Source organism: Flavobacterium weaverense (assembly GCF_003688495.1).
Classification (GTDB): Bacteria; Bacteroidota; Bacteroidia; order Flavobacteriales; family Flavobacteriaceae; genus Flavobacterium; species Flavobacterium weaverense.
In genome coordinates, this window is record NZ_REFH01000008.1 from 230,687 (window position 1) to 692,059 (window position 461,373).

The 461,373-nt window shown below is 32.8% G+C and carries 393 protein-coding genes, 5 tRNA genes, 2 pseudogenes and 2 riboswitches (2 of these 402 only partly in view); of the genes and pseudogenes, 221 read left to right on the plus strand and 179 right to left on the minus strand.

Translation table 11 applies throughout. The annotated features are described in order from the left end of the window. The 5 genes from BC961_RS04630 to BC961_RS04650 all read right to left on the minus strand — a co-directional run. Positions 1-6,898, minus strand: partial view of a T9SS type B sorting domain-containing protein gene (locus BC961_RS04630; RefSeq protein ID WP_170151286.1) — the start only. Its footprint begins 7,394 nt before the window's first position; 6,898 of the gene's 14,292 nt are visible here — the first part of the coding sequence; the start codon lies at positions 6,896-6,898; the stop codon falls past the left edge of the window. Positions 6,899-7,172: 274 nt separating this feature from the next. Then, entirely contained in the window at positions 7,173-9,761 is a 2,589-nt protein-coding gene (locus BC961_RS04635; protein WP_121924696.1) for a PorP/SprF family type IX secretion system membrane protein, read from the minus strand. Next, a complete protein-coding gene (locus BC961_RS04640; protein ID WP_121925092.1) occupies positions 9,762-11,255 on the minus strand; it encodes a T9SS type B sorting domain-containing protein in 1,494 nt (497 codons plus the stop codon). Between the two features lie 56 nt (positions 11,256-11,311). Next, a complete protein-coding gene (locus tag BC961_RS04645; RefSeq protein WP_121924697.1) occupies positions 11,312-12,604 on the minus strand; it encodes a hypothetical protein in 1,293 nt (430 codons plus the stop codon). A gap of 56 nt (positions 12,605-12,660) precedes the next feature. Further along, positions 12,661-13,101 carry a hypothetical protein gene (locus tag BC961_RS04650; protein WP_121924698.1) on the minus strand — a complete coding sequence of 147 codons (441 nt, stop codon included), beginning with the start codon at positions 13,099-13,101 and terminating at the stop codon, positions 12,661-12,663. A gap of 693 nt (positions 13,102-13,794) precedes the next feature. Here BC961_RS04650 and BC961_RS04655 point away from each other — a divergent pair. The 8 genes from BC961_RS04655 (at position 13,795) to BC961_RS14695 (ending at position 20,219) form a co-directional block, all read left to right on the plus strand. Beyond that, complete coding sequence (locus tag BC961_RS04655; RefSeq protein ID WP_121924699.1) at positions 13,795-14,943, plus strand: DNA polymerase III subunit; 1,149 nt, start codon at positions 13,795-13,797, stop codon at positions 14,941-14,943. A 4-nt stretch (positions 14,944-14,947) separates the two neighbouring features. Beyond that, positions 14,948-15,331: a DoxX family membrane protein gene (locus tag BC961_RS04660; RefSeq protein WP_121924700.1), complete on the plus strand. Its 384-nt coding sequence runs from the start codon at positions 14,948-14,950 to the stop codon at positions 15,329-15,331. A 41-nt stretch (positions 15,332-15,372) separates the two neighbouring features. After that, complete coding sequence (locus BC961_RS04665; RefSeq protein WP_121925093.1) at positions 15,373-15,882, plus strand: acyl-CoA thioesterase; 510 nt, start codon at positions 15,373-15,375, stop codon at positions 15,880-15,882. 189 nt (positions 15,883-16,071) lie between these two features. Next, positions 16,072-17,079 (plus strand): recombinase RecA, encoded by a 1,008-nt coding sequence (gene recA, locus BC961_RS04670; RefSeq protein ID WP_121925094.1) that lies wholly within the window; start codon positions 16,072-16,074, stop codon positions 17,077-17,079. Between the two features lie 157 nt (positions 17,080-17,236). Continuing rightward, positions 17,237-17,644, plus strand: a complete 408-nt coding sequence (locus BC961_RS04675; RefSeq protein ID WP_121924701.1) for a hypothetical protein — start codon at positions 17,237-17,239, stop codon at positions 17,642-17,644. A gap of 197 nt (positions 17,645-17,841) precedes the next feature. Beyond that, entirely contained in the window at positions 17,842-18,255 is a 414-nt protein-coding gene (locus BC961_RS04680) for a hypothetical protein (protein ID WP_121924702.1), read from the plus strand. Between the two features lie 15 nt (positions 18,256-18,270). After that, positions 18,271-18,813 (plus strand): RNA polymerase sigma factor, encoded by a 543-nt coding sequence (locus BC961_RS04685; protein WP_121924703.1) that lies wholly within the window; start codon positions 18,271-18,273, stop codon positions 18,811-18,813. Next, positions 18,810-20,219, plus strand: a complete 1,410-nt coding sequence (locus tag BC961_RS14695; RefSeq protein ID WP_170151287.1) for a hypothetical protein — start codon at positions 18,810-18,812, stop codon at positions 20,217-20,219. The genes BC961_RS04685 and BC961_RS14695 overlap by 4 nt, the downstream gene beginning before the upstream one ends. Here BC961_RS14695 and BC961_RS04700 read toward each other — a convergent pair. After that, entirely contained in the window at positions 20,203-20,955 is a 753-nt protein-coding gene (locus tag BC961_RS04700) for a lysophospholipid acyltransferase family protein (protein WP_121924706.1), read from the minus strand. The two genes, BC961_RS14695 and BC961_RS04700, sit on opposite strands and share 17 nt — an antisense overlap. A gap of 111 nt (positions 20,956-21,066) precedes the next feature. On the opposite strand from BC961_RS04700, the gene trpS reads away from it, so the two are divergent. From trpS to BC961_RS04720, 4 genes are all read left to right on the plus strand, one after another. Continuing rightward, complete coding sequence (gene trpS, locus BC961_RS04705) at positions 21,067-22,041, plus strand: tryptophan--tRNA ligase (RefSeq protein ID WP_121924707.1); 975 nt, start codon at positions 21,067-21,069, stop codon at positions 22,039-22,041. 440 nt (positions 22,042-22,481) lie between these two features. Then, complete coding sequence (locus BC961_RS04710) at positions 22,482-23,081, plus strand: hypothetical protein (protein ID WP_147440528.1); 600 nt, start codon at positions 22,482-22,484, stop codon at positions 23,079-23,081. A 487-nt stretch (positions 23,082-23,568) separates the two neighbouring features. Beyond that, complete coding sequence (locus BC961_RS04715; protein WP_121924709.1) at positions 23,569-24,174, plus strand: hypothetical protein; 606 nt, start codon at positions 23,569-23,571, stop codon at positions 24,172-24,174. A gap of 142 nt (positions 24,175-24,316) precedes the next feature. Beyond that, positions 24,317-24,790: a hypothetical protein gene (locus BC961_RS04720; RefSeq protein ID WP_121924710.1), complete on the plus strand. Its 474-nt coding sequence runs from the start codon at positions 24,317-24,319 to the stop codon at positions 24,788-24,790. Between the two features lie 100 nt (positions 24,791-24,890). Here BC961_RS04720 and dprA read toward each other — a convergent pair whose 3' ends face one another. Beyond that, positions 24,891-25,991, minus strand: a complete 1,101-nt coding sequence (gene dprA, locus BC961_RS04725) for a DNA-processing protein DprA (RefSeq protein ID WP_121924711.1) — start codon at positions 25,989-25,991, stop codon at positions 24,891-24,893. Positions 25,992-26,093: 102 nt separating this feature from the next. Between dprA and BC961_RS04730 the strand changes: the two genes are divergently transcribed. Beyond that, positions 26,094-27,041, plus strand: a complete 948-nt coding sequence (locus tag BC961_RS04730; RefSeq protein WP_121924712.1) for an HU domain-containing protein — start codon at positions 26,094-26,096, stop codon at positions 27,039-27,041. Between the two features lie 255 nt (positions 27,042-27,296). Here the strand turns inward: BC961_RS04730 and bilR are convergent, their stop codons facing one another. The 7 genes from bilR to BC961_RS04765 all read right to left on the minus strand — a co-directional run bounded on the left by bilR (position 27,297) and on the right by BC961_RS04765 (position 39,870). Continuing rightward, positions 27,297-29,216 (minus strand): bilirubin reductase, long form, encoded by a 1,920-nt coding sequence (gene bilR, locus BC961_RS04735; protein ID WP_121924713.1) that lies wholly within the window; start codon positions 29,214-29,216, stop codon positions 27,297-27,299. 385 nt (positions 29,217-29,601) lie between these two features. Continuing rightward, a complete protein-coding gene (locus BC961_RS04740) occupies positions 29,602-31,869 on the minus strand; it encodes a helix-turn-helix domain-containing protein (RefSeq protein WP_121924714.1) in 2,268 nt (755 codons plus the stop codon). Between the two features lie 302 nt (positions 31,870-32,171). After that, positions 32,172-32,732 (minus strand): OmpH family outer membrane protein, encoded by a 561-nt coding sequence (locus BC961_RS04745; RefSeq protein ID WP_121924715.1) that lies wholly within the window; start codon positions 32,730-32,732, stop codon positions 32,172-32,174. Between the two features lie 281 nt (positions 32,733-33,013). Further along, on the minus strand, positions 33,014-33,862 hold the full coding sequence (locus BC961_RS04750; protein ID WP_121924716.1) for a class I SAM-dependent methyltransferase: 849 nt from the start codon (positions 33,860-33,862) through the stop codon (positions 33,014-33,016). 269 nt (positions 33,863-34,131) lie between these two features. Further along, positions 34,132-36,003 carry a tRNA uridine-5-carboxymethylaminomethyl(34) synthesis enzyme MnmG gene (gene mnmG, locus BC961_RS04755; RefSeq protein WP_121924717.1) on the minus strand — a complete coding sequence of 624 codons (1,872 nt, stop codon included), beginning with the start codon at positions 36,001-36,003 and terminating at the stop codon, positions 34,132-34,134. A gap of 148 nt (positions 36,004-36,151) precedes the next feature. After that, positions 36,152-36,571 (minus strand): rRNA maturation RNase YbeY, encoded by a 420-nt coding sequence (gene ybeY, locus BC961_RS04760; protein WP_121924718.1) that lies wholly within the window; start codon positions 36,569-36,571, stop codon positions 36,152-36,154. Continuing rightward, positions 36,568-39,870, minus strand: coding sequence for a hypothetical protein (locus BC961_RS04765; RefSeq protein WP_121924719.1), 3,303 nt, complete (start codon positions 39,868-39,870; stop codon positions 36,568-36,570). The genes ybeY and BC961_RS04765 overlap by 4 nt, the downstream gene beginning before the upstream one ends. 159 nt (positions 39,871-40,029) lie before the next feature. Between BC961_RS04765 and gltX the strand changes: the two genes are divergently transcribed. Beyond that, complete coding sequence (gltX, locus tag BC961_RS04770) at positions 40,030-41,535, plus strand: glutamate--tRNA ligase (protein ID WP_121924720.1); 1,506 nt, start codon at positions 40,030-40,032, stop codon at positions 41,533-41,535. 753 nt (positions 41,536-42,288) lie between these two features. Continuing rightward, complete coding sequence (locus BC961_RS04775) at positions 42,289-43,275, plus strand: SPFH domain-containing protein (protein WP_121924721.1); 987 nt, start codon at positions 42,289-42,291, stop codon at positions 43,273-43,275. 31 nt (positions 43,276-43,306) lie between these two features. Here BC961_RS04775 and BC961_RS04780 read toward each other — a convergent pair whose 3' ends face one another. The 4 genes from BC961_RS04780 to BC961_RS04795 all read right to left on the minus strand — a co-directional run bounded on the left by BC961_RS04780 (position 43,307) and on the right by BC961_RS04795 (position 46,711). Next, entirely contained in the window at positions 43,307-43,579 is a 273-nt protein-coding gene (locus BC961_RS04780; RefSeq protein WP_121924722.1) for a DUF6327 family protein, read from the minus strand. 3 nt (positions 43,580-43,582) lie between these two features. Beyond that, positions 43,583-43,933 (minus strand): phage holin family protein, encoded by a 351-nt coding sequence (locus tag BC961_RS04785; RefSeq protein WP_121924723.1) that lies wholly within the window; start codon positions 43,931-43,933, stop codon positions 43,583-43,585. A 39-nt stretch (positions 43,934-43,972) separates the two neighbouring features. Beyond that, positions 43,973-44,302 carry a YtxH domain-containing protein gene (locus BC961_RS04790; protein WP_121924724.1) on the minus strand — a complete coding sequence of 110 codons (330 nt, stop codon included), beginning with the start codon at positions 44,300-44,302 and terminating at the stop codon, positions 43,973-43,975. 306 nt (positions 44,303-44,608) lie between these two features. Then, the gene (locus tag BC961_RS04795; RefSeq protein WP_121924725.1) at positions 44,609-46,711 is read right to left on the minus strand and encodes a glutamine--tRNA ligase/YqeY domain fusion protein; all 2,103 of its coding nucleotides are present in this window, start codon (positions 46,709-46,711) and stop codon (positions 44,609-44,611) included. A 44-nt stretch (positions 46,712-46,755) separates the two neighbouring features. On the opposite strand from BC961_RS04795, the gene folB reads away from it, so the two are divergent. Together folB and BC961_RS04805 are read left to right on the plus strand one after the other, a co-directional pair. Continuing rightward, positions 46,756-47,115 carry a dihydroneopterin aldolase gene (gene folB, locus BC961_RS04800; protein WP_121924726.1) on the plus strand — a complete coding sequence of 120 codons (360 nt, stop codon included), beginning with the start codon at positions 46,756-46,758 and terminating at the stop codon, positions 47,113-47,115. Between the two features lie 103 nt (positions 47,116-47,218). Beyond that, positions 47,219-47,289, plus strand: a tRNA-Cys gene (locus tag BC961_RS04805). A gap of 942 nt (positions 47,290-48,231) precedes the next feature. Here BC961_RS04805 and BC961_RS04810 read toward each other — a convergent pair. Genes BC961_RS04810 through rnr form a run of 3 tightly spaced genes read right to left on the minus strand, consistent with a single transcriptional unit; the run spans position 48,232 to position 51,816 of the window. After that, positions 48,232-48,909, minus strand: coding sequence for a LysE family translocator (locus BC961_RS04810; protein ID WP_121924727.1), 678 nt, complete (start codon positions 48,907-48,909; stop codon positions 48,232-48,234). 41 nt (positions 48,910-48,950) lie between these two features. Further along, positions 48,951-49,619 carry a head GIN domain-containing protein gene (locus tag BC961_RS04815; RefSeq protein ID WP_121924728.1) on the minus strand — a complete coding sequence of 223 codons (669 nt, stop codon included), beginning with the start codon at positions 49,617-49,619 and terminating at the stop codon, positions 48,951-48,953. A 4-nt stretch (positions 49,620-49,623) separates the two neighbouring features. Next, positions 49,624-51,816 carry a ribonuclease R gene (rnr, locus tag BC961_RS04820; protein WP_121924729.1) on the minus strand — a complete coding sequence of 731 codons (2,193 nt, stop codon included), beginning with the start codon at positions 51,814-51,816 and terminating at the stop codon, positions 49,624-49,626. 120 nt (positions 51,817-51,936) lie between these two features. Here rnr and BC961_RS04825 point away from each other — a divergent pair, with 120 nt between their 5' ends. Continuing rightward, positions 51,937-52,170, plus strand: coding sequence for a putative signal transducing protein (locus BC961_RS04825; protein ID WP_121924730.1), 234 nt, complete (start codon positions 51,937-51,939; stop codon positions 52,168-52,170). Positions 52,171-52,890: 720 nt separating this feature from the next. Beyond that, the gene (gene rpiB / locus BC961_RS04830; RefSeq protein WP_121924731.1) at positions 52,891-53,319 is read left to right on the plus strand and encodes a ribose 5-phosphate isomerase B; all 429 of its coding nucleotides are present in this window, start codon (positions 52,891-52,893) and stop codon (positions 53,317-53,319) included. Between the two features lie 109 nt (positions 53,320-53,428). On the opposite strand, the gene BC961_RS04835 is transcribed toward rpiB, so the two are convergent. Further along, the gene (locus BC961_RS04835) at positions 53,429-53,725 is read right to left on the minus strand and encodes a DUF1294 domain-containing protein (RefSeq protein ID WP_121924732.1); all 297 of its coding nucleotides are present in this window, start codon (positions 53,723-53,725) and stop codon (positions 53,429-53,431) included. Positions 53,726-53,813: 88 nt separating this feature from the next. Between BC961_RS04835 and BC961_RS04840 the strand changes: the two genes are divergently transcribed. Continuing rightward, positions 53,814-55,937: a Tex family protein gene (locus BC961_RS04840; RefSeq protein WP_121924733.1), complete on the plus strand. Its 2,124-nt coding sequence runs from the start codon at positions 53,814-53,816 to the stop codon at positions 55,935-55,937. Between the two features lie 74 nt (positions 55,938-56,011). Here BC961_RS04840 and tatA read toward each other — a convergent pair whose 3' ends face one another. Then, positions 56,012-56,212 carry a twin-arginine translocase TatA/TatE family subunit gene (tatA, locus tag BC961_RS04845; protein WP_121924734.1) on the minus strand — a complete coding sequence of 67 codons (201 nt, stop codon included), beginning with the start codon at positions 56,210-56,212 and terminating at the stop codon, positions 56,012-56,014. 191 nt (positions 56,213-56,403) lie between these two features. Between tatA and BC961_RS04850 the strand changes: the two genes are divergently transcribed. The 6 genes from BC961_RS04850 (at position 56,404) to BC961_RS04875 (ending at position 63,399) form a co-directional block, all read left to right on the plus strand. Beyond that, positions 56,404-56,931: a peptidase gene (locus tag BC961_RS04850; protein WP_121924735.1), complete on the plus strand. Its 528-nt coding sequence runs from the start codon at positions 56,404-56,406 to the stop codon at positions 56,929-56,931. Between the two features lie 39 nt (positions 56,932-56,970). Further along, positions 56,971-58,458, plus strand: a complete 1,488-nt coding sequence (locus BC961_RS04855; protein WP_121924736.1) for a GH3 family domain-containing protein — start codon at positions 56,971-56,973, stop codon at positions 58,456-58,458. Between the two features lie 123 nt (positions 58,459-58,581). After that, positions 58,582-60,261, plus strand: a complete 1,680-nt coding sequence (locus BC961_RS04860; RefSeq protein ID WP_121924737.1) for a DUF6909 family protein — start codon at positions 58,582-58,584, stop codon at positions 60,259-60,261. Positions 60,262-60,306: 45 nt separating this feature from the next. Beyond that, positions 60,307-61,290 carry a UDP-glucuronic acid decarboxylase family protein gene (locus tag BC961_RS04865; RefSeq protein WP_121924738.1) on the plus strand — a complete coding sequence of 328 codons (984 nt, stop codon included), beginning with the start codon at positions 60,307-60,309 and terminating at the stop codon, positions 61,288-61,290. Beyond that, positions 61,290-62,642, plus strand: coding sequence for an exopolysaccharide biosynthesis polyprenyl glycosylphosphotransferase (locus tag BC961_RS04870; RefSeq protein ID WP_121924739.1), 1,353 nt, complete (start codon positions 61,290-61,292; stop codon positions 62,640-62,642). Before BC961_RS04865 ends, BC961_RS04870 begins: the two co-directional genes overlap by 1 nt. 1 nt (position 62,643) lies before the next feature. After that, positions 62,644-63,399: a glycosyltransferase family 2 protein gene (locus tag BC961_RS04875; protein ID WP_121925095.1), complete on the plus strand. Its 756-nt coding sequence runs from the start codon at positions 62,644-62,646 to the stop codon at positions 63,397-63,399. Here BC961_RS04875 and BC961_RS04880 read toward each other — a convergent pair. Next, complete coding sequence (locus tag BC961_RS04880) at positions 63,396-64,706, minus strand: phenylacetate--CoA ligase family protein (RefSeq protein ID WP_121924740.1); 1,311 nt, start codon at positions 64,704-64,706, stop codon at positions 63,396-63,398. The genes BC961_RS04875 and BC961_RS04880 overlap by 4 nt on opposite strands. 152 nt (positions 64,707-64,858) lie before the next feature. Between BC961_RS04880 and purD the strand changes: the two genes are divergently transcribed. After that, complete coding sequence (gene purD, locus BC961_RS04885; protein WP_121924741.1) at positions 64,859-66,133, plus strand: phosphoribosylamine--glycine ligase; 1,275 nt, start codon at positions 64,859-64,861, stop codon at positions 66,131-66,133. 32 nt (positions 66,134-66,165) lie between these two features. Here the strand turns inward: purD and BC961_RS04890 are convergent, their stop codons facing one another. Further along, the gene (locus tag BC961_RS04890; protein ID WP_121924742.1) at positions 66,166-66,396 is read right to left on the minus strand and encodes a DUF6341 family protein; all 231 of its coding nucleotides are present in this window, start codon (positions 66,394-66,396) and stop codon (positions 66,166-66,168) included. Between the two features lie 141 nt (positions 66,397-66,537). Here BC961_RS04890 and BC961_RS04895 point away from each other — a divergent pair, with 141 nt between their 5' ends. After that, the gene (locus BC961_RS04895; RefSeq protein WP_121924743.1) at positions 66,538-67,467 is read left to right on the plus strand and encodes a DUF6427 family protein; all 930 of its coding nucleotides are present in this window, start codon (positions 66,538-66,540) and stop codon (positions 67,465-67,467) included. Here BC961_RS04895 and upp read toward each other — a convergent pair. After that, positions 67,462-68,115: a uracil phosphoribosyltransferase gene (gene upp, locus BC961_RS04900; protein WP_121924744.1), complete on the minus strand. Its 654-nt coding sequence runs from the start codon at positions 68,113-68,115 to the stop codon at positions 67,462-67,464. The genes BC961_RS04895 and upp overlap by 6 nt on opposite strands. A gap of 87 nt (positions 68,116-68,202) precedes the next feature. Here upp and BC961_RS04905 point away from each other — a divergent pair, with 87 nt between their 5' ends. Together BC961_RS04905 and BC961_RS04910 are read left to right on the plus strand one after the other, a co-directional pair. Next, entirely contained in the window at positions 68,203-68,808 is a 606-nt protein-coding gene (locus BC961_RS04905) for a DUF4254 domain-containing protein (RefSeq protein ID WP_121925096.1), read from the plus strand. Positions 68,809-69,007: 199 nt separating this feature from the next. Beyond that, entirely contained in the window at positions 69,008-70,015 is a 1,008-nt protein-coding gene (locus tag BC961_RS04910; RefSeq protein WP_121924745.1) for a glycosyltransferase family 9 protein, read from the plus strand. 378 nt (positions 70,016-70,393) lie between these two features. Here the strand turns inward: BC961_RS04910 and BC961_RS04915 are convergent, their stop codons facing one another. Next, positions 70,394-71,446 carry a ferredoxin--NADP reductase gene (locus BC961_RS04915; protein WP_121924746.1) on the minus strand — a complete coding sequence of 351 codons (1,053 nt, stop codon included), beginning with the start codon at positions 71,444-71,446 and terminating at the stop codon, positions 70,394-70,396. Between the two features lie 340 nt (positions 71,447-71,786). Between BC961_RS04915 and BC961_RS04920 the strand changes: the two genes are divergently transcribed. The 26 genes from BC961_RS04920 to BC961_RS05050 all read left to right on the plus strand — a co-directional run bounded on the left by BC961_RS04920 (position 71,787) and on the right by BC961_RS05050 (position 96,427). Further along, positions 71,787-72,128: a PadR family transcriptional regulator gene (locus tag BC961_RS04920; RefSeq protein ID WP_121924747.1), complete on the plus strand. Its 342-nt coding sequence runs from the start codon at positions 71,787-71,789 to the stop codon at positions 72,126-72,128. Between the two features lie 7 nt (positions 72,129-72,135). Next, positions 72,136-72,813, plus strand: coding sequence for a hypothetical protein (locus BC961_RS04925; protein ID WP_245980808.1), 678 nt, complete (start codon positions 72,136-72,138; stop codon positions 72,811-72,813). 171 nt (positions 72,814-72,984) lie between these two features. Further along, entirely contained in the window at positions 72,985-73,296 is a 312-nt protein-coding gene (locus BC961_RS04930) for a GIY-YIG nuclease family protein (RefSeq protein WP_121924749.1), read from the plus strand. A gap of 126 nt (positions 73,297-73,422) precedes the next feature. Beyond that, positions 73,423-74,085 carry a hypothetical protein gene (locus tag BC961_RS04935; RefSeq protein ID WP_121924750.1) on the plus strand — a complete coding sequence of 221 codons (663 nt, stop codon included), beginning with the start codon at positions 73,423-73,425 and terminating at the stop codon, positions 74,083-74,085. Positions 74,086-74,160: 75 nt separating this feature from the next. After that, complete coding sequence (locus BC961_RS04940; RefSeq protein WP_245980810.1) at positions 74,161-74,796, plus strand: hypothetical protein; 636 nt, start codon at positions 74,161-74,163, stop codon at positions 74,794-74,796. 47 nt (positions 74,797-74,843) lie between these two features. Then, positions 74,844-76,307 carry a DUF5687 family protein gene (locus BC961_RS04945; protein ID WP_121924752.1) on the plus strand — a complete coding sequence of 488 codons (1,464 nt, stop codon included), beginning with the start codon at positions 74,844-74,846 and terminating at the stop codon, positions 76,305-76,307. 44 nt (positions 76,308-76,351) lie between these two features. Further along, positions 76,352-77,047 (plus strand): ABC transporter ATP-binding protein, encoded by a 696-nt coding sequence (locus BC961_RS04950; protein WP_121924753.1) that lies wholly within the window; start codon positions 76,352-76,354, stop codon positions 77,045-77,047. A gap of 294 nt (positions 77,048-77,341) precedes the next feature. Further along, positions 77,342-79,933 (plus strand): type IX secretion system periplasmic lipoprotein PorW/SprE, encoded by a 2,592-nt coding sequence (gene porW, locus BC961_RS04955; protein WP_449404206.1) that lies wholly within the window; start codon positions 77,342-77,344, stop codon positions 79,931-79,933. A 2-nt stretch (positions 79,934-79,935) separates the two neighbouring features. After that, the gene (locus BC961_RS04960; protein ID WP_121924755.1) at positions 79,936-80,325 is read left to right on the plus strand and encodes a bactofilin family protein; all 390 of its coding nucleotides are present in this window, start codon (positions 79,936-79,938) and stop codon (positions 80,323-80,325) included. Then, positions 80,312-80,536 (plus strand): AtpZ/AtpI family protein, encoded by a 225-nt coding sequence (locus BC961_RS04965; RefSeq protein WP_121924756.1) that lies wholly within the window; start codon positions 80,312-80,314, stop codon positions 80,534-80,536. The genes BC961_RS04960 and BC961_RS04965 overlap by 14 nt, the downstream gene beginning before the upstream one ends. Positions 80,537-81,051: 515 nt before the next feature. After that, the gene (gene atpB, locus BC961_RS04975) at positions 81,052-82,194 is read left to right on the plus strand and encodes a F0F1 ATP synthase subunit A (protein ID WP_121924758.1); all 1,143 of its coding nucleotides are present in this window, start codon (positions 81,052-81,054) and stop codon (positions 82,192-82,194) included. Positions 82,195-82,234: 40 nt separating this feature from the next. Next, entirely contained in the window at positions 82,235-82,435 is a 201-nt protein-coding gene (gene atpE, locus BC961_RS04980; RefSeq protein ID WP_031453874.1) for an ATP synthase F0 subunit C, read from the plus strand. 82 nt (positions 82,436-82,517) lie between these two features. Continuing rightward, complete coding sequence (locus tag BC961_RS04985) at positions 82,518-83,009, plus strand: F0F1 ATP synthase subunit B (RefSeq protein ID WP_121924759.1); 492 nt, start codon at positions 82,518-82,520, stop codon at positions 83,007-83,009. A 4-nt stretch (positions 83,010-83,013) separates the two neighbouring features. Continuing rightward, positions 83,014-83,547 carry an ATP synthase F1 subunit delta gene (atpH, locus tag BC961_RS04990; RefSeq protein ID WP_121924760.1) on the plus strand — a complete coding sequence of 178 codons (534 nt, stop codon included), beginning with the start codon at positions 83,014-83,016 and terminating at the stop codon, positions 83,545-83,547. Positions 83,548-83,585: 38 nt separating this feature from the next. Further along, a complete protein-coding gene (gene atpA / locus BC961_RS04995) occupies positions 83,586-85,163 on the plus strand; it encodes a F0F1 ATP synthase subunit alpha (protein WP_121924761.1) in 1,578 nt (525 codons plus the stop codon). A 74-nt stretch (positions 85,164-85,237) separates the two neighbouring features. Next, entirely contained in the window at positions 85,238-86,098 is an 861-nt protein-coding gene (atpG, locus tag BC961_RS05000) for an ATP synthase F1 subunit gamma (RefSeq protein WP_121924762.1), read from the plus strand. A 470-nt stretch (positions 86,099-86,568) separates the two neighbouring features. Next, positions 86,569-87,549, plus strand: a complete 981-nt coding sequence (locus BC961_RS05005) for a glycoside hydrolase family 10 protein (protein ID WP_121924763.1) — start codon at positions 86,569-86,571, stop codon at positions 87,547-87,549. A 78-nt stretch (positions 87,550-87,627) separates the two neighbouring features. After that, positions 87,628-88,392, plus strand: a complete 765-nt coding sequence (locus tag BC961_RS05010) for a T9SS type A sorting domain-containing protein (protein ID WP_121924764.1) — start codon at positions 87,628-87,630, stop codon at positions 88,390-88,392. A 188-nt stretch (positions 88,393-88,580) separates the two neighbouring features. Beyond that, the gene (locus tag BC961_RS05015; RefSeq protein ID WP_121924765.1) at positions 88,581-89,024 is read left to right on the plus strand and encodes a GNAT family N-acetyltransferase; all 444 of its coding nucleotides are present in this window, start codon (positions 88,581-88,583) and stop codon (positions 89,022-89,024) included. A 10-nt stretch (positions 89,025-89,034) separates the two neighbouring features. Further along, positions 89,035-89,487 carry a hypothetical protein gene (locus tag BC961_RS05020; RefSeq protein WP_121924766.1) on the plus strand — a complete coding sequence of 151 codons (453 nt, stop codon included), beginning with the start codon at positions 89,035-89,037 and terminating at the stop codon, positions 89,485-89,487. A gap of 109 nt (positions 89,488-89,596) precedes the next feature. Continuing rightward, on the plus strand, positions 89,597-91,063 hold the full coding sequence (locus tag BC961_RS05025) for a lipopolysaccharide biosynthesis protein (RefSeq protein ID WP_121924767.1): 1,467 nt from the start codon (positions 89,597-89,599) through the stop codon (positions 91,061-91,063). Positions 91,064-91,284: 221 nt separating this feature from the next. Continuing rightward, positions 91,285-91,719 (plus strand): dUTP diphosphatase, encoded by a 435-nt coding sequence (dut, locus tag BC961_RS05030; protein WP_121924768.1) that lies wholly within the window; start codon positions 91,285-91,287, stop codon positions 91,717-91,719. Positions 91,720-91,935: 216 nt separating this feature from the next. Then, complete coding sequence (locus tag BC961_RS05035; protein WP_121924769.1) at positions 91,936-92,946, plus strand: sugar phosphate nucleotidyltransferase; 1,011 nt, start codon at positions 91,936-91,938, stop codon at positions 92,944-92,946. A 39-nt stretch (positions 92,947-92,985) separates the two neighbouring features. Beyond that, on the plus strand, positions 92,986-94,338 hold the full coding sequence (locus BC961_RS05040) for a tetratricopeptide repeat protein (protein ID WP_121924770.1): 1,353 nt from the start codon (positions 92,986-92,988) through the stop codon (positions 94,336-94,338). Then, positions 94,335-95,150: a DUF4292 domain-containing protein gene (locus tag BC961_RS05045; RefSeq protein ID WP_245980815.1), complete on the plus strand. Its 816-nt coding sequence runs from the start codon at positions 94,335-94,337 to the stop codon at positions 95,148-95,150. The genes BC961_RS05040 and BC961_RS05045 overlap by 4 nt, the downstream gene beginning before the upstream one ends. A gap of 59 nt (positions 95,151-95,209) precedes the next feature. Further along, the gene (locus tag BC961_RS05050; protein WP_245980817.1) at positions 95,210-96,427 is read left to right on the plus strand and encodes a murein hydrolase activator EnvC family protein; all 1,218 of its coding nucleotides are present in this window, start codon (positions 95,210-95,212) and stop codon (positions 96,425-96,427) included. Positions 96,428-96,817: 390 nt separating this feature from the next. On the opposite strand, the gene BC961_RS05055 is transcribed toward BC961_RS05050, so the two are convergent. The 3 genes from BC961_RS05055 to BC961_RS05065 all read right to left on the minus strand — a co-directional run bounded on the left by BC961_RS05055 (position 96,818) and on the right by BC961_RS05065 (position 101,170). After that, positions 96,818-99,061 carry an inorganic phosphate transporter gene (locus tag BC961_RS05055; protein ID WP_121924772.1) on the minus strand — a complete coding sequence of 748 codons (2,244 nt, stop codon included), beginning with the start codon at positions 99,059-99,061 and terminating at the stop codon, positions 96,818-96,820. 213 nt (positions 99,062-99,274) lie between these two features. After that, positions 99,275-100,126 carry a polysaccharide deacetylase family protein gene (locus BC961_RS05060; RefSeq protein ID WP_121924773.1) on the minus strand — a complete coding sequence of 284 codons (852 nt, stop codon included), beginning with the start codon at positions 100,124-100,126 and terminating at the stop codon, positions 99,275-99,277. A 15-nt stretch (positions 100,127-100,141) separates the two neighbouring features. Beyond that, entirely contained in the window at positions 100,142-101,170 is a 1,029-nt protein-coding gene (locus BC961_RS05065; protein WP_121924774.1) for a hypothetical protein, read from the minus strand. Positions 101,171-101,484: 314 nt separating this feature from the next. Between BC961_RS05065 and BC961_RS05070 the strand changes: the two genes are divergently transcribed. Continuing rightward, positions 101,485-103,563 carry a TonB-dependent receptor family protein gene (locus tag BC961_RS05070; protein WP_245980819.1) on the plus strand — a complete coding sequence of 693 codons (2,079 nt, stop codon included), beginning with the start codon at positions 101,485-101,487 and terminating at the stop codon, positions 103,561-103,563. A gap of 12 nt (positions 103,564-103,575) precedes the next feature. Here the strand turns inward: BC961_RS05070 and BC961_RS05075 are convergent, their stop codons facing one another. From BC961_RS05075 to rseP, 6 genes are all read right to left on the minus strand, one after another. Beyond that, positions 103,576-104,022 carry a c-type cytochrome gene (locus BC961_RS05075; protein ID WP_121924775.1) on the minus strand — a complete coding sequence of 149 codons (447 nt, stop codon included), beginning with the start codon at positions 104,020-104,022 and terminating at the stop codon, positions 103,576-103,578. A 3-nt stretch (positions 104,023-104,025) separates the two neighbouring features. Then, positions 104,026-105,156, minus strand: a complete 1,131-nt coding sequence (locus BC961_RS05080; RefSeq protein ID WP_121924776.1) for a PQQ-dependent sugar dehydrogenase — start codon at positions 105,154-105,156, stop codon at positions 104,026-104,028. 279 nt (positions 105,157-105,435) lie between these two features. Next, positions 105,436-107,235 carry a cytochrome-c peroxidase gene (locus BC961_RS05085; RefSeq protein WP_121924777.1) on the minus strand — a complete coding sequence of 600 codons (1,800 nt, stop codon included), beginning with the start codon at positions 107,233-107,235 and terminating at the stop codon, positions 105,436-105,438. 66 nt (positions 107,236-107,301) lie between these two features. Beyond that, a complete protein-coding gene (locus BC961_RS05090; RefSeq protein ID WP_121924778.1) occupies positions 107,302-108,774 on the minus strand; it encodes a PhoX family protein in 1,473 nt (490 codons plus the stop codon). A 434-nt stretch (positions 108,775-109,208) separates the two neighbouring features. After that, positions 109,209-109,282 (minus strand) — tRNA-Asn (locus BC961_RS05095). 103 nt (positions 109,283-109,385) lie between these two features. Further along, positions 109,386-110,729: an RIP metalloprotease RseP gene (rseP, locus tag BC961_RS05100; protein WP_121924779.1), complete on the minus strand. Its 1,344-nt coding sequence runs from the start codon at positions 110,727-110,729 to the stop codon at positions 109,386-109,388. 187 nt (positions 110,730-110,916) lie between these two features. Here rseP and BC961_RS05105 point away from each other — a divergent pair, with 187 nt between their 5' ends. The 8 genes from BC961_RS05105 to BC961_RS05140 all read left to right on the plus strand — a co-directional run bounded on the left by BC961_RS05105 (position 110,917) and on the right by BC961_RS05140 (position 122,695). Then, entirely contained in the window at positions 110,917-111,984 is a 1,068-nt protein-coding gene (locus BC961_RS05105) for an NADH:flavin oxidoreductase/NADH oxidase (RefSeq protein WP_121924780.1), read from the plus strand. Between the two features lie 104 nt (positions 111,985-112,088). Then, a complete protein-coding gene (locus tag BC961_RS05110) occupies positions 112,089-113,129 on the plus strand; it encodes a Gfo/Idh/MocA family oxidoreductase (protein WP_121924781.1) in 1,041 nt (346 codons plus the stop codon). 270 nt (positions 113,130-113,399) lie between these two features. Next, positions 113,400-114,611: an MFS transporter gene (locus tag BC961_RS05115; protein WP_121924782.1), complete on the plus strand. Its 1,212-nt coding sequence runs from the start codon at positions 113,400-113,402 to the stop codon at positions 114,609-114,611. 506 nt (positions 114,612-115,117) lie between these two features. After that, positions 115,118-117,955 carry a carboxypeptidase-like regulatory domain-containing protein gene (locus tag BC961_RS05120; protein WP_121924783.1) on the plus strand — a complete coding sequence of 946 codons (2,838 nt, stop codon included), beginning with the start codon at positions 115,118-115,120 and terminating at the stop codon, positions 117,953-117,955. A 10-nt stretch (positions 117,956-117,965) separates the two neighbouring features. Further along, positions 117,966-119,321, plus strand: a complete 1,356-nt coding sequence (locus BC961_RS05125) for a DUF5689 domain-containing protein (protein ID WP_121924784.1) — start codon at positions 117,966-117,968, stop codon at positions 119,319-119,321. Between the two features lie 38 nt (positions 119,322-119,359). Continuing rightward, positions 119,360-119,830 (plus strand): FKBP-type peptidyl-prolyl cis-trans isomerase, encoded by a 471-nt coding sequence (locus tag BC961_RS05130; protein WP_121924785.1) that lies wholly within the window; start codon positions 119,360-119,362, stop codon positions 119,828-119,830. A gap of 179 nt (positions 119,831-120,009) precedes the next feature. Beyond that, entirely contained in the window at positions 120,010-121,260 is a 1,251-nt protein-coding gene (gene hflX / locus BC961_RS05135; protein WP_121924786.1) for a GTPase HflX, read from the plus strand. Positions 121,261-121,390: 130 nt separating this feature from the next. Continuing rightward, the gene (locus BC961_RS05140) at positions 121,391-122,695 is read left to right on the plus strand and encodes a DUF819 family protein (protein WP_121924787.1); all 1,305 of its coding nucleotides are present in this window, start codon (positions 121,391-121,393) and stop codon (positions 122,693-122,695) included. Between the two features lie 118 nt (positions 122,696-122,813). Here the strand turns inward: BC961_RS05140 and BC961_RS05145 are convergent, their stop codons facing one another. From BC961_RS05145 to BC961_RS05175, 7 genes are all read right to left on the minus strand, one after another. Then, positions 122,814-123,662, minus strand: coding sequence for a DUF3078 domain-containing protein (locus BC961_RS05145; protein WP_121924788.1), 849 nt, complete (start codon positions 123,660-123,662; stop codon positions 122,814-122,816). 88 nt (positions 123,663-123,750) lie between these two features. Further along, on the minus strand, positions 123,751-124,263 hold the full coding sequence (locus BC961_RS05150) for a DUF2480 family protein (protein ID WP_121924789.1): 513 nt from the start codon (positions 124,261-124,263) through the stop codon (positions 123,751-123,753). A 78-nt stretch (positions 124,264-124,341) separates the two neighbouring features. Beyond that, positions 124,342-124,665 (minus strand): SUF system Fe-S cluster assembly protein, encoded by a 324-nt coding sequence (locus tag BC961_RS05155; protein ID WP_121924790.1) that lies wholly within the window; start codon positions 124,663-124,665, stop codon positions 124,342-124,344. Positions 124,666-124,754: 89 nt separating this feature from the next. After that, positions 124,755-125,168, minus strand: coding sequence for a GxxExxY protein (locus BC961_RS05160; protein WP_121924791.1), 414 nt, complete (start codon positions 125,166-125,168; stop codon positions 124,755-124,757). A 76-nt stretch (positions 125,169-125,244) separates the two neighbouring features. Beyond that, positions 125,245-125,664, minus strand: coding sequence for a SufE family protein (locus BC961_RS05165; RefSeq protein ID WP_121924792.1), 420 nt, complete (start codon positions 125,662-125,664; stop codon positions 125,245-125,247). Between the two features lie 23 nt (positions 125,665-125,687). Continuing rightward, positions 125,688-126,122 carry a hypothetical protein gene (locus tag BC961_RS05170; RefSeq protein ID WP_121924793.1) on the minus strand — a complete coding sequence of 145 codons (435 nt, stop codon included), beginning with the start codon at positions 126,120-126,122 and terminating at the stop codon, positions 125,688-125,690. Between the two features lie 12 nt (positions 126,123-126,134). Further along, positions 126,135-127,349: an aminotransferase class V-fold PLP-dependent enzyme gene (locus tag BC961_RS05175; RefSeq protein ID WP_121924794.1), complete on the minus strand. Its 1,215-nt coding sequence runs from the start codon at positions 127,347-127,349 to the stop codon at positions 126,135-126,137. A 164-nt stretch (positions 127,350-127,513) separates the two neighbouring features. Between BC961_RS05175 and BC961_RS05180 the strand changes: the two genes are divergently transcribed. After that, positions 127,514-128,878: a serine hydrolase domain-containing protein gene (locus BC961_RS05180; protein ID WP_121924795.1), complete on the plus strand. Its 1,365-nt coding sequence runs from the start codon at positions 127,514-127,516 to the stop codon at positions 128,876-128,878. Positions 128,879-128,954: 76 nt separating this feature from the next. Here BC961_RS05180 and sufD read toward each other — a convergent pair whose 3' ends face one another. The 6 genes from sufD to BC961_RS05210 are packed head-to-tail and all read right to left on the minus strand — an operon-like array spanning position 128,955 to position 133,333. Beyond that, positions 128,955-130,271, minus strand: coding sequence for a Fe-S cluster assembly protein SufD (gene sufD / locus BC961_RS05185; protein ID WP_121924796.1), 1,317 nt, complete (start codon positions 130,269-130,271; stop codon positions 128,955-128,957). A gap of 6 nt (positions 130,272-130,277) precedes the next feature. Continuing rightward, positions 130,278-131,030, minus strand: a complete 753-nt coding sequence (gene sufC / locus BC961_RS05190) for a Fe-S cluster assembly ATPase SufC (RefSeq protein ID WP_121924797.1) — start codon at positions 131,028-131,030, stop codon at positions 130,278-130,280. Positions 131,031-131,041: 11 nt separating this feature from the next. Next, on the minus strand, positions 131,042-131,314 hold the full coding sequence (locus tag BC961_RS05195) for a Txe/YoeB family addiction module toxin (protein ID WP_121924798.1): 273 nt from the start codon (positions 131,312-131,314) through the stop codon (positions 131,042-131,044). Next, the gene (locus BC961_RS05200) at positions 131,305-131,511 is read right to left on the minus strand and encodes a DUF2683 family protein (protein ID WP_121924799.1); all 207 of its coding nucleotides are present in this window, start codon (positions 131,509-131,511) and stop codon (positions 131,305-131,307) included. The genes BC961_RS05195 and BC961_RS05200 overlap by 10 nt, the downstream gene beginning before the upstream one ends. 25 nt (positions 131,512-131,536) lie before the next feature. After that, a complete protein-coding gene (gene sufB / locus BC961_RS05205) occupies positions 131,537-132,985 on the minus strand; it encodes a Fe-S cluster assembly protein SufB (protein ID WP_121924800.1) in 1,449 nt (482 codons plus the stop codon). An 18-nt stretch (positions 132,986-133,003) separates the two neighbouring features. After that, positions 133,004-133,333: a HesB/IscA family protein gene (locus BC961_RS05210; protein WP_121924801.1), complete on the minus strand. Its 330-nt coding sequence runs from the start codon at positions 133,331-133,333 to the stop codon at positions 133,004-133,006. A 251-nt stretch (positions 133,334-133,584) separates the two neighbouring features. On the opposite strand from BC961_RS05210, the gene BC961_RS05215 reads away from it, so the two are divergent. From BC961_RS05215 to BC961_RS05225, 3 genes are all read left to right on the plus strand, one after another. Next, positions 133,585-134,445: an MBL fold metallo-hydrolase gene (locus tag BC961_RS05215; protein ID WP_121924802.1), complete on the plus strand. Its 861-nt coding sequence runs from the start codon at positions 133,585-133,587 to the stop codon at positions 134,443-134,445. 76 nt (positions 134,446-134,521) lie between these two features. Next, positions 134,522-136,144 carry a S8 family peptidase gene (locus BC961_RS05220; RefSeq protein WP_121924803.1) on the plus strand — a complete coding sequence of 541 codons (1,623 nt, stop codon included), beginning with the start codon at positions 134,522-134,524 and terminating at the stop codon, positions 136,142-136,144. 65 nt (positions 136,145-136,209) lie between these two features. Further along, positions 136,210-138,084 carry a M1 family metallopeptidase gene (locus BC961_RS05225; protein WP_121924804.1) on the plus strand — a complete coding sequence of 625 codons (1,875 nt, stop codon included), beginning with the start codon at positions 136,210-136,212 and terminating at the stop codon, positions 138,082-138,084. Between the two features lie 99 nt (positions 138,085-138,183). Here the strand turns inward: BC961_RS05225 and BC961_RS05230 are convergent, their stop codons facing one another. After that, positions 138,184-138,561, minus strand: coding sequence for a hypothetical protein (locus tag BC961_RS05230; RefSeq protein ID WP_121924805.1), 378 nt, complete (start codon positions 138,559-138,561; stop codon positions 138,184-138,186). Positions 138,562-138,934: 373 nt separating this feature from the next. After that, positions 138,935-139,873, minus strand: a complete 939-nt coding sequence (locus BC961_RS05235; RefSeq protein ID WP_121924806.1) for an L-threonine 3-dehydrogenase — start codon at positions 139,871-139,873, stop codon at positions 138,935-138,937. A gap of 222 nt (positions 139,874-140,095) precedes the next feature. Between BC961_RS05235 and BC961_RS05240 the strand changes: the two genes are divergently transcribed. Continuing rightward, positions 140,096-140,698, plus strand: coding sequence for a hypothetical protein (locus BC961_RS05240; protein WP_121924807.1), 603 nt, complete (start codon positions 140,096-140,098; stop codon positions 140,696-140,698). After that, positions 140,691-144,059 carry a transcription-repair coupling factor gene (gene mfd, locus BC961_RS05245; protein ID WP_121924808.1) on the plus strand — a complete coding sequence of 1,123 codons (3,369 nt, stop codon included), beginning with the start codon at positions 140,691-140,693 and terminating at the stop codon, positions 144,057-144,059. The genes BC961_RS05240 and mfd overlap by 8 nt, the downstream gene beginning before the upstream one ends. Positions 144,060-144,119: 60 nt before the next feature. Here mfd and BC961_RS05250 read toward each other — a convergent pair whose 3' ends face one another. The 3 genes from BC961_RS05250 to BC961_RS05260 all read right to left on the minus strand — a co-directional run bounded on the left by BC961_RS05250 (position 144,120) and on the right by BC961_RS05260 (position 146,288). Beyond that, entirely contained in the window at positions 144,120-144,776 is a 657-nt protein-coding gene (locus tag BC961_RS05250; protein ID WP_121924809.1) for an aspartate kinase, read from the minus strand. A 101-nt stretch (positions 144,777-144,877) separates the two neighbouring features. Then, on the minus strand, positions 144,878-145,237 hold the full coding sequence (locus BC961_RS05255) for a YraN family protein (protein WP_121924810.1): 360 nt from the start codon (positions 145,235-145,237) through the stop codon (positions 144,878-144,880). Between the two features lie 154 nt (positions 145,238-145,391). Beyond that, positions 145,392-146,288 carry a S66 peptidase family protein gene (locus tag BC961_RS05260; RefSeq protein WP_121924811.1) on the minus strand — a complete coding sequence of 299 codons (897 nt, stop codon included), beginning with the start codon at positions 146,286-146,288 and terminating at the stop codon, positions 145,392-145,394. Positions 146,289-146,557: 269 nt separating this feature from the next. Between BC961_RS05260 and BC961_RS05265 the strand changes: the two genes are divergently transcribed. From BC961_RS05265 to amaB, 3 genes are all read left to right on the plus strand, one after another. Beyond that, on the plus strand, positions 146,558-147,670 hold the full coding sequence (locus tag BC961_RS05265) for an endonuclease/exonuclease/phosphatase family protein (RefSeq protein WP_121924812.1): 1,113 nt from the start codon (positions 146,558-146,560) through the stop codon (positions 147,668-147,670). A gap of 39 nt (positions 147,671-147,709) precedes the next feature. Continuing rightward, on the plus strand, positions 147,710-148,240 hold the full coding sequence (locus BC961_RS05270) for a 3-hydroxyanthranilate 3,4-dioxygenase (protein WP_121924813.1): 531 nt from the start codon (positions 147,710-147,712) through the stop codon (positions 148,238-148,240). Between the two features lie 109 nt (positions 148,241-148,349). Further along, positions 148,350-149,897 (plus strand): L-piperidine-6-carboxylate dehydrogenase, encoded by a 1,548-nt coding sequence (gene amaB / locus BC961_RS05275; RefSeq protein WP_121924814.1) that lies wholly within the window; start codon positions 148,350-148,352, stop codon positions 149,895-149,897. 92 nt (positions 149,898-149,989) lie between these two features. On the opposite strand, the gene BC961_RS05280 is transcribed toward amaB, so the two are convergent. The 5 genes from BC961_RS05280 to BC961_RS05300 all read right to left on the minus strand — a co-directional run bounded on the left by BC961_RS05280 (position 149,990) and on the right by BC961_RS05300 (position 154,591). Beyond that, positions 149,990-150,472, minus strand: coding sequence for a DUF6646 family protein (locus BC961_RS05280; protein WP_121924815.1), 483 nt, complete (start codon positions 150,470-150,472; stop codon positions 149,990-149,992). Positions 150,473-150,514: 42 nt separating this feature from the next. Beyond that, on the minus strand, positions 150,515-151,240 hold the full coding sequence (locus BC961_RS05285; RefSeq protein ID WP_121924816.1) for a metallophosphoesterase family protein: 726 nt from the start codon (positions 151,238-151,240) through the stop codon (positions 150,515-150,517). A gap of 348 nt (positions 151,241-151,588) precedes the next feature. Beyond that, positions 151,589-152,728, minus strand: a complete 1,140-nt coding sequence (locus tag BC961_RS05290) for an ATP-binding protein (protein ID WP_121924817.1) — start codon at positions 152,726-152,728, stop codon at positions 151,589-151,591. A gap of 21 nt (positions 152,729-152,749) precedes the next feature. Then, a complete protein-coding gene (locus tag BC961_RS05295; RefSeq protein WP_121924818.1) occupies positions 152,750-153,502 on the minus strand; it encodes an SDR family NAD(P)-dependent oxidoreductase in 753 nt (250 codons plus the stop codon). A gap of 216 nt (positions 153,503-153,718) precedes the next feature. Further along, the gene (locus tag BC961_RS05300; RefSeq protein WP_121924819.1) at positions 153,719-154,591 is read right to left on the minus strand and encodes an aldo/keto reductase; all 873 of its coding nucleotides are present in this window, start codon (positions 154,589-154,591) and stop codon (positions 153,719-153,721) included. 211 nt (positions 154,592-154,802) lie between these two features. Here BC961_RS05300 and BC961_RS05305 point away from each other — a divergent pair, with 211 nt between their 5' ends. The 9 genes from BC961_RS05305 (at position 154,803) to BC961_RS05345 (ending at position 164,393) form a co-directional block, all read left to right on the plus strand. Beyond that, complete coding sequence (locus tag BC961_RS05305; RefSeq protein ID WP_121924820.1) at positions 154,803-155,807, plus strand: AAA family ATPase; 1,005 nt, start codon at positions 154,803-154,805, stop codon at positions 155,805-155,807. A 79-nt stretch (positions 155,808-155,886) separates the two neighbouring features. Beyond that, positions 155,887-156,750 carry a DUF58 domain-containing protein gene (locus BC961_RS05310; protein ID WP_121925099.1) on the plus strand — a complete coding sequence of 288 codons (864 nt, stop codon included), beginning with the start codon at positions 155,887-155,889 and terminating at the stop codon, positions 156,748-156,750. 33 nt (positions 156,751-156,783) lie between these two features. Beyond that, positions 156,784-158,415 (plus strand): hypothetical protein, encoded by a 1,632-nt coding sequence (locus BC961_RS05315; RefSeq protein ID WP_121924821.1) that lies wholly within the window; start codon positions 156,784-156,786, stop codon positions 158,413-158,415. After that, positions 158,415-159,416: a vWA domain-containing protein gene (locus BC961_RS05320; RefSeq protein WP_121924822.1), complete on the plus strand. Its 1,002-nt coding sequence runs from the start codon at positions 158,415-158,417 to the stop codon at positions 159,414-159,416. Before BC961_RS05315 ends, BC961_RS05320 begins: the two co-directional genes overlap by 1 nt. 63 nt (positions 159,417-159,479) lie before the next feature. Continuing rightward, positions 159,480-159,860, plus strand: a complete 381-nt coding sequence (locus BC961_RS05325) for a GxxExxY protein (RefSeq protein WP_121924823.1) — start codon at positions 159,480-159,482, stop codon at positions 159,858-159,860. 59 nt (positions 159,861-159,919) lie between these two features. Beyond that, positions 159,920-160,954, plus strand: coding sequence for a VWA domain-containing protein (locus BC961_RS05330; protein ID WP_121924824.1), 1,035 nt, complete (start codon positions 159,920-159,922; stop codon positions 160,952-160,954). A gap of 48 nt (positions 160,955-161,002) precedes the next feature. Then, entirely contained in the window at positions 161,003-161,761 is a 759-nt protein-coding gene (locus tag BC961_RS05335; protein WP_170151288.1) for a tetratricopeptide repeat protein, read from the plus strand. Positions 161,762-161,781: 20 nt separating this feature from the next. Further along, positions 161,782-163,527 (plus strand): BatD family protein, encoded by a 1,746-nt coding sequence (locus tag BC961_RS05340; RefSeq protein ID WP_121924825.1) that lies wholly within the window; start codon positions 161,782-161,784, stop codon positions 163,525-163,527. A 122-nt stretch (positions 163,528-163,649) separates the two neighbouring features. After that, entirely contained in the window at positions 163,650-164,393 is a 744-nt protein-coding gene (locus BC961_RS05345; protein WP_121924826.1) for a tetratricopeptide repeat protein, read from the plus strand. 63 nt (positions 164,394-164,456) lie between these two features. On the opposite strand, the gene BC961_RS05350 is transcribed toward BC961_RS05345, so the two are convergent. Next, a complete protein-coding gene (locus tag BC961_RS05350; protein WP_121924827.1) occupies positions 164,457-164,963 on the minus strand; it encodes a CvpA family protein in 507 nt (168 codons plus the stop codon). 171 nt (positions 164,964-165,134) lie between these two features. On the opposite strand from BC961_RS05350, the gene BC961_RS05355 reads away from it, so the two are divergent. The 3 genes from BC961_RS05355 to BC961_RS05365 all read left to right on the plus strand — a co-directional run bounded on the left by BC961_RS05355 (position 165,135) and on the right by BC961_RS05365 (position 167,217). Continuing rightward, positions 165,135-165,491, plus strand: coding sequence for a hypothetical protein (locus BC961_RS05355; RefSeq protein ID WP_121924828.1), 357 nt, complete (start codon positions 165,135-165,137; stop codon positions 165,489-165,491). 111 nt (positions 165,492-165,602) lie between these two features. Further along, on the plus strand, positions 165,603-166,622 hold the full coding sequence (gene pheS / locus BC961_RS05360; protein ID WP_121924829.1) for a phenylalanine--tRNA ligase subunit alpha: 1,020 nt from the start codon (positions 165,603-165,605) through the stop codon (positions 166,620-166,622). 187 nt (positions 166,623-166,809) lie between these two features. Beyond that, positions 166,810-167,217: a hypothetical protein gene (locus tag BC961_RS05365; protein ID WP_121924830.1), complete on the plus strand. Its 408-nt coding sequence runs from the start codon at positions 166,810-166,812 to the stop codon at positions 167,215-167,217. Here the strand turns inward: BC961_RS05365 and BC961_RS14645 are convergent. The 4 genes from BC961_RS14645 to BC961_RS05380 all read right to left on the minus strand — a co-directional run bounded on the left by BC961_RS14645 (position 167,188) and on the right by BC961_RS05380 (position 170,701). Next, positions 167,188-167,436, minus strand: coding sequence for a hypothetical protein (locus BC961_RS14645; protein WP_147440530.1), 249 nt, complete (start codon positions 167,434-167,436; stop codon positions 167,188-167,190). The genes BC961_RS05365 and BC961_RS14645 overlap by 30 nt on opposite strands. A gap of 17 nt (positions 167,437-167,453) precedes the next feature. Further along, entirely contained in the window at positions 167,454-168,449 is a 996-nt protein-coding gene (locus BC961_RS05370; RefSeq protein WP_121924831.1) for an NAD(P)H-dependent glycerol-3-phosphate dehydrogenase, read from the minus strand. Between the two features lie 313 nt (positions 168,450-168,762). Beyond that, positions 168,763-169,926 (minus strand): iron-containing alcohol dehydrogenase, encoded by a 1,164-nt coding sequence (locus BC961_RS05375; RefSeq protein ID WP_121924832.1) that lies wholly within the window; start codon positions 169,924-169,926, stop codon positions 168,763-168,765. A 4-nt stretch (positions 169,927-169,930) separates the two neighbouring features. Then, entirely contained in the window at positions 169,931-170,701 is a 771-nt protein-coding gene (locus tag BC961_RS05380) for a type 1 glutamine amidotransferase domain-containing protein (protein ID WP_170151289.1), read from the minus strand. An 85-nt stretch (positions 170,702-170,786) separates the two neighbouring features. Here BC961_RS05380 and BC961_RS05385 point away from each other — a divergent pair, with 85 nt between their 5' ends. Continuing rightward, the gene (locus tag BC961_RS05385; protein ID WP_121924833.1) at positions 170,787-171,683 is read left to right on the plus strand and encodes a LysR family transcriptional regulator; all 897 of its coding nucleotides are present in this window, start codon (positions 170,787-170,789) and stop codon (positions 171,681-171,683) included. On the opposite strand, the gene nadD is transcribed toward BC961_RS05385, so the two are convergent. From nadD to BC961_RS05420, 7 genes are all read right to left on the minus strand, one after another. Next, the gene (nadD, locus tag BC961_RS05390) at positions 171,684-172,277 is read right to left on the minus strand and encodes a nicotinate (nicotinamide) nucleotide adenylyltransferase (RefSeq protein WP_121924834.1); all 594 of its coding nucleotides are present in this window, start codon (positions 172,275-172,277) and stop codon (positions 171,684-171,686) included. Positions 172,278-172,309: 32 nt separating this feature from the next. After that, positions 172,310-172,675 carry a four helix bundle protein gene (locus BC961_RS05395; protein WP_121924835.1) on the minus strand — a complete coding sequence of 122 codons (366 nt, stop codon included), beginning with the start codon at positions 172,673-172,675 and terminating at the stop codon, positions 172,310-172,312. 31 nt (positions 172,676-172,706) lie between these two features. Beyond that, positions 172,707-173,288, minus strand: a complete 582-nt coding sequence (gmk, locus tag BC961_RS05400; RefSeq protein ID WP_121924836.1) for a guanylate kinase — start codon at positions 173,286-173,288, stop codon at positions 172,707-172,709. An 80-nt stretch (positions 173,289-173,368) separates the two neighbouring features. Beyond that, a complete protein-coding gene (locus tag BC961_RS05405) occupies positions 173,369-174,229 on the minus strand; it encodes a YicC/YloC family endoribonuclease (RefSeq protein ID WP_121924837.1) in 861 nt (286 codons plus the stop codon). Positions 174,230-174,302: 73 nt separating this feature from the next. After that, positions 174,303-175,229 (minus strand): DMT family transporter, encoded by a 927-nt coding sequence (locus BC961_RS05410; protein WP_121924838.1) that lies wholly within the window; start codon positions 175,227-175,229, stop codon positions 174,303-174,305. Further along, the gene (locus tag BC961_RS05415; RefSeq protein ID WP_121924839.1) at positions 175,222-175,578 is read right to left on the minus strand and encodes an arsenate reductase family protein; all 357 of its coding nucleotides are present in this window, start codon (positions 175,576-175,578) and stop codon (positions 175,222-175,224) included. The genes BC961_RS05410 and BC961_RS05415 overlap by 8 nt, the downstream gene beginning before the upstream one ends. Positions 175,579-175,833: 255 nt before the next feature. Further along, entirely contained in the window at positions 175,834-176,577 is a 744-nt protein-coding gene (locus tag BC961_RS05420; protein ID WP_121924840.1) for a DUF3298 and DUF4163 domain-containing protein, read from the minus strand. A 92-nt stretch (positions 176,578-176,669) separates the two neighbouring features. Here BC961_RS05420 and BC961_RS05425 point away from each other — a divergent pair, with 92 nt between their 5' ends. After that, positions 176,670-177,824, plus strand: coding sequence for a cystathionine gamma-synthase (locus tag BC961_RS05425; protein ID WP_262706556.1), 1,155 nt, complete (start codon positions 176,670-176,672; stop codon positions 177,822-177,824). A gap of 77 nt (positions 177,825-177,901) precedes the next feature. Here BC961_RS05425 and BC961_RS05430 read toward each other — a convergent pair whose 3' ends face one another. Continuing rightward, positions 177,902-178,711: a THC0290_0291 family protein gene (locus BC961_RS05430; protein WP_121924842.1), complete on the minus strand. Its 810-nt coding sequence runs from the start codon at positions 178,709-178,711 to the stop codon at positions 177,902-177,904. A gap of 274 nt (positions 178,712-178,985) precedes the next feature. On the opposite strand from BC961_RS05430, the gene gdhA (BC961_RS05435) reads away from it, so the two are divergent. The 5 genes from gdhA (BC961_RS05435) (at position 178,986) to BC961_RS05455 (ending at position 187,278) form a co-directional block, all read left to right on the plus strand. After that, entirely contained in the window at positions 178,986-180,329 is a 1,344-nt protein-coding gene (gene gdhA, locus BC961_RS05435; protein WP_121924843.1) for an NADP-specific glutamate dehydrogenase, read from the plus strand. 390 nt (positions 180,330-180,719) lie between these two features. After that, positions 180,720-182,063 (plus strand): NADP-specific glutamate dehydrogenase, encoded by a 1,344-nt coding sequence (gdhA, locus tag BC961_RS05440; RefSeq protein ID WP_121924844.1) that lies wholly within the window; start codon positions 180,720-180,722, stop codon positions 182,061-182,063. 126 nt (positions 182,064-182,189) lie between these two features. Continuing rightward, positions 182,190-184,490, plus strand: coding sequence for a type IX secretion system anionic LPS delivery protein PorZ (porZ, locus tag BC961_RS05445; protein WP_121924845.1), 2,301 nt, complete (start codon positions 182,190-182,192; stop codon positions 184,488-184,490). A 64-nt stretch (positions 184,491-184,554) separates the two neighbouring features. Next, positions 184,555-185,268, plus strand: coding sequence for a DNA repair protein RecO (gene recO, locus BC961_RS05450; protein ID WP_121924846.1), 714 nt, complete (start codon positions 184,555-184,557; stop codon positions 185,266-185,268). Between the two features lie 117 nt (positions 185,269-185,385). Continuing rightward, a complete protein-coding gene (locus tag BC961_RS05455; protein WP_121924847.1) occupies positions 185,386-187,278 on the plus strand; it encodes an outer membrane protein assembly factor BamB family protein in 1,893 nt (630 codons plus the stop codon). 59 nt (positions 187,279-187,337) lie between these two features. Here BC961_RS05455 and BC961_RS05460 read toward each other — a convergent pair whose 3' ends face one another. Next, positions 187,338-188,471, minus strand: coding sequence for a WG repeat-containing protein (locus BC961_RS05460; RefSeq protein WP_147440531.1), 1,134 nt, complete (start codon positions 188,469-188,471; stop codon positions 187,338-187,340). A 165-nt stretch (positions 188,472-188,636) separates the two neighbouring features. Here BC961_RS05460 and ileS point away from each other — a divergent pair, with 165 nt between their 5' ends. The 4 genes from ileS to BC961_RS05485 all read left to right on the plus strand — a co-directional run bounded on the left by ileS (position 188,637) and on the right by BC961_RS05485 (position 195,973). Next, positions 188,637-192,107, plus strand: a complete 3,471-nt coding sequence (ileS, locus tag BC961_RS05465) for an isoleucine--tRNA ligase (RefSeq protein ID WP_121924849.1) — start codon at positions 188,637-188,639, stop codon at positions 192,105-192,107. Between the two features lie 7 nt (positions 192,108-192,114). Continuing rightward, positions 192,115-192,495 carry a TraR/DksA family transcriptional regulator gene (locus tag BC961_RS05470; RefSeq protein ID WP_121924850.1) on the plus strand — a complete coding sequence of 127 codons (381 nt, stop codon included), beginning with the start codon at positions 192,115-192,117 and terminating at the stop codon, positions 192,493-192,495. Between the two features lie 114 nt (positions 192,496-192,609). Further along, on the plus strand, positions 192,610-193,212 hold the full coding sequence (locus BC961_RS05475; RefSeq protein ID WP_121924851.1) for a lipoprotein signal peptidase: 603 nt from the start codon (positions 192,610-192,612) through the stop codon (positions 193,210-193,212). A 289-nt stretch (positions 193,213-193,501) separates the two neighbouring features. Then, on the plus strand, positions 193,502-195,973 hold the full coding sequence (locus BC961_RS05485; RefSeq protein WP_121924852.1) for a zinc-dependent metalloprotease: 2,472 nt from the start codon (positions 193,502-193,504) through the stop codon (positions 195,971-195,973). Between the two features lie 73 nt (positions 195,974-196,046). On the opposite strand, the gene BC961_RS05490 is transcribed toward BC961_RS05485, so the two are convergent. Then, positions 196,047-196,610 carry a 5-formyltetrahydrofolate cyclo-ligase gene (locus BC961_RS05490; protein WP_121924853.1) on the minus strand — a complete coding sequence of 188 codons (564 nt, stop codon included), beginning with the start codon at positions 196,608-196,610 and terminating at the stop codon, positions 196,047-196,049. 10 nt (positions 196,611-196,620) lie between these two features. Then, the gene (locus BC961_RS05495; RefSeq protein WP_121924854.1) at positions 196,621-197,604 is read right to left on the minus strand and encodes a succinylglutamate desuccinylase/aspartoacylase family protein; all 984 of its coding nucleotides are present in this window, start codon (positions 197,602-197,604) and stop codon (positions 196,621-196,623) included. Between the two features lie 131 nt (positions 197,605-197,735). Here BC961_RS05495 and uvrC point away from each other — a divergent pair, with 131 nt between their 5' ends. From uvrC to BC961_RS05550, 11 genes are all read left to right on the plus strand, one after another. Beyond that, positions 197,736-199,529 (plus strand): excinuclease ABC subunit UvrC, encoded by a 1,794-nt coding sequence (gene uvrC / locus BC961_RS05500; protein WP_121924855.1) that lies wholly within the window; start codon positions 197,736-197,738, stop codon positions 199,527-199,529. A 10-nt stretch (positions 199,530-199,539) separates the two neighbouring features. Beyond that, positions 199,540-201,900 (plus strand): patatin-like phospholipase family protein, encoded by a 2,361-nt coding sequence (locus BC961_RS05505; RefSeq protein ID WP_121924856.1) that lies wholly within the window; start codon positions 199,540-199,542, stop codon positions 201,898-201,900. Between the two features lie 223 nt (positions 201,901-202,123). Continuing rightward, positions 202,124-203,281 (plus strand): homogentisate 1,2-dioxygenase, encoded by a 1,158-nt coding sequence (locus BC961_RS05510; RefSeq protein WP_121924857.1) that lies wholly within the window; start codon positions 202,124-202,126, stop codon positions 203,279-203,281. 119 nt (positions 203,282-203,400) lie between these two features. Beyond that, the gene (locus BC961_RS05515; protein ID WP_121924858.1) at positions 203,401-203,763 is read left to right on the plus strand and encodes a four helix bundle protein; all 363 of its coding nucleotides are present in this window, start codon (positions 203,401-203,403) and stop codon (positions 203,761-203,763) included. Between the two features lie 62 nt (positions 203,764-203,825). Further along, the gene (hppD, locus tag BC961_RS05520; RefSeq protein WP_121924859.1) at positions 203,826-204,986 is read left to right on the plus strand and encodes a 4-hydroxyphenylpyruvate dioxygenase; all 1,161 of its coding nucleotides are present in this window, start codon (positions 203,826-203,828) and stop codon (positions 204,984-204,986) included. 294 nt (positions 204,987-205,280) lie between these two features. Further along, positions 205,281-206,048: a DUF3108 domain-containing protein gene (locus BC961_RS05525; protein WP_121924860.1), complete on the plus strand. Its 768-nt coding sequence runs from the start codon at positions 205,281-205,283 to the stop codon at positions 206,046-206,048. Positions 206,049-206,050: 2 nt separating this feature from the next. After that, positions 206,051-206,986 (plus strand): tryptophan 2,3-dioxygenase family protein, encoded by a 936-nt coding sequence (locus BC961_RS05530; RefSeq protein ID WP_121924861.1) that lies wholly within the window; start codon positions 206,051-206,053, stop codon positions 206,984-206,986. Between the two features lie 20 nt (positions 206,987-207,006). Then, positions 207,007-208,230: a M23 family metallopeptidase gene (locus BC961_RS05535; RefSeq protein WP_121924862.1), complete on the plus strand. Its 1,224-nt coding sequence runs from the start codon at positions 207,007-207,009 to the stop codon at positions 208,228-208,230. 1,065 nt (positions 208,231-209,295) lie between these two features. Continuing rightward, positions 209,296-212,541 (plus strand): TonB-dependent receptor, encoded by a 3,246-nt coding sequence (locus BC961_RS05540; RefSeq protein WP_121924863.1) that lies wholly within the window; start codon positions 209,296-209,298, stop codon positions 212,539-212,541. Between the two features lie 95 nt (positions 212,542-212,636). Then, positions 212,637-213,059, plus strand: coding sequence for a hypothetical protein (locus tag BC961_RS05545; RefSeq protein WP_121924864.1), 423 nt, complete (start codon positions 212,637-212,639; stop codon positions 213,057-213,059). Positions 213,060-213,141: 82 nt separating this feature from the next. Then, positions 213,142-213,627, plus strand: a complete 486-nt coding sequence (locus BC961_RS05550) for a septal ring lytic transglycosylase RlpA family protein (RefSeq protein ID WP_121924865.1) — start codon at positions 213,142-213,144, stop codon at positions 213,625-213,627. Here the strand turns inward: BC961_RS05550 and BC961_RS05555 are convergent, their stop codons facing one another. Next, a complete protein-coding gene (locus BC961_RS05555; protein WP_121924866.1) occupies positions 213,628-214,095 on the minus strand; it encodes a CYTH domain-containing protein in 468 nt (155 codons plus the stop codon). 325 nt (positions 214,096-214,420) lie between these two features. Between BC961_RS05555 and BC961_RS05560 the strand changes: the two genes are divergently transcribed. The 3 genes from BC961_RS05560 to BC961_RS05570 all read left to right on the plus strand — a co-directional run bounded on the left by BC961_RS05560 (position 214,421) and on the right by BC961_RS05570 (position 218,228). After that, entirely contained in the window at positions 214,421-216,490 is a 2,070-nt protein-coding gene (locus BC961_RS05560; protein WP_121924867.1) for a recombinase, read from the plus strand. Positions 216,491-216,532: 42 nt separating this feature from the next. Further along, positions 216,533-217,618: a DNA polymerase IV gene (gene dinB / locus BC961_RS05565; protein ID WP_121924868.1), complete on the plus strand. Its 1,086-nt coding sequence runs from the start codon at positions 216,533-216,535 to the stop codon at positions 217,616-217,618. 94 nt (positions 217,619-217,712) lie between these two features. Then, the gene (locus BC961_RS05570; RefSeq protein ID WP_121924869.1) at positions 217,713-218,228 is read left to right on the plus strand and encodes a PAS domain-containing protein; all 516 of its coding nucleotides are present in this window, start codon (positions 217,713-217,715) and stop codon (positions 218,226-218,228) included. 59 nt (positions 218,229-218,287) lie between these two features. Here BC961_RS05570 and BC961_RS05575 read toward each other — a convergent pair whose 3' ends face one another. The 6 genes from BC961_RS05575 to BC961_RS05600 all read right to left on the minus strand — a co-directional run bounded on the left by BC961_RS05575 (position 218,288) and on the right by BC961_RS05600 (position 223,683). Beyond that, on the minus strand, positions 218,288-219,049 hold the full coding sequence (locus tag BC961_RS05575) for a Bax inhibitor-1/YccA family protein (protein WP_121924870.1): 762 nt from the start codon (positions 219,047-219,049) through the stop codon (positions 218,288-218,290). A gap of 163 nt (positions 219,050-219,212) precedes the next feature. Further along, positions 219,213-220,643: a pyruvate kinase gene (gene pyk, locus BC961_RS05580; protein ID WP_121924871.1), complete on the minus strand. Its 1,431-nt coding sequence runs from the start codon at positions 220,641-220,643 to the stop codon at positions 219,213-219,215. A gap of 5 nt (positions 220,644-220,648) precedes the next feature. Further along, on the minus strand, positions 220,649-221,137 hold the full coding sequence (locus BC961_RS05585) for an IPExxxVDY family protein (protein ID WP_121924872.1): 489 nt from the start codon (positions 221,135-221,137) through the stop codon (positions 220,649-220,651). A 115-nt stretch (positions 221,138-221,252) separates the two neighbouring features. Then, on the minus strand, positions 221,253-221,993 hold the full coding sequence (gene rnc / locus BC961_RS05590; RefSeq protein ID WP_121924873.1) for a ribonuclease III: 741 nt from the start codon (positions 221,991-221,993) through the stop codon (positions 221,253-221,255). A 6-nt stretch (positions 221,994-221,999) separates the two neighbouring features. Then, positions 222,000-223,253 carry a beta-ketoacyl-ACP synthase II gene (gene fabF / locus BC961_RS05595; RefSeq protein ID WP_121925103.1) on the minus strand — a complete coding sequence of 418 codons (1,254 nt, stop codon included), beginning with the start codon at positions 223,251-223,253 and terminating at the stop codon, positions 222,000-222,002. Between the two features lie 193 nt (positions 223,254-223,446). Continuing rightward, positions 223,447-223,683 carry an acyl carrier protein gene (locus BC961_RS05600; RefSeq protein WP_007137004.1) on the minus strand — a complete coding sequence of 79 codons (237 nt, stop codon included), beginning with the start codon at positions 223,681-223,683 and terminating at the stop codon, positions 223,447-223,449. A gap of 177 nt (positions 223,684-223,860) precedes the next feature. Here BC961_RS05600 and purN point away from each other — a divergent pair, with 177 nt between their 5' ends. The 4 genes from purN to BC961_RS05620 all read left to right on the plus strand — a co-directional run bounded on the left by purN (position 223,861) and on the right by BC961_RS05620 (position 228,070). Beyond that, complete coding sequence (purN, locus tag BC961_RS05605) at positions 223,861-224,424, plus strand: phosphoribosylglycinamide formyltransferase (protein WP_121924874.1); 564 nt, start codon at positions 223,861-223,863, stop codon at positions 224,422-224,424. A 101-nt stretch (positions 224,425-224,525) separates the two neighbouring features. Further along, positions 224,526-225,005: a ribonuclease HI gene (rnhA, locus tag BC961_RS05610; RefSeq protein WP_121924875.1), complete on the plus strand. Its 480-nt coding sequence runs from the start codon at positions 224,526-224,528 to the stop codon at positions 225,003-225,005. Between the two features lie 106 nt (positions 225,006-225,111). After that, positions 225,112-226,035, plus strand: coding sequence for a PfkB family carbohydrate kinase (locus BC961_RS05615; RefSeq protein ID WP_121924876.1), 924 nt, complete (start codon positions 225,112-225,114; stop codon positions 226,033-226,035). Between the two features lie 136 nt (positions 226,036-226,171). Then, positions 226,172-228,070, plus strand: a complete 1,899-nt coding sequence (locus tag BC961_RS05620) for an amidophosphoribosyltransferase (protein ID WP_121924877.1) — start codon at positions 226,172-226,174, stop codon at positions 228,068-228,070. 293 nt (positions 228,071-228,363) lie between these two features. Here BC961_RS05620 and BC961_RS05625 read toward each other — a convergent pair whose 3' ends face one another. Next, positions 228,364-228,972 (minus strand): superoxide dismutase, encoded by a 609-nt coding sequence (locus tag BC961_RS05625; RefSeq protein WP_121924878.1) that lies wholly within the window; start codon positions 228,970-228,972, stop codon positions 228,364-228,366. A 269-nt stretch (positions 228,973-229,241) separates the two neighbouring features. Here BC961_RS05625 and BC961_RS05630 point away from each other — a divergent pair, with 269 nt between their 5' ends. The 3 genes from BC961_RS05630 to BC961_RS05635 are packed head-to-tail and all read left to right on the plus strand — an operon-like array spanning position 229,242 to position 232,459. Continuing rightward, positions 229,242-230,243 carry a hypothetical protein gene (locus tag BC961_RS05630; protein WP_245980822.1) on the plus strand — a complete coding sequence of 334 codons (1,002 nt, stop codon included), beginning with the start codon at positions 229,242-229,244 and terminating at the stop codon, positions 230,241-230,243. Beyond that, positions 230,203-230,928: a hypothetical protein gene (locus tag BC961_RS14810; protein WP_245980824.1), complete on the plus strand. Its 726-nt coding sequence runs from the start codon at positions 230,203-230,205 to the stop codon at positions 230,926-230,928. Before BC961_RS05630 ends, BC961_RS14810 begins: the two co-directional genes overlap by 41 nt. Further along, positions 230,834-232,459, plus strand: a complete 1,626-nt coding sequence (locus BC961_RS05635; RefSeq protein WP_245980825.1) for a hypothetical protein — start codon at positions 230,834-230,836, stop codon at positions 232,457-232,459. Before BC961_RS14810 ends, BC961_RS05635 begins: the two co-directional genes overlap by 95 nt. An 11-nt stretch (positions 232,460-232,470) precedes the next feature. Here BC961_RS05635 and BC961_RS05640 read toward each other — a convergent pair whose 3' ends face one another. Further along, entirely contained in the window at positions 232,471-233,154 is a 684-nt protein-coding gene (locus BC961_RS05640; RefSeq protein ID WP_121924879.1) for a ComF family protein, read from the minus strand. 98 nt (positions 233,155-233,252) lie between these two features. Here BC961_RS05640 and BC961_RS05645 point away from each other — a divergent pair, with 98 nt between their 5' ends. Beyond that, entirely contained in the window at positions 233,253-234,794 is a 1,542-nt protein-coding gene (locus BC961_RS05645) for a glycine--tRNA ligase (RefSeq protein WP_121924880.1), read from the plus strand. A 71-nt stretch (positions 234,795-234,865) separates the two neighbouring features. Here BC961_RS05645 and BC961_RS05650 read toward each other — a convergent pair whose 3' ends face one another. Continuing rightward, positions 234,866-235,399, minus strand: coding sequence for a DUF3575 domain-containing protein (locus BC961_RS05650; RefSeq protein ID WP_121924881.1), 534 nt, complete (start codon positions 235,397-235,399; stop codon positions 234,866-234,868). Between the two features lie 506 nt (positions 235,400-235,905). Here BC961_RS05650 and BC961_RS05655 point away from each other — a divergent pair. From BC961_RS05655 to BC961_RS05670, 4 genes are all read left to right on the plus strand, one after another. Next, positions 235,906-236,721, plus strand: coding sequence for a LytR/AlgR family response regulator transcription factor (locus tag BC961_RS05655; protein ID WP_121924882.1), 816 nt, complete (start codon positions 235,906-235,908; stop codon positions 236,719-236,721). A 179-nt stretch (positions 236,722-236,900) separates the two neighbouring features. Continuing rightward, positions 236,901-237,185, plus strand: coding sequence for a 3-oxoacyl-ACP reductase (locus tag BC961_RS05660; RefSeq protein WP_121924883.1), 285 nt, complete (start codon positions 236,901-236,903; stop codon positions 237,183-237,185). Positions 237,186-237,283: 98 nt separating this feature from the next. After that, entirely contained in the window at positions 237,284-239,305 is a 2,022-nt protein-coding gene (locus tag BC961_RS05665) for a tetratricopeptide repeat-containing sensor histidine kinase (RefSeq protein ID WP_121924884.1), read from the plus strand. A gap of 1 nt (position 239,306) precedes the next feature. Next, a complete protein-coding gene (locus BC961_RS05670) occupies positions 239,307-240,017 on the plus strand; it encodes a response regulator (RefSeq protein ID WP_245980827.1) in 711 nt (236 codons plus the stop codon). A 67-nt stretch (positions 240,018-240,084) separates the two neighbouring features. On the opposite strand, the gene thiL is transcribed toward BC961_RS05670, so the two are convergent. Both thiL and lepA read right to left on the minus strand, forming a co-directional pair. Further along, entirely contained in the window at positions 240,085-241,131 is a 1,047-nt protein-coding gene (gene thiL, locus BC961_RS05675) for a thiamine-phosphate kinase (protein WP_121924885.1), read from the minus strand. Positions 241,132-241,323: 192 nt separating this feature from the next. Beyond that, positions 241,324-243,120 carry a translation elongation factor 4 gene (gene lepA, locus BC961_RS05680; protein ID WP_121924886.1) on the minus strand — a complete coding sequence of 599 codons (1,797 nt, stop codon included), beginning with the start codon at positions 243,118-243,120 and terminating at the stop codon, positions 241,324-241,326. Between the two features lie 196 nt (positions 243,121-243,316). Here lepA and BC961_RS05685 point away from each other — a divergent pair, with 196 nt between their 5' ends. From BC961_RS05685 to dusB, 3 genes are read left to right on the plus strand one after another with little or no spacing between them, the layout of a single operon-like run. Then, on the plus strand, positions 243,317-244,597 hold the full coding sequence (locus tag BC961_RS05685; protein ID WP_121924887.1) for a putative DNA modification/repair radical SAM protein: 1,281 nt from the start codon (positions 243,317-243,319) through the stop codon (positions 244,595-244,597). Next, positions 244,575-245,342 (plus strand): TIGR03915 family putative DNA repair protein, encoded by a 768-nt coding sequence (locus BC961_RS05690; protein WP_121924888.1) that lies wholly within the window; start codon positions 244,575-244,577, stop codon positions 245,340-245,342. The genes BC961_RS05685 and BC961_RS05690 overlap by 23 nt, the downstream gene beginning before the upstream one ends. 41 nt (positions 245,343-245,383) lie before the next feature. Next, on the plus strand, positions 245,384-246,376 hold the full coding sequence (gene dusB / locus BC961_RS05695; RefSeq protein WP_121924889.1) for a tRNA dihydrouridine synthase DusB: 993 nt from the start codon (positions 245,384-245,386) through the stop codon (positions 246,374-246,376). A 90-nt stretch (positions 246,377-246,466) separates the two neighbouring features. On the opposite strand, the gene BC961_RS05700 is transcribed toward dusB, so the two are convergent. Together BC961_RS05700 and rbfA are read right to left on the minus strand one after the other, a co-directional pair. Continuing rightward, the gene (locus BC961_RS05700; RefSeq protein WP_121924890.1) at positions 246,467-247,666 is read right to left on the minus strand and encodes an ABC transporter permease; all 1,200 of its coding nucleotides are present in this window, start codon (positions 247,664-247,666) and stop codon (positions 246,467-246,469) included. 3 nt (positions 247,667-247,669) lie between these two features. Next, complete coding sequence (gene rbfA, locus BC961_RS05705) at positions 247,670-248,062, minus strand: 30S ribosome-binding factor RbfA (protein WP_073352883.1); 393 nt, start codon at positions 248,060-248,062, stop codon at positions 247,670-247,672. A 231-nt stretch (positions 248,063-248,293) separates the two neighbouring features. Between rbfA and BC961_RS05710 the strand changes: the two genes are divergently transcribed. The 5 genes from BC961_RS05710 (at position 248,294) to BC961_RS05735 (ending at position 258,564) form a co-directional block, all read left to right on the plus strand. After that, positions 248,294-251,977 carry a UvrD-helicase domain-containing protein gene (locus BC961_RS05710; protein WP_121924891.1) on the plus strand — a complete coding sequence of 1,228 codons (3,684 nt, stop codon included), beginning with the start codon at positions 248,294-248,296 and terminating at the stop codon, positions 251,975-251,977. 46 nt (positions 251,978-252,023) lie between these two features. Beyond that, positions 252,024-253,217: a glycine C-acetyltransferase gene (kbl, locus tag BC961_RS05715; RefSeq protein ID WP_121924892.1), complete on the plus strand. Its 1,194-nt coding sequence runs from the start codon at positions 252,024-252,026 to the stop codon at positions 253,215-253,217. Positions 253,218-253,329: 112 nt separating this feature from the next. Beyond that, the gene (locus BC961_RS05720) at positions 253,330-254,763 is read left to right on the plus strand and encodes an OmpA family protein (protein WP_121924893.1); all 1,434 of its coding nucleotides are present in this window, start codon (positions 253,330-253,332) and stop codon (positions 254,761-254,763) included. Between the two features lie 64 nt (positions 254,764-254,827). Beyond that, positions 254,828-257,590, plus strand: coding sequence for a PD-(D/E)XK nuclease family protein (locus BC961_RS05725; protein WP_121925106.1), 2,763 nt, complete (start codon positions 254,828-254,830; stop codon positions 257,588-257,590). A 302-nt stretch (positions 257,591-257,892) separates the two neighbouring features. Then, positions 257,893-258,564, plus strand: a complete 672-nt coding sequence (locus BC961_RS05735) for an ATP-binding cassette domain-containing protein (RefSeq protein ID WP_121924895.1) — start codon at positions 257,893-257,895, stop codon at positions 258,562-258,564. Here BC961_RS05735 and BC961_RS05740 read toward each other — a convergent pair. Beyond that, positions 258,561-259,343, minus strand: a complete 783-nt coding sequence (locus tag BC961_RS05740; RefSeq protein ID WP_121924896.1) for an alpha/beta fold hydrolase — start codon at positions 259,341-259,343, stop codon at positions 258,561-258,563. The two genes, BC961_RS05735 and BC961_RS05740, sit on opposite strands and share 4 nt — an antisense overlap. 103 nt (positions 259,344-259,446) lie before the next feature. Between BC961_RS05740 and BC961_RS05745 the strand changes: the two genes are divergently transcribed. Continuing rightward, complete coding sequence (locus tag BC961_RS05745; RefSeq protein WP_121924897.1) at positions 259,447-260,682, plus strand: AbiH family protein; 1,236 nt, start codon at positions 259,447-259,449, stop codon at positions 260,680-260,682. Positions 260,683-260,717: 35 nt separating this feature from the next. Here the strand turns inward: BC961_RS05745 and BC961_RS05750 are convergent, their stop codons facing one another. The 4 genes from BC961_RS05750 to aceB all read right to left on the minus strand — a co-directional run bounded on the left by BC961_RS05750 (position 260,718) and on the right by aceB (position 266,280). Beyond that, complete coding sequence (locus BC961_RS05750) at positions 260,718-261,518, minus strand: TIGR00266 family protein (RefSeq protein ID WP_121925107.1); 801 nt, start codon at positions 261,516-261,518, stop codon at positions 260,718-260,720. A gap of 341 nt (positions 261,519-261,859) precedes the next feature. Next, entirely contained in the window at positions 261,860-263,152 is a 1,293-nt protein-coding gene (locus BC961_RS05755) for an aminopeptidase P family protein (RefSeq protein WP_121924898.1), read from the minus strand. Positions 263,153-263,353: 201 nt separating this feature from the next. Further along, positions 263,354-264,634: an isocitrate lyase gene (gene aceA / locus BC961_RS05760; RefSeq protein WP_121924899.1), complete on the minus strand. Its 1,281-nt coding sequence runs from the start codon at positions 264,632-264,634 to the stop codon at positions 263,354-263,356. A gap of 44 nt (positions 264,635-264,678) precedes the next feature. Further along, on the minus strand, positions 264,679-266,280 hold the full coding sequence (gene aceB / locus BC961_RS05765; RefSeq protein WP_121924900.1) for a malate synthase A: 1,602 nt from the start codon (positions 266,278-266,280) through the stop codon (positions 264,679-264,681). Between the two features lie 161 nt (positions 266,281-266,441). Here aceB and BC961_RS05770 point away from each other — a divergent pair, with 161 nt between their 5' ends. The 4 genes from BC961_RS05770 (at position 266,442) to BC961_RS05785 (ending at position 271,984) form a co-directional block, all read left to right on the plus strand. Further along, a complete protein-coding gene (locus BC961_RS05770; protein WP_121924901.1) occupies positions 266,442-267,923 on the plus strand; it encodes a helix-turn-helix domain-containing protein in 1,482 nt (493 codons plus the stop codon). Positions 267,924-268,474: 551 nt separating this feature from the next. After that, positions 268,475-269,140 carry a succinate dehydrogenase cytochrome b subunit gene (locus BC961_RS05775; protein WP_121924902.1) on the plus strand — a complete coding sequence of 222 codons (666 nt, stop codon included), beginning with the start codon at positions 268,475-268,477 and terminating at the stop codon, positions 269,138-269,140. Positions 269,141-269,152: 12 nt separating this feature from the next. Then, the gene (locus BC961_RS05780; protein WP_121924903.1) at positions 269,153-271,153 is read left to right on the plus strand and encodes a fumarate reductase/succinate dehydrogenase flavoprotein subunit; all 2,001 of its coding nucleotides are present in this window, start codon (positions 269,153-269,155) and stop codon (positions 271,151-271,153) included. An 84-nt stretch (positions 271,154-271,237) separates the two neighbouring features. Further along, the gene (locus tag BC961_RS05785) at positions 271,238-271,984 is read left to right on the plus strand and encodes a succinate dehydrogenase/fumarate reductase iron-sulfur subunit (RefSeq protein ID WP_121924904.1); all 747 of its coding nucleotides are present in this window, start codon (positions 271,238-271,240) and stop codon (positions 271,982-271,984) included. A gap of 99 nt (positions 271,985-272,083) precedes the next feature. Here the strand turns inward: BC961_RS05785 and BC961_RS05790 are convergent, their stop codons facing one another. Further along, positions 272,084-272,647 (minus strand): hypothetical protein, encoded by a 564-nt coding sequence (locus BC961_RS05790; RefSeq protein ID WP_121924905.1) that lies wholly within the window; start codon positions 272,645-272,647, stop codon positions 272,084-272,086. 66 nt (positions 272,648-272,713) lie between these two features. Between BC961_RS05790 and BC961_RS05795 the strand changes: the two genes are divergently transcribed. Further along, entirely contained in the window at positions 272,714-273,487 is a 774-nt protein-coding gene (locus tag BC961_RS05795) for an amidohydrolase (protein WP_121924906.1), read from the plus strand. On the opposite strand, the gene BC961_RS05800 is transcribed toward BC961_RS05795, so the two are convergent. Further along, a complete protein-coding gene (locus BC961_RS05800; RefSeq protein ID WP_121924907.1) occupies positions 273,477-275,141 on the minus strand; it encodes an Ig-like domain-containing protein in 1,665 nt (554 codons plus the stop codon). The genes BC961_RS05795 and BC961_RS05800 overlap by 11 nt on opposite strands. Before the next feature lie 222 nt (positions 275,142-275,363). On the opposite strand from BC961_RS05800, the gene mce reads away from it, so the two are divergent. The 3 genes from mce to BC961_RS05815 all read left to right on the plus strand — a co-directional run bounded on the left by mce (position 275,364) and on the right by BC961_RS05815 (position 276,410). Beyond that, entirely contained in the window at positions 275,364-275,765 is a 402-nt protein-coding gene (gene mce, locus BC961_RS05805; RefSeq protein ID WP_121924908.1) for a methylmalonyl-CoA epimerase, read from the plus strand. 141 nt (positions 275,766-275,906) lie between these two features. Further along, positions 275,907-275,980 (plus strand) — tRNA-Ile (locus tag BC961_RS05810). A 184-nt stretch (positions 275,981-276,164) separates the two neighbouring features. Next, positions 276,165-276,410, plus strand: coding sequence for a hypothetical protein (locus BC961_RS05815; protein WP_147440532.1), 246 nt, complete (start codon positions 276,165-276,167; stop codon positions 276,408-276,410). 26 nt (positions 276,411-276,436) lie between these two features. Here BC961_RS05815 and BC961_RS05820 read toward each other — a convergent pair whose 3' ends face one another. After that, complete coding sequence (locus BC961_RS05820; RefSeq protein WP_121925108.1) at positions 276,437-277,024, minus strand: riboflavin synthase; 588 nt, start codon at positions 277,022-277,024, stop codon at positions 276,437-276,439. A gap of 58 nt (positions 277,025-277,082) precedes the next feature. Here BC961_RS05820 and pdxA point away from each other — a divergent pair, with 58 nt between their 5' ends. From pdxA to BC961_RS05865, 9 genes are all read left to right on the plus strand, one after another. Next, positions 277,083-278,126, plus strand: coding sequence for a 4-hydroxythreonine-4-phosphate dehydrogenase PdxA (gene pdxA / locus BC961_RS05825; protein WP_121924910.1), 1,044 nt, complete (start codon positions 277,083-277,085; stop codon positions 278,124-278,126). A 91-nt stretch (positions 278,127-278,217) separates the two neighbouring features. Beyond that, the gene (locus tag BC961_RS05830; RefSeq protein WP_121924911.1) at positions 278,218-278,760 is read left to right on the plus strand and encodes a YceD family protein; all 543 of its coding nucleotides are present in this window, start codon (positions 278,218-278,220) and stop codon (positions 278,758-278,760) included. Positions 278,761-278,769: 9 nt separating this feature from the next. Beyond that, entirely contained in the window at positions 278,770-278,964 is a 195-nt protein-coding gene (gene rpmF, locus BC961_RS05835; RefSeq protein WP_007137315.1) for a 50S ribosomal protein L32, read from the plus strand. A gap of 170 nt (positions 278,965-279,134) precedes the next feature. After that, on the plus strand, positions 279,135-280,133 hold the full coding sequence (locus BC961_RS05840; RefSeq protein ID WP_121924912.1) for a beta-ketoacyl-ACP synthase III: 999 nt from the start codon (positions 279,135-279,137) through the stop codon (positions 280,131-280,133). 23 nt (positions 280,134-280,156) lie between these two features. Next, the gene (gene accB / locus BC961_RS05845) at positions 280,157-280,633 is read left to right on the plus strand and encodes an acetyl-CoA carboxylase biotin carboxyl carrier protein (RefSeq protein ID WP_121924913.1); all 477 of its coding nucleotides are present in this window, start codon (positions 280,157-280,159) and stop codon (positions 280,631-280,633) included. Between the two features lie 83 nt (positions 280,634-280,716). Further along, positions 280,717-282,063, plus strand: a complete 1,347-nt coding sequence (accC, locus tag BC961_RS05850) for an acetyl-CoA carboxylase biotin carboxylase subunit (protein ID WP_121924914.1) — start codon at positions 280,717-280,719, stop codon at positions 282,061-282,063. Positions 282,064-282,321: 258 nt separating this feature from the next. Further along, entirely contained in the window at positions 282,322-282,618 is a 297-nt protein-coding gene (locus BC961_RS05855) for a hypothetical protein (protein WP_121924915.1), read from the plus strand. 35 nt (positions 282,619-282,653) lie between these two features. Continuing rightward, positions 282,654-282,950, plus strand: a complete 297-nt coding sequence (locus BC961_RS05860; RefSeq protein WP_121924916.1) for a hypothetical protein — start codon at positions 282,654-282,656, stop codon at positions 282,948-282,950. Between the two features lie 258 nt (positions 282,951-283,208). Beyond that, positions 283,209-284,555 carry a sigma-54-dependent transcriptional regulator gene (locus BC961_RS05865; RefSeq protein ID WP_121924917.1) on the plus strand — a complete coding sequence of 449 codons (1,347 nt, stop codon included), beginning with the start codon at positions 283,209-283,211 and terminating at the stop codon, positions 284,553-284,555. Here BC961_RS05865 and BC961_RS05870 read toward each other — a convergent pair. Continuing rightward, positions 284,552-286,984: an ATP-binding response regulator gene (locus BC961_RS05870; protein ID WP_121924918.1), complete on the minus strand. Its 2,433-nt coding sequence runs from the start codon at positions 286,982-286,984 to the stop codon at positions 284,552-284,554. The two genes, BC961_RS05865 and BC961_RS05870, sit on opposite strands and share 4 nt — an antisense overlap. Before the next feature lie 114 nt (positions 286,985-287,098). Then, positions 287,099-289,000, minus strand: coding sequence for a S9 family peptidase (locus tag BC961_RS05875; RefSeq protein ID WP_121924919.1), 1,902 nt, complete (start codon positions 288,998-289,000; stop codon positions 287,099-287,101). Between the two features lie 189 nt (positions 289,001-289,189). On the opposite strand from BC961_RS05875, the gene BC961_RS05880 reads away from it, so the two are divergent. Beyond that, positions 289,190-290,302 (plus strand): NAD(P)/FAD-dependent oxidoreductase, encoded by a 1,113-nt coding sequence (locus BC961_RS05880; protein ID WP_121924920.1) that lies wholly within the window; start codon positions 289,190-289,192, stop codon positions 290,300-290,302. Beyond that, on the plus strand, positions 290,302-291,042 hold the full coding sequence (gene mtgA, locus BC961_RS05885) for a monofunctional biosynthetic peptidoglycan transglycosylase (RefSeq protein WP_121924921.1): 741 nt from the start codon (positions 290,302-290,304) through the stop codon (positions 291,040-291,042). Before BC961_RS05880 ends, mtgA begins: the two co-directional genes overlap by 1 nt. Before the next feature lie 140 nt (positions 291,043-291,182). Here the strand turns inward: mtgA and BC961_RS05890 are convergent, their stop codons facing one another. Then, positions 291,183-292,358, minus strand: coding sequence for a dicarboxylate/amino acid:cation symporter (locus tag BC961_RS05890; protein ID WP_121924922.1), 1,176 nt, complete (start codon positions 292,356-292,358; stop codon positions 291,183-291,185). Between the two features lie 323 nt (positions 292,359-292,681). On the opposite strand from BC961_RS05890, the gene BC961_RS05895 reads away from it, so the two are divergent. The 5 genes from BC961_RS05895 (at position 292,682) to BC961_RS05910 (ending at position 295,135) form a co-directional block, all read left to right on the plus strand. Further along, positions 292,682-292,755: transfer RNA gene (locus BC961_RS05895), tRNA-Ala, on the plus strand. Between the two features lie 179 nt (positions 292,756-292,934). Further along, positions 292,935-293,702, plus strand: a complete 768-nt coding sequence (locus BC961_RS05900) for an enoyl-CoA hydratase/isomerase family protein (protein ID WP_121924923.1) — start codon at positions 292,935-292,937, stop codon at positions 293,700-293,702. Between the two features lie 6 nt (positions 293,703-293,708). Continuing rightward, positions 293,709-293,882, plus strand: a complete 174-nt coding sequence (locus BC961_RS14700; RefSeq protein ID WP_170151290.1) for a hypothetical protein — start codon at positions 293,709-293,711, stop codon at positions 293,880-293,882. Between the two features lie 38 nt (positions 293,883-293,920). Then, the gene (locus tag BC961_RS05905; protein WP_121924924.1) at positions 293,921-294,373 is read left to right on the plus strand and encodes a 6-pyruvoyl trahydropterin synthase family protein; all 453 of its coding nucleotides are present in this window, start codon (positions 293,921-293,923) and stop codon (positions 294,371-294,373) included. A 9-nt stretch (positions 294,374-294,382) separates the two neighbouring features. Continuing rightward, positions 294,383-295,135 (plus strand): UDP-2,3-diacylglucosamine diphosphatase, encoded by a 753-nt coding sequence (locus tag BC961_RS05910; protein WP_121924925.1) that lies wholly within the window; start codon positions 294,383-294,385, stop codon positions 295,133-295,135. Between the two features lie 2 nt (positions 295,136-295,137). Here the strand turns inward: BC961_RS05910 and BC961_RS05915 are convergent, their stop codons facing one another. From BC961_RS05915 to BC961_RS05945, 7 genes are all read right to left on the minus strand, one after another. After that, positions 295,138-295,494 (minus strand): hypothetical protein, encoded by a 357-nt coding sequence (locus tag BC961_RS05915; protein WP_121924926.1) that lies wholly within the window; start codon positions 295,492-295,494, stop codon positions 295,138-295,140. A gap of 60 nt (positions 295,495-295,554) precedes the next feature. Then, entirely contained in the window at positions 295,555-296,835 is a 1,281-nt protein-coding gene (locus BC961_RS05920; protein WP_121924927.1) for an MFS transporter, read from the minus strand. Beyond that, a complete protein-coding gene (gene recJ, locus BC961_RS05925; RefSeq protein ID WP_121924928.1) occupies positions 296,835-298,523 on the minus strand; it encodes a single-stranded-DNA-specific exonuclease RecJ in 1,689 nt (562 codons plus the stop codon). Before recJ ends, BC961_RS05920 begins: the two co-directional genes overlap by 1 nt. A gap of 72 nt (positions 298,524-298,595) precedes the next feature. After that, the gene (locus BC961_RS05930) at positions 298,596-298,940 is read right to left on the minus strand and encodes a HopJ type III effector protein (RefSeq protein WP_121924929.1); all 345 of its coding nucleotides are present in this window, start codon (positions 298,938-298,940) and stop codon (positions 298,596-298,598) included. Positions 298,941-298,952: 12 nt separating this feature from the next. Further along, a complete protein-coding gene (locus BC961_RS05935) occupies positions 298,953-300,005 on the minus strand; it encodes a flavin monoamine oxidase family protein (protein WP_121924930.1) in 1,053 nt (350 codons plus the stop codon). Then, entirely contained in the window at positions 300,002-300,721 is a 720-nt protein-coding gene (gene rsmI, locus BC961_RS05940) for a 16S rRNA (cytidine(1402)-2'-O)-methyltransferase (RefSeq protein WP_121924931.1), read from the minus strand. The genes BC961_RS05935 and rsmI overlap by 4 nt, the downstream gene beginning before the upstream one ends. A 78-nt stretch (positions 300,722-300,799) precedes the next feature. Continuing rightward, entirely contained in the window at positions 300,800-301,858 is a 1,059-nt protein-coding gene (locus BC961_RS05945; protein WP_121924932.1) for a hypothetical protein, read from the minus strand. A gap of 197 nt (positions 301,859-302,055) precedes the next feature. On the opposite strand from BC961_RS05945, the gene BC961_RS05950 reads away from it, so the two are divergent. Then, positions 302,056-302,643, plus strand: coding sequence for a thymidine kinase (locus BC961_RS05950; protein ID WP_121924933.1), 588 nt, complete (start codon positions 302,056-302,058; stop codon positions 302,641-302,643). A gap of 62 nt (positions 302,644-302,705) precedes the next feature. Here the strand turns inward: BC961_RS05950 and BC961_RS14815 are convergent, their stop codons facing one another. From BC961_RS14815 to BC961_RS06010, 12 genes and pseudogenes are all read right to left on the minus strand, one after another. Further along, the gene (locus BC961_RS14815) at positions 302,706-302,933 is read right to left on the minus strand and encodes a hypothetical protein (protein WP_245980829.1); all 228 of its coding nucleotides are present in this window, start codon (positions 302,931-302,933) and stop codon (positions 302,706-302,708) included. 498 nt (positions 302,934-303,431) lie between these two features. Next, the gene (rpoN, locus tag BC961_RS05960; RefSeq protein WP_121924934.1) at positions 303,432-304,898 is read right to left on the minus strand and encodes an RNA polymerase factor sigma-54; all 1,467 of its coding nucleotides are present in this window, start codon (positions 304,896-304,898) and stop codon (positions 303,432-303,434) included. 84 nt (positions 304,899-304,982) lie between these two features. Beyond that, positions 304,983-306,419, minus strand: a complete 1,437-nt coding sequence (gene asnS, locus BC961_RS05965) for an asparagine--tRNA ligase (protein ID WP_121924935.1) — start codon at positions 306,417-306,419, stop codon at positions 304,983-304,985. Between the two features lie 448 nt (positions 306,420-306,867). Continuing rightward, on the minus strand, positions 306,868-307,242 hold the full coding sequence (locus BC961_RS05970; protein ID WP_121924936.1) for a GreA/GreB family elongation factor: 375 nt from the start codon (positions 307,240-307,242) through the stop codon (positions 306,868-306,870). A 434-nt stretch (positions 307,243-307,676) separates the two neighbouring features. Next, entirely contained in the window at positions 307,677-308,117 is a 441-nt protein-coding gene (locus BC961_RS05975; protein ID WP_121924937.1) for a carboxymuconolactone decarboxylase family protein, read from the minus strand. An 8-nt stretch (positions 308,118-308,125) separates the two neighbouring features. Then, positions 308,126-308,974 carry an isocitrate lyase/PEP mutase family protein gene (locus BC961_RS05980; protein ID WP_121924938.1) on the minus strand — a complete coding sequence of 283 codons (849 nt, stop codon included), beginning with the start codon at positions 308,972-308,974 and terminating at the stop codon, positions 308,126-308,128. Between the two features lie 173 nt (positions 308,975-309,147). Then, a pseudogene (locus tag BC961_RS05985) lies at positions 309,148-309,318 on the minus strand (DUF2945 domain-containing protein); the annotation flags it as partial. 99 nt (positions 309,319-309,417) lie between these two features. Further along, complete coding sequence (locus BC961_RS05990) at positions 309,418-309,945, minus strand: DUF488 domain-containing protein (RefSeq protein ID WP_121924939.1); 528 nt, start codon at positions 309,943-309,945, stop codon at positions 309,418-309,420. After that, a complete protein-coding gene (locus BC961_RS05995; protein WP_121925109.1) occupies positions 309,942-310,634 on the minus strand; it encodes an SMUG2 DNA glycosylase family protein in 693 nt (230 codons plus the stop codon). The genes BC961_RS05990 and BC961_RS05995 overlap by 4 nt, the downstream gene beginning before the upstream one ends. A gap of 204 nt (positions 310,635-310,838) precedes the next feature. Then, a complete protein-coding gene (gene uraH, locus BC961_RS06000) occupies positions 310,839-311,249 on the minus strand; it encodes a hydroxyisourate hydrolase (protein ID WP_121924940.1) in 411 nt (136 codons plus the stop codon). Positions 311,250-311,267: 18 nt separating this feature from the next. Beyond that, complete coding sequence (locus BC961_RS06005; RefSeq protein WP_121924941.1) at positions 311,268-311,765, minus strand: GlcG/HbpS family heme-binding protein; 498 nt, start codon at positions 311,763-311,765, stop codon at positions 311,268-311,270. Between the two features lie 368 nt (positions 311,766-312,133). Further along, the gene (locus BC961_RS06010; protein WP_121924942.1) at positions 312,134-314,554 is read right to left on the minus strand and encodes an efflux RND transporter permease subunit; all 2,421 of its coding nucleotides are present in this window, start codon (positions 314,552-314,554) and stop codon (positions 312,134-312,136) included. A 196-nt stretch (positions 314,555-314,750) separates the two neighbouring features. Here BC961_RS06010 and BC961_RS06015 point away from each other — a divergent pair, with 196 nt between their 5' ends. Both BC961_RS06015 and BC961_RS06020 read left to right on the plus strand, forming a co-directional pair. Then, positions 314,751-317,021 carry a cation:proton antiporter domain-containing protein gene (locus tag BC961_RS06015; protein WP_121924943.1) on the plus strand — a complete coding sequence of 757 codons (2,271 nt, stop codon included), beginning with the start codon at positions 314,751-314,753 and terminating at the stop codon, positions 317,019-317,021. Position 317,022: 1 nt separating this feature from the next. Continuing rightward, a complete protein-coding gene (locus BC961_RS06020; RefSeq protein ID WP_121924944.1) occupies positions 317,023-317,352 on the plus strand; it encodes a DMT family transporter in 330 nt (109 codons plus the stop codon). Between the two features lie 90 nt (positions 317,353-317,442). Here the strand turns inward: BC961_RS06020 and frr are convergent, their stop codons facing one another. From frr to BC961_RS06035, 3 genes are all read right to left on the minus strand, one after another. Next, complete coding sequence (gene frr / locus BC961_RS06025; RefSeq protein WP_121924945.1) at positions 317,443-318,006, minus strand: ribosome recycling factor; 564 nt, start codon at positions 318,004-318,006, stop codon at positions 317,443-317,445. 80 nt (positions 318,007-318,086) lie between these two features. Next, on the minus strand, positions 318,087-318,794 hold the full coding sequence (gene pyrH / locus BC961_RS06030) for a UMP kinase (RefSeq protein WP_121924946.1): 708 nt from the start codon (positions 318,792-318,794) through the stop codon (positions 318,087-318,089). Positions 318,795-318,861: 67 nt separating this feature from the next. Then, positions 318,862-319,641, minus strand: a complete 780-nt coding sequence (locus BC961_RS06035; RefSeq protein WP_121924947.1) for a patatin-like phospholipase family protein — start codon at positions 319,639-319,641, stop codon at positions 318,862-318,864. A gap of 105 nt (positions 319,642-319,746) precedes the next feature. On the opposite strand from BC961_RS06035, the gene BC961_RS06040 reads away from it, so the two are divergent. Next, positions 319,747-320,352, plus strand: coding sequence for a thioredoxin family protein (locus tag BC961_RS06040; RefSeq protein WP_121924948.1), 606 nt, complete (start codon positions 319,747-319,749; stop codon positions 320,350-320,352). Between the two features lie 370 nt (positions 320,353-320,722). On the opposite strand, the gene BC961_RS06045 is transcribed toward BC961_RS06040, so the two are convergent. Genes BC961_RS06045 through BC961_RS06065 form a run of 5 tightly spaced genes read right to left on the minus strand, consistent with a single transcriptional unit; the run spans position 320,723 to position 323,941 of the window. Beyond that, positions 320,723-321,265 (minus strand): hypothetical protein, encoded by a 543-nt coding sequence (locus BC961_RS06045; RefSeq protein ID WP_121924949.1) that lies wholly within the window; start codon positions 321,263-321,265, stop codon positions 320,723-320,725. Continuing rightward, the gene (truB, locus tag BC961_RS06050) at positions 321,258-321,959 is read right to left on the minus strand and encodes a tRNA pseudouridine(55) synthase TruB (protein WP_121924950.1); all 702 of its coding nucleotides are present in this window, start codon (positions 321,957-321,959) and stop codon (positions 321,258-321,260) included. Before truB ends, BC961_RS06045 begins: the two co-directional genes overlap by 8 nt. Positions 321,960-321,965: 6 nt before the next feature. Then, positions 321,966-322,775, minus strand: a complete 810-nt coding sequence (locus tag BC961_RS06055) for an undecaprenyl-diphosphate phosphatase (protein WP_121924951.1) — start codon at positions 322,773-322,775, stop codon at positions 321,966-321,968. Further along, positions 322,776-323,018 (minus strand): DUF3098 domain-containing protein, encoded by a 243-nt coding sequence (locus BC961_RS06060; protein WP_121924952.1) that lies wholly within the window; start codon positions 323,016-323,018, stop codon positions 322,776-322,778. Between the two features lie 47 nt (positions 323,019-323,065). Then, positions 323,066-323,941 (minus strand): cell division protein FtsX, encoded by an 876-nt coding sequence (locus BC961_RS06065; protein WP_121924953.1) that lies wholly within the window; start codon positions 323,939-323,941, stop codon positions 323,066-323,068. 170 nt (positions 323,942-324,111) lie between these two features. Here BC961_RS06065 and BC961_RS06070 point away from each other — a divergent pair, with 170 nt between their 5' ends. Together BC961_RS06070 and BC961_RS06075 are read left to right on the plus strand one after the other, a co-directional pair. After that, positions 324,112-327,213 (plus strand): leucine--tRNA ligase, encoded by a 3,102-nt coding sequence (locus BC961_RS06070; RefSeq protein ID WP_121924954.1) that lies wholly within the window; start codon positions 324,112-324,114, stop codon positions 327,211-327,213. Between the two features lie 388 nt (positions 327,214-327,601). After that, positions 327,602-328,291 (plus strand): zinc metallopeptidase, encoded by a 690-nt coding sequence (locus BC961_RS06075; RefSeq protein ID WP_121924955.1) that lies wholly within the window; start codon positions 327,602-327,604, stop codon positions 328,289-328,291. A gap of 85 nt (positions 328,292-328,376) precedes the next feature. On the opposite strand, the gene BC961_RS06080 is transcribed toward BC961_RS06075, so the two are convergent. The 3 genes from BC961_RS06080 to BC961_RS06090 form a co-directional block, all read right to left on the minus strand. Continuing rightward, on the minus strand, positions 328,377-328,847 hold the full coding sequence (locus BC961_RS06080; protein ID WP_121924956.1) for an Lrp/AsnC ligand binding domain-containing protein: 471 nt from the start codon (positions 328,845-328,847) through the stop codon (positions 328,377-328,379). A 156-nt stretch (positions 328,848-329,003) separates the two neighbouring features. Next, positions 329,004-329,753, minus strand: a complete 750-nt coding sequence (locus BC961_RS06085; protein WP_121925110.1) for a uroporphyrinogen-III synthase — start codon at positions 329,751-329,753, stop codon at positions 329,004-329,006. A 13-nt stretch (positions 329,754-329,766) separates the two neighbouring features. Beyond that, entirely contained in the window at positions 329,767-330,438 is a 672-nt protein-coding gene (locus BC961_RS06090; protein WP_121924957.1) for a DUF4271 domain-containing protein, read from the minus strand. Positions 330,439-330,541: 103 nt separating this feature from the next. On the opposite strand from BC961_RS06090, the gene BC961_RS06095 reads away from it, so the two are divergent. The 3 genes from BC961_RS06095 to BC961_RS06105 are packed head-to-tail and all read left to right on the plus strand — an operon-like array spanning position 330,542 to position 333,118. After that, positions 330,542-331,267: a polyprenol monophosphomannose synthase gene (locus BC961_RS06095; RefSeq protein ID WP_121924958.1), complete on the plus strand. Its 726-nt coding sequence runs from the start codon at positions 330,542-330,544 to the stop codon at positions 331,265-331,267. Between the two features lie 12 nt (positions 331,268-331,279). Further along, positions 331,280-332,620 carry a dihydroorotase gene (locus BC961_RS06100; protein WP_121924959.1) on the plus strand — a complete coding sequence of 447 codons (1,341 nt, stop codon included), beginning with the start codon at positions 331,280-331,282 and terminating at the stop codon, positions 332,618-332,620. A 9-nt stretch (positions 332,621-332,629) separates the two neighbouring features. Next, positions 332,630-333,118 (plus strand): DUF4296 domain-containing protein, encoded by a 489-nt coding sequence (locus tag BC961_RS06105; protein ID WP_121924960.1) that lies wholly within the window; start codon positions 332,630-332,632, stop codon positions 333,116-333,118. Positions 333,119-333,123: 5 nt separating this feature from the next. Here BC961_RS06105 and BC961_RS06110 read toward each other — a convergent pair whose 3' ends face one another. After that, on the minus strand, positions 333,124-334,131 hold the full coding sequence (locus tag BC961_RS06110) for an NAD-dependent epimerase/dehydratase family protein (protein WP_121924961.1): 1,008 nt from the start codon (positions 334,129-334,131) through the stop codon (positions 333,124-333,126). Between the two features lie 218 nt (positions 334,132-334,349). Here BC961_RS06110 and tyrS point away from each other — a divergent pair, with 218 nt between their 5' ends. From tyrS to BC961_RS06125, 3 genes are read left to right on the plus strand one after another with little or no spacing between them, the layout of a single operon-like run. Next, a complete protein-coding gene (gene tyrS / locus BC961_RS06115) occupies positions 334,350-335,642 on the plus strand; it encodes a tyrosine--tRNA ligase (RefSeq protein WP_121924962.1) in 1,293 nt (430 codons plus the stop codon). A 31-nt stretch (positions 335,643-335,673) separates the two neighbouring features. Further along, complete coding sequence (locus BC961_RS06120; protein ID WP_121924963.1) at positions 335,674-335,877, plus strand: hypothetical protein; 204 nt, start codon at positions 335,674-335,676, stop codon at positions 335,875-335,877. Beyond that, complete coding sequence (locus BC961_RS06125; RefSeq protein WP_121924964.1) at positions 335,870-336,121, plus strand: type II toxin-antitoxin system RelE family toxin; 252 nt, start codon at positions 335,870-335,872, stop codon at positions 336,119-336,121. The genes BC961_RS06120 and BC961_RS06125 overlap by 8 nt, the downstream gene beginning before the upstream one ends. A gap of 3 nt (positions 336,122-336,124) precedes the next feature. Here the strand turns inward: BC961_RS06125 and BC961_RS06130 are convergent, their stop codons facing one another. The 4 genes from BC961_RS06130 to BC961_RS06145 form a co-directional block, all read right to left on the minus strand. Beyond that, on the minus strand, positions 336,125-337,105 hold the full coding sequence (locus tag BC961_RS06130) for a LuxE/PaaK family acyltransferase (RefSeq protein WP_121924965.1): 981 nt from the start codon (positions 337,103-337,105) through the stop codon (positions 336,125-336,127). Positions 337,106-337,228: 123 nt separating this feature from the next. Further along, complete coding sequence (locus tag BC961_RS06135; protein ID WP_121924966.1) at positions 337,229-337,567, minus strand: T9SS type A sorting domain-containing protein; 339 nt, start codon at positions 337,565-337,567, stop codon at positions 337,229-337,231. A gap of 105 nt (positions 337,568-337,672) precedes the next feature. Next, entirely contained in the window at positions 337,673-338,860 is a 1,188-nt protein-coding gene (locus BC961_RS06140; protein WP_121924967.1) for a hypothetical protein, read from the minus strand. 188 nt (positions 338,861-339,048) lie between these two features. Further along, positions 339,049-341,829 (minus strand): TonB-dependent receptor, encoded by a 2,781-nt coding sequence (locus BC961_RS06145; protein WP_121924968.1) that lies wholly within the window; start codon positions 341,827-341,829, stop codon positions 339,049-339,051. Between the two features lie 176 nt (positions 341,830-342,005). On the opposite strand from BC961_RS06145, the gene BC961_RS06150 reads away from it, so the two are divergent. Both BC961_RS06150 and BC961_RS06155 read left to right on the plus strand, forming a co-directional pair. After that, positions 342,006-342,689: a response regulator transcription factor gene (locus BC961_RS06150; RefSeq protein ID WP_121924969.1), complete on the plus strand. Its 684-nt coding sequence runs from the start codon at positions 342,006-342,008 to the stop codon at positions 342,687-342,689. Then, complete coding sequence (locus BC961_RS06155; RefSeq protein ID WP_121924970.1) at positions 342,690-343,754, plus strand: sensor histidine kinase; 1,065 nt, start codon at positions 342,690-342,692, stop codon at positions 343,752-343,754. It abuts the gene before it with no gap. Positions 343,755-343,773: 19 nt separating this feature from the next. Here BC961_RS06155 and BC961_RS06160 read toward each other — a convergent pair whose 3' ends face one another. From BC961_RS06160 to BC961_RS06180, 5 genes and pseudogenes are all read right to left on the minus strand, one after another. Further along, on the minus strand, positions 343,774-344,841 hold the full coding sequence (locus tag BC961_RS06160) for a glycosyltransferase (protein ID WP_121924971.1): 1,068 nt from the start codon (positions 344,839-344,841) through the stop codon (positions 343,774-343,776). A gap of 87 nt (positions 344,842-344,928) precedes the next feature. Next, positions 344,929-345,465: a hypothetical protein gene (locus BC961_RS06165; RefSeq protein ID WP_121924972.1), complete on the minus strand. Its 537-nt coding sequence runs from the start codon at positions 345,463-345,465 to the stop codon at positions 344,929-344,931. Between the two features lie 80 nt (positions 345,466-345,545). Then, a pseudogene (locus tag BC961_RS06170) lies at positions 345,546-348,977 on the minus strand (hypothetical protein). Positions 348,978-349,145: 168 nt separating this feature from the next. Continuing rightward, complete coding sequence (locus BC961_RS06175) at positions 349,146-350,402, minus strand: aspartate kinase (protein ID WP_121924973.1); 1,257 nt, start codon at positions 350,400-350,402, stop codon at positions 349,146-349,148. An 88-nt stretch (positions 350,403-350,490) separates the two neighbouring features. Beyond that, entirely contained in the window at positions 350,491-350,997 is a 507-nt protein-coding gene (locus tag BC961_RS06180; RefSeq protein ID WP_121924974.1) for a GNAT family N-acetyltransferase, read from the minus strand. A 170-nt stretch (positions 350,998-351,167) separates the two neighbouring features. On the opposite strand from BC961_RS06180, the gene fbp reads away from it, so the two are divergent. Continuing rightward, positions 351,168-352,187: a class 1 fructose-bisphosphatase gene (fbp, locus tag BC961_RS06185; RefSeq protein WP_121924975.1), complete on the plus strand. Its 1,020-nt coding sequence runs from the start codon at positions 351,168-351,170 to the stop codon at positions 352,185-352,187. A gap of 181 nt (positions 352,188-352,368) precedes the next feature. Here the strand turns inward: fbp and acs are convergent, their stop codons facing one another. From acs to BC961_RS06230, 8 genes are all read right to left on the minus strand, one after another. Beyond that, positions 352,369-354,276: an acetate--CoA ligase gene (gene acs, locus BC961_RS06190; protein ID WP_121924976.1), complete on the minus strand. Its 1,908-nt coding sequence runs from the start codon at positions 354,274-354,276 to the stop codon at positions 352,369-352,371. 25 nt (positions 354,277-354,301) lie between these two features. Beyond that, complete coding sequence (locus tag BC961_RS06195; RefSeq protein WP_121924977.1) at positions 354,302-356,203, minus strand: AMP-binding protein; 1,902 nt, start codon at positions 356,201-356,203, stop codon at positions 354,302-354,304. Positions 356,204-356,213: 10 nt separating this feature from the next. Then, positions 356,214-356,576, minus strand: coding sequence for a response regulator transcription factor (locus tag BC961_RS06200; protein WP_121924978.1), 363 nt, complete (start codon positions 356,574-356,576; stop codon positions 356,214-356,216). Continuing rightward, a complete protein-coding gene (locus tag BC961_RS06205; RefSeq protein WP_121924979.1) occupies positions 356,573-359,284 on the minus strand; it encodes an ATP-binding protein in 2,712 nt (903 codons plus the stop codon). The genes BC961_RS06200 and BC961_RS06205 overlap by 4 nt, the downstream gene beginning before the upstream one ends. A gap of 263 nt (positions 359,285-359,547) precedes the next feature. After that, entirely contained in the window at positions 359,548-361,299 is a 1,752-nt protein-coding gene (locus tag BC961_RS06215; RefSeq protein WP_121924981.1) for a sodium:solute symporter family protein, read from the minus strand. A gap of 27 nt (positions 361,300-361,326) precedes the next feature. After that, positions 361,327-361,587, minus strand: a complete 261-nt coding sequence (locus tag BC961_RS06220; protein ID WP_121924982.1) for a DUF4212 domain-containing protein — start codon at positions 361,585-361,587, stop codon at positions 361,327-361,329. Between the two features lie 27 nt (positions 361,588-361,614). Continuing rightward, entirely contained in the window at positions 361,615-362,853 is a 1,239-nt protein-coding gene (locus BC961_RS06225; RefSeq protein WP_121924983.1) for a hypothetical protein, read from the minus strand. A gap of 104 nt (positions 362,854-362,957) precedes the next feature. Beyond that, entirely contained in the window at positions 362,958-363,377 is a 420-nt protein-coding gene (locus BC961_RS06230; protein ID WP_121924984.1) for an IS1/IS1595 family N-terminal zinc-binding domain-containing protein, read from the minus strand. A 224-nt stretch (positions 363,378-363,601) separates the two neighbouring features. Here BC961_RS06230 and BC961_RS06235 point away from each other — a divergent pair, with 224 nt between their 5' ends. After that, the gene (locus BC961_RS06235) at positions 363,602-365,521 is read left to right on the plus strand and encodes a DUF294 nucleotidyltransferase-like domain-containing protein (RefSeq protein WP_121924985.1); all 1,920 of its coding nucleotides are present in this window, start codon (positions 363,602-363,604) and stop codon (positions 365,519-365,521) included. Continuing rightward, entirely contained in the window at positions 365,522-366,139 is a 618-nt protein-coding gene (locus BC961_RS06240; protein WP_121924986.1) for a 3'-5' exonuclease, read from the plus strand. Between the two features lie 246 nt (positions 366,140-366,385). Here the strand turns inward: BC961_RS06240 and BC961_RS06245 are convergent. After that, positions 366,386-366,458: transfer RNA gene (locus tag BC961_RS06245), tRNA-Phe, on the minus strand. Positions 366,459-366,556: 98 nt separating this feature from the next. Between BC961_RS06245 and BC961_RS06250 the strand changes: the two genes are divergently transcribed. The 6 genes from BC961_RS06250 to BC961_RS06275 all read left to right on the plus strand — a co-directional run bounded on the left by BC961_RS06250 (position 366,557) and on the right by BC961_RS06275 (position 372,802). Then, positions 366,557-367,291, plus strand: a complete 735-nt coding sequence (locus BC961_RS06250) for a type III pantothenate kinase (RefSeq protein ID WP_121924987.1) — start codon at positions 366,557-366,559, stop codon at positions 367,289-367,291. Further along, positions 367,284-368,531 (plus strand): hypothetical protein, encoded by a 1,248-nt coding sequence (locus BC961_RS06255; RefSeq protein WP_121924988.1) that lies wholly within the window; start codon positions 367,284-367,286, stop codon positions 368,529-368,531. The genes BC961_RS06250 and BC961_RS06255 overlap by 8 nt, the downstream gene beginning before the upstream one ends. 39 nt (positions 368,532-368,570) lie before the next feature. Continuing rightward, complete coding sequence (gene lptC / locus BC961_RS06260; protein WP_121924989.1) at positions 368,571-369,125, plus strand: LPS export ABC transporter periplasmic protein LptC; 555 nt, start codon at positions 368,571-368,573, stop codon at positions 369,123-369,125. A gap of 11 nt (positions 369,126-369,136) precedes the next feature. After that, entirely contained in the window at positions 369,137-369,334 is a 198-nt protein-coding gene (locus tag BC961_RS06265; RefSeq protein ID WP_121924990.1) for a hypothetical protein, read from the plus strand. Between the two features lie 3 nt (positions 369,335-369,337). Beyond that, the gene (locus BC961_RS06270) at positions 369,338-370,597 is read left to right on the plus strand and encodes a hemolysin family protein (RefSeq protein WP_121924991.1); all 1,260 of its coding nucleotides are present in this window, start codon (positions 369,338-369,340) and stop codon (positions 370,595-370,597) included. 108 nt (positions 370,598-370,705) lie between these two features. Then, on the plus strand, positions 370,706-372,802 hold the full coding sequence (locus tag BC961_RS06275) for a peptidylprolyl isomerase (protein ID WP_121924992.1): 2,097 nt from the start codon (positions 370,706-370,708) through the stop codon (positions 372,800-372,802). Positions 372,803-373,340: 538 nt separating this feature from the next. Here BC961_RS06275 and BC961_RS06280 read toward each other — a convergent pair. Next, on the minus strand, positions 373,341-374,258 hold the full coding sequence (locus tag BC961_RS06280; RefSeq protein WP_121924993.1) for a GYDIA family GHMP kinase: 918 nt from the start codon (positions 374,256-374,258) through the stop codon (positions 373,341-373,343). A 64-nt stretch (positions 374,259-374,322) separates the two neighbouring features. Then, on the minus strand, positions 374,323-375,639 hold the full coding sequence (locus tag BC961_RS06285; RefSeq protein WP_121924994.1) for a hydroxymethylglutaryl-CoA reductase, degradative: 1,317 nt from the start codon (positions 375,637-375,639) through the stop codon (positions 374,323-374,325). 179 nt (positions 375,640-375,818) lie between these two features. Here BC961_RS06285 and BC961_RS06290 point away from each other — a divergent pair, with 179 nt between their 5' ends. From BC961_RS06290 to BC961_RS06310, 5 genes are all read left to right on the plus strand, one after another. Continuing rightward, the gene (locus BC961_RS06290; RefSeq protein WP_121924995.1) at positions 375,819-377,990 is read left to right on the plus strand and encodes a S9 family peptidase; all 2,172 of its coding nucleotides are present in this window, start codon (positions 375,819-375,821) and stop codon (positions 377,988-377,990) included. A 17-nt stretch (positions 377,991-378,007) separates the two neighbouring features. Then, on the plus strand, positions 378,008-379,588 hold the full coding sequence (locus tag BC961_RS06295) for a peptide MFS transporter (RefSeq protein WP_121924996.1): 1,581 nt from the start codon (positions 378,008-378,010) through the stop codon (positions 379,586-379,588). Positions 379,589-379,605: 17 nt separating this feature from the next. Continuing rightward, the gene (locus tag BC961_RS06300) at positions 379,606-381,363 is read left to right on the plus strand and encodes a peptide MFS transporter (protein ID WP_121924997.1); all 1,758 of its coding nucleotides are present in this window, start codon (positions 379,606-379,608) and stop codon (positions 381,361-381,363) included. A gap of 67 nt (positions 381,364-381,430) precedes the next feature. Further along, the gene (locus BC961_RS06305; RefSeq protein WP_121924998.1) at positions 381,431-382,915 is read left to right on the plus strand and encodes a peptide MFS transporter; all 1,485 of its coding nucleotides are present in this window, start codon (positions 381,431-381,433) and stop codon (positions 382,913-382,915) included. 49 nt (positions 382,916-382,964) lie between these two features. Then, entirely contained in the window at positions 382,965-383,423 is a 459-nt protein-coding gene (locus BC961_RS06310) for a thioredoxin family protein (protein WP_121924999.1), read from the plus strand. Positions 383,424-383,429: 6 nt separating this feature from the next. On the opposite strand, the gene BC961_RS06315 is transcribed toward BC961_RS06310, so the two are convergent. The 5 genes from BC961_RS06315 to surE form a co-directional block, all read right to left on the minus strand. Next, a complete protein-coding gene (locus tag BC961_RS06315) occupies positions 383,430-385,460 on the minus strand; it encodes a ComEC/Rec2 family competence protein (protein WP_121925000.1) in 2,031 nt (676 codons plus the stop codon). A gap of 91 nt (positions 385,461-385,551) precedes the next feature. Continuing rightward, a complete protein-coding gene (locus BC961_RS06320) occupies positions 385,552-386,070 on the minus strand; it encodes a C40 family peptidase (RefSeq protein ID WP_121925001.1) in 519 nt (172 codons plus the stop codon). Between the two features lie 38 nt (positions 386,071-386,108). Further along, positions 386,109-387,221: a lipid-A-disaccharide synthase gene (gene lpxB / locus BC961_RS06325; RefSeq protein WP_121925002.1), complete on the minus strand. Its 1,113-nt coding sequence runs from the start codon at positions 387,219-387,221 to the stop codon at positions 386,109-386,111. Between the two features lie 96 nt (positions 387,222-387,317). Further along, positions 387,318-387,590, minus strand: coding sequence for a hypothetical protein (locus BC961_RS06330; RefSeq protein ID WP_121925003.1), 273 nt, complete (start codon positions 387,588-387,590; stop codon positions 387,318-387,320). Beyond that, positions 387,583-388,362 carry a 5'/3'-nucleotidase SurE gene (gene surE / locus BC961_RS06335; protein ID WP_121925004.1) on the minus strand — a complete coding sequence of 260 codons (780 nt, stop codon included), beginning with the start codon at positions 388,360-388,362 and terminating at the stop codon, positions 387,583-387,585. Before surE ends, BC961_RS06330 begins: the two co-directional genes overlap by 8 nt. 209 nt (positions 388,363-388,571) lie before the next feature. On the opposite strand from surE, the gene BC961_RS06340 reads away from it, so the two are divergent. Further along, positions 388,572-390,749, plus strand: coding sequence for a carboxy terminal-processing peptidase (locus BC961_RS06340; RefSeq protein WP_121925005.1), 2,178 nt, complete (start codon positions 388,572-388,574; stop codon positions 390,747-390,749). Positions 390,750-390,903: 154 nt separating this feature from the next. After that, complete coding sequence (locus BC961_RS06345) at positions 390,904-391,749, plus strand: DNA/RNA non-specific endonuclease (protein ID WP_121925006.1); 846 nt, start codon at positions 390,904-390,906, stop codon at positions 391,747-391,749. Between the two features lie 13 nt (positions 391,750-391,762). On the opposite strand, the gene rodA is transcribed toward BC961_RS06345, so the two are convergent. The 6 genes from rodA to purH form a co-directional block, all read right to left on the minus strand. Continuing rightward, a complete protein-coding gene (gene rodA / locus BC961_RS06350) occupies positions 391,763-392,998 on the minus strand; it encodes a rod shape-determining protein RodA (RefSeq protein ID WP_121925007.1) in 1,236 nt (411 codons plus the stop codon). Positions 392,999-393,003: 5 nt separating this feature from the next. After that, a complete protein-coding gene (mrdA, locus tag BC961_RS06355; protein ID WP_121925008.1) occupies positions 393,004-394,956 on the minus strand; it encodes a penicillin-binding protein 2 in 1,953 nt (650 codons plus the stop codon). Then, positions 394,953-395,459 carry a rod shape-determining protein MreD gene (gene mreD, locus BC961_RS06360; RefSeq protein ID WP_121925009.1) on the minus strand — a complete coding sequence of 169 codons (507 nt, stop codon included), beginning with the start codon at positions 395,457-395,459 and terminating at the stop codon, positions 394,953-394,955. Before mreD ends, mrdA begins: the two co-directional genes overlap by 4 nt. Then, complete coding sequence (gene mreC, locus BC961_RS06365) at positions 395,452-396,276, minus strand: rod shape-determining protein MreC (RefSeq protein ID WP_121925010.1); 825 nt, start codon at positions 396,274-396,276, stop codon at positions 395,452-395,454. The genes mreD and mreC overlap by 8 nt, the downstream gene beginning before the upstream one ends. Positions 396,277-396,372: 96 nt before the next feature. After that, complete coding sequence (locus BC961_RS06370) at positions 396,373-397,401, minus strand: rod shape-determining protein (protein ID WP_121925011.1); 1,029 nt, start codon at positions 397,399-397,401, stop codon at positions 396,373-396,375. Positions 397,402-397,456: 55 nt separating this feature from the next. Beyond that, the gene (purH, locus tag BC961_RS06375) at positions 397,457-398,983 is read right to left on the minus strand and encodes a bifunctional phosphoribosylaminoimidazolecarboxamide formyltransferase/IMP cyclohydrolase (RefSeq protein ID WP_121925012.1); all 1,527 of its coding nucleotides are present in this window, start codon (positions 398,981-398,983) and stop codon (positions 397,457-397,459) included. 196 nt (positions 398,984-399,179) lie between these two features. On the opposite strand from purH, the gene BC961_RS06380 reads away from it, so the two are divergent. Next, positions 399,180-400,430, plus strand: coding sequence for an ABC transporter permease (locus BC961_RS06380; protein ID WP_121925013.1), 1,251 nt, complete (start codon positions 399,180-399,182; stop codon positions 400,428-400,430). Positions 400,431-400,524: 94 nt separating this feature from the next. Here the strand turns inward: BC961_RS06380 and accD are convergent, their stop codons facing one another. The 3 genes from accD to tamL all read right to left on the minus strand — a co-directional run bounded on the left by accD (position 400,525) and on the right by tamL (position 405,175). Continuing rightward, positions 400,525-401,379 (minus strand): acetyl-CoA carboxylase, carboxyltransferase subunit beta, encoded by an 855-nt coding sequence (gene accD / locus BC961_RS06385; RefSeq protein ID WP_121925014.1) that lies wholly within the window; start codon positions 401,377-401,379, stop codon positions 400,525-400,527. A gap of 101 nt (positions 401,380-401,480) precedes the next feature. Further along, a complete protein-coding gene (fbaA, locus tag BC961_RS06390; RefSeq protein ID WP_121925015.1) occupies positions 401,481-402,548 on the minus strand; it encodes a class II fructose-bisphosphate aldolase in 1,068 nt (355 codons plus the stop codon). A 59-nt stretch (positions 402,549-402,607) separates the two neighbouring features. Beyond that, positions 402,608-405,175: a translocation and assembly module lipoprotein TamL gene (gene tamL, locus BC961_RS06395; protein ID WP_121925016.1), complete on the minus strand. Its 2,568-nt coding sequence runs from the start codon at positions 405,173-405,175 to the stop codon at positions 402,608-402,610. Positions 405,176-405,212: 37 nt separating this feature from the next. Between tamL and BC961_RS06400 the strand changes: the two genes are divergently transcribed. After that, positions 405,213-405,938: an RNA methyltransferase gene (locus tag BC961_RS06400; protein ID WP_121925111.1), complete on the plus strand. Its 726-nt coding sequence runs from the start codon at positions 405,213-405,215 to the stop codon at positions 405,936-405,938. 25 nt (positions 405,939-405,963) lie between these two features. Here BC961_RS06400 and porT read toward each other — a convergent pair whose 3' ends face one another. Together porT and ubiE are read right to left on the minus strand one after the other, a co-directional pair. Next, entirely contained in the window at positions 405,964-406,677 is a 714-nt protein-coding gene (gene porT / locus BC961_RS06405) for a type IX secretion/gliding motility protein PorT/SprT (RefSeq protein ID WP_121925017.1), read from the minus strand. 1 nt (position 406,678) lies between these two features. Next, positions 406,679-407,410, minus strand: coding sequence for a bifunctional demethylmenaquinone methyltransferase/2-methoxy-6-polyprenyl-1,4-benzoquinol methylase UbiE (gene ubiE / locus BC961_RS06410; RefSeq protein WP_121925018.1), 732 nt, complete (start codon positions 407,408-407,410; stop codon positions 406,679-406,681). A 206-nt stretch (positions 407,411-407,616) separates the two neighbouring features. Between ubiE and BC961_RS06415 the strand changes: the two genes are divergently transcribed. Continuing rightward, a complete protein-coding gene (locus BC961_RS06415) occupies positions 407,617-407,934 on the plus strand; it encodes a hypothetical protein (protein WP_245980834.1) in 318 nt (105 codons plus the stop codon). Positions 407,935-407,995: 61 nt separating this feature from the next. Here the strand turns inward: BC961_RS06415 and BC961_RS06420 are convergent, their stop codons facing one another. The 6 genes from BC961_RS06420 to BC961_RS06445 form a co-directional block, all read right to left on the minus strand. Further along, entirely contained in the window at positions 407,996-408,478 is a 483-nt protein-coding gene (locus BC961_RS06420) for a dihydrofolate reductase (RefSeq protein ID WP_121925019.1), read from the minus strand. A gap of 2 nt (positions 408,479-408,480) precedes the next feature. Next, on the minus strand, positions 408,481-408,822 hold the full coding sequence (locus BC961_RS06425) for a 2TM domain-containing protein (RefSeq protein WP_121925020.1): 342 nt from the start codon (positions 408,820-408,822) through the stop codon (positions 408,481-408,483). 428 nt (positions 408,823-409,250) lie between these two features. Then, positions 409,251-410,075: a thymidylate synthase gene (locus BC961_RS06430; RefSeq protein WP_121925021.1), complete on the minus strand. Its 825-nt coding sequence runs from the start codon at positions 410,073-410,075 to the stop codon at positions 409,251-409,253. A 123-nt stretch (positions 410,076-410,198) separates the two neighbouring features. Further along, positions 410,199-410,822, minus strand: coding sequence for a bifunctional nuclease family protein (locus BC961_RS06435; protein ID WP_121925022.1), 624 nt, complete (start codon positions 410,820-410,822; stop codon positions 410,199-410,201). Between the two features lie 122 nt (positions 410,823-410,944). Beyond that, positions 410,945-411,910: an electron transfer flavoprotein subunit alpha/FixB family protein gene (locus BC961_RS06440; RefSeq protein WP_121925113.1), complete on the minus strand. Its 966-nt coding sequence runs from the start codon at positions 411,908-411,910 to the stop codon at positions 410,945-410,947. Positions 411,911-412,023: 113 nt separating this feature from the next. After that, on the minus strand, positions 412,024-412,770 hold the full coding sequence (locus tag BC961_RS06445; protein WP_121925023.1) for an electron transfer flavoprotein subunit beta/FixA family protein: 747 nt from the start codon (positions 412,768-412,770) through the stop codon (positions 412,024-412,026). A gap of 340 nt (positions 412,771-413,110) precedes the next feature. On the opposite strand from BC961_RS06445, the gene BC961_RS06450 reads away from it, so the two are divergent. The 5 genes from BC961_RS06450 (at position 413,111) to BC961_RS06470 (ending at position 420,535) form a co-directional block, all read left to right on the plus strand. After that, a complete protein-coding gene (locus BC961_RS06450) occupies positions 413,111-414,091 on the plus strand; it encodes a pyruvate dehydrogenase complex E1 component subunit beta (protein ID WP_121925024.1) in 981 nt (326 codons plus the stop codon). A gap of 133 nt (positions 414,092-414,224) precedes the next feature. Next, complete coding sequence (locus BC961_RS06455) at positions 414,225-416,711, plus strand: DUF5686 and carboxypeptidase-like regulatory domain-containing protein (RefSeq protein WP_121925025.1); 2,487 nt, start codon at positions 414,225-414,227, stop codon at positions 416,709-416,711. Positions 416,712-416,826: 115 nt separating this feature from the next. Then, positions 416,827-417,429: a DNA-3-methyladenine glycosylase family protein gene (locus tag BC961_RS06460; protein WP_121925026.1), complete on the plus strand. Its 603-nt coding sequence runs from the start codon at positions 416,827-416,829 to the stop codon at positions 417,427-417,429. 108 nt (positions 417,430-417,537) lie between these two features. Further along, positions 417,538-418,068, plus strand: coding sequence for an inorganic diphosphatase (locus BC961_RS06465; RefSeq protein WP_121925027.1), 531 nt, complete (start codon positions 417,538-417,540; stop codon positions 418,066-418,068). A 109-nt stretch (positions 418,069-418,177) separates the two neighbouring features. After that, a complete protein-coding gene (locus BC961_RS06470) occupies positions 418,178-420,535 on the plus strand; it encodes a sodium-translocating pyrophosphatase (protein WP_121925114.1) in 2,358 nt (785 codons plus the stop codon). Positions 420,536-420,714: 179 nt separating this feature from the next. Here the strand turns inward: BC961_RS06470 and BC961_RS06475 are convergent, their stop codons facing one another. Beyond that, positions 420,715-421,329: a deoxynucleoside kinase gene (locus BC961_RS06475; RefSeq protein WP_121925028.1), complete on the minus strand. Its 615-nt coding sequence runs from the start codon at positions 421,327-421,329 to the stop codon at positions 420,715-420,717. Next, on the minus strand, positions 421,329-422,120 hold the full coding sequence (locus BC961_RS06480) for a hypothetical protein (RefSeq protein ID WP_121925029.1): 792 nt from the start codon (positions 422,118-422,120) through the stop codon (positions 421,329-421,331). Before BC961_RS06480 ends, BC961_RS06475 begins: the two co-directional genes overlap by 1 nt. 114 nt (positions 422,121-422,234) lie before the next feature. Between BC961_RS06480 and BC961_RS06485 the strand changes: the two genes are divergently transcribed. The 3 genes from BC961_RS06485 to BC961_RS06495 all read left to right on the plus strand — a co-directional run bounded on the left by BC961_RS06485 (position 422,235) and on the right by BC961_RS06495 (position 426,497). Beyond that, positions 422,235-423,113 carry a GLPGLI family protein gene (locus BC961_RS06485; protein ID WP_121925030.1) on the plus strand — a complete coding sequence of 293 codons (879 nt, stop codon included), beginning with the start codon at positions 422,235-422,237 and terminating at the stop codon, positions 423,111-423,113. A 53-nt stretch (positions 423,114-423,166) separates the two neighbouring features. Further along, complete coding sequence (locus tag BC961_RS06490; protein ID WP_121925031.1) at positions 423,167-425,872, plus strand: carboxypeptidase-like regulatory domain-containing protein; 2,706 nt, start codon at positions 423,167-423,169, stop codon at positions 425,870-425,872. Between the two features lie 118 nt (positions 425,873-425,990). Next, positions 425,991-426,497, plus strand: a complete 507-nt coding sequence (locus tag BC961_RS06495) for an outer membrane beta-barrel protein (RefSeq protein ID WP_121925032.1) — start codon at positions 425,991-425,993, stop codon at positions 426,495-426,497. A gap of 214 nt (positions 426,498-426,711) precedes the next feature. Here the strand turns inward: BC961_RS06495 and metK are convergent, their stop codons facing one another. Further along, a complete protein-coding gene (gene metK / locus BC961_RS06505; RefSeq protein ID WP_121925034.1) occupies positions 426,712-427,962 on the minus strand; it encodes a methionine adenosyltransferase in 1,251 nt (416 codons plus the stop codon). A 572-nt stretch (positions 427,963-428,534) separates the two neighbouring features. Between metK and BC961_RS06510 the strand changes: the two genes are divergently transcribed. The 6 genes from BC961_RS06510 to BC961_RS06540 all read left to right on the plus strand — a co-directional run bounded on the left by BC961_RS06510 (position 428,535) and on the right by BC961_RS06540 (position 437,290). Continuing rightward, a complete protein-coding gene (locus tag BC961_RS06510) occupies positions 428,535-429,827 on the plus strand; it encodes an O-acetylhomoserine aminocarboxypropyltransferase/cysteine synthase family protein (RefSeq protein ID WP_121925035.1) in 1,293 nt (430 codons plus the stop codon). Between the two features lie 319 nt (positions 429,828-430,146). Next, positions 430,147-430,437, plus strand: coding sequence for a hypothetical protein (locus BC961_RS06515; RefSeq protein WP_121925036.1), 291 nt, complete (start codon positions 430,147-430,149; stop codon positions 430,435-430,437). A 902-nt stretch (positions 430,438-431,339) separates the two neighbouring features. Beyond that, positions 431,340-431,462, plus strand: a riboswitch (SAM riboswitch). A gap of 82 nt (positions 431,463-431,544) precedes the next feature. Continuing rightward, complete coding sequence (gene thrA / locus BC961_RS06525; RefSeq protein WP_121925038.1) at positions 431,545-434,931, plus strand: bifunctional aspartate kinase/homoserine dehydrogenase I; 3,387 nt, start codon at positions 431,545-431,547, stop codon at positions 434,929-434,931. Between the two features lie 110 nt (positions 434,932-435,041). Further along, positions 435,042-435,494, plus strand: a complete 453-nt coding sequence (locus BC961_RS06530) for an OsmC family protein (RefSeq protein WP_121925039.1) — start codon at positions 435,042-435,044, stop codon at positions 435,492-435,494. An 89-nt stretch (positions 435,495-435,583) separates the two neighbouring features. Beyond that, positions 435,584-436,756, plus strand: coding sequence for a trans-sulfuration enzyme family protein (locus BC961_RS06535; RefSeq protein ID WP_121925040.1), 1,173 nt, complete (start codon positions 435,584-435,586; stop codon positions 436,754-436,756). Positions 436,757-436,879: 123 nt separating this feature from the next. Further along, positions 436,880-437,290 (plus strand): RrF2 family transcriptional regulator, encoded by a 411-nt coding sequence (locus BC961_RS06540; protein ID WP_121925041.1) that lies wholly within the window; start codon positions 436,880-436,882, stop codon positions 437,288-437,290. Between the two features lie 323 nt (positions 437,291-437,613). On the opposite strand, the gene BC961_RS06545 is transcribed toward BC961_RS06540, so the two are convergent. Continuing rightward, entirely contained in the window at positions 437,614-438,396 is a 783-nt protein-coding gene (locus tag BC961_RS06545) for a sulfite exporter TauE/SafE family protein (protein WP_121925042.1), read from the minus strand. 321 nt (positions 438,397-438,717) lie between these two features. On the opposite strand from BC961_RS06545, the gene BC961_RS06550 reads away from it, so the two are divergent. From BC961_RS06550 to BC961_RS06590, 9 genes are all read left to right on the plus strand, one after another. Next, positions 438,718-439,428 (plus strand): phosphoadenylyl-sulfate reductase, encoded by a 711-nt coding sequence (locus tag BC961_RS06550; RefSeq protein WP_121925043.1) that lies wholly within the window; start codon positions 438,718-438,720, stop codon positions 439,426-439,428. Between the two features lie 97 nt (positions 439,429-439,525). Beyond that, entirely contained in the window at positions 439,526-440,425 is a 900-nt protein-coding gene (cysD, locus tag BC961_RS06555) for a sulfate adenylyltransferase subunit CysD (RefSeq protein WP_121925044.1), read from the plus strand. 111 nt (positions 440,426-440,536) lie between these two features. Further along, positions 440,537-441,781, plus strand: a complete 1,245-nt coding sequence (locus BC961_RS06560) for a sulfate adenylyltransferase subunit 1 (protein WP_121925045.1) — start codon at positions 440,537-440,539, stop codon at positions 441,779-441,781. 107 nt (positions 441,782-441,888) lie between these two features. Continuing rightward, on the plus strand, positions 441,889-443,982 hold the full coding sequence (locus BC961_RS06565; protein WP_121925046.1) for a HEPN domain-containing protein: 2,094 nt from the start codon (positions 441,889-441,891) through the stop codon (positions 443,980-443,982). After that, the gene (gene cobA / locus BC961_RS06570) at positions 443,972-444,748 is read left to right on the plus strand and encodes a uroporphyrinogen-III C-methyltransferase (RefSeq protein WP_121925047.1); all 777 of its coding nucleotides are present in this window, start codon (positions 443,972-443,974) and stop codon (positions 444,746-444,748) included. Before BC961_RS06565 ends, cobA begins: the two co-directional genes overlap by 11 nt. 62 nt (positions 444,749-444,810) lie before the next feature. Beyond that, positions 444,811-445,392, plus strand: a complete 582-nt coding sequence (locus tag BC961_RS06575; RefSeq protein WP_245980842.1) for a precorrin-2 dehydrogenase/sirohydrochlorin ferrochelatase family protein — start codon at positions 444,811-444,813, stop codon at positions 445,390-445,392. 100 nt (positions 445,393-445,492) lie between these two features. After that, positions 445,493-446,545, plus strand: a complete 1,053-nt coding sequence (locus BC961_RS06580) for an NAD(P)/FAD-dependent oxidoreductase (RefSeq protein WP_121925115.1) — start codon at positions 445,493-445,495, stop codon at positions 446,543-446,545. Between the two features lie 92 nt (positions 446,546-446,637). Continuing rightward, a riboswitch (SAM riboswitch) is annotated at positions 446,638-446,758 on the plus strand. A 272-nt stretch (positions 446,759-447,030) separates the two neighbouring features. Further along, positions 447,031-448,032 carry a homocysteine S-methyltransferase family protein gene (locus BC961_RS06585; protein ID WP_121925049.1) on the plus strand — a complete coding sequence of 334 codons (1,002 nt, stop codon included), beginning with the start codon at positions 447,031-447,033 and terminating at the stop codon, positions 448,030-448,032. Positions 448,033-448,173: 141 nt separating this feature from the next. After that, a complete protein-coding gene (locus BC961_RS06590) occupies positions 448,174-448,596 on the plus strand; it encodes a hypothetical protein (protein WP_147440533.1) in 423 nt (140 codons plus the stop codon). A gap of 17 nt (positions 448,597-448,613) precedes the next feature. Here BC961_RS06590 and BC961_RS14705 read toward each other — a convergent pair whose 3' ends face one another. Then, the gene (locus BC961_RS14705) at positions 448,614-448,781 is read right to left on the minus strand and encodes a hypothetical protein (protein WP_170151291.1); all 168 of its coding nucleotides are present in this window, start codon (positions 448,779-448,781) and stop codon (positions 448,614-448,616) included. A gap of 134 nt (positions 448,782-448,915) precedes the next feature. Here BC961_RS14705 and metH point away from each other — a divergent pair, with 134 nt between their 5' ends. The 4 genes from metH (at position 448,916) to BC961_RS06610 (ending at position 455,018) form a co-directional block, all read left to right on the plus strand. After that, positions 448,916-451,597, plus strand: a complete 2,682-nt coding sequence (gene metH / locus BC961_RS06595; RefSeq protein WP_121925051.1) for a methionine synthase — start codon at positions 448,916-448,918, stop codon at positions 451,595-451,597. A gap of 104 nt (positions 451,598-451,701) precedes the next feature. After that, the gene (gene metF / locus BC961_RS06600) at positions 451,702-452,658 is read left to right on the plus strand and encodes a methylenetetrahydrofolate reductase [NAD(P)H] (RefSeq protein ID WP_121925052.1); all 957 of its coding nucleotides are present in this window, start codon (positions 451,702-451,704) and stop codon (positions 452,656-452,658) included. Between the two features lie 195 nt (positions 452,659-452,853). After that, on the plus strand, positions 452,854-453,648 hold the full coding sequence (locus tag BC961_RS06605) for a polysaccharide deacetylase family protein (RefSeq protein WP_121925053.1): 795 nt from the start codon (positions 452,854-452,856) through the stop codon (positions 453,646-453,648). Positions 453,649-453,710: 62 nt separating this feature from the next. Continuing rightward, positions 453,711-455,018 (plus strand): TIGR00341 family protein, encoded by a 1,308-nt coding sequence (locus BC961_RS06610; protein WP_211331306.1) that lies wholly within the window; start codon positions 453,711-453,713, stop codon positions 455,016-455,018. Between the two features lie 4 nt (positions 455,019-455,022). Here BC961_RS06610 and gldA read toward each other — a convergent pair whose 3' ends face one another. Beyond that, positions 455,023-455,922 (minus strand): gliding motility-associated ABC transporter ATP-binding subunit GldA, encoded by a 900-nt coding sequence (gene gldA / locus BC961_RS06615; protein WP_121925054.1) that lies wholly within the window; start codon positions 455,920-455,922, stop codon positions 455,023-455,025. Between the two features lie 184 nt (positions 455,923-456,106). Between gldA and BC961_RS06620 the strand changes: the two genes are divergently transcribed. From BC961_RS06620 to BC961_RS06640, 5 genes are all read left to right on the plus strand, one after another. After that, positions 456,107-457,024, plus strand: coding sequence for a M20/M25/M40 family metallo-hydrolase (locus BC961_RS06620; protein WP_121925117.1), 918 nt, complete (start codon positions 456,107-456,109; stop codon positions 457,022-457,024). Between the two features lie 364 nt (positions 457,025-457,388). Next, on the plus strand, positions 457,389-458,216 hold the full coding sequence (locus tag BC961_RS06625; protein WP_121925118.1) for a prephenate dehydratase: 828 nt from the start codon (positions 457,389-457,391) through the stop codon (positions 458,214-458,216). 33 nt (positions 458,217-458,249) lie between these two features. Continuing rightward, on the plus strand, positions 458,250-459,401 hold the full coding sequence (locus BC961_RS06630; protein WP_121925055.1) for a pyridoxal phosphate-dependent aminotransferase: 1,152 nt from the start codon (positions 458,250-458,252) through the stop codon (positions 459,399-459,401). Between the two features lie 226 nt (positions 459,402-459,627). Continuing rightward, on the plus strand, positions 459,628-460,479 hold the full coding sequence (locus tag BC961_RS06635) for a prephenate dehydrogenase (protein ID WP_121925056.1): 852 nt from the start codon (positions 459,628-459,630) through the stop codon (positions 460,477-460,479). Between the two features lie 137 nt (positions 460,480-460,616). Then, positions 460,617-461,373 carry the 5' portion of a bifunctional 3-deoxy-7-phosphoheptulonate synthase/chorismate mutase type II gene (locus tag BC961_RS06640; RefSeq protein WP_121925057.1) on the plus strand. Its footprint extends 326 nt past the window's final position, so only the first 757 of its 1,083 coding nucleotides appear in the window; it begins with the start codon at positions 460,617-460,619; its stop codon lies off the right edge, out of view.

The window sequence follows — 461,373 nt, forward strand, 5'->3', positions numbered from 1 at the left end:
AAGCACCTGTTGGCGCTTGTCCTGTATTAATAGTATAGGTATAGGGAGCAACACCTAAATCTGTAGTAGGCGTAGCAGTAATTTGGAAGGTTCCGCCTAAAGCCACCGTACATTGATCCACAGCAAGATTTACTTCTGGAAGTGCATCTAAATCAATTGTTACATCTAATTTAGACGGATTACAACCATTTTTATCTATAACATAAACATCCCATAATTTTGAATCTAATGGATCTAAATTTTTAGACTTTAAATCATCATAATCTGTATCTAAAGGTGTTGCACCATCATGTACAAATGCGTATTTGTAATTTGGTGTACCTCCTGTTGCAGTAATAGTTACTGCAACATAAGGCCTTTTACAATTTGCATTAACAAAAGGTTCAACAATTGCTGTAACTGATGTTGTAGGTTCTATTATTTCCAAAATAGATTCTGCTGGACATCCAGTTAAATTATCGGTAACAATATATTTATAAATTCCTTTTGCTAAATCGGCATAAGTGATTGTTTTCCCGCCGTTTGAAGAAGTTTCAGTAGGAGTTACAACCGTACCATTTAGTTGAATTTCATGGCTATATGTACCTGCATATTTATCAGCAGTAAATTCTAAAGAACCACTATTAACTCCTAAGCATTTATTATCTCTTATTTTATTACCTATCACTGTAATGTTAGTAACGGCATCAATTTTATAAGTATCTGTGAAATAACAACCATTAGCATCGGTAACTCTAAATGTATAAGTACCTGCAGTAAGATTACTAAATGTATCCGAAGGTTGTTTTGCAACTATAATTTCAGAAGGAGCAATAGTTTCATATTGCAATGTCCCTACTCCGTTGGCGGCAGTTACAATAATATTAACTGCAGTTGTATTACAAGATATAACTCCTGACGGACTGAATGCTAAAGCTGTTGGAGGATTTAATCTCAATAAAGTTCCATTACCATTTACCTCACAACCATTTTTATCTTTGACACTCCAAGAATATGGAACATCTGCTGTTGTATCAGTAATAGTTAACGTATTGCCAGTAGTTGTAGTTGTTCCAACTGTAAAAGTATACGTGTAAGGTGCTGTTCCTCCAGTTGGAGTATTCATAACTACAGATCCACCTACTTTTCCGTTGGCTGCATTACATTTAAAAGTAGTTTCAGTAACTGTTGCACCTAATTCTTCTGCTGGTTCTGTAATAAATACAGTAGTCGAGCCTACACATCCTTTGCTATCTTTCACATAAAATGTATAAGCAGTTGCAGATGCAGCTAAATTTGGGAACAATGAAACTGCTCCATAAGTACTATTACCGTCACTATACGTATATCCACCCGAACCTCCAGATCCTAACAATTGTACTTGACCGTTATCAGCACCTTTACAAGTAACTTGTGTTGGTGTAGCACTTAAACTAGGATCAGTGATTGGCTTAACATTAGCTTTTACTGTTGTTGAACAATTTAAAGCATCAGTAATTATAAATTCATAATCACCAGAAGTTGTAGCATCGTAACTAAAATTTCCTGCCGTAGTTAAATCAAAAGCTGCACCACCATTTACGGTATATTTATATGGAGTTGTCCCTCCAATAACGGAAAGCACTATATCAGCAGTATTTACTGGATCACATTGTAATTCACCAACACTTTCAACTTTTGCTTTTAAGGCAGGTGCAACGATAATATTATCTATTTCGTCGGTACAGCCATTGGCATCAGTTACCGTTATAGTGTATGTACCCGGTAATACTTCAAAAGTATTATCAATTGGAGTTTGTCCAGTATTTATACTATAGCTAAAAGGTAATATACCTGTTGATTCTGCAATATTTACAGTAAGTTTTACTTTGTTAGTACCATCATAACATAATGATGTTGTCTCTAAAGTTGCGTCTGGAGGTGTAGGAGCATCTACATTAACATCAACACCAGTCGCTGATGCAATACATAAATTAGCATCACGAACAAAAACAGTGTAGTTGCCTGAAGGAACATCGTAAAATAGACTACTTTTTTGAAATGGTCTGTTTTTCGTACTGTCATTTTTATCTACTAATTGATATTCATAAGAAGGAGTTCCACCATCACCAATTGCTTCAATAGTTGCACCAGTTGTACAAGTTACAAAAGTTTTTATCCTAGCTAATAAAGTTACTGGAGTTGGCTCCTCAATAGTAACATCAAAAGTTTTTACACAGCCACCTGTTGGTTCATTGGAAACTTGAACTTTAAAAACTCCTACTGATAAATTAACAATTACTGGAGAAGTCATTGCGTTTGTAAAACTGGCTCCATCATCCGTAGAGTAATAGAACCCTTTAGCTGGATCAAAATTTTGAGCAGCAATAGTTACTGTCCCATCATCTTTTCCAGCACAAGTTACATCGGTCGAGCCTTCAACCGATGCTTTGAATTCTTTATCTAAAGGAATAATAACTTCGTAATCTGTTTTTTCGATACATGATACAGGAAATTGATAGACTTTAATGTCATCGATTCCAACATCATTTCCGTCATATAAAACACTATTTGACCTTATAACAAAAGACAATGTTGTATACGAGCCTGGATTCAATGTGACTTTATAAGGGAGCCATTTTTCTTCTTTAGGCACATCAAAAGAATCTGGATAGGAATTAGGAACAATAAATTGTGAAGGTTTCCCTAAATCATACACCAATTCGATTTTTAAATTCGGATCTGCTTTCCCGGAAAACTCCGCTTTATATAAATTAATTGCATAAAAATCAACTAAAATATCCTTGTTAGGGATAATATCTTTTATGGTTTTACTGTACAAAATTCCTCCAGTACCTGCTGCACTACCAATATCGATAGCCAAAAATCTTCCTGCTGGATCTTTTAAAGGATCAGTATGCTCTTTGATATCTTGAACCCAACCACTCCAAGGAATTTCAATTTTATTGGTAACGCTATATTCATTATTAACTAAATCTCTACCTCCATTACAACTACCATTCGGTAATTGTTGATTTTCAAAACAATAGGCTGCATTAATCCCCGGAGTGGTGGTTGGCGCACCAGAACCAAAATCCTCATTCAATAAATCACTATAAGTAGGAGCGCTTTGCAATTCATATTTCACAGTAATAATATGAGGAACATTCAACTCTGTTGGTAAAACATTTACAAAAACATTTGCCGGTATATTAGTATTAACAATTCCGTTTAAAAGATACTGATACGCATAGTCATCTCCACCATTGTTAGTTAATGTAACAGTAGTAGTTGATGTCCCGTCACAATTAAAAGATGAATTTACTTTGCTAATAGTAGGCTTTTCTGGTATTTCAGCAATAGTTACATCCATAGGATATATACATTCGTTGAAATCCTTAATGTAAATAGTATAAGAACCAACTGCCAAATACATCTCTTTTTGTGTTATCCATGTATTTTGTGCGTCAAAACTGTAAGTATACGGTTCAATTCCTCCTTGCGGATTAGTAATTCTTACTTTTCCTTCTCCATTTGGTCCGCATCCAGCCAATTCTGAAACTCCCGCCGATGCAGTTAAAGCTGTAGTAGGACTTGTGATCGTGATCGTTTCACCAATATCAAAACAATCAGCAACAGTACCATCGTTTGCCTGTAAACTATATTTTACTACAGGAGTATAACTTCCCACCTCAAGATTTGAAAAAGTACTGTTGTTATAATAAGAATCTCCATTATCAATACTATATTCTAATGTGTAGCCATTATCTTTTATTACATTAAATAGTATGCCTCCTTTTCCTCCGTAACATGCTATATTTGTCGGATTTACGGTATATTCTGGTTTAGGAATAGCGGTAATAGTTATCGGTTCTACTATAAATTCACAATTGTTAAAATCAACAACTTTAATCTCGTACGTTCCTGCCGTTGAGATATCAATTAATGGAGAACCTTGAAACTCCGTAGTACTATTTACAAAAAACGTAAATGGTCCTGTACCACCACTTGTAGTTACTGTTATTTCGCCATTTTCGCAAGTTAAAGATTTACTTACTACAGCAGTAACAGTTAATTCACCAGGCTCAATCAAAGTAACTGTATCTGTAAAACTACAACCGTCTTCGGTCACTACGTTCACAGTATAAGTCCCTGGATTTAGATCCTCAAATGTATAATCGTTAAGCAATTTTGGACCTTCAATTTGCCCTTCATTAGCATCATTTAAAATACTGAAAGTATACTGGCCACGAACATCGTTCGCAGCTAATTTAATCGATCCTTTTTCACCATTACAAAGCGGATTACTAATAGTAGTTGTAACAGTAAAATCTCTTTTTCTTATCTGAATCCCAGGTACTGTGTAAACACAGGTATTAGGAATGTACGGAGTTGACCTTATATAAACAGTGTAAATATCTGGGTTTTTTATTGTTAAAATATTACTAGATTGATAGGTGTTTCCATCTAAACTATATTCATAAGGGCTCCCTGCCTGCGGATTTTCTACAATTATTTCTCCATCGGTATTACAAATTATATCTCTAAATGTAACTTTTGGTGCAAGATTACTCTCGTAAACGTTAAAGAAAAAGCGGTTAAAACAGCCGTTTTTATATTTTAAAGTTATTCTGTACTGACCTTGAGAACCAACATTGTAGTCTGGTCCGGTTGCAACATTTTCCCAAACACATGAGTTACCTTCATCCGCACATTTTGTCCCAGAAACTAATGCACACACGCTTTTCTCCCATATTATGTCTTCTGTATCATTAATACCGGTTCGAATAAATTTTTTGGAATCTGAACCACATAAATATATATTAGGTAATATTTTACCGTCACTTGTACACGTCACTAATTCGCTAGCAAAAGGTATTACAGGATTCAAAACTGTGGTACCGAATGGTTCTACTGTGATCGTTTCTTCTATAGATGTACATGGCTCCAAAGCCGTATTCCTTACATAATAAGTCCCTACTTTAGTTACAGTAAGAGTTCGTTCATTTCCAATAATTGCCCCTGTAGCTACACCATTTACAAAAGGACTTAAAGACCACTCATATTGATCATATCCTAATGATGCTGAAATAATTTCATTAGAACCACATAATTGGTATTTTCTACTGTAACTACAATTATCTACTCCAACTAAGAAGTTCGTAGCAGAAGGCAATGATAAATTACAATCTCCAAATACAGAAATACTAGGATCATCAGTAATAATGTAAGGGTTTGTAACTCCCTTGTAAGTAGCAAAAGCTTGATTTTTTATTTGATCTGAACAAGCATCACTTAAATCATTGCAATTAGGAACCACTTGAACTCCAAACTTAATAAACCATTGATTTCCATTAATTTTTACTAATTCATTAGGGATTGTAAAAATAAGAGTTCTAGTGACAGGTACATAAGTATATGTAATTTTAGAATCGACTGGAATTACGATGGAATTAGGATCAAAGATGATATTAACTGGTAAAACATCTTTAATTGTAAATTCATCAGCATCGTCATTTCCAACATTTTTAAATCCTATTTCATAATTTAAAAAATCTCCTAAAGAAACATCTTTATTACCAATGTTTACGCCAGCAGAATTTTTCACAATTTTCGTTAAAACAATTTCAGGCTCAATAACATCGACTGCAAAAGTAGTAAGATATGCTGCATAGGTATCGGAAGTTGATGTAAGTCTGTATGTAGCGCCTGTTTCTCCATTGGGAATTACTTTATTGTTCGGATTATTAACATTTATTAAATCCATGTCAAATCCAAGTGTGTTTAAACTATTAGGTACTCTTGTTTCTACATTGGAAGAAAATGGAGTAATTACGGTAGGAACAGTAATACTTGAATTAAACACATTACCTAAGGGATTTAAACTATTATTAACATAGGTAAAAGTAGAAACACCATTCGCCTTGATAAGTAAATCATCTCCATATAATTTAGACTCACCCTCTTGAGCTGCTACTCCAATAGTAGCTCTTACAGGTAAAGGAGTAGGTAAAGACCTAAAGCCATCAATTGTGAAATCTAAATTTTTTAAACTTTTAGTAATTCCCGCAAATCCATCAAAGGTCGAAATATATCGACTAGGCATGTTAGGAGATTCATATATAATAACTAAAGTCCAGCCTGCCATAGAACCACTAGATGTAATTCCTTTCGCAGCTCTAATGTTGGCTGCGAAATAATTTCCGTTAGGATCAGCTAATCCTTGAAGTATTCCTGTTACATTTTTGTAACAAACATAAGGAGTGTTGGTAAATGCTTTTCCATTAATAAAACCATTAAAAATAATATCATCTTCATCACCAACTGGGTCTGCATCATTATCAGCTTTTATATCGATATAATTCGCTTCCCCTGGTATTTTAAACTTTATTTGATTCCAGTCGTCACGTCTTTTTATAATTTTATTATTAGGCTCTGCATTAATAATTCTATCATTAGGATAAATAGCGGTCCAGTAGAGCCCAGCATACAAAATTCTTTTACAATCATTACTTATATTCAATTCTGCGCTACTAGATGCAAAAGTATTGGGATCATTATCAATATCCGTATACTCTTGATTTAGTCCATTATTGTTTGTAATTAGATTAAAATTTTTATTAGCTTCGGATGTCAAAGCAGCCAAATTAGTAGGGATTCCATTTGGGTCAGAATCAATAAAAACAGGATATACATTTCTAGGGTCTGGAACATTTTTTTTAATATTAGGATATGTACTAGTACTCATCATACTATTTCCTACAAAAACAACATCTCCCTTAACACGCACATTCCCACCTTGTAATCTCGGTGAAAATGCTTTTGCCACCTGTCCATAAGAAGAATTAGCAAAAAAAAGAAAAGTAGCTAAAACAACTAATAGATAAAAAAAGAAATGTTTTTTAACTTTCTTCTCGGTACTGTGGCTTATAAATGCCATAGTATTAAATAAAAATAAAGAATTAAAGCAAGTAAATATTGAGTGCTCCAAAAAGAATGTTTTAAAAAAAGTGATTTTATGCATGTGTGGTATTTGGTTTAAGTTTTCAGGTAATTGAATATCTGAAAATTTAATTTTTTATTATAAAAAATGCTTTATTGATCATTATTATTACTAAAACTATGAGGTTTTATTAAATCCAAAAGGTTACAGTTAATAACATTACATTCGCTTTTTAATTTTGATTACATTTTATTATTTATTTATTTTTTTTTTAGTTCTCCACTCTTACCAGAGTCATTTTACCATTATAAGGCTTACTGCCTTTGGATTCCTGTGCTTGTTTAGCTTGATTTATAGAATCAAATTTGTTGTAGTAAATAAAATATTTACTAGTGTTCACATCATAAAAGAAATTAATATTTTTTTCTCCTGCAGCGACAGCTTTTTTCAAGAATTCATCTCTTTTAGCAACATCGTCGTGAACTGCAACAACTAGATAATATCCGCCAGGAACATTCTTAACATTCTTAACGATTTGAATATTCGATTGTACATCACCATAATCAAAGTCAGTCGGTTTAAAAACTTCAGTACTCAACTGTGTGGTTTCTTTAATACGTTTTAAAGTTGCTAAGTCGCTGATGTGTCTGCTTTCATCATTCTCAAAAGAAGCAAGCTTTATTCTTCGCTTTTTAGCGATTTCTGTTTCCTCATTGATTTTATCCATTGAACAGAGTAAATTCGTATTGATCTTTGCTACTTCTGCTTGTTCCGACTTAAGTGTCTGAATAGTTTTTAAATAATATTGAGCTGTGATATCCTCTTTTTTATTTCCTTTTTTAATTCGCTCTTTATACAAACTTTCTAAAGCTTGAATTTTACTGTTTTGACTTTTATTTAGTACCTCTATTTCAGATTTCAATAACAAGAATTCACTGTTTTGAGCAGAAATACTTTTAAATGGTTTTGGTTCTTTAAAGATTCCCTTTTCTCTTAAATCATTTTCTTCTTTTAAATCGTTTAGATCCTTTTCTCTTTCTAAAACAGTAGCGTCTAGTTTTTTTAGTAATTTTTCTTGGTTATTTCTAGACAACTCAACAACTTGAGTCAAATCTCTCATCGACTTAGCGTTATCGTCCTTAGTGGCATTTGCTGTGGCTAGTGCTAATTCATCTTCTTTGACTTTAGTTTCGATAGCTAGTTTTGCTTTAGCATCAGCCTCTGATTTAATTTTAGCATCTTCAGCGGCTTTAGCTTGGGCTAGTGCAGCTTCTTTGGCTTTAGTTTCGGCAGCTAGTCTTGCTTTAGTATGAGCCTCTGATTTAATTTTAGCATCATTAGCGGCTTTAGCTTGGGCTAGTGTAGCTTCTTTGGCTTTAGTTTCTGCTGCCAATTTTGCTTTAGCATCAGCCTCTGATTTAATTTTAGCATCTTCAGCGGCTTTAGCTTGGGCTAGTGCAGCTTCTTTGGCTTTAGTTTCTGCTGCCAATTTTGCTTTTGCATAAGCATCAGCTTTCATTTTCGCATCAGCAGCGGCTTTAGCGCGGGCTAATGCAGCTTCTTTGGCTTTAGTTTCTGCAGCCAATTTTGCTTTAGCATCAGCATTAGCTTTCATTTTCGCATCATCAGCGGCTTTAGTTTGGGCTAGTGCAGTTTCTTTGTCTTTAGTTTCTGCTTCCAATTTTGCTTTAGCGTCAGCACCAGCTTTCAATTTTAAATCAGCAGCGGCTTTAGCTCCGGCTATTGCAGCTTCTTTAGCTTTAGTTTCTGATGTCAATTTTGCTTTAGTATCAGGCTCTGCTTTCATTTTGGCATTTGAAGCAGCTTTAGTTTCTGCTGCTAGTTTAGCTGAATTAGCTTTCGTAGTGGTAGCAGCATTTTCTGAAGGAACGTACTTTTTAATTTCAGAAGGATTAATAATAGAACCTTCTTCATCATCGTACTCCGCATAATTTTTATTGCGTTTGAATCTATAAGCAAGAGTTATTTCATGTGACGGTCCAAAGTTTGAAAAATTACCTGTTGCCTTTTCATAATTATATTCTACTGAAATTCTTGCTGTAATATTTAAACCTAGTCCAGCTGATATTCCATATAAAGTATTGTAACCTCCTTGAACCCATACGCCTGAAGGTATAGCAAATAGCACTAATCCTGAAACAACCGTTTTTTCCTTTTTAAGATCTGTTTTAATCAGAGTAGAAAATTTACTCTTGTCAAAAAAACCATACGATTCTAAATACCCTGTATACATAGCATGTAATTCAATGCTTTTTTCAGGATCATCCTCAATCATTTTGGATGTTTTTAAATTATACAAAAGCAAATTATTTATAGAAACACCAAAATCAATAAAGTTGGTGCCATAATTAATTCCAGGTTTTAATGAGAATAAAAAATTAGAAGGAATATTATCTAACGAAGGATCAGGAAAGTTTGTAATTACTTCACCCCTATTTAGACCACTTTTATAAAAACCAAGATTTAACCCAAAAGTTAAATTACTGTCGAGGCCCAATTCGATATTTTGCGCAAAATTAGCTATACCCCCAAACTTTGTCAAAACACCATGATTTTGTTGAAATAAACCGAGAGCTACTCCTTGATTTTGAGTAATTCTGCCAGCATAACTAAACAAATAGGTTTGTGGAGCATTATCAAATTGAGCCCACTGTTTTTTACCGTAAATACTTATGGAAGTACTTTGTTCTTTAACAAAACTAAAAGTAGGATCAATAAGAAATTTATTAAATTTTAAAGAGTTTCTCACAGGTAATTTTATGGACACCACACCATCTTCTTGGGAATAAGAAAGCTGGATAGAGCATAAAATTACTAGTGTTATTAAAAAATTTCTCATCTATTTAATTATGGTTATCGACCCTTTTTTGACTTTATTATCTTGGGTCTTAATAATATAGTAAAATACTGGATTTATATTTTTAAAATCAAAACCATTCTCGGGCCAATTGTTTTGATAATCATTGGTTTTAAGAACTTGTTTTCCTGAAGAACTCAACACTGTAATTTCGGTATCTGTCCCACTTAAATAATTATTAGGAATAATCCAAAAATCATTTATTCCATCTCCATTTGGGCTTATGATGTTAGGTATGTTTACAACATCTGTGCTATTTGGTGGTAAAACTGGCCCTGATTCATTAAGAGCAAACGTAAATTCGTTAGTATAGTAACAGCTTGAATTTTGGGTAATAATAACTTTATAATCACCCGCAGTAATTGCATTAAAAGTTGCAAAACTAGCTCCAATAATTAAATTATCATTTAAAAACCATTGGTATGTTGGACTAATTGCAGTGGTTGAAGTCACAATTTTTTGCGTCTGTCCTTTATCTAGATAGCTAACTCTGGCTACATTGATTGTACTGGTAAACTTAAATTCCTTTAAGTCTATACTTGTATCAGTTGTACAACCGCCAAAATCAACTTTGCAGGAATATAGTCCTGCAATAGTAGCATCATAAGTTTGCGCTGTAGCATCTTTTATCAAATTACCATTTAAATACCATTGAAATTTATTCCCCGCATCAACGCTTAAAGTAGTAAAACCCTCACCTAGACAAAAAGGATTTCCTTTACTCGATTTAATGACAGTAGTACCTGCAACTCCCTCTGAGACCTTTACTCTGTTAGAATAAGAAGACGAAACGCAGGATCCATAATTAGTATCCACATAATATATACCTGGTTGATTAACTTCTAAAGATGGAGATGTACCCACTAATAAAGGTAAAGGTTTTGCGTCCCTATACCATTTATAAGTCAAGGACGGATACTTCATAGGAGAATCGTTATTTCCCGTTCCTGGATTATCTATTTTTAAAACGTACTTTCCTCCTGCACAATACGTAGCTGAAGCATTGAAATTATTGATTGAAAATGGACTATTCTGTGCTAAAAAATAAGCTAAAAATGAACTTGATTCTGGGCTAGTTATTGCAGGACTAGTACTCCTAACTCTTATTTTATATTTTTCGCCAGCTGTAGTATTAGGAATTGCAAAATTTAAATTTCCTGGAGAGCTAGTAATAGCTCCTGCCGATGAACTAACTAGAATTGTAGGCGTAGAAAAACTTCCAGTAGCATCAGAAATTTCTACTATAAATTGATTACCAGGGTTTAATGCAGAAACGGGCGAGAAAGTAAAACTCACTTTAAAAGGAACTGTAGTATTATAAGCTGTATCAGCACAAATTTGAGTAAAATTCAAATTTGGAGAGCCTATTGTCACTTGAGCATATGTTTGATTAGCCAGAAACGAGAAAAAAAACAAGTAATAAAAAAATCTATCTGTGCTAAAAAGAGTAAAATTAAATGGGTAGTTTTTTTTCATAATTAAACGCATTCATTAACATCAAAAAATTCAAACTAAACAATATAAAACTAATTCTATTTATCTACTTTTGAAACAACAATTTTTCCTATTCTCAATCTAAAATCAGGCTTTTTACTAGTTTTAAAGTTTATAAAAGTTGCTATGTTATCACTTTTAGAATAGACATTTGAAAAAGCACTATTACCATACCAATTCTCTAAATCTTCATTGTTTGCGACAAACTCAGTGAATATGTTTCCTTTACAGAAATTGAAATACATTTGCTCGAATTTTATTTTATTTAAATTTTGATCATTAATTAGAATTTTACCATCCAATATTACAGCGGGATTGAAACCAGAGACTACTGTTTTTCTGCATTCTAAAGAAGCATTCTCTCTAACAAAAATAGCTTCTTTGACTAAACCAGATTCAATATCAATACTGATGCTATCACTGTTATTTACTAAGGTCAAATTAGTTGCAACAACTTTAGTTTGTTTCTTTGTAAAATCAACTTCTTGCTTGGTATCATACGAAGAAACATCTAAGCATCTAGAACCATAAATACTAGAAAAATAAGAAGATCGAACGGCTAATGAATTATCGATAGTGCATTGAGTTCCATAATTAAATTTGTAATCACTACTACTAGATTTAAAAGAAACCATTTTATCTAGTTTAATTTCACCACCAAAAATTCCAAAGGAATCACCAGCAGAATAACTGACCATTATATTTTCAATAATTGTTTTATTTCCTACTCCACATAAAAGCAAAGAGTTGAAATTTTCAGCCCCTTTAAATTTTGATCCTGCAAACTCTATCCTTAAAAATCTTAAAATACCAGAATTACTTTTAGGATTTGTTCCACCGTAAGTAGTTAAAGCAGGGTTTAAATTATGAATAACTGATGAAACTCCACCAAATTTATTAATGGGAGCTTCACCAAGTACAATTATCCCTCCCCAATCTCCAGCTTTTTTAAAGGCTTTATTAGAAGTAAAAACAATGGGATCAGTTTCTAAACCATCTGCTATAATAGTTGCCCCCTTTGTGATAATTAGTGATGCATTTGAATCAGCTTCACATATAATTACAGTACCTGGATCAATTATTAGAGTTGCATTATTGGTGACATAAACACTTCCTTTTAACAAGTATATATTCCTCTTTTCTAATCTAGTATTAACAGAAATATTTCCAGTTAAAATTCGATTAGCCTCACCATATTCTTTCTTATTAGGATTAAACTCTGTCCAATTGTTTAACCAATTGCTAGATCCAAAAATTCCTATTTCTTGTTGAGCGTTAGCAGAAAAAAAAAATAAAAAAAGTATGGTGATAATTATGGTAGTTTTTTTCATAAAAAAAGGTGGTTAATTACTATTCTGAATATCTGAGTAAAATTAGTTATTACTGATTAAAGATCATTATATTCATGAAATGATTTCATTGTACTTTCATAATACAAGATAGATGATATTAAAACATCCTTATCCGTATAAGGCAATATTTTTTTTTGAAAATTTGAAGATATTTTAAGATACTCTTCAGTCGCTTTATCTTGAGTTTCCAATACTTTTTTAATAACGGAATTATTTGGCACGCCAAGATCAGTAAGAGTAGCTCCTGATTTAGTAGCTAATGCCATATAGGGTATGGTTTTAATAAGAACTTGTACCCTCTCAGCATAAAGTTCTAAAAGATCACCTTTTTTCATCTTTTTTAATTCTTCCAATCCATGATACTTCTTGATTACAGCAGTTGAACTAATAATACTTCTCGGAGCGTTCTTATTTTGAGAAAAAATTACACTTGTCGCGAATAGAAAAACGCATAGAAAAAAAATTTTAACCTTCATATTTTAAATTTTTACCATTAACTAATCGTAAAATTAGATAATATAAATTAATTTGTTAGTTCCTTATCAACAATTAAATGTCGAAAAATATAAATCTAAAAAATAAAACTCCAATAAAAGTATTTTTTTTTTTAAAAAGGAAATAATAAAGGTAAACTACTAAACATTTACAATAAAAATTAAATGAATAATAAGACATAACAAACTCAACGTAAATTATTTACAAAAACATAGTAAAAAGATATTCAGTTTTTATTGTAGTTTTTATTAATTTCACAAAAGTAAGTTTTATATATATCTTTTAAAATAATTATTAAACCGACAAATTATATATGGTATTAACCATAAAAATATTTTAGAACATAAGCAAAGAAGTGGAAGAAATAAATTCTATCTGACAAATTAGAAACTAATTAACCTTAAAGCTATCTTTATAGTTTCTTAAAAAGAAATAATTATAATTTTAAGTTACCAAAATACTTACAATAAAAAATTCAGCAAAATTTAAAAGAAAGAAATATAAAACTTAAATTTCGGCTGTATTGATGTTTTAAGATTTGTTAAAAAATCAATTATGCAACTAAAAATTAGAAGCTAAAGACTCTGTTATTTTGCAACTATATTTAATTTTACAGTCATTAAACTTTGGCACTAAAAATTTTAGACTAAGCCATTTTCTTATATCTTTGCTTTATGCAATTTTCAGAAATTTTAGGGCAAGAACACATAAAAAGTCATTTGACAAAAAGTGCAGATTTGGGAAGAATTCCACACGCACAATTGTTCATTGGACCTGAAGGAAGTGGTACTTTACCTATGGCGATTGCCTACGCACAATACCTTATTTGTGGAAATCAAAATTCTGAAAACTCTAGTTCGAATGCTGCCTGTAATCTGAAATTTGAAAAAACTTCACATCCAGATTTGCACTTTGTTTATCCTACAGTAAGTACCGAGGGCGTAAAAACTAAACCCAAAAGCACTGATTTCATAGCAGAATGGAGACGATTTTTAGAATTAAATATTTATGGGAGCTTGTTTGATTGGTACCAAATTCTTGATGTAAAAAACAAGCAAGGTCTCATTAGAGTAGAGGACGCACAGGAGACCTTAAAATTATTAGCTTTAAAATCCTTTGAAGGTGGATATAAGGTAATGATTATTTGGATGGCCGATAAATTGAATATCGAAGCATCCAATAAACTACTGAAACTACTAGAAGAACCAACAGATAAAACTGTTTTTATACTTATTTCAGAAAGTGAAGAAGATATAATTCAAACCATTCGTTCCCGTTGTCAGGTTTTGCATTTCAATGGACTTCCTGAGAAGGTGATTGCTGATGCCCTAATTTCTAATGAAGGAATAGATGCTAAAACTGCCTTAAAAACTGCTCACCAAGCACAAGGAAATTATAACAAAGCATTGCAATTATTACAACCAGATAGCGAATCAACATTTTTTGAGAAATGGTTTGTGGATTGGGTTCGTGCTGCTTTTAGAGCAAAAGGAAACGCCGCAGCAATTCAAGATCTAATTCAGTGGAGCGAACAAATCGCTGGTTTAGGGAGGGAAACTCAGAAAAAATTCCTTCATTTTTGCATCGATATGTTTCGCCAAGCGCTGCTACTAAATTATCAAACACCTAGTTTAGTTTATATTGAACCACAAGTAGAAAAGTTTAAGTTAGAAAATTTTGCGCCATTTGTAAATGGAAATAATATAAACGATATTTTTAAAGAACTTTCTGATGCGATGTATCACATAGAACGCAACGGAAATGCCAAGATTATTTTAACCGATTTATCAATCAAACTCACTAGATTAATTCACAAAAAATAAAAAAATGAACAACATTACTTCCATATTGATTTTAATTTTTTTGGCTATTACCTTTTTACAATCCGGTTACGACAAACTCTTTAACTGGAAAGATAACGTAGATTGGTTAAAAGGTCATTTTTCAAAAACACCGTTAAAAAATCAAGTTCCTTTGGCTTTAGCTAACATTTTAGTTCTCGAATTAATTTCTGGGATTTTATGCGTGGTGGGTTGCATCGAACTATTTGTTAATAACGGAAGAATTTTTGGCTTTTACGGAGCAGTTTTCTCTTGTATAACTTTATTAATGTTGCTTTTTGGACAACGAATAGCTAAAGATTATGACGGCGCTAGAACAATTGTTATCTATTTCATACCAGCAATTTTAGCCGTTTATTGGTTAAACTAAAAATAAAATTAGAAAATAAAATAATTACATTGACAACTATAATGACACCAAAACATCCTTCAGACTCATTAACTATATTGACTGATTTAGTTTTACCAAGTGAAACAAATCCATTAAACAATCTTTTTGGCGGCGAGTTATTAGCCCGTATGGATCGTGCCGCTAGTATTGCTGCAGGAAGACATTCTAGAAGAATTACAGTTACTGCATCAGTGAATCATGTTGCTTTTAATAGAGCAATCCCTTTAGGAAGTGTGGTAAATGTGGAGGCCAAAGTTTCTCGATCTTTCAAGAGTTCGATGGAAATTTACATTGATGTTTGGGTAGAAGACAGACAATCCGGAAATCGTACTAAGGCTAATGAAGCAATTTACACCTTTGTTGCTGTTGATGATACCGGAAGACCGGTTGAAGTGCCACAATTAATCCCTCAAACAGAACTTGAAATACAACGTTTTGAAGCAGCCTTGAGACGCAAACAACTTAGTTTAGTACTTGCTGGAAAAATGAATCCTCACGATGCTACTGAATTAAAAGCTTTGTTTCTATAGTGTTCTCAAAGTAAGATGTTATATTTAATTTAAAATATTTTTAAAGATATTTTTTGATTAAAAAAAGAAGTATTTTTACGAAAATATACGTTAATACACAATAAGAATTTTCAGGATAAATATTCATCCTGTCAGTTTCTTACCGTTATAAAATTATACAAAGAGATGAAAGAAAAGGTAAAAGAGAAGATGAGTACAGAAAAAGAATCGAAATTAAAAGCGTTACAACTAACGCTTGATAAATTAGATAAAACGTACGGAAAAGGTACTGTAATGAAAATGGGGGACAAAGCTATTGAGGAAGTAGAAACTATCTCTTCAGGATCTTTAGGAATCGATTTGGCATTAGGAGTTGGTGGATATCCAAGAGGAAGAATTATTGAAATATACGGTCCAGAATCTTCTGGAAAAACGACTTTGACTTTGCACGCAATTGCTGAGGCTCAAAAAGCAGGTGGAATAGCGGCTTTTATTGATGCTGAACACGCTTTTGATAGAAATTATGCTGAAAAATTAGGAGTAGATATTGAAAACCTAATTATTTCTCAACCAGACAATGGAGAGCAAGCATTAGAAATTGCTGAAAACTTGATTCGTTCAGGCGCTATAGACATCGTAGTAATTGACTCAGTTGCTGCTTTGACTCCAAAAAGCGAAATTGAAGGAGAAATGGGAGATTCTAAAATGGGTCTTCACGCTCGTTTAATGTCACAGGCGTTAAGAAAATTAACGGGAACGATTAGCAAAACTAATTGTACGGTTTTCTTTATCAACCAGTTGAGAGAGAAAATTGGTGTAATGTTTGGAAATCCAGAAACTACAACTGGAGGAAATGCATTAAAGTTTTACGCTTCAGTTCGATTAGATATCCGTCGTTCTACTCAAATTAAAGATGGGGACAACGTATTAGGAAACAGAACAAAAGTGAAAGTGGTGAAGAATAAAGTGGCTCCGCCATTTAAAATCGCTGAATTTGATATCATGTACGGTGAAGGAGTTTCAAAAACTGGAGAGATCTTAGATCTTGCTGTTGAATTTGAAATCATTAAAAAAGCAGGTTCTTGGTTCAGCTATGGAGAAACTAAATTAGGACAAGGTCGCGACGCGGTAAAGTCTTTAATTAAAGATAATCCGGAATTAGCTGATGAATTAGAAGTAAAAATTAAAGATAGAATAAAAGAATTAGCAGAAGCGTAATAGCCTTTGAATGTTCATATTACAAAATGCTCGGAAAATTTCCGAGCATTTTTTTTGTCTTATTTTTTTAAAAAATTAAGGAAAAAGCACACTAATGAAGCAACCTTTCAATCTTATAATCATCTTCATTATGATTATTAACCTATAAATTTAAAAAATGAAAAATTTAAGATTAAAAGCAGTAGCTTTAGTATTATTTGTAACGGCTGGTTTAGCTTCATGCTCAAACGACGATGAAACAGCAATTGTTACAAAACAAACTTTGGTAACTGAAGTAACTGGACCTACAATAGCAAAAGTGAACGAAGAAATCACATTAGAGGTGACTTATGCTGTAGAAAGTAATTGCGATGTTTTTAATAATTATGTTGAAAAAACAGCTGAAAACACGACAACTATCGCAGTAGAAACTAGACTGGAAGGAACTGCATGCGAGAAGACTCCGGCAACAAAAAAAGCTACTTATAAATTCAAAGCTGTTAAGGAAGGAACTCACATTCTGAATTTCAAAAAATCAGAAACTGAATTTGTAACACAAACAATAGTTGTGAGCGTTGCTTCATAATTCTCTTAAAGGAGGTTGTTATGTAATTAACAGCCTCCTTTTTTTTAAGACCTTTGCAAATTATATCACGTTCGAATTTTTTTTATAAAAAAGTATTTATTTGACGCAACCTTTTATATCAAAGTACATCTATAAAAAAGTGGGGCCAATATTTTTCGAATAAACTCCCTTATTTATAAAATCTTAAATTAATAAAAATGAAAAAAATCGCACTACTTTTAGTATTAATCACAACTTTAGTAGGTTGTAGCCTTGACAATGGAGACAGAGATACGTACACTTACAGCGTGCTTCCAATAGAAACTTACGAGCTTCCAGCTGCTTTTAAATTAGGTCAGGCGTATACTATTAAGTTAAGCTATCAAAAACCTTCTGCTTGTCACATCTACCAAGGTATTTATTATGGCAAAGAATTAAATAAAAGAACAATCGCTATACAAGCAGCCGTAAAAGATAATCAAAGCTGCACTTCTGAAGTTCCCCCAATTTCTGAAGCTTCTTTTAATTTTACAGCGACTGCAACGGATTCATACATTTTCAAAATATACAAAGGAAAAGGTGCAGACGATAAAGATCTTTTTGAAGAGGTAGAAATTCCTGTTATTCAATAATTATAGTAGAATTCAGTGGCATTAGAAAAAATAATTGCAGATTGTAAAAAGAATCACCCCAAAGCTCAAGAACAGTTGTATCAGTTGTTTGCTAAAAAGTTTTTTGGGGTGTGTCTTAAATATTCCCGTAATTATGATGATGCCCAAGACATTCTACAAGATGGTTTTATAATTATTTTTACAAAAATTTCACAATATAGTGGAAAAGGTTCTTTTGAAGGTTGGGCTAAAAGAATACTAATAAATACGGCCTTACAAAGATTTAAAGAAATTCGTTTTCTAGAAGTTCTCGATGATTCTATCGCTGAGGTAGAACTAGAATTAGATGACGACAAAATATCCCTTGATTATTTACTCCGAATAATCCAGGAGCTCCCAGATCAATACCGAATTGTTTTTAGCTTATACATACTTGATGGTTATTCACACAAGGAAATAAGTGAAATGCTAAACATATCCACTGGCACAACAAAATCTAATCTTTATCGAGCACGATTGATTTTGAAAGAAAAAATTGAAAAATTAACAGAAGTTAAATTCGAATCATCGGCAAAATGAAAAATAATAAAAATATAGACCGATTGTTTCAAGAAAGATTTAAGGATTTTGAAACAGAACCTAATAACCAGACTTGGTCAACGATTCAAGCGCGGTTAAATGATCAGAAAAAAGAACGAAAAATAATTCCGTTTTGGTTCAAACTAGCGGGAATAGCTGCCGCATTCATTGTTGGCTTTTTTGCTTTGAACACTTTTTTCAGCACTACTATCATTCCTGAAAATAAAATCGTTTTAGATCCTGCAGCTATTAAGTCTTCTATTGATACTAGTGGCAGCGCTTCTGAGTCTTTAAAAGATAATATTAAATCCACTTCTATTCAAAAAAATTCTATCATTGTCGTAAACCAAACTAAAAACTTAGAGAAAGATGAAAAAGAAACTGCAACAACTTTACAGGAAAAAATCATCTATGGCAAAAAGACGAATCAAGCGAGTGCTACGATTTATTTCGGTAAAAATAATCCATCGTTAGGAACAGTTACTGCTACAAAATTAGAAGGTAAAATAAATACGCTGAATAGCGAAAATTCTGAAAAGATTTTAGATCAAAATTCTGAGAACATTCTTGGAAATAAAAAAGGAAATTTGGCTACAGCCAAAACTGAATTTAATGAACTAAAGACCAGTAATGAAGAGCTTCCGAATGAATTAGAGACTATTTTAAAGCTCAAAGAGAAAAAAGACATCAATGTAGTCGCTGAAAAGAAAAGCAAATGGGAAATAACACCTAATATTTCAGCTATGTATCCCAATGCAAAAGTTGCAAACTTAGATCCACAATTTAGTGAAAATGCTAAAAGTACAGAGAATAGTATTGGTTTTGGAATTGGTGTAAATTACGCAGTGAGTAAAAGAGTCACTATACGGTCCGGAATTAATAAGTTTACACTTGGATTTAATACTAATAATGTCACTTACTCTCCAGGTTTGAAAAACACTTATTTAGCTAATGTATCTTACACTACAAATGCGATGATCGAAGTTAACAACGCAGCAAGTGCTAATTCTTTAATGACATTTGAAAAAGATTTACAAAAAACAAACACAGGAACAATCAATCAAAAAATGGGATATTATGAAGTTCCTCTTGAAATTTCCTATATCATTTTAAATAAAAAACTAGGAATAAGTGTAATAGGCGGTATTAGTACTTTATTTTTAGATGAGAATAAAATATCATTGATTTCACCAGAAACTAATCTAAAATTAGGCGAGGCTAATAATCTAAACACTGTCAATTTCAGCAGTAACATTGGACTTGGATTCAAATATAAGTTTGTAAAGTCATTTCAATTGAACTTTGAACCGGTTATCAAATACCAACTCAATACTTTTTCTAACAATTCTGGTAATACTAAACCATTAATTATTGGTTTATATTCCGGAATTAGTTATCATTTTTAACAGATTCAAATTGTAATAATTGCTTATATATTACCTCACGAACTTCTTCTCTGATTATTTTTCGATCGGCAACAAAACCCGCAGTTTCTATATGCTTATGCATTTTAACACGCATTAAGCCCGGACTTCCGCTCAAAAATGTGTAGGAGAATCTTTTTTTATTGTCTCCAAAAGTTATTGGAGCAATAGGAATTTTATGCTCTACTGCCAGACGAAATGCGCCATCTTTAAAAGTATCTAACAGTATAGACTCATCATCAGGAACACCACCTTCTGGAAAAATACAAATGCTAAAGCCTTGATTAATTCTTTTTTGTGCGCGTTCAAAAACTTGCATTCTACTTTTAGAAGAACTTCTGTCCACTAGAATACAAGTACGCTTGTAGAAAAAGCCAAATAATGGAATTTTAGATAATTCTTTTTTACCCACAAAAACGAAAGGATTTCTCGTCACAGCGAGCATCAACATAATATCAGCCATGGAAGTATGATTAGCAACAATCATGTAACTTTTAAGATATTCCATGTCTTGCTCTTTATCTATTGTATAGCGAAAACCCATTCCAAATAGAATGAATTTTGCCCATATTCGAGCCATTTTAAAAAAGTAAGGATAACCACTTTCAGTTAAAATAGAAAGTACCAAGAAAGGAAACATAATAAGTATGGGAATGGTCATCAAAATGTAAAACCAAATGCGCCAAAGTGTCCAAAAAATAATCTTGATTCCTCTCATAACGCCAAAAATAAGAAATCAGAATATATAATAGCACAGATTTTTAAAATTTGCGAATTTGCGGTAAAAATTAAAAAACTTCACGAACTTTGCGAATTAGAAAAAATTATAATGGCAAAAATACTTACAGGCGTTCAGAGTACAGGAACTCCACATTTAGGAAACTTACTTGGCGCAATCATTCCAGCAATAGCATTATCAAATAAACCGGAAAACGAATCGTTTCTTTTCATCGCTGATTTACATTCGATTACTCAAATAAAAAACGGTGAAACTTTACGTGACAACACGTATAGCACAGCAGCAGCTTGGCTTGCTTGCGGTCTTGATGTTAATAAGGTAGTTTTTTACAGACAATCTGATGTGCCACAAACAGCAGAATTATCGTGGTATTTAAGTTGTTTTTTCCCTTTTCAACGCTTGAGATTAGCACATTCGTTCAAGGATAAAGCAGATCGTTTAGATGATGTAAATGCAGGTTTGTTTTCTTATCCAATGTTGATGGCTGCGGATATTTTGCTATACGATGCAGAATTTGTTCCAGTAGGAAAAGACCAATTGCAACACCTTGAAATTACACGTGATGTAGCTTCGCGTTTCAATCATCAAATGGGCGAAACATTTGTAATTCCTGAAGCCATTGTACAACAAGATGGTTTGCTAATTCCAGGAACTAATGGTGGAAAAATGAGTAAATCAGCTAATAATATTATCAATATATTTCTAGATGACAAATCTTTACGCAAACAAGTAATGAGCATAGAAACAGATAGTACGCCACTTGAAGATCCTAAAAATCCAGAAACCTGTAATGCTTTTGGAATCTATAAATTATTAGCCACTAAAGAACAATTAGCAACAATGACAGCAAACTATCTTGGTGGAAATTATGGTTATGGTCACGCCAAACAAGCTTTGTTTGAATTAATTTGCGAAAAATTTAAAACCGAAAGAAAAAAATACAATTACTATATCAACAACCGTCCTGAAGTTGATGCTTTATTGAAAATAGGTGCTCAAAAATCAGCAACTATTGCTAACGGCGTTTTAGCCAAAGTAAGAGAAAAGCTAGGTTACGAAAATTAATTTATAGCAACTTATGAGAATCCCTTTTTAGTTTAAAAACTGGAAAGGGATTTTTTTGTAAATATCAGTAAAAGTGGGTATTTGACAAATCATATTTATAACTTATTTTTATCACAAACTATTTACTTAAATAGTAATAAATTAAACCTTAAATAATGAAATAAACCACAAACTATTAAACTATTTTGGTAAAACTGTATTATTTGTTTTAATATTATTTACAAAAAGTAATTGTCAAATCGAGGAAGAAGATTTACTTATATCTTTTCCTCAAAATATAAGTAACGCTAAAATTTGCTTAGAACAACATCCTAATTTGCCACTGATAGTTAGTGCAGACAGAATTAGAATAGAAAATAATCGTATTGCCGAAGACAGTAATACTTCTAAAGGAACTGCCAATCCACAAGGAACTCCGTGTAAATAAAACTGTACGTATTATGAAAAATATAATCTATTTAATCTTTAGCATATTATTACTATCCTGCTCGTCTTCAAAAATAGAAAAACAGGTTCTAAACGATTTCATGAATGAACAATTTATAGAAAACTTCTCTTTTAGGGTTGTCATAAAACAACCAATTAGCCGCATATTGCCTTTAGAATTTTATGAAAAAGCCTATGACGATAGAAATATTCGTTTAGGAGATATGATAAGAATCCGTCCAGAGTCAAACCCTCCATTCGTGTGGCCTGTTGATACCATAGAAATAAAAAATTTAATTGAAAAATATAAAAATGATTCGACTAATAAATTGTGGATTAAAAGAGATTTTCATAGACCAAAATTCGAGTTAACTGATTCGAAAACAATGCAAGCAAATAGAAGTTCTCTTCTGGAGAAATATTTTGGAGATAATGCGTTGGAAATTTCTAAACCTATAGTAACTACAAACAAAAAATATGCATTTTTATTTTTTCGAATTTTTAATGTCGGAATTTATTTTGGTCATACAACATATAGTGTCATATTGATGGAAAACAAAAACAATAAGTGGAAAACGATAGAAACTTATTCAGAATTTAACATAATTAATTAGAGAAAATCCAAAAGCAATCTTGGAAAAATTAAAAAACACTATAAACAATCATATTGCAGTTATTTTAAGAAACTATTATGCAATTAAAACTTGCAGTATAAGTTAAGCGACATTTTTGTAATTAATTTATAACAACTTATGAAAATCCTTATTTAGTGTAAAAACTGAAAAGGAATTTCATTGTGAATATCATTAAAAGTGGGTATTTAGTAGGTTATATAGGTCGTATACATTTGATCAGGATTTTTAAAAAATACCGTTTAATTTAAACAATTAAGTTTCGCTACTGCGAGCGTCTGTATTATGCAATGAAATAAGACGTTAGGAATTTGTCTCAATAAAATTAAACTTTTAAGCATTTTAAATTTTTAAAAAAAATAATTATTATGTGGTGAAGAGTGAGAGGCTGATGCGAGCTAAGGAAACGCAACTATTAATGATAAAATTATTCTAGGAAAAACTTGTTTAATAGATTAAAAAATGATTTATGAAAAATAAAATATTTTGTCTCGTTGGGTCATTATTTCTAATTTGCGGTTGTTCCTCTTATAAAAAGGTTCTAAGTCCAATTACTGCTTATCTTTTGACAAAAACTAATAAAAATGATACAATTATGGTTATTGAAGAAATGATCAATAATAATTTTACAATAGACTTTCTTCAAGCGCAATCAAAGATTAGAGTAGATAAAAATACCATAGAGGATAGCACTCCTCACGAAGGTATTTATAGTGAGAAAGATTGGTTAATAATGCAAAAAAAATATCAAAATAAAACAAAAACTGCAAACTGGCTAAATAGTGATTTATGGCATCAAAAAGATTTTAATAAATTAAATATAAGATTAATTAAAGAAGATTTATTTCCAAAACCATGGGTTTTCAATGAATATTTAAAAGAAGAAAATAAGGAAATAAAAGTGTTCGCATTTTCAAAACCCATATTTTATAAAAATAATAGATTCATGCTATTTGCAAAATCAGAGACTACAACTAAAAAGCAGATAATTACCCCTGATAGCATTGTAATAATGCAAAAGAAAAATGGAGTATGGATTATAATACAGGAGCTGATAAGTAATATTTACTATTAAATAATGGCCAAAAATTATTGTAAAACTCTATTGATATGATTTATATTAAAAAAATAATGTTAATGTGATAATATTAATTATTTCATTACTCCTTTAGGAACGCCTTGTAAAAAATAAAGTTAAGAAATATTTAAAAAATACAGTGATACTAATCCCATTTTTTATTCATTCTTGTGCCTCACCTTCTCTTTATCTTAAAGATTATGAACCTATCAGTATGTTCTTAGAAACTCAAAAAATAGATAAGAATAAGAAGCATATCTTACAAGTAGATAAAGCTCCAAATAAACGGGCTTTAAGAATTTTTAATGGAGAAGAAGTAGGTGAACACATTTTAGATCCCACCGACCCTATAGATTATACAGATGGTCAATTTGTAGAAAAACATTGGAAAAAAATGTACAAGAAATATGATTTTATGGTGAGGTATATTGGTACTGGACTTGAAGATGCGATATTAATCTCTGAACCAATGTATTATATGAATAAAAAATACATTATGTTTTACTGTAGTAAAGCATATTCTACAGGTGGAGGTAAATCCTCGTCTGTTATTATGAAAAAAAAAAAAGAAAACTGGACTATTGTAAGAGTTATTAGAGATAATGTTTATTGATTTTCTAGATGCAAAATCTATTAGATAGTATTTTATCAATAAAGCCGCAAATTCGCAGATTATCCTAATATTAATTCTGCGAATCTGCGCTTTTTTTTTACTATATCGCCTCAAATAATTTTCCTGGTAATGGTCTAATTACTCCTTTCAATTCCATATTCAACAACATCCCTGAGATTTTATAAATTGGAAAATCGCAGCGCAAAGCAATAATATCCATTAGTTCTTTCCCTGTTTTCAACAAATAATCATATACTTTTTGTTCATCATCTTCTAAAGTGACAAACAATTGCTTTTGAACTGGCTTTGTTTTCTGTTCAATATCCCAATTTAAAATATAAACTAAATCTGCAGCGCTGGTGAGTACATTTGCTTTTTGGGTTTTAATCAAGTTGTTGCAACCTTGACTGTATTTGTCGGTTACTCGACCGGGAACGGCAAAAACATCACGATTGTAATCATTTGCGATATTTGCGGTAATCAAGGAACCACCTCTATCGGCAGACTCTATTACGATAGTTGCTTCGCTCATTCCGGCAACAATACGGTTTCTTTTTACGAAATTCTCTTTATCTGGATTTGAAGAACTCCAAAACTCAGTCATAAAACCACCATTTTGCTCCACCTTTGCAACGTACTTTTTATGCGTTTTAGGATAGATTTGGTTTAATCCATGCGCCACTACTCCTATCGTTTGTAGATTATTTTCCATGGCAAGTTGATGGGCTACAATATCAACACCGTAAGCAAATCCGCTAACAATTATGGGATCTAATGGAGCCAAATCTTCAATTAGTTTACGGCAAAATTCAGTTCCATAAGAAGTAATTTGGCGCGTTCCTACAATACTGATTATTCTTCTATTTTTTAGGTTTATATTTCCCGATGTAAATAATAAAAGTGGTCCATCAATACAATGTTTTAAGCGTTCAGGATAATTTTCATCTTGAAAATGCGCTACATTGATATTATTGGTTTTTATATATTCCAACTCTAAATTCGCTTTATCGAAAACGGATTGATCTTTTAAATTTTTAAGAAGTACTGAGCCTACTCCATCAATTCCAGCTAGTTGAGAAGATTTAGCTTTAAAAATAGCTTCGGCAGTTCCTAAATGTGTCAATAGTTTCTTAGCCATAATGTCACCGACTCCGTCGATTCTCTGCAACGCTAATAAATAAAATAAATCCTGCTCGTTCATGCTAATTATTTGAGTGTGAAATGTATAAAATTTTACGTGAATTGTTAATAAAAATTGTGAATAAAATTTTGATAACTATTTTGGTTGGCTAACTTTGTCAGTATGAAAATCGAACTATACATCGCGCAGCTATTATACCGTTATCAATGTGTAACTGTTCCTGGTTTTGGAGCATTTTTGACTGAGATTCAATCAGCTCAATTAAATGAAAGTTCGAATTCTTTTTCTCCTCCAAAAAAGAAAATTGCTTTCAATACTAATTTGAAAAGTAACGATGGCTTACTTGCTAATCATATTGCATTAGCTGAAAATACGTCTTATGATTATGTTTTAAGCGCTATTCAGCATGAAGTTTTTAATTGGAAAAAAACATTAGAAGAAAATAGTGTACTTGCGATAAAAAACGTTGGAGATATTCGTTTGAATGCGGATAAAAACATGATTTTCACTCCGTATGATCAAGCGAACTATTTGACGAGTTCATTTGGTCTAGCGTCATTTGTTTCACCGCTAGTAAAAAGAGAGATCTTCGAAAAAGAAATTGAAGCAATTGAAGATACTACTATAATAAATATGGTTACTGAAGAAACTAGAACTTCAAATCCATACTTAAAATATGCAGCGATTTTTGTACTAGCACTTGGACTTGCTGGAAGTGTTGGTTATCCAATGTACCAAAACCAAATAGCATCTGAGACAATTTTAGTAAAAACTGCAGTACAAAAACAAGTTCAAAATAAAATTCAGGAAGCAACTTTCTTCATTGAAAGTCCAGTTCCTGCTGTTACCCTTACTATAAAATCTGATAAAGAAGTTAAAATGCCGTATCACATTATGGCTGGAGTATATAGAGAAGAAAAAAATGCTAATAGAACATTGAGAATATTGACTCGTTTAGGATACGATGCAAAACGAATTGCACCAAATAAAAATGGTTTTTATCCAGTTTTATATGGTAGCTACGCCACTTTTGCTGAAGCAGAAAAGGCTAAAAAAGAAATTAACATCAAGCACAATCCTGAAGCATGGATATTGATTGAGTCATTATAATATTTAAATTACAATTTAAAAACACCCCAAATAGCATTTAGCTTTTTGGGGTGTTTTTTTTGAAATGCATTTCATTTCTCTAATAAGAAATTAAAAATTAATTTTCTTGAAGCCCTTTTTAAATCGTTGAGGCTTAAAATATAGTGGAGCTAACTACTATTGTGTTTTTATTGAATTCTTTTGTTAAAACAGCTGGTTTCAGCGTAATTCTCCAACATAGCAGGCTATTTAAAATATAATTCACGGAATTGATTGTTACAGAGTATTAGCAGCGTCATATCCCGTTTTAATCGCATGTGAAATATCAGCAACTTCATTACAATCCCCTACTTTGATAACTTCAATTCCTGCATTACTCAGCTCACTCGTGTCAAATACCACGGAACGAGAACCAATCGCTGTAACCACAAAATCACACGAAATTTGGACCTCGCAACCATCTTTGCTTTCACAGATTATACCTGTAGCAAAAATACTTTTTACTTGGTGTCCAGTAAACTGCTCAACTCCATAAGTTTTAAAGTTTTCTAGCAGTGTGGGCAAAACAGTATTACTTATTCCCGTTGCAATAATATCTTCCTTTTCTATCAACAGCACTTTACATCCTTGTTCTGCAAGATATTCTGCAGTTTCAGAGCCTACTAAACCAGCACCAATTACAGCAACCCGTCCATGAACTTTTTGTTCTCCTGATAGAACTTTCCATGAGTCGCAAACATTTGCTCCATTAATTCCATCAATATCAGGAGCAAAACTAGATGCTCCAACCGCAACAATCACCGCATCAGGCTTTAATTCGATTATACTTGCAATCGTAGCTGTTTGACCCAAGCGAACTGTAACTCCTTCAATACTTACAGCATTTGCTAAATCTTGCACTGCACGATGCATTTCTCTTTTGCGTGGCGGCACATCGGCGATATTTAATTGCCCACCCAAACGATTTTGCTTATCATAAAGTATGACTTTGTGACCTTTTTTTGCAGCCACTCTAGCCGCCTCAAGTCCAGCTGGCCCACCACCGATAACGACTACACTTTTTTTAATTTCAGCGGGAATAATGGAACGAGTTTGCTCAAAACCATTCTCAGCGTTAAGTACACACGCTACAAAAGCGCGATTTTGAATATTATCGGTGCATCCTCGATTACAGGATATACAACGACGAATATCACAGCCTTTCCCTATTTTCGTTTTATTGATCCAATCTGGATCAGCTAATAATGCACGACCAAGTCCAATCATATCAGCTTTTCCACTTTCTAGAATATTTTCAGCCATTTCAGGATCGATAATTCTGCCTACAGCGCTAACTGGAATGCTAACCGCCCCTTTGACAATACCTGCAATATCAACAAAGAAACCATAGGGCTGAACTCCCATCGGCGGAATGGTATCTGCTAAATTGCCAGTATGGTTGGCTTGTGCAACGTGCAACATATCGACACCTGCATCTTCGAGCCATTTTGCAAATTGTGGAGCATCAATTAAATCTATTCCGCCTTTTCCTCTTTCAGGTGTAACTACGGGAAATTTATATTCAATTATTCTAGTGGGAACTGCTTCTTTCAAAGCTTTAACCAACATCAGAGCAAATCGCGTTCGATTCTCTAGAGACCCACCAAACTTATCTGTGCGGAAATTCATTTTTGTACTACTTAGTGCTCCTACTAATCGGTCACCATGAATTTGGATTACATCAACACCTGCTTTTTCGGCACGAATGGCACAATCGCACATTTTTTTTATAATGCCGAGTAAAGTAGTTTCACTCACCTCATTTACGAAAAACTCCATATCATGATGCAGTTTCACTCGAACCTGATCCATTTTACCACTATCAAAAAGAGCATTAATTGCGTCGCAATCATATTCTGGGTGAAATATTTGAACGCCTAACTTTGCTCCATGCGCATGTACACTTTCAGCAAGTAAACGGAAACTTTCTATTTGGCTATCATCAAAAAGTTTAGGCGTAGGTGCGAAACTACGTATGGGTGCTACATCACCTAGAACAATGTAACCTACTCCACCTTGCGCGAGTCGGGTATAAAAGGCTCTGCTTTGAGGACTAATGCTACCATCTTTATCTTCATAACCTGTTGTAAGTGGCGGAAACATAATACGGTTTTTAAGTACAATATTGCCTACGGTTATGGGTTCTAAAATTTTCATATTTACAATTTCAAAATGACTAGTAAAATTAGCCTAAACATAAATGGCTAAAGATGATAAAAGTCATTACAATATTGAGATAATGAAAACGAGTTTTATACAGGGAAAAGCATTGGTAATGATTTGAAGAATTTTAATAATTGAACGTCGCTTATTATGATTATCTAAATATGCTCGAACAAGGTAACCTGACGACAATCTAATTTCAGTTTTTGCGTGTACTATCAATGACTGTTGAGATTACTTCTACTTGTAATAAATTAAATGTAGTTCCACTTTTTTTTGGGTACAAGCGGGCCGGTCGCAATAACATTTATTAACAATAAAGCTAGCAACAGAAGAAAGGAAAAGTCTGATAATGAAATTCTATTCGAAAATTTAAATCCTAATTCAAGCTCGCTTTATACATTCTTGCTTCGTTCCACGTGAATTTGTCACTATTTTTCTCCATTAGTGCATTCAACGATTCTTCTTTGTAACCTTGAAATGCTTGCGCTAAAGTCTGAATTTTATCCTTAGGTAAAACTTCAGATATAGAGACCGCTTTTGTTTGTATTAATTGCACAAAATGAGAATAAATAGTTTGCTTAGTCAGTACTCTAATCGTTGCGATATCATCTATAGATTTTTTATCCACCCACAGTTCATAAGTTTCTTGAACGGTAGATTTTTTAGGAGCTTTTGCTTTTGTTTTTTTAGAAGTGTAGCGCTCTATATCTTTATCATCATCAATCAAAGTTATGTTGACTTTCTTGAATTGCTCTTGAATAGAAGAGGTTTTTCGGCTGATGTATTTCTTAATCTCGTCGGATGTCAGCTTCTCTTTCGAAATAGTTTCTCCAGCAACAACAGTTTCTATTAATAACTTGGCTTTCATTAATTGTAAAACAGCTTTAGTTTGCCAATCTTCTAAAACAACCAATTCATCATAATACGATTTGGCTTTCTTGCTTCTTTGAACTTCTTCAATTTTCCAAAGTATTTCAAATACTAATTCGTCCATTGGTTTGAAAAAGTAACTAAAAGCTGCATCAATACGTTCTGACACATGATGTAAGTCAACAGTCTCTTGACTAAAAAGTTTGTTTAATTGTGCAATAAATTTTTTAGATGGATCCAAAAGTTGTTCCATAATATCCATTTGCTTTGCAGCCCAAATCGCCTGTTTAGATTTTACAGAGCTTTCACTATTTTCATTATAACTAAATTTATGATTCCGCCATTCTTGGGCTAAATCTGACCAATTAAAACTACTAATCAAATAGTTATGAATAAAATTCTTAGTTTCAAAGTGCAGCGCATTCGCTAAAAAGTCATCAGTAGCTTTATTAAGCGAATAGTCCATCACATCTTGATCATTTGAAATACCGTTCATACGAAGCGGAGAAAGCAAAATAAGCCCTTCTAACGATCGCAAACGCGATAAAGCAACATATGCTTGTCCAGGGAGAAAAACTTGAGAAACATCCAGCGCTGCTTTGTCAAAAGTTAATCCTTGACTTTTATGCACTGTAATAGCCCAAGCTAATTTAATAGGATAATGAACAAATGTTCCTAAAACTTCTTCTTCAATTTCCTTGGTAGTTTCATCTACTTTGTATCGAATGTTTTTCCATTCATATTTGTCAACTTCGATAGTTTTATTCTCTTCTGGAAAATGAACCAAAATTTCCTGACTTGCTAGAGACTTTATAATTCCCATTTTACCGTTGAAATAGTTTTTATCTGCAGATAAATCATTTTTGACAAACATCACCTGCGCTCCTACTTTTAATTGTAATTTTTCCTCTACTGGGAAAATTTTCTCAGGGAAATCACCAACAATATCTGGAGTATAAAAAACTAAATTTCCTTGTAAATCTTGCAAAGCCTGCGCATTCATCGTATCCGCTTTGTTATTATGCGTGGTAAGCGTAATATAACCTTTGTTAGCTTTTAAATCAAAGTCGGGTTTTACATATTTATTTAACGTTTGAATATCTTGTTGCGAGATCTGGTTGTTCCTTAGATTGTTCAACACCGAAATAAAAGTATCATCCGTCTGTCGGAATATTTTCGATAATTCTATATACAATGGAGGGTTTTGTTGCACAACATGTGAATGAAAAAAGAACTTTCCACGATAATAGGTTTTCAATGTTCGCCATTCTTCATCGCGAATTACCGGTGGCAATTGCAATAAATCACCAATAAATAAAACTTGAACACCACCAAAAGGCATAGGTTTCTTGCGTACCGATTGCATCATGTAATCCATGGCGTCCAATAAATCAGAGCGCAACATACTAACTTCATCAATAATTAGTAATTCCATATTCCGAATCACTGATTTCTTCAATCCACTCATCTTAAAATGACGGCGCAAAGTAGCTTTAGTCTCAAATTTAGTACTATCAGAAAATTGTGGAGCAGAATTATCAGGAATAAATCCACCAAATGGGAGTTGGAACATAGAATGAATAGTCACTCCACCTGCATTTAAAGCCGCGATACCTGTGGGTGCAACAACTACCGTGTTTTTATGTGTGGTTTGGATAATCTCCCTTAATAAAGTCGTTTTTCCAGTACCTGCTTTTCCAGTAAGAAAAACGGAACGATGTGTCTGATTGATAAAACGTAAAGTGTAAGCAGCGGCTTCTGAAATTGTTTGCATTAGACGTATAGATATGTAGCTAAAGTGTTGAAAATTAGATTTAAAACTTTCTTTTTAACAAAATAATTCTGTTGTAACTGAAATCGACTTAGCCCCGATAGTCCCGAAATTTCGGGAGAAATCCTTGAGCTTTTAAAATTGAATTTTTCTAGCCAGAAAAGAGCGACTGGAGGAGGCTCCTTTTATGGGTAAGAAAAACAATTTTTAAACGAAAGATTGTAATGCATAGCGGGATATAGCTTCAAAAAAAAACCTTCAATCTAAAATTAGATGAAGGTCCTTTTACGAATTAATATAAAAACTTATTTTTTTACTTCTTCTTTTTTCTCAGCTGACTTGTATTTGTCGTTCAAAGACTTAATTACCTCTTTTGTGATGTCAAATTTATCTTCAGCATATAGAATTGAAGCAGCGTCACCAGTACCGTAGATGTATGCATATCCTTTTTCTTTACCGTATGATTTGATGAATTTTTTCACACCGCTTACTAAAGAATCCATTTCTTTACCGCTTTCTTGTTGCAATTCTTGAGATAATGCTTGCTGAGCATATCCTAATTGTTGCTCTCTTTTTTGTAATTCAGCACCTTTCTTTTGAGCCCATTCTTGACCGTTTGCTTGTGCTTGTGATTGAAAACTTGCTGCTTCTTGCTTGAATCTTTTTATCTCAGCATCAAGTTGTCTTCCTTTTTCTTCTGCCTTAGACTTATATTTTGCTTCAAGGTCTTTTGCCTCTGTATATTGTTTCATTAATTCAGAAGTATCAACATAAGCGGTTTTTACTTCTTTTGCTGCTTCTGCAGGTTTGTTACAAGCAACCATTGAAATTGCTAATGCGATAAATAATAATGCTTTTTTAGTCATGTCTTTAATATTGAATTTTTGGAAATCTTAAATTTAATTTTTTTGCGTTTTGGTTTTTTGTACTTGTGACAAAAATATAAAAAAATAGACAGTATTGGTTAAAACTTTAAAAAATGCTATTTATTTATCATATAGGATTTTATTATCACTTTAGTTTAAATTATCACTTATTACTATTATAAATGACTTCAATATCGTTTGAATAAACAAATGTTTTAAAAATTCCAACCAATAGCTTGTTTAACGCTATAATTACTTCTTAAATGCTTTTAAAATACGTTTTATTTGTTTTTAAGAACGTAAATGTGTGATGAATACTCAAAATTCTGTTTTGCCTTCCAATTTGACTGTAATCCAATAAAAAATGCTTTTATAAAATTCATTCTTCCAGTTTTGTATTTTTCTGAAAGTAGGCTCACATAAAAAGAATCAAATTTCATAGGAAGCACTTTTACTAATTCCATATCCTCTTTAGCGAATAATTTTTTTATTGCCGTTTTAGAGAAATGCCAAAAGTGAATTGGTACATCGTAAGCAGCCCAGAATTTTCCATATTGTTTTGCATCGAAAGATTTGAAATTTGGAACAGCAATTATAAGACTTCCATTAGGTTTCAGTAAACGTTTCAATTCTTTTATTTGACTGTCTAAATTAGGAACGTGCTCCAAAACATGCCACATTGTAATTACATCAAAAGAATTGTTTTCCAATTCACTTGTTTCCTCTACAAATGATACTCCTTTAAATTTAGCAATTGCTTTAGCTTTTTCACTTGGCTCTACTCCTACTGTGCTCCATCCATTTTCTTTAACAACTGATAAAAAATCTCCTGTTCCAGCACCGATGTCCAAAATACTTCCTTTCGAAGGTTGTAATGAATTAACCAAATTTAATTTATTTTTTAAAGCGATAGTCTTAATAAAATGATAACATTTTTCAAACAAAGTTCTTTTACTATCCGTGTGCGAAATATAATCAACGCTCTCATAATACTTTCCCAAGTTCTCTAGACTTGGCTGCGGATAAGTGATTAACATGTCCATCTCTTCGTCATGATACAATTCAAATGTCTCTTGAGATACAGAATAATCTTTGACCGTTAAAAAATGTTTCTTATTTGAAATGTCCATTAATTAATATTACTATTTATAAATTTATTTTAAACTAAATCCCCAACAAAATTTAGTTGCGTTCGGGTTTATTATTATTTTATTTTCGAATCTTGTAGCAGTAGCTTGGGCTGACACAGTAGTTTCACGTGGAACAAAATGATTTTAGATTTGGGATTAACGATTCTTGATTTTAGATTTTATAATGACTGCTAATTCTTAAATCTGCTATTTCCAGTCACTAATTAAATCTTAAAAATCCTAAATTAAAATTCTGCAATCTTAAATCATTACCTTCCCATATAAATCAACAACACTGAAACGTCACTTGGCGACACTCCACTTATTCTTGAAGCCTGAGATATTGTCACTGGACGAATCTTGCTCAACTTTTGCTTTGCCTCTATTGACATCGATTTTATTTTATCGTAGTCAAAGTTTTCTGGAATTTTTACATCTTCAAGTCTTAACAACTTATCAGCATTATTTCTTTCCTTCTCAATATAACCAGAATACTTCACTTGAATTTCTGCTTGCTCAATTATCTCTTGGTCTAAATCATTTTCAGCGATGTAATCTCTAACTTTATCAAATTTCAACATATCGTCTATATCGATCTGTGGACGGGAAAAAACTTTAAACATTTTATCTCCTTGAGTAATTAGTGCTGTTTCTTTAGCTTTTAATATCGGATTTGCTTCGGCAACAGATACGCTAGTGTTTTTGAAAAATGAAACCATTTTTTCAGATTCATTCAATTTGTGCTCCATACGTCGTAAACGCTTTTCAGATGCTAAACCAATTTCATGCGACATAGGAGTCAATCTAAAATCAGCATTATCTTGACGAAGTAAGGTTCTATACTCAGCGCGAGAAGTAAACATTCTATAAGGCTCTTCAGTTCCTTTAGTAATTAAATCATCTATTAAAACCCCAATATAAGCTTCATCTCTTTTTAGAATTAGCGGCGCTTTTTCATTCACTTTTAAATGTGCATTAATTCCAGCCATTAGCCCTTGAGAAGCTGCTTCTTCATATCCTGTAGTTCCATTTATCTGTCCCGCAAAATATAATCCCTCAACTAATTTTGTTTCTAAAGTATGTTTTAACTGCGTAGGCGGAAAGTAATCGTACTCGATTGCATAACCCGGACGAAAGAATTTCACGTTTTCGAAACCAACAACCGTACGTAATGCTTTAAATTGAATATCCTCTGGAAGCGAAGTTGAAAATCCATTTACATAAACCTCACAAGTTTTCCAACCTTCAGGTTCTACAAATAATTGATGTCTTTCCTTATCCGCAAAACGATTAATTTTATCTTCGATTGAAGGACAATACCTAGGACCAAGACTTTTTATTCTACCATTAAACATTGGCGAACGATCAAATCCTTCTCTCAAAACATCATGAACAGCTTGAGAAGTATAAGTCATATGACATGATCTTTGATGAATTAATGGTGATGTTACATCTGAATACGAAAACTTATCTGGTCTCGCATCTCCCTTTTCTTCATTCATTTTAGAATAATCCAAAGAACGACCATCCACTCGTGGAGGCGTTCCAGTTTTCATTCTACCAGATTCAAAACCCACAGCGACTAGATCTTCGGTAATTCCATAAGCAGCACTTTCACCTGCTCTACCTCCACCGAATTGTTTTTCACCAATATGTATCAATCCATTTAGAAAAGTTCCATTCGTTAGCACAACCGATTTTGATCGAATTTCCAATCCTAATGAAGTACGAATTCCTTTTACTTTGCCGTTTTCAATGATAAGTCCTTTTACCATTTCTTGATAGAAATCAAGATTTGGAGTTCCTTCTAGCACCATTCTCCATTCCTCAGCAAAACGCATTCTGTCGCTTTGAACTCTCGGAGACCACATTGCTGGACCTTTGGATTTATTCAACATTTTAAACTGAATAGCAGTTCTATCTGATACAATTCCTGAGTAACCACCAAGCGCATCAATCTCTCTAACAATTTGCCCTTTTGCAATTCCACCCATTGCTGGATTACAAGACATTTGAGCAATGTTTTGCAAACTCATTGTAACCAATAAAGTTTTTGAACCTAAATTTGCGGCTGCCGCCGCAGCCTCTGAGCCAGCGTGACCGGCGCCAACGACTATAACATCATATTCCTCTAAAAACATCTTCTTGTATAGTTTAACCCTTGTGATTTGTACGGGCTGTAATTTTGAAATCTAAATCATTTGTTCCACGTGAAACAAAAATCTGTAGTGTGTAAATTGAATGATGTTCCACGTGAAACATCACTTATGCTATTTCTACTTTTTAGCACTACTGTTCCACGTGGAACAGAGCAATTTTTTCATCTTCTTTCTTTCGCATCAGCGCTTCTTCGTCTTCTCCTTTATCTTTATAACCGCAGTAATGTAAAATGCCATGTGCTAAAACACGCTTGATTTCTTCCTCAAAAGTTACATTAAAGTCAATGGCATTGTCCTTAACTCTTTCGACAGAAATAAAGCAATCACCACTAATTTCATTTCCCATTGTGTAATCAAAACTAATGACATCTGTAAGCGTGTCATGATTAAGATACTCTACATTTATCTTGTGTAGATATTCATCATCACAAAATATATAACTTATCTCGCCTTCCTTTTTATTCTCGGATGCAATAACAGCAGATAACCATGAAGCAATATCTTCTTCATTTTCTAAAATAAAATCTGTTTCGTAATTAAAATTGATCATTTTTTATTGAAATATTCTTGAACCTTTTGATTAAAATTCGAGCGCAAAGGTAACGATTGTCTGTTTAATATTTCTATACTGTTTAAATAATCTAACAATGCAGGTGGCAATGTATTAGATTGATTGTTAAACTCCTTTCTATTACTTTCAGATTGTCTTTTATTTTCCTCCCCTTGCTGCTGCAATGCTGTATTTAATTTTAATAAATCCTGCTTGACATTTAACATTCTCTGAAGCGTTTCGTTTTTAAATCCTTTGTTCAAAAGCTCCTTTTCTATTTGTTTCATTTGCTCCAAAGCACTTTGCCCATTTCCACCTATTCCCTGTTTGTTTAGCTCTTTTTGCAATGCTTCCCGCAATTCCTTTTGCTGCTTATAGATTTCCATAATTGCTTCAGCATCTCCTTCTCCGTCAGAGCCACCTTTTCCATTCTCACCTTGCTGACCTTGTTTGCCTTTTTCTCCCTTCTCACCTACACCCGGTTTCTGACCTTTTTTCATTCCATCCTTCATTTTCTCTTCTAATCCTTGCTGTTTCTTAATGATATCTGGCAATTGCATACCTTGCCCATGTCCAGGTTTAGGACTACCTGAACTTTTACTAGACATTTGCATCTGCATATTATTTAAGATGTCACTTAAGAAATCTGCCAACTTATTAGCAGCAGAAATCGTGTATTGTTGATGTGATATGCCTTTAGGTAGTTGCGCATCTGTCAAGGTAGATAAAGATTTATCAACATTGTAAATAACATTACCTATTTCCTTAGTTATATCTTCGGCAATCTTCGGGTTTCGTAATGACATCGTGAATAAACTGTCATCAACGTGTTTAAACTGCAGCTTTAAATCTTGCTGGATTTTAATGTTTTTATTAAATGCTGGCGAACCTGATCTAAACTTTTTAAACTGTTTCATCAAATCCTCTTGCGATAACGAAAAAGCTAATAGATTGTCGAGAACTTGACGCAGCATTGCAACATCTTCTTGCAACTGATCAATCTCTCCTGCATCCATACTTTCAGCCAGTTTTTGAGCTATTTCCTTCATCTTCTTAGCGGCACTTTTCTGGCTAGGCTTCGCTTTATCTTTTCGATCATTTTTTAATTCCTCACTAGCTTTCTTTAAATCTTCTTCTACACTTTTTTGATTCTCATTATCATTTGGTAAATCAAGTGGTGCTTTTAAATCTTTGTTGTCTTTCTTTAAATCCTTTAACTCTTCTTGAATCTTGTTAAATGCGGCATTAATCTCGTCTTGCTTATCGACCTTATTATTGTGTTCACTGTTTGATAATTCCTCCTGCTTTTTAGAAAGTTCATCTAACTTTTTACCAACTTGTTCCGCCTTTTTCTCGACATAAAACTTCTTAGTTAATTCTACTAGCTGCTCTAAATTCTTACTTTGGTTTTTACTGTTTTGTTTAAATTTCTCCAACTTAGACATTAGTTCTTCGCTTTGCATTTTATCATTCAGTTCCTTTAATTCATCTAGAAGTTTTTCATTTTTTTCTAAATCTTGTTCAGATTTATCCATTCTGTTTTTAAGCTCCTCCTTCATTTCATCCTTAGGAGTAGTTTTAAATTTGTCTAAATTCTCATTCATTTTTTTTGCAAATTCTTTCATCATTTCATCTTGCTTCAACTGACGTTTAATGAAATCATTTACTTTTTGTTGATCTTTAAAATCTAAAATTAATTTCTCCTTACCGGTTTTTTGCAACTTCTCCATTTCTGAAATTTGCTTGTCTTGATTCTTCAATGACTTTTCCATACTATTGATGTTGTCGTTTTGCTGTTGCAGCAATTCATCTCCTTTTTCAACATCAGTAGAAATTCGATTGGAAAAAATAGTTGACTTACTACTTTTATAATTATGAATCACATCATTATCAAAAACTTCAAAATAATAGTCATATGAAACACCCTGCTCGACTGGCAGATTACTTGGAAAAGAAAAAATGAACTGATCAAAAGCACTATTCTTTATTGAAATTGTTCCACGCTTCACTGATTGTGGTTTCCCGCTTTGATAATAAACTACTTGTAATTTTGAAAGACCATAGTCATCAGCAACTTGACCTAACACATAATTCTTAGCAACCTTTAAACTGTCGGGAGCATTGTTTGCAGTAATCGTTGGATATTGATCTTTTACAGTTGAAAGCTGATAATTAAGTTTTTCGTAGTTTTTTACGTTACTATTAGAAGTAATTATATGATAATCTGTATTTTGGAATACATTTTTAGCAATCGTAAATCCCTTACTAGTGTTTGTAAAAGGACTTTTTACATTGTCAGTAATCCAATCCGCATTTTGAGTTGCCGAAGTTGTCATATTCCAAGTTACGCGCGTACCTTCTGGAATTACAGCGTTTCCAGTTCCTTTAATAATCTCTGCTTTCTTATTCAGATAACTTGGAAAGTTAAGGATCATTTCAAAATTTGCAATAGATGGAACTTCAACAACTTTAAGCTCATAATCTTTAGAAGAAACTTTATTTCCCTCCACGTGGAACAAAACATTATTTAAAGGTCTAGCGATTTTAAATTCAAATTCTCCCGGCTTTACAATTTCCATATAATAACTTTCATCATCGATAAAAATAACTGCGTTCTCTGGAACAATACTTCCTTCTGACTTCATTCGAATAAGAAAGTCTTTGCCTTGCTCCGTTTGAAGACTTGAATTCATCAGCACAAATTTAAAAGGAGCTGGTGGAAGAAAAACAGAGTTGAAATGCACTACTCTATTTAAACTTTGAGAAATCACGCTACTATTACCTGATAGATAGAATATCGCAATTAATAGTATAGGAATAAGAGCTAGTGGAAAGTATTTCTTATTCGCTTTAAAATTTATAGCATTGCTAAATGGTACAGGTTGCAATAAACTAGCTTTTTGACCAATCGATGCTATGAGAAGTTCTGATTTTACATCGTCATTATTCTCATTAGATAATTGCAAAAAATTAGTCAATTTATCATTTACCTCTGTGAAATGATTACCAATGATTACTGACGCCTGCTTGTAATCAATTCCCTTTTGAAGTTTAAATAACTTAAACATTGGAAAAAGAATAAAACGAAAAAGTAAATAGAACTCTACAAGTATAAAAGTCCAAAATAATATGCTTCTACCTATTGGCTTAAGCCAAAGAAAATATTCAACAAATAGTGTAAATAGTAGATACAACAACCCAAGACCAATAAAGAAAATTGATCCTCTTATTAATTCGTTAGTATAAAACTTCCTTATGAAAGCTTCTAATTTTAAATAAACAGAATGTTGGTGGTCCACAATAGTTGACAATTATTTATAACAAATAAAAGTAATATTTTTAATTAGATAATAAACCAATATGATAATGAGAAAATTAGCTAAAATAAATAGGTATCAAATATCAGTTATTTTTAAATTGATACATTGAAAACGTATATTTGCACAAAATTTACAGCAATGTCTAAACAAGTTCGCGTGCGTTTTGCACCAAGTCCAACTGGACCTTTACATATTGGCGGAGTACGTACCGCATTATTCAACTATTTGTTTGCCAAAAAAAATAATGGTGTTTTTTTCTTAAGAATTGAGGATACAGATCAAAATAGATATGTACCTGGAGCCGAGGAATATATTATTGAAGCATTAGAATGGTTAGGAATATCACCTGATGAAACTATTGGTAAAAATGAAAAGTTTGGACCTTACCGTCAAAGCGAAAGAAAAGATTTATACCAGCAATATGCTGCTGATTTAATTAAATCTGGTAATGCTTACTATGCTTTTGATACGGCAGAAGCACTAGATGCTGCAAGAAAAGAAGAAGAAAATCAAGGTAAAACATTCATATACAATCATCATAATAGAGAAAAACTAGATACTTCATTAGTAATTTCTCCTGAAGAGATTGCAAAAAGAATCGCCGACGGTGCAGCTTACGTTATCCGTTTTAAAACACCTGTGAATGAAACTTTGCATTTACATGACATCATTCGCGGAGATGTAAAATTTGAAACAAGTCTTCTTGATGATAAAGTTTTATTTAAAAGCGATGGAATGCCAACGTATCACTTAGCAAATATTGTTGATGATCACTTAATGGAAACTTCACACGTTATCCGTGGAGAAGAATGGTTGCCATCTATGCCTCTACATATTTTACTCTATCGAGCATTTGGTTGGGATGCACCCGAGTTTGCACATTTACCGTTAATTATGAAACCTGTTGGGAATGGAAAGTTATCCAAACGCGATGGAGATAAAATGGGCTTTCCAGTATTTCCGTTAGATTGGAAAACAGAGGAAGGAATATCTTCAGGATATAGAGAAAAAGGCTTTTTCCCAGAAGCGGTTATCAACTTTCTTGCATTATTAGGTTGGAACGATGCAACTGAAAAAGAATTATTTAATCTTGAGGAATTAGTTGAATCTTTTGATTTAAATAGAGTTCATAAAGCAGGAGCCAAATTTGATCCAGAAAAAAACAAATGGTTTAACCATCAATATTTAATCAGACAGGAAGATTCTCTTTTGGCGAACGCCTTTGCTCCTATTCTCATTGAAAAAGGCATTACTATATCTGACGATAAGCTGACAAAAATTGTATCTCTAATTAAAGAACGTGCACATTTCGTTTCTGAGTTTTGGGAAATGAGTGATTTTTTCTTTGTGGCTCCAGTTGCTTATGATGAAAAGGCATCTAAAAATTGGAAAGCAGAAACACCAGCTTTGATGGAAGAACTAATTTCTGTTCTTGAAAAAATAGAAGAGTTTACTTCCTTAAACATCGAAACGATCGTTAAAGAGTGGATGACAAATAATGAAATTGGAATGGGTAAAGTTATGCAGCCATTTAGATTGAGTTTAGTGGGAGCTTTAAAAGGTCCTCACCTATTTGACATTGTAGAACTTATAGGAAAAGAGGAAACAATAAGTAGACTTCAAAAAGCAATTACTTCATTATAGAAAATCAAAGCCCTGAAAATTCAGGGCTTTTTTTATAAATAGATAATTTAATTACTATTAATTACTTCAAGATTAGATTTTAAATTATAATCACGAATATTATCGTTTAAATTGACAAACGTGTTATCAACTCAATTTTGATACGAAAAATTTGCTGTACAATACCGAATTCCAAAAGTGATACTTACAGTAGGATAAGGCTTAAACTTGGCAATATCGAGAATATATTGAACAAGTAAAGTAGTTCCAGCTATTACATTTGTTTCATTATCTTAATCACTTTTAAATTTACCATTTACTTTCAAAATAGTTCCAAACTCTAAACTTTAATGTTTTACAATTATTTTATAACTACCCAATAATGGAATTTGTACGGAGACTAATTCATAATTTACTTTTTCACTTCCTAGTAGTACATCACTAGTAAATACATAATAATTATATTCGTTAAAATGTACATTTTAATGTAATTACCAATTGTCATAAAAATTCTCAAGTATTTATAATCCAGCGATTCATCCCATTTTAAAGTTCGCTTAAAAGTTCGCAGTTTTTAAATTAAAACGATTAATTCTAGCAATTATAACAATTCTATTACAATCTTTATAATTAATCTACGCGATGACTGAGACACAAAAAAAGATAAAAATTAACTTAATTGCGTTCTTTATCACAATAATGGAATTTAAGAATAAAAAACTAAAGATTTTTCGTAAATTGTCAGTTAATTTTTAACTAAAATAAAAAAACAGTATGGACATTGCACTAATTATTCTGCTCGTATTAGGTTTCTTCATCTTACTATCTTCGTTTTTTACCGTAAAGCAACAAACTGCTGTGGTTATAGAGCGATTTGGGAAGTTCCTAATCATCAGACAATCTGGTTTACATTTAAAAATTCCTGTAATAGATCGCATCGCAGGTCGAGTTAATCTTAAAATCCAACAATTAGATGTGATTATCGAAACAAAAACGAAAGATAACGTTTTTGTGAAACTTAAAGTTTCAGTTCAATTTATGGTTGTTCAAGAAACTGTTTACGATGCTTTTTACAAATTAGAGTATCCACATGACCAAATTACTTCCTACGTTTTTGACGTTGTTCGCGCCGAAGTTCCAAAATTGATATTAGATGATGTTTTCGAAAGAAAAGATGACATTGCTGTAGCAGTAAAAAGAGAATTAAACGAGGCTATGACTACTTACGGTTATACGATTATCAATACTCTTGTAACTGATATTGATCCAGATATTCAAGTAAAAAACGCGATGAACAGAATTAACGCGGCTGATAGAGAAAAAACAGTAGCTGAATTTGAAGCAGAAGCATCAAGAATTAGAATTGTTGCTAAAGCGGAAGCAGAAGCAGAAAGTAAAAGATTACAAGGACAAGGTATTGCTAATCAAAGAAGAGAAATTGCTAAAGGACTTGTAGAAAGTGTTGACGTTCTAAACCGCGTTGGTATTAACTCTCAAGAAGCATCTGCTTTGATTGTTGTAACACAGCATTATGATACGCTTCAAGCTATTGGTGCTGACGCTAATTCTAACTTGATTTTATTACCTAACTCTCCTCAAGCTGGTAGTGACATGCTAAATAATATGATTGCCTCATTTAGCGCATCTAATCAAGTAGGTGAAATGATGAAAATAAGAAGTGATAAAAATAATATCAAGAAGGAAAACAAAACGGATTATAGATTGCCGGAAAACCCAGCAAATCATGATTTAGAGGACTAAAATACTCTATACATTAAATAAAAAAAGAGGCTCATGAGCCTCTTTTTCTTTTTGCAAACCAATCTTTTACAAAAGGAATTGCTTTATTAAGTACAAATGGAACTGATGCTGATACAATTGCTCCATAAGGGATCGCTGAGCTATAAGTTCCTATTAAGTCGCTTACAATATTTTGAGGAGTAAAATTTTCTTTCGTTTTCTTCACTCCAAAAACTAATTTCTGATAACTAATTTCTTTTTCAACCTTTAAGATTTCCAGCTCCCTATCAATTTGTGCATAAGAAGTATATTTTTTATTTTCCATAATTTAGTCGTTAAAAAATATTTCCGAAAATTTCTCTAAAATTGGGCCTTCTACAATTTTGTCTTTTACTAGAAATAACAACCCAGTGATCACTAGATATATTCCACCAATAATTAAAAAACCTAAAGGATAGTTATCAATCGATTTACCAATCGCTAAAGCTCCAGCTATCGAACAAAATAATAAAACCATACTCAAGCAAACAAATATCAATGAGAATTTAAGAATCATTGTAGTTGATTTCATAGCGACCTTGAAACCCCATAACTTATAATAAGAAACATTTGTATTGATATACGAATGAATCTGTTCTTGAATTTCTTCAGTATTTTCTTTTAATTCTTCAAAAGCCATTTATTTCATTTTACAATTAATAAATCAAGAAAATCTAAATTACTTTTGAAGCTTAGCATTCTGCTTTTTCAAATGTGATAGTTTATCTTCTAAAAAAGAAATAACTTCTTCTGTTTTATGACTCATGTTTGAAACTAAATCTTGGTAAGTATCTTCTAAATCAACTTTTGCAGTCGATAATTTGTTACTCAATTTTGTAGATACAGAATCAAATTTACCTGTCACATCACTTTTAGCATCATCATATCCGTCCTTTACTTTCTTTCTAGTTTTTGAACCTTTATCTGGAGCATATAAAATTCCTATTCCTGCTCCTACCAACACTCCTGCTAAAACAGCAATCATTGTATTCCCTGTATTTTTCGACATAATTATATAGTTTTAATTTTTCTTACATAAAATTACAAAATTATTAACAGTAAGTAGTTAACAACTCGTTAAAGTGCAAATAATATAAAGGAAAAGTAATTAGAAGCTATATTTTGATCACTTTTAATTATTTCTGAATAAGTAGTTGTAAAGATTGAAAAATCGCCTTATATGCCATTTATAGGCGTCAGTTTTGATAAATAAATATTATTAAAAGCTTAATAAATATAACTATTTATTATAATAGAAAAAAGCTCTCAAATTGAGAGCTTTTAATAAATATTGTAATTAGTAATAAAATATTCTTTACAATTTTAAATGTGTCAATAATTGCAACACTTTTTCATTTTTTTCATTTTTTTTCAAATCTTGTAATTGATTTTCTAGAAGACTGAAATTATTTAAATCTACTTGCAAATTTTCAATTGCCAAAATTCTTACGGCAGCTAATTGACTTTTCAACGACATCGTATATAATTTTGTCAATGACTCTTCCTCAATATCTTTTACTTTAACTTTATCAGAATGATGCAAAATCAAATTAGAGAAAAGTAACGCATTGTTATCGTTCTTGATATTTTTTATAATTGTTTGAATAATCAAACTGTAATTATCAATACTCTTTATATTTTCAATTATTGAATTTAATATTAAACTTGCATTGCTTTCGTCTTTTTCTTTCACATATTTATTGATTTCCTTTTGCGTATTCATCAATAAATTTTCCTCTTTTTTACCTTTTTCTTCCCAAGCGTCTTTTAAACCAACCGTTTTATTAAAGACAATTTTATCCTCGGTAGTATCATTATCGACATTAAAATAACCTAATCTCTGAAATTGAAATTTCTCTCCTGCTTTTGGAGTTGCTAGACTTGGTTCTACAAATCCTTTGATGATTTGCAATGAATTTGGATTCATAAATTCTAAGAAATTCTTCTCTTTATGACTGTCAGGAGCCTCATCTATAAACAGTCGATCATAAAGACGAATTTCAGCCTCTATAGCATGTTTTATAGTAACCCAATGTAATGTTCCAGCCACTTTTCTTTTACTTGCTTCACTCCCACTACCACTCCTACTGTCTTCATCATAACTAACATGAATTTCAGTAATATTTCCAGCAGCATCTTTTACCACGCTTTCACCTTTAATAATATAAGCATTTTTGAGTCTAACTTCTTTTCCTAAACTTAGACGGAAAAATTTAGCAGGCGCTTCTTCTAAAAAGTCTTCCCTTTCAATATATAATTCTTTCGAAAAAGGAACTTGCCTAAAGCCAGCACTTTCATCTTCCTGATTGCTTTCAGCTTCTAACCACTCCTCTTTATCATCAGGATAATTAGTAATTACTAATTTAATAGGATCTAAAACCGCCATTACTCTTGGTGCTGTTTTATTTAAATCTTCACGCAAACAAAACTCTAAAAGTGAAAAATCAATAACATTTTCTCTTTTGGCTACGCCAATAATATCACAAAACTTTCTAATAGAAGTAGCGGTATAGCCTCTTCTTCTTAATCCTGAAATTGTAGGCATTCTAGGATCATCCCAACCGTTTACGATTTTTTCTTGAACTAATTGTAATAATTTACGTTTACTCATTACAGTGTAATTCAGGTTTAAACGCGCAAATTCATACTGGTGTGGCCTAACTCTACTCTCATCATAAATCTGGTCTAGAAACCAATTATAAAGTTCACGATGCATCACAAATTCTAAAGTACAAATCGAATGTGAAATCTGTTCCATATAATCTCCTTCACCGTGTGCATAATCATACATTGGGTATATGTTCCATTCATATCCCGTTCTATGATGATGACGATGCAAAATGCGATACATTAAAGGATCGCGCATCAACATATTAGTTGATTTCATATCAATTTTAGCACGCAAAACATGACTCCCTTCTGGATAATCACCATTTTTCATCGCTTCAAATAATGTCAAATTTTCCTCGATAGATCTATTTCTGAACGGACCATTTACACCTGCTTGTGTTGGAGTTCCTTTTTGAATAGCCATATCTTCAGAAGATTGACTATCAACATATGCTTTGCCATTTTTAATCATCCCTACAGCCCAATCATATAACTGCTGAAAATAATCAGAAGAATATAATTCTTCTGTCCATTCAAAGCCAAGCCACTTTAAGTCTTCTTTAATTGCGTCAACATATTCCTGTTCTTCTTTAGCAGGATTAGTGTCATCAAAACGAAGATTTACCGGTGCATTATATTTTAGTCCTAAACCAAAGTTCAAACAAATCGATTTCGCATGTCCAATATGTAAATATCCATTTGGTTCTGGCGGAAAACGAAAACGTAATTTATCTTGAGGAAAACCATTGGCTAAACTGTCCTCAATGATTTGTTCTATAAAATGGAGTGATTTTTCTTCGGTTGACATAATTTTTCTTAATTTTAGCAAAGATAAAAAATAGAAAACACAAAATGGGAACTATAAAATTAAAAAATATTAGAACATATTCTTATCATGGTTGCTTGATCGAAGAAGGTAAAATAGGTTCTGATTATATTGTCAATTTAGAGATTAAAACTGATTTAAGAAAATCATCTCTTACTGACAATTTAAAAGATACTGTAGATTATGTTCTTTTAAATAGCATTGTTGTTGAGGAAATGGCAATTCGCTCTGATTTATTAGAACATGTTGCACACCGCATTATTACTAGAATATTTAATGAAATACCAGAAGTTTCGAGAATAATTGTAGCAGTTTCAAAATTGAATCCACCTATAGGAGGTGATGTTGAAGCGGTTACAATTGAAATGGAAGAGTACAGATCATAATATTTAAATTACTTTTTAAAGATTCCGAAATAAATTTAAATTTTCAAGGGTTTAATTTTCAAAACTTAAAGTTTTTAAGTACTTTTGCCATCCAATCAAATAAGGCGTCGTGGCCGAGTGGCTAGGCTGGGCTCTGCAAAAGCTCCTACTCCGGTTCGAATCCGGACGATGCCTCAAAAACCTTCAAGGAAACTTGGAGGTTTTTTTATGGAAAATAATAAAAAAAAGTATATACCACTTCTCCCGAAGCGCAGGGACGGACGATGTCTCAAAAACCTTCAAGGAAACTTGGAGGTTTTTTTATGGAAAATAATTATAATTTCTTCTTTTTTATTGCTTTTTTAAGGACCAACAATTTCATGCTGGAAGCATCCCTACTACCTTGCGCAGATGTGTTGAGACGCTTACAACGTGACAAATAGAATGGAAACAATAATAATCTTATCAAGCGCATTTTAGATTTTAAAACTACAATTTTCAGTACCAACATTGTCATGCTGCAAGCATCCCTATTACGTTGCTCAAACTAGTTGAGACGCTTCCAGCATGATCAATGGAATAGAAACAATAATAATCGTAAAAAGCGGATTTTCCATTTTAAAAATACAACTTCCAGTACCAAAAATTGTCATGCTGGAAACATCCTTACTACTTTTCTCAATTCTGTTTAAACTCTTCCAGCGTAACAAATGCAATAGAAATAATTATAATCGTATGAAGCGGATTTTTAGATTGTAAAAGTACAATTACTAGTACCAACATTGTCATGCTGCAAGCATCATTACTACCTTGCGCAAATTTGTTGAGACGCTTCCATCGTGACAAATAGAATGAGTTCTCTAAACACTGAGAATTTAATAAAATTCACTTTGTAAACTTATAAATTACAGTATATTATACATTACAAACATTATTACGCTATAAGCATCATTTTTCTAATACTCAAACTTGCTGAGACGCTTCCAGCGTGACAAATGGAATAGAAAAAATAATAGTCGTATAACATCTGCAATAAATAAGTAAAAAGTATCCTATCCAATTAAAAACATAAAAAATCCTAACTCTGAATTGAAATTCAGAGTTAGGATTATGTGAATTATACACTTTTAAAAAATCTTATTTATCTATTTTATCAAAGGCATGTTTTACCATTTCTTTTTCTTTTGGGAACCAACCTTGAGTAATCAAAACCGTTCCAAAAACCATCAAAACTATGCTTATTCCTTTTTTAATTTTTAATATATTAATTGGTGTTAACTTATTTTTTAACTGCTTAGCTAATAATATCTTAATACAATCAACAGCTAAATAGGATAAAATAACAGTTATAAAAAAGGTAAACATTCTGGATGTTTGCATTTCTAGCTTAGGTCCTACTGAGATAATTACTGCTAACCAAAAACCAAGAACTCCAATATTAATTATATTCAAAAAGAAACCTTTTACAAATAAACTTCCGTAGTTCTTTTTTATAATTTCTTTGTCAATTAAATCGGTATTAATCTTCTGTTCTTTCTTTAGTTGAATGAATGAAATTATACCATAAGCTAACATTAAAACTCCTCCAAAAATAAAAAGTGCGGGTTGATCTTTCAAACTTTGAATCAATCTAAAACTTCCTAAATAAGCAATTGCAATAAAAACTATATCTCCTAAAATGACACCTAAATCAAAAACTAAGGCTGCTCTAAATCCTTTTATTATACTAGTTTCTAGTAAGATAAAGAAAACAGGCCCTATCATAAAACTTAAGAATATTCCCCAAGGAATACCTGCTAAAATATCGTTTATCATTAAAATTCGAAATTAATTACCAATAAATTTTTGGTAAAATACTAATTTTTTTCTGTAATAGTTCCACCAATAAAGACTTCTTGATTTATCTGTTTTGGTTTACCATAGATATAAATTGAACCTCCAGCTTTTACTTTTGCATCGACTAAAGTACTAGCATTTACTTCTGATTCTCCTCCAGCAGCAACAGTAATAGTTGTTTGAGAGGTCTTTAAATCTCTTGCATTTAAAATACCACCTGATGTTATGGTTACGTTCTGATTTGTAGCTTTTCCAGATATAGAAATAATTCCTCCAGCATTAGCTTTCACAATCACTTTATCTACGTCAAGATCAATATTAATTTCTCCCCCAGATTTTGCGTTCAATTCAATACTAGTTTGCTTAAAATCATCTTCACTAGAAATATAACTTCCTTCGCTAACACCAATACTTTCAATGTTTTTAAAGTATAATTTTACAAGTATATCGTTACCAGATAGCAATTTAGGAAAGGGCATTCTAATTTTTAAATCACCGTTCTTATTTAAAGTTTCCACTTCTGAGGCGCGCGCGCCAGTGATTGTTAATTTATTTTCGTCAGATGAAATTAAAATAACTTTGATTTTATCAAAGACTTTTACTTTATCAAAATCTCCTAAATTTCTATTAACTTGTGCATTTGTAAACTGAGCTAACAATACAAATGCAATAATAACTACTTTTTTCATTTTTCTATTTTAATGGTTCTTCAACTCTTCTTAAGAAATTAAAATCCAATTGTTTTTTAACTAAATCAGCATTTTTTACTTTAACGTAAATTTCATCTCCTAATTGCAATAATTTACCGGAAGTCTCACCTTTTAATGCATATTGTTTTTCATCAAATGTGTAATAATCATCTTTGATATCTCTAATTCTACACATTCCTTCGCATTTATTTTCGATAATTTCGACATAAATACCCCATTCAGTAACACCAGAAATAACACCCAAGAATTCTTCATCTTGATGATCTTGCATGTATTTAACTTGCATGTATTTGATAGAATCACGTTCTGCATTTGTCGCTAAACCTTCCATAGTTGACGAGTGTAAACACTTTGTTTCATAAGTGTCTTCATCCACAGATTTTCCGCCATCTAAATAATGCTGTAGCAATCTGTGTACCATAATATCTGGATAACGACGTATAGGCGAAGTAAAATGAGAATAATAATCAAATGCTAAACCATAATGTCCTATGTTATCTGTAGAATATTTAGCTTTACTCATACTTCTAATGGCAAGTGTGTCAATAAGATTTTGCTCTTTTTTACCATTTACCTGCTCCATCAACGCATTTAATGACTTAGAAATATCACCTTTATTACGGAAATCAATTTTATAACCAAACTTCGCTATAACGGTTTGCATCGCTATTAATTTATCTTCGTTAGGTTCATCATGAATCCTATAAATAAAAGTTTTCTTTTGTTTACCAATGAATTCTGCTACTTTCCTATTAGCTAGAAGCATAAATTCTTCAATAAGATGATTTGCATCTTTTGAAACTTTAAAATAAACGCCTTGAGGTTCTCCATTTTCATCTAAGTTGAACTTCACTTCTACTTTATCAAAAGTAATTGCACCTTCAGCCATCCTCTTTTTACGTAAAATTTTAGCAAGCTCATCTAATTTAAGCGTCGCTGAGACAATTTCTTCTGAAACTTTATAAGAAGCTCCAGTAATGGAAATTTCCTCTGGAATTACGTCGTCTTTAGTCTCAATGATGTACTGAGCCTCCTCATATGAAAATCTTTGGTTCGAATGAATAACTGTTCTTCCAAACCACTGATCCATCACTTGAGAATTTTCGTTGATTTCAAAAACAGCAGAAAAAGTATATTTCTCTTCATTTGGACGTAAAGAACAAGCAAAATTCGATAGTACTTCTGGTAGCATTGGTACTACTCTATCTACTAAATAAACAGAAGTAGCTCTTTGATAGGCTTCATCATCGAGTATTGTACCTTCTTGCAAGTAATACGAAACATCGGCAATATGAATACCAATTTCGTAATTTCCATTATCTAATTTTTTAAATGATAACGCATCATCAAAATCCTTAGCATCTTTTGGATCTATTGTAAAGGTTAATGTATCGCGCATGTCGCGACGTTTTGCAATTTCAGTTTCTGTTATTGTAGTATCAATTTTTTGTGCAAATGTCTCCACTTCAATGGGAAATTCTGATGGTAAACCATATTCAGCAAGAATAGCATGAATTTCAGTGTCATGTTCACCAGGTTTTCCAAGCACTTTGATTACGGAACCAAAAGGACTATCGGCTTTAGTAGGCCAATCTTCTATATGAACCAGAACTACATCACCTTGCTCTGCCTCTCCTATTTTATCCTTTGGAATAAAAATATCAGTATACATTTTTGGATTTGCAGTAGATACAAAAGCAAAATTCGCTTGAATATCAATTACTCCTACAAAATCAGTTTTGTGTCTTTCTATAACTTCAATAACTTCGCCTTCTGGTTTTTTACCTTGTCTTTTGTTATAGACATAAACTTTTACAATGTCTTTGTCTAAAGCATGATTTAGATTATTCGTTGGAATAAATACATCTTCCTCTAAATCAGCGCATACAAAATAAGCCGTTCTACGACCAGTCATATCTATTTTACCTTCGTAATAATCCTTACTTACGGCCTTAATTAAATACTTTCCTGGTTCTGATTCAATAATTTTATTTTGGGCAGCTAGAATTTTCAAATCTTTAATAATTTGATTTCTGCTTTCTGTATCGTCTAACTCGAGCTTTGCTCCTATTTGTTTATAATTGAATGCTTTATTAGCACTTTGCGATAATATTTTTATAATTTTATCAGAGAAATCTTTCCCTTTTTTTATCGGCTTTCTTAATCTTTTACTCATAAATTCTTTTCTTAAAAGTCTAAAATTACAAAATACTAAGCTGTTATAGCTAAAGAGGTGACATATTTAAAGAAAATATAACTTTGAAGATAAATTGTATCTTTATAAAAAGAATAAAATATGGAAGAATTTAAAACAGTTGCAATATTTAATTACTCACATGAAATTGTTGTATTAAAGCATTTATTAGAACAAGAAGGAATAAGTTATTTTTTTGAAAATGAAATCATGTCTTCTTTTGCGCCAATGTACTCAAATGCGTTGGGAGGAATTAAACTAAAAATACATCCTAACGATTATGAAAAAGTGCAACAGTTGTTAGACAATCTAAATAACAATTTGAAAATCGTTTAAATTTTATATTCTTCGAATATTATTTTTTTGAAAGTTTTATTTTTTGAAAGTTGTTAACATATATTAATATAAACAAAAAGAAAAATTAAATTTAAAATCTTTCTTGGTTGTTATTATAGCTTGTTAATAGTAGCAATAAATATATTTTAAAATGTATTGAAGTCAAGTTAAAAGATGTTATCGCGACTTATCAACATAGTTATATTGTAGTAATGTGCTAGTTTTTAAAAAGTTTTGAATTTTAGTTAACAATGGTTGATAACCGTTTCAATATTCAAATTGTAAATAACTTCAACTATCGTTTTTTGTTAACAACATACTATTTAGTAATGATAACTATTCTAAAAATTCAGCAAACTAAATTAGGATTTTCAATACCCGTTTTGGATTAGTTTTTTTTTATTTATGGACCTAAAAAAGTTCTGATATTCTATCTCAAGTTATCAACATAAAATGTTAATTTAAGGTTAACTGAATATCAGGCAATTAGCTTTTACTATTAACAATGTAAAATTTTAACAATTTTATTTTATAATCTCTACTGATTTTCAGCTAATTATATATATTATTAAATTGTTAACAACTCATAAACTAATGGTTATGTGTTAGTTATGAAGTAAAAAATTAGTTGTGTTTTTTGATTTAAATAAGCGTGATTTATATATCATATAATAGATATACTTTAATTAAATTTGCACCACACAACTTAAAATACATAGTATGAAAATCTCGATAGGAAATGATCACGCAGGACCTGAATACAAAAAAGCGATTGTTGAAATGCTTCAAGCAAAAGGATTTGAGGTAACTAATTATGGAACAGATTCAGCAGCTAGTGTTGATTATCCAGATTTTGGACATCCTGTTGCCACAGATGTTGCTGAAGGTAAAGCTGATTTTGGAATTATCATTTGCGGAAGTGGAAATGGAATTGCAATGACTGCAAACAAACATCAAAAAGTTCGTGCAGCTTTATGTTGGATTAAAGAGATTGCAGCTTTGGCACGTCAACACAATGATGCAAACATTATTAGTATTCCAGCGCGCTATACTTCGATTGCACAAGCAGTAGAAATGGTTGATACTTTCCTAACTACAGAATTTGAAGGTGGAAGACATCAAACAAGAGTTGATAAAATTTCTTGCTAAAAATTAATTTATCATGTATCAATATATAGAAAGCTTAGTTTTAAACTGAGCTTTTTTTTTATGCACTTTTTTTGAGTAAAACATAATTGAACAATTTTTTAAAAAATCATCATTTGTAATTTTCAAAAATATGTACTTCTTTAAGAAAATAAAAATATAATACCATTACTACAATTTGAATTAAAGCTATTGCCCAAAAGCGAAGTAAATAACTTTTTTTTGATGTTTTATGTCTAAAAAAAAGCATTGCGATTCCTGAACCAATTGTTCCTCCTAAAACAACTAAAATTAAAAGAGTATTTTCTGAAATTCGGCGTTTTCTATTCTTAGCTAAATATTTATCATATCCAATTAGCACAAAGGCACTTAAATTTAAAACTACGAATAAGAATAATAAAGTAATCATTTAACTCAATTTAACTTTCAAAGATATTATTTTAGCGAGGTGATTTCTTTAAATACTATATCAATTATATAAAATATTAGATTTTAAAATGACGAACATCCAATTCATATCAAAGTACGTTGTGACTGCTGCGATAAACATTCAAAAAACAGTGCAATTATTAGCAGAAGATTGTACTATTCCTTTTATTTCTAGGTATCGAAAAGACACAACTGGAAATCTTGATGAAGTTCAAATTGAAAATATAGCGAAGTTCCAAAAGGAATTTGAAACAATAGTAAAAAGAAAAGTAGCAATTTTAAAATCTATTGAAGAACAAAACGCATTAAGTCCAGAACTAAAATCAAAAATTGAAAATAGTTTTGATTTGCAAGAAGTAGAAGATTTTTATCTGCCATTTAAAAAGAAGAAAAAAACAAGAGCAGATGTCGCACGTGAATACGGTCTTGAACCTTTGGCTACAATTATAATGGCACAAGGTAATGATGATATAGATTTTATTTCTACCAAGTACTTAAATAAAAACGTTGCAAATGAAGATGCTGCTCTACAAGGCGCGCGCGATATAGTTGCTGAATGGATTAACGAAAATATTTATGTTCGTAAACAATTACGACGATTATATCAAAGAAAAGCGAGTATTACTACAAAGGTTGTAAAGTCTAAAAAAGACGATGAAAATGCTCAGAAATTTAATCAATATTTTGAATGGACAGAGCCTTTAATTAAAACTCCTCCTCATCGCTTATTAGCTATGCTTAGAGCTGAAAATGAAGGTTTTGTAAAAATGAAAATTGAAGTTGATACTGAAGAAGCTTACGATTTAATTGATGAAATTGTTTTAAAAAAGCAAAGTAATTCAACTTCTCATATTCAGCTTGCTATTGAAGACAGTTTTAAGCGCTTACTTAATCCTGCCATTTCAAACGAGAGTTTACAAGAGGCAAAAGTTAAGGCTGATGCCAATTCTATTCAAGTATTTGCTAATAATCTTGGGCAGTTGTTATTAGCACCACCATTAGGCGAGAAACGAATTCTAGCAATTGATCCAGGTTTTAGAAGTGGTTGTAAAATTGTTTGTTTAGATGAAAAAGGCGATTTGCTGTACAATGAAACAATTTATCCACATGCACCTCAAAAAGAGGAAGTAATGGCGATGAAAAAGATTCGCTCAATGGTTAATTCTTATAAAATTGATGCAATATCTATAGGAAACGGAACGGCTTCACGCGAAACAGAATTTTTTATAAAGAAAATTGCATTTGATAAACCGGTTCAAGTTTTTATTGTTAGTGAAGCGGGAGCATCAGTATATTCAGCATCGAAGATAGCGAGGGATGAATTTCCTAATTATGATGTAACGGTTCGTGGTTCGGTTTCTATAGGGAGACGACTATCAGATCCATTAGCTGAATTGGTAAAAATAGATCCTAAAGCAATTGGCGTGGGACAATATCAACATGACGTAGATCAAAGTAAGTTAAAGGAAGAGCTAGATAATACTGTAATTCGCTGTGTGAATTCTGTTGGAATTAATATTAATACCGCGAGTAAACATTTATTGAGTTACGTGAGTGGAATAGGAGAGAAGCTAGCAGAAAATATTGTACAATATCGATCTGATAATGGACCTTTTACTGATCGAAAGCAACTCAAGAAAGTCCCTAGACTTGGTGAAAAAGCATATCAACAAGGTGTTGCTTTTATTAGAATTTCAAATGCTAAAAATCCACTGGATAATTCAGCAGTACATCCAGAAGCTTACGGAATTGTTGAAAAAATGGCGAAGGATTTAAAATTAACTGTGAATGATTTAATAGCTAATCCACAAAAAACAGCGTTAATCAAACCAGAAAATTATATTACGTCTGAGATAGGTTTATTAACTTTAAAAGACATTATCAAAGAATTAGAAAAACCAGGACTAGATCCTAGAAAATCTGCTAAAGTCTTTGAATTTGATCCAAATGTTCAATCGATAAAAGATGTACAATCAGGAATGATATTGCCTGGAATTGTCAATAATATTACCAATTTTGGTTGCTTTGTAGATATTGGTGTCAAAGAAAGTGGATTGGTTCACATTTCACAGCTAAAAGCTGGATTTGTAAGTGATGTTAATGAAGTAGTTAAATTACATCAACATGTTCAAGTAAAAGTGACAGAAGTGGACGAAGACAGAAAAAGAATTCAGTTGACTATGATTATATAAATCCAAAAAAAGTCCAAATCACATAAGATAAACTGATGTAATTTGGACTTTTTTAATATTGAAATTAAAGAAATTTATTCTTTTGTTTCTTCTTCTTTTTTGACAACTGTCTGATCTTCTTTAGAAGCGTTCTTGAATTCTTTAATTCCGCCACCTAAACCTTTCATTAATTCCGGTATTTTTTTACCTCCAAAAAGTAGCAAAACAACAACGACAATTAAAATCCATTCTGAACCACCAGGCAACATCCCTAAAGTTATAGTTAAAAAGTTCATGTTTTCTATTTTTTAGAATAAGGTACAAATGTATATAGAATAACCTAACGGAATATTATTTTGCTGCATTTATTTGGTTTCAAAAGCGTTAAAAATTTATTAAAATAAAAATGCTTGCATTACTGTGACACCAATACTTGAGAATACAATAAACCACATTAATTGTTATATTTGTTTAATAATAAAAAGGTATGTCTAAAAAAAGACTGAAAAGACGCAAAATCAAAGAAAATTTATTCAATAAAAGACGTTTAATAATTTTAAACGAAGACACATTTGAGGAAACTTTTTCGTTGAAACTTACTTTGATGAACGTATTTATAGTAGCAACCTTGGGAGCTATTATTATTACAACTATTACTACTTTTATAATTGCTTTTACTCCTTTACGTGAATTTATTCCTGGGTATTCTTCAACAAAATTAAAAAAAGATGCTACTGAGTTAGCACTAAAGTCTGATTCTTTAACTGTTGCTTTAAAGAAAAACGAAGCTTACATTTTGTCGATAAAAAAAGTTCTCACAGGACAATTAGATTATGCGAAATTCAATAAAGATTCGATACTTTCCTCTACTGAAGAGATAGTTAGCCCTGAGAAATTAAAAGCTTCAGAGGAAGAACTAGAATTACGTAATGACGTTTTAAAAGAGGAAAAAGATGCTCAACCTAATAAAGATGTAGCGCCTAAAAAAAGAATTACTAAAAAATCTAAAAATTAAAAAAGTGCCTTTATGTCTTGATGACAAAATTAAACAACTATGTCAATAAAATCTATTGCAGCAAAAATATTTGCCAAGAAAATATATAATAAAACCCAAGCTTGGGCAACTAAACCAGTTGAAACTCAAAAAAAAGTTTTTCTCAATTTGATAAGAGAAGCCAAGAATACGCAATTTGGTATCAATCATCATTTTGAAAAAATAAAAACTACTGCTGATTTTGCTAAACATGTTCCAGTAAGAGATTACGAAGGATTAAAACCTTATGTTGATAAGGTTGTAAACGGCGTTGAAAATGTACTTTGGAAAGGGAAACCTTTATATTTTGCAAAAACTTCTGGTACAACATCTGGCGCAAAATACATTCCACTAACTAAGGAATCGATGCCTTATCATATTGAAGCTGCTAGAAATGCCATCTTACATTATATTTATGAAACTGGAAATGCAGATTTTGTAGATGGAAAAATGATTTTCTTACAAGGTAGCCCAATTCTCGAAGAACAAAATGGTATTAAACTAGGTCGTTTGTCTGGTATTGTAGCTCATTTTGTTCCAAAATATCTTCAAAAAAATAGAATGCCATCACTAGAAACTAATTGCATTGAGGATTGGGAAACTAAAGTGAACGCTATAGTCGAAGAAACTTTTAGTGAAAATATGTCTGTGATTTCTGGGATTCCTTCTTGGGTCCAAATGTATTTTGAGAATTTACAAGAAAAAGGAGGAAAACCAGTAGGCGAAATATTTAAAAATTTCAATTTGTTTATTTACGGCGGTGTCAATTATGAACCGTATCGCGCTAAATTTGAAAATTTAATAGGTCGAAAAGTAGATAGTATAGAGTTATTTCCAGCTTCAGAAGGATTTTTTGCTTATCAAGATTCTCAGAAAGAAAAAGGAATGTTACTGCTATTGAATGCTGGAATTTTCTACGAATTTATAAAAAGTGACGAATTTCATAATGAAAATGCAAAACGATATACCATTGGCGAAGTTGAATTAAATGTCAATTATGTTTTGATTATTTCAACCAATGCAGGATTGTGGGGATATAACATTGGTGATACCGTTCAATTTGTTTGTTTAAAACCTTATAGAATCATCGTTTCAGGCCGAATTAAACATTATATTTCTGCTTTTGGAGAGCATGTAATTGGAAAGGAAGTGGAAAGTGCCTTACAAGAAGCCATTGAGGGAACTGCTGTTAGAATAAACGAATTTACTGTTGCGCCTCAAATTTCGCCAGCTACTGGTTTACCTTACCATGAATGGTTTGTAGAATTTGAGAATGAACCAGAGAACAGCACTACTTTTGCGGAAGCGATAGATAATGCGATGCGAAAACAAAACATGTATTACGACGATTTGATTGTTGGTAAAGTGCTTCAAAAGTTGGTTGTTACTCCTGTTGTCAAAAATGGTTTTCAAGATTATATGAAATCAATTGGCAAATTAGGAGGACAAAACAAAATCCCAAGACTTTCTAATGATAGGAAGATTGTTGATTTATTGAAAAGTAAATAAATGCCTTACCTTTGAAGGCTATAAAAAAATTAGAAAATGAAATGAGCATATTGAAATTTCGATAAAATATACATTCGAAACTTGTGCCAATTCGATATTCGAATAAAAGATAAATAGTATAATATGAAAGAAACAAAAAATATATCTCGTTCTAGAGCACAAGAATCATCAGCAGCAATTGAAAAAATGTACATTACAATGCGTCATTTATTCAACAGAGGTTTTTATAAACCAATGGGAATTTCTGGTGATACGTTAAGAGAAGCATTACTGGCATTACGTCCAGAAATTTATGGAAATATAGGAGAAGAAAAAGTAGAATTGAATGGACTTTTATATGTAATCGAGCGTCTTCCAGTGGGAATCGAAGAATGCAGATTTATAAACTTAACTTCTGAGGAAGGGTATTCTAAATCTCATTTTCAAGCTATTGTCCCTCCCAAAAGGCGACGTAATTGCTATAGAATTGATGAGGAGCAAATGAATGTTGAAATTACTAGAGGTCGTTCTGACATTTATGATATTTTAACGCATTTGACTTTTATTTTTATAGAATCGCATAAAATTAGAAATAGAGTTCTACTTGATGATGCAGGTGAAGTTTCTCGTGATTGGTTTAAGTTGGAACAGGCAGTTTCTCAAAAGAAAAAACTGACTTTGGTCGAAAAAGAGAAAGCGATTTCGCATGCAGCCAATATTTTGGGTAGAACATTTGAAGAGGTATTAGATATTTATGATGCTTTTGGGTCTACTGCTGCACCAGATCGATTTTTACATGTTATTTTTTGGTTGGGTAAACTTGCCATTGAAGAAATTGTTGATGATAATAAGAGAACGATAACTTTTAGTCCTATTTTAAGAGAGCGTTTAGGTCACCACATTCACGGTGAAATTTGGGCTACAAACATTAAGAAAGTTTTAGAAGAAAATCAGCTTTTAGATCGACCAATTCACGTAATCAGTGCGAATATGCACTCCGTAATGAATTCTATTTTTGCAACTACGGTTTTAAAAACTAAGTTTAAAGACAAATCAGATTTCTTTATCTATGAAGAATTAAGTAAATCTGGAGCAGATGTTTTAAGAGATGAAGTTTCAGCTGTCGCATTGAAGCACGGAATGATTTCGTTGCCAGATACTTCAGGAACTAATATTGATATTCAAATATTCGATACCGCTAAAATTAATTGGTCAAAAACATCTTTTGCTTCCGCAGATTTAGGTGATAAAAAACCGGTTTTAATAGTTATGGATTACGCTTTTGGAGAACAAGCTTATGAAACAATTGATGAGTTATTGAAACCCTATAAAAAAGATATCCTAATGAACGTTGAGTCGGTTTCTATAATGGGAAAAGCAGGAATTCTAGAAGGTGGAAAAGGAGATATTATGATTCCGAATGCACACATAAATGAAGGAACAGCTGATAATTATTTTTTCGAAAATCAGCTGACAGCTGAAATGTTTGAAGGAAATGATATTGCAGTTTTTGCAGGTCCAATGGTCACAGTTCTTGGAACATCATTACAAAATAGAGACTTACTTAAATTTTTCCATGAGTCAACATGGGGAATTATTGGGCTGGAAATGGAAGGTTCCTATTATCAAAAAGCGATTCAATCTGCATCAAAAATTAGAAAGAGTGTTCCTCATGATGTTAAAGTGAGATATGCCTATTACGCCTCAGATAATCCATTAGAAACTGGAAGTACGTTAGCTTCTGGCGGATTAGGAACTTCTGGTGTTAAACCAACTTATTTAATTACGATTAAGATTTTAGAACAAATTTTTAATGTAAAATAAATTATAAAATCAGATCATAATTGGTTTTGAACAATTACAAATAATATGAAAAGAATACTTATTACTGGAGCAGCAGGATTTTTAGGCTCTCATCTTTGTGACCGATTTATAAAAGAAGGTTATGCTGTCATAGGTATGGATAATCTTATTACGGGAGACTTAAAAAACATAGAGCATCTTTTCAAATTAGAGCATTTTGAATTTTATCATCATGACATTACAAAATTTGTTCATGTTCCAGGAGATTTAGATTATATTCTTCATTTTGCTTCGCCAGCAAGTCCAATTGATTACCTGAAAATACCAATTCAAACCCTAAAAGTAGGTTCATTAGGAACTCATAATCTTTTAGGTTTAGCTAGAGTTAAAAATGCTAGAATTCTCATTGCATCTACTTCTGAAGTGTACGGAGATCCATTGGTTCATCCACAAACCGAAGAATATTACGGAAATGTAAATACGATAGGGCCAAGAGGTGTTTATGATGAAGCTAAGCGATTCCAAGAATCTATTACTATGGCGTATCACACTTTTCATGGTGTGGAGACCAGAATTGTTCGCATTTTTAATACTTACGGACCTCGAATGCGTCTCAATGATGGACGAGTTATTCCAGCATTTATAGGTCAAGCGATTCGTGGAGAAGATTTAACAATTTTTGGCGACGGAATGCAAACGCGTTCTTTTTGTTATGTAGATGATCAAGTAGAAGGAATTTTTAGATTACTACATTCTGATTATGTTTTTCCAGTAAATATTGGTAATCCAGATGAAATTACCATAAAAGATTTTGCAGATGAAATAATTAAATTAACAGGAACAAACCAAAAAGTGGTCTATCATCCACTTCCTGTAAATGATCCATTACAAAGACAGCCAGATATCTCTAAAGCTAAAGAGTTACTAGGTTGGGAGGCTAAAATAGGACGTGCTGAAGGAATGAAAATTACGTATGATTATTTTAAATCGTTGTCTAAAGAAGAACTTTTAAAAGAGGAACACAAAGATTTTTCAAGTTATATAAAATAGTGGTTGCAAAAACAGGAAGATATTCAGGCTATATTCGCCCTTTTTCTTATTTGATTGATTTAAGTATCATCAATGCACTGTCTATTTATATGCTTCCATTTCACAATAATTTATTGGTATATTCAATACTGATTAGTTGTGGATGGTTTGTAAGTGCCATTTATTTAGGATTTTACGAAGTTTATCGGTACACGAAAGTTATTAGTATTTTGAATAAAACGGTAAAACAATCGGTTTTATTTGGCTTGTATTGTCTCGCATTAGAACTGTTTTACTCTGAATTTGGAAATCAAAAAAAGATAGTATTATTTGTCTTTACAGCTACCATTTTAATAGTATTGGTCAAACTTTTTATATATTATTTTTTAAGACGCTTTCGCGTTTTATACGGGGGAAATTATAGAAAAGTAGTACTGTTAGGAAATGATGAAAACATCAAACCGCTAAAACACTTTTTTACTGAGAATCCAGATTATGGATATTTCTTAGAAAATGTATTTTCATTGCAGGAAAATAAAAAGGAAAACATAAATCAATGCCTTTCTTTTGTTTTAGAGAACAAAATTGATGAAATTTATTGCGCGATGGCCGATTTGTCAGATAATCAGGTGGTTGATATTATTGACTTTGCTGATAATAATTTGAAAACATTAAAATTTATACCAAGCGAAAAGCAAATGCTTTCATCTAATATCAAATTCGAATTTTACGATTATATTCCAGTTATTTCACAGCGAAATATTTTACAAGAAGAACGTTTTAATAAAGCTGTCAAACGTCTTTTTGATCTTATTTTTTCGACAGTTATAATTGTATTTTTATTGTCTTGGCTGGTGCCAATAATGTCGATACTTATTAAATTAGAGTCTAAAGGGCCGTTGTTTTTTGTACAGAAAAGAAATGGTTTAAATTATAAAAATTTCAACTGCTACAAGTTCCGGTCAATGGACTTAAACGACACTTCAGATATGGAATTAGCATCAAAAAATGATATTAGAATAACTAAGATTGGAAAATTTATTCGCAAAACAAGTATAGATGAGTTACCGCAATTTTTTAATGTATTTTTTGGTGACATGTCTGTCGTTGGACCGCGACCGCACATGGTAAGCGTCACTAATATTTATGCTGCTAAAGTGGATAAATTCATGGTTCGTCACTTAGTCAAACCTGGCATAACCGGATTAGCTCAAACAAAAGGATATCGTGGTGAAGTGGAAACTGATGACGATATTATTAACAGGGTTAAATATGATATATTTTATATTGAAAATTGGTCTATTTTATTAGATATAAAGATCATTTTTGTAACTGTATTCAACACTTTAAAAGGTGATGAAAAAGCGTATTAAAATGGAAAATCCCTTAGTATCTATAATTACTCCTTGTTACAATTCTGAAAAATTTATTTTAGAAACGATTCAGTCGGTGCAAAATCAAAGCTATCAAAATTGGGAATTGATAATTGTTGATGATGGATCAAATGATATGACAAAATTTATTATTGAAAATGAAATGAAGAGTGATCTTCGCATACAATTTATTTCACTTCAAAAAAATATTGGTCCTGCAAAAGCTAGAAATATAGGAATTAATCAAGCTAAAGGGAAATATATAACATTCATCGATGCTGATGATATATGGTTTGCTGATTTTATAGAAAACAGTATTAAAACTATTACACAGACTGGAATACACTTCGTTTTTTCTTCTTATAAACGATCGAATGAAAGTCTAAAATTTGTTTACTCAGATTTCATTGTTCCAAAAAAAGTAATTTATACAGATATTTTAAAAACGAACTCTATTAGTTGTTTAACTGCTTTCATTGATATAGAAGTATTAGGAAAAAAAACTATGCCTGAGATCGCAAAAAGACAAGACATGGGATTGTGGCTTAAATATTTGAAAGAAATTCCCTTTGCACATGGTATCCAAGAAACTAAAGCAATTTATCGCATAAGAGAAAATTCATTATCAAGAAATAAGGCTAATTTATTAAAATATCAGTGGGAATTTTATCGAAAAATTGAAAACCTAAATATCATTAAATCGTCATACTATATGCTTCAATGGATGATCAGAGGTTTTATAAAATACAATAATTAAACCATCGATTTAAATTGCTTTAATTTTCCACGATTGCTTCTGTTTAAAGTCAACTTTCTAGTAAATGTGAAATTTAAATTAGATTCTAAATACAACTCGATCGCTATGTTTATTTTTTGAATTTGTTCTCCATTCAATTCCATCTCACTAACATATTCCACTTCAAACGAGTCAATTTTAGTTTGCTTGATAGTGAATTCTTTAACATTTCCATCATCTTCAATTATGCTTTTTGTAATGTAGTAAAATGTAAGTCCAGGAGTTATTTTGCCACTTGGTAAAATTGCAATATCATTTGTACGACCAACTAATGTTTTTAAAATAGGCTTCTTTAAAGTGCTTTTTTCGTCTAGCACTCCAGTATCACCAATTTCGTATCGTATAAATGGATGCGCTTTATTGAATAGTGAAGTTATCACAATTCGACCTGATATTCCATTTGGGACAGGATTGTTATTTTCATCTAAAACTTCTACAAATAAGGTCTCAGCGTTTACTTGCCACTCTCCATTTTGATTTTCAAACGCTATTAAATCTAATTCTGATACTCCGTATTCGTTGATAATGGGAATTCCAAATTGCTTCTCCATCAATTTTTTGTCATCTGCAAATAGCATTTCAGAAGTTACGATGCAAACTTTAATTGTGGGACAAATATCAGTAAGAATAATATTTTTCTTTTCTAAATATTTAGCAAATAAAACGATGGAACTTGTGTAACCATTAATGTAATCAAATGGGTTATTTTGAAATTTTATTAATATTTTTTCTAAAACTTTATCAGATAAATCAAAAATTGGAAATCGATAGCGGCGGCTTAGGAAATCTTTCAATCTTTCTTTTTTATTTCCAATAAAATCCAAAGGAATGCCATAGAATCGTGCTTGATAAGAACTATTAAAATTAATACCATGCATGGCAAAACGATGAACTATCGAAGACCACGTTAATGCATGACAATATTTATCTTTTGCAAAAATAAAAGGCTCTCCGCTGGATCCTGATGTTTTGTTCACATAAATATTCTTTGTAGTGTAACCTTTTGACAAACGTTCAAAAAGAGGTTTTTGTAAGTTTTTTTTATTTAAAATAGGTAAATCATTCCAATTATTAAATAATTTAGAACCAACTAATTCTTGATAAAAAGGATTGTTTTCTAAATGATAATTGACAATTTCTCGTTTTTTATTTTCGATAAATTCAAAATATTCCTCATTACTCAACGCTACAATTTTATCCAACTCGTTCTGAGCTTTCTTGAGAGGAAAGCCATTAATTAGTAGCGATAAATCAAAAATTCGAAACATTTTAAAATGATATTTTATCAAAAATAATATATACTAACAACTAATGAACAACATGTGACAAATTTTTGAAAATTAATTACTTTTTCAGTTTAAAAGCAATTATTTTTGCAACATCCTAAAAAAAGGAGACACACAACTAAACTACACACAAAATGAATATTTTACTATTGGGTTCAGGAGGAAGAGAACATGCTTTTGCATGGAAAATGATTCAAAGTCCGCTTTGTGATACACTTTTTGTAGCACCTGGAAATGCAGGAACTGCTGCTATAGCTAATAATGTTGCTTTGAGTCCAACTGATTTTGAATCTATAAAAGCATTTGTTATAAAAGAAAATGTAACAATGGTTGTAGTGGGTCCAGAAGATCCATTAGTAAAAGGGATTTATGATTTCTTTCTAAATGATGTAGAGTTAAAAGACATTCCAGTAATCGGACCTTCTAAATTAGGAGCGCAATTAGAAGGAAGCAAGGAATTTGCAAAAGAATTTTTAATTAAACATAATATTCCAACAGCAGCCTATGATAGTTTTACTGCTGAAACTGTAGAAAAGGGTTGTGAATTTCTAGAAACTTTACAGCCACCTTATGTTTTAAAAGCAGATGGACTCGCAGCAGGTAAAGGAGTTTTAATTATTCAAGACTTGGCAGAAGCCAAAGAAGAGCTTAGAAATATGTTAGTACATCAAAAATTTGGTGCTGCAAGTTCTAAAGTTGTTATTGAGGAATTCCTTGACGGAATCGAACTGAGCTGTTTTGTTTTGACGGATGGAAAAAATTATAAAATTTTACCAACTGCTAAAGATTACAAACGAATTGGAGAAGGCGACACAGGATTGAATACAGGCGGAATGGGCGCTGTTTCTCCAGTTCCTTACGTTGACGCTGTTTTAATGGAAAAAATTGAAACACGCATCGTAAAACCAACTATTGACGGTTTTCAAAAAGATGGTATTCCGTACAAAGGTTTTGTTTTTATCGGATTGATCAATGTAAATAATGAGCCTATCGTTATTGAGTATAACGTAAGGATGGGTGATCCTGAAACAGAAGTAGTTATTCCTAGACTAAAAACGGATTTAGTGGAGTTGTTTTTGGCTACAGCCAATGAAAAACTCAATGAAATCACACTTGAAATTGATGAAAGAAGCGCTACAACTATAATGGTTGTATCTGGCGGTTATCCTGAAGATTTTGAAAAAGGAAAAGTAATTTCAGGATTAGAAACTATTAAAGATTCTATAGTTTTCCACGCAGGAACTAAATTAGACAACGGAAATGTTGTTTCTAATGGAGGTAGAGTATTAGCCATAACTTCATACGGAAATGATTTCGAAGAAGCCATAAAAAAATCTTACCAAAATATAGATAAACTAAATTTTGATAAGATGTATTTTAGAAAAGATATTGGAAACGACTTAAAATAGTTTCTAAATGTCGTTCACTTTTTTCTTAATTTTTATTTAAAGAAAGAGTGAGCGGTAGTATCTTGTTTTTCAGTACCAGCATCTTCAAAAATTTTCAATTGTTTGATCCAATATACCATTGCACCAGCACAAATAATCATGAAAATCCAGTTAATTGTATTTGCAGCAAACCAAGATGATAACTCTAAAGAGCGTAAAAAATCGTGAGGAGCAAATAAAATATTCACAAATAAGTATTCTATTCCTTCGAAAAATGCTTTCATAATGTATAAAATTAATTTTAGTAGTTGTTTTGTGAACTCTAACGGATGAAAACTATTGCTTTTGGCAATCTTTACTAACTTTCAGAGTTTACTTTTTAAACAAGTATTATATTTACGAACACAAAAGTATAAAATATCCTTATGATAACAAGTGTTTTTAGAAAATCTACGCCATTAAATTTTTTACTTGTCGGGATTTTGATGCTGTTTTTCTTTTTAATGTTTCAATTGCAAGATTTATCTTGGTTAAGTTCCTTGCCTTCAGCACTTACAAAGGGAGGAATGTTCTGTCTTTTAATAGCTTCAATATTCATCGCAAATTTTGTAACTAAAAAAAATGGATTGAGTAAGGACAGCACCTTTACGATATTTTTCTATTTTTTATTTCTGCTTTTTTTTCCTTCGGTACTTAATAATACGAATCTAATTCTATCTAACTTTTTCATACTATTAGCGTTGCGAAGGTTAATTTCGCTGCAATCATTAAAATCGTCAAAAGAAAAAATATTTGATGCCTCATTATGGATTTTTTTAGCAGCATTATTTCATTTTTGGAGTATAATCTTTATTATTTTAGTTTTTATATCTATAATTTTCCATGTTTCAAGGGATTACAGAAACTGGATATTACCTTTTATCGCTTTTTTCATCGTGGTAATTTTCTACATTATTTTTGCTTTAGTTTTTAATCTGGACGGTATCGAATATTTACGAAACAGTGTTCACACGAATTTTGAGATTAGTTATTTTAAAAATAATTATGAAAATGGTGCCTTATCAATCTATGCTACAATAGCTTTGTTTTTTCTTGTATCCATGTTTAGTACATTATCAGGAAGACCGCAGCTTTTACATACTTCTTATAAAAAAATCATCGCTTCTTTTTTCATTGGAGTACTAATTTATGTAGTTTCACCGGTAAAAAGTAATGATCTTTTAATTTTCACTTTTGCACCTTTAGCCATAATGGCTACGAGTCATATTGAAATGCCTCAAATCAGGCTGAATCAAGAGTTAGTGCTTTATGCGCTTATTATTTGTAGTATGTTTGCTTTTTTTAGTCAGTTATAATTTAACTCCGTAAGCTAAATCACCGGCATCACCCAGACCTGGAACGATATAATTTTTAGCATCTAAGCCATCATCTAATGTTCCTATCCAAAGATGGCAATTGTCAGGAAGTTGCTCCTTAAGACGTGCAATTCCTTCTGGTGTTGCAATTACAACTGCAATATGAATTTCTTTTGGAGTACCTCTTTCTAATAATCTATTAAAAACCGCAACAATAGATTGTCCAGTAGCAAGCATTGGATCTAATAATAGCACATTTTTATTATTTATGTCTGCAACAGCTTGATATTCTACTCTTATTTCAAAATAATCATCGTTGTTTGGGTGATGTCTAAAAGCTGAAATAAAGCCATTTTCAGCGCTGTCAAAATAATTTAGAAATCCTTGATGCATTGGTAAACCAGCTCTCAGAATCGAACACAAAACGATTTGATCTTTAATTTCTGTAGTACTTTTTGTTCCTAGAGGAGTCGTAATATTGATGTCTTGATAAGCTAATTCTTTGCTAAGTTCATACGCCATTATTTCACCTATTCGCTCAATATTTCTTCTAAAACGCATGCTGTCTTTATGAACATCGACATTTCTTATTTGGCCTAAAAAATGATTTAGAATGCTATTATTTTCTGATAAATTATGAATTTGCATGATTTTAATTTTGCTTTTAAACTTCTACAGTTTTTGTTAAACCATAAAAGTATAAAAAGTATCTTTGTAATTATAAAATATAAAAATATGTTTTCAAAACTAGCTTATTCCGTATTCGAAAAAAGTATTAAGGATTATCATGAGTTTGATAATGTAGATCAACCGATCCACAATCCTTATCCTAAAGATAAATTTGAACATTTGTTGTATCACAAGAACTGGATTGATACCGTACAATGGCATTTTGAAGATATCATTAGAGATCCTAATATTGATCCCGTTGCGGCTCTAACTTTAAAAAGAAGAATCGATGCTTCAAATCAGGAGCGTACTGATATGGTTGAATATATTGACAGTTATTTTCTTCAAAAATACAGCACTGTTGTGATTAAAGACAATGCAAAAATCAACTCTGAAAGTCCTGCTTGGGCTTTTGATAGATTATCGATTTTAGCTCTTAAAATTTATCACATGAATGAAGAGGCAACTCGCGAGCAAGCCTCTCAAGATCACAGAGATAAGTGCCAAGTGAAATTAAATATTTTATTAGAACAAAGAACTGATTTATCAACAGCTATCGATGATTTACTTACTGATATCGAGCATGGAGATAAATTCATGAAAGTGTACAAACAAATGAAAATGTACAATGACGATGAGTTAAATCCTGTTTTGTACCAAAATAAAAAATAGTTTTTGAAGCTATTCCAGCTTTCCATTACAATTCCTCATAAAAAAAGTATAGTTTCTATGGTTATAAAAAGAGCTTCCGCTGGTCGCTTTTTTAGAACCAGAAACTTTACTTTTTTTGTTCCGGGATTTTCATTTTAATCTGGGCTAAAACCCACGATCAATATTACAATTGCCAAACAACATTAAACATATAGCTGTCATGAGACTTTCCGCGATGGGAGATGTCGCCATGACGGTTCCTGTTTTACGGGCTTTTGTAAAACAATATCCATCCGTTCAGTTGACTGTGATTTCTCGTCCTTTTTTAAAACCTTTCTTTAACGGAATCCCAAATATTTCTTTTTTCGCTTTCGATGAAAAAGAACGCCATAAAGGTTTTCTAGGATTGTTGCGTTTATTCCAGGACTTAAAAAAATTAAATATTGATGCTTTTGCTGATTTGCATAATGTTCTTCGTTCCCAAATCATTCGCAATCTTTTTGCTGTAAGCGGAAAAAAAATCGCGTCGGTAGACAAAGGTCGACAAGGAAAAAAAGAATTAACGCGCACAGAGGATAAAGAATTCAAACAATTGCCCACTATGTTCCAGCGGCATACTACAGTTTTTGAAGAACTTGGATTTCCTATAAATTTTTCAAATCCTAATTTTCCAGAAAAAGGAATTCTAGATAAAGAAATTCAAACAATCATTGGTAACGATTATAAAAATTTAATAGGGATTGCTCCTTTTGCACAATATGATTCTAAAGTATATCCTATAGATTTAATGCAAAAAGTAATTGAACAATTAGCTAAAAACAGTTCATATAAAATTTTACTTTTTGGAGGTGGAAAAAAAGAAATTGAAGTACTAGAATCACTTTCAAAAGATAAAGTAAACGTCATTAACATGGCTGGGAAAATTAAATTTCAACAGGAATTACAAGTAATTAGTAATCTTGATGTTATGCTTTCTATGGATTCTGGAAACGCGCATATTGCTGCCATGCTTGGTGTAAAAGTTGTCACCCTTTGGGGCGCGACACATCCATTTGCTGGTTTTTCACCTTTTAATCAACCATTAGAAAACGCTTTAATTTCTGATCGAGAAAAGTATCCTTTACTGCCAACATCAGTTTATGGAAATAAAGTAGTTGAAGGTTATGATGAGGTCATGCGATCGATCCAACCAAATCAGGTTGTGGCGTATATTCAGTCTTTAGTGTAGATTTTTAAATTGGATCTAAGCTTAATACCATTTTATATACCTCATAATTTCTAATCGCCTTTCCAAAGTTTAAATTTATTCTTCAAAATAAACAGCTTTCAGTCCTAAACGTACCGATTCTCTTTGCTATTTTTCTACATACATTGTATAATCTCTTGAAGATATTTGTAGCATTAGCGATTGCTTTTTGTCATTTTACTTAAATTTAAAACAACCAATTCACCTTGTAATTTTTCAAAGAATTTTAAATTTTTTTTTGCTTCTTTTATAAGATTCGTTTTCTTACTAATAAAAGTTCCTCATTTAGTTAAAATAAAAAATTCCAAAGTCCACTGTTTAATTTGGAGTTTGGAATTCTATTTATTCAGTAATTATATTTTAAACATCGTCGTAATCGATATAAATACTTTCTGATGTTGGATGTGCTTGACAAGTAAGTATTAGTCCACTTGCTATTTCTTTGTCCGTAAGAATTGAGTTTTTACTCATTTCAGCAGTTCCTGATGTTACTCGTGCTAGACAGCTACTGCAAATTCCACCTTGACAAGAATATGGAGCATCTATCCCTTGCTTTAACGCTGCATCAAGAACGGTTTGTTTCTGTGACATTTCAAACGTCGTTTCCTCGTCATCAACCATAATGGTGATTTTCGAGTGTCCACTTAATGATTTTTCAATTTTATTTTCGGCAGTAGAGGAGGCAAACAATTCAAATTTTATATTCGATTCCTTTACATTATGTTCCTTTAAAACATCAGAAACGATGTTGATCATTTCTTCTGGACCACATAAATAGAACTTATCAAATTCAAGTTCCTTATGCTTGTTTTTCAAAACAAAATTTACCGCTGCTTTTTCAATTCTTCCAAATAAAGCATTGTCTGCTTTGGCTTGACTGAAAACATAATGTACAAAAAGACGACCTACATATTTCAATTGTAAATCGTGTAATTCTTGATGAAAGATGGTTTCTTCAGGCGTTTTATTTCCGTAAACCAGCACGAATGAACTTTTTGGTTCGTCTTTCAATACTGATTTTAGTATTGAAAGTATGGGCGTGATTCCGCTTCCTGCTGCAAAAGCAACATAATTTTTTTGTCGGTCTGCCTGAGGTTCAAATGTAAATTTACCTTCAGGAGTTCCAACTTCAATTACATCTCCAGCTTTCAGTTTTGTATTAGCAAACTGAGAAAAAGCACCTCCTTTTACAGCTTTTACAGCAATGCGAAGTTCTCCACTTTCTGGCGATGAACAAATTGAATACGCACGACGTATTTCCTCACCGTCAAGCGTTAATTTCAAATTTAGGTATTGACCCGCAATGAATTTATAATTTGCTTTTAATTCTTCCGGTACGTTAAAAAGTATAGAAACGGCATCTTTAGTTTCGCGCTTTACTTCTTTTATAATTAGTTTTAAAAAGGATGACATGTGATTATTTTTTGACAAAGATAATAAACAGATTAGGTTTCTTAAATCAAAGTGTTTGAAAATTTTAAAGCAGTTGAAATAAGGATCTTTTTTGCCACGAGTTACAGGAAAATCCGCGAATACTTAATATTCAAAAAAACCAATTAATTTTCTATTGTGAAAATTTAGTAAACTTATGAAAATTTTCATTTTGTGTTAAAATGTTCTACTTGTAGTTGATTTTTTAGTTAAATAATAGGTTTGCTTTAAAATTAATATACCTAACATGATTATGTATAGGAATCTTATGTATATTTGTTTTCGAAAAGAAATTGCTTTGCATCTCCTAATGATAAAAAATATGAAAAATTCACAATTATATAAGGGAAGTTTAAATACGATCATCATGAAGTTGCTGGAGGAAAACGGCAAGATGTATGGTTATGAAATTACTCAAAAAGTTAAAGCAATTACATCGGGTGAACTTAATATTACCGAAGGCGCTTTATATCCTGCTTTACATAAACTGGAAGCAGAAGGAATTCTCGATGTAGAAATCGAAAAAGTAGACAATAGAATGCGCAAATATTATAAACTTACTGAAAAAGGTACAACCGAAACCGTAAACCGACTTTCAGAACTAGAAGATTTTATTAGAAATATGCAGAGTTTAGTAAACCCAAGTCCAAAATTAGAATTTTAATCTTAAGATGATGAAATTAACTCAAGAACAAACTCAATACATTTTCGATTATGTTTCTTCACGTGATATCAAATGGTATGAATTGCAAGTGGAATTAACGGATCACATGGTTTCTAGCATGGAGGAAATTTGGGAGAAAGATCCTGAACTCACTTTTCATCAAGTAAAACAATACGCTGAGAATAATTTTACTGGAGATTCTAGTTTTAAATCCATTGAAAAGGAACGAACTGAAATTTTGGGAAAAGAGTTCAGAAAGGAGCAATGGAAGATGATTGGCGAGTATCTAAAGTTTCCTAAGATATTTGCAAGTATAATAGTAGTTTTCCTAACTTTTAAAATTTCTCTGTATTTTGAAGAGCCAAGAAAGTTTGTTGCAGGACTATTTCTTTTTTTAATTTTTGTAGCCATACCCATGGTCTATTCTTATTACAAGAATAGAAAAATAGATGGTAATCGCTTTATTGAAATTGAGAAGAGCAATCCACTAACTTTATTATTTGGTGGTTTTATTAATTTTGGACTTAGTTTAGGAAATGTTTTTAAAGAAGAAATTAATGAATATGCTTTAGTACTTTTTCTTTTTTGTTGTTTGTGGGCATTAACGGTTTTATGCTTAATAACTGGAATCTTATTGCAAAACAAAACTATCAAAAGGGTTAAAGAACAATACCAGTTAAATTAGCATTATTAATCCACTAATATGTCATGCTGAGGAACGAAGCATCACCACAATCTATTAAATCATCGTTAAAGCAAATAACATGATAGAATTTTATTAGTAAAACCAAATACTTTGTCATGCTGAGGAACGAAGCATCTACACAAAATATGAAATCATCTTTAAAGCAAAAAAATTATAGAATTTCAGGAAGGACACCATACTTATTACGTTTATATTCTGACCAATAAAGCAAAAACGGTTTTGTACACTGGAGTTACTAATAATTTAAAAATTAGACTAAAGCAGCACAAAGACTCCTTGAATCCGAATTCGTTTACAGCTAAATATAACGTTCATCATTTATTGTATTTCGAAAAATTTACATGGATACAAATAGCAATTGCTAAAGAAAAAGAAATTAAGGGATGGAGGAAAGACAAGAAAATCACACTAATAAAAACAATTAATCCTGACCTGAATTTTCTTAATGACTTGTTTGAATAGTAGGGAAGAGATGCTTCGTTCCTCAGCATGACAAATAAGGTAGAAAATTGTATTTACTGAAATGTAATTTCAAAAGAATACTTTAAAAAACTAAAAAATAACATTACTTATTTTAGATTTTATAAAATGAAACTAACCAAAGACCAAATCCAATTAATAAATGAGTCCTTAATTTCAAAGGATGTCATTTATGAAGATGTAAAACTAGAATTAATTGATCATATTGCTTCAGAGATTGAATTAGAAGAAGAATCTACTTTTGAAGAAGCCTTTGCAAAGAGTTTAAAAAAGTGGGAATCACTGTTGAAACAAACAAAAAGTTTTGGATGGGGAATTATTGGGCCAAAAATAATTGTCGACCGATATGTTGCTGCGGCATCAAAAATTTATAAATCGAGTTTATTTTCAACTCTTTTTTTTAGTATTTTGATAACAACGATCACAATAATGTATCCACAGGAATACGTTTATACTATTTTGAAATCCTTTTTATCGTCAGTATATATTTTATCTTGTGTGGCAATACTAACCATTATGTTTTTTGTTTGGAAATTAAAATCAAAAACGGTTTATGGATTCTTTTTTCTAAAAAGTTCCTGTTTGTTACCTAATAATTTTTATATGATTTACACACTTTTAAATGGAAATTATCGCCATTATCACAGAGGCAGTTTGTTTAGCAATTTTATGGAGTGGTCTATTACTAATTTTTTCTTTTTTATAAGTGTTTATTTAATTGCGCTTGCAGCAGAGCATTTCAGAATGGTAAAAAAATACAAACTAATCTAAAACATTAAACTATCCATTTCACAAATAGAACAACTTTTCACTTTTACTCGACAACATTATGTGGAGTATTATGATTTGCAATCAGAACTAGTGGATCATTTAGCCAATTCAATTGAAGAACAATGGCAGGAAAAACCCAACCGTTCTTTTGAAGAAGCTTTGAATATTGAATTCAAGAAGTTTGGCGTTTTTGGTTTTATGGATGTTGTGGAAAAAAGACAAGTAGTACTTGGAAAAAAATACAACGGTTTGGTTTGGCAACATTTTAAAGATTTTTTTGGTGTCCCAAAAATTATCTTGACAATAGCAATGACTTTATTGCTTTTTACTTTTATAAAATTAAGTTTTTTTAAAGAATGGATTCTAGTTGGTTTTTATATCCTCTTATTAGGCTTTACATTTTATGAAATGTTTAAAAACCGAAAAACGAGAAAGGAAAGAAAGAAATTAAATGAGAAAAAGTGGCTGTTCGAAGAAATTATCAATCAGTACGGCACTTTTTCTGCAACAATAATACTGCCTATCAATTTGTTAGTTCAATTAATCAATCATGGCGATAACTTCTTAAATAACGATTATTGGATATTAGGAATTAGTTTTCTTTTTGTATTATTTAGTTTGGTACTTATTATCGTATTCAAAATTATTCCGTCTAAAATTTGTATCTATTTAGAAGCGACATATCCTGAATATAAATTTGAAAAACTGTAACATTTTTCGAATTTAACTACATACTACACAACCAAAATAACCAAACTATGATTCAAAAATTCCTTTATCTCGAATGGAAAGCTTTTTTTAGATCGGCTTCCTTCGCTACCAACTTAGCTTTGAAAATCCTAATTGGTTTTCTTGCCGCCTATTTTATCTTACTATTTTTAGGGATGGGTATTGGGGTTTTCTATTTCTTAAAGAAAATGAATATGGACCCAATCACAACAGTGAATAAATTCATGATTTATTACGTAGTAATGGATTTACTCGTTCGAATATTGGTGCAGAAAATTCCAGTAATGAACATTCGTCCCATGCTAATTTTTCCTATAAAAAAATCTACGATTGTTCATTTTTCTCTGGGAAAAACAATTTTATCATTCTTTAACTTAGTTCATGGTTTTTTCTTACTTCCATTCAGTATTGTTTTAATGATCGAAGGATATGATGTTGTACATGTACTATTATGGTATACTGGTGTTTACTCTTTGCTATATATCAACAACTTTATTAATATTATACTCAGTAATAAAGATAATTTATTTGGAATTTTCTTAGTAATCACAACTGCATTAGCGGGTTTACAGTATTATGGATTATTTAATATTACGGATTATATAGCGCCTCCATTTGATGCTATTTTCAACACGTATTGGGCTTTTGCAATTCCAGTTATCGCTTTAATAGTTTTGTATTACTTCACTTTTATCTATTTTAAAAATAACTTATATCTAGATTCAGGACTTACAAATAAGCATGATGTTGCTAAAACAGAAAATTTAACTTGGTTGAACCAATTTGGAACTATAGGAACATTTTTGAAAAATGACATCAAATTAATAAAAAGGAACAAAAGATCGAAGACAACCGTCGGTTTAAGTGTTATGTTTCTTTTTTATGGACTTCTGTTTTTCTCCACCACTGCTTTTTATGGACCAGTGATGCACATTTTTGGAGGAATCTTTGTTTCTGGAGGATTTCTAATCACTTTTGGACAATTTGTACCAAGTTGGGATAGTGCCTATTACCAATTAATGATGACACAAAATATTCCTTATAAAGAATATTTGAGTTCTAAATGGTGGTTGATGGTTATTGCAACTATACTAACCACTATTGTTGCGTCATTTTATCTTTATTTTGGTTGGGAAACGTATTTAGTCATTATTGTAGGTGCTATTTACAACATTGGCGTTAATTCACATTTAGTTTTATTAGGTGGAGCATATACTAAAACACCAATTGATCTGAGTTCTGGAAAAGGCGCTTTTGGAGATAAAAAAGCATTTAATATCAAAACCATGCTAATCTCTGTTCCACAATTAGGTTTGCCTGTTTTACTCTATTGGTTAGGTTTAAAATATGCCAATCCTAACGTAGCATTAGCGTTAGTGGCTGGTGCAGGAGTAATTGGTTTTGCATTAAAAAACAAAGCTTTCTCTCTAATTGAAAGAGTATATAAATCAGAGAAATACGCAACTATCGCCGCTTATAAACAAAAAGGATAACGGAATTATTCATCAAACGATTCATCAAATTAATTTTTTATAAAATGATACAAGTAAACAATCTTTCAAAAACATATAACGGAACAACCGTACTAAAAATAGATTCTTTAGAAATTAAAAAAGGCGAAAGCTTTGGTCTTGTAGGAAATAATGGAGCAGGAAAAACTACTTTTTTCAGCCTTTTATTGGATTTAATCCAACCTTCAACAGGTCATGTCATAAACAACGGAGTTGAGGTAAATACTAGTGAAGCTTGGAAACCATTCACGGCTTCTTTTCTAGATGAGAGCTTTTTAATAGGATACTTGACTCCTGAAGAATACTTTTACTTCATAGGTGACTTGCGTGGACAAAACAAAGCTGATGTAGATGCTTTACTAGCAAAACATGAAGAATTTTTTAATGGAGAAATTCTTAAAAACAAAAAATATTTACGTGACTTGTCAAAAGGGAATCAGAAAAAAGTTGGTATTATCGCAACATTAATTGGAAATCCAGAGGTAATTATTCTTGACGAACCTTTTGCGAATTTAGATCCAACGACTCAATTTAGATTAAAAAAAATCATTAAAGATCTTGCTGACAATCCAGAAATTACCGTTTTAGTTTCGAGTCATGACTTGATGCATACTGTTGAAGTCAGTAATAGAATTGTTGCGATGCATAAAGGCGAAGTGGTAAAAGATATCCAAACTTCTGCAGAAACATTAAAAGAACTAGAATCCTTTTTTGCAGTTTAAAATAATTTAAACTTCAGTTAGAATTTTTTTAAGAGAAGAGATTAGATTTTCCATATTACATTGAAACATTTTTTCAAAAACTAATCCTATTTTTAAGTCAGTAGTGGAATAAAAAATAAAATTAATAGTACTTTGATTTCAAGCGCTTGTTTTGCAATTAAATTACTATAATTTTCACGATGTCAAAAAGAAATGTATTTTTACCACTGCATATACTAAATAGTATATTTAATAGTTAATTGATAAAAACGTTTTCCATTGAAAATCAATATAATTAAGCCGTTACTTTTCTCTTTGTCTTTCACTTTTTTCGTAGCCTGTTCTACTAAAAAACATACTTTTATGGCAAGAAGTTCACACGCACTTAGCACAAAATATAATATTTTATATAACGGTGGAGTAGGACTCGAAAAAGGAGTTCAAAATATTAATTCTAGTACTGATGATGATTTCTGGGAACTTCTACCTCCAGAAAAAATGCTAATTAAAGATGAATTAGTCAGCAATAATAAAGCAAGTAACGCAGAGTTTGAATTGGCTGAAGCCAAAGCGACCAAAGCCATTCAAAAGCACTCAATGAACATTGGTGGCAGAGAAAAAAATAGCCAAATCGACGAAGCTTATCTTATGCTTGGAAAAGCAAGGTATTTTGATCAGCGTTTTGTTCCAGCTTTAGATGCGTTTAATTACATTTTATACAAATATCCCAACAGTAGTAAAATTTACGAAGCTAAAATATGGCGAGAAAAAACGAATATGCGTTTAGGTAACGACGCATTAGTAATAAAAAATATAACTAAATTATTAGAAGATCAAAAGGTTACAAATCAAGTTTTTGCTGATGCTAATGCACTTTTAACTGCTTCTTTTTTAAGTTTAGAACAAAAAGATAGCGCTGTTGCAAAATTGAAATTAGCAATTGATTTCACTAAAATAAATCAAGAGAAAGCACGTTATCGCTTTATTCTTGGCCAGTTGTATCAAGAATTAGGATACAAAGACAGTGCAGTTCCATCGTATGAATCCGTTATCAAAATGAATAGAAAAGCGGAGCGAAAATTTGTAATTCAAGCTCACGTTAAAAAAGCAGAATTATTCGATTATCAAAATGGTGATTTTGATTCATTTGAAAACACATTTGACAAATTGATAAAGGATAGAGAAAATCGTCCGTACAAAGATTTAATATTTCATCAGTATGGCGTTTTTTATGACAAGCAAAATAATCAGAAAGATGCAATCGATTTTTATAATTCTTCCTTAAAATCAAATTCAACAAATTCGTATTTGGTTGCATCAAATTATAGAAATCTAGGTAATATGTACTTTAGAGATGCCGCGTATCCTGAAGCGGCTAAATATTATGATAGTACATTAGTAAAGCTTAATAATAAATCGAGAGAATTTCTTAAAATTCAAAAAATTAGAAATAATCTTGATGAGGTTATTTTATATGAAGGTCTTGCAAAAAGGAACGATAGTATTTTGAATGTCGTAGCATTAAGCCCATCTGACCGAACAGCTTATTTTGAAAATTACATTACTAAACTTCAAAAACAAGATGAAGCGAAGCGACTACAAGAAGAAAAGAACAAAGAAATACAAGATAATATAGCACGTAATAGTTCGTCAACTGTAATTGATCCTATTACAGCAACTGATCCTACAAGGCCTGCTAGAAAACTGGCAATGGCACCACCATCCATGGGCGCTCCTGCTGCTCCTACAGGTGCTAGTACATTTTATTTCTATAACCCAACTACCTTAGCTTTTGGAAAATTAGAGTTTAAAAAAATATGGGGAGATCGAGCTTTAGATGGTTATTGGAGAATTTCATCATCTGTTGCGAATACTATCAGCACTAACGATTTAAATAATCAAATTAATTCTACTGACAAGGACATTACTTCAAATGAAGTTTTGGAACAATACACTACTGACTTTTATTTGAAGCAAATTCCAACTGCAACTGTTGAAATTGACAGTATAAGTAAAGAACGTAATTTTGCTAATTATCAATTAGGAATTATTTACAAGGAGAAATTTAAGGAAAATCGTTTAGCGATTGCAAAACTTGAGCAACTATTAAATAGTAATCCTGAGGAAAAATTAGTACTGCCTGCAATGTATAATTTATATAAATTATATGAAATCACAGATACAAGCAAAGCGGTAGCGATGAAAAACAAGATCGCAGTTCAGTATCCAAACTCTCGTTACGCAGAAATTATTAGTAACTCTAATAGTACTGCGGCTTCAAACTTTGAGTCAGCAGAAAGTATTTATAATAAATGGTTTAAGCTGTATCAGCAAGAGCAATTTGAATTAGTTTTAGATAATTCTGATCAGCTAATCACTCAGTTTTCTGGAGATGAAATGGTTAGTAAATTTGAATTATTGAGAGCTAATACCATTGGTAAGCTAAAAGGATTGACAGCTTATAAAAATGCTTTGCAAACTGTTGCTGATAACTATCCAAATAGTGAAGAGGGTAAGAGTGCACAAAGCATTATTAATGATCAGATTCCACTTTTAGAAAAAATGGATTTTGTAAAAACGGATTCAAATAGTTGGAAAATTTTATATCGCGTAGGATCACGTGAAGATAAAAACACGAAAGCTTTAGAAGATAAAATCAAAAAATTTATAGCAAGCGAAAATCTGCAAAAATTATATTACTCGTATGATATTTATACGAATAAGGAAAACTTTATTACTATACACGGTATAAAGTCAAAGATTTATGCAGATGATATTACCTTAGTTTTGAAAGATAATTCGAAATATAAAGTCACCGATCCTGCGATTGTAATTTCAGGCGAAAACTATAAAGTTATCCAAATTAAGAAAAATCTTGAAACGTATTTAGTAGCAGAAAAACAATAACTATGTTTGATAAAAAGTCAAAATCATACACGGAACTTTTAGGAAAAACGAATAGAATTGTAGAAGGTACAACGATAACGGGTGATATTATTTCAGAAGCTGATTTTAGATTGGATGGTAATTTGATTGGTAATTTTCAATCGCGCGGAAAGATAGTTATTGGTCCTGCTGGAAGTGTAACAGGAGATATTACTTGTAAAAATGCTGATATTGAAGGCAAATTTAGCGGTAAGATGCAAATCACCGAAGTTTTAAATGTAAAATCAAAAGCTAGTATACATGGAGAAGTAAGCGTAGGAAAGCTTTCTGTAGAACCAGGAGCTGACTTTAGTGCTTCTTGTGTAATGAATAATATTGTAAAAAAACAGACGCTTCCTGATGCAGAAAAATAGCAATCCGAAACAATCTAATAAATGGTTAGTGATGATGAATATTCCTTTTCAAATGGGAGTGATCATTTTTTGTTTTACCTATTTAGGAATGTGGCTTGATGAAAAATATACGAGCTCTTCAGTATTTACCATAATACTATCATTATTAGCTGTTTTTATTGGATTATACAATGTAATAAGACAGGTAAAAAATTTAAATAAAGACGATTAATGCGACAATTTTATAAATTCTTAACGATAATTATTCCTTTTTCTATTGTATTATTTTTCATACAATATTACATAATTAGCTCATTTTTTGAAAATATTACTTTTTTTTATTCGACATGGAGTATTTACCTTTTCCATCTTATTATTACTCTATTAAGCTATAGTTTTCTTCTTTTTGTTAATAAAACATTTGCTGATAAAACGGGTTTTGCCTTTATGGGATTTAGCCTAATTAAAATGATGGCGTCAATAGTTTTTCTTATTCCTTTGATTCAATCAGACCTTACAAGCCAAATTCCTGATGTTAGTGCATTTTTTATTCCTTATTTTCTATTCTTATTCTTCGAAACCCTTTTTGCGGTTCGTTTAATAAATAAACAATAAGGAGTATGTGTTAATAGCAGTATTTAATTTGAATATAATGGGTAAAAACAAAATGATATATTTTCAGTTGTAAATAAATTATGTACCTTTGCAAAAAATTTTGAAACGTAAAATTAGACACACAATTTAATAATGGTATTTTCAAATAAACATGTTCAGTTCTTATTAGTTGCCTTAGTAGCCAGTATTCCTTATTTTGGATTTGCAAATCCTGTGGTTGATAGTCTTTCTATTGCAAATGAAGCAGTTGTTGAGCATCAAGCAGAGGCAGCTCCCGTAAAGAAACCATTTGATGCAACGGAATTAATTAATTCTCATATTGGTGATTCACATGAATTTCATATTGCAGACTGGGGCGGACATCCAGTTTCATTTTATCTACCAGTAATTTTGTGGACCAATACTGGTTTAGAAATTTTCTCTTCGGAGAGATTTCACCACGACAATGAAGCAAAACATGCGATTGACGTCAATGGTCACAAATTAGTTCGTTCAAATGAAGTTATTTATTACGCAGACAAATTTGACAAATTGACTGTAGAGGAAAGAAAAAATGGAGCATTTGAATTTGATGCAAGACCGTTGAACTTTTCGATTACTAAGAATGTTTTTTCAATGTTCATGTCAGCTATCATAATGTTTTTATTGTTTTTAGCTGTAGCAAGATCGTACAAGAAAAATCAATTAGCACCTAAAGGTATCGCTGGATTTCTTGAGCCTTTAGTAACATTTGTTAGAGATGATATTGCTAGACCAAATATTGGAGAGAAAAAATACGAAAAATACATGCCGTATTTATTGACTATCTTTTTCTTCATCTGGATTAACAACCTTATCGGTTTGATTCCTTTTTTTCCATTTAGCTCAAACTTGACTGGAAATATATACTTTACTTTTGTAATGGCGTTGATTACGTTTATCATTACAACATTGAGTGGAAATAAAGATTATTGGGGGCACATTTTCAATACGCCTGGAGTTCCTTTTTGGTTAGCACCAATTATGATTCCTGTAGAATTAATTGGAATGTTAACAAAACCTTTCGCATTGATGATTCGTTTATTTGCTAACATTACAGCAGGACACATCATTATTTTAAGTTTAGTTTCATTAATCTTTATATTTGAAACAGTAGCGGTTTCTCCTATTTCTGGAGCGTTTGTTTTATTTATGAGTGTATTAGAAATGTTAGTTGCAGCATTACAAGCTTATGTCTTTACGTTGTTATCAGCATTGTTTATTGGTCAAGCCGTTGCAGAGCATGATCATCATTAATCAGAGTTTTATTAATTATTAACTATATAAATTTATTATTATGGTATTAGCTGGAATCGGAGCTGGATTAGCAGTAATTGGAGCAGGTCTTGGAATTGGAAAAATTGGTGGATCTGCTATGGATGCAATTGCTCGTCAGCCAGAAGCTGCTGGAAAAATCCAAACTGCTATGATTATCGCTGCTGCACTTATTGAAGGTGTTGCGCTTTTCGCAGTAGTTGTTGCTTTAATTGCAAAGTAATTAAAAATTAAAATTTCCTGTAGCGGTTGGCTGCAGGAAGTTTTTCTTTCTAAAACAAAAAAATTATTTTAAATATATACATATGAATTTTACAGCACCGGAGAGTTTAATTTTTTGGACAACGATCATTTTCTTTGTTTTCTTTCTACTTTTGAGAAAATTTGCTTGGAAACCAATTTTGGGAGCCGTAAAAGGTCGTGAAGAATCTATAAATAATGCTTTGGCTTCCGCCGAATCAGCGCGTAGAGAAATGCAGAATTTAACTGCAGACAATGAACGCATTTTACAAGAAGCTAGAATGGAGCGTGACAACATGCTTAAAGAAGCGCGTGAAATGAAAGAGAAGATGGTTGCTGATTCTAAGAAAGAAGCACAAATTCAAGGAGAGAGAATGATTTCACAAGCAAAAATTGCTATTGAAGCAGAGAAAAATGCAGCTATGGCTGAATTGAAATCTCAAGTTTCAACGTTATCATTGAGTATCGCAGAAAAATTATTGAAAGACGAATTATCTAATAAAGAAGCTCAAGCTAAATTGATTGAGAATATGTTAGGTGACGTAAAATTAAACTAAAATTATGTCAGGAACTAGAGCAGCAATTCGTTATGCAAAAGCATTCATAGATTTAGCTATTTCTGCAGGAAATGAGCAGGAAGTCTATAAAGATATGGCTTTGATTTCTTCAACAATAACTGGAAATGAGGAATTGAATAGCTTTATTCAAAACCCTACCATTTCTGTTGGTGTTAAAGAAAGTGCTTTGACTGAAGTTTTCGCAAGTACAACTAAATTGACTAAAAGTCTTTTCCATTTGTTATTCGAAAACAAAAGATTTGAAATTTTAGAAGATATCGTTTCTCAGTACGTTCTTTTATCAGATGAGATGAATGGCTTTGAAGTAGTAAAAGTAACTACGGCAATAGCAATGGATTCTGCATTAGAAGCGAAAGTTTCTGAAAAAATAAAAGAATTTTCAAATAAGAAAATTACAATAGTAAATACTATAGACCCTGCTATCATAGGAGGTTTTATTTTAAGAATTGGTGACAAGGAGTATAATGCTTCTATTGCTAATAGATTACAAGTATTAAAAAGAGAGTTAAGTAACTAGTTTTATCGCACTTTAGAGTGTCTAAATTATAAATTAAGATGGCGGAAATCAAACCTGCTGAAATATCAGCAATATTAAGAAAGCAAGTAGAAGGTTTTGAATCTGGCGCTACGCTAGAGGAAGTAGGAACAGTACTTCAAGTTGGAGATGGTATTGCTCGTATTTACGGGCTTTCAAATGTTCAATACGGTGAATTAGTAGAATTCGAAAATGGTCTTGAGGCTATTGTTTTGAATCTTGAAGAGGATAACGTTGGTGTGGTACTTTTAGGACCATCAACTGGTATCAAAGAAGGATCAACTGCAAAAAGAACACAACGTATCGCTTCTCTTAAAGTAGGAGAACAAATGGTAGGACGTGTAGTTAACACTCTTGGTTTTCCTATTGATGGAAAAGGACCAATAGGTGGAGACTTATACGAAATGCCATTAGAAAGAAAAGCTCCTGGAGTTATCTTCCGTCAACCAGTTACTGAGCCATTACAAACAGGTATTAAAGCAGTAGATGCTATGATCCCAGTAGGTAGAGGTCAACGTGAGTTAGTTATTGGTGACCGTCAAACAGGTAAATCAACTGTTTGTCTTGATACCATCTTAAATCAAAAAGAATTTTACGACGCTGGAAAACCAGTGTTTTGTATATATGTTGCAATTGGGCAAAAAGCATCAACTGTAGCAGGAATTGCTAAAATGTTAGAAGAAAAAGGAGCAATGGCTTACACCATTATTGTTGCTGCTAATGCTTCTGATCCAGCTCCAATGCAAGTATATGCTCCTATGGCAGGTGCTGCAATTGGTGAGTATTTTAGAGATTCAGGTCGTCCAGCTTTAATTGTTTATGATGATTTATCTAAACAAGCTGTTGCTTACCGTGAGGTTTCTCTTTTATTAAGAAGACCACCGGGACGTGAGGCATATCCAGGAGACGTTTTTTACTTACACAGTCGTTTATTAGAGCGTGCTTGTAAAGTAATTGCTGATGATGGAATTGCTAGAAACATGAATGATTTACCAGATTCATTGAAATCAATTGTAAAAGGTGGTGGTTCATTAACTGCTTTACCAATTATTGAAACTCAAGCTGGTGACGTATCTGCATATATCCCAACAAACGTAATTTCGATTACTGATGGTCAAATTTTCCTTGATGGAGATTTGTTTAACTCAGGAGTTCGTCCAGCGATTAACGTAGGTATTTCGGTATCACGTGTTGGAGGAAATGCACAAATTAAATCAATGAAAAAAGTAGCAGGTACATTGAAACTAGATCAAGCACAATTCCGTGAATTGGAAGCGTTTGCTAAATTTGGTTCTGACCTTGATGCGGTTACATTGAACGTAATTGAGAAAGGAAAAAGAAACGTTGAAATCTTGAAACAAGGTTTGAATGATCCTTATACTGTTGAAGACCAAGTTGCAATTATTTATGCTGGTTCAAAAAACTTGTTAAGAAATGTTCCTGTGAACAAAGTAAGAGAATTTGAGAAAGATTTCTTAGAATTCTTAAACAACAAACACAGAGCAACTCTTGACGCTTTGAAAGCAGGAAAATTAACAGACGAAATTACAGATGTAATCGAGTCAGTAGCAAAAGAATTATCAGCAAAATATAACTAATACAAGTGATTAGTGATTAGTAATTAGTGAAGAGCTAATTACTAATCACTATTTACTAATTACTAAAAATACAAATGGCAAATTTAAAGGAAATCCGTAATAGAATTACTTCCGTTTCATCAACGATGCAAATTACATCGGCAATGAAAATGGTTTCTGCAGCAAAGCTAAAGAAAGCACAAGATGCAATCACAGCGATGCGCCCTTATGCCGAAAAATTAACGGAGTTACTGCAAAATCTTTCTGACACTCTTGAAGGAGGTGCTGGTGGTGAGTTTACAGAACAACGTGAGATCAAAAAAGTTTTACTTGTTGTAGTTACTTCTAATAGAGGTTTAGCTGGTGCTTTTAATACTAATGCAATTAAAGAAGCTAAAAGCCGTGCAGTTTACTATGCAGGGAAGCAAGTTGATATTTTTGCAATAGGTAAAAAAGGAAATGACGTTTTAGGTAAAACGCTTAACGTTGTTGCTAATGAAAGTCCTGTTTTTGATGCTTTATCTTTTGATAATGTTGCTAAAATTGCTGATGTATTAACTGAGAAATTCGTTTCTGGTGAATATGATAAAATTGAGTTGATTTATAACCAATTTAAAAATGCTGCTACACAGATTGTTCAAACAGAACAGTTTTTGCCGCTAGCTCCAATTAAATCAGATTTAAACGTTACTCCAAGTGATTATATCTTCGAACCTTCAAAAGAAGAGATTGTATTGACATTGATTCCTAAATCTTTGAAAACACAATTGTATAAAGGAATTCGTGATTCATTTGCATCAGAGCACGGAGCACGTATGACCGCAATGCATAAAGCTACTGATAATGCAACTGAATTAAGAGACCAATTGAAATTAACATACAACAAAGCGCGTCAAGCAGCTATTACGAACGAGATTTTAGAAATCGTTGGTGGAGCGGAAGCTTTGAATGGATAAGAAAAATTTTTAATTTTTCAAATCTTAAAATTGCGAAGCTTTGAATGGATAAGAAAAATTTTTAATTTTTCAAATCTTAAAAATTCGAAGCTTTGAATGGATAAGAAAAATTTTTAATTTTTCAAATCTTAAAATTGCGCAGCTTTGAATGGATAAGAAAATTTTTAATTTTTATAAAAATTATCTTCTAAATAGATAAAAAAAAACGACTGAATGTAAATTCAGTCGTTTTTTTTTGTCTTATATAATAAATCCTTTTTTGTAATCTGGTTAATTTCTCACTATTTCTAAACTTGTTAATTTGTCTGTAATCTTCGAAAAACAGCTTAATTTAATGCGTTTTACTGCATTATTCATGCAATTAGATAAATAAGATGCAGAATAAATTATTTCATTTTAAATTTTGTGTATATTTAGCCTCTTAAATCCTTAGCAAATTGATTGAAAACTAACCAATTAACCATTTTATTATGAAGAACATTACTTTAAAGTATCTCAAGATCGCATTTTCAGGCGGTCTATTTTTATTCTTGTCTACAGCAGCAGCGCAATGCCCGCAAGACAATGAGTTTAGTAAAACCACACCGAAGAGAGATTTAAGAGGAGTCTTTCTTGCTTCTGTTTTTAATTTGAACTGGCCAACTAACAAGCTTGCAACACCTGCGGTGCAACAAGCAGAATTACTGACGATTTTAGATAACCTAAAATTTAATGGCTACAATACAGTTTTTCTTCAAGTTCGCCCTTCAGGTGACGCTCTTTATCAATCTGCTATAGAACCTTGGTCTATTTATTTAACAGGTACAGAAGGATTAGCGCCTAGTCCAATATGGGATCCGTTAGCATTCGCAATCACTGAAGCGCATAGCCGCGGACTTGATTTACATGCGTGGATTAATCCCTATCGATCAAAGAATGGTAGCTATACAAACGCTGCTAATCACCCATCAAATACTAATCCTTCATGGGTGTTAACTGCTGCAACGAACGCTAATTTAAAAATACTTAATCCGGGAATACCCGCAGTGCGTGATTATGTTGTATCCATTATTGAGGATATTGCGACTCGATACGATGTGGATGGAATTCATTTTGATGACTACTTTTATCCTAGTTCATTTATGGTGCCTGCGCCAAACAATCAAGATAGTCAATCCTTTATCGATTATAATCCTACTAATTTATCTCTACCAAACTGGAGAAGAGAGAACGGTAAACTTATGGTAGGTAAGGTATATGATGCAATTCAAGTAATCAATACTAATTTAAACAAGAATATAGTTTTTGGCGTAAGCCCCTCTGGAATTTGGAAGAGTGGAGTGCCAACAGGAATAAGTGGTGGTTCTCATTTCAATGATCTGTTTTACGATCCTCTTGCTTGGATGGATGCTGGAAAGGTAGATTATCTAGCACCTCAATTATATTGGAAAATCGGTGGTGATCAGGATTAGGTAAAACTATCACAATGGTGGAATGACCAAGTTAAAATTAGAAATAAGCAGGTGTATTTAAGTCAGGCGTACTATAAAATGGATGATAGTAATAATTATACTTCTGTAGAACTTCAGAACCAAATTATTCACAATAGATCAGCAACGATGGACGCTACATTTGGGCAGATCGCTTATAGTTATGTTGCTATAAAAGCGAATTCTAAATCTATAAATACTAATCTTCTCGCTGCGGAATACAAGTATAAATCTTTTGCTCCCCCAATTTTTGGTAAAGACGCTATTTGTCCAAATCCACCGGCTAATATTATAAAAACAGGTACAGTTTTGAGTTGGGACACGCCAGTTGCTGCCGCAGATGGCGATTTACCTGCAAAATATGTGATATATGCATTTGATAACGCTGCCGAAGCGGTCACTAATAAAGATGACGGCTCAAAAATTATTGAGATAACAGCTGCAAATCAGTTTGTATTAACACAAGATCAAATTGACAACAAATTTATTGTAATTACTTCCTTAGATAAAAACAATAATGAAGCAGGTACATACGATCCTAATCTAGGAATAGGAGGTACTCAACTAGCCGATAGTAAATCATTTATTGCTTATCCAAATCCATTCGTAACTGACTTTACTGTTCAATTAAATAGTTTAAACACTAATAATGTAATTATCACTATTTACGAATCAACGGGAAGACAAGTTTGGCATCAAGAAGCTAAATCGATTGTAGATTCCAAAATAAAAGTAGCTCCTACAAATTTGACTAGCGGCATTTATTATGTAAGGATTGATTTTGAAAATGGAACAAGTGAAAGTTTTAAAATTATAAAAAGATAAAATACTTTTCTTTTTAAATTGAAGAAGCCATCTCAGCATTTATGCTAAGATGGTTTCATTTTTTATTCTATTTAGAATTTCTATTACAATTATTTAAATATCCATTATTTTAGTAGATTATTGTTTTTGATAAAACTGGTATTACTATTGATTTGTTTATTTTTACCAAAGCAATTAACGAACAAAAAATGAGATTAGAAATAAGAGAACTGACCACTGTGGACGAGATGGTAGCGCAATTTGAAGTGATGCAACATCTATATAATAAGTTTACTCTGGAGAAATATAAATCCTATTTAAGCGAGATGATTCCGCATAATTACACTCAAGTAGCTGTCTTTGAAGGTGATATATGTGTTGGAATTTCAGGATTATGGTCTGGAACAAAACTTTGGTCCGGTAAGTACTTAGAAGTCGATAATTTTATTGTCCATCCAGATCACAGAATGAAAGGAATTGGTAAGATGATGACAGACTATATCGATAAGAAAGCCAAAGAAACAGATTGCACGATGATTGTACTTGATGCTTTTACAGGAAATTTCACAGCACATCGATTTTATTATAATCAAGGATATGTACCAAAGGGATTCCATTTTCTCAAGATTTTAAACGAAGACGGATTAAGTTAAATCATTTATTATGAAAACAGTTATTAGAATTATTTCGATCCTTATAATCGCATTGAGTGTTACTTTTTGCGCTAGTAAACAAGAATTCCAGTCGGAATTTCCACAAGAAATAATAGCCGCTTATTATCAAACAAATAAAGAAGATGGTAAAACTTATTTTTTTATAGATTTAAAAGAGCAGCTCAATAGCAAACTGCAATTAGAAGAAGTACATTTCAATGATAAGACGGCAGTCTTTGAATCGATTTCGAAAAATACATTTCGAGCACAGTTTAATAATAAAAGTAAAAACACCGATTTGATTTTAGATGGTAATGCTAGTAAAGAGTATGGAAATAAAGCTCCTTCAGTAAAAAAGTCAAAATTTGTTTTAAAATCAAATGAAGCAGTTGTACAATATTCGAAAAAAAACCAAAAATATTACTTCAAAATTATAAACGTAAATGAAAGACAAGTCCGATAGTTTTTTATTTTATTCCACAATTTAACAGTTCTAAAACAATTTGGTACTTCAGATGATTAAATGAAAGAATTGGTTATTTTTGTTCCTTTAATTTAATTAACATACCATTTTGGGATTATATAAAAATCTATTTAAACAAACCGCGATCTATGGATTAGCTACTGTGATTCCGCGGATGTTCAGTTTTTTATTGGTGCCATTATATACAAACGAACTTCCAAAAGAGGAGTACGGAAAAATCTCTATCATATTTGCTGGAATGATTTTTTTCAACGTCATACTTGCTTATGGAATGGAGACTGCTTTTTTTAGATTTTACAATAAAGAAAGCAATAAAAATGCCGTTGTAGAAACTACTTCAGTTTCTATTTTTTGGACCTCTTTTATATTTTTAATTTTGTCCTTGCTATCGCAAAATACCATAGCAAAATGGTCTGGAATTGATGTGCAGTTCATCACATACACGATCTGGATTTTGGTTTTAGACGCATTAGTAATTGTACCTTTCTCAAAGTTAAGAGTCAACCAGCAGCCCATACGATATGCAGTTGTGAAAATAGGAAACGTCGCAGTAAATCTATTTTTAAATCTATTCTTCTTAATCTGGCTTCCCGCTTTATCAAAGTCAAATCCAAATCATTTACTGAGCAATTTATACCTCGAAGATTTCCAAATAGGATATATTTTTGTGTCTAATATTGTAGCAAGTTTACTTACGTTCCTAGTCTTATCTCCTAATTATTTCAAGCTAAAATGGCAATTTGATTATAAGCTTTGGAAACAAATGATAAAATACGGAATGCCTATAATGATTGCCGGAATCGCATTTGCCATCAACGAGCAATTTGATAAAATTTTACTTGGCTATCTATTACCAGCTGACATTGCCGTTTCAGAGGTTGGCGTTTATTCCGCCTGTTATAAACTTGGATTGTTTATGGTTTTGTACCGTACTGCGTATACATTAGGAATTGAGCCATTCTTTTTTAGTCACGCTTCAAATGAAAATGCACCTCAAACCTACGCCACAATTACTAAATATTTTGTCATTTTTGGATCCTTTATTTTACTTTCAGTTATTGTTTTTGCTGATATTCTAAAAATAATAATGATTCAAGACGAGTCGTACTGGGAAGCTATGAAAGTTGTTCCGCTTATAATTTTAGCTAACTTTTTCTTAGGAATTTATACGAATCTCTCCGTTTGGTACAAACTCATCGACAAGACACATTATGGCGCTTATATTTCAATTGTTGGAGCCATCATAACATTAGCGCTCAACTATTTATTAATCCCAACCATGAGTTATTATGGTTCTGCAATTGCTACTATCGCTGCGTATGGAAGCATGATGGGAATTTCGTACTACTTTGGAAATAAATATTATCCTATTCCTTACGACATCAATAAAATTTCAATTTATATGCTAGTTTCCATTGGATTTTCTGTGATTTCATTTTATGGCTTTCGAGAAAATTATTTCGTGGGAATCCCGTTATTAATTTTATTTATGTACTTCATATATCACAACGAAAAAGATTTATTAACTAAAATTTTGAAAAGAAAACCAAGTTAAATATTTATTTCTAGGAGCTAATCGCGCTGTACGTTTCAAGCTTTTTCCTTAAATTATTTTTTTCTAAGTACAAAAAGGAGCTTCTTGCAGTCGCTCTTTTTGAACAAGAAAAAATATAATTTTATAAAAAAAGGCTTTCCACTTCCATCACGGCTAGAATCTATATCTGAGAGAACATATAACTTTTATAATTTCGCTTCAATATTGATAAAAAATATAAAATGACAATAGACATTATTAACAAATCGGCTCATGCATTGCCTAACTATGAAACTATAGCTTCAGCAGGAATGGATTTAAGAGCTAATATTACAGAATCAATAACCTTAAAGCCATTAGGAAGAGCAATTATAAAAACAGGTCTTTTTATAGCTTTACCTATAGGTTATGAAGCACAAGTACGTCCTAGAAGTGGACTTGCTGCAAAAAACGGAATTACGGTGCTCAATTCTCCAGGAACAATAGATGCGGATTACCGTGGCGAAATTGGAGTGATTTTAGTAAATTTATCAAATGATGATTTTGTAATTCAAAACGGAGAACGCATCGCACAAATGATAATAGCAAAACACGAACGCGCTAACTGGATTGAAGTACAAGAATTAACAGAAACTTCGAGAGGAGAAGGTGGTTTTGGTAGTACGGGAGTGAAGTAGTGATCAGTGTTTAGTATCTAGTATTCAGTCAAAGTATTATAAAAAAGAAAAGTATCAACTTAAGTATGAGATTGCATTGCTTTATGCTTCGCAAATCCTCGCAATTACATATAAATCTGCAGACATCAATTTAGTCTGTGGCTAAAAATAATAATAAAAACCTTCGTTAAATTTGCGAAAAACCTTCGTGAATTTTGCGTTTAATAAAAAAATAACATGAAAATAATCGTTCCTATGGCGGGTCGTGGATCACGCCTTCGTCCACATACTTTAACTATTCCTAAACCATTAATTCCTATTGCTGGAAAACCTATCGTTCACCGTTTAGTCGAAGATATTGCAGCTGTTTTACAACAAGATATTGAGGAAGTAGCTTTTATAATTCATGAAAGTTTTGGAAAAAAAGTTGAAGAAGAATTAATCGCTATCGCCACTAAATTAGGTGCTAAAGGAACTATTTATTATCAAAATGAAGCTTTAGGAACAGGTCACGCCATTATGTGTGCTAAAGATTCTTTGAGCGGACCAGCAGTTATCGCTTACGCAGATACGCTAATTAGAGCTGACTTTGATTTAGATAAAGATGCAGATAGTGTTATTTGGGTAAAACAAGTAGATCAGCCAGAAGCTTTTGGTGTAGTAAAGTTAAATGAAGCAAATGAGATCGTAGAATTAGTTGAAAAACCAACTGAGTTCGTTTCTGATCTTGCTGTGATAGGAATTTATTATTTCAAGGATATTGCTGTATTAAAGAATGAATTGCAATTAGTGCTTGACAATAATATTATTCACGGTGGTGAATACCAAATCAACGATGGTATCACGCAAATGATGGCCAAAGGAATGAAATTTGTCCCGGGAAAAGTAGCGGAATGGATGGATTGCGGTAATAAAAACGTAACTGTAGAAACTAATTCTAGAATGTTAGGATTCTTGCATAATGATGGTGAACATCTTGTTGATTATGATGTAAAAACAGAAAATTCAACGATTATTGCACCTTGTTACATTGGTAAAAATGTGATTTTAATTAATGCTACAGTTGGACCCAATGTTTCATTAGGTGATGGTTGCCATGTACAAAATAGTACGATTAAAAACAGTTTAGTTCAAACGCATTCTCATATAAAAAATGCTTCTTTAGATAATGCAATGATTGGAAATCATGCTGCTTTTGACGGTAATTTCACTGCAATAAGCATAGGAGATTATTCTGTTTTAGAATAAGGATATAAAACCTTTAACTGAAGAATTGGAAAAGTACGAATGAAAAAACGATCCTTTATATTAATTTTATTTTTGGTTTTGCAAAGCAACTCAGCTTTGCTGTGGGCACAAACAGAGCCAGAAGAAATAAAGTTAGACACGGATCAATTTCAGGAACTTTTTTATGAATCATTGCTTCAAAAAGGAATTGAGAATTACGATAAAGCAATTGCTGCGTTGGATAAAGCAAAAAAATTCAAACCCAATGATGCAATAGTACATTTCGAACTAGGAAAAAATTATTTATCATTAAAAGAGTATAAAAACGCTTATTCCTCATTTGAAACGGCTGCTAAAATTGATCCAAAGAATAAGTGGTTTTGGATTGGGATGTACGATGTGACTTATGAGACAAAAAATTATAATCAAGGAATTATTATAATTAATAAATTGATTGAATTTGATGTCAAGTATAAGGAGGATTTAACTTCACTTTACATGGCAACAAACCAATTTGAAAAAGCATTAGTGTTAATACAAGAACTAGAGGAAACAATTGGCAAAACAGATCGGAGAGAAATCTATAAAAACCAAATTCTGTCTCAAGGAAAATTTCAAAATATTGAAGTGACGAACTTGATTTCACAGATTGATAAATATCCTACTGAAGAGTCAAATTATCTCAATCTTTTATTCTTGTATTCTAAAAATAACGAAGAATCAAAAGCATTTGAAGTCGTTAAAAAATTAGAAAAAGCAATTCCGAATTCAGAGTGGGCACAAGTCAGTTTGTTTAAAAGTTATCTAGATGCTAATGACGGTCCTAAAGCAATCAATGCGATGAACATTGTTCTCTCTAGTTCGAAAATTGATTCTAAGATAAAACACCGAATCTTGAATGAGTTTTTAATTTTTTCAGATAAAAACCCTCAATATGCATCTGATTTAGAGAAAGCTGTTAGCTACTTTGACAATGATAAGTCAGTTAATGTAGCAAAAGAGTTAGGGAAGTTTTTTCATGCTAAGAAGAAATTTGAAAAGGCCATAAAATTTTATGAAAAGTCGCTAAATAATAGGTCGGATGAAGCGGTGGAAACTAATTTGCTTTTGCTTCAAGCATACACTGAGATGAAAGAATTTAGTGTGTTAGCAAAAAAATCAAAGGAAATGTTGGAGACTTTCCCAACACAACCGCAGTTTTACTATTATGCTGGATTGGCTAAAAATCAATTAAAGGAATTTAAAAAAGCCAAAGATCTATTGGAAATGGGCATGGATTATGTAGTAGAGAATAAGGAATTGGAAATAAATTTCAATATTCAATTAGGAGAAGCCTATAATGGGTTAGGAGATTTTAAGAAAAAAGATGAGTTCTTCTCTAAAGCCAATCAATTATTAAAAGAAAAAAAATGATTAAAAATAAAATAGTAAATGGAACAGTTAGAGCACTAGTCCTTTGTGTAGCAACTTCATTGACTTTTATGTCGTGTAAAACAAAAGCTATTGCAGTTTCAGCAAGTAATGAAACTGTAAAGGAGGCTAATTACATGTCAGCCAAAAAAATAATAGAAAAGCACTACGACAATAAAATTCAGTTTTCGACATTATATATTAAGTCTAATGCGCGTTATGCAGATGATAAGCAAACACAAAATGTAACTGCAGAAATTAAAATTAAAAAAGACGAGCAAATTTTAGTGAGTATTCGTTTTTTAGGAATAACGATGGCTAAAGCATTGATTACGCCTACAGCAGTAAATTATTACGAGAAGATAGGTGGCAAATATTTTGAAGGAGATTTTAGTAGTTTGAGCCAGTGGTTAGGAACTGATTTAGATTATGGAAAGATTCAAAATATGTTATTAGGAGAGGCTATCGATGATTTAACTAAAGGTAAATACTTAGAATCATTGCTGGAGCAAACATATAAGTTAGATGATGCTTCTAATAAAAACACGAAAAAGTCATTCTTTTTAGATGCTAATAGATTTTTAGTAGAGAAACAAGAAATAACTCAAACTGCAGAGGAGCGAATGATAAAAGTCGCTTACGCAGATAGTAAGGTTTATGACCAAGCAATTTTACCGTCAAAAATTTTAATCAATACAATACAGAAGAAAGGAAATACTGAAATTAATCTAGAATACAACTCAGTATCGTTTAATGAAGAACTTTCTTTTCCTTATAGTGTTCCAAAAGGGTACAAAAGAATTATAATTAAGTAAATTTGCAAAAATATTTTTTCAATATGCCAAAATTTCTCCTAAGCCTAATTTTTATTTGTATGACTTCATTATTATGGAGTCAGGATTCTCAGCAAGAAAAATTAGAACAACGCAAAGCTCAAATTCAAAAAGAAATTCGTGAAAATGAAAAATTATTGCAAAGCGTAAAGCAAAAAGAAAAATCAGCTGTTAATATAGTTGTCATTCAAAGCACGAAAATTAAGCTAAAGGAAAATCTGATAAACACGACAGAAAAGCAAACCAAATTGCTGAGTAATGATATGTATATTAACCAAGTTCAAATTAATAAACTTAAAAAGGAACTAGCGGAACTGAAAGAGGATTATTCAAAAATGATCGTTAAGTCATACAAGAGTAGATCTGAGCAAAGTAGAGCAATGTTTTTACTGTCTTCTGAAAGTTTTTTACAAGCGTACAAAAGAGCGCAGTATATGAAGCAGTATACTGGTTATAGAAAGATGCAAGGGGAGGAGATTAAAACAAAATCGAACAAACTAACTGACTTCAATGCAAAGTTAGATGTTCAAAAAACGGCAAAACAAAAATTAATTGCTGAGAATCAAAAAGAACGTATTTCATTAGAAAAAGAAAAACAAGAGCAGCAAAAATTGGTAAATGTTCTTAAGAAAGATAAAACTAAAAGCTCTCGAGAAATAGGTAAAAAGCAACAAGAATATCGCACTATCGATAGACAAATTAATAAATTAATTCGGGAAGCTATTGCTGCAGCCAATAGGAAAGCGGCTTTAGAAAAAGCAAAAGCTAATCCTAGTGCTCCGGTTTCAAAAGCGGCTGTGTCTTCTTCTAAAATCGAATTAACGCCAGAGGCAAAAATAATTGCAGATAATTTTAGATCTAACAAAGGGAGATTACCTTATCCAGTAGAAAAAGGATATGTTTCATTAGGATATGGAAACCAAACGCACCCATTGTTCAACACGATTACGGTACACAACAGTGGTGTAGAAATCACAACTGATAAGGGAGCAACTGCAAGAGCCGTCTTTGGCGGTGAAGTGACTAGCGTTATTATTCTATCACCGGTTAATAAAGCAGTAATGATTCAGCACGGAGATTACTTTACAGTATATCAAAACTTGAGTTCTGTGAATGTAAGTAAAGGAGATAAAGTAGGAATCAAACAAAGCATAGGGACTGTTAGAACTAATGGAGAGACAGGGAAAACGATCATTAAGTTTTTAATCCTTCAAAACACAAGTTATAACGATCCAGAAGGTTGGTTATCTAGAAGATAAATCCAGTCTTATTTAAAATGAAAAAGCACTATCGAATTCTGAGGAATTCAATAGTGCTTTTTTTTATTTAGTTTTTTTTAGTCTAAAAAGTTATCCTATAAAAGAACTCCCATTTCAATCACGTTATAAACGCTTCCGAAGTAAAAGTGACAGATAACAAACTCTAGAATGAAAGCTAAATTTAATGCATTATTGTCACTCAGGAACAATGTCAAACCTATAATTTTTAATGGCGATTTGATTCAATTTTCAAAAATTAGCCTAATCTAAAAAGAGCTCTATTTCTTTGACTATTGAAATCATTAAACATCATGCTGAATAATTAACCTAACGGTTTTGTAAAAGATAATGCGTACTTATTACAGCTCCTTTATCATTCGATACTTAATCTTATTTGTTCACCTTGTTGAACTCTTTGAACAACTCTAATAATCCCATTAGCGACTTCACTAGATCATTTGTTTCAAGTAATAAAGCAAAGTATAACTTACTATTCTTTGCGCTAGTTTCAGTTGTTCTAATTCTCTTAATTTGCTTTGTAATTAATTCAGAAACAGTATCAAGTAATATTTGTTTGTCATTTAAAATAAGATCAATTTTATAGAAATCTTCAGTTTTAAAACTATCTTCTAATAGTTGTAATAAATTTTGAAGTTGTCTATCAATTGTTTTTAAATCTCTAATTTGGTTAAACTTTAAATGCTTGTGGTTATTATTAACGTGTGAATAACTCGTAGATGTTATAAAATCAATAGACTGAACCATATCTTGCAAATAGCCTAAAATTAAAATATAGAATTTACTTGCATCTACTGAAGTATCATCAAGATTTTTGATTAGATAAAAAACATTACTTTTTAATTCGTCAATCTCTTTTTCGAGCTTCTTTTGGTCTTTTTTATTGTCTTTTAATTTTGCTAAATCTTGCAAACTTAAGTTGTCTATGACATTAGAATACAACGCACTAGTTTTACGGAATACTTTTGAAATTTGAGCAGAGCTCTCCGTTATCATTTCGTGTACAGTAGCAATATCTTCTTTACGAAGGCTTTTAATTTCCTCTTCAATTTTGATCTTTTGCTTGTGTTTTCTAGAACTTTTATATAGTATGATTCCAAGTAAAAGCAATAGTCCTACGAAAGCAAAAATTTCGCCCACTTTTAAAATATAAGCCATTACAAAAGCTAGTACAAAAGCAATTATTGCTGTGAAAAACCATCCACCAATCACTTTGAAAACACCTGCTATTCTGTAAACAGCACTTTCTCTATCCCAAGCTCTATCAGCAAACGAGGTTCCCATTGCAACCATGAACGTAACATAAGTTGTAGAAAGCGGTAATTTTAGAGAGGTTCCAATTGAAATTAAAATACTAGCAACCATTAAATTCACGGATGCTCTTACCATATCAAAGGCAGGTTCGTCTTCAGACTTTTTCTTTGATTTCTCAACATTAATAAATCGGCTGTCGATTTTGATTTGTAATTTTTTTGGTAAAAAAATATTAATCGCTTGACCTACATAAACTCCCATTCGAACGATAACTCTAGAAGCAGTATTAGGTGTAAATTTTTCGTCTCCATCACCTTGTCTCGATAAATTTACGCCAGTTTCAATAACACTTTTTGCCTTTTTCGAAGTCCATAAAGTAATTACCATTACAACACCAGCAAACATCAAGAAATAAAATGGAGCTACAATATCATCATTTGCTAAAGCACCCATCATAAAATCGTCACCAGAAACGCCACTTCCTTGAAAAATTTGATACGAATTAAAGGCAGCAATTGGAACTCCAATAAAGTTTACCAAATCATTTCCTGCGAATGCTAATGCTAATGCAAAAGTTCCAATAAGGATAATAACACGTAAAATATTGACTTTGAAAAAGCTTATTAATATCTGTGAAAGCACAAGGAAGAAAACAAAAAGAATTCCTAAAATTAAAAACTGATGTTTATCAATCCAATCAAATTGTGTTGCAGAAATAAATGAAACGCCTTTTAAACCTTTTATTAATATAAAGAACGAAATTGCTGAAATTGCTACTCCTCCGAAAATTGCACCAAAGTATTTTAATTTTTTCTCGTAATGGAAGGTGAAAATAAGTCTTGAAATGTATTGAATAAAACTACCTAGTGAGAAAGATAATATCACAGAGAGTAAAATACTGTAAACAATTGTGGATGCTTTTTTAGTATTGATATACATTCCTAAATGGTCTAAAGTCTCATCAGAAGTGTAAATTTTATATAAAGCTAAACATACTGCTGCTCCTAATAGTTCAAAAATAATAGAAACTGTAGTTGATGTTGGTAATCCTAAAGAGTTAAAAACATCAAGCAATAGAATGTCAGATATCATTACTGCTAAAAAGATAATCATAACATCGTTGAAACTAAACATGCTAGGAACAAAAATTCCACTTCTAGCAATCTCCATCATTCCGCTTGAAAACATTGCTCCAACGAGCACTCCAAGACTTGCTACAATCATGGTAGTTTTGAATGAAACAGCTTTTGAACCTACCGCAGAATTTAAGAAGTTTACTGCGTCATTACTGACTCCTACGACTAAATCTATAACGGCTAAAACGCCCAAAACTAGCAACATTATTACATAAATCTGCTCCATTTTAAATCAAAGTTTAATTTTGTACAAAAGTCCTTTAAGAATTCTGTTTGCATGTTAACTTAATGTTATTAAAAAGTTATGCGTAATTCAAGGCTTAATGTACAAATTCTTTTTTGATGATGCTTTAATCAATATATAATAATGTTAGCAAAGCAGTACTTACAATTTTTCTCTAAGAAATATTGTAATTTTGAAACAGTAGAACAAGTTTGTTTACTTAAACGATGATTCTATAGATTTTAGCATTCCTTCAGGTGATGAGGTTCCTGATATAATAATACGTCTAATAGTGTGAAGAGGATCAATAGAATCCCTTTTAGTCGATAAAATATATGCCATTTTATGTCCGCTCTTTTTTAACTCAGGAATTACTGCTGTATTCCACAATCCGAAAGGGTAAGCAAAGTCTGTTACTGGTTTTCCAATGATCTCTTCTAGTTTTGCCTTCGGTTTAACAAATTGTGTATTCCAATCTTCGCCAGCATATTTAGTAACCATGTGGTGATCCCAAGTATGTGACGCGATAACATGACCATCATCAGAAAGCGTTTTTATTTGTTCTTTACTCATGTAACCGGGACGATTTATAGCAACTGTCATTATAAAAAACACTCCCTTGAAACCGTGCTTTTTCATTTCAACTTCACCATTAGTAAATTGATCTATTCTAGTGTCGTCAAATGTGATCATTATAGGTTTTGCAGGAATAGGGCCATCGTAAACTAAATAATCATAAAGTTGCTCTGGTAAAATCGTCTGATAACCAGCCTCAGCCAGGGCTTTCATTTGCGCAGCGAAAGCAGCTGGTTTTACCGTATTGGTTTTCATAACAGCACTTGCAGTATTACTAAATTCTCTAATATTATGGTAACATAAAATAGGCACTTCTTTTTTGGAAAGAATTTTTGCGGCATCTGCCATTACTTTTTTAGCTTCTACTTTCTTAACAGTAACCGTATCGCCTTCAATTGCTGTTTCGGTCTCGATTTTTGTTTTACGAGTTTCTGATTGACATCCAACTAATAAGAAGAGCCCTAAAAAAACTACAATAATACTATTCTTCATAATGCAAATATTTAATTATTGATATTGAATGTACATCGGTTTTGGAGTAAATTTCACTAATTCCTCTGGAGTGTACATCGTCCAATCGTTCTTATTGTCATTTTTATAAAATAATTTAAAACCAGTGAAGTGTAATGGTTCCTTGTATATGTAGCGCAAATAAGTTGATTTCTTAAGTACTTTGCTACCAAAACCATCCATGTCCATTACCACTTGAACTTCAGGAACAATTTTTATGTCTTTATAGTTTTTTACCATTCCTTGCGTAAAGCGATGTACAACAAGTATTTTAGGAGTTAAGTTGTTTTTTCGAACGATGTCTGCAAGAATATCAATAGCATCATTAATATCTGCTGCTGTAAAATGTCCAATTTTAGTTCCTGGACGTTCACCACCTTTCATAGAAAATTCGGGATCAATTCCTAAGTGTACGTTAGGCATAGAAAGATAATCTACTAATTGGTTTACTTCTGCTTTCACACTGCTGTGTCCTACCTGAATATCAACAAAAACTAAGGCGTCAATTGGCTTAGCCCATTTAATAATGGTATCAATTTGTTTAAAAGGCATTCTCATGCGGTGCATATTATCTTTCCCTGGAGCACCTTGAGCGGTTACAGCAATATAATGTAGAGCAGGAATCGCTTTAACAGTGGGTTCTGCAGCTTGCCATTTAGCCACTTCACCTTGTAGTTTTTGAAGCATTTCTTTTCTAGGAATTTCGCCTAAAATGCCCATTCTTGTAGAATATAAATTACCGTAATAAGCAATAATTCTGTTATAAGGCAATATAGCGCCCGGTAAAGGATATGGTGCTTTTACTGGCCATCTTCCGGTTGTATCGCTGTTACTCATTGCTACCATTCTTTTATTGTAGTCGAGCGTATCTATCGTAAGTACTTTTTTCTCCTCAATTGAATCCTTTTTTACGGCCTCTGATTTAACTGTACTGTTTTCCGTATCTGCCGCTTTGCTGCGATTACAAGCGATGGTGCCTAACAGCAATAAAGGAAGTGCAATGAACGCAATTGTTGATTTTTTCATAGTAGTTAAATGTTCTATTAATTGGAAAAGGAATTACAGTTTTAAAGATACTTTTTATTCTGAATCACAGAGCAAAGATATGTTTTTTACAGCGCGACTAATCTAATAAAATTATGTCTCAAAGTACTATTTTTTATATAATTTAAGGATTAATAAAAGACATTATTATTTCAAAAATAGAAACCTTATTTCTGATGCGATATATAATCGTAGTAACTCATGATTTTAAAGTATTCAAAGCTATAGTTTACTTTTAAAATGAAAAGAAAAAGCTAACTTTATAGTTGTTATTTTCAATTTAAATATTCGAAAAATTGTTTAAAATTATTTTTGTCAATCTAGCCTTTTTTATCAGTATTATTTCTGTTTTTGGACAGGTAAAAAAAGATACCATAGCTCTTGAAGCAATCACTTTGAAAGGTTCACCTATTAAGCAACAACTTCAAAATGCAGCTTCTTCGATAGCCGTCATCACAACTGCCGATATCAATAAAAGCGACGGAACTGTGTTAACTCCCATTTTTAATAAAATTCCGGGCGTTACAATGCAACAAGGAGCTTTAAATACTAATAGGATTACGATTCGCGGAATCGGGGCGCGTTCTCAATATGGTACAAACAAGATAAAAGCATATTTTGATGGAATTCCACTCACTTCTGGCGAAGGTGAGACTACTATTGAAGATATCGATGTAGCATCTATCGAAAAAATAGAAATTACAAAGGGTCCAAATGCCACCAGTTTTGGTTCTGGATTAGGAGGAGTAATTCAGTTGTTTTCCAAAGAGACAGCTTTGGCAGAATCTTTTGGAAAGGCATCAACTACATTTGGAAGTTTTGGATTATTGCAACAACGGCTCTCTGCAGGGTTTAGTGATACCAAAACTAATTTGTATGCGAGTTACAATGATTTAGAGACAGATGGATTTAGAGCCAATAGCGAATACAAAAGGAAATCTTTTACTCTTCACGGCAAACAAAAAGTAAATGAAAACGGTAATCTATCATTTTTAGGAACTTTTACACGCTTGAAAGCTTTTATTCCAAGCTCTATTAATGAAACAGATTTAAATAATAATCCAGAGAAAGCTGCTATTACGTGGCAAGCCGCTCAAGGATTTGAATCCTATGATAAAGTAATGTTAGGACTGGGATATGATCATCGATTTTCAGATAAGTGGTCCTTCAAAGCTAGTGTTTTTTCTAATTATAAAGACGCTTATGAACCAAGACCATTTGATATTTTAGAGGATAATTCAAGTGAAATAGGATTTCGTTCGAATGTGAATTATGCAACGCAATTATTCTCTCTACCTTTCGAATTAAGCTTTGGAACAGAATTGCTCAAAGAGAATTATGAATTTTCTCTTTTCAAAAACTTGTATCAATCGCAGCCGGGGAAAGGAAGTACAAAAGGGGAGGAGTTTAGTGCAATTGAGCAAGACCGAAAGTACAGTAACTACTTTTTACAAATGGAAATTTGGCTCACAGAAAAACTTCATTTAGAAACAGGTTTAGCTTTTAACAAAACCAAATATTCTTTAAGAGACACTTTCGATAAAAAAATTGAAGTTAAAAATGCACCTTTTACTTTTGGAAATGTATGGTCACCAAGAGTTGGATTGTCATACAAAGTCAGTAATGGAAAAAATATATTTACCTCAATTAGTAAAGGATTTTCGGTTCCTGCAGTTTCAGAAACATTAACTCCCGAAGGTCAGATAAACACGGATTTGAAACCAGAAGTGGGCGTAAACTACGAAATAGGTTTCAAGGGAAATTGGCTTCAAAATAAATTATATACGGAATTGACTTTTTATAGTACCCAAATTACAAATCTGTTAGTAGCAAGACGCACCGCTGATGATCAATACGTGGGTATTAATGCAGGAAGTAGTTCGCATAACGGAATGGAATTTTCGCTATATTATAAATTTTTGAATGCTAAGTATTTCCAAATCACACCTTACGTTTCTGGAGCAGTGAATAATTTTAAATTCAAGGAATTTATAGATAATGATGTAGATTATTCAGGAAATCAATTAACGGGTGTGCCTGAAAATCAATTTAATTTTGGACTAGATGTTAGCACAAGTAATGGTTTTAGCTTAAACACTTCATTTTTAAACATGGATAAAATTCCATTGAACGATTCTAATAATAAATATAGTAAAGGGTATTCATTGCTTAACATCAAAACCACTTATGCATTTACAATTCTAAAGATTCTCAAAACGGAATTAAATGCTGGCGTTAATAATGTCTTAAATACTAAATATGCTGCTAATATTTTACCTAATGCTGTTAGTTTTGGCACTGCTTTGCCAAGATATTTTTACCCTGGAAATCCAGTAAATTATTACGGAGGATTTTCTATAAACTACCTATTTTAAATCGCTTTAAAATTATTTTTTTGTAATAGCTTCTACTTCTTTTAAGCTTATAACTTTGGTTTGTTTGTTCCCCCAAGAAGTCATTACATAATTCATTACATCAGCGACTTCTTCATTAGACAGCCCCATGGCAGGCATGTTTTTGTCATACTTTGTCTTATTAACAGTGATTGCTCCACTTAATCCAAATTTTACTGCTGCAATACTTTCATTTCTTTTGGTAGTTAGCCAGTCAGAGCCAGCTAGGGGAGGAATTCCAGCAACATCTCCTTTTCCATTAGCACCGTGACACTGAATGCAAAAATCAGCGTAAATCTCTTTTCCAGGGTTTTGAGGTGCTGAAATAACTGCTGTTTCTGAATTGAAAGCTATATAATTATCCTGCAAGCGAGCATTTTCTAGACTCAGATTTCCTAACAATAATATTCCAAATCCTAATAATAATTGTGTTGCAAGCATAATTTAATTTGGTATAATTTTTAAAATTCCTTTTCCTTCTACTCCTAAATAAATGAATCCGTCTGGACCTTGGGCAACGTTTCTAACACGGCCAACTCCAGCAGCTATTTTTTGTCTACCAATGACTTGATTTCCTTTTAGTTTTACTAATTCGAGATATTCAAATTTTAAGGAACCTACCAGTAAATGTCCGTTCCAGTCTGGATATTTATCGCTAGTTACAAATGCCATTCCACTTGGCGCGATAGAAGGGAGCCAGTAATAAATAGGTTTTTCAATTCCTGGTTTTTCATTTTCTTCACTAATCGTTGTTCCATCATAATCAATTCCGTAGGTAACTATTGGCCAGCCATAATTAGCTCCTTTTTTTATAATATTGATTTCGTCACCACCTTTTGGACCGTGCTCGTGTGCCCAAATTGCTCCTGTTACTGGATTTCTGGCCATTCCTTGTGGGTTTCTATTTCCATAAGTAAAAACAGCTTGCTTCGCTCCAGCTTGACCTACAAAAGGATTGTCTTTAGGGATTGTTCCGTCATCATTTAATCGGTATATCTTTCCACCATCGCGTTTAATATCTTGCGGATTTACAAAGTGGTCGCCTCTTTCTCCCACTGAAAAATATAAATATCCATCGTTGTCAAATACGATTCGGGATCCAAAATGTTGTCCCTTAGTAGTATTAGGTGTTGCTTTATAAAGAGATTCAACTTGAGTTAGACTTCCATCCAATAATTTTGCGCGAGTGAGTTTTGTATGTCCACCTGTGCCTTCACCTTCATCAGAAGCAAAAGTCATATAAATCCAGCCATTTTTATTATAATTGGGATGTAAAGTAATGTCTAATAATCCGCCTTGACCACGAGTATAAACTTTTGGGACGTTTTTAATCTCTGATTTTGTTCCGTTTTTAATATGATAAAGTGCACCACTTTTTTCAGTTACCAACATTGTCCCGTCTGGTAACCACACCATTCCCCAAGGAATTGAAATATCTGCTGACCCAGCTACGGTTTCTAATTTGTAGTTTTTTGAATCTTCTTTTAATGGGACGTCATTTTGTTTTACCTGTGCTTCACAACTTATAGAAAGTGCAGAAAAAAGAAAAAGGTAAGGGAATATAATTTTTTTCATAATGGTGCTTTTACTAAAATTTAGAAATAAAACAGTTTTAAAGATAGTAAAAGACAAATTAAAAAGAAGATTCTCTTGCAATTTTTAGTTCGAATTAACGAATTGGATTGAGTAAACAGTTTTTTAAAACTTTATGTGACAGAATTTAAAAAGTTGAGGTTAAAATTAAGCGTTTTATACAAAAAAAAGAGACTATCCATTGTGGACAGTCTCTAAAAAAACTTCTCAAATGAATAAGAGAAGCAACCACTAATCAAAACAAAATTTTTTATTTATATATTAATCAAGGTATTTCTGATCCGTTAAGGTGTTCATAAAGGCAACAAGTGCTTTTATCTCTTTTTGAGTAAGATTCAATTCATCTGATGGTAAAGTTTGGTTTTCAACGGTTATTCCAGATCCAACTCCTCCACCTTTGTTGTAAAAATCAATAACTTCTTCTAAGGTAGAAAAAACGCCATTGTGCATGTACGGCGCTGTCACCGCTGCATTTCGTAGAGTTGGTGTTTTGAATGCGTTTTTGAGCTGCGGCATTTCATGTTGTACATATCTTCCCATATCAGGACTTATTTTTAAATTGTTTTTATGCTCTGGAATTCCAATGATTTCATGTTCTGTTTTATTAAATTTTGGTGGAACTGTTCCATTAAAAAGTGGAATGAAATGACAGGTTGCGCATTTTCCTTTACCTGCAAAAACATTAAAACCTTGTTTTTCTTCATTTGTAAAATCGTTAGATTCGCCACGCATGTATTGATCAAATTTACTGTCGAAAGCGTTTAAAGATCGAACGTAACTTGCAAGAGCATTTTGCACGTGCCACTCTTCAACTTTTTTAGATTTTGGAAATGCGTTCATAAATAACTTGTTGTACGCTTTATCTTTGCTTAAAAATGCAACAATACTAGAGAGATCGCCATGCATTTCTTCTTTATTCTGGATTACATCGCTGCTTTGTTTTTCTAAATCCAGTTGTCGCATATCCCAAAATTGAGCATTCTGTAAAGATGCGTAAGTCAGCGTTGGAGTATTGCGAGGCAAGTTACCACCTTTTAAAGAGGTGTTTGTTTTTAGATTATCTGTAAATGCCATTTCTGGATTGTGGCAGGAAGCGCAACTTCTACTCTTTTCTTTCGAAAAGGAATTATCGTTAAAAAGTTGTTTACCTAAAGCTACTTTTTCGGGAGTATATTTATATTCTTTGGAAGGAGTAAAAGCATTGACATCAAAAGCATCTTTTTCGAAAATTGTTATAACATTTGGATTGACCACGCTGTTTTTATCAATAGCTTTAATTTTGTTTTTTTGTTGAAAAGCAATTAAATTACTGCTAATAGGATTTAGGAAATTCTTGATAAAGTGAACTCTGTCAAAAGCATTAAAATCAGAGTTACTACTGCAGTATTTCGCCGCTTCAGAACATAAAACAACTAATTTTTTACTTATTTCATCTTTGTATTCCAAAATGCTAATTGAATTACCTAAAGCAATTAAACTCACCTCCGTTTCTGGAATGGATCGTAATGCAATAGGAGAATCAAAACCAGTAATTCCAAGTGCAAGTATTCTATTAACTTGCATTTTTAAAGCGTCTAGAACATAATCATCAGAAATGGTGATGACGGTAAAAGTTTGTCTAACTTGATTCAGATTCGCCTTTATCATCTTTATTTCCCTTATTAAATCATCTTTGTTTTGTAGATTATATTTTGGATAAATCAATTCTTCAATTACTTGGAATCCATTAGGAGGAAGAAATTTATTTTCAGCTACTTCTAGTTCGTCAAGCGCTGGTCCGTTTATAAAGCGAGCGGGATCTGGACAGAAATATTCTACAGCCCATTCCATTTTTTTGTAGGCCAATCGAGCATTAGTAAAAGCTTGATTTAGTTTTTCTTGCTCTGTTTCTTGCTCTGTAACTGCTTGAAAATCATTTATTTTTTGCTCTAAATTTTCGACATCAGCTAGCAATGATTGTTGTACAGTCAATGATTTATATTCTTTTTTACAACCTACTACAGTAACAGCAAGTAGAATAGTAAGAATTATGTTTTTGGTGTAATTAAACTGAGATTTCATTATGAGTCTATTATATAAACCAAAACAACCTGTAGTAGGTTGCTTTGGAATAAATTAATTCTAAAATTACTTTTGAACATTTCTAATAATTACGGTCTGTCCACCTTCTTTGTTCGTGTTAACACCGCTTCCATCAGGATTTTTAAAAGCATCTTTTTGCCAAGTATGTGGGTGAATGTTTAAGATAAATGTATTTGGAACACCTATCACATCAGAGATATCTTCCATTGCGCCATATTCCCAACTACCTAATTTAGTTGTGCCAGATTGATTGTAAGTTGCGTTCCAGACAGCATCATCTCTTTTATGATTCATTGTCATCCATGGTTTGTTTGCTTTTGTAGCAATGTTATATTGCCAGATGTACGAATCGTGTTTTGCATCTGCGTAATAGGAATCCCCATCTTCTTGGATGTAAACATAATTCTCTGTTACACAAATGTTGTCTGGATTTATGATACCAGTTCCCGGCGTAGAATCGCCTTCAACAACTAATTCTATTTTCCCTATTAAAGGATTTTTGTCGTCTAAAACTAATCTATACACTCTTCCCCACATAGTATAACCTGCTACAGGATTGTTTCCGCTAGCTTGACCAGTAGCTGTGAAATAGATTTCACGGTTATTTTTAGCAGAACCTTTTCTATAATCGACATCTTCAACTCTTGAAAAACGAATCGCTCCTAAATTATTTACAGTTGTATTTATTGCTGCTCCAGTTAGGTTTTTAGCATTTGGAATCTCCACAAAAGAAACATCAAAAGAATTTCCTACCGTCATTGTAGTTTCGGTTTGTACACCATCATTTCTTTTTAATGCATACAATTTTCCATTATTAAGATCTCCTACAACTTCATTTACATACATTATTACTTGTCCAGCACTAGTGTGTCCTGTCGAATATCCTTGGTCTTCGCCAATGATAATTACTGTTTTTCCAGCATAAGCTGCTTTTGTTAGCGGTACAGCATTTTCCATACTAGCTTTTCCTAAAGCAGGTAAAACACGGTCCTTTCTACTTTTTTGACTGCTTAGACTAAATGGATCAATTCCGTGTACCATACTTTCTTCACCGCTCTCGCCAGCGGTTAAAAACATAGGTCCAAACCCATGAGTAGCCGGAGTCGCTAAAGTTGCAGAACAAAGTCTGGTCATTCCGCCAATTCCATCAACGATATAATCCCCTTTTATAGGTTTTAATGTTTTATCAAAATAAACTCTGGAAACTGATTTTAATATTTCGTGATTGGTAATCATCATGTACCCATCTCCATTAGGATCTTTCATAAATCCAGCGCCATCAGGTTGTGCACCGTACACGAAAGAAGGAGATTCAGATAATACATCTGTACTACTTATTAAAGAACTTATTTTTAGATTTTCAAACCCTTCTTTAGCAACTACTAAAGCGGGCATTGATGAGGTGTTAAAATCAATTAAAGAGTTGGATTTTTTTTCTTCGTTATCATTTTGACAACTTACAACAGCTAAACTAGCGATAGATAAAATTCCGAGTTGTTTCAGGTAGTTAATTTTCATGCTTCTTGTTTTTAATTATTTTTGACAAAGAAACAGTGAAGAAATGGTAAGCAAGTTAAAGGAGATTATTCAAATCGTGACCATTTTGTTAAGCAGAGGTGATGCTAATGTTACTATGTTAATTTAAGAGTAAGGAAATTAAAAATGATTCTTACTAGAAACATCGGGTATCGCTTATTACAGTGTTTTAAGAATGGTACGTAACTTTACTTAATGTTTTTGGATGATCCTCGTGTATTGTTCTTGATCCAAAAAAGTGTTGCCTTTTAGAAAAATAGATGTTGCCTAATATGTTGCCTTTTTTCCTAAAATAACTTGTCAAGCTGTCAAAAGACAAAAATTCACTATTTTAATCATAATGTGGGGAAGCACTATTCCACTTCACTTTAGTGCAAAAAAAAAGACTATCATTTCTGATAGTCTTTTTATAAAAGCTCCCTCTCTTGGGCTCGAACCAAGGACCCTCTGATTAACAGTCAGATGCTCTAACCAACTGAGCTAAGAAGGAAACTGAGCAGTAAAAAGTAACTTGCGTTACATCTCTAAAGCGGTGCAAAGATAGGCTATCATTTGGTTTGTGCAAATAAAAACCCAACTTTTTTTAATTTTTTTTATCTCCCTACAATTGCTTTGTAAATATCATTTCCATTAGCAAATAGTAATAGTGTTATAAGTAAAACAAAACCAACTAATTGCGCATTCTCTAGGAATTTATCACTAGGTTTTTTACCGCTAATAATTTCGTATAATAAAAACATAACATGACCACCATCAAGTGCTGGAATAGGTAATAAGTTCATTACACCAAGCATGATTGATAATAATGCAGTAATATTCCAGAACGTTTCCCAACTCCACGTGTTTGGAAAAATATCAAATATTGCTTTAAATCCACCTACTTGTTTGTAAGCACCAGTACTTGGACTGAAAATCATTTTCAGTTGTTTCCCGTATCCTATTAATTGATCTTTACCTTTTGTAATTCCAACAGGAATTGCCTCTAGAAAACCAAATTCTTGCTTACTAATTTTATAGTATCCTAATTTCTCAAGATTACTCAAACTTAAGCCACCAACGCCAATTCCTAATTTTCCATCGCTAGTTACAACAACAGGAACTTCAATCTCTTTTAGATCTCTTAAAATAGTAGCAGGAATTGTTTTATTCTTGTTGTTCTCTAAAATGGCTTTAGCTTGATCAAAATATTTAGCAGGCTGACCGTTTAATTTCAACACAACATCTTTTGGCTGTAACGCAGTGTTTTTAGAATCTTCAGAGATTGCTCCCACAACAAACGGCATTCTGATGCTCATTAAGCCTCCTTTTTCATGCTTTGATAGTTGATCAACAAAATCATTTGGCATTTTAATAGTTTGTTGCATGCCATTTCTTTCGATCAAAACCTCTTTTGCCATAATGACTTTCATAGTGATGTCATTATCAAATTTTGCTATTTTTAAACCGTCAGCAGCAAGTATTTTATCACCTGTTTTGAAACCAACATTTAGCATTGCTTTGTTTTCAATCAATAATCCGTCTTTCAAATCATCGTTAGCTATATAAGTTTCGCCATAAGCAAATGCCATACCTATATAGATGATAAATGCTAAAATAAAGTTTACCGTAACTCCACCTAACATGATAATCAAACGCTGATAAGCTGGTTTAGAACGAAATTCCCAAGGTTGTGGCGGCAAAGCCATTTGCTCCTTGTCCATACTTTCGTCGATCATTCCAGAAATTTTCACGTAACCACCTAGCGGTAACCAACCAATACCGTATTCAGTATCTCCAATTTTCTTTTTTAGAAGGGAATATTTAACGTCAAAAAATAAGTAAAATTTTTCGACTCTTGTTTTGAATAATTTTGCAGGAATGAAATGTCCTAATTCGTGAAGTATAATAAGTAATGATAAACTCAATAAAAATTGAGAAAGCTTTATAAATATGTCCATTGTTTAATTTTAGTTCTTTTACAACTCACAAAAGTAAGGTTTTCTATTTGTTTAATTTACAAATATTGTTCCATAGGGTTTTAAAACTTTGTTAATTAATTTAAATTCAATCTTTCCTTTAATTGCAGTCGCTTAACTTTACTTTTTACAACTTATTTTTTAGTTATTTCTACTTAAAGCTTACATTATGAGATCAAAATTATTTTCGCCTCTTTCGATAAAAAGTATCCAATTTAAAAATAGAATTGCTGTTTCGCCAATGTGCCAATATTCGGCAACAGATGGTTTTGCTAACGACTGGCATCTTGTTCATTTAGGAAGTCGCGCTAGCGGCGGTGCTGCATTAATCATTCAAGAAGCGACTTCTGTTTCGCCAGAAGGAAGAATTTCACCTCAAGATTTAGGACTTTGGAAAGACGAACAAATTGATAAATTGAAACAAATTAATCAATTTATAATTAGTCAAAATTCAATTCCCGGAATACAATTAGCGCATGCCGGCAGGAAAGCCAGTGCAGCGTCGCCATGGAACGGTGGTCGAAAGGTAACAATTGAAAATGGAGGTTGGAACACTGTTGCACCAAGTGCTTTGGCGTATCATGAAAATGAAACCGCACCAATAGCATTAGATAAAACCGGGATACAAAAAGTCATTGAAGATTTTAAATCAGCGACTAAAAGAGCAGTTGAAGCTGGTTACCAAGTTGTCGAAATTCATGGCGCTCATGGATATTTATTACATCAATTTATGTCGCCTTTGTCTAATCTTCGAACAGATGAATACGGAGGAAGTTTTGAAAATCGAATCCGATTAACTTTAGAAGTAGTAGCCGCAGTTCAATCAGAATGGCCAGAAAACTTGCCTTTATTTGTTAGAATATCAGCAACAGATTGGGCAGAAGGCGGATGGAATATCGAAGAGTCAATCCAGCTTTCGAAAATATTAAAAGAAAGAGGGGTGGATTTAATTGACGTTTCTTCGGGAGGTGCAGTTTCACATCAACAAATTCCGTTAGGACCTAATTACCAAGTTCCTTTTGCAGAAAGTATAAAAAAAGAAACAGGAATTTTGACTGCGGCCGTTGGTTTAATCACTGATGCCAAACAAGCAGAAGAAATTATCTCGTCAGGAAAAGCAGATTTGGTTTTGTTTGCTAGAGAATCATTAAGAAATCCAAACTTAGGATTGTCATTTGCACATGATTTAGAAGCTGAAATTCAATGGCCAAAACAATACGAAAGAGCAAAAATCTAAAGTAATAGATAGAAAATGAATTTCATAGTTTTACACTACTTAGTACGTTTAAATTTGTGAGATTCATTTTTGGCTTTTACAATTCACTATTTGATTATTACATTATGCAAAAAATTAAAACCGCTCTTCTTTCTTACGGAATGTCAGGAAAAGTATTTCATGCTCCCTTTCTAACTTTCCATCCCGGATTTGAACTCACTGGTTCTTGGGAAAGAAGTAAAAAAGTGATTCATCTTGATTTTCCAAAGGTCAAAAGTTATGAGTCAATAGAGGAATTGTTAGACGATGATGTAGATTTAGTTGTTATAAATACTCCTGTGGCAACGCATTATGAATATACTAAAAAAGTATTACAAGCAGGAAAACATGCAATTGTCGAAAAAGCATTTACGACAACTGTTGCCGAAGCGCAGGAATTATTAGCTTTAGCCAAAGAAAAACGATTAAAACTGGCTGTGTTCCAAAACAGAAGATGGGATAGTGATTTTAAAACAGTTCAAAAAATAATTTTTGATGAACTCCTTGGCGAAATCGTAGAAGCTGAATTTCATTTTGATAGATTTAATCCATTATTGAGTCCAAAACAACATAAAGAAACTATCAATTGTGGATCTGGAATTCTGAAAGATTTAGGTCCACATATTATTGATCAGGCATTATGTTTATTTGGTTTACCACGATCAGTTTTTGCAGATATTCGTATTACAAGGAAAAACTCATTAGTTGATGATTATATTGATATCGTACTCTATTATCCTAATTTTCGTGTGCGTTTAAAAGCGGGATTTTTTGTTCGAGAGGCAAATCCAGCTTATGTAATTCATGGTAAAAAAGGTTCTTTCTTAAAACCTAGAGGCGATGTTCAGGAAGACGAATTAAAATTAGCTAAAAAACCGAATTTAACAACTTGGGGAACCGAGTCAATTGAAAAAAGAGGCTTGTTACATACAGAAATTGATGGTAAAATAATTAATGAAATGATTCCAACTCTACAAGGGAATTATTACGACTTTTTTGAAGGTGTCTATGATTCTATAGTAAATGACAGTATAGAACCAGTTACTGCAAAGGATGGCGTTGCTGTGATGCAAATTATTGAAGCCGCAATTCAAAGTAGCGTGCAGCGAAAAGTAATTGATTTATAAAATTTAATGACAAGACTATTACAGTAATTAAAGTAGATCAAAGTTTTTAAAAGCGATTGGAATTCTAAGAATTAATTAATAATTATATCTCTGAAGAAAATTACACTTTATAATTTGAGAGGCATTATCTTGATACTGAAAATATAATAATATTTGCAGTATTGACTTTTTATAAACAATAACGTTATAGTTTTTTTAGGTCCAATGGTTTTGATTCAATTGCCAATTGCTTGTTGTAATTTTGCACTTTAAAATTTAAAATAAATCGGTTTGATAAATATAAACTTCTTAGGAAGATCAAAAACAAAAGCAAAGTTTAAGAAGCAGTACAAAGACATAAAGATTTCTTATTTAAATAGAATTCGTTGGGCGGTTTCTATGTTTTATTTCGGGATGGGATTGTGCTTTGCAACTTGGGCTAGTAGAATTCCAGATATCAAAACCACTTTGCAACTTAGTGAAGGAGATTTAGGATCAATTTTATTTGCGTTGCCATTAGGACAGTTAGTGATTATGCCATTTTCGGGAAAATTAGTAAGTCGTTTTGGAAGCCACCGAATGTTAGTGTTTTCTTTGCTTTTTTATGTTTTTAGCTTAACAAATTTAGGATTGGCTAATAACGCTTGGCAATTATCGGCGGGATTATTTGTTTTTGGGATATTTGGGAATTTATCAAATATTGCAGTAAATACGCAAGGAGTTTACACTGAAGTGCTTTTCAAAAAAACAATAATGTCGTCATTTCATGGCATGTGGAGTTTTGCAGGATTTATGGGTGCTTTAGTAGGGTTAGCAATGCTAGCATTTGATTTGACACCTTATATTCATTTTCTGATCGTTGGAGTAATAGTATTTTTATTGATGGCTTTCAACTTTCAGTTTCTAGTAAAAGCGAAAGAAACCATAAAGATCAAAAAGAAAAAAATGTTCTCAAAACCAGATAGCGGTTTAATTTGGTTGGGAATTATTGGGTTCTGTAGCATGGCAAGTGAAGGTGTAATGTTTGACTGGAGTGGTGTTTATTTTAAAGATGTCATCAAAGCTCCTGGACCTTTAGTGATTTTAGGATATACTTCGTTTATGATTATGATGGCTGGAGGAAGATTTTTAGGTGATGGTTTAATTCGAAAATTTGGTAGAAAAAACGTTTTACAAATTAGTGGAATTATGATTTCTACCGGACTTTTTACAGCAGTTTTCTTTCCGTATATTGTTCCCTCTACACTCGCATTTATGTTAGTCGGACTTGGAGTTTCTACAATTGTACCTACTGTTTATAGCCTTGCTGGCAAAAATCCTAATGTTTCTCCAAGTATCGCTTTAACAACTGTTTCAAGTGTTAGTTTTCTAGGTTTTTTAATGGGACCACCTATCATAGGATACATTGCTGAGGTTTCAAGCCTCCGATTTTCGTTCGGTTTCATTGGCATTTTTGGTGTTCTAATCGCATTTATGGTTTCTAAAATCGAAGCTGTAGAATAACGTTTTATTTGGGAACCGTAAATCACTTTTTCAAAAACATTTTGTTTTACTCTCAATACTTTAGAACATGATATTCTTGATTATTTCATTGCTTATTGACCTGCTAAATCAGCTAAGATGCCATTAACATCGTGGCTTTAGACTCTTTTTTATTTTCGAAAATGCAGTATAATAAAAATTCTAACGTTTTCAGTAAAAATAAATACATTGAAAATCAATAGATTAGAATTTAATTATTACTTTTAACATTATAATTCTGTCACTCAATTTTTCTTGCTGAATTTCAAATACCACTTTTTCAGTAGGATTATATATGATGCTTTTATCAATTTCCAACTTTAATTTTAATCCAATTATTAATGTTCTCCATCTCGGATAGCGTTATGTACGCTTTTAGTTCAACTTATGAGAGTTTTATAAGTTGAACTTTTCGCATTTCCTATAGACAATAATAGGTTCTATAATTTGGATTTTTCTGTTGATAACCGTTAATAGCATTTGAGTGTATGAATAAATTTTACTTCACAATTTTCTTTATCATTTATGTATCGGGAGCAATTGCGCAAAATAAAAGTGGTTTTTTTGGAAGAATTATTGAAACAAAATCTCAAAATCCATTAGGTTTTGTTGTAGTCAGTGTTCAAAATACTTCATTAATGCAAATTACTGAAACTGATGGGCAATTTATTTTTGATTCTGTTCCTTCAGGTACTGTTTTGCTATTCATCCATAGCCAAGGATTCAAAGATGTACTCCTTCCGCTAGAAATTGTTTCAGACCAAATGCTTGATCTAGGTACAATCAGCTTAGAAGAAGACCAAACATTAGAACAACAAAGCAGTATAATTACACTTGTAGAAAGCGATTTTAGTGATGAAAATAGTAGTTCAGAAAGTACTTCGGGACTTTTACAATCCTCAAGAGATGTTTTTCTACAATCAGCAGCCTTCAACTGGGGACAAGCTCGGTTTAGGGTTCGAGGATTAGACAGCGAATATTCGACGATGATGATTAATGGTGTTGTCATGAATAAAATATATGATGGCAGACCACAATGGGGAGAATGGGGAGGATTGAATGATGCATTGCGCAATCAAGAATTTACGCTGGGAACTGCAGCTTCAGATTATAATTTCGGTGGAATTTTAGGAACGCAACAAATCAATACTCGCGCTTCGATTTATAGACCGGGTTCTCGTATTACTTTTTCAGGTACAAATACTAACTATAGTTGGCGAAGCATGGCTACTTATGCGAGCGGTATGAATCCTTCTGGTTGGGCTTATGTGGTTTCTGCGGGAAAACGCTGGGCACAAGAGGGCTATTTTGAAGGAACGAGCTATGATGCAAATTCTTTTTTTCTAAGTCTTGAAAAAAAATGGAGCGAAAAACATTCATTAAATCTAACAGCAATGTATACTCCAAATTACAGAGCTAAAAATTCTCCAAATACATCTGAAGTCACCGATTTAACGACTATCAAATACAATTCTTATTGGGGTTTTCAAGATGGCAAAAAGCGGAATTCGAGGATAAAATCTATTGAAATGCCTACTATTATGCTCAATCATTATTTTAAAATTAATGATAAAACCAACCTAAATTCTAGTGTAACGTATCAATTTGGTAAAGTAGCTAATAGCAATATTGATTATCAAAATACTATCAGCCCTGATCCATCCTATTATAGAAAAATACCTAGTTTTTATAGTTCGTTATATGCAAAAGATAGCGGAGAATTTTCAGGAGCATTTACGCCAGATTATGAAAATGCAGAGAAAAGCAAAAATTCATTCCTAGCTAATCCTCAAATCGATTGGACTGCTATTTATAAAGCAAATCAAACTCCTTTTCTTGATTCCAATGGCATTATTTCAGGATATGAACCTGCAAAAAGTAAATACGTTCTATATGAGGATCGAGTCGAAGACCAAACTGCTGCAATCAATACTAATTTAACTACTCAACTTTCAGAAAACATATTTTTAAACGCTGGAGCATCATTTAAAAAAATAAAATCTAATTATTCTCAGCATCTTCTAGATTTACTTGGGGGACGATACTTTGAAGATATTGATACCTTCTATAAAGGTTCACAATCTCAATCTGATCTTAATAATGCAGATCGCCAAGTTGTAGTAGGTGAAACATATGGATATAATTACAATTATTTTGCTGCTGTTTTAGAGGCTTTTACTCAGTTTAAATTCACATATAACAAAATTGATTTTTATTTGGCGCAGCAGTTTTCGAATAGAACCTATCAAAGAGAAGGTTTATATAAAAATGGTATTTACGAAAACACATCTTTTGGAAAAAGTGAAAAAGTAACATTTGAAAATTTCGGATTCAAAGCTGGATTTAATTTCAAAATTTCCGGAAAAAAATTGGTTACTTTTAATGCAGCACATTTGACCAAAGCACCTTCTTTACGCAATACTTTTCCCAATTCTAGACTAAATAATTCAATAGTAAATGAACTTGAAAGTGAAAATATTAATAGTGTCGACGTTAGTTATATTTATCGTTCGCCAAAACTAAAAGGCAGATTGACAACATATTATTCACTTATAAAAAACATAACTCAGATTTCATTTTTCTACGCTGAAGGAATTTTTGATGACGGAGCAGGATATTTGAATACGGATGCTTTTGTAAGTCAAACACTAAGCAAATTAGATAAAAAGAATATTGGTGCTGAGTTAAGTTTGGAATACCAATTGACTTCGACAATAAAAACTACTTTGGCCGCAGCCATAGGAGAATATACAATTGCAAGTAATCCTCAAGTTACATTAGTAAATGACGCCAAAGCTTCCATAGAAAATACAAATCCAGTTTTTGATTTTGGAACAGCTGCTCTTAAAAACTACAAGCAAGCAGGAATGCCACAGCGAGCCTATTCTTTTGGTTTAGAATACAGAGATCCAAAATACTGGTGGATTAGTACTAATGTCAATTATCTCACAAATAGCTACGTCGACATCTCAGCAATTTCTAGAACTAAAATATTTTATAAAAATCCAGCTTCCGGTTTTAACTTTCCCGAGGCAACAGAGGAACGAGCTGCAGAGTTGCTAAAGCAAGAAAAATTTGATCCGTTAATGCTTTTAAATCTTGTAGGTGGAAAATCTTGGCGAATACATGGAACGAATTTTGGCATTTTCGCAAGTGTCAATAATGTACTCGATGTTACTTATAAAACTGGGGGATATGAACAGGCTCGAAATGCTAATTTTAGAGAAATGAACCAAGACGTTTCTAGTGGCACGCCATCCTTCGGTAATAAATATTTCTACGGATACGGAAGAACCTATTTTGTGAATTTATATATTAATTTATAGTCTCTAGAACATGAAAAAATCTACTTATAATTCTTATTTCTTTTTTTTATCACTGCTACTATTAAGCGCTTGCACAAACGATAATTTGTCTGCACCACAATTAGTTTGCACGCAAACGGATTTGATTCCTAATATCAAGGTGAGTGAAGTTCGTGCAAACGCAAACGCTATCGTGGCTCAATATAAATACGATGACGTCATTGAAGCTTATGTTATATCAAGTGATGAAGCCGGAAATTTTTTTAAAACTATATCTTTTCAAACCTTGGCTACAGCCGCAACTCCAGCAATAGGTTTTAGCGTTCCAGTTGACGCTACTAATTTATATATTGATTATAGAGTTGGCAACAAAGTATATCTAAAGTTGAAAAACCAATTTACAGATGTTTCATTTGGAGGAATGCGTATTGGAAGCATTTTTGTTAATGGCTATAATGATGGTGGAGTGGGAAGACTTTCTCAAAATGATTACAAAGCAGTTCTTAACGCCTCATGCAAAAACGCTAATGAGGATGAGCTTGTAAAAGCCGTTACAATGACTGAGCTGCTCAATGATTCATACTTAAACACTTTAGTCGAGCTTTCAGATGTTCAATTTTCAATCGCCGCAAAGGGCCGCCATTATTTTGAAGAGACAAATAATGTAGGTGGCGCGACTAATTGGGGACTAATGGATAAGCTTGGAAACCAAATCTATTTTAGAACTAGTAGTTTTGCTAAATTTTCTACTAGCTTAGTTCCTACTGGTAGCGGTAAAGTAAGAGGTGTGCTTACAAAATATGGAACTGATTATCAATTGCTCGCAAGGTCCGAAAAAGATGTCGTTATGGAAGGGGTGAGAGCAACTCCATTCTTTATTCAAGATTTTGAAACTGCAGTTGATAAATCAAATTTGATTCTTGCTGGTTGGACAAACATTGCACAAAATGGATCGCTCTTATGGAAAGGAGGGGTTTCGGCAGGTAATGGTTATGCCGAGTTTAGTATTTCAGGTACTAAAGTAGTTACAAATGTTGCTTGGTTAATTTCACCAAAAATAGATATGGACATCTATAAGAACGAAGTCCTTAGTTTTAGAGCTGCTCAACATCATTTAGATATTGATTCACCGCTTAACGCGCTTGAAGTTTTAGTTTCAACTAATTTTGATGGATTGAACGTAACCAAAGCGACTTGGATTCCGCTGAAAGCAAATTTACCGAATCAATCCACACCATGGCGTCAATTTATAGGAAGTGGCGCAGTAGATTTATCTTCTTACAAAGGGAAAATTAATATAGCGTTCAAGTACAGTGGTTCTGGTAAAAATCTAGCGCTGGATGGTGCTTTCCTAGTAGATGATGTGCAGATTTTTGGCGATAATTAATTTCACTATCTTTGCGGCAAAATAAAATAAAAAATACCATGAAATACACTTTATTAGTACTTGTCTCTTTTCTATTTGTTTCTTGCTTTCCAGATTTGAAATCTGATGTTGAAACACAACCAGTTGATTATACAATCCAAAATGAAAAAGAAATCACTGATTATATTGCTAAAAATAATTTGATTTCCCAAAAAAGCGAAACTGGTTTACATTACATAATTAATGAAGAAGGAACTGGTAAACAGCCTAATGCAAATTCAGATGTAACAGTTGCGTACAAAGGATATTTTACTAATGGTAAAACTTTTGATAAAAGTGAAGCAGCAGGAATTACTTTTAATTTACAACAAGTAATAAAAGGATGGACAGAAGGAATTCAATATTTCAAAGAAGGCGGAAGCGGCGTACTGTTAGTACCTTCTAGTTTAGGTTACGGTAACGGAGGTCGACCAGGAATACCTGGAGGCGCTGTACTTATTTTTGATATAAAATTAATTACTGTAAAATAAATTATAGCATTGATTGATTTAAGAAATCTAAAGAGATTGTCCAATAGGGCAATCTCTTTTTTTTTACTTTAAAAGCTTTTTTTAAAATAATACTATTATTAAAAGCTTGTGATTTTTTTATAAACCCATTACAACATAAGTTCCTTACAAATCATTAAATTTGTAGCTTATTCAAAGACATGTTAGAAAAAGAAGTAATAAATTTCGAAAAAACGGCTATAGTTGGTATTGTAACGCAAAATCAAAGTGAAGAGAAACTTAACGAGTATCTTGATGAATTAGAGTTTTTGACCTTTACTGCTGGAGGCCAAGTGGTAAAGCGCTTTTCGCAAAAAATGGAACGTCCTAATCCAAAGACTTTTGTTGGAACAGGAAAGATTGAAGAGATTCATCAATTTGTTAGAGAAAATGATATTTCAACATTAGTATTTGATGATGAATTGTCTCCTTCACAGCAAAAAAATATATCTAAAATAATTGAGGAATGTAAAATCCTTGATCGAACGCATCTTATTCTTGATATTTTTGCACAACGTGCTGAGACTTCATACGCAAGAACGCAAGTAGAATTAGCGCAATGTCAATATTTACTACCAAGACTTTCCGGAATGTGGACGCACCTTGAGCGCCAAAAAGGAGGAATTGGGATGCGTGGACCTGGTGAAACGGAGATTGAAACAGACAGACGTATTGTACGTGACCGTATCGCATTATTGAAAGAAAAAATAAAAACTATTGATAAGCAACAAGGCGTGCAACGCGGAAATCGTGGTGCAATGGTTCGTGTGGCTTTAGTGGGGTATACTAATGTTGGGAAATCAACTTTAATGAACGCAGTAGGTAAAAGTGATGTTTTTGTGGAGAACAAACTTTTTGCAACTTTAGATACTACTGTTCGAAAAGTGGTGATTAAAAACTTACCTTTCTTGCTTTCTGATACTGTTGGTTTTATTCGAAAATTGCCAACACAATTGGTAGATTCTTTTAAAAGCACATTAGATGAGGTTCGTGAAGCCGATCTTTTATTACACGTAGTTGATATTTCTCACCCTGAATTTGAAGATCATATTGCATCGGTAAATCAGACATTATTAGATATCAAAGCTAATGATAAGCCTGTTATTATGGTTTTTAATAAAATTGATGCCTACAAACATTTGACTATTGATGAAGATGATTTGATGACTGAGAAAACGAATAAACATTTTACACTTGAAGAATGGAAATCAACTTGGATGAGTAGAGTAGGAGAGCAAAATGCTTTGTTTATTTCCGCTACTCAAAAAGAAAATTTTGAAGAATTCAGAGAACGTGTTTATGAAGCTGTGAGACAGATTCACATTACTCGTTTTCCTTACAATAAATTCTTGTATCCAGATTATAAGGATGCTGTTGAAAAGGAAGATAAAGAGGAAAGTGACGACGAATAGCTATATCTCTGTTTAATAAAATGCTTAATCCCTTTTGATTTTTCAAGAGGGATTTTTCTTTGAAAAAAAGTCTAAGTATAAATACTCTTCTTAAAATTAATTTGTTCTATTTTGCAGCCAAATTAAAAACATGAAAAACCCACCTTTTATTACAGACGATACAGTCGTTTTTGGATTATTGATGCTTCTTTTAGCATTTGTGTTTTACACTTCTGCAATAAAATTTGGATTTTGGAAAAAATTCTACGTTGTTTTTCCTTCTTTGTTGATGTGTTATTTACTTCCTTCGATATTCAGCTCGTTAAATATCATTGCACCGGAGTGGAATGAAGTGGGTGAAAGCGGTGAATTAATTGCAAAAAAGTCTTCGATATATTTTATTGCTAGTCGGTACTTACTTCCAGCTGCTTTAGTTTTAATGACATTGAGCATTGATTTGAAAGCGATGTTTAAATTAGGGCCAAAAGCATTAATTATGTTTTTTACAGGAACCGTAGGTGTAATAATTGGAGCTCCAATAGCTGTTTTGATCATGTCTATTTTTTCTCCTGAAACTGTTGGTGGTGCAGGGTTTGATGCCGCTTGGCGTGGACTTTCAACCATTGCAGGAAGTTGGATAGGCGGTGGAGCTAATCAAGCAGCAATGCTTGAAGTTTTCAAATTCAATCAGGAAAAATACGGAGCTATGGTTCTAGTAGACATAGTAGTTGCTAATATATGGATGGCTTTTCTACTATTTGGTATTGGAAAAAAAGAAAAAATAGATAAATGGCTGAAAGCTGATAACAGTTCAATTGAAGAACTAAAAGAGAAAGTTACAGCTTATGCTGATAACGTAATTAGAAATCCTAGCTTAACCGACTTAATGATTATCTTGGGTATTGCTTTTGCAGCGGTAGGTCTTTCGCATTGGGGAAGTAATTCTTTCTCCGACTTTTTAAAAGCTAATTTCGAAATTGTAAATGATCCTACAAGTTTTGCATCTACTTTTGGAGATCGGTTCTTTTGGATGGTTACGATTGCAACGGCTTTAGGAATTCTATTCTCTTTCACTAAACTTAAAGCTTATGAAGGAGCTGGAGCAAGTAAAATAGGAAGCGTTTTTATATATATTCTTGTTGCATCTATAGGAATGAAAATGGATTTAGGATCTGTGATGAGTAATCCTGGATTACTGATCGTAGGGCTGATTTGGATGGCGATTCACGTTCTACTATTAGTTATTGTTGCGAAGATCATTAAAGCGCCATTTTTCTTTCTCGCTGTTGGAAGTAAAGCCAATATCGGTGGAGCAGCGTCTGCGCCAATTGTAGCGTCTGCTTTTCATCCATCACTAGCTAGTGTAGGTGTTCTTTTAGCAGTTTTTGGTTATGTAATAGGAACTTATGGTGCGTTGCTAGCTGCATTTTTGATGGAAATTGCAGCTCCGAAATAGGTTATAGAAATTTTGTTAATTCACATTTCCCAATAATTTTATTGGAAGTTAATGAAAATAAAAAATCCCTTTTGAAATCATTTTTCAAAAGGGATTTTTGCATAAATATTATTTTGATCTAGAAACCGTAATTAACTCCTAATCCAAAAACTTCTCTAGTTTGTACAGCCTTAATTGAATTATCATCATAAATAGCTTGAAATGCTACGTTTGCTGATAGGTATTTGTTTATTTTCATGATTACATTCATTTGGTAGTCGACATCTACGTTTTGCGGTTGGTCTAAGTAGTTAGAGTATAAATTCAATCTGTTTTCAATGGAAACATTTGTCATTAAATTGATTTTATAATATCCTGAAATGCTAGCTCCAAATTCAAAGCGAGAAGAGTCACCTTGTAAAACTCCAAAAGAAGGTCCAAATTCAGTAAAGTGTGGATGAACAACAATTAGCTTAGCTGTTGCGGGAGAAAAATTGACGCTAAGATTGTCACTTTTTTTCCACCAAATACCAGGTCCAAACTGGAAATAAGCAGGAGAGAAGAAATGAGAGATTTTAATCATATTCTTGTCTAAACCGCTATCCATTTGTGTTTTAAAATTAAAGAACATGGAATAATACCATTCTCCAGTAGCTTTTTTACCCCAAAGAGAATTTAGCTCTAAACGATCATCTGTTTTGGCTGTTTTAGCATCACCTTTTATTTTACTTAAGCCATAGGCTAAAATAAATTTATTGTCCCAAACGACATCGCCATTTTTATAGTTGAAGTCATAATTGATTCCAAGATTACCAGCAATATTAGAAGTTCCGCCGCCTAACCATTGCTTGTTATAAGAAGATTGGTTAAAAAGCAAAGAAAAATTTCCTTTTTTAGTCCAAAGTTTCGTCGTGTCTATTGCAGTCTCTTGTGCATTAGCAGCAAAAATGCTCATAAGAAAAACTAAAGTGATTGCTATATTTTTCATAAAATGCTATTTAAAAGTTTTGCCAAAAATAAATAATTTTTGCTAAATTTTAATTTTATAAATAAATGATTGAAAAATAGAATGTACATTACCCTTTTGAACTTGCTTTAAATAACGGAACTGCTGAACATGCCTCTCCGTACATAATACTTCTCGCAAAAGGCTGTAAGTAATGCGCAGCTAAAACGTAGGCGCGCATTGGCACAGGTTTTCTTGAGCAACCTTTTATAATCATTGGCTTGTTTGAATATACTGAATAATCAATTTTAGCAAGTAACTCTTCATATAATGAAGCTTCTAAATCTTCAATTGTTCCATCAATAATTTTTTTCGCAAATGGTGCTAATTGAATAGCAACTAAAATGGATGCCCAAGCAGGAACAATAGCATCTGTACTGCAATTAATAGCAACAAATTGATCTTGATATTGTGACCAATCATGATTTTTAAGTTGCTCTCTAAAATCTTTTTCCTTCAATAAAAATCCTTCTATGAGCCAGTGGGAAATATCGATTTGCGCACGAATTCCTTTCGGATAATAATCTTCTAGATCGAAAACTTCCAAAACACTATTCGCTACCTTATTTATTATTTCGTCCATATTAAAGTCTTAAAGTCGAAGGTCAAAAGTCATAAAGTAGCTCTAAATAGACTTTATGACTTATGACTTTATGACTAATTATAGCATACCTAATTCTAACTTAGCTTCTTCGCTCATTAAATCTTTACTCCAAGGTGGATCAAATGTAATTTCTACCTCAGCGTCCTTTACATTTTCAATTGATCTCACTTTTTCTTCTACTTCTCTAGGTAGACTTTCTGCTACTGGACAGTTTGGAGAAGTAAGAGTCATTAGAATTTTTACTTCATAATCCGTATTTACCATTACGTCATAGATCAATCCCAGTTCATATATATCTACAGGAATCTCAGGATCGTAAATTGTTTTTAACATTTTTACGATTGATTCGCCTAATTCAGTTGTGTCTATTTCTTGTTCCATTATTATTTATTTTTGATTTTTAAATACATTACTTCTATTCTGAACATATAAGCCATGTAAGTTTTTTTTTATTCGTTACATTTATTCTTCTAATCTGCAAGATTAGTGTAGTAATTATTTACCAACGTTTTCTGACCTTCGTAAAATATATTTTTTACGTTAAAATTAATTAGTAATCCAATTGGTGAATGTAATAAGTTCATATAAGTTAGAAGTTGTGCTTCGAATATAGGATTAACTTCATTAACTGATTTTAATTCCAGCACTAGCACATTTTCAACAAATAAGTCGCATCTTAATTTAGATTCTAACTCAAATCCTTTATATTTCAAAGGAATTGTCAATTCAGATAAAAAGTTTATTTTTCGTAATTCTAGTTCTTTTTTAAGACATTGATGATATACGCCTTCTAAAAGGCCAGGACCAATACTTTTATGAACTTCAATTGCTGCGCCATTAACCTGATAAACTAAATCTTTTAGAAATGCTTTTGTAAAATTCATAGTTAAAAAATTACTTCAGGTGAATCTTGTTAAAAAACTTATCTGACTTATATGTTTTAAAAAACTATTAGTTATTTTAATTTTGAGCATTAAACGCTAAAGCATACATTTTAATATATTTTATCATTGAAACTAAGCCGTTTGCACGAGTTGGTGACAAGTGTTCTTTTAAACCGATTTCATCGATAAAATCCATATCAGCTTCAAGAATATCTTTTGCACTTTGATTAGAGAACGTACGAATTAATATCGCTATAATTCCCTTAGTTAAAATGGCATCACTATCTGCGGTGAAAACAATCATGTCGTTAGTCTGCTCACCTTGTAACCAGACTTTCGATTGACATCCTTTAATTAGGTTATTGTCTGTTTTGTAATCTTCCTTAATTAAAGGAAGTTTTTTACCAAGTTCAATGATATATTCATAACGCTCCATCCAATCGTCAAACATCGAAAATTCATCAACGATCTCTTCTTGTATTTCTTTTATTTTCATAGTAAGCTGAATTTGTTTCAGTTTTATTCTTTTTTAACAAATGAGTTTATTTTATCGACTAGCTTTTTTATTTCTTTTGGTGGAAAACCATGATCAAAACTAGTTGATTCGTAAACTTTATCTTTATGTCTAATTTTTAAATTGGCAATAGCCGCACCGTCATAAAATCTTTTTTCGGTTGGAGCTTTTAAATCTTTTAAAGTTTCTAATTTCACCTCTTTAAAGTAGGTAACCAATTCATTCCATTTAGCATCATCAATTTTGGTAACAACCGCGTTATCTTCAGTATTTCTATCTTTAGAAACACTCAGCATCTGATTTTTGATTGTTATTTTCTGGTAAAATCCTCTAGTATTTGCAGTGTATTCAATAACTGCAGCTTCCATATCTTGGGCTTTTGCACTATCACAACTTTTACCCATAAAAAGAGTTAGAAATAATAAAGTTAGGATTTTCATAATTTTATTTTTTTAAGACAGCATCATTTTTGCCCTTTTTACAGCTTCAACCATGGCATCAATTTCTTCCTTAGTATTATAGAAAGCAAATGAGGCTCTAATAGTACCGGGAATATTAAAGAAATTCATAATAGGTTGCGCACAATGATGTCCGGTGCGTACTGCAATACCTAATTTGTCAATTATCGTACCAATGTCGTAAGGATGAATTCCTTCAATATTGAATGAAATTACAGATGTTTTTTCTTTAGCGGTGCCGTAAATCTTTAAACCGTCAATTTCTAACAAGCGTTTTGTTCCGTATTCTAGTAATTCTAATTCTTGCTGTTGAATGTTTTCAAAACCGACTTCATTCATATAATCAATAGCTGTTCCTAGAACAATTCCTCCAGCGATATTAGGAGTTCCAGCTTCAAATTTATGAGGTAACTCAGCGTAAGTTGTTTTTTCGAAAGTTACATCTTTGATCATTTCTCCACCACCTTGATAAGGAGGTAATTTATTCAACCAATCTTCTTTACCATATAAAATCCCAGTACCTGTTGGTCCACAAATTTTATGTCCGGAAAAAACATAGAAATCACAATCTAATTCTTGAACATCTGGTTTTAAATGCGGAACTGCCTGCGCGCCATCAATTAAAACTGCTGCGCCGAATTTATGCGCTTCGTCAATCATATATTTTATAGGATTGACAGTTCCTAAAGCATTCGAAATATGATTTACGGTAACAATTTTGGTTTTATCTGAAAGTAATTTATCGTACTCAGCCATTATCAATTCTCCATTTTCGTTCATAGGAATTACACGCAGGATAGCTCCTGTTTTTTCACATAACATTTGCCAAGGCACAATGTTACTATGGTGTTCCAGTGCCGAAACTAAAATTTCATCACCCGCTTTTAATAACGAAGCAAATCCATTAGTAACTAAATTAATACCGTGAGTGGTCCCCGAAGTAAAAAGTACTTCATGAGAAAATTTAGCATTTATGTGATTTTGAATCTTACCGCGTGAAATCTCATAGGCATCTGTGGCTAATTGACTCAAAGTATGAACGCCACGATGAATATTTGCGTTAATCTCCTGATAGTACTTTGATATGGCATCTATGACAACTTGTGGCTTTTGTGATGTCGCTCCATTATCGAAATAAACCAATGGTTTTCCGTTTACTTTCTGAGAAAGAATTGGAAAATCTGCTCTAATTTTATTTATATCTAGCATAATTATTTAGAAAAGTTCTAAATACAAAAGTAATGAAAAACGAAATTGTATTGGGTATGAATTGCGTAATTTTTATGATTCTTTGTTATGCATTCATAGAATTTTTTTATTGAATCTATGAACTATTATTTTATTAAATTGCAATAAATTAATTCTTTAGCAAAATGAAAAAATTCTTTAAGTTCGTTGGTCTTGCCTTAATTATTGCACTTTTCTACGTAGGATTTACTACTTATCCTAAACTAGATTTAATTTCTGGCTTTTCAGCCAAAAGTATTGCTTCGGGACATTTTATAGATGGTAGATCTCAGGAAATGATTGAGAGAGGCGATAACGATATTAAACTAATAGATTTAGCTACTAACACAATTGACGATGCTGGAAAATTTGCAATAGCTTCCGTTTACGGATTAAAGGAACGAAAGGCAATTTATCGTGAAGGTTTAGGAGCTACTTTGATAACAGAAGATTTTGACCTTAATAAGCCTTATGAAGTTCCAAAAAGAACTAAATTAAATAACAATTTACCATTTCCTTATGGAAATTTAGAACCCAAAGACACTCTTTTCAGTAATGTGGATTACACTAAGTTAAATGCGGCTGTAGCCAATGCTTTTGATAAAAAAGGCGAAATTAATAAAAGATCGCGATCTGTTTTAGTAATCTATAAAGACAAAATAATTGCGGAGAAATACGATACAGGTTTTGATAAAGAAAGCAAAATTTTGGGTTGGTCAATGACTAAAAGTATTACGGCTACGATGTTTGGAATTCTTCAAAAACAAGGAAAATATGATATTTATAAATCAGCTCCTATAGCGGAATGGCAAAAAGATGATCGTAAAATAATAACCACAAATGATTTATTGCATATGAATTCCGGACTAGAATGGGAGGAAAATTATAGCACTATCTGTGATGCTACTAATATGCTTTTCCAAGAGAAGGACATGTCACGATCGCAATTAGTAAAACCTGCTGCTTTCAAACCAAACACAAATTGGAATTACTCATCAGGAACTACGAATTTATTATGTGGAATTTTGAGAAGCCAATTTAAAACGCAACAAGAATACCTTGATTTTTGGTATACAGACTTAATTGATAGAATTGGGATGAACTCGATGGTTATTGAAACGGACATGAAAGGGAATTTTGTGGGTTCGTCTTACGGTTGGGCAACAACAAGAGATTGGGCTAAGTTTGGTTTGTTGTATTTGCACAAAGGGAATTGGAATGGCGATCAAGTCTTTGATGAAAGTTGGGCGAAATATGTTGCGACTCCTACAAAGGGATCAAAAGGAGATTATGGAGGTCACTTTTGGCTAAACGCTGGTGGAAGATATCCTGATGCGCCAAGAGATTTGTATTCATGCAATGGTTTTCAAGGGCAGAAAGTATTTATTATTCCTTCACTTGATTTAGTAATTGTGAGAATGGGATTGACGGAAGACGCAAAATTTGATGTAAACGGAATGTTGAAAGGGATAATAGGGAGTTTGAGTTTAAACACAAAGAGCCCAAAGTAAAAAAGCAATAAGGTCACAAAGTTCAATTATAAACTTTGTGACCTTATTGTAATCTTAGTGAACTCTTTAATTAAAATTACAAATCAAATCCCATTTTAACGCCTAATTTGGTGGCAATAATTTTGGTAATTCTTTGTTTTAGTTCAGGTATCTTGATGTTTTCGATAACTACATTTGAGAACGCGTACATTAATAATGCTTTAGCTTCTTTTTGAGGGATTCCACGTTGCTGCATGTAAAATAATGCTGTTTCATCTAACTGTCCTACTGTACAACCGTGAGAACATTTCACATCATCTGCAAAAATCTCTAATTGTGGTTTTGCATTTATAGTTGCTTTATCGCTCAACAATATATTGTTACTTTTCTGGAAAGCATTTGTCTTTTGAGCTTCTTTTTCAACAAATACTTTTCCGTTGAAAACTCCTGTTGAACGGTCTGAGTAGATACCTTTATAATCTTGGAAACTTTCGCAATTTGGAGTTGCATGGTTTACTAAAGTATAATGATCAACGTGTTGCTTTCCGCCAATAATTGTAATTCCATTCAACGTACTTGTCAATCTTTCACCAAAGTGATAGAAATTTAAATTATTACGTGTTAAATTCCCCCCAAAAGAGAAAGTATGTACATATACATGACTTTCTTGTTGTTGAGAAACGAAAGTATTGTCAATTAGATTCGCTTCAAGCGTATCATTCTGAATTTTATAATAATCGACGATGGCACGTTTTTCAGCAAAAATTTCAGTAACAGAATTTGTTAGTACTGGATTTTCATTCAAACTTTGGTGACGTTCAATAATCTGAACATGTGAGTTTTCGCCAACGATTACTAAATTCCTTGGTTGAACCAAAAGTGCAGCTTGATTTCCTGTAGAGAAATACATGATTTCAATCGGTTTTGGTGCCACTTTACCTTTCGGAATATTGATGTAAGCTCCTTCATTGGCGAAAGCCGTATTTAAAGAAGTTAAACTATCATCTTTATTCGCGATTTGGTTAAAATATTTGTCAATAACCATTTTGTATTTTGGTTTATTCAATGCCGAAGCCATCAAACAAACATCAATTCCTTCATGAGTTGTTGAAGATAAATGAGAGCTGAAAACACCATCAACAAAAACCACTTTATAAGTATCTACTTCGTTTAAAAAGTACTTACTAACTTGGCTGAATTCGATTGAGTTTTCATGCTTTGGAAAAACTGTAAAGTCATTTTTTAAGATGGCATTTAGTGAAGTGTATTTCCAAGATTCTTCTTTTTTGGATGGGAATCCTTTATTTTCAAAGTTTTTTATGGCAGCAGTTCGCACATCATGAAGTTCAGAGTGAACATCCACACGCTCTTCAAAAGCCATAAAAGACGATAGTAATTTTTCTTTTAATTCCATTTTTTATTATGCTTCTTGTTCTTGTTTGATCCAATCGTATCCTTTTTCTTCTAATTCTAGCGCTAAACTAGCATCACCAGATTTTACAATTTTTCCGTCCATAAGAACGTGAACAAAATCAGGAACGATATAATCTAATAAACGCTGGTAGTGCGTAATCACAACCACTGCGTTTTTATCGCTTTTCAATTTATTTACACCATTTGCAACAATACGTAAAGCGTCAATGTCAAGTCCTGAATCAGTTTCATCAAGAATAGCCAATTTCGGTTCTAACATCGCCATCTGGAAAATTTCGTTACGTTTTTTCTCTCCACCAGAGAAACCTTCGTTAAGAGAGCGAGATAAAAACTTTCTGTCTATTTCTAATAACTCTGATTTTTCACGAATCACTTTTAGCATTTGGTTAGCTGGCATTTCTTCCAGACCTTGTGCTTTACGAGTTTCGTTAATAGCTGTTCTGATAAAGTTTGTAACAGAAACTCCAGGAATTTCTACTGGATATTGAAACGAAAGAAAAACACCTTTATGAGCTCTTTCTTCCGGTGCTAAATCAGCTAGATCTTCTCCATCTAATGAAATTTCGCCACTCGTTACTTCGTAGTTTTCGTTTCCTGCAACTATTGAAGCCAATGTACTTTTACCAGCACCATTTGGTCCCATTATTGCATGAATCTCTCCTGCCTTTACTTCAAGATTAATTCCTTTTAATATTTCTTTATCGCCAATTGTGGCATGTAAATTTTTTATTGATAACATGTTGTCTTTATTTATTGGTAATGACCTTTTACTGAAAGGATATTTAATATTTCTATTGTGTTTTCGTCTATAATCTCATAAACTAATCTATGTTCTTTATCAATTCTTCGAGACCATACTCCAGATAAATTATGTTTCAACTGTTCTGGTTTTCCAATGCCTTCATAAGGACTTCTTTGAATGTCTCGTAGTAATTCAGATATTTTCTTTAGAATTTTCTTCTTCCCAGATTTATTCCAAAGTAATATGTCATTTTGCGCTTTTTTAGAAAAAACTATTTCCATAGTTTGTCTATTTCTTCCAATGACATTTTTATTCCTTTTCCTTGCTTTAATTCTTCTCTAGCTTCTAAAATTTCTTTTACAAACTCAGGATTGTATGGCTTGTCAATTTTTTCAATAATTTCAAATCCAAGTGATTTTGCCAATGATTTTAACACTGGAAAATCTTTCTTCTTCACATTTTTTAAAACAATATCCATAGCTATATAAATTTAAATAAATTTTTTAACCTACTGAACCTTCTAGACTAATCTCAAGTAATTTTTGAGCTTCTACAGCAAATTCCATTGGCAGCTTGTTCAAAACATCTTTACTAAAACCATTTACGATTAAAGCAATTGCTTTCTCCGTTGGAATTCCACGTTGGTTACAATAAAAAACTTGGTCTTCACCAATTTTTGAAGTTGTAGCCTCATGCTCAATTTTAGCACTTGGATTTTTTGTTTCGATGTAAGGGAAAGTATGCGCACCACAATTGTTACCCATAAGTAACGAGTCACATTGTGAAAAGTTTCTAGCGTTATCCGCATTTGGTCCAATTTTCACTAAACCACGATAACTATTTTGTGATTTTCCAGCAGAAATACCTTTAGAAATAATAGTCGATTTAGTATTTTTACCTAAATGGATCATTTTTGTTCCAGTATCAGCTTGTTGATAATTATTAGTAACCGCAATTGAATAAAATTCTCCTACTGAATTATCTCCTTTTAAAATTACTGACGGGTATTTCCAAGTTACTGCAGAACCCGTTTCAACTTGTGTCCAAGAAATTTTTGCGTTTTTCTCACAAATTCCTCTTTTAGTAACAAAGTTGAAAACACCACCTACACCTTCTTTGTTTCCAGGGAACCAGTTTTGAACGGTAGAATATTTTATTTCTGCGCCTTCCATTGCGATCAATTCGACAACAGCGGCGTGTAATTGATTTTCATCACGACTTGGAGCAGTACAACCTTCAAGGTAACTTACGTAACTTCCTTCGTCAGCAATTAATAATGTTCTTTCGAATTGTCCTGTTCCTGCTTGATTAATTCTAAAATAAGTCGAAAGTTCCATTGGACATCGAACGCCTTTTGGAATATAACAGAAAGATCCATCAGAGAAAACAGCTGAATTCAGCGCCGCGTAGAAATTGTCTTTTTGAGGGACAACAGTTCCTAAGTGCTTGCGAACTAATTCTGGATGTTCCTTGATAGCTTCAGAAATACTCATAAAGATAATTCCTTTTTCACCTAATGTTTTCTTGAATGTAGTTGCTACCGAAACCGAGTCAACAACAATATCCATTGCTACATTATTCATCATTTTTTGCTCATCAACCGAGATTCCTAGCTTTTTATACATTTCTAAAAGTTCCGGATCAACATCATCTAATGTTTTATTAGGATCAATTGTTTTTGGAGCTGAATAATAAGAAATAGCTTGAAAGTCAGGTTTTTTATAATGCACATTTGCCCATTCAGGCTCAATCATTAATTGCCAAGCACGAAAAGCTTCAAGACGCCAATCCGTCATCCATTGTGGTTCTTCTTTGCGCAGAGAAATTGCACGCACAATATCTTCGTTTAAACCTATGGGAAACGTATCAGATTCTAAGTCTGTGTAAAATCCGTACTCATATTCTTTAGTTTCGAGTTCGATTTTTAAATCGTCTTCGGTATATTTTGACATATTTTTTATTTTAATGTTTTACAAAGAGAAACTCTCTCCGCATCCACAAGTTCTGTTGGCATTTGGATTATTGAAAACAAATCCTTTTCCGTTTATTCCTCCTGAAAATTCTAATATTGTTCCGGCTAAGTATAGAAATGATTTTTTTTCTACAGCTATCGTTATGTCGTTGTCAATGAAAATTTTATCTTCTTCATTTTTAGTTTTATCAAATTTTAAATCATAAGACAATCCAGAACATCCGCCGCTTTTTACACCAACTCTCACATAGTCTGTTGCAGCATCAAAACCATCGTCTTTCATAAGATCAATAATTTTTTTTCTTGCAGTGTCAGAAACTTTAATCATAAGTTCGTTTTTATTTGTTTTACAAGTTATTAATTGAGCAATAAATTCTGTTTTAAAAGTAATTTTTAGAAACTCGAATTAGACCTTATATTGATTTTGTCTAAATTAAGGACAAAGATACTATATAAAAAGCTTTTTCCATAATTGATAACATTTTTATAACTAATGATAAAATAGAAAAAAGTTATTTGTAAGGGCGAATCGAATTTGAATTCCTTAACTTTGGTTTCTATCAAAATTTATAAAAGTTTATGAAATTATATCCTATAGAAACTGGAAATTTTAAATTGGATGGTGGCGCTATGTTTGGCGTAGTGCCAAAGACAATTTGGAATAGAACTAATCCGGCAGATGAAAACAATTTGATTGACATTGCAGCGCGTTGCTTGTTAATCGAAGATGGGAATAAATTGATTTTGATTGACACTGGAATGGGCAATAAACAATCCGAGAAATTTTTTGGATATTATTCGCTTTGGGGTACACACTCCATGGATAAATCTTTAGCTAAATACGGTTTTCATCGTGATGATGTGACTGATGTTTTTATGACTCACTTGCATTTTGACCACTGTGGCGGTAGCGTAAATTGGAATGATAGTAAAACAGGTTACGAACCTGCTTTTAAAAATGCTAAATTTTGGAGTAACGAAAATCATTGGGAATGGGCAACAAAACCTAATGTACGCGAGAAAGCATCTTTCCTATCTGAAAATATTTTGCCAATGCAAGAAAGCGGCCAATTAAATTTTGTAAAAAGACCTGAAGGCGATTACTTAACGCAATCAGAGCTGGGTTTTGGCATCTTCTTTGCAGATGGACACACTGAAAAACAAATGCTACCTCACATTCAGTATCAAGATAAAACAATAGTTTTTTGCGCTGATTTATTGGCCACAGCCGGACATCTTCCCGTTCCTTATGTAATGGGATATGACACTAGGCCTTTATTGACAATGCCGGAAAAGGAAAAATTCTTAAATGCGGCTGCTGATAATAATTATTACTTATTCTTAGAACATGATGCTCATAATGAAATTATCACTGTTCAACATACTGAAAAAGGAGTGCGATTAAAGCAAGTTCATAGCTGCGAGGAAATCTTAACATAGTGTTAAGAATACTTAGATTTGTAACAAAAAAAATTATTTTAGACAAATATTTCAAAAACCTAAAAAAACATTAATAATGAATCCTATTAAACCTATTTACATATCTGCCTTTGCATTGCTCGTTTTGGCTGGATGTGGTACTTCAAAGCAAGTTATTAATACTACTAATTTAAGTGCTATAACTGCTCCTTTGAATGTTAAAAAGAAAGCGGCGTTAACTGAAAACGAATTGAAACGTTGGAGCCATTTAGATATCGTAAAAGATACTATCCCTGGTATGAGCGTGGACAGAGCTTATGCTGAATTGTTGAAAGATAAAATAGGTATTCCTGTAATTGTAGGTATTGTAGATTCTGGAGTAGATATTGAACACGAAGATTTAAAATCAGTTTTGTGGACAAATAAAAAAGAGATTCCTGGAAACGGAATAGATGATGATAATAATGGATATATTGATGATATTCATGGTTGGAATTTTCTAGGTGATATTACTAAAGAGAATTTAGAATACGAAAGAATTATTAAGGATAAAACTATCGCTGATGATGTAACGTATCAAGCAGCTAAAAGTGTTAATGATAAAAAAGTTGCTGAAGCTAGTGTAGGACAAGGTCGTTTACAGGAAATGCTAGTTGCAATTAAAGATGGTGATGCTGTATTAGTAAAACATTTTGGCAAACCAGTTTACACCGCAGATGAAGTAAAAGCTATCGTTACTAAAGATGCTACATTACTTAAAAGCAAAACTACCATGCAACAAATGCTTTCATACGGAATGCCTGTTGCTGGATTAAAGGAAGCGATTGAAAAAGATCTAAATGATTTTAAAGCTTTAATTAGCGGAGAAAATCTTAAGGTAGATTATCGTAAAGTTGTAGGTGATAATCCAAATGATATCACGGACACTAAATACGGAGACAACAATGTAATGGGACCAGACAAGAAGGAAATTCTTCATGGAACTCACGTTGCAGGTATTGTTGCTCAAACTAGAAACAATAATTTAGGTGGAGATGGTGTTGCAAACAATGTACAAATCCTTACGGTGCGTGCAGTACCAGATGGAGATGAGTATGATAAAGACATTGCATTAGGAATTCGCTATGCTGTTGATAACGGAGCTAAAGTAATCAATGGAAGTTTTGGTAAAGCGTTCTCTCCTCACAAGCAATGGGTTTATGATGCAATAAAATATGCTGAATCTAAAGATGTTTTATTTGTTCATGCTGCAGGAAACGATGCTAAGGATATTGACTTTGCGGATAATTTTCCAACTGACGCAGATGATAAAAAAACAGAATACGCTGATAATGTGCTAACAATTGGTGCATTAAATTATGAATACGGAGATAAAGTTGTGGCTCGTTTTTCTAATATTGGAAAAGTTAATGTAGATGTTTTTGCTCCAGGTGTCCAAATCTATGCTACAACTCCAAATAACTCTTACCAATATTTACAAGGAACATCAATGGCTGCGCCAAATGCTGCAGGAGTTGCTGCATTAATACGTTCTTATTATCCAAAATTATCTGCTAAGCAAGTGAAGCATATTTTAATGGATTCAGGAGTAGCAATAACTACTGAAGTGATTGTGGGTGGAAAAGCAAGTGATAAACGTTCTTTTACTACCTTATCTAAATCAGGAAAAATAGTGAACGCTTACAATGCTTTAATAATGGCAGAAAAAATGTCAAAATAATAATAGTTTAAAAATTCACATAATGGAAGGGCGATTCGTCCTTCCATTTATATTTTAATGTATATATGAAAAAATTACTTTTACTTTCTTTTGTGACTCTAGGCTTTGGAAGTCTGATCGCTCAAAACAATGCGTATTGGCAACAACACGCTGATTATAAAATGGACGTCACCATGGACGTGAAAGAATACAAATATAAAGGTACTCAGGAATTAGTTTATACTAATAATTCATCTGATACACTTAAAAAAGTATACTATCATTTATATAACAATGCTTTTCAACCGGGAAGTGAAATGGATGCTAGAGTTTCAAGCATTAAGGATCCAGACGGCAGAATGGTAAACAAAGTAAAGGTAGGTTCTAATGAGATTAAGGAAAGCCGAATTAAAACTTTACAACCTAATGAAACGGGATATTTAAACATTACAAATTTTAAGCAAGATGGTATCGTGGCATCTGTAAAAGCAGCAGGAACAATTCTTGAAGTTACTTTGGTTAAACCAATAGTTCCTAATTCTAAAACTACTTTGACGTTAAATTTTGACGGTCAAGTTCCAGTTCAAATTCGTCGTTCAGGAAGAAATAATGCTGAAGGTGTAGAATTTTCAATGTCACAGTGGTATCCAAAAATGGCCGAATTCGATTTTGAAGGTTGGCATGCAGATCCATACATCGCAAGAGAGTTTCATGGTGTTTGGGGAAATTTTGACGTAAAAATTACAATTGATAAAGAATATGTTTTAGGTGGTACGGGATACTTACAAAACAAAAATGAAATTGGTCATGGTTATCAAGACGCAGGAATAGTCGTAACTGTACCAAAGAAAACTAAAACATTAACTTGGCATTTTAATGCACCAATGGTTCATGATTTCACTTGGGCTGCAGACAAAGAGTATATTCATGATATTGTAAAAGGTCCTAATAACGTAGATCTACATTTCCTTTATAAGAATAATCCAAAGTATATTCAAAACTGGAAAAATCTACAGCCTAAAACAGTTGAGTTAATGGAAATTTACAATAAAACTGTTGGCGATTATCCATACAAGCAATATTCAGTAATACAAGGTGGCGATGGAGGTATGGAATATGCAATGTGTACTTTAATTTTAGGTCAAGGTACATTTGAAGGGTTGCTAGGAGTTACTGCTCATGAAATGGCGCATTCTTGGTTCCAACATGTATTAGCTTCAAATGAGTTAAAACACGGATGGATGGATGAAGGTTTTACATCCTTTATAGAAGATTACGCATTAAATCAAATGAGTGATAAAAAAGTAGAAAATCCATTTGAAGGAGCTTATAAAAATTATTTTTCAATGGTGAATTCTGGTAAAGAATTGCCTCAAACCACACATGCAGATCGTTTTGATGAGAATCGAGTTTATAGCATTACATCGTACAGTAAAGGCGAGGTGTTTTTAGCACAATTAATATATTTGATAGGTAAGGAGAATTTAATGAAGACTCTAAAGAAATATTACAGTGATTTTAAATTTAAGCACCCTACGCCTAATGACATAAAAAGATCAGCTGAAAGGGTTTCTGGAGCAAATTTAGATTGGTATTTGACAGACTGGACAAAAACAACCAACACTATTGATTACGGGATTAGAGAGCCAAGAGATATTGGTGAAAGAACGATTGTAACTTTAGAAAGGAATGGTAGAATGGCTATGCCAATTGACCTATTAGTAGAATACACTGATGGAACTATGGAGAGTTTTTATATTCCTTTAAGAATGATGAATTTCGAAAAGCAGAATCCTAATCCAGCAATAAAAAGAACAGTTTTAGGAGATTGGGCTTGGGCATTTCCAACGATGGAATTTATGATTGCAAAGCCTAAAAGTGCAATTAAGAAAATCACTATTGATCCAAGTGGTTTAATGGCTGATATTAAAAAAGAAAACAACACGTACGAGCTTAAATAATTTTCCATTAAACTAAAATTATTTCGTTTTTATTATTAATGACAAACCCCTTCAGAATTAAATTCTAAAGGGGTTTTGTGTTTTTGAATCGGATAAGACTTATTCGAAATATTTATTGATAAATTCAATTACATTTTCGTCGCTCATTTTGTTAGAAGTGCTCTCCGTTTTAACGGCGTTTTTATATTGAGCGGAATCATCAAGGTACTTCATAAACTGTTCTTGGATTTGTCCTGTTCCGGTTAAATGAATCTGGTCTACATTAGGCATTTTAGCGGCTATCTCTTTAAAGAATTTTTGAGTAATACCTATTTCATGATTATTAGCCGTTTTTTCATTTGAATTACGCCCTGCTTCTTCAGCATTAACATGTCCTAGAACTACAAAATCTCCCTCGTCAACATTCTCTCTTCCAATAATAGTTGCGTGAGTAGAATCCATCCATACCCCAAATTGTTTTTTGTTTTTTTCTGACATGATATTTAATATGATTAAAGATTTAAACTAATTATTAGTAATATAAATATAGCGATAAAATAATAAATATCTCACTTTTAGACATTTATCTTTATGGGCCAATATTCTAATTTATAGGTTGCTTGATTCAATGAAACAAAAGTTTTATTACTAAAATAATTTGTTAAGCTCATCGTTTAAAAGTTTCTATCTGTTTATAAATTAAAAATCTTTTGGGATCGATGTGTAACTTACAATGCTGGAGATTCTGGGCTGTGTATGGCTACTGTACATATTAGTGATTACTTAATGATTTAGCGATAAACCTAGCTGGAATCTTTATACTGCAAAAAAAACAGTCTAGTTTTTAAAGCTAGACTGTTTGCGTTTTATGTTACTTTAGATGCTCTAACATATCGACGGTCATGGTTTCCAAATCAAATTTGTGCTTCCAGTTCCAATCTTTTCTAGCTTCTGCATCATCAATACTTGCTGGCCAACTATCCGCAATTTTTTGACGGAAGTCAGGCTCATAAGTTACTGTAAATTCAGGAATATGTTTTTTGATTTCAGCAGCAATCTCCGTTGGCGTAAAGCTCATTGCCGCTAAATTATAGGAAGAACGAATTTTTATTTGTTCTACTGGTGCTTGCATGATCTGTATGGTTGCAGCAATTGCATCATCCATATACATCATCGGCATTTTAGTTTCAGAGGATAAGAAACACTCATAAGTTTTATCTGAAAGTGCTTTGTGAAAAATATCAACAGCATAATCAGTAGTTCCACCACCAGGAGGAGATGACCAGCTTATTAAACCAGGGTAGCGTATACTTCGAACATCTACACCAAAAATATTATAGTAATATTCACACCATCTTTCGCCTGCTTGCTTACTGATTCCATAAACGGTTGAAGGTTCCATAACGGTATATTGTGGCGTACTCTCTTTAGGAGTCGTAGGTCCAAAAACAGCGATACTAGAAGGCCAGAATATTTTTTTTATTTTCTTAGCTTTCGCCAAATTCAAAACGTGAAACAAAGAGTTCATATTCAGGTCCCAAGCAAACGCTGGATTCTTCTCGGCAGTTGCAGATAGTAGTGCAGCCATTAAATAAATTTCATCTATTTTGTGAACTTCTACAAGATGCTCGATTTGGTTAAAATCTAATGCATTTACTACTTCAAAAGGTCCTGAATTGACGACATCATTATTTAGTTTTCTAATGTCAGAAGCAATTACGTTTTCGGTTCCGTAAATCTCACGCAGTTTATGGGTAAGTTCAGTCCCAATTTGTCCGCAAGCACCGATAATCAATATTTTAGTACTCATTTTGTCTATTTTGAGCTACAAATATAACAATTTTGTGAATATTATAAATATGATAATAATGCAGATCAATTTGTAAAAAGAATATAAAATTAGTAATCTAATTTCTTAATTATTTCTTTTTTAATCATATTAAATTAGTTTAAGTTAATGGATTGTTATTCCAATTTCCGTATTCGTAATTGTAAATTTACTTTGTAACTTTGTACTTTAATCCAAATCCAAATGATAAACAAAATAGTAGTCTTATTATCTTTGGTTTTTATTTTGTACTCCTGTCAAAATGACGATCAAAAGCGTATCGCAGAAAATAAGAAAGAAATACAAAAAAGAGAAGTTATACTTAAAAACATCGAGAAAGGCTGGGTATTTTATGACACTCCTGTTACAGAAGCCGCCGAAAATAGTTTGGCGAACTGGAATGAATGGAGAGTCTTTTTTGTTGAATTAGCTCAAAAACCTAAAAAGACAATTGGATGTTTTCAGCAAAAGTCTAAAGCACTTACTAAAAAAGCTATGGCTTTAAACGATAATATTCCTGGCGCTTACAGCATACCTGCTATAAAAAGTAGAATTTCTACTGTAGTTGCTAAGACGCAGATGCTAGATTTATATATCAATCTTGATAATATTCCAGACAAAAAAGTGGTAAAATTAATCGCAGAGATTAATTTAGAATTAGTTTCCTTACAAAGGCAAATGGAAAAAACGGTTGATAAAAGTAAAATTCCAGTCGAAGTAGGAGAGTCTGATTTAATAAAAATGAGGGACGCTTCTAGAGCAATACCTAATGTAATTATTGACGAAAACATACCTAGAGTTGAGTAAAAAAATATTATATAACACCTACGATAGTTCTCCCAAAACACAGCAAATTGTTGCTCGTTTACAAGAAAACAATCAAGTTAAAATGCATTTGTCAGGGTTGCTGGGATCAGCACTTTCATTTGTAATACGTTCTATTTTTAAAAAATCAGAACTACCTTTTTTAATTGTTTTAAATAATAAAGAAGAGGCTGCCTATTATTTAAATGATTTAGAACAAATGATTGGTGATCAGGATGTATTGTTTTATCCTGGCTCCTTTCGACGACCATATCAAATCGAAGAAACTGATAATGCTAATGTTTTATTACGTGCTGAAGTTTTAAACCGAATCAATTCCCACAAAAAACCTGCTATTATCGTCACTTATCCTGAAGCGCTATTTGAGAAAGTAGTAACCCGAAGAGAGTTGGATAAAAATACTTTGAAAGTAGCAGTTGGTGATAAAATCTCAATCGATTTCATTAACGAAGTTTTATTTGAATACGAATTTAAAAGAGTAGATTTTATTACAGAACCAGGCGAGTTCTCTGTACGTGGAGGAATTGTCGATGTCTTTTCATTTTCTAATGATAATCCGTACAGGGTAGAGTTTTTTGGTGATGAGGTAGAAAGCATTCGTAGTTTTGATGTTGCCACGCAGTTGTCTATTGAAACACAAAAAAAGATTACCATAATTCCAAATGTTGAAAATAAAGTCTTTCAGGAAAACAGAGAGAGTTTCTTAGATTACATTTCTGAGAAAACAGTAATTTTCATCCAAAACACCGAAGATTTTTTTTCGCAGCTAGATAAACAGTTTGAAAAAGCTGAAGAGGCTTTTGCCAAATTATCTCAAGAAATAAAGCGCTCTACACCGGAACAGTTGTTTTTAAATCAAGCTTCTTTTATAAAAAGAGCGTTAGATTTTTCAGTCGTTGAGTTGAGTTCAAAACCTATTTTTAGAACTACTAAGAAATTTGAATATCATATTCAACCACAACCATCTTTTAATAAACAATTTGATTTATTGCTGAACAATTTAAGTGAAAATCACTTTAACGGCTATAAGAATTATTTGTTTTGTTCGAATGAAAATCAAGCAAAGCGGTTTCATGATATTTTCGAAACGCTAGACGAGGCTAATTCTGAGAACATTCTTAAGCAATATCACACCGTAGTTTTGCCTTTGTTTCAAGGATTTATCGATGATGAAAATCAAATTACGTGTTATACTGATCACCAGATTTTTGAGCGCTACCATAAATTCAATATTAAAAGTGGCTATTCTAAAAAGCAGAATATCACCTTAAAAGAATTGACAACACTTTCGGTTGGTGATTATGTAACGCATATCGATCACGGAATAGGACGTTTTGGTGGATTACAGAAAATACAAGTTGAAGGTAAAACACAGGAAGCTATTAAATTGGTTTATGCTGACAATGATATTGTGTACGTGAGTATCCATTCACTTCATAAAATTTCAAAATATAACGGAAAAGACGGCGCGCCGCCTAAGATTTATAAGTTAGGTTCGAATGCTTGGAAGATTTTAAAACAAAAAACCAAGGCTAGAGTCAAGCACGTTGCATTCAACTTGATTCAATTGTATGCTAAAAGACGATTGGATAAAGGATTTCAGTTTGCTCCTGACAGTTACTTGCAAAATGAATTAGAAAGTTCGTTTATCTATGAAGATACGCCAGATCAAACAAAGTCTACAGCAGAAGTAAAAGCTGATATGGAAAGTGATCGTCCAATGGATCGTTTGGTATGTGGTGACGTAGGTTTTGGAAAAACCGAAGTTGCAATTCGTGCTGCTTTTAAAGCAGTCGATAATAGCAAGCAAGTGGCGATTTTGGTACCAACAACTATTTTGGCTTACCAACATTACAGAACTTTTACAGAACGGTTGAAGGATATGCCGGTTACAATTGGATATTTAAATCGTTTTAGAACCGCTAAACAAAAAACAGAAACCTTAAAAGATTTAGCCGACGGAAAACTAGATATTGTTATAGGAACACATCAATTAGTAAATAAAAATGTAGTTTTTAAAGATTTAGGATTATTGATTGTTGATGAGGAACAGAAATTTGGTGTCAACGTAAAAGACAAATTAAAAACGATTGCTGCTAATGTTGATACATTGACATTAACGGCTACACCAATACCTAGGACTCTACAGTTTTCATTAATGGCAGCGCGTGACTTATCTGTAATTACAACGCCGCCGCCTAACAGATATCCTATTGAAACCAATGTTGTAGGTTTTAGTGAAGAGTTGATTCGGGATGCTATTTCTTATGAAGTTCAGCGCAATGGACAAGTTTTCTTCATTAATAACAGAATCGAAAACATCAAAGAAGTAGCAGGAATGATTCAGCGTTTAGTGCCAAATGCTCGTGTGGGAATTGGTCACGGACAAATGGAAGGAAAAAAGCTAGAAGAGTTGATGTTGGCCTTTATGAATGGAGAATTTGATGTTTTGGTAGCAACCACAATAATTGAAAGTGGATTAGATGTTCCTAATGCAAATACGATTTTTATAAATAATGCAAATAATTTTGGACTTTCTGATTTACATCAAATGCGTGGGCGAGTAGGACGTAGTAACAAGAAAGCATTTTGTTATTTTATTTGTCCTCCATATTCTGCGATGACTGATGATGCTAGAAAAAGAATTCAAGCTTTAGAACAATTCAGCGAATTAGGAAGTGGATTCAACATTGCGATGAAGGATCTTGAGATTCGTGGTGCGGGAGATTTATTAGGTGGTGAACAAAGTGGTTTTATCAACGAAATAGGTTTTGATACGTATCAGAAAATTTTAAACGAAGCCATCGATGAATTAAAAGAAAATGAATTTAAGGATTTATATCCTGAAGAAAATGATATTGAAACTAAAGAATATGTAAAAGATTTGCAAATCGATACCGATTTTGAACTGCTTTTCTCTGATGAATATATTAATAATGTCTCAGAACGTTTGAGTTTATATAATGAATTAGGAGCTGTTAAAAACGAAGAAGAATTAATCATTTTCCAAAATAAACTGATTGACCGTTTTGGACCAATGCCTCCACGTGCAAAGGCTTTAATGAATAGTATTCGAATCAAATGGATTGCAACCCGTTTAGGAATTGAGAAATTAGTGATGAAAAAAGGAAAAATGATTGGCTATTTTGTGTCAGATCAGCAATCTGATTACTATCAATCCAAGCGATTTACTAATATGATACAATTCGTTACAAAGAATAGTAACATTTGCAAAATAAAGGAAAAGGAAACGCCAACTGGTTTAAAGCTTTTGCTGACTTTTGAAAATGTCAAGAATACAAGAATTGCGTTAGAATATATGGAAATGTTGGGAGGAAAATAATTTAGAATATTTAAAGCTTCCAGACTTTTATTGGCTGGAAGCCTTAAATATTAAATAATATTAATTCTTCAAATCCTTAATTACCTTAAAGGCAACATCCACTTGTTCCTCACTTACTAGAATTGTAAATTCATTCGAAGTTGAAATAACTTCATTAATTATAATTCCTTCCCAAGCTAAACGTTGGAAAATAAAATAATAGATTCCAGGTACAACAATATTTTCTTTAGGTAATTTAACGGTTATTGAAGCTAGATTATCTAATTTTTGAATCAACTTTTCGTTGGCAAAATGCTTGTCAACTAAGTGATTAATGCTATTACTTACTACAATGTTTGTCTCATTTACGCCTCTTGACGAAGTGTAGAAAATATCAGGAAGTGCGTTAATGTCTGTGATTAAATCCGCTTGTTTATTTAGAACAGTATCTGAAGCAGCAAAAGTGTAATCTGTTAAAGAAGATCGAACTGTAATTTCACCAATGTTCTTTATGACTTTGTTAATCTTATGATTTAATCGAAAGTCAAGTTCTTCAGTAAGTCGCTTTAAAGCCATTACTACTGCGCCTTGTTTTACTTCTTTTCCAAAATCACTCTCTAGTTCAGTCATTATATTTCTTGACAATGAAGTCAAATTGATTATACCTAAAGATAAAGCATTCAATAAAAATGGCTTTGTTTTAATATAATTTTCTACAATTGAAGATACCGTTTTCATAAGGAACTGATTTTTAAATTTAATACAAGAATAATTGTGATTCGAATCGAAGCAAGATGCAAATGTAAATAAAAAAACAATTTGTTACAAATATAACACTATCAAAAATGGTAAAATGCGTCGATAAGATGCTCAATCACAAAAGACTTGCCTTCTTTATGTATAGCGATGATGTCAAAACGTACGTTTTGATCGATACTTCTTTCATTGACAAATGCGTCAACGGCTTTTACTAATAGCTGTATTTTTTTTGGGTTGACGAAATCTTGTGGTAATCCAAACTCTAATGAGGAACGAGTTTTCACCTCAATAATAGCAAGGGTTTCTTCTTTACGAGCAATTATATCAATTTCTGCTTTTTGAAAAGTCCAATTTGTTTCTAAAATAGTATAACCTTCTTTCCTAAGAAAATCGACTGCCATTTCTTCCCCTAATTTACCAAGTTCGTTATGTTCAGCCATTCATTTTAGTTTGAAAATTTCAGTTTTTATTATCAATCTTCGACTTTAAATTCCTTTTTCAGATTGTGAAGTAAATTATTCCTATTAAAGTTATTATTTATAAAAGAATGCAAATTATTCCCCTCTTCCTTCGGAGGGGGTTGGGGGAGGACTTTTATTCAAAAATCACAGTGCTCATCGTATCATTAACATCGATTCTAACTTTATTTCCTAAAATTAACGCTCTGTTATCTTGAATATGACCTGCTGGAAAATTGTACATCACAGGAATGTTATATTTTTTAGTGACATCATCAATAATTTCAATGGCATTTTTTCCCCACGGAATGTCGTTGTCCTTCATCTTTGTCATCGAACCCACAAGAATTCCTTTTATGCTTTCTAGACAACCGTTTCGTCTTAAATTCATCATCATTCGGTCGATATGATACAAGTACTCATCTAAATCTTCAATAAACAAGATTTTATCTGAACAATCGATTGCTGAAGGTGAACCAAAAAGGCTATATAAAATAGATAGATTACCTCCGACTAATTCCCCTTGAGCTTTACCTATGCGATTCATTTTAAAAGGTTCCACTTCGTATTTTAATTTTCCGCCAAACAATGCAATTCGTAATGTTTCAACAGCTTGCGGTGTCGCTCTGGCCACTGTTACTGGCATTATTCCATGAATTGATTTAAAACCCATAGTATTTAAATGATTATGTAAAGCGGTAACATCACTGAACCCAACTAACCATTTGGGATTTTGCTTGAACTTTGTGAAATCTAATAAGTCAATTATTCGAACCGTACCATAACCTCCTTTTACACACCAAATCATTTTGATCTTTGGATCGTCCATTTGCTGTTGAAAATCCTCTGCACGCTGCTCATCTGTTCCCGCTAATTGATTGTTATCTAAACCTATTGTGCTGCCAATAACTACATTAAGTCCCCAGCTTTTTAATAAATCAATCGCAGGTTTTAAATTGTCATCAAGATTTTTTCTGGCTGTTGCCAAAATTGCTACGGTGTCCCCTTTTTTTAGATGTGCTGGTGTAATCATATGTTTTTGAGCTTGTATGTTGAAAGATTGTAATGTTAACGTGATGAAGAGTATTAAGTGTAAAATGGTAAAATGGCTTTTTAACTGACTTTTATTTCTTAGCATACAGAATTGCTTATAATTATAAATTGAGACATTGTGTTTTAAGGGACATCAAAAACAAAGATAGCGAATTACAGAATAATTTTAAGTTACAAATCGAAATGACTATTTTTACAAGTACACATCCAAGATTCAATAAATTTACGGAGCTGAAATAAAAATTGCTTATGAAAATTACGCACGGTATTGCTATAGTTATTCTTTTGTTTTTTATGGTTCCAAATAGCTTTGGACAACCTAAAAAATATATTATCCATACTGTTGCTTTTTATAATTTCGAAAATCTATTTGATACAGTAGATGATCCAGATACTTTTGATGAAGAATGGACGCCAAATGGCTTGCAGCGGTGGACGGTTAATAAGTATCAAAAAAAATTGAGCAATCTTGCAAGAGTTTTAGCGGAGATAGGATCTGGAGAAAATACAGATTCACCAACATTTATTGGTGGTTGCGAAATAGAAAATAGAGGGGTTCTCGAAGATCTAATAAAACAACCCAAATTAATCGAGAAAGATTACGGTATAATTCATTTTGATTCGCCAGACAAAAGAGGAATTGATGTAGCATTGTTGTATCAAAAAAATAAATTTCAGCCTACAAGTTTCAGTAATATTCCACTGTATATTTATAAGAAGGGAAATTCCAATACGGAAAATTCTAAACTTATAAGTGACGAAGGTTCTGATGATGAAATGCAAGTAAGTACTAAGAATTATCGAGTTTATACTCGTGATCAATTATTAGTTACTGGGTTTCTAGATGGTGAAGAAATAAATATTATTGTAAATCACTGGCCATCGAGATCTGGCGGTGAAAAAAAATCAAGCCCTTTTAGAGAAGCAGCAGGAGCATTAAATAGGAGAATTATCGATTCACTACAAAGAATAAATCCTAATGCAAAAGTGATTACGATGGGCGATATGAATGATGGTCCGTACAACAAAAGTGTTAAAATTGCGCTTGGCGCCAAAGCAAAAAAATCTGAAGTGAAGGAATTTGGAGTTTTCAATCCCTTTGAGGAAATGGCTAAAAGTGGTATGGGAACTATCGCATATCGCGATGCATGGGATGTTTTTGACCAAATCATAGTATCAGAATCTTTAATAAAAACAGATTATTCCACGTTTCAATATTGGAAAGCAGGAATTTATAACAAGTCTTTTTTGATTCAAAATAGTGGGCAATATAAGGGATATCCTTTGAGACATTCCAATACTGAAATAGGTTACAGTGACCACTTTCCAGTTTATATTTATTTAATTAAAGAGAAAAAGTAATATTTATTATTTCATAACTTTACGTTTAAAACAAAAAAAATGGCAATAGCAAAACCTTTCAATCTTAATAAATGGATCGAGGAAAATCGTGATTTACTTAAACCACCTGTTGGTAATAAAAATTTGTACACAGAATCTGGAGATTATATTATAATGGTAGTTGCAGGTCCTAATGCAAGGAAAGACTATCACTACAATGAAACCGAAGAGCTTTTCTATCAGCTTGAAGGCTCGATAAAAGTGATAGTTCAGGATAATGGGGAAAAAAGGGAAATGGAACTCCATGCAGGTGATATGTATTTGCATCCTGCTAAAACACCACATTCGCCAGTCCGGTCTAAGGGTTCAATCGGACTCGTAATAGAAAGGAAAAGAGCAGGTCTTGGCTATACAGATGGACTGCTTTGGTTTTGCGATAACTGTAATCATAAATTGCACGAAGTTTATTTTGAATTACACGATATTGAAAAAGATTTCCTGCCACATTTCAAACGTTTTTACGGCTCTGAGGACTTGAGAACTTGTGCTAAATGTGGAACAATAATGGATGTTGATCCAAAATTTATATAACTACATTTTTAGGGATTTATGAGCAAAATAAAAACAATATGTGTTATTATTTGAGGTATAATCGGTATGTTTGTATAGAAATATAACAATTTTTAATAAAAAAGTTACAATGATAACAATAGCAGATCAATTCGGAATCAAAGAAGCCCTTAAGCAATTAGGGATTGAAGCCATAAATGAAGGAACATCTACAGGTGAATCTAATTTTGCCAACGGAAAAATCATCGAAAGTTATTCGCCAGCAGATGGCGCTTTAATTGGAAAAGTGAAAACTTCTTCAAAAGAAGATTATGAAAAAGCGATGGAAAAAGCATCAGAAGCTTTTCATGAATGGCGTATGATTCCAGCTCCTAAAAGAGGTGATATCGTTCGTCAGATGGGTGATGAATTAAGAAAATTTAAAGAACCTCTTGGAAAACTTGTTTCTTATGAGATGGGAAAAAGTCTTCAAGAAGGATATGGTGAAGTTCAAGAAATGATTGATATCTGTGATTTTGCAGTTGGATTATCACGTCAACTTTACGGATTAACAATGCACTCTGAAAGACCTTTACACAGAATGTATGAGCAATACCACCCAATAGGAACAGTTGGAATTATTTCTGCTTTTAACTTTCCAGTTGCAGTATGGAGTTGGAACGCAATGATTGCATGGGTTTGTGGTGACGTTGCTATTTGGAAACCAAGTTCAAAAGTACCTTTATGTGGTATTGCTTGCCAGAATATAATCAAAACAGTTCTTAAAAGAAACAACGTACCAGAAGGAGTTAGTTGTTTAGTAACTGGAAATGAGTCAGGAGATTTAATCAATAATGACAAAAGAATTTCTTTAGTTTCATTTACAGGATCAACTAGAATTGGTCGTCACGTTTCAAAAACAGTTGCGGAACGTTTTGGAAATACCATTCTAGAACTAGGAGGAAATAATGCAATTATAGTTTCAGAACATGCTGATATTAGTATGGTATTAGTTGGAGCTGTTTTTGGAGCAGTAGGAACTGCGGGACAACGTTGTACATCAACAAGACGTTTAATTATTCACGAAAGTGTGTATGACAAGACGATTAGTGTTTTGAAAAATGCTTACAGTCAATTGCAAATAGGAAATCCACTAGACGAGAATAATCACGTAGGTCCACTTATTGACAAAGGAGCTGTGAAAGATTATTTAGAAGCTATCGAAGCTGCTAAAAAAGAAGGTGGAAAAATTATTGTTGAAGGTGGATTAGTAGAAGGTGAAGGATATGAAAGTGGTTGTTACGTAAGACCATGTATAATTGAAGCTGCAAATCATTTTGATATTGTTCAAACAGAAACTTTTGCACCAATCTTATACGTAATGAAATACAGCACGATTGAAGAAGCTATTGCAATGCAAAATGGAGTTCCACAAGGACTTTCTTCTTCTATTTTTACAAACAGTATGAGAGAAATGGAATTGTTCCTTTCTCAATCAGGATCTGATTGCGGAATTGCAAATGTAAATATCGGAACTTCAGGAGCAGAGATTGGTGGTGCTTTTGGAGGGGAAAAGGAAACTGGTGGTGGCCGTGAGTCAGGATCAGATGCTTGGAAAGCCTATATGAGAAGACAAACAAATACAATCAATTATGGAACTCAATTGCCATTAGCACAAGGAATCAAATTTGATTTGTAATCAAAAATAAAAGTACCAATAAAGGCAATTTGAATATTTCAAATTGCCTTTATTTATCTTTAGAACTTTGTAAAATTTATAAGTAAAAAAAACTACAAATTAAATGAAGCGCCAATATTGAATGATGATCCATTATTGTATTTTGATATTGCATCTTTATCATATTTTGCAAAAGGTGTTGAAAATTCAGTAAAAACACCAAATCCTTCTGAAAAGAAATATTTTGCACCTACATGACCACCAAAGTTTTTTAAACCTAAATTTAAACCAGGATACACATCAAATTTTGGAGAAACATTTAATACATTTCCTAAATTAGCATTAAATCTAGCTTTTACATCTAAACGATAGTCACTAGAAACTGCTGAAATACCACTTCCTGAAAGTAAGTAAGAGGCAAGAGCACCAATAGAGAAATTTTCTCCCAGTCCGTAGTCACTAGATACTAAAATTCCAGTACCACCATTTTGAACCGTCATTCCAATGTTCAGTTTCGTATCTCCAGCTCCTTTAAAAGCTTGAGCATTAGTTAATCCAATAGTGAATAATAATGCTAATGTAATAATCTTTTTCATTCTCTTTGTTTTTTAATTTGCAGTAAAATTAGTTCAATAAATCTAATTTCTTCCTTTCTCGTCAAAATATAATTGATTCAAAGGTTCACTTTGCCAAAATTCCTTTGTATCAACATCCATAATTGTTAGTGGACCCTTAAATGCAGCACCTGTGTCTACGTTCCAAATATTTGCTTTTTGCACTGGAGTTGTTTCTCCAATTCTAGTAACCGGAGTATGTCCAATAAAAACTTCGTGGTATAAAGTAAAACGCTTTGGATAAAAAAGATCATCACGTTGCATTCTTGTGTCAAATGATAAAGCAGTTTCCCATAAGGTTCTATCCCAGTAAAACTGACCTGGAAAATATTCATAATGGACTCCATTTACATTAGTGAATCCGGCGTGTACATATAAACGGTGTTTATCATCTAAGTGATAATTCTGAAGTGCTTTTAGGAACTCGATATGTTTTTTCTTAGTTTCTAAACTGACAGATTCATATGCGGTTACAGTTGCTTCTCCACCGTGTTTATACCAGAGTAAATTGTCTTTGTTTTCATCAAGCCATTCTAATAATAAATCGTCGTGATTACCACGGATGCATATACAATTCTGCTTTTCTTGTAAATCGATAAGATAATCGATGACTTGAGGAGATTGGCTCCAGCCATCAACATAATCTCCTAAAAAAATTAGGGTGTCTTTAGTAGTAACTTTGGCTCTCTCCATAATTTGGTGTAGCGCTCGCAAACCACCATGAATATCGCCTATAACAAGTGTTCTCATGTAAATTGTTTTCTTAGTATTGTAAAATAGCGAGATAAGAGTTCGTTATTTTTTAATTTATAAAAATAAGTAAAAGAGTGGTGAAACAGAGCCTTTTTGATTTGTTTTTTAGATTTAGCTATAACAAATCTTGATTTTAAATAAAATCAAAAATATCATTAAATTTAGGGATTGGTTTTGTGAAAATTTAAGTTTATTTTTACAATAAATAATTAAACAGTCATCAAAATGAATACACTTTTGTCGTTATCATTATTCCTAGCTAAAATTGTTTGCCAAATTTTTAAAGAAGTAGTAAGCTTATTTTAAGATTTTAAATTAATACCAAGAATAATTTTATCTTAGTGCTTATTGTACATCATACTTCATTTTTCTCAAAATCCTCAAAGAGTCTTTAAAGGATAAATAAACGGAAACAAAAGGTTTTAATAAAGCTTTTGCATCAATGAGTTTTTGTTTAGCATCTTCAAAACCATTGAGATAGCAAATCATAAATGTAGAAGGTAAGTTTTCTAAATCTTTCTGTTCTCTATTAGTTAACGAATGACCTTTTTCTAATTTGTGAAGCAAAGCGATATTCGAATTATAGATATGGAATAACATCCTTCTATTAAACTTAGGTGGTTCAAAAAGCATTTTTCTATCAATTTTATAATATCCATTATCTTGAAAGCAAATCGTCTGTTTTTCTAAAGGATAATAACTTGTTTTGTCATTTAATCCAAGAGAAACATATTCGACAATGGTGAAACTATCCTCATCATAAGTTATTTCAACAACATCTTGATCAGAGTAAAATAACTTAATTTGTTCGTTTATTAATTCGATATCTACACGAGACAAATACGTTTTTTCACGTGATTTCTTCGGGATTCCTGCCCAGCAAATTACAAATAACTCTTTAAATACTTTATATTTTGGCGACATGTCTTTATGCCGAAAGTTTAAGAAATCAATTACGCCGTCAAGCGTATATTCAATCGAATTTCTAGAATTATTTTCAATACCAAGTACCGTTTCTTTATTTAGATAATTTTTTTCAATTGCACCAGCATAAGGCATGGTATTACTGCCTTGTCGAATGTAGGTGCTATTAATTGGAATGGTGTAAATTCCTTTTTTAAAATGTGAAGGACTGCTCTTAGGTTTTACAGTTACTAGTCCAATCACTTTATCCTTTGGTAAATTAGGAAAAGGGATATTCTCGTATTGTATTTTTGGAGGGTTTTCTAGATATGCATTTACTAAATTCTGAATTCGGCTATCATCAAAAAAATCGTCACCTACAATTGTGTTGTCCTGATCTTCAACACCAACAATTATATAAGAATTATTTTCAGGATTTGAGTTAGATAAAGCGCAAATATGTTTTAAAAACTTAGCTTTTCCTTCTTGCGAATGCAAATTTAACTGACGCTTTTTATCAAAAAAACTACTCTCGTCATTATGCGCGAGAAGATTTTTAATAAGAATGCGTTTGTTGATCATTAAATTTTGTTTTAACTACTATTATGATTTATTCATCACTGTCGCCGATGCTTGAGCGGTAGGAAGTACAATCAAATCTGCAATATTAACATGATAAGGTCGAGAAACTACAAAGTGAATAATGTCAGCGATATCTTCCGCACGTAATGGCTCAAAACCTTTGTAAACATTGGCAGCGCGCTCTGAATCTCCTTTAAAACGCACTTCGCTAAACTCCGTTTCAACAGCTCCTGGATGAATTCCTCCAACACGAATCCCGAAAGGATTTAAGTCAATTCTCATGGCTTGGTTTAATGCATCTACAGCATGTTTACTGGCACAATAAACGTTTCCATTTGGATAAACTTCTTTCCCAGCTATAGATCCAATATTGATAATGTGACCTGATTTTTGTTCAATCATTCTCGGAATTATCGCTTTTGAAACGTATAGAAGTCCTTTCACATTGATATCAATCATTGCATCCCAATCGTCTAAATTTCCATTTTGAATCGAATCTAAACCATGTGCGTTTCCAGCATTGTTAATCAAAACATCAATTTTAGAAAATTCCTCTGGTAAGGAATTAATGCTTTCAAAAACAGCTTTTTTATCTCTTACATCAAAGGACAAAGTATAAACATCTGTAAAAGCTGAAAGTTCATTTTTCAAATCCAGTAAGCGATCTTCTCTACGGCCACAAAGAATAATTTTGTAATTATTTTTTGCTAATATTTGTGCTGTTGCTTTTCCAATTCCGCTGGTGGCTCCAGTAACTAATGCTATTTTGCTCATTTATTTATTTTTTTAGTGCAATTTCTCATGATAATTATTTGGGCGTGACCCTTAAGATTACTTCGTCGTTCCTCCTCGCAACTTCGGGTCGGGCTTTCCATTCCCGCTTTTTATAATTTGCTCTCGTTCAAAAACGAGAACAAATTATAAAAGAGCTCCACTGCAATCCCTCACGCAAACGGGAATAATAAAACGTAAGTTTTTCATAGAAAAAATCTAAGCTACATCTTCGCCCATACTTGCGGTCCAGATAGCAAACCAATCTTCTTTATCTAATTTTAATTCCACTGCTTTTTTCAATGATTGAATACGAGCCACATTTACTGTTCCAGCAATAGGAATGATTTTAGCAGGATGTTGTAAAATCCAAGCAATCAAAATAGAATCGGAACCTAAATGGTATTTCTCCATTAATGAAACCAGTAATTTTTTCAATCTTCTTGTCTGTGAGTTGTCTTCTCTAAATACAGAACCTAATGGATTTCCTGAAAGGGGACGAATATTATTCATTTGCATATAATCAAAACTACCATCGACCATAGGCTTGAAATTTGTTGCTGAAAATTGCACTTGATTGTAACTAACTTCCGTTTTCTGGCGAATTAACTCTGTTTGAGAGGAAGTAAAACTTGCAAGACCAAAATCGATAATCTTCCCATCAGCTTTCAATTTTAAAACTGCTTCAGCAATTTCATCTGCTTCCATCAAAGGACTTGGTCGGTGTAATAAAAGAACATCTAAATAATCAGTCTGTAAGTTTTTTAATGAATTTTCAGCGGATGAAATGATATACTCTTTTGAGAACTCATAATGTCTAATTGTATTTTGACGACTTTCAGTCACTAATTGAACTCCACATTTAGAAATAAGTTGCATTTTTTCTCTCGCAATTTTACTTGAAGCAAGCGCTTTTCCAAAATCTGATTCTGTGGTGTAGTCACCATAAGTGTCAGCATGATCAAATGTGGTTATTTTATTTTCTAAGCACACATGAATCATGTTCTCCATTTCTTTGGTATTGAGTTTTTTATCCCAAATTCCCCAATTCATGACACCAGCTATTACAGGTGATAAATTTGTTTTACTCATTGTCTTTATTTTTTGATGAATACGTAAATTCTCTAATTCAAAGTTTATTTTTCAAAGTTCTTAAAAATATAAAAATTGTATCATAATTCATCCTTAAAATTAAGGTATTTATTGAAGTTTTAACCATTTGTTAACATCTTACCTCTAAAAAAAAATTCAATTTGCACCTTCAAAATACAGGCATTAAATTCAAGGTTTTAAAAATAATAAAATGGAACAAAATACGGCTACTTTAGACATTAGAGCAATCAATGAAAAAATTGAAAGAGAAAGTGCTTTTATAGACCTTCTCACGATGGAAATGAACAAAGTCATTGTTGGCCAAAAGCACATGGTGGAGCGTTTATTGATCGGACTTTTAGGCCAAGGACATATTTTATTAGAGGGAGTTCCTGGTTTAGCAAAGACATTAGCAATTAATACACTTTCGCAAGCGATTCAAGGTTCATTCAGTAGAATCCAGTTTACTCCAGATTTACTCCCGGCGGATGTTGTGGGAACAATGATCTATAACATTAAGTCAAACGAATTTTCGATTAAAAAAGGACCAATTTTTGCAAATTTCGTTCTTGCCGATGAGATTAACCGTGCGCCTGCTAAAGTGCAATCGGCATTATTAGAGGCGATGCAGGAAAAACAAGTAACTATTGGCGACACAACTTTTAAGTTGGACCGTCCATTTCTTGTTTTAGCTACTCAAAATCCAGTGGAGCAAGAAGGAACCTATCAGTTGCCAGAAGCGCAAGTCGATCGTTTCATGTTGAAAACAGTTATTGACTATCCAAAAATGGAAGACGAGCGTTTAGTAATTCGTCAAAATTTAAAAGGAAGTTATGAAAAGGTAAATCCAGTTGTTTCAGTAGAGCAAATTTTACGAGCGCAAGAAGCAGTTCGTGAAGTATATATGGATGAAAAAATAGAAAAATATATTCTGGATATTGTTTTTGCAACTCGTTATCCAGAGCAATATAAATTAGCTGAATTAAAACCATTAATCAGTTTTGGAGCATCACCGCGTGGAAGTATTAACTTGGCTACAGCCGCAAAATGCTATGCATTTATCAAGCGTCGTGGTTATGTAATCCCTGAGGATGTTCGTGCTGTTGTTCATGATGTATTGCGTCACAGAATTGGAATCACTTATGAAGCTGAAGCTGAAAACATAACCTCAGTAGATATCATTAACAAAATCGTAAACGAAGTAGAAGTACCATAAAGTCACTAGTAATGAGTGATTAGTAATTAGCCTCGGTTGGTTACTATTCACTATGCACTACTTACTAATTACTAATAAAATGGATACAAAAGAGCTTTTAAAAAAAGTACGAAAAATAGAAATTAAAACCCGAAGATTGAGCGATCACATCTTTTCTGGGGAATACCATACTTCTTTTAAAGGACGCGGAATGACCTTCAGTGAAGTGCGTCAATATCAATACGGAGATGATATTCGTGCGATTGATTGGAATGTAACGGCACGATATAATGAAGCCCACGTAAAAGTTTTTGAAGAAGAGCGTGAATTAACCATGATGTTAATGGTTGATATTTCAGGTTCTGAAAGTTTTGGTTCTAAAAACCAATTCAAAAAAGATATCGTTACTGAAATTGCTGCAACTATGGCATTTTCAGCAACTCAAAACAACGATAAAATAGGTTTGATTTTATTTTCAGATCTGATCGAGTTGTATATTCCCCCAAAAAAAGGACGGTCACATGTTTTAAGAATTATCAGGGAGTTAATCGAATTTAAGCCTAAAAGTCATAAAACGGACATCGCACAAGCGCTAAAATTTTTATCTGGAACTCAGAAAAAGAAAGCAATTGTATTTATGATCTCAGATTTCATGTCTGAAGATTATGAACACACATTAAAAATTGCGGCTAAGAAACATGATATAACTGGAATTCGGGTGTATGACATTCGTGAAGAAAAAATGCCAGATTTAGGAATGGTCTCGATGCTTGACGCTGAAACTGGAGAAATTCAATTAGTTAATACAGGTTCGAAAAGCGTGCGAATGAATTACGAAAAATTGTATCATGATAAATTAAACTATTTCAAAGAAACATTTAGCAAATCAGGGTCAGGAGTTGTAAACACAAGAGTTGACGAAAGCTACGTGACGAAATTATTAAGTTATTTTAAATCGAGGTAAGGATTTTAAATCAGAAGCTTGCAATAATACAAAATGAAAAAACAATTACACATACTACTTCTACTGCTTTCCACAGCTGTTTTTGCACAACAAAAACAAGTGGTTACAAGTATAGATACACTTAAAAATAAAATTGGTGCCGAATTTAAACTGTCGATAAAAACAACTGTTGATGCGTCGTCTAAAGTTATTTTTCCAAATTTAAAAAACGTTGGCGCTTTAGAGGTAATTCGTTCGTATCCTATTGACACCGTTAAAGTAGATAATAAGTACGAACTTATAAAAAAATACGGACTGACTCAATTTGATTCGGGTCGTTTTGTTGTTCCAAGTATTAAGATTTTTATTAATAGCAAGCCGTTTATGACGGATTCGCTTTTAGTTGAAGTGGCTAATGTGAAAGTCGATACTTTAAAACAGAAAATGTTTGACATTAAAGATATTGCTCCTGCTGAAAATCCTATTGGGAACTGGTGGAAGTATGTTTTGGTTATTGCTTTACTAATTGGAATTGGAGCGTTGATTTATTGGTTAATTAAAAAACGTCAGGAGAAAAAATTACAAGCAGCGATCATAAAAACACCAATAGAGAAAGCAACTACATTGCTAGATACTTTGGAGAAAAAAGAATTATGGCAAAAAGGAGAAGTCAAAGCCTATTATAGTGAATTGACAGATATTGCTCGAAATTATATCGAAGAAGCAATAGAAATTCCAGCAATGGAAAGTACTACATCGGAGTTAATTCAAGGTCTTAGAGCCGCTTCTGTCAAAAAGAAAATGACGCTTTCACAAGAAATCATAGAAAATCTGGAGCGCGTTTTAAAACAAGCAGATTTAGTAAAGTTTGCCAAATCAAAACCATTGGATTTCGAAATTACAGAGGATAGAAATAAAATTCAGAAGGTGATTTTAACACTAGATAATTCGATTCCAGTTGAAGTGGAAGCTGATGAGGATATGTTGTTAAATGAAGCCCAAAGACAAAAACAGATACAAATTCAACTAGAGAAGCAGCGTAAAAAACGAATTGTAACTGCTGTAGCTTCAGTAGCTTTCATATTGTTTGCTGTGACCACATTTTTCATTATTACTAAAGGTTTTGATTACGTAAAAGATAATATTTTAGGTCATCCAACAAAAGAATTATTAGAAGGCGAATGGATCAAAAGTGAATATGGAAATCCAGGAATAGTAATAGAAACTCCGAAGGTGTTAAAGAGGGTTGACTTGACTAAAACCTTGCCTAAAGATGGTATGGCATTAATCAAAGAGATGCAATCTTTTGCTTATGGAAGTGTTTTAGATCAGTTTTATCTAATGGTTTCAACTTTAAAATTCAAACAAGAAACAGAAATCGATTTAACTAAATCAATGGATGGTGTTTTGCAGTCACTTGAATCACAAGGTGCTCAAAACATGATTGTGAAGCAAGAAGAATTTGAAACAAAAGAAGGGGTAAAAGGAGTAAAGGCGTACGGTACTTTTTCGCAAATGGATGCATTGACAAAATCAAGTTCTAAAATATACTATGAGGCTCTACTGTTTAGTCAAGAAGGCGGATTACAACAACTTTTATTGTTGCATGAAGAAGGAGATAAATACGGTGACGAAATATCAGAAAGAGTTTTGAACTCTGTTGAATTAAAACAAGCAACAAAATAATGGATAAAATAACTTTTTTAAACCCAGGATTTTTTTGGCTATTTCTTCTGATTCCAGTTGCAGTTTTTTGGTTGTTTTGGAAAAAAAATCAGCAATCAGCAACTTTGAAAATGAGTTCGTTACAGGGATTTAAAGGATCAGAATCTACGTTAACAAAGTTGAAACCACTTTTAAATGTATTCCGCATCGTAGCATTATGTTGTTTGATTATCGCAATGGCACGACCTAGAACCGTTGATGTAAGTAATAGAACCAAGACCACAAAAGGTATTGATATTGTTATGGCGATTGACGTTTCTGGAAGTATGTTAGCAAAAGATTTAAAGCCCAACCGATTAGAAGCACTTAAAAAGGTTGCAGCTGATTTTGTTGATGAAAGACCTAATGATAGAATCGGTTTAGTTATTTATGCTTCTGAAGCATATACTAAAACGCCAGTTACAAGTGACAAGCCAATTATTCTAGAGGCCATAAAAACTATTAAATATGATAATGTTCTGCAAGACGGAACTGGAATAGGAATGGGATTAGCTACTGCTGTCAATCGATTGAAAGATAGTAAAGCAAAAAGTAAAGTCATTATTCTATTGACAGACGGAGTAAATAATGCCGGGTTTATTGAGCCGGAAACCGCTGCGGATATCGCTAAGCAATACGGAATTAAGGTATACACAATTGGTATTGGAACAAACGGAATGGCAATGTCTCCGTACGCAATCTCACCAAACGGCCAATTTTTATTTCAGAATATGAAAGTAGAAATTGACGAACAATTAATGAAAAACATTGCCGCTAAAACTGATGGTAAATACTTTAGGGCAACGAGTAATACCAAGTTAGCTGAGATTTATGCCGCTATCAATAAACTAGAAACCACTGAAATCGAAGAACTAAAATTCTATGATTACGATGAAAAGTATAGAGCTTTTGTATGGATAGCAGGTTTTCTATTATTAGCGGAAATTGGATTGAGAAAAACTGTTTTCAGGAGTTTTATATAAAATTTAAACACAATGTGCACTACGAAGGCACTGTGGTCACTAAGTTTAAAACAAATTATAAAGATGGATGAAAACGAAATTTCCAAAATTGTTTTTGAAAGTGCTTTAAAAATTCATAAAGTTTTAGGCCCTGGCTTATTAGAAAGTGCCTACGAGGAGTGTTTGTTTTACGAACTTAGGAAGTACGATTTAAAAGTTGAAAAACAAAAACAATTACCGCTGGTTTATCAAGAAGTTAGATTAGATGTTGGTTATAGAATTGATATTATTATTGAAGATAAATTTATTGTTGAAATAAAATCAGTCGAGGCGCTGACAGATGTTCATTTAGCTCAGTTATTGACTTATTTAAAATTATCAAATTGTAAATTAGGATTATTGATCAACTTTAATGTCAGTTTATTAAAGAATGGTGTTAGAAGAGTAATTAATGGAACTTTATAAATACACATTAATTTGGTGCACTTTGTGAAAAAACTTTGTGACCATTGTGGTTAAAGAATATGGAATTAGACGAAAAAAAATATTTATATCTCTTGATTATACTTCCGCTTATAGTGTTAGTATTTCTTGCAAATTTATATTGGAAGAGAAAAAAACAGCGTGATTTTGGAGATTTAGAAATGGTGAAAAAACTGAGTCCAGAAAGCTCTGTTTTTAAACCTGTTTTAAAATTAGTAGTATTAGTACTTGCTTTTCTTGGGCTAATTATTGCCTTAGTAAACCCAAAGATTGGTACTAAAATGGAAACCGTAAAGCGTGAAGGAATTGACATTGTTTTTGCAATGGATGTGTCTAAAAGTATGCTCGCCGAAGACGTTGCGCCAAATAGATTAGATAAGAGTAAACAAATTGTTTCACAAATTATAAACCAGTTAGGGAATGACAGGATAGGTATAGTTGCGTATGCAGGTAGTGCTTTCCCGCTTTTACCAATTACTACAGATTACGGTGTTGCTAAAATGTTTTTGCAAAGCATGAATACTGAAATGGTTTCTTCACAAGGAACATCTCTGGATGATGCAATTCGATTAGGAATAACCTATTTTGACCAAAAAAGTAAAACCAGCAAATTATTAATTTTAATTTCAGATGGTGAAGATCATTCCGAAGATGCACAAGCTGCTGCAGAGGAAGCAAATAAAGCTGGATTAAAAATCATCACAATTAGTATTGGAACAGAAAAAGGCGCTACAATTCCTTTGAAAAGAAATGGCGTTGTAGAAAGTTTTCAGAAGGACAACAACAACGAAGTGGTGATTACTAAAATGAATAGAGAAAGTTTAGAAGCTATTGCAAAAGCGACTAAAGGCGGCTATATCAACGGAAATAACACTAAAGAAGTTCTGGAATACATCAAAGCTACTTTGGATAAAATTCAAAAAACCGAATTTGAATCTACAGAAATGGCTGATTTTCAATCGCAGTTTCAGTGGTTTTTAGGTTTTGCTTTTTTGCTACTATTTGTTGATGTTTTTCTATTGGAGAAAAAAACAAAATGGGTTAAGAAATTAGATTTATTTAACGAGAATAAATAATTATTTCTAAAAGATTTCAATTTTCTTTTAGGCATAAATAAAAAATAAATGAAAAGATTAAATAGTGTAATAATGACTTTTTTGATGTTTGCTTTTACGGCAACTGCCGGATTGTATGCACAAAAGAAGGATAGAATTTTACCTAAAGCAAATAAGGAATACGCGGAAAGTAAATTTGCAGATGCAGAAGCGGATTACAGAATTTCAGATTCAAAATTCCCTAATAAAGCAACTGCGCCTTATAATCTTGGAAATACAATTTATAAACAAAAGCAATCATCTGAAGCAAAATTTGCTTACGCGAAAGCGCTAAAAAATTCAAAAACAAGAGCTGAAAAACATCGAGCTTTTCATAATCTAGGAAATGTTTTTATGAATGAGAAGGATTATACACAAGCAGTGGAGGCTTATAAAAATGCTTTAAGAAATGATCCTACTGATGAAGAGTCACGTTACAATTACGCTTTAGCCAAAAAAATGTTGAAAGATAATCCTCCAAAGGATGACAAGAAAAAAGACGATAAAAAGGATAAAGATAAGAAGGACGACAAAAAGGACGGAGAAAAAGATAAAAAAGAGAAAGATAAAGACAAGGATAAAAAAGATGATAAAGGAGATCAGGATAAACAGAAAAATGATCCAAAACAAGATGAAAAAGGAGATCCAAAACCACAACCTGGTGGAATTTCAAAAGAGCGTTTAGAGAATTTACTGAATGCAGTAAATAAAGAGGAGAAGAAAGTTCAAGATAAAGTGAACGCTCAAAAAGTACAAGGAAAACCGGTTAAAACAGAAAAAGATTGGTAGTGCAATCTCATAATTTAAAAATGAAGAAATATTTTGTAGCGATTGTCTTTTTAATGTGCGGTTTAATCAGCGCTCAAGTTCAATTTGAAGCTCGTGTTAGTAAAACTACGCTCGCCTTGAATGAAAGACTACGCGTGGATTTTATGATGAATGTTGATGGTGATAATTTCGCGCAACCTTCTTTTGAAGGCTTTAGAATCATTGCGGGTCCTAGTCAGCAAGTCAGCCAATCATGGGTGAATGGTAGAAGTTCATTTGAGAAAGCATATTCCTATTTTTTACTTCCAAATCAAAAAGGAACTATAGTTATTAAATCAGCGGCTATTGAATACAATGGGCAAATCTATAGAACAGCTCCCATAAAAATAAACGTAACTGCAGCTCAAGAACAACCACGAGATCCAAACGATTCTCAAATTGCAGCTGATGATAATTTATATCTTGTAGCTGATGTTTCTAAAGATAATTTATATGTAAACGAACCAACTACAGTCGTATACAAACTTTATTTCGCAAATATTGGAATCTCAAACTTTAGAGAATTAAATAAACCAAAATACAATGATTTCTGGAGTCAAAATATTGAAATAAAACAACTTGTTGCTGAAGAAGGAATTTTTAAGGGACAAAATTACCGCTACATCGTATTGAAGAAAGTAGTCTTGTATCCACAAAAATCTGGAAAACTTAAAATCGAACCACTTTCGCTAGAAATTGATGTTCAATTGCCTTCTAATCGTAGGGATATGTTTGGTCGAATGTTACTCACTGAAACAAGTAAGCGCGTTTCTGCTGGAAGTAAAACTATAAACGTAAAACCACTTCCTGAAATTGGTAAGCCAGATAATTTTAGTGGTGCCGTTGGTAAATTTGATTTTAAGGTAACTCCTTCGAAGAATAATTTAAAAAATGGTGAAAGTCTAGACTTAATTGTAAGCGTTACTGGAAAAGGGAATTTAAAATTATTTAGTTTACCAAAGCCAGAGGTGCCAAATGCCTTAGAAATGTATGATCCGGTGCATAGTGAAGATATTAGTACACCGCTTTCAGGGATGAACGGTAAAACTATAGATAGTTACACCATTATTCCGCAATACAAAGGGAATTATCCTATCAAGCCATTGCAATTTTCTTATTTTGATTTGGATTCTCGAACTTATAAAACGATCAGTTCTCCAGAAATTATGGTTAATGTTCTAGAGGGACCAACACCTGTAGACACTACAAGAGCAGATGGGAATAAGAATAAAAATGCTATTGTAGATCATTTCAGACCTATAAAACTGAAAACTGAATTGAATGAAATTAACAAAAAAGATTTCTTAGGTTCTAACTTGTTTTATGTATTGTTATTTATTCCGTTTTTACTTTTGCCTTTACTTATCTTATTTAAAAATAAGCGTGAAGCATTGGCGGGAGATATTAGTGGAAATAGAATTCGAATGAATAATAGATTAGCTAAAAAATATTTGTCAGAAGCTAAGAAACAAATTAAAAACAAAGAACTGTTTTATATCGCCTTGGAGAAAGCAATGCATAATTTCTTGAAAGCTAAGTTGAATATTGAAACTTCAGAAATGAGTAAAAATAATATTCAAGAGCTGCTATTATCGCGCAATGCAAGCGAAGAAACGGTGATTGAATTCATTGCATTAACCGAAAATTGTGAAATAGCGCGCTATGCACCTTCCTCGAGTGTAACGATTCAACAGGATTTTGATAAGGCAGTTTTCATAATATCTGAATTAGAAAAACAGATTTCTTAAAGAGAATTAAAACAAAGTTGAAGTAAAGCTTTTGACGTAGAGCTCAAATTTTTGCAATTTGTTTTTAGATGAATAATTAAAAACTTTGAGATTTAGTGCCTTAATGGCAAATACAATATAAAATGAAAAATATACTATATTTATTCTTGCTTTCAACCCAAATTTTCTTTGCTCAAAGTGGCTTTGAGAAAGGGAATGCGCTTTATGCAAAAGGAAATTACTCTGAAGCTGCAGTTGCTTATGAAAGCGTATTGAATAGTAATCAACATTCGGCAGAACTTTATTTTAACTTGGCGAATACATATTACAAATTAAATAAAGTAGCACCTTCTATCTACTATTATGAAAAGGCTTTAGTGCTGAATCCTAAGGACCAAGAGAGTTTGAATAACTTGAAATTTGCTCATAAAAAAACCATCGATGAAATAAAAGTTATTCCTAAAGTAGGTTTTGCCAAATTAGTTCGCGATTTCACTGGAATCTATAATTATAATACCTGGGGATGGGCGACTGTAGGGCTGGCAACACTATTTTTATTATTTTTCATTGGGTATTATTTTTTAGAGATTACTGTTTGGAAAAGAGCTTTTTTCGTGGGAATGTTTATTGCCATTTTAGTGCTGTTAATTACCGCTTCATCAGCCATTTTTGAAAAAAGATATTTCGATACTGAGAAACCTGCAATTGTTTTTGCCGAAATGGCGAATGTAAAAAGTGAACCACGAGACGGTGGAAAGTCATTGTTTTTACTTCATGAAGGGACAAAAGTGTATGTTGAGGAAGTTATTGGTAAGTGGAAAAAAATCCTACTCACAGATGGAACTGAAGGTTGGATAGAAAGTAGTGCTATAAAGGAAGTGAAGTAATATGTGTAAATTTTTAATAAAGCTTGTAGCCTTTCATAAGCTTTAAGGTTTAATATTTTCTACCTAAACTTTCTTCTTTATTTCTTCATATCCTTTCTTTATCGAAGGGAAAACGTAACCAGCTATTTTTTGGATTGGATTATAAAAGATAGAATTGTCAAGTGTTTCTTTTTTAGCTAAATAATTATTGTAATTTATTTTTTCGAAAAGTGAAAAAAGAATACTCACAATTAGAATAGTTTTTAAGACTCTAAAAAATCCGCCACCCAATTTATTTAACCAACCTAGAAAGGCAAAATTAGCTATTCCAGTTAAAAATTTTCCTAAAATGTTTATGGCGATAACTACCACAATAAAAGTCAATGCAAAAGCAACAATTTGAATTGTATTAGGATTCCATTTTACAAATCCCATTAGAAATTCTTTCACGAAAGAAGAAAACTTAACTGCAAAATAGATACCTAAAATTAGTGAAATTAACGAAGCTAGTTCGACAAAGAGTCCGTTTACAACACCTTTATAGAAAGCAAAAATTAGCGCCGCACACAAAATAATATCTAAAAATCCCATCGTAGTAATATAAATAATAGAGATCGCAAATATAAAAGAATAGATCCATATCAATTGCCAATTTTCAACTTCTTATCTTTGCAAAAACAATTGGAATAACCACAGTAGTAAAGTATCTCTTATTGATGCTTTTAAAAGTGAAAAAATGTTATTCTACAATCAAAATTTAAAATGTCAAGAGACACACAACTTAAAGAACGCTGGGAACAGCTTGTAAATATACTTTCTGATCAATTTTCACAAGGAGAAGACTTAGACTTAGATGCAATTATATACTTGATAGGAGTACAAGAATTAGGGAAAGTCCATAGAGAATATAAAAAAGATGAAAAGCTAAACCTGATGCACATCGCTATTTGTAGATTGTTAGAACCTTACGGTTTTTACGAATTTGAATTTTTTGATGAAGAAGGTTGGCCACATTACAAAGTGAAAGAGGAGTTACCTCCATTAAAAGCGGGTGAGCAATCTGTTTTGATGAAAGAAGCAATTGTGAATTACTTTCTAGAAAGAGAAGTAATTAGCTAACGATTATTGAATAGCGACTTGCAATTTCACATTTGCTTTAAAAACTAGGAATATTAAAGGGCAAACTTAGAACAAATTACTTATTTTTGCACTCTCAATTATGGAATGAAAATGATAGACAAGATAAAAGAATATATTGGTGAAGCTCAAGCTTTCTCAACGCAGAACATAGCGGAATTAGAAGCATTCCGTATTAAATTCTTAGGAAGTAAAGGACTTTTAAAAGAGCTTTTTGCTGAATTTAAGAATGTTCCTAACGACCAGAAAAAAGAGTTTGGACAAGTTATTAATTTGCTTAAAACTTCTGCCGAAGATAAAGTAAAAGCCATACAAGAATCTTTAGAAAGTAAAGAGGAAAGTAAAGGGTTTTATGGCGATTTAACTCGTTCTGCTGAGCCAACTATTATTGGTTCTCGTCACCCCATTTCATTAGTGAAAAACCAAATCATAGATATATTTTCGAACATTGGTTTTAATGTTTCTGAAGGTCCAGAAATCGAAGATGATTGGCATAATTTCACGGCTTTAAATTTGCCAGAATACCATCCGGCACGCGATATGCAGGATACTTTTTTTATACAAACAAATCCAGATATTTTACTTCGCACGCACACTTCATCAGTACAAGTGCGTTATATGGAAAACAACAAGCCGCCTATTAGAACGATTTCTCCGGGAAGAGTTTTCCGTAATGAAGCCGTTTCTTCTCGTTCCCATTGCATTTTCCACCAAGTAGAAGGTTTGTATATCGATAAGGATGTTTCATTCGCTGATTTAAAGCAAACACTTTTATACTTCACTAAAGAAATGTTCGGTAAATCAAAAATCCGTCTACGTCCATCTTACTTCCCTTTTACGGAGCCAAGTGCTGAGGTTGATATATATTGGGGTCTTAAAACAGAAACTGATTATAGAATCACAAAAGGAACAGGTTGGTTAGAAATCATGGGTTGCGGAATGGTTGATCCTAATGTTCTTAAAAACTGTGGAATCAATCCTGATGAATACAATGGTTTTGCTTTTGGAATGGGAATCGAAAGAATTGCGATGTTACTATACCAGATTGGCGATATCCGTATGTTCTATGAAAACGACCTTCGTTTCTTAGAGCAATTCAAAGCAAGTATTTAGGTATTGCGACGAGCAAATCAATCTAATTTTTAGGAGCTATTTCCAGCTGTCCACTATATCCCCGCTCAAAAGCGGGGGATGCCGTTTCCATCTGGGCTAGGGTTTTCGGTTCAAGTGAAATTTTAGTTTTTAATACTAAACATTAATCAATAACGAACCAACTAATTGTTTCGTTTGCTATAATGACATGAAAAAAGATATTACAATCCCTGAAGTAGAAAATGTTTTCGTTGCAGTTGTCCAAGAATGGAGTGACGATTTCATGGAGAAAGTTTGGTATGCCTATCTGGTAAACGACAGTGACTTTCTAATTGAAAGTGTTATGGTAGTTTCTAAAGCTTTTGGAACTATAAATGGTGAAATGAAAAAGACATCACTTTTACGTCACGCTTTTGTAGAAGTTCCAGCTGTTTCAGTAGTAAAAATAGAAATGATTGAAAAAAGTGTTTTAACACTTAACAATGACTTTATGGTAACCTATTTCATGGATAACAAATTATACGATAAAAAGTTCATCTTCAAAGCTAATTCGATAAATGAAAAGGACGTTGAAGAAGTACCTATATTATTTGTAGATGGTGTTATTGTCAGGTAAACTAATACTGCTTTCACTTTTTACCTTTGTTCTCCAACTTAAGTAGCCAATTAAACATACTCCAAAAGTTACAAAATAAATTGTTCTAATTAAATTGTGTTTAGACAAGAAAGCTTGTTCAAAAGATAGTTGAAATAAATCCAATGTAGGAATGACTACTGCGATAATCAACCCCCAGAGACCGCAAGTCATAATTTGATATTTCCATCTTTCGCTCATAAAACTATCTTTTAAATCTAGTCCAGTTGATCCGTTAGTTTCTTAAAAACAGTTTTAGCATTCTTTCCTTCATACAAGATTGAATAAACAGCATCAATAATAGGTGTTTTAGCACCGTAAGCTTGATTTAGTTTGTATGCGCTTTTGACTGCGTAATATCCCTCAGCAACCATGCTCATTTCCATCATTGCAGACTTAACTGTATAGCCTTTGCCTATCATATTTCCAAACATTCTATTTCTTGAAAATATAGAATATCCAGTCACCAATAAATCACCTAAATAAGCAGAATCATTAATGTTTCGTTTCATTTTATGGACTTTTTTGATGAATTTTTTCATCTCACGAATTCCATTACTCATCAATACAGATTGGAAGTTGTCTCCGTATCCTAAGCCATGAGCAATTCCTGCTGCTATTGCATAAATGTTTTTTAACATTGCTGCATATTCTGTTCCTATTATATCGTCAGTAATTTTTGTCTTAATGTAATTACCAGATAAATTTGTAGCGACAACTTTAGCTTTATCGGGATCTCCACAAGCAATAGTTAGATACGACAAGCGCTCTAAAGCTACTTCTTCTGCATGGCAAGGCCCAGTTATTACACCAATGTTGTAATAAGGAATGTCATATTTCACATGAAAATGTTCTCCCACAATTAAACTCGTCTCAGGAACAATACCTTTAATTGCTGAGAAAATAATTTTATCTTGAAGTGAAACGGTTAGGTTTTGTAGTTCAGCATCTAAAAAAGCAGATGGTATTGCAAATATTATATAATCAGCATAAGCAACAGCTTCGTTGATATCATTAGTTAGTTTTAATTTATTAGTGTCAAACTCAACAGAACTTAAGTAATTAGGATTGTGCTTATATGTTCTAAGATGCTCAATAGCAGTATCGTTACGCATATACCACGAAATTTCTGAAAGATTTACACATAGCATTTTTGCAATCGCTGTTGCCCAACTTCCTCCACCAATTACTGCAAATTTTATTTTTTCGGCCATTATAATATTGAATTTAATCAAAAGTACTTAAAATTGTTTCAATTAAGCAAATTTAATCAATCCTTGTTTGCTAACAAAAACAGATCATTAATTGCAATAATCATAATTTATTAAATATATTATAATTATTTCACATATAGCACACAATATAAATAGTATACATTCGTTATAAGTATTGTTAGTACGATTTTTTAACAGATAAACAGGAATTGAATTAGTTAGTTATATTTTGAATGTTAAAAGGCGTCCTCCATGTATATGGGGGACGCCTTTTTATTTTGATCTAAGATAAACTACTAATTTTCGTTAGCTTTTAATAGCTCATTTCAACAATTGATTTTACTTTCTCTAAAGTTATGTTTTGTTTTTCTCCTAAACCTAACCAACCTCTTTCTTCAAAGCGATTCACTATGAAGTCAGCTGTTTTGTCAAATTCCTGTGTATAGTCAGATAGGTTAGTGTCCATTCCCATAGTATGGAAAAATTCGACTGTTTTGTCAATTGCTTGCTTGGCAATTTCATCTTCAGTTCCAGTTAAATTAAAAATACGTTTTCCGTATTGTGCTAATTTTCCTTTTTTAGTTTCAAACATTACTCTATATAAGTTTGGTCCTACTACTGCTAATGTTCTAGCATGATCAATTCCGTACAAAGCTGTTAATTCGTGACCGATCATGTGCGTTGCCCAGTCTGAAGGAACTCCTTTTTGAATTAATCCATTCAACGCCATTGTACAACTCCACATGAAATTAGAAGCAAGTGCATAGTCTTTTGGATTTTCAACGACTTTAGGTCCTATTTCTACTAATGTTTGCAAAATTCCTTCAGATATTCGATCCTGAAGAAAACCTTCATGAACGTACGTTAAGTATTGTTCTAGAACGTGAGTAAAAGCATCTACAACTCCGTTTTGTAATTGTCTTTTAGGTAAAGATTCAATAACAGTAGGATCGCAAATAGAAAACTTTGGAAACAACGCAGAACCTCCAAAAGCTAATTTTTCTTTGGTAGATTCAATAGTTACTACTGAACCTGAATTCATTTCGCTTCCAGTCGCTGGTAAAGTCAAAATGGTTCCAAAAGGGATAACAGTCGATAAATCTTTGATCAATAATTTCTTTTGTAAAATGTCTATCGGATTGCCTTCAAATTTTGCTGCAGCTGATATAAATTTAGTTCCATCAATCACAGAACCACCACCTACTGCTAGAATAAAGTCGATTTTTTGCTCTTTAACAACGGCTACTGCTTTCATTAAAGTTTCAAAATGTGGATTTGCTTCGATTCCACCAAATTCCACGATTTCAAAACCTTTTAGGTTTTCAATTACTTGTGCGTGAATACCATTTTTAAAAATGCTTCCGCCTCCATAAGTCATTAATATTTTTGCTCCTTGAGGAACTAAAGTTGATAGTTTTTCAATTTGTCCTTTACCAAAAACTAAATTTGTAGGATTATATAATTCGAAATTTAACATACTATTATTTTTTTAAATTTAGTTGGTTCAATAATTTCTCAGCAACTAATTTTGATGAAGCTGGATTTTGACCTGTAATTAAAAGTCCGTCTTCTACAGCATACGGTTTCCAATCAGCTATTTTAGAATAGCTAGCACCATTAGATTGTAAAGCATCTTCTAATAAGAAAGGAACAACTTTAGTTAAACCTACTGCTTCTTCTTCACTATTAGAAAATCCAGTTACTTTTTTACCTTTAACTAAATATTCACCGTTTACTTTGACATTTTTAAGTGCGCCAGGAGAGTGACATACAAAAGCTACTGGTTTTTTATTACTATAAAAAGATTCAATTAGAGCAATCGAAGTTTTGTCTTCGGCTAAATCCCAAAGCGGTCCATGACCTCCTGGATAGAAAACAGCATCATAATCTGCTTGATTCACATCAGATAGTTTATGAGTGTTTTTTAATTTAGCTAGAACGTCGGTATCCTTATCCAGTCTTTTTGTGTCTTCTGTAGCTGCAGAAGGATCTTCACTTTTCGGATCTATTGGTGGCTGACCTCCAAGAGGTGTTGCGATATCAATTTGAACTCCTTTGTCTGCTAACTCGTAGTAAGGTGCTGCAAATTCTTCTGTCCAATACCCTGTTTTTTCTCCCGTGTCTCCTAGTTTATCGTGACTAGTAAGTACAAATAATACTTTTTTCATATCTTTTTTATTTTTTTTCTGTGCAGTTGCACTCAAGCAACCTACTGTTAATGCTATAATTGTAAATACTGCAATTTTTTTCATACTTCATTTATTACTACAAATTTACGGCTAATATGTTATTAGTAAAAATAAAATAAATTATGTTTGTGATAAATATATTTATATCATGGTCAATCTTGAATGGTACAGGACTTTCAAATCTGTTTATAAAAATGGAAATTTTTCTTTGGCTGCAAAGGAGCTTTTTATCAGCCAACCAGCCGTGAGTCAGCAGATAGGAATGTTGGAAGCGCATGTTGGTTATAAACTTTTCAACAGAAAATCTAAAGGCGTGGAACCAACACAGTACGCTAAGTTACTCAATAATTTAATCATTGAAGCTCTTGAGCGATTGGAAAATGTGGAAAACGGTTTTAGAGCTAAGGCATTTAATGCCAATCGGTTAATTTCAGTTGGACTTTCAAAACACTTTATGATTAGTATGGGAAGCGTCTTACTTTCTAAATTTGATTTTATAGATTTCAGCTTTCATGAAAATGATCAATTATTCGAATTAGTAAATTCTAAAAAGCTTGATTTCGCAATTGTAACAAAGCAGTACGACACTTTCGACACCGTTCAAAAAAAGGTTGGAGAAATAAGACAAGTAATAGTTGGATCAAATACCATTAACGAATCTGAACTAAAAGCGACTATTAAGAATAAAGACAATGACGCAACTGAAAACTGGTTAAATGACCAGAAATGGTTTAGCCACGATGCAGGAATTCCACATATAAAATTATTCTGGCTCCATGTTTTTAATAAAAAAAGGCCTTCTATGGTTCCAAATTACATAATTCCTTCCGAAAATGAAATGATTGAAATACTTTCAAGAAATTTAGGTGTTGCAGTGGTGTGGGATATTAATGCAAAAAAATTTATTGGAGATAGGAAAATAAAATTATTGTGGAACAGCAAAGAAATGCCTAGTTCAGAGGTGTTTTTATTATCAGCTAAAAATGAAAACTTAAATACTATTTTCGAAAAAATAGAATTAGAATTAATAAGTGCCTTAGACTAATTACTTTTTATAGAAATTATTGTGGTCAATATATTTCCAAACTTCAGTAGGTAGTAATGGCTGCACATTCTTTCCTTTTTTAATATTATCCCGAATAAAAGTGGATGAAATTTCTACTACAGGCGCATCGATCATATGAATTTTTGTCCCGAAATGTTGCGATTCTTTTGATTCTAAGTTTTCTTCATCAGTTGATATTCTCGGATAGACATAAATTTCGTGATGCGCTATAATAGCTTCGTAATTTTTCCATCTATGAAGAGACCTTAGATTGTCTTCTCCCATAATTAACGAAAATTCATAAGTAGGATGTTTTTCCTGTAAATGAACTAATGTGTTTATGGTATAATTGGGCTGTGCTAATTTAAACTCTATATCTGAAGGTTTGATTTTAGGAAAGTCTTCAGTAGCAAGATGCACCATCTCCAAACGATGTGAATCTTCAAGTAAAGTATTTTTTTTCTTAAAAGGATTGTGCGGCGTCACCACCATCCAGATTTGGTCTAAATCAGAATATTCCGCCATATGATTGGCGATAATTAGATGCCCAATATGAATGGGGTTGAATGTTCCGAAGTAAAGTCCTATCTTCATTATCTTGGTAAATAGTGATTAGTAAAAAGTAATTAGTTTTTGAGAGTTTTTGAAAATGAATTTATCATCTTAGATTCTTCCTCAATTTGTCCCAATATTTCTTTATACAAAGTTTGATCTATAATAAAACCAAGTTCATTAGCAATGAGTAACTGAGTTTCTATTTCAAATAATGAACCTCTAGAAATATCTAAAAAATGATTAAATGATTTTTGAGTATTTCTACCATAACCCTCTGCAATATTTGATGGAATTGAAACTGAAGCTCTTTTCAATTGACTTGTTAAGGCATATAGTTCTTCTTTAGGAAATGATTTTACTAGCTGATATACTAAACAGACAATTCTAATTCCCTTTTGCCAAATCAGTAAATCTTTATATGATTTAATTTCTGCCATCTTAAGCTAATTACTAGTTACTTTTTACCAATCACTTTTTTTTACTTATAAAATCCTTCACTAACTGATGTGCTTCTTCTAAAGCAACTTGCAAATCGTAATTCTTTATAACAACATCAAATTGTGGTGCAGTGACTAACTCAACAGAAGCTTTAGCGATGCGCATATTGATTTTGTCTTCACTTTCAGTAGAGCGTTTTTTCAAGCGAATTTTTAATTCGTCGATACTTGGTGGCTTAACGAAAACAGCTAAAGTTTCGTTTGGGAATTTACTTTTAATTCTTAATCCACCAGCGACATCAATATCAAAAATCACATTTTTTCCTAATGCCCAGATGCGTTCTACTTCACTTTTTAAAGTTCCGTAAAAATTATCGCGATAGACTTCTTCCCATTCGAGGAAATCGTCATTTTTGATGTGTTTTTTGAATTCTTCGGTAGATATGAAATAGTAATCCTTTCCGTTTACTTCCTCACCTCTAGCGTCGCGTGACGCTGCTGAAATAGAAAATTCTAAATTCAAATCATCTTGTGCTAGTAAATGTTTCACGATAGTTGTTTTTCCAGATCCTGATGGTGCTGAAAAAACAATTAATTTTCCTCCTTTGTTCATTATTTTTTAAGTGATTAATGAATAGTAATTAGTGATTAGTTTAGCATAGTGTAATTCCTATTCACTAGTTACTAATTCCTCTATAAAACATTCAATACCTGTTCTTTTATTTTTTCCAATTCGTCTTTCATCTGAACGACTAATTTTTGCATTTGAGCATGATTAGATTTAGAACCCATAGTGTTGATCTCGCGACCCATTTCTTGAGTGATAAATCCTAATTTTCTTCCGTTAGCTTCCGTTCCGTTAATAGTTTCTAGGAAATAATCGAGGTGATTCGTCAAACGTACTTTTTCTTCAGTGATGTCTAATTTTTCAAGATAATAAATCAATTCTTGTTCGAAACGATTTTCATCAACGTTTACTTTTAGTTCTGCAATCGCAGTTTGTAAACGGTCTTTAATAGTTTGAACACGTTCTGGATCTAATGCTAAAGCGTCATTCATATATTGACGAATATTTCCAATTCGCAATTGAAATTCTTTTTCTAATGACATTCCTTCATCTTTTCTAAAAGTCAAGATGTTTTGTAAAGCTTCCTCGATAACAGTTTGGATTTGTACCCAATCGTTCTCGTCAATTTCATCGCGCTCTATTTTCATAGTATCTGGCATCCGAATCGCCATTTTCATTAGTTCCGTTTCATCAGCATCAGCGTATACTTCTCTCAATTGATTGATATAGGCTTTTACAATTGGCACATTTACTTTTGTAGAAGTTTGTTCAGCAGTGCTTTCAATAAAAATAGAAAAATCAACTTTTCCTCTTTCAAGTTTTAATGCGATTTGGTTTCTTAATCCCAATTCCATTTCTCGATATAGCGAAGGCATTCTCACATTTAGATCTAAACCTTTGCTGTTCAAAGATTTTACTTCTACCGTAATTTTTTTGGATGGTAATTGCAAAGTTGCTTTCCCAAAACCTGTCATTGATTGTATCATATAATTTTCTAAAAGAGGGCAAAGATAGTAAAAAATTCCCCCTGACCCCCGAAGGAGAAATTTGAATATAGTTCTATTCCCCTCCTTTGGAGGGGTTAGGGGAGTATGTCACTAAGTAAACTCCAATAAATATCAATAAAGCTGAAATAATTTTAACCCAACTCAACTCGTCTTTTCCTAAACCTATCGCAAAAATTGTTGCGAACAAAGGTTGCAAATAGATAAAAACAGCTACTGTTGTTGGTTTTAACTCTTTCATAGAAAGTAAGTTCAAAAGATACGTTAGGAATGTCGAAATAATAACGACAAACACTATTTTCCAAGAAATATCAGTAGGAATTGCGGACCAATCTACAGCTTCAAATTGGCTCCAGCCAAAAGGCAACACCATTATAAAACCAAACAAATAAATCCATTTTACAAAAGCAAAAGCATTGTATTTATCCATCAATTTTTTGACAATAATTAAATAAAAACCATAGGAAATTGCATTTACTAAAACTAAAAAATTCCCGAGTCCTGCATTAGTCGCGCTTCCAATAGATTTTCCATACAAGATAAGAAATCCCGTTCCTATCAATCCTAATAGAATCCCAAAAATCATTCGACTTTTCATTCGCTCTTTCATTATTATAGCTGAAAGCGCTAAAACAATCATGGGCGTAGAAACCATAATTACAGCGGCTGAAATAGGCGAAGTAAGACTTAAACCTTTGAAAAAAGTAAGCATGTTGAAAGCCACCCCAAAGAATGCTGCAGCAATTATTCGAGGAAAATCAGCAAGTTCAATAGTGCTATTACGATCTTCTTTTTTAAAACTTAGCAATTTAATAAAAAACCAAACCAACCAAAACAAGATTACCGATCCACCTACACGCAATAAAATAAAACCGTAGGCATCAATGTATAATGGCATTACGTCCTTAGCAATCGTAAAGGTTACACCGTAAATTATAGAGACAATCGTAGCTCCTATCAGTGCAAGATTTCTTTTAGACATTTCCTAAAGCGAGCATTACTTGGTGCATGTTTTGTTGCGTGTTACCAATGTAAATTTTATTATCGATAATAAAAACAGGACGACTTAAAAAGGTATAATGCTCTAAAATGTATTTTTTATAATCCTCTTCGGTCAAGGCTTTGTTTTTTAAATCCATTGATTTGTACAACTGTGCTTTTTTACTGAAAAGTGCTTCGTAACTTCCCGAAAGTTCGCGCATTTGCTCTAATTCGTCGACAGTTATAGGATCTTGTTTAATATCATGAAATTTAAAATCATGGTCTTTCGGTAATGATTTTATGATTTTTCTGCAAGTGTCGCACGAAGCGAGATAATATATTTTGTCCATAATAAGGGTAGTTTCTTTATGCAAAGGAAAATAATTTGGTACTAAAAGTGATCAATTTTTTATAAAAGTTCTTAAACTAATATTTATTTTTTTTTAGGAGCTATTCCCGCCATACATTTCAATCTCTAGTTCTTAATCCTTTTTTTATAAGTCATAAAAGGAGCTTCCTGCGGTCGCTCTTTTCTTCGTGAAAAAAATAGGGTTAAGGACTATAGGAATTTCATTACTGTCAGGGCTAAGATATTGGGGAGATAGCTATTTTACTGCTAAATAATCATTCACTTCAGTATATGACAATAATAGTTCTTTAGCTCCATCAGCATACGATGCTACTTCATATGAATTATAATAAAGCAATAATCCTTTGTCAGTAAAGAATATATTTTGTGGTAACTGAAACATTTCTTTTTCAAACATTAAACCGGTAGAATTGATCGATTTGCTTGCTGGAATTTTATATTTAGCTCTGAATTTTTTTTCAGCCAAAGCTTTGAAACTTGCTTTGTCAATAAAAAGTTCGTCATTAATTATAGATTTTCCCGTGTTAGGATCAAAAAGTAGCGAACGTAAACCTTGATAACCATGAGCGCCTCCGGTGTATGTATAATGATTGATTTCTATATTCAATATGTTTTCTGATTGATATTTTACACTTCCTTTGATGTCAGCTTCCCAGCCAAATTTATCCTTTGGAAACTCTTTTTGAAGTTTTTCATAAGAATTAATGAACGATGTTAATAATCCATTATAATCCTTAGAAGTATAGGGCTTTTCGCCAAAATAAATAATTTCTTTTAGAACTGAAAAAACTTTTTTATTGATACTGTCTGCTACTACAGGAACTGCATTTGCAACAGGAATTTTCACACTAATTGATGGACAGTCTCCAGTACACGGCAAAGTAGTTTTCTTCTGAAAAGACTGCTCTTCAAAAACTAATTCGTTAGAACATTGCGCTACTGAAAAAAGCAATAAGGTGTAGATTATAAAGTATTTCATGTCAAAAATGTTAATTAAAAACAAAGGTACTTACTTGTTTCTTGGTTAGATAAAATTAAAGGGTAAATTTGCAAAACAATTTTGCATCAAAAATTCAACTTATGAAATTTAATACTAAAGTTATTCATGGTGGTCAACATCATGATCCAAGCACTGGAGCTGTTATGCCTCCAGTATATCAAACATCAACATTTATACAAACTAGTCCAGGGCAACCTTTAAACCCAGATTATGAATATAGTAGAGCTGCAAATCCTACTAGAAGTGCATTAGAAAATGCATTAGCAAGTATAGAAAATGGAACAAGAGGATTGGCTTTTTCATCAGGACTAGCTGCTACTGATTGCGTTTTGCGCTCTTTTAAATCTGGAGATGAAATTATCGCTATGGATGATTTATATGGCGGAACGTATAGAATGTTTACGCGTATTTATAAAGATTCAGGTATAAAATTTCATTTTGTAGACATGAATGACATGGAGAAATTCAAGTCATTAATTAATGAAAACACAAAATTAGTTTGGGTTGAAACGCCTACTAATCCATTGATGAAATTAGCTGATATTCAAGAAATCGCTAAAATAACGAAAGAGAAAAAAATTCTTTTTGCTGTTGATAATACCTTTGCAACTCCTTATTTACAGAAACCTTTAGATTTAGGCGCTGATATCGTAATGCACTCTGCAACAAAATATCTAGGTGGACACTCTGATGTTATTGCTGGAGCTCTAATTGTAAAGGACGAAGCGCTAGGCGAACAATTGCATTTTCAACAATTTGCAACTGGTGCTACCTTAGGACCGATGGACAGTTTCTTAATTTTAAGAGGAATAAAAACCTTGCATTTACGTGTGGAAAGACATTGTGAAAATGGAGGTAAAGTAGTAGAATTTTTGAGTACTCATCCAAAAGTTAAAACCGTATATTATCCAGGATTACCAAGTCATCCTTATCATGAAATCGCTAAAAAGCAAATGAGTGGTTTTGGCGGAATGGTTTCTTTTACTTTTGTTTCGGGTAAAAAAGAAGATGCAATTGACTTTCTTGAAAAAGTAAAAGTATTCACTTTAGCAGAATCTTTAGGTGGAGTAGAATCATTAGCGAATCATCCTGCTTTGATGACACATGCTTCAATTCCAGAAGAGAAACGAAAAGAAATTGGAATAACTGATGATCTAGTTCGATTGAGTGTAGGTATCGAAGATGCAGATGATTTGATTGAAGATTTGAAACAAGCATTAACATAAAGCTACTATCTATAAAAGCAAAAAGCTCCAATTTTCTGAATTGGAGCTTTTTGCTTTTATAGAATCAAGTCTTTTAATTATAAATAATAAATGTACCCCACATTAAACCAAACCAGCCAATCATTAGCTTTATTTTCTTTATAAATAGCTGGATTAGGATTCAAACCATCTACCCAGTTTGAAAAGAAATATTGTCCTCTTAGATCAATCATTAAATCAGATAAGGTTGTTAATTTGTAACGCGTTCCCACACTAGAAACTACAGACAATACTGTTCTACCTTCCGTTGAGTACCCATGGGGTCGACCATCTGAAGGAACTACGTACTTATTAATAGTATATGGTAAAATAAAAGGAATTGGTGGAATAGGACCTTGTGAATTTTTAGTGTTGTAGTAACTGAACTGACCTCCGATACTAATAAATGGCGCTAAACTTCCAATAGTTGCACTAAATTCGCGTACGCTAAAAGGATAAAATTCTAATTGGACACCCAAATTTGTCACGGCAGTACTTCCCTTCATCGCTCGAAGGTAGTCTGTAACGTCCCCCTTCTTCTGTTCTGACACCCATTTTCCAAAATGTTGCAATTCAGTTTTATTATAAGATAGTTCAGTTCTAAATTTAAAATGATCGTTAAAGTAAGTATCTGGAGTGTAGCAGTTGCAATCTTCTTTATATGAAAAATTTAGATAATGTATAATTCCTATACCAAGTCCTGTATTACCAGCATTAGTAGAGAGGTTTGATCTTTGGCCGTAATCAGATTGAAAAGCAATTGGTCCAGCAATAATTCCTACTTCATGGGAAAACCCACCAAATTGAGCAATTGTCGTACTAGGCAGCCCAAAAAGGATTAATAAAAGAAATAGAATTTGTTTGATCATTTGTTGGTGGAATTTTGCAATCCTTACAAATATATAAAAACATCAATCATTTGGAAAATAAATAAAAATTAAAAAGAAAGCGATAAAATCTTATTTGCTTGCGAAATTCCTAATAAAAAGCTTTAAAAGTGTTTGTGAGAAATATAATTATTGGTGAATTCTTAATATAAAGATAATTCTATTGATAGATTAAAAAAAATATGGCTGAATATTTTATAAAATGTATATTTGTGATGTATTACGATATCGTTTTCTTAATTTAAACATATATTCTATGTCAATAAAAATAAATGATTTTATGGCTCAGGTTGAAGCCAAAAATCCAAATGAACCTGAATTCATTCAAGCAGTTAGAGAATTTGCAGAAACAGTAATTCCATTTATCGTTACTCAAAAAAAATATGACGGTAAAAATCTTCTTTTAAGGATGACAGAGCCGGAACGTTCAATCATATTCCGTGTTCCATGGGTTGATGATAAAGGAGAAATACAAGTAAATAGAGGATTCAGAATTCAAATGAACTCAGCAATTGGACCATATAAAGGAGGGATCCGTTTTCATCACACTGTGAATTTATCAGTATTGAAATTTTTAGCTTTCGAACAAGTGTTTAAAAATAGCTTGACTACTTTGCCAATGGGTGGTGGAAAAGGAGGTTCTGATTTTGATCCACAAGGTAAATCTGATGGTGAAGTAATGCGTTTTTGTCAATCATTCATGACGGAATTGTGCAGACACATTGGACCACAACTTGACGTTCCTGCTGGAGATATTGGTGTTGGTGCAAGAGAAATTGGGTATTTATTTGGTCAATACAAAAGAATCAAAAATGAATTTACTGGAGTTTTAACTGGTAAAGGATTAGCGTATGGAGGTTCATTGATACGTCCAGAAGCAACAGGTTATGGTGTAGTTTATTTTACAGAACAAATGTTGCAAACTATAGGTGAATCTATAAAAGATAAAAGAGTTGCTATTTCAGGTTTTGGAAATGTAGCTTGGGGAGTTGCTTTAAAAGTAAATGACCTTGGTGGGAAATTAGTAACGATTTCTGGACCTGATGGTTATATTTATGACGAAGAAGGTATCTCTGGTGAAAAGATCGACTTTATGGTTGAAATGAGAAACAGAGGTGATAATAGAGTAGAAGCGTATTTAGAAAAATTTCCAAACGCAACATTCCATAAAGGAAGAAGTGTATGGGAAGTTAAAGTTGACGTTGCAATTCCTTGTGCTACACAAAATGAGTTGCATGATGAGGATGCTAAAAAATTAATTGCTAATGGTGTTATGTGTGTTACAGAGGCAGCAAATATGCCAAGTACATTAGGTGCAATTAAGGAATTCTTAAATGCTAAAGTACTTTTTGCTCCAGGTAAAGCTGCTAATGCTGGTGGTGTTGCCGCTTCGGGATTAGAAATGACTCAAAATTCTATTCGTTTAAACTGGACGAGTGAAGAAGTAGATTCAAGATTAAAAGAAATTATGAAGGGAATTCATAATCAATGTAAGCAATACGGTACAGATGCTGACGGTTATGTAAACTACGTAAAAGGAGCAAATATCGCTGGTTTTGTAAAAGTTGCTGATGCAATGCTTGCTCAAGGAGTGGTATAATTAAATTTTTACAATTTTTAATAAACCTTCTATCATTTACTTGATAGGAGGTTTTTTGTTTTTTTTAGTTATTTATTATTTTTGAGTATCCACTAAATAAATTTTAAAGTAGTAGAGGTGTTTTCAAGGTTTAGCTAGCGCTTTTTAGCTTACTAACTTTAAATTGGCCTTATATTCAGATGTAATTTCTTACCCTAATTTTTATTGATTTTACGAATTCGATAAAATTCCTTATTTCATATTTGCTATAAATTATTTTTGGCAGTCGTTAATTACCGAATGGCGAATAATTAGGCCATTACAAAAAAAAAACTTCAATATTTTGATTGTGACTTATCTTTGTAAAACCAAGAAATCATTTTTTTCGAACGTTTTTAATCCTATTTTATCATGTCACAAAGTATATCTGCTTTTATCGAAGAAGTTGCTAAAAACAACCCGAATGAGCCTGAATTTATGCAAGCAGTTCTTGAAGTTGCCGAAGCCGTAATTCCGTTTATTGAAAATAATAAGAAGTATCAAAACAAAATGCTTTTAGAGCGAATGGTCGAGGCAGAGCGAATTGTAATATTTCGGGTGCCATGGATCGATGACAATGGTAGAACGCAGGTAAACCGTGGTTATAGAGTTCAAATGAATTCAGCTATTGGACCGTATAAAGGTGGAATTCGTTTTCATCCTTCTGTAAACTTGAGTATTCTTAAATTTTTAGCTTTCGAACAAACCTTTAAAAATAGTTTAACCACACTGCCAATGGGTGGTGGTAAAGGTGGTTCTAATTTTGACCCTAAAGGAAAGTCAGATATTGAAGTAATGCGTTTTTGTCAAAGTTTTATGAATGAGTTATGCAGACATATTGGTCCTGATACTGACGTTCCGGCTGGTGACATTGGTGTTGGAGCTCGGGAAATTGGATATATGTTTGGTCAGTATAAAAAAATGAGAAATGAATTTACTGGTGTTTTAACTGGTAAGGGAATGTCCTTTGGAGGTTCGTTAATTAGACCACAAGCTACAGGCTACGGAACCGTTTATTTTGCGCAAAGTATGCTAGCTACAAAAGGAGATAGTTTTCAAGATAAATTAGTTGTGATTTCAGGATCAGGAAATGTTGCACAGTATGCTATTGAAAAAGTAAATGAACTTGGTGGTAAAGTAATCGCACTTTCTGATTCTCTTGGATATGTTTATGACGAAGATGGTTTTGATACTGAGAAATTAGAATATGTCATGGAGCTTAAAAATGAATTGAAAGGAACGATCAAGGATTATGTAGCTAAATATCCTAAAGCTAAATATATAATTGGTGCGCGACCGTGGAATGTGAAATGTGATATTGCATTGCCTTGTGCAACTCAGAATGAATTAGACGAGGAAGATGCGAGAGCATTAGTAGAAAATGGTTGTATTTGCGTTGCAGAAGGAGCTAATATGCCTTCTACTCCAGCAGCGATGGCTGTTTTCCAAAAAGCGAAGATATTTTATGCGCCCGGAAAAGCTTCAAATGCTGGCGGAGTTACTACATCAGGACTTGAAATGTCGCAAAATTCACTTCGTTTAAAATGGTCATTCGAAAAAGTGGATGAACGATTAAAAGATATTATGGCTGACATTCATATTTCATGCGTGAAATATGGTACAGATGAGACAGGTCATGTAGATTACGTCAAAGGAGCAAATATTGCTGGATTTGTAAAAGTTGCTGACGCAATGCTTGCCCAAGGAGTGGTGTAAATTTATTTTTTTTAACTTCTAAATGCCTTCACTTAATGTTAGATTCAGTGAAGGCATTTTTTTTAAGTAACAAAATGCTAAGACTTTCGTTTGTTCTATATTTGTAATCCAATATTCACGCAAATAATGAAAAATAATAGTCTGTATTTTTTCTTTCTGCTTTTTATCCAAATAGGATTTGCACAAAATAATTTGCAGTGGCAAGGTTACTTCTCATACAGTGAAATTAAGGGTGTTTCAGGATCTGCCAATACTGTATTTGCAGCTTCAGAAAATGCTTTATTTTCTAAAAACAGCAGTAATAACATTATCAAAACTACTAATACTGTAGATGGACTTTCAGGACAAACTATTTCTTCAATTTACCACAGTGTAAAATTTAATAAAACTATTATAGGTTATGAAAACGGTCTCATAATAGTGATTAATGAAGCGGATGGTAGTATGTTAAAAGTCGTTGATATAATTAGTAAACAGCTTCCATCAGAAATAAAAAAAGTAAATCATTTTTTTGAACATGAAGGTTTTGCCTATGTTTCCTGCGACTTTGGTATTGTTCAGTTTAATTTGGCAACGATGCAATTTGGTGATACCTACTTCATAGGTGATAATGGTGCTGAATTAAAAGTGAACCAAACTGCAGTTCATAATGGATTTATTTTTGCTGCAACTATTAATGGAATTAGAAAAGCTACCATTACTAATCAAAATTTAATTGATTTTAATCAGTGGTCAATAGTTGCTTCGGGGAACTGGCTAAGCGTGAATACCTTTGGCACAGAATTATACGCAATAAATACTGCTGGAAATATTAATAAATTTAATGCTGTTTCGAATAGTTTTGTATTAATAAAGCAAATTACTCCACCGTTTTTATACAGCAGTGTAGCAGCGGATCACTTTACCGTTACGACTCTAAATACTGTATATGTATTTGATGAACAAATGAATGTGGTACGTCTAATTAATAGTAATGAAATAATAGAAAGTAAACCTAATTTTAGCTGTGCTACGATAATCGCTCAAACTGTCTTTATTGGAACAAAAGAAAACGGAATGATTACGTCACCACTTTCAAATACGTTTAATTTTGAGGATATTACTCCTATTGGTCCTTCTCGTAATAACATATTTTCACTAGAAGCATCTGCTAAATCACTTTGGGCAGTTTATGGTTTTTATCCTGGAAATTACAATCCGTATCAATCACCTCAAGGATTTCCTAGTTTATATGGGATTTCTAAATTTGATTATACAACTTGGCTAAACATTCCTACTTCAGAAGTTTTAGGAGCTAGAGCTTTGTCTAACGTCGCAATCAATCCTAATAATAATGATGATGTTTATATTTCTTCTTTTTTTTCGGGGCTTTTGAAAATAGAAAATGATAAACCAACAAAGCTATTTACTCCACAAAATACGGCACCAAATGGTTTGCAAAGTATTGAAGTCGCCGTGGCTCCTAATGATATTCGTATCAATAATCCTGTTTTCGATAAAGAGGGCAATTTATGGCTGACTAATAATTTAGTGGAAAAAGCGCTAAAAGTTCTTAAGACAAACGGGCAATGGCAAAGTATTTCCTTTGCAACAGTATTGCCTGAACTCACTAATTATGGAGGTTTAGTGATTGATAAAAACAACACGAAGTGGGCAGCTTCAAGGAGAGGTGTAGTGGGCTACAATGAGAAAGGCGGAGTTTTAAAACTGATTACAGAAGGAAGTGAAAAAGGTAATTTGCCATCGCCTGATGTTCGCTCAGTAGCTGTAGACAATAAAAGCCAACTGTGGATAGGTACTAACAAAGGATTGCGTGTATTGTCTAACGTCGGGAATTACCAAACTGAGGGACAGATTACCGCTAATCCTATAATTATCTTGGATGATAATTTAGCGCAAGAACTGCTGTACGAACAATTTATAACTGATATTGAAGTTGATGGAGCTAATAATAAATGGATTGGTACCGCAGATTCTGGTTTGTTTTTCGTTTCTCCAAATGGGCAAGAAACGAAATATCACTTTACAATAAATAATTCTCCATTGCCAAGCAATACGATTAATGATATTACGATAAATAGTGTTACGGGTGAGGTTTTCATCGCAACTGCCAAAGGATTAATTTCTTTTAAAGGGACATCTACGGCAGCAAGTGAGGATCTAAATAATGCATTTGTCTATCCTAACCCTGTTCGTCCAGAATACCAAGGAACGGTAAAAATTGCAGGATTACTAGATAAAGCAAATGTAAAAATTACAGATGTTGCTGGAAATTTAGTTTATGAAACAACTGCTCAAGGTGGTACGATAGAATGGGATACAACTGCTTTTGGGAAATATAAAGTGGCTTCAGGAGTTTATATGATTTTTATTTCTGCTCAAGATGGAGTAGAGACTAAGGTTAAAAAAGTGATGATCATCCGATGATTTCTCAAAGTAGATTTTCAATTCAGCCCTAGCTAAAAAATAACGAATATTTAATAAAGAATAAGTGCAAGTTAAAACCAAAGCAATCGTTATTTCGTCATTAAAATTTCAAGAAAAAAGCCTAATTGTAAAGTGCTTCACATTATCCCATGGGTTAAAGTCTTATTTTGTTCGCGATGCTTTTTCCTCTAGAAAGTCCAATCAAAAAATCGCTTATTTCCAGCCGTTGACAATTCTTGAGATTGAGGCGGTTCATAAAAATAAAGGAACTTTAGAGAATTTTAAAGAGATAAAAATTGGTACGCCTTTTCACTCCATACATTCAGATATCTTTAAAAGTACGATTGTAATGTTTATTTCCGAAATCTTGCATCATTCGATTCATGAAGAAGAGAAAAACGAACCGCTATTTGAATTTTTAGAAGCGGCGTTAGAATGGCTAGATAATCATGACGAAATTGCCAACTTCCATTTGATACTGATGTTGGAAACTACAAAATATTTGGGTTTTTATCCTGACACTTCTGACGTTAATATGCCTTTTTTCGAAATGACAGAAGGTGTTTTTACACCTTTTCATGCAATTAGTTCATTGACTGAACATGAAACCAATTTATTTAAAAAACTGATTGATTTAAAATTTGACAGTGATAAAAAAACCTTCCATGTTATCGAAAGACAAATCGTTTTAAAAGTATTAATTGATTACTATAGTTTCCATTTAGATGGTTTTAAAAAGCCTAAATCGTTAGATATTTTGAAGGAAATTTTTTCTTAATAAATTCTAAATTTTTTATATATATTTGGGCTTTCTTAAAAATAACACTTTTTAAATGTGTTTTCTTAAGTATAAATCAATAATAAGGCCTAATTATAAATAATTTAAAGAATACAAATGAAAAAAATCACACTATCAATTATTGCCATTTTACTACTAAGTTTTTCTGGATATTCGCAGCGGAATTACGATGAAAAAATCACAACAGAATCCAATGTTCAAGATTTAGTGCAAAACGAAATTACTGGAATTGTTGTTTTTAAAGAAGGAAACACAATTAAAGGAATTAATCCAGATACTAAGAAAATAGTATGGACGTTAACTAGTGACGATTTTGGTAAAACTTCAGCTGCAGATATTTTGACAGATCCAGATTTTGGTAAAATATTCAAAGATAAAAGCGATTTGACAAGCATTGCAGGAAGTCCTTATGTTGAAGCGTACATCAATTCAAAATTTATAATTATAAACACAGACACTGGGAAAGTAGTTTATAATTCCTCTAAAGAATCTTTTTGGGTTACACAATCTGATTTTCTTCCTGAAACAGATGAATATTTGCTTACTCTAAAAAGTGGTGGTGATATGGCAATTGCATTAATTGACATGAAAACGGGTAATTTGAAGTGGAATACAGTCGTTGATAAAGCCAAATCATTGTTCAGTTTTTCTCTAAAAGAATCAGCGAATACAAATGTTGCTCGTGTAAACGGATCTGTTGTTTACTATTTACTTTATGGTAAATTGTACTCTTTTGAGAGAGAATCAGGAAAGTTAAATTGGAAAGCTGACGAAGATTATTCAAAATTCTTTCTAACTCAAAACGATAAAAATATCGTTGTTGTAAATAGTAAAGGGTTATTATCTACAAAGGAATACTTAAATGTCTTGAGCACAGAAACCGGTAAAAGTATTTGGAAAGAATCTATTAAAACTAAAAAGGTAATTTACTTAGAAGACTGGGGAACAAAGTTATTGATTGCACATTATGGTGGTTTTAACTTTTTTGATTTAAACTCAGGAGAGAAAATTTGGAAAAAAGATGCTAGAGGAGATGGATTAAAAAAAGTAATTCCTATTGAGCAAGATTTTTTATATGTTGCAGAAAATGAAATGATGCTTATCGATAAAGACGGGCAAAAGATTTGGAAAAAATTTATAGAAATTGCTGATGATAAAGAAGATCCTATTTATTATCTAGGAAGAGTAGGTGAAAAAGTGATGTATCTTACAGGAACTTATGGTAACATGGTAGATTATAAAACAGGCGTTAAACTATGGAAACGTAATATTAAGTTTAACGAAAAAAGACCAGTACTGCCTACTTATGACGAGCCTACAAATTCTTACTTAGTTTATAATGACGAGAAACTTTATAAATTTGATCCAAGTATAAGTGATAAGCCAGAGCCATTTGCAAAAGTGAATGTAAAAAATGAGAAAGATTTAAATAGTATTGAAAATTATCCTTGGGGAGTTGCATTATCAGGACCAGTAGAAGTAATGGGTGTAGCGCTTGACGGAACTATTAAATACCACAACGTATATAAGCAGCCAGGAGAAACGGGACGAAGATTATTAAAAGGAGCTTCAATCGCCGGAAGTTTTGCAATGGGAGCGGCATCAGCGGTAAATGGATTTGCAGGACAAGAAATTGATTTAGTTGTTAGAGATGAAAGAGGTAATATTGTTGGTAACATTCGTAAAGATGCTGATCAAAAATTATTGAAAAAATCTAAAAATCAAGCGGTAGCATCAGCAGCAATGGGAATTGTAGCAGCTAAATTTAATTCTCGTTTTAACGCGATGAAGCAAAATAGAGATTACTCATATATTTTTGCAAAAGCAGAAACAGGAGAGAAAGTCTTAGTGAAAGTTAGAAAATCAGATGGTGTTGAACTAGATAAAATTATCTTTATAAATAACAAACCAATTTATGAAATAGATCCTGTCACTGAAAATATATTTTATGTTTTAGACAATTCAATTCAGATTTTTAATAAGAAGTAATTAACCAAAACCAGCAAAGCCATCAAGATTTAATTTTGATGTTTTTTTTTATTTTAAATCTATCTAGAAAACTGTTCGTCCAAATTTATTTTCCTTTTTGAAGTTAAAATAGGTTTATAATAATGGGTTTGACTTTTGAACAAAACATCTTTTAATGGAGCAACTTCTGTTTTATATTCAAAGCCTTCTTTGTCTACTAAATAAATATTTTCATTTTTCTTAGCTACGACATAGGGACTATTCCCGAAATATTCTACTTCGTCATAAATAGCAGGAATAATTATTTTTTCTTTCGTCGCAAGACCAAATTTGTCTCCAAGTTTTAATCGAAATTCTGGACTATAAAGTCTATCAATAGAGTCGTAAACTGTCGGTATTATTTCATTGCCTTGAATATCTAAAATTCCCTTTTTATTATTTTTTTCTACCAGATAAATAGGTTGTTTTTGGAAAATATAATCAGAAGTGAGAACTTCATAAACGATTGGAGCTATTTCTCTTCCCGAAGAATCGATAAGTCCCCATTTATTATTTAGTTTTACCTTAGCTGCATTGTCAGCAAAGGCATAAGCAAAGTCATACTTTGCACTGATTATTTCCTGTTTCTCGCCATTTACAAATCCCCACTTACCATTCTTGAATATTGGAAACAATCCAATTTGGTTCTCGAATTTAGTGTAATGACATGCTTTCTCAAAATCACTCCCGGCACCAAAAAACAGAAAATTTCCGCTATAATCGTAGAAATCCATTATTAGTAAGTCACCGTCTTTATCTTGTCCAATACGTATCCGTTTTATATTTACTTTGCTGTAGAGCAACGGAACAAATGACTGTTGTTTTGAAAAATAAATTTCTATAAACCGCTCTTTACGCTCACCTTTTAATAGGAGTTCTCGCTGTATTGTCCCTTCTTTTGAATCAACTAAATAATTAAGTTTTACAATATTTGGCTCTTCGAAAATTAGATTGACAAAATCAGCTTTCTCACTATCAATATTGAAATTTTTTAGAAGATAACTAATATTTTTGTTTTTTGAACTCGCCTCAGATTTTCCGATATAGGTTCCACTTAACGTTTGTAAATCAGTTAATTTAATAAACGCTGCGGTTTTATTTATTCGATAAGTTCCACAAGAGTGTAGCATCAAGATTGCCAAAATAAGAGTGAGAATTTTATAATTTTTTTGCAAAAGTTTGTTTTTTAATAAACTAAAAATACAAAAAATTAAATATAGTGTAACGCCATTTAAAATTTATGAATTTTAATCTACTAACTCCTTTCCAAAAACTGCAATCTCTTTCGACTTTCGACATTATTTTATTACTTTCGCACTTCGATTAAAGAAAAGGATAAAATGAGCACAAAATTTACTGAATACAAAGGACTTGACTTACCTACAGTAGCGTCAGAAGTACTAGATTTTTGGAAGAAAGAAAACATATTCGAGAAAAGTGTAACGACACGTGAAGGGAACGAACCATTCGTATTTTTTGAAGGTCCACCTTCAGCAAACGGATTGCCTGGAATTCACCACGTGATGGCACGTGCTATTAAAGATATTTTTTGCAGATATAAAACTCAAAAAGGTTTCCAAGTAAAGCGTAAAGCAGGTTGGGACACACATGGTTTGCCTGTAGAATTAGGAACGGAGAAGGAATTAGGAATTACTAAAGAAGATATTGGTAAAACCATTTCTATTGAAGAATATAACGAAGCGTGTAAAAAAACCATAATGCGTTATACGGATGTATGGAATGATTTGACTGAAAAAATGGGTTATTGGGTTGATATGGAAGATCCATATGTGACTTACAAATCTAAATACATGGAAACCGTTTGGTGGATTTTAAAGCAAATCTACAATAAGGATTTAATGTACAAAGGTTACACGATTCAACCCTATTCTCCAAAAGCGGGGACAGGATTATCGTCGCATGAAGTAAATCAACCAGGGAGTTATAGAGATGTAACTGATACTACTGTTGTTGCTCAATTCAAAGTAATTGATGCTCACAAAGAATTAGTATTCTCTAAGTTTTACGATTATATCACTTCAAAAAATTTACAGCATTATAAATTAGAAGCACTAGATTTAGATGAAATTTTCATCTTAGCTTGGACAACAACTCCATGGACGTTGCCTTCAAACACAGCTTTAACTGTTGGTCCAAAAATAGATTATGCTTTAGTAAAATCATTCAATCAATATACTTTTCGTCCTTCGACAGTAATTTTAGCTAAAAACTTAGTTGGAAAACAATTTGGTAAAGGATTTTTTGAAAGTTCTGAACCTGCTGATTTTGAAAATTTCAAAGAAGGTGATAAAAAAATTCCATACCAAGTTCTTGCAGAATGTAAAGGTGCTGATTTAGTTGACATCCGTTACGAGCAATTACTAAAATTTGTTTTACCATACCAAAATGCTGAAAATGCATTTAGAGTTATTGCAGGTGATTTTGTAACCACTGAAGATGGAACAGGAATTGTACACACGGCGCCAACATTTGGTGCGGATGATGCAAAAGTAGCTAAAGAAGCTTCACCTGAAATTCCACCCATGTTAGTTTTAGATGAAAATGGAACTCCAGTTCCTTTAGTCGATTTACAAGGAAAATTCACTTCACATGTAGGTGAATATGCTGGTAAATATGTCAAAAATGAATATTACAACGACGGTGAAGCTCCAGAACGTTCCATAGATGTTGAGCTAGCTATTCGATTGAAAGAAGAAAATAGAGCGTTTAAAGTGGAGAAATATGTCCACAGTTATCCACACTGCTGGAGAACCGACAAACCTATCTTATACTATCCTTTAGATTCTTGGTTTATAAAAATTACAGAAGTTAGAGATCGTATGTTCGATTTAAACGAGACCATAAACTGGAAGCCAAAAGCAACTGGTGAAGGCCGTTTTGGGAACTGGTTGAAAAATGCTAATGACTGGAATTTATCTCGTTCAAGATATTGGGGAATTCCATTACCAATTTGGAGAACCGAGGATGGTCCCGATGCTTCGGGAGAAGAAATACTAATTGGTTCGGTTGAAGAATTGTACAACGAAATAGAAAAATCTATTGCTGCTGGTTTCCAAAAAGAAAATCCTTTTAAAGGTTTCGAAATTGGAAACATGGCTGAGTCCAATTATGATCTAATCGATTTACATAAAAATGTAGTTGATGAAATCACGCTAGTTTCTGCTTCTGGTAAGCCAATGAAGCGTGAAGCTGATTTGATAGATGTTTGGTTTGATTCAGGTTCAATGCCTTATGCACAATGGCATTATCCGTTTGAAAATAAAGATAAAATTGATCAAAATAAAGATTTCCCAGCTGATTTTATTGCTGAAGGAGTGGATCAAACGCGTGGTTGGTTTTATACCTTGCATGCTATTGGGACTTTAGTTTTTGATAAAGTAGCTTATAAAAATGTAGTTTCTAATGGTTTGGTTTTGGACAAAAACGGACAAAAAATGTCTAAACGATTAGGAAATGCTGCCGATCCTTTCGAAACTTTAAAAGAATACGGTCCTGATGCAACGCGTTGGTACATGATTTCAAATGCGAATCCTTGGGATAACTTAAAGTTTGACCTAGAAGGAATTGCTGAGGTTCGTAGAAAATTCTTTGGAACATTATACAATACCTATTCATTCTTTAGTTTGTATGCCAATATTGATGGTTTCAAATATGCAGAAGCTGAAATCCCGATGAATGAAAGGCCTGAAATTGATCAATGGATTATTTCAGAATTAAATACTTTGATAAAAGACGTAGATGGTTTTTATTCAGATTACGAACCTACAAAAGCGGCTCGAGCAATATCAGATTTTGTACAAGAAAACTTAAGTAACTGGTACGTACGTTTATGTCGTCGTCGTTTCTGGAAAGGTGAATATGCACAAGATAAAATTGCAGCGTATCAAACATTATATACTTGTTTGTTAACCATTAGTAAGCTTGGGGCGCCAATCGCTCCTTTCTTCATGGACAAACTTTACAGAGATTTAACTTTAGCTACACAGTCAGAGCAATTTGATAGTGTACATTTGGCCGAATTTCCTAAATACAATGAGCAATTTGTTGACAAATCGTTAGAGAGTAAAATGCAGAAAGCCCAAACGATTTCTTCATTAGTTTTATCATTGCGAAAAAAAGAAATGATTAAAGTGCGTCAACCACTACAAAAAGTAATGATTCCTGTTCTTGATGAAAACCAAAGAGCTGAAATTGCAGCTGTATCTGACTTGATAAAAGCAGAAGTAAATGTTAAGGAAATTGTGCTCTTAGATGATGCTTCAGGAATACTTGTTAAACAGATTAAACCTAATTTTAAAGCACTAGGACCGCGCTTTGGTAAGGATATGGGTCTGGTTTCTAAGGAGATACAAGGATTCACAAAAGAACAGATAAGTGAGTTAGATAAGAAAGGTACTTTAGAGGTAATTATTGGGGGAAATAATGTATTTTTAACCCTAGAAGATGTAGAGATTACATCGCAAGATATTGAGGGTTGGTTAGTCGCTAACTCAAACGGGATAACGGTTGCGCTTGACATTACAATTTCTGAAGAGTTGAAGCAAGAAGGAATTGCTAGGGAATTAGTAAATAGAATTCAGAATATCCGTAAAGATTCTGGATTTGAAGTTACTGATAAAATTAAAGTCCAATTGAAAAGAGATGGGATTTTAGAAACAGCGATTCTGAAAAATGAAGATTACATCAAATCAGAAACATTAACGAGCGATTTAGTTTTTGTAGACGAAATAGAAAACGGTACAGAAATTGAATTCGACGAAATAAAAACAATGATATTAATTTCAAAATAATACGAAAATGGCAGACGAAACAGTACGATACTCTGACGCAGATTTAGCAGAGTTCAAAGAGATTATCCTGAACAAGATTCAAAAAGCACAATCTGATTTAAATTTAATCAAAAGCGCTTACATGAATGACTTGAATAACGGGACTGATGATACTTCGCCTACATTTAAAGCCTTTGAAGAAGGAAGCGAAACGATGTCAAAAGAAGCAAATTCACAACTGGCGATTCGTCAAGAGAAGTTTATACGTGACTTAAAAAATGCACTTTTCCGTGTAGAAAATAAAACATACGGAGTTTGTAAAGTTACCGGTAAATTAATTGGTAAAGACAGACTAAGAATTGTTCCTCACGCTACAATGAGTATCGAAGCAAAGAACTTGCAACGATAAGAATTTTACATTTTTAATATTAAATTCCAAATTCCATAATTTACTTATAAAATTATTGGGATTTGGAATTTAATTTTTAGAATTTACCTACTTTTGCCCATTAAATTTTACAAAATGTCATTACGAAAAGCGTATCTCCTTATTTTTATTCTATTACTTGTTGACCAAGTTTCAAAAATATACATCAAAACTAATTTCATTTTAGGCGAAGAGGTTGAGGTATTTAAATGGTTTAAAATCTTGTTCATAGAAAATGAGGGAATGGCTTGGGGAACTGAAATACCAGGACAATACGGAAAATTATTCTTGACACTATTTAGATTAGTTGCAGTAGGTGGTATAGGGTATTGGTTATGGGATTCTGTTGAAAGAAAGCAAAGTTCAAATTATTTAATCGTAGCAATTTCACTAATTCTTGCGGGAGCTTTTGGTAACATTATAGACTCCGTTTTTTATGGCGTAATTTTTAATGACAGTCATCAAGAATTAGCGACACTTTTTTCAGATCAACCTTACGGAACTTGGTTTCATGGGAAAGTGGTCGATATGCTTTATTTTCCTTTTTGGCACGGAATATTACCGAGCTGGTTACCAATTTGGGGCGGAAGAGAATTTACTTTTTTCAATGCGATTTTCAATGTAGCTGATATGGCTATTTCAACAGGAGTTGGAATTTTGATATTTTTCAATAAAAAAGCTTTTCACGAGCAAGTGTAGATTATCTTTTACTTTTTCAATTATAGTTAGTACGCAAAAACAAGCGCTCTTGATTACAATCAAGAGCGCTTGTTTTTTTACATTTATTCTCATAACATTTTTGAACGTGTAGTTATAAAGAAATCCTTCTCTTAACTCTAATATTTGGAATTACTAGCATCTTCATTCAGAAGTCGCAGTAAATGCGCGATTTAACAATTGTTAATTAATAGTTAAAGAAAAGAAGAACATTCGCTTTTGGGATGGTAAAAATTATTTTTGGAAAACTATAACCACTAAAAAATAATAAATGAAAAAGTTTTTTATTTTGACTGCGGCAACTTCACTTTTGTTAATCCCAACGAGTCAATTTGCACAATCTAAAAAGGAAAAAGAAAAGATGGCGCAAGCTGCATCTGCTTTGCCTGAGAAAAAACCAGAAACCACAATTAAAGAGTATGGAAAAGTAATTACTAAAGACGCCAAGTCAGATGATGGTCTTTTTACTGTTCACAAAGTCGATAAGAAATACTTCTTTGAAATCCCTAATAAACTTTTAGATAAAGACATGCTTTTAGTAAGTCGGCTTTCTAAATTACCTTCTGATTTAGGTGGCGGTTATGTTAACGCAGGTTCTGAAACCAATGAGCAATTAGTCGTTTGGCAGCGTTTCCAAGATAAGGTACTGCTTAAAATAAAATCATATAGCGCTGTTGCAGATCCAAGTTTGCCAATTAATCTTTCGGTAAAAAACAATAATTATGAGCCTGTTTTATTTGCTTTTGATATTGTCGCTTTCAGCAGTAATTCTGAAAATACAGTAATAGATGTTACTAAGTTTTATAGCACTGATGTAAAAGCGATCAGCGGACTTTCAGCTTCGATGCGTGAATCCTACAAAGTTAAAGGACTAGATGACTCTCGCAGTTTTATTACAGCAATGAAGAGTTTTCCAATGAATATTGAAGTCGTTCAAGATTTTACCTATAACGCATCAAATCCTCCAGTGATGAAAGATGCGGAGACGATAAGTATCCAAATGAATCAGTCGATGATTTTGTTGCCAGAAGTTCCTATGACACCACGACTTGCAGATCCAAGAGTTGGTTGGTTTACAATGAACCAAATTGACTACGGAAGCAATGAATTGAAATCAGACAGTAAAACTTTTATCCGTAGATGGAGGCTGGAGCCAAAAGATCCAGAAGCATACGCTAGGGGAGAATTGGTTGAACCGGTAAAGCCAATCGTATATTATTTAGATCCAGCTACTCCTGAAAAATTACGTAAGTATATCAAACAAGGAATTGAAGAATGGCAAAAACCATTTGAAACAGCCGGTTTTAAAAATGCAATTATTGCTAAAGATCCGCCAACAAAAGAAGAAGATCCGGATTTCAGTCCAGAGGATATTCGGTATTCTGTAATTAGATATGTGGCAAGCACAACGCGTAATGCTGTTGGACCAAGTATTTCTGATCCTAGAACGGGTGAGATTATTGAGAGCGATGTTATTTGGTATCACAATCATTTACGTTCGTATCGTAATAGATATTTATTAGAAACAGGAGCTGCTAATCCTTCCGCTAGAACATTAAACACTTCTGATGAAGAAATGGGTGAGATGATGCGTTTTGTAATTGCTCATGAAGTAGGGCATGCGCTGGGTTTTCCACATAATATGGGAGCGAGCAGTGCTTATGATGTTGAAAGTTATAGAAATGCTGCGTTTACTCAGAAATACGGAATTGCAGCAAGTTTAATGGATTATGCTCGTTTTAATTATATTGCTCAGCCAGGGGATAAAGGAGTTCGTTTTATTCGCCAAATGGGACCTTACGATCACTATGCTTTAAACTGGGGATACCGTGTGATTCCAAACGTTAAATCTCCAGAAGCTGAAGTTCCTACATTAGATAAATGGATTTTAGAAAAAGCAGGAGATTTGAATTATAAATTTGGGAAACAAAGTAGTTCATTTGATCCTTCTTCGCAAACGGAAGACATTGGAAACAATTCAATGAAAGCGAGTACTTACGGTCTTAAAAACTTAGAATATGTTGCTGCTAATTTGTCAAAATGGACAAGCGATGTAACTAATAATTACGAAGATCTAGACGAGTTATATAAAGAAATGATGGATGTTTGGAGTCGATATGTAGGACATGTCGTGACGAATGTAGGTGGAGTTTATGAAAACACTAAAAAGCCTAACCAACAAGGAAGTATTTATGATGTTGTACCAAAAGTAAAACAGCAAGAAGCGATGCAGTGGTTGCAATCGAATGCTTTTGCATCACCGACTTGGCTAGTGAATATCCCCACATTAAAAAATATTAATTATTCAGGTTATACGGAGCGTTTTAGAGGTTTACAAGTTCGTCATTTAAATACTATTTTGAGCTTTGATCGAATAGGACGCTTGATGGATGCTGAAATTTTAGGAGCAAATAATTATACCGCTAATGACTTACTTCAAGACATGCGCAAAGGTATTTGGAAAGAAGCTAGCTCAGGATCCAATGTAACTATTTACAGAAGAAACCTGCAGCGTGCCTATATCGAAAGAATGAGTTTCTTGATGACTGAAGAATTAAAATCAGGATCATCAAGAGATTATTACAATGTATCTCAATCTGATATTAGAGGATTAGTAAGAGGGCAATTAAATGTTTTGAAAGGAACGCTTGCAACCGCAAAAAGTGGAGCAGTGAATGCAGAAACAAAATTTCATTACTTAGATTGTATAAAGAGAATTGAGAATATTTTAGATCCAAAATAACCAAAGTTAATTTTAGTAGAAATATAAAAAGGAGCTCGATGAAATATCAAGCTCCTTTTTCTTTTTATACCATTTAAAACTCGTACACTTCCTCTGGTGTAACACAATAGTTTAACTGTATATCGCCTTCAAAAACATCTTCAATTAATTCCTCCGCTTCAAAAAAAGATAGTCCTATTTTAATAGTTTCTGGTTTGCACTCCGAAAGGAATTTATCATAAAATCCTTTTCCGTAACCTGCACGATGTCCTTTTTTGTCAAATGCTAAAAGCGGAACAAAGACAACATCTATTTTAGCAGAAGGCACTTCGATTCCATCAACCGGTTCAGGAATATTATATTCGTTTTTCTCAATTTTTGTATTATCAGTCAATAGAAAATGCTGCATATTTCTCGTTTCAAAATCACTTCTAGAGATAACAATCTCCTTATCTTTTCCAGATAGTAAATGCAAAACAAATTCAGTATCTACTTCATTATGTTCTGTTATTGGAAGGAAAATATGGAAATAGGTTTTATCCCAAATGGGAAGTGAGATTAAATTATTGGCAATTGCCAAACTCATTTCTTCGTTTTGATTTTCAGAAAATGATTTCCTTAATTCTTTATATTTAAGTCGTAGTTCTGTTTTTTTCATTTTAAATACTTTATTCTGCTTCCTCTGAATCTAATGCATTCGACAAATGGTAAATCGCATCACCTTCATATACGATAGGTGAATGATTTGCATTGATAATGTAACCAGCATTTGGTGCTTTAACTTTTCTTTCAAATTTTCCGTAAGGATCTGTTATCATAGCCAGGACAGTTCCTTTTTTTACAAATTTGCCTATCATGTCAAAATCGTGCAGTAATCCAGAACATTTAGCCCGAATCCAACCTGATTTTTCAATATAAATAGTATGTGATGCTTGTTGGGTTACAATGTGTTTTGAATCTAGCATATCTAAATGAGAAAGTAAACGTTTTGCGCCATTTACTCCTTCGTCAGCAATACTCGTATTAATGTCAAGTGATTTTCCACCTTCAAAAAGTAACATTTTAACGTTCATTCTTTCACTTGAATTTCTAAAGGAGCCTACGATGTTTCGAGAATATAATGTAAATGGCGCGTTAAAAGCATCGGCTAAAACTTTTAAATCACTGTTAGTGGGAGCTATTCTAATTTGCGCCACATTAAACCGACTGGCTCCACCAGCATGAAAATCCACACCATATTGAACAATTGGCATAATTTCAGCTAAAATATGAAAAGCAAATCGACTCGCTAAAGAACCTGCTTTACTACCTGGAAATACTCTATTTAAATCTCTTCCATCAGGAAATTCTCTGGATTTATTGATAAAACCGTAAACATTAATTATAGGAATGCAAATTACTGTTCCTCTCTTAGGCTTATTTATTTTTTTACGAATCAGTTGTCTCACAATTTCGACGCCATTGATTTCGTCACCATGAATTCCAGCTGAGAAAAGCACAATAGGTCCGTCAAATTTAGAGCGCCGAACGATAATTGGCATATTTAATTTTGTAGTAGTATGCAATCTGGCAATCTCAACGTTTATAGTTTTGTTCTCTCCAGGCATAATGGTTTCGCCAAAAAGAACAATAGGAGTAGTATTAATTTTCATCATTATATCTTGAAAAGATAAAAATAGCCATAATAACCAATTACGAACTAAATTTCTCGTAAAACTTTTGGCATCACTATTTAAGAAAATTTTAGTTTGTATATCGTAATTTTTGAGATTAACTTTGTTAGATGAATCCAGCATCTTTAGCGCTCCAAATCCAAACTTTACCAGACAATCCCGGCGTCTATCAATATTACGATAAGGACGGGAAAATTTTATATGTGGGTAAAGCTAAAAATTTAAAAAAAAGAGTTTCTTCTTATTTCAATAAAATTCATGATACGGCTAAAACCAATGTGCTCGTAAAGAAGATTGTTACTATAAAGCATATTGTTGTTCCTACAGAAACCGATGCGCTTTTGCTAGAAAACAATTTGATAAAAACCTTGCAACCACGCTATAATGTATTGTTGCGTGATGATAAAAGTTATCCTTGGTTGTGTATTAAAAAAGAACCTTTTTCGCGAATTTTTGCCACTAGAAGAATGGTCAAAGATGGTTCGGAATATTTTGGTCCATACACCAGTTTCAAAACAGTAAGTACTATTTTAGAATTAATAAAAGAATTATATCCACTGCGAACGTGCAATTACGATCTTAGTAAAAGCAATATTGAAAGCGGAAAATTTAAGGTATGTCTCGAATATCATATTGGCAACTGCATGGGACCTTGTGAAGGACACGAAACTTTAGAAAATTATCAAAAACAAGTAGACGCTATTCGCGAAATCTTGAAAGGTAATTTCAAAGAAAGCATGAAAGATTTCAAGCGCGTTATGACAAACTTAGCCGCTGATATGCATTTTGAAGAAGCCCAAAAGATTAAAGAGAAGATAGAAATTCTTGAAAATTACCAGTCGCGTTCTACAATAGTAAATCCCAAAATTACAAACATAGATGTGTTTTCAATAGTTTCTGATGAGAGCGCTGCTTATGTAAATTTCCTCCAGATTTCTCATGGTTCGATTATCCGTTCGCACACTATGGAAATCAAAAAGAAATTAGATGAACCAGATGAGGAATTACTAGAACTCGCTATTATCGAACTTCGTGAACGTTTCCATTTATTGTCTCGCGAAATTGTAGTTCCATTTGCAGTTGAAGTTGGTGAAAATGTAAAAGTGACTGTTCCCCAATTAGGGGATAAAAAGCAAGTTTTGGATTTATCCATTCGGAATGCTAAGTTCTACCGAATCGAACAGTTGAAGCAACTCCAAATTGTAGATCCAGATCGACACACTAAACGCATCATGGCACAAATGCAAAAAGATTTGCGATTGCCTGTAGAGCCGCGTCACATAGAATGTTTTGACAACTCTAATATTCAAGGTACAAATCCGGTTGCGGCGTGTGTAGTATTTAAAGATGGAAAGCCGAGCAAAAAAGATTACCGCCATTTTAATATAAAAACTGTCGAAGGCCCTGACGATTTTGCCTCGATGACCGAAGTGGTTTATCGACGATATAAAAGACTGCTAGATGAAAACGAACCACTGCCTAATCTAATCATTATCGATGGTGGAAAAGGACAACTTTCTTCGGCTCTCAAAAGTATTGATGACTTAGGTTTGAGAGGAAAAATTACTGTAATTGGGATTGCAAAAAGACTTGAAGAGCTTTTTTATCCAGGTGATTCTGTTCCTTTATATTTGGATAAAAGATCCGAAACTTTAAAAATTATTCAGCAATTGCGTAACGAAGCGCACCGTTTTGGGATTACACATCACCGTGATAAGAGGAGTAAAGCAGCGCTAAATTCTTCAATTGAAAGCATTCCCGGAATTGGTGAAAAAACGATGTTGACTTTAATTCAACACTTTAAAAGTGTTAAAAGATTGAAATTAGCCACAGAAAAAGATATTTCAGACGTTATAGGAGTATCAAAAGCCAAAAAAATTGTCGAATTTTACAAGAATAACTAGTCCTTTCTCTATGAGCCTATTCCAGCTATCCGTTTCAAGCGCTCTGCAAAAAATCTTTTGTTCTAATGAAAAAAAAGGAGCTTCTAGGGGCGCTCTTTTTTTTCAAGAAAAAATAGATTTTTTACTGTCGCGGCTTTCTACTTCGATCTGGGGCTTAGACTCAGTTTCAAAACTATTATTCTATTCTATAATCGCTATATTCTTTCTTTCACAAAGCACGTTTGCACAAGAACAAAAAAAACCAAAAATAGGTTTAGTTCTCAGTGGTGGTGGAGCAAAAGGATTTGCGCATATTGGTGTTCTTAAAGTATTGGAAGAAGCAGGTGTTAAAGTCGATTACATCGGCGGAACTAGCATGGGTGCTGTGATAGGAGGATTGTATGCTTCTGGCTATAACGCTTCTCAAATTGATTCTATTTTTCAAGCCACCGACTTTAGTAAATTAATCAATGATTTTATTCCGCGATCTTCTAAAAATTTCTACGAAAGAAGAAATGAAGAATTATACGCTTTAGTTTTACCCTTTAACAAACTGAAAATTGGAATTCCTGAAGCTTTATCAAAAGGAATGTACAATTATAATTTATTAAGCAGAATTACAAGAAATGTAAGGCATGTTACAGATTTTAATAAGTTGCCAACGCCTTTTTTATGTATAGGAACTAATATTGAAACAGGTAAGGAAGTCTTGTTGAATAAAGGAAATTTAGCGCAAGCAATGATTGCGAGTTCTGCTTTTCCATCTTTGTTTTCTCCAGTGGAAATAGATGGAGATATTCTTGTCGATGGCGGAGTTATTAATAACTACCCCATTGAAGAAGTGAGAAAACTAGGGGCTGATATTATTATAGGTGTTGATGTTCAAAATGATCTTTTAGACAGAAACCAGTTAAAGGATGCCACTAAAATTTTAGTTCAAATTACAAATCTACATTCGATCGAACGAATGAAAAAAAACATTAGCAATACTGATATTTATATTAAACCAGATATTACGCAATATGGTGTGATTTCATTTGATAAAGGGAAAGATATTATTACAAAGGGTGAGGAAGCAGCTTTTGGTGTTTTCGAACAATTAAAAAAATTAGTTGATGAGGATAATCCATACGTAAAACCAAAGTTGATTTTAAATTCTGATAGTTTACAAATTCGTTCTATTAACACTAATAAATTAGAAAATTACACTAAAGAATATATCAGTGGAAAATTGAGATTCAAACCGAATACAAAAATAACTTACAACGATTTATTGAAAGGGATTAACAATATTAATGCTACTCAAAACTTTAGTTCGATCTCTTATGCATTTGAACCTAATGCAGAAGGAGTAGATTTAAATTTAAGTTTAAAAGAGAATCCTACAAAGACCTATTTGAAATTTGGTTTGCATTACGATAATTTATTTAAGAGTGGTGTCTTAATAAATTTGACTCGTAAAAAAGCACTTTTAAAAAATGATATTGCGTCGCTAGATATTGTATTAGGTGATAACTTTAGATATAATCTAGATTATTATATTGAAAACGGATTTAATTTAAGTTTTGGTTTTAAATCGCATTACAATCAATTTAATCGAAATATTGCTAAAGAAATAAGTCCTAATACTGTCAATAATACGAACATAAATACTTTAAATGTAGATTTTTCAGATCTTACCAATCAAGTGTATTTTCAATCCTTATTTGTACAAAAATTTTTAGTTGGTGGCGGATTAGAACTCAAGTATTTAAAAATCAAATCGGAAACACTCGCGAATGTTGACCCTATAATTGATAGAAGTAGTTATGTAAGTGCTTTTGGGTACATGAAATTTGATTCGTTCGATAATAAATACTTCCCTAAAAAAGGATGGTATTTTAATGGGGACATTCAATCGTTTTTATTTTCATCAGATTATACAGGAAATTTTCAACCGTTTTCTATTGCTAAAGGAGATTTTGGAGTAGCGGCAAAATTATTTAAAAATGCAACGATTAAATTTCAAACTGATGCAGGATTTAGTTTTGGACAAAAAAGTGTTCCTTTCTTTAATTTTATCTTGGGAGGTTACGGCTATAACACCCTTAACGGATTTAAATATTTATATGGCTATGATTATATGAGCATAGTGGCAAATAGTTATATTAAATCTACTGCAACTTTAGATTACGAATTTTATAAAAAGAACCACATTAATTTTTCAGCCAATTTCGCGAATATCGGAGATAAAATATTTGAAGGAGTGGACTGGATTTCAATCCCAAAATATTCTGGTTATGCCGTAGGATACGGTTTAGAAACTATAGTTGGACCAATAGAAATAAAATATTCTTGGTCACCAGAGTTGCCTAAAGGCTTTACTTGGTTTAGTATTGGTTTTATGTTTTAAATATAATTTATATTAATTAAAATTCCGATATTTGTTATTATGAAAACAACTTGGCCTGGTTTATTAGGATATCTACAATTTCTAATCAAGAGAAATCCTGAATAGTAGATCGATTAGATAATACTACGAATAAGATAAAGTAGAGAATAAGTTCGTTTTCAAAATGCTGTTATTTTCTCGTTTACTTATTTTCTAATTGTTAAATCTTCTAATTTAAAAAATCATGCCTTTATATCATAAATTGGGGAGTTTTCCTCAAAAGCGTCACACGCAATTTGAAAAGCCAAATGGCGGTTTGTATTACGAACAACTATTTGGAACAGAAGGATTTAATGGTCACTCTTCTTTGCTTTATCATGTTCACAGACCTACGCAGGTTAAAGAAATTCTTAAATCGTATTCTGTAGAGCCAAAAATTGCTATTGGCAAAAATATAAAATCATTATTGTTTAAAGGTTTCGAATTGAAAGCCGAAGACGACTTTTTGGACAGTCGGAAACCTATGTTGGTAAATAAAGACTGCACAATAGGTTTAGCTGCTCCACGAAAATCATTGCGCGATTACTTTTATAAAAATGCCGATGCTGACGAAATGATTTTCATTCATAAAGGAAAAGGTAAGTTACGTACGATGATGGGAAATATTCCTTTTGTATATGGTGACTATCTTATTATTCCACGTGGAATGATTTACCAAATCGATTTTGATACTGAAGAAAACAGACTTTTCTATGTCGAATCTTTTGCGCCTTTTTACACTCCTAAAAGATACAAGAATGAGTCAGGACAGCATTTAGAACATGCACCTTTTTGTGAGCGTGATTTTATTTTGCCTTCTGAGTTAGAAACTCATGATGAAAAAGGAGATTTCCTTATTAAAATAAAGAAAGAAGGAATAATGCATGAAGTAGTTTATGCCTCACATCCTTTTGACGTTGTAGGTTGGGATGGATATAATTTCCCTTACGGATTTAGTATTCATAATTTCGAACCTATAACTGGACGTGTGCACCAACCACCACCGGTGCATCAAACATTTGAAACAGCAACTTTTGTTGTTTGTTCTTTCGTTCCAAGATTATACGATTATCATCCAAAATCTATTCCAGCTCCATACAATCATAGCAATATTGATAGCGATGAGGTTTTGTATTATGTAGATGGTGACTTTATGTCACGTAATAACATAGAGCAAGGTCATATCACTTTACATCCTAAAGGAATTCCACATGGACCGGCGCCTGGAGCGATGGAACGCAGTATTGGTCATATAGAAACTCATGAATTAGCGGTGATGGTAGATACTTTCCGTCCACTTATGGTGACTGAAGAAGCTATGGGATTAGACGATGGTCAATATTATAAATCGTGGGTTGAATAAGAAGAATTAGATAATTAGGTAATGTGAAAATTAGATAATTAATAATGGACTGTACCAGATACTCTGTTTATAATAATTGACTAATTATCGGTATTGACTAATTCTCTATCTTAAAAAATATGACTTTCAACGAAAAATATAAAGGCAATGTCCTTCTGGTTAAAACATTTGATTTCGCTCTGAAAATAATTGATTACACAGAAGCACTACAAGAAAGAAAGAAGTTTGTAATTGCTAATCAATTGCTTAAAAGTGGAACTTCAATAGGGGCGAATTCAAAAGAATCGCAAAATGCCGAAAGCAAAGCTGATTTTATACATAAGTTAAAAATTGCAATTAAAGAGGCGGACGAAACAGAATATTGGTTGTTTTTATGCCATGCTCATAACGCTTATCCTGATTGTGAAATGCTTCTAAAGGATTTATCAGAAATTATACGAATACTAAATAAAATAATAGCAACAACAAAATTGAATAATTAGAGAATTGGTATACACGAATATTATCTAATTTTCTAATTGACTAATTATCTAATTAAAAAAACATGTCAAAAGAATTAAAATCAGTAGAATACGGTTTAGAAAAAATATTTGAAGGAGCTCAAGATTTCCTTCCGTTATTAGGTACAGACTACGTAGAATTTTACGTAGGAAATGCAAAACAGTCTGCACACTATTATAAAACTGCTTTTGGATATCAATCATTAGCATACGCAGGACTAGAAACTGGGGTAAAAGACAGAACATCTTATGTTTTAAAACAAGATAAGATTCGCATCGTTTTGACTACGCCATTAAACGAAAATTCTCCAATCAATGACCATTTAAAAAAACATGGTGATGGAGTAAAAGTAGCTGCATTGTGGGTTGAAGATGCAAGAAGCGCTTATGAAGAGACAATGAAACGTGGCGCTCGTTCTTTTATGGAACCAACGGTTGAAAAAGATGAGTTTGGTGAAGTGGTTCGCTCTGGAATTTACACCTATGGAGAGACTGTACATATTTTTGTAGAAAGAAAGAATTACAACGGAGTATTCTTGCCTGGTTACAAGGAATGGAAATCAGATTATAATCCAGAACCAACAGGTTTAAAGTACATTGACCACATGGTTGGTAATGTCGGTTGGAACGAAATGAATACGTGGGTTAAGTTTTACGAAGAAGTGATGGGGTTTGTAAATTTCCTTTCATTTGATGACAAACAAATTAATACGGAGTATTCTGCATTAATGAGTAAGGTAATGTCTAATGGAAATGGTAGAATCAAATTTCCAATAAACGAACCAGCTGAAGGAAAGAAAAAATCACAAATTGAGGAATACTTAGATTTTTACGGTGGACCTGGAATTCAGCATATCGCAATTGCAACTGACGATATCATTAAGACTGTTTCGCAATTGAAGGCTAGAGGAATCGAATTTTTGTCAGCGCCACCTCATACCTATTATCAAGCGATTCCAGAACGCTTAGGAGATCACATGAAATTAATGAAAGAAGATCTAGGTGAAATCGAGAAACTGGCTATTATGGTAGATGCTGATGAAGAGGGTTATTTGTTGCAAATCTTTACCAAGCCGGTGCAAGATAGACCAACTTTATTCTTTGAAATCATTCAACGTATGGGAGCTAAAGGTTTTGGTGCTGGTAACTTTAAAGCCCTTTTTGAGTCTATAGAGCGAGAACAAGCATTACGCGGAACGTTGTAGAAAGGCTTTATTTTTATATTATGTGAAATTTTAACCGATGAACGGTATCGTTTTTTACACATATAGTGTTAAAGTATATTTTTAACTAATAATAACTGGATTTGTTAACTACCTTTGCACTCGCAAAACTGGAGGGGGTGGTTTCCTTCCTAAATTGATATAAATTTCATAATTTATAGTTTTTTGGTTAGTTAATAGCATAAAAACTCAGTCATTATTTGACTGAGTTTTTTTGTTTTAATATATTTGGAACAAAGTTTGCAGGTACAATCCTTAATCTGACAAAGAAAAGAAATGAAAAAGATACTACTCCTCCTTATATTAATTGCTACCGTAAGTTTTGATTCTCCCCAGGAAGATGCTTATGGTGTAGGCGAATATTTTAAATTTAGAATTCATTACGGTATTGTAAACGCTGGGTATGCTACGCTCGAAGTAAAAGACGCAACAGTCAATAATAGAAAGGCTTTCCACGTGGTTGGAAAAGGTTATACCACTGGAATGTCACGCTTTTTCTTTAAAGTTGATGACTTGTACGAAAGCTATATTGATAAAGAAACCGGTAATCCAGTTCAATACGTTCGGAAAATTAATGAAGGTGGATACACTAAGAACCAAGAAGGGTTTTTTAATCAATCAACAAATCGTGTAGTGGTTAAAGACTATAAAAGTAAGAGTGAGAAAACTTTATTGATCCCAAAAAACACACAAGATATCCTTTCAACTTTTTATTATTTGAGGAATCATCCTAATATTGATAAGTTAAAAGTGGGTGAAGCTATTGCTATAGACATGTTTTTTGATGATGAAACTACAAAATTTAAGCTAAAGTTTATTGGTCGGGAAAATATAACCACTAAATTTGGCGTTGTTCCTTCTATGATATTTAGACCGTTAGTACAATCAGGACGTGTTTTTAAAGAGCAAGAGAGTCTAACAGTTTGGATTTCAGATGATGGAAATAAATTACCGCTTCGAATAAAAGCTAGTTTAGCTGTAGGATCTATTAAGGCAGATATAGACGCATATAAAGGATTGAAAAATTCTTTTAAAACAAAATAAGAATGAACGAAATTGAGAATTCAGAATACCTTTTAAGAGAAATTGAGCTTAAATACCAAGCTATAAATCAAAAAACAGAGACTCAACTTGAAGGATTACTTTGGTCTAAACCCATTACTTATTGGGATTACATCCAAACAGATGCTTTACTAAATATTCAAACCCAAAGAACCACGCTTCCGGATGAAATGGTTTTTATTATGTATCATCAAGTTAATGAATTGATTTTCAAGATGATACTTTGGGAGATGAAGCAAATTTCATATTGCGAGAACATCGATACTGTCTTTTTTACAGAGCGCTTGATGAGAATCAGTCGTTACTTTGATATGCTAACGACCTCTTTTAGTATCATGGAAGACGGGATGGATGTAGATCAATACATGAAATTTAGAAATACGTTGACTCCAGCTAGCGGATTTCAAAGCGCACAATATCGCTTGATCGAATTTTCTTCAACTGATTTGATTAATCTTATTGATCACCGTTTTAGAGATTCTATTGATAGAAGCACTTCTTATGATTTTGCTTTCGAACATTTATATTGGCAAGCAGCCGGAAAAGATTATCACACTGGTAAAAAGTCCTATCTATTAGATGAGTTTGAAAAAAAATATAAAAAATTATTCCTCAACCACATGGAGGAATACAACACCATTAATATCTGGCAAAAATTCAAACAATTGCCAGAATTAGACCAAAAAAACCCAGAATTAATTCAAGCAATGCGTCATTATGATCATACCGTGAACATAACATGGGTGATGCAACATTTAAATACTGCTAAAAAATATATTGATGGTAGTGGTAAAGGTGATGGTGAAGCGACTGGTGGCAGTGACTGGAAAAAATACATGCATCCTAAGTATCAGAGAAGAATATTCTTTCCTGAGTTATGGAGCGAGCATGAATTAAAAAATTGGGGAGCGGAAATGTAGATTGAATTAAAAAACACGGTTTGAAACAAATATTCATAGTTATAATAGTGCTATTTTCTTTGGTTTCTTGTAATAAAGAAAAAAAGGAAGTAGTAAAAGAAAAAACAGTAGAAGTTGTTCCCAAAAAGGCAGAGTTTGGGTTTGTATATGCTGACTATAATGTAGTGCAGGATACAGTACAAAAAGGAGATACTTTTGGAACTATTATTGAAAATCAAAATATTGGTGATCGAAGAGTTTACGATATTATTGCAGCTATAAAAGATACTTTTAATGTTAGATCCATTAGATATCATAAACCATATACGTTACTTCGATCTAAGAATAAAAAACACGACTTAAAAGTTTTTATCTATCAACCAGATGCGCTTACTTATTATGTTGTTGATATGCGCGACAGTGCAGTAGTTGCTTACAAAAAAACAAAACCTATTACTATCAAGCGCCGCACTATTGGTGGGGTTTTAAAAGAATCATTATCAGAAACTTTAGGCAATGCCAAAATTGAAGGAGCGCTAGCAAGTAAAATCGCCAAGATTTATGCGTACTCCATTGATTTTATGAAATTAAAAAAAGGAGATCGCTTTGCAATTACCTTTACAGAGCGCTTTATTAATGATAGTATATATGATGGAGTCGAGGAATTAGAAGCTTCATTTTTCGAGTACAGAGGAAAAATTATTTATGCATTCCCATTTGCGCAGAATCCCAATTCTGAAAAAGTCGAATACTATGATGAAAATGGTAAAACGCTTAAAAATTTTTTCCTTAAATCTCCTATAAAATTTAGTAGAATCTCCTCTCGTTTTTCTTCGAGTCGTTTTCATCCTGTTCAACATCGCTGGAAAGCACATAAAGGAACAGATTATGCAGCACCACGTGGAACACCTATTACTACTACGGCTGGTGGTGTTGTAGAGCAAAGTGGATTTACAGCAGGAAATGGAAATTTTGTCAAAGTAAAACACAACGGAACTTATTCTACACAATATCTTCACATGTCAAAAATTTTAGTTAAACGTGGACAACGTGTAACGCAAGGTCAAGTTATAGGTTTAGTAGGTAGCACCGGTTTAGCCACTGGACCGCATGTTTGTTATCGTTTTTGGAAAAATGGTGTCCAGGTTGATGCATTGCGTTTAAAGTTGCCAACTGGTGAGCCAATGACAGGTAGTAGTAAAAATCGCTTTCTGGAAAAAATTACGCCTCTCAAATTTGAATTAGACAGCATCGCTAATTTATAGTGTTTTCGTTGTTAGTTTTTCGAGGATTTAATATTGGCTAAATTATTTTTTAAGCACCGCTCTATTTTTGGTGGTCAGAGCCAATCTTCAATTCTTGGTACACAGCCTATTTGCAACTTTGATCTATATCTAAAGGACAGAAAATACAAGCATGGTTTTTTGTAAGTATCTAATGAAAAGACATCAATTATTAAATTCTAATAATTATATTAGTACATCACGACCCTAAAATGCAATAGTCTTTCATAACTGTGTTAAATTATATTAAGAAGTTAATCCCACATAAATTGAATGATTTTTTACACTTTTATTTTTAAAAGAAGCACCTTCAATTAACTTCTCTTTTTACTAAATATAGATGCTTAACTAAGCGGAAAAACAAATAGCAGCATACAGGAAGAACTCAATCCATTATAAACAAGTTTTGAAACAATGAAACCCATTCTATCTTTAACAGTATTTACAGGTTTCAAAATGAAAAAAACTATTTGATTTAAAAATTAACGTTCTAGAGTTTAGTTTTCTGTAATTCAATTTACAAGGATCAACTTCTTAAATGCAAATTCCATCGAATCGCTACCGCAATTCTTAAAACAACTGATCAGGAATGATTTAAAAGAGGTGAATATTAAAATACTAAATGATCATAAAATTGTATTCAATTTTCTAAAAAATCATTATTTGATAATTTTTGAAACAAATTTATTCGACATCTACCTGAAATTTTTCTGTTTTGTGTGTTCGAAACCAAATATTATTTTTTTTTCGTAAGAAAAGTAACTATTGAAATTGAGATACGCAGTGCTTTTCTAAGTATAAGTAGCTCTGTAACAGTATTTTTTTACAAATAAATAAAAAAATGAGCTTATAGAATTTCAAGAAATAATATATAAATGTTAATAATAATTTAATTTCTTAAGCAAAAATGTATTTTTTTTAACAAAAAGCTCAATTAATCATTTTTACGTAAAATAAGCGTTTAAAAATTGGAGGAATCTTAACGCTATGTTAACCTTTTAAAACAAAAATGTTATATTTTTGCCAAATATTATTAAACTAATCAATATGAAAAAATTATTTAAGTTGTTTTTTGTGTTAGCGATACTTTTTTGCGCTATCCCAAATATTAACGCACAGGGTAATACTAATTCTTCTATTAGTGGTAGTGTTTACGATAAGGATTCTCAAACCTTACCTGGAGCATCTATCCTTGCAGTGCACACTCCTTCAGGTACTCGTTACTCTGCATCTACTGATGGTTCAGGGAGTTTCAGTATCTCAAACATGAGAGTTGGTGGACCGTACAAGATTGTTGTTAGCTTTGTTGGATTCAAAAACTTTGAAGAAGAAGGTTCTTACCTTCAACTAGGTGAAAACAAAAATTTTAAAATTGTTTTAGCAGAAGAGTCTAATGAATTGCAAGAAGTTGTAGTTAAAGCTACAAGAGATAATACTTTTAATTCACAAAGAACTGGAGCTCAAACAGTAATTAATTCAGATAAAATTAAGGCATTGCCTTCTTTATCTAGAAATATTTCTGACTTTGCAAGATTAACGCCTTCAGCTCAATTAAGAGGTGATGATATTTTATCTATTGGTGGTCAAAATAATAGATTCAATGCTATCTATATTGATGGTGCTGTTAGTAATGACGTTTTTGGATTAGCTGCAAACGGAACTAACGGTGGTCAAACAGGAGTAAGTCCTATTTCTATTGACGCTATTGAGCAATTTCAAGTAAGTGTTGCTCCTTTTGATGTAAAATTATCAGGTTTTGCTGGTGGAGCAATTAGTGCAATTACTCGTTCAGGAACAAATAATTTTGAAGGTTCTGCATATTTTTTATACAGAGATCAATCATTAGCTGCTAAAACACCTCCTTCATTGGCCGGAACAGCAGGTAGACAAAAATTAGCTGACTTCTCAGCGCAAACATATGGTGTTCGTGCAGGTGGAGCTTTAGTTGAAGATAAATTATTTTTCTTTGTTAACTACGAAAGACAAGATAACGAAACTCCACAACCTTTTGCTTTGTCAACTTACACAGGTTTGTCAGGAAATAGATTAGGAGAATTAAGAACTAAATTAGCAACTTACGGTTACGATCCAGGTTCTTTTGAAAACAATGTACGTACACTTAAAAGTGATAAAATCATTGGTAAATTAGACTGGAATATTAACGATAACCATAAATTATCTGTTAAACATAGTTATGTAACAGCTGAGCAATTTTCTCCAAGCCGTTCATCAGCTACTGCACTTAACTTTATTAATGGTAGTCAAGTATTTAATTCTGTTACTAATTCAACGTCATTAGAGTTAAACTCAAGATTTGGAAATAAATTTTCAAATAACTTAGTTGTTGCTTATACAAATGTTGCTGATGATAGAGATGCATCTGGAGATCCTTTTCCAACTGTACAAATCTTCGACGGAGCTAACCAAAGTATTTATTTTGGTGCAGAAGGATTTTCTACTGCAAACCTTTTAGACCAAAGAATTTTAACAATTACTGACAACTTTGAAATCAATGTTGGTATGAATAAAATAACTATTGGTACTCATAATGAATTTTCTCAGTCTAAAAATGTGTTTTTTGGAAACAATTACGGTTCATACCGTTACGCAAGCTTAGATGATTTCTTGTTGAACAAAAAACCAAATAGATATCAATTAAACTACTCATTAATTGGAGGTAGTGGTGATGAGTCTTTAGGAGCAGCTGAATTTGGAACTAAGCAATTTGGTTTCTATGTTCAGAATGACATGAGATTAACAGATAATTTCAAGTTATCTTATGGAGTAAGAGTTGACGTACCAGTTTGGGAAAGAGGTATGGGTAACAATGACTTTAATAATAGAACAATTGCTTTATTGCAAGCTGCAGGTAAAGATTTACAAGGCGCTAGCGTAGGAGAAAGAATTACTACTACTCCACACTTTGCACCAAGAGTAGGTTTTAATTATGATGTTAACGGTAAAAAATCAACTCAAATCAGAGGAGGTTTCGGAGTATTTACTTCAAGATTACCTTTAGTATGGCCAGGTGGAACTTACAATAATAATGGAGTAACTCAAGGCGCTATTCAAATTACATCAGCAGCTCAAATGCCAGTATTTAATCCAAATACTAGCGTTGACAGTCAAATTGCTCCACTTCCTTCCTCTTTCCCTAGACCAGGTTCAGGAAAAACAGGTGGAAATATTGATTTGTTTGCTAAAGATTTTAAATTACCACAGGTATTCAAAGCAAGTTTTGCTGTAGATCAAAAATTACCTTTAGGTCTTATCTTAACTTCTGAAATTACATACAATGATAATATCAGTGCAGTTACTTACGAAAACTTAAATATAAAAAATTCATCAAGTAATTTAACTGGTGCTGATAAAAGACCACGTTACAATGGAAGCGTTAGAGTTGACCCTTCTTATTTAGGTGTTTATTTAGGTTCAAATACAAGTGAAGGTAAAGCATACAATGTAGCGTTTACATTAGCTAAAAACTTTAGATCTGATTTTATTGATGCTAATATCTCTGGAACATATTCTTATGGTAAGTCTACTGTTTTAATGGATGCAACTTCATCTCAAAACAGTTCACAGTGGAACAATACAGAAACTGTTAATGGTGCAAACTATTTAACTCTTGGAAGATCTGATTTTGATCCAGGAAGCAGAATCGTTTCTAATGGTAATGCTACATTCAAATGGAATAAGTTTACTAAATCTAGAATTGGTTTCTTCTACGAAGGAGCTCAAGGTACTCCAATTAGCTATGTTTACAATGATAGCGGTCGTTTATTGCAAGATACATTCTCTAACTCAGCATTAATTTATGTTCCTGCTGCTAAATCTGAAATTGTATTATTAACAAATACTGCTCCAGGAGGATTAACTGCTGATCAACAATGGGATGCTTTAAGTGCTTTCATTGAAGGTAATGATTATTTAAGAGGAAGAAAAGGAAGTTATGCTGAGCGTAACGGTGACCGTTTAAAAACTACTCATATTGTTGATTTAAAATTCGCTCAAGAATTCACATTGAACGTAGGTAAAAAGAAACATACAATTGAGTTCACTGCAGACGTATTTAACTTTACTAATCTTTTAAATAAAAATTGGGGTAAAAGATACTTCACTAGTAATGACCAGGTACAATTGTTACAACAAGTTGGTTTCCTAGCGGATAACACTACACCAACTTTTAGATATAACCCGACTGTTGGGAACAACATCAATCAACTTGATGATGTAGGTTTAAACTCTTCAAGATGGCAAATGCAAACTGGTGTTCGTTACACGTTCAACTAGTTTAACATAAAATAATCTAACCCTCATTTCAATTGAAATGAGGGTTTTTTTTATGCCTTTTTTTGCTATATTTGTTAAAAACAAAAACCTTATTTATGTACAATTTTATTCAAAAATTTCACTCTGGCTGGGCTTATCTAGCGCTTTTAGTATTAGTCATTGCAGTAATTAACTCTTTAATTGGAATGTTTTCCAAAAAAGAATTTACTGCCAAAGATCGAAAAATTGCCATATTAGCTTTGATTGCTATACACACACAATTATTAATTGGATTGATATTATATTTTGTATCGCCTTTAGGTTTGGCCTCGCTAGGGCAAATGTCAGATAAAGCTTTACGCCTTACCTCTTTAGAACATCCCTTAATTAATATTATCGGTATCGCTTTAATTACAATTGGTTGGACTAAACATAAAAAATTATTGACTTCAGAATCAAAATTCAAAACATTTTCTATTTTTTATGGCTTAGGTTTATTACTTATTTTAAGTAGAATTCCATGGTCTATGTGGTTGTAAAATACTAAAAAAAGCTCTAGAAATAGAGCTTTTTTTATCTAGGTATGGTTTTTGTAAAGTAGATTTAATTAAAACAATAGATATGAAAAGATCAATTACTTTATTTTTTTTGTTGGCGGTTATAACATTTGCAAGTGCTCAAAAAAATAGTAGTGCACCCAAACTAAAAGTGCCTGTTCAGAAGGATTCTATTAAAAAGAGTAAGACTATAATTGAAATTCAGGAAAAAAAAACAGACTCTTTGATTAATAGTTTAGGTATTTACAAACCGTATAAGAAAGAGGCGCACGCGTCGTATTACGCTGATAAATTCACTGGAAGAAAAACATCAAGCGGAACTAGATTCGATAACAATAAATATACCGCTGCGCATAAAAAGTTGGCTTTTGGCACTAAAGTAAAAGTCACAAATGAAAGAAATGGGAAATGGGTAATTGTCGAAATTACCGATCGAGGCCCATTTGTAAAAGCCAGAGAAATTGATCTTTCAAAAAGAGCTTTTATGGACATAGTTGCTAATAAAGGTAGCGGATCCATGCAAGTTACTATTGAAGTTCTAGCTGATTAATTACCACTGAGTAAAAGGATTTTGGCTTAAATAAGCATTGTAGTACTTTATATCTCCTGTTACTTCTTCTCCTAGCCATTCTGGTTTTTCAAAGGAAGTTTCTTCAGTATCGAGTTCAATCTCTGCAACAATCAGTCCTTGATTGTCTCCATAAAATTCATCTACTTCAAAAATATGTTCTCCTATTTTTATCTCAAAACGAGTTTTGTCAATAACGCCTTTTTCACATAGAGGTAGTAATTGTTGCGCTTCTTCGACAGAAATCTCCTTTTCCCATTCAAAACGTGATAAACCGCTTGCATTTGATGCTCCTTTAATAGTAAGGAAACCTTGATTACCTTTTATTCGCACACGAACAGTTCGTTCAGGAACGGAACTCAAATATCCTTGCGCAATGTGATTTTTAGTAAATGCGGATTTTTTAAAATCTTCATTTTTCACTAAAAACTTTCTTTCAATTTCAATCATTTTTTAGGTTTTATGTTAGCTATTATATGTAGACTTGGGTTTGAATCTTTCTAATTTCAAACAACATTTTTTCATCTTTATATCTAATAAAGATACTGTTATGAAGCCAAATATACTTAAAATTTAATTTTGGTTTTTCTTAAAGAATCTATTATTTTGCTAACTTCCTACTTTAATAAATAGGCGTTTATCTATCAATTACTTAATCAAGAGATGAAGAGAATGTTATTATTGTTGTTTTTTGCGGTAGCAAATCAATTTTTATGAATAGTTTATCGAAAGTTGTTTCGCCTATTTGTATTTTTACCGAAATTGGATTCAAATAATGAAATTATTTTTTACAGCAAAGCCAAAAGCTACGGCGGCAGGAATTTTGATCGAATTTTTTGGTGAGGCTCAATCTTGGCGAGAAACGAATGATATTTTAGAGCCACTAGTCGAATTGATTCGTTTGATCAGGCCTTTAAATATTAAGGATGAACAAAAGGTAGACTTACAGGAAATGATCTCGTTTTTAAAGCAGAACTTTTCTTGTCGGAAGCAGCTGTCTATATATTTGAAAGAAATATTTAAGGATCGAAAATTTAACAAGATACTTTCTGATGCTGCGATTTTGCAAGATGTTGATTTTATTTTCGAAGTTAAAAAGAGAATTTTCGCAAAATTCTTACCGTACCAACCACAAAAAGATACTTTAGAATACGTTCTTAATCAGGTGTTTTACTTAGCTAACGATGCAATTTGGCTGAACCGAATTCCGCTAAGTCAATTGTCAGAACTTTACGAACTATTAAAATTCAAGTCGATTTACGAAAGCATGGAAACTAATTCCGTGCTATCAGAAGTTCTAATTGCAGAACACTTGCTAATACAAAGAATTAGCGGTCGCGCAAGTGAAACAGATGTAATAAAAATGGTTCCTGAATTTGAGGATTTAGAAAGTCCCTTTTCTGCTTTCGAACAAGAACTATATTTAATTGAGGAAAGGATACGCACATCTGGTAAACATTACATCGCATCTGATGATATATCATTCTCACAGTTGTTAGTGCTTCAAAAGCAATGCGAAGGATTTGTCGACAAGGCTTTCCATAATAGTTCAAAATATGGTATTTCCCTTCGTGTTAATCAGAATTTATTAAAAATTAGACAGCAGTTAGTTCGTTTAAAATTTTTAATATCATTGCTGACAGTTGATACTGAAAAAGACAAAAAGAATAATGGAATTGCATTAGCGCTTGAACTGATAAGGTTCAACTGCTACAAAAATAACGTTAGAAAATTTATTGGAGAAAGTACGCAATTGATTTCTTACGAAATAACGCAGCACACTGCAAAAACGGGTGAACATTACATTACTGAAGGAAGAAAGGAATATTTTAAAATGTTTAGAACCGCGTTAGGTGGAGGTTTTATTGTTGGTATTCTATGTGTTATAAAAGTCTTACTTTCTAAAGCAGACACTAGTTTCTTTGGTCATGCTTTTTTATACAGTATGAATTATGCTTTTGGTTTCATCGCTATTTATATTTTAGGTTTTACATTGGCGACAAAGCAGCCAGCAATGACCGCTTCTGCATTGATTAGAGCTTTAGAAGAAGGAGTTGTTCAAGAAGGCAAAGGTGCTGAAAAGCATAAGGCATTTGCAGTTTTATTTGCTCGCGTGTTTCGCTCTCAGTTTATAGCATTTGTTGGAAACGTACTGATGGCTTTTCCTGTTTCACTATTGGGAATATGGTTAATAGATTATTTTTTACACTATAATATTGCTGCCACTAAGTGGGAATCATTGCTGATAGATTTAAGTCCGATACATTCATTGGCGATTTTCCACGCTGCCATCGCTGGAGTATTTCTATTTTTATCAGGAATTATTTCGGGTAGCGTTGCTAATAGAGACAAGCACAATCAAGTTTATTTTAGAATTACAGAACATCCATTTCTTAAACGGAATTTTGGAAAAACAAGAACTGTAAAATTGGCGAAACTATATGAGAAAAGATGGGCTGGTGTAATATCAAACTTTTGGTTTGGTGTTTTTATGGGTAGTACCGCTTCTATCGGTCTGTTTTTAGGATTGAATCTTGATATTAGACACATCACTTTTGGTAGTGGAAACCTCGCATTAGCCTTGTACGGAGCAAATTATAAAGTAAGTCATTCTATGTTATTTTGGGGAGTATTTGGTATCGGTATAATAGGATTAGTCAACTTTATAGTGAGTTTCAGTCTTTCGTTAGGACTTGCATTCCGCTCTCGTGCGATATCACTTTTTGAGCTTCGATTTGTAACCATTTCAATCTGGAATCATTTTAAGGCAAAGCCAATGAGTTTCTTTTTTCCAACAGAAAAGAAAACGCACAATCTAATAATCGATAAGGAAACTAATTCCTAGTAGAATTTCATTATTTGAAAGAGACGATTATTCAATTTATTTATGATAGAGGATTCAATTCCAAATAGAAAAATTATACATGTTGATATGGATGCGTTCTACGCTTCTGTCGAGCAAATGGATAATCCAGAACTTCGTGGAAAGCCGATAGCAGTTGGAGGTTCAGAAAATCGAGGAGTTGTAGCTGCAGCGAGTTATGAAGCGCGAAAATTTGGTGTTCGAAGTGCAATCAGCGGTGTAATGGCCAAAAAAAATTGTCCAGAGATTATATTTGTTAAACCACGATTTGATCGCTATAAAGAAATCTCAAGCCAAATACAGAAAATATTTTACGAATACACAGACTTAGTAGAACCTTTATCTCTTGATGAAGCCTATCTCGATGTGACTATTAATAAAAAAGGGAATCCAAGTGCTACCTTGTTAGCGCAGGAAATTAGACAACGCATTTTTGAAAAAATTGGTATAACTGCATCAGCAGGAATATCAATTAACAAGTTTGTCGCTAAAATTGCCAGCGACTATAATAAGCCGAACGGACAAAAAACTGTAAATCCTGATGAAGTACTTTTATTTTTGGAAAATTTAGCAATTAGGAAGTTCTACGGCGTCGGAAAAGTAACCACTGAAAAAATGTATCAACTAGGTATTTTTACCGGTGTAGATTTAAAAAGTAAGTCTCTTGAATTTTTAGAGAAAAATTTTGGTAAATCTGGAAACTTCTATTACAATGTTGTTCGAGGTATTCATAACAGCGAAGTAAAATCAAATCGCATTACAAAATCAGTAGCGGCCGAAAATACATTTGATAGCAATCTTACTTCTGAAATTTTTATGATCGAAAAATTAGATGCAATAGCGGCTACTTTGGAAAAGAGATTAAAAAAACATAAGGTGGCTGGAAAGACGGTTACTCTGAAAATAAAGTACAGTGATTTTACGCAGCAAACCCGTAGTAAAACCATGCCTTATTTTGTCTCTGACAAAGCGCTGATTTTGGAAATAGTGAGCGAACTTTTATATCAAGAGCGCATGAAAGAATCGGTAAGACTGTTAGGTATTTCTTTAAGTAATTTGAATACAGAACAAAAAGAATTTATTGTTGTCCAACTTAAATTTGATTTTTAGAGTAGTTTTGAGCACGTTCAACAAGGGTTAAAGTTGTATAATTATTACTTTTTGTTTCTAATAAAAATTACATTTGATTTTTAATACACAACTTATGAACGATTTTAAACAATACGAAGAGGCGATCGCGCGACATCACGGTACCTTAAATAGTAAAACTACTCCCGTGTATTGCTGGGATTTCAATAACATATTTCGAGAAGAAGTTAAGAATTTTTTCTTAGATTACAATAAACTAAATTCCATTGCTTCGCAAAGTAAATGGATTGATAACGGCTGGAACTTTGAGCAAAGTCTTAAAGAAGAAGTTATTATTTTAACAGACGCTAAACTAAGAATTGTTTTCGCATCTCATAATATAACTGCAATGAATGGATATACTGCCAACGAAGTTTTAGGTAATAGTCCGAGAATGTTTCAAGGGGAACATACAAATGCAACTACCTCAACTGAAATTCGTAATGCTGTAATAGAGATGAAACCATTTGAGAAAACATTGATCAACTACAAAAAGAATGGAGAGACTTACATTTGTTTAATTAAAGGTTATCCTGTATTTAATAAAAAAGGGGAACTGAGTCACTATATCGCTTTTGAGAAAGCTGCATAAAAAAGAGAAACCCTTTCCAATTGGAAAGGGTTTCTCTTTTTATATCAGGATTGACTGTATTAGTTTTTGCTATTAAGTTTAGATAGTAATCTTAAGAACTCGATGTACAACCAAACTAACGTGATCATTAATCCCATAGCTCCGTACCATTCCATATACTTTGGCATTTTTTGTTCAGCTCCTTTTTCGATTCTATCAAAATCTAAAAATAGATTTAAAGCGGCAATAATGATAACAAAAACACTAATTCCAATACTCATTAAAGAACTGCCATAATGCACCGGCACAAAGCTTGTAAACATTGAAATTAACCAAGAAATAAGATAATAGGTAGCAATAGCTAAAGTCGCTGCTACAACAACAGATTTAAATTGCTCTGTTACTTTCACAATCTTGTACTTATACAATACAAGACATACCATAAAAGTTACAAATGTTGCTCCAACTGCTTGAATAACTATTCCAGGATATTTAGCTTCAAATATAGCCGAAATACCACCTATGAATAAACCTTCAAACAAAGCGTATCCCGGTGCTAAATAAGGTGAATATTGTGGTTTGAATGCAGCAATTACTACTAAAATTAAACCTATAACTGCGCCACCAATTGCTGGAGCAATAGGATTCATGCCATTGAATGCCATCCACCAAATCACCATTGCAGAAGCGGTAAGCAGTAAGAATAAAATTAAACTTTTATTGATAGTTCCGCTCAACGTCATTTCCTGATTATAATCAATAATTGTAGAATCATTTTTACGAGAAACGGCTGTCGAAAAGTTTGTAGTATTTAAAAATGGATTTTTTGAATTGAAACTCATAATTAGATTGATTTTTTATTGTTCAAATATAAATGTTATTTTGCTCAAGATTGTTTAATTAATCTTAAATAATTTTAGACTTAAAATTTTAAATTTATTAAAATAATAAAGCCGTCTGTATATTTTACAAGACGGCTTTGTATTTTAAAATGGATTAGTAAAACTATTCTATTTCAGAAACTCTTAAAGTATTTACCATTCCTTTTTCTTTAATTGGCATTGCTGCTAGATTGATAAGGAAATCACCTTTTTCAACGAAACCTTTTGCTTTTACAATTTCATTGATATCGGTTACGGTATCATCAGTGCTAACTGTTTTTTCATAAAAGAATGATCTCACTCCCCAAAGTAAATTAAGTTGTGTAAGGATTCGCTTATTTGAAGTAAAAACTAAGATATGCGCATTTGGTCTCCAAGCTGAAATCTGGAATGCAGTATATCCGCTATTTGTAAGTGTGCAGATTGCTTTTGCTTGAATTGCATTAGCCATTGTTGCTGCGTGATGACAAATCGTTTTTGTAATAAATCGTTTTGTTTTTATTTGCGGCGTATTTTGCGGAACATGAATCAAGGGAGAATCTTCTACCGCTTGAATAATTTGCGACATTTTTTGAATTACTTGTACAGGATAATTACCTGTTGCAGTTTCTCCAGAAAGCATTACTGCATCTGCACCATCCATAACAGAGTTTGCTACGTCATTCACTTCTGCACGTGTTGGCGTTAAGCTTGTGATCATTGTCTCCATCATTTGAGTGGCAACAATAACTGGAATTCTAGCTGTTTTAGCTCTGCGAATTAATTCTTTTTGGACTAAAGGAACTTCATGAGCAGGAAGTTCAACACCTAGGTCTCCACGAGCTACCATTAAACCATCGCAATATGCAACGATTTTATCGATATTCTCTAGTGCTTCTGGCATTTCGATTTTAGCAATAATTGGAATTTTATGATCTGAATGTTTTGCAATAAGATCTTGCAAATCTTTTAAATCTTCCGGTGTTTTTACAAATGATAATGCAATCCAGTCTACTTTTTGTTCAATTGCGAATATCGCGTCAGCAATATCTTTTTCGGTCATCGCCGGAAGTGATATTTTAGTATTTGGTAAATTTACACCTTTTTTAGATTTTAATTCACCACCCTGAATAACTCTTGCAACAACCTCTGAAATTTTATCCGTCTCAACAATTTCAAAGATTAGTTTACCATCATCAAGTAAAATTCGCTCTCCAGGATTTACATCGTTTGGAAAGTTCTTGTATTTCATGAAAACTTTTTTAGCAGTTCCCAATATATCTTCAGCCGTTGTAAACGTAATTAAATCACCATCTTGAACTACAGTTCCTTCTTCCATTACGCCTACACGTAATTTAGGACCTTGTAAATCACCTAATATTGCTGTTGTGTAGCCAAACTCATCATTTAGACCTCTAATCAAGTCTATCTTTTCTTTTACATCATTGTAGTCAGCATGTGAAAAATTTACTCGGAAAACATTAACACCAGAATCAATCATATCTTTAATGATTTCTCTTGTACTACATGCAGGCCCAAGTGTGGCTACAATTTTAGTTTTTTTGTTTGTAAGCATTTTTATTAAAAAATTAAATTGTTTTTAGATTTTATTTGATTGGTATCAACTACGTAAACTGTCGATACGTTATCTATAGTATTCAAAAGTAGTTGCACATTGAGTAGGTCTAAATCCTCTTCATTGTTCTCTATTTTTAAAAAATAGTCTACTTTTTTAAATTCAGGAAGTAAATAGGCTTTTGTAGCCACTTCCATGGTTAAGTTTGAAAATAAATTTTGAGTGTTATCGTTACTATATTGAATAACCTCATTTTTATTTTGAATTAAGTTCCAAGAGAAGGCGCTTTCTTCATCATTATAAAAAAACCGAGAAAAATTTATTTCTCCTTCTTTTATATTGATTTGAACATCATTTGTACTTTTACTTAGATTTATGGGTAATTTTTGATTGATGAAATACGCTAATCGGTAGTCATCTAACAAGGTGTGAATAGCAATTAAATAATAATCTATTTCGTCAAATTCGCCAAGATCTAGTTTTTGAACAGCCATATCGTGAAAAAAATAAGATGTAAATATACTATTTCTTACCTTGAGAATTGGCGTTCAAACGTGATGTTTTTGTTAATTTATGAACGATAACGTTGTAGTTTTATGAATACATAGTTTATCTTCGCTCCATTTTTTCTTGAAAAGCAAAATAGGCGCGTTGGGAAGCTTTTTCCTCTGCTTTCTTTTTTGATGTAGCTCTCGCTTTGGCAATTACTTTGTCGTCAATACTAAGCTTGACGCCAAATAATCGCTGCCCATCGATGGCGTTGTCTTCAAAAATATCATAGTGAAATATTTTCTTTTCCTTTTGACACCATTCTATAATTAAGCTTTTATAGCTAATTACTTTTCCTTCTAATCGAGCAATGTCAACATAAGGAGCAACTACTCTTTTTTGTATAAATTTTTCGCAGTACTCGTAACCTCTATCTAAATAAATAGCTCCTACTAAAGATTCAAATATATTACCGTGCACGTTATCTCCAAAGTGATTAATAGGCACTTTACTTTCGATAAAACTAGCTAAATTTAAATCTTTACCTAGTTCGTTTAAATGTTCTCTACTTACAATTTTAGAGCGCATTTTTGTAAGATAACCTTCATCGCCTAATGGCGCTTTGTCAAATAAATAAGCTGCAATAACAGAACTAAGCATCGCATCGCCTAGGAATTCGAGACGTTCATAATTCATAGGATTACCAGCTAGATCTAAACGATTAGCAGATCTATGCGTAAACGCTTTCTTATAAATATCAAGATCTATAGGAGCAAATCCTAAAATTTTCTGAATAGAATCAAAAAAAATCCCGTCTTCTAGAGAACGGGATTTTGAAAATATTTTTCTGATTATACGCATATATAACTAGATTTCTAATTTTTTAACCAATACACAAGCATTATGACCTCCAAAACCGAAAGTGTTACTCATTACAACATTCATGTCTCTTTTCTGAGCTTTGTTGAATGTAAAGTTTAGTTTCGAATCTATATTTTCATCATCTGTAAAATGATTAATTGTAGGAGGTACAATTCCGTGTTTCAAAGAAAGTATAGATGAAATAGTTTCTACAGCTCCAGCAGCACCAAGTAAGTGGCCTGTCATAGATTTTGTAGAGTTTAAATTCATTGTATAAGCGTGTTCACCAAACACATGTAAAATGGCTTTAGATTCCGCTAGATCTCCCAATGGAGTTGAAGTTCCGTGCATGTTTACACCATCAACATCACTTGCTTGTAAACCAGCATCTCTCAAGCAATTTAGCATTACATTTTTAGCGCCTAATCCATCAGGATGTGGTGCAGTAATGTGATATGCATCTGCTGACATACCGCCACCACCTATTTCACAATAGATTCTAGCGCCACGTGCTACAGCATGTTCGTATTCTTCAAGAATTAATGCACCAGCGCCTTCTCCTAGGATAAAACCATCACGGTCTTTGTCCATTGGTCTAGAAGCTGTTTTTGGATCATCATTTCTAGTTGATAAGGCATGCATAGCGTTAAAACCACCCATTCCCGCTATTGTAACAGCAGCTTCTGAGCCACCAGTTACCATAACGTCAGCATGACCTAATCTAATATAATTGAAAGCGTCAATAATGGCATTTGTCGAAGAAGCACAAGCTGAAACAGTTGTGAAGTTCGGACCTCTAAATCCGTATTTTATGGAAATATGACCACCAGCAATATCTGAAATCATTTTAGGAATAAAGAACGGATTGAACTTTGGCGTTCCATCTCCAGCTGAATAGTTTAACATTTCGATTTGAAACGTTTCTAAACCACCAATACCTGAACCCCAAATTACACCAACTCTATCTTTGTCTAATTTTTCGAAATTGAAACCAGCATCAACTACAGCTTCGTCAGATGTTACCATTGCATACTGTGCATAACGGTCCATCTTTCTCGCTTCTTTTCTATCTAAAAAGTCTTCAGCATTAAAGTTTTTAAGTTCGCAAGCAAACTTAGTTTTAAACTTTGAAGCATCAAAATAGGTTATTGGAGCAGCTCCGCTAACGCCATTAATCAATCCATCCCAATATTGTTCAATGTTATTTCCGATAGGTGTAAGAGCGCCTAAACCTGTTACTACAACTCGTCTTAATACCATAAATTCTTTACTTTTTGTTATCTTAAAAAAATAAAACCCATGCATTCTTCACTGTACTAAATTACAAAAGAGCCATGGGTATTACAATAAATATATTTTTGATTGAAAATTCAATCTCAAATTTAATTTTTTAAAAAAAATAATAACACCCGGTTTCAAGAAATTCAATTTCTAGAAACCAGGTGTGAACTTATTATTTCTTAGCTTCCTCAATGTAAGAGATTGCTTGACCTACAGTAGCAATGTTTTCTGCTTGATCGTCTGGGATTTGAATATCAAATTCTTTTTCGAATTCCATGATAAGCTCTACCGTGTCTAATGAATCAGCTCCTAAATCGTTTGTGAAGCTTGCTTCTGTTACAACTTCGTTTTCGTCAACACCTAATTTGTCTACGATAATCGCTTTTACTCTTGATGCAATGTCTGACATAATCTTTAATTTTAGAATTTAATTTGTTGGCAAAAATAAAAAACTTTATTTGAAAACAACCATTAAGTTAATAAATGTGACGTCTAATGTATAAAATTTATTTTAACAAAGCAGTCGCATTGCTATTTATTTTCATTTATTATGCGTTTTTTTGTGCTTTTAAAAGTGTGAAATTATATGAAAAAAATTGTTGTTTTTGCTTCGGGGTCGGGGACTAATGCTGAGAATATCATTCAGTATTTTACACAAAAAGAAAGTGGAACTGTACTTGCTGTTTTTACAAATAACAAAAATGCAGGCGTAATTGAAAAGGCAAAAAAGTACGGCGTACCAACTCAAATTTTCTCAAAAGAAGATTTAAATGAAGGTAAAGTTTTACAAAATATAAATAGTATTGGTGCAGATTGGATTATATTGGCTGGATTTCTTTTAAAATTCCCTGAAAATATCATAAAAGCATTTCCAGACAAGATCATTAACATTCATCCTGCTTTGCTTCCTAAATATGGTGGAAAAGGAATGTACGGAATGAATATACACCGCGCTATTGTACAAAATAAAGAGAAAGAAACTGGAATTACAATTCATTTTGTAAATGAAAATTATGATGAAGGAGCGATAATTTTTCAAAAAGCTGTTGCTCTAAATCCAGATGAAACAGCAGAAAATGTTGCAGTAAAAATTCACGAATTGGAACAAGAATATTTTCCTCAAGTGATTGAAAGTTTGTTAGAATCATAACTAATCAAAATTCGAGAGTGAAATTATAAACTAATTTTTTCTTTTCGATAATCATATAAAATAGTAACCGCTATTCTCATAGTGTATAGTTTAAAAATAAAATGGAATACGACGTACATATATATACTGACGGTGCAGCCAAAGGAAATCCTGGAAACGGTGGTTACGGTGTAGTGATGGAATGGGTTGGAAAACCATATAAAAAAGAATTCTATGAGGGATTTCGTCGCACGACAAATAATAGAATGGAATTGCTTGCAGTTATAGTTGGTCTCGAAAAATTAAAAAATCTTAATACTAGAGTTTTAGTGGTTTCTGATTCGAAGTATGTTGTAGACTCCGTCGTTAAAAAATGGGTTCTTGGTTGGGAAAAAAAAGGATTTGTAGATCGCAAAAATTCCGACTTATGGAAACGATTCCTAATCGTTTACCGCAAACATAAAGTAGATTTTAAATGGATAAAAGGTCACAATAATCACCCGCAAAATGAAAGATGCGATGAATTAGCGGTTATGGCTTCAATGCAAAAAGAGCTTTCTATAGACGCTTTTTACGAGAAAGCAGAAGCTAAATTACTATAAAAACAGTCTGAACTAAATACAAAAAATAGTAAAATTTTACGTTTTAAATGCATTGCAATTTTATTACTTATAAACTATCTTTGCACCTTAATTCGAAACGTATATAATGAATAAATTATTGATTGTTGGAACCGTAGCTTTCGACGCAATTGAAACTCCTTTTGGAAAAACTGATAAAATTTTAGGTGGTGCTGCTACTTACATAGGGCTTTCTGCTTCTTTTTTTAATCTACAATCGGCTATAGTTTCTGTGGTTGGAGACGATTTCCCGCAAGAATATTTAGATTTATTAACTTCAAGAAATATTGATATTTCAGGTCTTGAAGTTGTTAAAGGAGGTAAAACTTTCTTCTGGAGTGGTCGCTACCATAATGATCTAAATTCAAGAGATACATTAGATACGCAGTTGAATGTTTTGGCTGATTTCCAACCAAAAGTTCCTCAAGATTACAAGAATTCTGATATTGTAATGTTAGGAAACTTGCACCCATTAGTTCAAAGCAGTGTTTTGGACCAAATGGAAAAGCAACCAAAATTAGTAGTACTTGATACAATGAACTTTTGGATGGACTGCGCCTTGCCGGAATTATTAGAAGTTATAAAACGCGTAGATGTAATTACTATAAATGATGAGGAAGCACGTCAACTTTCTGGAGAATATTCTTTAGTAAAGGCTGCTGCCAAAATTCATACAATGGGACCAAAATACGTGGTGATTAAAAAAGGGGAACACGGAGCTCTACTTTTTCATAACAAAGATGTTTTCTTTGCACCAGCATTACCATTAGAAGAAGTCTTTGACCCAACAGGAGCAGGAGATACTTTTGCAGGTGGATTTGCAGGTTATATTACGCAGAGTGAAAATATTTCATTCGAAAACATGAAAAACGCTATTATTCATGGATCAAATTTAGCCTCATTCTGTGTGGAGAAATTTGGAACAGAAAAAATGGTTGATCTAGAGAAAAGTGACGTGTCAGCGAGATTGAAACAATTTAAGTCATTGACACAATTTGATATAGAATTATAATGTATGAAAAACCTCGGAAACGGGGTTTTTTTGTTTTATAAAATAGCAGCTAACTGTAGCGAGTTTCATTCATATAAAATATAGAAGTCACTGCAGTTCATTCATACAACAACACAACAATTACAAATAATATACAATGAGCGACGCTTTAAAACACGAATGTGGTATAGCCCTAGTAAGACTACTCAAACCGCTTGAATTTTACAAGGAAAAATATGGAACCGCATTTTACGGAATCCAGAAAATGTATCTTCTCATGGAGAAGCAACACAATCGTGGACAAGATGGTGCTGGATTTGCAAGTATTAAATTAGATGTAGAACCTGGCGAAAGATACATCAGCCGCGTTAGATCTAATGAGGCACAACCTATACAAGACGTTTTTACTCAAATAAACGATAGGATAAATGAGGAACTTAATGCTCATCCCGAGTATGCTGACGATGTTGCGCTTCAAAAACAGAAAATTCCATATTTAGGAGAATTGTTTTTAGGCCACGTTCGCTACGGAACTTTTGGCAAAAATAGTATTGAAAGTGTACATCCATTTTTGCGTCAGAATAACTGGATGCATAGAAATTTAATATTGGCTGGAAATTTCAATATGACTAATGTTCAAGAACTTTTTCAAAGTTTAATTGAATTAGGTCAACATCCAAAAGAAATGGCGGATACTGTTACTGTAATGGAAAAAATAGGTCATTTTCTAGATGATGCGGTAACGGATTTATATCAAGAATGTAAAAATGAAGGCTTAACTAAAAGAGAAGCTTCACCAATTATTGCTGAAAGATTAGACGTAGCTCGAATTTTGAGAAGAGCTTCTAAAAATCTTGATGGTGGTTACGCAATGGCGGGACTTTTAGGTCATGGAGATGCATTTGTTTTTAGAGATCCTGCAGGAATTCGTCCAGCTTATTTTTATCAAGATGATGAAATAGTAGTCGTTGCATCTGAAAGACCAGTAATTCAAACAGCTTTTAACGTTCCTTTTGATAAAGTACAAGAGATCGATCCAGGCAGTGCATTGATTATTAAGAAGGACGGAACGGTTACTATGGAAGAAATTCTAACGCCAACAGTTAGAAAATCATGTTCATTTGAGCGTATTTATTTCTCAAGAGGAAGTGACGCAGAAATTTATCAAGAAAGAAAAACTTTAGGTAGACTAATTCTTCCTGCAGTTTTAAAATCTATTAATGAGGATACTGATAATACTGTTTTCTCTTATATTCCTAATACAGCTGAAACTTCTTTTTACGGATTAGTAGAAGCAGCGCAAGATTTTCTAAATCAAAGGAAAAATAATTTTATCCTTAAAAATAGAAATAAATTAACGAAGGAATCGTTGCAAGAATTACTAGCCGTAAAAATACGCACTGAAAAAGTAGCGATTAAAGATGCGAAACTTAGAACATTTATTACTGAGGATTCTAGTCGTGACGATTTAGTGGCGCACGTTTATGACGTTACTTATGGCGTTATAAAACCAACAGACAATTTAGTTATCATTGATGATAGTATTGTGCGTGGAACGACCCTAAAAATGAGTATTATCAAGATGATGGATCGTTTGAATCCGAAACGAATTGTAATTGTTTCATCGGCACCTCAAATTCGTTATCCTGATTGTTACGGAATCGATATGGCTAAAATGGAAGGATTAGTGGCATTTAGAGCGGCACTCGAACTTTTAAAGGAAAGAAACTTATATAATATAGTGGATGAAGTTTATGCTCAATGTAAAGCGCAAGAACATTTAGAAGACACTGCACTTGTAAACTATGTTACTGCAATTTACGCACCATTCGAACCTCAAGAAGTTTCAGATAAAATCGCTGAAATGCTGAGTTCACCAGAAATTAAAGCGGAAGTTAAAATTATATTTCAAACAGTTGAAAATTTACATATTGCTTGTCCTAAAAATCTAGGAGATTGGTATTTTACAGGTGATTATCCAACGCCAGGAGGAAACCGAGTAGTAAGTCGAGCTTTTATGAATTTTTATGAAGGAAAAGACGCGAGAGCATATTAATAAGACAGGTATAAGGGCAGTTTATCGGTTTTATAAGCTGTTTGTCTAATTTATTTGGTAGTAAGAAACTACTAGTATAATTTTAGGTCACCATAACATTAGTAGGTTAAGTTTATGGTAGATTTGGGGCAAAAAGGGTGGAAGCAATTCCACCTTTTTTATTGGAATAAACTGAAGGATTTAATTCGAACTAAACTGTTTTAGATAAAGTATCTACATAAAAAAAAGTCGAATAAACTAGTTGTTTATTCGACTTTCATATTTTAAAATAGCTACGCTATTTTTGAAAAATATTATTTTTCTGAAGCGTATCTTCTAGATACTTCAGTCCAGTTAATTACATTGAAAAAAGCTTCAATATAATCTGGTCTTCTGTTTTGATAATGTAAGTAGTAAGCGTGTTCCCAAACATCCATTCCTAAGATTGGAGTTCCACCGCAACCAATTCCTGGCATTAATGGGTTGTCTTGATTAGGTGTTCCACAAACTTCAACTTTTCCTCCTTTATGAACGCAAAGCCAAGCCCAACCTGAACCGAATTGTGTAGCTCCAGCTTTACTGAAACTTGCTTTGAATTCTTCAAAAGTTCCAAAAGCAGCTTCAATTGCAGCTAATAAGTCACCAGTTGGTAAACCACCACCATTTGGAGCCATAACAGTCCAAAACAAGTTGTGATTGTAAAAACCACCACCGTTATTTCTAACAGCCATGTTTTTCATATCAAGATTAATCAAGATGTTTTCTATAGTTTTACCTTCCATATCTGTCCCAGCAATTGCAGCGTTCAGATTTGTAGTGTAAGCATTGTGATGTTTTGTATGATGGATTTCCATTGTACGAGCATCAATATTAGGTTCTAATGCGTCATACGCATAAGGTAATTGTGGTAATTCAAAAGCCATAATATGATTGTTTTAATTAATGTAAAATGTTATAGTAGTCAAATTTAGACAATTAAGTTTGGAAACGGAAATTCTATTTTGTTATAATTTCATTAAATAAATTGATAGTAAACTCCTTTTTATATGAACTTACTTGATAATCAGTTAGTATTTGTTTTAATTCTTCAATAATGTGATCTGTATTGGTTAAATAATAATTTGCATTTCGATCGTCAGTTTAGGAATTAAAAAAGAAGTATTTTAGCAGTGTATTTAACATCGAAAATTTTTTGAAAAAGCAAATAATTTTATTGATTTTAGTGTTGCTAACTTTTTCTTGTGCAAAAAGAGAAGTACCTTTCGTTTCATTTTATTATTGGAAAACTATTTTCAAATTATCCGAAGTTGAAAAAGCAACTTTAAAAAATAACGATGTACAAAAAATTTATGTGCGCTATTTTGATATTGACTTGGATTCAAAAAAGCAAGCTTTTCCGCTATCCCCTATTCACTTTGAAACTGAAATAGATGGTTATACAATTGTTCCAGTAATTTACGTCAAAAATAAAGTGATGTTGAATAATGAACTAAATGTTCAAGAATTAGCTAAAAAAACATTTGATTATTTACAGCAAATAAATAATAAAAATAAAATTGAGGTTCAGGAAATTCAAATTGATTGCGACTGGACTTTAGCCAGTAGAGATTCTTATTTAAAGTTCATAGAAAGTTTTAAACGCATTTCAGGTAAAACGCTGTCAGCTACTATTCGTTTGCATCAAATAAAATATTACACTAAAACCAAAATTCCTAACGTTAGCAGAGGAGTATTGATGTACTATAATATGGGAACAATCGCTGTCGATTCTCTAAACTCTATTTATGACAGGAATATTGCAAATCGATATATTCAAAGTCTACAGAATTATCCTTTAGAAATAGATATTGCTTTGCCTATTTATTCATGGGCAATTCATAGTCGAGATGGACGTGTAATAGGTTTAAGAAGTAAAATTAATGTTGGTGATTTTAAGAAAGATTCCAATTTTGTGTATCAGCAAAATAAATATTTTAAAGTCATGCACTCCAATTATAAAAAAGGCACATTTTACAAATCTAATGATATTTTAAAATTAGAATCAATATCGCAAAAGGATTTGTTTGAAATGGCAAGCGATTTAAAATCAAATTTAAAACAATCACCTAAAGAAATTATATTCTACGATCTAGACGAAATCAATATAAAAAATTATGAAAAAGATATCTTCAAGCAAGTTACTACTCGTTTTTAGCACGATAGGATTACTGATTTATTCTGCAATTTATGCATGCGGTGGCGATGGTGATTGGGGTTGGACTTTTGATTCTAATTTCACTCCAGAAACCTTTGTTGACAAATCTTATGAACCGCTTTTTTTATCAACCGATATTTTTTACGGAATAAGTTTTGACAGAGAACACACTACTAGATTCAATGATGAAATGATTGCTGATTGGAGTACTCATCTAAAAGGAAGTGTAAGTGAACAAGATGTAAAATTCTTTTTGATTGATTCCAGCGCTGCAGATGTTGCTAGTCTTTACTCTTTTTTAAGTACTAAAAAATCCAACCCAACAGTTGCAAAGTGGTCGAAAAAAATTAATTGGAAGGAAAAGAAAGTTACTGATTTTATCATATTTTTAAAAAATGCACAAGCATTAGAAACTGTTTCAGTGAATAACGATTACTGGAGTTACGAGCCGCAGAAAACTATTGTTTTTACCGATACTAAAGTCGTAAAGAATATAGAGTCTAAATATAATGAAACAGCGGATCCATTTTTAAAAAACAGATATTGGCTACTGACAATCAAAGCTAATTTTTATAGCAAAAATAAAGAAAATGCTGATTCTTTTTTTTACGAAAACGGAGAATTCTGTTCCAAAAAACACCTTATATTATCGAGCTTTATCCTACTTAGCTGGACTAGAATATAAAAAAGGTAATTACGCTAAATCTAACTATCAATATGCTCAAGTTTTTGATAAATGTCCAAAATTACGAATCGTAGCGGCATATAGTTTTCATCCGCAAGAGCAATCAGATTGGAATCAGTCATTGGCTATGGCCAAAAATAATGATGAAAAAATTGCGCTTTGGGCAGTTCAAGGTTATTATAATGATGAAGTTCGAGCGATACAAAATATTTATGCGTTAAATCCAAAAAGTGAACATTTAGAATACTTGCTGACACGATTAATAAATATTCAAGAGAATAAAATTGATAAATCTTTTAAAGAGCAAAACGCGCTTAAAAATAAACAAGGAATAAAAGACAGTATAAATCAAGATTCTATTAAAGTGGTAATGGCTATAGCCAAATCAAAAAACACTTCTAAGCCATATTTATGGAATGTAGGTGCTGGATATTTAGAAACCTTGAACGGTAATTTTGCACAAGCAGACAAAAATTTTGATACTGCAGAGAGTAAAATGCCAAAAACAGCATTAGCTATTAACCAACTAAGGCTCCTCCGTTTCATAAATAACTTAAGCAAAATTAACAAAATAACTCCCAGCGCTGAGAAAACAGTTTTATCAGATTTGAACTGGTTGTATTTTGAATTACCGAAAGAGAATTTGGAAAACTTTCGTTATGAAAACGCAACAAATTGGAGTAAAAAATATCTAGCTGCCTTATTCAAAACACAGAAGAACAACGTTATGTCTGAGTTGTTTTTAAAAGGTTCTGATTTTTACGATAACGAAAAAGACATTGTAAATATGAAGGCCTTCTTGTCGAAGCAAAATAAAACTGCTTTCGAAAATATAGCTGAAAAAATATACGATCTAGATTTAGATAAGATTAATAAGTATCAAGCGGTGCAAGCAACTTTTGCCAATAAAATCCCAGATGCTGTTTCTTTTATGGAGCAGTCTGGTGACTTACAATATGTAGTTTTATACGGCAATCCATTTAATGGAAAAATTAAAGACTGTCACGATTGTGAACACGCGGAACGTCAAAAAACTAAATACACACTCATAGAGTTTCTATCGACGGTGAAGTTAATGCAGGACAAAGTTGCTAGTCAAGAAGATGTTTTTGATAATGCTTTGCTTTTAGGAAATGCATTTTATAACATTTCTCATTTTGGAAATGCACGAGTATTTTATGAAGGAAGCATTATTGGTTACGGATCAAGTCCCTACGAATTTAAGGATACTTTTAAAAACAAAATAACAGATTGTTCAGTGGCTAAATCGTATTATCAAAAAGCTCTACAAGCTGCAACTAATGACGAACAAAGAGCAAAGTGTTCCTATTTAATTTCGAAATGTGAGCGCAATGAATTCTATAATAAAAAATATTATAGTTCAAATAATTGGTGGAATATCGAAGATGATGGAATCTATTTTCTCGCTTGGAATGGATTTAAAAATTTGAAAAACAATTATTCTAACACTAAATATTACAAAGACGTGATTGCTGAATGTGGTTATTTTAATACCTATGTAAATCAGTAATTATTAAATTTTTATGATTGCGCCATCGCCATACAAACAATACTAATTTTAGCACCGGGAATTTTTAGTAAAGCGCGTGAACACGCCTCAAGCGTTGATCCAGTAGTAATGACATCATCAATTAATAAAAAATGTTTATCGTGATCTTTTTCGGTGAATGAAACATCAAAAATAGTTTCTATTCCTTCCGTTCTGCCTAGAAGTGTTTTTTTAGATTGTGTTTTAGAGTATATATTACGCCGTAGGATTGTATCATCGTATGGTTTACTAAGGGTTCTAGAAAGCGCAAGTCCAAATGAAGTAACTTGATTGTAGCCTCGTTCTCTTAATTTTCTGCGATGTAATGGAACGGGAATAATTACATCTATAGATTGTAGCGATTGGATTTCTTTTAAATCTTCAGCGTACCATTCGCCAAGAATAGTTCCTATTTCTTCATGCCCTTTGTATTTTAAATTATGAATAAGTTGCTGGACGATACCTTTTTTATGAAAGTACAATTGCGCAGAGGCGTGGACAACCGGAATTCTTCCATAAAACTTTTTGAAAGCTTCATTTTCTAAACTCAAATGATGATTTGTAAGTGGTACATCATGTCGGCAAACTGTACAAATTACATTTTCATTTGTAAGCAAAAAAGAATTACAACCGGAGCAGACTTTTGGGAAAAAGAGATTAATGATGCTTTTAAACATAAAATCAGAGATTTAATTGTAAAAATAAACAAATCAGTGCTTCAATGTTCAACTATTTACTTTTTTAAGTAGAGTACTTTTTATATTTTTGCAACACTATGGCAAAACAAGAAGATTTATTTAAGAATGTAGTTTCGCACGCAAAAGAGTACGGATTTATTTTTCCGTCAAGCGAAATCTACGATGGTTTAAGTGCAGTCTATGATTACGCACAAAACGGAGTGGAGTTAAAAAAGAACATACGCGAATACTGGTGGAAAGCGATGGTTCAAATGAACGAAAATATTGTAGGTCTTGATTCCTCAATTTTGATGCACCCTACAACTTGGAAAGCTTCCGGCCACGTTGATGCGTTCAATGACCCATTAATTGACAACAAAGATTCAAAAAGAAGATATAGAGCCGATGTACTGATTGAAGATTATGCTGAAAAGCTAAATCAAAAAGCAATTAAGGAAGTTGAAAAAGCGCGTACGCGTTTTGGAGATGCTTTTAATGAAGAAGAATTTGTTAGTACAAATGCTAGAGTAATGGAATATAAATCAAGAGAGAGAGAAATTCTGGAAAGAATGGGTCGTTCTCTTGGTAATGAAGATCTTGAAGATGTAAAAGCATTAATTGAAGAACTAGAAATTGCTTGTCCAGAAACTGGATCTAGAAACTGGACTGAGGTTAGACAATTTAATCTGATGTTTGGTACAAAACTTGGTGCTTCATCTGATACGGCAATGGATTTATACTTGCGTCCAGAAACGGCACAAGGTATTTTTGTGAATTTCTTAAATGTTCAAAAATCAGGACGAATGAAAGTTCCTTTTGGTATTGCACAAACTGGAAAAGCTTTTAGAAACGAGATTGTAGCTAGACAATTTATTTTTAGAATGCGTGAGTTTGAACAAATGGAAATGCAGTTTTTTGTTCGCCCAGGAGAAGAGATGAAGCATTATGAATTCTGGAAAGAAGCACGTTTAAAATGGCATTTATCTTTAGGTTTAGGAAGAGAAAATTATCGTTTTCACGATCACGAAAAATTAGCGCATTACGCTAATGCTGCTGCTGATATTGAGTTTAATTTCCCTTTTGGGTTTAAAGAATTAGAAGGAATTCACTCTCGTACAGATTTTGACTTAAAAGCACACGAACAATTTTCAGGACGAAAATTACAGTATTTTGACGCGGAATTAAATCAGAATTATGTTCCTTATGTTGTAGAGACTTCTGTAGGATTAGATAGAATGTTCTTAGCTGTTTTTGCAACTTCATTAAAAGAAGAAGCGCTTGAGGATGGATCTACTAGAACAGTATTGAAATTACCATCAGTTCTAGCACCTACAAAAGCGGCAGTTTTACCATTAGTTAAAAAGGATGGATTACCTGAAATTGCTCATAAAATCATAGAAGAATTAAAATGGGATTTCACTGTAGCATATGATGAAAAGGATGCAGTAGGAAGACGTTATAGAAGACAAGACGCATTAGGAACTCCATTTTGTATTACAGTTGATCATCAAACTATAGAAGATCAAACGGTTACTATTCGTCATAGAGATACAATGAAACAAGATCGTGTAAGTATTTCAGACTTGAAATCAATTATCGAAAACGAAGTTTCTAGTAAAAACTGGTTGATGAAAATGTAATATTTAAAAAATAAAAAAAATCCCAAATTCTAATTTTTATAGAATTTGGGATTTTTTAATTTTAGATTTTTTTAGAACCTATATCCTAGAGAAATTCCACCACGACCAACGATTTCAAAATCGTTATAGCTACTTTCATTATTAAATAGGTTTCTACCTACTCCCGAATTGATTTCAAATACAAAACCTCTTTTTGTTATCCATTTTCCGCCTATTCCAAAACCAAGAGCAAAGTCGGTAACATTTCCTTCATCATTAGTTGGATTTACACCATTATTATAATTGTAGGTACTGAAATCATAATTGTTTATCATACCAAAACCTTCAGCAAAGAATCCAGCAGCTGGTTTTTTTCCAAAATAGAAACGGTAATAGGGAGTTAAACTAAATTTAGTATCAATATTTTTATCATATGAAGTAAATAGTGAAACACCTACAGCTGATTCTTCGTTCAAAATTCTTTCATATGTACCTTCAAATGCACCAAGCACTAACATCAATGCATTTCCTTTTAGTTCATTTCTTTTGAATTCAGTTGTCTCTTTTTCTTGAGCAAAGCCTGATAAAAAAGAACTTACACATAAAAGAATAAATAGTTTTTTCATAGTAGTAAATTTTTGATAAAAGTAAGATAAATTTGTAAAAAATAATATTTAGTTCCAAGTATTTTTTGTGCTTTATTTTTTAGATTATTGTTCTACCAGTGATTTGTGAAATTTGGTTAAATAGCATTCAAAGGCATGCTAGATTATTGATAACGCTATCAAAATTGCTATTTTTACGAAGTGTTTTTAATAGTGTGAAAAATTTCGAGTAGGATTAATCTAATAAAATGTAATTTATTTTTTTACGTATTAAATAGATAAAATGCTGTTTATCGGATATATTTGCACTTTAGCCGAATGTTTTAACATTTATAAAAAACATTTGGACAACAATTATTGTAAAAATGGTTAAATGCTTATTTTTAGAATGTTAAATAGGTTTTTTTCTTGCCCCGATATTTTTTGTCACCCAGTTAAAGTCAATTCTCCTGTTAACTTAATGCTTTAAAGTATATTTCGCTTTAAATATTTAATGTAATAATGCCTAAAAATTCTACGACAAACCATTGGTAAATTATTCCTACATTATTATTGATGATAGTCAAGAAGGTGTTTTGGAAACGAAACGCATGGCCGACTCTTTTTCAGAACTTGTATTTCTGGCAGCTGCAAACACATATGAAAGCGGAATCAATCTTATCCTAGAACAGGAGCCACAATTAGTACTTTTAGAAATAGACCCTCATAATCCAAAGAGTAATTTATCATTATTATTAATAAATGAGCTGCACAGATATTTAAATAAAATCCCTCAAATTATAATAACTACTAGAAAGAAGAATTTGGCATTTGATGCTATTCAATATGGAGTGACAGACTATATTTTAAAACCACTCAAAAGAATCGATTTTATAAAACTGATTTTAAAGCTGAAAAAGTCAAATATTGAAAGGGAAAACAATTCATATAAGGTAAGTACTAATGTGCTGAAACCAATTTTTATTCCGCAACAGCAGCAGATTATTCATGACCAATCTTTAATTTTATGTATAAAATCTTACGGTGATTATCGATATATTGATGCAAAAGACATTGCTTATTTGCGTGCTGATAATAATTCCACGGATATTTACTTATATAATGGCGAAATAACTACTGCTTTTAAGACGCTTAAACATTTTGAGACGGTCTTATCCTATCCTTTCATTAGAATACACAATAGTTATATTGTAAATCGAAACTATATTTCGAGAATACATAATGGTAACTCGTTTTGCTACATTAAAAGTAGCGCTGTTAAACTTCCTTTCTCTAAATCCTACAAGAAAAATATTGATTTAATCATTTCTGATCTTTCTAATGGAAATTACCTAGAAATTTAAAAATGAATCACTTACCGTTATTTGAATGCCATTCACTACTAGTTGGATGCAATTCACCATATACACTGTTTTAAAGAACGATAAATTATGATGCTTATGTAGTTTTACGAAAGAATTCACAGTTTAAGTGATTCCTAAAACAAACAAACAAACAAAAAACAACATAATACCCCACATTTATGAAAAAGTCAATCTTAACAATCGGATTATTCTCTTTAGCAATCGCTTTAACGTCTTTCACTTCAAATCAAACAGATCCAATAATAGTTATTGATGCTAATGGTAATGTAGAAATTGTAGGTGCTGGTTCAGCAGGAGGAAACAAGAAAGTAGATATTGTAGGTGCTGGTTCAGCAGGAGGTAACAAAAAAGTAGATATTGTAGGTGCTGGTTCAGCAGGAGGTAATAAAAAAGTAGATATTGTAGGTGCTGGTTCAGCAGGCGGAAACAAAAAGATAGATTAATTACTATTTGTATTGAATATAGCTAAGGCTGTCAATTATTTGACAGCCTTTTTTTATATCAATTGTTTTGCTATTTTTGGTGAAATATAAAAATTCTATTGAAAATTATTTATCCATTATTGCTTCTTGTTTTATTTATTTTTCTTAGCTGTAATCAAAAAAATAAATTTAGCACAACCATAGATTCTTCTGAAGATAGTCTTTCCTCTTATCTTTCCTTGGCAAATGATTTTAATTTACCACCAGAAAAGAGAAATCAGTTAAATCAAAAAGCATTTTCTATTATTATTGATCAGCCTAATGATTCGTTAAATATGGTTAACCTATTTAAAGTCGCAAATCGCTATTACAATATGGATAGATTGCGGGATTTTAAAACAATCGTAGACATCATTTTGGAAAAGACTGTTTCCAATCAGGATACTGTAAGTAGAATAAAAGCATATACTTATTTAGGAGATTACTATCTAGAAAAATCAGTCTCTGATAGTGCTTTTTTATACTATTCAAAAGCAGAGAAGATGTACTTGCATCGAAATAACATGCTTGATTTAGCTAAAACAAGATTGAATAAGGCACTGTTGCAGTTCAATGTTGGTGATTTTTTGGGAAGTGAGATAACTGTTTTTAATGCCTTACGTGCTGTAAAGGATGAAAAAAATAGTGTAATTACATATGATTCATATAATTTATTAGGATTAATTCATAATGAATTAGGAAACTATGAGAGAGCTATCGAATATAATTTGAAAGCCTTGAACTCTATTGATGATTCTACGCCTTCAATTTTTCAATCCAAAGCTACTTCCTTAAATAATATCGGGTATATTTATCAAAACACAAATAAACATAGAAAGGCTATTGGATTTTTTATTGAAGGGCTTGAACAAAAAAACTTAAAAACAGATAAGGCCTCCTTATATGCTATGCTTTTAGATAATTTAGCTTATTCAAAATTTAAAACAGTTGATTTTACAGGTTTGCCAGAAAAGTTTTATCAGTCTTTGCAACTTCGTGATAGTTTAAAATTGACTTCTGGAATTCTTGTAAGCAAAATGCGATTATCAGAGTATTTTGCGTTCAAAAATGATTCTATCAAAGCTTTAAAATATGCCGAGGAATCACTTATTTTGGCAAAAAAAGTCAAAAATTATAAAAGTGTTTTATTGGCGCTTAAACGGCTATCAACATTACAACCGAAAAAAGCAGCATATTACACTAAAGAATATATTCATGTTAATGACAGCTTGCAAAAAGCAGAGCGGACTATTGGTGAAAAATTCACTCGCATTGAGTACGAGACGGATCAAATAAAAAGTGAGAACACAGATCTTTTAGAAAAAAATAGAAATTTGGTTTATTTATTTGGTGGTTTAGGAATCTTAGGTTTATTCATTTTTACCATCAAAACACAAAAAGCTAAAAATAGAGAGTTATTATTCAAACAAGAACAGCAAAAAGCTAATGAGGATATTTACAATTTAATGATCTCACAGCAAAACACAATTGAAACCAATAGAATTAAAGAGAAAAATAGAGTTGCAAGGGAACTTCATGATGGGGTTTTAGGAAGAATGTTTGGTGTCCGAATGAATTTAGACGGATTAAATGCATTTCAGGATGAGGATGCAGTGGTTCAGAGAACCAATTACTTATCAGAATTAAAAAATATTGAGCAAGATATTCGTGAAATTTCTCATGACTTAAACAGAGAGAAGTCGGAATTAATCAATAACTTCGTTGCTATCATTGATGAATTATTCGAAGAGCAGAAAAAAACTTACAAGCCAAAATTTATTTCTACTATTGATTCTATTATTAAATGGGAGTTAATTAGTAATTCAAAAAAAATTAATTTGTATCGTATTCTGCAAGAATCATTACAAAATATTAATAAATATGCGCTAGCAAATACTATCAGAGTTGAATTTGAAAAAATGGATAATTATATTATTTTGAAAATCAGCGATGATGGAATCGGTTTTAATGTAAAAATGGCTAAAAAAGGTATTGGAATTCAAAACATACTTTTCCGCACTAGTGAATGTGATGGTGTTGTTGATATTAAATCCGAAAAAGGACAAGGAACAATTATAACAGTTACGTTACCAATAGAATAAAATGGATGCTACACAAGATATGATAACTGATTCACGTAATGGAAGATCAAAGAATAGAATTCTAATTGTTGACGATCATCCGTTCATTATTCAGGGGTACAAAAATGCAATTACGCGCTATAAACCAGACCAATTTGAATTTACAATTGAACAAGCTAAAGATTGCGAATCAGGATATAATATAATTACAAATACAGAAACTGAAGCTTTTGATATTGCATTTTTGGATATTAGCATGCCAAGTTATGAAGAAAAAGGTATCTTTTCAGGAGAAGATTTAGCAAGGTTAATATCTGAATACATGCCAAATTGCAAAATTATTTTGCTTACGATGTACACTGAATTACTAAAGATAGAAACACTAATAAAAACTATAAATCCTAGCGGATTAGTTATCAAAAATGATTTAACATTCGATGAATTAATTTTTGCATTCGATAAGGTCATTAAAGGCGATAACTATTACAGTAAATCTGTAATAAAAATGTTAAGTCAATCGCAAACAGATATTATAAAAATTGATCAGTTTGATAAGCAAATTTTATTTCATTTATCAAAAGGTACGGATATCAATGATATGACTCAATACATACCAATCTCGATAAGCGCCATTAAACAAAGGAAAATAAAATTGAAAGAATTATTAGAAGTTGTTGATGGTAGTGATCTTGATTTAGTTAAAGAAGCTAAAAATAAAGGATTACTGTTTTAAGAATTTAGAAAGCATAAAAAAACGGCATTTTTAAATGCCGTTTTTTTATGCTTATTATTTAAAAAATCTACTCTTCTAATGCGTTCCATCCACGTGCTTTTAAAGCAATTTTTGTGTTTGCTCTAGTAACTAAGTGAACTCCTTCACTTTCTTGTGTCATGTGACCAATAATAGTAAAATTTGGATTTCCTTTAATCTTCTCAAAATCTTCCATAGCAATAGTGAAAAGCAATTCGTAATCTTCACCGCCATTTATAGCTACTGTTGTACTATCAATATTGAATTCTTCACACACGTTTATAAATTGTGGATCAATAGGCAGCTTATCTTCATACAAATTACAACCCACGTTTGATTGCTTGCATAAATGCATAATTTCTGATGATAGTCCATCGGAAATGTCAATCATTGAAGTCGGTTTAATCTCTAAAGCATGAAGTAAAGTTCGAACATCTTTTCTAGCTTCAGGTTTCAATTGTCGCTCTATTAAATAAGTATAAGCATCTAAATCTGGTTGTGAATTTGGATTAACTTGGAATACTTGTTTTTCGCGTTCTAAAACTTGTAATCCCATGTAAGCCGCTCCCAAATCTCCAGTTACTACTAAAAGATCAGTTTGTTTTGCACCGTTTCTATAAACGATTTCATCTTCATCAGCTTCACCAATTGCGGTAATGCTTATTATTAGTCCTTTTTGTGATGAGGTAGTATCTCCACCTATAACGTCAACATTGTATTCAGTTGCTGCGTGTGTAATTCCGGCGAATAATTCATCTAAGGCTTCTAATGGAAAACGATTTGAAACTGCAACAGAAACCGTAATTTGTGTTGCTTTTGCATTCATAGCGCAAATATCAGAGATGTTTACTACCACTGCTTTGTATCCCAAATGTTTTAGCGGCATGTATGCCAAATCAAAATGAACTCCTTCAATCAACAAGTCAGTGGAAACAATCACTTTCTTGTCTTTAAAATCTAAAACAGCAGCGTCATCTCCAATTCCTTTTAAAGTAGAAACTTGGTTTATTTTAAAGTTTTTAGTTAAATGATCTATTAGTCCGAATTCGCCTAATTGTGCGATACTAGTACGTTGTGGGTTTTTATCTTCTATCATGGTCATTGCGAGAAACGAAGCAATCAAACTTCGCTCATTTTTTATTTAAATTATTTTTAAAAGTGCAAAGGTACAAAGATTTGTACCTACGTTTTGCACCGATGTATTTTAACAAAAAACCTGACAATTTTCATCATCAGGTTTCTCAATATTTTAGAGTCCTTCCCTTTGGGAAGGATTTAGGAAGGGATTCTAATCATTCAGTTTCAAAACCGCCATAAATGCTTCTTGCGGAATCTCAACATTACCAACTAATCTCATACGCTTTTTACCTTTTTTCTGTTTCTCTAACAATTTACGTTTACGAGAAATATCTCCTCCGTAACATTTTGCGGTTACATCTTTACGCAATGCTTTAATAGTTTCACGAGAGATAACTTTTACCCCAATAGCTGCTTGAATAGGAATATCAAACTGCTGTCTCGGAATTAATTCTCGCAATTTTTCACACATTTTTTTACCTATCGAGTAAGCATTGTCCGTGTGCATCAAAGAAGATAAAGCATCTACTATCGTAGCATTTAGTAAAATATCTACTTTTACTAAGTTTGAAGTTCGCATTCCTATTGGTGTATAATCAAAAGAAGCATATCCTTTAGAAACTGTTTTCAAACGGTCGTAAAAATCAAATACGATTTCTGCTAACGGCATGTCAAAAGTTAATTCTACACGTTCTGTAGTCAAATAAGTCTGATTTGTAATCAAGCCACGTTTTTCGATACATAAACTCATTACGTTTCCTACGTAGTCAGCCTTAGTAATGATAGTAGCTTTGATAAAAGGTTCTTCAACATGGTCTAAGCGCGAAGGCTCCGGCAAATCTGAAGGGTTGTTTACGATAAGCGGTGTTGTAGGATCTTTTTTGGTGTAAGCCAAATAAGAAACGTTGGGAACAGTTGTAATCACTGTCATATTAAATTCACGCTCTAAACGCTCTTGGATAATCTCCATGTGCAACATTCCTAAGAATCCACAACGGAATCCAAATCCTAAAGCAGCCGAGCTTTCCGGTAAAAATACAAGCGAAGCATCGTTCAGTTGTAATTTCTCCATTGAGTTTCTTAACTCTTCATAATCTTCAGTATCAACTGGATAAATTCCAGCAAAAACCATTGGTTTTACGTCCTCAAAACCAGTAATTATATTGGTTGTTGGCGTTTTAGCGTCAGTTAGTGTATCACCAACTTTTACTTCTTTTGCTTCTTTAATTCCAGAAATTAAATAACCCACATCTCCTGCAGATATCACTTGTTTCGGAACTTGGTTTAACTTTAAAGTACCAATTTCGTCAGCAAAATATTCATTTCCAGTGGCCATGAATTTAATCTTTTGGCCTTTTTTAATTTGTCCGTTTTTAACACGGAATATAACTTCTATTCCACGAAACGGATTGTAATGTGAGTCAAAAATAAGAGCTTGTAAAGGCTCATCAACATTTCCTTTTGGTGGTGGAATTTTTTCAATAATTGCTGCTAAAATATTTTCAACACCTAATCCGGTTTTCCCCGAAGCATGAATAATATCCTCTAAGTCACAACCTAATAGGTCAATAATATCATCAGAAACCTCTTCAGGATTTGCAGATGGTAAATCAACTTTGTTTAAAACTGGAATAATTTCTAAGTCATTCTCTAACGCTAAATATAAATTTGAAATCGTTTGTGCTTGTATACTTTGTGCTGCGTCTACAATTAAAAGCGCACCTTCACAAGCGGCTATAGAACGAGAAACTTCATAAGAGAAATCTACGTGTCCTGGAGTATCAATCAAGTTCAAGATATATTCCTGCCCTTTATATGTATATTCCATTTGAATTGCGTGACTTTTTATTGTGATACCACGTTCACGCTCTAGATCCATGCTGTCTAGCAATTGTGCCTTTTCTTCACGAGCCGTAACTGTTTGAGTTGCGCCAAGTAAACGGTCAGCAAGCGTACTTTTACCGTGGTCAATATGTGCAATAATGCAAAAATTTCTAATATGCTTCATCTTCTGTGTCTGTCAATTTTAAATCCAAATGCGACTGCATTTAATGTGCAAATATAAGGTAAAGTTTTTAACAATTTTATCTATTTAATTCGCATTAAATTTTAACATCCTGTGTCCTTTAAATTAACTAATTCTTACGTAGTTACGCGAAATTTTATACTTAATTTTGCAATACAAAATATATAAAAAACTTCTATTGAATTACGAAAAAGTAAAAGAAAAACTTGAAATTCTAGCAGATGCTGCTAAGTACGATGTGTCATGCTCTTCTAGCGGTGGGAATCGTAAAAATAAAAACAAAGGATTAGGAGATTCATCGGCAACGGGAATTTGCCATACGTATACGGAAGACGGTAGATGTGTTTCGTTACTTAAAATACTACTTACTAATTTCTGTATTTATGACTGCGCTTATTGTGTTACTCGCAAAAGTAATGACATTCAACGCGCGGCATTCACTGTAGAAGAAGTCATTGATTTAACTATTAACTTTTATCGAAGAAACTACATTGAAGGTTTATTTCTAAGTTCAGGAATTTTCAAAAATGCTGATTATACGATGGAACGCCTTGTTCGCGTGGCTAAGAAATTACGTCTCGAACATAATTTTAATGGATACATACATTTAAAAAGTATTCCTGGCGCATCAGATGATTTAATGCGGGAAGCTGGATTGTATGCGGATCGATTAAGTATGAATCTTGAAATCCCAACAGAATCGGGACTTAAACTTCTAGCCCCAGACAAGAATCACCAAGACATGATCAAACCAATGGGTTTTGTCAAAAATGAGCTGATTCAATATAAAGAAGAAAAGAAAAAATTTAAAAGCACGCCAAAATTTGCTCCTGCAGGTCAAAGTACACAAGTAATTGTTGGTGCTGCTCAAGAAAATGATTTTCAAATCATTCAAGTTGCAGATCATTTTTATAAAAATTTTGATTTAAAACGCGTGTATTATTCGGGTTATGTCCCTATTTCTAATGATGCTAGGTTGCCAGCAATAGGGGCTCAAGTTCCGTTAGTTAGAGAAAATAGATTGTATCAAGCGGATTGGTTAATGCGTTTTTATGGCTTTAAAGCCAATGAGATTTTGGATAAAAATAATCCGTTTTTAGATTTAGAAGTAGATCCAAAGATGAGTTGGGCATTGCGCAATATTACTCAGTTTCCTGTGATTATTCAAAACGCATCTTTAGAAATGATTTTGCGAGTACCTGGTATTGGAGTGAAGTCTGCGCATAAGATTGTTCAATCGAGGCGTTTTACAAATTTAAATTTAGATCATCTCAAGAAAATTGGCGTTGCTGTTAATCGCGCTCGATATTTTATTTCAGTAAGTAATGAGAATTCACATCTTAAGTTTTTAAATGCTTTGAACTTAAAAGAAATAATTTTGTCTGACACCAAGTCTAAATTCGAAAATCCTTTTAGCAACCAATTATCATTACTCAATGACGATTCTTTCTTACGATAGTACTTTTGAGGGTTTTCTGACTACAGTTTTTGAAATTTTCGAATTCAAATATCAAGAGCCACAAATTATTAAAAAGGATGATTTACAGCGCAATATATTTGCTACTCCCGTAGAAATTGTCACAGATATTACAAAGTCTGATCGGGTTATAAAAAAACTGACTGATCAGTTACAAAATGATGGAGTTCGAACTTTAATTTATGCTTTTTTATCAGAGAAAGTGGGTGTTGAAGATCTTTTATTTAAAGTCATCAACTACGCTGTGGCTAATAAAAACAAGAACATCATGAAGGATTTTTCTAATGATGCTGTTTTGCAAGTTTCGCAACTTACAAAAAGTGTAGGTAGAGAAAAACACAGAATGGAAGCTTTTATTAGATTCGAATTGTTGAAAGACGGAATTTACTTCGCTAAAATTGATCCAGATTTTGATGTCTTAACTTTAATAATGAATCATTTCAAAAACAGATATCAAGATCAAAAATGGCTCATTTACGACCTTCGCCGTAAATACGGTGTTTTCTATGATTTAAAAAGTGTCGAAATAGTGTCTTTAGATTTAGACGTCAAATTAATTGATGATAAAAGTAGTTCCGTCTTCTCGGATTCTGAAATCCAGTATCAAAAATTGTGGTGGGAATATTTCGATCACACGAATATAAAAGAAAGAAAAAACACAAAATTGCACTTACAGCATGTCCCGAAACGCTACTGGAAATACTTGACGGAAAAGAAAATTTTTTAGTCTTGAGTTGAAAGTTGTAATTTTGCACAAAAATTAAGCAGATGGTCAAAATTGGCAACATAGAATTACCTGATTTTCCTTTACTCCTCGCACCTATGGAAGATGTGAGCGATCCGCCTTATCGCAGATTGTGTAAAATGCACGGTGCTGATATGATGTATTCGGAATTCATTTCTTCGGAAGGGTTGATTCGTGATGCCATTAAAAGCCGAATGAAATTAGATATTTTTGACTACGAACGTCCTGTAGGAATCCAAATTTTTGGTGGAGATGAGGAAGCTATGGCAATGTCTTCTAAAATTGTTTCTGCCGTAAACCCAGACATAATTGACATTAATTATGGTTGTCCTGTAAAAAAAGTAGTTTGTAAAGGAGCGGGAGCAGGAGTTTTGAAAGATGTCGATTTGATGATTCGTTTAACTAAAGCAGTTATCGATAGTACGCATTTGCCTGTTACCGTAAAAACCCGTTTGGGTTGGGATGATAGTTCTATTAATATTGATGAAGTTGCCGAAAGGTTACAAGACATCGGTGTTGCTGCTTTAAGTATTCATGCTAGAACGCGTGCCCAAATGTATAAAGGACATTCAGATTGGTCCCATATTGCCAGAGTGAAAAATAATCCTAGAATTACGATGCCTATTTTTGGTAATGGAGATATCGATTCGCCAGAAAAAGCTTTAGAATATAAAAATAAATATGGTGTCGACGGAATCATGATTGGTCGCGCTGCAATAGGTTATCCTTGGATTTTCAATGAAATTAAACACTTTATGAAAACCGGAGAACATTTAGCAAAACCAACCGTTATCGATAGAGTAGAAGCGGTTCGAAATCATTTAACTTGGGCGATGGAGTGGAAAGGAGAGCGTTTAGGAATTGTTGAAACGCGTCCACATTACACTAATTATTTTAAGGGAATTCACTCTTTTAAACCGCACAAACAAAAATTAGTAACCTTATATAAGCCTGAAGAATTATTCGCTGCATTGAATGAAATTGAAGAAGCTTATATGGGTTATGAGGTGGTTTAGATTGTAGTTATAAAATCTGAAATCAAAAATCGTTAATTTTCAAGCGATAGCTTTGCTCGAACTCACGAAATAATCCGAAATCAAAAATCCTTACTCCAACAACTTCTTACTCACTCGGCTACTCGCGATCAATGAAGCCAAAAATCCTAAAGTTACAATTGTACCCATTACCACTAAAACATTTTCGAGGGAGAAAATTACAGGATAAGCTAGAGTTTCTGTGATCATAATTAACTGGAAATGTTGTTGTAGTAACACAATTATAATTCCTAAAGTAAGGCCTATAATTCCACCTATAACGCTCAGTAATGTTCCTTGAAGTAGGAATATTTTACGCAGATATTTAATTTCAGTTCCTAAATTAAATAAGGTTTTTAAATTCCCTTTTTTATCTAAAATCATCATGATCAACGCGCCAATCAAGTTAAAAAGCGCTACAACAATCACCAAAGTAAATATCAAATAAACAGCAATATTTTCTGTATTTAGCATTTTATAAAGCGACTCGTTTAATTGCGCTCGATTTTTTACTGTAATTTTATCAGAGAATATTATTTTTAATTTATCGGTAATGTCATTTTCATTCGCTCCAGAATTTATTTTAAATTCAATCCCTGAAACTTGGTTGATTCTGTACTCTAGTAATTCTTGAGCTAATCCTAAATCTGCAAAAACGTATTTTGAATCAAGATCTTCACTAATGGCATAAATACCCACAGGAATAATATCGGTTTTGTTGAAAGCTTGTTCTGGATTTTCGATCGCTCCTCGTCCCGGTTTTGGAACCAGAACTTCGAGTTGGTTATTAAAATCAAGCAGTCCCATCGAGAATTTTTGAGTAATTCCGTAACCTACGACAACTTGATAAGTATCTGGTTTTAGCCATTGACCGTTAAAAAGTTTTTTTTCAATTGCGTTAACTTTAACGAAATTGGAATCAACTCCTTTTAAGTATGTGACATCTTGTTTCCCATTAAAAGTGAATAAAACGCGTTCTTCGATTATCTTAGTGTACGAAGCAATCCCATCAATTTTCTTAATTTCACTTTCTTGGGTTGGAGAAATAAAAAATGATTTCCCCAGCGTGCTACTGATCTTTAAATCGGGATCGATTTCATTTGTAAACGAAAGACTAAAAACTTTCAGACCACTAAACACTGATAATACGACAAACAAAGCCATTGCACCTACAATAATTCCCATGCTGGCAATTCGATTGATGATGTTAATAGCGTTGTTTTTACTATTACTAAGAATATAGCGTTTAGCTACGTACAGTGGAAAATTCAAATCTTATTGGAATCGGCGTTTGTCTAATAAATCTCTATTTTCAATTGGATTGTCTCTATTTGCTAACGCATTGTCAATTTTTTCAATGTAATCTAATGAATCGTCGATGAAGAAAACTAAGTTGGGAACTTTACGCAATTGTAAGCGCACACGTTGCGATAAGTCATGTTTTATAGTTTTAGAATTTGACTTTACCGCCTCTAATATTTCTTTTGCTTTATCTTGTGGAAAAACACTTAAATGCACGGTAGCAACAGATAAATCTGAAGTTACAACAACCTTGGATACCGAAATTATCAAATTACTAACTCCGTTTTTTCTCACTTCACCTTGTAGGATATCTACCAAATCTTTTTGGATAACCCCACCTATTTTTTTCTGTCTATTTGTTTCCATGCTGCAAAAATACTACTTTTAAGGTTTATCCCGAAGTTTAGAGCCAAATTTTAAAATCAACTCATTATTACGTTTGTTTTTAGGAGCTATTTCCTGCTGTACACTATATCTTTCTCGCCGAACTCCGGCAAGAAAGGATGTCGTTTCCATCAGGGCTAGGGTATCCGGGAAAGTAACACGTTGAGATTCCATCAGAAATCTAAAATCGTTAATCTAAAATCTAAAATTTTAATGCAAAGACCTTCCTTTTCTATATATGACGCCTCAGCTGGTTCTGGTAAAACGTATGCTTTGGTCAAAGAATATCTTAAAATTATTCTTGTCGCGAAGAAAAATGATGCCTATCGCAATATCCTAGCCATAACTTTTACTAACAAAGCGGTTCATGAGATGAAAAGCCGAATAGTAGGTAGTTTATCTGAATTTGCAAAAGACGAGCCAAGTGATAAAGCAATGGATTTAATGCAAGACTTGTTTGCTGGCGTTAGAAAAATAGACAAACCAGAAGAATGGGAGGAAGAGCCGCTGGGTCTTTCTATTATCCAAATCAAAACTAAATCACAACAAATCATAAAGCACATAATTCATAATTATGCAGCTTTTGATATTTCTACGATAGATAAATTCACTCACAAAGTGATTCGTGCTTTTGCGCATGATCTTGGTTTACCAATGACTTTTGAAGTAACCTTGGACACTGAGAATTTATTAGTCGAAGCTGTTGATGCAATTATCGCTCAGGCTGGAGAAGATGAGACGTTGACTAAGTTACTTGTGGATTTCACGATGGAGAAAACCGATGATGATAAATCTTGGGATATTTCACGTGAAATTCTGGATACGGGTCGATTGATTTTAAACGAAAACAATCGGAATGAAATTACTCATTTCCAAGATAAATCAATCTCTGAATTTGTTGCCATTAAGCAAAAATTATCCGAGGCTTGCAAAGTCTTAGAAAAAGAGAGTATTACGCTGGCTGATGAAGCACTGTCACTAATTGATAAGAATGGTATTGATCTCAAGTCATTTTCTGGATCCTACTTTCCAAAACATTTGGTTAGTATTCAGGAAGGGAAGTTTAACCCAAAAAATAAAACGTATCACGAATTTGATGATGTAAAAATCAATAAAACGGCTAAAGACCGGGCAATTATTGAAAATTTAATTCCTGAATTACTTCAGATTCTAGCAACAATTTATAAAGCATTTGAGAAACGAGATTTTTACAAAGCATTTTTAAAAAATATAACACCGCTTTCCTTATTAAATACGGTTAGTAATGAATTGAAGAAAATTCAAACAGAACAGAGTATCCTTTCTATTACTGAATTTAATGCACTGATTCATAGAGAAATTCAAAACCAACCCGCTCCCTTTATATATGAACGACTAGGCGAGCGGTACCGTCACTTTTTTATAGATGAGTTTCAAGATACATCTGAGATGCAGTGGCAAAACCTTATTCCATTAATTGATAATGCTACATCTAGTGAAATTGATGGTGAAAAAGGAACTTTGATGATTGTAGGCGATCCAAAACAGTCAATTTACAGATGGCGCGGTGGAAAAGCAGAACAATTTATAGATTTAAGTAAGGAACAAAATCCATTCAATAACCCAGAGAAAAAGCTAAAACATCTTGATAAAAATTACCGTTCCTATTCGCAGGTAATTGAGTTTAATAATGCTTTCTTTAAAATGTTGTCGAATGAATTTGAACATCCTGATTATAAAGATTTATACGCTAATCATAGTCACCAAAAAACGAATAATAAAACAGGTGGATATGTGAACATTTCTTTCATTCCAAAAGTAGAAAAACGCGAGGATTCTATTGAAAATCAAGTGGAAGAAGAAGGTCTAGATAAAACCGAATTATTTGTTCAAGGTACTCTAAATACTATACAAACGGTATTATCTGAAGGTTTTGAATATAAAGACATTGTAATTCTAACTAGAAAGCGTAGTCAGGGTATCGCAATAGCTAATTATTTGACAGAGCAAAAAATTCCGCTTTTGTCATCAGAAACCTTGATGATTCAAAACGCGACAGAAGTCCGATTGATTATTCATTTATTGAAATACTTAAAGAACAATTCTGATTTAGAGGCAAAAGCTAACTTTTTGCAATATTTAGCTCAAAACATTCAAGATCAATTACCAGTTCATGATTTCATTGCAGAAGGAATGGAAAGAAAACTTGAAGTTGATTTTGAAAGCTGGTTAATGAGTTTCAACGTAGCGCTCTCTTTCGAAAACATTCGAAAAAAATCTTTGTATGAGGCTGTTGAAGTTATAATTAGCAAATTCCTCTCCCCATCCCTCTCCAAAGGAGAGGGTGACGAAGTAGATAGTGATTCAGATAATTTTGGATATATGACTGGGGGTAATAGTTCTCATCTTTTGCTTGAAAAAGCTAAAGAAAACCGAAAAAATCCAACAAATGCTGAAAAGGTTTTATGGATGGAACTAAGATCGAAATCGCTCGAAGATTTTAAATTTAGGCAACAACATTTGATTGGTGATTACATTGTTGACTTTGTATGTCTAAAGTCAAAGTTGGTTGTCGAGGTTGATGGAAATTATCATTTTACTGATGAACAATTGGTATTAGATGAACAGCGAACTTTAATTATAAATGAATTAGGTTATAGGGTAATTCGTTTTACAAACGAAGAAGTTTTAAAAAATATTCAGTTTGTTTTAGATAAAATAGTTAAAGAATTAGTTGCTCAACAAAATCTTGTACATTCTGTTATGCCGTTTTCGGCTCCCTTCCCTTCGGGGAGGGTTGGGGTGGGGAATGCTTACGTGCAATATTTCCTAGACATTGTTTTAGAACGGGATATTCGAAACCAAGCAGGAATAGCTGACTTTTTAAGTTTTTGGGATAAAAATGCAGAGAAATTTAGCATTCCATCTCCTGAAGGAAATAACGCGGTTAGGATTATGACTATTCATAAATCAAAAGGGTTAGAATTTCCTGTTGTTATATTTCCTTTTGCTGAAGAAGATTACAATAGAAAGCCAAAAGATAAATTATGGCTTAATGCCGATGAAGAAGATTTTGGTTTGCCCAAAGTTTTGATTGATAATAGTAGTGCAGTTGAAGGTTTTGGCGATGAAGCCGCTGAGGTTTACAATTTGAAAAAACAGGAAGAGTTATTAGACAGTATTAATGTTTTGTATGTAGCCTTAACTCGAGCGGAGGAGCAGCTTTATGTTATTTCGAATATGAATTTATCTCGAAAAGGTGAGGTGCCAACAAATAACATGTGTACTTTTTTTATTGATTATATTAAAAGTAATGCAGATTTCCATGTCGAAAAATTAAATTATGAATTTGGAGACAAAACCAAGTTGTCGAATAAAAAGAAACATGTTGATACTTCTAAGACGATTCCATTCGTTCGAGAAATTCTAAATCCAAAGAATATAAAAATAGCACAAAGAGAAGCTCTGATGTGGGGAACTTTACAGCAGGAGGCTATTGAATATGGAAATCTTATTCATGAAATTCTGTCATTTGTAAAATCAAAAAGTGATGTAGACTTAGCATTAGTAAAGGCTATTGAAACTGGATTAATCACACAGAATCAAAGTGAAATTGTTTATAATACAATTCTAAGTATTATTAATCATAATGAGTTGGAGAGCTATTTTGATGATAAGCATGAGATTTTGAACGAGCAAACCATAATTCAAAAGGAGGGAAAAACTGTAAAGCCTGACCGAATGGTGATAACTAAGGATAAGGAAGTTTTTTTACTTGATTATAAAACGGGGACACATCAAGTGAAATACCAGCAACAATTAGAGAATTATCAAAGCGCAATTGAGTCGATGGGTTATAAGGTTGTTAAAAAAGCGCTTATTTACATCGGAAAAGGAATCGAAGTAGTAAATTTGTAGCGTTAAAATGAATTATTCGCATAAATGAATGTATAAATAAATTAATATGTACGGAAAAATACAACAGCATCTGCAGACTGAACTTCAAACAATTGTAGATAACGGAATTTTTAAATCGGAAAGAATTATTACATCGCCACAAGGAGCAGAAATTACTATTTCTACTGGCGAGACAGTTTTAAACTTCTGTTCTAACAATTATCTTGGTTTGTCATCACACCCAGAAGTAGTTCAAGCTGCTAAAGATGCATTAGATACACATGGTTTCGGAATGTCGTCAGTTCGTTTTATTTGCGGAACACAGGATATTCATAAGACATTAGAGAAAAAAATTGCAGAGTTCTACGGAACAGAAGACACTATTCTATACGCAGCTGCCTTTGATGCAAATGGTGGAGTTTTTGAACCATTATTAGGAGCCGAAGATTGCATCATTTCTGATAGTTTAAATCATGCTTCTATTATAGATGGTGTTCGTTTATGTAAAGCGGCTCGTTATCGTTATGAAAATAGCAACATGGAGGATTTAGAGCAGCAGTTAATTAAAGCAACTGAAGCTGGAACTCGTTTCAAGTTAATTGTGACGGATGGTGTTTTCTCTATGGATGGATTAGTAGCGCCGTTAGATAAAATCTGTGACTTAGCTGATAAATACGATGCAATGGTCATGGTTGATGAGTGTCATGCTGCAGGATTTATAGGTGCAACAGGAAAAGGTACACTTGAAGCTAAAGGTGTTATGGGACGTGTAGATATTATCACTGGTACATTAGGTAAAGCTTTAGGTGGCGCAATGGGTGGTTACACGACCGCTAAAAAAGAAATTATTGAATTATTGCGTCAGAGATCACGACCGTATTTATTTTCTAACTCTTTAGCACCATCGATTGTAGGAGCTTCAATTAAAGTTTTTGAAATTTTAGAAAGAGATACTTTATTGCGTGATAAGTTAGAAGAGAACACAAATTACTTCAAAGCAGGAATGAAAAAAGCTGGTTTTGACATCATTGATGGTGATTCAGCAATTGTACCTGTTATGCTTTATGATGCTAAATTATCACAAACAATGGCTAATGAGTTGTTGAAAAAAGGTATTTATGTTATAGGATTCTTTTTTCCTGTAGTGCCAAAAGATAAAGCAAGAATTAGAGTACAATTGTCGGCGGCGCATACTACTGCTCACATAGATAAGGCGATTGATGCATTTACAGCAGTTGGAAAAGAGTTAAATATTATATAATTCCCACTTTTAGTGGGCATTGTGGCTTTTTTTTAACATTTCATTTTGTAGTTTAAAATTTACGTACTACTTTTGCTTATAATTAACTAAATTGTAATTAAAAAATTTAAGTATGAAACATCTTAACAAAATTTTTGTTGCTGTGATGATGGTGATGGGATTAAGTTCTCAAGCACAAGACAGTAACAATCCTTGGGCTATCTCTTTTGGAGTTAATGCCGTTGATACTAGGACAAGTGCTGGTGGTGGAAATAATTGGCTTGATCGTCATTTTTCTCAACCATTTGCAGTAAAAGACAACTGGAATGTTCTTCCATCTGTATCTTATTTATCTGTATCTAGATACGTGGGGGATAATTTCTCTTTCGGTCTTGCTGGATCTGTAAACAAGATTGACAAGTATGTGAAATTTGATCCAACTGCTCCTGGTCATGATTCAAGAGGAATGGTAGTTTCTAATCCTGGTGATTTAATGTATTATGGTATTGACGCTACAGTTAAATATAGCTTCATGAACCTAATTAAATCTAAAGTGATTGATCCTTCTCTTTCTGTTGGTGGAGGTTATACTTTCTTTGGTGATAGTAGCTACGGAACATTAAACCCTGGTGCTGGACTAACATTATGGTTTACTGACAATGTAGGTTTAGAGCTTGCATCAAAATACAAAAAATCATTCGGAGATAGAGAAGATGCTTCTGGAACTCCAGATGCTCCATCTCACTTCCAACATTCTGCTGGAATTATCTTCAAATTTGGTGGTAAAGATACAGATGGTGACGGAATATATGACAAAGATGATGCTTGTCCAGAAGTTGCTGGTTTAAAGCAATTCAACGGATGTCCTGATACTGACGGAGATGGTATTCAAGATAGTGAAGATGAGTGTCCTACTGAATTTGGATTAGCTGCTTTAAAAGGTTGTCCTGATACTGATGGAGATGGTGTAGCTGATAAAGATGACGCTTGTCCAGATGTTGCTGGTTTAGTTGCTTTAAAAGGTTGTCCTGATACTGACGGAGATGGTGTAGCTGATAAAGATGACAAATGTCCTACTGTTGCAGGTCCAAAAGAGAACGCAGGTTGTCCTTGGCCAGATACTGACGGAGATGGTGTATTAGACAAAGATGATGATTGTCCTACTGTAGCTGGTCCAGCTAGTAACAGAGGATGTCCAGAAGTAACTACTGAAGCTTTAGATAACCTTAAAATCCAAGCTAGAGCAATCTACTTTAATTCAGGTAAATCTACTTTCAAATCTGCTGATGTTCCAGCTAGATTAGATGCTATGGCAAATATCCTTAAAAACTATCCTAACGCTAAATTCAGTGTTGAAGGACACACAGATAGCGATGGTTCAGATGCTTTCAACCAAACACTTTCTGAAGAAAGAGCTACAGTTGTTAAAGACGCTCTTTTAGAAAGAGGTATCAAATCTAGCAACTTAAATGCTGTTGGATATGGTGAGTCTAAACCAGTTGAAACAAACAAAACTGCTGCTGGTAAAGCAAAAAATAGAAGAACAGAAGTTATTTTACAAAAATAATTTCCTTCAAACTTTTATAGAAAACGCCTCGATTTATCGGGGCGTTTTTTTTATTTTTTATATTATGATAAATATTTCTTTCTTAGATAAAATTGCTTCTGTTTTAATTGAAAAGTATTCAAAATCTCTTTCGAATACAATTGTCGTCTTACCTAATAAGCGCGCAAAGATATTCTTAATCGAAGCACTGAAAAAGCAAGTAAATACTAATATTCTTTCGCCAGAAATAATAAGTATTGAAGATTTTATCCAAGATATCTCAGGAATTCGTACTATTGATCCAATTGAATTACTTTTCGAATTTTATGAAGTCTATTTATCCATTACCGAAAAGTCGCAACAGCAATCTTTTGAACTTTTTGCAAATTGGGCTAAAACTTTACTGCAAGATTTTAACGAAATAGATCGTTATCTTCTTGATCCTTCACACGTTCTTTCTTATTTAAAAGATATTGAGGATATTAAAAAGTGGGGAATTGAAGTAGAAAACAAAACTCCGTTATTAGAGAGATATATTGATTTCTGGAAATTATTACCTAAATACTATCAATCTTTATATGATCACTTATTAAATAAGGGAATAGGTTACCAAGGTTTAATTTATAGAGAGGCTGTAAATAACTTAAACAATTTCACAAAGTCAGTGCAAGAGAAGCAATACTTATTTGCAGGATTTAATGCGCTGAATTCCGCTGAAGAAAAGATAATACAACAGTTGATAGCTTCTGAGCAAGCTGAAATTTATTGGGATGTGGATCAAACTTTTCTAAATGATCCGTATCATGATGCCGGATTGTTTGTGCGTCGCTTTAAAGAAAACTGGAAACATTATAAGTCAAATCCTTTTGAATGGATTGTAGATGATTTTTCTCAATCGAAAAACATTCAAGTAATAGGAACTCCAAAAACTATAGGTCAAGCCAAAATTGCGGGAAGCATTATTGAGAATATAACTAATGATAATTCATTAAGGAAATTAGATAAAGTTGCAATTGTACTTGGAGATGAAAATCTTTTGGTTCCACTTTTATATTCTTTGCCTGCAAGCGTTGGAGCGCTAAATATTACGATGGGTTATTCTAGTAAAAATAATCCAGCTCAAATATTGCTTGCAAAATTATTTAAAATGCACACTAATGCGCTGTCTCGTAATAACAGCAGTTATGTGCTTTACTATAAAGACGTTTTAGATATTTTGACGCATCCGCTAGTTGAGCCTTATGCTAAAATTGCAGCGTTAGTTGCGATAATAAATAAAAATAATTACACATTTATAACGCATCAAAAATTGATGGAGTTAAATGTGATACCGTCGGAGTTGTTTCTTTTATTATTTAAAAAATGGGAAAGTGGTTCTATTCCAGTTTTAGAAAGTATATCGCAATTATTGCAAACGATAAAAAATAATTTAAGCAATGACAGCGAAGAAGAGAAAATCACCAAAGCTTTCGTTTTTGCAATTTTTAAAGTTATCAACAAACTCATAGCGTATTACTCAAAACATCAGCATATAGATAAGATTGAAACACTTTATGCAATTTACAAACAAGTAATAGATCTTGCTGAAGTTTCTTTTGAAGGTGAACCTTTAAATGGACTGCAGATAATGGGAGTGTTAGAAAGTAGAGTTTTAGATTTTGATACTGTAATAGTTACTTCGATGAATGAAGGTAAGTTTCCGGCTGGAAAGTCCCAAAATTCATTTATTCCCTATGATGTGAAACGGGAGTTAGGCTTGCCTACTTTTAAAGAGAAAGATGCCATTTACACCTATCACTTTTACCACTTGCTGCAACGTGCAAAGAATATCTATTTGCTTTATAACACAGAAAGTGAAGGATTAGATGCAGGAGAAAAAAGCCGATTTATAACGCAGCTCGAAGTGGAAAAACAAGCAAACCATAACACAACTCACGAAATTTACAACGCTATTCTTCCTGAAACTGCATATCAACCTATGATTATTCCAAAGTCAGAAAGTGTGATGTTGCGCTTAAAAGAAATTGCTGAGAAAGGATTTTCTCCTTCTGCTTTGACGAGTTATATTAGAAATCCTATTCAGTTTTATTTCCAAAAAATATTGCGTATTAGCGAAGTGGAAGAAGTGGAAGAGAATATTGCTTTGAACACTTTAGGAACCATAATTCATGAAACATTAAAAGTTTTGTATGAGCCATTCATTGGTGAATTTATTTCAGAAAGCGACATAGTGAATTGCTTTAAGCAAATTGACGTTGAGGTTCTCAAGCAATTTAAATTGGTTTACAAAGAAGGCGAAATAAAAAAAGGTCGAAATTTACTAGCTTTTGAAGTAGCAAAGCGAAACGTTTCTAATTTTCTAAAAGTAGAATTAGAGAGTATTAAAAACGGTGATACTATTAAAATAATCGCGTTAGAACAAACTTATCAACGTACACTGCATCACAGTAGTTTACCTTTTCCAGTCTTGATTAAAGGAAATGTAGATAGAATTGAAGAACGCAACGGAACGATTCGAATTATTGATTATAAAACAGGAAAAGTAGATAAGGCGAACGTAATATTAAAAAACTGGAACGGTTTGACGGACGATATTAAGAGTGACAAGATTATTCAGGTTTTAGCTTACGCATATATGTACGAGGAGAAGGCTAACGGGCAGCCAGTTGAAGCTGGAATTATTTCCTTTAAAAATTTAAAATCAGGATTCTTACCATTTGTATTTAAAGAAGAGAAAGAGATGAATTCTATAATTGATGAAACAATTTTAAGTCAATATTTAGAGCAAATTATACTTTTATTGAATGAGATTTTAGATGTAAATATTCCGTTTTTAGAAAAAATTTAATTTTATTGCAATATCAAAAAGCTGACAAATATATTCGAATTCTTTAAAACAACGCTAATGATTAATTTGGCGTTAAGTACTGTGGCTTGGATATTTAGCGGATTTGAAACCTTTAAATATGTTCTTATAATTTTTGGTTTCTGCGTCACTATTTTGATAAAAGAAGTAAGTGCTAAAAACGAATATTTATTCTACTATAACAACGGAATTTCAAAAATACATTTAGTGCTTTACGCTTTTATTATGAATTTCATTTTTTCGGTAGCTGTTATTTTAGTTATCAATTTAATTCTGAAGTTAGTATGATTAAAAATATTTTAGAAGTTGATAGCGTCCAAAAGCAATATGATGGAAGAATCATAATTTCTGATGTTTATCTAAAATGTGAAACAAACGATATTATTGGTATTCTGGGCAGGAACGGTTCTGGCAAATCAACTTTATTAAAAATAATATTCGGAATTGAATCTGCGGATTTTAAATTTGTTAGAGTTGATGGTGTCGTTAAAGCTAACACTAGTGCGCTACTTGAGCAAATTAGTTATTTGCCGCAAGATAATTTTATTCCAAATGCCTTATCAGTAAAACGAACAATTCAATTGTCTATTTGTAAAGAGAAGTTGGTTGAATTTTATGCTGATGAAATGATTCAGTCGTTATTAAATAAAAAAATTAAGCAATTATCTGGAGGAGAACTACGCTACTTAGAAATCAAATTGATTTTAAATAATAACTCCAAATTCGTTTTACTTGATGAGCCATATAATGGTTTGTCACCAATTATGATCGAAAATATAAATGCTCTAATAACTAAGAAGTCAAAAGTAAAAGGTATCATAATTACAGATCATAATTATAAAAATGTCATAGATGTTTCCACCAAGCTAGCGTTAATGAAAGATGGTAAAATGTTTCATCTAAAAAATAAAGAGGAATTGATTGAAAGAGGTTATCTGTCAAAAGGAATGCTTTAAATCTTTTTGCAAAAGGAGAGTAATAAAACTAACAATTCATCGCGGTTTTCAATGTGACTCATGTGTCCGTCTGGAAAAGAAATCAATTTTACTGAAGTATTCTCTACTTGTTCCTTAGTTTCCTCATAGGGTAAAACATAATCTTTTTCACCCAAAACGATTAATTTAGGATAGGGTGTGAGGTGCAACAGAACCTCTCGGTCCATTCTAATTTTCATTCCTTCTAATGATGCTACAATACCTTGCAAAGGTGTTTTCAACGCTTCCTTTTTTACATTTTCAATTTCGAAAGCGAGACGCTCTCTATTATTCTCACTGAATAAATTAGCAATAGCCAACGAAATAAAATTGATAAATGATTGCTTAACAGTCTTTACTGCACGATCTCGATTTATTTTACGTTCGTCGCTGTCTGCTCTTGCTGTAGAGTTTAGTAAAACTAATCCTTTTATATTTTCAGGATATAGTTCTGCAAAAGCCAAAGCTACATATCCACCCATTGAATGCCCAATAAAGATGGCTTTGCGAATGCGTAAATCGGAAAGCACGGCTTGAACTGCATCAGCGTGATCTTCCATCGAATGCACATATCCCAAACATTCTGATTCACCATGACCTAACAAATCAATTGCAATTACTCGGTTTTTTTTAACAAATTCAGAGATGTAGAAATCCCACATCTTCTTATTTTCTAGAAAACCATGAAGCAAAACAATAGCAGTTCCTTTCCCGGTGTCAGAAAAGGAAATTTGCGTATTTTTAAATTGGATTTGTTTCAAGGTTTGTTTTTTTACAAAACTAATGCTTAATTTTTTAAACCATAGAAGAGATATAAGTTAATGTAAGAGAAAATACTATATTTGAAAAAGCAACTTTTAATAGATGAACAGACTTATTATTATTGGAAACGGATTTGATTTAGCTCATGGCTTACCTACTTCTTATAAGGATTTTATAGATGATTATTGGAAGAATATAAAATCTTCAAGTTATGAAGATGAATTTATTTCTTTTCAGAATTTTGCTAAAGATTTTAAATTTGATGAAATTTCAAATTTAGTAGGGTTATCAAAACTAATTATAGAGAATGATGGAAAAATTAAATTTGAAAGTGCAGAGATATATCGTGAACATGGTAATAATTTAACGACTGGGAAATATCCACGAGAAGATATTTTAGTTTATAAAAATGATTTTTTTAAGCTAATTAATCAGAAAAATGTTGAAAATTGGGTTGATATAGAAAACGAGTATTTCATATTATTGAAAAAGATCATTAAATCAGAACATCTCAAAAATTATGTATCAAAAGAATTTTTAATAAATGAACAGAAAATTCAAACTGAAAAATTAAATAAAGAATTTGAACAAGTAAAAATTCTGTTGGAAAAGTATTTGAACGATAGAGTATTGAATGTTTTCGATCTACAAATGTCGTCGTTCTCAAGAACTGAATCTTCTAAACTTCAAAAATTAATTACTCCAATAGGTGTGTCTTCAAATAAAGTAGATTTATTACAAGAGTTTCATGAAAAAGATCATAAAGAAATTGAAGATCAACTTAAGGAATCGAAGGAACTTGGTAAAAATAATAGTCGAGTTCACATATTAAATTTCAATTATTCTCGTACTCCAATTAGGTATACTAATAATACGGCGAATGGAATAGAAGTCAATTTTATTCATGGAGTAGTGGGTGATAAAGATGAAAATAAAATTAATTTTGGCTTTGGAGATGAAATGGACGAAGATTATAAATTAATAGAAAATATTAATGATAATGAATATTTGAGGAATTTTAAATCTTTTTTATATCTTCAGAATTCAAATTATAAAAGTCTACTAGATTTTATTGAAAATGATAAATTTCAAATTTATATCATGGGTCATTCTTGTGGTTTGTCAGACAGAACTTTATTGAATACAGTGTTTGAAAATGACAATTGTCGATCTATAAAAGTTTTTTATCATAAAAGACAAGACGGTACTGATAATTATACTGAGCTTATTCAAAATATATCTAGACATTTCAATAAAAAGAAGTTGATGAGAGAGAAAATAGTTAACAAAACACTATGCCAACCTTTGCCGCAAATTCAACTACCTCGATTTAAGTAATACGGCTCACATTTCTGAAAACCGTTATTAAAATTTTAAAATCTATTATCACCATCAAGTAAGTTTCCTAATCCTCCCAACAAACTTCCTTCGTCACGACTTTTTCCGCCTGCTCGTGGTGCGGAAGCAATGATTCTATCAGCTAATCTACTGAATGGTAATGATTGTATGTAGACAGTTCCTGGTCCGCGAAGCGTTGCATAAAATAAACCCTCGCCACCAAAAATTGAATTTTTTATCCCGCCGATAAATTCAATGTCGTAATCAACATCTTTAGTGAAACCTACAATACAGCCAGTGTCGACCTTTAGCACTTCGCCGTTTGCTAATTCTTTTTTAGCTAGAGTTCCGCCTGTATGTACAAATGCCATTCCGTCGCCTTCTATTTTTTGCATAATAAAACCTTCACCGCCAAATAGACCACGACCTAATTTTTTAGAAAATTCGATTCCAATAGATACACCTTTTGCAGCGCAGAGAAAAGAGTCTTTTTGGCAAATAAATTTGCCGTCGTATTGAGTCAAGTTAATTGGAATAATTTTTCCAGGATAAGGCGCAGCAAAAGAAACTTTGCCTTTTGCATTATTTTGATTGATAAAGGCGGTCATAAATAAACTTTCACCAGTTAGCACCCTTTTTCCAGCGCTTAGCAACTTATCAAATATTGTATTTTGTTGTACAGAACCATCTCCAAAGATGGTCTCCATCTTAATATTGTTGTCCATCATCATGAAACTACCTGCTTCGGCAATTACAATTTCTTGTGGATCTAATTCTATTTCTACATATTGCATTTCTTCGCCATATATGTGATAATCGATTTCATGTGCTTGCATGGTTTTATGTTTTAGATTTTGCATTTCTGGAATATGAAAATTGATTATTAGTTAAGTTTTTAAAAACGTTCTTAATCTTTTATGTCTTGAATAGGACGTTGTTAAATAGATAAAGTTACAGTTTTTAGATGTAGAATAGAATTTGAGTTTTATTGTTTTATGTTTTCTCGTGGAAGTGCGCAAGGGATAGTAGTGAAAAGCCCACAGCATCGCATTTTTATGCGTTGCGAGGACTTGTAGTGGATAGCCCGACCCAACTGAAGTTCACGGAAGTTGGGTTGCGCCCAAAAAAAATCGGTTCACATTGCTGCAAACCGATTGATACTTTATAAATTACTGAATTATGCGTTCATTAAATCTTCTATTTCTTCTATTTCAATAGGGATGTTTCGCATCATGTTGAAGGGCTCGCCACTTTCCTGAACGATTAAGTTATCCTCTAGTCTGATTCCGAAACCTTCCGCTGGAATATAAATCCCTGGCTCTACGGTAAAAACCATGTTCGCTTGCATAGGTTCCGTTAGGATTCCGTAATCATGCGTGTCAAGACCCATGTGATGCGAAGTTCCGTGCATAAAATATTTCTTATATGCTGGCCAATCTGGATTTTCATTTTGCACATCTGCCTTGTCAAGAAGTCCTAATCCAAGTAACTCTGAAGTCATTAGTTTGCCAACTTCAATATGATATTGCTTCCACAATGTTCCTGTAGTAAGCATTTTAGAAGCCTCATTTTTTACACGTAAAACTGCGTTGTAAACTTCTTTTTGACGGCTAGTATATTTACCTGAAACTGGAATTGTTCGAGTCATATCGCTAGAATAATTTGCATATTCAGCAGCTACATCTAGTAATATTAAATCGCCGGCTTTACATTGCTGATTGTTTTCAATGTAGTGCAATACATTAGCGTTATTTCCTGACGCGATGATAGGCGTGTAAGCAAATCCTTTAGAACGATTTCTAACGAATTCATGAATTAGCTCGGCTTCGATTTCATACTCTGTTACATTTGGTTTAACAAATGAAAGCAGTCTTCTAAAACCTAATTCAGTGATATTACAAGCTTTTTGGATTAAATCCAATTCCTCAGTTTCTTTTACAGAACGAAGACGTTGAAGGATCGGATTACTTTTAGCGACAGTATGCGCTGGGTATTTTTCTTTCCACCATTTTACAAAACGAGCTTCGCGAGTTTCAGTTTCTACCGTAGCGCGGTAATGTTCGTTTGTATTGATATAAATAGTCTCAGAGTGCGTCATCATCTCAAATAAGATTTTTTCAAATTCGTGTAACCAATACACTGTTTTGATTCCTGAAACTTCAAATGCGCGCTCTTTAGTTAATTTCTCGCCTTCCCAAACTGCTATATGCGCACTAGTTTCTTTCAAAAATAACATCTCTCTTTGATGTTCATAAGGAGCATCTGGGAAAAGCAATAAGATGCTTTCTTCCTGATCAACGCCACTTAAGTAAAATATGTCGCGGTGTTGTGCAAAAGGTAAAGTACTATCAGCCGAAACTGGATAAATATCATTAGAGTTGAAAATCGCAACACTTTTTGGCTTCATTTGAGCCATGAATTTTGCGCGATTTTTTATAAATAGATTGCGTTCAATTTGATGGTATTTCATAAGAATTTAGTTTAAACTTTTAATTACTCAAAAATACTAAGATTAAATTGGTTTGAGCGAAGCATTTGGTAAATTTTAATAGAAAAGAGAAAGCGCAGAAAATAAAATTTAGATTTCATTTTCTGCGCTTATTTCAGTTGTCATTTTTTTAAAAACATCAAATTTCGAAGTGTTTAAAAATATCAATACAAATGGTTGTTGCTAGAATTGAGCAGCTTCCGTAGAATTTTTCATTGCAGTCGTTGATGATTTTCCAATAGTTACTGTGTTTTGTACTGCATCAAAATAAGAAGTTCCAACGAAACTTTGATGTTTTACGGCTTTGAAACCATGTTGTTGCAATGCAAATTCGCGTTCTTGTAATTCAGAGTAACCTGCCATTCCTCTTTCTTTATATGCTTTTGATAATTCAAACATACTGGTGTTTAAGGCGTGAAATCCTGCAAGAGTAATGAACTGAAATTTATAACCCATTTCGGCAAGATCCTCTCTAAAGGTTTCCATTTCAGGAACTGATAATTTTGCAGCCCAGTTAAAAGAGGGTGAACAATTGTACGCTAGCATTTTTCCAGGAAATTTAGCGTGTATTCCCTCAGCAAATTTTCGAGCATAATCTAAGTCGGGATTACTAGTTTCCATCCAAATTAAATCAGCGTAAGGAGCGTAACTTAATCCGCGATCAATTCCTTGTTCTACTCCGCAATTCACATAGAAAAAACCTTCTCCTGTTTTTTCTCCTGTAATAAATTTGGCATCTCGAGGATCAATATCACTTGTCAGTAAGTTTGCAGCATCAGCATCTGTTCTTGCTACAACAATTGTTGGCGTTCCCATAACATCTGCCGCAAGTCTTGCTGCAATCAATTTGTTAATGGCTTCTTGTGTAGGAACTAAAACTTTTCCACCTAAATGTCCGCATTTTTTAGCAGAACTTAATTGGTCTTCAAAATGAACTCCGGCAGCACCAGCTTCGATCATTGCTTTCATTAATTCGAAAGCATTTAAATTTCCACCAAAACCTGCTTCCGCATCAGCAACGATAGGTACTAAATATTGTTTTTTATCAGCAGTTCCATTTACAACTTGTATTTGATCTGCGCGTAAAAGTGCATTATTGATTCGTTTTACTACTAGAGGAACACTATTAGCAGGATATAAGGATTGATCAGGGTACATTTCGCCAGCTACATTCGCATCAGCGGCAACTTGCCATCCGCTTAAATATATGGCGTCAAGTCCAGCTTCAACTTCTTGAATAGCTTGGTTTCCTGTAAGCGCTCCCAGACCAGCTACAAAGTCTTGAGCGTTTAATTTATTCCATAGATTAGTAGCCCCAATATGAGCAACGCTGTGTTCTATTTGGTACGAACCTTGTAATTTCACAACTTCTGCTGCTGTGTAAGGTCGCTCAATTCCTGCCCATCTTGGATTTGTAAGCCAGTCTGTAACTAATTCTTGTATTCTAGTTTCTGTAGTTTTCATCGTTGTAGTTTTTTGGTTGTTTGTTGATAGTTGTTTAGTTTGCTTTATAAATATTTGTAGCCTGGAATAGTCAGAAATTCGATAAATTTGTCGTTTACTACTAAAATGTCTAGAATCTGTTCCGCTAGTCTATACTTTTGTTTTTCGTGATTTTCATTACCTACTTTCTCTCTTATTTTCTCGAATTCCTCCATCGCTAGTCGATGATAATATTTCTCGCAAAGCACTTTTTGATTATCTAAAACCACTTTGTTTTGTAGCCATTGCCATAACTGCGATCTTGATATTTCTGCGGTTGCGGCATCTTCCATTAAGTTATGTAAGGCTGCTGCGCCTTGACCATTAAGCCAAGAAGCGATATACAACACAGATATGCTAATATTTTTTCGAATGCCTTCTTCAGTTATTGTTCCTTTAGGCGTTTCCAGAAGATTATCTTCCGTTACATGAAGATCATCTCGTTTTAAATCAATTTGATTCTTATTAGGCATGTATTTATCAAAAACTGTCATTGCAAGAGGAACTAAATCTGGGTGAGCTACCCACGTTCCATCATGGCCATTTTTGACCTCACGTTCTTTGTCGGCTATTACTTTATCAAAAGCAATTTTATTAGCTTCTTCATTGTTCTTGATTGGAATTTGTGCGGCCATTCCTCCTATAGCGTGAATGTTACGTTTGTGACATCTCTGAATTACAAGCTGTGAATAAGCGCTCATAAAAGGAGCGGTCATTGTCACCTGGTCTCTATTAGGAACAATGAAAGCTGGATTGTTTCTTAATTTTTTGATATAGGAGAAAATGTAATCCCATCTTCCGCAATTAAGTCCAACGATATGTTCCCTTAGCTCGAATATTATTTCGTCTAGTTGAAAGCTCGCGTTGATTGTTTCAATTAAAACTGTTGCTTTAAAGGTTCCGTTTTTTACACCAAAATATTCTTGAGAAAATTCAAAAACCTCGTTCCACCATCTCGCTTCTAGGTAGTGCTCTAATTTTGGAATATAAAAATAAGGAGCAGTTCCATTATCAATAAGTTGCTTATGATTATGAAAAGCGTAAAGTCCAAAATCTATTAACGATCCTGATGCTTGTTCATTATTAATTACAAGATGTTTCTCATTTAAATGAAGTCCTCTTGGCCTTACGATTAGAACTGCCGTTTGTTCATTCAGGCTGTATATTTTATTTTTTTTCGTGTCTTCAAGGGTAATTGTTCTATTTACAGCGTCTTTTAAATTTTGTTGTCCTAACATTAAATTACTCCATGTTGGTGAAGTGCTATCTTCAAAATCAGCCATGAAAGTTTTTGCGCCTGAGTTCAGAGCATTGATAACCATTTTTCTATCTACAGGACCAGTTATCTCTACGCGTCGGTCGAGTAAATCTGCAGGAGTTTTAGCAGCTTCCCAATTTCCTTCTCTAATGCTCTTGGTCTCGACGGGAAAAGTGGGCAAAGCGCCTTTATCAAATAGTATTTGTTGATCTTCTCGGTTTTTCAGCAGGGTAAGTCTCCCTTTGTTGAATTTTTCATGAAGTACAGACATGAAAGTCATTGCTTCATCAGTTAAAATTCCCGGATAATGCTCGGTAGCTTCTTTAGTAAAATTTAACAAATTTTCCGAATATACTTCTTTTAAATCCATGATAATGCATTTTAAATTTAATAATAATGTTGGTTTACTAATAATATGTTATATGTCGACAGTGCAATAGTACAAAAAGTTTTTTATAAAACAAGCGAACGTACGCTAAAATTGAAAAATATTTTTTTGGGTGTCTATTCTTTTTTGGTTACATTTGAAATATGAACATAGAAAAGGATTATATCAAACTGATTTTTGGCTTGAAACTGAAGCAGGCTCGAACAAATAAGAATTTATCTTTATTTGGGTTGGCGAAAATAACTGACCTATCGAAATCATATTTAAATGAAATTGAAAAGGGAAAAAAGTATCCAAAAACAGATAAAATCATACTTTTAGCCGAAAAATTAGAGGTTTCCTATGACAATATGGTTTCGTTAAAGCTTGATAATAATCTCGCTCCTATCGGTGAAATTTTAAAGTCGGGGATTTTAAAAGAAATACCTTTAGAGCTCTTTGGTATACAGGAAAATGATCTAATCGATATCATTGCAAATGCGCCAGCTAAGGTTAATGCGTTTATAAGTACTATTATAGAAATTGCTCAGCATTATAATTTGACGAGAGAAAGCTTCTTTTTGGCAGCTTTGCGTTCGTATCAAGAAGCGCAGAATAATTATTTTGAAGATCTAGAGCAGAAGGTGCTGGATTTCTCCAAAGCTTTTCATGTTAATATCGAAACTAAAATATCTGTTGAAGAACTTTCTGCAATTTTAACAGAGGAATATGGTTACACAATTAAAGAACTTGTTTTTTCTGAACAAGAACAATTAGGAGATTTAAGATCTATTTTTGTTCCAAAAAGTAAAACTTTGTTACTTTCACTAGACATCGATGAGCCGCAAAAAGCATTTATTTTGGCCAAAGAAATTGCTTATAATTATCTTCAAATTACTGAAAGATTGTATACTTTCAGTTGGATTAAATTTGATAATTTTGATCAGGTTTTAAATAATTTCTATGCTTCGTACTTCGCTGGAGCCTTATTGATTCAGCGACAGCAATTAATTGAGGGACTAAGTGCGTTTTTACTTAAGACAGAGCCAAAACCACAAGAAATGATTGCTTTGATGAGTAGTTTTAATGTTTCGCCAGAATCATTTTATCAGAGGTTGACCAATATTTTACCAAAAGATTTCCAATTAAAGAATTTATTTTTTCTTCGTCTCTCTCATAAAATAGGAACGGATACGTATCAGATAAAAAAAGAATTACACATTACAAATCAGCAAGAGCCTCATGCTAATGAAATGAATGAGCATTATTGTAGAAGATGGGTTTCTATTCGAACAATAGAAGAATCTCTAAGTCAGAAAAAAAATCATTTTTTTGACGCACAGATTTCGAGCTATGATAACAGTAAGAATGAATATCTTGTATTCTCTTCAGCAACACCAGATCCATTTAAAGAAGATTGTATTCGAAGTATTTCAGTTGGAATCTTAATTACTCCCGCAGTGAAGAAGAAATTCAAGTTTATGGAAAGTGATTCAATTAAGAAACAGATTGTGGGTGTTACTTGTGAAACTTGTGCTGTTAAAAATTGTCTAGAAAGAGCTTCTCCGCCCATTCAATTAGAACAGAAAATTAGGAATGAAAACACAGATTCTATTGTTCAAAAATACATGACACGTTTTAGTTAGTTTTAATCTTTTTCAACGTAGTGTCTAATAATCTATTTCTGATATTTTTCCTCAGTACAATGGACGTTTTTAGTTGCTATTTTTTAAATTGGAGAACGATTAGATTTACTTTTAATTAAAAAAAGTTTTAGAAATTGAGTCATTCGTTAGTACTTATTTAGTTTATTATCTTTTTGACAGTGAAAATCCTCTTCAAATATTTTTGTCGAAAAAGTAAATTTTGGGCAATCTGCCACTAATTCAATAATTACTGTTTCTTTTATTAATTGATAATTCGGAGATTAAGTGTTGCTAAAATTACACAATTGATATTTTTAAGATGATGGAATGATTTTTCGTGCATAAAATTTCGAATTAGCTCTTTTACATTTTATTCGCTTTTGTTTAACAATTCGTAAAGCGTTATAGAAGAGTAGAGCTGATATTTAAGGATTTCTCTAAATTTTATGTAAAACACTTTAAATTCATTATAAATAACAGTCAAATGGTTGTGGTTGCTATCTAATTACTTTATTTTTGTAATATTTTTTAAAACAAATTATTCTAATATTATGGCAAAATCTGCATTATTGAAGTCGTCTATAGCTAAAAAAGTAGCAATGGCGCTTTCAGGAATCTTTTTGATGTTGTTTCTAGCACAGCATTTCTTTATTAATATGACTTCGGTTTTTAGCGCCGATACATTTAATTCAATTTCTCACTTCATGGGGAATAATCCATTGGTTCAGTATGTTATTCAGCCAATATTAATTCTTGGAGTGATTTTTCACTTTATAATGGGTATTGTTTTAGAGCTTAAAAACAGAAGCGCGAGACCTATTTCTTACGCTAAAAACAACGGAGCAGCTAATTCTTCTTGGTCTTCTAGAAACATGATTATTACAGGTGCTGTAATTTTTGCTTTCTTAGGAGTTCACTTTTACGATTTTTGGTTTCCAGAAATGGTTTACAAATATGTTGATGTTAACCCACTGAACGAAGCTAGATATTTCCACGAGTTAGTGGCAAAATTTGAAAGTCCAGTTCGTACCGCTTTGTATTCAGTTTCTTTCATATTGTTGTCATTACACTTATGGCACGGTTTCAACTCTTCAATGCAATCTGTAGGATTTAATAATAAATACTCAGTGGCATTACATAAATTAGGATACGTTTTTGCAATTGTAGTTCCTTTTGGATTTATTTTTATTGCATTATTTCATCATTTCAATCATTAATATTCAATTATAATGGCATTAGACTCAAAAATACCAAATGGCCCAATTGCGGACAAATGGACAAATTATAAAGATCATATTAATTTAGTTAACCCTGCAAACAAACGTAATCTTGATGTTATTGTTGTTGGTACAGGTTTAGCTGGAGGTTCAGCTGCTGCAACTTTAGCAGAGTTAGGATATAACGTTAAAGCATTTTGTTTCCAAGATTCACCACGTCGTGCGCACTCAATCGCGGCACAAGGAGGAATTAATGCAGCAAAAAATTACCAAGGAGACGGAGATTCAACTTTCAGATTGTTTTACGATACTGTAAAAGGAGGAGATTACCGCGCTCGTGAGGCAAACGTACACCGTTTAGCTGAAGTTTCTACAAATATTATCGACCAGTGTGTGGCTCAAGGAGTTCCATTGGCACGTGAATATGGTGGACTGTTAGACAATAGATCTTTTGGTGGAGCATTAGTTTCTAGAACTTTCTATGCTAGAGGTCAAACAGGTCAGCAACTTTTATTAGGAGCTTACTCTGCAATGAACCGTCAAATAGGTCGTGGAAAAATAAAAATGCACAACCGTCACGAGATGCTAGATTTAGTAATCGTAAACGGAAAAGCAAGAGGAATTATCGCTCGTAACTTGATTACTGGTGAAATAGAAAGACATTCAGCTCACGCAGTTGTAATTGCTTCTGGTGGATATGGTAATGTATTTTTCCTTTCTACAAATGCAATGGGATCTAATGCCACTGCAGCTTGGAAAATCCACAAAAAAGGAGCATTCTTCGCAAATCCTTGTTATACACAAATTCACCCAACATGTATTCCAGTTTCTGGAGATCACCAATCGAAATTGACTTTGATGTCAGAATCATTGCGTAATGATGGTCGTATTTGGGTTCCTGCAAAATTAGAAGATGCTCAAGCAATTCGTGATGGTAAAAAGAAACCAACAGAATTAACTGAGGAGGAAAGAGATTATTACTTAGAAAGAAGATATCCAGCATTTGGTAACTTGGTTCCTCGTGATGTTGCTTCTCGTGCTGCCAAAGAAAGATGTGATGCTGGTTACGGTGTAAATAAAACTGGTGAAGCTGTATACCTTGATTTTGCTGCGGCAATTCAACGTTACGGAAAAGAGCAAGTTTTAATTCGCCACTTAGATGCAAACGATAAAGAACTGATCATTAAATTAGGAACAGAAGTAGTTTCTAATAAGTATGGTAACTTGTTCCAAATGTATTATAAGATTGTCGATGAAGATCCATATAAAACTCCTATGATGATTTACCCTGCGGTGCATTATACAATGGGTGGTACTTGGGTTGATTATAATTTACAAACTACAATTCCTGGATGTTTCTCAATTGGGGAATCTAACTTCTCTGATCACGGAGCAAATAGATTAGGAGCTTCTGCATTAATGCAAGGTTTAGCTGATGGTTATTTTGTATTGCCTTACACAATAGGTGATTATTTATCTCCAGATATTAAAATGGGACCTATCTCAACTGACTTACCTGAATTTGCTGAAGCAGAGAAAAATGTAAAAGATCAGATAGATAGATTCATGAACACTAATGGAACACATTCTGTTGACTATTTTCATAGAAAATTAGGAAAAATTATGTGGGACAAAGTAGGTATGGCTCGTAACGAACAAGGATTAAACGAGGCGATTTCTGAAATTTCAGCGCTACGTGAGGCATTTTACAAAGACGTTAAAATTCCAGGTGTAGCTAATGGTTTCAATCAAGAATTAGAAAAAGCGACTCGTGTTGCCGATTTCTTAGAATTAGGTGAGTTGTTTGCTAAAGATGCATTACACCGTAATGAATCTTGTGGAGGACACTTCCGTGAAGAATATCAAACTCCTGAAGGTGAAGCACAGCGTGATGATGAAAATTTTGCGTACGTAGCAGCATGGGAATACACTGGAAAACCAAGTGATGCAATTTTGCACAAAGAAAATCTAGTGTTTGATAACGTTAAATTAGTTCAGAGAAATTACAAATAGAAATCAGTCGAAAGTTAAAAGATCATCTCCTTTGAATATAGAGGATTTGGCGATTAACATTATGACTTTCAAACTAATAAAAGTATGAAACTTACATTAAAAATATGGCGTCAAAAAAACGCCCAAGATAAAGGAGCAATGGTCGATTATCAAATCGATGGAATTGAGCCAGATATGTCATTTTTAGAAATGCTTGACGTTTTCAATCAAGATTTAATGGGCAAAGGTGGCGAGCCAGTTGCATTCGATCATGACTGCCGTGAAGGAATTTGCGGAATGTGTTCTTTATACATTAATGGTGAAGCGCACGGACCAGATAGAGGAGTAACGACTTGTCAACTACACATGCGTATGTTTAAGGATGGTGATACGATTACTATCGAGCCATTCCGTGCAGCTGCGTTTCCAGTAATAAAAGATTTAGTAGTTAACAGAAGTGCTTTTGATAGAATTCAACATGCAGGAGGATTTATATCTGTAAACACTTCAGGTAAAACTGTTGACGCTAATGCAATACCAATAAAGAAAGAAGATGCTGATAAAGCATTTGATGCTGCATCTTGTATTGGTTGTGGAGCTTGTGTTGCTACTTGTAAAAACTCATCTGCAATGCTATTTGTTGCTGCAAAAGTATCGCAATATGCATTATTGCCCCAAGGAAGACTTGAGGCTACAGATCGTGTATTAAATATGGTAGCTCAAATGGATGCTGAAGGTTTTGGTAACTGTACTAATACTGGAGCATGTGAAGTAGAATGTCCTAAAGGTATTTCTCTAGAGAATATTGCTCGCATGAATAGAGAATATTTATCTGCAAGTTTAAAAGGATAGTAATATCAATAGTTCCTGAAGAGGAATTATCATACATATTTAAAAACGCATTCATTAATTTGAATGCGTTTTTTTTATTTCAGATTTATTTAAAATAACTTAGTCGTTCCATCCCCACGGTGCAGAAGGTGTTGCGACTGTTTTAGTTAAATCAAATTTTACAGTAAAAAGTCTATCTGAGCCAATACGTCTTAAATTATAAGTAAAGGATGTTTCGTCTATTGTGATCCACCAAACATTAGAAGCTGCATAGGGAATTAAGTCAGTAGTTTGCTGATCCGCTGGAAAAAACTGTAATGCTGGAGTACCTGAATTTGTAGTCGTTCCGCCGTACTGCGTTACCTTGTCTTCTGAGCCATCTTCTAAACGGTGGTCGTGCTTGAGTTGGATTCGGTTATCTTTATAAGTCAGAACCCAAGTTCTAGATTTATCATCTCCAACGAAAAAGGGAATTCGGATTATGTTTTCATCACAATTTCGAACATGCATTACTAATTTTTTATTTCGAAAAGCATCATTGTCAGCACCTTCTGTAACCACTCCTTCGTACGATTTTCCGCAATGCTTTTTAAGGTTTTCCCAAAATTGTTTTGACCCAGATTGTTCTTGTCCAAATGCAAAAAAAGAAATTAGCATCGAGCATATAGCGATTGTCTTTTTCATGTTTTTTTTGCTAATATAGCGAACTTAAACTACCTTGTTAATTGTTATTTTTTAAAAAATAAAACAATGCAAGTTATATTGATACAAGCTCCTTTGATTTGGGAAAACCCCAAATTAAACCGCGATTATTTCGAAGAAAAAATAAGTGAAATTTTGCATGAGATTGATCTAATTGTTCTACCTGAAATGTTTACTACTGGTTTTACAATGAATCCTTCTGCTGTTGCAGAGTTGATGGAGGGAGAAACTGTTGCGTGGCTTAAAGCTTTGGCCAAAGCTAAAAAATGTGCAATCACGGGAAGTATTGTTATCCAGGAAAACGATAATTTTTATAATAGAATGTTGTTTGTATTTCCCTCCGGCGAAATTCAACATTATGACAAGAGTCATTTATTTACTCTAGCTGGTGAAGAAAAAGCATATAAATCAGGAAATCAAAAAGTTACTGTTGACTATTTAGGATGGAAGATTTGTATGTTAGTCTGTTACGATTTGCGCTTTCCTGTATTCTCCCGAAATGTGGAAGATTATGACTTGCTAATATACGTTGCTAGTTGGCCTCAAATTAGAATTAATGCTTGGGATTCATTGCTAAAAGCTAGGGCAATTGAAAATATGAGTTACGTAATAGGAGTTAATAGAACTGGCATGGACGACAATGGTCATTCCTACAACGGACATTCTCAAATTATTGATTGCTTGGGTAATTATGTTGTTGAGCCTGAAGAAGAAGATAGTTTATTGAAGGGGATTTTAAATAAAAGTGAATTAATTGAGATGCGCAATAAGTTTGGCTTTTTAAATGATAAAGATAATTTTGAACTTAAATTTAAAAATTAGATTTTTTCTTATCATCTATTTTCTTTTTTGGTTCGGGAGTATATGGAATCGACAAATCAAATATTTGTTCCACATCCCAATTAGCACGAACATCAATTTCCTTTGAAAAATAAATAACTTCCTCAGAATATCTCTTTTCTAAATAATTTCCTGAATCATAGAATTTGTTTTTATTTTCATCATAAATTGCTCTAAGTGTGAATTTAGCAGGCTCTAAAAGATTAAAATCTAGTGTAGTCGCACTCTCCGAATATTCAGAAGCTAGAACTATTCCTTTATCGTCAGTTAACTCTATTATCACTGGAAATCTTTTTACATTTTCTAACTTTATGCGTAAATTACCATACTCAGAAGTGCTCTGTGTAGTTGCTTTAAATAAAAGTGTTTCATTTGATTTTTCAAAAAAATCAGTTAATCCGCCAGGTAAGATTTTTAAACTATATTTTTCCGAAGGTTCTTTTTTAAAGTCAATATATAGTTGCTGTGTAAATTCATCATATTCTGTCGTAAAAGGAACTGAGATAGAATCTTTACTTATTAAATTTATTTTTGTTTTGTCAAAACGAATTAATGGTGTACTGCTTTCTAAAGTGTAGCGATTTCGAAAATGCAGAGTTCCGTTATAGAGTGCAGTTACATTTAAAGTATCTTTTTTTTGATCTTTAATTTTAAATACAAAATTATTAACATACTTGTCGTTCGATATATTCAGTGCTAACGAATCTGCTTTTAGTGGTTTAAACCAAACTTGGAGTGAATCTTTTTTTACTAGTTGCGTTACTATAGTAGGTAGAACTTTGTTCTTGTTTTTGAGCGTTAATTTTGCTTTTGCAGCAGCAGTTCTGGCATCTCCTTCGTAACCGATGAATATCTTATTTCCTGAAGCTTGAGTAGGTTTAAAAGCCTTAAAGGGTAGAGTCTCTTTGAACAATTCGAGTTCATAGATAGTGTCATTGGGAATGGTGATGAACTGCTTGTGAAAACCAATTTTATCTGTTTTCGGATTGTATTTATTGTTGCTATTTTGATCTTTCATTGCAATAAGAAGATATTTGCCCGCTTTAAGATTTTCTAATCGAAATGTTTTTAAGCTGTCTAAAGTATTTGTGACATATCGAGGTGTTTCTTTGTAGATAATAGAATCTTTGAATTTGTCATTTATTTCATAAAGCATAACAGATACAAACGATTCTACTTCTTTATCAATTGCACTTTTAATTTTTCCTCCAAGGCTTAATGAATCTATAAATGAGCCTGTTGAAAAAATATATTTAAATTGATTATATGGATTTTCCTCGTTGTTGTCTGCAATACTCTGTCCAAAGTTAATACTGTAAGTGGTGTTGGGCTGTAAAGTGTCTTTTAACTTTATTGTAATAGTTTTGCTAGCTGTCGTAGGTAAAATAAGTGGCTCGTTTTTCATTGGTGGAGAGATGATCAACTGCTTCTTAAGGTTTTTCAATTTAACATTTTCATCAAATACTAATTTTATCTGGTCCCCTTTAAAATTAGTGCTGAAGTTTTCGGGAAAACTAATTTTTAAGACAGGCGCGATAGTGTCTTTTAATCCGCCAGTTATGGAACCTCTTTTTGCGCAACCAAAAATTGCAAAAAGTAATAATAGTAATATGTATTTCATATTGTTTTTCAGCATAACAAGTCATAAATTAGATTTTACAAAATAACAATTATAATCAATGTGATTTAATAATTTTTTAAAATTATTGTGAATCATTTTGTTTAAATATCTTTTTCTTAAAATGTATAAATCTGCATTTTTAATTTCTAATTTTACATCAATAATTTAAAGAAAGTACACTACATGCTACTTTTGGTCCTTTTGTGTAAAAACGCTTATAAAATAAATTGACATATAATGAGGAAAATAGAACATATTGGGATTGCTGTTAAGAATTTAGAAGTGTCCAATTTAGTTTTTGAAAAACTTTTTGGTACGCCAGCTTACAAGTTTGAGGAAGTTGAAAGTGAAGGCGTTTCTACTTCTTTCTTTATGAACGGTCCTAATAAAATTGAACTTTTGGCTGCTACTAGCCCAGAAAGTCCTATTGCTAAATTTTTAGAAAAGAAAGGTGAAGGAATTCATCATATTGCTTTTGATGTAGAAGATATTGTTTCTGAAATTGCTCGTTTAAAAGGAGAAGGCTTTATTGTATTAAATGAAATTCCAAAAAAAGGAGCTGATAATAAGTTAGTTGCCTTTTTACATCCTAAAAGCACTAATGGCGTTTTAATAGAATTGTGTCAAGAAATTAAATAGCTTTAATTTCGATTATTACTATAGTTCTAATAATCAGTCGCTTTGTGAAACGGAGGTTTTATTTTCTAAATAAAGACCAAATCAAATTAAAAAACATTTGGAGCAAACGAAAAATAGTAGTAATATTGCAAACTCTAAACCGGTCCTATAGCTCAGCTGGTTAGAGCACCTGACTCATAATCAGGTGGTCCCTGGTTCGAGCCCAGGTGGGACCACAGTTTAAATCAAGCCTTTACAGCAATGTAAAGGCTTTTTTGTGCTCTGTAATATTGCTTAGTGCCATCTTGATTTATGGTAATTTTCTACTTTTAGTTTTTTATTCAAAGTAAAGTCTTAATTTGCGTAAGGATTAAATTACCTTTATAGCGCAAATTAGTGCAAAATGTTTTTTTTAAATATATGAAAATAAGTAGAAAAGCAGTTTTATTAGCGGTGGTGTGCTTGTTTAGCTTTCTGAAGATTTTTGCAGACGGTAGTTCCAATCCACCCCCCCCCACAGAAAATTCTACTTTGCAAGGCACTCCTCCTCCTCCTCCTGGTCTACCTATTGATGACAATCTCATTATTCTTCTAACAATGGCAATAATTTTTGGAATTTATGTCATTTATAATCAACAAGCTAAAACAAAAAAAACTCCAATGTAAATTGGAGTTTTTGTCTTTAAAATAAATTATTTATTAGCATATAATCGAGAGACATATTTCCCAATCACATCAAATTCTAAATTTACTTTTGTTCCAACTTTAAAAGAGTTAAAATTAGTGTGCTCGTAAGTATATGGAATAATTGCCACGCTAAATTGATTTTGCTTTGAATCAACCACAGTCAAGCTTACCCCATTTACGGTTATAGAACCTTTTTCAATAGTGATGTTATTTGGTCCTTTGTCATATTCAAAAGTATATAACCAGCTGCCGCCCGTTTCTTCTGCAAGAATACAAGTGCCTGTTTGATCCACATGTCCTTGAACAATATGACCATCCAGTCTATCACCGAGTTTCATAGCTCTTTCAAGATTAACATTATCTCCGACATTCCAATCTGATAGATTTGTCTTTTTAACTGTTTCGTCTATTGCGGTTACGCTGTAAGAGGTATCAGCAATAGCAACAATAGTAAGACATATTCCATTATGTGCAACGCTTTGATCTATCTTAAGTTCGCTAGTAATTGATGAATGCACTGTAATATGCAAGTTTGTGTTCTCTTTTTTTATTTCTTGGATTGTGCCAAGGGTTTCTACTATTCCTGTAAACATTTCTTGTTTTATTTTACTAAATTTGCACTTCAAAATTAGCAATAAATAACGGTATGTCATCATGAAAAAAGCAGAAAATATAATCGTAGGAATTTCTATTGGAGATTTAAACGGTATTGGAAGCGAGGTTATTTTAAAAACATTTGAGGATGCTCGTATGTTGGAATTATGTACTCCGGTAATATTTGCAAATGTTAAACTATTATCCTTTGTTAAAAAAAGTTTTCAATCAACTTCTTTGCTTCACGGGATTGATAAATTAGACCAAATTGTTGTAGGCAAAATTAACGTCTTAAACGTTTGGAAAGAAGTGGTTGACCTTAAACTTGGAGAAAGTGATGCTAAAGCAGGTGAGTATGCTATAAAATCGTTTGTAGCTGCAACAAATGCTCTGAAGGATGGTTTAATTGATGTTCTTGTAACTGCACCAATAAATAAATATAACATTCAATCTGATGAATTTAAATTTCCTGGTCATACAGATTATTTAGATCAGGAGTTAGAGGGTAATGCGCTGATGTTAATGGTTCAAGATTCATTAAGAGTAGGATTGTTGACTGATCACATTCCCTTAAATGAAGTTGCTTCTCATTTGACGGAGGAATTAATTAGAAAGAAAATTGAAACAGTTAAGCAATCATTGATTCAGGATTTTAGTATAAATAAGCCTAAGATTGCGGTATTAGGTTTAAATCCTCACTGCGGTGATGGCGGTGTTATAGGAACAGAGGACGATTCGATTATAAAGCCCGCGCTAAAAAAACTTTTTGAGAAAGGAACTTTAGTTTTTGGTCCTTTTTCTGCTGATGGATTTTTTGGAAGCAATCAATACGAGAAATATGACGCAGTTATTGCAACTTATCATGATCAAGGATTGATTCCATTTAAGACGTTATCTTTTGGTAATGGCGTTAATTATACGGCTGGTTTAAATAAAATTAGAACTTCTCCAGATCATGGGACTGCTTATGATATTGCCGGTAAAGGTATTGCAGATTTCAATTCGTTTAAGGAAGCGGTATATTTGGCATTAGACATTTATCATTCTAGAAATCAATATGCAGAAATCAGTATAAAACCATTGAAAACAAAAGAAAAGTAGTTGTGAACAAAAAAAAGTGAATAACATTATTAGATTTGCAATAATTTTATATCTTTGCACTCCCGAAGTTTAGGGGAAAATTGTTGTTGAAATGAAGAATACAAAAGAATATTTAATTCCTTTTATAGGATTAAAGCCAGGAAAACATCATTTTGAGTATCAAATCACTAACGAGTTCTTTGAAATCTTTGATTACAGTGAATATCAAGATTCAAATATCAAAGTAAACGTAGTTTTAGAGAAGAAAAGCACGTTATTAGAGTTGGATTTTGTTCACAAAGGTTCCGTAAATGTTCCTTGTGACTTGACTAGCGAAGATTTTGATTTGCCAATAAAAGGCAAGATGAAATTAATTGTTCGTTTTGGCGAAGAATTTAATGATGAAAACGAAGAATTACTGATTTTGCCTCATGGAGAATTTGAGGTAGATATTGCACAATACATTTATGAAATGATTGTGTTGTCAGTACCTTTACGACGCGTTCATCCAGGAGTGAAAGATGGAAGTTTAAAAACGGAAGCCTTGACAAAACTTAATGAACTAAAAGTAAAGGAAGATAAAAAAGAGATTAAAAAAGAAGAAAATATAGACCCACGTTGGGACAAATTAAAGCAACTATTAACGGATAAATAATATAGTAAAATGGCGCATCCTAAGAGAAAAATCTCCAAAACAAGAAGAGATAAGAGAAGAACACATTACAAAGCTACTGTAGCACAGATCGCTACTTGCCCAATCACTGGGGAAGCACATTTGTATCACAGAGCATATTGGCATGAAGGTAAAATGTATTACAGAGGGCAAGTTGTTATAGATAAATCTGTAGCCGTTGCTTAATACATTTTGTAAATAATATCCGAACTCTCACATCGTGAGAGTTTTTTTGTTGTTTATTATTTTTGTTAAATAAGAAGTTCCAAGTTAAAGAGAATGGAATTTTTTTTGTAATTTTCAAGTCTTTAAAAATTTTCAAATGGTAACATTTGACTAGAAATAAATTGCACACAATGAATAAAATCACAGCCGCAATTACCGCTGTTGGAGCTTACGTTCCAGACTTTGTTCTTACCAACAAAGCTCTTGAAGTTATAGTCGATACAAATGATGAGTGGATCACCTCTCGTACAGGAATAAAAGAAAGAAGGATTCTCAAAGATGAAGATAAAGGAACTTCTTTTTTGGCTATAAAGGCTGCTCAAGATTTATTGGCTAAAGCCAATATTGATCCTCTAGAAATAGATTTGTTGATTATGGCAACTGCAACTCCAGATATGCCGGTAGCATCTACAGGTGTTTACGTAGCTACAGAAATTGGAGCTACAAATGCTTTTGCTTATGATTTACAAGCTGCATGTTCTAGTTTTTTGTTTGGTATGTCAACCGCCGCAGCTTATATAGAATCAGGTAGATACAAGAAAGTTCTATTAATAGGTGCTGATAAAATGTCGTCTATCGTTGATTACACAGATCGTTCGACTTGTATAATTTTTGGTGATGGTGCGGGAGCAGTTTTATTTGAGCCAAATTACGAAGGATTAGGTTTGCAGGATGAATATCTCCGCAGTGATGGAATAGGAAGAGATTTCTTGAAAATTGATGCCGGTGGTTCACTCAATCCTACTACGATGGAAACTGTTACTCATAACAGACACAATATTATACAAGATGGAAAAACTGTTTTCAAATATGCTGTAACTAATATGGCAGATTCAAGCGAATTAATCGTAAAGAGAAATAACTTGACCAATGAAGACGTGGATTGGTTAGTGCCTCATCAAGCTAACAAACGTATAATAGATGCTACAGCAAACAGAATGAATTTAGAAGATTCTAAAGTGCTAATGAATATTGAAAAATACGGAAACACTACATCAGCTACTTTGCCTCTTGTACTTAATGATTTCGAGCATTTATTCAAAAAAGGAGATAATATAATTCTTGCTGCCTTTGGAGGTGGATTCACTTGGGGATCTATTTATCTAAAATGGGCTTACGATAAAAAATAAATTTAAACTAAAAACAAATAATTATGGATTTAAAAGAAATTCAAAATCTAATCAAATTTGTAGCAAATTCAGGAGTTGCAGAAGTTAAGTTGGAAATGGATGATGTAAAAATCACCATCAGAACCACTTTAGAAGGAAATACAACTGAAACAACATATGTTCAACAAATGCCCGCTCAAAACACACTTCAGCAAGCAGCTCCTGTTGCAGTAGCTCCAGTTGCAGCGGTTCCCGAAGTACAAGCTGTTGAAAATGCACATTATATTACTATAAAATCTCCAATTATTGGAACATTCTATAGAAAACCATCTCCAGACAAACCTATGTTTGTTGAAGTTGGAAAAAATATCGCTCAAGGTGACGTTCTTTGTGTAATTGAAGCGATGAAATTATTTAATGAAATTGAATCTGAAATCTCTGGTAAAATTGTAAAAGTATTGGTAGACGATATGTCTCCAGTTGAATTTGACCAACCTTTGTTCTTAGTAGATCCGTCATAACATTTTTAAATTCCAAATTCCAAATTTCAAATCAGTAGATGTGGAATTTGGAATTTGTCATTTGAATTTTAAATTAAAAGAAGATGTTTAAAAAAATATTAATTGCAAATAGAGGTGAAATTGCTTTACGTATCATTAGGACATGTAAAGAAATGGGCATTAAGACAGTAGCTGTATATTCTACTGCTGATGCTGAAAGCCTGCATGTTAAATTTGCTGACGAAGCTGTTTGTATAGGACCGCCTCAAAGTAATTTGTCGTATTTAAAGATGTCAAATATTATTGCTGCTGCAGAAATTACAAATGCAGATGCAATTCATCCAGGATATGGGTTTCTTTCTGAAAACGCTAAGTTTTCTAAGATTTGTCAAGAACATGGTATCAAGTTTATTGGTGCTTCCCCGGAAATGATTGATAGAATGGGAGATAAAGCTTCTGCTAAATCAACAATGATTGAAGCTGGAGTTCCTTGTGTACCTGGTTCAGTAGGTATTTTAGAATCCTACGAGCAAGCGCTTCAATTGTCTAGGGAATTTGGATATCCAGTTATGCTTAAAGCAACTGCTGGTGGTGGTGGTAAAGGAATGAGAGCAGTTTGGAAAGAAGAAGAATTATTAAAAGCGTGGGAAGGTGCTAGACAAGAATCTGCTGCTGCTTTTGGTAATGACGGAATGTACTTAGAAAAATTAATCGAAGAGCCTCGTCATATCGAAATTCAAGTTGTTGGTGATTCTTATGGAAAAGCATGTCATCTATCAGAAAGAGATTGTTCTGTTCAAAGACGTCATCAAAAATTAACTGAAGAAACACCTTCTCCATTCATGACGGATGATTTACGTCTTAAAATGGGTGAAGCTGCAGTGAAAGCTGCAGAGTTTATCAAATATGAAGGCGCTGGTACAGTTGAGTTCTTGGTGGATAAGCATCGTAATTTCTATTTTATGGAAATGAATACTCGTATACAAGTAGAGCATCCTATTACAGAACAAGTCATTGATTATGACCTGATTCGTGAGCAAATTTTAGTTGCTGCCGGAGTACCAATTACAGGTAAAAATTATTTACCAAAATTGCACGCAATCGAATGCAGAATTAATGCAGAAGATCCTTATAATGATTTCCGTCCTTCACCAGGAAAAATCACTACGCTTCACATGCCAGGAGGACACGGTGTTCGTTTAGACACTCATGTTTACTCCGGTTATACTATTCCACCAAATTATGATTCTATGATTGCAAAGTTGATTACAACAGCGCAAACACGTGATGAAGCAATTAGCAAGATGAGAAGAGCTTTAGATGAATTCGTAATAGAAGGAATTAAAACAACTATTCCATTTCATAGACAGTTAATGGATGATCCACGTTATATAGCTGGTGATTACACAACTGCTTTTATGGATACTTTTAAAATGAATGATCCAGAATAAAAATTTTCTATTCTAAATTATAAAACCTTGTAGCGATACAAGGTTTTTTTTTGCTCTATATAAAAGTGTAAACGTGCAATATTTACCCGATAAAATTAGAGTTTACCCATCTTACTCACAAAGGTCGTATGGCAACAATTCTGTAAGTGACTTTAATTCAATTAATTAAGTAGCTGGACGATAGTTGTTTTGAAAATGGTATGATTATTCTATTAGGCTATACAACTTAAACAGTAAATAATCATTAAAATAAATATCATGAAAAAATTAATCTTATCAGCAGCAATCGTTTTAGGAAGTTTCGCAACTTACGCATCATCAGTTCCAAATAACAATGAAATCGTTAAAACAATTAATCTTCAAGAAGAATACACTGAAGTGAAAATGGAAGAGGTTCCAGAAGCTATTTCAAAAGCTTTAAAAACAGCTTATCCAGATGCAATTTTAGATAAAGCATATATAAACGATAAAAAGGAATACAAATTAGACATTACACTAGGAGACAAAAAAGGAAACCTTTTTGCAGATGAAAACGGTAAATGGATAACAAAATAATTTAAAAAAAATATTAAAACAAAATAACACATATTATGAAAAAAGTAATCTTATCAGCAGCAATAGTATTAGGAAGTTTGACAACATACGCAACAGTAATACCTAATTCAAATCTAGTAGTAAAAAGTATTATTCTTCAAGAAGAATATACGGAAGTTAAATTAGAAGAAGTACCAGAAGCTGTAATGAAAGCTCTAAAAGTTGCCTATCCAGATGCAGTTTTAAATGCTGCATTCGTTAATGCAAAAAAAGAATATAAATTAGATGTTACCGTTGGTGAAACAAAAGGAAATCTTTTTGCTGACGAAAACGGAAAATGGATTCAACAATAAATACTGAATCTAAGCTTTACATATTATAACAAAGGTAGGTAGTAGACATTTTTATTATTATGTATTGCAAACAATGATTTACAGTTGGTAACCAGAAAGCTACTGTTAACGCGGGTGCCTATGGAAACTGTATAAATAAGTAATTGGGAAGGTTTTTATTTTTAAAAGAGAGATTGTTCAAACAGTCTCTCTTTTTTTGCAAAAAATTGGGACAATACAATTTAAATAACTTTATTTTAGCACTAAATGTTAAAGACGATGGCTAAAATTTTATTGATCGAAGATGATGTTCCTTTCTGCAAGTTATTGGAAAAGTTTCTTGTTAAAAATTCTTACGAGGTAACGATATCATTTTCAGCATTAGAGGCGAAAGCAAAGATTAAAGAAGAATCATATGATCTCATCTTAACTGATTTAAGACTTCCTGACTATGACGGAATTGAGCTTATGTCAGAAATTAAAGCGGAGTATCCAGATACTCCTGTGTTATTAATGACGGGCTACTCTGACGTAAATACTGCTGTTAAAGCGATAAAGAACGGTGCGGCTGATTATATTTCTAAACCTTTCAATCCTGAAGAGGTACTGATCGTTATTTCAAATACCCTGGCTGATAAAGGAAGTGAAAAGTCAGAGAAAGTAGAGAAAATATCTAAAAATAAAAAAGAGATTTTAAAAGCTAAAAGTAATTCTTTCGTTCAAGGAATTTCTTCAGCCTCTAAAAAACTAGCCGAATATATACAATTAGTAAGTCCGACAAATATGTCAGTTTTGATAATTGGCGAAAGCGGTACAGGAAAAGAGGTCATTGCAAAAAGCATTCATGAAAATAGTTCGAGGAAACAAACTAACTTCATCGCAGTTGATTGTGGTTCGATTCCGAAAGAATTAGCAGCAAGTGAATTTTTTGGTCATGTAAAGGGTTCTTTTACTGGAGCAATCCAAGACAAAATTGGTTTTTTTGAGGCTGCGAATGGTGGAACAATTTTCTTAGATGAAATAGGCAATCTTTCTTATGAAAATCAAATACAACTTTTGAGAGCATTACAGGAGCGAAAAATTAAACCAGTAGGTAGTAATAAAGAAGTAGATGTTGATATAAGAATAATAACGGCTACGAATGAAGATTTAAGAGAGGCAGTTAAAAAAGGTGATTTTAGAGAAGATTTATACCATAGAATTAATGAGTTTTCGATACATTCTCCTTCATTGGTAGAAAGAGAAGAAGATTTAATGCTCTTTTTAGATTTTTTCCTCGAAAAATCTAATCAAGAATTAAATAAAGATGTCATCGGATTTTCTGCTGAAGTAATGAAGATTTTCCAAAATTATAGATGGCCGGGAAACCTTCGAGAACTCCAAAATTGCATTAAGAGAGCTACTCTTTTAACGCAAGGAGATTTTGTTGAGAAATCTGCTCTTCCTGCTGAGTTTTTTCACAGTGAACAATCTTTGTCTGAGGAGTTTTCTTTATCAGAAAATGAAAAAGAAACAATTTTAGAAGCTTTAAATAGAACAAATAATAATAAAACCGAAGCGGCAAAACTGTTGAAAATAAATAGAAAAACGCTTTATAATAAGTTGAAATCTTACGGGATTAATTAAGTAATTTCCTTTTCAAGTAGAGCAAAGAGTGCAGTAATTTTAGTTTTTAAAGAAGTTACTTTCTTTTCGACTTCTTCTAAATTTAAATCTTCAAGTTCTAACTGATCTAATAAATTGCTTATCTCAAAAGCCTTTATTTGTTTGAACATTGGATTTACCTTGTGTGCAATGCTTTTAATTTCTTTCTGATTTGAATTTGTGACAGCGTCATCTAATAGCACTATACTCTCATTGGTACTGCTCATAAATGTCTCTAGAATCTCATTTAATGCACTTTTGTCATCTGATAAAAACGATTTTAAAGCTTTCAATGAATATGATTTTTTACCGCTAATAGGGTTCTTTTCTAAATCAAATTTTATAGGAATTATGGTATTATTCCTGATTGCTTTTATTGTAGAAAGTAGTGCTTTTGGAGTATATGGTTTACGAATTACAGTTGTAAAACCTGCTTTCTTATATTGGTCGATTTCTAGATCACCTCTACCTGTAACTGCTATTATAGGTTGGCTTTTGTAATTCATGTAGGAACCGTTTTGCAACTCTTTCAAAAACACAAAGCCATCCATTGTTGGCATTTGAATATCAGTAATGACGAGATCAAAATTATTAGTCTCCGCCCACTGCAGGGCATCAACTGCATTACTAAATGGATAAATTATATATTCATTTTGTCTTAATACTTCGGTCGTTAATTTTAATAAACTTTCATCATCGTCGATTATAATCGCTATCAAATTGGTGTCGTTTTCAGTACTATTATTTTCTTTGTCGTTATTATTGTCGTCAAACAACAATGGTAGTTCGATTATAAAAGTGCTTCCTTCTCCAAGCTCACTTTTTAAGTTCAATTTTCCACCTAAGATTTCGATCATCTTCTTAGAAATGGTTAAACCTAAACCTGTTCCTCCGTATTTTTTTTCAATTTTCTCATCTGCTTGGGTAAATTCTTCAAAAACTAATAACTGACTTTTATCATCGATACCAATGCCGGAATCCGCTATCAATATTGTTATTGTATCGCTATCAGAATTTATTTTAGACTCTATTTTAATAAACCCGTCTTCTGTAAATTTAAAAGCGTTTCCAATAATATTAGATAAGATTTGTCTCAATCTAAAAGGATCGCCTATAATTCTTTGATCAAGTCTTTCATCAATGTCAATAATAAGATCAATATATTTTTGAGAATATACAGATTGAATGCTGCTCGATACTTCGTTAATAATGTCAGTTAAGGAAAATGGAATCTTATCGACTGCAATTTTACCCGCTTCAATTTGAGTGAAATCTAATAGGTCTTGGACAAGTTTAGATATATAATCTGACGATCCTTTTATGCTCTTCGTAAAATACTTTTGTTTGTTATTTAATTCGGAATTACCAAGTAGTTCTGTATAACCTATAATTGTACTTAACGGAGTTTTTAAATCGTGACTCACAGTTGAAATAAGTTGCTCTCTACTGATTAATAGTTTTTTAGCTTTTAGATTAGCAGCTTCTAACTGTTTTTTATAAGATTGAGTTTTTGAAAAATCATTTAAAATAAGTATTAGAAAAAACATAGTTAGCAAAAGCCCAATAATGGCTGCTGTCGTAACTATTCTATTCGTTTTTGTTAAGGATTTCTCTCTCGAAATATAGCTTGCAGTGGTATTTAAAATGATCTCTCTTTCAATAATCCCAAAAACTTTTCTCAATTGATTAGAAATAGAAAGTTCGTTTTGAAGTAAATTGTTTTCCTCAATACTAAGTAATCTCTTCTTAGTTGCTGTTTCTTTTTTGACGTCGTTTAATAACATTTTAGAAACACTTACTATAGAGTCAGATTCTCTTTTAGTTAAGGTATTGGTACTGTCATCAGGAATATTCTGATTTAGGTATGTAACATATTTCTTCAAAACATTACGCTGGTAATCACCTAACGAAGCTGGATGCTTAACAAAATCTTCCATTTGGAGGTTTCGTAATGATGATTCAATTTTAGTTAAATCATTGATGGCTTTACTAACAGCCATCTCATCTTCAGTTTTACTTTTAATTGACTTTAATTGTTGAATATTGTTCGTTTTCTTAGCGAGAAGAATCTGTACACTGTCTAATAATTTAATTTGGTATTGGGTCGAAACAATTGCTTTTAAAGAGTCAATGTCGACTTTTAATACTTTTGATTTTTGAACATAAGTATTAAAATCAGCATCGGATTCTGACTGGATTGCGATTCTAGCTAAACTTTCTGCTTCGTATAGTTTAGATAAAATTGTGCTAACTCTTAAAATGGAACTATTCTTTTGAGAAAATTTCTGCTCATTTTTTGAAAAGCTTTTATTTTCTGAATATAAAAACCAACCTACCGTTCCAAAAAGGATCACTAAAATTAGATAACTCATGAAAACTTTTAGTGGTATGTAGCTTTTTTTATTGTCCATTTTTCAAAGATAAAAATTAGAAGAGCTTTTAAAGTTAAGATTTTAAAAATTTAATGGAATTAGAAAAAAAACCCTCACTGTTAAGTAAGGGTTACTAATCTTAAATTTTATGAATTACAAAGTTTCGTTCAACCATTTGTAAAACTCTTTTTGCCAAACTTGTGCATTTTGAGGTTTTAAAACCCAGTGATTTTCTTCAGGAAAATAGAGGAATCTGCTTTTTATTCCACGAAGTTGTGCTGCTTGAAATGCCTCTTGAGATTGTCCTTCTGATACACGGAAATCTTTACCACCTTGAATAATCAATATAGGAGTGTTCCACTTATCCACATGTGTTATTGGGTTAAAAGTTGTATATGTTTTCTGAGCTATGGCATTATCTTTTTCCCAATAAGCTCCACCAAAATCCCAATTATTAAAGAAAACTTCTTCAGTAGTTCCAAACATGCTCTGCGTATTAAAAACTCCGTCATGAGCAATAAAAGTTTTAAAACGATTATTATGAATTCCAGCTAAGTAAAAAGCAGAATAACCACCATAACTAGCACCAACACAGCCTAAACGGTCTGAATCGACGTATTTTTCCTTTGCAACATCATCAATAGCTGATAAGTAATCATCCATAACTTGTCCGCCCCAATCCTTACTAATTTGCTCATTCCATTCTACGCCGTGTCCTTGCATTCCGCGACGATTAGGCGCAACAACTACATAACCATTAGCAGCCATCAACTGGAAATTCCAACGGAAAGAGTAGCTTTGCGTTAAAGGTGATTGCGGTCCACCTTGACAATATAAAAGAGTTGGATATTTTTTTGAAGCGTCAAAATTAGGTGGAAGAACAACCCAAACCAACATTTTTTTACCATCTGTTGTAGTCACGTATCTTCTTTCTATTTTGCTTAATGCTAATGAAGCATAAGTTTTGGTGTTTACGTTTGATAATTGCTTCCATGATTTTTTCTTTAAATTATAAGAAAAAATTTCAGAAGCATGATTCATATCAGTTCTAGTAAGTATTGCATTGTCGCCAGAAATAGCTACAATTGAATTCACATCAAAATCGCCGTTTGTGATTTGGCGAACCGTAACAGCAATTTTACTAATACCTGGAAAGTTTACCTCAAATAATTGTTTTGTTCCATCAATTGGTGCCACAAAATAGATTTTGCTTTCGTCTTTACTCCACATAAAACTATCAACTGTTCCGTCCCAGTTGGCAGTTAGATTCATGTTCATCCCTTTTAAACTTACGATAAGATCATTTTTGTCCGCTTCGTAACCATCTCTTTTCATTTGTAACCAAGTCAAATTTCCTTTAGGAGAAAATTGTGGACTCATATCGTAACCAAGATTTCCTTCGGTTCTGTTTGTCGTTTTTCCAGTTTCTAGGTTGTACTGGTAAATATCTGTGTTAGTTGAAGTCGCGTATTTCGTTCCTGCTTTTTTCTTCGACACATATAAAATGTTTTTACTATCTGGCGACCAAATATAGTCTTCATCGCCGCCAAAAGGTTTTTGAGGGCTGTTGAAATTTTCTCCTTTTAAAAGATCAATTCCTATAGCTCCATCTTTGTTTTCTTTAAAAAAAACATGATTAAATGTACCTTCATTCCAGGTGTCCCAATGACGGTAATCAAGCGCATCATAAATCTGGACATTAGATTTTTCTAAATCAGGGTAGAAATCTTTTCCGTGAACCTTATCTATTTTTACTTCTTCATTGTACACAATGTATTTTCCGTCTGGCGAAATATTTTTACCTTTTAAAAGTGATTTTGTGTCTTTCACTTCTGTAGCGTTACCGCCATTTATAGATATTATATAAGACTTTGTCTCAGACTTGTTTTCGGCAACAGAAGGGTAGGTAACATTGTAGACTATATTTTTACCATCGTTTGAAAGACCTAAAGGTGTAACTCTTCCCAGTTTCCATAGTAATTCTGGTGTCATTACATTTTGCGCCATCGCGTTTAAACTCATCATTAATAAGGGTATTAATAGTAATTTTTTCATTTTGCTACTTGTTTTTTTTCGAAGCATAAAAGTAGCCAATTTTTTCCGATGTTTCTTCGTTTAAGCATTCGCTTTTTAGCCCCGATAGCAGTGAAAATCCTTTATTACTTTTATCAAAAAATAATAAAGATTGTAGCGTATAGCGGGATTAGCTCCATAAAATCATTATTTTTATAAAAAATTAATGCCATGGACTTGAGTTATTGGGAATTGAAAAACTGGTTTACAAACGTAGATTACACTATTGTAGGAAGCGGAATTGTGGGCTTGCACGCTGCTTTACGCTTACGCGAAAGATTTCCAGATAGCAAAATTCTCGTCTTGGAAAAAGGAGCGCTTCCTCAAGGAGCTAGTACTAAAAATGCTGGATTTGCTTGTTTTGGAAGTATTTCAGAAATTATAGATGACTTACAAACTCACTCTGAAGAAGAAGTAGTTCGACTTATTCAAAAAAGATGGCAAGGATTGAATTTGTTGCGTACACGTTTAGGCGATGCCAATATAGATTTCAAAAATTATGGAGGTTATGAACTTTTTTTAAAAGAAGATGTCAGTAGTTATGAAGAATGCCTTCAGAAAATTCCATTTATAAATGAACTACTAAGACCACTGTTTCAAAAAAATGTTTTTGTAAAAGAAGCTGATAGCTTTGGTTTCCAAGGTATTCAGGATTATTTATTGTTTAATCCATTTGAAGCGCAAATTGATACTGGGAATATGATGCAGTCTTTATTGAAAAATGCAGTATCAGAAAACATATTAATTTTAAATCAGCAAACGGTTACTGCTTTCAGGGACTGCGGGAATGAAGTAGAAGTAGTACTTGATGATTTTAGTTTTAAGACCAAGAAAATTGTGTTTGCTACAAATGGTTTTGCAAGCAAACTAATTACGGCACCTGTTGAGCCAGCTAGAGCACAAGCTTTAATTACGGAACCAATTAAAAATTTAAAAATAAAGGGAACTTTTCATTTAGATAAAGGCTATTATTACTTTAGAAATATTGGTCATCGAATTTTACTAGGTGGTGGAAGAAATTTGGATTTTAGAACGGAAAATACTACTGAATTTGGACAAACAGAAATAATTCAAAATAAATTGGAACACTTGCTAAAAGAAGTAATTTTACCAAATCAAAATTTTGAGATTGCGCATCGTTGGAGTGGAATTATGGGTATTGGTGCTAGTAAAAACCCTATCGTTTCACAACTATCTGAAAACGTGTTTTGCGGTGTAAGATTAGGCGGAATGGGCGTCGCAATAGGAAGTTTAGTAGGTACTGAATTAGCAGATTTAATATAATGGCAACAAAAATTACTCCAAGGAAAACAAAACAACCCGTTAAAAAAGAACCTTCATCTTTTATGAATAAATTATTTCGTTTTTTATTTAAATCATTTTTGTGGTTTCTTGGAATCTCACTGTTTTTAGTGGTGTTCTTTAAATTTGTGCCGGTTGTATTTACACCTTTAATGGTGATTCGAGCGATTGAAAACAAAGCAGCGGGAAAGGAAGTGTACTTCAATCATGATTGGGAACCTATTGAAAAAATCTCTACAAATCTTCAAAAAGCAGTAATTGCCAGTGAGGACGGAACTTTCTTGAAGCATAATGGTTTTGATATCAAAGCGATGCAAAAAGCGTACAAAAGTAACGAGCGCGGAAGAAGAATAAAAGGTGGAAGTACAATATCCCAACAAACTGCAAAAAATGTATTTCTATGGCAAGGACGTAGTTATTTCCGTAAAGGATTAGAAGCTTATTTTACAGTTTTAATAGAAATAATATGGGGAAAGGAACGTATTATGGAAGTGTATCTAAATAGTATCGAAATGGGAGATGGTATTTATGGCGCACAAGCAGCTACACAATATTGGTATCGAAAAGATGCATCTTCATTAACTCCCATTCAAGCTGCTGGAATAGCAGCGATTTTGCCAAATCCTAGAAAATTTAAAGCAACAAGCTCTTCTTCATACATTAATAACAGAAAGAGTAAAATTGTTAGAGTTATGCGATCTGTTGGAGAAATTAAATATTAGTTTGGCTTTAAATTTTAATGTATAATTCTTATTTAGAAAGAAATAATTTTAATTTTTTACTATTTGTATAAAACGACAAAACCCCATATTAGTGGGGTTTTGTCGTTTTATCAATAAAGCTTAAATCAAATAAATAAGACTTACGAAATTATCTTATCTTTAGTAATACGGTCCACAACCAGAGCAATAGCTCCATCTCCAGTAACGTTGCAAGCAGTACCAAAACTGTCCATCGCAATGTATAAAGCAATCATTAATCCAATCATCTCCTCACTAAAACCTAACATTGATTGCAAGATACCTACTGCCGCCATTATCGCTCCTCCAGGAACTCCAGGTGCTGCAACCATAGCAATTCCCAACATAAAAATAAAACCTGCAAAAAGTGTAAAGTCAAATGGCATTCCTTGTAAAATCATAAGCGCAATTGCGCAAGCTGTAATTTTCATCGTGCTACCAGATAAATGTATGGTCGCACATAATGGAATTACGAATCCAGCAATTTTCTCAGAAACTCCATTTTTTAGTGTTTGCTCTAATGTCACCGGAATAGTAGCTGCCGAAGACTGTGTTCCTAATGCTGTAAAATAAGCTGGCATCATGTTTAACAATAATTTCAAAGGATTCTTTTTAGTAAGTATCCCAGCGATTGTATATTGTAGTAGTAGTAATATGATGTGCAAAGCAAAAATTACTCCTATAATATTAATAAAAACAGAAAGTATAGAGAAGACTTTTCCACTAAAGGACATGCTAGCAAATATACCTAATATGAATAATGGTAATAAGGGAACAATTACATTTTCAATTACTTGCATTATGATCTTTTCAAAATCTTTAACTACTAATTTCAAACTTGATTTTTCTTGGTATGATAATCCTAATCCTATTACAAAAGCAAGAACTAAAGCTGTCATTACATCTAAAGCGGGTGGAATAGTAATAGTAAAGTAGGGTGTTAGTTCAAGTGATGAAGTGCTAATTTCGGCAACGTTATTAACATGAGATTCTAATAGCTGTGGAAATAGACCTGAAGTAACTAAATAGGTCATAAATCCAGAAAAAAGAGTAGAGCCATAAGCTATAGCAGCCGTAAGTAACAATAATTTTCCGGCTCCTTTTCCAAGATCAGAAATCGCCGGCATGATTAATCCCATTATAATTAATGGAATAGCAAAGTTCAGGAATTGTCCAAAAAAAGCGTTGAATGTTGTGAAAATTCTATTAAACGATTCTGGAAGATATAATCCGAAAACGATACCAAGAACAATGGCAATAAAAACTTTGAATAGTAGGTTAGAAAATAACTTTTTCATAATATATGTCAGTAAGTATAAGACCGGATAGTCTCAAAATCATTTATTTTTAAGTTTGCGAATATACTGCCTATGTATCGAACAAGAGAGAAACTCCTCTTTTTTCTTCATTTATTAACATTCATGATACTTCGATTTCTTCATAATATTGTAGAACATTATTTTAGAATAAAAATCTAGATACTCTACTTTTACTTACCGTATGGCCATTTTCAAATTGACAAGAGTTTCATTTACTAGGAAAAAAGTAAGGGTTAGAAAGCCCTGATTTTAGAATATCTCTTAGTTTTAAACTATTATTATACTATATTTGCGACATAATTGGGGGATTAGCTCATTTGGCTAGAGTGCTTGCCTGGCAGGCAAGAGGTGATCGGTTCGAATCCGATATTCTCCACGAATTAAATCAAGCCTTACAGTGATGTGAGGCTTTTTTGATTTCGATACCAAATCATATTTACTGCTTCTCCATTATTTTTTATCAGTTGTATATGAGATTTCAAAATCAATTTCTTATTGTTAGAAAAAGGAGTCCATTCCCTATTATATTTTTAACTTTGCACTAAAATATCAGCTATGCCATCAGAAAAATCAATAGGTTCACTCGTAACGACAATTGAAAATAAAGTTGCGACAATAACCTTTGGTCATCCAGCAAGTAATTCTTTTCCAAGAGAATTATTAGATAGATTGACTGCAGAATTTAAGACATTAAGTGAAAACCAACTTGTCTCTGTCATTGTAATTCAAAGTCAAGGATCGGGTGCTTTCTGTGCAGGCGCTTCGTTTGATGAGCTATTAGCAGTTTGTAATGTGTCTGATGGAACTCAATTTTTCTCTGGTTTTGCAAATTTAATTAATGCAATGCGATCTTGTTCTAAACTTATTGTAGGTCGCGTTCATGGCAAAGCTGTAGGCGGTGGAGTAGGAATTGCTTGCGCTTGTGATTATGTTTTAGCTACTAAAAGCGCTGATGTAAAATTATCAGAATTAGCGATTGGAATAGGCCCGTTTGTCATTGAACCAGCGGTTTCAAGAAAAATTGGAAAAACTGCAATGTCCGAAATGACATTGGCTGCACACGAGTGGAAGTCGGCTGATTGGGCTTTAGCCAAAGGATTATATGCTAATACTTTCGAAAGTATCGAAGAACTTGATGTTGCAATTAATGATTTTAGCTCAAAATTATCTAGTTACAATCCAGAGGCTTTAGCTGAAATGAAGAAAGTGTTGTGGGTAGGAACAGAAGAATGGAACACCCTTTTATTAGAGCGCGCAGCAATTTCTGGAAGATTAGTACTTTCTGATTTTACAGTGAATGCTTTATTACAATTCAAAAAATAAACGTTTATGACAATTCTTACTCTCATTCAAAAAGTGAATATTGAAGAAAAATTAAAAGATGCCCCAGATAGTGGATATCAGATAGGCATTCTTATCGGTTCTTTTATTCCTTTTGTAGTTTTAGTTTTGCTAGCGTATTGGATGTATTCAAGCGCAAAAAAGCGAGACAAAGAACTTTAATTAATTATTTATTAAATTTGCACCAAAATAAAAATGCCATGAGCAATATCAGAATCACAAAACAATTTAGTTTCGAAACAGGACATGCTCTATATGGCTACGATGGAAAATGTAAAAATGTTCACGGGCATAGTTATAAATTGTCTGTAACTGTAATAGGATCTCCTATTACGGATCGTTCGAATGTGAAATTTGGAATGGTGATTGACTTTACTGATTTAAAGAAAATAGTAAAGGAAGAAATTGTAGATCAATTTGATCACGCTACTGTGTTTAATGGCACGACGCCGCATGTAGAACTAGCTAATGAGTTAATAAGTCGTGGACATCATGTTATTCTAGTGGATTATCAACCAACGAGTGAAAACATGGTAGTTGATTTTTCAAAAAGAATTATCGACCGTTTACCAGAAGGAATACGTCTTTTTTCTTTAAAATTACAAGAAACTGATTCTTCTTTTGCAGAATGGTTTGCCAGTGATAATTCATAAATCTATTTCATGCATTTACCAAATAATAAAAAAGTATATTTCGCTTCAGATCAGCACTTTGGTGCACCAACACCCGAATTGAGTTTTCCACGAGAACAAAAATTTGTCGCTTGGTTAGATGAAATAAAGGACGATGCGGAAGCTATTTTTTTGTTGGGTGATTTATTTGATTTTTGGTTCGAATATAAAACCGTTGTCCCAAAAGGATTTATTCGCGTACTTGGTAAATTGGCCGAAATCCGAGATAGTGGAATTCCTATCTATTTCTTTGTAGGAAATCATGATTTATGGATGGAAGATTATTTCCTTAATGAATTAAACATTCCTGTTTTTCACGACAATCAAGAGTACAAATTTGGAGATAAAACTTTCCTAATAGGTCACGGCGACGGAAAAGGCCCTGGCGACAAGGGTTATAAGCGCATGAAAAAAGTATTCACTAATCCATTTTTCAAATGGCTTTTTAGATGGGTACATCCTGATATAGGAGTACGTTTAGCACAATATCTTTCCGTAAAAAATAAATTGATTTCTGGTGATGAAGATGTGACTTTCCTAGGTGAGGATAAAGAGTGGTTAATTTTATATTCAAAAAGGAAATTAGAAACCAAACATTACAATTATCTAATTTTTGGTCACCGTCATTTACCTATGAAACTTTCTGTAGGTGAAAATGCTGAGTATGTGAATTTAGGAGATTGGATTAGCTATTTTACCTATGGTGTTTTTGATGGTGAAAATTTTGAAATCAAGAAATACTAAAATTAATTCAATCCAATACCGTACAAATAGTCTTCGAGATTTATTTTAAATAAAGTTCCTTCAACAAGATCTTCTACTTTATTTAATTCTTCCATAGTCATTGCTAAATCTATTTGTGAGCAAGGTGTTTTCAATAAAAATTGCTGGCAATATCTTTTTAATTGGCAATCAGCGCAATCTTTATTTAGAGAATAACTCTCTTGGATACAATCCTTAAAGTCGTATAATTCTTCTCTACTGAAATAAAAACCTGTTTCTCTAAAAATGAGTTGTATTTTGTCAGCTACAACTTTATTGTCTTTAATCCAGTAAAAAGACGTTCCAAAATCATTGAAATATATTTGCTTTATATCTGCCATGTGAAAATATTTAAGGCAAATGTAGTTATTATTTATAACAGTTCTAAATAAAAAATGTTTTTAGGAATTTTCATGTTCCTCTAAATCTTTTCTTAAATCGAGTTTTCTAAAAGTAGGTGAAATAATTCCAGTTGTTAAAACAACTAATAATGTCATGCTTCCGCCAAAGACGACTGCGGTAACGGTTCCCATTAATCTAGCAGTCAATCCACTTTCAAAAGCGCCTAATTCATTAGAAGAACCAACAAACATCGAATTTACCGCTGAAACTCGGCCGCGCATGTGATCAGGAGTTTTTAATTGTAAAATCGTCTGACGGATTACTACTGAGATGCCATCAAACACGCCACTAAAAAATAACGCGATTAATGAAACCCAGAACAATGTTGAAAGTCCAAAAACAATAATGCAGATTCCAAAAGCAAATATGGCAGATAACAGTTTTAATCCTGCATTTTTACTCAAAGGAACGTAAGCAGTTATGATCATAGTTAAAAATGCACCAACTGCCGGAGCAGCTCTCAAAAAACCAAAACCTTCTGGTCCTACTTTTAAAATGTCTTGCGCAAAAATAGGCAATAATGCAATAGCACCACCGAAAAGAACGGCTACCATATCTAGCGTTATTGCTCCTAAAACCGTCTTATTATTGAATACAAATTTAATTCCCTCTGTTAAACTTTGCATTACGGGTTCACCAATTTTAGGATTTAAAATAGGCTTCTTTTTGATCTGGGATAATGTTAGCAAAGCAAAAAGTGAAAAGGCAAAAACAGTACACATAGACCAATGAACTCCTATAAGGGTAATCGAAAATCCTGCAAGAGCAGGTCCCGCAACTGAAGCTATTTGCCAAACAGAACTACTCCAAGTAGCTGCATTAGGATAAACCTTTTTAGGAACCAATAAGGAAAGTAGTGAAAAGATAGTTGGACCAAGAAAAGCTCGTACTAATCCGCCTAGAAAAACTAAAAAGTATATAGAATATAAAATAGCTTTTGTTGAGAAATCACTAACGACAGTGGGCCAAGTCAATAAAAATAAGCCAAAGCTAATTACAGAAAAGGCCAATATGCATTTCACAAGTAGCCCTTTTTTTTCTTTTTGGTCAACAATATGCCCCGCAAATAAAGCTAAAGAGATGGCCGGAATTACTTCCATTAGTCCAATGATTCCTAGTGAAAGCGGATCTTTGGTAATACTGTAGACTTGCCATTCGATAATGATGAACTGCATAGACCAAGCAAAAACCATCGCAAACCGCAGTAATAAAAAGGTGTTGAATTCTTTAAATCGTAGTGCTGCGTATGGATCTTTTTTAATCGGTTTTTCTGAGCTCATCACTTAATACTTTTTAATCTTAATTGGATTGATGTTTTTCCGTTCCATTCATTCTCATCTATACAATAGGCAATTTGAAATGGTTTCTGATTTGTAGTTAAATCGTATTTATCTCCTAAACCAAAACCGATTGCAGCCATGCCTTCACTTCCGTTTTGTTTTACGAAAAGACGTAAGTGTTCTTCTTCTTGACCCATTAGTTTTCCATAGCCTGTGTCTTTAACGTCTTTTGTTAAAAAAGTAGGCGTCATATTCATGGGTCCGAATGGCTCAAATTGTTTTAGAATTCGGAGTAATTTTGGAGTAATGTCAGAGAAATCAATTTCAGCATCAATCGAAATTTCTGGAATAAGCATGTCTGAATGAATCGTTTTTTCAACCTGTCTTTCAAAAGCTTCTTTAAAAACGGAATAATTTTCAGGAGATAAAGTCATTCCCGCAGCATACATGTGTCCTCCAAATTGCTCTAGATGTTCAGAACATGCTTCGAGCGCGTTGTAAACATCAAAACCTTTCACAGAACGAGCTGATGCAGCATATTTATCGCCGCTTTTTGTAAAAACGAGCGTAGGTCGATAATAGGTTTCTATAAGTCGAGAAGCGACGATTCCAATAACGCCTTTGTGCCAATCTTCCTGAAAAACAACCGAAGTGAATCGATCTTTTTCACCATTTTCATCTATTTGCTTTAAAGCTTCTTTTGTAATTAATTTATCTAAATCCTTGCGCTCTGAATTATACGATTCGATCTCCGACGCGAATTGTTGCGCTTGTTCAAAATCAAATTCAGTTAGTAATTCAACAGCGTGATTTCCATGTTTGATTCGGCCAGCTGCATTAATTCGTGGAGCAATGATAAAAACAACATCAGTAATATCTAAAACTTTCTTTTTTATTTGATGAATCAGCGCTTTAATTCCCGGTCTGGGATCGCTATTGATTACTTGTAAACCAAAGTATGCCAAAACTCTATTTTCGCCAGTCATTGGAACAATATCTGCAGCAATAGCCGCAGCTACAAGATCTAAATAAGGAATTAAGTCGTCTATCGTTTGATTTTGGTTTTTGGCTAAAGCCTGAATGAGCTTAAAGCCAATTCCACAACCACATAATTCGTCATAAGGATATTCACAGTCGTCTCTTTTAGGATCAAGAACTGCAACAGCATCTGGTAAAGCATCGCCAGGTCTGTGGTGATCACATATAATGAAATCTATATTTCGTTCTTTCGCGTAAGCAATATGATCAATTGATTTAATACCGCAATCCAATGCAATGATTAATGAAAATCCATTGTCGTCAGCATAATCAATTCCCATAAAGGAAATTCCATACCCTTCTAGATAACGATCCGGAATATAAGTAGCTACTTCAGGATAATAACTTTTCAAGTAGGATGAAACTAGCGAAACTGCAGTTGTTCCATCGACGTCATAGTCACCAAAAACTAAAATTCGTTCGTTATTTTCTATTGCTTTTTCAATTCTACCAACTGCTTTGTCCATATCTTTCATCAAGTACGGATCATGCAAATGGTCTAAGGAAGGTCTAAAAAAGTTTTTTGCGTCGTCAAAAGTTTCTATTCCGCGCTGAACTAATAATTGGGCTACAAAATCTTCTACATTTAGAGCTTGCGCCAAATGTTTGATTTTCTCTTCGGAAGGTTTAGTTCTAGTAGTCCAACGCATTTTGATTTTGATTGAGTAGTAGCGATTTCTGATCTTAGATTTTGTCTATTAAAATCAAAATTCTTAAATAGTTTATTTCAATTCTAAAGGACTTCCGTAAAATCCAATTCCTTCCCATCCTGTTTTCATAAAGTTACGAATGTTTTGGTGGTTGGTTTCTTCAGGATTTTTTAATACATCTTCGAAATAATAAGCACCAAAACAAGATAATGTTGCTGATTCAGATAAGTTGTTCATTTCGGCAAAAGCCAATATTTTACAAGAACCTGAGTTTTCTACAGCGGTATTATGTAAAGTTCCGTTTTCGAAAGCGGTTGATTCAAAATTATAATTTTCTTCGATAACAGCAATCGTTTCCTGAAAAGTAATCGTTTCTGGACTTTGATTTAATTTTTCTAAAAAAGCTTGTATGCTCATGTAAATGGTAGATTAAAATTGTGAAGCGATATTTTTAGCAGCAACTATAGCTCCTTCCATATATCCTGGATTTTGAGAAGCGGTTTCAGAACCTGAAATAAAGAATTTATTGTTATATAATGACTTTCTATATTCTGCATTTCCATTATTTTCATGTCCCATCACCAGCTCTTCATAAGGAAGAAACGTCAGCGGTTCTTCGCGCCAAATTTTTTCGTGATATTTCACGAATCTTGCAGCTTCAGGGCCAAAAACCTTAGTAAGCTGCAGGATGACTTTCTCTTTTCGTTCCTCTTGCGAGAGCGTGTAAGTGCCACCGTTTAAAAATCCTTTCAATGCAAAACCTTTATTGTCCGCATTAGTATGGTCGTACATTTCTTGAATAATACTTGCTTGGCTATATAAAGTTCCTGAATAATTATTCGCTCTCCAAAACGGAGTAGCATATTCGACAGCAAACTTTATTGATTCTCCCATCCATGTATGCGTTTTCTTGGCTAAACGTTCAAGATTTTCAGATAAAGCAGGTTCAAATTTTATTGTCTGAATTAATAGATGTGGAGGTAAAGTACTAATTACTTTAGCTGATGAATAGGTTTTCCCATTCGAATCAGTAATTAAGATAGAGTCTTCACAATCTTTTATAAAATCAACTTTAGTTTTTGTTTTAATATTTTGAAGACCAACTTTTTCTACTAATTTCTCAATTAATTGAGCTGTTCCACCTTCTATTCGGAAAGATGATTCTTCGGCATCTGAAATTTCAAATTTTTGCGGAGGAACAAAAGACATCGTTTCAAAAAATGAAATTCCACTAGTATGTTGCTTAAAATATGGTATTTTAAAATCCTCCAGTAATTCAATAAGATTTTGATGCGGATTACTGAACCACGTCGCACCCATTTCCATGGTTACTCCCGTAGTTCCCGTAACAGTTTGTATACGACCACCGATACGCTCATTAGCTTCTAAAATGGTGATTTCAAAACCTTTTTTTTGAAGTAAATAAGCAATCATTAATCCAGATAAACCAGCACCGATAATTATTATTTTATTACTGTTCATATTTCTTCGTCAGCTGAGAATTTTGATTTTTTAGGTTCCTTAGTTATTGGTTTGCCACCTACGACCACAACTATTTCTCCTCTAGGAGCAGTTTTTTCAAAATGAGTTAAAACTTCTCGAACTGTACCTCTAACATTTTCTTCATGCAGTTTTGACAATTCTCTGCAAACACAGATAGGCCTGTCTTCACCAAAGTAGGTGATAAACTCCGTTAATGTTTTTAATAGTTTATGAGGAGAGACATATAAAATCATCGTACGCGTTTCTTCGGCTAAAGCCAAATAACGAGTTTGCTTCCCTTTCTTATCAGGTAAAAAACCTTCAAAAATAAATTTATCATTTGGTAAACCACTATTCACTAAAGCAGGAACAAATGCTGTTGCACCGGGTAAACATTCTACTTCAACACCATTTTCGACACATGCTCTAGTCAATAAAAAACCAGGATCTGAAATGGCTGGAGTTCCAGCATCAGAAATTAAAGCGATATTCTCTCCAGCTTTTAATCTCGAAATTAAGTTTTCTACAGTTTTGTGCTCATTGTGCATGTGATGGCTATACATATGTGTGCCAATCTCAAAATGCTTGAGTAGTTTTCCGCTCGTACGGGTATCTTCGGCAAGGATTAGATCGACTTCCTTTAAAATCCTAATAGCTCGGAAAGTCATATCTTCAAGATTGCCAATAGGCGTAGGAACGATATATAATTTTGACATAAATTATTTAATTAAGTACAAATTTCAATGTTATCTGAATTTGTTAAAAGGACTGCGTACTCTCTTTTTATGTATTTTCTATAAGAATTTTTTCTCAATAATATCCATAAATCGGTCTTCATATTCCTGCTTGCCTTCCCAGTTATTATAATCTGGCTTCACCATTTCTTGAACGAAATCTCTAGTTTCATAAAAGGTGTTAAAAGTTATAAGCTGGCTCAAAACACGATTATAATCTTCGCTGCTATTGCCAAAAAGATGTTTTATAAAAGCAAGACGATCGTTAAGATCGATATTAATTCCTTTGGCTAATTTATCGTTAAGAGAAACTGTTTTTGGTTCAGATTTCTCTTCAATTTCAGTGGTGAAATTATTTAATTTTTGCTCTGCTATAGGCTCTTCTTCTTTTGGAGTCTCGATAACTACTACAGTTGGAATGTTTTCTATCTGTTGTTTTTTTACAAAAAAGGTGTCGTTGTAATTTCCTCCTAACAAATCTTCAAACGAGATTTGAACAGCTTCTTGTTTTTTTGGAACTTCTAATTTACTTTCGACTTCATTTTCTTCTGATAATTCGAAAGCAGGAATAAAAGGAGCTGACTCAGATTCTAAAATTTCCTCTTCAACATCTGTTTTATCATCTTCAGCTTCTTCAACCTGTTCTTCAGTTATTTCCTCAGTCGCTACTGTAAATTTTTGTTCAATTTCATCGTTGGTACTGTCTTCCTGCTCAGCAACTAAGATTTCTTCTTCTTGTCTTTCATGCTCTTCCTCAACTGGAATTTCTTCTGGAATTGGATTTGGTTCCTCTTCTACTTCTTCTACATTGTCTTCATCTTTTTCTTCAACTACCACTTCATTTGGAATACTCTCCTCAACTTGATTTGCAACTATTTCAGATTCTGTCTGATTTGAATCCGACTCAGAATCGAAAATTGACTCTATTTTTGCCGCAACATCGTGGTTGCCAATCGTTGGTTTCACTTCACTAAAATGTTCGTCTACAAATCTTAATACAGCTAATTTTTCATATAATTTCTGTGTTTCTAAATACAATTGATTGATGTCAGATTTATTTTTTAACTGTAATACTCTGTGTGCAATGCTGATTAAATCGGCTTCCAATTTTTTTTTCATAACTTTGAAATTATAGTGTTTTAGGCTGGTCTATCTGATATATTCCTTCCGGAGATTTATTTTAGCTTGTGGAAAAAGCGACCTTTTAATAAAAATGTCATACTTTTGAAACGACGTAAAAGTATAAAATTTTTAAGTCGGTTTCCCTATTACAAAGTAATAAAAACTATTCATTTTTTAAGTCAGAAAAATATAAAATGTTTCTCGAAAATACAGTAAATCATAAAGAGCAATTTGGTTGGATCGAAGTCATTTGCGGATCCATGTTTTCGGGTAAAACCGAAGAATTGATACGTCGTTTAAAACGGGCACAATTTGCTAAACAAAAAGTAGAAATTTTCAAACCTGCAATAGATACGCGTTATGACGAAGAAATGGTAGTATCACACGATGCTAACGAGATTCGTTCTACTCCTGTTCCTGCTGCTGCAAATATTGCTATCTTAGCGCAAGGTTGCGACGTTGTTGGAATTGATGAAGCTCAGTTTTTTGATGACGAAATTGTGAAAATTTGTAATGATCTCGCTAATCAAGGTATTCGTGTAATTGTTGCGGGATTAGACATGGATTTTAAAGGAAATCCTTTTGGACCAATGCCTGCGCTTATGGCAACGGCTGAGTATGTAACGAAAGTTCATGCTGTGTGTACACGTACTGGAAATTTAGCGAATTATAGTTTCCGTAAAACAGATAATGATAAGTTAGTAATGCTGGGAGAAACTGAAGAATACGAACCACTAAGTCGTGCCGCATATTATCATGCAATGCGAAAGGATTTAGAGTAGTTTTTATTAACCGTTTGTCAACGTTTAGAACTTTACAAAAGGTTAATAAATTTTAAGCATTGTTAAATATCAAAATTGTTTTGTGATGGGTATTTATGCGAGTAGATAAAATTCTCTAGATTTTCAAAAACTTTAATTACTTCATCTCTTTTTACATTGGTTTTTTTGTTCGAAACGATTGCCAAGTAGGAAGAGAATCTAAAATCCATATAGTTTTCTTTAAGATCAAACGGATTCAAGTGAATATAAACAATTAGATTTCTAAGATAATCATCAGAATCAATTTTCAATCTTTTAAATGGAGATTCTAGTAGCGCTCCATGTCGGTTGTTTACTTTGTTGTACGATTGGGTATAACAACTAATAAGTTTACCTATTTGTTTGCTGAAAATATTAGAGAGAGCATGTAAACCGTACTTTTTTCGATAGTTGATTTGGTATTTTTTTCTGCAAAAGTTTTGAGCACTTCTTCACTTTTTATTTTAACGATAAAATGAAAATGATTTGACATCAAACAATATGCATATACTTCACAAACTTCACTCAAATAATGTGTAAATTTTGATAAAAAAAATAGGCGATTTTCTTGACTTTTAAAAATTTCACAACTATTTATTCCTCGATTGTATATATGGTAGAAAGTATCAGCTTCAATAATTTCATTTCTGATGTCCTTATAATCTGAAGGTTTGCAGTTTAAAATAGATGTGTTTACTTTTAGTAAAGTTTGATTTTTGTAACCTTTGTCAAAGTTTAGAACTTTGACAAAGGTGTTAGATATGAATCTACTAAATTTTCTTCCTCATTCTTGCCACAGGAATATCAAGCTGTTCTCTATACTTCGCAATTGTTCTTCTTGCTATTGGATATCCTTTTTCTTTTAAAATTTCTGCCAATTGATCGTCGGGAAGTGGTTTTTTCTTGTCTTCTTCTTCTATAGTATTTTGCAGAATTTTTTTTATTTCTAGCGTTGATACATCTTCACCTTGATCATTTTTCATTGATTCCGAAAAGAATTCCTTAATTAGTTTCGTTCCATAAGGTGTTTCTACATATTTACTATTTGCAACGCGTGAAATTGTCGAAATATCAAGACCTACTAGATCAGCAATGTCTTTTAAAATCATTGGCCTCAACTTTGTTTCATCACCATCTAAGAAAAATTCTTCTTGATAATGCATAATTGCATTCATCGTTACAAAAAGTGTTTCTTGACGTTGACGGATTGCATCAATAAACCATTTAGCCGAATCTAGTTTTTGTTTTATAAACTGAACAGCGTCTTTTTGCTGTGCTGATTTATCACGCGAATCTTTATAAGTCTGCATCATTTCCTGATAATCCTTAGAAACGTGTAGCGAAGGAGCATTCCTTCCATTTAACGTTAATTCAAGTTCGCCATCTACAATTCGAATAGCAAAATCAGGAACTACATTTTCAGTAATTTTATTATTTCCAGTAAAAGCACCACCTGGTTTTGGATTCAGTTTCTCAATTTCGTGAACTGCTTTTTTAAGTTGGTCATTAGAAACACCATATTTCTGAATCAATTTATCATAATGTTTTTTAGTAAAAGCATCAAACTGATTTTCAATGATATCAGTGGCTAATTCAACGGACTCTGTAGGCGTTTTGTGTTTTAATTGCAGCAACAGACATTCCTGTAAGTCCCTAGCACCAACACCTGAAGGTTCAAGTTCATGAATAACTTGCATCATTTTTTCTACGGTTTCTTCATCAGTATAAATACCTTGAGTAAAAGCCATATCATCTACCATATCTGAAACGCTACGACGAATGTATCCCATGTCATCAATACTTCCAACAAGGAATTCTGCGATTTCGCGCTCTTCATCATTTAGTATAAAAGTGTTCAGCTGATTGATTAAATCTTGATGAAAACTAACTGGCGCAGCAAAAGGTGTTTCTCGATCTTCATCGTCGTCACTATAATTGTTGGCTTGTGTTTTGTAATCTGGAGTTTCGTCGTTGCTTAAATATTCATCAATATTTATATCTTCAGCATCGATACGCTCTGATTCAGCATCATCATAATCATCGTAATCTTCATTTTCGAATTCATCTTTCTCGAATTCGTCTTCTTCTTTTCCAGCTTCAAGAGCTGGATTTTCGTTCATTTCTTCTAATAAACGTTGCTCAAAAGCTTGCGTAGGCAATTGAATTAACTTCATCAACTGAATTTGCTGAGGAGATAATTTCTGTGATAATTTTAAATTTAAGAATTGCTTTAGCATTTTTATTGTTTAAAAAGTTTAAGGTCTAGGTTCAGAGCTGCAGAACATTCTACCAACTTTAAACTCTAAGCTTGAAACATATTTTTAAAATTCAGCGTTTTGTGGTGTTCTAGGAAAAGGAATTACATCTCTAATATTTGTCATTCCCGTAACAAAAAGAACCAATCTTTCAAATCCAAGTCCGAAACCAGAGTGAACTGCTGAACCAAAACGTCTAGTGTCTAAATACCACCATAATTCTTCTTCATCAATTCCTAAAGCTCTCATTTTCTCAACTAAAACATCAAAACGTTCCTCTCTTTGAGAACCACCTACGATTTCTCCAATTCCAGGGAAAAGAATATCCATCGCACGAACCGTTTTTCCGTCTTCGTTCAAACGCATGTAAAATGCCTTAATGTTAGCAGGATAATCAAACAAGATTACTGGACATTTAAAGTGTTTTTCCACTAAGTAGCGCTCGTGTTCTGACTGTAAATCAGCTCCCCATTCATTAATGATATAGTTGAATTTTTTCTTTTTATTTGGAGTACAATCTCTCAAAATATCGATAGCTTCAGTGTATGAAACACGCTTGAAGTTATTTTCTAGTACAAAATTTAATTTTTCTAAAAGAGGCATTTCGCTTCTTTCGGCAGCTGGTTTTGATTTTTCTTCGTCTAATAAACGACCTTCTAAGAATTTTAAATCCTCAGGGCATTTATCCATCGTGTATTTAATCACGTACTGAATAAAATCTTCTGCTAAGTCCATATTGTCATTCAAATCATTGAACGCTACTTCTGGTTCAATCATCCAAAATTCAGCAAGGTGACGAGATGTATTAGAGTTTTCTGCTCTAAACGTTGGTCCAAAAGTATAGATTTGGCCCAAAGCCATTGCAAAAGTTTCCCCCTCTAATTGTCCAGAAACAGTCAAATTAGTTTCTTTTCCAAAGAAATCTTCTTTGTAATCTACCTTTCCATCTTCTGTTCTTGGTGTATCGTCAAAAGGTAAAGCCGTTACTTTAAACATTTCACCAGCACCTTCCGCGTCAGATCCTGTGATAATTGGAGTATTTACATATACAAATCCTTTTTGCTGGAAATAACTATGAACTGCGTATGATAAAACCGAACGCACTCTCATAATTGCTCCAAACATATTTGTTCTTACTCTTAAATGTGCATTTTCGCGCAAAAAATCAAGACTTGGTTTGTTCTTAGGTTGTATTGGAAATTTTTCAGCATCTGAATCTCCTAGAATTTCTAGTTTTGCAACTTGAATTTCAAATTTTTGTCCAGCGCCTTTGCTTTCGATCAAAGTTCCTGTCACAGATATTGCTGCTCCAGTTGTAATTCTTTTCAAGGTTTCGTCTGGAGTATTCTCAAAATCTACCACACATTGAATATTATCAATCGTTGAACCATCGTTTAAGGCAATAAATTGATTGTTTCTAAAAGTTCTCACCCATCCTTTTGCATTTACTTCATGAAGCGTCGTAGTACTGTTTAGTAAGTCTTTAACTTTTGTATGTCTCATTTTATGTGTATAGTTGATATTAAAAATTGTCTCGTAACTTAACTGCAAATATAATTGATTTGTTTCTATTTTTAAGATGAGAATTGATGTAATCAGGAGCTATTTTCGCTCCCGAAGCATCGGGACGCTATATCCCTGCCCAAAAAGCAGGGGATGCCGCTGCTATCGGAGCTATGGTATAGTGGAATTACAGTTTTTTTATCATGTAAAAAGTCAATGTACTATATTCAAACTTGGAATTTTTCATAAATGAGTATGATTAGTTATTCGTCTTTCGATAATTAAATCGTTTTAACAATCCATGTTAGTTTTATTGGATTTTATTCAAGTCGTAAAGAGTCTATAATTAATCCTGCCTTTTAGAACCAACAATAATAAAACAAAAAAACAGTTTCAAAATTAAATTTGAAACTGTTTTTTTGCAATCTGTAATAAGAAAAACTTTAAATTATATTCTCTCTACTTTAAGTAATTCAATTTCTTTTTCACCTTCTTCAAATGACCAAGTAAGTTTGTCTCCAGCTTGGTATCCTACTAATGCAAGTCCCATTGTTGACATAATAGACTCAGTATTGTTTCTTCTTTTTGCTTTATCTGGCGCTACAAATGTGAAAACTTCTTCTTCATTGGTATCAAGATATTTTACTGTTGCACGAGTATCAATGTTCACAACATCTTCTGGAAGTTCTTTTCTAGTAACTTGTTTAGCACTTTTAAGTTGTGCAAGTAAAGTTGCTTCTTGAATTGGAGTTGCTTTTTTTCTTTTGACATGATCTTTAATCATATCATATATTCCTGTAGTTAAAATTAAACTTTTTGACATTTTGTTTTGTGTTATTGCATTTCTCTAGGAAGTTTTTTTAAACCCAAATATCAAATGCCCACACTATTGAAAGATGAGATTTGACCGTGAAAAACTTCATCAAAAGATTTGATGCGTTATTTTATAAAGATAAATTGAATAGTAAAGTAGTCCCTGTCTTGGGTAGCGACAGGGTTTAATATATAAACTCTTTTGAGCTCTTTAAAAAAGCATCGTCTTGTTTATACTGCAAAGACAAAACAAGCCCTAACTTGTGAGATTTTTTATATAAAAAATAGGCGTTGTTCATTTTGTTGCTTTTTGCTAAATGCTAAGATAGATCAAATAATAGTGATTTCAAAATCATTGCTCGATCTATTGATGCTATTAACAATTCATTGGCAAGTTTTAAGATGTTCTTTAAGTAATCTTTAAGAATTACGACTCTTTTGAAATTATTTCTTGTAAATCATTCGTGTAGAGATAGCAATTCTATTCCACGAATTAATTACCACAATTAGCATAATAAGTTGCGCTGTGATTTTTTCGCCAAAGCGAGCAATTACGCTGTTGTAAGTTACATCATTGACTCCATTTTCTGAGATATCTGTTACTTCTTCTGTCAATTGAAGGATTGCCTTTTCATCTTCAGAAAAAAGATGTGACTCTTTCCAAGCTGATAGTAAATATATTCGACGTTCACTTTCACCTAATTTTATTGCTTCTTCCGTATGCATGTCTAGACAGTAAGCGCATTTATTAATTTGAGAAGCTCTTATTTTTATAAGTTCTTTAAGTGTTGAAGATACTTCAGTACTTTTTGCGTAGTTTTCTAAAGCCATCATTGCTTTATACGCTTCTGGCTGCAAATCTTTTATTGAAATTCTTATTGTCATTCTATTTGCTATTTTTTGATCACTAATTTTTTCAAATAATCACTTGTAACTTCGTTGGATGTTATTTCTGATAAGCCTTCTAAATTTTTTAATTTTAGTGCTATGTCTTTCATCGCTTTCATTGCAATTTTTAAAAAAGCAGGTCCTAAACTCACTCTTACAACTCCTATTTCTTTCAGAATATTTAATTCAGGAACACTAGGGAGAGTCAATATGTTGATAGGCATATTTAGTTCTTCAACTAATGCTTTGATATCTTCTTTTTGTCGAATAGCAATAGGGAATAAGCAATCAGCTCCAGCATTTTTATAAGCAAGTCCTCTTTTTAAAGTTTCTTGAATTTTTGATTCGGGAGTAGAAAATACTTCTCCATGAATATATACGTCAGTTCGAGCATTTATAAATAATGAAATCCCCATGTTAGTAGAAACACTTTTAATAATTTCAATTCGTTTGCATTGAATGTTTATCGGAATCAGCTCGTTCGTTTCTCTATTTGTATCCTCAATATTAATTCCTACTATTCCAGTTGCAATGAGTTTCTTGACATTTTCTTCAAGTTGAATATAATTGTTAGCATAACCACTCTCTATATCCGCTGTCACCGGTATATTAACGCTTTTTGTGATGGTGGTAAGGAGCGTTAGCAGTTGGTCGAAAGGTAAATATTCACCGTCATTGTATCCGTTTGTGTAGGCAATAGAAGCACTCGCTGTTGCAATAGCTGGGTAGTCCAAACTTTCTAATAATGAAGCTCCTAATGAATCCCAAACATTGGGTAATACAAGCATTTTTCCAGAATGATGCAGTGCATGAAATTGTTTAGCTTTTATTTGTTGCTGTTTAGTATCTTTCATTTTGCTTAGCTATATTTTAAAAAAAGTACGCTTTTTTATTATTATTGTTCTTTTCAAAAGTAACTCTATTATTTCGCGATAAGAGTAAAATTTGGTATTCAAAATTCAAAATTCAAAATTCAGAAATATGAAATGATATTCCAGCGAAATTTAGAAATATAATTCGATCAAATTTACTTTACTTTAGTCAAAGCGGTTCTTTTGTGAGCTGCAATATAATCTGTTTTCGAGCTCTTAAATCCATATTGAGGATCTTTTTCATTCGCGTGATGCGTATATCCTTCATAATCAAAATCTTTGATGTGTATTTTAATTATTGTTCCATATGACATCCCTGCTTTTGAGTTCCAACTTACTTAGTCGCCAACTTTAAATAGAGTTTTCATAATCTAATTTTGATGATTGGTCACATGGTTTTTGGCTGCAGCCAAATGATAAAAACTTTATTCCTGCTCCGAGTAAAATACGTTTTCTCCAATTATTGTCGCGGGTGCAGTGTATTTGTGTTCTTGAACTTTGTTAATTCCCATAATGTGGAGTACGCTCCAACCTTTTGCTTTCAGATAATCAGAAACCATCGAACGATGGCATCTCCACCAAACGGCTTCGGAACACATGTATGCAGTAGTTTGCTTTAAAGCTATTTCTTCTAAATGAGTAACAGCATTTTTAAATTCAGTAGTTTCCATGTAATCCGCGTAACCTCTAAAGGATTCGTTTTTCCAAATCGTATTTTTAGAATCTTTGTTGGCTTTTCTTCGTCCGCCTAAGTCAAGCATGTGAATGTATTGGATTCCTGCTTCGTTTAATGATACTTTTAAATTTTCTTGATCGAATTGTGGAAATTTACGTGAACCTGGAAAACGACGAATGTCTACAATAATTTTTATATCAAAAGAGCGTAGCATAGCCAGAAATTCGGCGATAGTATGCGTAGAATGTCCTATGCTGTAAATTACTGGTGCCTTCATAATAGATTATTCAACGTGAGGATATATTTGTCAATGTACAATTGTTTCTCTTTTGACTTGTACTGCTGAATATAACGCGGATGTTCTAGTACTTTTAATTGGCCGAATAATTGTGCTTCTTTATTTAATTTTTGAATGAATAATGCATTTTTCTTTCCTAATACATAAACTTGGGAAGTGTCTAAGCCCAAACTAATATGCTCTTTTAAAGTCAAAATCATAAAATCTTTGACCATTTCAAAGAGCGTATTATCGTCGTAATAATTAGCGTTCAACCATTTTCCTTCCTTTGTTTTTCGAACTATCGCTAATGGAAATGGTGAATTAACGTAAAATTGCTTGTAGAAATCAATAGGACCGCCAAATTCCTGAATCATGTCATACATAAAAACAGAGGATATTTCGTGCGTGTGTGCTGATTTCATTTTGATACCGCAAACACTTTCTAATCTCTTAGTATCTGTAAATGGAACGCCAGTAACGCCGGCGCCGTGCCGACTTGGATTTATACCAACAATAAATTTTCTTTTTTCTGAATCAGCGTAGAATTTTTGATAAAACTGTCGCATTACTTCCATTGTTTCAGGATTGTCCGCATAAGGATTTAGTACTTGGAATCCATCTGGCAACGCTCCTGAATACTGCAATTGACGATTGAAACTGATTATTTTATCTCCAAAACTTTCTATCATAATAATTTTATTCTTGTTATTAAAGATGCTTTCACGATTTATTTAATAGTAAATCTTTTTAAAAGTGGCCTTTAGTAAAGTTACTGAAAAAGATTTTACAAAAAAAAAGAGGATCCAAATTCCGAAGTAAATCGGGATTTGAATCCTCTAATATATTTTAAGAACTGACTTTTTTTAGCTAATTCATAAAGGAGTGGTAATTTAGTTTCCTCTGTAAGTGGAGTAACCAAATGGTGAAAGCGTTATTGGAACGTGATAATGCTCGTTATCTTTCAATTCGAAAACAATTTCGATAAAAGGATAGAATGATTTTTGCCCTGCTTTTTCGAAATATGGAGCAGTGTGGAACGTTAATTTATAAATTCCAGTATGATCTTTTCCATCTGCTTTAACGAAATCTCCAATACGTCCGTTTTTGTCAGTAAATTTTTCATCGACTTGTTTCCACTTCGAATTTTTTTCCTGTTTTGATAATGTTATTTTAACATCAGGAGCTGGTTTTCCTTGAGTGATGTCAAGAATATGACTTGACAATTGATATTTTACTTCTTGAGCAAATGACATACTTGCTGTCGCAAGAAATAATACTAATAAGAGACTTTTTATTTTCATTGTAATTTAATTAAGTGATTATTGACTAATTTTAAAACCTAAATTTTCTACTGCTTTTATTGCGATATTGTTATCGTTTTCTGATCCGCCACCACCTGAAACTCCTATGCTTCCTACCAAATTACCATCTTTCCAGATTGGCATTCCGCCTCCTAATAAAAGTAATTCAGGTAAAGTATTTAAATTTTTAGCATCTTTACTTTCCTCTGCATTTTTCATCAATTGTAAACTTGGAGTTTTTGTAGATAACGATGTGTACGCTTTTCTTCTTGATGCTTCTGTGTTATGCGGCCCTACGTTATCACCTTTCAGTAATAAAATCGTTACGCCAGAAGAATTTAATACAGCAACAGAAACTTTTTTGTTGATTTTTTGCGCTTCTAAGTTGGCTTGTTTGGCAAGTTCTAATGCGCCTTCTTGATTTAATTCCGCTGATTTAACCACATATTGTGCTGAGGCAGAATAAGCAAAAAGTAAAAAAAGAGCGCTTCCTAAGATTTTTTTTCTAATATTCATAATATATATTGTTGATCGGTGAAATGCCATTAAAGTTTATGATCCTTAGTATTAAAGCTGAGTTGAGCACAATCATTTTTTACGACTCAGCAAAGGTAATTAGTTTAGCTTTTGGAATAAATGCCTATTCCAAATAAGTTAACAGCTGTTAATGCAAATTTTACAAAATTAAATAGCTTTTTAACTTTGGTAATAAAACAAGGAAATATCTTTAAAAATCTATTTACCAATAACTTATGATATGAAGATATTATTTTTCCATCATTAGAAAAATGATTTAGATCACTAAATAGAGCTGTTTACAATTACACAAACCTTTTATCACTTCACAATAGAATCATAAAATTTTGAAGTAATTCTATTTGCCTTTACTTCGATTTATCTAAATCTTCGTGATCCTTTTCATTTGGATTATTTAAAATGTCAATTTTTGGCTCCATGAATTCTTGCTTGTTTGCCAATGATTTGTTCAAGGTTAAAACTAAACAAGGCAACAGCATCAAGTTAGATAGCATACCAAAAGCAAGAGTGATGGCTATTAATCCTCCTAAGGCGACTGTTCCACCAAAATCAGATAACATAAATACTGAAAAACCAACAAATAAAACCACTGAAGTATAGAACATGCTAATGCCAGATTCCTTGATTGTCGCAAAAACTGATTTCTTAATCTTCCAATTATTGTTTTTTAGCTCTTGACGGTATTGTGCTAAAAAGTGAATCGTGTCATCTACCGAAAGTCCGAATGCAATACTAAAAACTAAAATTGTAGATGGTTTTAATGGAATCCCAAAATAACCCATCAATCCAGCCGTGATTACTAATGGAAGTAAATTTGGAATCAGCGAAACCACAACCATTTTGAAAGAACGGAACATGAAAACCATTAATAACGAAATCAAGAATACTGCAAAGAGTAATGACGTAACTAAATTATCTAGTAAATACTGTGTCCCTTTTTCGAAAACTAAAGCCTTGCCAGTCATAACTACATCATAACGGTCTTTAGGAAAAACTTTATTTGCTTTCGCCCAAAGCTGGTCTTCAATTTTAGCCATATTTCCAGTGCCAATGTCACGCATAAAAGTGGTAATTCTAGCCACTTGGCCCGTGCTATCAACATAGCTTTTCATTAAGTTATCCTTGCTGTTTTTAGTAGCGTTTTTAGCATAGCTTAATATGAAATTTTGCTCTTGCGAAGTTGGTAAATCATAATAATCAGGGTTACCGTTGTAATATGCTTGTTTAGAATATTTAACAAGATTTAATATTGAAATAGGTTTAGAAAGTTCTGGGATTTCTTCTATCGTTTCTTGAAGTTCGTCCATCCTTTTTAATGTAGACAAATTCATTACTCCCTTTTTTCTTTTGGTGTCAACCGTAATTTCAAGCGGCATGATTCCTTCAAATTCTTTTTCGAAAAATAAAATATCTTTATAGAAACTGGTATTCTTAGGCATGTCCTCAATTAAACTTCCAGATGTTTTGATTTTTAGTGCACCTACGATACTTACAAAAAAGATAACTAAAGCAATAGCATAAACATAACCTCTATTATATTTGACAGTTTTTGCAATCCAGCTGATAAATACGCGAGTGTAATTTCGATTTAAATGTGCTAAATGCTTTTCTTTAGGAACGGGTTGGTAGCTGTAGTAGATTGGAATTACAATCAAACATAAAAAGAATAGTGATACAATACTTAACGAAGATATGATTCCAAATTCCTTTAAAAGTTGGCTGCTAGTAATTATAAAAGTAGCAAATCCAGCGGCTGTGGTAAGGTTTGTCATTAAAGTTGCCGTTCCTACCTTTGTAATCACGCGTTGTAAAGCTCTCGCTTTATTGTGGTGTGCACTGTATTCTTGCTGGTATTTATTGGTTAGAAAGATACAATTTGGAATTCCAATAACGATAACTAATGTTGGAACTAGAGCCGTCAAAACGGTAATGTGATAATTGAATAAACCAAGTAATCCAAAAGTCCACATTACACCAATAATCACAATTACAATAGCAATTAACGTAGCTCTAAACGAGCGAAAGAAAAAGAAAAATATTAGTGAGGTAAGTAATAATGAAGCGCCTATGAATAAACTAATTTCGTTTAAAATGCTCAAGGCGTTTAATGTTCTAATATAAGGCATTCCTGAGACGCGTAAATCAATACCGGTTTCTTTCTCAAAGGCGTCGATTTTTGGAATAAAACTTTTTACAATGTAATCTTTGCGATGTGCAGTATTAACAATTTTTTTATCTAGATATATCGCTGAACGGATACTTCCACTTTTTTTATTAAAAAGTAATCCTTCATAAAAAGGCATGTTTTCAAACAAATCTTTTTTGATGGTCTTTAAGTATTCTGGACTATTTGTTTTATTGGCATCTACGAAAGGAACTAGCTCAAATGTTTGTAGATTGTCATTTTTCTTCAATTGTTTTAAATCGTTTACTGACACAACTAAATCTACTTCTTTTTGCGCTTTGATCTCCGTCATCAATCTATTCCAAGCGGCAAAAGCTTTAGGCGTAAAAAAAGCATCATCTTTTACTCCAACAACGATTAAGTTTCCTTCTTCTCCAAATTTCTCCAAGAATGCGTTGTACTCTTTGTTGACGATATGATCGTCAGGTAATAAATTAGCTTCCGTAAATGAAAATTGTATGTTTTTCCACTGCAATGCTAAAAGAGCTGTTATCACAACGATAATAGATAACATAAAAATTCTATTTTTAAGGACAATTCGAGCTACTAGTTCCCAAAATCCCAAGCTAAACCACTTCGCCATATTTCATATATCAAGGGTACAAAGGTAATTAAATGTGGTCGATGTCATCTGTTTTAGCTTGTTTTTTTTGAGAATATCGAACTTATTCGCCTCCAATTTATTTTATTTTTAACCATAAAAATATCAGAAATTAAATGATACATTTGGTTGCTATTTAGCAGTGTTTACGTTGGGTAATAATGGGATATAATTATATATGAAAAAATATAAAAACGCACTTTTTTATTTTGGTGTAACAGGAGGTTTTTCTGCTTTGATATATTGGATTATCGGAAAAGGAAAATTTCTAGAAGCTAATAAAACAATTGAAACACCAGAAAGCGGTAACAGTTCTTGGAATGATTTTTTAGCTTCCATGCAGTATAATTTCCAAGATCCTTTAGCTATATTATTAGCTCAAATAGTAACTATAATTCTTGTCGCTCGATTCTTTGGTTGGGTTTTTAAAAAAATTGGTCAGCCATCTGTAATCGGTGAAATTATTGCCGGAATAGTGCTTGGACCTTCTTTAGTAGGGATGTATTTCCCGGGCTTTTCTGCTGCATTGTTTCCAGTAGAATCCTTAGGAAATTTAAAATTTTTAAGCCAAATAGGATTAATCCTTTTCATGTTTGTCATTGGGATGGAATTAGACATGAAAGTTTTGAAAAATAAGGCTAACGAAGCGATTGTGATCAGTCACGCCAGTATTGTAATTCCATTTGCCTTAGGTATTGGCTTAGCTTATTTTGTATATGATCAATTTGCTCCAGAAGGAGTAAAGTTTCTTTCTTTCAGCTTATTTATGGGAATTGCTTTAAGTATTACGGCTTTTCCGGTATTAGCGAGGATTGTTCAAGAACGAGGGATTCATAAAACAAAACTTGGAGCAATCGTTATTACATGTGCAGCGGCAGACGATATTACAGCTTGGTGTATTCTGGCGGTCGTAATTGCGATTGTAAAAGCTGGAACTTTCGTTAGTTCTTTATACATTATTTCGCTTGCAATTATCTATGTGATGGTTATGATCTTTATCGTAAAACCATTCTTGAAAAGGATTGGTGATTTATATGGTTCGAAAGAGAGCATCGGCAAACCAGTAGTAGCTATCTTTTTCTTAGTATTAATTATGTCTTCATATGCAACGGAGGTAATAGGGATTCACGCACTTTTTGGAGCATTTATGGCTGGAGCAATTATGCCAGATGTTCCCAAGTTTAGATCTATTTTTATTGAAAAAGTCGAAGATGTTGCTTTGATTTTATTACTTCCTTTATTTTTCGTTTTTACAGGTTTAAAAACAGAAATAGGATTGTTAAACGATCCATATCTTTGGAAAGTTACCGGATTTATTATTCTTGTTGCAGTTGTTGGAAAATTTTTAGGAAGCGCTTTAGCAGCTAAATTTGTTGGGCAAAGCTGGCGCGATAGTTTAACAATTGGTGCTTTAATGAATACCAGAGGTTTGATGGAATTAATTGTATTGAACATTGGATTAGAGCTAAAAGTATTAACTCCTGAAGTATTCACCATGATGGTTATTATGGCATTAGTAACGACTTTTATGACTGGACCGGCATTAGATTTAATTAACTTTTTATTTAAAACAAAAGACAGCGATACTGTTGTTCAAGCCACAAATTTTAATAAATACCGAATCCTAATTTCGTTTGGGAACAATGAAAAAGGAAAATCATTACTTCGGTTAGCTAACAGTTTAGTAAAGAAACAAAAAGCGCAATCTTGTATTACAGTAATGCATTTGTCATTGAGTGATGAGGTACATTCTTTTAATTTAGATGATAAAGAGAAAAATATTTTTCATCCTATTGTTGAACAATCGCAATTGTTGGATCAAGACATAAAGACAATTTTTAAAGCTACAGTCGATATTGAGACTGAAATCGCTGACGTTGCAAATCAAGGAGATTACGATTTGTTATTAGTTGGTTTAGGAAAATCAATTTTCGAAGGGACTATTTTAGGGAAAGTTATTGGTTTTACTACTAGAATTATTAATCCAGATCGACTAATCGATAAGTTTACTGGAAAAGAAGGACTATTCGAAAACTCTCCTTTTGATGAGAGAACAAGACAGATTATTTCGAAAACAAAAATGCCATTAGGAATTTTAATTGATAAGGACTTACAAGAAGTCGAACGTGTATTTGTTCCAATCTTTCGTTCTGAAGATTCGTTTTTGATTGAATATGCTCAAAAATTAATTTTTAATAACAATTCCGAAGTCGTAATTTTGGACGCAAATGGACTTCTTCAAACCAATTTTGTTTTGAAAAGTGCGCTAGATTCTTTAGAGCAGAAATACCCAAATAATATTAGTTTGATCTCGAGTCAAACGATTGAAAAGGAATTTTTAGAGCTACAGGATTTAATGTTAATTAGTCTCGAAAGTTGGAAACAAATAGTCGATTCTAATACTATTTGGCTGAGCGAAGTTCCTTCGGTCTTAATTTTAAAACAGTAATATGAATTGGATTTTATTGATTATTGGTGGTCTTTTTGAAGTTGGTTTTGCCACTTGTTTAGGAAAAGCAAAAGAAACTTCAGGAATGACGTCAACATTATGGTTGTTTGGATTCTTAGCTTGTTTAGCGGTAAGTATGTTATTACTTTACAAAGCAACGCAAACCTTACCTATCGGAACAGCGTACGCAGTTTGGACTGGAATAGGAGCTGTAGGAACAGTATTAGTTGGGATTTTTGTATTTAAAGAACCTGCTGATTTCTGGAGAATATTCTTTATAACAACTTTGATTAGCTCTATTATAGGACTTAAATTTGTCTCAAGTATTTAAAATGCTAGCTTTGACTTATAGAGGAAATAAAAAATCCGTCTCGTTACAAATGTAGCGAGACGGATTTTTTTATGTTTTTTGTAGAAAAACTTAAACCTTCATGATTTCAGCTTCCTTGTGAACTAAAAGTTCGTCGATTTTTTTGATAAAAGTATTAGTCAAAGTCTGCACTTCTTCTTCAGCATTTTTACATAGATCTTCAGATGTCCCGTCTTTTTCTAATTTTTTGATATCAGTGTTAGCATCTTTACGAGCGTTTCTAATTCCCACTTTAGCATCTTCTGATTCCACTTTTGCTTGTTTAGCAAGATCGCGTCTTCTTTCCTCTGTTAAAGCTGGAACACTTATAATAATTACATCACCATTATTCATTGGGTTAAACCCTATGTTTGCGATCATAATTGCTTTTTCAATTACGTGTAGCATGTTTTTTTCAAAAGGCTGTAAAGTAATTGTTCTTGCATCGGGAACACTAATTTTAGACACTTGAGAAAGTGGTGTTGCTGATCCATAATAATCTACAAAAACACTTCCTAACATCGCCGGAGATGCTTTCCCAGCACGAATATTTAAAAATTCCTTTTCTAAATGCGCAATAGAACCTGTCATAGATTCTTTGGTACTATCTAATATAAATTCAATTTCTTCAGTCATTATTTTAAGATTTTAGATTCATTCCATAGATAAAGATTGCTGTTTTTTCTAGTGCAACCTTTTACTATGACATAATCGCTTTATATATTTACTACGGTTCCTATATTTTCTCCTTCGCAGATCTTCAATAGATTTCCTGTATTGTTCATATCAAAAACTACGATTGGCAGTTTATTTTCTTGGCTCAATGTAAAAGCAGTAGTGTCCATTACATTCAAACCTTTTTTAAGTACATCTTCAAAAGAAATAAAATCAAATTTCACAGCTGTTGGGTTTTTCTCAGGATCACAATCGTAAACTCCGTCTACACGCGTTCCTTTTAAAATTACATCGGCATTCATTTCAATACCTCTTAACACTGCTGCAGTATCTGTTGTGAAATATGGGTTTCCAGTTCCAGCTCCAAAAATTACAATTCTTCCTTTTTCAAGGTGGCGATCTGCTCTTCTTTTAATGTAAGGCTCTGCTATAGATTCCATTTTTAACGCCGTTTGCAAACGGGTTTTCATACCTTTTTCCTCAAGTGCACCTTGCAATGCCATTCCGTTAATCACTGTTGCCAGCATTCCCATGTAATCACCTTGCACTCTGTCCATTCCTGCACTTGCTCCAGCAACTCCTCTAAAAATATTTCCACCGCCTATAACAATTGCGATTTCTACTCCTTTATCGTGGATTTGCTTAATTTCATCGGCATATTCACCTAATCTTTTCGGATCAATTCCGTATTGCAAGTCACCCATCAAGGCTTCACCACTTAATTTTAGAAGAATTCTTTTGTATTTCATTTTGAGTTGAGTTGATTGGTGCAAATATAGACATATTCTGATTTTTAAAAAAAGTGTTGTCTACATTTTATAAATTAAGTTTTTCGTAGGAATCTTTTGCGGCTTTATAGCCAATTTTAAAAACGTTATCCATCTTTATTTTATTGGTTTCGAATGTACTATAGATGGATAAATCAGTAGGTTCTATGACCCAGTCGCAACTATTAAACTTATGCATATTTGAATTTGCTGAAAGAATATCAAATGCCCTAGTAGTAACGGCTTTGATCGAATTCAAATCTTTTGCTTCAATCTTTTGAATTGGACTAACATAAATACCTATTAAAGTTTCGCAATGTCCTTGTAAAATGTCAGTTGGAAAGTGATTTAAAATCCCACCATCGCTGTATAATCTTCCATCAATTTCATAGGGAGACATAATTCCTGGAAAGGCGGATGAGGCTAATATTGCATCAACAATTTTAGTATCTTGCCCAAAAACTTTTAATTTTCCACGCACCATATCCGTTGCTGTGATCTGAATTGGAATTTTTAATTCTCCTAATACTGCGTCTTTGAAAATACTTTGAAAATAATGTTTGAACGCTTCAGAATCTATTAGTCCCGCTTTTTTAAAAGTAAGATGCTTCCAATGAAAAAGATAAATAGATTTAAAAAAGGTTAAAATTTCTTCAGGCGTTTTCCCCCAAGAATATAACGCACCAACAATTGAACCCGCGCTCGTGCCAGCAATTCGATCTGGACGGATGTTTTGTTCTTCTAAAAACTTTATTGCTCCTGCGTGCGCTAAACCTTTAGAACCTCCACCAGAAAGGATTAGTCCAATTGATTTTGTTTGTAAATCCATATTCATTATTTGGCCTAAAATTACTCTTTTTGAACTTTAGAAAGTGATATTTGTCACTTTATAACCCCTTTTTTGTGCTAACTTTGTGAATGTAAATCAACAATTATGAAAACTGCAATAGCTAAAGGATTATTTAATAGTCATCCTTATTTAGAATATAGAAAATTAGTTTCCGATTTATTATTGGAAAATAAATCAACAGGAAGCGAGCAATCTGATGATTTGACTAATTACAGCACACTAAACGAAACAAGAATGAATCGTTTAGATAAAACAATGAAAATCTCTGAGGAAAACAGTGTTAAATTGAAGTCATTAGAAAGAGAGTATATCTGGCTAGTTATTTCAGAAGGTTGGTGTGGCGACGCAGCTCAATTATTACCTATTGTTAACAAAATGGCAATTGAATCAGGTAAAATAGAATTGAGTATTGTTTTAAGAGATGAGAACGACGCTTTAATGAATTTGTTTTTAACTAATAATTCTAAGTCGATTCCAATAGTTATTATCGTTGACAAACAAACAGGAGAGTTAATGGGTCATTGGGGACCAAGGCCAAAAGGAGCCATAACTTTGATCCAAGATTATAAAAAGGAATTTGGAGTTGTGGACGAAACTGCAAAAACTAATTTACAACTTTGGTACTTGCATGATAAAGGAATTTCTACTCAAAATGAATTGCTTGAGTTGATGCAAGAAATAGATTCTTAAACAGAGTTTTTTAGTAATTTGAAACGGTAATCGTGTAAAATAATTTTAATTTTTTAATCGAATAATTATTTGTAACTTAGTGAATGCTAACCAAGTCTATTATTTGATTTACTATCTGTAGGTGTTTGATTATTGTTTAACAATTTAAATAACATCATTATGAAAAAATTATTAGAAAGATTTTATGATTACGTTTCGTACTTACTTTTTGGAGGAGAGAAAGCAGCTCATTATTAATCGATGCTTTTAAGCTATCTAAAATTGAAAAGTATGGATTAAATTTACTTTAGTTTTTTAACAGAAAACACATTTCAAATTTTATTTTAAAAATTTGAAATGTGTTTTCTGTTTTATAATACCTGCAGCAGATTTAAAAACTAATGAGGGAAATTCCTAAACTTATATTTCCGGCGTCTTTTTTTTGCGTGCTTATAGGCAGAGCATAATGGTTCAGTTCGATAAAAAGTAGCAAATCATCGCTCTGTAATCCTAGACTTATTTTTTTGTAATCACCTATCAAATTGCCACGACCTAATGCCATAGCTTTTCCCAATCCTAGTTGTAATGTAATTCTGGTATCTTCTCCCACTTTTGGACTTAAACGAAAATTGGCAAAAACAGGAACAACGACTAATTTATCAGTCCATTCCCAATTGATTCCGCTGTGAATTCCTAGACCGAGCCATTTTTTATAATGAACTCCATAACCTAGTTTTGCGCCTAAACCGTCAGGAACAAACCATGTGCCTTTTTTATGGGTGTATTCATCGACGATATTCGCATCCGGATTTCCTCTTAGTGCTACTGTAACGTCAAATTGTGTATAAGTGAATTTGTTGCTTTGAGAATAAGCACTAAAACTTAGTAGTATAAAAAATGTTAGAATTTTAAATGACCTACGTATTTTAAACATCAGTCGTCAAACTATCCTCAAAAGCGGTAACATCAATTCCATCTATTACATTGTAATCGCCAATCTTAGTTCGTCGTAGCGCTGTTAAATGAGAGCCAGAATTCATTGCTTTTCCAAAATCGTATGCTAGTGAACGAATATATGTTCCTTTACTACAAACGACTCTAAAGTCTATTTCTGGCAACGAAATTCTAGTGATTTCGAATTCGTGAATGGTAGTTTTTCTAAAAGCAATTTCGACAGTTTCTCCTGCTCGAGCATGCTCGTACAAGCGTACACCATCTTTTTTTATCGCAGAATAAATAGGAGGTTTTTGATCTATCTCTCCAAGAAATTGTTTAACTGTTTCATGAATCAAAGATTCGTCAATATGCGAAGTTGGATACGTATTGTCAATTTCAGTTTCTAAATCGTAGGATGGAGTAGTTGCTCCTATGAAGAATGTTCCAGTATATTCTTTGGCTTGACCTTGAAGCTCTGTAATTCTCTTAGTAAACTTACCGGTGCAAACTAACAATAATCCAGTTGCGAGAGGATCCAGAGTTCCTGCATGACCGATTTTAAATTTTTTTGGAAGTCCAAGCTTATTTATTAATGCGTATTTTAATTTATTGACCGCTTGAAAGGAAGTCCAATTCAGCGGTTTGTCGATAAGTAAAATTTGTCCGTCTAAGTAATCTTCGACTGTCTTCAAAAGATATTATTTAAAGTATGAAAAGTAAACCAATAAAAATAATCCAACAACAATGCGGTACCAACCCCAAGGTTTAAAACCGTATTTTTTAATGATTTCGATAAAGAATTTAATTGCTAAAACGGCAACTACGAAAGCAACGACATTTCCGATAAGAAATAATTTAATGTTTTCATCTGATTTTAATATCAGTTCGTAGCCTTTCATCTGCGAAGCTTCGTACGTCTTCATGAAAAGAGAGTAACATGTTACTGCCATCATTGTAGGTACAGCAAGGAAAAAAGAAAATTCAGCTGCTACGTGACGTGTTAACCCTTGTTGCATACCACCAATTATCGAAGCGGCAGAACGGCTTGTTCCTGGCATCATCGCTAAACATTGCCAAAAACCAATAATTACAGCTTTCTTGATCGTAATATCTTCTTCTCTTAGTACAGTTGGATTTTTGAAACGATCGTCTATGAATAGAAGGATGACTCCACCTACTATTAAAACGATGGCTATAGGAATAGGATCTCCTAAAACGGCTTCAATTTTATCGTCAAAGAATTTCCCTAAAACTAAAGCAGGAATTACTGCAAAAACAAGCTTAATGTAAAAATCAAATTTCGAGAAGTCGAAAAATTTCTTCCAGTATAAAGCTACAACAGCTAGGATGGCTCCAAATTGAATTGAAACTTGAAAAAGTTTTACGAAATCATCCTCTTGAATTCCAAAATAAGAACTTAGAAAAACCATGTGAGCGGTTGAAGAAACAGGTAGATATTCTGTTAAACCTTCAATTATGGCAATCAAAAATGCCTGTAATGTATTCATTTATGCGTTTTTTGGATTTTTAAGAATAGCGTATATCGTAATACCAAAACCAATTAAAACGGTTGTTGGAGCTAATCGAATTCTTCTAAAATTAAAGATTTCTTCGCTGAATACATTTGGATCATCACTTCCGCCGCCTGCCATTAGAATAAATCCTAAAGTAATTACTCCAATTCCAATTAATAGGATTTTATAATTTATTTTGTCAAAAAGAAATTCAGATTGTTGCTCTTTGTTTTTCATAATGTCATTGCGAGGAATGAAATAATCACATTCCTAATTTAAATTATTTAATATAAATCGTCAGTTCTTAAATTTAAGAAACGTTGCGTTGCAGAGTACGTGCTTAACCAAGTGATTAATACTCCAATTGCTAAAACTGCTAGTAAAATCATTCCTATTGCAGCTTTATCTTCTAATATGCCAAGATTAGGATAACTATTTTCAACGTAAAGTAAGACTCCTATTAATGCTAAGACTGCTAAGACTGCTCCTATCATTCCTAATTTTATGCTGCGAGTGATAAATGGTTTTCTAATGAAAGACTTAGTAGCACCAACCATTTGCATCGTTTTTATAATAAATCGATTTGAATGAATTGATAATCGCAATGAGCTATTAATTAATAAAACAGCGATAATAGCTAGAAATCCACTAATTATTAAAATCCACGAACTTACTTTTTTAATATTATCGTTAACTAAATTTACTAATTGTTTATCGTAAACGATATCAGAAATCATTGCATTTTTACGCAAGTTGGTTTCTATTTTTGCAATACTATCCTTAATTACATAATCTGCTTTTAAGTGGATGTCATATGAGTTTTGTAGTGGATTTTCACCTAGGAAAGTCATGAAATCTTCACCTATAATATCTGTATGTTGTTTAGCTGCTGCATCTTTAGCAACAAAATCATATGATTTCACAAAACGACTTGCTTTCAATTCTGTTCCAAAGCTTTTTAAAATACTATCATTAGCTTCATTTTTGAAAAAAACCGTCATGGCAATATTTTCTCTAAAATCGTTTGCTAATTTATTAGAATTTACAATGAAAAGACCTAAAATTCCCAGCAGAAATAAAACTAAGAAAACACTTAGCACTACTGAAAAATAAGAGGAAATTAACCGGCGTTTTTGAAAATTATCAAAGGAAGAACTCATAGTTTATTGAAATTATTGGGTAAAAATAACAAAGAATTTCTTTATTTAAAGTTAATAACGCCCAAAGTTTCAACTTTCGTACAATAAACGTAAATTTGGCACCTTAAAACAATCATTTCCCGAAAAAAAACGAAACAATTGTTAAAAACAGTTGGTCTGAATCTTATATTATGAAATACAATCCGAACGAAATTGAAGCCAAATGGCAAAAATATTGGTTAGAAAACGAAACCTTCAAAGCCGAAAATAATTCAGAAAAACCTAAGTATTATGTTCTTGATATGTTTCCTTATCCATCTGGAGCAGGTTTACACGTAGGACATCCTCTTGGTTATATTGCATCGGATGTATATTCTCGTTATAAAAGACATCAAGGATTTAATGTTTTGCACCCAATGGGTTACGATAGTTTTGGATTACCGGCGGAGCAATATGCGATTCAAACAGGACAACGCCCAGAAGATACTACATCGGTAAATATTGATGGTGGAGTTGATAAAGAAGGAAATAAAATTGCTGGCTACAGAAAGCAATTAGATAATATTGGATTTTCATTCGATTGGAGTCGTGAAGTGCGTACATCAAATCCAGATTATTACAAACATACACAATGGATTTTTATCCAATTATTCAATTCTTGGTATAACAAAAATAGCGATAAGGCAGAAGATATTTCGACTTTGACTGCAATTTTTTCAATAGAAGGAAATGCAAATGTAAATGCTGTTTGTGATGATAACATTCAGGAATTTTCTGCAAGTGAGTGGAATGCTTTCGCAAAAGAACAACAAGAGAAGATTTTATTACAATATAGACTTACCTATTTAGCGGAAACTGAAGTGAACTGGTGTCCAGGATTAGGAACGGTTTTAGCGAATGACGAAATTGTAAATGGAGTTTCAGAGCGTGGCGGATTTACAGTAGTTCGTAAAAAAATGACGCAATGGAGCATGCGTATATCTGCTTATGCAGAGCGATTATTGACAGGTTTAAACGATATTGATTGGAGCGAAAGCATCAAAGAAAGTCAGAGAAACTGGATTGGAAAATCTGTTGGAGCGATGGTTTCATTTCATGTGAAAGACCACAACGAGAAGATTGATGTTTTCACCACGCGTCCTGATACTATTTTTGGAGTTACGTTTATGACATTGGCGCCAGAACATGAATTAGTGGCTAAAATCACCACTGCAGATCAAAAAGGTGCTGTCGAATCTTATATCGAAAAAACGTCAAAACGTTCTGAAAGAGAGCGTATGGCTGATGTAAAAACAATCTCAGGAGTTTTTACAGGAGCGTATGCAGAGCATCCGTTTACTACAGAAGCAATTCCAGTTTGGATTGGAGATTATGTTTTGGCAGGATATGGAACGGGTGCTGTAATGGCGGTTCCTTGTGGCGATGAAAGAGATTATGCTTTTGCTACTTTCTTCAAAGGAAAAGAAGGAATGCAAGAAATTAAAAATATTTTTGCTTTAAATTCCTCTACATTGGATGGGAGCCCGCAGGGTGGGGTGGATTTTGCTTATGGTGATAAAAATGGATTTACGATTGCTAATTCCGATTTCTTAGACGGAATGGATTACAAGCAAGCAACTCATAAAGTTATTGAAGAGCTGGAGAAACTAAAACAAGGAAAAGGAAAGATAAACTACCGTTTACGTGACGCTGTTTTTTCTCGTCAAAGATATTGGGGAGAACCATTTCCAGTTTATTATGTAAATGGCTTGCCGCAAATGATTGATGCAAAATATTTGCCTATTATATTGCCGGAAGTAGAAAAGTATTTACCAACAGAAGATGGTTTACCGCCTTTAGGAAATGCTTTAGTTTGGGCTTGGGATACTGAAAAAAATAAAGTTGTAAATACTGATTTAGTTGATAATGCTACCATTTTTCCTTTAGAATTAAACACAATGCCAGGATGGGCAGGAAGTTCATTCTACTGGATGCGTTATATGGATGCGCACAATGAAAACGAGTTTGCTAGTAAAGAAGCTTTAGCCTATTGGGAAAGCGTTGATCTATATATTGGTGGAAACGAACATGCAACAGGACATTTATTGTATTCTCGTTTTTGGAATAAATTTTTAAAAGATAAAGGCTTTGCGCCAACAGAAGAACCATTCAAAAAACTGATTAATCAGGGAATGATTTTAGGGATGAGTGCTTTTGTATATAGACTGAATTTAGCAGATAATACCGATATTATTGGCAATATTTTACCAAACCTGCAATTCGATGCTGAAGAAAAAGTTTTTGTTAAAGAATTTGTAGCGAAGTTCAATAATAAGATTTTTGTCACTTTGAATGATGCAAAATCATTTCTTAATCCAAAAGATGACGAATTATCTATTTTGAATCATTTTCCAGGAATTGACTCTGCGTTAAAATTTAAATTTCCAAAATATGCTAATGTAATTAGCAACGGGGTTTCAATTGACATAGCTAAAATACATACAGATGTAAATTTTGTAAACTCCTCAGACGAATTGGACATCGAGAGATTCAAAGCGTGGAGAGAAGATTATAAAGACGCTGAGTTCATCACAGATGATAACGGAAAATACATCGTTGGTCGCGAGGTCGAAAAAATGTCTAAATCAAAATACAATGTAGTTACTCCAGATGATATTTGTAATGAATATGGAGCAGATACTTTGCGTTTGTATGAAATGTTCTTGGGTCCTTTGGAGCAAGCTAAACCTTGGAATACGGCTGGAATTTCTGGAGTTTTTGGTTTTTTGAAAAAATTATGCCGTTTGTACTTTGACGAAAATGGTTTGATTATTACCGATGAAGTACCATCAAAAGAGAACTTAAAATCATTACATAAAACGATTAAAAAAGTTGCGGAAGACATTGAAAACTTCTCTTTCAACACTTCAGTGTCGCAGTTTATGATTTGTGTGAATGAATTGTCGACTCAAAATTGTCATTCTCGTGCTATTTTAGAGCCATTAGCTATTGTGATTTCGCCTTATGCTCCGCACATCGCTGAAGAGTTATGGTCGTTATTAGGTCATAAAGATTCAATTGCAACGGTTGCTTTTCCAGTTTTCGAAGCAGCACACTTAATAGAAAGCGAAAAAAAATATCCAGTTTCTTTCAATGGAAAAATGCGTTTCACAATCAAATTACCTTTGGATTTAACCAAGGAGCAAATTGAGGAAATCGTAATGAAAGATGAAAGAACCATTAAACAGTTAGAAGGTAAAACTCCAAATAAAGTAATCATCGTTCCGGGAAAAATTATTAATTTGGTTGGATAATATTGAATCGATTAAAATTTGAAAAGTCCAAATTCCACCCGCTGGAGTTTGGACTTTTTTTATATATTTCTAACTGATTAAAACTTCTACTAAAATAATAGTAAAAGTTAATCCTCTTCTATCGTTTAGTAATTACTTGACAAATTTATTTACAGAAACAATCTGATCCATTTGTCATGCTGGATGCATCCAAACTCGCAAGACTAAAATACCCGAGACGCTTACCTCTAGATAAAATTTTAGCTCGTAATCGATATTAAAAAAACGCGATAAAGTAATAAGTATGAATTATCAATTATTTAACTATTGCCAATTTGGCATTTTATAATTTTGGTTCACAATTTGATGTTTCATTTGTAAGATTTTAAAAAAAATAAAAAATATAAATATGGGAAGTGGATATTTAATTCTTGCCGGAGCTATTATGCTTTTCAGCTGGCTAGTAAGTTCAAGACTGAAAAGTAAATTTGAGCATTATTCTAAATTGCAATTGCAAAACGGAATGTCAGGTGCTGAAATTGCTGAAAAAATGCTTGCTGATAATGGAATTCGGGATGTGCGAGTAATCTCTACACCGGGTCGTTTAACAGATCACTATAATCCTGCTGATAAAACAGTTAATTTAAGTGAGGCAGTTTATAATCAGCGAAATGCTGCTGCTGCAGCAGTTGCTGCACATGAGTGTGGTCACGCCGTGCAACACGCTGTAGGTTATCAATGGTTGACAATGCGTTCTAAATTAGTTCCAATTGTAAATGTGGCTTCTAGTTATATGCAGTGGATTTTACTGGGAGGTATTTTAATGCTGAAAACATTTCCACAATTATTATTAGTAGGAATTGTGATTTTTGCCGCAACAACATTATTTTCAATTGTTACTTTGCCAGTTGAGTACGATGCCAGTAATCGCGCGTTAGCTTGGTTAGAGAATAAAAGAATGTTAACGCAACAAGAACAAGCAGGAGCAAAGGATTCACTGAAATGGGCTGCTAGAACTTATGTAGTGGCTGCTCTAGGATCGATAGCAACCTTACTATACTACGTTTCTATATATATGGGCGGAAGTAGAAGAGATTAATTTGATTATCTCAAATGATTTAAAAGTAGCCGACTCGTTATTAAATGAGTCGGCTTTTTTATCATCAAGTTATTATATTCAAATATTATAATTGAATCTGTCTATCAATTTGTTGGTCCAGTGAAATAAAGGTTTCAGTTCTTGAAACACCTTCGATTGCTTGGATTTTTGTGTTGAGCAAATGCATTAAATGCTCGTTATCTCGACAGATTATTTTTATGAGAATTGACCAGTTTCCAGTCGTGTAATGACATTCTAGTACTTCAGGAATTTTCTTTAAATCCTTTACTGCTTCTGGATTTCGAGCGGCTTTATCAAGATAGATTCCCACAAAGGCCATTGTATTGTAGCCCAATATTTTGTTGTTCACAGTGAATTTTGATCCTGAAATAACACCAGATTGCTCTAATTTTCTCAAACGTTGATGAATTGCTGCTCCAGAAATTCCAATTTTATTGGCGATTTGGAGAATCGGTTTCCGAGCATCATCCATCAAATCGCGTAAAATTTCTTTATCAATACCGTCAATTTCTACTATTAAAGAATTTATTTTCATGAGTTATAATTTTAAACTAAAATAGAAATTTTACTTCTAATTTTTAATCAAATTTAAATAAACATTGCTCTGAAAATGTAATTCGATTGTTTTGTGCATAAAAAAAAGCCATTCAAATTTGAATGACTTTTAAATCTTTATTGAAAAATATTTTTTTTATTTTCCTTTATTAGCTTCTGTGATGTATTTTTCTAAAGCCATCGTCATTGATGGAGTTGCTGGTGTTGGAGCAAGAATGTCAACTCTTAAACCGTGATCCAGCGCTTCTTTTTGAGTAGTACTTCCAAAAACAGCAATGCGAGTATTGTTTTGTTCGAACTTTGGAAAGTTCATAAACAGTGATTTTATCCCTGTTGGACTAAAGAAAGCCAAGACGTCATAATAAACATCGGCAAGATCTGATAAGTCGCTCATTACTGTCTTGTAAAAAACAGCTGGAGTCCAATCTACTTTTAAACCATTTAAGGTAACTGTTGCATCAGCATTTAATTGGTCTGAAGCAGGCAACAAGAATTTTTCATCCTTGTATTTTTTGATGAGAGGAGATAAATCAGCAAAATCTTTAGGTCCTACATAGATTTTACGTTTTCTGTAAACGACATATTTTTGTAAGTAAAAAGCAATAGCTTCTGATTGACAAAAATATTTTAAACTTTCTGGAACTTTAAAGCGCATTTCCTCAGCTACTCTAAAAAAGTGGTCAACAGAATTTTTACTTGTTAATATAATTGCAGTGTAATTGTTAAGATCAATTTTTTGAAGTCTGATCTCTTTTGCATTTACGCCTTCTACATGAATGAAAGGTCTGAAATCAATTTTTACTTTATGCTTTTGTTGAAGTTCAAAGTAAGGTGAATTTTCGACCTTAGGTTCAGGTTGTGATACCAAAATTGTTTTCACTTTCATAATTTCACTTTTTCTAAGCATTTCCCTTTGTAAACCAATAATACATAAAATAATAGGGTGCTATTTCGAGAGCGCAAAGATATAAAATAAAGTAAAACAACTTGCCGAATATTATATTTTGATAATTTTTTATTGAAATCAAATATGTCAAAGCGTTCGTTATCAGTATTATGGCGATAATAGTTAACGGGATATTTCGTGAAAATGAGTCGTAATAGAACAAAATTATATTGAAAGGAAGTATGAATAGACCAATGTATGTTCTATATGTCACTTTTTGAAGGTTAAACTGATCCATAAAATCCTCAATATTAAAGGATGTAGCAATTATTTTTTCTATCAAATACTTCGATAAAATAAAGAAAACTAAAAAAGTAAAAATTTGAATGTACAGTAACCAATCTGTTTTTGATGCGTAACCAAAATAGCTTAATGTTATTTGTACAAAAAAGGCAAGAGAAATGACTTGAACAAAAAATAAGGAAAGAGTAAATCCGCTTTTTAAATTTGTATTGTCTTTATAAACTTTTATGTATTTATTCGAATAAATAAGATTGGTAAAATCGGCAAATCTGTTTTCAAAAACGGATTTAGTAATTGCGATAATACCAAATGACAGAACAAAAAGCACCGTTGCCCAGTCTTTGCTCTCTATTATCCTAGGATGAAGTATAGTTTCAATCATAACGCTGCAAAAATACTAATTTTTATATCATTCTTTTTATTATAATATTATTAAGGTTGTAATGGCATAAAAAGTTTACTTTTGCCCTGAAATTAGTCGACATATGAATGATTGTATTGTTATAATTCCTACCTATAACGAAATTGAAAATATAGAAAGCATTATTCGGTCGGTGCTATCGCAAAGAAAGGCTTTCCATGTTCTAATAATTGACGATAATTCTCCAGATCACACAGCTGATAAGGTGGTTTTGCTTCAAGCAGAATTTGAAGGAAGATTATTTTTGGAAAAAAGAGAAAAAAAATCAGGATTAGGAACGGCTTATGTTCACGGATTTAGATGGGCATTAAAGCACAATTACGAATATATTTTCGAAATGGATGCTGACTTTTCACACAATCCTAATGACCTAGAAAAATTATATAGCGCTTGTCATTTAGGCGACGCTGATTTGTCAATTGGCTCTCGATATGTTACTGGTGTAAATGTTGTAAACTGGCCATTAAGCAGAGTTTTAATGTCTTACTTCGCCTCAGTTTATGTTCGAATGATTACTGGGATGAAAATTCACGATGCCACTGCTGGTTTCGTTTGTTACAAAAAAAGAGTTTTAGAAGAAATAAATTTAGATAAAATTAAATTTGTTGGTTACGCTTTCCAGATAGAAATGAAATACAGAACGTATTGTAAAGATTTTCAAATTGTAGAGGTTCCAATTATTTTTACGGATAGAACAAAAGGGCAGTCTAAAATGAGTAACTCTATTATTGTAGAGGCTGTATTTGGAGTTATTGCGCTTAGATTAAAAAGATTAGTTAACACATTATAAGAAAAAGAAACGATGAACAGGGTTTTAATTAAGAATGCCAAAATAGTAAATGAAGGAGTAATTTTTGAAGGCGATGTATTAATTGAAAATGACTTAATTGTTGAGATTTCAGAAAGCATAAGTGCTAAGTCACCAGATTGTAAAATTATTGATGCCGAGGGTAATTTTTTAATGCCAGGAGCAATCGATGATCAAGTTCACTTTAGAGAGCCAGGATTGACGCACAAAGGAGATATTGAATCAGAATCTAAAGCAGCGGTTGCGGGTGGAATAACTTCTTTCATCGAACAACCTAATACAGTACCGAATGCTGTTACGCAAGAAATATTAGAACAGAAATATGAATTAGCAGCCCATAAGTCATATGCGAATTATTCTTTTATGATGGGTGCGACAAATGATAATTTAGACGAAGTTTTAAAAACTAATCCTAGAAATGTTGCTGGAATTAAAATATTCTTAGGCTCTTCAACCGGGAATATGTTAGTTGATAATGAAGCTACATTAGAGAAAATTTTCTCAAGTACACCTCTATTAATTGCGGTGCACTGTGAAGATGAAACAACCATTAAAAAGAACTTAGAAAAATATACAGAAGAATACGGCGATGATATTCCAGTTACGGCACATCACTTGATTCGCAGTGAAGAAGCGTGTTATATTTCTTCTTCAAAAGCTGTTGCTTTAGCGAAAAAAACTGGTGCGCGTTTGCATATTTTTCATCTTTCTACCGCTAAAGAAATGGATTTGTTCACCAATAAAATTCCATTGGAAGACAAAAAAATTACAGCTGAAGTTTGCGTTCATCATCTGTGGTTTACCAATGAAGATTATGCTACGAAAGGGAACTTAATTAAATGGAATCCTGCGGTTAAAACTCCAAATGACAGAAAAGTACTTTGGGAAGCGTTAATTGATGGTAGAATCGATGTAATTGCTACTGATCACGCACCACATACTTTAGAAGAAAAAAACAAGCCTTATATGAGCGCTCCTTCTGGTGGACCATTAGTTCAACATGCCGTTGTGGCAATGTTTGAAGCGTTCCATCAAGGAAAAATAAGTGTGGAGAAAATTGTGGAGAAAATGTGTCACAATCCTGCTAAAATTTTCAAAATAGAAAAGAGAGGTTTCGTTAAAGTAGGATATTATGCTGATTTAGTGATCGTAAATTCTGGCTTGCCATGGAGCGTTAAAAAAGAAAACATATTAGCAAAATGTGGTTGGTCTCCTTTTGAAGGTTTTACTTTTAAATCAAGAATAACGCATACTTTTGTAAACGGTCAACTCGTTTATACTGCTTTTAAAGTAAAAGATATTCGCGTGGGTCAACGTTTATTGTTCGAAAGATAAAATTGAGAGATGAAAAAATTGGTATTATTTCTAGCTACAGTTACACTCTTTTTGAGTTGTAAGGAGGATGTTGTAAAAAAACCTGCTGGTCTAATAAAAAAAGATGTGATGGTCGATATTATATATGACATTTCACTTCTAGACGCTATAAAGTATCAAAATCCTAAATACATCGATAGTTTCAAAATTAACCCGCAAAAATTCATTTTAAAGAAATATAAAGTGGATAGTTTGCAATTTGCTAATAGCAATGTTTATTATTCTGCTGATTATGAGAATTACAAACTAATGTTTGACGAAGTTGCTAAAAGATTAGAGCAGAAAGAAACAGTTACAGATTCTCTTATTAAGTTAGAAAGTAAAAAACTAAAAAAAGCTAAAAAGACAAAAATTTCTGAGAAATCAATTCCTGTTGATACTTTAGTCAGAGGGAGAAAGCAACTTATTAATAAAAATGTAATCAAGCAGCCTGTTTTACAAAGGGAAGCTTTACAATAAACTTTTTAAGGTTTTAAGTTTGCGATTGTATTTACGTACTCCAGGATATTTGTGAATTTAGGATTTAGCCTTTCTTTTATTTTTTGATTTGAATATAAATTTTTACAATACGATGCCTTTGCTGTAGCTTTTGTAAACTTTCTTTTTTGTCCAAAAATTACTGATAAAATCCAATCTACTCTCCACACTATCTCCATAAAAAAAGGCTTTGCGTGCTTCATAGGTCTTTGAACATTGAGTGAATCGGCAATACTATTAAATAAATCTCGATAAATAATATTCTCAGCAATCAATGTAAATCTTTCGTTACTTGTGTCGCTATCCATGAGCTTAGTAGTGATTTTTACTACGTCAGTTACAGCAATAAAACCAGTTGTTCCTAATGTGTAATAGGATAAACCGTTCGCCACTCTTTTAAATAAAACCCCACTTCCTTGATCTTGAAAACCAGGACCAAGTATGACTCCAGGATTTACAATTAGAATATTTAAACCTTCTTGTTGGCCACGCCACATTTCCATTTCAGCACCATATTTAGAAATTGCATAGTCACTGTGTGGCTTTTCTGGATTCCAGTCGGTTTCTTCTGTTATTATTGACTCATGTGCTGCAATATCTCCTAGAGCAGCGATAGAGCTTATGTAACACAATTTTTTTACTTTATAGCTGAGGCAAAAGTTGACAATATTAGCAGTTCCTTCAATGTTTATTTTTCGAATTTTCTCTTCATCCTTAGGATCAAATGAAATAATTGCTGCACAATGATACACTTTTGTAATTCCTACGAACACATGCTCAAGCGCCGGAACATCAGTGATGTCAGCTTGTACCCATTGTATGGAATCAAATAAGTCAAATTTTCTGTACAGTTTAAAAAGAGATTTAGTTTTTTCGATGCTACCACTACTTCGATAAATTGCACGAATTTGTCCGCTCCCAATATTATGAGATTCAATCAAATGAAGCAATAAATGTGCGCCAACTAAACCAGTTCCTCCTGTTACTAAAATCATTTGGTAAATGTAACAAAATCAAAGTCAATGACAATATCAATGATTGAAATCAAAGCTAATTTAGGATTTTAAAAATGTATTTTTTGTAATTTTTTTTAAGTGATGTTTGCTTTGCCATTTCGGCATAGGCTTTATAAAGGTTATTTATATTTGAAAGTACGGTCTAAATTGATTTTTGCCATTGATATTATTATCTTTGTGAAAATTGATTAAAAAAGATGAAAAATTTTATTGAAGAAGTGACTTGGAGAGGAATGCTTCACGACGTTATGCCGGGCACAGAAGAACATTTGATGGAGCAAATGCGTGTGGCGTATGTGGGAATTGACCCAACTGCGGATTCATTGCATATTGGACATTTAGTTGGAGTTATGTTATTGAAGCATTTTCAGCTTTCTGGGCACAAACCATTAGCTTTAGTAGGTGGTGCAACAGGAATGATAGGTGATCCATCAGGAAAATCGAATGAGAGAAATTTATTAGACGAGCCAACTTTACGCCACAATCAAGAATCGATTAGAGCGCAATTAAGTCGCTTTCTTGATTTTACTTCTGATGCGGCGAATGCAGCTGAATTAGTAAACAATTACGATTGGATGAAGAACTTTTCTTTTCTGGACTTCATACGTGATGTGGGTAAACATATTACTGTCAATTATATGATGGCTAAGGATTCAGTTAAAAAGCGATTGACATCTGAAGCAGCTGAAGGAATGTCATTTACTGAATTTACATATCAATTAGTTCAAGGTTATGACTTTTTACATCTTTACAGAGATAAAAGCTGTACGCTACAAATGGGTGGAAGCGACCAATGGGGAAATATAACTACTGGGACTGAATTAGTTCGTAGAATTGCTAGCGGGAAAGCGTATGCTTTAACCTGTCCGTTGATTACTAAAGCAGATGGAACTAAATTTGGAAAATCTGAAGGAGGAAATATTTGGTTGGATTCAGCTCGTACTTCACCTTATAAATTTTATCAATATTGGTTAAATACATCTGATGTTGATGCAGAGAAATATATTAAAATTTTCACTTTCTTATCGAAAGAAGAAATTGAAGATTTAACAGAGAAACATAGAGAAACTCCACATTTACGTTTGTTACAAAAGCGTTTAGCGGAGGAAATTACTATCATGGTTCATTCAAAAGAGGATTTAGATAATGCGATAAAAGCATCTGCTATTTTGTTTGGAAATTCAACTTCAGATGATTTGAAACAATTAGATGAAGCGACTTTTTTAGATGTTTTTGAAGGAGTTCCACAAGCTGAAATAGCAAAATCTGAGATAGAATCTGGTATTGATATTATTACTGTTTTAAACGAAAAAACTAGCTTTTTTAAATCAAATGGTGAAGCAAGGCGTGCTTTGACTGCTAATTCTATTTCAGTAAATAGAGAGAAAGTAGCTGAAGATTTTGTGCTTTCGACTAAAGATTTAATCAACAATCAATTTGTTTTGTTACAAAGTGGTAAGAAGAATTATTTTGTAGTTAGAGTAGTTTAATTTCATAACTTTACTTTAAATATTTAAAATTATGGAAACACAATTTTTAACGGACAAAAAAGGAAATAGAACGGCTGTTGTTTTGCCTATAAAGCAATACAATAAAATGATTGAAAAATTGGAGGATTTAGAAGACGTTCGTCTTTATGATGAAGCCAAAAAGGACGATGATGGGTATCGAATTTCATTTGAAGATTATTTGAAAACAAGGGAAGCAAAAAAGTCAAATGTATAACATTGATTTTTCCAAAAAAGCGCAGAAGAAGTTAGATAAGTTATCAGATGAGATAGCTAATCCAATATTATTTGCGATTGGAAGTTTATCAAAAAATCCTAGACTTTCAGGTTATAAAAAGTTAAAAGGAAGAAAAGGATATAGAATACGTGTTGGAGATTATAGAGTGATTTATGAAATAATTGATGATATTCTTTTGATCGATGTAGTAGATTTAGGTCATCGAAAAGATATTTATGAATAAGATTTACAACACCATCAAATTACAACCACGAATATCAGAATTATCAAAACGTCCCAATACCTCGAAAGAGTTATTGGGATTTTTTTTACCCAAATCTTGCGTTGCTATAAAAGAGCAGGAGTTAATATTAGCTAAGTCAATTACGTTTATTCCGCCTGTTTTTCCTTTTGGAATATAGGTTAAAGCATCTTCGGTATCGCGGATTAAGATTTGGATCCAAGAAGGGCATTCAAATACGCCTTCACCTAGCGAATAGGCTTGAGACAGTAGTTCTGTCATTCCGTATTCAGAGTGAATAGCCGATACGCCAAAACCTTCACATAATTGCTGATGCAGTTCTTCACGAATCATTTCTTTTCGCTTTCCTTTCATCCCGCCAGTTTCCATTATAATCGTATTTTGCAATTTAAATTGCTGTTTCTCGATAAGGTCTAATAAAGCAAAAGTAACTCCAATCAAAATAACATTTTGTCCTGATTGATCCAACTCAATTAATTTTTTGATTAGCTCATCATGATTATGCAAGTAAAAACCACTTTCAGTCTGATTAGAAAGTTTTATTAGGTCTTCAACCATATATATTAATGAAGATCCTTCTCTTTCAAGATAAGAAGGAAGTAATGCTAGCACTACGTAATCTTCAATATTTCCATAAAATTCAGAAAATCCTTTTCGATAACTTTCTTCGTAGATGGAAGCATCAGTGACAAGATGCCTACTTGTTATCGCACCAGTAGTTCCGCTGCTTGTAAAAACTTCTTCAATTGCGTTAGTATTTGAAACAACATTGTGACTTTTAAAAAACTGAATAGGCAGAAATGGAATTTGCTCTAATGACTTTACTTTGTGTGAATCAGTTTTTAAAAGCTCACAAAATTCACGATATACAATGTTGTTTTCGTACTGATGACGAAAAACTTTTAAGGCCATCTTCTCAAATTGTTTTTGATTAGAAATAGCAAATATATCGGAAGCTGAAATCAAAATATTTTTTTTGCAAAAGTAATCAAAAAATTTGGTGTGTTTTTAATTCACGCTTTGGATCTATTGTTTTCTGCAAAAAAAAGCTCCAAAATTAATTAGAGCTTTCTGTTTATTTTAATTTTTTTATCGAATAATTAATTTTCTTGTAGCCGATGCTTCTTTTTCATTAATCTTTATGATGTAAATACCAGAAGATAAAGTGGAGACATTTAACTCTCTTGAGCTTAACTGTGTTTGAAGTACTTTTTTACCTAAAACGTCAAAGATAATTATTTCTTTATCAAAATCGTTTTTAGTCGAAATGTATACTTTTCCGTTGCTCACGGGGTTTGGGTACAAGTTTAAACCTTCAATTGTAGGTGATTCTTGAGTTTTTGGTTGCGGCTTAGATTCCTGAGCGTTAACGCTGAAGGAAAATAAAAAAACCAATAAAGTAATAGTATAAAAGTAGTTTTTTGCCATCAGATTATTTTGTTTAGTAAATGTACAAAAAATATTCAAATACTATACCAAAAAAAACATCCTGAATTTTCAGGATGTTTATAATGATTTTTGGCTAACTATTTTTTACAAATTCGATAGCAAATTTACACCATCTACGATTGCCCACGCTCCAGGAGTCAATATTGCTCCGTTTGCTGATGTGCTTGTAGTGAAGTTTATAGGTAAAAAAGTAGCAGTAAAAGTTGTTGCTCCTGCTCCCCATAATGGAGTAGCATCTGCAATTTTTACATTAAGCATTTTTATTTTACCAGTTGCAACTTGGTTTGTTTGTGTAGCAGCATCTTGAATTCGTACTGCAGTTGCATTAGTTGATGTATAACCTGAGATTACTATATTGGAGTATTCTCCATTTCCTTCTTTTTTAAATTGGATAGCATCAATTTCTAAAGGATTTCCAGCTTCTGTAACTGTTCCAGCTGCTCTTCGCAAAGTGATATTAGATACTTTTGGAAAAAATGCATTATTCACACTTTTCGCTTCGATTTCCATTCCAAAATTTCCAGCTCCAGTTTGATACGCGTACCAGTTTGTGTTCTCTTGACCTTGCCATCCATCTTGCCAGTCAAATGAATCATCCGTATTTCCGTAGGATACAAGATTTTTAGCACTTACAGTTCCTCCGTAAAATTCAAATCCATCATCAGCACCTTTATAAGAAACTAAGTTTTCTAAAGTTGTTCCAGAACCTACAGAATAGAAAGAGAATCCATTCATCTCAGAGTTTCCATCAAGAATTTTTTTACCAGCATATTCAACTCTTACATATTTTAATGATCCACCATTGTGTGCTGGATTTTTTCCGCCGTAAACAATGTTTGTTCCATCTTCAGAAGTCGCAGTTGTGATAGGTGTTCCATCAGCCATTTTTCCAGCTACTATAGGAGCATCACCAAACATTATTATTCCACCCCAAGAACCTGCAGTTTTAGATTTTTCAGTAAACACAACTGGTTCGGCAGCTGTACCTGAAATATTTAGTTTTCCTCCGTTTTCAATTAAGAGTGCATCAGTACCATTTGATACATCAGCAGTTATTATTGAACCCGCTTCAAAAGTCAAAGTGACACCTGTTTTAACTCTAACCGTTCCACTCAATGAATAAGTCCCTTTGGTATATGTTTTTGATACAGTAACATCGCCGGTTATTTCTCCAGTTGCTGATGGAGGGGTAGTTATTACGTCGCTATCACTTGATGTACAACTTGTGAAAACTAAGCTCAATAAAGCTAGACTAAATACTAATTTTTTCATTTTTTGATCTTTTTAAAATTATAATTTTGTTGTTAATTATTAAGTCAAAAGTACTCCTGCGCTTTTGGAAATTAGTTAGGTAATTGTTATCAAAGTATTATAAAACAATGAATTTGATGTAAATTTTAGGTTACTATGTAAACAAAAAAAGAGCCTCTTCGGCTCTTCTTTTGCTATTTGTTTTGTTGTTAAAAAGTGTATCCTACATTTACTGAGAATCCAACTCCCTTTTTGAACTCTTTTACTATTAGCGAATCTTCGGTGATTTTTATGTTGCTTTTAGTTCCTAGTTCTTTTCGGTAGCTCGGATTCAAAATATTATCTACTGCAAACTTAATATCGATGTTTTTTGAAACTGCAGTCGTCCATATAAAATCAAGTTTACTGAACGACTTTTCGTAAATATGATCCATTCCTGACGAACCTACTGCAAAAATTCGATCTCCGTAAACGTTATACACTACTGTCATTGAGTTTTTCCAATCTTTTCTAAAGATAAAATCATATTTTAAATCCGAATTTATCAACCAGCTGGAAGCACCTTGCAATTTGCGACTTTTACTGTTTTCTAACTCATTTCCTTGTCTTGTAGGATCAATCTTTACATCAGTATTCATTAATGAAGTGTTAAATCCGAGAGAGAAGTTTGATAAAGATTCGCTCACTCTACTCAATTGTAAAAGTATTTCGATCTCAGCTCCAAAAATAATAGCTTGTTCTGAATTTTTAAATGTTGTAATCTGTCCACCACTATTTGCTGTTGGTTTAAAAACTCTTTCAATAGGATTATTGATTACTTTACCAAATACTCCTACAGCAAATAATTCTTTATTATTCGGGAACAATTCATATTTAAAATCTGCATTATAGTTTTCGCTGTTTTTTAAATCTGGATTACCACTTTCTGAAGTTCCATCAGCATTGATGTAGTTTATTGGCAATAGTTCCATCGCAACTGGACGCGTAGTTGTCTTCGCTAATGAAACTCTTAGATTACTGTTTTCGTTTAAAATTCTTTTCAAATTAACAGAAGGCAATATTTCTAATTTATCCTCTTTTTTGATGCGATACGCATTTCCAAAAGGATCTCCTTGTTCTCTATATTTAATTTCGCGCATCGAACTTTCAGCTCTTATCCCAGCATTTAAATCCCATTTATCATTAAAAGTCATGAACAAATTAAAATATCCAGCATTAACAAATTGATTTAATTTCACTTTGTAATCACCGTTTGATTCTTCTTGTACATATAAAATTCCGTTTTTAATGTCATCATTTATCGTTGTGCTAATCGTGTTTAAATTTGTAGTGTAGTTTTTCTCTATATTTTTTCTTCCTGAGAAGAAACGATAATTAGAAGCCATATCATTCAACGAACCATTATAACCTATGGATAAGATATTAGGTTTTTGGCTTTCGCCAAATTTCAAACTGTACTCTAACAGTGAAGAATAATAAAAGTTCCCCTTAACATCTAGATATTGCCGGTTTAAGTTATTCCCGCCGTATGACATGTTGATTGTATTATCACTTTCTTTAACTCCAGTAATAAATTTTCTGTCAGGTTGACCAAAAGAAGTTTTTACGTAAGAACCTCCTGCTTTTAAACTATGTTTTCCGTCTTCACTTATTTTATAATCACCGTACAATTGTGTATTCCAATAGTTCGATTCCTCAAATTGATTCATTCGTATCAAGTTATTGGTCTTGTTTGCTAAACTGTTTGTATATCCTAGTTGATCTTGAATTTTACTTTCAGTTGCCTTGATTAGAAAAGTATTAAAATTTAAGTTATAGCGCTTTGTTTTAAATTTCAAACCAGCTAATCCAGAAAAAGTAGTTTGGTAACTGTATTGTGTGGTGAATAAATTATTGTCGTAATTTCCTTGACCTAAATTAAATGTTCTATCAACTCCTTCTCTAAAAGAATACTTATTGTCGAAATTAAATGACATTATATAACTAATATTCCTTTCATTTTTAAGACTGAATTTTTGTGCGTGTAAAAAACTTACACTTGAATTCAATGGGCTTTTTGTCTTGCTAACATCCCAAGATTTAGTACCGTATGCATTTTCATATTCAGCAGGAGAAAGATTTTTTCCATTGGGAATCGTTCCAAAGACTGCTGGAAGTGCTCTGTCGCTTTCTATTAATCCAAGCGTTCCTTTTGTCGAATTAGCATCTTCCGAAAGTAGAAAGTCAACCCCATTATTGCTCGTCGTGTATCCAAAACCAATATTCAATTTTGTTATATTTTTTGGCTGAGGTGTTTCAATATTAACCGTCGCTCCAGCAAAATCTCCAGAAATATTAGGATTAAAAGTTTTATAAATATTTAGAACTCCCACAACATCTGTTGGGAATAAATCTAATGGGATAATTTTCTTAAAAGGACTGTTAGAAGGAGATTGCAAGTCATTTATTAATAAATTATTGTAGCGATCTTCTAATCCTCTTATAAATAATCCACGACCATCAACCTTTGTAATTCCTGTAACTTTAGTTAAACCTTCTTCTACGTCGCTGACACCTTTACGAGACATTTCTTGAGCGCCTATACTTTGTTTGATAACCACTGCTTGTTTTTGATCTAATAATAAAGCAGTTTCTTTTTCTCTACTTACTGTAGCTCTTATTACCACATCTTCAAGTTTATATCCCGCAGAGCCTAGAGCCTGATTTATAGTAACTGTTTCATTAGCGATAATTTTTACTGGAATTTCTACTGATTCATAACCCACAAAACTAAATTGTAAGGTGTAATTTCCTGGAGTTGTACTTACAGAGAATTTTCCATCCATATCTGTATTGGTTCCAATGCTTGTTCCTGCAATAACAACGTTTGCAAAAGGTAAAGATTGGTTGTCTGAATCTTTATCTGTTAAGACTCCAGTAATCGTTCCCTTGTTCTGTGAGAAAGACATTGCAGTTATAAATAACGATATTAAAAGAATTTTGAATTTCATTTGTATTGTTTTTTTTGCAAAGTAAGGAGCGAAATGTAAAATGTAAGTTACTGTGTTGTTACGGTTATGTTTTGTTTTTGACAGTAAACAGCTCCAATATTAAATTACCGTTAACAGCTTTTCAGTCTCCTATTATTGACTACATTTACCATTCAAAAAACAATTTTTGACGCTTTATGAAGAAAAAAAACACCAAAATTCTACTAGTTGATGATGAGCCAGATATCTTAGAAATCATCGGATATAACCTCGCTCAGGAAGAGTATCAAATATTCACTGCGTCAAATGGTAAAGAAGCTATCGCTACAGCAAAAAAGGTAATTCCAGACCTTATTATAATGGACGTGATGATGCCAGAAATGGATGGTATGGAAGCTTGTGAAAGTATTCGAAAAATACCAGAATTAAGTAATGTCCTTATTACTTTCTTGACCGCGAGGAGTGAAGACTATTCTCAAGTAGCTGGATTTGATGCTGGTGCTGATGATTACATTACAAAACCTATCAAGCCAAAATTATTAGTTAGTAAAGTGAAAGCTTTATTGCGTCGTTTGAAAGATAAAGAGCAGAATAGCGAGACATTGAATGTAGGTGGTATCGAAATTAATCGTGAAGAATATAAAATTGTTAAGGATAACATCGAAATTGTTTTACCTCGAAAGGAATTTGAATTGTTCTATCTTCTAGCTTCAAAGCCTGGTAAGGTTTTTAAAAGGGATGAAATTCTCGATAGAGTATGGGGTAACGAAGTAATTGTGGGAGGCAGAACAATTGATGTACACATCAGAAAGTTGCGTGAAAAAATAGGAGAAGAATTATTTAAAACAATTAAAGGAGTTGGCTATAAGTTTGAGGTATAGATGAACATTAATTTTAAAAAAACATATCGCTTTGCTGTAAAGTCTGCACTTTATATTACTTTATTTTCCACTGGATTAGTGGGCTTTTTGACCTATTTATTTTTTAAGTTTTCTTATCAGTTTTGTTTGATTTTTGCTTTTTCAATTGCTGTTTTCTCTTTTATAGTAATTCAATACCGAGTGGAGCGTTTTATCTATAAAAAGGTAAAGAAAATATATGATGATGTTGCTTTATTAGAGTCGAGCACCTTTATGAACCAACCCATCACTACTGATATGGCGACATTGACACGTGAGGTTAAAAAGTTTGCGACTGACAAAAAGTTAGAAATAGAAACCTTGAAAGTTAGGGAAGAATATAGAAGAGAGTTTCTAGGTAATGTTTCTCACGAATTAAAAACACCTCTTTTTATGGTTCAAGGTTATTTATCAACATTGCTGGATGGAGCGATGAGTGATAAAACGATTCGAAAAAAATATTTAGAGCGTGCTGAAAAAGGAGTGGAGCGCCTTATCTACATCGTCCAAGATTTAGATATGATTTCTAAACTAGAAATAGGCGAGTTAAATTTAGAAATAACTGAATTTGATATTGTCAAACTCATAGAAAATGTATTTGATCTTTTAGAAATGAAAGCTTCAAAAAAAGATATTTTATTGATGTTTGATATGAAATACAATACACCTATAATGGTGGTGGGCGATCATGAAAAAATTGAGCAAGCAGTTATGAATTTAGTCGTAAACTCAATTAAATATGGAAAAGATCAAGGCTCTACGGAAGTTAGTATTGAAGATTTAACCGCAGAAAAAGTAATTGTTAGAGTGACTGATAACGGTGATGGAATCGTTAAAAAGAATATTTCAAGACTATTCGAACGTTTTTATAGAGTAGATAAAAGCGGAGCAAGAACTGAGGGTGGTTCAGGATTAGGACTGGCTATCGTTAAGCATATTATTGAGGCACACGACGAAAAAATATTTGTAGATAGCACATTTGGTGTCGGCTCTGAGTTTTCTTTTACACTTCAAAAAGTCAAAACAAAAAAGCAAAAATCTAAATAAATTTCGAATTAAATTTAAATTATTTTTCGAAAAATTCAAATAATTTGCGCCAATCATGATTATAATTATTTTTAAAGTCTCCAGTAATTCGAGCTGCTGTTTGAATGTTTTCGATGTTGAAATCTTCTTGGGCTGAAAACGGAACATTATAATCTTCGTTTAGTTTTTTAGCTAAATACTCTTGTTCGCACTGTCCAGGTGTGGGAATAAAAAAAACTTTTTTCTCTAATTTAGCAACGTCCATTATTGTAGTATAACCGGAGCGACTGAGAATAATGTCACTTTTATTAAAGGCTTGTTCTAATTCGCTAGAGTTCATGTAATTATAATACGTAACATTTTCTACTTGTTCAGTAATCTGATCCTTTTGTACAATTCCCTTCACGAATACTACTTGGCCACTGTAATTTTGTACGTCCTTCTTTAATTTTTCTTCTAAAAGTCCGCGTTGTGGTTCAGGTCCTGAAAGAACAATCATTAAATCATATTTGATCTCGACATTTCTCTTTTGTAAACGGCTTAAAGGTCCTATGTAATTTAGTTTTAAATCTGTCCTACTAAGATGTCCTAACTTTCCGGTAAGGTTTGGATTTTCTTCAAAATCTGGAATCCAACATTCGGTGTGCTTTCTAATTATTTTTTGATGAATTTTACCTGTAAACCAAGTGCTATTTCCAGATAAAACATTTAGTTGATGTGTGATGTAAACAGATGGAATTTCGTTACTATAAACACCTAACCGATTATCAGAAATAAGAGCACTAATGTTGTACTGCTGGATCCATTTATCAATTATTTTCTTCTCTTTCTTTATTGCTTTAATTGTTTTAAAAACATTTCGAAGCAAATTCCACTTTAAGTTTTTTCCTTTTTTTGAGTATTCTATTTGGTATGACGGAAGTTCTAATGCAAGTAGAGTTGGAAATTCTTTTTTCAGTAGGACTAAAGCCTGACCGTCAGAAGCAATTATTGGAGTGTAGTTATTTTGCAATAATGCATTAATGATTGGAATACATCGCGTAGCATGTCCTAATCCCCAATTGAGAGGCGTAATTAATATCGTTTTTTTACTGCTATTTAATTCCATTTCTTATTTTAATCACTAATTATATTTCATGTAAAAAGGGGATCTTTATGAAAAAAGTCCCCTTTTATTTCTTTTCTTATCGCCAAATTAATCTTGGATATAAGTTTTGTTACCGTTTTTATTGATATAATATTTCCCTCCTCTAGGACCGGTATAAACTTTTTTACCATTGTATTCCCCAGAAATTTTATCTGCAATTTTTGGAGCTTTCTCGTTCGTTTCTTTAAGCTTTGCTGTTGCTTTTTTTACAGTTTTTTTAGTAGTAACCGTTTCTTTTTTAACTGCTTCTGTCTTTTTTTCAACCTTAATTATTTTGGGTTCGACTTTAGTTGCTTTAGCTTTTACTTCTTTCTTAGTTTGAAGTGCTTTCTCTTGTGCTTTTGCATTAGTTTCTTTGACTTTATTAGCCGTTTCTTTAGCTTTTGCGTCTGCTATTTTAGCTTTAGCTTTAGCATCTGCAGCTTTCGCTTCCTTTTCCTTAACTGCAGCTGTTTTAGCATCAGCTTTGGCTTTAGCTAATTTTTCAGTTTGTTGTGCTGCTTTTTTCTTTTGAGCCGCCGTCTCTTGCGCATAAAAGTTTCCAGATAATAGAAATACAAAACATAATAACAATAATTTTTTCATAATATTTTTTTTAATTTGTTGCCGTACTGTTTGCGGTATATAAATTTACCAACTATTTTGTTTACTATAGTGTTGAAAAATTAAAAATAAGCTCTTAATTGTACATTTCCTGTGTGAATTGCTTGGTTGATTTCGCTTTTTCTACCTTGATAATTAAAGTTAATATCTAAAAATTGTGTAATATTTTTTTGTAACAACAGTTTCCATGTTAGATTTTGCCCTGTTTATAATCCTTCGAGCATTTGAAATCCAACAGACGAGAATTCATTTCCATCAAATTTATTTTGGTAGAAAGACACTTCGCCGTTCATAGTAAACTTTTTATCGCTGGAATAAGAAAATGAAGTTCCAAAGCGGTTTTGAACTAACTGTTCATAGCTGCCAATCTGATTTTTTTTATTTTGCAATTCGTAGAAAACATCCCAGCTTGTATTCTTAGAAAATAAATAGCTAATTTTTGGAGCTAATTGATATCCAGTAATTTCATAATTTTTTTCTACAAAATTTTCAGACTCTATTGCTGTGCGAATAGTTTTTGTAAAAAATCCAAAAAGCCAGCTTTTTCTAAGTAAATGTGAATACTGTAATTTATGCGAACTATTAGTTGCTTGCTGTGATCCTATCGAAAGCAAATTTTTAGTTTTATTTTCTAAATAGGTATAAGTAGTGGAGTGATTTTGTTTTCCGCGATTATAAAACAAACTATTTCTCAAACTAGAATTGAGTCCTAGAACATTCTCAATGGCATTACTAAAAGGATTTAATTCAAAATTATCTCCGTCATTCCTATTTTTTCTATCAATTATAAAAGCAGTTTGATTATAAAAATAGGAAAGTAACTTTTTAAGCCCTAATTCGTTTTGCCATTGATTTGGATTTAATGTAATTGATTGTGAAAACTTATTTTGGTGCGTTTTTAAGTAAATCCTATTCGGTAAGAAAACGCGAATAAATTTTGCCTGGTCAATAAATGGAGAAACTTCAAACTCCTGTAATTCTTGAATTCCGTTATTATTGTAGTCATTCCAAGTGTAAACTCCTTGTCCTACAGGAACTTCAAGGTACGTGAATTCTTGTTGGGGAATGCTGCCAGAATTTGTTTCATAAACGGTCGTAGTTTGTACTAATTGATTGAAAAATCGGTCGGTGTAAACAATTCTTGAATTTAGTGAGGATTCTTTTTTTCTACTGTTGTCCACATAATCTAATATTCGATAATTAGCATAAATAGACAAATCACTTTTTGCTGTTTGTATTAATTTAGATTTCATCTGAAAATTTTGCGATGAATTTACTCTTTGAATGATGCCGTTTTGCAAACTATCATTCGTTCTTCTTAAATAACCAAGTTCAACAAAGACTTTTGTACTGTCGCCTCGTCCCACATAAATTCCGTACTCTTTAAATTTTTGGCTTAAAGCCGAAAGCTGATTCGTTCTAATATCTTTCTCTTTATTATCTTCTACACGCACGCTAGATCCAATCCAATTCTTATTGAAATGGAATCGAAGTTGCGACTGATTTCGTAGGAATTGGGAGTTAAATGTATTGCTCTCACTATTTAATAAACTTCCGTAGTTTTGAAAGCTCCAGTTCTTAATTTGGATTACTCCATTTAATACGTGTCTGTTTCCTGAAAAGGCATCTGAAAAATCAAGTTTTTCAAATTGATAAATTATTTTCCCTCTATTACTATTATTTAATTTTGGTTGTAAATTCAATTCTAAACCGGAGACTAATAAGCTTTGATTTCCAATTCCTGCTGTACCTAAGTTCCAATCTCGATCAAATTCTATATTGTAAAGTCGCTCGACTGACTTAAAATCCTTCTGCGCAAATTGATAATTTGTAAAAGCATCTAAATTCCATCTTTTCGACAAAATTCGCTGCTTAACATCTATTGTGCCGGCTAATCCTTTGTTATCGTTATCATCAATGGTGCTAAATAAATTCTTGTCATTATTGCTGACGCCAAATTCAAAATTCACAAAGGTTTTATCGCTAGGATTATACTTACCGAGAAATGTGGCTACTTGAATTTTTGTCGGAGCAATTAATGGTATCGTTGGTTCGTAATTACCTTGTGGTATTTCGTTTACAGGCGCTACATATTCATAAACTCTTGTTATACTCGAGGTGTTTGTATAGATGTAATTTCCATTGTTGTTCCCAACTAAAGTAAACCTAACGTTGAATAATTCTTCCTGTTTATCATTAGAATATTCGAAAATCTCGCTAACACCACTAATCGTTTTTCTATATAAAACTTTATTTTCTGAGTAAGCGTCAGCGTAGGCTGAAGGTGCCACCATTAGACTCTGATTATCTCCTGACGCTACTAATATTTGTGCTTGTTCCGCTGAAAGATTTTGTTGTAACGGTTGGTTTTTCTGATCGTTTTCAGAATAAAGATAACCGCCAAAAGTCCACGACTTATTTTCATGAGTAGCTCCAGCATAAGTTACAAAACGGGTGTAATTTCGATCTGAGTACTGATACTCTATTGCAATTCGCATCTCAGAAGTAATGGTAAAAAGTGGTGTAAATATGATCTCTCCTGCGTTATAATCTATGATGTAATCATTGTTTTCTCCCCGTTTTAAAAGTCTACCATTCACGTAAACTCGTTCAGAACCAGAAATAACTAGAACGTACAACTCGCCATTTTGTCCTTTTAATTTATAAGGACCTTGATTTCCTTCTTGGCCCACAATATTGCTTTTAGCATATTGTCCACGTACTAAAGCTGCCGATGCAAATACACTGGTTTTGTTAGTTTCGGTTCCAAAATTAAAATTAGTGGATAAACCTTAAACCTTTTTATTAAAATTGAGAAATTGAGTTTTTTTATTTTCAAGCGATATATCGCCAGCGCGAATATTCCAATCGTCACTAAAAAGTTCCATGAAAATATTATCAAATTGATCTAGTTTCTGTGAATATCCTCCATCCTGAAGAGGGATATTACTATCTTGAATGGAAGCTCGTAAACTTACTTTTTCAGATATTTTCCCTGTAATTTGTAAGTCTAAATTAGAATTTAAAACTGCATTTTGATTATTTCCTATAGTAATCCCACGCGTAATACTCCCGGCAGTATTTAAACCGTCAAATGGAATATTTTTCTGCTTTCTTTGCTCCGTAACAGAGTACAAGTTTCCTAAGCCTGCAGGATTATCAACTAGTCTGCTAGAATCATAAACCCGATATTCTTGAGTTAGTAATTTTGGAAATTTCAAATACTGTACTGTAATTGAATCAGTTCTTATAATTTCTTTATGTTTAAACAGTAAGGTTCCTTTCTTAAAGTTAACAGTAAATAAAGAACTATCGATAGGCTGCCCGTTAGCGTCAAGCAATTTAAAAAAGCTTGAGTTGATGCTTTGTTTTTCTACGTAAATGGTATCATGTGAAGGTAAAATTTTCTTGGTGACGTACAACGAATTAATCTCCTGCGCTTGAAGCCCAGAAAAAAAACTTATTGTAATCCAAAAAACTAGTTTTTTCAACATAAATACAATAACTCAAAAGTATCAAAAGTAGTATTTATAATTCGATAATAGTAAAAATGTATATGGAGTAAAATCTACTAATTACGGAGTAAAATGATGAAGTTTTAAATAAAAAAAAGGGAACCAAAATTAGATTTTGATTCCCACTACTTGAAATATATAGCAATTTTAAACTTCTTTAGTGACCACTTGCATGGTTTCGCGGCTAACTTGTTTTAATAAAACCACTTTATTGTCTTCAACGGTTTGTGCTGCGTTATCGTTAAAATGTCTTATCGTATATAAAGTAACATTTTCTTCAAAATCAACTTTGAACTTTTTAGACAAGATCGCGTTAAGTTCTTTAAAATTATCAAATTTATCTTCAACACATACTGAAAAGCTAATCGCTGAATTCTGAATAAGATTCACTTTTAGTTTGAATTGGTGAAACAATGCAAAAATTTCACTTATGTGTTCTTCCATTATAAAAGAGAAGTCGATTGACGAAAGAGAAATTAAAAGCTGGTTTCTTTTCACGATGAAACAAGAAAGTTGCGGTTCTAAATCCACTCCTTTTGAAACGCTAGTTCCTTTTAACAAAGGATTGATAAAAGATTTCACATACAGTGGGATTTCTTTTTTCTGTAACGGTTGTAAAGTTTTAGGGTGAATTACAGAGGCACCGTAAAATGCTAATTCTATTGCTTCACGATAGGATATTTGGTTTAACAGACTCGCATTTTCAAAATATCTTGGATCAGCATTCATAACTCCTGGAACATCTTTCCATATAGTCACGCTTTCTGCATTCAAACAATATGCGAATATAGCAGCTGTATAATCAGAACCTTCACGACCAAGAGTGGTTGTGAAATTGTTTTCGTCAGAGCCTAAAAATCCTTGTGTAATATTTAGAATTTTTCTTTTGACATTCTTCGAAATATTTTTTTGCGTCAATTCCCAGTCAACTTCAGCATCTCTATAATTTGCATCTGTTTTTATAAAATTGCGCACATCGAGCCACTGCGTTTTAATTCCCATGTGATTCATGAAATGACTCAAGATTGTCGTAGAAATTAACTCGCCATAACTTACAATTTGGTCATAAACAAAATTATAATTAGGTGACTTATTGTGAGATAAAAAATATTCTAAATCTGAAAACTGCGAATTTACAGCTGTAAAAACTGGATTCTTTTCGTCCTCAAATAAATCCATTACGATTTGATTGTGGTATTTTTTAACTTCCTGAACAGAAGATTTCAACTCAGAAGATTTGTCAAAATAGTTTTTAATTACAACTTCTAATGCATTAGTTGTTTTACCCATCGCAGAAACGATTAATAAAACATCCTCATATCCTACTTTTTGTAAAACGTCGTACACGTTTTTTATTCCATCGGCATCTTTAACTGATGCTCCACCAAATTTAAATACTCTCATAACACAACTAATTCCACTATTTTAAAATTCTGAACCTGTTTAACATGCATCTTATAATAGTTAGAATTATAAGATCGTTGAAATACTATTACTTCAATTTATTATCAACAAATTCGTTTATTCCTTGCTCATCCATTTGTACGACAAGCCATCCGTCCATTATTTTAGCTCCTGATTTTTTGTAAAATTCAATTGCGGGAGTATTCCAGTCTAAAACATTCCATTCAACTCTTCTTACGCCATCTTTTTTCCCTTGTTTCAAAATTTCAGAATATAACGCATAACCCAAACCTGTTCCTCGCATCTTTTCCTTCACTACCAAATCTTCTAAGTGAATTGTTTTCCCTTTCCAAGTTGAAAAGCGATGGTAATACAAAGCCATTCCCACAATTTGTTTTCCTTCAGAAGTCGTATTAGCATCATCATCAATTTCTGCTACCAAAACTTGAAATAAGGGTGTTGGTCCAAAACCGTCGCGAACTAAATCATCAACAGTTACAAGAACAGCATCTGGCTCATTTTCGAATTCAGCTAATTCTTGAATTAAATCTAAAACAGCTTGCATGTCATTACGATTTCCTTTTCTGATATTCATAAATTGTTAATTATATTCTTGTTAATTGAATTAAGAAGTAGTTGTGGCTTAAAAAATTAGTATTTTTCAAAGCAAATATACAATACTCGTAAACTAAGTAAATATTATTCAATTCATTTTCACAAAAAAACCGATATTTGTGACTTCAAAATAACTACAACGATTTCGCAATGGAAGAACGCAACAAAACACTAGGTGAGTTTATCATCGAAAACCAAAATGCTTTTCAGTATTCGTCGGGAGAACTATCTCGCATTATCAACTCTATCAGATTAGCTGCAAAGGTTGTTAATTATAAGGTGAATAAAGCTGGATTAGTGGATATTACTGGAGCAGCTGGAGAGCAAAATATTCAAGGTGAAGATCAACAGAAACTAGATGTGTATGCTAATGAAGTTTTTATTCAAACTTTAATTAACAGAGAAATTGTGTGTGGAATTGCTTCAGAAGAAAATGATGATTTCATCACTGTGGCAGGAAGCGATAAAAGCCACAATAATAAATATGTAGTTTTAATGGATCCTCTTGACGGCTCATCAAATATTGATGTGAATGTGTCAGTAGGAACTATATTTTCTGTTTATAGACGAGTAACTCCAATAGGATCTCCAGTTACTTTAGAAGATTTTTTACAGCCAGGAATTAACCAAGTTGCAGCTGGATATGTTATTTACGGAACATCGACAATGATCGTTTATACTACCGGACACGGCGTAAATGGTTTTACTTTAAATCCTGCGATTGGAACATTTTATTTATCACATCCTGATATGAAGTTCTCTAGAGATGGAAATATTTATTCTATTAATGAAGGTAACTATGTTCATTTCCCGCAAGGAGTAAAGGATTATATAAAATATTGCCAAACGGAAGAAGAAGATAGACCGTACACATCTAGATATATTGGCAGTTTAGTTTCAGATATTCATAGAAATATGATTAAAGGAGGAATTTATATTTATCCTACCAGTTCTAAAGCTCAAAAAGGTAAATTGAGATTATTGTATGAATGTAATCCAATGGCTTTTATTGCAGAACAAGCAGGAGGAAAGGCTTCTGATGGTTTTGGAAGCATTATGGAAATAATTCCAACTGAATTACATCAACGTGTACCTTTCTTTTGTGGAAGTTACAACATGGTTGTAAAAGCAGAGGAGTTTATGGAACAAGCAAAAAGAAGTAAATACTAGTTTTTCATTTTTTGTGAAAATTCATTTACTTCTAAAATATATTAGGTTTTTAAAACACTAAATTTAAAGAGCGAAAGACTATGTTTTTCACTCTTTTTTTAATGAAATAAAATTAATTGATACATAAAAAAAAGCTGCTTCGTTGAGGAAGCAGCTTTCAATTAAAATCTGAAATTAAGAATTAAATTTTGCCATCTTTAATTTCGTCCACTATTTCAGGATTCAATAATGTGGATGTGTCTCCAAAATTTGAATAATCTCCTTCGGCAATTTTACGTAAAATTCTACGCATAATTTTTCCAGATCGTGTTTTAGGTAATCCAGAAACAAATTGAATTTTATCTAGTTTAGCAATTGGTCCTATTTGGTTTGAAATCTGCTGATTGATTTCTTTACTTAAATTTTCTCTGTCACGATATTCTCCAGTTTCTTTTAAAATTACAAAACCGTATAACGCATTTCCTTTCACGTCGTGAGGGAAACCTACAATCGCAGATTCTGCTACAGCGGGATGCTCGTTAATTGCATCTTCGATAGGTGCAGTTCCTAGATTATGGCCTGAAACAATTACAACATCGTCTACACGACCGGTAATTCTATAATATCCTACCTCATCACGAAGTGCTCCGTCACCCGTAAAGTATTTTCCCGGAAACGCAGAAAAATAAGTCTCTTTGTAGCGCTCGTGATCGCCCCAAATAGTGCGCGCAATTCCTGGCCAAGGGAATTTAATACATAAACTTCCAGTGACTTGGTTTCCTTCAATTTCATTTCGTTTTTCATCCATTAATACAGGTTGAATTCCCGGTAATGGTAATGAAGCGTAAGTTGGTTTTGTAGGAGTAACAAATGCAAGAGGCGAAATCAAGATTCCTCCCGTTTCTGTTTGCCACCACGTATCAACTAGTGGACATCTTTTTCCACCCACATGGTCATTGTACCAGTGCCAAGCTTCCTCATTAATTGGTTCTCCAACAGAACCAATAACTTTTAATGATGCTAATTCATACTTTTGAACATACGATAAATTTTCTTTTGCTAATGCTCGAATTGCAGTTGGCGCTGTATAAAACTGAGTTACTTTATGTTTTTCTATAGTTTCCCAAAAACGACTAAAATCAGGATAAGAAGGAACACCTTCGAAAATAACTGTAGTTGCACCGTTTAATAATGGACCGTATAAAATATAAGAGTGTCCAGTGATCCAACCAATATCAGCAGTACACCAGAAAATATCGTTGTCCTCATAATTAAAAACGTTTTTAAATGTATAAGCGGCATAAACCATATAACCTGCAGTGGTGTGAACCATCCCTTTTGGCTTTCCAGTAGAACCAGAAGTATATAGAATAAATAATGGATCTTCAGCATCCATAATTTCAGCAGCGTTATTGTCAGATGCTTGATCTAGCAGTGGCTGTAACCATTGGTCACGGCCCTCTTTCATATTAATTTCAGTATTAATCCTTTTTACAACTAAAACATTTTCTACGCATGGGGTTTTTTGTAAAGCCTCGTCAACAATACTTTTTAAATCTATCGTTTTGTTTCCGCGGTAACCACCGTCAGATGTGATAACCATTTTACATTCGCTATCGTTAATTCTTGCCGTTACTGCCGATGCAGAAAATCCAGCGAAAACAACAGAATGTATTGCTCCAATTCTAGCACATGCCAAAGTAGTTATCGCCAGTTCTGGAATCATGGGTAAATAAATGCAAACGCGATCTCCTTTTTTAATGCCTTGCTCTAATAACACATTAGCCATTTTACATACTTTCTGATGCAGCTCATTATAAGAAATATGTATAGCCTCTTCACTTGGATCATTTGGTTCGAAAATTATCGCTGTTTTTTCACCTTTTTTAGCAAGGTGTCTGTCGATGCAATTTTTTGTAATATTTACTTTGGCTTCTGTGAACCATTTTATTTCGGCTTCAGCCAAATTAAAATCAACAACTTTATCCCATTGTTGGTACCAAGTAAAATTCTCTGCAGCAATCTTGTCCCAAAACTTTCTTGGCTCGCGTATTGATTTTTTATATTCTTTAAAGTACTCTTCTAAATTATTTATTTTATAACGGCTCATATTTTCTTACTCTATTTAGTTATTCTTATTTTATATTATAAACTCCAATTTTATATTTTTTCAATACAGTATCAATTTCTTCCACTATGCTTTCATCGTCTATGGTTGATGGGATTTGGAAACTTTCTCCGTCAGCAATACTTCGCATTAATTTTCGTAGAATTTTGCCAGAACGTGTTTTAGGCAGGCGTTCAACGATAACTACATTTTGAAGTGAAGCCACAGCACCTATTTGTTGTCGCACTAATTTAATTGTTTCTTGTTCTAATTGATAATGTTCAATTTCGTCATTTAATTTGGTTACAACCAAAGCTAAAGGAATTTGTCCTTTCAAAGAGTCATTTATTCCAATAACGGCACACTCAGCAACCGAAGCATGGGACGAAACAACTTCTTCCATTTCAGCAGTTGAGAGACGATGTCCTGCAACATTTATTACGTCATCTACTCTGCCTGTGATAAAAATATAATCTTCATCATCTTTATATCCGCCATCTCCAGAAAAATAGTAGCCTGGAAATTGCTCTAAATAACCGGCTTTAAATCTAGGATTGTCTTTCCATAAATCTAAAAGAGTTCCTGGAGGTAAAGGTAATTTAACGACAACGTAACCTTCCTTGTTGGGCTCTACTTCGGTACCATCTTCGCTAAAGATTCTGATATTATAACCGCAAACTGCTTTGCCAACTGAACCAGGCTTGATAGGTAATTGTTCTACTCCCATCATATTTGCAATCATTGGCCAACCTGATTCTGTTTGCCACCAATGATCAATTGCGGGAGCAGGAATGTGCTTTTGATACCATTCTAATGTTGCAATATCGCAACGCTCTCCTGCAAGGAATTGTGCTTTTAGCGAACTTAAATCATATTGCTTGATGAATTCTCCATCAGGGTCTTCTTTTTTAATTGCTCGAATGGCGGTAGGCGCTGTAAACATTGCATTGACTTTGTGTTCCGCTATAATTCTCCAAAAAGTGCTAGAGTCTGGCGTTCTGATTGGTTTGCCTTCAAAGATTAAGGAAGTGTTTCTATTAATTAATGGACCGTAAACTATAAAGCTATGACCTACAACCCAACCCACATCTGAAGCAGCCCAAAAAACATCATCTTGCTGCACATTATAAATATGTGTCATTGAGAACTTTAGCGCAACGGCATAACCTCCCGTGTCTCTTACAACGCCTTTAGGTTTACCTGTTGTTCCTGATGTATATAAAATATATAAAGGATGCGTTGTATTTACTGGAACACAAGCCGCTTCCTCTGAACCATAAACTAATGCATCGTAATCGACATCGTATTTTTTAAAGGGAACTCGTGCGCCTAATTTTCTATTGAAAACAACAACTTTTTTTGGTCGGTGTGACGCGAGTTCGATAGCTTCATCAACTAATGGTTTATAAGCAATTACACGATCAATCTCGATTCCTGACGAAGTTGTAATAATTAAACGTGGTTTACAATCATCAATTCTGATTGCTAATTCATGAGGTGCAAAACCACCAAAAACGACAGAGTGCGTAACACCAATTCTTGCGCATGCAAGCATAGCAAAAGCTGCTTGAGGAATCATTGGCATATAAATAACTGCAGTATCTCCCTTTTTTAATCCTAACGAAAGCATTCCGCCAGCGAGTTTTGCTACTTCCGTTTTTACTTCTGAAAAAGTATATTTTTTAATATTTTGTGTCACCGGTGAATCATAAATAAAAGCTATTTGATCTCCACGGCCATCTTGAATGTGTTTGTCTAATGCTAAATAGCAAATATTAAGCTCTCCATCTTTGTACCACAAAGGATATCCATTTTCATCCTCAGATAAAATCACCTCTGGTTTGTTGTACCACTCAATTGCATCCGCTTGTTCCTTCCAGAATTTTGCTGGTTTTTCTATGCTTTCTGTATAAATTTCCTTGTACGTCATAGCTTTTTATTTAGTGCATTAATTCATGAACTTGTTCTACTAGTTTTTTTACTGAAAAAGGTTTGGTTACATATAAATTTGCTCCCAAGGCAAGTCCTGATTCAATGTCTTTTTCTTTGTTCTTTGCTGAAAGAAATATGACTTTGCAATGCCGCAGGCGTTCGTCTTTTTTAATATGTTCTAGTGTTGCAAATCCATCAACCATAGGCATCATTACATCCAAAATGATTACGTCTGGAAGTTGATTTTTTAAAATCTCCAGAGCTTCATGACCATCACGAGCGATAAAAACTTCAAAATTATTTTTCTTGAAGGTATATTCCAGTGACATCACAATATTAGGTTCGTCATCGACAATTAATATTTTTTTCATTTATCAACTTTTTCTGCTGTGTTATAATTGGGTAAGGTGAAAATAAAAGTAGCGCCTTCAGCTACATTTTCTTCGGCCCAAATTCTGCCTTTGTGGTGCTCGATAATTTTTTTACAAATCGCTAGTCCTAGTCCGCTACCAATAGGTTTTTTTACGTTTTGATTTCTAGCTTGATAAAATTTGTCAAAAATCGCTTCAAAATCTTCCCCGTTTATTCCTTTGCCATTATTATGAATTGAAACGATGACGTTATCGCTGTTTTCGCTAATTGAAATTGCTATTTTACCGTCACTATTCGAACTAAACTTAATAGCATTTGATAGTAAATTAGTGACCACTTGAATAATTCTTTCTTCGTCATAAAATGCCTTAACCTCTTGTGAAGATTCATGAAATTCTACCTTTATTTTCTTATTCCTTATTAACTGCTGTAACGAATCAAGAGTGTTTTTTATAGTTCTCGAAATGTCGTTTTTAGACAAATAAATTTTTTGTTTTCCTGTTTCAAATTTTTCTAAATCTAAAATTTTGTCAATTAAGCGGTTTAATCGATCTGATTCCGATATAATATTTTGTAGAAACTGCTTGCGTAATTCTTCTGGAATATCGTCGTCGTCATGAAGTATTTCGCTCGCTGCTCTAATGGCCGTAATTGGTGTTCGTAATTCATGAGTAACGGTATCGAGAAATTCATCTTTTTGAATGTCTTTATTGACAAGTTCTAAGTTGGCATTTTTTAATTGCTCCGATATTTTTTTTAATTCATTAGAAGTATCCGTTAACTTCTTATTGATGATTAGGTTTTCTTTAGATTCTTCTAAAATCCGTAATACTTCAGGCAAGCTAATTTTATCTTCTTTAATAACACTTGATATCAAAATTTTGGCGGAAGCCGTACCAATGTGACCAGTTAGCAAATTTTCAGCAAACTTTATAAATCGAGCATCAGCTGTGGTAATATTTTTGTCGACATTATATTTTAAATTGAATATTGTTAGCGCTCTTTTTGTTCGATCCTCACCTAGAAATCGCTGCAATACTTTTTGAATATCAGAGATATATGCGGTTCCTTTCCAAATAAAAGCGTTTTCATGATTGGTGATATATTTATCAATATCAACAAACATTTCAGCGTAATTGCGCTCGCGATAATTTCCACTAAAACTCACTGAAATAGCTAAATAACTCAAGGAATTAATAAGTATACTCCAGAAAAAAGCATGTGGAATGGGTTCTAAGTAATCTAATCCAAAAAGTTGAAACGGCTTTAAAAGTGCAATTCCCCAAGGTCCTTCTTGAATAAAAAGACTTGTAGACTTTGTTAATCCAATAGCGTACGGAATTAATAGCGTATAAAAGCAGGTTGCAAACCCAAGAATAATTCCTGTGATTGTTCCTTTTTTTGAACCTCTTCTCCAAAATAATGCTCCAAAAAATGAGGGAGCTAATTGAGCAATTATTACAAATGCAACTAATCCAACAGAGAACAAAGAGTAGTCCAAAATAAATATGCGATAGATGGCGTATGATAAAATAATTAAAGAAAAGATGCCAATTTTTCTACTATTTACAATTCGTTTATTATTTTTTTCTTGAGAGGAATTTTCTAAAGATCCAATGAAACCATAAGGAATTAATAAATTGTTACTTACCATGGTAGAAAGCGAAATGCACGACACAATAATCATCGAAATTGCTGCCGAAAAACCACCTAAGAAAACTAAAACTGTCAATGTTGTGTTATCGAAAAGTTGAGGTATCAATAACGAATACGTGTCTGAATTATGCCCTTTCCCGTCAAAAAGTATATTTCCTCCCCAAGCAATAGGAAATACAAAAAAGTTAAAAAGTAATAAGTATAGTGGGAACAACCAGATCGCAGTGCGAATGTGACTTTCTTTATTATTTTCAACAATTGCTGTGTGAAATTGTCTTGGTAATAGGAAAATAGCAAACATTGATAAAATGCACAAAAAGAACCAATTGATTCCGTTTGTGAGTCCGCCGATGGTGTTCTTCTTTTCGAAATCTTTTAGTAATGCTGCTTTTTGATAAATGTCATCAAATCCATCAAAAACAAAATAAGTAACGTATATTCCAATAATTAAAAAAAAGACTAATTTTAAAATCGATTCCATTGCAACTGCGGTTACAATTCCGCGTCTTTTTTCTGAAGCGTCGACATATTTAGTTCCGTAATAAGACGCAAAAAGTGCTAAGGCTAAGCAAACGTGAGTTGTTGTGTCTGTAAAAAGATTGTCGCTCGCTTCTGTACGAGTGACTATATGAAAAGTATCTGAGATCGATTTTAACTGTAAAGCGATGTAAGGAACAATACCAAAAACGCAAACTAGAGTCACTAAAGCGCCAAGAAATCTACTATTTCCATAACGTAGAGAAATAAAATCTGCAATGCTAGAGATTTTATTTACTCTCGAAATTCTAATAATTTTCTTGAGGATAATCATCCATGTTGGAATAATTAATACAGGACCTAAATAAATCGTTAAATAGTTCAAACCTGATTCTGCCGCTACGCCTATACTACCGTAATAAGTCCAAGCTGTGCAATATACAGCTAATGAAAAAGAATAAATGTAAGCGTTATTAGTCCACTTTGAGTGACTTCTTTTTTCTGCCCAATGAGCAATGAAAAAAAGAATCGAGACATAAAGTACCAAAATCAGTAAGAGTCCAATACTATTCATAATATCTTTTTATAATTATGTATGAAATAGCAATTGAAAACAACCAAGCTGAAAAAATATAGATATACGTTATTGGAAATCCAAAAAGTGATTTTGAACTGTCAAATAACAGCAAAAGGGGTATGTTCAATGCTAGTAATAATAGCATTGTTAGGATAACCAACTTTTGTTCGTGTCTTTTTTTCATGGAAATAAAAAATATACAATCTCTACGGGCAAATGTAGAGATTGTATAGTTTGTAAATAATATTTATTCTAATCGATTAGTGAGTTGCTTCACCGGCGCCAGAAGGGATTCTGATGTGTTCAACAATTTCTTGAACATTTAATGGAGGCTCTGGCGTAAATCTTTTCACTATAAGTGCTACAGCAAAATTGACAATCATCGCAATAGTTCCAAAACCTTCTGGAGAAATTCCGAACCACCATCCGTCTTTTAATCCAGCAACAGCCTCTTTTCCACCATCAAAAATACCGAATTTGAATTTCAACATATAGAAAAGCATTAATAATAATCCCACGATCATTCCGGCTACAGCGCCTTCTTTGTTCATCTTTTTATCAAAAATACCAAGGATAATTGCTGGGAATAATGATGCAGCTGCTAATCCAAAAGCAAGTGCTACTACGGCAGCGACAAATCCTGGAGGATTAATTCCGAAGTAACCAGCAATAATAACAGCTACTGCAGCGGCAGCACGAGCAGCCCAAAGTTCTCCTTTTTCAGAAATATTCGGATTGATCATTTTTTTGATGATATCGTGAGATACTGAAGCTGAAATTACTAATAGCAGACCAGCAGCAGTAGATAATGCAGCAGCTAACGCTCCAGCAGCAACTAATGCAATAACCCAGTTTGGTAAGTTTGCAATTTCTGGATTAGCAAGAACCATGATGTCTTTGTCGATAGTCAACTCACTCCCTTTATTTCCTTTTGCTTCTTGCTCCGCTAAAAATTTAGGATCTTTTGAAGCATCATTATAATATTGGATTTTACCATCACCATTTTTATCGTCGAATGCTAGTAAACCTGTAGTTTCCCATTTAGTAAACCACGCTGGCATTGATGTATAGTCTTTTCCGTTTACGGTTTCAATTAAATTTGTTTTGGCAAAAACTGCAATTGCTGGTGCTGTAGTGTAAAGAATTGCAATTAAGATTAGAGCATAACCTGCTGATTTTCTTGCATCTTTCACTCTCTTTACGGTAAAGAAACGAACAATTACGTGTGGTAAACCGGCTGTTCCTACCATTAATGCTAAAGTTATAGCAAAAACATCGACCATTGATTTTGTTCCATTGGTGTAAACTGAAAAACCAAGTTCTGTAGAAAGTCCGTTTAATTTATCAATTAAATAAGTATCAGTTCCAGTAATTTTACCTCCCATTCCTAATTGTGGAATTGGATTTCCAGTCATTTGGATCGAAATAAAGATAGCAGGTACCATGAAAGCAAATATTAAAACACAATATTGTGCTACTTGCGTATAAGTGATTCCTTTCATACCTCCTAAAGTGGCGTAAAATAAAACGATAACCATTCCTATAATTACACCAGTATTGATATCCACTTCTAGGAATTTAGAAAATACTAATCCCACACCGCGCATTTGTCCAGCCACGTACGTAAATGAAACTACTAAAGCACAAATAATAGCAACGGTTCTTGCGCTATTAGAATAGTAACGTTCTCCAATAAAATCAGGAACAGTAAATTTCCCGAATTTCCTTAAATAAGGTGCTAAAAGTAATGCCAGAAGAACATATCCTCCAGTCCAACCCATTAAATATACGGCTCCGTCATAACCATCAAAGGAAATAATTCCTGCCATAGAGATGAAAGAAGCGGCACTCATCCAGTCAGCCGCAGTAGCCATTCCATTCGCTAAAGGAGAAATCTCTCCTCCAGCTACATAAAATTCTTTAGTAGATCCAGCACGAGACCAGATTGCAATTCCAATGTAAAGAGCAAATGTTACTCCAACAATTATATAGGTCCAAGTTTGTAAATCCATGATTTTTTATTTTTTTATAGTTTATAATTATTCGTCGTATCCGTACTTTTTATCTAATTTGTTCATCAATCGAACATAAATAAATATAAGTATGACAAATACATAAATTGAACCTTGTTGTGCAAACCAAAAACCAAGTGGAAATCCACCTATTTTAAATGTGTCTAATGCTTCTTTGAAAAGAATGCCTGCTCCATAGGAAACAGCAAACCATATGCTTAATAAAATAAAAAGGTATTTTAAATTTTCCTTCCAATAAGCTGTTGCGTTATCTTGTTTATCGCTCATAATATTGCGTTATTAATAATTAGTTAGTTATAGATAGATCATTGCTTGAAGCGTAATTGTATTTACAGCTTTATTTGTAGCGTATTTTAAAGTCTGATATTCTAATGTAAGTTTAGAATGGTGTCCGCTAAAAAATGCATTTGCACCAATTCCTAATTGAGTTGCATTGTCATTTAAAGCGTCAATTTTTCTATCATCATAAGAGATATAAGGTTGAAAACGAGTTTTTGATTTTCCAGGAATAACATAACCCACGTGTCCGTGAATCATAGATCCAGTTTCATAAGTAGTTCCTAATCTGTAATTTTTTCCGTAATCAGAATTTTGATAAAGTGCGTATGCAGTAAGTGCAGCGCCTTGCGTTCCTACTGGTACATCGTAAAATGCATCTAATCCAAAAACAGAAACATCTTCACCACTTAATACTCCAGAACCGTTTGCGATCACAGCTCCGTTAGGATGTGAAAAGAAACCAGCTCCTACATTAAATACTTTTTTAGTACCTAAGTACGTTCCCACTTTATAAGGCAAAAAGTTACTTTCAGCATCTAAAAATCCGTATTCAAAATAACCAGAATATGTTTTTCCTGCTTCTTTAGAACCTAGTAATCGACTACCAGTGTAAGTAGCTGCACCACCATTAACAGGAACAGCTGTTGCTTGTAAATTAGAATTAGAAGCGCTATTGATAGCAACGCGATATTGGAATTTACCAAAAGCTCCTTTTGCATACATTCCAATATGTCTAGCAAATTGATCAGATAATCCTAAAGTAGCCCAAGCTTGTCTTTGGTTATCCAATGTCATGATGTTAAGTGTACTTTGATTGTTTAAACGAGAAATTCCGTTCCAGTAGTGTAGTCCGCCACCAAGAGCATGGTCTTTTCCAAGGCTGTATTGTGCCCAAACATCATGTAGAAACAATTGTGAGCCATCTCCTTTTCCTGTTGGGCTCATAGAATCAGCATTTAAACTATTGAGACCAAAATGAGTTAAGATTAAAAAGTCTTTGTTGATTTGTGCATACATTAATACGCGGGCTCTTCTCACGCTAAAATCTAAATCGGCTTGCTCATTGCCGTTGCCGTCTAAAGGACGATCTGAATTATACTGTCCCCAGATTTGGGCCCAAGATATTACCCTAAGGTATTTTGATCCATCTTCATTCAGGTTAAACTTCATTCCGGCTCCGTAGTCAGGGGAACCTTGCGAAAAAGCTTTTAAGGATAAAAGCAGTAGTGCTGCAATCAAATAAGTTTTCTTCATAATTATTAATTTGGTTAGTTGAAATGGTTAGTTTCTAGACTGCCAAATTCTAATTTTTTGTTAAGAAAAAAAATTCATGTATATATAGCTGTTAATAGCTATAGTTAATCTTTAAAACGTTCCCATTTAATAAGCATAAATTTGTCACCAAGTTCGGTGATAATCATTCCTGCTCCTGATAATAAACCTTTGTTTTTTATATATTCAACTAATTCTAAGTGGTTGAAAATCTTGTATGTGGGATGGTAATTTCCATGCGAAGGCTTTTTAATATTATAGGACTTTACCCAGTTGCTTACCGTGACATGTGAAACTCCTATAATTCGCTCTATTTCTCTGAAGCTTAGTCCTTCGAGGTACAGTTGTAAAGCTTTAGTCACGTAGTAATCATCTATCTTTTTACCAATTTTATTAACGGTAAAAAAATAATTGCATTTTTTACATAGGTACCTTTGTTTACTGTTGATTATGCCACTTTTAATGATATGATCGCTTTGGCATTTTGGACAGCTTAAAATCTCCATATATATAAATTTTGCATAAATATAGTAATTTAGCAATTATAGTAAACACATTCTGTAAATAAAAAATAGTTTAATTATATATAAATTGTTTTCTTCACTAAATCTTTGTGAAATTGTCAGTTTTTGATCTGATTTGTCTTTTGACATTGGTCTGAGGTTTTTCGATTTTTAAAATGAACTTGTATTTGTTGTAACTTTAAATGTCAATAGCAATAACCTAAAGTATGAAAAACCCAATAGCAGAGCGGATTGCCGATTTTTTAAGAAATCACCCTCCTTTCATGAGTTTGGGGTTAGAGGAATTAATTATCATTTCAAATCATTCTCAAGTCGTTTATTTGGAAAAAAATCAAGTTCTTTTTAAGTTCGATGATCAGCCACATTCTTATTTTTATGTTGTTAGAGATGGAGCAGTCGGTTTGTCGATTACAGCTGACGAAAAGGAATTACTTATTGATGAATGTGATGAAGGAGACATTATTGGGATCCGTCCTTTTTTTGCAAAAGATAACTACCTGATGAATGCTGTAGCTCGAGAGGAAAGCTTACTTTATGCAATTCCAATAGCTTTTTTTGAAAAGTATGTTTTTGCAAATGTAGCAGTATCTAAATTCTTATTAGAAAGTTTTGCATCCAACACCCGTAATCCATACAATGATGAAGATAAAGGAAAGTTGGCTACAGAGAATATAAGGTATCACAATGATGAAAATGTATTTCAATATTTTAAACCCATAAAACATACAGAAAATCCAATCACAGCCACAAAAAACGCTACAGTTAAGGAAATAGCTGAAGTAATGGTCAAATATAAAATTGGCAGCATCATTATTGAGAAGAATCAGCTACCTATTGGAATTATTACAGACAAAGATTTACGTTATAAAATCGCTACAGGAATTTTTTCTATCGACGACACTGCTGATTGTATAATGTCTAAACCTGTAATTACTGTTGGTGCAAATAATTCGGTTGCTGAGGTGCAATTGCAGATGATGCAATTAGGCATAGGTCATTTATGTGTCACTTCAGATGGTACTCCACAGTCAAAAATTATAGGAATCATTTCAGAACACGACGTTTTTACGTCACAAGCTAATAATCCCGGAGTGCTTTTAAAACAGACTAAAAGAGCAAAAAATGCTGAGGAACTCAAAAGTATAAGAAAAAATCTCACACACTTAATCCAGAATGCGTTAAATGAAAATATTCCGATCGCTCATATTTCAAAAATTGTTGCTGAGATAAATACGGTTATTACTAAAAGAGCTATTGATCTAGCTATTACAAAAATGGATCAAAAACCTCCGGCGGACTTTGCATGGATAAATATAGGAAGTCAAGGCAGAAAGGAGCAATTACTTATGACAGATCAGGATAATGCTCTGTTGTTCGCGGATGTTTCGCCTGATAATTATGATGGCGTTAAAAACTATTTTCTTCAACTGGCTTTCTACGTTACTGAAATGTTGAGTACAGTTGGTTACGAATTATGTCCAGCAGAAATGATGGCAAGTAACACATTATGGTGTAAGTCTGTAACGGAGTGGAAGCGACAATATGATAGTTGGATTAATAATCCTGGGATAGAAGGAATTTTAATGTGTTCGATTTTCTTTGATTACGATTTTGTGTATGGAACTAAAGAATTAGTTGATGACATAACAATAACTATTTTGAAAAATATAGAGAACAATCAAGTTTTCTTTGCTTATTTAGGTGCTGACGCTTTAAAAAATCTGCCTCCTCTTGGCTTTTTCAAGAATTTTATAATCGAAAAGGATGGCGAGCACAAAGATAATTTTGACGTTAAAGGACGAGGATTAATGCCTTTGATTGATGCGGCGAGACTCTTGTGTTTAAGCAATAAAATTACGGGAGCTAATAACACAATACTTAGATATAAAGAACTTTCTGCACTAGAACCTCAAAATGCTGCTATTTATGATGCTTGTGCGGAAGCATTTTCCATATTGCAGAAATTTCGAACTAAAGAAGGTTTTGCGAGTAATTCAGGTGGAAGGTATTTAGATTTAAGTAAGTTGTCTAAATTAGATAAGCTAAAGCTAAAGAATGCTTTTAATCCTATCAATGATGTTCAAGAAATTATTAGAACACGATTTCAACTCACTTACTTTACTTAGATGAAGCTATTTAACTGGTTTAGAAGAACCGAAAAAGTATATCCTGAATTTTGGAAAAGTTATTTGTCATGCTTTGATTTTAAATCGAATGCTTCTGCTGAAAAAAGAATAGTAGCTTTTGATACAGAAACAACAGGTTTAGATTTTCGAACAGATGTAATTCTTTCTATCGGTGCAATTGGGATTAGCGGAAATTCAATTGTTGTTAACGATTGTTTGAATTTGTTTTTGATTCAAGATGTTTTTAAAAAAGAAACTGTGCCTATTCATGGAATATTAAAAACGGGTCAAGAGGAAAAAATTCCAGAGTCTGAAGCTGTAATTAAATTTTTAGATTTTATAAAAGATTCTGTTCTTGTTGGTCATCATGTTAGTTTTGATGTAAAAATGATAAATGAGGTTTTAAAAAGAATGGGATTAGGTAAGATAAAAAATAAAAGTATCGATACTGATTTAATGTATCAAAAATTTAAAAGACTACCGGAAGAGCATCATTCTAATTTAGATGAACTATGTAAGATTTTTAAAATTGAAAAAATTGATAGGCATACCGCGATTGGTGATGCTTATATCACCGCTTTGATTTATTTACAACTTAAAAAAAAGTGGAGGAGATAGAACGCTAAATATAGTAGTAAGAGGAAAATTTGAAATTTTCTTGTGAAATAAATTCTAGAAAACAGTAATTGAATTGTACTCTTTCGTAAATAATTTTTATAAATTTTAGATAATCGTTTTTTAAAATTTTATTACCAATGTTGAATAACCGTGTTTATATAATACTTATTTAAAAGACGGTTATGATAATTAGGAAAATAATAATTTTTAAAAACAAAAAACCCGAATATTTCTATTCGGGTTTTGTGGTACCTCCAGGGATCGAACCAGGGACACATGGATTTTCAGTCCATTGCTCTACCATCTGAGCTAAGGTACCGTGCTATTGCGGGTGCAAAGATAGGATGATTTTTAATATATCCAAACCATTTTTTTAAAAAAATCAATTCGTACCTTCGCAACATCAAAAAATGAATTATGATTTTAGTGATTGATGTAGGTAATTCCCGAATTAAAGCTGCTGTATTTGAGGATAATATACTTTTAGAAATTTTTATTTTTACAAAAATTGAGCTCGAAAAAAAAATTGAAAATATTTTAAAAAAATTTCAAAAAACAACTGATTTGGTTGTTTCTTCGGTAGGAGATGTAGAAAAAGAGTCATTTTTAGGGTTCAATAATTTAGTTAAAGTGAATTTTATATCGCACACCGATCTTTTTCCTTTTCAAAATAAATATAGTACGCCGCAAACATTAGGAATCGATAGAATGGTTCTTGCTTCTGGAGCAGTTTTAAGTTTTCCAAATCAAAATAGATTAGTTATTGATGCCGGGACTTGTGTTACCTACGATTTTATCACTCAAGATAATGAGTATCTAGGAGGAGCAATCTCTCCAGGTTTCCGCTTGAGATATGAGTCATTAAATAATTATACTGCAAAGCTGCCTTTGCTATCATTAGAAAATCCTAGCGATTTAATAGGAAACTCAACTTCGACATCTATTCATTCCGGTGTTGTGAATGGACTAGTAAACGAGATTGACGGATTCATAGCAGATTATAGCGCTCGATACTCAAATTTTATAATAATTTTAACGGGTGGAGACACAGATTTTTTGGCCAAACGATTAAAAAATACCATATTTGCCAATTCAAATTTTCTCTTGGAGAGTTTGAACCAAACTTTTCAATATAAAATCAAAAATGATTAAAAAAATTATAGTAAGCGCTTGTTTGCTTTTATCATTAGTTACTTTCGCTCAAGAAGGAACAGCTTCTCCATATTCTTTTTACGGTATTGGTGATGTAAGATTCAAAGGAACTCATGAAACTCGCGCTATGGGAGGGATTGCTGTCGAGCAAGATAGTATTCACATGAACCTACAAAATCCTGCAAGTTTTGCAAGTTTAAAACTAACAACTTTTTCTTTAGGAGGTACTAATTCAAGTACAAATTTAAAAACAGAGACAAAATCAGCTAAAGCTTCAAGAACAACTTTAGATTATCTAGCAGTTGGTTTGCCTTTAGGTAAATTTGGTGTAGGTTTTGGATTGATTCCGTATTCATCTGTTGGTTACAAAATTAGAAGTTTGAGTACAGGTACAGAAAATAACCAAAGTTTTAATGGAACAGGTGGGTTGAACAAAGCATTTCTTGGTGTCGGTTATAAAATAACTTCAGATTTAAGTCTTGGAGCAGATGTCAATTATAATTTTGGAAAAATTGAAACTAATAATTTCGAATATATTACTGATATAGCTATTGGTACTCGAGAATTAAACGAAGTAGATTTATCTGGTGTGAATTTTAATATTGGTATGATGTACCAAACAAAAATTTATAAAAAAGTATCGTTATTCAGTAGTTTAAACTATTCGCTAGAAAGTACTTTGAAATCTAAAAATACTAGAAATATAGCTACAGCTTTATATAATTCTAACTTTGATTTAGCGATTGTAGATATTTTAGAAGATATAAAAACGGAGGAAAACTTAAAAGTGCCAAGTAAATATGCAATTTCTGCTGGTATTGGCGAAGCTAAAAAATGGTTAGTTGGAATTGGTTATACCTTTCAAGGTGCAGGATCTTTAAGTAACAGTTACAATGCTCTTGATAATGTGAGTTATGAAAAGCATCAAAAATATAATATAGGTGGATACTACATTCCTAACTATAATGCATTTTCAAGTTATGCAAAAAGAGTAACCTACAGAGGTGGATTCAGATATGAAAAAACTGGTTTGATAATCAATTCAGAGCCTATCAAAGACATGGCGGTTTCATTAGGATTTGGTTTGCCTTTAACGGGAACTTTTTCAAATGTAAACATCGGACTTGAATTTGGTAAAAAAGGAACTACTTCAGCTGGCTTAGTTGAAGAGAATTATGCTAATGTTAGTATTGGTTTCTCACTTAATGAACAATGGTTTGTTAAACGAAAATTCAACTAAAAACAGCTTGTCACTTAAACTTCTTTGTAAGTTCAGCGTATGACTTTAAATAAAACAAACACTATTAAATGGATTGTCACAGTTTTTGCTGTGACACTCTTTTTTGGGTGCGAAAGTAATTTTAAGGAAATACAAAAAAGTAATATTTCTGAATTTTTTCCAAGTAGCGATGCTGACATGGTTAATTTGAAATATACTGATTCTGGCAGGATTACCGCGATTCTTGTAAGTTCAAAAATGTTAGATTACGCTACGGTAAGTTATCCCTTCACTGAATTTCCAAAAGGAATTGATGTCACACTCTACGATAAAAACGCAAAAAAAACCTTTATTAGATCAAATTATGCAATTTCGTACAAAGGAAGTAGTATTATTGATTTACAAGGCAAAGTAAAAATTTACACCGAACAAGGTCAAACTCTAGAGACAGAACAGCTTTACTTTGATCAAAAAAACGAGTGGTTTTTTACGGAGAGAAGATTCAAATTTACGGATCCTAAAGGAGTCTCAAATGGACAAGGAATTGATTTTAGCAGAGATTTCAAAGTCATTAATTCGCAAAAAATAACAGGCGAAGTTGAAACAAACGAATAATTATTTACACTATGAATTACTTAAAATTTACACAATACGTTTATCTTCTTTTTGCAGCTTTCTTTCTTTATGATGGTGTTACAAAACTTATGAATCCTGCTTTAGGAAGTCCATGGTTGAGTTTTATTATCACTGCTGTGGCTATATTTATGTTCTTTTTTAGAAGAAAATTTTCTAAAAAATTTGATGACAGAAACAAAAACTCCTAGTCCATGGAAATTAGTATTATTATATTATGTCTAATACTAAGTGCTTTTTTTTCAGGAATGGAGATAGCGTTTGTCTCATCTAATAAAATTTATCTCGAAATCGAGAAAAAGCAAGACAACTTTCTTTCAAAAATACTGACTAAACTTACTGAGAAACCAACAAATTTCATTGTTTCCATGCTGATAGGTAATACCGCAGCTATGGTCATTTATGGCTTTTTTATGGGTGATTTACTGATTGAATGGTTTTTCAACTCGGGGAATTCTCTTTCGGAAGGATGGAGTCTATTAGTGCGAATTCTCATTTCTACGGTCGTTATTTTAATTACTGCCGAGTTTCTTCCAAAAGTGTTTTTTCAAATATATGCTAACTCATTAATTAAGATTTTTGCAGTACCAGCATATTTTTTTTACAAGATTTTCTATTACGTAGCTTTGTTTTTTATTGGTATTTCTGATTTTATTTTAAAGCGATTCTTTAAAACTGAAGGCGATATTACTCCTTTGTTTTTTAGTAAGATCGAACTTGGAGATTATATCACTGAGCAAATGAGTACGGTTGAAGATAATGAGTTGGTAGATTCAGAAATTTTGATGTTTCAAAATGCATTGGAGTTCTCAGGAGTTAAAGCGCGAGATGTAATGACTCCAAGGATTGAAATTAGTGCTGTTGATTTATTAGATACGATTGATAATTTAAGACAATTATTTATTGAAACCGGTTATTCGAAAATCGTAGTTTATCAAAATTCCTTTGATGATATTATCGGTTATGTTCATTCTTTTGATTTGTTCAAAAAACCAAACAGCATCGAAGAAATTGTAATTAAAGTAGAATTTCTGCCTGAAACTATATTTATTAAGGATGCCATGAATTTCTTGACTAAAAAGAGAAAAAGTGTTGCGGTTGTTTTAGATGAATATGGCGGAACTTCAGGGATAATCACTATTGAAGATATTATTGAAGAGCTTTTTGGCGAAATTCAAGATGAGCATGATTCAGATGAAGAATTAGTAGAGAAAGAACTGGGACAAGGTGAGTTCTTGTTTTCAGCACGACTTGATGTTGAATATTTAAATGAAACCTACAAACTCGATATTCCTGAAGAAGATTCTTACGGAACTTTAGGAGGTTTTATAGTAGATCACACTAAGGAAATTCCGCAAAAAGGAGACAAAATTTCTATAGGAATCTATCATTTTGTAATCGAAGAGGCGACAAACAAGAAAATAGAATTGGTTAAAATGACGGTGCAAGAGTGATTTCTATCGTGAAAGTAAAAATTCTTGTAAAATAAAACGCTACTAGTATTATTATTAGCTAGATAATTGTATTTTCGCAAACTGAATATAAAAATTAACAACAATAAAATGGCAGTTTTACAAAAAATTAGACAACGTTCACTTCTTCTGATACTAGTTATTGGATTTTGTTTATTAGCATTTATCATAGGTGATATATTCAATAGTGGTGGTTTCAATAGTACGTCGAAAGATGTAGGAAGCATCGATGGAAATGATATTTCATTTGAAGACTTTAGAGTTAAAGTTAGTAATGTTGAAAAAAGTGGACAAGGGATTACTTCAACTGAAGCAGCAAACAGAGTTTGGGAGCAAGAAGTTTCTGTTGCATTGTTAACTACTGAATTTGATAAGTTAGGATTAAGAGTAGGTGAAAAACACTTATTAGAAGTTTTAAAAGCTGATCAAAATATTGGTGGGAATCCATTGTTTATGAATGCAGCAGGTGGATTTGATGTTGCTAAATTTAAAGAATACTTCAAGGCTAATCCAGAGCAAGCTCAGTTTTTAAAAGACAGAGAGAAAGACGCTGAGTTAAACGCTAAATATCAAATGTATAACACTATGATTAAAGCGGCGGTTTTTACAACTGCAAGTGAAGGTAAAATGAAATATGAAATGGAAGCAAACAAAGTTAACTTTGCTTACGTTGCAGGTTTATATTCTACAATTAAAGACAGTGATGTAAAAGTTACTGATTCGGAGATTGTTGATCACATGAAGAAAAACGAGAAGAAATTTAAAGCAGACGAATCTCGCGAAATAGAATATGTTTTAATCGAAGACAAAGCATCTCCTGCTGATGAAGCTGAAATTAAGACTAAAGTAAATGCATTGTTGAATGGAAGCGTTGTTTACAACCAAGCTACTGGTAAAAATGATACGGTTGCTGGTTTTAGAACAACAAAAAACATAGCTGATTTTGTGAACTCAAATTCTGATGTTCCTTATGATTCAACTTATATCGCTAAGAAAGATTTACCAGCAGTTGATGCTGATAAATTATTCAATCTTGCTCCTGGTGCTATTTACGGACCTTATATGTTTGGAAATTACTACTGTATTTCTAAATCAATGGGAATGAAAGCTGGAGTTAATGCAAAAGCAAGTCATATCTTAATAAGTTATGAAGGAACACAAGTTCCAAATAAAAAGGAAGTAAGAACTAAGGAAGAAGCTAAAGCTAAAGCAGAAAGTATTCTTGCTCAAGTTAATGCTAATCCAGATAGCTTTTTAATGTTAGCTTTCACATCATCTGATGATTCTTCTGCACAACAAGGTGGAGATTTAGGTTACTTTGGTCCAAACCAAATGGTAAAACCTTTTAATGATTTTGTATTCAATAACGGAATTGGAAAAGTTGGTTTAGTTGAAAGTGATTTCGGTTTTCATATTATTAAAGTTACAGATAAGCAAGACGGAATCCGTTTAGCAACTGTTGCTCAAAAAATTGAAGCTTCTGAAGCTACATCTGATAAGATGTTTACACAAGCAACTAAATTTGAAATGGATGTTGCAGACAAAGATTTTAACAAAGCGGCAAAAGATATGGGACTTACCGTAGCGCCTGCAGTTTCTGTTAAAGGAATGGATGAGAGTTTTGGATCATTAGGTAATCAAAGAAACATTGTAAGATGGGCATTTGAAGACGGCGTTAAAAAAGGATCTGTAAAAAGATTTGAAGTAGCTAATGTTGGTCACGTAATTGCAAAAGTAAAAAGTATTGATAAAACTGGTTTAGTTGCAGTTTCTGTTGCAAGGCCTTATGTTGAGAATATACTTAAAAATAAGAAAAAAGCAGAATTGATAAAAGCTAAAATGAGTGGTTCTTCTCTTGAAGCTATTGCTAAAGCAGTAGGTGGAACAGTACAACAAGCTAATGATCTTACTATGGAAAACGCAATGTTACCAAATGTTGGTCCTGAGCCAAGAGTTGTAGGAAATGCATTTGCTTTAGCAGCAAATAAATTGTCTGCACCTATCGAGGGGAATACTGGAGTTTATGTTGTTAAAAACATAAGCACTGTAAAAGCTCCAGCAATGAAAGATTATGCTACTTACGTTGCAAAAATAGAGTCTCAAAATGCTTCAGAAGTGAATAGAGTAATTCCAGCATTAAAAGGGAACGCTAAAATTAAAGATAACAGACAGCAGTTCAATTACTAATCAAAGTAATAACTCAAAATATAAAATCCCGATACATTTTAAAATGTATCGGGATTTTTTTTGCACTGATTTTTGCGAAATTAGTGGTGTTTTGATATGCTGCAAGCTTATTCAAAAAGTTGCTCGTTTGCGGTGAGACGCTTCCAGCGTGACAATTGGAGAGCTTTGTGATAGTAATGCTTGTACGAACTTAAAGTTGATTTAATAATCTTAGAGTGATAGAATATGTAAAGTAAGTAGACTTCTAAAAATGTTTTAATTAATTTCTGGTATCACTATTTTACCATCACTTTGTCACGCTGGAAGCGTCTCAATAAAGTTGCTCTGACGACTAAATGTAACATGTATTTCGCTGTTACTTTGTAACGCTGAAGTGTCTCAATTAATTTGCGTTGAAAATTAAATGCATTATCTATTTCACCATCACTTTGTCACGCTGGAAGCGTTCCAATAAAGTTGCTAGATTACGGTGCTACGTTTCTAGCGTAACAATTAGATAGGGCACCATTATAGTCAAATGGATAACATAAATTAAACCCTAAGTCAATATCATTTCATCGTATGTAATAATAGTCGAATACCCTTTTGAAATAAAATATTCCGATGGATTTTCATTACTTATTGCTATTACAAAATCGCCTCCCCAAGCTCCAAGACTTTTTATCGTTCCTTCGAAGTCAGGAAATGTAGCTTCTTTGATTGTTTGCATTTCGAGAATAGAACTCATTTCAATCTCGTGTTTTTGTAATGCTTCCGCAAAGGATTGAAGAGTGCGGGCTTCTAAAACTTCGGTCGTGGTTTGATCATTTGAAGCAATTGTTTTTTCTAAATTGTATTTTTTATTCATATTGTATGAAGCGATAGCGGTTTTACTGCTCTGCTTCTTATTAAGATAAACGAAAAATATATTTTCTGTAAATTTTGGAGAAAAGGAGACTTGCTCGACAATTGGATTACCTTCATTCAAATGATATAAAATTGGGCCGTCGTTTTGAGCGCAAGCAATATCATATCCGCTGCCTCCAAAGCTGTTTTTAAGTAGCGTAAAAGCATCAACTTCTAACCACTGAGCTATATTGTTTATAAGTGTAGACGATGTTCCTAATCCCCAACTTTTAGGAAAGCTAAGTTCAGTGGTAATTTTTAAACCTTGGTTTTGATCTAATGCATTTGGATTTAATAAAAGCGCTTCTTTTATGATTGTAGTTAAAGTGTCTTTTACAGATTCGTTTTCTGAAACTCTTTCGTTTTCAATATCTGAAAATAAAATTATGTCCTCGAACCATATGCTTCCGTCAGCATCATAGCTCTTCCATTGAATATGTTGAGCAGTTGTTTGTTCTACAATTAAATTCTGACCGAATTTTGTAGGTAAAGCAAATGCTTTAGCACCATCTAAAACGAGGTATTCTCCGGTTATTAAAAGTTTGCCGTTGCTGTAATATGTTTGTGTCATTTAAACTGAATTTATAGCAGTAATTCTAAGTGATTTCATTTTTAAATCAATTTACTGTTATCGATTATTTTCTAATTTCTTCAATAAAAGTTACTACGGCGCTGTGAGAAACGGTATTTTTTTTGAAATGTTTCTGAATTAAAAGTCGCTCGCTTTCTGTCGCTTCGTACTGATTGATGATATTGTTTAAATGCATTTTCATATGACCTTCTTGAATTCCCGTGGTTGTCAAAGAGCGCAATGCCCCAAAGTTCTGAGCAAGACCTGCGACTGCAACAAACTGCATTAACTCCTTAGCAGAAGGGTTTTCTAACATCTCGAGAGATAATTTAACTAAAGGGTGCAAGGACGTTAAACCTCCTACAGTTCCCAAGGCTAAAGGGATTTCGAGCCAAAAAGTAAAAATTCCATTTTCAATTTTAGAATGAGATAAACTAGAGTATTTACCGTTTCTAGCAGCGTAAGCGTGAATTCCAGCTTCTACAGCACGAAAATCATTTCCAGTTGCAAGAACAACGGCATCTACACCGTTCATTATTCCTTTATTATGCGTAACAGCTCGGAATGGTTCTACTTCAGCAATTTGGACTGCTTGTATAAATTTCTTTGCAAATTCTTCACCATTAGGAATGTGTTTTTCTTCTAGTTCTGCAACTGTACATGAAACTTCAGCTCTTACTACACAATTAGGAACATAATTAGAGAGAATACTCATAATAACTTCTATATCCTTTTCTGTTTCTGTGAATAATTCGTAGTCGTGAGCCTCATCTTTTAATGTTTTTGCAAATTGTTCGAGACAAGAGTTGATGAAATTAGCGCCCATACTATCTATAGTTTCAAAAGTAGCATGTAATTGAAAGTAATTAGGGAGTAAATTAGTTTTATCATTTAAAATAATATCTAAAATTCCTCCACCTCTTTTTTGCATATTTACAGTGATAGATTCTGTTTCCAAAAAAAGTTTATTTTTTATTTGAGCAAAAAACAAATTCAGTTTTGAAATATCTCCCTTATATATAAAATGGACTTGACCTATTTTTTCGGTATTGATAACGGTTGCTTTAAAACCACCACGTGTAGACCAGAATTTTGCAGCTTTTGAGGCAGCAGCTACAACTGAACTCTCCTCGATTGCCATGGGAATCGTGCTGTATTTTCCATTAATTAGGAAATTAGGAGCAACTCCCAGCGGGATATAAAAGTTTGTAATCGTATTTTCAATGAATTCGTCGTGTAATTTCTGTATTTTTTCGTCAGAATTCCAGTAGTTTTTCAGTAATAAAACAGCTTCGGTAGGTGTTGAAAAATATTGATTGGCAATCCATTCTACTTTTTCTTCTTTGGATAATTTTGAAAATCCGCTAATAGCCTTATTCATTCTCAATTGATTATGGTATAATTAACTGCAAATATACGTTTTTAGCGGTTTTGTTTGTAACCAAATGATATTCACTAATGATTTACTTTTAATATTAATTTTTACATTTAACATAAAAAAGAGACGTTAATTGTAATTTTTTCACTAAAATTGACGGTTTTTATCTTTAAATAAATAGTATGAACTCAAAACAAATTATAACATTATTTTTATTCATCTGTTTTTCAGTTGTAGGTCAGCAAAAAATAACAATAGATGAGATTTATAACGGCACATTTCGAACAAAAGGAATGGATGAACTTCAGTCGTTAAAGAACACAAATCAATATACAGTTCTTAACTTTGATAGGCAGTCAAGAAGTATGAGCATTGATTTATATGACTTTGCTACTTTAAAGAAAGTAACTACTTTAATCGATACAAAGTCTTTCCCAGCGTTAAGTAGTGGAATAAACAGCTATACATTCGATGCTTCCGAAAAAATGATTTTACTAGCCTGCAATACGAATCAAATTTTTCGTCATTCCTTCACAGCTGATTATTTTTTATACAATATCGCGACAAAAGAACTCACTAAACCATTTGATTTCCAAGTTCAGGAACCAACCTTTTCACCAGACGGTAAGAAAATCGCTTACGCAAAAGAAAATAATCTGTACGTATACGATGTAGCTTCTAAGAAGTCTACTGCAATTACAACGGACGGAGTGAAAAACAGCATCATTAATGGTATTACTGACTGGGTTTATGAAGAAGAATTTGCTTTTGTAAAAGCATTTGACTGGAGTGCAGATAGTAAAAAAGTAGCTTATATTCGTTTTGACGAAAGCAAAGTTCCTGAGTTTTCAATGTCTATGTTTGGTAAAGATTTATATCCTACTATGCAGACTTTTAAATATCCAAAGGCGGGCGAAAACAACGCTGTCGTTTCATTGCATATTTACAATGTAGATTCAAATGCCGTTAAAAATATTAATTTAGGTAACTACAATGATTTTTATATCGCGAGAATGAAATGGACAAATGATGCTAACACATTATCTGCACAGGTTTTAAACCGTCATCAAAATAATTTAGATTTACTTTTCATTAATGGAGATTCAGGAACTGCGAAGGTAGTTTTGAACGAAAAAGACAAGGCTTACGTTGACGTTACTGATGATTTAACTTTTTTGAAAGACAATAGTTTCATTTGGACTTCAGAAAAAGATGGTTACAATCATATTTATTTATATGATAAAAATGGGAAATTAAAAAATCAAGTAACTAAAGGAAAGTGGGATGTAACCTCTTATTACGGTTTAGATGAAAAGTCGAATACTGTATTTTATCAATCTGTTGAAAATGGATCAATTAATAGAGATATCTATAGAGTAGCGCTTGATGGGAAAAATATAATGAGATTGTCAACTCAAACAGGAACGAACAGTGCAACTTTCAGTCCGAATTTTCAATATTACATCAATACTTTTTCAAGCGCATCAATGCCAACAAAATATACTTTGAACGATGCTAAGGCGGGGAAAGAAATCAAGGTTATTCAAAGTAATGAAGCTTTATCTGAAAAATTAAAAGGGTATAATTTACCATCCAAAGAGTTCTTTGTTCTTAAAACAGAAAAAGGGAACGAGTTGAATGCATGGATGATCAAACCAAAAGATTTTGATACTTCAAAAAAATATCCAGTTTTCATGTTCCAATATTCAGGTCCAGGATCTCAGCAAGTAGCTAATAGCTGGATCAACTCTAACGATTATTGGTTTATGATGTTATCTCAGCAAGGTTACATCGTAGCATGTGTCGATGGAAGAGGAACGGGTTATAAAGGAGCGGAATTTAAAAAAGTAACTCAGCTTCAATTAGGTAAATACGAGGTAGAGGATCAAATTGACGCTGCTAAAGTAATAGGTAACTATTCATTTGTAGATAAAGCTAGAATAGGTATATTTGGCTGGTCTTATGGTGGATTTATGTCTTCTAATAGTCTTTTAAAAGGAAATGATGTTTTTAAAATGGCGATTGCAGTAGCTCCAGTTACAAACTGGCGTTTCTATGATAGCGTTTACACAGAGCGTTACATGAAAACTCCGCAAGAGAATCCAAGTGGATATGATGACAACTCACCTATCAATCATGTTGCAAAATTGAAAGGTAAATTCCTTTTAATACATGGTTCAGGGGATGATAATGTACATGTTCAAAACTCAATGCAAATGATGGAGGCGCTGATTCAAGCTAATAAACAATTTGACTCCCAAATTTATCCAGACAATAACCACGGAATTTATGGTGGCAATACCAGAATTCAGTTGTACACGAAGATGACTAATTTTATTAAAGAGAACTTATAACTTAAAACAATATCACAATGGTATCAAAGCAGGATGATTTATTATTAAAGCACTTAAGTAACAGAGGGATTGACCAAGCAATGGTTATGGATCATCCAGCTTCACTATTTGTTTTATTTTTTACAGAAATGTGGGAGCGTTTTTCTTATTATGGAATGCGCGCTTTACTAACTGTGTTTTTAGTAAGTGAATTAGTAAATGGAGGATGGGCATGGACGAATGAGGAAGCTCTTAAATTGTATGGAATTTATACCGGTTTGGTTTATTTGACTCCGCTTTTAGGAGGAATGATTGCTGATAGATTTACTGGTTATAGAAAAGCTATTTTAATAGGTGCATTGGTGATGACACTTGGACATGCGTCTATGGCGCTTGAAGGTGTTAGTCAAAATTTCTTTTACATAGGTTTACTATTGATGATTTTAGGTAATGGAATGTTTAAGCCAAATATTTCTTCAATGGTGGGTCAGTTATATCCTGATACAAGTAGTAAAAAGGATGCTGGTTACACAATTTTTTACATGGGTATTAATGCAGGAGCGTTCTTAGGAATGCTTTTATGTGGATATATCGGTGAAAAAATTGGATGGCATTACGGATTTGGTTTAGCAGGTGTTTTTATGTTTTTTGGAATGTTACAATTCTTTTTTGCACAAAAAATATTCGGTGTAATTGGACAAGATGTTAATATTGCAAAAAAATCAGAATTATCAGCTGAAGAGAATTCTGAAGTAGAGACAGCTCCTCACATCGTTAGAGATAGATTAGTTGTTGTAGGTGTTTTCATGGTTGCTAGTATCTTTTTCTTTTTTGCTTTCGAACAAGCTGGAGGTTCTATGACTTTATTTGCAAAAGATTATACACAAAGAGCTTTAACTGGAGATTCAGCAACATTCTTTAAATGGGTTGATGCTATTTTAACAATTTTCCCTATCGCTATTGTAACTTACGTTTTAGCTGGGTTAGCCAAGAAAATTTACGCGAAGTATCCTTTAACTATTATTTTTACCACAATATCGTTTGTAATTATTTGGGGATTAGGAATTTGGAAAGTAAACCGTGAATTTTCATTAGAAACAACAGAAGTTACTGTTTCTTGGTTTCAAATTTTAAACTCATTTTTTATCATTACACTTGCTTCATCATTTAGTAAGTTATGGGATAAAGTATGGAATCCATCTGGACCTGTGAAATTTGCTATGGGATTAATCTTTGTAGCTGTAGGTTTCTTTGCATTGTCTTACGGTAGTTTAAGTATTCCTGATGGAGCAAAAACGGCATCAGTAAGTATGATTTGGTTAATTTTAGCTTATTTCTTCCACACCGTTGGAGAATTATGTTTATCACCTGTTGGTTTATCTTACGTAAGTAAATTATCTCCCAAAAAATTTGTCGGTCTTCTTTTTGGACTTTGGTTCACTGCTTCTGCAATTGCAAACTTTATCGGAAGCTGGACTGGAGCTTACATTGACAAGATTTCTGAAATGTATTCTATATCTACGTTTTTTATCATCATTGCGGGCGTTCCGTTATTTGCAGCCTTGATGCTATTGCTTTTCAATAGAAAGTTAGTTAAAATGATGCACGGCATTAAATAAGCACAATTAAATACAACATGAATCAAAATACCACAGATCAATTTTTTAAGAGTACAGTTTTAGGTCATCCATCAGGATTATTCGTTTTATTTTTCACAGAAATGTGGGAGCGATTTTCATTCTATGGAATGCGCGTTTTATTGATCAACTTCCTAACCATGGCAATCATTGGTGACAACGCAGGATGGGGTTGGTCCTCTGAAAATGCTGGTGCACTTTATGGAACTTATGCAATGCTACTTTATATTACACCTATTTTTGGTGGAATTATAGCTGATAAATACATTGGTTACCGATGGGCAGTGGTCGTTGGTGCTTTAATAATGACATTAGGACATGCCTCAATGGCTGTCGATTCTCCTACTATGCTTTATGTTGGTCTTGGATTATTAGTTATTGGAACAGGATTCTTTAAGCCAAATATTACTTCTATACTTTCTGAGATGTACAAAAACAATCCAGAAAAGAAGGATGGTGCTTATACTATCTTTTATATGGGTGTAAACGCTGGCGCCTTTTTTGGTATGATGCTTTGCGGTTATTTAGCTGAAAAAGTAGGTTGGCATTGGGGCTTTGGTTTAGCTGGTGTTTTCATGCTTTTGGGGACGTTACAATTTTGGTTGGCAAAACCATTATTTGGTGCAATTGGAGAAGTTCCAAACCGAGCGGAAGTTAAAAAAGCAGAAGAACTAGCAAAACAAAGTAATCTTGATGAAGATAGAAGAAATCCATTTACTTTAGTAGATAAGGTTTTAATCGTTATTACGACAGTTATTGGTTTGCTATATGCCTTTAATGATCCTTTATCTAAAATTGCAGATATTAATTTATTTCCTTTTAAGTTAGGTGCTTTAGATGGTCAGAATGTAATGATTATTGCTGCACTTGTATTCTTTTTAATTTTAGTTATTTCTAGATTAATGCGATATACTACTGTAATTAGACACAGAATGATTGCAGTAATTATCTTTGCTTTTTTCACTGTTTTCTTTTGGATGTCTTTTGAACAAGGTGCATCTTCATTAGTTATTTTTGCTAGAGATAGCGTTGATCGAACTTTAGAAGGAACTGCTTTAACGATTTTTAACGTAGTTAATACGCTATTAACTATTGTTCCATTACTAATCGTATCGTGGGTTTTAATATTACTAGGCAAACAAACTTGGAAAAAAATTCCTGGATCTAATGTAGTTTTAGCAATTTGTTTCTTAGGTGTTTGGTCAGTGGCAATATGGATGTTGTATAAGGAGTTTACTGCTACTTCTTCAGAGATTACGGTTTCTTGGTTTAGTATTCTAAATTCATTTTTTATAATTGCATTTGCATCTACAGTTTCTAAATTATGGGATAGTAAATACAATCCATCTGCAGCGTATAAATACGGTTTGGGTTTAATAATTATGGCAATTGGTTTTGGACTGTTAGCTTACGGAGCATACGGAATCAAAGAAGGAATTAAAGTATCGATGATTTGGTTAGTATTAGCGTACTTATTTCACACTTTGGGAGAATTATTCTTATCACCGGTTGGATTGTCTTACGTTAGTAAATTAGTTCCAGCGCGTATGATTGCTTTCATGTTTGGGATGTGGTATTTAGCAATAGCAATTGGAAATAAACTAGCGGCAGTATTGGGAGGACAAATTGACAACATTACTCAACAGTACAGTTTATCAACATTTTTCTTAATTTTTGCTATTGTTCCAGTTATTGCTGGGGTTTTAGTTATCGCTCTTAATCCGTTATTGAAAAGATTAATGCACGGTGTTCGATAAGCTTTAAAATTTTTATCAAATTCTTCGATCTCAAAAATAAAGTGATATCAATCACAAGTGCAATTAGATGGAAAATAACATAACAATAGATCAGATACAAAACTTTGAAGGAAAGTATCCTAAACAACTTTGGTATCTGTTTATAGTTGAAATGTGGGAGCGCTTTTGCTTTTACGGAATGCGCGGCGTTCTAACCTTTTTTATGGTGGACCAATTGCTATTGAAAGATGCAGCTGCCAACTTACAATATGGTGCAATTCAAGCTTTTGTTTATGCTTTTACATTTATTGGAGGAATTTTTGCCGACAAGATTTTAGGATTTAAAAAATCATTGTTTTTTGGAGGAATCGTAATGATAATAGGTAATCTATTAATTGCGTTTTCACCGCAAACCTTATTTTATTATGGTATTGCTTTCTCAATTATAGGAACTGGATTTTTCAAGCCTAATATTTCGTCTATGGTAGGTGAGTTGTATCATGAAAAAGATGGTAGACGTGATGCGGGTTATGGAATGTTTTATGCAGGAATCAATATTGGTGGTTTGTTTGGTGGTGCATTATGTATCTATTTAGGTAAATATCATTCTTGGACACTTTGCTTTCTTGCGGCGGCTATCGTGATGATTTTTGGACTAGTTACTTTCCTTTTTACCAAAAAACATTTAGGACCTATAGGTAATTCTCCGTTATTAAATCTATCAGCGACAAAAAGAAAAACACGTGAAATAGCGGTTTATATAGGTTCATTGTTAAGTATACCATTTATTTTTATAATGGTAAAAAATACAGATTACACGGATTATTTCATGTATACTATTGGAGTTATCGCAATTTCGTATTTTGCTTATGAGTTGCTTAGACTTGGCGAAGTTAAATTACAGAAAAAATTATTTGCAGCGTTTCTTTTCATCTTTTTTTACTTTCTCTTTAATGCTATTTACGAGCAAAGCGGAGGTTCATTATCGCTTTTTGCCAAGGATAATTTAAACAGTAATTTATTAGGATTTATCATAGATCCAAATGTTGTAAACAATAGTTCAAACACTTTATTTGTTGTTTTATTAAGCCCTCTTATTGGTTTGCTTTGGCTTTGGTTAGCCAAAAAGAAAATAGAACCGAATACATTAATAAAATTTGGTATCGGATTTTTATTTCTTTCTGCGTCTTTTTATTTATTTTACTACACTAAGTTTTTTGCAAATGCAGAAGGAATTACATCTTTAAATCTTTTCGCTTTCGCTTATTTTGTAACTACTATAGGAGAGCTGTGTTTGGGTCCTATAGGAATGTCAATAATAACCAAATTATCGCCGAAAAAATTATTTGGTATGATGATGGGGCTTTGGTTTTTAGCTAGTGCTTTTGGACAATTAGCTGCTGGAAAGTTGGGAGCCGCAATATCACAATCCAATAACGGAACGACTCTAATGTCAAAATTACAATCGTACACTGATGGCTATTATCAATTAGCTATTTATTCGTTAGTAGCTGGAGTAGTATTGATCGCTATTTCTCCACTTATTAAAAAATTAATGCAAGAAGTGAAGTAAATATTCATTTCGGCATTATATTTGAAAAGTTTAAAAATAAAATTATAAAATGAAAAAAACCATAATTGCATTATTATTGTTCGCCGGCTCATTTGCTGCAGAAGCACAAGAATTAGTTTGGGAAACCAATGTCACTAAAGCAATGGAGATTTCTAGCAAAACAAAGAAACCATTATTGCTGTTTTTTACAGGAAGTGACTGGTGCGGCTGGTGTATACGTTTGCAGAAAGAGGTTTTAAAAACGCCAGAATTTGCAAATTGGGCAAAAGAAAATGTAGTTCTTGTTGAGCTAGATTATCCAAGAAGAGCTCCACAAACCGCTGATATTAAAAAACAAAATAACGAATTGCAGCAAGCTTTTGGAATTCAAGGCTTTCCAACAATAGTTGTGGCTAATGCAACCACAAAAGATGGTAAGGTAAATTTCGAAGGTTTAGGAAGCACCGGCTATGTTGCAGGTGGTCCAGCCGCTTGGTTAGAAGTTGCCAACGGTTTTTTTAAGAAGTAAATAATTTTAGTTTAGTTTATAAAATCCCTTTTCAGCAGTGGCGTGAAAAGGGATTTTATATTTTATACAACTAGCTTTCCAGTTTTTCTGTATTGTTTTAAAGTTTGAAGCGTCTGCAATCACTAAACTTGGTTTCATGTTTTGTAATACACGATCTAAATTTACCTTACTAGACTGTGTAAGTATAAGAATATCTGAGTTTACAGTTCTAGGATAAATAGCAGAACTATCTATAATATAAACTCTTTTTCCATTGAAATAAATGTAGTTTTCAAGTTTGATTTTACGAGTTACGGAACTTAAGTTTCCAATTGCATAAGATTTTAGAATAATGTTTTTATCCGACATTTTTAAAATACTGTCAGTGGCATAAATTGTAATAGCATTGCTTCTTCTCTCTGCGATGAGAGTGCTTTTCTTACTATTGAAAACTATCAGCTCCTCTTCGTGTAAGGCATTGAGATAAATGGTAAAGTACGAGATTTGCATCATTAATAATGAAGCTGTCGCCAAAGCTAGTTTTGTAAATGTTGGTTTTTTAAACCAGATAATAATAGTAAAAACAACTAAGTATCCGGTGATTAATAAATAAAAGTGAAGTGGAATATCTTGAATGATAAATTGTTCCAAAGAAGCTATCGTATTTATTATTTTATTTAGATAATAAATACTCCATTCTAATAACTGTGATAGAAACAAGGGAAGCATGTTCACGGCGGCCAAAATCATAACTAATACGCCTAAGACCATAATTAAACTTAAAAATGGAATTATGATTAGATTAGTTACAAAGAAAAGACCTGGAAACTGATGGAAATAGTAAATGCTTAATGGTAAAGTTCCTATTTGTGCCGCAAAGGAAACGGTTAGTATATCCCAAACGTATTTAAATATCTTTGTTTTAGGATTGCAAAGCGTTTTTAGTAAAGGTTGTAACCAAATTATGAAAAACAAAGCAGTGTAACTGAGTTGGAATCCAACATCAAATAGAAAAGAAGGTTCAAAAAGTAAAATCAGTAATATAGAAACGAGTAAAGTATGATAAATATTTACACTTCGCCTTAAGTGAGTTCCTATCGCAACAAATGAAAACATTGTCACAGAACGAAGAACTGAAGGTGCTAAACCTGCAATTATTCCAAAAGTAGATAAAGAGACAAGAATAATGATTAGTTTAATAAAAGACCCTTTTCGTGTATTAGGAATGGGCTTTAGTAAGAAGGTTATAAAAAGTAGAATAAATCCAATATGCAAACCCGAAACGGATAGAATATGAACCGCTCCTGCGTACTGATAATCCCGAATTATCTCTGGCGCAATTTCTTGTTGCTGACCCATTATTAGTGCAACTGCTACATTTAGCTCTGTTTTATTAAAATTATTTTTTTCAAGATTACTGATGATTCGGGAACGTAATTTTGACGAATAATACCAGATGTTTTTATCTGTGTATGATCCTATTTTAATTTGGTTAACATCAGCGTATAGCTGTGCGTAGATTTGTTTATTCTCGAGATATCTACTGTAATTAAATTGATTTGGGTTTTGAGGAGTTTTGTTTTTAGTTAGTGTTCCCTCAACTCTTAAAGATGCTCCAACTTGCAGTGCAGGTGTTTTATCATCTTTTTGAATATTTAAAATTATTTTTCCTGTTTGTTCTTTTTCTCCAATGCAGTTAATTACCGCTATATATCGGTCGCTAAAGGCAGATTTTTTTAACTTTTCTCTTATTGTTAGATCTATCGAATGAGATTCGTCAAATGCTTTGCTATTATGGGTGTAATTCTTTTTTTGAAAGTGATCAGTATGAACTATTTGATTTGAAACGCCAACTATAAAGGAAAAAAAGTACGTCGCTAAACCAAAGTACAATGAGGTTTTATTTGAAGAAAAGAAATAGAGTAGTAAAAAAATAGCATTCGATAAAATAAGTGCTAGTAAAACATAAGGATTAGGAACGTGAATGTAAGTAGCAAAAAGCAATCCTAAAACAAATGCAATTGTTATTTTAGATAATGGGAATTTTAGTACTTTCATGAATCTAAAGTACACATTTTCAATAAGAAAGAATTTTTTATTTTAGTTTTTTTGTAACGCTAAAAAACTTTCTATTTTTAACACTTATATTTTATAATACTCTGTTGATTTGTACTAAAGCATTCCTGTAATACGCTTGTTTAGTTGACGAGATAATAACACCTTTTGAAGTGGAAGAGTGAATAAATTTAATTTCGTCTTCACTCACTTCGGTAATAATTCCAACGTGGTTAATTATTTTACTATTATCGGTTTTAAAGAAAATTAGATCTCCTTTTTGCGCTTGTTCCCGCTTTTGATTTAGAACTACACCTATTTTAGATTGTTCATACGAATTACGAGGTAACACTATATTTTCAGCATTAAAAACTGTGTACATTAAACCAGAGCAATCAAATCCAGATCTTGTAGTTCCTCCATATTTATACCTTACACCAATATTATCTGCGGCAAGATCAATTAAATGATCAGCCACTTTATCGGTTCTTCTATTTTCAGAACGACTGGATTTCTCTCTCTTTTCTCCTTTTTTAGAAGTAACTATTGGAGACGTAGATTTACAAGCTGTAAAAAAACTTGCTAAAAGTAGTAACAGTATAAAATTTTTCAAAAGAGTTTACTTTTTATTTATGAGCGTTAATTAGTGTCTTATTTCAAATCATCAAAAATAAGGGCAGCCGTTTTTTCACTTGCGCCAATTCCGCCCAACTGCTTTTCTAATAACGCATATTTTTCTAAAAGCGTATTGCGATAGCTAGGAGTTAATAGTTTTTGAAGTTCCTCTTTAATTCGCTTATGAGTACAATCCTCTTGAATTAGTTCCGTTACAACTTCCTCATCCATTATTAAATTTACTAATGAAATATATTTTAATGTGATGATTCGTTTGGCAATTTGGTACGAACCCCAACTCCCTTTATAACAAACCACTTCCGGCACTTTAAACAGTGCTGTTTCTAATGTCGCAGTTCCTGAAGTAACTAATGCTGCCGTCGAATTACGCAGCAAATCATAAGTTTTATTAGATATGAATTTTATATTATCTTGAGTGATAAAATTTTTGTAGAATTCGAAATCTTGACTTGGTGCTCCAGCAATTACAAATTGATAGTCTGGAAAATCATTAACTACGCTAAGCATAACCGAGAGCATTTTTGTAATTTCTTGTTTTCTGCTTCCAGGTAAAACAGCAATAATTGGCTTATCACTAAGTTTGTTTTCCGTTCTAAATGTAATTGCATCGACTTTTGGCTGATTGTTGATGGCATCAATAAGTGGATGTCCTACAAATTCTACTGGATACTGATGCTTTTCTTCGTAGAACTTTTTTTCGAAAGGTAAAATCACATACATTTTATCTACATCGCGCTTAATGTCACTGATTCTACTTTCTTTCCAAGCCCATATTTGTGGAGAAATATAGTAATGAGTTCGCATCCCTAATGCTTTTGCCCATTTTGCAATGCGTAAATTAAAACCAGGATAATCGATGAAAATTAGAACGTCAGGATTGAATTCTAAAATATCTTTTTTACATATTTTAATATTTCCAAGTATCGTTTTTAAGTTGAAAATAACTTCTACAAATCCCATAAAAGCTAATTCACGGTAATGCTTCACTAAAGTTCCGCCTACATTTTGCATTAAATCGCCACCCCAAAAGCGGATATCAGCAGACGAATCTTTTTTGTACAGTTCTTTCATTAAGTTAGAACCGTGTAAATCTCCTGATGCTTCACCTGCAATTATATAGTATTTCATTTTTTTACGATTTAGAATTTTCAATCCAAAACGAATTAAATTAGATGGAATTTAATTGTCTTAATTTGATATGCAAAGGTAAAGTAATATCCTTGTCTAAATAAATAAAGTAAGTATTGCCAGCAAAATCACTGATAACACTACACCACGTGCCATCATTTCTTTATTAAATTTCAATAGAATTCCAAAAACAATCAAGGTGAGAATAGTCCCAAGAGTACTTATTTTACCTAGATTTCCTTGGGATTTTAAGATTTGAATTCCCGCTAGAAAAGTAAAGTCAGTAAACAAGCTGATAAATAAATAAGATCCAACTACCGTAGCAGTAAATCCTATTATGAAGCCAATGAGTAAGTCTTTTTTATTCATTCCATTTCCATGTATTGAGGTTTTGTATAGTGTGGTGCGCTGTTAAATCAAATTGTACGGGAACCACTGAAATGTAATTGTGTTCTAATGCCCATTCATCGGTATCTTCTCCTTTATCTTGATTTACAAATTCTCCAGCAAGCCAGTAATAATCTCTTCCTTGCGGTGTTTTTCTTTTATCAAATTTCTCCATCCATCTGGCTTTCGCTTGACGGCAAATACGAATTCCTTTTATATCCTTTTCTTCAAGCTTTGGGAAATTAACATTTAGCACGACACCGTCTGGCAAGCCATTTTCTAATACTTCAGAAGCTATTTTTTTAATAAATGATTTTGTAGGTTCAAAGTTAGCATTCCAGTCAAAATCCATCAATGAAAATCCTATTGCAGGTATACCTTCAATTCCAGCTTCTACAGCGGCACTCATTGTACCAGAGTAAATAACGTTTATCGATGAATTAGAGCCGTGATTAATACCAGACACACATAAGTCAGGTTTGCGTTTTAAAATCTCATTCACCGCTAGTTTTACGCAGTCAACTGGCGTTCCTGAACAGCTATATTCAAGAATTGCATCACTGTCTTTTGAAATTTTATTTAAATACAAAGTGCTATTTGTTGTAATAGCATGTCCCATAGCGCTTTGTGGAGAATCCGGTGCAACGACTATGATTTCGCCAAGCTCTGCCATAACAGAAACAAGTGCTCGAAGTCCAGGTGCAGAAACACCGTCATCATTTGTTATTAGTATTAAAGGTCTTTGGTTTTTCATTGTAAATATGTTAAAAAGCAACGTTAATATGTGATTTTACTGATAAATATAGCCACGCAAATTGGCATTGTGTGAACAAAAGATAAAAATATGTTATCTTAAATCATTTCCAATAGTAAAAAAAGAAGTATTTTATATCTTTAACAAAAATTTATGCGCACTATGCTGCCGATGGCATGGTTTTTACCGTAAATTAGAATAAAAAATTCATGAATACTATTCTTAACTTTATGAAAAGAAATTATAAAATTATCCTTGTTGTCGTACTTATGTCGGTGACATTATTTGCTTTCAAAATGAATTCAACAAAAGCTAACGATCCAGAAAAGGATAAGTTGCTTTTAGAGTTGTTAACTTTTGTTATTGAAAAAGGACATTACAGTCCTGCGACAATTGATGATACATTTTCGAAAGGTATTTACAAAGACTATATAGATGCACTTGATCCTTCAAAAAGATTCTTTTTGCAAGCAGATATTGATGAATTTTCAAAATTTGAGCTGCAGTTAGATGATCAGTTGCTAAATAAAGATTTATCTTTTTTTAGTCTTACTTATGATCGTTTGATGAAAAGAATGGATGAAAGTGCTAAAATATATAAGGAAATTTTAAGTAAGCCATTCGACTATACTGTTGATGAAAGTTTCAATATTGATTATGAGAAGGCTCCTTATCCAAAAAACTTAGCAGAATTAAAAGACAGATGGCGTAAGCAGATTAAATTGACTACTCTTTCTTCGTTGACTGATAAGCAAAAGTTAGAGGAAGACAAGAAGAAAAATGATCCTAAATACGAGGCTAAATCTTTTGAAGCATTAGAAAAGGAAACGAGAGAAAGTTCCGCTAAATCTTTAGATGAGTATTTTGGTTTTATAAAAGACTTAAATCGAAATGATTGGTTTTCTGTATACGTAAATTCAATCACAGCTCGTTTTGACCCACATACAAACTATTTTGCGCCAGAGGAAAAAGAGCGTTTTGATGTTAGTATTAGTGGTAAGTTAGAAGGTATTGGAGCTCGTCTACAAAAGAAAAATGATTTTACTGAAATCACAGAACTTATATCTGGTGGACCAGCATGGAGAGGAAAACTTTTAGAAGCAGGTGACTTAATCATGAAAGTGGCTCAAGGTAAAAGTGAGGCAGTAGAAGTAGTGGGAATGCGTCTTGATGATGTTGTTAAAAAAATAAAAGGACCTAAAGGTTCTGAAGTTCGATTGACCGTTAAGAAAGTAGATGGAACTATTAAGGTTATTCCGATCATTAGAGACATCGTTGAAATTGAGGAAACATACGCAAAGTCAAGCGTTGTGAATAAAGACGGATTGAAATATGGGGTTATCTATTTGCCGAAATTCTATATTGATTTCGAAAATAAAGACGGTAGAGATGCTGGAAAAGATATCGCTATTGAAGTAGACCGATTGAAAAAAGCTGGTGTAGATGGAATCGTATTAGATGTTCGCGATGATGGTGGTGGATCTTTATCTACTGTTGTAGATATTGCCGGTTTATTTATTGAACAAGGGCCAATCGTCCAAATCAAATCAGCAGGTCGAAGAAAAGAAGTTCTATACGATAGAGATAAAAAGATTGAGTGGGATGGACCATTAGTGATCATGGTAAATAGTTTCTCTGCTTCAGCTTCAGAAATTTTAGCAGCTGCAATTCAAGATTATAAAAGAGGAATTATCATTGGTAGTAAACAAACTTATGGTAAAGGAACGGTACAAAATGTTATTGATTTAAACCAATTTGTTCGCAGTAGTTCTGCGGGTGACCTAGGAGCGGTTAAAACTACAACTCAAAAGTTCTATAGAATAAACGGAGGCTCAACCCAACTTGAAGGAGTAAGAAGTGATATCGTAATGCCAGATAGATATGCGTATTTAAAAATGGGTGAACGTGATATTAGTAACGCAATGCCATGGGATAAAATTGATAAGGCTGAGTATACAGAATGGAATAAAAATGCAAATTTTAATCAAGCAATTGCTAACAGTAAAAGTAGAATTAGTAGTAATCCGCAGTTCCAGTTAATTGAGGAAAACGCAAAATGGATTGATAGCAGAAGTAAAGAAAATGTATATAATTTAAACATCGATAAATTCAAAACGGCACAAACTGAAATTGAAGAGAAAGCTAAAAAATACAAACCAATCTTTGATTACAAGAATACATTGACATTTACATCTTTACCTTATGAGACAGACGTAATGAATAATGATGCTACTTTGAAAGAAAAAAGAGAAAGGTGGCATGAAGCATTAGCGAAAGATATATATGTTGAAGAAGCGCTTAATGTTTTAGATGATTTGCAATCCAAAACAATTACTAAAAAAGCGATTCCAGTTACTATTAAAAAAGAAAAATTAGTTAAATCTTAATAGATCATAAATCGGTAATTCATATAAAAATGCGCTCTGAAGGAAATTTTCTTTTGGAGCGTTTTTTTATACTTCACTTTATAAATGATATTTTACTTTTTATAAGTATCTTGTTTTCTTATTCAAACCAGAATAATCAATCTAAAATAGTATAATGAAGACAAACAGCTCGTTTATAATTTTATTATTTTCGTTGACGTGTTTTTATTCATGTAATAAAAACCAATCCAATGATAATGACACAACGATACAAACTGAAAAGTCTTTTGAAGGTGGAAGAGTAAATACTGATGACTATAATGATACGGCGATGACGGGTGGTAATTTTGACTTTTTACCAACTTCAACAACTAATCAAATTGTCAACCACAGTTATTATACACTTTCGTACAATGAAGAATTTGAGCAAGCAGAGTGGGTTGCATACGAATTAAAGAAGTCTCATGTGCAAAACAGTAATTTTAAAAGACCTTATTTTATAGAAGACTCGAAGGTTACAACCGGTTCTGCAGATTGGAAAAACTATAAAAACTCCGGCTACGATAAAGGACATCTTTGCCCAGCGGGTGATATGGCTTTCGATCAGAACGCATACAACGACACTTTCTTAACCTCAAATATTTCACCCCAAGATCATAAATTTAATGAAGGAGTCTGGAATAGATTAGAGCAAAAAGTACGTTATTGGGCTGTAAAATATGATGGTTTATATGTCGTTACGGGAGGTGTTTTAGAAAGCTCATTGCCAACAATAGGGAAGGAAAAAGTTTCAGTACCTAAATATTTCTATAAAGTACTAATGAGCACAGTTGGAAACAAATCTAAAATGATCGCGTTTTTAGTTCCAAACGAAAAAAGTGATAAGCCACTTTATGAATTTGTGGTGTCTGTTGATAGCATTGAAAAATTAACGGGAATAGATTTCTTCCCAAAATTAGAAGATAAAGTGGAAGATATACTAGAACGCAACACTGATTATAAAGATTGGAGTTTTAAATAGTAGGCAATATAATTTACCACTCATTCACTTTATTAGCATCCATTTTTATAAAGATAAACAGTAAGATCGTGAATCCCCAAAGTCCTGATCCTCCATAAGAGAAAAAGGGCAGTGGCACTCCAATTGTTGGGAATATACCAACAACCATCGCAATATTTACAAAAAAGTGTGTAAATAAAATTCCAGCGACACAATAACCGTAAACTCTACTAAATTTTGTTTTTTGCCTTTCAGCTAAATAGATTATTCTAAGAAATAAACCTGCAAAAAGTGCAATTACAACTAATGAACCAGCGAAACCCCACTCTTCACCTACAGTTGTGAAAATATAATCGGTATGTTGTTCCGGTACAAATCCACCTTTTGTTTGTGTTCCTTCAAGAAATCCTTTTCCAATCCAACCACCAGATCCGATTGCGATTTCTGATTGGTTTGTGTTATATCCTATTCCTTTCATGTCTACTGTTTTTCCTAAAAGGATGTTGAAACGGTCTCTATGATGCTGTTTGAATAAGTTGTCAAATACGTAGTCGACAGAAAAAACAAATGCAGTAATAAGCGCGAAAAGTATGCTACTTAAAACAATGTTTCGGTCGCCTAATCTAGATTTAAAATGGACGATGACTAAAACTGCAAGTCCTATTAGTATCACATATTGCGGTTCTAATACTAGTGTTAAGATAAATAACAGTACAGTCACAAAACCAGTTACTACATACCAAGCAGGTAAGCCTTCACGGTACAAAACAATTATAAAAATGCTATAGATTAACGCACTCCCAGGATCGGGCTGTGGCAAAATTAACATTACAGGTAATAGTATAATAGCGAGGGCTTGCCATTGTCGACTGACTTCTTTTAAATTTATTTGAGTGTCACTTAAATATTTTGCTAGCGCCAATGATGTTGCGGCTTTTGCAAATTCAGAAGGTTGTAATGTAAAACTACCTATTGCATACCAACAACGCTGTCCAGCAATTGTTTTTCCAAAGGCGAATAAGCCTACTAATGACAGTAAGGAGATTATAAAAATAATACTGGCATACTTTTCGTAAAATTTGCCATCAACTGATAGCACTACGAAAATCAAAGGAATGGTTAGAACAATAAATATCAATTGCTTCTGATACGTGTCCTCCATTGAAGACAAGGATGAAGAGTATATATTTAGCCAGCCCAAAATAACTAATAACGTATAAATTACTATACTTATCCAGTCAATATTGTTTGATACACTTTGGTTTTTCATCTGAATTATATCGCTTGTTTTTTCTCTTTTGTAGTATCAATTTTCACTTTAACTACTGGAATTGCTATTTTTTTGTTTAAAATCGAATCGCGAATTCTCATTTGTGCCTTTACTTTTGCAGAAAGCCCGCCTAGTTTAGCATATTCACTTTGTAAACTAGTCGCCAATATCTTTTTCTCTAAATCAATTCTTGTGATTTTTTGACGAAGGTATTTCTCAATCATTAAGCTGGCAATTGGTCCAGCTATCGCAGCTCCAAACCCTCCATTTTCAACCATTACAGCAATTGCTATTTTTGGATTGTCTTTTGGCGCGAAAGCTACAAATATGGAGTGATCTTTTAATTGTACTCTTTTACCTCCAATTTTTGCAAAATTTTCTGCTGTACCTGTTTTACCGCAAATGTCTATTCCTTCAACTTTAAGAGCTCTTGCAGTACCTAAGTTAAAAACGTCCGAAAGACCGCTTATAATTGGCTTAAAATGTTTTTTATCGATGGTAGTTACATGTTTTGTTGTAAACTTCTCATCTATTTTATGCTCTTCTATTTTTTTGATGATGTGAGGCGTGTAATAATAACCTTCATTAGCAATTGTCGCCATCATGTTTGCTAACTGAATTGGAGTCATTACTATTTCTCCCTGTCCGATAGCATTAGAAACGATAGTGGTAGATCTCCAACCTCCATTAGGATAGATTTTTTTATAAGTTTTCGAATCTGGGATTTTTCCTCTTTTACCTGTTGGTAAATCATACCCCATAAATTGACCTAGACCAAAGCTTTTTACGTGATTACTCCAAATATCTACTGCTTTAGCTGGATTATTGTATTTGTTTATGGTTAGCATAAAGGCTTGTGCAAAATAAGTATTGCAAGAATTATAAATCCCGTTATGTAATTGTTGGGCAGGTGGGTGCGCGTGACATTTCATAAATCTACCGCGTCCATAACTAAATCCATGGTTGCAATAGAAAGTTGTTTGTTCATTAATTACGCCTTCCTGCAACCCAATAAGTCCGGTTAAAATTTTAAACGGGGAACCTGGTGGATATTCGGCTAATAAGCCTCTGTCATAAAGTGGTTTTGCAATAGAGTCGCGATATAATTCAGTGTAATTTTTAGAGCGTTGTCTTCCCACTAATATTCCAGGATCATAAGATGGTGCTGTTACTAACGCTAGTATTTCACCTGAACTAGGTTCAATGGCAACAATTCCTCCTCTTTTGTTGAGCATTAATTCCTCTCCATATTTTTGTAGTTCAGCGTCAATAGTAAGATTGATGTCTTCACCTTGTACGGCGATAGTATCATACTTTCCATCCTTATACGAACCGATTTCGCGATTGTACTTGTCTTTTTGAACATATTTAACTCCTTTGACACCTCTCAAAAGGTCTTCATAGCTCTGTTCTACACCTTGTTGTCCTATTAAGTCACCGCTGTTATAGTACGGGTTTTTAGCAACTAATCTCTCATTAACTTGAGTGATGAATCCAAAAATATTAGCGCCAAAACCTACTTCGTAATCCCTCAACGAACGTTTTTGGAAATAAAAGCCTTCATATTTTCGAATTTTTTCTTGGAAAGCAGCAAATTCACTTTTGTTTAATTGCGATAAGAAAACGGAGGGAAGTCTAGGACTGTATACTTTAGCCTTTGCAATTTTTTGGATAAAGTCTTCTTTAGTGATGTTCAGTAATTGGCAAAACTCTAATGTGTCAGTTTTTTTTACCTCGCGAGGAATTACCATAATGTCATAAGACGCTTGATTAGCAACTAATAACTTTCCTTTTCGATCATATATATAGCCACGCTCTGGATATTCGTATTTTTTTTTGATAGCGTTATTCTCCGACTTTAATTTTAAAGTATCGTCAACAACCTGTAAGTAAAAAATTCGAATTAAAAGTAATGAAGTGGCAATGATAATTAAAGAAGGCAACAAGACTTTTCTCATCTTTTGTTAGGCTTAATAAGATATATGATAATAATACAAATTATGATGGTGAATACAGTACTTAATAATGTCGTTATTAAAGTATCTAATATATAGGTCAACTGGAAAGCCTCTAATAAAAATAAGGTAAAGTGATGTATAACAACTGATAGTAATATAAATGAAAATCGTTGTGGTGTTAAAACATCATTTAATTTTATTGTTTGATATTCATAACTTAGTCCAAAAGCAAACTTGAAAATGGATGGCCTAAAGTAAGCTAAAACTAAACAGGCTGTTGCATGCGTTCCTCCAGAATTACTAAATAAATCCATGATTATTCCAAGTAAAAAACTCGCCGCTATTAAACCAGATTTATTACCATTTACGGGATACAAGATTATAAACAAAATATATGGAAATGGACTTATGTAGCCCAAAAAGTTCATATTATTGAATATGATGATCTGAACGGCTAGTAATAGCAAAAAACGAAAAATATTGGCTAACAAGGCACTATTCATCTTTTAGTTTTTTTTCTAAATTAATAACTTCGTCGCGATCTTTTCTTTTGATAATATATACATGACCTAGATTTGTCATGTCATTAAAAAGTTTGATATCTAGTGTGTAAAAATTAGTTTGAGTATCTCTATAAATTTTAGCGATTGTTCCAATGTTAATGTTCTCAGGAAATATCACAGATTGTCCACCAGTAACAACTGTGTCTCCAACTTTGATTAATGCAAGTCTAGGAAGATCTGTTAGTTGGACAAAACCAGTGCTTTTACCATTCCAGTTTAATGAACCAAAATGATCAGACTTTTTAATCTTAGCGTTGATTTGAGTTCTTTTGTTTAATATACTTATTACAGTAGAATATCTTGGCGAGGTGTTTTCTATAATTCCAACAATACCTAAACTATTGACAACACCCATGTCAGATTTCACACCATCTAACTCACCAGAATTTAAAGTCAGGTAATTTTCGTAAACATTATAGGAGTTATGAATTACTTTTGAAACAATAATATCTTCCAGCTTTACGCCTTTTAAGCTATCAAGTTTTCTAGCTGAAGCAGTGTCTTTAGCGTTAAATAAAAGACTTTTTAGTTTAGCATTTTCAATAGCAAGAGCATCGTTTTGAGTTTTTAGATTCAAATACTCATTAAGATTACTCACTTTTTCATAAACTCCACCACTTAAAAAATTTGCTGAGCTTATAATCTTACTTCTGTGGAAAGAATGTGACTGTATCGTTAAGGACAACGATATAGTTAAAAGCAGCAAAAACAGTATTCTGTTACTGTTTTTAAAAATAAAATTAAATATTTGCTGCATTTTATGAAATTGAATATTTAAAAAAAAATCAAAAATGTAATTCTAAATTCTAATCGCTCCACTATCGAGGATTAGAATTTAGAATTTATCTTTTCGTTATTTTATAAGAATACTTTTAAATTTAGTAACGTTTTTAAGTGCCATTCCAGTTCCTCTTACAACTGCTCTTAATGGATCTTCCGCGATATATACTGGTAGATCTGTTTTTTGAGAAATTCTTTTATCAAGACCTCTCAACATTGATCCACCACCTGCAAGATAAATTCCAGTGTTGTAAATATCAGCAGCTAATTCTGGAGGAGTTTGCGATAATGTTTCCATTACTGCATCTTCAATACGTTGAATTGATTTGTCTAATGCTTTGGCAATTTCTCTATAAGAAACTTCAACTTGTTTAGGCTTACCAGTTAGTAAATCTCTACCTTGAACTGACATGTCCTCTGGAGGAGTTTCTAGATCTTCAATAGCAGCCCCAATTTGGATTTTTATCTTTTCAGCAGTACTTTCTCCAACAAAAAGGTTGTGTTGTGTACGCATGTAATAAACGATATCATTTGTAAAAACATCACCAGCAATTTTCACTGATTTGTCGCAAACAATCCCGCCTAATGCAATAACTGCAATTTCAGTTGTTCCACCACCTATGTCAACAATCATGTTCCCTTTAGGTTGCATAATATCAATTCCGATACCTATAGCCGCAGCCATTGGCTCATGAATTAAATATACTTCTTTACCGTTAACGCGTTCACAAGATTCTTTTACAGCTCTCATTTCCACTTCAGTAATACCAGAAGGGATACATACTATCATTCTTAACGCAGGAGTAAACATTCTTTTCTTCAATGCTGGTATGCTTTTGATAAACATACTAATCATTTTTTCTGAAGCATCAAAGTCAGCAATTACACCATCTTTCAAAGGCCTTATGGTCTTAATGTTTTCATGTGTTTTACCTTGCATCATGTTGGCTTCTTTACCAACAGCAATGATTTTACCCGAAACCCTATCACGAGCGACTATTGATGGGCTGTCAATTACAACTTTATCATTATGTATGATTAAAGTATTAGCGGTACCAAGGTCTATCGCAATATCCTCGGTCATGAAATCAAAAAATCCCATAAGTTTTTTAAGGGTTAAAATTTATAATAAATAATAGGATGCAAAGTTAAACAAATTAATGTTTGAAATGACGAGTTCCCGTAAATACCATTGCAACTTTATTTTCATTGCAATAATTAATACTTAGTTCATCTTTTATTGATCCTCCAGGCTGAATTACTGCTGTAATCCCTGCTTTTTTAGCTAATTCCACGCAATCTGGGAAAGGGAAAAAAGCATCACTTGCCATAGAAGCTCCATTCAAATCAAATCCGAAATTCTTTGCTTTTTCAATTGCTTGTAGCAATGCATCTACTCTTGAAGTTTGTCCTGTTCCAGAGGAAATAAGTGTTCCATTTTTTGCAAAAACAATCGTATTCGATTTAGTGTTTTTACATATTTTTGAAGCAAATATTAAATCTTTAATTTCTTGTTCAGTAGGTGCTGTTACTGTAACGGTTTTTAAAGCTTCTTTATTGTCAGTGATATTGTTTCTTTCTTGAATTAAAAGTCCATTTAGGCAAGTTCTTACTTGTTTATTAGGAAGTTCAACTTCATTTTGAATCAATATAATTCTGTTTTTCTTTTCTTCTAAAATTGCTTTAGCCTCGTCATCATAAGCAGGTGCTATAACTACTTCGCAAAATAATTTGTTTATTTCTGTAGCGGTTGCAACATCTATTTTAGTGTTCGAAATTAAAACTCCTCCAAAAGCTGAAGTTGGATCACAAGCTAAAGCGACGTTATAAGCCTCGCTAATAGTTGGTCTAGTTGCTAATCCACACGCGTTATTGTGTTTTAGTATTGCAAACGTTGGACCGTCGTTTTTAAATTCATTGATCAAGTTTACTGCAGCATCAACATCTAATAAATTGTTGTATGACAATTCTTTTCCATGTACTTTGTTAAACATTGCGTCAAATTCACCAAAGAAGTATCCTTTTTGATGTGGGTTCTCTCCGTATCTTAACACTTGTCCATCAGCGATGCTTTCTTTATAGATTGTTTCATCAGTATTGAAATAGTTAAAAATAGCACCATCGTAATGAGAAGAAACGTGAAAAGCTTTAGTTGCAAGAAGTTTTCTGTTTTCTAATGTTGTTGCTCCGTTTTGAGAAGTAATTAAATCAAGCAATAAACTATATTGATCTACTGAAGAAACAATTACAGTATCCTTGAAATTTTTTGCAGCAGCACGAATCAATGAAATTCCACCAATATCAATTTTTTCAATAATATCTGCTTCGCTTGCGCCAGAAGCAACTGTTTTTTCAAAAGGGTATAAATCAACAATTACTAAGTCAATTTGCGGGATGTCAAACTCTTTCATTTGTTGAACATCACTTTCATTATCCTGACGATTTAATATTCCACCAAAAACTTTCGGGTGTAAAGTTTTCACTCGGCCACCTAAAATAGAAGGGTAAGAAGTTACATCTTCAACAGGAATTACTGGAATTCCAAGATTTTTTATAAAATCCTCTGTTCCACCTGTAGAATAAAGTGTAACATTTTGACTGTTTAGTTGTCTTACTATAGGTTCTAATCCTTCTTTAGAAAATACAGAGATTAATGCTGATTGAATTGTTTTAGTAGTGCTCATTATGTAGTTATAGTTATAAAATGCAAAAATAGTTTTTTAATGTTAAAATAAAGGCATTTGAAAACGAGATAATTGTAATTTTTACTTCTATTTTATTGGTAGACATGAAATAGTAGCATCTGCTGATATTCAAAAAATATTTCATTAGGATTTTGACAATTATTTATGGAATTTTACTTTAACAAAAATAGATTGTATGCTAGTTTACCTTAGGTTATTAAAAGAGAGTTTTGGCTTTGCAATGAATGCATTGAAAAATAATAAATTAAGAACCTTACTTTCTTTGTTAGGAGTGACTATTGGAATTTTCTCCATCATTGCAGTTCTTGCTGCTGTTGATTCATTGGACAGAAAAATCACTAAAGACTTAAGCAGCTTAGATAAAAACACTATTTATTTGATGAAGTTTTCATTTGGTCCATCAGAGATTCCGCAATGGAAAAGAGAACAGTTTCCTAATGTTAAGTACGATGAGTACACGTACATGAAAGGAGCGATGACAAATACTGCCCAGATGGCTTACCAAATTTTTACGAGAAGAGAAGCAATTAAGTACGATTCCAAAACAGTAAGTGATGTAAAAATAATTCCTGTTTCTCACGAATTCATCGATATTCAAGGTATCGAATTTGAAAGCGGACGATTTTATAATGAATCTGAAGCTAATTCAGGAGCGACAGTAATTGTGTTAGGAAATGAAATAGCCAAATCTTTATTTGAAGGTTTTGATCCTATTGGAAAAAATGTTCGATTATATGGAAAACGATTTACAGTTATTGGAGTGATGAAAAAAGAGGGTTCAGGATTATTTGGAGATAGTAATGATACAGCTGCTTATATACCTGTAAATTTTGTTCGTCAATTATATGGCGATAATAATAATTCATTGACTAACGTTATTATTTTTAAGCCAGCTAAAGGCGCGGATATGGAAGCGTATCAAGGAGAAATTACTCAAAAGCTAAGAAGTTTTAGAGGTTTGAAAGCTGGAGAAATTGACAATTTTTTTATAAATGTTTTTTCGGGTTTTACAGATCTTATTGATGGTATTTTAGGACAGATGAATGTAGTGGGATGGATTATTAGTGGGTTTTCACTATTGGTAGGTGGATTCGGAATCGCCAATATTATGTTTGTTTCGGTAAAAGAGAGAACTAATTTAATAGGAATTCAAAAATCATTAGGAGCAAAAAATAGATTTATAATGTTTCAGTTTTTATTTGAAGCAGTAATATTATCAGTTATAGGTGGAGTTATTGGACTTTTACTAGTTTGGATTATTTCCGTGATTCTAACAAAAGCTTTAGATTTTGAGTTCGTATTAGGAGTAGGAAATATAGTTTTAGGAACAGGACTTGCAGCAGCAATTGGATTAATATCAGGTATTCTTCCAGCTATTGCAGCATCTAAACTCGATCCAGTTGAAGCTATTAGAACTGGAATGTAAATAGTTATTTCTAATTCACAACAATATCTAAGCAAAAAAAATAGCTTCCAAAATTTTAGAAGCTATTTTTTTTAAACACTATTGTTATACAAATTTATCTTATATCGTTGTTTTGAATCAAATCGATGTATAAGTTAATGTTGTCTTTTAATTGTTTTCTAGGTGTAATAAAATCTAAGAAACCGTGCTCTAATAAAAATTCAGCAGTTTGAAATCCTTCAGGTAAATCTTTTCCTGTAGTATCTCTAACAACTCGAGGTCCTGCAAATCCAATTAATGCTCCTGGCTCAGAAATATTGATATCTCCTAACATCGCATAAGAAGCTGTTGTTCCTCCAGTTGTTGGGTCAGTACAAAGTGAAATGTATGGTAGTTTAGCATCTGCTAACTGGGCTAGTTTAACAGATGTTTTAGCTAGCTGCATCAATGAATAAGCTGCTTCCATCATACGAGCTCCACCTGATTTTGAGATCATAACAAATGGAAGTTTGTTTTTAATTGCGTGATCAATTCCTCTAACGATTTTTTCTCCCACAACCGCACCCATTGATCCACCAATAAAGGCAAAATCCATACAGCAAATTACTAACTCTTTCCCTTTTGATTTACCAACTCCTGTGCGCACTGCATCTTTCAATTTGGTTTTTTCCATCACATCTTTCAAACGATCACCATATTTTTTTGTATCAACAAAATTTAAAGGATCTTTAGAAGTCATGTTTTTATCTAATTCAACAAACTCATTGTTGTCAAATAGGATTTGGAAATACTCGGCGCTTCCAATTCTAACGTGGAAACCATCTTCTGGACTTACAAATAGATTACGTGCAAGTTCATCGGCGTCAATAATTTTTCCCGTTGGAGATTTGTACCAAAGTCCTTTTGGAATATCCATTTTGTCCTCAGTAGCAGTCGTAATCCCTTTTTCTTTTCTTTTAAACCAAGCCATTTTTCTAGTATTCAGTGTTCAGTAATCAAATATTCAGTATTCAGTTTTTAATAATCAATCGTACTAACTGAAGATTAAAAACCGAATACTAAATACTATTTTTATAATGTATTCACATTGTTCAAGTCAGCAAATGCTTGTTCAAGTCTTGTGTTGAAAGTAACTTCACTTTCACGTACCCATTTTCTTGGATCGTAGTATTTTTTATTTGGTACATCAGCACCGTCTGGATTTCCAATTTGCGTTTTCAAGTAGTCAATATTTTTAACCATGTAATCACGAATACCTTCTGTGTATGCAAATTGCAAATCTGTGTCAATATTCATTTTAATTACACCGTAGCTAATACCTTCTCTAATTTCTTCTAAAGTAGAACCTGATCCACCATGAAAAACGAAATCAACTGGGTTATGGCCCGTTTTAAATTTAGTTTGAACAAAATCTTGCGAATTTTTTAAGATTTTTGGAGTCAACTTCACGTTTCCAGGTTTGTAAACTCCGTGCACGTTTCCAAAAGCAGCAGCAATTGTAAATCTTGGGCTAACTTTCAAAAGTTCTTCGTATGCGTAAGCCACTTCTTCTGGTTGTGTGTATAATTTTGAGCTATCTACATCTGAGTTATCCACACCGTCTTCTTCACCACCTGTAATACCAAGTTCGATTTCAAGAGTCATTCCCATTTTGCTCATTCTCTCTAAATAACCTTTGCAAATTTCGATGTTCTCTTCGATAGGCTCTTCAGATAAATCAATCATGTGGGAGGAGTAAAGCGGTTTTCCAGTTTTAGCAAAATGCGCTTCTGAAGCATCCAATAACCCGTCAATCCAAGGTAGTAATTTTTTTGCACAATGGTCAGTGTGCAAAATTACAGTTGCTCCGTAAGCTTCCGCTAGAGCATGAATATGTAAAGCACCAGCAATTCCACCGGCGATCGCAGCTTTTTCATTTGCATTAGAAAGTCCTTTTCCAGCATTAAATTGTGCTCCTCCGTTAGAAAATTGAATGATAACTGGAGCATTTAATTTTGCTGCAGTTTCAAGAACACCGTTGATTGTACTTGAGCCCGTAACGTTTACTGCTGGTAATGCAAAACCTTTTTCTTTTGCATAATTAAAGATTTCTTGAACTTGATCTCCTGTAGCTACGCCTGGTTTAATGTTGTGTGCCATTGTAAATTTTTTAGTTTTTTTTTAGTTTTTAGTCCTGCAAAAATAAGAATTAATTAGCACTAGAACGGATAATTTATTCCGAAATTTAAAACGGAGTTTGAAAAGTTGTATTCTCTAAACCATCTTCTGTTGGATTCATTGGCTGGATTGTATGTTTTAAATCCTAAGTCAAAACGAATTACAAAAAAACTTAAATCATATCGCAGTCCAAATCCAGAACCCAAGGCAATGTCTTTTAAATCTTTAAATCCTGTAAATGTTGATTTTTCATCAGTAACATTATCAAGGACATTCCAGATGTTTCCTGCGTCAGCAAAAACAGCTCCTTTTAAACTTCCCGCTACTTTAAATCTAAATTCACCGCTTAAGGCAATTTTCATATTAGCCTCATTAAAATCATCAAGACCACCACTACTTCCTGGTCCTAAACCGTAGGGTTGCCACGCTCTATTGTCATTCGATCCTCCAGAGAAGTAACTTCGTGAAAAAGGAATATAATTAGAATTACCAAAAGGTATAGCAATCCCAAAAAACGATCTAAATGCTAGTATTTTTTCTTTGGATAAATCCCAATGCTTTATATAATCAAATTCAGTTTTAATGTATTCTGAATATTCCAAATTAAAAATTTGGTAGTTACCGTTTATGCTTTTCTTTTGGTTAGTAGTTTTTGCGAATGCACTTAAAATTGTTCCTGCAGATTCTATTTTAGTTTTAAAAAGATAAAAATTATTATCTGTCAAATCTTTTTTTGTTGTTTTTGAAAAAGTAAAACTGGTCGCAAAAATAAAGTCATTTTCAGTTAGTCTAAGTCTTCGTTCTTCGATGCTTTTTACAGCTTCTAAATCTGCGTTTTCAAGTGGTTTTAAAAAGCTTCCTGTTCCATTTAAAACATCATTTGTAAATCCACGTGTTCCTCTTTCAATTGCTAGATTTTGGTCAGTAGGATTGTTGTAGTAAGAAGTATTTGTATTATAGGCTTTACTAATGTTATTTAGCGCTTTGTATGAAGATCCGTAAACATTGAAATAATTCCTAGGATTTAAGTTTCTAACGAACTGAGTGTTGAATAAATCAAATCGTGCTGTATTGTTTATTTTTGGTGTCCAATTATACGATAATCCTCCAGTAAAATTTTCTTTATCTAAACCTATATTTTGCTGTTTTGCAAAACCTATAGTTGCTAATGTGGACGGAATCATTCGCTTGGGTATGATTCTATCAGTATTGAAAGGCATTAGAATTCGCGGAATGTTTAGTTTTAAATCTAATCCGTATTCTAAAACGTTGAAGAAATTGTTTTTAGGATTTGCTAAATCTTTCGAGGATCCTACATTTCCACGTGCTGCCAATTCAAGCGTCTCTGCTCCGTTAAAGACATTTCGTATTGTTTCAGAAACGCTCAGTCCGATACCGAAGTCTTGAATATTAGAATGCGTGATATCTAATGTTGTTCCAAAACTATATTTTTTTCTGGGCGTTAAATATACTTTTGCAATCAATGACTGTGCGGTCGTATCTCTTTTATCAACTTCATACTGTATGGTAGGATAGTTGAAAATTTTCAGGTTGTTAAGATATCGAGTCGTTAATACGGTTCTAAAATCAGCATACATTCCACCTTTTGAGATGAAAATAGCATCAGTAATTGCTTTTGGTTTGTATTTTAATTTTTTCTGACTGTATAAATTAAAATTTTTATAAGTAGAGCTATCAGTAATCTTTAATGAATTACTACTAGGTGAGTAATCAGTGTAAATATTAACATCACTTATTTTATATAATTTAAAAGGTTCAGTTCTTGTCGAATCGCGATCTTGAAAAGAATAATTGTTAATCATCAAAGTGATATCTGCTTTATTCACTTTTTTGATTGTGTCGATATTAAATGTCACGTAATTAGGCTGAAAATAATAAGCACCATTATTTCTAAAATTAGTCGTAATACGGTTTCTCTCATCCTCAAAATCGTCAGTTTTGTATTGCTTCCCTGATTTTATGAACGTATTAAATTTATTCAACTGATACAATGAATCTAGTGCTGGAGTTGAAATAGACGCTTTTACCGAATCTAAAAAGAAGGCATTCCCTAATGTTATGTCATATTTAATTTTAGCTTTTTTAATGCCTACAGTATCTAATTTAAAGGCGGCATCAACATTAAAAAAACCATTGTTAAAGTAGTAATATTTTAGTCGTAATAAAGATTTTTTAGCTTTCTCTTGATCAATAATTACGGGTGGTTCCCCCGTTTTAATTAAAAAATCATGAATACCGTGATACCAAAAAGATTGACCAAGCCTATCAACTTGTTTTGCAGAAAGCCACTTCGATTTTCTCTCATACTTTCCTGGATTATTAGCGAACTTAGCTTGATAAGTGGAGTCAGGATTTAGATTCGCAAAATTATAAAGGTTCAAGCGAAGTCTGTAACCTAAAAAAGTACTATTAGGTTTTTGATACAACTGGTTAAAAACACCTTCCTCCTTAGTTTTCTTATCATTAACAGTAATTTGGTTCTTAGTTAGCAGTAATTTGCCATCTGGAACTCTTTTTACAGCGTTACATGCAGAAATTAGTATTGCAATTACAATAAATGCAGTTATTTTTGTGGAAGTCTTTTTCAAGTGTTCTAAAATATTTAATTCAAAAGTACATTATTTTATGGTTAGTAAAAACCAAATAAAGCTTATAACGAGTTTGCAGCAAAAAAAATATAGAAATGCCAATAAATTATTTTTTGCCGAGGGTGTAAAAGGGATTGAAGAGTTATTAGAATCAAATTTAGAATTGGAACATTTGTATACAACTCAAAATAATTTTGATACTGTTTCGAAGGAAAAGAAAACAATTATTTCTGAAAATGATTTAAAAAAAATCAGTGCATTAGCTACTCCAAATTCGTGTTTAGCTATTTTTAAAATGCCAGAAGAAAAACTCATTATTGAAAATGGTTTAATTCTAGTATTAGATTCGATTAGAGATCCGGGTAATTTAGGTACTATTTTGCGTTTGTGCGATTGGTTTGGAATACAGCAAGTGCTTTGTTCAAAGGAGACTGTTGATCTTTTTAATCCAAAAGCAGTACAAGCCACTATGGGTTCGATAGCAAGAGTTAATTTGAATTATATCGATTTAAATAAGTTTCTACAACAAACTAAACTTCCTATTTACGGAACATTCATGGATGGTGAGAATATTTACAAATCTCATCTGCCACAAGATGGAATAATAATAATGGGGAATGAAGCTAATGGAATCTCTGAAGAGCTTGAAAAATTAGTTCAAAATCGCATCACAATTCCTCGTTTTGGTGACATTCAAAAAACGGAAAGTTTAAATGTAGCGACTGCAACTGCAATTGTTTTGAGCGAATTCCGTAAAGGATAATTTGCACTGCAAAAATAAATTGTTTCTAGTGGAAGGTGAAATTAATAAATATAGCTCTCGTTTTCATAGATTCTATGTTTCCAGTCCAAGGACTGGACGTATTTTTATCTCTAATTAATTCGTCATTTATTCCAAATACACCTCTTATCGATGGTGAAAAAATAAAGTACTCAGAGAAAAGATCAATTCCTAAACCTAGTTCGTAGTTAGGAGTCCATGCTTTCACTCTAAAGCGACCGTCAACGTTGTCCTCTAATGATTTAGAATTACTAGACAAGTTTAGCGTTGCAGATAATCCGCCTAATGCATATGGACGAATATTTCCCGTTCTGAGTGAGGAAAATTTCAATATTAAAGGAAAGTGAATGTATGTGCTATTTACTTCTCTTAGGGCATCTGAACTTTTTGTGAAATTAGGGTTGTTTGGATAATTTAAATCTCTTTTAGTGTAATACAATCCGGGTTCAAATCGTAAATTAACGTATTCATGAAGTTTTAAATCGGCGACGATACCCACATTAAAGCCAGTAGTTTTTTTTACTAATATATCGGGTGTTACTTCTTTATAATCTATTTTAAAATCGTAAGAGTTGAATCCTAAATAGAAGCCATAATAAATTCTGCTTTTTTGAAAATTCTCTAAGTTGATTATTGGATCTTTACTAAAGATATTTTTTGATCTTTGGGCATAACCATTTAGAATACTGACAAAAAAAAGTAATACAAATAATTTTCTCATGTTATTTTTTAGAAGCTGAATAAATAGTAGCCACTCCAAAAGTTTGAGGCAATGCTACAACATCTATAAACCCAGTTTTTCTCAAAATATTGTTTAAAGCCTCGCCATAAGGAAAAGCTGCAGCTGATTCTGAAAGATATCCATAAGCAACATCATCTTTAGAAAATAATTTCCCTATTAACGGAAGAATATTTTTACTATAAAAATTGTAACCTTGCTTGAATGGAGTTTTATCTGGTACAGAAGTTTCTAATATTACAAAAACACCATTTGGCTTTAAGACTCTTAAGATTTCATTCAGACCTTTTTCTAAATTTTCAAAATTACGAACACCAAAAGCAACGGTTATCGCATCAAAATAATTATCTTCAAAAGGCATGTTTTCAGAGTCGGCCAAAATCATATCTATTGTACTAGAGAGATTTTTAGAAGCTATTTTTTTCTTACCTACATCAAGCATTCCTGCTGATATATCAAGACCAATTATTTTCTCCGCATTAGTCTGGGCCATTAAAATTGCTAAGTCACCGGTTCCAGTCGCGATATCCAATATTATCTTTGGATTTGAAGCGCTAACCATTTTCAGTACTTTTTTACGCCATTTTAAGTCAATTCCAAAAGAAATTACGCGATTCAAGTTGTCGTAATTACCAGAAATGGTATCAAACATTTGTGCAACTTGTTCTTTCTTGCCTAGGGCTGAATCTTTATACGGAGTTATTTTCTCAGACATCTTTTTTGTTTGTACAAATATAGAACAAACTTGATAAACATAAAATCAGTTTTCAAAATAGAATTAAGATTTATTAATTACAGTATTTAACAATTTTTATAAAAAAGCGAAGAAAATTTTATTTTGTTATAAATATCACTAAAAGTGGGTATTGTAACTGCAGTTTTTATTAATCACATTTGTCACATAGTTTAGCTATGATATTAATGATTAAAAAAGAGACGATGGGCCAAATCAAATGGATAGTTTTAGCGCTCCTTATCTCATTTGTCCTTGTAAGTGTTTTTGAAAGTGCCGCTTTTCAAAGCGGTATTGAATTGAATGCGCAAAATACGTTCTTAGGATTAAATTTGTTTTTGGAAATTTTAATTTTTTTCGTCTTTAGTACCTTCGTGGTATTTGGTATTAAAGGCTTTTTTGAGATGTACTCTCAAAAAACAGCAAATATTGTAACCTTCATTTCTGGAGCGTTATTAGTATTTGTGATTTTTATTTTATTTTATCAAATACTCTTTCAAGGCTAAGTCGTTTTTTTAAATCATTATGTAAAAAAAAAACATCCCGTTAAAAGGATGTTTTTTTGTTTTATTTTCTAACGAATGTTTGATAGGTGTACTCATAATTGTGAGAATCATCTTTTTCGTTGAACTCAGAATTTTCTAATCTCCATTCTTGTTCATCTATCTCAGGAAAAAATGCATCTGCTTCAAAGGTGCCGTGAACTCTTGTAAGTTCGATTTTATCGGAGTAAGAAATACCGATTGTATAAATTTCGCCACCGCCTATTATAAATGAATCCTCCTCTTTAGGGCATGCATCTAAAGCTTTTTGCATGGTGTCTACCACAATACAGTCCTCGGCTTTATAATCTTTTTGTCTTGTAATTATGACATGCTTTCTATTAGGCAATGGTTTTTGAAGACTTTCGTAAGTTTTACGACCCATTATAATATGATGTCCAGTTGTGAGTCTTCTAAACCTTTTATAATCGTTAGGCAAGTGCCATACTATTTTCCCATCTTTTCCCAACGCATTGTTTTCGGCTGCCGCCGCAATCATTGTAAACATAGTTATATACTATTATTAGTTTCTTCGCTTTCTATTTGTAACTGTAGTTGCTCAATTTTCTTTTTCTGCAAAGCTACTAAGCGGTCAATTTGTTCTCTTTCCCAATCTTTATTCATAAAACGGTCGGTTATGAAAATTTTTATAAAATGCAAAATAAATAAAAACAACCATGTCGCAATTATCCATTGATACCAATCAGAAATTACATTGCTGTTTAGAAATTGGTGTCCAAGAAATAATAATAAACTTCCCAAAACGAAAACAACAAAATGGAAATATAATCTCTTTTTTTGCTTTATCCTTCTTCTTGCATATTCATATTGTTCATGTACTTCTTTTTCCATCTGTAATATTTTATTTTATAAAGATAAAATTTATTTAAGCAAAATGCTGTTTTGCTTCTATAATATTTAAGTTCAGTGCGTTTTTAATTTCTAAAATATTATTTTTTAGAAATTATCACGTTTTAAAAAGGAAAAATTTTTAATAGTATTAGAAAAAAGCGTAGCTTATAATAATATTAATCTAAGATAGGTTATTGAAAGGATTTATTTTTAATACGAATAAATTAGATATGTTTACTTTAATTTTAAAGTTTTAGTACAAATTCGGCATATTACTATTGATAAAATCACTTTAAGTAAATCCAATAGGGAAAGACTTATTCGAGACCAATTTGCTGAAATTTAATTAAAAACTTTAAAATTATTTGGCTAAAGGATAAGCATTCAGTTATGGCTACGAAATTCATTAAAGACGTTTTTAAAAGTTACTAAACCGCAACACTGCCTTTAATTAATGGATGTGGGTCATAACCTTCGAGAGTGAAATCTTCAAAATCAAAATCGAAAATATTTTTTATCTCTGGATTTAAAATCATTTTGGGTAACGGTTTTGGATCACGAGACAATTGTAACTCTAGCTGTTCAAAATGATTGTTGTAAATGTGTGCATCGCCAAAAGTGTGAATGAAATCACCTGGTTTTAAGTCGCAAACTTGAGCAATCATCATCGTAAGCAAGGCATAAGATGCAATGTTGAAAGGAACGCCTAAGAAAATGTCGGCACTTCTTTGATATAATTGACAAGATAACTTACCATCAGAAACATAAAATTGAAAAAACGCATGACAAGGTGGTAAAGCTGCCTTATTATTCCCAACATTTTCATCAAAAGATTTTGTAGTATCTGGAAGAACAGAAGGATTCCACGCTGAAACAAGCATTCTTCTACTGTTAGGATTAGTCTTTAACTCTGTAATTAAATCGGAGATTTGATCTATTTCTTCACTATTCCAGTTGCGCCATTGGTGACCATAAACTGGGCCTAAGTCTCCATTAGCATCTGCCCAAGCATCCCAAATTTTAACCCCGTTTTCTTGAAGATATTTAATGTTAGTATCACCTTTTAGAAACCAAAGCAATTCATAGATTATAGATTTAAGATGCAATTTCTTAGTAGTAACCATTGGAAAACCTTCGCTTAAGTCAAAACGCATTTGGTAACCAAAAATACTTTTTGTTCCAGTTCCCGTTCGGTCTCCTTTTTGGCAACCATTATCCATTACATGCTTTACTAAATCTAAATATTGCTTCATTTTATGCTATATAAATGGTGGTAGAAATTATTATGAAATGTCTCTATTTCTTATTAGTAATAATTATTATTTTTTATTTCGAAGAAAATAAAATTAGGAGGCTTTATGAATTAGATGTATGAATTATCGCTTCGAAATCTCATCTCTAATTTTTGCTGCTTTCTCATAATCTTCGTGAGAAACTGCCTGATCTAGAAGTTCGTTTAGCTCCTGCAACGTATGTTTAGAATAGGTTTCTCCAGATTGATTACTTTCTTCTTCACGACCAAAAGTCTCTGGGTTAGAAAGTACATCATCTATTTCTTGAGAATCTTTGTTTCCGTCAGAAGGATTTGTTTTTAAATAAATTCCCGCTTTGTCTAATATGTTTTTATAGGTAAAAATAGGAGCGCTAAAACGCAACGCTAATGCAATTGCATCTGAAGTTCGTGCGTCAATTATTTCTTCTATCTTATCTCTTTCACAAATAATGCTCGAATAAAAAACACCGTCTACTAGTTTGTGAATGATAACTTGTTTTACAATAATGTCAAATCGTTCCGCAAAGTTTTTGAATAAATCATGTGTAAGTGGACGTGGTGGTTTGATTTCTTTTTCTAAAGCGATAGCAATAGATTGAGCTTCAAATGCGCCAATAACAATTGGTAATTTGCGCTCGCCATCAACCTCATTCAAGATTAATGCGTAAGCTCCATTTTGAGTTTGACTGTAAGAAATTCCTTTTATAGATAATTTAACTAAGCTCATAATTGTTATAGTGGTAGTAACGACATACTTTTATTAAATAATAAGCATAAAAAATGCTATCTAAAGGCAAAGATACAAATATCTTATTTTTAGATAGCATTAAAATTGTTTTATTCTGAGTGCTAGTTGTGTGCTTTGAAAGCTTTAAATTTCTCAATTAATTGAGGAACGATTTCAAATGCATCGCCAACGATTCCGTAGTCAGCCACTTTAAAGAAAGGAGCTTCTGGATCACTATTGATTACTACTTTTACTTTTGATGAGTTAATTCCAGCAATGTGCTGAATAGCACCTGAAATTCCAATAGCAATATATAAATTAGTAGCAACTGGCTTTCCTGTTTGCCCTACGTGTTCTCCGTGAGGTCTCCAACCTAAATCAGATACTGGTTTTGAACATGCAGTTGCAGCTCCTAGAACTGATGCTAATTCCTCAACCATTCCCCAGTTTTCAGGACCTTTAAGTCCACGTCCTGCAGAAACTACGATATCAGCGTCAGCAATTGATACTTTTCCTGAAACTTTTTCCACTGATTCCACTTTTACACCAAAATCATTTTCTCCAATTGTTGGATTAAAATCTTCTTCAGTTAAAGTAGATGGTGTTTCAAAAATACCATACGAGTTTTTAGCTAAGCCAAGAACTTTAATGTCTGTTGTAATTTCCGTAATATTAAAAGCTTTGTTTGAGAAAGCATTTCTTTTTACTTGAAAAGGTGAAGTTGAAACTGGTAAGCCAACAACGTTAGACGCGTAACCCGCTTCTAAAGCTACTGAAACAAGTGAAGATAAATATACACTATCTGTTGTAGAAGATAATAATACTAACTTAACATTCTCTTTCACTGCAGCTTGTTTGATTACATCAGCATAAGCTTTAGCTGTAAATCCAGATAGTTTATCATTGTTTACTTTTAAAACTTTATCAACTCCGTACTTTGATAATTCTGAAACATCTCCTGCGTTTACAGTAACTGCTGTTACAGTCGTTCCCAATGTTTCAGCTACTTTTTTTGCATAAGAGGCTAATTCGAAAGCTACTTTCTTGAATTTTCCTTCTGCATATTCTGCATAAATTAATATAGACATAATAATTTTAGATTTTAGGTCCTCACCCCAACCCATTTCCAAAGGAGAGGGGCTAAAGTTTGGAATGTTTTTTTATTTTTTTATTCCCCTCCTTCGGAGGGGCTAGTGAAGGATTATATCACTTTTGCTTCGTTGTGTAATAAATTGATTAACTCGTCTAAGTTGTCAGCAGCTATTAACTTAACTGCAGATCTCGGAGCTGGTTTTTCAAATTTCATTGCTTTCGTATTAACTGCAGCATCCACTGGCTCTACAATTGTAAGCGCCTTAGATCTTGCTGTCATAATTCCTCTCATGTTGGGGATACGCAAGTCTTTCTCTTCAACTAATCCTTTTTGACCGCCAATAATTAATGGCAATGTAGTGGCAACTGTTTCTTTTCCACCGTCAATTTCACGTACTGCTTTTACATTCGTTCCATCAACAGTTAAACTTGTACAAGAGTTTAGGAAGTTATATCCTAAAATTCCAGCTATCATTCCAGGAACCATTCCGCCATTATAATCTAAAGACTCTTTTCCTGCAATTACAATATCGTAACCACCATTTTTTATAACTTCAGCTAGTTGTTTTGCAACATAAAAACCATCAGCTGGATTTGCGTTTACACGAATTGCTTCGTTTGCGCCTATTGCTAATGCTTTTCTTAATGTAGGTTCTGTCTCTGGTCCACCAACATTTACAACAGTAACTGTTGCGCCTTGTTGTTCTTGAAACCAAATTGCACGTGTAAGACCAAATTCGTCATTTGGATTAATTACATATTGAACACCGTTTGTGTCAAATTCAGAATCACCATTGACAAAATTGATTTTTGAAGTAGTATCAGGAACGTGACTGATGCAAACTAATATTTTCATAAGTATATATTTAGTTATTCTTAATTTCTTTTACAAATTTAAAATATTAAATCGAATAATATACTATGCATGCATAATATTTTTTAGCAACTATTACGTTTTCGTAACCTGAAATATAGTATAATAACTTTTGACCGATCTTTTCGAATAAAATTCTTAAAGAACTACCTAGTAATTAGTTCTCGAATTAGAGGGCCGTGGCGCACTTTTTCGGCTAGAAAATTCAAAAAAGAAATAGTAGCGCAAGTCTTAAATTAATTTAGGGAATTTTATGCATTAAAGTGATTTAAAATAATTATTTTTGCTTTTCGAAAAATTTAGACACATACAACATAATAATATGAGAACGATACAATTTAGAGAGGCTATTTGCGAAGCGATGAGTGAGGAAATGCGTCACGATGAGTCCATATACTTGATGGGTGAAGAAGTTGCTGAATACAATGGTGCTTATAAAGCATCTAAGGGAATGCTAGCTGAATTTGGTGCAAAAAGAGTAATTGATACTCCTATTGCTGAGCTTGGTTTTACCGGTATTGCAGTAGGTTCAGCAATGAATGGTTGTCGTCCAATTGTGGAATACATGACTTTCAACTTCTGTTTAGTTGGAATTGACCAAATTATAAATAATGCTGCGAAAATGCGTCAGATGACTGGTGGACAATTTAATGTGCCAATCGTTTTTCGTGGACCAACTGCTTCAGCAGGACAATTAGGGGCAACACACTCTCAAGCTTTAGAAAATTGGTTTGCAAATACACCAGGTCTTAAAGTTGTAGTTCCTTCTACTGTTTATGACGCTAAAGGTTTATTAAAAGCAGCTATACGTGATAATGATCCTGTGATTTTCATGGAATCAGAACAAATGTATGGTGACAAAGGAGAAGTTCCAGATGGTGAGTATACAATTCCATTAGGAGTTGCTGATATTAAACGTGAAGGTACAGATGTAACAATTGTTTCTTTTGGAAAAATTATTAAAGAGGCTCATATCGCTGCTGAAGAATTAGCAAAAGAGGGAATTTCTTGTGAGATTATAGATTTAAGAACCGTACGTCCTATGGATTATGAAACGATTTTAACTTCAGTTAAAAAAACAAATCGTTTAGTAGTTCTTGAAGAAGCATGGCCTTTTGCAAGTGTTGCTTCAGAGATAACTTATATCGTACAAGAACGTGCATTTGATTTTCTTGATGCGCCTATTCAACGTATAACAACAGCAGATACTCCAGCGCCTTATTCTCCAGTTTTATTGAAAGAATGGTTGCCGAACTCTGAAGATGTTATAAAAGCAGTTAAAAAAGTAATGTATAAAAAATAATAGTTTTGATTTATTTGATTTTAGTTGAGATTTAACAATTGACATACTAAAATTCGAATAATCAAGTACTGCAATTAACTACCTTTGAAACTTCATCAATTATTTATTTGATGAAGTTTTTTTTTGAATGATTATGAAAAAGAATATTTTATTTCTCGTTGTTTTTTTACTTGTTTCTGCAACTGCTATTTTAGCGCAAACTAAAGTAAGCGGTACTGTTTTAGATAAAATGAATCAGCCCATTCCTTTTGCAAATGTGGTTTTTAAGAATTCTAGTACGGGAATCGTAGCTAACGAGGATGGTGCATTTTATCTTGAATCTCCACAAGCATATACTGTTTTAGTAATTTCATCAGTAGGTTATTCTGAAAAAGAAATTACACTGCAAAAAGCGATTAATTACAATATGAAGATTCAGTTAAGTGAAGCAGAAACTCTGAATGAAGTGGTAATTTTCACTGGAAAAACTTCAAAGAAAAACAATCCTGCTTTAGATATTCTTCGAAAAATTTGGGAGAAAAAACGAAAGAATGGTTTGTACTTATACAACCAGTACGAAATGGAAAAGTATGAAAAAATAGAATTTGATATGAATTCTATAGATAGTGCTTTTATGAAAAGTAAGCTTTTTAAAGGTATGGAGTTTATTTTCAACCAAATGGATACTTCAAAAGTTACTGGTAAAACCTATTTACCCATTTTTGTAAACGAAGCTTTATATGACGTTTATGGAGATATGAAAATGAAGAAGCTGAAAGAGAAATTAAAAGCGAGTAAAACATCTGGTTTTAATGGTAATCAGCAGATTTTAAATTTTGTAAAAGATTTATATTCTAACTATGATATCTACAATAACTATTTGACATTTTTTGATAAAAGTTTCACTAGTCCGTTGTCAAAAACTGGTATCGATGTTTATAATTATATATTAAGAGACAGTGCTTACATCGATGATAAATGGTGTTACAATATTGTTTTCTATCCAAGAAGAAAAAACGAATTGACCTTCAAAGGTGACTTTTGGGTAAACGATACGACATTTGCTATCAAAAAAATTAATATGGCCGTTACTAAAAGTGCCAATATTAACTGGGTAAAAGACATTTACTTAGAGCAAGAATTTGATGTTGTAAGTGACTCTGTGTTTTTATTGACGAAGGATTATTTAATGTCTGATTTCGCTTTAAATAAAAAAGAGAAATCAAAGGGTGTTTACGGAAAACGAACGACCTACTTTAGAGATCATAAATTCAATATAGAAAAGCCAGTCGCCTTTTATAAGGATGAGGTGAATTATATGGATGCAGACGTATATAATAAATCTAATGAGTATTGGGAAAAAAATCGTTTTGAGAATTTATCTAAGGATGAATTAGGCGTTTATAAAATGCTTGACACATTGCAAACAGTTAAAAAATTTAAGCAAATTTATAGCTCAGTCCAAGTGCTAGCTAGTGGATTTGTACAATTTGGTAATTTCGATTACGGACCCATATTCTCCACATTTGGTTACAATGAAGTAGAAGGTGCACGATTGCGTGTGGGTGGAAGAACTTATTTTGGTACAAATGATACCTGGAGAGTTCAAGGATATACGGCATATGGGTTTAAAGACGATAAATTCAAATACGGATTTTCGGGAAAATGGATGGTTGACAAGAAAAACAGAGTCATACTTTCTGGAGGTAATCGACGAGATATTGAGCAGATAGGCGCTAGTTTAACGACCACTTATGACATCTTAGGCCGAAGTGGCGCATCATCTTCGGTATTTGCTTCAGGAAACAACGGAAAACTAACTAACATCAATCTAAGTAATGTAGCCATTGAAATAGAACCAGTTAAAAATTTAACCTTTCAAACCGGATTTTCATATCGTACTTTAGAGTCTGCATCACCAACTTTTAGTCTTGATTATTTCACTGATGTTGCTAATGGAATTATTAAAAGTGATGTTAAACAGTCAGAGGCTAGTTTGCAAATTGAGTATACACCAAAGAGAAAAACGATTGGATTTGCTGTAGAAAGAGAGAACGTAGATAGTCCTTACAGCCGATTTTTTATTAATTATAGCCATGGATTCAAGGGATTACTCGATAGTGACTTTCAATACGATAAATTACAATTGTACTACAAGCAGCCTATTATTATCGGACCATTAGGTCGTTCTAATATTATTATGGAAGTTGGAAAAACTTTTGGAGCTGTTCCTTTAGGATTGATGAGTGTTATACCAGGCAATCAAACTTTTTTCAGCCTCGAAAATACCTTTAGCAATCTTAATTATTATGAATTTATCTCTGATGAATATGCGACTTTGCAATGGAATCACAATTTTGGAGGGCGTCTATTCTCTAGAATTCCATTCATGCGCAAATTAAATTGGAGAGAAATAATTGCTGTAAAAGGTGTTTACGGAACTATATCTGATGAAAACAGAGCTATAAATGCATCTGGATTATTATACAGTGCTCCGGATAAAGGATATTGGGAATACAGTGCGGGTATTGGAAATATTTTTAAATTATTCCGAATCGATTTTTCGTGGAGAGGTAATTATCTCAATACTCCCGACACAAATCGCTTTAGCGTCAAAGGTTCTTTCGGATTTAATTTTTAGCATCAATGAAGAGATTTTAATTTTATATATTCAAATACTAGATTAAGTGAGATTGCTTCATTCTTATACTAAAAGGATGAAGCATCGACTTTTCTTGCTAATAGAAAATTAGATTATGAAAGAAGCGTTCAATTATCTCTCAGGAAAAGAAAGCATCTTTAAAGAAATAATTGAGCAACATGGAATTCCTATTATTCCGCAAAGGCCTCAGGGATTTGAAACTCTTGTTTTATTAATCTTGGAACAACAAGTTTCTATTGACTCGGCTAGAGCTACATTCTTAAAAATTAAAAGTAGGTTCGAAAATCTAGTGCCAGAAGTTTTAGTGGCTGTTACTGACGAAGATTTTAGATCCTTTGGCGTAAGCCGTCAAAAAACTAGCTATATAAAAGCATTGGCGATTGCAATACTTGATAAACAAATTGATCTACAAAGTTTACCAAACAAAACAGCAAAACAGGTACGAGAAGAACTGATAAAGATAAAAGGTATAGGAAACTGGACCATAGATATTTATTTAATGTTTTGCCTTAAAGAGCCAGATTTACTCCCAATAGGTGATATTGCGGTAGTGAACACTATTAAAGAGTTGCTACATATTCACGATAAGAATGAGATGGAAATTCATTCATTGCAATGGAGTCCCTATCGTTCCTTTGCAACTTATCTCTTATGGCATCACTACTTAAAAAAGAGAAATAGAACAGTGGTTTTCTAATATGTTGAGTGTTAAAAATGATGCAATTTTGAGAGCTAATATTTTTATTGTAAAAAAGCGATAGATTCCTTACTTTTGCACCCATAATTATAGAAAAGAAAAACGAAAATGACTGCAGACAAATTAACAACTTTCGATGTTTTAATCGAAATACCAAGAGGAAGTAGAAATAAATACGAATATGATTTCGAAATAAAAAGAATGCGTTTTGATAGAATGTTGTTCTCTTCAATGATGTATCCAGCTGATTACGGTTTCATTCCTGAGACTTTAGCTTTGGACGGAGATCCATTAGATGTATTAGTTTTAGTAAATGAACCAACTTTTCCTGGATGCGTAATGGAAGTGAAGCCAATTGGTGTTTTCCACATGGCAGATGATAAAGGACCGGATGAAAAAGTAATTTGCGTTCCTGTTTCAGATCCAATTTGGAATTCATTGAATGATTTATCTGATATGAATCCGCATTTATTAAAAGAAATTGAGCACTTTTTCCAAGTGTACAAAGATCTTGAAAATAAAAGTGTAGATGTAGGTGGTTGGGGAGATGTTAAAGAGGCATATTCTATTATTAAAGAATGTACAGACCGTTTTGACCAAATTGAAAACAAGCCAAAAGGATTATTTAGCATCAAATAATTAATCTCATAACTTTATAAAAAAAGCAATACTCCGTTAAGAGTATTGCTTTTTTGTTTATTTTCGTTACGTTACAGTATTGAATTTAACCAAAAACCAAACCAAAGTTATGAATACAATAATGATCTACCTGCCAATTGCTATGGCTTTTATTGGACTGGCATTTATGTTTGCCAAAAGGAAATGGGTTTTAAAACAAGATCCTGGAGATGGTAAGATGAAAGAAATTTCAGATTACATATACGAAGGAGCATTAGCTTTTCTTAAAGCTGAATATCGATTGTTAACCTTTTTTGTTATAGGTGCAAGTGCAGTTTTAGCGGGAATTTCCTTTATTGTTCCTACGACTCATATCTTAATCGTTGTTGCTTTTATTTTTGGAGCCTTCTTCTCAGCATTAGCTGGTAATATGGGAATGAAAATAGCAACAAAAACAAATGTTAGAACAACCCAAGCAGCTAGAACAAGTTTACCGCAGGCTTTAAAAGTTTCTTTTGGTGGTGGAACGGTAATGGGCTTAGGCGTTGCCGGTTTAGCAGTTTTAGGACTAACAACTTTCTTTATTTTCTTCTTCCACTTTTTTATGAATGGCGTTTGGACTTCTACTCAAGATATGACAATCGTTTTAGAAACTTTAGCAGGATTTTCTCTTGGTGCTGAATCTATTGCCCTGTTTGCAAGAGTTGGAGGTGGTATTTACACTAAAGCTGCCGATGTTGGTGCTGATTTAGTAGGTAAAGTAGAAGCTGGAATTCCTGAAGATGATCCTAGAAATCCTGCAACAATTGCAGATAACGTAGGAGATAACGTAGGAGATGTAGCTGGAATGGGTGCTGATTTATTTGGTTCTTACGTAGCAACTGTTTTAGCAGCAATGGTTCTAGGAAATTATGTTATAAAAGACATGGGCGGAAATATCCAAGATGCTTTTGGCGGTATCGGACCTATTTTATTACCAATGGCGATAGCAGGTTTCGGAATTCTATTTTCTATCATTGGAACTATGTTGGTGAAAATATCAGATGATAATGCTAAAGAAGCACAGGTTCAAAAAGCATTGAATATAGGAAACTGGGTTTCTATTGCATTGACAGCAATTTCTTGTTATGTATTAGTAAAATACATGTTGCCTGAAACTATGAAAATGGATTTCTTCGGGGAAGGAACTAAAGAGATATCATCAATGCGCGTTTTTTACGCAACAATAGTTGGATTAGTAGTTGGCGCTGTTATTTCATCCGTTACTGAATATTACACAGGATTAGGAACAAAACCAGTAATGGCTATTGTGCAAAAATCGTCGACTGGTGCCGGAACTAACGTAATTGCTGGATTGGCGACTGGAATGATCTCAACATTTCCAACTGTTTTATTATTTGCAGCTGCGATTTGGACGTCATACGCTTGTGCAGGATTTTATGGTGTAGCATTAGCTGCGTCAGCAATGATGGCAACAACTGCTATGCAATTGGCAATTGATGCTTTCGGACCTATATCAGATAATGCTGGTGGAATTGCAGAGATGAGCGAATTACCGAAAGAAGTTCGTACTAGAACTGATATTCTAGATTCTGTTGGAAACACAACAGCTGCGACTGGAAAAGGATTTGCAATTGCTTCGGCGGCATTAACTTCACTAGCTTTATTTGCAGCCTATGTTACATTTACAGGAATCGACGGAATTAATATATTTAAAGCGCCAGTTTTAGCAATGTTATTTGTAGGTGGAATGATACCTGTTGTTTTCTCGGCATTAGCAATGAATTCTGTTGGAAAAGCAGCGATGGATATGGTTTATGAAGTACGTCGTCAGTTTAGAGAGATTCCTGGAATTATGGAAGGAACTGGCAAACCAGAATATGCAAAATGTGTGGATATTTCTACTAAAGCGGCATTGCGTGAAATGATGTTACCAGGCGTTCTAACTATTGGTTTTCCAATCGCAATTGTTCTCCTTGGTAAAATAGTTTACGCAGACAACAATCAATTAATCGCTGAAATGTTAGGGGGATATATGGCTGGAGTAACTGTTTCTGGAGTACTTTGGGCTGTGTTCCAAAATAATGCAGGTGGTGCTTGGGATAATGCTAAGAAATCTTTTGAAGCTGGAGTTATGATTAATGGAGAAATGACTTTTAAAGGTTCTGATGCACACAAAGCTGCAGTAACTGGTGACACTGTTGGAGATCCATTTAAAGATACTTCTGGGCCATCAATGAATATCTTGATTAAACTAACTTGTTTAATAGGTTTAGTTATCGCTCCAATATTAGGTGACGGAAGTGAAGCCGTTGTGAAAAGAGTGCAGCAAACTGAAATAAGTTCTAAAGAAGTAGCTATCGAAAAATCTAATATTGATGGAAAAGTGACAGCAACAGTTACCACTACAATTAACGGTAAACAAGATATTCAAAATTTTGAAGGGACAGATGCTGAAGTTCAAGCAAAAATTGATGCTTTGAGATAAAGTAGTAGTAACTTTTGACAAACTCCCAAATAACCTTTGTCAAAGTTATAAACTTTGACAAAGGTTTAAATTAAAATGCCTCACTTTAGGAATTAAGAGTGAGGCATTTTTTATATTTACTAGTGCTAAATAATTATATTTCTTCTCCCTCTCCTTCGGAGAGGGCCGGGGAGAGGATTTTAAAACAATCCGTTTATCTCTGCGTCAATTCTATTAATAATGTTTCCTAAATCTTCTTGACTGTCAACAAAATTGATGTTGTCTACGTCTATAATTAGTAGTTTTCCTTTATCATATGTTTGAATCCAACCTTCATAACGTTCGTTTAAACGGCTTAAATAATCAATTGAAATTGAGTTTTCATACTCTCGTCCTCTTTTATGGATTTGTCCCACTAGATTAGGAATAGAACTTCTTAAATAAATCAATAAATCAGGAGCTTTAACAGTTGATTCCATTAATTCAAAAAGTGATGAGTAATTTTGAAAATCGCGATTGGTCATCAAGCCCATAGCGTAAAGGTTAGGAGCAAAAATATGTGCGTCCTCGTAAATAGTTCGATCTTGAATAATCTTTTTACCACTTTCACGTATTTGCATCACCTGACGAAAACGACTGTTCAAAAAGTAAATCTGTAAATTAAATGACCAACGTTCCATTTGGTGATAAAAATCATCCAAGTAAGGATTGTCAACAACATCTTCAAAATGTGGTTCCCATTTAAAATGTTTTGCTAATAAACGAGTTAATGTTGTTTTTCCAGAACCTATATTTCCTGCTATCGCTATGTGCATTATGGTATTATGATTTTATAATTTGTAATTCCTTCTGATGTAAAAATAGATAAAATTTGGTCCTTGTAATAGAATTTTTCAAAGGATTTTTGCGAAATCTTTATTTCATAACTTTTATTCTTTTCTAAATCTTTAAGAATCAAAATCCCTAACTCAGAATAGATAAACTGACTTTTACTAATAATTTGAATTTGATCAAATTGAGTAACATTTACTCTAAAATTTACAGTGCCAAATATATCTGAAGTGTACCAATTATTTTTTGAGTCGATCCAAGAAAAGAAATTAAAATCTGAAGTATATCGCTTTATCGTTTCAGAAAATGGAACGCTAATCGTTTTATATTCGTTCTTTAAATAATCGTATAATCCTAATTGTTGATTCATGCTATTGTAAAGCCACAAATTGTTTTGTGAAGATAAACCAATGGCAGTTGTAACTATTGGAATAGAAAATTCAGAAAAATTTATTTTCTGAATTTCGTTGAGTTGATTGTCAAGTATGATTGCCGTATTGAAATCACTGTAAAATAATATAATTTTAAGCGGATTTTGTAGATCAACTTTAGTGATTTTACCAAGAGAAACATTCTTGTATTCCAAGTTGGTATTCGTACCAACTTTAGAAAAAACATTATTTGTAATACTATAATAAAATCCGAAGGCATCGTATTCAAGGAATTCATCGCCTTCAAATTTAAAACTGTTAATTTCTGTAGCTGTCAAATTTATATTTTGACTTGAAACTACTGAAAAAGAGGTAATAAGGAGTAGGAGTAACAATTTTTTCATAAAAGCGAATTTACAATTAAACCTTAGAGAATAAGGATTGTCTTATTACTAATTTAACAAATTTATTGTAACGAATGCTGTATTTTTATGTCCTACTTATTAAAATCTAAAACTATGTATAAAATAATTTTCACATTAGCAGTAATTGTTTTTTCTGCTGTCGAAATTCAAGCTCAGGAATTTCAAGGAATGGCAGTTTACGAATCTAAAACTAGTGCTTCGGATTTTAGTAAAAGAATGGAGGGAAATAAGAATGTGACTCCAGATATGCAAAAAATGATTGAGGATAGAATGAAGAAAATGTTCGAAAAGACATTCATTCTTAATTTTGATAAATCAGCTTCTATCTACAAAGAAGAGGAAAAGTTAGAAGCGGGTGCACAAAGTGGTGCAGGAATGAGAATGATAATGTCAATGACTGGTGGCGGCGGAACTTTCTATAAAAATGTCAAAGATAAATCTTACACGGTTGATAAAGAGTTTATGGGCAAAGAGTTTTTAGTAAAAGATTCATTACCTAATCTTCAATGGAAAATGGAAGGCGAAACAAGAATCATTGGCGGTTATAATTGTTTCAAAGCGACAGCTGTTCGTGAGGCAAGTAAAACTGACTTTAGAAATTTCACACCTAAAAAAGAGGATGCAAATGCAAAACCCGCAGACGCGACAAAGAAAACAAGTCTTTTAGAAGAATTAGACATGCCAAAAGAAACAGTAATTACTGCTTGGTACACTCCAGAGATTCCTGTGAATCAAGGTCCAGAGAATTATTGGGGTTTGCCAGGATTGATTTTGGAGGTAAACGACGGTAAGACTGTTATTCTCTGTTCAAAAGTAATTCTAAATCCAAAAGTAAAAACGGTTATAAAAGCTTCAACGAAAGGAAAAGTAGTTACGCAGAAAGAATTTGATGATACGGTTTTTAAAAAGATGGAAGAATTTAGAGATATGAATCAAGGTCGAGGAAACGGCGGGTTTAGAATAGGTGGTTAAGAAGCATCATCTATATTTCTAAATATTAAATAATTCATTCCTAAGTTTCATAAATGAAAACAGCAATACTTCTATTTATATCATTATTAATTACCTCGATTTCGTTTTCACAATCGATTAAATTGGAGGGCTTAATCACTGATTCGAATGCAAATGGTTTAGAAATGGCTAATGTAATGGCAGTCAATAAAGTCACAAAAGCCATGGATTCATATGCCATTACAAATGATAAAGGTAAGTTTCTTCTCAATTTGAAGCCAAATACAGCATATAGCTTAAAAATTAGTTATTTAGGGATGCAAAATAAAGAATTAGATTTTATTACTGCTGCCGAAAATATAAATAAGAATATTGCTCTTGAAGAAGGTGGAATTGAACTTGAGGGTGTCGAAATTGTTCGTGAAATGCCAGTTTCAATAAAAGGAGATACTATTGTTTATAATGCCGATTCCTTCAAATCTGGAACCGAAAGAAAGCTAGAAGATATTCTAAAAAAGTTACCTGGAGTTGAGGTAAATGCAGACGGTGAAATAGAAGTAGAAGGAAAAAGAGTTACTAAATTGATGGTGGAAGGAAAGGACTTCTTTGACGGTGATACTAAGTTAGGGGTAAAAAACATTCCGGCTGATGCTATTGACAAAATTCAAGTTTTAAGGAATTATAGCGAAGTAGGAGCGTTGAAAGGAGTTGAGAATAATCAAGACAACCTAGCCATGAATATCAAACTAAAGTCGGGAAATAAAAATTTCTGGTTTGGTGATGTTACCGCAGGCGTAGGTGTAGCTCAAAAAGTAAGTCGCTATTTAATCAATCCAAAGCTATTTTATTACAGTCCAAAATATAGTATCAATGTTTTAAGTAATTTTAATAATATTGGGGAATTGCCTTTGACGGTTCAAGATTATTTTAAATTCACTGGTGGTTTTAGAGGTGTTGCACAAAAGGGCGGCTCAAGTTTTAATGTGTCTTCAAATGATTTAGGGATTTCTCTTTTAAGAAATAATCGTGCTAAAGACATTGAAACAAAATTTGGAGCTACTAACTTCTCTTATAATGTTAATAAAGCGTGGTCGCTGAGCGGTTTTGGGATACTTTCATCAGCACTAACAGAGTTGGAAACCAAATCACAAACCAATATTTTACAGCCTAATTCTTCTAATGTTTTATCCACTGAAAATCGGGAGGAGATCGTAAATCAAAAAAGCAATTTAGGTTTATTCAAATTAAGCTCTACTTACAAACCTAATGCTCGTTTTCAATTTGATTACGATGTTTTAACTAAGTTATCTAAACAAGATGAAAATAATTCATTGTTAAGAGAATCTGTTGTAAATGGTAATTCTGCCATTGAAAATATTAGTACCGTAAAAAAGCAAGACCCAATTTCAGTCAATCAAAACTTGAGTTTGTATTATACGAAAAGTGATAAAAGTATTTTTGCATTCGAAATGCAGCATTTGTATCAAGATGAAAATCCTTTTTATAATGCCAATTTAAAATCGCAGCCCTTCAACTTGACTGATTATATTTCAGGTCAAAATAGAAATGATATCAATCAAAATCGTTTTGTAAAAACGAACAAAATTGATGCTAAATTAGATTACTACTATATGCTTACTAATAAAAGTAATATAAATGTAACCCTTGGAAACACCTATTCTAATCAAAATTTTAATTCTAGGATTTATCAAATCTTAGACAATCAAAACAGAAATGATTTAAATGATAATTCTAATAAAAATGATGTAAATTATAACTTCAATGATAGTTTTATAGGCTTGTATTACAAAATTTTGACAGGTAAATTTACTTTTACTCCTGGAGTTAGCTTGCATAGTTACAACATGAGTAATGAGCAATTAGGCACTAGCAACAGTCAAAATTTCTTTAGAGCCTTACCAGATTTTTTGGCTATTTACCAAATAAAAAAGGCAGAGACATTAACTTATAACTTTTCTTATACGAATACGTTTACCGATATTAATCAGTTAACTGAAGGATATGTATTCTCAAATTACAACAGTTTGACTAAAGGAAATCGCTTGTTAGAAAATGCAACTTCTCAGGTTCACTCGCTGCGTTATTTTAAATATAACATGTTTAATTTCGAAAACATTACAGCATTTGCTACTTATTCGAAGAGAATAGATGCTATAAAAACTAGAGCTATTTTTAACGGAGTGAGCCAAACATCGTCTCCTTTCAATTCTGATTTTGCTGATGAGACGATTCTTGGTAATGGTTCATATGGAAGGTCATTTTTAAAGAATTACAAAGCATCAGTAAGCGCTAATTTGAATTGGTCTAAGTTTAATAATATTCAAAACAACCAGTTATCATCAAAAGAAAGTTTCACTCAGAGTTATACTTTTAAAGCTTCTACGAATTATAAAAACATGCCTAATATCGAATTAGGATACAATCTTGTTAAAAACGATTACAATAACAGTGCTTTTTACACGGAAAGACCTTTTGCTAAACTAGATTATTTCTTTTTAAAAAGTTTTTCATTTGTAACTGAATACGAGTTCTTCCATTATTACAACAATAGTAAAAGTGTAAATAATGAATATGATTTCTTAACGGCAAGTCTAATCTATCAAAAGAAAGGTGGAAAGATGGAATATAAAGTTAGTGGAACAAACTTATTAAATACTACTTCTTTGAACGATGATAACTTTAGTCAATTTGCAACAAGAACATCGCAATATACCGTTCAGCCTAGATATGTACTGTTTTCTTTGAAATACAACATATAATTGCTGCCGTAATACTTTTTTTACTTTAAATACGTTTATTTATTAGATTAATACTACTTTTGCACCATAAATTCCGAAGTAGGAGAAATAACATTATTTTTAACTTAAAATTTTTATTATGAAAAAAATCGCTCTTTTATTAGCTGTATTCGCTTTTAGTTTTGCAAATGCTCAAGCTCCTTTGGAAGAAGGAGGAATTCAATTAAACGCTGGAGTTGGAACATCTGGATGGGGAACACCTGTTTATGTAGGTCTTGATTTTGGTATTGCTAAAAACTGGACTTTAGGTGGAGAATTATCTTACCAGTCTTACAATCAAACTTATGCGTCTACAAGAATAAAAAGTTCTATTTTAGGAGTTCAAGCAAATGGAAATTACCATTTTAATGAAGTATTAAATATTCCTAGTGAATGGGATTTTTACGCTGGAGCTAATTTAAATTATTACAGCTGGAATACAAAATCGAATGGTAATTCATTCAATTACGATGATGAAGATAACTTTGGTTTAGGATTACAAGTTGGTGGTCGTTATTTCTTTAGTGATAATTTTGGTTTAAACCTTCAAGTAGGTGGTGGTAATGTTGTAAGTGGTGCAAAAATCGGAATCACTTATAAGTTTTAATTACAAACTTAAATACGATATAAAAGCCGTCATTTCTTAATTGAAATGGCGGCTTTTTCATTTTATATAATTGACGAATGATTGGCGGATAAATTGTTTGTTTTTGATTTCGATCCAAAAAAAAACCGCAATCCAAATGGAGTGCGGTTCTATTAAAATATCTAAGCGAATTTATTTTTCCTTTCTTCGAAAAAATCAAAAGTAAAAATTATAATTATAGACCGAAGGCAGCTTTAATTTTATCTACGAAATCTAATTTTTCCCAAGTAAATAATTCAACAGTAACTGTCTTTGTTAAACCACCAGGAGCAGAAAACGTTTTTGTAACTGTTTCTGGTGTGCGGCCCATGTGACCGTAAGCAGCAGTTTCACTATAGATTGGATTTCTTAATTTTAATCTTTGCTCAATAAAGTAAGGACGCATATCAAATATAGCCTCTACTTTCTTAGCAATTTCACCGTTAGTTAGGTCAACTTTTGAAGTTCCATAAGTATCTATAAAAATACCCATTGGTTTAGCCACACCAATTGCGTAAGAAACTTGTACTAAAATCTCATCAGCAATACCAGCAGCCACTAAGTTTTTAGCGATATGACGTGTAGCATAAGCTGCACTTCTATCCACTTTACTTGGATCTTTTCCTGAAAATGCACCACCACCGTGAGCACCTTTTCCTCCATAAGTATCAACAATAATTTTTCTGCCTGTAAGTCCAGTATCTCCGTGTGGTCCACCTATTACAAATTTCCCTGTTGGATTAATATGATACTGAATTTTGTCATTAAATAAATGAGCGTGAGCTGGGTTTTTTGCTATAATTCTAGGAATTAATATTTCAACGATATCTTTTTTAATTTTAGCAAGCATTGTAGCTTCTTCGTCAAAATCATCATGTTGCGTAGAAATTACAATAGCATCAATACGAGTAGGTTTGTTATCGTCGCTATATTCTAAAGTCACTTGTGATTTTGCATCAGGACGCAAATAAGTGATTTCATTATTTTCACGTCTTAGTATAGCTAATTCTTGCAATAATTTGTGAGATAAATCTAGTGCCAATGGCATGTAATTATCTGTTTCATTAGTTGCATAACCAAACATCATTCCTTGATCACCTGCACCTTGCTCTTCAGGATTTGCTCTGTCTACACCTTGATTAATATCAGCAGATTGCTCATGAATAGCTGAAAGAATACCGCATGAGTTAGCTTCAAACATGTATTCGCTTTTTGTGTAACCAATTTTTCTGATTACTTCACGAGCTATATGTTGTACGTCTAAATAAGTATTTGATTTTACTTCGCCAGCCAAAATAACTTGACCAGTAGTTACAAGAGTTTCGCAAGCTACTTTTGAATCAGCATCAAATGCTAAAAAGTTATCGATTAGTGCGTCTGAAATTTGATCTGCAATTTTGTCTGGATGTCCTTCGCTTACAGATTCTGACGTAAATAAATAGGCCATAATATTATTATTTTAAATTAAACGAGAAAAAATAATTGCTGAAAAGGACTAAAGGAGAGTTTCTGCTTTAGCATTTTTTCTACTGAAAATTTTTCAGCATCCACAATGAATTGGTTTCATTATGAAGAGGTTGCAATCAGTTCAAATTTTTCCTCTGTATTCGAGTGCAAATGTATGAAACCATTTTGAATTGTAAATTATACTTTTGTTTTTTTAATTTAATTTAAGAAAGTTTAACAAATCCTACTAATTCTATAGGGATATTATTTTTTTACATTTTTATTTGGTTAATTCAAAAATAGGTTGCAGATTTGCAGTATTAAATATTAAAAATATGAATTTAATTGCGATCAATATGTGTTTTATGATGCCGGAGTATTCCGCAGAGTGCACTATTGTATAATTTTAAATTTTAAAATATATAATTACAACCTCTGCCAAAAGCAGGGGTTTTTTTTTGGAAATAAGATTAATGACAGCTTAAAACTGGAACTGCTTTAAAAATTTAAAATCAATTATTTAAAATCAACTATTAATAAAAATACCAACTACACTATTAAAATCTAAAAATTATGAGCACACAAAAATTTGAAACAAATGCATTACACGCAGGACATGACGTAACAAAAACAGCAGGAACAAGAGCAGTTCCTATTTATCAAACAAGTTCTTACGTATTTAATAACTCGGAGCACGCAGCGAAAGTTTTCGGTCTAGAAGAGCCAGGATTTATATACACGAGATTAAATAATCCAACTAACGATATTCTTGAACAGCGATTAGCAGTTTTAGAAGGTGGAATTGGAGCAGTGGTTACAGCTTCAGGAACTGCAGCAATTACTACTGCCTTACTAGTATTGCTGAAAGCTGGCGATCACATTGTAGCATCCAACAGTTTATACGGAGGAACGTTTAATTTATTTAATGTCACTCTTCCACGTTTAGGTATTACAACCACTTTTGTAGATCCATCTGATACTGAAAATTTTAAAAATGCAGTTCAAGAAAATACCAGAGCATTTTTTGTAGAATCTTTGGGTAATCCAAAGTTAGACGTCCTCGATTTGAAAGCCATTTCTGATGAAGCTAAAGCGGCGAAGGTTCCTTTTATAGTGGACAATACTGTCGCTTCTCCTTATTTATTGAATCCAATTCACCATGGTGCTGATATTGTGATTCACTCATTAACAAAATATATCACAGGAAATGGAACTTCATTAGGTGGAGTGATCATTGATGCAGGAAACTTTGATTGGACTAATGGTAAATTTCCTGAATTCACAGAGCCTTCTGCTGGTTACCATGGTTTAGTGTATCACGAGGCTTTAGGTAGAGCGGCTTTTATAGCCAAGGTGAGAATTGAAGGCTTGCGAGATTTTGGAGCAGCCTTAAGCCCTTTTAATGCTTTTCAAATAATTCAAGGTTTAGAAACTTTGCCAATTAGGATTCAAAGACATAGCGAAAATGCTTTGGCTTTAGCCGAATGGTTAGAAAGTCACGAAGAGGTTGCTTGGGTAAATTACCCTGGATTGAAGTCTAGTAAGTATTATGATTTAGGGCAGAAATATTTACCTAAAGGTCAAAGTGGAGTAGTAACTTTTGGTTTAAAAGGTGGCTTTGAAGCAGCTAAAAAAGTAGCGGATGAAACTAAATTATTCTCGCTTCTAGCTAACATAGGCGATACAAAATCTTTAATAATACATCCGGCAAGTACAACGCACCAACAATTATCAGCAACGGAGCAAATCGCTGCGGGAGTTCCAAATGACTTAATTAGATTGTCTGTTGGTTTAGAAGATATTCAAGATCTAATTCAAGACTTAAAAGAAGTATTTGAAAATATAAAACAGGCTCAGCTAGTTTAAAGAGAAACCTATTTATCTTTGAATGTTTAGATTTTAAATGAAAGACTTCTGTAAATTCAGAAGTCTTTTTTTATATGATTGATGAGTTATATAAGAGAAAATATTTGACTTGAGAACATCGAAATATAATTCCCTACGTAAGCAATAAAAATTGGTAAGAAATTATATAAGTTTTAAAATTAATTGTGTAACCTTTTTAGCAAAAGATTAAACTAAATTTGCTGAATAAGAAAAAAGAGCCAGTAACTATTTTGTTAACTTCTCTTTTTGAAGATTGAGTAATGCGGGTATTTATAAATAATTAAACTAAAATTTTATTATGGAATCAAAAGAATTATTGGTTACAATGGAAAATTCGACCAAAGTGAATAATAGAATTGGAGATCACAAATGGGATAAATATCTAGATGATTATTTTAACTATTTTAAAGAATACAAAAAGCACTACAATAAATCAATTGAAGGAAATAGTAAGTCACTATCAATATATCCTTATATGCAGCAAAAATGGGAGTCTCTGAAAAGAAGAATCAGTAGAGCGCATAAGTATAATCGCTTAAATGATAAACAAATTGAAAGGCTGATTGTTATGAAAATTAAGGAATATTAATTTAAAGTTATTAATCAGTTAAATCAGTCAATCACATTAGGAGAATGCGAAAATAATTTCGATATTTGAGTAAATAAAAAATAAACATGGAATTTAAAATTAGTAATACGTTTATGGTCGGTCAGGATAAATCCTGAGGGTAGTTTATTGCGTAATTTTAAATTGAAATTATAATAAATAAGCTTCCCAGTTAACGGGAGGCTTTTTTTATAAATAGTCGTATAACATTTTTTTAAAAGAATATAGTCAAAACAGATGAATAGATTAAAAAATCATTTTAGTAGCAAGCTAGCAGTCACAAAAACAATTTGTGTCATTACGATGCTGCGTATGAATGTCTGTTAAATCCAAAATTGAAAGTTTAAAGCATAGCTTAAAACCCTTTTGGATATAAATCTAAAAGGGTTTTTGCTTTTAGAAGTAAATGAAATAAGTAAAAAAACGAATATTATAAACCTAACAACTAATTAATTATGAGTGCCACTAAGTACGTAGCAAAAACATTTCAGTTATTAAAAAATCTTAATTTCAGAAATAAAAGAAAGAAGAGTAATGACTTTATAAATGAGCTAATCGATTCAAGATTCGGAGTTTCAATAAATGATAATTTAGCACAAACAAAGGTGCCAAATTCATTGCTTTTTTTAATGTATTCAAAAGAGAATGAAACTTTATTTATTTAAAAAACGGGAATTTAATTTCCTCCATTTTAAAGTAGAAAAAACGTGCACTGCTTATTCAAATTAGAGATTGTAAAATCTATCGTTATATTTATTTTGCGAGAATAGGCAGTGTACTTTTCATTTTTAAAATGTACAAATTAGGAATCAAAAGAGTCAAAAGTTTGGTTTTTAAAAATAATTACAGTTAATTTGCTGCTTTAAGTTCACACTTGTATTGAAATGTTATAAAGAAAGGCAGAGGGATTAGACCCGATGAAGCCTTAGCAACCCTTCGATTTATCGAAGAAGGTGCTGCATTCTACCTCGAACTGAAATTATTTCAGTTACTTGGAAAGATAACACTAAGAATTCGTCTAGACACCTAACATCTAGCTTTCTTTCTAATATTTCCAGACACAAATCAAAAATCATTAAAGATTTGAAATTGGAAAATAAACCTTCATTAATTACATTACAAGATTTCACCACGCATAATGGTGCTTTCTATGCTACACTTAACTTAAGTTATCAGGTTTTTGGTGCTGCTTTGCACACCGCTCCTATAATTTTAATCAATCATGCTTTAACTGGAAACTCACAGGTAATAGGAGAATCTGGTTGGTGGAATGAAATAGTAGGAGTTGATAAAACAATCGATACTAGAAAATATACAATCATCGCTTTTGATGTTCCAGGTAATGGTTTTAATTCAGCTACAATCGAGAATTATAGAGATTTTATTGCCAGAGATATTGCTAAAATTTTTCTGGAAGGACTTCGTGTATTAAAAGTTGATCAACTTTTTGCGCTTATCGGTGGATCTGTAGGAGGAGGAATAGGTTGGGAAATTTTGGCCTTAAAGCCAAAACTAACACAAAACTTTATTCCCATTGCGACCGATTGGAAAGCTACTGATTGGTTGATTGCTAACTGTTACTTGCAAGAGCAAATATTAAACAATTCCAAGAAACCTATAGAAGACGCGCGCATTCACGCAATGTTGTGCTACCGAACTCCTGAATCTTTTAAAGAAAAATTTAATAGAGATATCAATTTACAACTTGAAACCTTTCAAGTAGAGAGTTGGCTGAATTATCACGGAGAAAAATTGGAGAAAAGATTTCAGTTAGCTGCGTACAAGATGATGAATCAACTATTAAAAACGATTGATATCACTCGGAATCGAGAATCTTTAGAATCACTGATTTCTAAAGTCGATGCAAATATTTATATCGTAGGAATCAATTCTGATTTATTTTTTACGGCAAAGGAGAATAAGGAAACATACAACGATATTAAAAAATTTAAAAACAATGTATTCTACAGTGAGATTGACTCGCAGCATGGACACGATGCTTTCTTGATGGAATACGAACAATTAGACAATTTATTAGAAGTAGTCTTCAAAAATAAAAAACAAATGAAAATATTAAAATTTGGTGGAAAATCTTTAGCAAACGGTGAAGGGATTAATACGGTTCTAAATATTATTGAAAGTAAAATAAAGCAAGAAGAAAAAGTCGCAGTTGTTGTATCAGCAAGAGGAAAAGCTACTGATGAGCTAGATGATATTTTAACCATCGCTGTAAAAAATGGTAATTACAAACCACTTCTTGAGAGTTTTAAAAAATATCAAAAAGATGGATTTGAATCAATTGATTTTTCTGTTGAATTTGAAAAATTAGATAAGCTTTTTGAAGGGGTAAGTTTAATAGGCGATTACAGCACTAAAATTCAAGATCAAATTTTGGCACAAGGAGAAGTACTTTCAGCTAAATTACTTGTGTTTTTATTAAACGAGAGAGGTATTTATGCAAAATTTGCCGATACCCGTGAATTGATAGTGACAGACTCGAATTTTGGTGATGCTCAACCTATAGAAGCTGCTTCGAAAAAGAATATCATCCAGATTTTTAAAGAAAATGAAGATGCCGTTTTAGTAATTACAGGTTTTATTGGTGCAAATGCAAAACAGGAGACCACTACTTTAGGTAGAAATGGAAGTAATTACACTGCTTCACTAATAGCAAACTTTATCAATGCTGAGGAACTCCAGAATTTCACGCATGTTGATGGAATATATACTGCAAATCCAGATTTAGTTCTAGATGCTAAGAAAATAGATCACCTAACTTTTAATGAAGCTAATGAGTTGGCTAATTTCGGAGCAACAATTTTACATGCTAAGACTATCATTCCTTTATTAGAAAAAAATATTCCGCTTCGTATTTTAAATACGTTTAATCACGAAAATAAAGGAACATTGATAACTGCTAATGCTGCAGGAGCTGGTATAAAAACACTTTCTGTATTAGAAAATGTAGCTTTAGTGAATCTTGAAGGAAGAGGGTTATTAGGAAAAACAGGTGTAGATGCTCGTATTTTTAAAGTAATGGGTGATAATGACATTAGTGTAAGTATCATTTCTCAAGGTTCGTCAGAAAGAGGAATTGGATTGGTAGTTGCAGCTGATAAAGCCACTAAGGCTATGATCGAATTAGAAAAGGAATTTGAAAATGATTTCTATTCTAAAGATGTGAATAAAATTACTGTAGTCGATAATGTCTCGGTAATTTCTATAATAGGCCAAGATTTAAGTACGTTCCATAAGCCCTATACTGCTTTAATTAAAAACAAAATAATTCCAATACTTTTTAACAACACTGTTACGGGTAAAAACGTCAGTTTAGTAGTTAAGAAAACAGAACTTTATAAAGCTTTAAATGTTATTCATGGCGAGATTTTTGGAGTTTCAAAGAAAATAAATATTGCTATTTTTGGTCATGGTTTGGTAGGAGGAACTTTAATTAATCAAATTTTAGAGTCTGCTGAAGCAATTGATAAACGGAAACATATTAAACTAAATGTTTTTGCTATTGCCAATTCTAAAAAAATTCTTCTAGACAAAAATGGTGTTTCTCTAGAGTGGAAAAATCAAATTCAAGATCAAGGAATTCCGTATACGATGGAAGACGTTATTGCTTATGCAAATGAACATCATTTAGAAAATTTGATTGCAATCGATAATACAGCAAGTGCTGCATTTGTCGAAAATTATATTCCGCTTGTAGAAAGCAGCTTTGATTTAATTTCGTCGAATAAAGTAGCAAACACTTTAAGCTATGGTTTTTATAAAGATCTAAGAAGTTCACTAGCCGAAAACCAGAAAAATTATTTATATGAAACTAACGTAGGTGCTGGATTACCTTTGATTGATACAATAAAATTATTACACCTATCAGGTGAAAATATCACTAAAATTAAAGGTGTATTTAGTGGAACGTTAAGCTATTTATTTAATAATTTCTCTGCAAAAGATGCTCCATTTAGTGAAATTTTAAAAGAAGCAATTGACAACGGTTACACGGAGCCAGATCCAAGAGAAGATTTATGCGGTAATGACGTGGGAAGAAAATTGTTGATTTTAGCAAGAGAATTAGATTTGCAAAATGAATTTGAAGAAATTAAAATCCAAAATCTTATTCCAGAACATTTACGTGAAGGTGATGTTGCTGATTTTTTAACAAAACTCAAGGAATTTGATCCTATTTATAATAAAATAAAAGCGGACCAAAAACCGAATCATGTTCTAAGATATATAGGCGAATTGTCTGGAGATTTGCAGCATGATAAAGGAATACTGGAAGTGAAATTAGTTTCAGTTCCTTCAGATACTACATTAGGAGGATTGAAAGGTTCTGATTCTTTCTTCGAAATTTACACAGAGTCTTATGGAGATAGACCAATTTTAATTCAAGGAGCGGGTGCTGGATCAGCGGTGACAGCGAGAGGAGTATTTGGAGATATTTTGAGATTATCAGATAAAGGATAAAATCCCCTAACCCCCGAAGGGGGGAATAAAGAAAATATAAATAAGTATAAAAGGGACATACCTCCGGTCTTGGCTCCCTCCCTTTCGGGGAGGGTTGGGGAGGGGATATTATGAAAGTAACATTAAATAGAGTAAACGACAATTTTCATTTCGAATTAAAAAACGAACGTGGACATATAGTAAACGTAGACAGCCGTCCAGAATTTGGAGGCAATGATATGGGGCCAAGTCCCATGGAATTGATATTAATGGGAGTAGCTGGATGTAGCGCCATAGATATGATTTCGATTCTAAAAAAGCAACGTCAAGAAATTACTTCGTTCAAAGCTGAGGTTGATGGCGAAAGAGTCCAACTAGGAGAGGCAAAGCCTTTTAAAGATATTCACGTTGTTTTTTACTTAGAAGGCGAAATTAATCCTGAAAAAGCAGCGAGAGCCGCACAACTTTCTTTCGAGAAATATTGCTCGGTTTCAAAAACTTTAGAACCAACAGCTACTGTTCACTACAAAGTGGTTTTAAATGGAATCCCCCTAACCCCCGATGGAGAATCAAACAACTTATAAATAATTGCTGATTTTTAAATAATAACACTCTATTCTCGGCTCCCTCTCCCCCGCGGCGGAAGGGCTGAGGTAGGGATAATACAACTTATATGAACGAAGAAGAATTTGGATTTGAAACCCAAGCGATCCGCAATCAAATAGAAAGAACACAATATTTAGAGCATTCAGTGCCTTTATACTTAACTTCTAGTTTTGTTTTTGAAGATGCAGAAGATATGCGAGCATCATTCGCAGAAGAAAAGGATAGAAATATCTACAGCCGATACAGTAATCCAAATACCAACGAATTTGTAAATAAAATTTGTAAAATGGAAGGGGCTGAGGCCGGTTATGCCTTTGCTTCTGGTATGGCAGCGGTATATTCTACTTTAGGAGCTTTGTTAAAATCTGGTGATCACATCGTGTCAGCAGGAAGCGTTTTTGGAGCTACTCATTCTCTTTTTATGAAATACTTCCCGAAATGGAATATTGAAACTTCGTATTTTGATATCAACAAACCAGAAACTATTGAAAGTTTCATAAAGCCCAATACAAAAATACTTTTCGCAGAGTCGCCGACTAATCCCGCAATTGATATTATTGATTTGGAGTTACTAGGAGACATAGCTAAAAAGCACAATTTGATTTTAATAATTGATAATTGCTTTGCTACACCTTACATTCAACAGCCTATAAAATGGGGAGCGCATTTAGTCGTTCACTCCGCAACTAAGCTAATTGATGGTCAAGGACGAGTTTTGGGAGGAGTAACTGTAGGAAATGTTGATTTGATTAAAGAAATATATTTATTTTCTAGACTCACAGGGCCATCTTTATCACCATTTAATGCTTGGGTACTTTCAAAAAGTTTAGAAACATTAGCAGTTCGAGTAGAAAAACACTGCGAAAACGCACTTAAGGTGGCAGAGTTTTTAGAAAGTCATCCTAATGTCAACCAGGTAAAATATCCTTTTTTAAAGTCTCACGCGCAATACGAAATTGCCAAAAAACAAATGAGTTTAGGTGGAAACATTGTAGCATTTGAAATCAAAGGAGGTCTTGAGGCTGGAAGAGCATTTTTAGATAAAATTAAATTATGTTCATTATCACCTAATTTAGGAGATACGCGAACAATTGTAACGCATCCTGCTTCAACAACGCACAGTAAATTATCAGTTGAAGAACGTCTAGCTGTAAGTATCACAGATGGCTTAGTTCGTGTTTCTGTAGGGTTAGAAACTGTAAAAGATGTGATTGCTGATTTAGAGCAGGCGCTTGCGTAAGATTTTAGATTTGTGATTAACGATTTTTGATTGTAGATTTGGTGTTGGTGCCAAAAATTAAAAAATACGATACTAATTTTTAAAGATCTAAAATCGTTAATCCTCAATCAACAATAGTTAAAAATGCTTTCAAAAAAAACAAAATACGGAATAAAAGCAATGACTTTTTTGGCTCGTCAGGAGAACAACACTCCTATTCAAATTGCTGAAATAGCAAAAAGCGAAAACATTTCATTAAAGTTTTTAGAAAGTATTTTGTTATTACTTCGCCATTCGGGATTCTTAGGTGCTAAAAAAGGTAAAGGCGGTGGTTATTATCTAATCAAAGATCCCAAAGATATCAATATGGCTCACGTCTACCGAATTTTAGAAGGACCCATAGCACTTTTGCCTTGCGCAAGTCACAATTTCTATGAAAAGTGTGATGATTGTAAAGATGAGGTGGCATGTGCTGTTCGCAAACTAATGATTGAAGTTCGTGATAATACGTTACAGATATTGGAAAGTAACACACTCGCTGATATCGCCTTTTAATTCATTATTTCAGTAATATTTATTTGGGCGTGTCCCGCAGTTTACTTCGTCGTTCCTCCTCGCAACTTCGGGTCGGGCTTTACGTTCCCGCTTTTATTTATTAAGTCTCGTTTTTCAAACGAAGCTCAATAAATAAAGAGCTCCACTTCAATCCCTCACGCAAAAAAATCGATTTCAGTTTTAAAATCTTTTATAAAACAACATTTTAGAAGATCTCGTTAATAAAAATAACAATCGATTATATTTTCTTAAATGTCTTCTATAGTTTAAAAAAAGAAATTAATTTCTTCAAAATTAAAATACCGCATCGCAAAACCTAAAAACTAAAAAAGCAATTTATATCCCACCATAAAGAGCATAATTGCGATCGCGTTTCTCAAAAACAAATCTGGAACTTTTCCGCTAAGCATACTTCCAAAATAAATTCCAGGAAGAGAACCCAGTAATAATTGTCCCAACAAGCCTAAATCTAAATTTCCCATAGATGCGTGCCCTAAACCAGCAACAAGTGTCAACGGAACAGCGTGAGCAATTTCAGTTCCCACTAGTCGTGGAGTTGCCAGAAGAGGATATAGGAAAAACAAAGTGACAGTTCCTAAAGCTCCGGCTCCAATTGATGTTAGTGTAACTGTTGCGCCAAGTAATATTCCAATTGCGACTGTCAGTAAATTGCGCGTTTTACTTTCGCTATGAAATTTATTGCCAGCGTGTTTTTGAGACAGAATCATCAATTTCTTTTTAAATAAAACCGCTATTGATGTAAGGATAAGTGCCCAACCTAATCCGTATTTTATTATGTCGTTCAATGCGGTTACATCGGTTTTTATACTGTGTAAAATCCACAATGTTAGTAAAGCCGCTGGAACACTTCCTAGCGATAGCCAACCCGTAATAGACCAGTTGATGTTTTGTTTTTTATGATGGACATAGATACCGCCCATTTTAGTAAAAGCTGCATACAATAAATCAGTGCCGACTGCGGTTGTAGGTGGGATTCCAAACCATAATAAGATAGGAGTCATCAAAGAGCCACCGCCTACACCTGTCATGCCTACAATGAAACCCACAAGTAATCCTGCAATTACTAACCCGAATTGGAAATCCATAAAATTTTTTTTCGACAAAAATAATAATATTTTATAATCATCCTATCGGGAAAGTAGACTAATTAATATATTTTAGTTAGAATTATGTGAAATGTAAACTAGCAAACTATTTTTTGAGAATATATTAAAATAATTGTGACAGTTTAAGAATTCCATAAAAATAATACTTAATCTCTTCAAAGCCTTTGCTATCAAGCGCTAAGAAGCGAACTAAAATTGAATAAAATATTTTTTTTTATTTTGTTTTCTAAAATTATGTATTACATTTGCAATTCAATCTACTATTCCGATAGGGTAATAGATTTAAAATAACATACAATAATGAGTATAATACTAGCGCAACAATTAAGTGAAAAAACGAAAAACTTCTCAATAGACGAGACGTTACGTTTTCTAGCTGCTGAATTTCAAAACGAAATAGTTTTTTCAACTTCTTTTGGGCAAGAAGATCAAGTAATTACTGCGCTAATTGCTACCGATGATTTGCCAATCACCATTTTTACTTTGGATACAGGCCGATTGTTTCAGGAAACTTATGATGTATTTCATAAAACATTGAAAAAGTATAAAAAAGAGATTAAAGTTTACTTTCCTGAGTCTGTCGCTGTAGAAGAATTACTGAATAAAAAAGGTCCGAACAGTTTTTATGAAAGTATTGAAAATAGAAAAGAATGCTGTTTTATTCGAAAAGTAGCACCGCTAACCAAAGCATTAAGTGGAAATAAAATTTGGATTACAGGCTTGAGAGCAGAGCAATCAGAAAATAGAAATGATTTGGATTTTTTTGAATATGATGCGCATTTCAAGATCATCAAATTCAATCCGTTATTGAAATGGACGTTAGAAGAAGTTCAACACTATATTGATCATCATAATGTGCCACAAAATGTTTTACACAAACAAGGATTTATAAGCATTGGTTGCGCTCCTTGTACAAGAGCGATTGCTGCAGGAGAAGATATTCGAGCAGGAAGATGGTGGTGGGAATCCAGCCATAAAGAATGTGGTTTGCATGAGGCGAAGAAAGAGTAAAGAACAAAGAGAGTATAAAATATGATAATAGTGAGAGATTTTAGATGAGGCTACACAAACCTCGAACTTTTAACCTTAAACTTTTAAACAAAGAAAAATGAGTACGACATTAAAAACAAATGCTTTAGAAAGCGAGGCGATATATATTTTTAGAGAAGTTATTTCTCAGTTTGACAAACCGGTTTTGCTTTTTTCAGGTGGAAAGGATTCAATTACTTTAGTGCGATTAGCTCAAAAAGCATTTTTTCCAGCTAAAATTCCTTTTCCATTGTTACATGTAGATACTGGTCATAATTTCCCTGAAACTATCGAGTTTAGAGACCGATTGGTTAAAGAATTAGGTTTAGAACTTATCGTTAGAAACGTTCAAGATGCTATCGACGAAGGTAAAGTAGTTGAGGAATCAGGAAAATATTCGAGTAGAAATAGTTTGCAAACTACTACACTTCTTGATGCAATCGAAGAATTTAAATTTGATGCTTGCATTGGTGGTGCTCGTCGCGATGAAGAAAAAGCGAGAGCTAAAGAACGCATTTTTTCTGTTCGTGATGATTTTGGTCAATGGGATGAAAAAAATCAACGTCCTGAATTATTTGATTTGCTAAATGGCAAAATTGAAAATGGTCAAAATGTTCGAGTTTTCCCAATTTCAAACTGGACAGAGCTGGATGTTTGGAGTTATATCGAACAAGAACAAATTGAAATTCCATCTATTTATTTTTCACATAAACGCAAAGTCTTTATGCGAGATGGCTTGATTTGGTCTCATTCTCCTTTTGTATATCAAGAGGAAGATGAAGAAATCGAAGAAAGAATTGTTCGTTTCAGGACTGTGGGAGATATGAGTTGCACTGCTGCAGTTGATTCTTACGCTGCAACAATTACTGAGGTTGTCGGCGAAATTAGGACATCTACCATTTCTGAAAGAGGTGCTAGAATTGATGACAAACGTTCAGAAGCCGCAATGGAGAAAAGAAAACAACAAGGATACTTTTAGGAAATCATTTTAAATTATAAATTATGAATGTTTGAATTATTTCTGATGCATTTAAAATTCAACATTTAAAATAAAGTTTAGAATTCAATATTTAAAATAAAACAAAAACTGATGGAAGTTTTAAAAATAGCAACAGCAGGAAGTGTAGATGATGGAAAAAGCACTTTAATTGGGAGATTATTGTATGATACGCAATCATTAACGTCGGATAAATTAGAAGCAATCGAAAAAAGTAGCAAGCAAAAAGGATATGATTATCTTGATTTTTCATTAGCAACTGACGGATTAGTTGCCGAGAGAGAACAAGGAATTACAATAGATGTAGCGCATATTTATTTTTCGACAGCCAAGAAAAGTTACATCATTGCTGATACGCCAGGCCACGTAGAATATACAAGAAACATGGTGACAGGAGCTTCGACTTCGCAAGTTTCAATTATTTTGATAGATGCTAGAAAAGGAGTTATTGAGCAAACCTACCGTCACTTTTTTATCAATAATTTATTGAGAGTAAAAGATGTGATTGTTGCCGTTAATAAAATGGATTTAGTTGACTATTCTGAAGAAGTGTACAATAAAATCAAAGAAGATTTTCAAGCGTTAAATGAAAAAAGCTCCTACAAAGAACAAAATGTAAGTTACATTCCATTAAGTGCTTTAACAGGAGATAATGTGGTAGAAACATTAGGAAAAATGCCTTGGTACACTGGACAAACTATTCTGCAACATTTGGAAGGATTAGAGTCAAAAGATATCTATGATAATGGAAAAGCACGTTTTCCTGTACAAACGGTAATCCGTCCTAAGACAGAAGAATACCACGATTTTAGAGGGTATGCTGGTAAATTATACGGTAACAATATCAAAGTTGGAGATGCTGTGACTGTTCTTCCTTCTTTAACCAAATCTAAAGTAAGAAACATTCACTTTTTCGATAAACAATTTAGTGAAGCAAGCGTTGGTTCCTCCATTACTCTTGAATTAGAAAATGATATTAATGTCACTAGAGGAGACATGATTGTAAAATCAGATGAACTTCCTAGAATAGAAAAAGACATCACTACAACCGTTTGCTGGATGGACAGCAAAAAATTATTTGCAGGAGCTAAATATTATATTCAGCATAACACAAATAGAGTTTTAGCTAAAATTGATAGTGTTAAAAACGTTATCGCAACTGATTATTCAGGTGCTATTCCAGCTACTCAATTATCCATTAATGAAATTGGAGAAGTCACAATTAAATTAAGTAAAGCTCTTTATTTTGATTCTCACAACGATAATAAATCAAATGGCGCTTTTATTTTAATTGATGCCTCCACAAACACTACAGCTGGAGTTGGTTTTATAAAGTAGATCCTCCTAACCCGCCTCGGAATAAACAACCATTTAAGACAACCACTTTCCATAACGGCTCCCCCTACTTCGTAGGGGGTCGGGGGAAGGAAAAATAATACTAGGAAATGCAAAGTTTTAGAACAGAATTAGAAAATCCAATCGTCGAAAAAGAAATAATTGATTTAGAAAAAAAGATTCATGCTTTTCGTGGCGGAACAATTGATGGAGAACGTTTTCGCAGTCTTCGTTTAGCACGAGGGATTTATGGTCAACGCCAAGAAGGAGTTCAAATGATACGCATTAAATTACCTTTTGGAAAAGTAACTAGCGAGCAATTAGTGCGTATTACAAAAGTTTCTGATGAATATTCAACAGGCCGTTTGCATATTACCACACGTCAAGATATACAGATTCACTATGTCAGTCTAGACAGAACACCTGAACTTTGGGCAAATTTAGCTAAAGATGATATCACATTGCGTGAAGCTTGTGGAAATACGGTTCGCAATATTACAGCGAGCGAATTAGCAGGCGTAGATGTTAACGAACCTTTTGATGTCTCGCCATATGCTCATGGAATGTTTCAATATCTATTGCGAAATCCTATTTGCCAAGAAATGGGACGTAAATTCAAAATTTCATTTTCTTCGTCTGATGAAGATACTGCTCTAAGTTATTTACATGATTTAGGATTTATTCCAAAAATTGTTAATGGAAAAAGAGGATTCAAAGTGATGCTTGGCGGTGGATTAGGTTCTCAACCTATTCACGCAGAACTTTTAAGCGAATTTATTCCTGCAAACGAAATTGTTCCAACGGCTGAAGGTATCATTCGCGTTTTTGATAGACATGGGGAACGCAATAAAAGAATGAAAGCACGTATGAAGTTTTTAATTAAAGACATTGGAAAAGAAGCTTTTCTAGAATTGGTTGAAAAAGAGAAAAAAGCAATCGCTTTTGAAACATATGAAATTGACATCACAGGATTTGACGAAGTCATTCCAGAAACTTTATTGCAAGTGCCCAAAGTTATCATTGCGGATACTTCCGCTTATGAAAAGTGGAAAAAATCAAATGTTATCCCGCAAAAACAAAAAGGATATGTAGCCATTGGAATCAAAGTACTTTTAGGTGATTTTTATACTGATAAAGCGAGGGTTTTAGCAGACTTAATAAAAAATTATGCGGCTAATGAATTACGTTTTTCATTGCGTCAAAATATTGTGATTCGAAATGTGAAAGAAGAAAATCTTCCTTTTTTTTATCAAGAATTGGCTAAATTAGATATGGTCGCTCCAGGATACAATTCAACTGCAGATATTACCGCTTGTCCTGGAACTGATACCTGTAACCTCGGAATTGCTAGTAGTACCGGAATTGCAGAAGAACTTGAGAAAGTTATTGAAGCCGAATATCCTCACTATAAAAACAATAGCGAAATTGAAATAAAAATTAGCGGTTGTATGAATGCTTGCGGACAACACAATATGTCAGCAATTGGTTTTCAAGGAATGTCAATAAATGCTGGGAAATTAGTAGCTCCTGCTTTGCAAGTTCTTTTGGGTGGCGCAAACCTAGGAAACGGGAAAGGTCGTTTTGCTGATAAAGTAATCAAAATTCCCAGCCGACGAGGACCTGAAGCGTTGCGATATATTTTAAATGATTTCGATGCAAATGCAAACGGATCTTCATTTGTAAATTATTATGAAGAAAAAGGTGAGAAGTATTTCTACGAAATTTTAAAACCTTTAGCTACTATAACCAACCTCACAGAAGCTGATTTTGTTGATTGGGGAAATGCTGATAATTACGTGAAGGCTGTTGGAGTTGGTGAATGTGCTGGCGTCGTGATTGATTTAGTAGCGACTTTATTATTAGAAGCTAAAGATAAATTAACGTTTGCGAGAGAAGCTTTCGAAGAGAAAAAATGGTCAGACGCTATTTATCATGCGTATTCTGGTTTTGTAAATGGTGCTAAAGCATTGCTACTTTCTGAAAACCAAAAAACGAATCATCAGGCAGGAATAATAGAATTATTTGATACCGTTTTTGTAGAAACGAATAAAATTCCCTTTCAAACTTCATTCAAAGATTTAGTTTTCCAAATCAATAAGAATGAACCTTGTGAGGCTTTCGCCAAAAAATACATACAACAAGCAATCACGTTTTTTGATACAATAGAAGAGTTCAGAGCTAAAGAATTAATATATGAAAAATAGAATCAAACCTCAAGTAACTCTAGTTGGTGCGGGTCCAGGAGATCCAGATTTACTAACAATAAAAGGAGCAAAAGCTTTGGCAGAAGCCGATGTCGTTTTGTACGATGCGCTATCAAATGATGAACTATTATCTTTTGCACCTAAAAACGCATTAAAAATATTTGTTGGAAAAAGAAAGGGTTGCCATGCATACACGCAAGAGGAAATTAACCAATTAATTGTAGACAATGCACTTACTTATGGCCATGTGGTTCGTTTGAAAGGTGGAGATCCATTTATTTTTGGAAGAGGAAGTGAGGAAATAGAATTCGTAGAAAGTTTCGGAATTCCCACATTTGTAATTCCTGGAATTTCATCCTCGATTGCGGTTCCTGCAACGCAAGGAATTTCGTTGACAAAAAGAGGAGTTTCAGAGAGCTTTTGGGTAATTACAGGAACAACTTCAACAAGAAAATTGTCTAATGATGTTGCTTTAGCGGCTCAATCAACAGCAACAGTAGTAATATTAATGGGAATGAGTAAGTTAGATGAAATTGTTGCTTTATTCCAAAAAGAGTCTAAAGGAGAAGTGGCAGTTGCAATTATTCAAAACGGAACAACACCTCAAGAGAAATTAGGAGTTGGAACAATCGACAGCATTCAAAAAGTCGTTTCAGAGAACAAATTGAGTTCTCCAGCGATTATCGTAATTGGCGAAGTTGTCAGAGAAAGTAATAAGTTAAAAGGCTTCTACGAAGAATTTGTCTCTTCTAAAATACTATTGTAATGAAACAAGAAGAATCATTTTCTAAAATTCACGACTCGGCTCTCCTCTCCTTCGGAGAGGGGTTGGGGGAGAGGAATGAATTGTATCCCATTTTCTTAAAAGTGCATCAGCTAAATGTACTTATAGTTGGCGGCGGAAATGTAGGATTAGAAAAATTATCTTTTTTATTAAAATCTAGTCCGAAAGCTATTGTTGAAGTCGTAGCTCCGCGATTTTTACCAGAACTAGTCGATTTAGTACATCAACATGATTCGGTAAAACTGACAATGAAAAAATTCAAGAAAAGAATGCTCAAAAAAAGGCATTTGGTTATTGCTTGCACGGATGATTTAGAAGTAAATAAAAAGATCTACGACTTATCAAGAGAAAGATACTTGCTTTGCAATATCGCTGATACGCCTCAGTTGTGTGATTATTATCTGGGCGGAATTGTCACTAAAGGCAACGTAAAAATTGCTATATCAACTAATGGTAAATCTCCGACAACAGCTAAAAGGCTGCGACAATTTTTTGAAGAAGTAATCCCAGATGATATTAATAAAATGGTAGAAAACTTAAATGAATATCGGAAAACTTTGAAAGGAAACTTTGAAGAAAAAGTCGAAAAAATGAATAAGATTACTGAAACGTTAAAAAATATATAAAAAGTTCCTGTAGATTTAAAGGAATGATAAAAATCATAAAAAGGAGAAGCAAATATTCGTTTCTTTGTAAACTCAAAAAATGACTATAAATAGTAATGTAATGATTAAAACTGATATTCTTATAATAGGAGCTGGTCCAACAGGTTTATTTGCTGTTTTTGAAGCCGGTTTGTTAAAGTTAAAATGCCACATACTAGATGCGTTGCCACAAGCAGGAGGGCAACTTTCAGAATTATACCCTAAAAAACCAATATACGATATTCCAGGATTTCCAGAAGTTTTAGCTGGGGATTTAGTTGATAACTTAATGGAACAAATTAAGCAGTTTGAACCTGGATTTACGTTAGGAGAACGAGCAGAAACAATAGAAAAGCAAGATGATGGAACTTTTATAGTTACATCTAATAAAGGAACACAATTTCACGCTCCAGTAATTGCGATTGCAGGTGGTTTAGGAAGTTTTGAACCAAGAAAACCACTTATTGATGGAATTAATTTCTATGAAGATAAAGGAATTAAATATTTTATAAAAGATCCAGAGGAATTTAGAGATAAGAAAGTTGTTATCGCTGGAGGTGGAGATTCTGCTTTAGATTGGAGTATTTTCCTGTCTAATATTGCTTCAGAAGTAACATTAGTTCATCGAAGAAACGAATTCAGAGGTGCTCTAGATTCTGTTGAAAAAGTACAAGAATTAAAAGATGCTGGAAAAATAAGACTAATTACGCCGGCAGAGGTTATCGGTATAAATGGAGCTGAACATATCGAATCGGTTGTTTTAGATGAAAACGGAGCACAAAGAACAATTGCTACAGATTTCTTTATTCCACTTTTTGGTCTTACACCTAAATTAGGTCCTATTGGAGATTGGGGATTAGAAATTGAAAAGAATGCAATCAAAGTAAATAATGCTTTAGATTATCAAACTAATATTCCGGGTATTTTTGCAATAGGTGACGTAAATATCTATCCAGGAAAATTAAAATTAATACTTTGTGGCTTCCACGAAGCAACTTTAATGTGTCAAGCTGCATACCAGATCATAAATCCAGGTAAGAAATATGTTCTAAAATACACTACGGTTGCTGGAGTAGACGGCTTTGATGGAACTCGTAAAGAAGCTCCAAAAGCAGTGGTTAAAGCAATAGTTTAACAATTTCCCATAAAATAGTTAAAAAATATAGCGTTATTACTTGCAAGTAGTAGCGCTATGTCTTTACTTTGCATTGTTCATATATTTATTGACAGTTATCACGAAAGGCGGAGGGAAAGACCCAATGAAACCTTAGCAACCCTTTATCTTTTAAAGAAGGTGCTACATTCTACTTTATGCTGAATTTATTTCAGTAATTAAGATAGATAACACACGAATACTCACAGCAGTATTTCTCAAAATTTTTCTTGATAACATATCGATATTTAGCCCACTGAATTAATTTCAGTTTTAGGAGCGAATTATTATGCTTTTTTGCTAATAATTTTCCCGCTGTTCACTGTATCTTTTTCTCCTGAAATAAATTCAGCATAAAAAGGATGCCGTTTCCATCGGGGCTAAGCAGTTTATATATTGAATTTTTGTTAGTATTAATAAAATGTACAGATCTCTATAACAAAGAGGTTTTTAAGAAATAAACGATTATGTCAGATATTCAAAAGGCCATAAAAGAGAGAATTCTTATTCTTGATGGCGCAATGGGAACTATGTTACAACGCTACAATTTCTCCGAAGAAGATTTTCGTGGAGAGCGTTTTAAAGATTTCCCACATTCACTTAAAGGAAATAATGATTTACTATCACTGACCCAACCCAAAGCGATAAAAGAAGTTCACGCTAAATATTTTGATGCAGGAGCAGACATCATAGAAACGAACACTTTTTCGAGTACCACTATTGGAATGGCTGATTATCATCTCCAAGATTTCGTGTACGAAATGAATTTTCAATCTGCAAAAATTGCTCGCGAAGTTGCTGATGACTTTACCGCTAGAAATCCAGAGAAACCTCGTTTTGTAGCAGGTTCAGTAGGACCAACAAATAGAACGGCAAGTATGTCGCCAGATGTGAATGATCCAGGATATAGAGCAGTAACTTTTGATGATTTGCGCAAAGCTTACAAGCAGCAAGTAGAAGCCTTGATGGATGGTGGCTGCGATATATTACTTGTAGAAACTATTTTCGACACCTTGAATGCTAAAGCAGCGCTTTTTGCTATTGAAGAAGTCAAAGACGAACGCAATATTGAAATCCCAATCATGGTTTCAGGAACAATTACCGATGCATCAGGAAGAACACTTTCAGGACAAACCGTTGAAGCATTTTTAGTTTCAGTTTCACACATTCCCTTATTAAGTGTAGGTTTCAATTGTGCGCTTGGAGCCGACTTATTAAAACCATACTTGCAAACATTATCTCATAACACATCATTTAATGTTTCGGCGCATCCTAATGCAGGATTGCCAAATGCTTTTGGAGAATACGATGAAACACCAGAAGAAATGCAAGCCCAAATCAAAACGTATTTAGACGATAATTTAGTAAATATAATAGGTGGTTGTTGTGGAACAACTCCACAACACATCAAGTTGATTGCAGATATTGCTAAGGATTATAAACCAAGAGTTTCGACGGCTGTGATGTAAAATGTTGATATAACCTTTGTCAAAGTTTTAAACTTTGACAAAGGTTATGAGTTGTTGATCGTTTACAAGATCTAATAGCTTGCCCGTGCGATGAAAAGGTAATTAAATAAGGGTTGGAGTTATATGAAAGAGGATAATAGGATGAAATTTAAAAATTTGACAATAGTGATGGTTATTGTTTGCATTTTGTCGATGATCATATTATTGTATACAAATTATAAGCACAATCAATTCGACAGCCGTAAAAAAACCTTTGAAGGTGAGGCAATTGCTTTGACAATGAAGTTTAAGAAGTCTGGTAAAATGAGGTATTTAGTATATTGTTTTTATGTTGATGGTAAAATTTTATCTAAGAGAAAAGTAATAGGAGGTGATGAGATTTTAAATAAGTTTTATAAAGTAAAATATCATTTAAATAACCCTAGAGCAAATTACATCATTTTGGATAAAGAATTGAAACCGGATTCGCTTACTCTCGTTAAGGCTGGTTTTTCTAAAATCAAATATTATACTTATGATAGTGGTGTTACAAATAAATATTTAGAAAGATCTAAATGGAAATGATAAGGCTAGCGCGAGCGTCATGCTCGTGCCCACAAGGAGAATAAACGTTCTTCAAGAAATAAAAGCAACAAGTAAGTCATTCCGAGGAACGACGGAACCGCATCACGAGAGTAACCAGAATGATTTCTTTGCTTCGTTCCTCGCAATGACAGAGTACAAAACTGCGTGAGGGATAGTAGCGGCATCCTTTTGTGAAGCGATAGCGAAACAAAAGATATAGCGGATAGCCCATTCGCCGCGGCGAACACGCCCAAAATAATAAGATAAAAGATTAAATCTATTTCATTTTAAAAATGTGATAAGATTAAAAATAAATAAAATGGCAGAAAAAGTAACAAGAAAAAACCTTGTATTAGCAGGATTAGAGCCTTTGATTATAACACCAGAGAGTTTGTTTATCAACGTTGGGGAACGAACAAACGTTACAGGTTCTAGAAAATTCCTTCGGTTAATCAAGGAAGAAAAATACGAAGAAGCACTTAGTATTGCAAAAGAGCAAGTAGAAGGTGGCGCCCAAATTATCGATATTAATATGGATGAAGGGATGCTTGATGGGGTTTATGCAATGACAAAATTCCTGAATTTAATTGCTGCTGAACCTGATATTTCCCGTGTACCCATCATGATTGATAGCTCGAAATGGGAAATCATTGAAGCAGGTTTAAAAGTAGTTCAGGGAAAAAGTGTAGTGAATTCTATTTCTTTGAAAGAGGGTGAAGAAGCTTTTATTCATCATGCTAAATTAATTAAGCGTTATGGAGCTGCAGTAATTGTAATGGCTTTTGATGAGGTTGGACAGGCTGATAATTACGAGCGAAGAGTCGAAATTTGTCAGCGTTCTTATGATATTTTAGTGGATAAGGTTGGTTTTCCAGCACAAGACATAATCTTTGATTTAAATATATTTCCAGTTGCAACAGGAATGGACGAGCATCGCCTTAATGCTTTAGATTTCTTTAGAGGAACAAAATGGGTTCGTGAAAACTTACCTCATGCGCATATTAGTGGTGGAGTAAGCAACGTGTCCTTTTCTTTTAGAGGGAACGATACGGTTCGTGAAGCCATGCATTCTGTGTTTTTGTATCATGCCATTCAAAATGGAATGACAATGGGAATTGTAAATCCTGAAATGCTTTCGATTTACGACGAAATCCCAAAGGATTTATTAGAGCATGTTGAAGATGTTATTTTAAATAGAAGAGATGATGCGACAGAACGCTTATTGGATTTTGCAGAAAATGTAAAAGGCGATGTAAAAGGAAATGAGAAAGCAATTCAAGAATGGCGTTCAGGAACCGTTCAAGAAAGAATTACACATTCACTTGTAAAAGGAGTTGACCAGTTTATTGAAGAAGATGTCGAGGAAGCGCGACTATCAGCTAAAAAACCAATTGAAGTTATCGAAATAAACTTGATGACAGGAATGAATGTCGTGGGTGATTTATTTGGATCTGGAAAAATGTTTTTGCCGCAGGTGGTAAAATCGGCTCGTGTAATGAAAAAAGCAGTTGCTTATTTATTGCCGTTTATTGAAGCCTCAAAACAAGCGGGCGATAAGCAAGGAAATGGAAAGATCTTAATGGCAACTGTAAAAGGGGACGTTCATGATATTGGTAAAAATATCGTTTCGGTGGTTTTGGCGTGTAATAATTATGAGATCGTAGATTTGGGTGTGATGGTTGCTCCAGATAAGATCATAGCTGCGGCGATAGAACATAATGTTGATATTATTGGTCTTAGTGGATTAATTACTCCGTCGCTTGACGAAATGGTTTATCTAGCTAAAGAATTAGATAAGCGTGATTTCAAAATCCCAATCATGATTGGTGGAGCGACTACTTCGAGAGCGCATACTGCCGTTAAAATTGCACCCCAATACAGACAAACAGTAATTCACGTTAATGATGCTTCAAGAGCTGTTACGGTCGCGGGAAGCCTGCTTAATAATGATCGAAAAATATATATGGCATCGATTCGTGAAGAATATGACGCTTTTAGAGAGACATTTTTAAATAGATCTCGAGATAAAAATTATTTAACTATTGAACAAGCTCGAAAGAATAAATTGCAGTTGGATTGGGAGAACTATACTCCTAAGAAACCGAATTTTATTGGCGTAAAAGCAATCGAAGTTGATATAGATGTTTTAGTTCCATATATCGACTGGACGCCATTTTTTAGAACTTGGGAATTGCACGGAAAATATCCAGCTATTCTTACTGATGAGGTAGTTGGTGAGCAAGCAACTGCTGTTTTTGCTGATGCTCAGGAAATGTTAGCAATTATTTTGAAAGAGAAAAAGCTTGACGCCAAAGGAATATACGGTATTTTTCCAGCGAACCAAGTCAACGATGATGATATCGAGCTGAGCGACGAAAATGGAAAAGTATTAGATAAATTTTTGACATTACGTCAGCAATCACAAAAAACTAAAGGTGCTCCAAATATTGCTTTATCTGATTTTATTGCACCAAAAGACAGTGGTAAAACGGATTACATGGGTGCGTTTTGTGTGGCTACTGGTTTTGGTGTTGATGAATGGGCTGAAGAATTTGTAAAAGATTTAGATGATTATAATGCGATAATGGTCAAAGCATTAGCGGATCGTTTAGCGGAAGCTTTCGCAGAATACCTTCACGAAAAAGTACGTAAGGAAATTTGGGGTTACTCAGCTGATGAAGCTTTAAGTACCGAAGATATGATTGCAGAAACGTATAAAGGAATTCGTCCAGCACCAGGTTATCCAGCTTGTCCAGACCATTTAGAAAAGCCAACAATTTTTAAACTACTTAATGTAGAAAAAGAAATAGGAGTTGTTTTAACTGAAAGTATGGCGATGTGGCCTGCTTCTGCTGTTTCAGGATATTATTTTGCCAACCCAGAAAGTAAATATTTCGGACTTGGTAAGATAAAAGATGATCAAGTTATTGATTATGCTAAGCGAAGAAGTATTCCAACAGAAGAAGCAATGAAATGGTTAAACCCAAATATAGCAGATTAAAATCCCCTCCCAGCCTCCCCGAAGGGGAGGAGCAGGAGTTTAAAAGATTGTTCAATTAAAATTACCCGAGATCTCCCCTCCTTCGGAGGGATCGGGGGAGGATTATGAAAGTAACACAACATATAGAGGAATCCAAAGGAGAAACATTATTCTCATTTGAAATCATTCCGCCTCAAAAAGGCAAAAGTATTCAAGAATTATACGACAATATTGATCCATTGATGGAATTCAAGCCACCATTCATTGATGTTACTACTTCGAGAGAAGAGTATATTTATGTAGATAAAGGCAATGGTTTATTAGCTAAAAGATTAACGAGAATGCGTCCAGGGACGCTTGGTATTTGTGCTTCTATAAAACATAAATATGATGTAGACACTGTCCCTCATGTTCTTTGTGGTGGTTTTACTAAAGAGGAAACGGAGTATCTTTTAGTAGATTGTCACTATTTAGGAATTAATAATGTTATGGCTTTACGCGGTGATGCAATGAAGGATGAGCAATCGTTTGTAGCAAAAGCTGGAGGGAACAATTATGCAGTTGATCTGGTAAATCAAATTTATCACTTGAATCAAGGGAAGTACTTACATGACGTAATGCATGTGGACAACAAAGCTGATTTTTGTATAGGTGTTGCAGGTTATCCTGAAAAACATCTAGAATCACCTTCACTACTTTCCGATTTAAAACGTCTTAAAGAAAAAGTTGACGCAGGAGCAGATTATGTGGTTACACAGATGTTTTTTGATAATGCTAAATATTTTCAATTTGTTGACAAAGCAAGAGAAATGGGAATAACTGTTCCTATAATTCCCGGTATTAAACCGCTTGCAGTTCAAAGACATTTACAGGTTTTACCACAAATTTTTCGCATCGATTTGCCTGAAGACTTAATCAGAGCAGTGGACGATTGCAAAGATAACGCAGCCATTAGAGAAGTAGGAATTGAATGGGCAATCCAGCAATCATTAGAGCTTAAAGCTGCCGGTGTTCCGGTTTTACATTATTACTCAATGGGAAAATCAGAGAATATTAGACAAATAGCAAGTCAGGTTTTTTAAGAATAATAAAAAGTCAGGCTTTATTTTTTAGAAAGATATTCTCTTTACTCTTTGATTTTTAGTTGATTGTGATTTGTTTTAAGTAAAACAAGTGCGTAAATTATTTCTACTAAATTTTGAAAAAAATAGTGTGTAAGAATAAGTAGATTTAATTCAATTACATTTATCAAATAAAAACGATAGAGAAAACAAAATATGAATCTAAAATACGCTTTTGCTTTTATTGCTTTTCTTTTTCTGACTGCTTGCAGCAAGAATGAAAATGACCTAGTTGTTGTAAAAGATCAAAAGATTCAGGCAGGAGTGGCAATTACTTTTGATGATAACTACGTCGATGAATGGTATGATGCAGCTCAAGTTTTAGAGAAATACAATTGGAAGGCAACATTTTTCGTTTCACAATTTAATACTCTTTCTTCAAAAGAATTAAATAAATTAAAGATCTTAAAAGATAGAGGTAATGAGATAGGCGGCCATGGATGGATTCATTTAAAAGCTTCACCTTTCGAAAAGAATAATGGCAAAGCTAATTATCTCGAAACGGAGATTTTTCCAATGATAAATTCTATGAATCAAAAATCATTTGAGATTCACTCTTTCGCCTATCCCTACGGATCAAGAGATTCGTTGACAGATACTATTTTACTCAATGAATTTAATATTATTAGAGGAACGACTTATGGTAATGAACCGCCACATTTACAGAGATGCTATTTTGACAATCAGAGTAGGGTATTATTTGGTTTAGGAATCGATAATAATTATGCACAATACAGCATTCCTTATTTTCTATCATTACTAGAATATGCAAAAGCTAATAATAAAGTCGTCGTATTTTATGCTCATAAACCGGTTTTGAAATCAAAATCAAAATCAAAATACGAAACAGAATACAAAACATTAATCGCGATTTGTAAATATATTCAAGATAATGACATGAAATTTTACACTGTCTCAGACCTGTATTTGAAAGAAAGAAATAAAAAATGATTTGGTTATGGTATTCGAGAATAAAAATGTAATTTCATTTTTGTTAAAAAAAGGTAATATTGATGAAAGAAATTCTGCATAAAGTTATAAACTTCATAAACCTTCATACAGGAGAAGAAGATCGGCTTAAAGTTTTAGAAAATGTAAAAGCTAATATTTCTTTTAGAGGTTCAAATTTTTGGATTTTAGCTTGTGCAATTGTTGTCGCATCCGTTGGATTAAATGTGAATTCCACTGCTGTTGTAATTGGAGCAATGCTTATTTCTCCTTTAATGGGTCCTATTGTTGGAGCCGGTTTTGGTTTAGGAATTTATGATTTTAATCTACTAAAAAAAGCATTAAAAAATCTTCTGATTGCAACAATCGTAGGATTAGTAGTCTCCACATTTTATTTTTACTTGAGTCCATTTAAGGAAACGCAATCCGAATTGTTATCCAGAACTTCTCCCAATATTTATGATATTTTTATAGCCTTTTTTGGTGGTTTAGTTGGTGTAATCGCCATTACTAGAGTAGAGAAAGGAAATCCAATTCCTGGAGTAGCGATTGCAACTGCATTAATGCCTCCTTTATGTACCGCTGGATATGGATTAGCGATTGGAAATTATAGTTATTTCTTTGGAGCGATTTATTTGTACGTTATCAACTGTGTTTTTATTTGTATTGCTACTTTTCTAATTGTAAAATATCTTAAATATCCATCAGCAAAGCAAATTGACGAGAGTAAAGAAAAAAAGGTTAAATATGCAATGACATCGTTGATATTAGTAATGATTATTCCTAGCGTGTACTTTGCTTACATATTAATTCAAGAAAAGAAATACAATCAAAAAATAGAACTTTTTATAAGTGATGAATTTACAGCAAAAGGTTATACGATTCTTTATAAAAAAATAAAAACTAACGTCAGTCCTAAAAATATAGAATTAGTGTTTTTAGCTAAAAAGACTAGTGACGATGAATTGAAGGTCCTAAATAAAAGACTAAAAACTTATGGTGTTGAGAATACTGAACTTAAAATTCGACAAGACACCACCGACATCAAAAAGTATATTTCGAATCAAATAAATTTTGAAAAAGCGACTATAAATAAAAAAGATTTAACCATTTTAGAATTAGAAAAACAGATAAAGAGAAACAATTATAATAACGCTGTGATTTTAGCCGAAGCAAAAATAATTTTTCCCGAGATTGAAAACTTGGCAATTTCTAATCATATTTACGATGAAAACACAGAAAAGGCCCAAGTAATTCCGGTGCTCGTTTACAAAAGTAAAAGTGAATTAAATAGAGCTTCAAAAACGAAATTTGTTTTATGGCTTCAGCAAAGACTTTCAAAAGAGAAGGTTGAAGTTTACAGACAGATCTAAAAGTCTATTCTTTTGTAATTTCTCTAAAAACCGCTTCTAAATTTTTATTCTTTTGGTTCAACTGTAGTGTTTTTAAACCATTTTCATTCGCAAAGTCAAATACTGCAGGACGCATATCCTTATCAGCTAGGAACGTTAATTCCCAGATCATATCATGGGTGTTTTTGTAAGAAGTAAGATGCTCGATTTTTGCAATAGCTTGTTCTTCAATTTTATAATCAAATTCAACTTCGATAACTTGCTCCTTGTCTGCAGAAATTAATTTATCTAATTTTTTGTCTGCGACAATCTTGCCATTATTTATAATAATAACTCGGTCACAAATAGCCTCTACTTCCTGCATAATGTGAGTGGAAAGAAAAATTGTTTTATCCTTTCCAGCATTTTTGATCACATTTCGTATTTCAATTAATTGATTAGGATCTAAACCTGTAGTAGGTTCATCTAAAATTAACACTTCTGGATTATGCAATAAAGCGTTAGCTAAACCTACACGCTGACGATAACCTTTTGATAATTGTCCAATTTTCTTGTGACTTTCAGAAGATAGGCCAGTAAGTACAATAACTTCTTCAATACGTGATTTTGCAATTTTATATACATCCGCATTAAATGCTAAATATTCTCTGACGTATAAATCTAAATATAACGGATTGTGCTCTGGCAAATAACCAATAGACAGCTGAACAGCTTTTTGATTTAAATTTACATCATGTCCGTTTACGACGGCAGTTCCTTCATCTGCGTTGATATAAGTGGTTAATATTTTCATCAAAGTAGATTTCCCAGCACCGTTTGGACCTAAAAAACCAACAATCTCACCTTTTTCTACAGAAAAAGAAATGTTGTCTAATGCCTTTTGAGCACCGTAACTTTTTGAGATATTATTTACTTCTATCGACATGTCATATTATTTGTTGCAAAAGTAAACAGAAAAATTATGGATTTGTTGTTTCTTTGATTGCCAAATATGTATTTTTAAAAAATATTGTAAGAGAGCATTTTGAAATTCAATTGTAATTTTAAGAATTGAGCTTATGAATTGCATTGCTGACCTATATGAACTAATAAATAAAATGAGTCTAATTATGAAAAATAAGAGCATCCTGTTGTTTATGTTTCTTGGGTTTTTTGCCCAAGCGCAAGTAGTTATAGATAAAGAAGAAGTAATCCGAATCGAAACGGAACTTGCTTCAGATAAGATGGAAGGAAGAGCGACTTTTTCTCCTGGAATTGAATTAGCTTCTACTTTTATCGAAAGTGAGTTTAAAAAAATCAATCTTTCTTATTATGATGATTTAAAAAATTACCGTCAAGAATTTGATGTAAAAGGAAAACCAGCTAATAACGTTATCGCGGTTTTACCGGGGAAATCTCGTCCAAATGAGTACGTGATTTTTTCAGCGCATTATGACCATTTAGGAATGGATAAAGAAGGCGTTGATAAAATTTATAATGGTGCAAACGATGACGCTTCCGGAACAACAGCAGTAATTGCTTTAGCAAAATACTTTAAGGACTTAGATAAAAACGAACGCACAATTATTTTTGTAGCTTTTACTGGAGAAGAAATAGGCGGTTTTGGTTCTAAATTCTTTTCCGCAAAGATGGATCCAAATAAAGTTGTTGCTATGTTTAATCTCGAAATGATAGGCACAGAAAGCAAATGGGGGAAAAATTCAGCTTACATAACAGGCTTTGAGAAAACAGATTTTGGAACTATTTTACAGAAAAACTTAGTTGGCACAAATTTTAATTTCTATCAAGATCCTTATCCAGAACAACAATTGTTTTATCGTTCAGATAATGCTAGATTAGCAGCTCAAGGAGTTCCAGCACATACGATTTCAACTTCAAAAATGGATGTCGAAATGAATTATCATAAATTAAGCGATGAGGTTTCAACCTTAGACTTAGATAATATGACTGAAATTATAAAAGCGATCGCAATTAGTTCACAAAGTATTATTAATGGCTCTGATACTCCCACAAGAGTAAAAAAATAATGTATTTATTAAACTGATTATGACTTTTCTTTTTAATACAGCATTATTTAAATGTTATTTTAGAAGCCTTTTTTTAACTATAGCATAATTTTAAATGGATTTTATCGCCGATTCTTTTTTTGTTTCAAAATAAATAGATTTTTTTTTGGTGCAGTCGAAATTATTTATAAATTCGCAGAGAGTTTAATACAAAAAACCAAAATATAATGTTCAATAACCGATTTTATTTTAGCAATTCTTTTTATTTCTGGAAACAGGATAGGGATTGTCGTATGGTTATTTAATTAGAAAATTAAATTGATAATTATAAATATACAATCCCGATGTGAATCGGGATTTTTTTTTGCCTAAAATTTAAAAAATGATAAATAATATAATTGCAATTCAAGGAATTAAGGGTTCTTTTCACCATCAAGTAGCACAAGAATACTATCAGCAGAATGTTGCTGTAGATGAGTGTTTGTCGTTTGAGGAATTGATAGACAGCTTACTTTCAGGAAAATGTGATCAAGCAGTGATGGCAATTGAAAATTCCATTGCAGGTCCTATAATTCCTAATTATGCGTTAATCGATAAAAATAATTTACACATAATAGGAGAGCATTATTTAAATATTAATCAAAATTTAATGGCTTTAAAAGGGCAACGAATCGAAGATATTACAGAAGTGCATTCGCATCCTATGGCAATTTTACAGTGTATGGATTTTTTAAAAAAATATCCGAATATAAAGTTGGTTGAAGATAAAGATACTGCTGAAACAGCTCGAAGAATTCAACAGAATCAGTTAAAAGGAATAGCTGCTATAGCGAGTGAAACAGCTGCAGAAATGTATGGTTTAGAGATTTTAGCGCCTAAGATTCAAACTATAAAAAACAATATGACTCGGTTTGTTATTTTGAAAAAAGAGAATTCATTTGTGCCTGAATCAGAAATTAGAAGAGCTTCAATCAAATTTGAATTAGATCACAAGCGAGGCAGTTTAGCTGCAGTTTTGAATGTAATGAGTGACTGTAAAATGAACCTGACTAAGATTCAATCATTGCCAAAAATAGAAACTCCGTGGAAATATTCATTTTTTGTGGATATTACTTTCGAAAAATACGAAGACTATGCAAAGGCAAAATCATTACTGGTAATTATGGCCGAGTATTTTAAAGTACTAGGAGAATATAAGAACACAAAAGATTAAGTACAAGAAGGAATAAAGATTTAAAATAAAAACATGATTACAACAGCAAAACGTTTAGATACAGTCGAAGAATACTATTTCTCTTCAAAATTGAGAGAAGTAAGACAACTAGCGTCTGAAGGGAAACCCATTATCAATATGGGAATTGGAAGTCCAGATTTATTGCCTGCAAAAGCAGTGGTTGATGCTCTAGTTTTAGCAATGCAAGATAACAATGCGCACCAATATCAAAGTTATCAGGGCTTGCCAGAATTACGCGAAGGAATGGCTAGTTTCTATAAAAACAATTATGATGTTGTTGTAAATCCAGTTAATGAAATTTTGCCATTGATGGGTTCTAAAGAAGGTATTATGCATATTTCATTAGCTTTCTTGAATGAAGGAGATCATGTTTTAATTCCGAATCCAGGTTATCCAACCTATACTTCAGTTACTAATCTAGTTGGTGCAGTACCAGTTTTTTATGATTTAAAAGAAAATACAAATTGGGAACCCGATTTTGAAGCTTTGGAAAAGTTAGATTTATCGAAAGTTAAAATTATGTGGATAGGTTATCCGCACATGCCTACTGGAGCTCGAGGTAGTCTAGAGTTGTTTTCAAAACTTGTGGCATTCGCTAAGAAACATAAGATTTTACTAATAAATGACAATCCGTATAGTTTTGTTTTGAATGATAAACCGATGAGTTTGCTGCAAGTTGAAGGTGCGAAAGAAGTGGCTTTAGAACTAAATTCGTTAAGCAAAACATACAATATGGCGGGATGGAGAGTAGGAATGCTTTTAGGGAATGCTAAATTTATTGATGCTGTTTTGAAAGTGAAAAGTAATATGGATAGCGGAATGTTCTTTGCAATTCAGAAAGGTGCAACCGAAGCTTTAAAGAGTGATTCATCTTGGTTTCAAGATATTAATACGATTTATAGAAAAAGAAGAGTGCTGACTGAGGAACTAGCAGAGAAATTAGGATGCAAAGTTTATAAAGAAGGAGTCGGGCTATTCGTCTGGGCAAAATTACCTGACGGTATAAAATCAGCAGAAAAGTTCATTGATGGGATATTATATGAAAAATCAATTTTCATAACACCGGGTACTATTTTTGGAAGTAATGGTGAAGGATATATAAGATTTTCATTGTGTGTAACTGAAGAAAAAGTTCAAGAAGCAATTGATAGATTCACAACTTAGAGAAGCGATTTATTTCGGAGGATCTTATAATGAATAACAGACTTCTTTGTCAAATTTTCAAACTTTGACAACGATTTAGTAAAGAAGAATGTTCTTAAAGGGCAAAACATTCTAGCCCTGATAGTAGTGAAAATCCTTTTATGTCCGCCACGGCGGAAATAAAAGATTGCAGCGGATAGCAGGAAATAGCTCCTAGTAAAAATTAGGATAATATAGAAAATATAAAATGAAAACATACATAATAGGGATCGGTTTAATAGGTGGTTCGATGGCTTTAGACATTAAAGCGCTACAACCTAATTCCAAGATATTTGGGATTGATAGTAGTGAAAAACATTTGCAAGAAGCAATGGCGCTTGGGATTATTGACGAGCCTGGAAAAATGGAAGATTTAGCAACAGCTGATTTTGTGATAGTTTCGGTTCCGGTAGATGTGGCGACGGTTCTCTTGCTAACGGTGTTAGATTCAATTGGAGAAAACACTATCGTTTTTGAAGTTGGTTCTACTAAATTACCTATTTGTGAAGCTGTTAGTGAGCATCCAAAAAGAAGAAATTTTATAGCGACTCATCCAATTGCAGGGACAGAGTTTTCAGGACCGTCTGCAGCTATAAAAGGTTTGTTTCAAGGGAAGACTAACATTATTTGCGAGGTGGAGAAAACAGCTTTCAAGCTGCAAGAAAAGGCACTAGGACTGTTTAGAGAATTAGGAATGAGAATTCGTTATATGGAACCTAAATCGCATGATAAACATATAGCTTATGTGTCACACTTGTCCCATATTTCTGCATTTATGCTTGGTAAAACGGTTATTCAAAAAGAGAAGCACGAGCAAGATATATTTGATATGGCCGGTTCTGGTTTTGAAAGCACAGTGCGATTAGCTAAAAGTTCGCCAGCAATGTGGACGCCCATTTTTAAGCAAAACAGAAAGCAAGTTGTTAAAACTTTAGAGGAGTATATTTCCAATTTGACTCAGTTTAAAGATTTACTTGTAAACGAGGATTACACCGCCATTTTTGAAGAGATGGAAAGTGTGAATAGAATAAAAGAAATTTTAAATGGAATGGGCAAGTAAGTATTGATCAGTATTGAGTGGTAAGTAACAGTTTGTATTAAAAAAATAAAACATAATAAAAGTAATTAACAACAGTCCTTCTAAATATCTCTCCCTGCTATGGCACGAGCGTAAAATTAAGGACAAATTTAGAAAATATGGAAAATAAGAAAGAAATGAGAAGTTGGTTAGATGATTTCAATTTAACACATCCTTTAGTAATAGCGGGTCCTTGTAGTGCAGAAACAGAAGAGCAAGTTTTAAAAATTGCACACGAATTGAAAGATTCTGATGTAAGTATTTTTAGAGCTGGAATCTGGAAACCAAGAACGCGTCCCGGAGGATTTGAAGGTGTTGGCGAAATTGGATTGAAATGGTTAGTTAAAGCCAAAAAGGAAACAGGTTTGCTAATGGGAACTGAGGTTGCAACTGCGGCACACTGTAAATTAGCTTTAGAATATGACATTGATGTTTTATGGGTTGGTGCTCGTACGACTGCAAATCCATTTGCTGTTCAAGAAATTGCTGATACATTAGCAGGAACTGATAAAATTGTTTTGATCAAAAATCCAGTTAATCCAGATATGGCTTTATGGCTAGGTGGAGTAGAACGTTTGTACGCTGCTGGAATTAAAAAATTAGGTGTAATTCACAGGGGTTTCTCTACATACGAAAAAACTAAATATAGAAATATCCCAGAATGGCAAATTGCAATTGACTTGCAAAATAAATTTCCTGATTTACCTTTAATTATTGATCCATCACATATCACAGGAAACAGAGATATGATTCTTGAAGTAACGCAAGAAGCGCTAAATTTAAATTATGATGGTATGATTATCGAAACTCACACGGATCCTGATAATGCATGGAGTGATGCTGCACAACAAGTAACTCCTGATGCATTGAAACAAA

Bases quoted from the DNA above. Each gene is read 5' to 3' on its own strand.
- BC961_RS05195 (WP_121924798.1), bottom strand. From the start codon at position 131,314: ATGGAAATAGTTTTTTCTAAAAAAGCGCAAAATGACATATTACTTTGG.
- accC (WP_121924914.1), top strand. From the start codon at position 280,717: ATGTTTAAAAAAATATTAATTGCAAATAGAGGTGAAATTGCTTTACGT.
- BC961_RS04740 (WP_121924714.1), bottom strand. From the start codon at position 31,869: ATGCAAACAATTTCAGAAGCCGCTGCTTACACTTTACGTTTTATCAAT.
- BC961_RS06440 (WP_121925113.1), bottom strand. From the start codon at position 411,910: ATGTCTATATTAATTTATGCAGAATATGCAGAAGGAAAATTCAAGAAA.
- BC961_RS04895 (WP_121924743.1), top strand. From the start codon at position 66,538: ATGATAACAAGTGTTTTTAGAAAATCTACGCCATTAAATTTTTTACTT.
- sufB (WP_121924800.1), bottom strand. From the start codon at position 132,985: ATGTCAAAATATACCGAAGACGATTTAAAAATCGAACTCGAAACTAAA.
- BC961_RS04700 (WP_121924706.1), bottom strand. From the start codon at position 20,955: ATGAGAGGAATCAAGATTATTTTTTGGACACTTTGGCGCATTTGGTTT.
- BC961_RS04920 (WP_121924747.1), top strand. From the start codon at position 71,787: ATGAAAAATTCACAATTATATAAGGGAAGTTTAAATACGATCATCATG.
- BC961_RS05900 (WP_121924923.1), top strand. From the start codon at position 292,935: ATGCCATCAGAAAAATCAATAGGTTCACTCGTAACGACAATTGAAAAT.
- BC961_RS05690 (WP_121924888.1), top strand. From the start codon at position 244,575: ATGACGATTCTTTCTTACGATAGTACTTTTGAGGGTTTTCTGACTACA.
- BC961_RS05365 (WP_121924830.1), top strand. From the start codon at position 166,810: ATGAAAAAAGATATTACAATCCCTGAAGTAGAAAATGTTTTCGTTGCA.
- rpiB (WP_121924731.1), top strand. From the start codon at position 52,891: ATGAAAATCTCGATAGGAAATGATCACGCAGGACCTGAATACAAAAAA.
- BC961_RS06485 (WP_121925030.1), top strand. From the start codon at position 422,235: ATGTATAAAATAATTTTCACATTAGCAGTAATTGTTTTTTCTGCTGTC.
- BC961_RS05905 (WP_121924924.1), top strand. From the start codon at position 293,921: ATGAGCAATATCAGAATCACAAAACAATTTAGTTTCGAAACAGGACAT.
- accB (WP_121924913.1), top strand. From the start codon at position 280,157: ATGGATTTAAAAGAAATTCAAAATCTAATCAAATTTGTAGCAAATTCA.
- purD (WP_121924741.1), top strand. From the start codon at position 64,859: ATGAATATTTTACTATTGGGTTCAGGAGGAAGAGAACATGCTTTTGCA.
- BC961_RS06340 (WP_121925005.1), top strand. From the start codon at position 388,572: ATGAATACTATTCTTAACTTTATGAAAAGAAATTATAAAATTATCCTT.
- BC961_RS05315 (WP_121924821.1), top strand. From the start codon at position 156,784: ATGAAAAAACAATTACACATACTACTTCTACTGCTTTCCACAGCTGTT.
- BC961_RS04945 (WP_121924752.1), top strand. From the start codon at position 74,844: ATGATTCAAAAATTCCTTTATCTCGAATGGAAAGCTTTTTTTAGATCG.
- BC961_RS04935 (WP_121924750.1), top strand. From the start codon at position 73,423: ATGAAACTAACCAAAGACCAAATCCAATTAATAAATGAGTCCTTAATT.
- BC961_RS04860 (WP_121924737.1), top strand. From the start codon at position 58,582: ATGAAAGAAACAAAAAATATATCTCGTTCTAGAGCACAAGAATCATCA.
- BC961_RS06175 (WP_121924973.1), bottom strand. From the start codon at position 350,402: ATGAGAGTATTTAAATTTGGTGGAGCATCAGTTAAAGATGCCGATGGA.
- BC961_RS05050 (WP_245980817.1), top strand. From the start codon at position 95,210: ATGACTTCATTATTATGGAGTCAGGATTCTCAGCAAGAAAAATTAGAA.
- BC961_RS06330 (WP_121925003.1), bottom strand. From the start codon at position 387,590: ATGAATAAAAAAGACTTACTCATTGGCTTCATAATAGGATTTACTGCT.
- BC961_RS04835 (WP_121924732.1), bottom strand. From the start codon at position 53,725: ATGATTACTTTATTATTCTTATTCGTAGTTTTAAATTTAAGTGCCTTT.
- BC961_RS05725 (WP_121925106.1), top strand. From the start codon at position 254,828: ATGATAAATATTTCTTTCTTAGATAAAATTGCTTCTGTTTTAATTGAA.
- dinB (WP_121924868.1), top strand. From the start codon at position 216,533: ATGATAGAGGATTCAATTCCAAATAGAAAAATTATACATGTTGATATG.
- surE (WP_121925004.1), bottom strand. From the start codon at position 388,362: ATGAAAAACCAAAGACCTTTAATACTAATAACAAATGATGACGGTGTT.
- BC961_RS05840 (WP_121924912.1), top strand. From the start codon at position 279,135: ATGAATAAAATCACAGCCGCAATTACCGCTGTTGGAGCTTACGTTCCA.
- BC961_RS05550 (WP_121924865.1), top strand. From the start codon at position 213,142: ATGAAAAGATCAATTACTTTATTTTTTTTGTTGGCGGTTATAACATTT.
- BC961_RS05350 (WP_121924827.1), bottom strand. From the start codon at position 164,963: ATGGGATTTTTAGATATTATTTTGTGTGCGGCGCTAATTTTTGCTTTC.
- BC961_RS05145 (WP_121924788.1), bottom strand. From the start codon at position 123,662: ATGAAAAATATAGCAATCACTTTAGTTTTTCTTATGAGCATTTTTGCT.
- BC961_RS05865 (WP_121924917.1), top strand. From the start codon at position 283,209: ATGGCTAAAATTTTATTGATCGAAGATGATGTTCCTTTCTGCAAGTTA.
- porZ (WP_121924845.1), top strand. From the start codon at position 182,190: ATGAAAAATAATAGTCTGTATTTTTTCTTTCTGCTTTTTATCCAAATA.
- BC961_RS04785 (WP_121924723.1), bottom strand. From the start codon at position 43,933: ATGGCTTTTGAAGAATTAAAAGAAAATACTGAAGAAATTCAAGAACAG.
- BC961_RS06370 (WP_121925011.1), bottom strand. From the start codon at position 397,401: ATGGGATTTTTTGATTTCATGACCGAGGATATTGCGATAGACCTTGGT.
- BC961_RS05930 (WP_121924929.1), bottom strand. From the start codon at position 298,940: ATGAGCATACAAGCTTTTTTAGAAAAATTAAATCAAAGTCCAGAAACG.
- BC961_RS05260 (WP_121924811.1), bottom strand. From the start codon at position 146,288: ATGATTACACCAGCACATCTAAAAAAAGGGGACACCGTAGCAATTTTG.
- BC961_RS05600 (WP_007137004.1), bottom strand. From the start codon at position 223,683: ATGTCAGACATTGCATCAAGAGTAAAAGCGATTATCGTAGACAAATTA.
- BC961_RS05255 (WP_121924810.1), bottom strand. From the start codon at position 145,237: ATGGCTGAACATAACGAACTTGGTAAATTAGGGGAAGAAATGGCAGTC.
- BC961_RS05830 (WP_121924911.1), top strand. From the start codon at position 278,218: ATGAAGAATACAAAAGAATATTTAATTCCTTTTATAGGATTAAAGCCA.
- rnc (WP_121924873.1), bottom strand. From the start codon at position 221,993: ATGCGTATAATCAGAAAAATATTTTCAAAATCCCGTTCTCTAGAAGAC.
- BC961_RS06310 (WP_121924999.1), top strand. From the start codon at position 382,965: ATGAAAAAAACCATAATTGCATTATTATTGTTCGCCGGCTCATTTGCT.
- ybeY (WP_121924718.1), bottom strand. From the start codon at position 36,571: ATGATCAATTTTAATTACGAAACAGATTTTATTTTAGAAAATGAAGAA.
- mce (WP_121924908.1), top strand. From the start codon at position 275,364: ATGAGGAAAATAGAACATATTGGGATTGCTGTTAAGAATTTAGAAGTG.
- BC961_RS06540 (WP_121925041.1), top strand. From the start codon at position 436,880: ATGCTTTCAAAAAAAACAAAATACGGAATAAAAGCAATGACTTTTTTG.
- BC961_RS06120 (WP_121924963.1), top strand. From the start codon at position 335,674: ATGGAAACACAATTTTTAACGGACAAAAAAGGAAATAGAACGGCTGTT.
- BC961_RS06225 (WP_121924983.1), bottom strand. From the start codon at position 362,853: ATGAAGAAAACTTATTTGATTGCAGCACTACTGCTTTTATCCTTAAAA.
- BC961_RS06055 (WP_121924951.1), bottom strand. From the start codon at position 322,775: ATGAATACATTACAGGCATTTTTGATTGCCATAATTGAAGGTTTAACA.
- BC961_RS05475 (WP_121924851.1), top strand. From the start codon at position 192,610: ATGTCATTACGAAAAGCGTATCTCCTTATTTTTATTCTATTACTTGTT.
- fabF (WP_121925103.1), bottom strand. From the start codon at position 223,253: ATGGTATTAAGACGAGTTGTAGTAACAGGTTTAGGCGCTCTTACACCT.
- gdhA (WP_121924844.1), top strand. From the start codon at position 180,720: ATGTCACAAAGTATATCTGCTTTTATCGAAGAAGTTGCTAAAAACAAC.
- BC961_RS05415 (WP_121924839.1), bottom strand. From the start codon at position 175,578: ATGGACAAAATATATTATCTCGCTTCGTGCGACACTTGCAGAAAAATC.
- BC961_RS05225 (WP_121924804.1), top strand. From the start codon at position 136,210: ATGAAAAAATTACTTTTACTTTCTTTTGTGACTCTAGGCTTTGGAAGT.
- BC961_RS06630 (WP_121925055.1), top strand. From the start codon at position 458,250: ATGATTACAACAGCAAAACGTTTAGATACAGTCGAAGAATACTATTTC.
- BC961_RS06200 (WP_121924978.1), bottom strand. From the start codon at position 356,576: ATGAAAAAAATATTAATTGTCGATGACGAACCTAATATTGTGATGTCA.
- BC961_RS05120 (WP_121924783.1), top strand. From the start codon at position 115,118: ATGAATAAATTTTACTTCACAATTTTCTTTATCATTTATGTATCGGGA.
- BC961_RS05620 (WP_121924877.1), top strand. From the start codon at position 226,172: ATGAGCGACGCTTTAAAACACGAATGTGGTATAGCCCTAGTAAGACTA.
- BC961_RS06240 (WP_121924986.1), top strand. From the start codon at position 365,522: ATGAAGCTATTTAACTGGTTTAGAAGAACCGAAAAAGTATATCCTGAA.
- BC961_RS06075 (WP_121924955.1), top strand. From the start codon at position 327,602: ATGGGAAGTGGATATTTAATTCTTGCCGGAGCTATTATGCTTTTCAGC.
- BC961_RS06455 (WP_121925025.1), top strand. From the start codon at position 414,225: ATGAAAAAGAATATTTTATTTCTCGTTGTTTTTTTACTTGTTTCTGCA.
- BC961_RS06070 (WP_121924954.1), top strand. From the start codon at position 324,112: ATGAAATACAATCCGAACGAAATTGAAGCCAAATGGCAAAAATATTGG.
- BC961_RS06095 (WP_121924958.1), top strand. From the start codon at position 330,542: ATGAATGATTGTATTGTTATAATTCCTACCTATAACGAAATTGAAAAT.
- BC961_RS05820 (WP_121925108.1), bottom strand. From the start codon at position 277,024: ATGTTTACAGGAATAGTAGAAACCCTTGGCACAATCCAAGAAATAAAA.
- BC961_RS05285 (WP_121924816.1), bottom strand. From the start codon at position 151,240: ATGAGAACACTTGTTATAGGCGATATTCATGGTGGTTTGCGAGCGCTA.
- BC961_RS05530 (WP_121924861.1), top strand. From the start codon at position 206,051: ATGAACGAAATTGAGAATTCAGAATACCTTTTAAGAGAAATTGAGCTT.
- BC961_RS06125 (WP_121924964.1), top strand. From the start codon at position 335,870: ATGTATAACATTGATTTTTCCAAAAAAGCGCAGAAGAAGTTAGATAAG.
- BC961_RS05670 (WP_245980827.1), top strand. From the start codon at position 239,307: ATGGATGCTACACAAGATATGATAACTGATTCACGTAATGGAAGATCA.
- BC961_RS05795 (WP_121924906.1), top strand. From the start codon at position 272,714: ATGCAAGTTATATTGATACAAGCTCCTTTGATTTGGGAAAACCCCAAA.
- dprA (WP_121924711.1), bottom strand. From the start codon at position 25,991: ATGAACGAGCAGGATTTATTTTATTTATTAGCGTTGCAGAGAATCGAC.
- BC961_RS06065 (WP_121924953.1), bottom strand. From the start codon at position 323,941: ATGAGTTCTTCCTTTGATAATTTTCAAAAACGCCGGTTAATTTCCTCT.
- BC961_RS05980 (WP_121924938.1), bottom strand. From the start codon at position 308,974: ATGAAAGATACTAAACAGCAACAAATAAAAGCTAAACAATTTCATGCA.
- lpxB (WP_121925002.1), bottom strand. From the start codon at position 387,221: ATGAAATACTATATAATTGCAGGTGAAGCATCAGGAGATTTACACGGT.
- BC961_RS05975 (WP_121924937.1), bottom strand. From the start codon at position 308,117: ATGACAATAAGAATTTCAATAAAAGATTTGCAGCCAGAAGCGTATAAA.
- uraH (WP_121924940.1), bottom strand. From the start codon at position 311,249: ATGAAAATAAAAAGTCTCTTATTAGTATTATTTCTTGCGACAGCAAGT.
- BC961_RS06080 (WP_121924956.1), bottom strand. From the start codon at position 328,847: ATGAAAATAAATTCTTTAATAGTAGAAATTGACGGTATTGATAAAGAA.
- BC961_RS05355 (WP_121924828.1), top strand. From the start codon at position 165,135: ATGTCAAGAGACACACAACTTAAAGAACGCTGGGAACAGCTTGTAAAT.
- BC961_RS06425 (WP_121925020.1), bottom strand. From the start codon at position 408,822: ATGGAAAAAGAAGTACATGAACAATATGAATATGCAAGAAGAAGGATA.
- BC961_RS06165 (WP_121924972.1), bottom strand. From the start codon at position 345,465: ATGAAAAAATTATTGTTATTATGTTTTGTATTTCTATTATCTGGAAAC.
- BC961_RS14810 (WP_245980824.1), top strand. From the start codon at position 230,203: ATGAAAAAGATATCTTCAAGCAAGTTACTACTCGTTTTTAGCACGATA.
- BC961_RS05420 (WP_121924840.1), bottom strand. From the start codon at position 176,577: ATGAAATACTTTATAATCTACACCTTATTGCTTTTTTCAGTAGCGCAA.
- BC961_RS06480 (WP_121925029.1), bottom strand. From the start codon at position 422,120: ATGAAAAAATTGTTACTCCTACTCCTTATTACCTCTTTTTCAGTAGTT.
- BC961_RS05785 (WP_121924904.1), top strand. From the start codon at position 271,238: ATGAAACTTACATTAAAAATATGGCGTCAAAAAAACGCCCAAGATAAA.
- BC961_RS06230 (WP_121924984.1), bottom strand. From the start codon at position 363,377: ATGGAGATTTTAAGCTGTCCAAAATGCCAAAGCGATCATATCATTAAA.
- BC961_RS05140 (WP_121924787.1), top strand. From the start codon at position 121,391: ATGAAAAACCCACCTTTTATTACAGACGATACAGTCGTTTTTGGATTA.
- BC961_RS06450 (WP_121925024.1), top strand. From the start codon at position 413,111: ATGAGAACGATACAATTTAGAGAGGCTATTTGCGAAGCGATGAGTGAG.
- BC961_RS06275 (WP_121924992.1), top strand. From the start codon at position 370,706: ATGGCAGTTTTACAAAAAATTAGACAACGTTCACTTCTTCTGATACTA.
- BC961_RS05485 (WP_121924852.1), top strand. From the start codon at position 193,502: ATGAAAAAGTTTTTTATTTTGACTGCGGCAACTTCACTTTTGTTAATC.
- BC961_RS05335 (WP_170151288.1), top strand. From the start codon at position 161,003: ATGAAAAGATTAAATAGTGTAATAATGACTTTTTTGATGTTTGCTTTT.
- BC961_RS05410 (WP_121924838.1), bottom strand. From the start codon at position 175,229: ATGTCTAAAAGAAATCTTGCACTGATAGGAGCTACGATTGTCTCTATA.
- BC961_RS05870 (WP_121924918.1), bottom strand. From the start codon at position 286,984: ATGGACAATAAAAAAAGCTACATACCACTAAAAGTTTTCATGAGTTAT.
- BC961_RS04910 (WP_121924745.1), top strand. From the start codon at position 69,008: ATGAGACTTTCCGCGATGGGAGATGTCGCCATGACGGTTCCTGTTTTA.
- gmk (WP_121924836.1), bottom strand. From the start codon at position 173,288: ATGAACAAAGGAGGAAAATTAATTGTTTTTTCAGCACCATCAGGATCT.
- BC961_RS04960 (WP_121924755.1), top strand. From the start codon at position 79,936: ATGTTTGATAAAAAGTCAAAATCATACACGGAACTTTTAGGAAAAACG.
- BC961_RS05325 (WP_121924823.1), top strand. From the start codon at position 159,480: ATGGATGAAAACGAAATTTCCAAAATTGTTTTTGAAAGTGCTTTAAAA.
- BC961_RS06015 (WP_121924943.1), top strand. From the start codon at position 314,751: ATGAAAAAATATAAAAACGCACTTTTTTATTTTGGTGTAACAGGAGGT.
- BC961_RS04730 (WP_121924712.1), top strand. From the start codon at position 26,094: ATGAAAATCGAACTATACATCGCGCAGCTATTATACCGTTATCAATGT.
- BC961_RS05560 (WP_121924867.1), top strand. From the start codon at position 214,421: ATGAAATTATTTTTTACAGCAAAGCCAAAAGCTACGGCGGCAGGAATT.
- accD (WP_121925014.1), bottom strand. From the start codon at position 401,379: ATGGCTTGGTTTAAAAGAAAAGAAAAAGGGATTACGACTGCTACTGAG.
- amaB (WP_121924814.1), top strand. From the start codon at position 148,350: ATGATAACAATAGCAGATCAATTCGGAATCAAAGAAGCCCTTAAGCAA.
- BC961_RS06635 (WP_121925056.1), top strand. From the start codon at position 459,628: ATGAAAACATACATAATAGGGATCGGTTTAATAGGTGGTTCGATGGCT.
- hflX (WP_121924786.1), top strand. From the start codon at position 120,010: ATGTTAGAAAAAGAAGTAATAAATTTCGAAAAAACGGCTATAGTTGGT.
- BC961_RS05735 (WP_121924895.1), top strand. From the start codon at position 257,893: ATGATTAAAAATATTTTAGAAGTTGATAGCGTCCAAAAGCAATATGAT.
- BC961_RS06265 (WP_121924990.1), top strand. From the start codon at position 369,137: ATGAATTACTTAAAATTTACACAATACGTTTATCTTCTTTTTGCAGCT.
- lepA (WP_121924886.1), bottom strand. From the start codon at position 243,120: ATGAAGCATATTAGAAATTTTTGCATTATTGCACATATTGACCACGGT.
- BC961_RS04825 (WP_121924730.1), top strand. From the start codon at position 51,937: ATGGAAGAATTTAAAACAGTTGCAATATTTAATTACTCACATGAAATT.
- BC961_RS05640 (WP_121924879.1), bottom strand. From the start codon at position 233,154: ATGTTTAAAAGCATCATTAATCTCTTTTTCCCAAAAGTCTGCTCCGGT.
- BC961_RS05180 (WP_121924795.1), top strand. From the start codon at position 127,514: ATGAAAAAATTCTTTAAGTTCGTTGGTCTTGCCTTAATTATTGCACTT.
- BC961_RS05305 (WP_121924820.1), top strand. From the start codon at position 154,803: ATGGAACAAAATACGGCTACTTTAGACATTAGAGCAATCAATGAAAAA.
- rpmF (WP_007137315.1), top strand. From the start codon at position 278,770: ATGGCGCATCCTAAGAGAAAAATCTCCAAAACAAGAAGAGATAAGAGA.
- BC961_RS05430 (WP_121924842.1), bottom strand. From the start codon at position 178,711: ATGATCAAACAAATTCTATTTCTTTTATTAATCCTTTTTGGGCTGCCT.
- BC961_RS06150 (WP_121924969.1), top strand. From the start codon at position 342,006: ATGAAGAAAAAAAACACCAAAATTCTACTAGTTGATGATGAGCCAGAT.
- BC961_RS05270 (WP_121924813.1), top strand. From the start codon at position 147,710: ATGGCAATAGCAAAACCTTTCAATCTTAATAAATGGATCGAGGAAAAT.
- BC961_RS05210 (WP_121924801.1), bottom strand. From the start codon at position 133,333: ATGATTAAAGTTTCTGACACTGCAAGAAAAAAAATTATTGATCTTATG.
- BC961_RS05650 (WP_121924881.1), bottom strand. From the start codon at position 235,399: ATGAAAAAACTATTTATTCTTTTATGTGTAAGTTCTTTTTTATCAGGC.
- rbfA (WP_073352883.1), bottom strand. From the start codon at position 248,062: ATGGAAACAAATAGACAGAAAAAAATAGGTGGGGTTATCCAAAAAGAT.
- BC961_RS04710 (WP_147440528.1), top strand. From the start codon at position 22,482: ATGAAAAATATAATCTATTTAATCTTTAGCATATTATTACTATCCTGC.
- pyk (WP_121924871.1), bottom strand. From the start codon at position 220,643: ATGCTTACAAACAAAAAAACTAAAATTGTAGCCACACTTGGGCCTGCA.
- BC961_RS06235 (WP_121924985.1), top strand. From the start codon at position 363,602: ATGAAAAACCCAATAGCAGAGCGGATTGCCGATTTTTTAAGAAATCAC.
- BC961_RS04640 (WP_121925092.1), bottom strand. From the start codon at position 11,255: ATGAAAAAAAACTACCCATTTAATTTTACTCTTTTTAGCACAGATAGA.
- BC961_RS06215 (WP_121924981.1), bottom strand. From the start codon at position 361,299: ATGGATTTACAAACTTGGACCTATATAATTGTTGGAGTAACATTTGCT.
- BC961_RS05165 (WP_121924792.1), bottom strand. From the start codon at position 125,664: ATGAAAATAAAAGAAATACAAGAAGAGATCGTTGATGAATTTTCGATG.
- BC961_RS05745 (WP_121924897.1), top strand. From the start codon at position 259,447: ATGAACAGACTTATTATTATTGGAAACGGATTTGATTTAGCTCATGGC.
- BC961_RS04855 (WP_121924736.1), top strand. From the start codon at position 56,971: ATGTCAATAAAATCTATTGCAGCAAAAATATTTGCCAAGAAAATATAT.
- BC961_RS05915 (WP_121924926.1), bottom strand. From the start codon at position 295,494: ATGGCAGATATAAAGCAAATATATTTCAATGATTTTGGAACGTCTTTT.
- BC961_RS06460 (WP_121925026.1), top strand. From the start codon at position 416,827: ATGAAAGAAGCGTTCAATTATCTCTCAGGAAAAGAAAGCATCTTTAAA.
- BC961_RS04675 (WP_121924701.1), top strand. From the start codon at position 17,237: ATGAAAAATTTAAGATTAAAAGCAGTAGCTTTAGTATTATTTGTAACG.
- cysD (WP_121925044.1), top strand. From the start codon at position 439,526: ATGAGTACGACATTAAAAACAAATGCTTTAGAAAGCGAGGCGATATAT.
- pyrH (WP_121924946.1), bottom strand. From the start codon at position 318,794: ATGAAATACAAAAGAATTCTTCTAAAATTAAGTGGTGAAGCCTTGATG.
- BC961_RS05250 (WP_121924809.1), bottom strand. From the start codon at position 144,776: ATGAAAACGGTATCTTCAATTGTAGAAAATTATATTAAAACAAAGCCA.
- BC961_RS06470 (WP_121925114.1), top strand. From the start codon at position 418,178: ATGAATACAATAATGATCTACCTGCCAATTGCTATGGCTTTTATTGGA.
- BC961_RS05090 (WP_121924778.1), bottom strand. From the start codon at position 108,774: ATGAAAATTAACTACCTGAAACAACTCGGAATTTTATCTATCGCTAGT.
- porT (WP_121925017.1), bottom strand. From the start codon at position 406,677: ATGAGAAAATTATTTGTATTACTTTTTTTTGTCAGTATTCTAAATGGT.
- folB (WP_121924726.1), top strand. From the start codon at position 46,756: ATGGGAACTATAAAATTAAAAAATATTAGAACATATTCTTATCATGGT.
- mnmG (WP_121924717.1), bottom strand. From the start codon at position 36,003: ATGTTTTTAGAGGAATATGATGTTATAGTCGTTGGCGCCGGTCACGCT.
- BC961_RS05770 (WP_121924901.1), top strand. From the start codon at position 266,442: ATGAACATAGAAAAGGATTATATCAAACTGATTTTTGGCTTGAAACTG.
- purH (WP_121925012.1), bottom strand. From the start codon at position 398,983: ATGAGCACTACTAAAACAATTCAATCAGCATTAATCTCTGTATTTTCT.
- fbp (WP_121924975.1), top strand. From the start codon at position 351,168: ATGGAAGAACGCAACAAAACACTAGGTGAGTTTATCATCGAAAACCAA.
- BC961_RS05020 (WP_121924766.1), top strand. From the start codon at position 89,035: ATGAAAACAGTTATTAGAATTATTTCGATCCTTATAATCGCATTGAGT.
- BC961_RS05040 (WP_121924770.1), top strand. From the start codon at position 92,986: ATGAAAAAACGATCCTTTATATTAATTTTATTTTTGGTTTTGCAAAGC.
- BC961_RS05035 (WP_121924769.1), top strand. From the start codon at position 91,936: ATGAAAATAATCGTTCCTATGGCGGGTCGTGGATCACGCCTTCGTCCA.
- BC961_RS04925 (WP_245980808.1), top strand. From the start codon at position 72,136: ATGATGAAATTAACTCAAGAACAAACTCAATACATTTTCGATTATGTT.
- BC961_RS05495 (WP_121924854.1), bottom strand. From the start codon at position 197,604: ATGAAAATTAATACTACTCCTATTGTTCTTTTTGGCGAAACCATTATG.
- BC961_RS04840 (WP_121924733.1), top strand. From the start codon at position 53,814: ATGACGAACATCCAATTCATATCAAAGTACGTTGTGACTGCTGCGATA.
- BC961_RS05545 (WP_121924864.1), top strand. From the start codon at position 212,637: ATGTACAATTTTATTCAAAAATTTCACTCTGGCTGGGCTTATCTAGCG.
- BC961_RS05075 (WP_121924775.1), bottom strand. From the start codon at position 104,022: ATGCTTGCAACACAATTATTATTAGGATTTGGAATATTATTGTTAGGA.
- BC961_RS05300 (WP_121924819.1), bottom strand. From the start codon at position 154,591: ATGAGTAAAACAAATTTATCACCTGTAATAGCTGGTGTCATGAATTGG.
- BC961_RS04650 (WP_121924698.1), bottom strand. From the start codon at position 13,101: ATGAAGGTTAAAATTTTTTTTCTATGCGTTTTTCTATTCGCGACAAGT.
- kbl (WP_121924892.1), top strand. From the start codon at position 252,024: ATGTACGGAAAAATACAACAGCATCTGCAGACTGAACTTCAAACAATT.
- BC961_RS06560 (WP_121925045.1), top strand. From the start codon at position 440,537: ATGGAAGTTTTAAAAATAGCAACAGCAGGAAGTGTAGATGATGGAAAA.
- aceB (WP_121924900.1), bottom strand. From the start codon at position 266,280: ATGGATTTAAAAGAAGTATATTCGGAAAATTTGTTAAATTTTACTAAA.
- BC961_RS05660 (WP_121924883.1), top strand. From the start codon at position 236,901: ATGAAAAAGTCAATCTTAACAATCGGATTATTCTCTTTAGCAATCGCT.
- BC961_RS06005 (WP_121924941.1), bottom strand. From the start codon at position 311,765: ATGAATATTAGAAAAAAAATCTTAGGAAGCGCTCTTTTTTTACTTTTT.
- BC961_RS05710 (WP_121924891.1), top strand. From the start codon at position 248,294: ATGCAAAGACCTTCCTTTTCTATATATGACGCCTCAGCTGGTTCTGGT.
- atpH (WP_121924760.1), top strand. From the start codon at position 83,014: ATGTCAGGAACTAGAGCAGCAATTCGTTATGCAAAAGCATTCATAGAT.
- BC961_RS05405 (WP_121924837.1), bottom strand. From the start codon at position 174,229: ATGATACAATCAATGACAGGTTTTGGGAAAGCAACTTTGCAATTACCA.
- BC961_RS06345 (WP_121925006.1), top strand. From the start codon at position 390,904: ATGAAGACAAACAGCTCGTTTATAATTTTATTATTTTCGTTGACGTGT.
- metK (WP_121925034.1), bottom strand. From the start codon at position 427,962: ATGGCCTATTTATTTACGTCAGAATCTGTAAGCGAAGGACATCCAGAC.
- rodA (WP_121925007.1), bottom strand. From the start codon at position 392,998: ATGAAAAACCAAAGTGTATCAAACAATATTGACTGGATAAGTATAGTA.
- BC961_RS05200 (WP_121924799.1), bottom strand. From the start codon at position 131,511: ATGGATATTGTTTTAAAAAATGTGAAGAAGAAAGATTTTCCAGTGTTA.
- mrdA (WP_121925008.1), bottom strand. From the start codon at position 394,956: ATGAGAAAAGTCTTGTTGCCTTCTTTAATTATCATTGCCACTTCATTA.
- BC961_RS05490 (WP_121924853.1), bottom strand. From the start codon at position 196,610: ATGAAAAAAACAGAACTACGACTTAAATATAAAGAATTAAGGAAATCA.
- BC961_RS06100 (WP_121924959.1), top strand. From the start codon at position 331,280: ATGAACAGGGTTTTAATTAAGAATGCCAAAATAGTAAATGAAGGAGTA.
- BC961_RS06255 (WP_121924988.1), top strand. From the start codon at position 367,284: ATGATTAAAAAAATTATAGTAAGCGCTTGTTTGCTTTTATCATTAGTT.
- BC961_RS06565 (WP_121925046.1), top strand. From the start codon at position 441,889: ATGCAAAGTTTTAGAACAGAATTAGAAAATCCAATCGTCGAAAAAGAA.
- BC961_RS14705 (WP_170151291.1), bottom strand. From the start codon at position 448,781: ATGCCGCTACTATCCCTCACGCAGTTTTGTACTCTGTCATTGCGAGGA.
- thiL (WP_121924885.1), bottom strand. From the start codon at position 241,131: ATGATAGAAGATAAAAACCCACAACGTACTAGTATCGCACAATTAGGC.
- BC961_RS14645 (WP_147440530.1), bottom strand. From the start codon at position 167,436: ATGAGCGAAAGATGGAAATATCAAATTATGACTTGCGGTCTCTGGGGG.
- BC961_RS04750 (WP_121924716.1), bottom strand. From the start codon at position 33,862: ATGGACATTTCAAATAAGAAACATTTTTTAACGGTCAAAGATTATTCT.
- BC961_RS05540 (WP_121924863.1), top strand. From the start codon at position 209,296: ATGAAAAAATTATTTAAGTTGTTTTTTGTGTTAGCGATACTTTTTTGC.
- BC961_RS05280 (WP_121924815.1), bottom strand. From the start codon at position 150,472: ATGAAAAAGATTATTACATTAGCATTATTATTCACTATTGGATTAACT.
- rnr (WP_121924729.1), bottom strand. From the start codon at position 51,816: ATGAGTAAAAGATTAAGAAAGCCGATAAAAAAAGGGAAAGATTTCTCT.
- BC961_RS06285 (WP_121924994.1), bottom strand. From the start codon at position 375,639: ATGAATAAGGCTATTAGCGGATTTTCAAAATTATCCAAAGAAGAAAAA.
- BC961_RS05555 (WP_121924866.1), bottom strand. From the start codon at position 214,095: ATGATTGAAATTGAAAGAAAGTTTTTAGTGAAAAATGAAGATTTTAAA.
- BC961_RS04655 (WP_121924699.1), top strand. From the start codon at position 13,795: ATGCAATTTTCAGAAATTTTAGGGCAAGAACACATAAAAAGTCATTTG.
- asnS (WP_121924935.1), bottom strand. From the start codon at position 306,419: ATGAGACATACAAAAGTTAAAGACTTACTAAACAGTACTACGACGCTT.
- BC961_RS04660 (WP_121924700.1), top strand. From the start codon at position 14,948: ATGAACAACATTACTTCCATATTGATTTTAATTTTTTTGGCTATTACC.
- BC961_RS06430 (WP_121925021.1), bottom strand. From the start codon at position 410,075: ATGAAGCAATATTTAGATTTAGTAAAGCATGTAATGGATAATGGTTGC.
- BC961_RS06475 (WP_121925028.1), bottom strand. From the start codon at position 421,329: ATGCACATAGCGATAGCAGGAAATATAGGTTCTGGAAAAACAACATTA.
- BC961_RS06250 (WP_121924987.1), top strand. From the start codon at position 366,557: ATGATTTTAGTGATTGATGTAGGTAATTCCCGAATTAAAGCTGCTGTA.
- BC961_RS05125 (WP_121924784.1), top strand. From the start codon at position 117,966: ATGAAAAAATCTACTTATAATTCTTATTTCTTTTTTTTATCACTGCTA.
- BC961_RS04665 (WP_121925093.1), top strand. From the start codon at position 15,373: ATGACACCAAAACATCCTTCAGACTCATTAACTATATTGACTGATTTA.
- frr (WP_121924945.1), bottom strand. From the start codon at position 318,006: ATGACTGAAGAAATTGAATTTATATTAGATAGTACCAAAGAATCTATG.
- hppD (WP_121924859.1), top strand. From the start codon at position 203,826: ATGTCAAAAGAATTAAAATCAGTAGAATACGGTTTAGAAAAAATATTT.
- BC961_RS04965 (WP_121924756.1), top strand. From the start codon at position 80,312: ATGCAGAAAAATAGCAATCCGAAACAATCTAATAAATGGTTAGTGATG.
- sufC (WP_121924797.1), bottom strand. From the start codon at position 131,030: ATGTTATCAATAAAAAATTTACATGCCACAATTGGCGATAAAGAAATA.
- BC961_RS04915 (WP_121924746.1), bottom strand. From the start codon at position 71,446: ATGTCATCCTTTTTAAAACTAATTATAAAAGAAGTAAAGCGCGAAACT.
- BC961_RS06280 (WP_121924993.1), bottom strand. From the start codon at position 374,258: ATGACACAAACATATTACAGCAACGGCAAACTTTTAATAACCGGAGAA.
- mreD (WP_121925009.1), bottom strand. From the start codon at position 395,459: ATGAATAGTGCCTTGTTAGCCAATATTTTTCGTTTTTTGCTATTACTA.
- BC961_RS05295 (WP_121924818.1), bottom strand. From the start codon at position 153,502: ATGAGCAAAATAGCATTAGTTACTGGAGCCACCAGCGGAATTGGAAAA.
- BC961_RS04780 (WP_121924722.1), bottom strand. From the start codon at position 43,579: ATGGAAAATAAAAAATATACTTCTTATGCACAAATTGATAGGGAGCTG.
- BC961_RS05370 (WP_121924831.1), bottom strand. From the start codon at position 168,449: ATGGCCGAAAAAATAAAATTTGCAGTAATTGGTGGAGGAAGTTGGGCA.
- BC961_RS06420 (WP_121925019.1), bottom strand. From the start codon at position 408,478: ATGTTTACAATGATTGCGGCGGCAGCCGAAAACAATGCGTTGGGAAAA.
- BC961_RS04775 (WP_121924721.1), top strand. From the start codon at position 42,289: ATGGACATTGCACTAATTATTCTGCTCGTATTAGGTTTCTTCATCTTA.
- BC961_RS06045 (WP_121924949.1), bottom strand. From the start codon at position 321,265: ATGTTTAAAATACGTAGGTCATTTAAAATTCTAACATTTTTTATACTA.
- BC961_RS05470 (WP_121924850.1), top strand. From the start codon at position 192,115: ATGGCAGACGAAACAGTACGATACTCTGACGCAGATTTAGCAGAGTTC.
- BC961_RS06550 (WP_121925043.1), top strand. From the start codon at position 438,718: ATGAGTATAATACTAGCGCAACAATTAAGTGAAAAAACGAAAAACTTC.
- BC961_RS04815 (WP_121924728.1), bottom strand. From the start codon at position 49,619: ATGAAAAAAGTAGTTATTATTGCATTTGTATTGTTAGCTCAGTTTACA.
- BC961_RS06465 (WP_121925027.1), top strand. From the start codon at position 417,538: ATGACTGCAGACAAATTAACAACTTTCGATGTTTTAATCGAAATACCA.
- bilR (WP_121924713.1), bottom strand. From the start codon at position 29,216: ATGAAAATTTTAGAACCCATAACCGTAGGCAATATTGTACTTAAAAAC.
- BC961_RS05155 (WP_121924790.1), bottom strand. From the start codon at position 124,665: ATGGAACAAGAAATAGACACAACTGAATTAGGCGAATCAATCGTAAAA.
- BC961_RS05055 (WP_121924772.1), bottom strand. From the start codon at position 99,061: ATGGAGCAGATTTATGTAATAATGTTGCTAGTTTTGGGCGTTTTAGCC.
- BC961_RS06400 (WP_121925111.1), top strand. From the start codon at position 405,213: ATGGTTAGTAAAAACCAAATAAAGCTTATAACGAGTTTGCAGCAAAAA.
- dusB (WP_121924889.1), top strand. From the start codon at position 245,384: ATGGTCAAAATTGGCAACATAGAATTACCTGATTTTCCTTTACTCCTC.
- uvrC (WP_121924855.1), top strand. From the start codon at position 197,736: ATGAATCCAGCATCTTTAGCGCTCCAAATCCAAACTTTACCAGACAAT.
- BC961_RS05170 (WP_121924793.1), bottom strand. From the start codon at position 126,122: ATGAAAATCCTAACTTTATTATTTCTAACTCTTTTTATGGGTAAAAGT.
- BC961_RS05380 (WP_170151289.1), bottom strand. From the start codon at position 170,701: ATGAAAAAAATTGCAGTATTTACAATTATAGCATTAACAGTAGGTTGC.
- BC961_RS05570 (WP_121924869.1), top strand. From the start codon at position 217,713: ATGAACGATTTTAAACAATACGAAGAGGCGATCGCGCGACATCACGGT.
- rseP (WP_121924779.1), bottom strand. From the start codon at position 110,729: ATGGACATATTTATAAAGCTTTCTCAATTTTTATTGAGTTTATCATTA.
- ileS (WP_121924849.1), top strand. From the start codon at position 188,637: ATGAGCACAAAATTTACTGAATACAAAGGACTTGACTTACCTACAGTA.
- BC961_RS06205 (WP_121924979.1), bottom strand. From the start codon at position 359,284: ATGAATAGTATTGGACTCTTACTGATTTTGGTACTTTATGTCTCGATT.
- mreC (WP_121925010.1), bottom strand. From the start codon at position 396,276: ATGCAGCAAATATTTAATTTTATTTTTAAAAACAGTAACAGAATACTG.
- BC961_RS06490 (WP_121925031.1), top strand. From the start codon at position 423,167: ATGAAAACAGCAATACTTCTATTTATATCATTATTAATTACCTCGATT.
- rnhA (WP_121924875.1), top strand. From the start codon at position 224,526: ATGGAATACGACGTACATATATATACTGACGGTGCAGCCAAAGGAAAT.
- BC961_RS05015 (WP_121924765.1), top strand. From the start codon at position 88,581: ATGAGATTAGAAATAAGAGAACTGACCACTGTGGACGAGATGGTAGCG.
- BC961_RS06295 (WP_121924996.1), top strand. From the start codon at position 378,008: ATGGTATCAAAGCAGGATGATTTATTATTAAAGCACTTAAGTAACAGA.
- BC961_RS05585 (WP_121924872.1), bottom strand. From the start codon at position 221,137: ATGGCTGTTCAAAAACTAGATCTTGGCGAATTTGACGAAATAGATTAT.
- BC961_RS05575 (WP_121924870.1), bottom strand. From the start codon at position 219,049: ATGAGTTTCAATTCAAAAAATCCATTTTTAAATACTACAAACTTTTCG.
- BC961_RS06145 (WP_121924968.1), bottom strand. From the start codon at position 341,829: ATGAAATTCAAAATTCTTTTAATATCGTTATTTATAACTGCAATGTCT.
- BC961_RS06530 (WP_121925039.1), top strand. From the start codon at position 435,042: ATGAAAGTAACATTAAATAGAGTAAACGACAATTTTCATTTCGAATTA.
- BC961_RS05330 (WP_121924824.1), top strand. From the start codon at position 159,920: ATGGAATTAGACGAAAAAAAATATTTATATCTCTTGATTATACTTCCG.
- atpE (WP_031453874.1), top strand. From the start codon at position 82,235: ATGGTATTAGCTGGAATCGGAGCTGGATTAGCAGTAATTGGAGCAGGT.
- BC961_RS05880 (WP_121924920.1), top strand. From the start codon at position 289,190: ATGGACTTGAGTTATTGGGAATTGAAAAACTGGTTTACAAACGTAGAT.
- BC961_RS06040 (WP_121924948.1), top strand. From the start codon at position 319,747: ATGAAAACTGCAATAGCTAAAGGATTATTTAATAGTCATCCTTATTTA.
- BC961_RS05860 (WP_121924916.1), top strand. From the start codon at position 282,654: ATGAAAAAAGTAATCTTATCAGCAGCAATAGTATTAGGAAGTTTGACA.
- metH (WP_121925051.1), top strand. From the start codon at position 448,916: ATGGCAGAAAAAGTAACAAGAAAAAACCTTGTATTAGCAGGATTAGAG.
- BC961_RS06380 (WP_121925013.1), top strand. From the start codon at position 399,180: ATGCTAGTTTACCTTAGGTTATTAAAAGAGAGTTTTGGCTTTGCAATG.
- BC961_RS05855 (WP_121924915.1), top strand. From the start codon at position 282,322: ATGAAAAAATTAATCTTATCAGCAGCAATCGTTTTAGGAAGTTTCGCA.
- BC961_RS06195 (WP_121924977.1), bottom strand. From the start codon at position 356,203: ATGACGTACAAGGAAATTTATACAGAAAGCATAGAAAAACCAGCAAAA.
- BC961_RS05750 (WP_121925107.1), bottom strand. From the start codon at position 261,518: ATGCAAGCACATGAAATCGATTATCACATATATGGCGAAGAAATGCAA.
- BC961_RS05645 (WP_121924880.1), top strand. From the start codon at position 233,253: ATGGCAAAACAAGAAGATTTATTTAAGAATGTAGTTTCGCACGCAAAA.
- BC961_RS04865 (WP_121924738.1), top strand. From the start codon at position 60,307: ATGAAAAGAATACTTATTACTGGAGCAGCAGGATTTTTAGGCTCTCAT.
- cobA (WP_121925047.1), top strand. From the start codon at position 443,972: ATGAAAAATAGAATCAAACCTCAAGTAACTCTAGTTGGTGCGGGTCCA.
- BC961_RS05060 (WP_121924773.1), bottom strand. From the start codon at position 100,126: ATGAAGAATAGTATTATTGTAGTTTTTTTAGGGCTCTTCTTATTAGTT.
- BC961_RS05525 (WP_121924860.1), top strand. From the start codon at position 205,281: ATGAAAAAGATACTACTCCTCCTTATATTAATTGCTACCGTAAGTTTT.
- tyrS (WP_121924962.1), top strand. From the start codon at position 334,350: ATGAAAAATTTTATTGAAGAAGTGACTTGGAGAGGAATGCTTCACGAC.
- BC961_RS05515 (WP_121924858.1), top strand. From the start codon at position 203,401: ATGACTTTCAACGAAAAATATAAAGGCAATGTCCTTCTGGTTAAAACA.
- BC961_RS05080 (WP_121924776.1), bottom strand. From the start codon at position 105,156: ATGAAAAAAATTATATTCCCTTACCTTTTTCTTTTTTCTGCACTTTCT.
- BC961_RS05455 (WP_121924847.1), top strand. From the start codon at position 185,386: ATGAAAAAAATCACACTATCAATTATTGCCATTTTACTACTAAGTTTT.
- BC961_RS06035 (WP_121924947.1), bottom strand. From the start codon at position 319,641: ATGGATTTACAAACAAAATCAATTGGACTAATCCTTTCTGGTGGAGGT.
- atpA (WP_121924761.1), top strand. From the start codon at position 83,586: ATGGCGGAAATCAAACCTGCTGAAATATCAGCAATATTAAGAAAGCAA.
- BC961_RS05110 (WP_121924781.1), top strand. From the start codon at position 112,089: ATGCAAAAAATTAAAACCGCTCTTCTTTCTTACGGAATGTCAGGAAAA.
- acs (WP_121924976.1), bottom strand. From the start codon at position 354,276: ATGAGCCGTTATAAAATAAATAATTTAGAAGAGTACTTTAAAGAATAT.
- BC961_RS05950 (WP_121924933.1), top strand. From the start codon at position 302,056: ATGTTTCTCGAAAATACAGTAAATCATAAAGAGCAATTTGGTTGGATC.
- BC961_RS05800 (WP_121924907.1), bottom strand. From the start codon at position 275,141: ATGCTGAAAAACAATATGAAATACATATTACTATTATTACTTTTTGCA.
- BC961_RS05240 (WP_121924807.1), top strand. From the start codon at position 140,096: ATGATAAACAAAATAGTAGTCTTATTATCTTTGGTTTTTATTTTGTAC.
- recA (WP_121925094.1), top strand. From the start codon at position 16,072: ATGAGTACAGAAAAAGAATCGAAATTAAAAGCGTTACAACTAACGCTT.
- BC961_RS06290 (WP_121924995.1), top strand. From the start codon at position 375,819: ATGAACTCAAAACAAATTATAACATTATTTTTATTCATCTGTTTTTCA.
- BC961_RS05935 (WP_121924930.1), bottom strand. From the start codon at position 300,005: ATGAACAGTAATAAAATAATAATTATCGGTGCTGGTTTATCTGGATTA.
- BC961_RS05310 (WP_121925099.1), top strand. From the start codon at position 155,887: ATGGATACAAAAGAGCTTTTAAAAAAAGTACGAAAAATAGAAATTAAA.
- BC961_RS05780 (WP_121924903.1), top strand. From the start codon at position 269,153: ATGGCATTAGACTCAAAAATACCAAATGGCCCAATTGCGGACAAATGG.
- BC961_RS06110 (WP_121924961.1), bottom strand. From the start codon at position 334,131: ATGATTTTAGTAACAGGAGGAACTGGTTTAGTTGGCGCACATTTATTG.
- BC961_RS06180 (WP_121924974.1), bottom strand. From the start codon at position 350,997: ATGAATATCAGAAAAGGAAATCGTAATGACATGCAAGCTGTTTTAGAT.
- BC961_RS06620 (WP_121925117.1), top strand. From the start codon at position 456,107: ATGAAAAATAAGAGCATCCTGTTGTTTATGTTTCTTGGGTTTTTTGCC.
- BC961_RS05220 (WP_121924803.1), top strand. From the start codon at position 134,522: ATGAATCCTATTAAACCTATTTACATATCTGCCTTTGCATTGCTCGTT.
- BC961_RS04850 (WP_121924735.1), top strand. From the start codon at position 56,404: ATGTCTAAAAAAAGACTGAAAAGACGCAAAATCAAAGAAAATTTATTC.
- BC961_RS05290 (WP_121924817.1), bottom strand. From the start codon at position 152,728: ATGATCAACAAACGCATTCTTATTAAAAATCTTCTCGCGCATAATGAC.
- BC961_RS05625 (WP_121924878.1), bottom strand. From the start codon at position 228,972: ATGGCTTTTGAATTACCACAATTACCTTATGCGTATGACGCATTAGAA.
- trpS (WP_121924707.1), top strand. From the start codon at position 21,067: ATGGCAAAAATACTTACAGGCGTTCAGAGTACAGGAACTCCACATTTA.
- BC961_RS06535 (WP_121925040.1), top strand. From the start codon at position 435,584: ATGAACGAAGAAGAATTTGGATTTGAAACCCAAGCGATCCGCAATCAA.
- tatA (WP_121924734.1), bottom strand. From the start codon at position 56,212: ATGAACTTTTTAACTATAACTTTAGGGATGTTGCCTGGTGGTTCAGAA.
- BC961_RS05010 (WP_121924764.1), top strand. From the start codon at position 87,628: ATGGATGATAGTAATAATTATACTTCTGTAGAACTTCAGAACCAAATT.
- BC961_RS14695 (WP_170151287.1), top strand. From the start codon at position 18,810: ATGAAAAATAATAAAAATATAGACCGATTGTTTCAAGAAAGATTTAAG.
- BC961_RS06060 (WP_121924952.1), bottom strand. From the start codon at position 323,018: ATGAAAAACAAAGAGCAACAATCTGAATTTCTTTTTGACAAAATAAAT.
- BC961_RS06135 (WP_121924966.1), bottom strand. From the start codon at position 337,567: ATGGCAAAAAACTACTTTTATACTATTACTTTATTGGTTTTTTTATTT.
- BC961_RS05215 (WP_121924802.1), top strand. From the start codon at position 133,585: ATGAAATTATATCCTATAGAAACTGGAAATTTTAAATTGGATGGTGGC.
- BC961_RS04950 (WP_121924753.1), top strand. From the start codon at position 76,352: ATGATACAAGTAAACAATCTTTCAAAAACATATAACGGAACAACCGTA.
- dut (WP_121924768.1), top strand. From the start codon at position 91,285: ATGACAATAGACATTATTAACAAATCGGCTCATGCATTGCCTAACTAT.
- BC961_RS05265 (WP_121924812.1), top strand. From the start codon at position 146,558: ATGAAAATTACGCACGGTATTGCTATAGTTATTCTTTTGTTTTTTATG.
- BC961_RS05375 (WP_121924832.1), bottom strand. From the start codon at position 169,926: ATGTTAAATTTCGAATTATATAATCCTACAAATTTAGTTTTTGGTAAA.
- BC961_RS06515 (WP_121925036.1), top strand. From the start codon at position 430,147: ATGGAATCAAAAGAATTATTGGTTACAATGGAAAATTCGACCAAAGTG.
- BC961_RS05130 (WP_121924785.1), top strand. From the start codon at position 119,360: ATGAAATACACTTTATTAGTACTTGTCTCTTTTCTATTTGTTTCTTGC.
- gldA (WP_121925054.1), bottom strand. From the start codon at position 455,922: ATGTCGATAGAAGTAAATAATATCTCAAAAAGTTACGGTGCTCAAAAG.
- BC961_RS04795 (WP_121924725.1), bottom strand. From the start codon at position 46,711: ATGTCAACCGAAGAAAAATCACTCCATTTTATAGAACAAATCATTGAG.
- BC961_RS04790 (WP_121924724.1), bottom strand. From the start codon at position 44,302: ATGTCGAAAAATACAGGGAATACAATGATTGCTGTTTTAGCAGGAGTG.
- BC961_RS05945 (WP_121924932.1), bottom strand. From the start codon at position 301,858: ATGAAAAAAAAATTGGAAGCCGATTTAATCAGCATTGCACACAGAGTA.
- BC961_RS04810 (WP_121924727.1), bottom strand. From the start codon at position 48,909: ATGATAAACGATATTTTAGCAGGTATTCCTTGGGGAATATTCTTAAGT.
- BC961_RS05345 (WP_121924826.1), top strand. From the start codon at position 163,650: ATGAAAAATATACTATATTTATTCTTGCTTTCAACCCAAATTTTCTTT.
- BC961_RS06510 (WP_121925035.1), top strand. From the start codon at position 428,535: ATGAGCACACAAAAATTTGAAACAAATGCATTACACGCAGGACATGAC.
- rsmI (WP_121924931.1), bottom strand. From the start codon at position 300,721: ATGTCAAAATTATATATCGTTCCTACGCCTATTGGCAATCTTGAAGAT.
- BC961_RS06495 (WP_121925032.1), top strand. From the start codon at position 425,991: ATGAAAAAAATCGCTCTTTTATTAGCTGTATTCGCTTTTAGTTTTGCA.
- upp (WP_121924744.1), bottom strand. From the start codon at position 68,115: ATGCAAATTCATAATTTATCAGAAAATAATAGCATTCTAAATCATTTT.
- fbaA (WP_121925015.1), bottom strand. From the start codon at position 402,548: ATGGCACACAACATTAAACCAGGCGTAGCTACAGGAGATCAAGTTCAA.
- BC961_RS06085 (WP_121925110.1), bottom strand. From the start codon at position 329,753: ATGAAAGTGAAAACAATTTTGGTATCACAACCTGAACCTAAGGTCGAA.
- BC961_RS05920 (WP_121924927.1), bottom strand. From the start codon at position 296,835: ATGAGCTCAGAAAAACCGATTAAAAAAGATCCATACGCAGCACTACGA.
- BC961_RS06445 (WP_121925023.1), bottom strand. From the start codon at position 412,770: ATGAAAATATTAGTTTGCATCAGTCACGTTCCTGATACTACTTCAAAA.
- pheS (WP_121924829.1), top strand. From the start codon at position 165,603: ATGATAGACAAGATAAAAGAATATATTGGTGAAGCTCAAGCTTTCTCA.
- BC961_RS05815 (WP_147440532.1), top strand. From the start codon at position 276,165: ATGAAAATAAGTAGAAAAGCAGTTTTATTAGCGGTGGTGTGCTTGTTT.
- BC961_RS06090 (WP_121924957.1), bottom strand. From the start codon at position 330,438: ATGATTGAAACTATACTTCATCCTAGGATAATAGAGAGCAAAGACTGG.
- BC961_RS06105 (WP_121924960.1), top strand. From the start codon at position 332,630: ATGAAAAAATTGGTATTATTTCTAGCTACAGTTACACTCTTTTTGAGT.
- ubiE (WP_121925018.1), bottom strand. From the start codon at position 407,410: ATGTCTGAGAAAATAACTCCGTATAAAGATTCAGCCCTAGGCAAGAAA.
- BC961_RS06270 (WP_121924991.1), top strand. From the start codon at position 369,338: ATGGAAATTAGTATTATTATATTATGTCTAATACTAAGTGCTTTTTTT.
- BC961_RS05105 (WP_121924780.1), top strand. From the start codon at position 110,917: ATGAGATCAAAATTATTTTCGCCTCTTTCGATAAAAAGTATCCAATTT.
- gdhA (WP_121924843.1), top strand. From the start codon at position 178,986: ATGTCAATAAAAATAAATGATTTTATGGCTCAGGTTGAAGCCAAAAAT.
- BC961_RS06545 (WP_121925042.1), bottom strand. From the start codon at position 438,396: ATGGATTTCCAATTCGGGTTAGTAATTGCAGGATTACTTGTGGGTTTC.
- BC961_RS04890 (WP_121924742.1), bottom strand. From the start codon at position 66,396: ATGAAAGCATTTTTCGAAGGAATAGAATACTTATTTGTGAATATTTTA.
- BC961_RS06010 (WP_121924942.1), bottom strand. From the start codon at position 314,554: ATGGCGAAGTGGTTTAGCTTGGGATTTTGGGAACTAGTAGCTCGAATT.
- BC961_RS05340 (WP_121924825.1), top strand. From the start codon at position 161,782: ATGAAGAAATATTTTGTAGCGATTGTCTTTTTAATGTGCGGTTTAATC.
- BC961_RS06300 (WP_121924997.1), top strand. From the start codon at position 379,606: ATGAATCAAAATACCACAGATCAATTTTTTAAGAGTACAGTTTTAGGT.
- lptC (WP_121924989.1), top strand. From the start codon at position 368,571: ATGACTTTAAATAAAACAAACACTATTAAATGGATTGTCACAGTTTTT.
- BC961_RS04745 (WP_121924715.1), bottom strand. From the start codon at position 32,732: ATGACTAAAAAAGCATTATTATTTATCGCATTAGCAATTTCAATGGTT.
- BC961_RS05990 (WP_121924939.1), bottom strand. From the start codon at position 309,945: ATGAAGGCACCAGTAATTTACAGCATAGGACATTCTACGCATACTATC.
- BC961_RS06160 (WP_121924971.1), bottom strand. From the start codon at position 344,841: ATGGAATTAAATAGCAGTAAAAAAACGATATTAATTACGCCTCTCAAT.
- BC961_RS05755 (WP_121924898.1), bottom strand. From the start codon at position 263,152: ATGAAATACCATCAAATTGAACGCAATCTATTTATAAAAAATCGCGCA.
- BC961_RS06580 (WP_121925115.1), top strand. From the start codon at position 445,493: ATGATTAAAACTGATATTCTTATAATAGGAGCTGGTCCAACAGGTTTA.
- rpoN (WP_121924934.1), bottom strand. From the start codon at position 304,898: ATGCTAAAGCAATTCTTAAATTTAAAATTATCACAGAAATTATCTCCT.
- BC961_RS05065 (WP_121924774.1), bottom strand. From the start codon at position 101,170: ATGAAAAAATCAACAATTGCGTTCATTGCACTTCCTTTATTGCTGTTA.
- BC961_RS05910 (WP_121924925.1), top strand. From the start codon at position 294,383: ATGCATTTACCAAATAATAAAAAAGTATATTTCGCTTCAGATCAGCAC.
- BC961_RS05790 (WP_121924905.1), bottom strand. From the start codon at position 272,647: ATGAAAAAGACAATCGCTATATGCTCGATGCTAATTTCTTTTTTTGCA.
- BC961_RS06305 (WP_121924998.1), top strand. From the start codon at position 381,431: ATGGAAAATAACATAACAATAGATCAGATACAAAACTTTGAAGGAAAG.
- atpG (WP_121924762.1), top strand. From the start codon at position 85,238: ATGGCAAATTTAAAGGAAATCCGTAATAGAATTACTTCCGTTTCATCA.
- sufD (WP_121924796.1), bottom strand. From the start codon at position 130,271: ATGGAATTAAAAGAAAAATTACTATCGTCTTTTATGGCTTTTGAAGAG.
- BC961_RS05235 (WP_121924806.1), bottom strand. From the start codon at position 139,873: ATGAGTACTAAAATATTGATTATCGGTGCTTGCGGACAAATTGGGACT.
- BC961_RS05875 (WP_121924919.1), bottom strand. From the start codon at position 289,000: ATGAAAAAATTACTATTAATACCCTTATTAATGATGAGTTTAAACGCG.
- BC961_RS06315 (WP_121925000.1), bottom strand. From the start codon at position 385,460: ATGAAAGTACTAAAATTCCCATTATCTAAAATAACAATTGCATTTGTT.
- BC961_RS05970 (WP_121924936.1), bottom strand. From the start codon at position 307,242: ATGTCAAAAAGTTTAATTTTAACTACAGGAATATATGATATGATTAAA.
- BC961_RS05890 (WP_121924922.1), bottom strand. From the start codon at position 292,358: ATGAAAAAGTTATTTTCTAACCTACTATTCAAAGTTTTTATTGCCATT.
- BC961_RS06435 (WP_121925022.1), bottom strand. From the start codon at position 410,822: ATGAGCTTAGTTAAATTATCTATAAAAGGAATTTCTTACAGTCAAACT.
- BC961_RS05320 (WP_121924822.1), top strand. From the start codon at position 158,415: ATGGATAAAATAACTTTTTTAAACCCAGGATTTTTTTGGCTATTTCTT.
- BC961_RS05160 (WP_121924791.1), bottom strand. From the start codon at position 125,168: ATGAATTTTACAAAAGCATTTCTAAAAGATTTAGTTTATCAGGTTAAT.
- BC961_RS04635 (WP_121924696.1), bottom strand. From the start codon at position 9,761: ATGAGAAATTTTTTAATAACACTAGTAATTTTATGCTCTATCCAGCTT.
- BC961_RS05505 (WP_121924856.1), top strand. From the start codon at position 199,540: ATGAGCCTATTCCAGCTATCCGTTTCAAGCGCTCTGCAAAAAATCTTT.
- BC961_RS04680 (WP_121924702.1), top strand. From the start codon at position 17,842: ATGAAAAAAATCGCACTACTTTTAGTATTAATCACAACTTTAGTAGGT.
- BC961_RS04985 (WP_121924759.1), top strand. From the start codon at position 82,518: ATGAATTTTACAGCACCGGAGAGTTTAATTTTTTGGACAACGATCATT.
- BC961_RS05395 (WP_121924835.1), bottom strand. From the start codon at position 172,675: ATGGCAGAAATTAAATCATATAAAGATTTACTGATTTGGCAAAAGGGA.
- mtgA (WP_121924921.1), top strand. From the start codon at position 290,302: ATGGCAACAAAAATTACTCCAAGGAAAACAAAACAACCCGTTAAAAAA.
- BC961_RS05615 (WP_121924876.1), top strand. From the start codon at position 225,112: ATGAATAAATTATTGATTGTTGGAACCGTAGCTTTCGACGCAATTGAA.
- atpB (WP_121924758.1), top strand. From the start codon at position 81,052: ATGGTATTTTCAAATAAACATGTTCAGTTCTTATTAGTTGCCTTAGTA.
- BC961_RS04715 (WP_121924709.1), top strand. From the start codon at position 23,569: ATGAAAAATAAAATATTTTGTCTCGTTGGGTCATTATTTCTAATTTGC.
- gltX (WP_121924720.1), top strand. From the start codon at position 40,030: ATGTCTAAACAAGTTCGCGTGCGTTTTGCACCAAGTCCAACTGGACCT.
- BC961_RS04905 (WP_121925096.1), top strand. From the start codon at position 68,203: ATGTTTTCAAAACTAGCTTATTCCGTATTCGAAAAAAGTATTAAGGAT.
- aceA (WP_121924899.1), bottom strand. From the start codon at position 264,634: ATGAAAACTACAGAAACTAGAATACAAGAATTAGTTACAGACTGGCTT.
- BC961_RS06155 (WP_121924970.1), top strand. From the start codon at position 342,690: ATGAACATTAATTTTAAAAAAACATATCGCTTTGCTGTAAAGTCTGCA.
- BC961_RS05175 (WP_121924794.1), bottom strand. From the start codon at position 127,349: ATGCTAGATATAAATAAAATTAGAGCAGATTTTCCAATTCTTTCTCAG.
- BC961_RS06415 (WP_245980834.1), top strand. From the start codon at position 407,617: ATGATTAAAAAAGAGACGATGGGCCAAATCAAATGGATAGTTTTAGCG.
- recJ (WP_121924928.1), bottom strand. From the start codon at position 298,523: ATGCGTTGGACTACTAGAACTAAACCTTCCGAAGAGAAAATCAAACAT.
- BC961_RS06585 (WP_121925049.1), top strand. From the start codon at position 447,031: ATGTCAGATATTCAAAAGGCCATAAAAGAGAGAATTCTTATTCTTGAT.
- BC961_RS05775 (WP_121924902.1), top strand. From the start codon at position 268,475: ATGGCAAAATCTGCATTATTGAAGTCGTCTATAGCTAAAAAAGTAGCA.
- BC961_RS14700 (WP_170151290.1), top strand. From the start codon at position 293,709: ATGACAATTCTTACTCTCATTCAAAAAGTGAATATTGAAGAAAAATTA.
- BC961_RS05510 (WP_121924857.1), top strand. From the start codon at position 202,124: ATGCCTTTATATCATAAATTGGGGAGTTTTCCTCAAAAGCGTCACACG.
- BC961_RS06140 (WP_121924967.1), bottom strand. From the start codon at position 338,860: ATGAAAAAATTAGTATTTAGTCTAGCTTTATTGAGCTTAGTTTTCACA.
- BC961_RS05005 (WP_121924763.1), top strand. From the start codon at position 86,569: ATGAAGAACATTACTTTAAAGTATCTCAAGATCGCATTTTCAGGCGGT.
- BC961_RS04645 (WP_121924697.1), bottom strand. From the start codon at position 12,604: ATGAAAAAAACTACCATAATTATCACCATACTTTTTTTATTTTTTTTT.
- BC961_RS06605 (WP_121925053.1), top strand. From the start codon at position 452,854: ATGAATCTAAAATACGCTTTTGCTTTTATTGCTTTTCTTTTTCTGACT.
- BC961_RS06220 (WP_121924982.1), bottom strand. From the start codon at position 361,587: ATGAGCGATAAACAAGATAACGCAACAGCTTATTGGAAGGAAAATTTA.
- BC961_RS05230 (WP_121924805.1), bottom strand. From the start codon at position 138,561: ATGTCAGAAAAAAACAAAAAACAATTTGGGGTATGGATGGATTCTACT.
- BC961_RS06020 (WP_121924944.1), top strand. From the start codon at position 317,023: ATGAATTGGATTTTATTGATTATTGGTGGTCTTTTTGAAGTTGGTTTT.
- BC961_RS05085 (WP_121924777.1), bottom strand. From the start codon at position 107,235: ATGAAATCTCAGTTTAATTACACCAAAAACATAATTCTTACTATTCTA.
- BC961_RS06590 (WP_147440533.1), top strand. From the start codon at position 448,174: ATGAAATTTAAAAATTTGACAATAGTGATGGTTATTGTTTGCATTTTG.
- BC961_RS05635 (WP_245980825.1), top strand. From the start codon at position 230,834: ATGCTGATTCTTTTTTTTACGAAAACGGAGAATTCTGTTCCAAAAAAC.
- BC961_RS05150 (WP_121924789.1), bottom strand. From the start codon at position 124,263: ATGGACGAAATAATAAATAAGGTAGCGAATAGTGTTTTGGAAGTTTTC.
- BC961_RS05720 (WP_121924893.1), top strand. From the start codon at position 253,330: ATGAAACATCTTAACAAAATTTTTGTTGCTGTGATGATGGTGATGGGA.
- nadD (WP_121924834.1), bottom strand. From the start codon at position 172,277: ATGAAGATAGGACTTTACTTCGGAACATTCAACCCCATTCATATTGGG.
- BC961_RS05385 (WP_121924833.1), top strand. From the start codon at position 170,787: ATGGTCAATCTTGAATGGTACAGGACTTTCAAATCTGTTTATAAAAAT.
- BC961_RS04875 (WP_121925095.1), top strand. From the start codon at position 62,644: ATGGAAAATCCCTTAGTATCTATAATTACTCCTTGTTACAATTCTGAA.
- BC961_RS06610 (WP_211331306.1), top strand. From the start codon at position 453,711: ATGAAAGAAATTCTGCATAAAGTTATAAACTTCATAAACCTTCATACA.
- metF (WP_121925052.1), top strand. From the start codon at position 451,702: ATGAAAGTAACACAACATATAGAGGAATCCAAAGGAGAAACATTATTC.
- purN (WP_121924874.1), top strand. From the start codon at position 223,861: ATGAAAAAAATTGTTGTTTTTGCTTCGGGGTCGGGGACTAATGCTGAG.
- BC961_RS04880 (WP_121924740.1), bottom strand. From the start codon at position 64,706: ATGTTTCGAATTTTTGATTTATCGCTACTAATTAATGGCTTTCCTCTC.
- BC961_RS05045 (WP_245980815.1), top strand. From the start codon at position 94,335: ATGATTAAAAATAAAATAGTAAATGGAACAGTTAGAGCACTAGTCCTT.